Source organism: Streptomyces erythrochromogenes (assembly GCF_036170895.1).
Classification (GTDB): Bacteria; Actinomycetota; Actinomycetes; order Streptomycetales; family Streptomycetaceae; genus Streptomyces; species Streptomyces erythrochromogenes.
This window is the reverse complement of record NZ_CP108036.1, coordinates 4467501-4918877: the sequence shown is the minus strand read 5'-3', so window position 1 is coordinate 4918877 and position 451377 is coordinate 4467501. Positions and strand designations below refer to the sequence as shown.

At 72.6% G+C, this 451377-nt stretch carries 425 protein-coding genes, 3 tRNA genes, 2 rRNA genes, 4 pseudogenes and 1 riboswitch (2 of these 435 running past the window's edge); of the genes and pseudogenes, 180 read left to right on the top strand and 254 right to left on the bottom strand.

Features of this window, described 5'->3' with window-relative positions; genetic code table 11:
* Positions 1-1340 carry the start of a phosphoenolpyruvate carboxylase gene (gene ppc, locus OHA91_RS22470; RefSeq protein ID WP_051893144.1) on the bottom strand. Its footprint begins 1429 nt before the window's first position, so the window shows 1340 of its 2769 coding nt (coding positions 1-1340); its start codon is at positions 1338-1340; its stop codon lies off the left edge, out of view.
* 371 nt (positions 1341-1711) lie between these two features.
* Between ppc and OHA91_RS22465 the strand changes: the two genes are divergently transcribed.
* Together OHA91_RS22465 and OHA91_RS22460 are read left to right on the top strand one after the other, a co-directional pair.
* Positions 1712-2692: an acyl-CoA desaturase gene (locus tag OHA91_RS22465; protein ID WP_031150773.1), complete on the top strand. Its 981-nt coding sequence runs from the start codon at positions 1712-1714 to the stop codon at positions 2690-2692.
* The gene (locus OHA91_RS22460; protein ID WP_107056956.1) at positions 2692-3360 is read left to right on the top strand and encodes a TetR/AcrR family transcriptional regulator; all 669 of its coding nucleotides are present in this window, start codon (positions 2692-2694) and stop codon (positions 3358-3360) included. Before OHA91_RS22465 ends, OHA91_RS22460 begins: the two co-directional genes overlap by 1 nt.
* 76 nt (positions 3361-3436) lie before the next feature.
* On the opposite strand, the gene OHA91_RS22455 is transcribed toward OHA91_RS22460, so the two are convergent.
* Both OHA91_RS22455 and OHA91_RS22450 read right to left on the bottom strand, forming a co-directional pair.
* Positions 3437-3823 carry a VOC family protein gene (locus OHA91_RS22455; protein ID WP_266500682.1) on the bottom strand — a complete coding sequence of 129 codons (387 nt, stop codon included), beginning with the start codon at positions 3821-3823 and terminating at the stop codon, positions 3437-3439.
* Positions 3824-3825: 2 nt separating this feature from the next.
* Entirely contained in the window at positions 3826-4683 is an 858-nt protein-coding gene (locus OHA91_RS22450) for a trans-aconitate 2-methyltransferase (RefSeq protein ID WP_031150768.1), read from the bottom strand.
* A 161-nt stretch (positions 4684-4844) separates the two neighbouring features.
* Between OHA91_RS22450 and OHA91_RS22445 the strand changes: the two genes are divergently transcribed.
* On the top strand, positions 4845-5342 hold the full coding sequence (locus OHA91_RS22445) for a MarR family winged helix-turn-helix transcriptional regulator (RefSeq protein ID WP_030659599.1): 498 nt from the start codon (positions 4845-4847) through the stop codon (positions 5340-5342).
* On the opposite strand, the gene OHA91_RS22440 is transcribed toward OHA91_RS22445, so the two are convergent.
* The 13 genes from OHA91_RS22440 to rsmI form a co-directional block, all read right to left on the bottom strand.
* Positions 5301-6068: a response regulator transcription factor gene (locus OHA91_RS22440; RefSeq protein WP_031150766.1), complete on the bottom strand. Its 768-nt coding sequence runs from the start codon at positions 6066-6068 to the stop codon at positions 5301-5303. The two genes, OHA91_RS22445 and OHA91_RS22440, sit on opposite strands and share 42 nt — an antisense overlap.
* A gap of 489 nt (positions 6069-6557) precedes the next feature.
* Positions 6558-7517: a UDP-glucose 4-epimerase GalE gene (gene galE / locus OHA91_RS22435; RefSeq protein ID WP_328739844.1), complete on the bottom strand. Its 960-nt coding sequence runs from the start codon at positions 7515-7517 to the stop codon at positions 6558-6560.
* 113 nt (positions 7518-7630) lie between these two features.
* Positions 7631-8323 carry a response regulator transcription factor gene (locus OHA91_RS22430; protein ID WP_031150762.1) on the bottom strand — a complete coding sequence of 231 codons (693 nt, stop codon included), beginning with the start codon at positions 8321-8323 and terminating at the stop codon, positions 7631-7633.
* Positions 8324-8451: 128 nt separating this feature from the next.
* Positions 8452-10161 (bottom strand): outer membrane protein assembly factor BamB family protein, encoded by a 1710-nt coding sequence (locus tag OHA91_RS22425; protein WP_328739843.1) that lies wholly within the window; start codon positions 10159-10161, stop codon positions 8452-8454.
* 43 nt (positions 10162-10204) lie between these two features.
* Positions 10205-11836 carry an outer membrane protein assembly factor BamB family protein gene (locus OHA91_RS22420; RefSeq protein WP_266500675.1) on the bottom strand — a complete coding sequence of 544 codons (1632 nt, stop codon included), beginning with the start codon at positions 11834-11836 and terminating at the stop codon, positions 10205-10207.
* 154 nt (positions 11837-11990) lie between these two features.
* Positions 11991-13793 (bottom strand): ABC-F family ATP-binding cassette domain-containing protein, encoded by a 1803-nt coding sequence (locus OHA91_RS22415; RefSeq protein WP_031150758.1) that lies wholly within the window; start codon positions 13791-13793, stop codon positions 11991-11993.
* A gap of 28 nt (positions 13794-13821) precedes the next feature.
* Positions 13822-15153, bottom strand: coding sequence for an acyltransferase family protein (locus OHA91_RS22410; RefSeq protein ID WP_266500673.1), 1332 nt, complete (start codon positions 15151-15153; stop codon positions 13822-13824).
* A gap of 99 nt (positions 15154-15252) precedes the next feature.
* Positions 15253-16179, bottom strand: coding sequence for a 4-(cytidine 5'-diphospho)-2-C-methyl-D-erythritol kinase (locus OHA91_RS22405; RefSeq protein ID WP_031150753.1), 927 nt, complete (start codon positions 16177-16179; stop codon positions 15253-15255).
* Entirely contained in the window at positions 16176-17087 is a 912-nt protein-coding gene (gene rsmA / locus OHA91_RS22400; protein WP_031150750.1) for a 16S rRNA (adenine(1518)-N(6)/adenine(1519)-N(6))-dimethyltransferase RsmA, read from the bottom strand. The genes OHA91_RS22405 and rsmA overlap by 4 nt, the downstream gene beginning before the upstream one ends.
* A gap of 55 nt (positions 17088-17142) precedes the next feature.
* Positions 17143-18828, bottom strand: coding sequence for a ubiquitin-like domain-containing protein (locus tag OHA91_RS22395; protein WP_328739842.1), 1686 nt, complete (start codon positions 18826-18828; stop codon positions 17143-17145).
* Between the two features lie 116 nt (positions 18829-18944).
* On the bottom strand, positions 18945-19826 hold the full coding sequence (locus OHA91_RS22390) for a TatD family hydrolase (RefSeq protein WP_031150746.1): 882 nt from the start codon (positions 19824-19826) through the stop codon (positions 18945-18947).
* A 9-nt stretch (positions 19827-19835) separates the two neighbouring features.
* Positions 19836-20330 (bottom strand): hypothetical protein, encoded by a 495-nt coding sequence (locus OHA91_RS22385; RefSeq protein WP_031150744.1) that lies wholly within the window; start codon positions 20328-20330, stop codon positions 19836-19838.
* 159 nt (positions 20331-20489) lie between these two features.
* Entirely contained in the window at positions 20490-21386 is an 897-nt protein-coding gene (rsmI, locus tag OHA91_RS22380; protein ID WP_328739841.1) for a 16S rRNA (cytidine(1402)-2'-O)-methyltransferase, read from the bottom strand.
* 77 nt (positions 21387-21463) lie between these two features.
* Here rsmI and OHA91_RS22375 point away from each other — a divergent pair, with 77 nt between their 5' ends.
* Positions 21464-23233 carry a dolichyl-phosphate-mannose--protein mannosyltransferase gene (locus OHA91_RS22375; RefSeq protein ID WP_031150740.1) on the top strand — a complete coding sequence of 590 codons (1770 nt, stop codon included), beginning with the start codon at positions 21464-21466 and terminating at the stop codon, positions 23231-23233.
* Positions 23234-23688: 455 nt separating this feature from the next.
* Here OHA91_RS22375 and OHA91_RS22370 read toward each other — a convergent pair whose 3' ends face one another.
* Positions 23689-23952, bottom strand: a complete 264-nt coding sequence (locus OHA91_RS22370; RefSeq protein WP_158714773.1) for a hypothetical protein — start codon at positions 23950-23952, stop codon at positions 23689-23691.
* Positions 23953-24135: 183 nt separating this feature from the next.
* Entirely contained in the window at positions 24136-24687 is a 552-nt protein-coding gene (locus OHA91_RS22365; protein ID WP_328739840.1) for a GNAT family N-acetyltransferase, read from the bottom strand.
* Positions 24688-24852: 165 nt separating this feature from the next.
* On the opposite strand from OHA91_RS22365, the gene OHA91_RS22360 reads away from it, so the two are divergent.
* Positions 24853-26505 (top strand): penicillin-binding transpeptidase domain-containing protein, encoded by a 1653-nt coding sequence (locus tag OHA91_RS22360; RefSeq protein WP_031150731.1) that lies wholly within the window; start codon positions 24853-24855, stop codon positions 26503-26505.
* Positions 26506-26644: 139 nt separating this feature from the next.
* Complete coding sequence (locus tag OHA91_RS22355; protein WP_031150729.1) at positions 26645-27148, top strand: YbaK/EbsC family protein; 504 nt, start codon at positions 26645-26647, stop codon at positions 27146-27148.
* Here OHA91_RS22355 and OHA91_RS22350 read toward each other — a convergent pair.
* From OHA91_RS22350 to OHA91_RS22335, 4 genes are all read right to left on the bottom strand, one after another.
* A complete protein-coding gene (locus OHA91_RS22350; protein WP_266500663.1) occupies positions 27137-28300 on the bottom strand; it encodes a serine hydrolase domain-containing protein in 1164 nt (387 codons plus the stop codon). The genes OHA91_RS22355 and OHA91_RS22350 overlap by 12 nt on opposite strands.
* Positions 28301-28485: 185 nt before the next feature.
* Positions 28486-29283 carry an energy-coupling factor ABC transporter ATP-binding protein gene (locus tag OHA91_RS22345; RefSeq protein ID WP_031150725.1) on the bottom strand — a complete coding sequence of 266 codons (798 nt, stop codon included), beginning with the start codon at positions 29281-29283 and terminating at the stop codon, positions 28486-28488.
* Entirely contained in the window at positions 29271-30032 is a 762-nt protein-coding gene (gene cbiQ / locus OHA91_RS22340) for a cobalt ECF transporter T component CbiQ (RefSeq protein WP_031150723.1), read from the bottom strand. Before cbiQ ends, OHA91_RS22345 begins: the two co-directional genes overlap by 13 nt.
* Before the next feature lies 1 nt (position 30033).
* A complete protein-coding gene (locus OHA91_RS22335; RefSeq protein WP_266500659.1) occupies positions 30034-31131 on the bottom strand; it encodes an energy-coupling factor ABC transporter permease in 1098 nt (365 codons plus the stop codon).
* A gap of 168 nt (positions 31132-31299) precedes the next feature.
* On the opposite strand from OHA91_RS22335, the gene OHA91_RS22330 reads away from it, so the two are divergent.
* Positions 31300-31698, top strand: coding sequence for an SsgA family sporulation/cell division regulator (locus tag OHA91_RS22330; protein WP_031150719.1), 399 nt, complete (start codon positions 31300-31302; stop codon positions 31696-31698).
* A gap of 69 nt (positions 31699-31767) precedes the next feature.
* Here OHA91_RS22330 and OHA91_RS22325 read toward each other — a convergent pair whose 3' ends face one another.
* Positions 31768-33966 carry an MMPL family transporter gene (locus OHA91_RS22325; protein WP_031150717.1) on the bottom strand — a complete coding sequence of 733 codons (2199 nt, stop codon included), beginning with the start codon at positions 33964-33966 and terminating at the stop codon, positions 31768-31770.
* 151 nt (positions 33967-34117) lie between these two features.
* Complete coding sequence (locus OHA91_RS22320) at positions 34118-34708, bottom strand: TetR/AcrR family transcriptional regulator (RefSeq protein WP_030827458.1); 591 nt, start codon at positions 34706-34708, stop codon at positions 34118-34120.
* A gap of 151 nt (positions 34709-34859) precedes the next feature.
* On the opposite strand from OHA91_RS22320, the gene OHA91_RS22315 reads away from it, so the two are divergent.
* The gene (locus tag OHA91_RS22315) at positions 34860-38129 is read left to right on the top strand and encodes a S41 family peptidase (RefSeq protein ID WP_031150714.1); all 3270 of its coding nucleotides are present in this window, start codon (positions 34860-34862) and stop codon (positions 38127-38129) included.
* 58 nt (positions 38130-38187) lie between these two features.
* On the opposite strand, the gene OHA91_RS22310 is transcribed toward OHA91_RS22315, so the two are convergent.
* Genes OHA91_RS22310 through OHA91_RS22300 form a run of 3 tightly spaced genes read right to left on the bottom strand, consistent with a single transcriptional unit; the run spans position 38188 to position 41707 of the window.
* Positions 38188-39072: an SDR family oxidoreductase gene (locus OHA91_RS22310; protein ID WP_328739838.1), complete on the bottom strand. Its 885-nt coding sequence runs from the start codon at positions 39070-39072 to the stop codon at positions 38188-38190.
* Complete coding sequence (locus OHA91_RS22305) at positions 39069-39995, bottom strand: alpha/beta fold hydrolase (protein WP_328739837.1); 927 nt, start codon at positions 39993-39995, stop codon at positions 39069-39071. The genes OHA91_RS22310 and OHA91_RS22305 overlap by 4 nt, the downstream gene beginning before the upstream one ends.
* Positions 39992-41707, bottom strand: coding sequence for a flavin-containing monooxygenase (locus OHA91_RS22300; RefSeq protein ID WP_266500646.1), 1716 nt, complete (start codon positions 41705-41707; stop codon positions 39992-39994). Before OHA91_RS22300 ends, OHA91_RS22305 begins: the two co-directional genes overlap by 4 nt.
* Before the next feature lie 166 nt (positions 41708-41873).
* Between OHA91_RS22300 and OHA91_RS22295 the strand changes: the two genes are divergently transcribed.
* Positions 41874-42557, top strand: a complete 684-nt coding sequence (locus OHA91_RS22295) for a MerR family transcriptional regulator (RefSeq protein WP_031150706.1) — start codon at positions 41874-41876, stop codon at positions 42555-42557.
* On the opposite strand, the gene OHA91_RS22290 is transcribed toward OHA91_RS22295, so the two are convergent.
* Positions 42539-43342, bottom strand: coding sequence for an exodeoxyribonuclease III (locus tag OHA91_RS22290; protein WP_328739836.1), 804 nt, complete (start codon positions 43340-43342; stop codon positions 42539-42541). The two genes, OHA91_RS22295 and OHA91_RS22290, sit on opposite strands and share 19 nt — an antisense overlap.
* Positions 43343-43380: 38 nt before the next feature.
* Here OHA91_RS22290 and OHA91_RS22285 point away from each other — a divergent pair, with 38 nt between their 5' ends.
* Entirely contained in the window at positions 43381-43899 is a 519-nt protein-coding gene (locus OHA91_RS22285; RefSeq protein WP_266500641.1) for a GNAT family N-acetyltransferase, read from the top strand.
* Positions 43900-43905: 6 nt separating this feature from the next.
* Here the strand turns inward: OHA91_RS22285 and OHA91_RS22280 are convergent, their stop codons facing one another.
* From OHA91_RS22280 to galU, 8 genes are all read right to left on the bottom strand, one after another.
* The gene (locus tag OHA91_RS22280; protein WP_328739835.1) at positions 43906-45264 is read right to left on the bottom strand and encodes a CoA transferase; all 1359 of its coding nucleotides are present in this window, start codon (positions 45262-45264) and stop codon (positions 43906-43908) included.
* 108 nt (positions 45265-45372) lie between these two features.
* Positions 45373-45446 (bottom strand) — tRNA-Ala (locus OHA91_RS22275).
* 78 nt (positions 45447-45524) lie between these two features.
* Positions 45525-46568: a divisome protein SepX/GlpR gene (sepX, locus tag OHA91_RS22270; RefSeq protein ID WP_328739834.1), complete on the bottom strand. Its 1044-nt coding sequence runs from the start codon at positions 46566-46568 to the stop codon at positions 45525-45527.
* A gap of 181 nt (positions 46569-46749) precedes the next feature.
* Complete coding sequence (locus OHA91_RS22265) at positions 46750-47358, bottom strand: GNAT family N-acetyltransferase (RefSeq protein WP_031150698.1); 609 nt, start codon at positions 47356-47358, stop codon at positions 46750-46752.
* Between the two features lie 17 nt (positions 47359-47375).
* Positions 47376-47960, bottom strand: a complete 585-nt coding sequence (locus OHA91_RS22260) for a MogA/MoaB family molybdenum cofactor biosynthesis protein (protein WP_266500633.1) — start codon at positions 47958-47960, stop codon at positions 47376-47378.
* Complete coding sequence (gene moaC / locus OHA91_RS22255) at positions 47957-48436, bottom strand: cyclic pyranopterin monophosphate synthase MoaC (RefSeq protein ID WP_031150694.1); 480 nt, start codon at positions 48434-48436, stop codon at positions 47957-47959. The genes OHA91_RS22260 and moaC overlap by 4 nt, the downstream gene beginning before the upstream one ends.
* A 123-nt stretch (positions 48437-48559) precedes the next feature.
* Positions 48560-49942: a molybdotransferase-like divisome protein Glp gene (gene glp, locus OHA91_RS22250; protein ID WP_051893143.1), complete on the bottom strand. Its 1383-nt coding sequence runs from the start codon at positions 49940-49942 to the stop codon at positions 48560-48562.
* Positions 49943-49946: 4 nt separating this feature from the next.
* Positions 49947-50849 (bottom strand): UTP--glucose-1-phosphate uridylyltransferase GalU, encoded by a 903-nt coding sequence (gene galU, locus OHA91_RS22245; RefSeq protein WP_031150690.1) that lies wholly within the window; start codon positions 50847-50849, stop codon positions 49947-49949.
* 91 nt (positions 50850-50940) lie between these two features.
* Here galU and OHA91_RS22240 point away from each other — a divergent pair, with 91 nt between their 5' ends.
* Positions 50941-51555, top strand: a complete 615-nt coding sequence (locus OHA91_RS22240; protein ID WP_031150688.1) for a 5-formyltetrahydrofolate cyclo-ligase — start codon at positions 50941-50943, stop codon at positions 51553-51555.
* A 6-nt stretch (positions 51556-51561) separates the two neighbouring features.
* Here OHA91_RS22240 and OHA91_RS22235 read toward each other — a convergent pair whose 3' ends face one another.
* Complete coding sequence (locus OHA91_RS22235; RefSeq protein WP_328739833.1) at positions 51562-54432, bottom strand: penicillin acylase family protein; 2871 nt, start codon at positions 54430-54432, stop codon at positions 51562-51564.
* Positions 54433-54673: 241 nt separating this feature from the next.
* Between OHA91_RS22235 and OHA91_RS22230 the strand changes: the two genes are divergently transcribed.
* The 7 genes from OHA91_RS22230 (at position 54674) to mscL (ending at position 61352) form a co-directional block, all read left to right on the top strand.
* Positions 54674-56245 (top strand): potassium/proton antiporter, encoded by a 1572-nt coding sequence (locus tag OHA91_RS22230; protein WP_381700361.1) that lies wholly within the window; start codon positions 54674-54676, stop codon positions 56243-56245.
* Positions 56246-56613: 368 nt separating this feature from the next.
* Complete coding sequence (locus OHA91_RS22225; protein ID WP_031150682.1) at positions 56614-57990, top strand: MFS transporter; 1377 nt, start codon at positions 56614-56616, stop codon at positions 57988-57990.
* Between the two features lie 67 nt (positions 57991-58057).
* Entirely contained in the window at positions 58058-58375 is a 318-nt protein-coding gene (locus OHA91_RS22220; RefSeq protein WP_031150680.1) for an FmdB family zinc ribbon protein, read from the top strand.
* 75 nt (positions 58376-58450) lie between these two features.
* Positions 58451-59284: an S-methyl-5'-thioadenosine phosphorylase gene (locus OHA91_RS22215; protein WP_031150678.1), complete on the top strand. Its 834-nt coding sequence runs from the start codon at positions 58451-58453 to the stop codon at positions 59282-59284.
* Between the two features lie 110 nt (positions 59285-59394).
* Positions 59395-59952: a carboxymuconolactone decarboxylase family protein gene (locus OHA91_RS22210; protein ID WP_031150676.1), complete on the top strand. Its 558-nt coding sequence runs from the start codon at positions 59395-59397 to the stop codon at positions 59950-59952.
* Between the two features lie 344 nt (positions 59953-60296).
* Entirely contained in the window at positions 60297-60728 is a 432-nt protein-coding gene (locus OHA91_RS22205; RefSeq protein WP_328739832.1) for a hypothetical protein, read from the top strand.
* Positions 60729-60851: 123 nt separating this feature from the next.
* On the top strand, positions 60852-61352 hold the full coding sequence (mscL, locus tag OHA91_RS22200) for a large conductance mechanosensitive channel protein MscL (RefSeq protein WP_266500613.1): 501 nt from the start codon (positions 60852-60854) through the stop codon (positions 61350-61352).
* A gap of 22 nt (positions 61353-61374) precedes the next feature.
* Here the strand turns inward: mscL and OHA91_RS22195 are convergent, their stop codons facing one another.
* From OHA91_RS22195 to OHA91_RS22165, 6 genes and pseudogenes are all read right to left on the bottom strand, one after another.
* On the bottom strand, positions 61375-61587 hold the full coding sequence (locus tag OHA91_RS22195; protein ID WP_031150671.1) for a hypothetical protein: 213 nt from the start codon (positions 61585-61587) through the stop codon (positions 61375-61377).
* Positions 61588-61624: 37 nt separating this feature from the next.
* The gene (locus tag OHA91_RS22190) at positions 61625-61867 is read right to left on the bottom strand and encodes a hypothetical protein (protein WP_266500610.1); all 243 of its coding nucleotides are present in this window, start codon (positions 61865-61867) and stop codon (positions 61625-61627) included.
* 18 nt (positions 61868-61885) lie between these two features.
* Positions 61886-62038 (bottom strand): hypothetical protein, encoded by a 153-nt coding sequence (locus OHA91_RS22185; protein WP_158714772.1) that lies wholly within the window; start codon positions 62036-62038, stop codon positions 61886-61888.
* A gap of 2 nt (positions 62039-62040) precedes the next feature.
* Positions 62041-62409, bottom strand: a complete 369-nt coding sequence (locus tag OHA91_RS22180; RefSeq protein ID WP_328739828.1) for a hypothetical protein — start codon at positions 62407-62409, stop codon at positions 62041-62043.
* A gap of 263 nt (positions 62410-62672) precedes the next feature.
* A pseudogene (locus OHA91_RS22170) lies at positions 62673-63931 on the bottom strand (pyruvate formate lyase family protein); the annotation flags it as partial.
* Between the two features lie 201 nt (positions 63932-64132).
* The gene (locus OHA91_RS22165) at positions 64133-64879 is read right to left on the bottom strand and encodes a helix-turn-helix domain-containing protein (protein WP_328739826.1); all 747 of its coding nucleotides are present in this window, start codon (positions 64877-64879) and stop codon (positions 64133-64135) included.
* 243 nt (positions 64880-65122) lie between these two features.
* Here OHA91_RS22165 and OHA91_RS22160 point away from each other — a divergent pair, with 243 nt between their 5' ends.
* The 3 genes from OHA91_RS22160 to OHA91_RS22150 are packed head-to-tail and all read left to right on the top strand — an operon-like array spanning position 65123 to position 67577.
* Complete coding sequence (locus OHA91_RS22160; protein WP_328739825.1) at positions 65123-65791, top strand: DUF4097 family beta strand repeat-containing protein; 669 nt, start codon at positions 65123-65125, stop codon at positions 65789-65791.
* Positions 65792-65832: 41 nt separating this feature from the next.
* Positions 65833-66789, top strand: a complete 957-nt coding sequence (locus tag OHA91_RS22155; RefSeq protein ID WP_031150660.1) for an ATP-binding cassette domain-containing protein — start codon at positions 65833-65835, stop codon at positions 66787-66789.
* Entirely contained in the window at positions 66786-67577 is a 792-nt protein-coding gene (locus OHA91_RS22150) for an ABC transporter permease (RefSeq protein WP_328739824.1), read from the top strand. The genes OHA91_RS22155 and OHA91_RS22150 overlap by 4 nt, the downstream gene beginning before the upstream one ends.
* Before the next feature lie 113 nt (positions 67578-67690).
* On the opposite strand, the gene OHA91_RS22145 is transcribed toward OHA91_RS22150, so the two are convergent.
* Positions 67691-68113, bottom strand: coding sequence for an MFS transporter (locus tag OHA91_RS22145; RefSeq protein WP_328739822.1), 423 nt, complete (start codon positions 68111-68113; stop codon positions 67691-67693).
* Between the two features lie 177 nt (positions 68114-68290).
* Here OHA91_RS22145 and OHA91_RS22140 point away from each other — a divergent pair, with 177 nt between their 5' ends.
* The gene (locus OHA91_RS22140; RefSeq protein WP_078959275.1) at positions 68291-69448 is read left to right on the top strand and encodes a low temperature requirement protein A; all 1158 of its coding nucleotides are present in this window, start codon (positions 68291-68293) and stop codon (positions 69446-69448) included.
* A gap of 112 nt (positions 69449-69560) precedes the next feature.
* Positions 69561-70808: a cytochrome P450 gene (locus tag OHA91_RS22135; protein ID WP_031150652.1), complete on the top strand. Its 1248-nt coding sequence runs from the start codon at positions 69561-69563 to the stop codon at positions 70806-70808.
* A 119-nt stretch (positions 70809-70927) separates the two neighbouring features.
* Here the strand turns inward: OHA91_RS22135 and OHA91_RS22130 are convergent, their stop codons facing one another.
* Positions 70928-71422, bottom strand: coding sequence for a DUF5949 family protein (locus tag OHA91_RS22130; protein WP_031150650.1), 495 nt, complete (start codon positions 71420-71422; stop codon positions 70928-70930).
* Between the two features lie 57 nt (positions 71423-71479).
* Positions 71480-72064: a DUF4352 domain-containing protein gene (locus tag OHA91_RS22125; protein WP_051893139.1), complete on the bottom strand. Its 585-nt coding sequence runs from the start codon at positions 72062-72064 to the stop codon at positions 71480-71482.
* Positions 72065-72219: 155 nt separating this feature from the next.
* On the opposite strand from OHA91_RS22125, the gene OHA91_RS22120 reads away from it, so the two are divergent.
* The gene (locus tag OHA91_RS22120) at positions 72220-72657 is read left to right on the top strand and encodes a DUF6299 family protein (RefSeq protein ID WP_158714771.1); all 438 of its coding nucleotides are present in this window, start codon (positions 72220-72222) and stop codon (positions 72655-72657) included.
* A 136-nt stretch (positions 72658-72793) separates the two neighbouring features.
* On the opposite strand, the gene OHA91_RS22115 is transcribed toward OHA91_RS22120, so the two are convergent.
* From OHA91_RS22115 to OHA91_RS22095, 5 genes are all read right to left on the bottom strand, one after another.
* Positions 72794-72967, bottom strand: a complete 174-nt coding sequence (locus OHA91_RS22115; protein ID WP_167344716.1) for a hypothetical protein — start codon at positions 72965-72967, stop codon at positions 72794-72796.
* A gap of 71 nt (positions 72968-73038) precedes the next feature.
* Positions 73039-75126: a SpoIIE family protein phosphatase gene (locus tag OHA91_RS22110; protein WP_031150644.1), complete on the bottom strand. Its 2088-nt coding sequence runs from the start codon at positions 75124-75126 to the stop codon at positions 73039-73041.
* Positions 75127-75138: 12 nt separating this feature from the next.
* Entirely contained in the window at positions 75139-75432 is a 294-nt protein-coding gene (locus OHA91_RS22105; protein WP_031150642.1) for a hypothetical protein, read from the bottom strand.
* Positions 75433-75457: 25 nt separating this feature from the next.
* The gene (locus OHA91_RS22100; protein ID WP_328741157.1) at positions 75458-76759 is read right to left on the bottom strand and encodes an NAD(P)-binding domain-containing protein; all 1302 of its coding nucleotides are present in this window, start codon (positions 76757-76759) and stop codon (positions 75458-75460) included.
* A gap of 67 nt (positions 76760-76826) precedes the next feature.
* On the bottom strand, positions 76827-78242 hold the full coding sequence (locus tag OHA91_RS22095) for a carboxylate--amine ligase (protein ID WP_031150638.1): 1416 nt from the start codon (positions 78240-78242) through the stop codon (positions 76827-76829).
* A 150-nt stretch (positions 78243-78392) separates the two neighbouring features.
* On the opposite strand from OHA91_RS22095, the gene OHA91_RS22090 reads away from it, so the two are divergent.
* The gene (locus OHA91_RS22090) at positions 78393-80024 is read left to right on the top strand and encodes a glycosyl hydrolase (RefSeq protein ID WP_328739817.1); all 1632 of its coding nucleotides are present in this window, start codon (positions 78393-78395) and stop codon (positions 80022-80024) included.
* A gap of 5 nt (positions 80025-80029) precedes the next feature.
* Here the strand turns inward: OHA91_RS22090 and OHA91_RS22085 are convergent, their stop codons facing one another.
* From OHA91_RS22085 to OHA91_RS22045, 9 genes are all read right to left on the bottom strand, one after another.
* Positions 80030-81172, bottom strand: coding sequence for a GNAT family N-acetyltransferase (locus OHA91_RS22085; RefSeq protein WP_031150634.1), 1143 nt, complete (start codon positions 81170-81172; stop codon positions 80030-80032).
* Positions 81169-81945, bottom strand: a complete 777-nt coding sequence (locus OHA91_RS22080; protein ID WP_031150632.1) for a YveK family protein — start codon at positions 81943-81945, stop codon at positions 81169-81171. Before OHA91_RS22080 ends, OHA91_RS22085 begins: the two co-directional genes overlap by 4 nt.
* A gap of 70 nt (positions 81946-82015) precedes the next feature.
* Positions 82016-83299: a glycosyltransferase gene (locus tag OHA91_RS22075; protein ID WP_245240096.1), complete on the bottom strand. Its 1284-nt coding sequence runs from the start codon at positions 83297-83299 to the stop codon at positions 82016-82018.
* Positions 83296-84072 carry a polysaccharide deacetylase family protein gene (locus tag OHA91_RS22070; RefSeq protein ID WP_031150628.1) on the bottom strand — a complete coding sequence of 259 codons (777 nt, stop codon included), beginning with the start codon at positions 84070-84072 and terminating at the stop codon, positions 83296-83298. The genes OHA91_RS22075 and OHA91_RS22070 overlap by 4 nt, the downstream gene beginning before the upstream one ends.
* Complete coding sequence (murJ, locus tag OHA91_RS22065; protein WP_328739813.1) at positions 84062-86095, bottom strand: murein biosynthesis integral membrane protein MurJ; 2034 nt, start codon at positions 86093-86095, stop codon at positions 84062-84064. The genes OHA91_RS22070 and murJ overlap by 11 nt, the downstream gene beginning before the upstream one ends.
* Positions 86092-87579, bottom strand: coding sequence for an O-antigen ligase family protein (locus OHA91_RS22060; RefSeq protein WP_078959272.1), 1488 nt, complete (start codon positions 87577-87579; stop codon positions 86092-86094). Before OHA91_RS22060 ends, murJ begins: the two co-directional genes overlap by 4 nt.
* Positions 87579-89114 carry a sugar transferase gene (locus OHA91_RS22055; RefSeq protein ID WP_381705639.1) on the bottom strand — a complete coding sequence of 512 codons (1536 nt, stop codon included), beginning with the start codon at positions 89112-89114 and terminating at the stop codon, positions 87579-87581. The genes OHA91_RS22060 and OHA91_RS22055 overlap by 1 nt, the downstream gene beginning before the upstream one ends.
* Positions 89111-90307 (bottom strand): glycosyltransferase, encoded by a 1197-nt coding sequence (locus OHA91_RS22050; protein ID WP_328739812.1) that lies wholly within the window; start codon positions 90305-90307, stop codon positions 89111-89113. Before OHA91_RS22050 ends, OHA91_RS22055 begins: the two co-directional genes overlap by 4 nt.
* A 19-nt stretch (positions 90308-90326) precedes the next feature.
* On the bottom strand, positions 90327-91418 hold the full coding sequence (locus OHA91_RS22045; RefSeq protein ID WP_408059177.1) for a DUF3344 domain-containing protein: 1092 nt from the start codon (positions 91416-91418) through the stop codon (positions 90327-90329).
* A 174-nt stretch (positions 91419-91592) separates the two neighbouring features.
* On the opposite strand from OHA91_RS22045, the gene OHA91_RS22040 reads away from it, so the two are divergent.
* From OHA91_RS22040 to OHA91_RS22020, 5 genes are all read left to right on the top strand, one after another.
* Positions 91593-91847, top strand: a complete 255-nt coding sequence (locus OHA91_RS22040; RefSeq protein ID WP_031150618.1) for a chaplin — start codon at positions 91593-91595, stop codon at positions 91845-91847.
* 118 nt (positions 91848-91965) lie between these two features.
* A complete protein-coding gene (locus OHA91_RS22035) occupies positions 91966-92376 on the top strand; it encodes a rodlin (protein ID WP_030963015.1) in 411 nt (136 codons plus the stop codon).
* Positions 92377-92617: 241 nt separating this feature from the next.
* Entirely contained in the window at positions 92618-92851 is a 234-nt protein-coding gene (locus tag OHA91_RS22030; protein WP_031150614.1) for a chaplin, read from the top strand.
* A 120-nt stretch (positions 92852-92971) separates the two neighbouring features.
* On the top strand, positions 92972-94141 hold the full coding sequence (locus tag OHA91_RS22025) for a chaplin (protein ID WP_328739810.1): 1170 nt from the start codon (positions 92972-92974) through the stop codon (positions 94139-94141).
* Positions 94142-94320: 179 nt separating this feature from the next.
* On the top strand, positions 94321-94668 hold the full coding sequence (locus tag OHA91_RS22020) for a hypothetical protein (RefSeq protein ID WP_031150609.1): 348 nt from the start codon (positions 94321-94323) through the stop codon (positions 94666-94668).
* Positions 94669-94779: 111 nt separating this feature from the next.
* On the opposite strand, the gene OHA91_RS22015 is transcribed toward OHA91_RS22020, so the two are convergent.
* Positions 94780-95019, bottom strand: a complete 240-nt coding sequence (locus OHA91_RS22015; protein ID WP_030845163.1) for a chaplin — start codon at positions 95017-95019, stop codon at positions 94780-94782.
* A 145-nt stretch (positions 95020-95164) separates the two neighbouring features.
* Entirely contained in the window at positions 95165-95626 is a 462-nt protein-coding gene (locus OHA91_RS22010; RefSeq protein WP_031150606.1) for a hypothetical protein, read from the bottom strand.
* Positions 95627-95901: 275 nt separating this feature from the next.
* Here OHA91_RS22010 and OHA91_RS22005 point away from each other — a divergent pair, with 275 nt between their 5' ends.
* The gene (locus tag OHA91_RS22005) at positions 95902-96312 is read left to right on the top strand and encodes a rodlin (protein ID WP_031150604.1); all 411 of its coding nucleotides are present in this window, start codon (positions 95902-95904) and stop codon (positions 96310-96312) included.
* A gap of 116 nt (positions 96313-96428) precedes the next feature.
* Here the strand turns inward: OHA91_RS22005 and OHA91_RS22000 are convergent, their stop codons facing one another.
* Complete coding sequence (locus tag OHA91_RS22000; RefSeq protein ID WP_031150602.1) at positions 96429-97070, bottom strand: vitamin K epoxide reductase family protein; 642 nt, start codon at positions 97068-97070, stop codon at positions 96429-96431.
* A gap of 192 nt (positions 97071-97262) precedes the next feature.
* Here OHA91_RS22000 and OHA91_RS21995 point away from each other — a divergent pair, with 192 nt between their 5' ends.
* Positions 97263-98033, top strand: a complete 771-nt coding sequence (locus OHA91_RS21995; RefSeq protein WP_031150601.1) for a DUF6227 family protein — start codon at positions 97263-97265, stop codon at positions 98031-98033.
* A 45-nt stretch (positions 98034-98078) separates the two neighbouring features.
* Here the strand turns inward: OHA91_RS21995 and OHA91_RS21990 are convergent, their stop codons facing one another.
* From OHA91_RS21990 to OHA91_RS21980, 3 genes are all read right to left on the bottom strand, one after another.
* Positions 98079-99032, bottom strand: coding sequence for a 1-phosphofructokinase family hexose kinase (locus OHA91_RS21990; RefSeq protein ID WP_266500573.1), 954 nt, complete (start codon positions 99030-99032; stop codon positions 98079-98081).
* Positions 99029-99790: a DeoR/GlpR family DNA-binding transcription regulator gene (locus OHA91_RS21985; protein WP_031150599.1), complete on the bottom strand. Its 762-nt coding sequence runs from the start codon at positions 99788-99790 to the stop codon at positions 99029-99031. The genes OHA91_RS21990 and OHA91_RS21985 overlap by 4 nt, the downstream gene beginning before the upstream one ends.
* Before the next feature lie 137 nt (positions 99791-99927).
* Positions 99928-101511 carry an MFS transporter gene (locus OHA91_RS21980; protein ID WP_037632300.1) on the bottom strand — a complete coding sequence of 528 codons (1584 nt, stop codon included), beginning with the start codon at positions 101509-101511 and terminating at the stop codon, positions 99928-99930.
* 62 nt (positions 101512-101573) lie between these two features.
* Here OHA91_RS21980 and OHA91_RS21975 point away from each other — a divergent pair, with 62 nt between their 5' ends.
* Positions 101574-102530 carry a helix-turn-helix transcriptional regulator gene (locus OHA91_RS21975; protein ID WP_031150597.1) on the top strand — a complete coding sequence of 319 codons (957 nt, stop codon included), beginning with the start codon at positions 101574-101576 and terminating at the stop codon, positions 102528-102530.
* An 84-nt stretch (positions 102531-102614) separates the two neighbouring features.
* On the opposite strand, the gene OHA91_RS21970 is transcribed toward OHA91_RS21975, so the two are convergent.
* The 4 genes from OHA91_RS21970 to OHA91_RS21955 all read right to left on the bottom strand — a co-directional run bounded on the left by OHA91_RS21970 (position 102615) and on the right by OHA91_RS21955 (position 107456).
* The gene (locus OHA91_RS21970) at positions 102615-103592 is read right to left on the bottom strand and encodes a sigma-70 family RNA polymerase sigma factor (protein WP_031150596.1); all 978 of its coding nucleotides are present in this window, start codon (positions 103590-103592) and stop codon (positions 102615-102617) included.
* A 588-nt stretch (positions 103593-104180) separates the two neighbouring features.
* On the bottom strand, positions 104181-105005 hold the full coding sequence (locus OHA91_RS21965; RefSeq protein WP_051893138.1) for a dioxygenase family protein: 825 nt from the start codon (positions 105003-105005) through the stop codon (positions 104181-104183).
* Positions 105006-105117: 112 nt separating this feature from the next.
* Positions 105118-106662: an MFS transporter gene (locus tag OHA91_RS21960; protein ID WP_031150588.1), complete on the bottom strand. Its 1545-nt coding sequence runs from the start codon at positions 106660-106662 to the stop codon at positions 105118-105120.
* A 62-nt stretch (positions 106663-106724) separates the two neighbouring features.
* The gene (locus tag OHA91_RS21955; RefSeq protein ID WP_031150585.1) at positions 106725-107456 is read right to left on the bottom strand and encodes a TetR/AcrR family transcriptional regulator; all 732 of its coding nucleotides are present in this window, start codon (positions 107454-107456) and stop codon (positions 106725-106727) included.
* Between the two features lie 276 nt (positions 107457-107732).
* On the opposite strand from OHA91_RS21955, the gene OHA91_RS21950 reads away from it, so the two are divergent.
* The gene (locus OHA91_RS21950) at positions 107733-109010 is read left to right on the top strand and encodes a M6 family metalloprotease domain-containing protein (RefSeq protein ID WP_031150584.1); all 1278 of its coding nucleotides are present in this window, start codon (positions 107733-107735) and stop codon (positions 109008-109010) included.
* A 42-nt stretch (positions 109011-109052) separates the two neighbouring features.
* On the opposite strand, the gene OHA91_RS21945 is transcribed toward OHA91_RS21950, so the two are convergent.
* Both OHA91_RS21945 and OHA91_RS21940 read right to left on the bottom strand, forming a co-directional pair.
* Entirely contained in the window at positions 109053-109826 is a 774-nt protein-coding gene (locus OHA91_RS21945) for a thioesterase II family protein (protein WP_031150583.1), read from the bottom strand.
* Complete coding sequence (locus OHA91_RS21940; protein WP_031150579.1) at positions 109823-110761, bottom strand: beta-ketoacyl-ACP synthase III; 939 nt, start codon at positions 110759-110761, stop codon at positions 109823-109825. The genes OHA91_RS21945 and OHA91_RS21940 overlap by 4 nt, the downstream gene beginning before the upstream one ends.
* A gap of 266 nt (positions 110762-111027) precedes the next feature.
* Here OHA91_RS21940 and OHA91_RS21935 point away from each other — a divergent pair, with 266 nt between their 5' ends.
* On the top strand, positions 111028-112668 hold the full coding sequence (locus tag OHA91_RS21935) for a PKD domain-containing protein (protein ID WP_328739808.1): 1641 nt from the start codon (positions 111028-111030) through the stop codon (positions 112666-112668).
* Positions 112669-112743: 75 nt separating this feature from the next.
* On the opposite strand, the gene OHA91_RS21930 is transcribed toward OHA91_RS21935, so the two are convergent.
* The 8 genes from OHA91_RS21930 to OHA91_RS21895 all read right to left on the bottom strand — a co-directional run bounded on the left by OHA91_RS21930 (position 112744) and on the right by OHA91_RS21895 (position 124378).
* Positions 112744-114033, bottom strand: coding sequence for a metallophosphoesterase (locus OHA91_RS21930; protein ID WP_266500556.1), 1290 nt, complete (start codon positions 114031-114033; stop codon positions 112744-112746).
* A gap of 27 nt (positions 114034-114060) precedes the next feature.
* Entirely contained in the window at positions 114061-116358 is a 2298-nt protein-coding gene (locus tag OHA91_RS21925) for an MMPL family transporter (RefSeq protein WP_328739807.1), read from the bottom strand.
* A 112-nt stretch (positions 116359-116470) separates the two neighbouring features.
* Entirely contained in the window at positions 116471-117667 is a 1197-nt protein-coding gene (locus OHA91_RS21920) for an alpha/beta hydrolase (protein WP_328739806.1), read from the bottom strand.
* Complete coding sequence (locus tag OHA91_RS21915) at positions 117664-118767, bottom strand: NAD-dependent epimerase/dehydratase family protein (RefSeq protein ID WP_328739805.1); 1104 nt, start codon at positions 118765-118767, stop codon at positions 117664-117666. The genes OHA91_RS21920 and OHA91_RS21915 overlap by 4 nt, the downstream gene beginning before the upstream one ends.
* On the bottom strand, positions 118742-121024 hold the full coding sequence (locus OHA91_RS21910) for an MMPL family transporter (RefSeq protein ID WP_031150571.1): 2283 nt from the start codon (positions 121022-121024) through the stop codon (positions 118742-118744). The genes OHA91_RS21915 and OHA91_RS21910 overlap by 26 nt, the downstream gene beginning before the upstream one ends.
* Entirely contained in the window at positions 121024-122724 is a 1701-nt protein-coding gene (locus OHA91_RS21905; protein WP_328739804.1) for an FAD-dependent monooxygenase, read from the bottom strand. Before OHA91_RS21905 ends, OHA91_RS21910 begins: the two co-directional genes overlap by 1 nt.
* On the bottom strand, positions 122721-123398 hold the full coding sequence (locus OHA91_RS21900; protein WP_328739803.1) for an HAD family hydrolase: 678 nt from the start codon (positions 123396-123398) through the stop codon (positions 122721-122723). The genes OHA91_RS21905 and OHA91_RS21900 overlap by 4 nt, the downstream gene beginning before the upstream one ends.
* Complete coding sequence (locus OHA91_RS21895; protein ID WP_031150563.1) at positions 123395-124378, bottom strand: ScbA/BarX family gamma-butyrolactone biosynthesis protein; 984 nt, start codon at positions 124376-124378, stop codon at positions 123395-123397. Before OHA91_RS21895 ends, OHA91_RS21900 begins: the two co-directional genes overlap by 4 nt.
* A gap of 306 nt (positions 124379-124684) precedes the next feature.
* On the opposite strand from OHA91_RS21895, the gene OHA91_RS21890 reads away from it, so the two are divergent.
* Complete coding sequence (locus OHA91_RS21890) at positions 124685-125539, top strand: AfsR/SARP family transcriptional regulator (RefSeq protein WP_266500539.1); 855 nt, start codon at positions 124685-124687, stop codon at positions 125537-125539.
* A 944-nt stretch (positions 125540-126483) separates the two neighbouring features.
* Here OHA91_RS21890 and OHA91_RS21885 read toward each other — a convergent pair.
* Positions 126484-127547: pseudogene (locus OHA91_RS21885) on the bottom strand (ATP-dependent DNA helicase); the annotation flags it as partial.
* A 164-nt stretch (positions 127548-127711) separates the two neighbouring features.
* Here OHA91_RS21885 and OHA91_RS21880 point away from each other — a divergent pair.
* From OHA91_RS21880 to OHA91_RS21870, 3 genes are all read left to right on the top strand, one after another.
* Positions 127712-128395, top strand: coding sequence for a hypothetical protein (locus OHA91_RS21880; protein WP_031150557.1), 684 nt, complete (start codon positions 127712-127714; stop codon positions 128393-128395).
* A gap of 396 nt (positions 128396-128791) precedes the next feature.
* Positions 128792-128864: transfer RNA gene (locus OHA91_RS21875), tRNA-Arg, on the top strand.
* A gap of 232 nt (positions 128865-129096) precedes the next feature.
* The gene (locus OHA91_RS21870; RefSeq protein ID WP_037632296.1) at positions 129097-129945 is read left to right on the top strand and encodes a nitroreductase/quinone reductase family protein; all 849 of its coding nucleotides are present in this window, start codon (positions 129097-129099) and stop codon (positions 129943-129945) included.
* Here the strand turns inward: OHA91_RS21870 and OHA91_RS21865 are convergent.
* From OHA91_RS21865 to OHA91_RS21850, 4 genes are all read right to left on the bottom strand, one after another.
* The gene (locus OHA91_RS21865) at positions 129848-131176 is read right to left on the bottom strand and encodes a sensor histidine kinase (RefSeq protein WP_078959288.1); all 1329 of its coding nucleotides are present in this window, start codon (positions 131174-131176) and stop codon (positions 129848-129850) included. The two genes, OHA91_RS21870 and OHA91_RS21865, sit on opposite strands and share 98 nt — an antisense overlap.
* A 165-nt stretch (positions 131177-131341) precedes the next feature.
* The gene (locus OHA91_RS21860; protein ID WP_245240094.1) at positions 131342-131545 is read right to left on the bottom strand and encodes a hypothetical protein; all 204 of its coding nucleotides are present in this window, start codon (positions 131543-131545) and stop codon (positions 131342-131344) included.
* Between the two features lie 94 nt (positions 131546-131639).
* The gene (locus OHA91_RS21855) at positions 131640-133541 is read right to left on the bottom strand and encodes an MFS transporter (protein ID WP_381623002.1); all 1902 of its coding nucleotides are present in this window, start codon (positions 133539-133541) and stop codon (positions 131640-131642) included.
* 212 nt (positions 133542-133753) lie between these two features.
* Complete coding sequence (locus OHA91_RS21850; protein ID WP_328739802.1) at positions 133754-135562, bottom strand: D-alanyl-D-alanine carboxypeptidase family protein; 1809 nt, start codon at positions 135560-135562, stop codon at positions 133754-133756.
* A 1079-nt stretch (positions 135563-136641) separates the two neighbouring features.
* On the opposite strand from OHA91_RS21850, the gene OHA91_RS21845 reads away from it, so the two are divergent.
* The 3 genes from OHA91_RS21845 (at position 136642) to OHA91_RS21835 (ending at position 138976) form a co-directional block, all read left to right on the top strand.
* Positions 136642-137376: a GOLPH3/VPS74 family protein gene (locus OHA91_RS21845; RefSeq protein ID WP_031150547.1), complete on the top strand. Its 735-nt coding sequence runs from the start codon at positions 136642-136644 to the stop codon at positions 137374-137376.
* A 307-nt stretch (positions 137377-137683) separates the two neighbouring features.
* A complete protein-coding gene (locus OHA91_RS21840) occupies positions 137684-138568 on the top strand; it encodes a helix-turn-helix domain-containing protein (RefSeq protein ID WP_031150545.1) in 885 nt (294 codons plus the stop codon).
* Positions 138569-138766: 198 nt separating this feature from the next.
* A complete protein-coding gene (locus tag OHA91_RS21835; protein WP_031150543.1) occupies positions 138767-138976 on the top strand; it encodes a DUF397 domain-containing protein in 210 nt (69 codons plus the stop codon).
* 94 nt (positions 138977-139070) lie between these two features.
* On the opposite strand, the gene OHA91_RS21830 is transcribed toward OHA91_RS21835, so the two are convergent.
* A complete protein-coding gene (locus OHA91_RS21830; RefSeq protein WP_031150541.1) occupies positions 139071-139928 on the bottom strand; it encodes a hypothetical protein in 858 nt (285 codons plus the stop codon).
* A gap of 151 nt (positions 139929-140079) precedes the next feature.
* On the opposite strand from OHA91_RS21830, the gene OHA91_RS21825 reads away from it, so the two are divergent.
* Complete coding sequence (locus OHA91_RS21825; protein ID WP_328739800.1) at positions 140080-141363, top strand: aminotransferase-like domain-containing protein; 1284 nt, start codon at positions 140080-140082, stop codon at positions 141361-141363.
* Here OHA91_RS21825 and OHA91_RS21820 read toward each other — a convergent pair.
* The 3 genes from OHA91_RS21820 to OHA91_RS21810 all read right to left on the bottom strand — a co-directional run bounded on the left by OHA91_RS21820 (position 141341) and on the right by OHA91_RS21810 (position 143646).
* Positions 141341-141940 carry a hypothetical protein gene (locus tag OHA91_RS21820; protein ID WP_308289023.1) on the bottom strand — a complete coding sequence of 200 codons (600 nt, stop codon included), beginning with the start codon at positions 141938-141940 and terminating at the stop codon, positions 141341-141343. The two genes, OHA91_RS21825 and OHA91_RS21820, sit on opposite strands and share 23 nt — an antisense overlap.
* Entirely contained in the window at positions 141940-142191 is a 252-nt protein-coding gene (locus OHA91_RS21815; RefSeq protein WP_078959267.1) for an amphi-Trp domain-containing protein, read from the bottom strand. The genes OHA91_RS21820 and OHA91_RS21815 overlap by 1 nt, the downstream gene beginning before the upstream one ends.
* A gap of 129 nt (positions 142192-142320) precedes the next feature.
* Positions 142321-143646, bottom strand: a complete 1326-nt coding sequence (locus tag OHA91_RS21810) for a diacylglycerol/lipid kinase family protein (RefSeq protein WP_328739799.1) — start codon at positions 143644-143646, stop codon at positions 142321-142323.
* 312 nt (positions 143647-143958) lie between these two features.
* On the opposite strand from OHA91_RS21810, the gene OHA91_RS21805 reads away from it, so the two are divergent.
* The 4 genes from OHA91_RS21805 (at position 143959) to OHA91_RS21790 (ending at position 149301) form a co-directional block, all read left to right on the top strand.
* Positions 143959-144429, top strand: coding sequence for a hypothetical protein (locus tag OHA91_RS21805; protein WP_328739798.1), 471 nt, complete (start codon positions 143959-143961; stop codon positions 144427-144429).
* A gap of 121 nt (positions 144430-144550) precedes the next feature.
* A complete protein-coding gene (locus OHA91_RS21800; protein WP_328739797.1) occupies positions 144551-145603 on the top strand; it encodes a putative T7SS-secreted protein in 1053 nt (350 codons plus the stop codon).
* A 298-nt stretch (positions 145604-145901) separates the two neighbouring features.
* Positions 145902-146684 (top strand): SDR family oxidoreductase, encoded by a 783-nt coding sequence (locus OHA91_RS21795; protein WP_031150525.1) that lies wholly within the window; start codon positions 145902-145904, stop codon positions 146682-146684.
* A 40-nt stretch (positions 146685-146724) separates the two neighbouring features.
* A complete protein-coding gene (locus OHA91_RS21790; protein ID WP_031150523.1) occupies positions 146725-149301 on the top strand; it encodes a bifunctional FO biosynthesis protein CofGH in 2577 nt (858 codons plus the stop codon).
* A gap of 55 nt (positions 149302-149356) precedes the next feature.
* Here the strand turns inward: OHA91_RS21790 and OHA91_RS21785 are convergent, their stop codons facing one another.
* Positions 149357-150406, bottom strand: coding sequence for a tyrosine-protein phosphatase (locus OHA91_RS21785; RefSeq protein ID WP_328739796.1), 1050 nt, complete (start codon positions 150404-150406; stop codon positions 149357-149359).
* 705 nt (positions 150407-151111) lie between these two features.
* Here OHA91_RS21785 and OHA91_RS21780 point away from each other — a divergent pair.
* The 3 genes from OHA91_RS21780 (at position 151112) to OHA91_RS21770 (ending at position 153508) form a co-directional block, all read left to right on the top strand.
* A complete protein-coding gene (locus tag OHA91_RS21780; protein WP_408059245.1) occupies positions 151112-152260 on the top strand; it encodes an ADP-ribosylglycohydrolase family protein in 1149 nt (382 codons plus the stop codon).
* A gap of 105 nt (positions 152261-152365) precedes the next feature.
* Positions 152366-153226, top strand: a complete 861-nt coding sequence (locus OHA91_RS21775; RefSeq protein WP_266500443.1) for a TIGR03619 family F420-dependent LLM class oxidoreductase — start codon at positions 152366-152368, stop codon at positions 153224-153226.
* Between the two features lie 69 nt (positions 153227-153295).
* Positions 153296-153508, top strand: a complete 213-nt coding sequence (locus tag OHA91_RS21770; RefSeq protein ID WP_051893128.1) for a type II toxin-antitoxin system Phd/YefM family antitoxin — start codon at positions 153296-153298, stop codon at positions 153506-153508.
* A gap of 24 nt (positions 153509-153532) precedes the next feature.
* Here OHA91_RS21770 and OHA91_RS21765 read toward each other — a convergent pair whose 3' ends face one another.
* Complete coding sequence (locus OHA91_RS21765) at positions 153533-154801, bottom strand: DUF4241 domain-containing protein (RefSeq protein WP_266500441.1); 1269 nt, start codon at positions 154799-154801, stop codon at positions 153533-153535.
* A 32-nt stretch (positions 154802-154833) separates the two neighbouring features.
* On the bottom strand, positions 154834-155295 hold the full coding sequence (locus tag OHA91_RS21760; protein ID WP_266500438.1) for an ATP-binding protein: 462 nt from the start codon (positions 155293-155295) through the stop codon (positions 154834-154836).
* Between the two features lie 130 nt (positions 155296-155425).
* On the opposite strand from OHA91_RS21760, the gene OHA91_RS21755 reads away from it, so the two are divergent.
* Both OHA91_RS21755 and OHA91_RS21750 read left to right on the top strand, forming a co-directional pair.
* Positions 155426-156262, top strand: a complete 837-nt coding sequence (locus OHA91_RS21755) for a helix-turn-helix domain-containing protein (RefSeq protein ID WP_328739795.1) — start codon at positions 155426-155428, stop codon at positions 156260-156262.
* A complete protein-coding gene (locus OHA91_RS21750; protein ID WP_031150507.1) occupies positions 156259-156507 on the top strand; it encodes a DUF397 domain-containing protein in 249 nt (82 codons plus the stop codon). Before OHA91_RS21755 ends, OHA91_RS21750 begins: the two co-directional genes overlap by 4 nt.
* Before the next feature lie 12 nt (positions 156508-156519).
* On the opposite strand, the gene OHA91_RS21745 is transcribed toward OHA91_RS21750, so the two are convergent.
* Positions 156520-157137, bottom strand: a complete 618-nt coding sequence (locus OHA91_RS21745) for a flavodoxin family protein (RefSeq protein WP_031150505.1) — start codon at positions 157135-157137, stop codon at positions 156520-156522.
* Between the two features lie 127 nt (positions 157138-157264).
* On the opposite strand from OHA91_RS21745, the gene OHA91_RS21740 reads away from it, so the two are divergent.
* Together OHA91_RS21740 and OHA91_RS21735 are read left to right on the top strand one after the other, a co-directional pair.
* Entirely contained in the window at positions 157265-157780 is a 516-nt protein-coding gene (locus tag OHA91_RS21740; RefSeq protein WP_328739793.1) for a hypothetical protein, read from the top strand.
* Positions 157781-157796: 16 nt separating this feature from the next.
* On the top strand, positions 157797-158054 hold the full coding sequence (locus OHA91_RS21735) for a hypothetical protein (RefSeq protein ID WP_328739792.1): 258 nt from the start codon (positions 157797-157799) through the stop codon (positions 158052-158054).
* Here the strand turns inward: OHA91_RS21735 and OHA91_RS21730 are convergent.
* Genes OHA91_RS21730 through OHA91_RS21720 form a run of 3 tightly spaced genes read right to left on the bottom strand, consistent with a single transcriptional unit; the run spans position 158027 to position 160680 of the window.
* The gene (locus tag OHA91_RS21730) at positions 158027-159256 is read right to left on the bottom strand and encodes a multidrug effflux MFS transporter (protein ID WP_328739791.1); all 1230 of its coding nucleotides are present in this window, start codon (positions 159254-159256) and stop codon (positions 158027-158029) included. The two genes, OHA91_RS21735 and OHA91_RS21730, sit on opposite strands and share 28 nt — an antisense overlap.
* 3 nt (positions 159257-159259) lie before the next feature.
* Positions 159260-159904 (bottom strand): NAD(P)-dependent oxidoreductase, encoded by a 645-nt coding sequence (locus OHA91_RS21725; protein ID WP_031150496.1) that lies wholly within the window; start codon positions 159902-159904, stop codon positions 159260-159262.
* A gap of 23 nt (positions 159905-159927) precedes the next feature.
* Entirely contained in the window at positions 159928-160680 is a 753-nt protein-coding gene (locus tag OHA91_RS21720; RefSeq protein ID WP_266500422.1) for an MBL fold metallo-hydrolase, read from the bottom strand.
* Positions 160681-160761: 81 nt separating this feature from the next.
* On the opposite strand from OHA91_RS21720, the gene OHA91_RS21715 reads away from it, so the two are divergent.
* The gene (locus OHA91_RS21715; protein WP_031150494.1) at positions 160762-161391 is read left to right on the top strand and encodes a winged helix-turn-helix transcriptional regulator; all 630 of its coding nucleotides are present in this window, start codon (positions 160762-160764) and stop codon (positions 161389-161391) included.
* Positions 161392-161447: 56 nt separating this feature from the next.
* Here OHA91_RS21715 and OHA91_RS21710 read toward each other — a convergent pair whose 3' ends face one another.
* From OHA91_RS21710 to OHA91_RS21700, 3 genes are all read right to left on the bottom strand, one after another.
* A complete protein-coding gene (locus tag OHA91_RS21710; protein ID WP_051893125.1) occupies positions 161448-162293 on the bottom strand; it encodes a bestrophin-like domain in 846 nt (281 codons plus the stop codon).
* A 67-nt stretch (positions 162294-162360) separates the two neighbouring features.
* Positions 162361-162648 (bottom strand): hypothetical protein, encoded by a 288-nt coding sequence (locus OHA91_RS21705; RefSeq protein ID WP_031150490.1) that lies wholly within the window; start codon positions 162646-162648, stop codon positions 162361-162363.
* A gap of 117 nt (positions 162649-162765) precedes the next feature.
* Positions 162766-164325, bottom strand: a complete 1560-nt coding sequence (locus OHA91_RS21700; protein ID WP_031150488.1) for an APC family permease — start codon at positions 164323-164325, stop codon at positions 162766-162768.
* 295 nt (positions 164326-164620) lie between these two features.
* Here OHA91_RS21700 and OHA91_RS21695 point away from each other — a divergent pair, with 295 nt between their 5' ends.
* Positions 164621-165709, top strand: coding sequence for a DNA alkylation repair protein (locus OHA91_RS21695; RefSeq protein WP_031150486.1), 1089 nt, complete (start codon positions 164621-164623; stop codon positions 165707-165709).
* A gap of 326 nt (positions 165710-166035) precedes the next feature.
* A complete protein-coding gene (locus OHA91_RS21690; RefSeq protein WP_031150482.1) occupies positions 166036-166251 on the top strand; it encodes a hypothetical protein in 216 nt (71 codons plus the stop codon).
* 48 nt (positions 166252-166299) lie between these two features.
* On the opposite strand, the gene OHA91_RS21685 is transcribed toward OHA91_RS21690, so the two are convergent.
* From OHA91_RS21685 to OHA91_RS21665, 5 genes are all read right to left on the bottom strand, one after another.
* Positions 166300-167763, bottom strand: a complete 1464-nt coding sequence (locus OHA91_RS21685; RefSeq protein WP_266500413.1) for an aldehyde dehydrogenase family protein — start codon at positions 167761-167763, stop codon at positions 166300-166302.
* Positions 167760-169499 carry an N-acyl-D-amino-acid deacylase family protein gene (locus OHA91_RS21680; RefSeq protein ID WP_031150478.1) on the bottom strand — a complete coding sequence of 580 codons (1740 nt, stop codon included), beginning with the start codon at positions 169497-169499 and terminating at the stop codon, positions 167760-167762. Before OHA91_RS21680 ends, OHA91_RS21685 begins: the two co-directional genes overlap by 4 nt.
* 275 nt (positions 169500-169774) lie before the next feature.
* The gene (locus OHA91_RS21675) at positions 169775-170896 is read right to left on the bottom strand and encodes an LLM class flavin-dependent oxidoreductase (RefSeq protein WP_031150476.1); all 1122 of its coding nucleotides are present in this window, start codon (positions 170894-170896) and stop codon (positions 169775-169777) included.
* Between the two features lie 95 nt (positions 170897-170991).
* Complete coding sequence (locus OHA91_RS21670; RefSeq protein WP_031150474.1) at positions 170992-171777, bottom strand: SDR family NAD(P)-dependent oxidoreductase; 786 nt, start codon at positions 171775-171777, stop codon at positions 170992-170994.
* A 10-nt stretch (positions 171778-171787) separates the two neighbouring features.
* Entirely contained in the window at positions 171788-172735 is a 948-nt protein-coding gene (locus OHA91_RS21665) for an LLM class F420-dependent oxidoreductase (RefSeq protein WP_328739790.1), read from the bottom strand.
* 142 nt (positions 172736-172877) lie between these two features.
* Between OHA91_RS21665 and OHA91_RS21660 the strand changes: the two genes are divergently transcribed.
* A complete protein-coding gene (locus tag OHA91_RS21660) occupies positions 172878-173519 on the top strand; it encodes a transmembrane-type terpene cyclase (RefSeq protein ID WP_438271801.1) in 642 nt (213 codons plus the stop codon).
* Here OHA91_RS21660 and OHA91_RS21655 read toward each other — a convergent pair.
* The 3 genes from OHA91_RS21655 to OHA91_RS21645 are packed head-to-tail and all read right to left on the bottom strand — an operon-like array spanning position 173491 to position 176281.
* Positions 173491-174297: a hypothetical protein gene (locus tag OHA91_RS21655; protein ID WP_328739789.1), complete on the bottom strand. Its 807-nt coding sequence runs from the start codon at positions 174295-174297 to the stop codon at positions 173491-173493. The genes OHA91_RS21660 and OHA91_RS21655 overlap by 29 nt on opposite strands.
* Before the next feature lie 26 nt (positions 174298-174323).
* The gene (locus OHA91_RS21650; protein ID WP_308289021.1) at positions 174324-175622 is read right to left on the bottom strand and encodes a sensor histidine kinase; all 1299 of its coding nucleotides are present in this window, start codon (positions 175620-175622) and stop codon (positions 174324-174326) included.
* On the bottom strand, positions 175619-176281 hold the full coding sequence (locus OHA91_RS21645) for a response regulator transcription factor (protein WP_266500401.1): 663 nt from the start codon (positions 176279-176281) through the stop codon (positions 175619-175621). Before OHA91_RS21645 ends, OHA91_RS21650 begins: the two co-directional genes overlap by 4 nt.
* 90 nt (positions 176282-176371) lie before the next feature.
* Between OHA91_RS21645 and OHA91_RS21640 the strand changes: the two genes are divergently transcribed.
* The 5 genes from OHA91_RS21640 to OHA91_RS21620 all read left to right on the top strand — a co-directional run bounded on the left by OHA91_RS21640 (position 176372) and on the right by OHA91_RS21620 (position 180489).
* Positions 176372-176875 (top strand): hypothetical protein, encoded by a 504-nt coding sequence (locus OHA91_RS21640; protein ID WP_266500398.1) that lies wholly within the window; start codon positions 176372-176374, stop codon positions 176873-176875.
* Positions 176872-177993 (top strand): peptidoglycan-binding protein, encoded by a 1122-nt coding sequence (locus OHA91_RS21635; RefSeq protein WP_328739788.1) that lies wholly within the window; start codon positions 176872-176874, stop codon positions 177991-177993. The genes OHA91_RS21640 and OHA91_RS21635 overlap by 4 nt, the downstream gene beginning before the upstream one ends.
* Complete coding sequence (locus tag OHA91_RS21630; RefSeq protein ID WP_328739786.1) at positions 177990-178736, top strand: ABC transporter ATP-binding protein; 747 nt, start codon at positions 177990-177992, stop codon at positions 178734-178736. The genes OHA91_RS21635 and OHA91_RS21630 overlap by 4 nt, the downstream gene beginning before the upstream one ends.
* Positions 178733-179959, top strand: coding sequence for an ABC transporter permease (locus OHA91_RS21625; protein ID WP_031150457.1), 1227 nt, complete (start codon positions 178733-178735; stop codon positions 179957-179959). Before OHA91_RS21630 ends, OHA91_RS21625 begins: the two co-directional genes overlap by 4 nt.
* 86 nt (positions 179960-180045) lie before the next feature.
* The gene (locus tag OHA91_RS21620) at positions 180046-180489 is read left to right on the top strand and encodes an NUDIX hydrolase (protein WP_031150455.1); all 444 of its coding nucleotides are present in this window, start codon (positions 180046-180048) and stop codon (positions 180487-180489) included.
* Between the two features lie 232 nt (positions 180490-180721).
* Here the strand turns inward: OHA91_RS21620 and OHA91_RS21615 are convergent, their stop codons facing one another.
* Positions 180722-181576 carry a trypsin-like serine peptidase gene (locus OHA91_RS21615; RefSeq protein WP_245240091.1) on the bottom strand — a complete coding sequence of 285 codons (855 nt, stop codon included), beginning with the start codon at positions 181574-181576 and terminating at the stop codon, positions 180722-180724.
* A gap of 240 nt (positions 181577-181816) precedes the next feature.
* On the opposite strand from OHA91_RS21615, the gene OHA91_RS21610 reads away from it, so the two are divergent.
* Together OHA91_RS21610 and OHA91_RS21605 are read left to right on the top strand one after the other, a co-directional pair.
* Complete coding sequence (locus tag OHA91_RS21610) at positions 181817-183208, top strand: ricin-type beta-trefoil lectin domain protein (protein ID WP_328739785.1); 1392 nt, start codon at positions 181817-181819, stop codon at positions 183206-183208.
* A 124-nt stretch (positions 183209-183332) separates the two neighbouring features.
* A complete protein-coding gene (locus OHA91_RS21605) occupies positions 183333-184553 on the top strand; it encodes an MFS transporter (RefSeq protein WP_328739784.1) in 1221 nt (406 codons plus the stop codon).
* Between the two features lie 9 nt (positions 184554-184562).
* Here the strand turns inward: OHA91_RS21605 and OHA91_RS21600 are convergent, their stop codons facing one another.
* Positions 184563-185795 carry an amidohydrolase family protein gene (locus OHA91_RS21600; protein WP_031150447.1) on the bottom strand — a complete coding sequence of 411 codons (1233 nt, stop codon included), beginning with the start codon at positions 185793-185795 and terminating at the stop codon, positions 184563-184565.
* Between the two features lie 132 nt (positions 185796-185927).
* Here OHA91_RS21600 and OHA91_RS21595 point away from each other — a divergent pair, with 132 nt between their 5' ends.
* The 4 genes from OHA91_RS21595 to OHA91_RS21580 all read left to right on the top strand — a co-directional run bounded on the left by OHA91_RS21595 (position 185928) and on the right by OHA91_RS21580 (position 191567).
* Complete coding sequence (locus OHA91_RS21595; RefSeq protein ID WP_328739783.1) at positions 185928-189452, top strand: BTAD domain-containing putative transcriptional regulator; 3525 nt, start codon at positions 185928-185930, stop codon at positions 189450-189452.
* Positions 189453-189626: 174 nt separating this feature from the next.
* Positions 189627-189818 (top strand): hypothetical protein, encoded by a 192-nt coding sequence (locus OHA91_RS21590; protein ID WP_266500373.1) that lies wholly within the window; start codon positions 189627-189629, stop codon positions 189816-189818.
* Positions 189819-189980: 162 nt separating this feature from the next.
* Positions 189981-190709 carry a class I SAM-dependent methyltransferase gene (locus tag OHA91_RS21585; RefSeq protein WP_328739782.1) on the top strand — a complete coding sequence of 243 codons (729 nt, stop codon included), beginning with the start codon at positions 189981-189983 and terminating at the stop codon, positions 190707-190709.
* Between the two features lie 99 nt (positions 190710-190808).
* A complete protein-coding gene (locus OHA91_RS21580; protein WP_328739781.1) occupies positions 190809-191567 on the top strand; it encodes an LppU/SCO3897 family protein in 759 nt (252 codons plus the stop codon).
* Here the strand turns inward: OHA91_RS21580 and OHA91_RS21575 are convergent.
* The gene (locus tag OHA91_RS21575) at positions 191555-193255 is read right to left on the bottom strand and encodes a FadD3 family acyl-CoA ligase (RefSeq protein WP_078959265.1); all 1701 of its coding nucleotides are present in this window, start codon (positions 193253-193255) and stop codon (positions 191555-191557) included. The two genes, OHA91_RS21580 and OHA91_RS21575, sit on opposite strands and share 13 nt — an antisense overlap.
* A 96-nt stretch (positions 193256-193351) precedes the next feature.
* Between OHA91_RS21575 and OHA91_RS21570 the strand changes: the two genes are divergently transcribed.
* Genes OHA91_RS21570 through OHA91_RS21560 form a run of 3 tightly spaced genes read left to right on the top strand, consistent with a single transcriptional unit; the run spans position 193352 to position 195748 of the window.
* Positions 193352-194503 carry a lipid-transfer protein gene (locus tag OHA91_RS21570; RefSeq protein ID WP_328739780.1) on the top strand — a complete coding sequence of 384 codons (1152 nt, stop codon included), beginning with the start codon at positions 193352-193354 and terminating at the stop codon, positions 194501-194503.
* 7 nt (positions 194504-194510) lie between these two features.
* Positions 194511-194975, top strand: a complete 465-nt coding sequence (locus tag OHA91_RS21565; RefSeq protein ID WP_051893123.1) for a Zn-ribbon domain-containing OB-fold protein — start codon at positions 194511-194513, stop codon at positions 194973-194975.
* Entirely contained in the window at positions 194972-195748 is a 777-nt protein-coding gene (locus OHA91_RS21560) for an enoyl-CoA hydratase/isomerase family protein (RefSeq protein WP_031150434.1), read from the top strand. Before OHA91_RS21565 ends, OHA91_RS21560 begins: the two co-directional genes overlap by 4 nt.
* Before the next feature lie 102 nt (positions 195749-195850).
* On the opposite strand, the gene OHA91_RS21555 is transcribed toward OHA91_RS21560, so the two are convergent.
* From OHA91_RS21555 to OHA91_RS21545, 3 genes are all read right to left on the bottom strand, one after another.
* Positions 195851-196345: a peptidylprolyl isomerase gene (locus OHA91_RS21555; RefSeq protein ID WP_031150432.1), complete on the bottom strand. Its 495-nt coding sequence runs from the start codon at positions 196343-196345 to the stop codon at positions 195851-195853.
* Between the two features lie 66 nt (positions 196346-196411).
* Positions 196412-198823, bottom strand: coding sequence for an outer membrane protein assembly factor BamB family protein (locus OHA91_RS21550; RefSeq protein WP_209441495.1), 2412 nt, complete (start codon positions 198821-198823; stop codon positions 196412-196414).
* Between the two features lie 193 nt (positions 198824-199016).
* Positions 199017-199811, bottom strand: a complete 795-nt coding sequence (locus OHA91_RS21545) for a VOC family protein (RefSeq protein ID WP_031150428.1) — start codon at positions 199809-199811, stop codon at positions 199017-199019.
* A gap of 285 nt (positions 199812-200096) precedes the next feature.
* On the opposite strand from OHA91_RS21545, the gene OHA91_RS21540 reads away from it, so the two are divergent.
* Positions 200097-200744, top strand: a complete 648-nt coding sequence (locus tag OHA91_RS21540) for a TetR family transcriptional regulator (protein ID WP_031150426.1) — start codon at positions 200097-200099, stop codon at positions 200742-200744.
* 70 nt (positions 200745-200814) lie between these two features.
* Here the strand turns inward: OHA91_RS21540 and OHA91_RS21535 are convergent, their stop codons facing one another.
* A complete protein-coding gene (locus OHA91_RS21535; RefSeq protein WP_031150424.1) occupies positions 200815-201297 on the bottom strand; it encodes a nitroreductase family deazaflavin-dependent oxidoreductase in 483 nt (160 codons plus the stop codon).
* Positions 201297-202580 carry an acyl-CoA dehydrogenase family protein gene (locus tag OHA91_RS21530; RefSeq protein WP_328739779.1) on the bottom strand — a complete coding sequence of 428 codons (1284 nt, stop codon included), beginning with the start codon at positions 202578-202580 and terminating at the stop codon, positions 201297-201299. The genes OHA91_RS21535 and OHA91_RS21530 overlap by 1 nt, the downstream gene beginning before the upstream one ends.
* Before the next feature lie 202 nt (positions 202581-202782).
* Here OHA91_RS21530 and OHA91_RS21525 point away from each other — a divergent pair, with 202 nt between their 5' ends.
* Together OHA91_RS21525 and OHA91_RS21520 are read left to right on the top strand one after the other, a co-directional pair.
* On the top strand, positions 202783-203976 hold the full coding sequence (locus tag OHA91_RS21525; protein WP_328739778.1) for a thiolase C-terminal domain-containing protein: 1194 nt from the start codon (positions 202783-202785) through the stop codon (positions 203974-203976).
* Positions 203977-204441: 465 nt separating this feature from the next.
* Positions 204442-204900, top strand: coding sequence for a GNAT family N-acetyltransferase (locus tag OHA91_RS21520; RefSeq protein WP_328739776.1), 459 nt, complete (start codon positions 204442-204444; stop codon positions 204898-204900).
* 727 nt (positions 204901-205627) lie between these two features.
* On the opposite strand, the gene OHA91_RS21515 is transcribed toward OHA91_RS21520, so the two are convergent.
* Positions 205628-205834 carry a DUF4287 domain-containing protein gene (locus OHA91_RS21515; protein WP_266500343.1) on the bottom strand — a complete coding sequence of 69 codons (207 nt, stop codon included), beginning with the start codon at positions 205832-205834 and terminating at the stop codon, positions 205628-205630.
* A gap of 183 nt (positions 205835-206017) precedes the next feature.
* On the opposite strand from OHA91_RS21515, the gene OHA91_RS21510 reads away from it, so the two are divergent.
* Positions 206018-206761, top strand: coding sequence for a pyridoxine/pyridoxamine 5'-phosphate oxidase (locus tag OHA91_RS21510; protein ID WP_328739775.1), 744 nt, complete (start codon positions 206018-206020; stop codon positions 206759-206761).
* On the opposite strand, the gene OHA91_RS21505 is transcribed toward OHA91_RS21510, so the two are convergent.
* Both OHA91_RS21505 and OHA91_RS21500 read right to left on the bottom strand, forming a co-directional pair.
* Positions 206710-207162: a Zn-ribbon domain-containing OB-fold protein gene (locus OHA91_RS21505; RefSeq protein WP_328741154.1), complete on the bottom strand. Its 453-nt coding sequence runs from the start codon at positions 207160-207162 to the stop codon at positions 206710-206712. The genes OHA91_RS21510 and OHA91_RS21505 overlap by 52 nt on opposite strands.
* A 62-nt stretch (positions 207163-207224) precedes the next feature.
* Positions 207225-207677 (bottom strand): hypothetical protein, encoded by a 453-nt coding sequence (locus OHA91_RS21500; RefSeq protein WP_031155269.1) that lies wholly within the window; start codon positions 207675-207677, stop codon positions 207225-207227.
* A gap of 216 nt (positions 207678-207893) precedes the next feature.
* On the opposite strand from OHA91_RS21500, the gene OHA91_RS21495 reads away from it, so the two are divergent.
* A complete protein-coding gene (locus tag OHA91_RS21495; protein WP_328739774.1) occupies positions 207894-209075 on the top strand; it encodes a flavin-containing monooxygenase in 1182 nt (393 codons plus the stop codon).
* Between the two features lie 61 nt (positions 209076-209136).
* Here OHA91_RS21495 and OHA91_RS21490 read toward each other — a convergent pair whose 3' ends face one another.
* Complete coding sequence (locus OHA91_RS21490) at positions 209137-209646, bottom strand: hypothetical protein (protein ID WP_031155273.1); 510 nt, start codon at positions 209644-209646, stop codon at positions 209137-209139.
* A gap of 279 nt (positions 209647-209925) precedes the next feature.
* Here OHA91_RS21490 and OHA91_RS21485 point away from each other — a divergent pair, with 279 nt between their 5' ends.
* Both OHA91_RS21485 and OHA91_RS21480 read left to right on the top strand, forming a co-directional pair.
* On the top strand, positions 209926-212160 hold the full coding sequence (locus OHA91_RS21485) for an acetate--CoA ligase family protein (protein ID WP_328739773.1): 2235 nt from the start codon (positions 209926-209928) through the stop codon (positions 212158-212160).
* A 117-nt stretch (positions 212161-212277) separates the two neighbouring features.
* On the top strand, positions 212278-213081 hold the full coding sequence (locus tag OHA91_RS21480; protein ID WP_328739772.1) for an enoyl-CoA hydratase/isomerase family protein: 804 nt from the start codon (positions 212278-212280) through the stop codon (positions 213079-213081).
* Positions 213082-213113: 32 nt separating this feature from the next.
* Here the strand turns inward: OHA91_RS21480 and OHA91_RS21475 are convergent, their stop codons facing one another.
* Together OHA91_RS21475 and OHA91_RS21470 are read right to left on the bottom strand one after the other, a co-directional pair.
* Positions 213114-213905 carry a VOC family protein gene (locus tag OHA91_RS21475; protein WP_031155279.1) on the bottom strand — a complete coding sequence of 264 codons (792 nt, stop codon included), beginning with the start codon at positions 213903-213905 and terminating at the stop codon, positions 213114-213116.
* 94 nt (positions 213906-213999) lie between these two features.
* Positions 214000-214902, bottom strand: coding sequence for a hypothetical protein (locus tag OHA91_RS21470; protein ID WP_328739771.1), 903 nt, complete (start codon positions 214900-214902; stop codon positions 214000-214002).
* 183 nt (positions 214903-215085) lie between these two features.
* Between OHA91_RS21470 and OHA91_RS21465 the strand changes: the two genes are divergently transcribed.
* Positions 215086-215721, top strand: coding sequence for a flavin reductase family protein (locus OHA91_RS21465; RefSeq protein WP_031155283.1), 636 nt, complete (start codon positions 215086-215088; stop codon positions 215719-215721).
* A gap of 75 nt (positions 215722-215796) precedes the next feature.
* Here OHA91_RS21465 and OHA91_RS21460 read toward each other — a convergent pair whose 3' ends face one another.
* The 3 genes from OHA91_RS21460 to OHA91_RS21450 are packed head-to-tail and all read right to left on the bottom strand — an operon-like array spanning position 215797 to position 218994.
* Positions 215797-216864 carry a Zn-dependent alcohol dehydrogenase gene (locus tag OHA91_RS21460; RefSeq protein WP_328739770.1) on the bottom strand — a complete coding sequence of 356 codons (1068 nt, stop codon included), beginning with the start codon at positions 216862-216864 and terminating at the stop codon, positions 215797-215799.
* Positions 216861-218060 carry an acyl-CoA dehydrogenase family protein gene (locus tag OHA91_RS21455; RefSeq protein ID WP_328739769.1) on the bottom strand — a complete coding sequence of 400 codons (1200 nt, stop codon included), beginning with the start codon at positions 218058-218060 and terminating at the stop codon, positions 216861-216863. The genes OHA91_RS21460 and OHA91_RS21455 overlap by 4 nt, the downstream gene beginning before the upstream one ends.
* A 13-nt stretch (positions 218061-218073) precedes the next feature.
* Positions 218074-218994 carry an SDR family oxidoreductase gene (locus tag OHA91_RS21450; protein WP_031155289.1) on the bottom strand — a complete coding sequence of 307 codons (921 nt, stop codon included), beginning with the start codon at positions 218992-218994 and terminating at the stop codon, positions 218074-218076.
* Positions 218995-219102: 108 nt separating this feature from the next.
* On the opposite strand from OHA91_RS21450, the gene OHA91_RS21445 reads away from it, so the two are divergent.
* Both OHA91_RS21445 and OHA91_RS21440 read left to right on the top strand, forming a co-directional pair.
* Entirely contained in the window at positions 219103-220029 is a 927-nt protein-coding gene (locus OHA91_RS21445) for a cyclase family protein (protein ID WP_031155290.1), read from the top strand.
* Positions 220030-220171: 142 nt separating this feature from the next.
* Complete coding sequence (locus OHA91_RS21440) at positions 220172-220897, top strand: hypothetical protein (RefSeq protein ID WP_051893499.1); 726 nt, start codon at positions 220172-220174, stop codon at positions 220895-220897.
* Between the two features lie 233 nt (positions 220898-221130).
* On the opposite strand, the gene OHA91_RS21435 is transcribed toward OHA91_RS21440, so the two are convergent.
* The 4 genes from OHA91_RS21435 to OHA91_RS21420 form a co-directional block, all read right to left on the bottom strand.
* Positions 221131-221622, bottom strand: a complete 492-nt coding sequence (locus OHA91_RS21435; protein WP_031155292.1) for an ATP-binding protein — start codon at positions 221620-221622, stop codon at positions 221131-221133.
* A gap of 339 nt (positions 221623-221961) precedes the next feature.
* Positions 221962-222888 carry an acyl-CoA dehydrogenase family protein gene (locus OHA91_RS21430; protein ID WP_266500315.1) on the bottom strand — a complete coding sequence of 309 codons (927 nt, stop codon included), beginning with the start codon at positions 222886-222888 and terminating at the stop codon, positions 221962-221964.
* A 5-nt stretch (positions 222889-222893) separates the two neighbouring features.
* Positions 222894-224048 (bottom strand): acyl-CoA dehydrogenase, encoded by a 1155-nt coding sequence (locus OHA91_RS21425; RefSeq protein ID WP_031155294.1) that lies wholly within the window; start codon positions 224046-224048, stop codon positions 222894-222896.
* Complete coding sequence (locus tag OHA91_RS21420) at positions 224048-225262, bottom strand: amidohydrolase family protein (protein ID WP_328739768.1); 1215 nt, start codon at positions 225260-225262, stop codon at positions 224048-224050. The genes OHA91_RS21425 and OHA91_RS21420 overlap by 1 nt, the downstream gene beginning before the upstream one ends.
* Before the next feature lie 157 nt (positions 225263-225419).
* Between OHA91_RS21420 and OHA91_RS21415 the strand changes: the two genes are divergently transcribed.
* The gene (locus tag OHA91_RS21415) at positions 225420-226973 is read left to right on the top strand and encodes an AMP-binding protein (protein WP_328739766.1); all 1554 of its coding nucleotides are present in this window, start codon (positions 225420-225422) and stop codon (positions 226971-226973) included.
* Positions 226974-228434: 1461 nt separating this feature from the next.
* Here the strand turns inward: OHA91_RS21415 and OHA91_RS21410 are convergent.
* Together OHA91_RS21410 and OHA91_RS21405 are read right to left on the bottom strand one after the other, a co-directional pair.
* Positions 228435-229691: a maleylpyruvate isomerase N-terminal domain-containing protein gene (locus tag OHA91_RS21410; protein ID WP_328739765.1), complete on the bottom strand. Its 1257-nt coding sequence runs from the start codon at positions 229689-229691 to the stop codon at positions 228435-228437.
* Positions 229688-230266 (bottom strand): sigma-70 family RNA polymerase sigma factor, encoded by a 579-nt coding sequence (locus tag OHA91_RS21405; protein ID WP_031155256.1) that lies wholly within the window; start codon positions 230264-230266, stop codon positions 229688-229690. Before OHA91_RS21405 ends, OHA91_RS21410 begins: the two co-directional genes overlap by 4 nt.
* A gap of 301 nt (positions 230267-230567) precedes the next feature.
* Between OHA91_RS21405 and OHA91_RS21400 the strand changes: the two genes are divergently transcribed.
* A complete protein-coding gene (locus OHA91_RS21400) occupies positions 230568-231086 on the top strand; it encodes an EF-hand domain-containing protein (RefSeq protein WP_031155254.1) in 519 nt (172 codons plus the stop codon).
* Between the two features lie 427 nt (positions 231087-231513).
* On the opposite strand, the gene purU is transcribed toward OHA91_RS21400, so the two are convergent.
* On the bottom strand, positions 231514-232398 hold the full coding sequence (purU, locus tag OHA91_RS21395) for a formyltetrahydrofolate deformylase (protein WP_031155252.1): 885 nt from the start codon (positions 232396-232398) through the stop codon (positions 231514-231516).
* A gap of 14 nt (positions 232399-232412) precedes the next feature.
* Positions 232413-232859: an SCO4402 family protein gene (locus tag OHA91_RS21390; protein ID WP_266502583.1), complete on the bottom strand. Its 447-nt coding sequence runs from the start codon at positions 232857-232859 to the stop codon at positions 232413-232415.
* A gap of 196 nt (positions 232860-233055) precedes the next feature.
* On the opposite strand from OHA91_RS21390, the gene OHA91_RS21385 reads away from it, so the two are divergent.
* A complete protein-coding gene (locus OHA91_RS21385; RefSeq protein ID WP_031155248.1) occupies positions 233056-234345 on the top strand; it encodes an ABC transporter substrate-binding protein in 1290 nt (429 codons plus the stop codon).
* A 66-nt stretch (positions 234346-234411) separates the two neighbouring features.
* Here the strand turns inward: OHA91_RS21385 and OHA91_RS21380 are convergent, their stop codons facing one another.
* Both OHA91_RS21380 and OHA91_RS21375 read right to left on the bottom strand, forming a co-directional pair.
* Positions 234412-235719 (bottom strand): ferritin family protein, encoded by a 1308-nt coding sequence (locus tag OHA91_RS21380; RefSeq protein WP_266500304.1) that lies wholly within the window; start codon positions 235717-235719, stop codon positions 234412-234414.
* A gap of 257 nt (positions 235720-235976) precedes the next feature.
* A complete protein-coding gene (locus OHA91_RS21375) occupies positions 235977-237347 on the bottom strand; it encodes a hypothetical protein (protein ID WP_031155244.1) in 1371 nt (456 codons plus the stop codon).
* Positions 237348-237581: 234 nt separating this feature from the next.
* On the opposite strand from OHA91_RS21375, the gene OHA91_RS21370 reads away from it, so the two are divergent.
* The 3 genes from OHA91_RS21370 (at position 237582) to OHA91_RS21360 (ending at position 240901) form a co-directional block, all read left to right on the top strand.
* On the top strand, positions 237582-238250 hold the full coding sequence (locus tag OHA91_RS21370; RefSeq protein ID WP_240803680.1) for a bifunctional DNA primase/polymerase: 669 nt from the start codon (positions 237582-237584) through the stop codon (positions 238248-238250).
* Positions 238251-238376: 126 nt separating this feature from the next.
* The gene (locus OHA91_RS21365) at positions 238377-239228 is read left to right on the top strand and encodes an ABC transporter ATP-binding protein (protein ID WP_328739763.1); all 852 of its coding nucleotides are present in this window, start codon (positions 238377-238379) and stop codon (positions 239226-239228) included.
* The gene (locus OHA91_RS21360) at positions 239225-240901 is read left to right on the top strand and encodes a transporter (RefSeq protein ID WP_328739762.1); all 1677 of its coding nucleotides are present in this window, start codon (positions 239225-239227) and stop codon (positions 240899-240901) included. The genes OHA91_RS21365 and OHA91_RS21360 overlap by 4 nt, the downstream gene beginning before the upstream one ends.
* Before the next feature lie 100 nt (positions 240902-241001).
* On the opposite strand, the gene OHA91_RS21355 is transcribed toward OHA91_RS21360, so the two are convergent.
* On the bottom strand, positions 241002-241520 hold the full coding sequence (locus OHA91_RS21355; RefSeq protein ID WP_266500293.1) for a hypothetical protein: 519 nt from the start codon (positions 241518-241520) through the stop codon (positions 241002-241004).
* A 122-nt stretch (positions 241521-241642) separates the two neighbouring features.
* On the opposite strand from OHA91_RS21355, the gene OHA91_RS21350 reads away from it, so the two are divergent.
* Positions 241643-242215 carry a hypothetical protein gene (locus OHA91_RS21350; RefSeq protein WP_266500290.1) on the top strand — a complete coding sequence of 191 codons (573 nt, stop codon included), beginning with the start codon at positions 241643-241645 and terminating at the stop codon, positions 242213-242215.
* Between the two features lie 74 nt (positions 242216-242289).
* Here the strand turns inward: OHA91_RS21350 and OHA91_RS21345 are convergent, their stop codons facing one another.
* Positions 242290-243165, bottom strand: a complete 876-nt coding sequence (locus OHA91_RS21345) for an alpha/beta fold hydrolase (protein ID WP_031155229.1) — start codon at positions 243163-243165, stop codon at positions 242290-242292.
* A 287-nt stretch (positions 243166-243452) separates the two neighbouring features.
* A complete protein-coding gene (locus OHA91_RS21340) occupies positions 243453-244145 on the bottom strand; it encodes a metal-dependent transcriptional regulator (protein ID WP_031155227.1) in 693 nt (230 codons plus the stop codon).
* A 211-nt stretch (positions 244146-244356) separates the two neighbouring features.
* Here OHA91_RS21340 and OHA91_RS21335 point away from each other — a divergent pair, with 211 nt between their 5' ends.
* Positions 244357-245112 carry an SIS domain-containing protein gene (locus OHA91_RS21335; RefSeq protein ID WP_031155225.1) on the top strand — a complete coding sequence of 252 codons (756 nt, stop codon included), beginning with the start codon at positions 244357-244359 and terminating at the stop codon, positions 245110-245112.
* Between the two features lie 44 nt (positions 245113-245156).
* On the opposite strand, the gene OHA91_RS21330 is transcribed toward OHA91_RS21335, so the two are convergent.
* Positions 245157-246470: a PAS domain-containing protein gene (locus OHA91_RS21330; RefSeq protein WP_031155222.1), complete on the bottom strand. Its 1314-nt coding sequence runs from the start codon at positions 246468-246470 to the stop codon at positions 245157-245159.
* Between the two features lie 441 nt (positions 246471-246911).
* Positions 246912-247574 carry a pyridoxamine 5'-phosphate oxidase gene (gene pdxH, locus OHA91_RS21325; RefSeq protein ID WP_328739761.1) on the bottom strand — a complete coding sequence of 221 codons (663 nt, stop codon included), beginning with the start codon at positions 247572-247574 and terminating at the stop codon, positions 246912-246914.
* A 200-nt stretch (positions 247575-247774) separates the two neighbouring features.
* Here pdxH and OHA91_RS21320 point away from each other — a divergent pair, with 200 nt between their 5' ends.
* On the top strand, positions 247775-248881 hold the full coding sequence (locus OHA91_RS21320; RefSeq protein WP_031155218.1) for a citrate synthase 2: 1107 nt from the start codon (positions 247775-247777) through the stop codon (positions 248879-248881).
* Between the two features lie 104 nt (positions 248882-248985).
* Here OHA91_RS21320 and OHA91_RS21315 read toward each other — a convergent pair whose 3' ends face one another.
* From OHA91_RS21315 to OHA91_RS21285, 7 genes are all read right to left on the bottom strand, one after another.
* Positions 248986-249624, bottom strand: a complete 639-nt coding sequence (locus OHA91_RS21315; protein ID WP_031155215.1) for a TetR/AcrR family transcriptional regulator — start codon at positions 249622-249624, stop codon at positions 248986-248988.
* Entirely contained in the window at positions 249612-250349 is a 738-nt protein-coding gene (locus tag OHA91_RS21310; protein WP_328739760.1) for an enoyl-CoA hydratase family protein, read from the bottom strand. The genes OHA91_RS21315 and OHA91_RS21310 overlap by 13 nt, the downstream gene beginning before the upstream one ends.
* Before the next feature lie 837 nt (positions 250350-251186).
* Positions 251187-252347 (bottom strand): acyl-CoA dehydrogenase family protein, encoded by a 1161-nt coding sequence (locus OHA91_RS21305; protein WP_031155404.1) that lies wholly within the window; start codon positions 252345-252347, stop codon positions 251187-251189.
* Complete coding sequence (locus OHA91_RS21300) at positions 252344-254254, bottom strand: ATP-binding protein (RefSeq protein ID WP_328739759.1); 1911 nt, start codon at positions 254252-254254, stop codon at positions 252344-252346. The genes OHA91_RS21305 and OHA91_RS21300 overlap by 4 nt, the downstream gene beginning before the upstream one ends.
* 8 nt (positions 254255-254262) lie before the next feature.
* The gene (locus tag OHA91_RS21295) at positions 254263-255861 is read right to left on the bottom strand and encodes an acyl-CoA carboxylase subunit beta (RefSeq protein ID WP_031155408.1); all 1599 of its coding nucleotides are present in this window, start codon (positions 255859-255861) and stop codon (positions 254263-254265) included.
* Positions 255858-257639 carry an acyclic terpene utilization AtuA family protein gene (locus OHA91_RS21290; RefSeq protein ID WP_328739758.1) on the bottom strand — a complete coding sequence of 594 codons (1782 nt, stop codon included), beginning with the start codon at positions 257637-257639 and terminating at the stop codon, positions 255858-255860. Before OHA91_RS21290 ends, OHA91_RS21295 begins: the two co-directional genes overlap by 4 nt.
* A complete protein-coding gene (locus tag OHA91_RS21285; protein ID WP_328739757.1) occupies positions 257636-258556 on the bottom strand; it encodes a TIGR03084 family metal-binding protein in 921 nt (306 codons plus the stop codon). Before OHA91_RS21285 ends, OHA91_RS21290 begins: the two co-directional genes overlap by 4 nt.
* A 330-nt stretch (positions 258557-258886) precedes the next feature.
* Here OHA91_RS21285 and OHA91_RS21280 point away from each other — a divergent pair, with 330 nt between their 5' ends.
* Complete coding sequence (locus tag OHA91_RS21280; protein WP_266500264.1) at positions 258887-260509, top strand: CocE/NonD family hydrolase; 1623 nt, start codon at positions 258887-258889, stop codon at positions 260507-260509.
* A 1364-nt stretch (positions 260510-261873) separates the two neighbouring features.
* Here OHA91_RS21280 and OHA91_RS21275 read toward each other — a convergent pair.
* Genes OHA91_RS21275 through OHA91_RS21265 form a run of 3 tightly spaced genes read right to left on the bottom strand, consistent with a single transcriptional unit; the run spans position 261874 to position 266087 of the window.
* Positions 261874-262230 (bottom strand): DUF1801 domain-containing protein, encoded by a 357-nt coding sequence (locus tag OHA91_RS21275; RefSeq protein WP_266500261.1) that lies wholly within the window; start codon positions 262228-262230, stop codon positions 261874-261876.
* A complete protein-coding gene (locus OHA91_RS21270) occupies positions 262230-263165 on the bottom strand; it encodes an EamA family transporter (RefSeq protein ID WP_031158299.1) in 936 nt (311 codons plus the stop codon). Before OHA91_RS21270 ends, OHA91_RS21275 begins: the two co-directional genes overlap by 1 nt.
* A gap of 57 nt (positions 263166-263222) precedes the next feature.
* Positions 263223-266087 carry an FAD-binding and (Fe-S)-binding domain-containing protein gene (locus OHA91_RS21265; protein WP_328739756.1) on the bottom strand — a complete coding sequence of 955 codons (2865 nt, stop codon included), beginning with the start codon at positions 266085-266087 and terminating at the stop codon, positions 263223-263225.
* A gap of 85 nt (positions 266088-266172) precedes the next feature.
* Between OHA91_RS21265 and serC the strand changes: the two genes are divergently transcribed.
* The 3 genes from serC (at position 266173) to OHA91_RS21250 (ending at position 271004) form a co-directional block, all read left to right on the top strand.
* Positions 266173-267291: a phosphoserine transaminase gene (gene serC, locus OHA91_RS21260; protein WP_031158295.1), complete on the top strand. Its 1119-nt coding sequence runs from the start codon at positions 266173-266175 to the stop codon at positions 267289-267291.
* Between the two features lie 231 nt (positions 267292-267522).
* Positions 267523-267822, top strand: a complete 300-nt coding sequence (locus tag OHA91_RS21255; RefSeq protein WP_266500253.1) for a class F sortase — start codon at positions 267523-267525, stop codon at positions 267820-267822.
* Positions 267823-267875: 53 nt separating this feature from the next.
* Positions 267876-271004, top strand: a complete 3129-nt coding sequence (locus OHA91_RS21250; protein ID WP_328739755.1) for a sacsin N-terminal ATP-binding-like domain-containing protein — start codon at positions 267876-267878, stop codon at positions 271002-271004.
* Here OHA91_RS21250 and OHA91_RS21245 read toward each other — a convergent pair.
* The 3 genes from OHA91_RS21245 to OHA91_RS21235 all read right to left on the bottom strand — a co-directional run bounded on the left by OHA91_RS21245 (position 271001) and on the right by OHA91_RS21235 (position 272886).
* Positions 271001-271387: a hypothetical protein gene (locus OHA91_RS21245; RefSeq protein WP_328739754.1), complete on the bottom strand. Its 387-nt coding sequence runs from the start codon at positions 271385-271387 to the stop codon at positions 271001-271003. The two genes, OHA91_RS21250 and OHA91_RS21245, sit on opposite strands and share 4 nt — an antisense overlap.
* A gap of 151 nt (positions 271388-271538) precedes the next feature.
* Positions 271539-272324 (bottom strand): SGNH/GDSL hydrolase family protein, encoded by a 786-nt coding sequence (locus OHA91_RS21240; RefSeq protein WP_031158288.1) that lies wholly within the window; start codon positions 272322-272324, stop codon positions 271539-271541.
* Positions 272308-272886, bottom strand: coding sequence for a PadR family transcriptional regulator (locus OHA91_RS21235; RefSeq protein ID WP_266500246.1), 579 nt, complete (start codon positions 272884-272886; stop codon positions 272308-272310). Before OHA91_RS21235 ends, OHA91_RS21240 begins: the two co-directional genes overlap by 17 nt.
* 116 nt (positions 272887-273002) lie before the next feature.
* Between OHA91_RS21235 and OHA91_RS21230 the strand changes: the two genes are divergently transcribed.
* Entirely contained in the window at positions 273003-273416 is a 414-nt protein-coding gene (locus OHA91_RS21230; protein WP_328741153.1) for a nuclear transport factor 2 family protein, read from the top strand.
* Between the two features lie 15 nt (positions 273417-273431).
* Here OHA91_RS21230 and OHA91_RS21225 read toward each other — a convergent pair whose 3' ends face one another.
* Together OHA91_RS21225 and OHA91_RS21220 are read right to left on the bottom strand one after the other, a co-directional pair.
* The gene (locus tag OHA91_RS21225) at positions 273432-275891 is read right to left on the bottom strand and encodes a cation-translocating P-type ATPase (protein WP_031158281.1); all 2460 of its coding nucleotides are present in this window, start codon (positions 275889-275891) and stop codon (positions 273432-273434) included.
* Positions 275892-276047: 156 nt separating this feature from the next.
* Entirely contained in the window at positions 276048-276347 is a 300-nt protein-coding gene (locus tag OHA91_RS21220; protein WP_031158278.1) for a DUF2530 domain-containing protein, read from the bottom strand.
* A 153-nt stretch (positions 276348-276500) separates the two neighbouring features.
* Between OHA91_RS21220 and OHA91_RS21215 the strand changes: the two genes are divergently transcribed.
* The gene (locus tag OHA91_RS21215) at positions 276501-277961 is read left to right on the top strand and encodes an NCS2 family permease (RefSeq protein ID WP_031158276.1); all 1461 of its coding nucleotides are present in this window, start codon (positions 276501-276503) and stop codon (positions 277959-277961) included.
* Positions 277962-277977: 16 nt separating this feature from the next.
* Here the strand turns inward: OHA91_RS21215 and OHA91_RS21210 are convergent, their stop codons facing one another.
* Complete coding sequence (locus OHA91_RS21210) at positions 277978-278160, bottom strand: hypothetical protein (protein WP_030010567.1); 183 nt, start codon at positions 278158-278160, stop codon at positions 277978-277980.
* Between the two features lie 141 nt (positions 278161-278301).
* On the opposite strand from OHA91_RS21210, the gene OHA91_RS21205 reads away from it, so the two are divergent.
* From OHA91_RS21205 to thpR, 3 genes are all read left to right on the top strand, one after another.
* Positions 278302-278739, top strand: a complete 438-nt coding sequence (locus OHA91_RS21205; RefSeq protein WP_030662370.1) for a MarR family winged helix-turn-helix transcriptional regulator — start codon at positions 278302-278304, stop codon at positions 278737-278739.
* A gap of 25 nt (positions 278740-278764) precedes the next feature.
* Positions 278765-280126, top strand: a complete 1362-nt coding sequence (locus tag OHA91_RS21200) for an MFS transporter (protein ID WP_328739752.1) — start codon at positions 278765-278767, stop codon at positions 280124-280126.
* Positions 280127-280224: 98 nt separating this feature from the next.
* Entirely contained in the window at positions 280225-280803 is a 579-nt protein-coding gene (thpR, locus tag OHA91_RS21195; RefSeq protein ID WP_031158270.1) for an RNA 2',3'-cyclic phosphodiesterase, read from the top strand.
* A gap of 81 nt (positions 280804-280884) precedes the next feature.
* On the opposite strand, the gene OHA91_RS21190 is transcribed toward thpR, so the two are convergent.
* The 4 genes from OHA91_RS21190 to OHA91_RS21175 all read right to left on the bottom strand — a co-directional run bounded on the left by OHA91_RS21190 (position 280885) and on the right by OHA91_RS21175 (position 285615).
* Complete coding sequence (locus OHA91_RS21190; RefSeq protein WP_328739750.1) at positions 280885-282438, bottom strand: VCBS repeat domain-containing M23 family metallopeptidase; 1554 nt, start codon at positions 282436-282438, stop codon at positions 280885-280887.
* Between the two features lie 92 nt (positions 282439-282530).
* Positions 282531-283961 (bottom strand): FG-GAP repeat domain-containing protein, encoded by a 1431-nt coding sequence (locus OHA91_RS21185; protein WP_158714919.1) that lies wholly within the window; start codon positions 283959-283961, stop codon positions 282531-282533.
* A 178-nt stretch (positions 283962-284139) separates the two neighbouring features.
* The gene (locus tag OHA91_RS21180; RefSeq protein ID WP_328739749.1) at positions 284140-284313 is read right to left on the bottom strand and encodes a hypothetical protein; all 174 of its coding nucleotides are present in this window, start codon (positions 284311-284313) and stop codon (positions 284140-284142) included.
* Between the two features lie 309 nt (positions 284314-284622).
* Entirely contained in the window at positions 284623-285615 is a 993-nt protein-coding gene (locus OHA91_RS21175; protein ID WP_031158261.1) for a helix-turn-helix transcriptional regulator, read from the bottom strand.
* A 177-nt stretch (positions 285616-285792) separates the two neighbouring features.
* Here OHA91_RS21175 and OHA91_RS21170 point away from each other — a divergent pair, with 177 nt between their 5' ends.
* Together OHA91_RS21170 and OHA91_RS21165 are read left to right on the top strand one after the other, a co-directional pair.
* A complete protein-coding gene (locus OHA91_RS21170; RefSeq protein WP_245240313.1) occupies positions 285793-286059 on the top strand; it encodes a hypothetical protein in 267 nt (88 codons plus the stop codon).
* A gap of 212 nt (positions 286060-286271) precedes the next feature.
* Positions 286272-286415, top strand: coding sequence for a hypothetical protein (locus OHA91_RS21165; RefSeq protein ID WP_158714917.1), 144 nt, complete (start codon positions 286272-286274; stop codon positions 286413-286415).
* Between the two features lie 204 nt (positions 286416-286619).
* Here OHA91_RS21165 and OHA91_RS21160 read toward each other — a convergent pair whose 3' ends face one another.
* Positions 286620-287609, bottom strand: a complete 990-nt coding sequence (locus OHA91_RS21160) for an aldo/keto reductase (protein WP_328739748.1) — start codon at positions 287607-287609, stop codon at positions 286620-286622.
* A gap of 59 nt (positions 287610-287668) precedes the next feature.
* Positions 287669-288361: a GDSL-type esterase/lipase family protein gene (locus OHA91_RS21155; protein ID WP_031158254.1), complete on the bottom strand. Its 693-nt coding sequence runs from the start codon at positions 288359-288361 to the stop codon at positions 287669-287671.
* A 76-nt stretch (positions 288362-288437) separates the two neighbouring features.
* On the opposite strand from OHA91_RS21155, the gene OHA91_RS21150 reads away from it, so the two are divergent.
* A complete protein-coding gene (locus OHA91_RS21150) occupies positions 288438-289463 on the top strand; it encodes a WD40 repeat domain-containing protein (protein ID WP_266500226.1) in 1026 nt (341 codons plus the stop codon).
* Positions 289464-289516: 53 nt separating this feature from the next.
* On the opposite strand, the gene OHA91_RS21145 is transcribed toward OHA91_RS21150, so the two are convergent.
* Entirely contained in the window at positions 289517-290440 is a 924-nt protein-coding gene (locus OHA91_RS21145) for a DUF3027 domain-containing protein (protein WP_266500223.1), read from the bottom strand.
* A 328-nt stretch (positions 290441-290768) separates the two neighbouring features.
* Between OHA91_RS21145 and OHA91_RS21140 the strand changes: the two genes are divergently transcribed.
* The 4 genes from OHA91_RS21140 (at position 290769) to OHA91_RS21125 (ending at position 294455) form a co-directional block, all read left to right on the top strand.
* Entirely contained in the window at positions 290769-292145 is a 1377-nt protein-coding gene (locus OHA91_RS21140; RefSeq protein WP_031158247.1) for an MFS transporter, read from the top strand.
* A 232-nt stretch (positions 292146-292377) separates the two neighbouring features.
* Entirely contained in the window at positions 292378-292866 is a 489-nt protein-coding gene (locus OHA91_RS21135) for a hypothetical protein (RefSeq protein WP_031158245.1), read from the top strand.
* Between the two features lie 13 nt (positions 292867-292879).
* Positions 292880-293617 carry a futalosine hydrolase gene (locus OHA91_RS21130; protein WP_037634237.1) on the top strand — a complete coding sequence of 246 codons (738 nt, stop codon included), beginning with the start codon at positions 292880-292882 and terminating at the stop codon, positions 293615-293617.
* The gene (locus OHA91_RS21125; protein WP_031158239.1) at positions 293592-294455 is read left to right on the top strand and encodes a 1,4-dihydroxy-6-naphthoate synthase; all 864 of its coding nucleotides are present in this window, start codon (positions 293592-293594) and stop codon (positions 294453-294455) included. Before OHA91_RS21130 ends, OHA91_RS21125 begins: the two co-directional genes overlap by 26 nt.
* A gap of 72 nt (positions 294456-294527) precedes the next feature.
* On the opposite strand, the gene OHA91_RS21120 is transcribed toward OHA91_RS21125, so the two are convergent.
* On the bottom strand, positions 294528-294911 hold the full coding sequence (locus OHA91_RS21120; RefSeq protein WP_030012939.1) for a cold-shock protein: 384 nt from the start codon (positions 294909-294911) through the stop codon (positions 294528-294530).
* Positions 294912-295088: 177 nt separating this feature from the next.
* Between OHA91_RS21120 and OHA91_RS21115 the strand changes: the two genes are divergently transcribed.
* Positions 295089-295340 (top strand): hypothetical protein, encoded by a 252-nt coding sequence (locus OHA91_RS21115; RefSeq protein WP_031158234.1) that lies wholly within the window; start codon positions 295089-295091, stop codon positions 295338-295340.
* Positions 295341-295347: 7 nt separating this feature from the next.
* On the opposite strand, the gene OHA91_RS21110 is transcribed toward OHA91_RS21115, so the two are convergent.
* A complete protein-coding gene (locus OHA91_RS21110; protein ID WP_266500213.1) occupies positions 295348-295974 on the bottom strand; it encodes an HAD family hydrolase in 627 nt (208 codons plus the stop codon).
* Between the two features lie 123 nt (positions 295975-296097).
* On the opposite strand from OHA91_RS21110, the gene OHA91_RS21105 reads away from it, so the two are divergent.
* Complete coding sequence (locus tag OHA91_RS21105; protein ID WP_266500211.1) at positions 296098-296736, top strand: SigE family RNA polymerase sigma factor; 639 nt, start codon at positions 296098-296100, stop codon at positions 296734-296736.
* A gap of 9 nt (positions 296737-296745) precedes the next feature.
* Positions 296746-297558, top strand: a complete 813-nt coding sequence (locus OHA91_RS21100) for a hypothetical protein (RefSeq protein WP_051893949.1) — start codon at positions 296746-296748, stop codon at positions 297556-297558.
* Between the two features lie 38 nt (positions 297559-297596).
* On the opposite strand, the gene OHA91_RS21095 is transcribed toward OHA91_RS21100, so the two are convergent.
* Positions 297597-298604, bottom strand: a complete 1008-nt coding sequence (locus OHA91_RS21095; RefSeq protein WP_328739747.1) for a hypothetical protein — start codon at positions 298602-298604, stop codon at positions 297597-297599.
* 132 nt (positions 298605-298736) lie between these two features.
* Between OHA91_RS21095 and OHA91_RS21090 the strand changes: the two genes are divergently transcribed.
* Both OHA91_RS21090 and OHA91_RS21085 read left to right on the top strand, forming a co-directional pair.
* Entirely contained in the window at positions 298737-301172 is a 2436-nt protein-coding gene (locus OHA91_RS21090; protein WP_037634232.1) for a helicase C-terminal domain-containing protein, read from the top strand.
* A 200-nt stretch (positions 301173-301372) separates the two neighbouring features.
* Positions 301373-301972 (top strand): DUF4291 domain-containing protein, encoded by a 600-nt coding sequence (locus tag OHA91_RS21085; RefSeq protein WP_031158220.1) that lies wholly within the window; start codon positions 301373-301375, stop codon positions 301970-301972.
* A gap of 62 nt (positions 301973-302034) precedes the next feature.
* On the opposite strand, the gene OHA91_RS21080 is transcribed toward OHA91_RS21085, so the two are convergent.
* Entirely contained in the window at positions 302035-302577 is a 543-nt protein-coding gene (locus tag OHA91_RS21080) for a DoxX family protein (RefSeq protein ID WP_328739746.1), read from the bottom strand.
* A 249-nt stretch (positions 302578-302826) separates the two neighbouring features.
* Here OHA91_RS21080 and OHA91_RS21075 point away from each other — a divergent pair, with 249 nt between their 5' ends.
* Positions 302827-304470: a DNA repair helicase XPB gene (locus OHA91_RS21075; RefSeq protein ID WP_031158216.1), complete on the top strand. Its 1644-nt coding sequence runs from the start codon at positions 302827-302829 to the stop codon at positions 304468-304470.
* Here the strand turns inward: OHA91_RS21075 and OHA91_RS21070 are convergent.
* Complete coding sequence (locus tag OHA91_RS21070; RefSeq protein ID WP_266500205.1) at positions 304436-305209, bottom strand: glycosyltransferase 87 family protein; 774 nt, start codon at positions 305207-305209, stop codon at positions 304436-304438. The genes OHA91_RS21075 and OHA91_RS21070 overlap by 35 nt on opposite strands.
* A gap of 220 nt (positions 305210-305429) precedes the next feature.
* Here OHA91_RS21070 and OHA91_RS21065 point away from each other — a divergent pair, with 220 nt between their 5' ends.
* Entirely contained in the window at positions 305430-306659 is a 1230-nt protein-coding gene (locus tag OHA91_RS21065; protein ID WP_328739745.1) for a serine hydrolase domain-containing protein, read from the top strand.
* A gap of 85 nt (positions 306660-306744) precedes the next feature.
* Here the strand turns inward: OHA91_RS21065 and OHA91_RS21060 are convergent, their stop codons facing one another.
* On the bottom strand, positions 306745-306930 hold the full coding sequence (locus OHA91_RS21060; protein ID WP_031158209.1) for a hypothetical protein: 186 nt from the start codon (positions 306928-306930) through the stop codon (positions 306745-306747).
* Between the two features lie 418 nt (positions 306931-307348).
* Between OHA91_RS21060 and OHA91_RS21055 the strand changes: the two genes are divergently transcribed.
* The gene (locus OHA91_RS21055) at positions 307349-309322 is read left to right on the top strand and encodes a HelD family protein (RefSeq protein WP_381623146.1); all 1974 of its coding nucleotides are present in this window, start codon (positions 307349-307351) and stop codon (positions 309320-309322) included.
* Between the two features lie 227 nt (positions 309323-309549).
* On the opposite strand, the gene OHA91_RS21050 is transcribed toward OHA91_RS21055, so the two are convergent.
* Positions 309550-310236 (bottom strand): copper homeostasis protein CutC, encoded by a 687-nt coding sequence (locus OHA91_RS21050; protein WP_266500199.1) that lies wholly within the window; start codon positions 310234-310236, stop codon positions 309550-309552.
* A gap of 110 nt (positions 310237-310346) precedes the next feature.
* Between OHA91_RS21050 and OHA91_RS21045 the strand changes: the two genes are divergently transcribed.
* On the top strand, positions 310347-311021 hold the full coding sequence (locus OHA91_RS21045) for an HD domain-containing protein (RefSeq protein ID WP_328739744.1): 675 nt from the start codon (positions 310347-310349) through the stop codon (positions 311019-311021).
* A gap of 85 nt (positions 311022-311106) precedes the next feature.
* Entirely contained in the window at positions 311107-312315 is a 1209-nt protein-coding gene (locus tag OHA91_RS21040; RefSeq protein ID WP_063835677.1) for a Cmx/CmrA family chloramphenicol efflux MFS transporter, read from the top strand.
* 226 nt (positions 312316-312541) lie between these two features.
* Here OHA91_RS21040 and OHA91_RS21035 read toward each other — a convergent pair whose 3' ends face one another.
* Positions 312542-313435, bottom strand: a complete 894-nt coding sequence (locus tag OHA91_RS21035) for a helix-turn-helix domain-containing protein (protein WP_328739743.1) — start codon at positions 313433-313435, stop codon at positions 312542-312544.
* Positions 313436-313819: 384 nt separating this feature from the next.
* Here OHA91_RS21035 and OHA91_RS21030 point away from each other — a divergent pair, with 384 nt between their 5' ends.
* Positions 313820-315088 carry a serine hydrolase domain-containing protein gene (locus tag OHA91_RS21030; RefSeq protein ID WP_328739742.1) on the top strand — a complete coding sequence of 423 codons (1269 nt, stop codon included), beginning with the start codon at positions 313820-313822 and terminating at the stop codon, positions 315086-315088.
* A 131-nt stretch (positions 315089-315219) separates the two neighbouring features.
* Here OHA91_RS21030 and OHA91_RS21025 read toward each other — a convergent pair whose 3' ends face one another.
* Entirely contained in the window at positions 315220-315489 is a 270-nt protein-coding gene (locus OHA91_RS21025; RefSeq protein ID WP_030387344.1) for a DUF4031 domain-containing protein, read from the bottom strand.
* Positions 315490-315496: 7 nt separating this feature from the next.
* Positions 315497-315871 carry a hypothetical protein gene (locus tag OHA91_RS21020; protein ID WP_031158194.1) on the bottom strand — a complete coding sequence of 125 codons (375 nt, stop codon included), beginning with the start codon at positions 315869-315871 and terminating at the stop codon, positions 315497-315499.
* A 370-nt stretch (positions 315872-316241) separates the two neighbouring features.
* Here OHA91_RS21020 and murQ point away from each other — a divergent pair, with 370 nt between their 5' ends.
* Genes murQ through OHA91_RS21000 form a run of 4 tightly spaced genes read left to right on the top strand, consistent with a single transcriptional unit; the run spans position 316242 to position 319727 of the window.
* Entirely contained in the window at positions 316242-317171 is a 930-nt protein-coding gene (murQ, locus tag OHA91_RS21015) for an N-acetylmuramic acid 6-phosphate etherase (protein ID WP_031158192.1), read from the top strand.
* Between the two features lie 30 nt (positions 317172-317201).
* Positions 317202-318713 carry a PTS transporter subunit EIIC gene (locus OHA91_RS21010; RefSeq protein WP_266500188.1) on the top strand — a complete coding sequence of 504 codons (1512 nt, stop codon included), beginning with the start codon at positions 317202-317204 and terminating at the stop codon, positions 318711-318713.
* Between the two features lie 40 nt (positions 318714-318753).
* Entirely contained in the window at positions 318754-319152 is a 399-nt protein-coding gene (locus tag OHA91_RS21005) for a hypothetical protein (RefSeq protein ID WP_266500186.1), read from the top strand.
* Positions 319149-319727, top strand: coding sequence for a GNAT family N-acetyltransferase (locus tag OHA91_RS21000; protein WP_266500184.1), 579 nt, complete (start codon positions 319149-319151; stop codon positions 319725-319727). The genes OHA91_RS21005 and OHA91_RS21000 overlap by 4 nt, the downstream gene beginning before the upstream one ends.
* 319 nt (positions 319728-320046) lie before the next feature.
* Here OHA91_RS21000 and OHA91_RS20995 read toward each other — a convergent pair whose 3' ends face one another.
* Positions 320047-320721 (bottom strand): hypothetical protein, encoded by a 675-nt coding sequence (locus OHA91_RS20995; RefSeq protein ID WP_266500181.1) that lies wholly within the window; start codon positions 320719-320721, stop codon positions 320047-320049.
* Between the two features lie 32 nt (positions 320722-320753).
* Positions 320754-320972 carry a hypothetical protein gene (locus OHA91_RS20990; RefSeq protein ID WP_031158180.1) on the bottom strand — a complete coding sequence of 73 codons (219 nt, stop codon included), beginning with the start codon at positions 320970-320972 and terminating at the stop codon, positions 320754-320756.
* A gap of 115 nt (positions 320973-321087) precedes the next feature.
* Here OHA91_RS20990 and OHA91_RS20985 point away from each other — a divergent pair, with 115 nt between their 5' ends.
* Positions 321088-321924 carry a helix-turn-helix domain-containing protein gene (locus tag OHA91_RS20985; RefSeq protein WP_266500178.1) on the top strand — a complete coding sequence of 279 codons (837 nt, stop codon included), beginning with the start codon at positions 321088-321090 and terminating at the stop codon, positions 321922-321924.
* A complete protein-coding gene (locus OHA91_RS20980) occupies positions 321908-322132 on the top strand; it encodes a DUF397 domain-containing protein (RefSeq protein WP_266500177.1) in 225 nt (74 codons plus the stop codon). The genes OHA91_RS20985 and OHA91_RS20980 overlap by 17 nt, the downstream gene beginning before the upstream one ends.
* Here the strand turns inward: OHA91_RS20980 and OHA91_RS20975 are convergent.
* Positions 322119-323522 (bottom strand): outer membrane protein assembly factor BamB family protein, encoded by a 1404-nt coding sequence (locus OHA91_RS20975; RefSeq protein WP_328739739.1) that lies wholly within the window; start codon positions 323520-323522, stop codon positions 322119-322121. The two genes, OHA91_RS20980 and OHA91_RS20975, sit on opposite strands and share 14 nt — an antisense overlap.
* Before the next feature lie 48 nt (positions 323523-323570).
* Positions 323571-323693, bottom strand: coding sequence for a hypothetical protein (locus tag OHA91_RS20970; RefSeq protein ID WP_266502737.1), 123 nt, complete (start codon positions 323691-323693; stop codon positions 323571-323573).
* A 174-nt stretch (positions 323694-323867) separates the two neighbouring features.
* Between OHA91_RS20970 and OHA91_RS20965 the strand changes: the two genes are divergently transcribed.
* Together OHA91_RS20965 and OHA91_RS20960 are read left to right on the top strand one after the other, a co-directional pair.
* Positions 323868-324221 carry a protease inhibitor I9 family protein gene (locus tag OHA91_RS20965; protein ID WP_031158174.1) on the top strand — a complete coding sequence of 118 codons (354 nt, stop codon included), beginning with the start codon at positions 323868-323870 and terminating at the stop codon, positions 324219-324221.
* A gap of 129 nt (positions 324222-324350) precedes the next feature.
* Complete coding sequence (locus OHA91_RS20960) at positions 324351-326051, top strand: serine/threonine-protein kinase (RefSeq protein WP_328739738.1); 1701 nt, start codon at positions 324351-324353, stop codon at positions 326049-326051.
* Between the two features lie 9 nt (positions 326052-326060).
* Here the strand turns inward: OHA91_RS20960 and OHA91_RS20955 are convergent, their stop codons facing one another.
* From OHA91_RS20955 to thrC, 8 genes are all read right to left on the bottom strand, one after another.
* On the bottom strand, positions 326061-326243 hold the full coding sequence (locus OHA91_RS20955) for a hypothetical protein (RefSeq protein ID WP_051893959.1): 183 nt from the start codon (positions 326241-326243) through the stop codon (positions 326061-326063).
* A gap of 213 nt (positions 326244-326456) precedes the next feature.
* A complete protein-coding gene (locus OHA91_RS20950) occupies positions 326457-327056 on the bottom strand; it encodes a phosphoribosylanthranilate isomerase (protein ID WP_031158168.1) in 600 nt (199 codons plus the stop codon).
* 105 nt (positions 327057-327161) lie between these two features.
* Positions 327162-327701, bottom strand: coding sequence for a hypothetical protein (locus OHA91_RS20945; protein WP_031158166.1), 540 nt, complete (start codon positions 327699-327701; stop codon positions 327162-327164).
* Between the two features lie 31 nt (positions 327702-327732).
* On the bottom strand, positions 327733-328326 hold the full coding sequence (locus tag OHA91_RS20940; protein WP_031158164.1) for a hypothetical protein: 594 nt from the start codon (positions 328324-328326) through the stop codon (positions 327733-327735).
* A 186-nt stretch (positions 328327-328512) separates the two neighbouring features.
* On the bottom strand, positions 328513-330132 hold the full coding sequence (groL, locus tag OHA91_RS20935) for a chaperonin GroEL (RefSeq protein WP_030823434.1): 1620 nt from the start codon (positions 330130-330132) through the stop codon (positions 328513-328515).
* 317 nt (positions 330133-330449) lie between these two features.
* Entirely contained in the window at positions 330450-330656 is a 207-nt protein-coding gene (locus OHA91_RS20930; protein WP_030009783.1) for a cold-shock protein, read from the bottom strand.
* A gap of 385 nt (positions 330657-331041) precedes the next feature.
* Complete coding sequence (locus OHA91_RS20925) at positions 331042-331320, bottom strand: MoaD/ThiS family protein (RefSeq protein ID WP_030854668.1); 279 nt, start codon at positions 331318-331320, stop codon at positions 331042-331044.
* Between the two features lie 35 nt (positions 331321-331355).
* Entirely contained in the window at positions 331356-332630 is a 1275-nt protein-coding gene (thrC, locus tag OHA91_RS20920; RefSeq protein WP_328739737.1) for a threonine synthase, read from the bottom strand.
* 17 nt (positions 332631-332647) lie between these two features.
* A riboswitch (SAM riboswitch) is annotated at positions 332648-332805 on the bottom strand.
* Positions 332806-332990: 185 nt separating this feature from the next.
* Between thrC and OHA91_RS20915 the strand changes: the two genes are divergently transcribed.
* Together OHA91_RS20915 and OHA91_RS20910 are read left to right on the top strand one after the other, a co-directional pair.
* The gene (locus tag OHA91_RS20915; RefSeq protein ID WP_031158159.1) at positions 332991-333941 is read left to right on the top strand and encodes a glucosyl-3-phosphoglycerate synthase; all 951 of its coding nucleotides are present in this window, start codon (positions 332991-332993) and stop codon (positions 333939-333941) included.
* Positions 333942-333988: 47 nt separating this feature from the next.
* Positions 333989-335347 (top strand): alpha,alpha-trehalose-phosphate synthase (UDP-forming), encoded by a 1359-nt coding sequence (locus OHA91_RS20910; RefSeq protein ID WP_266500169.1) that lies wholly within the window; start codon positions 333989-333991, stop codon positions 335345-335347.
* Positions 335348-335494: 147 nt separating this feature from the next.
* On the opposite strand, the gene otsB is transcribed toward OHA91_RS20910, so the two are convergent.
* The 3 genes from otsB to OHA91_RS20895 are packed head-to-tail and all read right to left on the bottom strand — an operon-like array spanning position 335495 to position 337959.
* On the bottom strand, positions 335495-336343 hold the full coding sequence (gene otsB, locus OHA91_RS20905) for a trehalose-phosphatase (RefSeq protein WP_031158154.1): 849 nt from the start codon (positions 336341-336343) through the stop codon (positions 335495-335497).
* A 39-nt stretch (positions 336344-336382) separates the two neighbouring features.
* Positions 336383-336619, bottom strand: a complete 237-nt coding sequence (locus tag OHA91_RS20900) for a DUF3263 domain-containing protein (protein ID WP_030031449.1) — start codon at positions 336617-336619, stop codon at positions 336383-336385.
* A 41-nt stretch (positions 336620-336660) separates the two neighbouring features.
* Positions 336661-337959 carry an ABC transporter substrate-binding protein gene (locus OHA91_RS20895; protein WP_031158151.1) on the bottom strand — a complete coding sequence of 433 codons (1299 nt, stop codon included), beginning with the start codon at positions 337957-337959 and terminating at the stop codon, positions 336661-336663.
* A gap of 176 nt (positions 337960-338135) precedes the next feature.
* Between OHA91_RS20895 and OHA91_RS20890 the strand changes: the two genes are divergently transcribed.
* The 3 genes from OHA91_RS20890 (at position 338136) to OHA91_RS20880 (ending at position 341303) form a co-directional block, all read left to right on the top strand.
* Positions 338136-339095, top strand: a complete 960-nt coding sequence (locus tag OHA91_RS20890; protein WP_031158149.1) for an ROK family protein — start codon at positions 338136-338138, stop codon at positions 339093-339095.
* On the top strand, positions 339095-340246 hold the full coding sequence (nagA, locus tag OHA91_RS20885) for an N-acetylglucosamine-6-phosphate deacetylase (RefSeq protein ID WP_031158146.1): 1152 nt from the start codon (positions 339095-339097) through the stop codon (positions 340244-340246). Before OHA91_RS20890 ends, nagA begins: the two co-directional genes overlap by 1 nt.
* Positions 340247-340382: 136 nt before the next feature.
* Positions 340383-341303, top strand: a complete 921-nt coding sequence (locus OHA91_RS20880) for a 1-phosphofructokinase family hexose kinase (protein WP_328739736.1) — start codon at positions 340383-340385, stop codon at positions 341301-341303.
* A gap of 64 nt (positions 341304-341367) precedes the next feature.
* Here the strand turns inward: OHA91_RS20880 and OHA91_RS20875 are convergent, their stop codons facing one another.
* Both OHA91_RS20875 and cdgB read right to left on the bottom strand, forming a co-directional pair.
* Complete coding sequence (locus tag OHA91_RS20875) at positions 341368-342402, bottom strand: CBM35 domain-containing protein (protein ID WP_031158143.1); 1035 nt, start codon at positions 342400-342402, stop codon at positions 341368-341370.
* Between the two features lie 68 nt (positions 342403-342470).
* Positions 342471-344201: a diguanylate cyclase CdgB gene (gene cdgB, locus OHA91_RS20870; RefSeq protein WP_266500165.1), complete on the bottom strand. Its 1731-nt coding sequence runs from the start codon at positions 344199-344201 to the stop codon at positions 342471-342473.
* A 301-nt stretch (positions 344202-344502) separates the two neighbouring features.
* Here cdgB and OHA91_RS20865 point away from each other — a divergent pair, with 301 nt between their 5' ends.
* A complete protein-coding gene (locus OHA91_RS20865) occupies positions 344503-345069 on the top strand; it encodes a flavin reductase family protein (RefSeq protein ID WP_078959655.1) in 567 nt (188 codons plus the stop codon).
* A 25-nt stretch (positions 345070-345094) separates the two neighbouring features.
* Here OHA91_RS20865 and arfB read toward each other — a convergent pair whose 3' ends face one another.
* The gene (gene arfB, locus OHA91_RS20860) at positions 345095-345520 is read right to left on the bottom strand and encodes an alternative ribosome rescue aminoacyl-tRNA hydrolase ArfB (protein WP_031158137.1); all 426 of its coding nucleotides are present in this window, start codon (positions 345518-345520) and stop codon (positions 345095-345097) included.
* Between the two features lie 157 nt (positions 345521-345677).
* On the opposite strand from arfB, the gene OHA91_RS20855 reads away from it, so the two are divergent.
* Positions 345678-346253, top strand: coding sequence for a TerD family protein (locus tag OHA91_RS20855; protein WP_031158135.1), 576 nt, complete (start codon positions 345678-345680; stop codon positions 346251-346253).
* A gap of 88 nt (positions 346254-346341) precedes the next feature.
* Positions 346342-346866 (top strand): GNAT family N-acetyltransferase, encoded by a 525-nt coding sequence (locus tag OHA91_RS20850; protein ID WP_266500162.1) that lies wholly within the window; start codon positions 346342-346344, stop codon positions 346864-346866.
* A 14-nt stretch (positions 346867-346880) separates the two neighbouring features.
* Here OHA91_RS20850 and OHA91_RS20845 read toward each other — a convergent pair whose 3' ends face one another.
* The gene (locus OHA91_RS20845; protein ID WP_266500159.1) at positions 346881-348293 is read right to left on the bottom strand and encodes a M1 family metallopeptidase; all 1413 of its coding nucleotides are present in this window, start codon (positions 348291-348293) and stop codon (positions 346881-346883) included.
* A gap of 32 nt (positions 348294-348325) precedes the next feature.
* The gene (locus tag OHA91_RS20840; RefSeq protein WP_328739734.1) at positions 348326-348886 is read right to left on the bottom strand and encodes a GlcG/HbpS family heme-binding protein; all 561 of its coding nucleotides are present in this window, start codon (positions 348884-348886) and stop codon (positions 348326-348328) included.
* Between the two features lie 373 nt (positions 348887-349259).
* Between OHA91_RS20840 and OHA91_RS20835 the strand changes: the two genes are divergently transcribed.
* From OHA91_RS20835 to OHA91_RS20825, 3 genes are read left to right on the top strand one after another with little or no spacing between them, the layout of a single operon-like run.
* Positions 349260-350447 (top strand): sensor histidine kinase, encoded by a 1188-nt coding sequence (locus OHA91_RS20835; RefSeq protein ID WP_266500157.1) that lies wholly within the window; start codon positions 349260-349262, stop codon positions 350445-350447.
* Positions 350444-351067, top strand: a complete 624-nt coding sequence (locus OHA91_RS20830) for a response regulator (RefSeq protein ID WP_030031022.1) — start codon at positions 350444-350446, stop codon at positions 351065-351067. The genes OHA91_RS20835 and OHA91_RS20830 overlap by 4 nt, the downstream gene beginning before the upstream one ends.
* A 45-nt stretch (positions 351068-351112) precedes the next feature.
* Positions 351113-351616: a hypothetical protein gene (locus OHA91_RS20825; RefSeq protein ID WP_031158124.1), complete on the top strand. Its 504-nt coding sequence runs from the start codon at positions 351113-351115 to the stop codon at positions 351614-351616.
* Positions 351617-351682: 66 nt separating this feature from the next.
* Here the strand turns inward: OHA91_RS20825 and OHA91_RS20820 are convergent.
* Both OHA91_RS20820 and OHA91_RS20815 read right to left on the bottom strand, forming a co-directional pair.
* Positions 351683-352678: pseudogene (locus OHA91_RS20820) on the bottom strand (glycosyl hydrolase); the annotation flags it as partial.
* 162 nt (positions 352679-352840) lie between these two features.
* Complete coding sequence (locus OHA91_RS20815) at positions 352841-353515, bottom strand: pentapeptide repeat-containing protein (protein ID WP_078959653.1); 675 nt, start codon at positions 353513-353515, stop codon at positions 352841-352843.
* 102 nt (positions 353516-353617) lie between these two features.
* On the opposite strand from OHA91_RS20815, the gene OHA91_RS20810 reads away from it, so the two are divergent.
* Complete coding sequence (locus tag OHA91_RS20810; protein WP_266502579.1) at positions 353618-354610, top strand: zinc-binding dehydrogenase; 993 nt, start codon at positions 353618-353620, stop codon at positions 354608-354610.
* Positions 354611-354624: 14 nt separating this feature from the next.
* On the opposite strand, the gene OHA91_RS20805 is transcribed toward OHA91_RS20810, so the two are convergent.
* Both OHA91_RS20805 and OHA91_RS20800 read right to left on the bottom strand, forming a co-directional pair.
* A complete protein-coding gene (locus OHA91_RS20805; protein ID WP_031158115.1) occupies positions 354625-355098 on the bottom strand; it encodes a GNAT family N-acetyltransferase in 474 nt (157 codons plus the stop codon).
* A gap of 19 nt (positions 355099-355117) precedes the next feature.
* Complete coding sequence (locus OHA91_RS20800) at positions 355118-356017, bottom strand: aminoglycoside phosphotransferase family protein (protein WP_328739733.1); 900 nt, start codon at positions 356015-356017, stop codon at positions 355118-355120.
* Between the two features lie 847 nt (positions 356018-356864).
* On the opposite strand from OHA91_RS20800, the gene OHA91_RS20795 reads away from it, so the two are divergent.
* Complete coding sequence (locus OHA91_RS20795) at positions 356865-358250, top strand: NAD(P)/FAD-dependent oxidoreductase (RefSeq protein ID WP_328739732.1); 1386 nt, start codon at positions 356865-356867, stop codon at positions 358248-358250.
* A 57-nt stretch (positions 358251-358307) separates the two neighbouring features.
* Here the strand turns inward: OHA91_RS20795 and OHA91_RS20790 are convergent.
* A tRNA-Thr gene (locus OHA91_RS20790) sits at positions 358308-358382 on the bottom strand.
* A gap of 69 nt (positions 358383-358451) precedes the next feature.
* Entirely contained in the window at positions 358452-359138 is a 687-nt protein-coding gene (locus OHA91_RS20785) for a hypothetical protein (RefSeq protein WP_328739731.1), read from the bottom strand.
* A 156-nt stretch (positions 359139-359294) separates the two neighbouring features.
* On the opposite strand from OHA91_RS20785, the gene OHA91_RS20780 reads away from it, so the two are divergent.
* The 3 genes from OHA91_RS20780 (at position 359295) to OHA91_RS20770 (ending at position 361789) form a co-directional block, all read left to right on the top strand.
* Positions 359295-360383 carry an ABC transporter ATP-binding protein gene (locus tag OHA91_RS20780; protein WP_266500103.1) on the top strand — a complete coding sequence of 363 codons (1089 nt, stop codon included), beginning with the start codon at positions 359295-359297 and terminating at the stop codon, positions 360381-360383.
* A gap of 205 nt (positions 360384-360588) precedes the next feature.
* The gene (locus tag OHA91_RS20775; protein ID WP_030771129.1) at positions 360589-361002 is read left to right on the top strand and encodes a hypothetical protein; all 414 of its coding nucleotides are present in this window, start codon (positions 360589-360591) and stop codon (positions 361000-361002) included.
* 28 nt (positions 361003-361030) lie between these two features.
* Complete coding sequence (locus OHA91_RS20770) at positions 361031-361789, top strand: nucleotidyltransferase family protein (protein WP_051893379.1); 759 nt, start codon at positions 361031-361033, stop codon at positions 361787-361789.
* 165 nt (positions 361790-361954) lie between these two features.
* Here the strand turns inward: OHA91_RS20770 and OHA91_RS20765 are convergent, their stop codons facing one another.
* The 6 genes from OHA91_RS20765 to OHA91_RS20740 all read right to left on the bottom strand — a co-directional run bounded on the left by OHA91_RS20765 (position 361955) and on the right by OHA91_RS20740 (position 368195).
* Positions 361955-363469: a DoxX family protein gene (locus tag OHA91_RS20765; RefSeq protein WP_328739730.1), complete on the bottom strand. Its 1515-nt coding sequence runs from the start codon at positions 363467-363469 to the stop codon at positions 361955-361957.
* Between the two features lie 142 nt (positions 363470-363611).
* Complete coding sequence (rlmB, locus tag OHA91_RS20760) at positions 363612-364583, bottom strand: 23S rRNA (guanosine(2251)-2'-O)-methyltransferase RlmB (RefSeq protein WP_031154329.1); 972 nt, start codon at positions 364581-364583, stop codon at positions 363612-363614.
* 101 nt (positions 364584-364684) lie between these two features.
* Positions 364685-366085, bottom strand: coding sequence for a cysteine--tRNA ligase (gene cysS / locus OHA91_RS20755; protein ID WP_031154327.1), 1401 nt, complete (start codon positions 366083-366085; stop codon positions 364685-364687).
* 93 nt (positions 366086-366178) lie between these two features.
* Positions 366179-366682: a 2-C-methyl-D-erythritol 2,4-cyclodiphosphate synthase gene (gene ispF / locus OHA91_RS20750; protein WP_031154324.1), complete on the bottom strand. Its 504-nt coding sequence runs from the start codon at positions 366680-366682 to the stop codon at positions 366179-366181.
* Positions 366672-367418: a 2-C-methyl-D-erythritol 4-phosphate cytidylyltransferase gene (gene ispD, locus OHA91_RS20745; protein ID WP_031154322.1), complete on the bottom strand. Its 747-nt coding sequence runs from the start codon at positions 367416-367418 to the stop codon at positions 366672-366674. Before ispD ends, ispF begins: the two co-directional genes overlap by 11 nt.
* A 294-nt stretch (positions 367419-367712) precedes the next feature.
* On the bottom strand, positions 367713-368195 hold the full coding sequence (locus tag OHA91_RS20740; protein WP_003953493.1) for a CarD family transcriptional regulator: 483 nt from the start codon (positions 368193-368195) through the stop codon (positions 367713-367715).
* Between the two features lie 627 nt (positions 368196-368822).
* On the opposite strand from OHA91_RS20740, the gene OHA91_RS20735 reads away from it, so the two are divergent.
* Positions 368823-369500, top strand: coding sequence for a hypothetical protein (locus OHA91_RS20735; protein ID WP_031154320.1), 678 nt, complete (start codon positions 368823-368825; stop codon positions 369498-369500).
* A gap of 205 nt (positions 369501-369705) precedes the next feature.
* Here the strand turns inward: OHA91_RS20735 and OHA91_RS20730 are convergent, their stop codons facing one another.
* Together OHA91_RS20730 and OHA91_RS20725 are read right to left on the bottom strand one after the other, a co-directional pair.
* The gene (locus OHA91_RS20730; protein WP_030387286.1) at positions 369706-370386 is read right to left on the bottom strand and encodes a response regulator transcription factor; all 681 of its coding nucleotides are present in this window, start codon (positions 370384-370386) and stop codon (positions 369706-369708) included.
* Between the two features lie 41 nt (positions 370387-370427).
* Positions 370428-371627, bottom strand: coding sequence for a sensor histidine kinase (locus OHA91_RS20725; RefSeq protein ID WP_051893378.1), 1200 nt, complete (start codon positions 371625-371627; stop codon positions 370428-370430).
* Positions 371628-371843: 216 nt separating this feature from the next.
* Here OHA91_RS20725 and phoU point away from each other — a divergent pair, with 216 nt between their 5' ends.
* Positions 371844-372521 (top strand): phosphate signaling complex protein PhoU, encoded by a 678-nt coding sequence (phoU, locus tag OHA91_RS20720; RefSeq protein WP_030658995.1) that lies wholly within the window; start codon positions 371844-371846, stop codon positions 372519-372521.
* A 149-nt stretch (positions 372522-372670) separates the two neighbouring features.
* A complete protein-coding gene (locus OHA91_RS20715; protein WP_167344738.1) occupies positions 372671-372820 on the top strand; it encodes a hypothetical protein in 150 nt (49 codons plus the stop codon).
* Between the two features lie 253 nt (positions 372821-373073).
* On the opposite strand, the gene OHA91_RS20710 is transcribed toward OHA91_RS20715, so the two are convergent.
* Complete coding sequence (locus OHA91_RS20710; protein WP_031154313.1) at positions 373074-373634, bottom strand: TetR/AcrR family transcriptional regulator; 561 nt, start codon at positions 373632-373634, stop codon at positions 373074-373076.
* A 95-nt stretch (positions 373635-373729) separates the two neighbouring features.
* On the opposite strand from OHA91_RS20710, the gene OHA91_RS20705 reads away from it, so the two are divergent.
* Positions 373730-374344, top strand: coding sequence for a DUF2867 domain-containing protein (locus OHA91_RS20705; RefSeq protein ID WP_328739727.1), 615 nt, complete (start codon positions 373730-373732; stop codon positions 374342-374344).
* Positions 374345-374408: 64 nt separating this feature from the next.
* On the opposite strand, the gene OHA91_RS20700 is transcribed toward OHA91_RS20705, so the two are convergent.
* Entirely contained in the window at positions 374409-374918 is a 510-nt protein-coding gene (locus OHA91_RS20700) for an allene oxide cyclase barrel-like domain-containing protein (RefSeq protein WP_328739725.1), read from the bottom strand.
* Positions 374919-375128: 210 nt separating this feature from the next.
* Positions 375129-375887 (bottom strand): phosphoglyceromutase, encoded by a 759-nt coding sequence (locus OHA91_RS20695; protein WP_031154305.1) that lies wholly within the window; start codon positions 375885-375887, stop codon positions 375129-375131.
* 153 nt (positions 375888-376040) lie between these two features.
* On the opposite strand from OHA91_RS20695, the gene OHA91_RS20690 reads away from it, so the two are divergent.
* Complete coding sequence (locus OHA91_RS20690; RefSeq protein WP_266500091.1) at positions 376041-377405, top strand: MDR family MFS transporter; 1365 nt, start codon at positions 376041-376043, stop codon at positions 377403-377405.
* A gap of 230 nt (positions 377406-377635) precedes the next feature.
* Here OHA91_RS20690 and OHA91_RS20685 read toward each other — a convergent pair whose 3' ends face one another.
* Positions 377636-378157, bottom strand: a complete 522-nt coding sequence (locus OHA91_RS20685; RefSeq protein ID WP_031154300.1) for a type III secretion system chaperone family protein — start codon at positions 378155-378157, stop codon at positions 377636-377638.
* The gene (gene mshA / locus OHA91_RS20680) at positions 378150-379535 is read right to left on the bottom strand and encodes a D-inositol-3-phosphate glycosyltransferase (RefSeq protein ID WP_031154298.1); all 1386 of its coding nucleotides are present in this window, start codon (positions 379533-379535) and stop codon (positions 378150-378152) included. The genes OHA91_RS20685 and mshA overlap by 8 nt, the downstream gene beginning before the upstream one ends.
* Before the next feature lie 273 nt (positions 379536-379808).
* On the opposite strand from mshA, the gene OHA91_RS20675 reads away from it, so the two are divergent.
* The 3 genes from OHA91_RS20675 to OHA91_RS20665 all read left to right on the top strand — a co-directional run bounded on the left by OHA91_RS20675 (position 379809) and on the right by OHA91_RS20665 (position 384262).
* Positions 379809-380636 (top strand): class I SAM-dependent methyltransferase, encoded by an 828-nt coding sequence (locus tag OHA91_RS20675; protein WP_209441529.1) that lies wholly within the window; start codon positions 379809-379811, stop codon positions 380634-380636.
* Between the two features lie 209 nt (positions 380637-380845).
* Positions 380846-381967, top strand: a complete 1122-nt coding sequence (locus OHA91_RS20670) for a C40 family peptidase (RefSeq protein ID WP_031154293.1) — start codon at positions 380846-380848, stop codon at positions 381965-381967.
* Positions 381968-382915: 948 nt separating this feature from the next.
* Positions 382916-384262, top strand: coding sequence for a PP2C family protein-serine/threonine phosphatase (locus tag OHA91_RS20665; protein ID WP_031154290.1), 1347 nt, complete (start codon positions 382916-382918; stop codon positions 384260-384262).
* Between the two features lie 3 nt (positions 384263-384265).
* Here the strand turns inward: OHA91_RS20665 and OHA91_RS20660 are convergent, their stop codons facing one another.
* The 4 genes from OHA91_RS20660 to OHA91_RS20645 all read right to left on the bottom strand — a co-directional run bounded on the left by OHA91_RS20660 (position 384266) and on the right by OHA91_RS20645 (position 386585).
* Positions 384266-384604, bottom strand: a complete 339-nt coding sequence (locus OHA91_RS20660; RefSeq protein WP_031154287.1) for a DUF2516 family protein — start codon at positions 384602-384604, stop codon at positions 384266-384268.
* Positions 384605-384746: 142 nt separating this feature from the next.
* The gene (locus tag OHA91_RS20655; RefSeq protein WP_031154286.1) at positions 384747-385295 is read right to left on the bottom strand and encodes a hypothetical protein; all 549 of its coding nucleotides are present in this window, start codon (positions 385293-385295) and stop codon (positions 384747-384749) included.
* Between the two features lie 23 nt (positions 385296-385318).
* Positions 385319-385765, bottom strand: coding sequence for a helix-turn-helix domain-containing protein (locus tag OHA91_RS20650; RefSeq protein WP_266500082.1), 447 nt, complete (start codon positions 385763-385765; stop codon positions 385319-385321).
* A gap of 244 nt (positions 385766-386009) precedes the next feature.
* Positions 386010-386585: a TetR/AcrR family transcriptional regulator gene (locus tag OHA91_RS20645; protein ID WP_328739724.1), complete on the bottom strand. Its 576-nt coding sequence runs from the start codon at positions 386583-386585 to the stop codon at positions 386010-386012.
* A gap of 115 nt (positions 386586-386700) precedes the next feature.
* On the opposite strand from OHA91_RS20645, the gene OHA91_RS20640 reads away from it, so the two are divergent.
* The 3 genes from OHA91_RS20640 (at position 386701) to OHA91_RS20630 (ending at position 388967) form a co-directional block, all read left to right on the top strand.
* Positions 386701-387393: an SDR family oxidoreductase gene (locus OHA91_RS20640; protein WP_328739723.1), complete on the top strand. Its 693-nt coding sequence runs from the start codon at positions 386701-386703 to the stop codon at positions 387391-387393.
* A 59-nt stretch (positions 387394-387452) separates the two neighbouring features.
* Positions 387453-387791 carry an aldo/keto reductase gene (locus OHA91_RS39890; RefSeq protein WP_031154277.1) on the top strand — a complete coding sequence of 113 codons (339 nt, stop codon included), beginning with the start codon at positions 387453-387455 and terminating at the stop codon, positions 387789-387791.
* A gap of 171 nt (positions 387792-387962) precedes the next feature.
* Positions 387963-388967 carry an NADP-dependent oxidoreductase gene (locus OHA91_RS20630; protein ID WP_266500077.1) on the top strand — a complete coding sequence of 335 codons (1005 nt, stop codon included), beginning with the start codon at positions 387963-387965 and terminating at the stop codon, positions 388965-388967.
* Between the two features lie 339 nt (positions 388968-389306).
* On the opposite strand, the pseudogene OHA91_RS20625 reads toward OHA91_RS20630, so the two are convergent.
* The 3 genes and pseudogenes from OHA91_RS20625 to OHA91_RS20615 form a co-directional block, all read right to left on the bottom strand.
* Positions 389307-389893: pseudogene (locus OHA91_RS20625) on the bottom strand (hypothetical protein).
* Complete coding sequence (locus OHA91_RS20620) at positions 389890-390303, bottom strand: DUF6188 family protein (RefSeq protein WP_328739721.1); 414 nt, start codon at positions 390301-390303, stop codon at positions 389890-389892. The pseudogene OHA91_RS20625 and the gene OHA91_RS20620 overlap by 4 nt, the downstream one beginning before the upstream one ends.
* Positions 390304-390327: 24 nt before the next feature.
* Positions 390328-390531: a hypothetical protein gene (locus OHA91_RS20615; RefSeq protein ID WP_051893377.1), complete on the bottom strand. Its 204-nt coding sequence runs from the start codon at positions 390529-390531 to the stop codon at positions 390328-390330.
* A 168-nt stretch (positions 390532-390699) separates the two neighbouring features.
* Between OHA91_RS20615 and OHA91_RS20610 the strand changes: the two genes are divergently transcribed.
* A complete protein-coding gene (locus OHA91_RS20610; protein WP_031154272.1) occupies positions 390700-391014 on the top strand; it encodes a hypothetical protein in 315 nt (104 codons plus the stop codon).
* A 34-nt stretch (positions 391015-391048) separates the two neighbouring features.
* Here OHA91_RS20610 and OHA91_RS20605 read toward each other — a convergent pair whose 3' ends face one another.
* The 3 genes from OHA91_RS20605 to OHA91_RS20595 are packed head-to-tail and all read right to left on the bottom strand — an operon-like array spanning position 391049 to position 393742.
* A complete protein-coding gene (locus OHA91_RS20605) occupies positions 391049-391840 on the bottom strand; it encodes a putative protein N(5)-glutamine methyltransferase (RefSeq protein ID WP_031154270.1) in 792 nt (263 codons plus the stop codon).
* A gap of 29 nt (positions 391841-391869) precedes the next feature.
* Complete coding sequence (locus OHA91_RS20600) at positions 391870-393114, bottom strand: GNAT family N-acetyltransferase (RefSeq protein WP_031154269.1); 1245 nt, start codon at positions 393112-393114, stop codon at positions 391870-391872.
* Between the two features lie 46 nt (positions 393115-393160).
* Complete coding sequence (locus OHA91_RS20595; protein WP_031154268.1) at positions 393161-393742, bottom strand: RsiG family protein; 582 nt, start codon at positions 393740-393742, stop codon at positions 393161-393163.
* A 136-nt stretch (positions 393743-393878) separates the two neighbouring features.
* Here OHA91_RS20595 and dtd point away from each other — a divergent pair, with 136 nt between their 5' ends.
* On the top strand, positions 393879-394304 hold the full coding sequence (gene dtd / locus OHA91_RS20590) for a D-aminoacyl-tRNA deacylase (RefSeq protein WP_030771205.1): 426 nt from the start codon (positions 393879-393881) through the stop codon (positions 394302-394304).
* 9 nt (positions 394305-394313) lie between these two features.
* Here dtd and ygfZ read toward each other — a convergent pair whose 3' ends face one another.
* The 13 genes from ygfZ to OHA91_RS20530 all read right to left on the bottom strand — a co-directional run bounded on the left by ygfZ (position 394314) and on the right by OHA91_RS20530 (position 404420).
* Positions 394314-395282 (bottom strand): CAF17-like 4Fe-4S cluster assembly/insertion protein YgfZ, encoded by a 969-nt coding sequence (gene ygfZ / locus OHA91_RS20585; RefSeq protein WP_031154267.1) that lies wholly within the window; start codon positions 395280-395282, stop codon positions 394314-394316.
* Positions 395283-395303: 21 nt separating this feature from the next.
* The gene (locus tag OHA91_RS20580) at positions 395304-395786 is read right to left on the bottom strand and encodes a Fur family transcriptional regulator (RefSeq protein ID WP_328739720.1); all 483 of its coding nucleotides are present in this window, start codon (positions 395784-395786) and stop codon (positions 395304-395306) included.
* A gap of 79 nt (positions 395787-395865) precedes the next feature.
* Positions 395866-396438 (bottom strand): FABP family protein, encoded by a 573-nt coding sequence (locus OHA91_RS20575; protein ID WP_030659031.1) that lies wholly within the window; start codon positions 396436-396438, stop codon positions 395866-395868.
* Between the two features lie 270 nt (positions 396439-396708).
* Positions 396709-397791: a hypothetical protein gene (locus OHA91_RS20570; RefSeq protein WP_328739719.1), complete on the bottom strand. Its 1083-nt coding sequence runs from the start codon at positions 397789-397791 to the stop codon at positions 396709-396711.
* Positions 397788-398657, bottom strand: a complete 870-nt coding sequence (locus OHA91_RS20565; protein WP_078959451.1) for a hypothetical protein — start codon at positions 398655-398657, stop codon at positions 397788-397790. The genes OHA91_RS20570 and OHA91_RS20565 overlap by 4 nt, the downstream gene beginning before the upstream one ends.
* Positions 398654-399463 carry a hypothetical protein gene (locus tag OHA91_RS20560; RefSeq protein WP_328739718.1) on the bottom strand — a complete coding sequence of 270 codons (810 nt, stop codon included), beginning with the start codon at positions 399461-399463 and terminating at the stop codon, positions 398654-398656. The genes OHA91_RS20565 and OHA91_RS20560 overlap by 4 nt, the downstream gene beginning before the upstream one ends.
* Positions 399464-399577: 114 nt before the next feature.
* Complete coding sequence (locus OHA91_RS20555) at positions 399578-399841, bottom strand: DUF3099 domain-containing protein (RefSeq protein WP_031154258.1); 264 nt, start codon at positions 399839-399841, stop codon at positions 399578-399580.
* A gap of 128 nt (positions 399842-399969) precedes the next feature.
* Positions 399970-400260 (bottom strand): DUF1416 domain-containing protein, encoded by a 291-nt coding sequence (locus OHA91_RS20550; RefSeq protein ID WP_030030422.1) that lies wholly within the window; start codon positions 400258-400260, stop codon positions 399970-399972.
* 54 nt (positions 400261-400314) lie between these two features.
* On the bottom strand, positions 400315-401160 hold the full coding sequence (locus OHA91_RS20545; RefSeq protein ID WP_031154256.1) for a sulfurtransferase: 846 nt from the start codon (positions 401158-401160) through the stop codon (positions 400315-400317).
* Positions 401161-401337: 177 nt separating this feature from the next.
* Positions 401338-401421, bottom strand: coding sequence for a putative leader peptide (locus tag OHA91_RS39885; RefSeq protein ID WP_350206375.1), 84 nt, complete (start codon positions 401419-401421; stop codon positions 401338-401340).
* 162 nt (positions 401422-401583) lie between these two features.
* The gene (locus OHA91_RS20540) at positions 401584-402309 is read right to left on the bottom strand and encodes an LmeA family phospholipid-binding protein (RefSeq protein ID WP_031154254.1); all 726 of its coding nucleotides are present in this window, start codon (positions 402307-402309) and stop codon (positions 401584-401586) included.
* An 88-nt stretch (positions 402310-402397) separates the two neighbouring features.
* Positions 402398-403651: a hypothetical protein gene (locus tag OHA91_RS20535; protein ID WP_408059244.1), complete on the bottom strand. Its 1254-nt coding sequence runs from the start codon at positions 403649-403651 to the stop codon at positions 402398-402400.
* Between the two features lie 514 nt (positions 403652-404165).
* Positions 404166-404420 carry a MoaD/ThiS family protein gene (locus tag OHA91_RS20530; RefSeq protein ID WP_031154250.1) on the bottom strand — a complete coding sequence of 85 codons (255 nt, stop codon included), beginning with the start codon at positions 404418-404420 and terminating at the stop codon, positions 404166-404168.
* Between the two features lie 470 nt (positions 404421-404890).
* Here OHA91_RS20530 and OHA91_RS20525 point away from each other — a divergent pair, with 470 nt between their 5' ends.
* Both OHA91_RS20525 and OHA91_RS20520 read left to right on the top strand, forming a co-directional pair.
* Positions 404891-405673 (top strand): response regulator transcription factor, encoded by a 783-nt coding sequence (locus OHA91_RS20525; RefSeq protein WP_031154247.1) that lies wholly within the window; start codon positions 404891-404893, stop codon positions 405671-405673.
* A 70-nt stretch (positions 405674-405743) separates the two neighbouring features.
* Positions 405744-406766, top strand: a complete 1023-nt coding sequence (locus OHA91_RS20520; protein ID WP_030855197.1) for a LacI family DNA-binding transcriptional regulator — start codon at positions 405744-405746, stop codon at positions 406764-406766.
* A 19-nt stretch (positions 406767-406785) separates the two neighbouring features.
* Here OHA91_RS20520 and OHA91_RS20515 read toward each other — a convergent pair whose 3' ends face one another.
* Positions 406786-407136 carry a hypothetical protein gene (locus OHA91_RS20515; protein ID WP_328739716.1) on the bottom strand — a complete coding sequence of 117 codons (351 nt, stop codon included), beginning with the start codon at positions 407134-407136 and terminating at the stop codon, positions 406786-406788.
* A gap of 211 nt (positions 407137-407347) precedes the next feature.
* Between OHA91_RS20515 and OHA91_RS20510 the strand changes: the two genes are divergently transcribed.
* The 3 genes from OHA91_RS20510 to OHA91_RS20500 all read left to right on the top strand — a co-directional run bounded on the left by OHA91_RS20510 (position 407348) and on the right by OHA91_RS20500 (position 410958).
* The gene (locus OHA91_RS20510; protein WP_328739715.1) at positions 407348-408577 is read left to right on the top strand and encodes a S1C family serine protease; all 1230 of its coding nucleotides are present in this window, start codon (positions 407348-407350) and stop codon (positions 408575-408577) included.
* A gap of 210 nt (positions 408578-408787) precedes the next feature.
* On the top strand, positions 408788-409519 hold the full coding sequence (locus tag OHA91_RS20505) for a response regulator transcription factor (protein ID WP_031154239.1): 732 nt from the start codon (positions 408788-408790) through the stop codon (positions 409517-409519).
* Positions 409516-410958: a sensor histidine kinase gene (locus OHA91_RS20500; RefSeq protein ID WP_031154237.1), complete on the top strand. Its 1443-nt coding sequence runs from the start codon at positions 409516-409518 to the stop codon at positions 410956-410958. The genes OHA91_RS20505 and OHA91_RS20500 overlap by 4 nt, the downstream gene beginning before the upstream one ends.
* Here OHA91_RS20500 and OHA91_RS20495 read toward each other — a convergent pair.
* The gene (locus OHA91_RS20495) at positions 410938-411894 is read right to left on the bottom strand and encodes a phosphatidylinositol-specific phospholipase C (protein ID WP_245240194.1); all 957 of its coding nucleotides are present in this window, start codon (positions 411892-411894) and stop codon (positions 410938-410940) included. The genes OHA91_RS20500 and OHA91_RS20495 overlap by 21 nt on opposite strands.
* A gap of 75 nt (positions 411895-411969) precedes the next feature.
* Entirely contained in the window at positions 411970-412539 is a 570-nt protein-coding gene (locus OHA91_RS20490; protein ID WP_031154232.1) for a TetR/AcrR family transcriptional regulator, read from the bottom strand.
* A gap of 130 nt (positions 412540-412669) precedes the next feature.
* Here OHA91_RS20490 and OHA91_RS20485 point away from each other — a divergent pair, with 130 nt between their 5' ends.
* Positions 412670-413452: an alpha/beta fold hydrolase gene (locus tag OHA91_RS20485; RefSeq protein ID WP_031154229.1), complete on the top strand. Its 783-nt coding sequence runs from the start codon at positions 412670-412672 to the stop codon at positions 413450-413452.
* Between the two features lie 99 nt (positions 413453-413551).
* Here the strand turns inward: OHA91_RS20485 and OHA91_RS20480 are convergent, their stop codons facing one another.
* Positions 413552-415369 (bottom strand): bifunctional metallophosphatase/5'-nucleotidase, encoded by a 1818-nt coding sequence (locus tag OHA91_RS20480; RefSeq protein WP_328739714.1) that lies wholly within the window; start codon positions 415367-415369, stop codon positions 413552-413554.
* A gap of 170 nt (positions 415370-415539) precedes the next feature.
* Between OHA91_RS20480 and mshD the strand changes: the two genes are divergently transcribed.
* The 7 genes from mshD (at position 415540) to pstB (ending at position 424382) form a co-directional block, all read left to right on the top strand.
* Positions 415540-416466, top strand: coding sequence for a mycothiol synthase (mshD, locus tag OHA91_RS20475; RefSeq protein WP_031154225.1), 927 nt, complete (start codon positions 415540-415542; stop codon positions 416464-416466).
* A 245-nt stretch (positions 416467-416711) separates the two neighbouring features.
* Positions 416712-419015 carry an RNA degradosome polyphosphate kinase gene (locus tag OHA91_RS20470; protein WP_031154222.1) on the top strand — a complete coding sequence of 768 codons (2304 nt, stop codon included), beginning with the start codon at positions 416712-416714 and terminating at the stop codon, positions 419013-419015.
* Between the two features lie 79 nt (positions 419016-419094).
* Entirely contained in the window at positions 419095-419985 is an 891-nt protein-coding gene (locus OHA91_RS20465) for a CHAD domain-containing protein (RefSeq protein WP_408059176.1), read from the top strand.
* Positions 419986-420224: 239 nt separating this feature from the next.
* Complete coding sequence (pstS, locus tag OHA91_RS20460) at positions 420225-421361, top strand: phosphate ABC transporter substrate-binding protein PstS (RefSeq protein ID WP_031154218.1); 1137 nt, start codon at positions 420225-420227, stop codon at positions 421359-421361.
* Positions 421362-421503: 142 nt separating this feature from the next.
* Positions 421504-422493 carry a phosphate ABC transporter permease subunit PstC gene (gene pstC / locus OHA91_RS20455; RefSeq protein WP_031154216.1) on the top strand — a complete coding sequence of 330 codons (990 nt, stop codon included), beginning with the start codon at positions 421504-421506 and terminating at the stop codon, positions 422491-422493.
* A complete protein-coding gene (pstA, locus tag OHA91_RS20450) occupies positions 422493-423575 on the top strand; it encodes a phosphate ABC transporter permease PstA (RefSeq protein ID WP_266500032.1) in 1083 nt (360 codons plus the stop codon). Before pstC ends, pstA begins: the two co-directional genes overlap by 1 nt.
* A 30-nt stretch (positions 423576-423605) precedes the next feature.
* Entirely contained in the window at positions 423606-424382 is a 777-nt protein-coding gene (gene pstB / locus OHA91_RS20445; RefSeq protein ID WP_031154211.1) for a phosphate ABC transporter ATP-binding protein PstB, read from the top strand.
* A gap of 248 nt (positions 424383-424630) precedes the next feature.
* Here the strand turns inward: pstB and OHA91_RS20440 are convergent, their stop codons facing one another.
* Together OHA91_RS20440 and OHA91_RS20435 are read right to left on the bottom strand one after the other, a co-directional pair.
* Complete coding sequence (locus OHA91_RS20440) at positions 424631-425629, bottom strand: inorganic phosphate transporter (RefSeq protein WP_031154209.1); 999 nt, start codon at positions 425627-425629, stop codon at positions 424631-424633.
* A 5-nt stretch (positions 425630-425634) separates the two neighbouring features.
* The gene (locus tag OHA91_RS20435; protein WP_031154207.1) at positions 425635-426255 is read right to left on the bottom strand and encodes a DUF47 domain-containing protein; all 621 of its coding nucleotides are present in this window, start codon (positions 426253-426255) and stop codon (positions 425635-425637) included.
* Positions 426256-426451: 196 nt separating this feature from the next.
* Between OHA91_RS20435 and OHA91_RS20430 the strand changes: the two genes are divergently transcribed.
* Positions 426452-426856 (top strand): metal-sensitive transcriptional regulator, encoded by a 405-nt coding sequence (locus tag OHA91_RS20430; protein WP_328739712.1) that lies wholly within the window; start codon positions 426452-426454, stop codon positions 426854-426856.
* A 71-nt stretch (positions 426857-426927) separates the two neighbouring features.
* On the opposite strand, the gene OHA91_RS20425 is transcribed toward OHA91_RS20430, so the two are convergent.
* Complete coding sequence (locus OHA91_RS20425; protein ID WP_037633137.1) at positions 426928-427113, bottom strand: hypothetical protein; 186 nt, start codon at positions 427111-427113, stop codon at positions 426928-426930.
* 136 nt (positions 427114-427249) lie between these two features.
* On the bottom strand, positions 427250-428083 hold the full coding sequence (locus OHA91_RS20420) for a hypothetical protein (protein WP_266500024.1): 834 nt from the start codon (positions 428081-428083) through the stop codon (positions 427250-427252).
* Between the two features lie 130 nt (positions 428084-428213).
* Here OHA91_RS20420 and OHA91_RS20415 point away from each other — a divergent pair, with 130 nt between their 5' ends.
* Together OHA91_RS20415 and OHA91_RS20410 are read left to right on the top strand one after the other, a co-directional pair.
* Entirely contained in the window at positions 428214-428438 is a 225-nt protein-coding gene (locus tag OHA91_RS20415) for a hypothetical protein (protein ID WP_037633135.1), read from the top strand.
* A gap of 63 nt (positions 428439-428501) precedes the next feature.
* Positions 428502-428720, top strand: a complete 219-nt coding sequence (locus OHA91_RS20410) for a hypothetical protein (protein WP_031154199.1) — start codon at positions 428502-428504, stop codon at positions 428718-428720.
* A 144-nt stretch (positions 428721-428864) separates the two neighbouring features.
* On the opposite strand, the gene OHA91_RS20405 is transcribed toward OHA91_RS20410, so the two are convergent.
* The 5 genes from OHA91_RS20405 to OHA91_RS20385 all read right to left on the bottom strand — a co-directional run bounded on the left by OHA91_RS20405 (position 428865) and on the right by OHA91_RS20385 (position 434095).
* Positions 428865-429593 (bottom strand): phosphatase PAP2 family protein, encoded by a 729-nt coding sequence (locus OHA91_RS20405; RefSeq protein WP_328739711.1) that lies wholly within the window; start codon positions 429591-429593, stop codon positions 428865-428867.
* 204 nt (positions 429594-429797) lie between these two features.
* Positions 429798-430805, bottom strand: a complete 1008-nt coding sequence (locus tag OHA91_RS20400; RefSeq protein WP_031154194.1) for a C40 family peptidase — start codon at positions 430803-430805, stop codon at positions 429798-429800.
* A gap of 85 nt (positions 430806-430890) precedes the next feature.
* Complete coding sequence (locus OHA91_RS20395; RefSeq protein ID WP_328739710.1) at positions 430891-432582, bottom strand: serine/threonine-protein kinase; 1692 nt, start codon at positions 432580-432582, stop codon at positions 430891-430893.
* Positions 432583-432643: 61 nt separating this feature from the next.
* Positions 432644-433435, bottom strand: coding sequence for a thioesterase family protein (locus OHA91_RS20390; protein ID WP_031154188.1), 792 nt, complete (start codon positions 433433-433435; stop codon positions 432644-432646).
* A gap of 51 nt (positions 433436-433486) precedes the next feature.
* A complete protein-coding gene (locus OHA91_RS20385) occupies positions 433487-434095 on the bottom strand; it encodes a LysE family translocator (protein ID WP_266500014.1) in 609 nt (202 codons plus the stop codon).
* A 63-nt stretch (positions 434096-434158) separates the two neighbouring features.
* Between OHA91_RS20385 and OHA91_RS20380 the strand changes: the two genes are divergently transcribed.
* Together OHA91_RS20380 and OHA91_RS20375 are read left to right on the top strand one after the other, a co-directional pair.
* Positions 434159-434659 carry a GNAT family N-acetyltransferase gene (locus OHA91_RS20380; RefSeq protein ID WP_328739709.1) on the top strand — a complete coding sequence of 167 codons (501 nt, stop codon included), beginning with the start codon at positions 434159-434161 and terminating at the stop codon, positions 434657-434659.
* Between the two features lie 4 nt (positions 434660-434663).
* Complete coding sequence (locus tag OHA91_RS20375; RefSeq protein ID WP_266500011.1) at positions 434664-435479, top strand: pentapeptide repeat-containing protein; 816 nt, start codon at positions 434664-434666, stop codon at positions 435477-435479.
* Between the two features lie 160 nt (positions 435480-435639).
* Here the strand turns inward: OHA91_RS20375 and OHA91_RS20370 are convergent, their stop codons facing one another.
* The 4 genes from OHA91_RS20370 to OHA91_RS20355 form a co-directional block, all read right to left on the bottom strand.
* Positions 435640-436764 (bottom strand): CU044_5270 family protein, encoded by a 1125-nt coding sequence (locus OHA91_RS20370; protein WP_031154178.1) that lies wholly within the window; start codon positions 436762-436764, stop codon positions 435640-435642.
* Positions 436764-437390 carry an RNA polymerase sigma factor gene (locus tag OHA91_RS20365; RefSeq protein ID WP_031154175.1) on the bottom strand — a complete coding sequence of 209 codons (627 nt, stop codon included), beginning with the start codon at positions 437388-437390 and terminating at the stop codon, positions 436764-436766. The genes OHA91_RS20370 and OHA91_RS20365 overlap by 1 nt, the downstream gene beginning before the upstream one ends.
* A 388-nt stretch (positions 437391-437778) precedes the next feature.
* Positions 437779-438954: an alpha/beta fold hydrolase gene (locus OHA91_RS20360; RefSeq protein WP_078959449.1), complete on the bottom strand. Its 1176-nt coding sequence runs from the start codon at positions 438952-438954 to the stop codon at positions 437779-437781.
* Between the two features lie 46 nt (positions 438955-439000).
* Positions 439001-439300, bottom strand: coding sequence for a hypothetical protein (locus tag OHA91_RS20355; protein ID WP_328739708.1), 300 nt, complete (start codon positions 439298-439300; stop codon positions 439001-439003).
* Positions 439301-439996: 696 nt separating this feature from the next.
* On the opposite strand from OHA91_RS20355, the gene OHA91_RS20350 reads away from it, so the two are divergent.
* The 6 genes from OHA91_RS20350 (at position 439997) to OHA91_RS20325 (ending at position 447052) form a co-directional block, all read left to right on the top strand.
* Complete coding sequence (locus OHA91_RS20350) at positions 439997-440305, top strand: hypothetical protein (RefSeq protein WP_008742356.1); 309 nt, start codon at positions 439997-439999, stop codon at positions 440303-440305.
* 103 nt (positions 440306-440408) lie between these two features.
* Complete coding sequence (locus OHA91_RS20345; RefSeq protein ID WP_328739707.1) at positions 440409-441239, top strand: hypothetical protein; 831 nt, start codon at positions 440409-440411, stop codon at positions 441237-441239.
* Positions 441229-442542, top strand: a complete 1314-nt coding sequence (locus tag OHA91_RS20340; RefSeq protein WP_328739706.1) for a hypothetical protein — start codon at positions 441229-441231, stop codon at positions 442540-442542. The genes OHA91_RS20345 and OHA91_RS20340 overlap by 11 nt, the downstream gene beginning before the upstream one ends.
* Positions 442539-444101, top strand: coding sequence for an SCO6880 family protein (locus OHA91_RS20335; protein WP_266499998.1), 1563 nt, complete (start codon positions 442539-442541; stop codon positions 444099-444101). The genes OHA91_RS20340 and OHA91_RS20335 overlap by 4 nt, the downstream gene beginning before the upstream one ends.
* A gap of 18 nt (positions 444102-444119) precedes the next feature.
* Complete coding sequence (locus OHA91_RS20330) at positions 444120-445541, top strand: ATP-binding protein (protein ID WP_031154162.1); 1422 nt, start codon at positions 444120-444122, stop codon at positions 445539-445541.
* Positions 445542-445543: 2 nt separating this feature from the next.
* Positions 445544-447052 (top strand): P-loop NTPase family protein, encoded by a 1509-nt coding sequence (locus tag OHA91_RS20325; protein WP_328739705.1) that lies wholly within the window; start codon positions 445544-445546, stop codon positions 447050-447052.
* Here the strand turns inward: OHA91_RS20325 and OHA91_RS20320 are convergent.
* Positions 447049-447618 (bottom strand): GNAT family N-acetyltransferase, encoded by a 570-nt coding sequence (locus tag OHA91_RS20320; protein ID WP_031154158.1) that lies wholly within the window; start codon positions 447616-447618, stop codon positions 447049-447051. The two genes, OHA91_RS20325 and OHA91_RS20320, sit on opposite strands and share 4 nt — an antisense overlap.
* 39 nt (positions 447619-447657) lie before the next feature.
* Here OHA91_RS20320 and OHA91_RS20315 point away from each other — a divergent pair, with 39 nt between their 5' ends.
* Positions 447658-448485, top strand: a complete 828-nt coding sequence (locus tag OHA91_RS20315) for a DUF3626 domain-containing protein (RefSeq protein WP_031154156.1) — start codon at positions 447658-447660, stop codon at positions 448483-448485.
* A 50-nt stretch (positions 448486-448535) separates the two neighbouring features.
* On the opposite strand, the gene rrf is transcribed toward OHA91_RS20315, so the two are convergent.
* Positions 448536-448652, bottom strand: a 5S ribosomal RNA gene (gene rrf, locus OHA91_RS20310).
* A gap of 76 nt (positions 448653-448728) precedes the next feature.
* Positions 448729-451377, bottom strand: a 23S ribosomal RNA gene (locus OHA91_RS20305) (it continues 474 nt past the right edge of the window).

Below are 451377 nucleotides of genomic sequence, written 5' to 3'. Positions count from 1 at the left end.
CGGTAGTCGCGCGGCATGTCGGCGTAGCGCCAGGATTCCTCGCCGAGGCGGTCGAAGAGCTGGCCGAGGGCGTGGTGGTGGGCGTCGGCGTGTTCGCGCACGTCCATGGTGGCGAGTTGCAGGCCGAAGGCGGCGAGGGTGCGGATGGTGCGGTCCATGTGGCCTTCTGCGAAGAGGCCGCCGCGGTGCTCGCGCAGGGAGGTCTGGATGAGGGTGAGGTCGGTGAGGAACTCGGCGGTGCCGAGATAGTCGCGGCCTTCCTCGTGGGGGATGCCCTTGGCGAGGCGCTCGCGGGTGTTGAGGAGCTTCTGGCGGATGCAGGTGGCCTTGAGCCGGTAGGGCTCTTCGGCGTTGAGCCGCTTGTAGCGGGGGCTGATCTCGGGGAGGCGTTCGAGGTCGGCCTGGAGGGAGGCGAGCAGTTCCTCGGTGGCTCCGGTGTAGCGGATGGAGTTGGAGAGGAGGCTGCGCAGGAAGTCGACGAGTTCGAGTGCGTCGGTGATGCCGTGTTCGTGCTGGAGGATCAGCACGTCGCGGGTGACGTCGGGGGTGACGTTGGGGTTGCCGTCGCGGTCGCCGCCGATCCAGGTGCCGAAGGTGAGGGGGCGGGTGCCGGCGGGCAGTTCGATGCCGACGCGCCGCAGTTCGGCGGCGAGGTCCTCGAGTACGTCGCCGACGGCGCCGGCGTGGAGTTCGTCGAGGTAGTAGATGGCGTTGCGGGCCTCGTCGGCGGGTTCGGGGCGGACGACGCGCAGTTCGTCGGTCTGCCAGACGAGGTCGATGTTCTCGGCGAGGCGGAGGTCGTGGCGGCGGCGGTCGCCGGCGCCGGTGACGGGCTCCTCCAGGAGGGCCGCGATGCGGCGCAGCTTGTTGAGGACGCTGCGGCGGGCCGCCTCGGTGGGGTGTGCGGTGAAGACGGGGCGGACGTTGAGGTTCTTGACCGTCTCGCGCAGGTGCTCGGGGTCGGCGTCCTTGAGCATGTCGGCGGTGCGGGCGAGGAGCCCGCCCTCGGTGGCGCGGTGGGCGCGCAGTTCCTTGCCGCGGTGGACCTGCTCGGTGATGTTGGCGAGGTGGAAGTAGGTGGAGAAGGCCCGCACGAGCTTGCCGGCGGTCTCCAGGTCGGTGTCGCCGAGGAGGGCGGCGGCGGCTTCGCCGTCGGTACGGGTGAGGGCGCGGACGCGTTCGACGAGGTCGAGCAGGTCCTGGCCCTCCTGGCGTACGAGGGTCTCCCCGAGGAGGTCGCCGAGGCGGCGGATGTCCGCGCGCAGTTCCGCGTTGGCGGTGGCGGCCGGGGTGACGGGGGCCTGCTGGGTGGCCAGGGGGGCCTTGTCAGCACTGCTCACAGGTGCGGCTCCTTGCAGTGTTCGAGCGCTACTGGGCGGTGGGCTCCCGGCCGTGCGCGGCGTGGACCCCTTCGGACTCCGTCCGGGGGACCGCCGCTCCTGAGGTGTGGCTCGGGATGCCCGTGCGGACCGCGCTGTCCGACGGGGAACAGGATAGGTGTCCGATGCCCGTGCCTGGGCAAACGTCTCATAGGCCGAGTCGTCGGGGGTCCTGTGGCGAGCCGCGGGCGGGGTGCGCTGCGGTTGTCGTGGCCGTGCTCCTCTTGTCCCGGGCCCCGGCTTTGCCATACTTACGATGCCGTAGGTTACGGACCCGTAGGGTTTGGTGACCGGCGAGCCCTCCGACTTCCCTCACCCCCCAGGGGACACCCATGACCACCAGTCCGGATCTGATCGAGGGTGCCTCCGCGCCCTCCGGGAATCCTGTGCCGTCCGCGACGCTGGGCGGCGAGAGCAAGCGCTCGATCGAGCAGGTCGCCCTGCTGCTGTTCATCACCGTTCCCTTCGTGGCGCTGCTGGCGGCGGTGCCGCTGGCCTGGGGCTGGGGGGTGAGCTGGCTGGACCTGGGCCTGATGGTGTTCATGTACTTCCTGGCCTGCCACGGGATCACCATCGGTTTCCACCGCTACTTCACGCACGGTTCCTTCAAGGCGAAGCGGCCGCTCAGGATCGTGCTCGCCGTGATGGGTTCGATGGCGGTGGAGGGTCCGCTGGTGCGGTGGGTGGCGGACCACCGCAAGCACCACAAGTTCTCGGACCACGAGGGTGACCCGCATTCGCCGTGGCGGTTCGGCGAGACGGTGCCGGCACTGATGAAGGGCCTGTGGTGGGCACACATCGGCTGGCTGTTCGACGAGGAGCAGACCGATCAGCAGAAGTACGCCCCGGATCTGATCAAGGATCCGGCGATCCGGCGCATCTCGCGGGACTTCATCTGGTGGACGATCTTCTCGCTGGCGGTTCCGCCGCTGGTGGGCGGTCTGGTGACGATGTCGTGGTGGGGGGCGTTCACGGCGTTCTTCTGGGGCTCTCTGGTGCGGGTGGCGCTGTTGCACCATGTGACGTGGTCGATCAATTCGATCTGTCACGCGGTGGGCAAGCGGCCGTTCAAGTCCCGGGACCGGTCGGGCAACGTGTGGTGGCTGGCGGTGCTGTCGTGCGGTGAGTCGTGGCACAACCTGCACCACGCGGATCCGACGTCGGCGCGGCACGGCGTGCTGCGGGGGCAGGTGGATTCGAGTGCGCGGCTGATCCGCTGGTTCGAGCAGCTGGGGTGGGCCACGGACGTGCGGTGGCCCTCGGCGTCCCGGATCGATGCCCGGCGCAGGGAAAACGGGCCGAACGCGGCATGATGGGGGGCGTGGCGATCGACGGTAATTCCAGCAGCGACAAGCCCAGGCGTGGCCGCCGGGTCCGGATGACGGGCGCTGAGCGGCGCCAGCAGTTGCTGGACATCGGCCGGACCCTGTTCGCGGAGAAGGGCTTCGAGGGCACGTCGGTGGAGGAGATCGCGGCGAAGGCCGGGGTATCCAAGCCGGTGGTGTACGAGCACTTCGGCGGCAAGGAGGGGCTGTACGCGGTCGTCGTGGACCGGGAGATGCGCCAGTTGCTGGACGGGGTGACGGGCGCGCTGACGGCCGGGCATCCGCGGGAGCTGCTGGAGCAGGCGGCGTTCGCGCTGCTGGACTACATCGAGTCGTACACGGACGGTTTCCGGATCCTGGTGCGGGATTCCCCGGTCGCCCAGTCGACGGGTACGTTCGCGTCGCTGATCAGTGACATCGCCACGCAGGTGGAGGACATCCTGGGTCTGGAGTTCAAGGCCCGGGGATTCGATCCGAAGCTGGCTCCGCTGTACGCGCAGGCGCTGGTCGGGATGGTGGCGCTGACGGGTCAGTGGTGGCTGGACGTGCGCAAGCCCAAGAAGGCCGAGGTGGCGGCGCACCTGGTGAACCTGGCGTGGCACGGGCTGGACGGGCTGGAGTCGAAGCCTCAGCTGGTGGGCCGCCGCAAGAGCTAGGTCCCGTTCGCGGGCGGTACGACGGCGCCCCGCCACCGGTGTCCGGTGGCGGGGCGCCGTCGTTTCGTGCGGGGGCCTACCGCTCGGGTGCGGCTGCGTCCGCGTCGATGGGTTCCAGGAACTCGAGCCGGTTGCCCACGGGGTCCTCGGAGTAGAAGCGGCGGTGGCCCGGGAGGTTCTCGTCCCAGACGACCTTGGCGCCCCGCCCCTCAAGTCTCTGCGCGTACGCCGCGATGCCGGTGACCCGTAGTCCGGGGTGCGCCTTGCGGGCGGGCCGGAAGTCGTCCTCGACGCCGAGGTGCAGTTGTACGGGGCCGGCGGCGAACCAGCAGCCTCCGCGGGCGGCGAGGACGGGCGGTTTGGGGATCTCTGTCATGCCCAGGACGTCGGCGTAGTAGGCGCGGAGCCGGTCCTCGGAGTCCGGCGGCGCGGCGAGTTGGACGTGGTCGACTGCGGTGAGCACGGTCAGACCTCCTTGCGGGCTACGGCGAAGATCCTTCGGAACGGGAAGACGGTTCCGCGCGGCCCGCTCGGGTAGGCCGTGCGCAGCCGGTCGCGGTATTCGGTGAGGAAGGCGTCGACGGCTTCCCGGTCGTCGCCGAGGGCGGTGAGGACGGGCCGCAGGGCGGTGCCCTTGACCCAGTCGAGCACGGGGTCGGGTCCTTGCAGGAGCTGGTGGTAGGTGGTCTCCCAGACGTCGGCTTCGCAGCCGAGCGCGGTGAACCGGGCGAGGTATTCGGCAGGTTCGAGAAGGTGGATGTAGCGGGCGCCGTGGCCGGCGAGCCGGGACCGCCAGCGCGGGGTGTCGCAGAGTTCCGCGAGCAGGGCGTGGCTGGGGGCGGTGAAGTTGCCGGGGATCTGGAAGGCGAAGGTGCCGCCGGGGCGCAGGCCGTTGATCCAGGCCCCGAAGGAGCCGGGGTGGCCGGGGACCCACTGCAGGGCGGCGTTGGAGACGATCAGGTCGTAGGGCTCCTCGGGGAGCCAGCCGGCGATGTCCCCGTGGCGGAAGTCGAGGCTGCCGCCGCCGGCGGTGGGGCCGGCGTACTGCTCGGTGGCGCGCTGGAGCATCTCCGGCGAGAGGTCGAAGCCGGTGATGGCGGCCTCGGGCCAGCGGGTCGCGAGGAGCTCGGTGACGTTGCCGGGGCCGCAGCCGAGGTCGGCGATGCGGGCGGGGCTGGTGGGGAGCTCGGGTATGCGCGCGAGCAGATCGAGGAAGGGCCGGGCGCGGTGGCCCGCGTGCCGGAGGTACTGCTGGGGGTCCCAGGTGGGTGCGGAGGGCGCGGTGGACGTGGGGGTCCCTGCGTGCGCGGTATCGGAATACATGTTCGAGCCTCCCTGCTGGCGGGGCGGTCGGAAGCGGAATCTGTTCCGGCCCCCTCCATGCCCCATGCTCGCTTCATTTATATCTCGATGTCAAGATACTCGTGGTCGAGATACTCGGGATGAAGAGACTTCACATCGACAGACCCCTTACACTGATCGGCATGGAGGACGAGGTCGACCGACTGGTGGCGGCATGGCGGCGGGAGCGCCCTGACCTCGACGTGGAACCGCTCGAGGTACTGAGCCGCGTCAGCAGGCTCGCGCGCCATCTCGACCGCGCCCGCAGGCTGGCGTTCTCCGAGCACGGCCTGGAGCCTTGGGAGTTCGACGTCCTGACGTCGCTGCGCCGCGCCGGCGCCCCCTACCAGCTCTCCCCCGGCCAGCTGTTGACCCAGACCCTGGTCACCTCCGGCACCATGACCAACCGCATCGACCGGCTCGCCAAGAAGGGCCTCGTCGAACGGCTCCCCGACCCCAGCGACCGCCGGGGTGTCCTGGTGCGGCTCACCCCCGAGGGCCGGGACCGCGCCGACCAGGCCCTCGCCGGGCTGCTGGCCCAGGAACGGGCGATCCTGGCCCAGCTCTCGCAGAGTCAGCGCGGTGACCTCGCCGGGCTGCTACGCCAGTTGACCGCTCCGTTCGACAACATCCCCGGCTAGGTCGGCGGGTCGTACGCCGGCCCGCCGGGCCAGCGCCACCGCGGCCAGCGTGGAGTGCACTCCGAGCTTGCCCAGCACGTTCTGCATGTGGGTGCGGACCGTGTGCGGGGACAGGAACAGCCGCGCCGCCACGTCCTTGCGGCCCAGCCCCGCCACCATGCAGCGCAGCACCTCGTGTTCGCGCGGGGTGAGGGACTCCACGAGCCGTTCGCTGTCGGTGCGGTGCTTGCGCGCCGCGGTCAGCTCCCGGAGTACCCCGGTGAGCAGTGCGGGCGGGAGGTGGGTCTCCTCCCGCAGGACCCCTCGGACGACGGCCAGCAGCCGCGACAGCGAGCAGTCCTTGGCCACCCAGCCCGAGGCCCCCGCCTGCAGGGCGAGAGCGGCCCGGCGCGGGTCGTCGCGCTCGGCGAGGACGACCGTACGGACCCCGGGGTGGGCCACCCGTACCCCGGCCACCAGCGCGATCCCGTCGGGGCCGGACGGGGGCGGCCCCGCCCCCGGCTCCCGCTGGGCGGGCACGGCCCCGGCGACCGTGCCGAGATCGGCGTCGACCAGCAGGACGTCGAAGCGGCGGCCCTCGGCCACCGCGCGTTCGAGGCAGCGCAGCGCGGCGGGGCCGCTGCCGGCCGCGGACACGTCCACGTCCGGCTCGGCCGCGAGCGCGGCTGCGAGCGATTCGGCGAAGATGCGGTGATCGTCGACGACGAGAACCCGGATACGAACCACAAAACCCCCAAGGGTAGGGGAACGGACGACGGCGGGTACGGCGCCAGGACCGGGTGATCCGCAGCCCCCGGCCGCCGCCGAGACATATCTGCACTACCCCGGACCGGACGCCGTACCCGACTTGTCTCGACCCCTGAATCAACACCGGCCCCCACCGGTGTCACGCATCAGCGTAGGGCCGGGGGCGGCTCGCGGTTGGCCGAATAGCAGAAGTTTTCCCCGCGGATTTCAGGAGTGTGCGTTCCGAAGGGGCTCGGCCGTGGCTTGAAATCGCCTGAATCGGAGGGCTGTGGGACGTCTTACGCGCGGGCGCGTGCCATCGGCAGTTGCACGGGGGGCATTTCACCCGGCGTGTGCACGCCGGGCGCCCGCGCGCAGCGCCCGGCCGCGGCGCGCGGCCCCGACCAACACGCCCCCGCCGGGCGCACCCTGCTGCGGGGCGCCCGGGCCCGACGGCACCGCTGCGCTGGCGAAACCGGGCCTCGAAAATCAGGAGGTGTGGTTGCGGGCGAAGTTCCACGCGTCCTGGATGATGCCGGTCAGGTCCGGGCGGTTCGGGGTCCAGCCGAGGCGCTCGTGGGCCGTGCGGGCGGAGGCGACGAGCATGGCCGGGTCGCCGGCCCGGCGCGGGGCGACCACCTCGGGGATCTCGCGGCCGGTGACCTTGCGGACGGTCTCGATGACCTCGCGGACCGAGAACCCGCTGCCGTTGCCCAGGTTGCAGATCAGGTGCTCCCCGGCGGTGGCGGCGCGCAGGGCGGCCAGGTGGGCCTCCGCGAGGTCGGCCACGTGGATGTAGTCGCGTACGCAGGTGCCGTCCGGGGTCGGGTAGTCCTCGCCGAACACCGAGATCGACTCGCGCTCGCCGAGCGCGACCTGGAGGACCAGCGGGATCAGGTGCGTCTCGGGGCTGTGCCGCTCGCCGAACTCGCCGTAGGCACCGGCCACGTTGAAGTAGCGCAGGGACACCGCGGCCAGACCGTGCGCCACGCACTCGCCCGCGATCATGTGGTCGACGGCGAGCTTGGAGGCGCCGTACGGGTTGGTCGGCGCGGTCACCGAGGCCTCGGTGAGCAGGCCCTCGGTCGGCTCGCCGTAGGTGGCGGCGGTGGAGGAGAAGACGAGGCGGCGCACGCCGGCCTCGCGCATCGCGGCCAGCAGGGCGAGGGTGCCGCCGACGTTGTTCTCCCAGTACTTGCCCGGGTTCACGACGGACTCGCCGACCTGCGAGGAGGCCGCGAAGTGGAGCACCGCGTCGTAGGAGGGGTCGATGTGGCGGGCGGCGTCCTGGATCCGGCCCTCGACGAAGGTGGCGCCGGCGGGGACGCCCACGCGGAAGCCCGTGCTGAGGTCGTCGAGGACGGTGACCTCGTGGCCGGCCTCCAGGAGGTGGGCCGCGACCACGCTGCCGACATATCCGGCGCCACCGGTTACCAGGTACTTGCTCACTCGACTACTGCCTCTCGCGGGGGACCACGCGCGTGTGGGTGCGCGTGCTTGGGCACTGGCTTACCCGATGCGGCGCCCGCGGGGGAAATCGGCGGCCCCCGGCCGCCGGCCGGTCAGCCCTGCGTCGCGGTGGACGACGGCGCGGGCAGGGCCCGGTCGAGCAGGCCGGTACGGGCGGCCAGCGCGGCCGCCTCCAGCCGCGATCCGACGCCCAGCTTCATCAGGACCCGCTGTACGTGCGTACGGGCGGTGCTGGGGGCGATCGCCATGCCGGCGGCGATCAGCCGGGTGTCCTCGCCCTCGGCGACCCGCACCAGCACCTCCACCTCGCGCGGGGTGAGCAGCCGCAGCAGCCGGCCGGCTTCGTCGTCGGGCTGGACCGCGGGGTTCAGGAGCTCCGCGAAGGCCCCCTGGAGCAGTTGCGGGGCGATCGCCGCCTCTCCCGCCCTCGCCTTGGCCAGCGCCCGCTCCACGCCCTCGATGCGCTCGTCCTGGCGTACGTATCCGCAGGCGCCGGCGGCGAAGGCGGCGGCGATACCGCGCGGGCTGGGCACCGGGCCGAGGACGACCACGGCGATCTGGGGGCGCTCCCGCTTGATGCGGGCGACGGGCTCGAAGACCCCGGGCTCGGCGGGGGTGGCGGTGCCCAGGAGGCAGACCTCCGGGGCGCGGCTGATGACGAGCTCGGCGGCTCCGGCCGCCGGGGCCGCGGCCGCCAGTACCCGGTGGCCGCGCAGTTTCAGGGCAGAGGCCAGTGCCTCGGCCAGCAGCCGGTGGTCGTCGACCACCACGACGCGTACGCCCATTGAGGAACCCACCCCCCACCCTTCTGACCCGGCAAGCTACACGCTTGTTCGACGGTGCGAGGGGGATACCGCGCAGAAGCCCCCGATCGGTGCGTACCGTTCGGGGGCTTCGGGCGGTGCTGTACGGGTCAGCTCGCGGTGAACGAGACGAACAGGTATTCCGGGTCGGTCGAGTACGGCTTGCTGACGTTCTGCTTGGACATGAAGAGCTTGCCGCCCCGGTAGCGCAGCTCGGAGGAGAACTCGGGCGAGAAGGAGGTCTCGGCGCGCCGGATGTCCTTGTCGGCGGGGTTCTCCATGAGGAGGGTCTCCTTCATCGTCTTGCCGTCGATGCTGACGATCTGGCCGCCCTTGTCGTACGGGGGGACCTTGTAGGCGATGATGTTCGACCCGTCCATGCGCAGCGGGTACATGGTGTACCGCTCGCCCGCGTCGGCGCGGTCGGTGGTCTGCTTGCCGGTCTCCAGGTCGAAGGAGAGCAGCTCGTTGGTGCGGCCGGTCGGGGACTGGCCCTGGTGCTCGGCGGAGGGCACGTAGATCTTGCCGTTGCCGACGACCATGTTCGCGCACTTCTCGACGTCGGTGGAGGCGCACTTGGCGGCGAAGGTGCCGGCGGCGAGCGGGATGCGCGCCTTCAGCTCGCCCTTGGGGTCGACGACGAACAGGTCGCTGACGCCCTTGCCGCCCTTGGCGTTGTCGCCGACGTCGGCCGCCACCACGAAGGGCTTGGTGGAGACGATGTGCGCGTACTCGATGCCCTGGGAGAGCTTGTACGAGGCGATGGGCGCGCCCGTGGCGGGGTCGAGGATCTGCGCGTTCAGGGTGTAGTTGGGGTGCTGGCCGCACTTGCGGATGACGCCGAGGGCCTCGCCTCCGGCGTAGCCGGTGTCGCGGCAGCTCTCGCCGTCGACCTTGGGCTGCCAGAGGTTCTTGCCGTCGGCGAGGTTCCAGGCGGCGCCGCCGCCGGAGACGCCGGCCGCGGCGACGGTCATGCCGCTGAGGGTGACCTCGGAGAAGTGGACGGGCTTGTCCCCGCCGTTGGCGCTCTTGACGCTGCCGGACCAGGCGAGCTTGCCGGCCTCCAGGTCGATGACGCCGACCTCGGTGCACGGCGGGTACTTGTTCTCGGCCGTGGGCTGGGCGGGCCGGAAGAGGACTGCGGTCTTGTTCTCGCTGACGTGGTGCGTGGCGCCGCAGATCTCGCCCGTGAGCGGGACCTCCCACTTCTTGCCGCCGTCGACGAGGTTGTAGCCGACGACCTTCGACACGTCTGACTTGACGTAGGTGGTGTCGGTCAGCCAGGAGCCGTTGACGGACACGATGTCGGTGACGGCGGGGGCCGGCTGGTTGTAGAGGGTCTTCGACTTGGGGTTGCCGGGGACCTTCTCGGTGCCGGGCGCGGAGGCCTGGTTCTTGTCGCCGCCCGGGGAGGCGCTGGGGTCGCTCTGCGCGGTGGTCCCGCCGTCGCCGTCGCCGGAGGCGTACCAGAGGCCGCCGCCGACGATGAGGACGATGGCCAGGAGGGCCGCGCCGACGATCATCAGCTGGGTGCGCTTGTCCCCGCCGCCACCGCCGGCCGGGGGCTGGGCGGGGGGCAGGGGCGCGCCGTACTGGGCGGGCCCGGCGGGCTGCTGCGGGTAGCCGTAGCCGGGGTCGGGCTGCGGGTAGCCGTACGCGGGTTGCCCGGCCGGCGGCTGCGGGGCTGCGGCGGGCGGTCCGGGCGGCGGCGAGGGCGGTCCGGCGGGCGGCGTGGGCGCTCCGAACCCGCCCGGCGGGGGATCCTGCGGCGCTCCGAAGCCGCCGGACGGCGGCTGGCTGGGGGGCGGCGGGGTACTCATCGGTTGCTGTTGCCTCTCGGTGGACGGCTCGTTGGGCGGGTGTTCACTTGCCGAAGACCATCAGGAGCTTCTCGTCCTTGTCCTGGGCGAGCAGGCGGGTCGTGGAGATGAAGAAGCGCCCGTCGGAGTAGTCGACCTCCGGGGAGTAGAAGGAGCTCTCGATCGGCGCGGAGGGGCCCGACGGGTGGCGCAGGAGTGCGGTCGGGGTGCTGCCGTCGGCGGGGATCGAGACGACCTCGCCGCCCTGGTTGGGTTCGGCCTTGCGGTAGGCGATGAGCTGCCCGTTCGCGGCCTTGAGCGGCTCCAGGGTGCGGCCCTCGCCCGCCGGCACGCGCCACTTGGCCTTGCCGGTGTTCAGGTCGAAGGCGACGATCTCGTTGGCCTTGCCGAGGTCCACCTTGGTGGGCAGGTAGAGGGCGCCCGCGTCGACGACGGCGGTGGCGCAGCCCTGGAGGGAGTCGTCGTGGCTCTCGCTGCACTCGGCCGAGAAGTTGCCCTCGCCGGAGAGCGTGGTGCGCTGCTTGCCGTCGGGTCCGAGGACCACGATGGAGCTCTCCTTGGTGGAGGTGTTCGTGAGGTGGAGGACGATCGGGTCGAGGCCGTAGACCCGGGCGACCTTCCAGCCCTTGGGAAGCCGGTAGGTCCACGTCTTCTTGCCGGTGACCGGGTCGGCGTCCTGGACCTCGACGGTGCTGTCCTTGTCGAAGCAGGTGGCGACGCCGATCATCTTGCCGTTGCCTGCGGCGTAGGCGCCGGGCACACAGCCCTCGGCGGGGCTGGCGAAGAGCTTCTCGCCGTCGCTGATCCTGAAGGCGGTGGCGCGGGTGAGCCGGTTGACGGTGACGGTGTCCCCGATCAGGGCCAGGCTGGGGTCGAGGAACACGTCGAAGGCGCTCTCCTTGGCCACCTCCTTCGTCCAGCCCTCCTTGCCCGCCTTGAGGTCGATCAGCTTGATCTGGTTGCAGTTGGCGGTCTCCGAAGGGCCGTCCGCGTACATGACGACGGTCTTGCCGTCGTCGGTGGTCCGCTTGGTCATGCCGCAGATGTCGGCAGGCAAGGTGATCGTCCACTTCTCCTTGCCGTCGGCGACCGCGTAGCCCTTGATCGTCTTGCCGACGGTCTTGGCGACGGTGTCGCCCACGACCCACTGGCCACGGGTGGCCACTCCGGCGCCCGGGCCGTCGATCTTGGTGGTCTTGAGCCAGAGGACCTTGTCCTCGCCCTGCTTGCGGCCGGCGTTGAGGTCGGTCTGCTGGTTGCCGCCGGGGCCGCTGCCGTCGCCCTTGTCCACGGACGGGGAGCCGGAGGGCTTCGCGTCGCCGGACTCCTGGGCGACGGGCTCCTTCGGGTCCTCACCGCCGGAGCCGAAGGCCAGGTAGCCGGCGCCGCCGAGCACGAGGGCGGCGGCGACCGCGCCGGCGATGAGCAGGGCCGTCTTCTTCTTCGGCGGCATTCCGGGTGCGCCGGGCGCGGGCGGCTGCAGGCCGTGCGCCGGGTACGCCGGGACGGTGGGCGGCTGCGGCGCGTGGCCGGGCTGCTGGGGGTACGCGGGCGCCCCCGCGTACGGGTTCGCGCCCTGCTGCGGATACCCGTAGGACTGCTGCGGGGGCCCGGGGAGGTGTCCGTAACCGGAAGGTGTCGGCGGCTGGTTCGGCGGCTGGGGCGGCTCGGTCATCAGCGCACTTTCGACTTCGGGGGGGGCGGGGAGAATGACCTTTCTATCACTGACACCGCGCATACAACGGACCGGTCCGCCCCCTGTTCCCAAGGGAGGACCGGCCCGTGATGCCGCCGTTATCCGGCCAGTTGGCCCCGAGGACCGACGGAATCTAGGACTCCTCGGCCAGCTCCAGCCAGCGCATCTCCAATTCGTCGCGGTCGGCGAGAAGTTCGCGCAGTTCCGCGTCGAGCTTGGCCACCTTGTCGTAGTCGGTGGAGTGCTCGGCGATCTGCGCGTGCAGGTTCCCCTCGCGGTCGGCGAGCTTGTTCAGCTGCCGCTCGATCTTCTGGAGCTCCTTCTTCGCGGCGCGCGAGTCGCCCGACGAGGTGGACTTCGCCGCGGCGGCGGCCGGTGCGGGCGCCGGGGCGGCCGCCTCGATCATCCGCTGCCGGCGTTCCAGGTACTCGTCCAGACCGCGCGGCAGCATGCGCAGGCTCGCGTCGCCGAGCAGCGCCATCACGGTGTCGGTGGTGCGCTCGATGAAGAACCGGTCGTGGGAGATCACGATCATCGAGCCGGGCCAGCCGTCGAGGAGGTCCTCCAGCTGGGTCAGGGTCTCGATGTCGAGGTCGTTGGTGGGCTCGTCGAGGAAGAGGACGTTGGGCTCGTCCATCAGCAGGCGCAGGATCTGCAGTCGGCGCCGCTCGCCGCCGGAGAGGTCGCCGACCGGCGTCCACTGCTTCTCCTTGGTGAAGCCGAACTGCTCGCAGAGCTGGCCCGCCGTCATCTCGCGGCCCTTGCCGAGGTCGACGCGGTCGCGGACGCGCTGGACGGCCTCCAGGACCCGCAGGGACGGGTCGAGTTCGCCGACCTCCTGGGAGAGGTAGGCCAGCTTTACGGTCTTGCCGACGATGACCTGGCCCGCGGCGGGCTGGGTGTCGCCCTGGGTGCGGGCGGCCTCGGCGAGGGCGCGCAGCAGGGAGGTCTTGCCGGCGCCGTTGACGCCGACGAGGCCGACGCGGTCGCCGGGGCCCAGGTGCCAGGTGAGGTGCTTGAGGAGGGTCTTGGGGCCGGCCTGGACGGTGACGTCCTCGAGGTCGAAGACGGTCTTGCCGAGGCGGGCGTTGGCGAAGCGCATCAGCTCGGACTTGTCGCGCGGCGGCGGCACGTCGGCGATGAGCTCGTTGGCGGCCTCGATGCGGTAGCGCGGCTTGGAGGTGCGGGCGGGGGCGCCGCGGCGCAGCCAGGCGAGCTCCTTGCGCATCAGGTTCTGGCGCTTGGTCTCCTCGGTGGCGGCGATGCGTTCGCGCTCGGCGCGGGCGAAGACGTAGTCGCTGTAGCCGCCCTCGTACTCGAAGACGTCGCCGCGCTGGACGTCCCACATGCGGGTGCAGACCTGGTCGAGGAACCAGCGGTCGTGGGTGACGCAGACGAGTGCGGAGCGGCGCGTCTGGAGGTGGCCGGCCAGCCAGGAGATGCCCTCGACGTCGAGGTGGTTGGTGGGCTCGTCGAGGATCAGGAGGTCCTGGTCGGCGATGAGGAGCTTGGCGAGGGCGATGCGGCGGCGCTCGCCGCCGGAGAGCGGGCCGATGACGGTGTCGAGGCCCTGGTTGAAGCCGGGCAGGTCGAGGCCGCCGAAGAGTCCGGTGAGGACGTCGCGGATCTTGGAGTTGCCGGCCCACTCGTGGTCGGCCATGTCGCCGATGATCTCGTGGCGGACGGTCGCCGCGGGGTCGAGGGAGTCGTGCTGGGTGAGGACGCCCATGCGCAGGCCGCCGGACTGGGTGACGCGTCCGCTGTCGGGCTCCTCCAGCTTGGCGAGCATCCGGATGAGGGTGGTCTTGCCGTCGCCGTTGCGGCCGACGACGCCGATCCGGTCCCCCTCGGACACGCCGAGGGAGATACCGTCCAGCAGGGTACGTGTGCCGTACACCTTGCTGACTGCCTCGACATTGACCAGATTGACGGCCATCAGACGCGCTCCAGGGAAAGGGTGTGGATCAGCCCCTCAGCCTAACCCTCCGGGCCGGGGCTGACCGTTCCACCAGCCAGGCGCCTCCCAGTGCCATGGCGATCGCGGCGGGTGCGGTGACCGGGACGGCGATGAGCGTGGCGCTGTGGCCGTCGAGGAGGCCGCCGAGCCCGGTCATGGACAGGCCGAGGACGCCCAGGAGGCACAGGGTGATCCCGAGGGCGGCGACGGGGCCGGCGGTCGTTCCCGCGGGGTCGGCCGGGCGGGCGGGCGCGGGGGCCTCGAAGCGGCGCAGGAGGGCGACGAACACGCCGGTCAGCGCGGCCGCGGCGAGGATCCGTACGGGGACCTGCGCCCACCAGGCGGCGGTGGCGGGTGCCGGCAGGTCCATGCCGAGGGCGAGCTGGGCCCCGTACACGGCGAGCATGGCGGTGAGGTGCCAGAGGAAGGCGGTCATGGCGACCCCGTTGGCGGTGACGACCGCACGCCACACGCGGGGGCGCTCCAGCCACGCGCCGACGGGCCGGGCGGCGAGCTGCACGGCGCCGACGAGCCACAGGCCGTGGCAGAGCAGGGCCAGGGTGGGCGGGGCCATGTTGGAGACCTTCTCGCCGGGCATCCCGACCATGGACAGCGGGTACGGGCCGCAGGCGACCAGCAGCGCGGCCCCGGCGAGGCCGGTGGCGGCGAGGACGGCGGGCCGGCGGATGCGCCCGTCGGCGCGCAGGAAGCCGAGCTGGTGGACGGCGAGCCATACGAGGGCGAAGTTCAGGAACTCCACGTAGGGGACGCCGAGCGCGAAGCGCAGTACGTCGACCAGTGCGGCGGCGCCGGCGAGCGCGGCGAAGGCCGCCCAGCCGTGGCGTTCGTGGAGCTTCAGCAGCGGCGGGGTGAAGGCGACCATGGCCAGGTAGATCCCGATGAACCACAGAGGCTGGGTGACCAGCCGCAGGGCGGCGCCGGTCAGCGGGCCGTCACCGCGGCCGGCGAGCTGCACGGCGAACGCGACGGCTGCCCACACCAGGACGAAGGCGAGGGTGGGGCGCAGCAGTCGGCGCAACCGGGCCCGCAGGAAGGCGGCGTAGACGGAGCCTTCGGTGCGGCGGGCCAGGGAGCGGTAGGAGAGGGCGTGCGAGAAGCCTCCGACGAAGAAGAAGACGGGCATGATCTGCAGCCCCCAGGTGAGGACCTGGAGGGCGGGCACGAGGGCGAGCAGGTTCCCTATGCCGTCGCTGCTGACCGCGGCCATCAGCCAGTGCCCGGCGATGACGGTGCCGAGCGAGGCGACGCGCAGCAGGTCGACGTACCGGTCGCGGCCGGCGGGGGTGGCGGCGGCCATGTCGCGTGCGCTGACTGTCATGGCTCCACGATGTCCGCCGCCCCGGCCCCGCCGACAGGGTGCGGATACTCAGGTTCCGGCCTGAGTAGGCCAGCATGGGGGATCCGGGGCTCCGCGGGCTCAGGACGGCAGGACCGTGGCGCCCGGGGCGGGGGACGAGGCCGTGTGGGTGGCGCGGCAGGTGCCCGAGGCGTTGAGGGCGGCGGCGACCTTGGCGGCGGCTTCCTCGTCCGCGGCGAGGAAGGCCGTGGTGGGGCCCGAGCCGGAGACCAGGGCGGCGAGGGCGCCGGCGCCGAGGCCCGCGTCCAGCGTCGCCTGCAGGGACGGCCGCAGCGAGAGGGCGGCCGGCTGGAGGTCGTTGGCCAGGGTGGCGGCCAGGGCGTCCGGGTCGCCGGAGGCGAGGGCGGCGAGGAGGGCCGGGGAGGCCTGCGGCTCCGGGACCACCACGTCGGCGGTGAGGCGGTCGAACTCGCGGAAGACGGCCGGGGTGGACAGGCCGCCGTCGGCCACCGCGAACACCCAGTGGAAGGTGCCGGCGGTCACCGGGGTGAGGACCTCGCCGCGGCCGGTGCCGAGCGCGGCGCCGCCGACGAGGCTGAAGGGGACGTCGCTGCCGAGCTCCGCGCAGATGTCGAGGAGTTCCTCGCGCGGGGTGTCCAGGCCCCACAGGGTGTCGCAGGCGAGCAGGGCCGCGGCGCCGTCGGCGCTGCCGCCGGCCATGCCGCCCGCGACCGGGATGCGCTTGGCGATGTGCAGGTGGACCAGGGGGGCGAGGCCGCGCCGGGCGGCGAGGATCTCGGCCGCCCGCGCCGCGAGGTTGGTGCGGTCCAGCGGGACCTTGTCGGCGTCCGGGCCCTCGCAGGTCACCGTCAGCGCGTCGGCCGGGGTCGCCGTCACCTCGTCGAAGAGGGAGACGGCGAGGAAGACGTTGGCCAGGCCGTGGAAGCCGTCGGGGCGGGCCGCGCCCACCGCCAGCTGGACGTTGACCTTCGCGGGGACCCGTACGGTGACGGGCGTGGTGCGCGTGCTCTCGGGGCGCGTGCTCACAGTGCGGGCCTCTCCGGGGCGGGCTTGTGCTCGGCGATCGCGGCGAACTCCTCCACCGTCAGGGACTCTCCGCGGGCCTGCGGGGAGACGCCTGCGGCGACCAGCGCGGCCTCGGCGCGGGCCGCCGAGCCGGCCCAGCCGGCCAGTGCGGCGCGCAGGGTCTTGCGGCGCTGCGCGAACGCGGCGTCGACGACCGCGAAGACCTCTTCCTTCGAGGCGGTGGTCTTGATCGGCTCGGTGCGGCGCACGAGGGAGACGAGCCCGGAGTCGACGTTGGGGGCGGGCCAGAACACCTTGCGGCCGATGGCTCCGGCGCGCTTGACGTGCGCGTACCAGTTGGCCTTGACGGAGGGCACCCCGTAGACCTTGTTGCCGGGCTCGGCGGCGAGCCGGTCGGCGACCTCGGCCTGGACCATGACGAGGGTCCGCTCGATGCTCGGGAAGCGGTCGAGCATGGTCAGCAGGACGGGCACCGCCACGTTGTACGGCAGGTTCGCCACCAGCGCGGTCGGCGCCGGGCCGGGCAGCTCGGTGACCAGCATCGCGTCGGAGTGGACCAGCGCGAAGCGGTCCTTCTTCGCGGGCATGCGGGCCTCGATGGTGGCGGGCAGGGCGGCCGCCAGGATGTCGTCGATCTCGACGGCGACGACCCGGTCCGCGGCCTCCAGCAGCGCGAGCGTCAGCGAGCCCAGGCCGGGGCCGACCTCGACGACGACGTCGTCCGGGCGGACCTCGGCGGTGCGCACGATCCGGCGCACCGTGTTGGCGTCGATGACGAAGTTCTGCCCCTTCTGCTTCGTCGGGCGTACGCCGAGGGCGGCGGCCAGTTCCCTGACGTCGGCGGGGCCGAGGAGGGCGTCGGGGGTGCTGGGCGCGGGGTTATCGGGCTGCTGCTCTGCGGTGCTCACCGGTAAAGCGTCTCAGATCGGCCGAGTGGTCCCGACGACGACGTGGGCCCGCGGCCTAAGACGTGAGCCTGCGGCCGCAGTGGGGCCACGGGCTCGCCCCCCGCTGCACGTAGAGCTTCTTCGCCCGGTAGGTCTGTTCCGCGGCCGGGGCGTCCTGGGGGCGGCCTCTCCCGCCGAGGCCCTGCCAGGTGCGGACGTCGAACTGGTACAGGCCGCCGTACGTCCCCGAGGCGTCGGTGGCGGAGGGCCGGCCGCCGGACTCGCACTGGGCGAGGGCCGCCCAGTTGAGGCCGTCCGTACCGGAGACGGAGCTCGGCAGCGGCCTGGTGCCGACCCTGACGAGCTGCGCGACGGGCTCGCGCACGACCTCGTCGGCGATGGCGCGCGGCTTCTGCCGGACCCCGTTGACGGTGCGCAGGCTGTACGTGACCCTGCGCGCCCCGGGCCGGCCGGCGCGCTCGACGACCTCGGTTCCGGCGAAGAGCTCGGCGTCCTTGACCTGCTCGGTCTCGAAGGGGATGCGCTCCTCGCGGACCTCGCGGGTGCCGGTGATGCGGAGCACGGTGACGGTCTGGCCGTCACGCGGGAAGGCGGTGGGCGGCACGGAGGTGGTGTCCTGGCCCTGGAGGGTGATGCCGGCCTGGTCGAGGGCCTCCTGGACGGTGGCGGCGTTGGTGCGGATGGTGCGTTCGCGGCCGTCGGCCATGAAGGTGACGCTGCGCTCGGTACGGACGCTGAGGGTCAGGCCGGAGCGCGGTACGGGCGCGGTGCGCGGGGCGGAGAGGTAGGCGCCCTCGGCGCGGATGCCGAACTGGCGCAGGGCGCCGTCGACGGTGCGGGCGGTGGTCCACACCTGGCGCTGCTGTCCGTCGAGGGTCAGGCGCAGCGGGCGGCCGTAGCGGACGACGATCTCCTCGCCGTCGTCGAGGGGTTCGCCGGGGGCGGGGGCGACGAGGTCGTGGGGGCCGACGGCCAGTCCTTCCGCGGCAAGCAGTTCCTCGACGTCGCCGGCGAAGGTGTGCAGCTCTCTCGGGACTCCGTCCACGGTGAGGCGTACCGATTTGTCGGCGGCGACGAACGCGGTCGTGCCGCCGGCGAGGAAGGCGACGACCAGGGCCTGCGGCACGATCCGCCGCCAGTTGCCGCCGGGGGCGGCGGGGCCGAGGAGCACGGGGCCCGCGGCCCGGCGGCGGCCGTGCCCCGTCCCGGCGGGGGCGGCGGCGGGGACCGTGACGGGCGATTCGGCGGGGCCGCGGCGCCGGCCGGTGCCGGCCGGGGGTTCCTCGACGGCGGTACGGCCACGGGCGCGGCGGCCGGGCGCGAGTACGTCGGCGACGGTGGGGGTGGGGGGCGGCGCGGGAGCGCGGCGGCGGCCCGTCCCCGGGGCGGGGACCGGCTCGGGCCGTTCGCCGTTCCGGCCCGCGTCCCAGCCGTCCCAGCCGTCCCCGTGGGCGGCGGGGTGCGCGGAGCGCCGGCGGCGTCCGGCCCGCCGTTCCTCGGCGCGCGGGGCGGGGAGGGGGACGGCGGGCTCCGTGTCCCACGACGAAGGCCCCGTGTCGACCGGGCCGGGGCCGGTGGGCCCCGGGACCCCGGTGCCGGCGACCCCGTTGTCGGCCGGCCCGTCGTCGGCCGGCCCGTCGTCGGCGGGCCAGGCGTGCCAGGTCGGCCAGGCCGGGGCTCCGCCCCCGTACGCCTCGGGGACGGGAGCGCCTCGGCGGTGACTGCCCTGCGTATCGCTCACGACGCTCGCTCCACTGGTGGTCCGGCACCCGCTGGTTGGGGCACGGCACCCTAGCGGAGGAGTCGTCACGGAACAAAGTCGTACGACTACCCTGTGTGCCTCCGGAGCGCGGCCGGTCAGTAGTCGAAGGCGCGGGCGGTGTTGGCCGCCAGGGCGGTGGCCATCGCGTCCTCGTCGATCCCGCGGACCGCGGCCATCGCGCGCACCGTCAGCGGAATGAGGTACGGCGCGTTGGGCCGGCCGCGGTACGGCGCGGGGGTCAGGTAGGGCGCGTCCGTCTCGACGAGGACCAGCTCCAGCGGGGCCACGGCCAGCGCCTCGCGCAGCGGCGCGGCGTTCTTGAAGGTGACGGTCCCGGCGAAGGACATGTAGTAGCCGGCGGCGGCGCACTCGCGGGCCATGTCGGCGTCCCCGGAGTAGCAGTGGAAGACGGTCCGCTCGGGGGCGCCCTCCTCGCGCAGCACGCGCAGCACGTCGGCGTGGGCGTCGCGGTCGTGGATGACGAGGGCCTTGCCCTGCCGCTTGGCGATCTCGATGTGGGCGCGGAAGGAACGCTCCTGCGCGGCCATGCCCTCCGGCCCGGTGCGGAAGAAGTCGAGGCCGGTCTCACCGACCGCCTTCACGTGGCCGAGGGCGGCCAGCGCCTCGATCTCGGCGAGGGCCTCGTCGAGGGCGGCCTCGCCGCCGCCGGACCGGGCGCCCTGGCGGGACCATCCGTCCGGGTCGCCGTGGACGATGCGCGGGGCTTCGTTGGGGTGCAGGGCGACGGCCGCGTGGACGTTGTCGTACGCGGCCGCGGTCTCGGCGGCCCACCGGGAGCCCTTCACGTCGCAGCCGACCTGGACGACGGTGGTCACGCCGACCGAGGCGGCCTTGGCGAGGCCCTCCTCGACGGTCCCCGACTGCATGTCCAGGTGGGTGTGCGAGTCCGCCACCGCCACCCGGAGGGGTTCGGGCAGCGGCGGCGGTGCGTCCTTGGAGGCGGTGGAAGGGCTCATGAGCCGATCCTATGACCGGCGGAAGAAGCCCTTCAGCCGGAAGAGCAGGCCCCCGCGCTTCTCGGCCTCGCCGATGGCGACGGGTCCGGGGGCGTCGTGGACCCCGGCGGCCCTGCGGGGCTTCGGGGTGCGCGGGACGTTCGCCCCCGCCGGCACCGGTCCGGCGATCCCGGGGGCGATGCGGTGGTGGTAGAGGTGGTCGATCATCCCGAGCACCGAGGAGACCTGCCCCGCGCGCATGATCCGCACGACGTGCCCGCCGCAGTTCATGCAGGTCGGGTTGGACAGCGGTGAGGGCACCCGCTCGCCGTCGACCGTGTACATGATGAACGGCTCGCCGCGGCCGTCGACGTGGTGCTCGATGTGGTACCCCTGCTCCCAGCCGTAGCCGCAGCGCATGCACGCGAAGGAGTACGCCTCGTGCACGGTCTGCACGTCGGGGCTGGGGAAGCGTGCGGGTGCCGAGGCCTGGACCGGTACCGGGGTGTCTGCGATCTCACTCATGCCAGCTCCTCTTGTTCCACTGTGCCTCTGCCAGTGGACGCCTCTTCGGGCGGGAGCGCATCAGGTCCTGTCCAGTGTTGGACGACCTTTGGGCGACTCATGCCCAAAGCGCCCGGCGCACGGTCTGAGCTTTGCCTTTCAGGCTAGCCCTTTACCGGTCTATGGCGCCTTTTGTGCCGCATTCTTTGCCGCCACGACCGCGTCGAAGACGTCGCGCTTGGGTACGCCGGCCTCCGCCGCGACGGCCGCGATGGCCTCCTTGCGGCGCTCCCCCGCCTCTTCGCGCACCCGTACCCGGCGCACGAGCTCCTCGTCGTCCACGTCGCCGGGTCCGGCCGCCGGGGCGCCCTCCACCACGACGGTGATCTCCCCGCGCACCCCCTCGGCGGCCCAGGCCGCGAGCTCGCCGAGCCCGCCGCGCTTGACCTCCTCGTAGGTCTTCGTGAGCTCGCGGCAGACCGCGGCCCGCCGCTCGGCGCCGAAGACCTCGGCCATCGCCGCCAGGGTGTCGTCGAGCCGGTGCGGGGCCTCGAAGTAGACGAGCGTGCGCCGCTCGCCCTCGACCTCGCGCAGCCGGCCCAGGCGCTCGCCCGCCTTGCGCGGCAGGAAGCCCTCGAAGCAGAACCGGTCCACGGGCAGCCCGGACAGCGCGAGCGCGGTGAGCACGGCCGACGGCCCGGGGACCGCGGTGACCTTGATGTCCTTCTCCACGGCGGCGGCGACCAGCCGGTAGCCGGGGTCGGAGACGGACGGCATGCCGGCGTCGGTCACCAGCAGCACGCGCGCCCCGCCGACCAGGGCCTCGACCAGTTCCGGGGTGCGGGCCGACTCGTTGCCCTCGAAGTACGACACGACGCGCCCGGTGGTGTGCACGCCCAGCCCCTGGGTCAGCCGGCGCAGCCGCCGGGTGTCCTCGGCGGCGACGACGTCGGCCCGCTCCAGCTCCGCGGCCAGGCGCGGCGGGGCGTCGGCGAGATCGCCGATGGGGGTGCCGGCGAGGACGAGGACGCCCTCCGTGGAGGTGGGCTCGGTCACGCGGGGCTGGTCAGTTGTCACCCGCCCATCCTCTCAGTCCCGCGGCTCGTCACCCACGCCACTGGGGCACACACAGATCTCTTCCCTACGATGTGCCGGTGACCAGTACCGCGACGCCGCCGCCCAGCCCCGCGGGGGCCCTGCCCCCGGCAACGGCGGGCGGCGAAGAAGAGCCGCCCACCTGGCTGCGCCGCCTGCGCGGCTTCGGCTACGCGCCGGCAGCCGGCGCGTCGCCGCGCGTGGACGTCCGCACCCGCCTGGTGCCCCCGTACACGAAGCCGTCCCGGCAGCTGTGGATGACCTTCGGGCTGCCGCCGGAGGTGTGGGGCACCTGGCAGCGCATCACGGCGTGGGCGGGACCGCTGCTGGTGGCACTGGTCGCGGGCGTGCTGCGGTTCGTGCACCTGGGCAGCCCGAAGGCGGTGATATTCGACGAGACGTACTACGCCAAGGACGCCTGGGCCACGATCAAGCAGGGCTACGAGGCGAACTGGCCCAAGGACATCGACAAGTCGATCCTCGCCAACCCGGACGGGGTCGCCCTGCCGGTGGACCCGGGCTACGTCGTGCACCCGCCCGTCGGCAAGTGGGTGATCGGCCTCGGCGAGTGGATGTTCGGCCTCACCCCCTTCGGCTGGCGGTTCATGACCGCCGTGCTCGGCACCCTGTCGGTGCTGATGCTGTGCCGGATCGGGCGGCGCCTGTTCCGCTCGACCTTCCTCGGCTGCCTGGCGGGCGCGCTGCTGGCGGTGGACGGCCTGCACCTGGTGATGAGCCGCACGGCACTGCTCGACCTGGTGCTGATGTTCTTCGTGCTCGCCGCCTTCGGGGCGCTGCTCATCGACCGCGACCGGGCCAGGGCCCGGCTCGCGGACGCACTGCCGGTGGACGAGGAGGGCCGGACCCGGCCCGACGCGAGGATCGCCGAGACCCTGCGGCTGGGCTGGCGCCCGTACCGGATCCTGGCCGGGGTCTGCCTGGGCCTGGCCGCCGGCACGAAGTGGAACGGCTTCGTCGTCCTGGCCTTCTTCGGCATCCTCACCGTGCTGTGGGACGCGGCCGCCCGCCGCACCGCGGGCGCGGGCGCTCCGTACGCGGCGATGCTGCGCCGTGACGCGCTGCCCGCCTTCGTCTCCACGGTGCCGGTGGCGATCGTGACGTACGTGGCCTCCTGGTCGGGCTGGATCTTCAGCCCGGACAACGGCAAGGGCGGCTACCTGCGCGACTGGGCGGCCAAGAACGACCAGAACAGCTCGCTGTCGTTCCTGCCGGAGTGGGTGCGCAGCCTGTGGCACTACGAGACCGAGGTCTACGACTTCCACGTCGGCCTGACCTCCGGGCACACGTACGAGTCCAATCCCTGGAGCTGGCTGGTGCTGGGCCGGCCCGTCTCGTACTTCTACGAGTCCCCCGAGCCCGGCACCGACGGCTGCCCGGCGACGGCGGCCGGCAAGTGCGCCCGCGAGGTCCTGGCCCTGGGCACGCCGCTGCTGTGGTGGGCGGGCTGCTTCGCGCTGCTGTACGTGCTGTGGCGGTGGTTCTTCCGCCGCGACTGGCGGGCGGGCGCGATCGCGTGCGCACTGGCCGCGGGCCTGCTGCCCTGGTTCAACTACCAGGAGCGGACGATCTTCTACTTCTACGCGGTGGTCTTCGTCCCGTACCTGTGCCTGGCGGTGGCGATGATGATCGGCGCCCTCCTGGGCCCGGCCGGCTCCTCGGAACGCCGCAGAGCCCTGGGCGCGATCGGCGCGGGCGTACTGGTCCTGCTGATCGTGTGGAACTTCATCTACTTCTGGCCCATCTACACGGGCCAGACCTTGCCCATGGACTCCTGGCGGGGCCGCATGTGGCTGGACACCTGGGTCTAGCAGCGAAAACGACGGGCCCGGCACAGACAGGTGCCGGGCCCGTCGTGGTTGTCGCCGGCGGCCGCCAGCCACCCCTCCACGGCCCACGGACGGCGCAAGTGCCCAGACGGTCCCTTGTAGAACCGTCACCCCAACCGATCGAGCAGACCTCGGACGAGACCTGAGCAGATCCCTCCTGCCCGGAGGCGGCCCGAGCCGCTCCAGACGCAGGAAGGGACGGCCCGGCACCTGATGGTGCGGCAGCCGTCGCCGTTACCGCCGGCGGCTGCCGATCGTGAACCCGGGTTATCGGGGAGCCACGACGATCGCGTTGCCGACGGCGCGTTCCGTGGTCGTCGTGTCGTCCCATTGGTCGACCGGCCGGTAGCGGTGCTGGTGGGAGCCTGGGCTACCGACGTGCCGAAGCCATGGAGCCGGCCAGGGAGTAGGAGCCCGGGGCCGAGGACCCCAGAGGGTCAGCGGGACGCTTCGCAGGCCGAGTTCGCCGCGTCCTTGCTCGCGCCGACCGCGACGAGGCTCGAGACGCAGCTGGTCTGGTTGCCGATCTGGCCCTGGTAGCACGCCTCCGCGGCGCCGTCCGTGGCCTTCGGGGCGTGCTGGGCGACGTACTGTTCGCAGGCCTTCACGTCCGCCTGGGCGGACGGGGCCAGGGCGACGGCGCCGCCCACGGCGAGGGCCAGGCCGGCGAGGATGCTGGGGATACAAGCCGATGGACGCACGCGGATGCACCTGCTCTCTCGGTCGGTCACGCGATCCGCGGATGCGCCGGACCACGGGCGGGGGCGGCGGCGCGGAGCGGGGACTCCGGGGCGGGCGACCGGCTCGACGCAATCGGTCGCCCTCGCCCTTCCGACGCTAGAACACAGCCCCGGCGCATGCACTTCGACCGGTCCCGGCCCCGCTCAGGAGGGCTCGTCGTCCCAGACGGGGGTCGTGGTCGTACCGGCGAGCCAGTCCCTGCGCAGGATCGCGTAGCCGACGGCGTCGTGGACCGCGCTGCCGTCGGCGGCGGGCCATCCGTCGCGGTAGTGGGCCTCCTTCACGTAGCCGCACCGCCGGAAGGTGCGCCGCATCGCCGCGTTGTCCTGGCGCGTGGTGCCCTCGATCCGCCGGATCGCCGGGAACTCGGCGAACAGGTACGCCGTCAGCCAGACCAGGGCCTGGCCGCCGACGCCCCGCCCCCGGTAGCGGGTGCGAATCCGCAGGTCGAAGACGGGCGTGCTGTCGCCGAGGTCCATGAGGCGGACGAGCCCGAGGGTGTCGTTGCCGTCGGTGATCCAGAAGGTCCTGGTGTCGCCGCCGTCGAAGCGGCCGTCCGCGACCCACCGCCGGGCCTGGTCGGCTCCGACCACGGCCGCGCCGTGGAACGGCCAGGTGTCCGCGGTGAGGAAGGCGATGAGGGCGTCGGCCTCGGAGGCCTCGGAAGGGTCGAACCGCCGGTATGTGAGCTCCACGGGCGCACCCTAGGGCCGGGGCCCGCCGGCCCCAAGCGGTTTACGACGGGCTCCCGACGGGCGGCCCTCCAGATATTCCGGTCCGGTAACAACTGCACACCACCCGACTCCGCAGAGTAAGGTCGAAGCCAAGGGCTCTTTGAACGCGTTCAGAGAGTCGTGACCATGGGGGAGGACGAAAAAGTGAACGGGGCAGCTAAAGGCGCCGTCATCGGCGGTGTGTTCCTGGCGATGCTCGGCGGAGCCGGGTACGGGGTGTACACCCTGGTCGGGGACAGCGGCGAGGGGTCCGACTCGGACACCACCGTCCAGTCCGGCAAAGGCAGCGGGCCGGTCGGCGAGAAGGAGGCCGCCAAGACCGCCAAGGCCTTCCTGGCGGCCTGGGCGTCCGGGGACGAGCGGGGAGCGGCCGACCTGACCAACAACGCCGCCGCCGCACAGACCGCGGTCGGGGAGTTCAAGACCAAGGCGTACGTCTCCAAGGCCGTGATCACTCCCGGCGAGGCGAACGGCGCCACCGTGCCCTTCAAGGTCGAGGCGGAAATCACCTACGAGGGCACCACCAAGCCGCTCGCCTACGACTCCCAACTGACCGTCGTACGCGGGCTGACCAGCGGGAAGCCGCTGGTCGACTGGCAGCCCTCGGTGATCCACCCGCAGCTCCAGAAGGACGAGAAGCTGCGCGCGGGCGCCCCCGCGAACCCGCCCGTGAAGGCCGTGGACCGCAACGGCGAGGAGCTGACCGCGGAGAAGTTCCCCTCGCTGCGCCAGGTCCTCGACGAGCTGCGCCAGAGCTACGGGGACAAGGCGGGCGGCAAGCCCGGGGCAGAGGTGTGGATCGAGCCGGCCGCGAAGGAGGCGCCCAAGCGGACGCTGCTGACCCTCGTCGAGGGCGAGCCGAGCACCCTCAAGACCTACCTGGACGCGAAGGTGCAGGCGGCGGCCGAGCAGGCGGTCGTCGCGTTCCCCGAGGCCTCGGTGGTCGCCGTCAAGCCGAGCAACGGGCACATCCTGGCCGTCGCGAACCACCGCAAGGACGGCTTCAACGCGGCGATGCAGGGCAACCGGGCGCCCGGCTCCACGATGAAGATCGTGACGGGGGCGATGCTGCTGGACCGCGGCCTGGTCGCCGCCGACAAGCCGGCGGAGTGCCCGAAGGAGGTGTCCTGGGGCGGCCGCGCCTTCCACAACCTGAAGAACTTCGACCTGCCGGCCGGCACGAACTTCTCGACCTCCTTCGCCCGGTCCTGCAACACCGCCTTCATCAAGCAGATCAAGCCCGTCGACGACGACTCCGCGCTGCCCAAGGAGGCCGCGGAGGTCTTCGGCATCGGCCTGGACTGGAAGACGGGCATCAAGTCCACCGACGGCAAGGTCCCGCCGGCGACGGGCGCGTCGGCGGCCGCCGCGTACATCGGGCAGGGCCAGATCACGATGAACCCGCTGAACGTCGCGTCCATCACCGCGACCGCCCGCACCGGCGTGTTCCGCCAGCCGCTGCTGGTCTCGCCCGAACTGGACGGCCGGACGGTCGCCACGGCCCAGCGCCGGATGAAGTCCTCCGTGCAGCAGCAGCTCGTCTCCATGATGAAGCTGACGGCGACCAGCGGCACCGCGCGCGAGGCGATGGCCCCGGTCCGCGGCTCGGACAAGGGCGCGAAGACCGGCTCGGCCGAGGTCGGCGGCGCCGGGGACAGCCCGGACAGCTGGTTCACCGGTTTCAGCGGCGACGTGGCCGCGGCCGCGATGGTCGAGGGCGGCGGCCACGGCGGCGAGGCCGCCGGGCCGATCGTCGCCAAGGTCCTGAACGCGGGCTGACACCGGGGTCCGGCTCCTAGCCCGGCTGCGTCAAACGGGCTGACACCGGGGCCGGCTCCCCGCCCAGGTGCGTCAACCGGGCTGACACCGGGCCCCGATCGCCTCGCGCGGCGCACCCGGACCGCGCTAGCGTCCCCGCATGACGACCACCGCGCACCCCCGTTTCGCCGAGGCCCTGACCGCGCTCGGCATCGACGCCGAGGTACGGGCCTTCCCGGAGGCCACCCGGACCGCCGCCGAGGCCGCCGCCGCGATCGGCTGCGAGCTCGGCCAGATCGTCAAGTCGCTGATCTTCGCGGCGGACGGGGTGCCCGTCCTGGTCCTCATGGACGGGGCCTCCCGCGTGGACGTCGAGGCGGTCGGCCGCGAGCTGGGCGCGGCCCGGGTGACCCGGGCGGACGCGGCCGTGGTGCGGGAAGCCACCGGCTACGCCATCGGCGGGGTCCCCCCGTTCGGGCACCGTACGCGCACCAGGGTGCTGGCCGACCGGTCGCTGCTGGCCCACGACACGGTGTGGGCGGCGGCCGGGACCCCGCACACGGTGTTCCCGATGGCTCCCGGCGACCTCGTCCGGCACGCCGGGGCCACCGTGGCCGACGTACGCGAACGGCCGGAGCAGCCCTCGCAGCCGTCAGAGGGCTGACTTCAGGGCCCGTACCAGGGCCTGGGCCCGGGGGTCGGCGGTGACCGACTTGGCCAGGGCGTTGGTGACGTAGCCGAAGCCGATGCCGGCGTCCGGGTCCGCGAAGCCCAGGGAGCCGCCGCGGCCCGGGTGGCCGAAGGAGGCGGGCGAGAGCAGCGGCGAGGCGGGGCCGTGCAGCATGTAGCCGGCGCCGAAGCGGGTGTTCACGACGAGCACCCGGTCCGGGCCCGCGGAGTGCTCGCGCGCGGCGATCCCGGTGGTGGCCGGGGTGAAGATCCGGGCGCCGTCCTCGACCACGCCGATGGTGGCCCCGTAGAAGCGGGCCAGGGCGCGGGCCGTGCCGATGCCGTTCGAGGCGGGGAGCTCGGCGGCCCGGTACGCGGGGGCGTTCTCGTCGGGCAGCGGATCGATGGCGGCGAAGGCGCGGCGGGTGAGGGAGCCGGGGTCGGCGTAGGCCTCGGAAACGTTTCTGCGCGGGCGGGTCCTCAGCATGCCGGCGCTCTCCGGCGGCTCGACGGGGGCCACCCGGCCCACCCTTCCGGCGTCGGCCTCGGCGTCCGGCAGGCCGATCCAGAAGTCCAGGCCGAGCGGCTCGGCGATGTCCTCCGCCAGGACGGAGCCCAGCGTGCGGCCGGTCACCCGGAGCACCAGCTCGGACAGCAGCCAGCTGTAGGTCTGGGCGTGGTAGCCGTGCCCGGTGCCCGGCTCCCAGAAGGGGTGCTGCGCGGCGACCGCGCGCGGCCCGGACACCCCGTCCGCGGCCTCGGCGGCGGTCAGTCCGCGGTCCAGGGCCGGGACGCCCGCGCGGTGGGCGAGCAGGTCCCGTACGAGGATCCTCTCCTTGCCGCCGGCCTTGAACTCCGGCCAGTACCCGCCGACCGGGGCGTCCAGGTCGAGCAGCCCGTGCTGGTGCAGGAGCAGCGGGACCGCGGCGGCCACGCCCTTGGTGGCGGAGCGGACGATCTGCGCGGTGCCCCCGGTCCACGGCTCGGTGCCGTCGGCGTCCCGGGTGCCGCCCCACAGGTCCACGACCTTGCGGCCGTCCCGGTAGACGGCGACGGCCGCGCCCCGGTCCCCGAGCACCTCGAAGTTGCGTACGAACGCTTCCCTGACGGGCTCGAAGCCCTCCGCCACCGTCCCGTGGACATCCACGTCTGCTCCCACCACCTGCCGCGACGCCGAGGGCGCCTACGTCTACCCCTACGCCACAGATCAACGCTGACCGGACGGTCCTGCTTCCCCGGTACCCGGAGCGGCCACCCACCGGGCCCGGCCTCCGACCGGCGGACGGAGTCCGACGCAGCGGCCCGGAGCCCTGGGAGGCGCCCCGGCGCCGATCAGTGCGAGGGGTGCGTCAGAAGGGGCGTACGCGGGTCGAAGCCGAAGGGGAGCTCCAGCCGGTGGGCGCGCATCAGCTTCTCGTCGCACAGCAGGTCCTGCGTGCGGCCGTCGGCCGCGATGACCCCTTCGCTGAGGATCACCGAGCGCGGGCACAGCTCCAGCGCGTACGGCAGGTCGTGCGTCACCATCAGCACGGTGACGTCGAGCGAGCGCAGGATGTCGGCGAGCTCGCGGCGGGAGGCCGGGTCCAGGTTGGACGAGGGCTCGTCCAGGACCAGGATCTCCGGCCGCATGGCCAGTACGGTCGCCACGGCGACCCGGCGGCGCTGCCCGAAGGAGAGGTGGTGCGGCGGCCGGTCGGCGAAGTCGGCCATGCCGACCTGCTCCAGGGCGGCCCGGACCCGCTCCTCCAGCTCCGCGCCCCGCATGCCGGCGGCCGCCGGCCCGAAGGCCACGTCCTCCCGCACGGTCGGCATGAACAACTGGTCGTCGGGGTCCTGGAAGACGATCCCGACCCGGCGCCGGATCTCGGCCAGGTTCCGCTTCTCCACCGGGAGCCCGGCCACGGCCACCGAGCCGACGCCGCCGGTGAGGATGCCGTTGAGGTGCAGCACGAGGGTGGTCTTGCCGGCGCCGTTGGGGCCGAGCAGGGCGACGCGCTCGCCGCGCCCGACGGTCAGGTCGACGCCGAACAGGGCCTGGTGGCCGTCCGGATAGGCGTACGCGAGCCCGGCGACTGCCAGCGAAGGGGCGGGCGCAGGCGCGGGCGAGGGGGTACTGGTCACAGGGTCCATCCCATCAGACAGACGGCGAGGGCCGTCACCGGGAGGACGGCCGCGTACGCCCACTGGCCCCGCGTGGCCACGACCTCGTCGATGACCGGCATGGAACCGGCGTAGCCGCGGCTGACCATCGCCAGGTAGACCCGCTCGCCGCGTTCGTAGGAGCGGATGAACAGCGCGCCCGCCGTCTTGGCGAGCACCCCCCAGTGCCGGATCCCGCTCGCCTCGAAGCCGCGCGAGCGGCGGGCGATGGACATCCGGCGCAGCTCGTCGCCGATCACGTCGCCGTAGCGGATCATGAACGAGGCGATCTGCACGAGCAGCGGCGGCAGCTTGAGCCGCTGGAGGCCCAGCAGGAGGGCCCGCAGCTCGGTCGTCGAGGCGAGCAGGACGGACGCGGCCACCCCGAGGGTCCCCTTGGCCAGGACGTTCCAGGCGCCCCACAGGCCGGAGACGCTGAGCGACATGCCGAGGACCTCGACCCGCTCGCCCTCGGCCACGAAGGGCATGAGCACGGCGAAGGCGACGAAGGGGATCTCGATCAGCAGCCTGCGCAGCAGGAAGCCGGCCGGGATCCGGGCCACGGCCGCGACCCCGGCGAGGAGCAGTGCGTACAGGCCGAAGGCCCACACCGCCTCCCGCGGTGTGGACACCACGACCACGACGAAGCCGAAGGTCGCGGCGAGCTTGCAGTGCGGGGGCAGGGCGTGGACCGGCGAGCTGCCCGGGCGGTAGAGCCTGTGGGCGTGGCCGGCACCCATGTCAGGCGACCGGGGCGGAGGTGGAGACGGCCGTCAGCTCGTCCGACTTGCGGCGGCGCACGGCCCAGAAGATCCCGGTGCCGGCGACGACGGTGACGCCGACGCCGATGACTCCGGCGAGGCCGCCGGACAGGCGGGCGTCGTCGACGTCCTTGACGCTGTAGTCGGCGAGCGGCGAATCGGCGGCGGCGTGCTCCTCGACCTTCTCGTCGATGCCCTTGTCGGCGGCGACCTTCTCCAGGCCGTCGGGGTTGGCGGAGGCGTAGAAGGAGACGAACCCGGCGAGGACGAGCGCGGTGACCAGGCCGGTCGCCCAGACCTTCTTCGTCGAGCCGACGGCGGGCGCGGCGGCCGGCGCGGGGGCGGCGGCGGGCGCGGGGGCGGCGGCGGGCGCGGGGGCGGCGGCGGGCGCGTCGACGAGCGCCCCGTCGACGCGCAGCTTCAGCGGCGCGGCCAGTCCGCGGGCCCCGTGCACCAGGTCGGGACGTACGGCGATCACGGCACCGACGGTCGCGGCGGTGATGAGGGCCTCGCCGATGCCGATGAGGACGTGCACGCCGACCATGGCGGTGAGGACCTTGCCGAGGGGCACGTCGGTGGTGCCGCCGACGGCGTAGACGGCGGTGAAGGCGGCGGCCGCGGCGGGCACCGAGAACAGGGCGGCCACGAAGCCGGCCGCGGTCACGGAGCGGCGGGTGGTCGGCAGGACGCGCAGCAGCCCGCGGAAGAGCAGGTGCGCGGTGACGACGGTGACGACGCCCATGACGGTGATGTTCACGCCGAGGGCGGTCAGGCCGCCGTCGGCGAAGAGGATGCCCTGCATGAGCAGGACGACGGACACGCACAGCACGCCGGTGTAGGGGCCGACGAGTATCGCCGCGAGCGCGCCGCCCAGCAGGTGGCCGCTGGTGCCGGCGGCGACCGGGAAGTTCAGCATCTGCACGGCGAAGATGAAGGCGGCGACGAGGCCGGCGAGCGGGGCGGTCCGCTCGTCGAGTTCGCGGCGGGCGCCGCGGAGGCTGACGGCCACCGCTGCGGCTGCCGCCACTCCGGCGGCCACCGAGACGGGTGCGTTGATGAATCCGTCGGGCACATGCATGGAGTGGGCTCCGCTTCTTATACGGTCTTTAACCGTTCAAGAATAGTGCCCAGTTGCAAACCGTTGGCAAGAGCGAGTGCATCACAAATAGTCGCGCGCGGTTTCGTGGGAATGTGCGAGGCTGGAGGGCAAACGGACGGATATGTTCCGATTCGAGGAGTCTGGTCGATGTCAGCCCCCGCCGAGAATCTCCCAGCGACCGCGACCGCGGCCCCCGTCGAAGAGCGGGTCCGCGCCCGTGTGATCACGGACGACCCCCTCTACCGGGCGATCCCCGTCGCCCTGCGCTTCGCCCCGGCCGAGCCGCTGGCCGTGCGGATCGTCTTCCCCGCCGACCTGTCCCCCGAGGGGACCGACAACGAGTGGGTCTTCCCCCGGGCCCTGCTGGAGGCGGGCCTCCAGGCGCCTACGGGGACCGGAGACGTACGCATCTGGCCCTGCGGCCGCGTCCAGGCGGTCGTCGAGTTCCACTCCCCCGAGGGCGTCGCGGTGGTCCAGTTCGACATCGCCGCGCTGCGCCGCTTCCTCCGGCGCACCTACGCCGCCACCGCGACCGCCACCCGCTAGGCGCAACGGGCCCGGCCCCGTACCCCCGGTGATCGGGGGTACGGGGCCGGGCTGTGCTCAGCGCGTCGGTCAGGCGTTGACCAGCTCGCGGTCCTTGTCCGGACCCTCGCCTTCCGCGGACTCGGTGGCGAGGTGCTTGCGCAGGCTCTCGCCCTCCACGTCCACGTTCGGCAGCAGCCGGTCCAGCCACTTGGGCAGCCACCAGGCCTTGTGGCCGAGCAGTGCGAGCACCGCCGGGACGATGGCCATGCGGACCACGAAGGCGTCGAAGAAGACCGCGACGGCCAGGCCGAAGCCGATCATCTTGACCATCTGCTCGCTGGCCCCGATGAAGCCCGCGAACACCGCGATCATGATGACGGCGGCGGCCACGACGACCCGCGCGCTGTACTGGAAGCCGGTCACGACCGCCTGGCCCGGGCGCTCGCCGTGGACGTACGCCTCCCGCATGCGGGTGACGAGGAAGACCTCGTAGTCCATCGCCAGGCCGAAGACCACGCCGACCATGAAGATCGGCATCATCGACATGATCGGACCGGTCTGCTCCACCCCGAAGACCGAGCCGAGCCAGCCCCATTGGAAGACCGCGACGACCGCGCCGAGGGCCGCGACGACCGACAGCAGGAAGCCGAGGGCCGCCTTGAGCGGGACCAGGATCGAGCGGAAGACGAGCATCAGCAGCAGGAAGGCGAGGCCGACGACGAGTGCCAGGTAGGGCAGCAGCGCGTCGTTCATCTTCTGCGAGAAGTCGATGTTCATCGCGGTGGCGCCGGTGACGAGGACGTCGTCGCCGCTGCCGTCGCGGATCTCGTGGACCAGGTCCTCGGTCTGGGTGGAGGAGGGGCGGTCCTTCGGGATGACGGTGATCACCGCGGCGTCGCCGGCCTCGTTGGGGGTCGGCGGGGTGACCGCGGCGACGCCCTCCAGGCCCTTGATCCGGTCCACGGTGGAGTCCGCGAGGGCCTTGTCGCCGTCGACGACCACCATCAGCGGGCCGTTGAAGCCCGGGCCGAAGCCCTCGGACAGCAGGTCGTACGCCTGGCGCTGGGTGGTGGAGACCGGCTGGGCGCCGTCGTCCGGCAGGCCCATCTCCAGCTTGCTCGCCGGGATGGCGATGATGCCGAGGCCGATCACACCGGCCAGCAGCACCATGACGGGGCGGCGCAGGACGAAGCGGGCCCAGCGGGTGCCGCCGTTGGCCTTCTTCTCGGAGGCGGGCTTGCCCTTGCCGAACAGCTTGCTCTTCTCGCCCGCCGGCAGGACCTTCTTGCCCGCGAAGCCGAGGATGGCCGGGACCAGGGTGAGGGCGACGAGCACGGCGATGACCACGGTGCCCGCGGCCGCGACGCCCATCTTGGTCAGCATCGGGATGTTGACGACGGCCAGGCCCACGAGGGCGATGACCACGGTCAGACCGGCGAACACGACGGCGGAGCCGGCGGTTCCGGTGGCCCGGCCCGCGGCCTCGTCGCGGTCGCGGCCCTCGGCGAGCTCCGCGCGGTAGCGGGAGACGATGAAGAGGGCGTAGTCGATGCCGACCGCGAGGCCGATCATCGTGGCGAGGGTGGCGGTGGTGTTGCCGAGGTCCAGCACGTTGGCGAGCGCGGTGATGGAGGAGACGCCGATGCCCACGCCGATGATCGCCGTCAGCAGCGGCAGACCGGCCGCGACGAGCGAGCCGAAGGTGATCACGAGGACGATCGCGGCGACGAGGATGCCGATGATCTCGCCGGAGCCGGTCTCGGGGGCCACCATCAGCGCGTCACCGCCGATCTGGACGTTCAGGCCCGCGGCCTTGGCGTCGTCGCCGGACTCCTTGAGCGCGTCGCGGGTGGCGTCCTTCAACTCCATGCCGCTGACGGTGTACTTGGCGCTGATGTAGGTGGTGGAGCCGTCCTGGCTGACCGCCTGCACCTCGTAGGGGTTGGCCACGGAGGCGACCTGCTCCGCGCCCGGACCGGTCTTCAGCCCGTTGACGATCTTCTCGACCTCGGCCTTGGGGCCGGGGTCGGTGACCTTCGCACCCGCGGGGGCCTTGACGACGATGCGCGCGGTGGCGCCGTCGGCGGCCATGCCGGGGAACTTCTTGTCCAGCAGGTCGAAGGCCTTCTGGGCCTCCGTGCCGGGTATCGAGAACGATCCGGAGGTAGGGGCGGCCGCGGTGGCGGCGCCGAAGCCGGCGGCGAACAGCAGCGCCACCCAGAGGAGGGCGACGAGCCCGCGGCGCCTGAAGGCGCCCCGGCCGAGTCGGTAGAGGAAGGTGGCCACGTCGGTGGTTCTCCCGTTCAGGTCGTGGGATGGATCCGGAGGGATCAGGGCGTGGGGAGCCGGCCCGACGACGAGAGCGGCGTGTCAGGAGCAGCAGGGCGGCATCGTTGCCGCGGACTGGGGACGGGACCGGGGACTGAACCGGGGAGGTTCAGACGCCGAGGGCGGGGAAGACCACGGCGTCGATGAAGTCACCGAGGAACGCCCGGTCCACCGGCCGGTCCTCGATCAGCGGGAGCGCGATGAACGCCCCGATGAGCATGTGCGGTACGAAGTCCAGGGCCGGGCACCCCGGGGCGATCTCGCCCCGGTCCACCGCGCGCTGCAGCATCACCTGCAGCCCGGTGATCTCCGGGTCCACCAACAGGTCCCGCAGTGCCTTGTGGAGCTCCGGGCTCTCGTGGACGGCATGGGCCAGGCCCCGCATCAGCGCGGTGTCCTTGGCCATCTGCGCGTCGTCCGAATGCTCCACCATGAGCGCGAAGTCCCCGCGCAGGCTGCCCGTGTCGATCTCGCGCAGCGAAACGGGCTGCGTACACCGCAGGGCCTTGGCGACCAGCTCCGGCTTGCTCCCCCACTGGCGGTAGAGGGTGGCCTTGCTGGACTTCGTACGGGCGGCGACCGCGTCCATGGTCAACGCCTCGTAGCCGACGTCACGCAGGAGGTCGAGGACCGCCTCGTGCAGTTCGGCCTGCCGTTCGGGGGTGATCCGGCTGCGCCGGGCCGCCATCGCCTCGGTCATCTCCGCGCCTCCATCCGAACGAAACTGTTCCGTACGCTTCACACGATACCCCTCCCCCTAGCGAAACGAAACCGTTCCGTTTCGCTTGTAGGGGTGGCGTGGATCACCTGTACGAGTTGCCGCGCCCCCCTCACGCGGAAAGCATTGGGGGGTGAGTCACGACGTCGCGTACCTCCGGTTCCCGCACCTGCACGACGACCTTCTGTGTTTCGCCACCGAGGACGACCTCTGGGTCGCCCCGCTGGTCCCCGACGGCCAGACCCCCGGACGTGCCTGGCGGGTCACCGTCGACCGGACCCGGGTCGGCCACCCCCGCTTCTCCCCCGACGGCCGGCACATCGCCTTCACCACCTGGCGAAGCCTCGACCCCGAGATCCACCTGGCGCCCGTCGACGGCGGCCCCGCCCGGCAGCTGAGCCACTGGGGCGCCACCGACACCCGCGTCTGCGGCTGGGACCCCGACGGCAACATCCTCGCCGTCTCCTCCCACGAACAGCCGTTCTCGTACTTCTCCTGGGCCTACAAACTGCCCACCGACGGCAGCCCCGGCGGGCGCCTGCCCTGGGGGCCCGTCTCCGACATCCAGGTCGCCGACATCGACGGCGAGCACCGCAGCCTGCTGCTCACCGGCAAGCCGCCCCACGAGCCCGCCGCGTGGAAGCGCTACCGGGGCGGCGCCATGGGCCGGCTCTGGCTGCACGGACGCCAGCTCCTGGAGGACCTGGAAGGGCACCTGGACGCCGCGATGTTCGTGGGCGGCCGGATCGCCTTCCTCTCCGACCACGAGGGCATCGGCAACCTCTACTCCTGCCTCCCCGACGGCACCGACCTGCGCCGCCACACCGACCACGACGAGTTCTACGCCCGGCACGCCTCCAGCGACGGCTCCCGGGTCGTCTACCAGTGCGCCGGGGACATCTGGCTCGTCGACTCCCTGGCCCCCGAGGCCGCCCCGCGCAAGCTCCAGGTCCGCCTCGGCGGCCCGCGCGCCGGCCGGCGCATCTACCAGGTGCCGGCCGCCAGCCACGTCGACTCCCTCTCCGTGGACGCCACCGGGCGGGCCAGCGCGGTCGTGGTGCGCGGCAGCCTCTACTGGCTGACCCACCGCGACGGGCCGGCCCGGACCATCGCCGACACCCCCGGCGTGCGGGTACGGCTGCCGGAGATGCTCGGCAGCGGCGGACAGGTCGCCTACGTCACCGACGCCGAGGGCGAGGACGCGATCGAGATCGCCTACCTGCCCCGGGCCTCCGGGGAGCGGCAGCCGCGCCGGCTGGCCTCGGGCGAGCTGGGGCGCGTGACCGAACTGCTCTCGGACCCGGACGGCGAGCGCCTCGCCATCGCCTCGAACGACGGGCGGCTGCTGCTCGTCGACGCGTCGGAGGAGTCGGGCGGCGAGGTCACCGAGCTGATCCGGTCCATCAACGGCCCCGTCACCGACCTGGCCTTCTCCCCCGACGGGACCTGGCTGACCTGGTCGCATCCCGGCATCGGGCGCTCGCTGCGGCAGATCAAGATGGCCCGCATCTCCGGGCCCGGCGCGCGCACCGTCGTCGACGTCACCAACGGCCGCTTCGCCGACGAGAACCCGGTCTTCACCCGGGACGGGCGCTACCTGGCCTTCCTGTCCTGGCGCGGCTTCGACCCGGTCTACGACGTGCACACCGGCGACCTGTCCTTCCCGCTGGGCTGCCGCCCGTACCTGGTGCCGCTGTCCTCCGCGACCCCCTCGCCCTTCGCGCTCTCGGCGGAGGGACGGCCCGCGGCGGGCGGCCTGGACCCGGTCGAGGGCGATTCGGAGAACTCGGGCGACGGCGGCGCCGTGACCGTGGAGGTGGAGGGGCTGGAGAGCCGGGTCACCCCGTTCCCGGTGAGCGCGTCCAAGTACTCGGCCCTGTACCCGGTGCACGGCGGCGGACTGGTCTGGCTGCGCTGGCCGATCTCGGGCGCACTCGGCGAGACCTTCGCCAACCCCAACGACATCAGCGGCAAGCCCACCCTGGAGCACTTCGACCTGACCAAGGCCCGCAAGAGCGAACTGGCCTCGGGACTCGACTGGTTCGCGGTAAGCGGCGACGGCACCCGGCTCGTGATCAACGACGACGGCGACCTGCGCGCCGTCCCGGCCACCGAATCGGGCGACAGCGACTCGACGGTCTACCTGGACCTGCGGCGCATCCTGCACGAGGTGGACCCGGCGGCCGAGTGGCGCCAGGCCTTCGAGGAGGCCGGGCGGATCATCCGCGCCTACTTCTGGGAGCCGAACATGTGCGGCATCGACTGGGACGGCGTACTGCGCCAGTACCGCCCCCTGGTCGAACGGATCGCCTCCCCCGACGAGTTCGCCGACCTGCTGCGCGAGGTCCTCGGCGAACTCGGCACCTCGCACGCCTACGTCTCCCCCTCCCGCCGCAACGAAGGCCCCCCGCACTACCAGCGGGCCATCGGCCTGCTCGGCGCCAACCTGGTCCCCCGGGACGGCACATGGGTGGTCAGCAAGATCCTTCCCGGCGAGTCCTCCGACTCCAAGGCCCGCTCCCCGCTCGCCGGCACCGGCATCCGGGAGGGGGCGGTGCTCACCCACGTCGACGGCCGGCCCGTGGACCCGGTCACCGGCCCCTACCCGCTGCTCGCCGGGGCGGGCGGCACCACGGTCGAGCTGACCTTCCAGCCGGCGGAGGGCTCGGGCCGCTCCCGGCGGGTCGCCGTCGTCCCGCTGATCGACGAGCGGCCGCTGCGCTACCAGGACTGGGTGTCCAAGCGCCGGCAAGTGGTCCGGGAACTCAGCGGCGGCCGGTGCGGGTACCTCCACATCCCCGACATGGGCGGCTCGGGCTGGGCGCAGTTCAACCGCGACCTGCGCATGGAGATGTCCCGGCCCGCGCTGATCGTGGACGTGCGCGGCAACGCCGGCGGCCACATCAGCGAGCTGGTGGTGGAGAAGCTCACCCGCTCCATCCTCGGCTGGGACCTGACGCGTGACGCCCAGCCCGTCAGCTACGCCTCCAACGCGCCCCGCGGCCCGATCGTGGCCCTGGCCGACGAGGCGACCTCATCGGACGGGGACATGATCACGGCGGCCTTCAAACTGCTGGGCCTGGGACCGGTGGTGGGCCAGCGCACCTGGGGCGGGGTGGTCGGCATGACCGGCCGGCACGCCCTCGGCGACGGCACGGTGATCACGGTGCCGATGAACGCCGCCTGGTTCCCGGAGTACGGGTGGTCGGTGGAGAACCACGGCGTGGAGCCGGACTTCGAGATCCTGCGCACCCCGCTCGACTGGGCGGAGGGGCGGCACGCCCAGATGGACGACGCCGTCCACCTGGCACTGGAGCTCCTCGAACAGGACCCTGCCGCGATGCCGCCCGGCTACACGGACGTACCGGACCGGCGCCGCCCGAAGCTGCCGCCCAGGCAGTGAGGGCAGCCGGAAGGGGCGCGGCCGCCGGTGACGGCCGCGCCCCTCGCGGGCGTCCCGGTCAGCGGCTCCGCGTGCGCTCCTGCTCGTCCGCGGCGCCGCCCGCCCCGACGAGCCCCCTGGAGACGCCGGACAGCCGGGGCTCGAAGCGCTTCATCTCGCGCTGCCCGACCGTCGCGATGATGCCGGGGAGGTAGCCGCGCACGCCCTGCATCCCGCGCAGCCACCACTGCGCGTACACGTGCGGCGAGCGCCGCACGATGCCGGCGACGATCCGGTCGACGGCCGGACCCAGCGGGTAGGTGCGGTTCGACGGCCACGGCAGCCGCCCGCGCAGCTCCCGCATGACCTCGTCCTGGTCGGCGCCGCGCACCATGTCCGTGTCGGTCCACGAGAGGTAGCCGACCCCGACCCCCACGCCCTTGTGGCCGACCTCGGCGCGCAGGCAGTGGGCGAAGGCCTCGACGCCGGACTTGGAAGCGCAGTAGGCGGTCATCATCGGCGCCGGGGTGATGGCGGCGAGCGAGGCGATCTGGAGGAAGTAGCCGCGGCTCTCCGTCAGCACGGGCAGGAAGGCCCGGGCGGTGACGGCACCGCCGATCAGGTTGACCTCGATCACCCGGCGCCAGGCGTCGGGGTCGGAGTCGGCGAACGGCCCTCCCGCGGCGACGCCCGCGTTGGCGACGACGATGTCGACCTTCCCGAAGCGCTCCTTGACCTCCTGCGCGACGCGCGCCATCGCCTCGTGGTCGGTGACGTCGGCGTGCCAGTGCTCGCTGTCGGTGTGCAGGCGCTCGGAGACCTCCTTGAGGGCCTCCGGCTCCAGGCCGACGAGTGCGATCCGCGCGCCGCGGGCCGACAGCTTGCGGGCGAGCAGCTCGCCGACCCCGCGGGCGGCCCCGGTGACGACGGCGACCTGGCCTTCCAGACTCCTGCGAGCACTCACGGTGTCTTCTCCTTCTCGGTGGTGTCGAGATAGCGCGCGGTCAGCTCGCGAACGGCCCGGGTGACGGCCTCGGGAGCCTCGACCGGGGTCATGTGCCCCATGCCGGTGAGCTCGGTGAGGCCCACGCAGTTCGGCAGCGCCGCGGCGAGCGCGCGGGCGTGGACGACCGGGGTGAGCCGGTCGGCGGTGCCGCCGATCACGGCGGTGGGGACGGTCAGCCGTGCCACGTCGGCGTCCAGGTCCAGCCCGGCCAGCACCTGGGACCAGGCGTGCCGCACCCCGGTGGGGCAGGCGTGGACGATTGCGGCGCACGCCTCGACCCGGTCGGGCGCGGAGCCGGGGCCCATGGTGGCGTACTTGAGGACCTTGCGGGCGACGGGCGTGACCGGCCCGAGCGGGGCGCGCGATCCGAGGACCGCGCCGGTGACACGGGTCCGCACCCGCCCGGCGCGCCCCGGCAGCACCGTGGCCTGCTCGACCAGCCGGGAGCTGCCGGTGCTGCACAGCAGCGCGGCGGCGGCGTGCTCGGCGAACTCCGGCCGGGCCGCGGCCGCCATGATCGTCATGCCGCCCATGGAGTGCCCGGCGACGACCGCGCGCTCCCCCGGGGCGAGAGCGGCGCCGAGCACCGCCACGAGGTCGTCGGCGAGCGCGGTGGTGCTGTGCTCCCGGGCGGCGGGGCTGCGCCCGTGTCCGCGCTGGTCGTAGGCGACGACCCGGTGGGTGGCGGCCAGGGCCCGTATCTGCGCGGCCCAGAACGCCGTGGAGCAGGTCCAGCCGTGGGCCAGCACCACGGCCGGCGCGCCCTCGTCCCCGTGGACCTCGACGTGCAGCTGCGCCCCGTCGGCGGAGACGGCGACGAGTTCGCGACGGGCGGCGGGCGGGGCGTAGGGGCCGGAGGTGACGTGCGCCGGCCGGCTCACGCGGCGCCCTCGGCGACGCCGGCCCCGCCGGCTGCGAGGCCGGCCCCGCCGTCGTCCGCGGCGCGGGGCTCCGGGGGCACGGCCGCCGGCGGCGTAGCTGCGGTCCCCGCGGCGCTCCCCCGGGAGCGCCGCGGCTTCGGCCCGGCGGCCGTCGCGGCCGTCGCGGCCGTCGCCACGGCGACGGCCGGGACCCGCTCGCGATCCCGGGTGCGCACGACCTCGTACTCCGCCAGATCGACGCTGCGCGTCTCCCGGCGGAACTCCCCGGTCGTGCCGGGCCAGACCGTCGTGTTGCGGCCGTTCGCGTCCAGGTACCAGCTGGTGCAGCCGCCGGTGTTCCAGACCGTCCGCTCCATCCGGGCCTGCACCTGCCGGTTCCACTTGTTCACGGCGGAGGGGCGCGCGGCGAGCGCGACCTTCCCGCCCAGCATGCCCAACTGCCGCAGGTAGTCGGCCATGTAGTTCAACTGCGACTCGATCATGAGGATCATCGAGCTGTTCCCGAGCCCGGTGTTCGGGCCGATGATCGTCATCCAGTTGGGGAAGCCGGCCGCGGTCGCCCCGCGCAGCGACTGCATCCCGTCCTTCCACTGGTCGGCGAGGGTCCTGCCCTCCGCGCCCACCACCCGGTCGGCGATCGGCATGTCCGTGACGTGGAAGCCCGTACCGAAGACGATCGCGTCGACCTCGGTCTCGGTCCCGTCGGCGGCGACTAGGACCGAGCCCCGGATCTCCTTCAGCCCGGAGGCGACCAGGTCCACGTTGGGCCGGGCCAGCGCCGGGTAGTACTCGCTGGAGAGCAGGATCCGCTTGCAGCCGATCCGGTAGGAGGGCGTCAGCTTGGCGCGCAGCTCCGGGTCCTTGATCGACCGGGCCATGTTGGCCTTCGCGAGCGCCTCGACGAGTCCGAGCTGGTTCGGCCGCTTGGTGAAGGCGCTGACCTGGAGCTCCCGGATGCCCCACAGCAGCCCCCGGCGCGCGGCGCGGGTGAAGGGCAGCTGCCGGTGCAGCCAGCGCTCCACCGTCGAGATGGCCCGGTCGGTGCGCGGCATGACCCACGGCGGGGTCCGCTGGAAGAGCGTCAGGCGCTCCACGTCGGGGGCGATGGCCGGCACGATCTGGATCGCGGAGGCCCCCGTACCGATCATGGCGACGCGCTTGCCGGAGAGGTCGTAGTCGTGGTCCCAGCGCGCGGAGTGGAAGACCTTGCCGGGGAACCCGGCGAGTCCGGGCACCTCAGGCAGCTTCGGCTCGGACAGCGGCCCGGTGGCCGAGACCACCACGTCGGCGGTCAGCTCGCCCTGCGCGGTCTCGATCTCCCAGTGCAGCTCGTCCGCGTCCCAGCGCATCATCCGGACCTCGGAGTCGAGCCGGATGTGCCGGCGCAGCCCGAAGGTGTCCGCGACGTGCTCCAGGTACTCCCGGATGGCGGGCTGCCCGGAGAAGGTCCGCGGCCAGTCCGGATTCGGCGCGAAGGAGAAGGAGTACAGGTGTGACGGGACGTCGCAGGCGCATCCCGGATAGCTGTTGTCCCGCCAGGTTCCCCCGACCGAGTCGGCCCGTTCCAGTACGACGAAGTCCGTGATCCCCTCGCGCCGCAGCCGCACGGCGGCCCCGAGTCCGCCGAACCCGGACCCGATCACCGCCACTCGTACGTGCTCGCGCCCCTCGCGCCCGCCCTTGCCGCCCATGCCCGCCGCCTTCCGCCTCATCCGCAGTTCCAGCCACGCAACGCCGCAACGCACCACACCATCGAAACACTGCCAGCAATCACTGGCACAATCGGGAGGGTAGAGCAGCGCCGTACTCATGGGTAGGGGGCGGACCCGGAAAGTTACCGCCGGTACGCCATAGGCTGCGTCTGTGGCGAAGGATGAGATGCAAGCGAAGCCGGTGCGCGAGTACCGCACCGAGGAGCTGGCCGAAGCGGCCGGCATACCGGTGCGCACCCTGCGCTTCTACCGGGAGCGCAAACTGCTCCCGCCGCCGCGCCGCGAGGGCCGCATCGCCTGGTACGACGACCACCACCTGGCCCGCCTGCGCACCATCGCCGGCCTGCTGGAACGCGGCCACACCCTCGGCGGCATCGCCGAGCTGACCGCCGCCTTCGAGAACGGCCGCGACGTCGGCCAGCTGGGTGAGCTGCTCGGCATCGGCTGGTCGGAGGAGACCCCCGTCCGCCTCACCCCGGAGGAACTGGCCGACTACTTCGAGGGCGAGGTCACCCCGGAGAACCTGGCGGCCTCCCTCGACCTCGGCTACCTCGCCGTCGACGGCGACGCGATCGTCCACGTCAGCCGCCGCCTGCTGGACGTCTCCTCGGCGCTGGTCCGCGAGGGCGTTCCGCTGGCCGCGGTCCTGGAGACCGGGCGCCGCGTCCGCGAGCACGCGGACGCGATGGCGCTGCTGTTCACCGAGCTGATCTCGGACCACATCTCACCGGAGGCGCTCACACGGCTGCGCCCGCTCGCCAAGAGCGTGGTCGAGGCCGAGCTGACGATGGCGATGGACCGCCTGCTGGCGTCCACCGCCCCGCCCTCCGGTCAGGCGCCGAGCTCGTAGACGACGGTCACGGGCGCGTGGTCGGACCAGCGCTCGGGGTGCGTCTCGGCCCGCTCGACGAAAGCCTTCACGGCCTTCGCGGCCAGCCCCGGGGTCACCACCTGGAGGTCGATCCGCCAGCCGGCGTCGTTGTCGAAGGCGCGGCCGCGGTAGGACCACCAGGAGTACGGGCCCTCGGTGTCGGGGTGCAGCTCGCGCACCACGTCGACGTAGCCGGCCTCCGTGTAGACCTTCCCCAGCCACTCGCGCTCCTCGGGGAGGAAGCCGGCGTTCTTGCGGTTGGTCTTCCAGTTCTTGAGGTCGGCCTCCTGGTGACAGATGTTCCAGTCACCGCACACCACGACCTCGCGCCCGTCGGCGGCGGCCCGCACCTTCAGCTCGGCGAGGTAGGTCAGGAACTCCCCCATGAACCGGTACTTCTCGTCCTGCTTCTCCGTGCCCGCCTCGCCGGAGGGCAGGTAGAGGCTGGCCACGGTCACACCGGGCAGGTCGATCTCCAGGTACCGGCCCGCGGTGTCGAATTCCCCGCTGCCGAACCCGACCTGCACCCGCTCCGGCGCGCGCCGCGTGTACACCGCGACCCCGGCCCGCCCCTTCACGGCGGCCGCCGCGAAGACGGTGTGCCAGCCCTCGGGAGAGCGCACCTCCTCGGGGATCTGCCCCTCCTCGGCCCGTACCTCCTGCAGGCAGACCACGTCGGCGTCGGATCCCGCGAGCCACGCCCCGAAGCCCTTCTTGGCGGCGGCCCGAATCCCATTCACATTCACGGAGGTCACAGTGAGCATCCCAGCACCATAGCGGGAGGGTTCCGTACGATGTTCGGATGTCTCATGGGATCGACTTCCGCACCGTGCCGTACGACCACCCGGACGCGGTCAAACTCAACGACCAGGTGCAGCTCGAATACCAGGAGCGGTACCAGGGCGAGGGCGACGCGACCTTCCTGGATCCGGCGATGTTCGCCCCGCCGCGGGGCCTGTACATAGTGGCGTACGACACGACCGGCGCCCCGGTGGCGACCGGCGGCTGGCGCACCCAGGAGAAGAACGACGAGGGCTACTCGGACGGCGACGCCGAGCTCAAGCGGATGTACGTCGTCCCGGAGGCCCGCGGCCTGGGCCTGGCCCGCCGCATCCTCGCGACCCTGGAGGCGGACGCCCGCGCGGCGGGCCGCCTGCGGATGGTCCTCGAAACGGGCGACCGGCAGCCGGAGGCGATCGCCCTCTACCTCTCCGAGGGCTACGCCCCGTCGCCGAAGTTCGGCTTCTACCGCTTCCACGACTCCAGCCGCTGCATGGCCAAGCCCCTCCAGGCGCCCGCAGCGGGCACCTCCCGGCAGTAGCGGGGGCTACCGCGGGAGCCAGACGGCCGGATCCGTCCCCCACCGGGACGGGCCCCCGGCCCACTCCCCGAAGGGGCTGGCGGCGTGCCGCAGCACCCCGTACCCCGACCCGGTCTCCCTGAGCCACGGCTCCGCCGCGTACTGCGGAGCCCCGGCACCGTCCTCGGCCCGAGCGCCGGCCAGCCCGCGGACCAGCCACGAACCCGTCCCGGCCAGGGAGAACCGCAGCCCCCGCCCGCCGCCCTCGGCCAGGGCCCGCATCACACCGGCCGCCACCAGATAGCCCGTCCCGTGGTCCAGCGCCTGCGCCGGCAGCACGCCCGGCGTCCCGTCCGGCCCCGCGCACGCGGCAGCGATCCCGTAGCCCGCCTGCACCAGCGAGTCGAAGCCCCGCCGCCCGGCCCACGGCTGCGGCGCCCGCCACCCCCACGCGCACAGCTCGGCCACCACCAGCCCCGGCCACCGCTCCAGCAGCTCCCGCGCCCCGAACCCGTGGCGCTCCAGCGCCCCCGGCCGGTACCCGGTCACCACCACGTCGGCCTCGGCCAGCAGCCCCTCGAAGACCGCCCGGTCCGCGGCCCGCGCCAGGTCCAGCAGCGCCGACCGCTTCCCGAAGCCGGTGTCGGCGTACGCGTCGTCCGCCTCCGGCAGGCCCGGCGGGTCGATCCGCAGCACGTCCGCGCCCAGCAGGCCGAGCGTGCGCGTGGCGACGGGCCCGGCGATGACCCGCGTCAGGTCCAGCACCCGCACCCCCGTGGCGGGCCGACCGGGCGGGGCCCCGCCGAGCACCCGTCCCCGTTCCCCTGTGGTGCGCACGGTCTCCACCAGCGGCTGGGGATCGCCGTACCGCCGTGCCACGGCGACGGCGAGACCGCCCGCCCCGTACACGAGTTCCTGCACCTCGACGGCCGTCCGTCCGGCGACCGCGGCGCGCAGCGCCTCCGGCGCAGGGGAGGTCAGCCCCAGCGCCCGTACGAGCGCGGCCTCGTGGTGCGGGTAGTTGGCGTGCGTGCGGACCCAGCCGTCCGCGGCCCGCCAGAAGCCGGACAGCGGAGCGAACGTCACCGTGGGCCGTCCCGCGACCCTCAGGTGGCGTTCGCTGACGAAGGCCGCGGCCACCGCCGCCTCGTGGACCACGAGGGGAAGGGGGTCCCCCGTCGCGCCCCTGGCCCGCACCGCGGCGAGCTCCCCCGCCGCCAGTCCGCAGACCGCGACCGTGGCGCGCGCCAACTCCCGCACCGGGAGCGGCCCTTCCCCGAGGTTGCCGGCTCCCTCGAACCGGACCCGTTCCACGAGCTCGGGTGCACCACCGACGGCCTCCCAGGCCTGCCCCGTCCCGCCGTCCCGTTCCCCACCGATCGTCATGAGCGCATCTTCGCCCAACCGCCCCTGGAAACGCCGAAATCCCGCCCGGTCTTTCGACCGGGCGGGATTTCGTGACGTTCACGAGAGCTACTCGCGAACTGTCGTCTGTGGACCTGTGGGGATTTGAACCCCAGACCCCCTCGATGCGAACGAGGTGCGCTACCAGACTGCGCCACAGGCCCTTGCGACGTGTGAAACATTAGCACCCCTGCGCCGGTGCTCCAAAACGCGTTTCCGCGGGGGTCCGCGCAGGTCACCGATCACTCGTTCGCGGCGCGCGGGCGGTCCTCGCTCTCGTACTGGTCGAACAGCGGGGTGCGTCCGCGGCCCTGGCCGCGGGGGCGCTGGCCGGTCCGGTCCGGTGCGTCGTCCTCGGCGGGAGCCGGGGCGGGGACCGCCGGCTGGGCGCGCAGGCGGGGCTCCGTCGGCTCGGCCGTGCTGGAGCGGGTCGCGCTCCAGGCGTCCGGGGTCACGGGGCCCGTGGCGCGGGGGGCGACCGGGGCCGTCACGTACGTCGGCAGCGGGACCGGGACCGGCTCCCAGCTGTCACCCCGGGCGGGGACGCGTTCGCGCTCGCGCTGCTGGTCCACCCACTCGGCGTGGTCGGTCTGCTCGACCAGCGCGCGCCGTCCGGCCTCCTGGGGGGAGACCGGTGGTGCAGGGTCCGGTTCGCCGGCCGCGTCCGCGCCCTCCTCGGGGTGGCGGCGGCGCGGGCGGTCCTCGCGCAGCTGCCGTGCGGCAGCCTCGGCGCGCCGCCGGTCCATGGTGAACTCGTAGCGCCGCCGCTCCTGGACCCGCAGGTGGGCGATGTAGGCGCTCAGCAGGAGGGCGGGCGCGGCGGGGGCCCACAGGTAGCGCAGGCCGCCCACCGCCGCGACGACCGCGCCGGCGGTGAAGACCAGGAAGAGGAGTGCGGTGGTGCGCCGGCGGCGCGCGAGGACCTGGAGGCGTTGTTCGCGCCGGGCCCGCTCCGCGCGCTGCTCCCGCTCGGCGGCCGCCGTTCGCGGCTCCGCCCTGGTCGGGGACACGCCGATGGCCCGGGCGTCGGCGTCGACGGAATTGACCGTCTCCGTCGCGGCGTCCGGGTCCGCGTGGGGCTCCGCCTCCTCGTCACCGCGCTCACGCAGCCCCTTGGCGTAACGGCGCTCCATTCCCGCCCGGCCGGAAAGCAGCCGAATGGCGGTGGAGAAGCGTTCCGTCGGACGGGCTTCGTTCAGCTCGTCCTGCCTCCGGAGCCACATGGGCACCAAGTAGGCGGCCCAGGCCCCGACAATGACTGCGTAGATGAGGCCGCTGCTGCTCACACCTCACACCGTAGAGGGGCGCGGGCGAGGGGATCGGCCAATTGGGCCGGTGTGTCGCGCGATCTCGCTGATATCACGGACTTTTTTTGTGATTCTTCGGATCAGGTTATGGGCGAATCGGTTACCTCGGGCCATTAATTCGAACAGATATTCGTTTATCGCCGCGGGCGGACGGCCGTCCCTATTTCGGCGGGGACTGCGCGTGGCGCGCGCGGTGCCAGCGGCGCAGCAGCCCCTCCGGCACCTCCTCCGCCGTGATCGCGTACACGAGGTGGTCGCGCCAGGCCCCGTCGATGTGGAGGTAGCGCGGACGCAGTCCCTCCTCGCGCAGGCCCAGCTTCTCCACGACGCGCCGGCTCGGCCCGTTCTCGGGGCGGATGCACACCTCGATCCGGTGCAGGCCGACCTTGCGGAAGCAGTGGTCGACGGCCATCGCGACCGCCGTCGGCATCACGCCGCGGCCGGCCACGTCGCGGTCCACCCAGTAGCCGATGTGCCCCGCGCACATCGAGCCCCACGTGATCCCCGCGACCGTCAGCTGGCCCACCAGCCGCCCCTGGTACTCGATGACGAAGGGCAGCATCCGGCCCGCGTTCGCCTCCGCCCGCAGGTGACGGACCATCTGCCGGTACGTGGGCCGCTGGATCACCGGCCCCCACGGCGCGGGCGGCGGGATCGTCGCCTCCCACGGCCGGAGCCAGTCGCGGTTGCGCCGGTTGACCTCGCGCCAGTCCTTCTGGTCGCGCAGTTTTATCGGCCGGAGCGTGACATCGCCGTCGGTCAGGACCACCGGCCAGGTGGGGCCGTTCAGCTCGCGCTCCCGGTGGGTCCCGCCGGTCTGGGGTGGTCGCCGCCACGGATCTGGTCCACCGCGTGCGGCAGGATGCGGGACAGGACGGCGAGGCCGTCGCGCACCCCGCCCGTGGAACCGGGCAGGTTGACGATCAGGGTGCGCCCGGCGACGCCCGCCAGGCCCCGGGACAGGGCCGCGGTCGGCACCTTCGCCAGGCCCTCGGCGCGGATGGCCTGCGGGATGCCCGGGACCTCGTAGTCCAGGACCCGGGCGGTGGCGTCCGGGGTGCGGTCGGTCGGCGAGATCCCGGTGCCGCCCGTGGTCAGGATGACGTCGTAGGCGGCGGCCACGCCCTCGCGCAGAGCCTGCTCGACCGGATCCCCGTCCGGGACGACCCGCGGGCCGTCCACCGTGAAGCCGAGCTTCTCCAGCGCCTCGGCCAGCAGCGGGCCGCCCTTGTCGGCGTACACGCCTTGCGAGGCCCGGTTGGAGGCCGTGACGACGAGCGCCCTGCCGAGGGACCCGTCCGGGGCCGCGCCGGCCTCCGGCGCCGCCGCCGCGTGGTGGCTGTGCACCTCCCCGCCGCGCGGGGCGTTCACGAGCGGGTCCAGTCGCCGGACTTGCCGCCGGTCTTCTCCTCCACCCGGACGTCCGTGATGACGGCGCCCTTGTCGACCGCCTTCACCATGTCGACGACGGTGAGTCCGGCGACCGCGACGGCGGTCAGCGCCTCCATCTCGACGCCCGTGCGGTCGGTCGTCTTCACAGTGGCGAGGATCTCCACGGCGTCGTCGGCGACCGACAGGTCCACCTTCACGCCCGAGACGGCCAGCGGGTGGCACAGCGGGATCAGGTCCGGGGTCTTCTTCGCCCCCATGATCCCGGCGATGCGCGCGGTGGCGAGGGCGTCCCCCTTGGGCACTCCCTCGCCGCGCAGCAGCTCGATCACCCGGGGGGAGACGAGTACGCGTCCACTGGCGCGCGCCGTCCGGGTGGTGACGTCCTTGGCGGAGACGTCGACCATCCGGGCCGCACCGGCCTCGTCGATGTGGGTGAGCCTGCTCTCGGTACTCATTGCTGTGCCGCTCCGCTCTGGGCCCCCGGGGGCCTGTGTGGTGCGACACACGCTACCCGCACAGGCCGCCGGAGGGGCGCGCCGGGGGAACGGGTCCGGGCGCGCGGAAACGGACGCCGCGGATCAGCCGAGCAGGACCACTTCCAGCTCGGTGCCGGGCTCCACCGAGGTGACGTCTTCCGGTACGACCATCAGCGAGTCGGCGTGCGCCAGTGCGGCGATCAGGTGGGAGCCGGATCCGCCCACCGGACTGACCGTGCCGCTCTCGGCGTCGTACTTTCCGCGCAGGAACTGGCGGCGGCCGGCCGGGGAGCCCAGTGCCTTGTCGGCCTTCAGAACGGCCCGCACGCTCGGCCGCCGGACCTCGGACTCCGGCAGCCCCATGAGGGCGCGGATCGCGGGGCGCACGAACAGCTCGAAGGAGACGTACGAGGAGACCGGGTTGCCGGGCAGCGCCAGCAGCGGGGTGTGGTCGGGGCCGATCGTGCCGAAGCCCTGCGGCTTGCCGGGCTGCATGGCCAGCTTGCGGAAGTCGATCCGGGTCGCGTCCACGTCCACGTCGTCCTCGCCCGGGCCGGCGGAACCGGACGACGGGACCGAGCCGACCGAGGAGAGCGCCTCCTTGACCACGTCGTAGGCGCCGACGCTGACCCCGCCCGTGGTGACCAGCAGGTCGGCCCGGATCAGCTGGTCCTCGATGGTGGAGCGCAGGGTGTCGGCGTCGTCCGCGACGGCGCCGACCCGGTAGGCGATGGCTCCGGCGTCCCGCGCGGCCGCCGCCAGCGCGAAGCTGTTGGAGTCGTAGATCGTGCCGGCGGTGAGCGGCTCGCCGGGCTGGACCAGCTCGCTGCCGGTGGACAGGACCACCACGCGCGGGCGCGGGCGCACCCGGACGGTGCCGCGCCCGATGGCGGCCAGCAGGGCGATCTGCGGCGGGCCGAGGACGGTCCCGGCCGCGAGGGCGAGGTCGCCCGCCTGGACGTCGCTGCCGCGCGCGCGGACGTGCGCCCGCGCCTCGGCCGCGCGGTGCACCCGTACCTCGCCGCCCGCCTGCTCGGGGGCGGCGCTGGCCGGGGTCATCCCGGCGGCGGCGCCGCCTCCGGTGCCGCCGTCGGTCCACTCCACCGGTACGACGGCTTCCGCACCGGGCGGCAGCGGGGCGCCGGTCATGATCCGGGCGGCCTCGCCGGGGCCCACGGTGGGCAGCTCACCGCTGCCCGCCGCGACGTCCCCGACGACCGCCAGCACCGCGGGAAACTCCTCGCTCGCACCCTGGACGTCGGCCGTGCGGACGGCGTAGCCGTCCATGGAGCTGTTGTCGAAGGGCGGGAGGGCGACGGGCACGGTGACGTCCTCGACCAGGACACAGCCCTGGGCGTCCAGCAGCTGGAGCTCGATCGGCTCCAGCGGCCGGACGGCCCCGAGGACGTCCGCCAGGTGCTCGTCCACGGACCACAGACGGTGGCCGCCCGCCGGTCGTGGATGCTGCGGTGCGGAACTGCTCAAGGTGCTACATCTCCTCCGTGACGTAACGGTGAAGCCAGGTGCGGAACTCGGGGCCCAGGTCCTCGCGCTCGCACGCGAGGCGGACGATGGCCCGCAGGTAGTCGCCGCGGTCCCCGGTGTCGTAGCGACGGCCCCGGAAGACCACGCCGTGCACCGGGCCGCCCACGCTCTCGTCGGCGGCCAGCTTCTGCAGGGCGTCGGTGAGCTGGATCTCCCCACCGCGGCCCGGCTCGGTCTCCCGCAGTATGTCGAAGATCGCGGGGTTGAGGACGTAGCGGCCGATAACCGCGAAATTGCTGGGGGCGTCCTGGGGCTCCGGCTTCTCGACGAGGCCGGTGATGCGGACCACGTCCGCCTCGTCGGTGGCCTCGACGGCGGCGCAGCCGTAGAGGTGGACGCTGGCCGGGTCGACCTCCATGAGGGCGATGACGGTGCCGCCGGTGCGGGCGTAGATGTCGGCCATCTGACGCAGGAGCGGGTCGCGCGGGTCGATGAGGTCGTCACCGAGGAGGACGGCGAAGGGCTCGCGGCCGACGTGCGGCTCGGCGCACAGCACCGCGTGGCCGAGGCCGCGCGGGTCGCCCTGGCGGACGTAGTGCATGGTCGCGAGGTCGCTGGATTCCTGGACCTTCTTCAGGCGGTCGTCGTCGCCCTTGGCGATGAGGGCCGACTCCAGCTCGTAGTTGCGGTCGAAGTGGTCTTCCAGGGCACGCTTGTTACGCCCAGTGATCATGAGGACGTCGTCGAGCCCGGCCGCCACGGCCTCCTCGACCACGTACTGGATGGCCGGCTTGTCCACAACCGGGAGCATTTCCTTCGGGGTCGCCTTGGTCGCCGGAAGGAAGCGGGTACCGAGGCCAGCGGCCGGAATGACGGCCTTCTTGATCACGGGGTGCAACATAGTCATGGCCAGAACGATAGTGGGTCCTGCCGAACACCCGACGAGATCGCGGTTGGTAGGTCCATATATGCCCTTATTCGAAGGAAATTTGATTCTCGTGGCAGAGAACCCGCCCACCGCGTCCGCCAAGTCCGAGCTGCGCCGGGAACTCCTCGCGGCCCGTCGCGCCTTGTCCCCCGACGCCCGCCGCACGGCGGCCGCGGCGCTCGCCGTCACCGCCCTCGACCTGCCCGAACTGGCCGGTGCGCGCACGGTGGCGGCGTACGTCTCGGTCGGCGGCGAGCCCGGCACCCGCGAGCTCCTCGACGCCCTGCGCGCGGCCGGCAAGCGGGTGCTGCTCCCCCTCCTGCTGCCCGACAACGACCTCGACTGGGCGGCGTACGAGGGACCCGGCAGCCTCGCCGAGGCCGCCCACCCGGGCAGGATGCGGCTGCTGGAACCGGCCGGCCCCCCGCTCGGCCCGGACGCGGTGACGCAGGCCGACGCGGTGCTGCTGCCCGGGCTCGCGGTGGACGGGCGCGGCATGCGGCTCGGCCGCGGCGGGGGCAGTTACGACCGCGTGCTGCAGCGGCTGGAGCGGGCCGGAGCGCACCCGGCGCTGGTCGTGCTCCTCTACGACGACGAGGTGGTCGCGCGGGTCCCGGAGGAACCGCACGACCACCCCGTCCAGGCGGTGGCCACCCCGTCGGGGGTGCGCCGCTTCAGCTCGTGACCCGGCTCACGACCCGGCCGGCTTGAGGGTCAGGGTGTCGACCGTGGCCTTCTCGACGGCGTCCTTGCCGAAGGGCCACTCCAGCAGCTCGCCCTTGGCCCACATCTGCGTCTGGTCCGTGTAGTGCGAGTTGTACGCGTGGCCCGAGGCGCCCGTGAGGTTGATCCAGCGGGACTTGTCGAGGTCGTTGAGGTTGACGACCATCCGCATCGACGGCACCCAGGTGACCCCGTAGCCGCTGGAGGCGTTCCAGCCGGTGGCGTTGACGGTCGCCTCGCCGCCGCCCACGTTCCACGGGCCGCGGTTGAGGAGCCACTGCATGAAGCCGGGGCCCTCGGTGCCGATCGTCTGGTTCTTCAGGTTCAGCTGGTGCAGCCGGCCCCAGCTCCAGGTCGACTGGTCCTTGCCGAGCTTGGCGGTCAGCTCCCAGCGGGCGTCGGCCATGGCCCGCGCGAACAGCTCGTCGCGGGTGGTGGCGGCCGGCTTGTTCAGGCCCTTGGCGGGTGCGCTCCACCACTGCGACTTCTCGTCCTTGACCAGGCGGCGGACCACCTCGAACCAGCGGTCGCCGCCGTCGGGCTGCGCGGAGTCGGCGTCGCGGGTGCCGCATTCGCGGACGGTCTTGGCGAGGTCGTCGGCCGGGCCGGTGCCGTTGTTGAGGACGTTCATGCAGCTGTCCTCGATCCGCAGCTCCTTGGGCATCTTGTCGCCGAAGGCCAGCTTGAGGATGTTGCGCCAGACCGCGTTGAAGTAGGCGGCGGCCGCCGAGTCGGACTCCTGGGTGTAGTTCCAGCCGTCCAGCAGCTTCTGCGCGGCGCGCACGCCCGGGTCCGAGACCTGGATCTTCGACAGCATCGGGGTCAGCAGCGCGGCGATCTCGCTGCTGTTGTCCATCTGCATGGTCCGCATGTCGTCGGTCGAGATCTTCCCGCCGTCCTTGATCTTCGCCTCGATGAGGTCGTTGATCCGCTGGCTGCGGGCGCCGTAGCCCCAGTCCGTGGTCAGCAGGTGCGGGTACTTGCCCGCGCCGGTCCCGTTCTCCGCGACGGCCTGGTTGGCGGTGACGATGTAGCCGCGCGAGGGGTTCTGGTCCCAGGGCAGCTCGTTCTGCGGGATGTAGCCGGCGTTGCCTTCCCGGCTGCCCTTCCAGGCGTACTTGGAGTCCCAGCCCGGGGCGGGCATCCGGCCGTCGCCCTGGCCGCGGACCGGGATGCGGCCCGGGGCCTGGTAGCCGATGTTGCCGTTGGCGCCCTTGTTGTCGGCGTAGATCAGGTTCTGGGAGGGCACCTCGAAGTCGGCGGCCGCCTTGCGGAAGTCGTCGAAGCCCTTGGCCTGGTTGAGCTTGAAGACCGCGTCCATGCTCTTGCCCGGGTCCAGCGCGGTCCAGCGCAGGGCGATGGCGTAACCGTCGCCGCGGTCGGGCGCGGAGCTGTCGACGGGGGCGCGGGTGCCGACCGTACCGAGCTCCGCGCTGCGGTCGGAGACGAGCGGGCCGTTGTTGGTGGTGCGGACGGTGATCTTCTTGCTGGCGCCGCCCGCGATCTTGATGACCTCTTCGCGGGAGGTGAAGGGGAGCACCCGGTTGTCGTAGACGTAGCCCTCGGGCTTGATCTGCTCCAGGTAGAGGTCGGTGACGTCGGCGCCGAGGTTGGTCATGCCCCAGGCGATGTCGGTGTTGTGGCCGATGACCACGCCGGGCATGCCGGAGAAGGTGTAGCCGGCCACGTCGTACTTGCACTGGGCCGAGACGGCGCGGCAGTGCAGGCCCATCTGGTACCAGACCGAGGGCAGTTGCGGCGACAGGTGCGGGTCGTTGGCGAGCAGCGGCTTGCCGGTGGTCGTGTACTTGCCCGAGATGACCCAGGAGTTCGAGCCGATGCCGCTGCCGTTGGGGCCGAGGATGGCCGGGACCTTCTCCAGGGTGTCGGCGAGGGCGCTGAGCTGGGTGCGCAGGCCCACGGTCGCGCCCTGGGCGGTGGCGTTGCCGGCGAGGCCGGTGGCGTCACCGGCGGCCGGGGCGGTGGAGGCCTGGTTGGCGACGGTGCCGCCGGAGCCGGACCCGCTGCCGGAGCCCGAGCCGCTGCCCGAGCCGGAGCCGGAGTTCCCGGTCTGGCCCTGGGGGGTGTACTTGCCGCCGTCGACCTTGCCGCCCTCGACGACCGGCTTGTTCCGGTCGAACGGGTACGGCGGGTAGAGCTCGGCGATCTGCGCCTGCGAGAGCTTGCTCGCCATCAGCGCGCGGTCGATCTCGTCCTGCATGTTGCCGCGCAGGTCCCAGGCCATCGCCTTGAGCCAGGCCACCGAGTCCACCGGCGACCACTGCTCGGGCTGGTAGCCGTCGCTGAGCTTGAGGGCGGCGTGCTCGACCGAGAGGGTCTTGCCGGACTTCCCCTTCAGGTACGCGTTGACCCCGTCGGCGTAGGCCTGCAGATTCTTCTTCGTCTCGGCGGAGAGCCTGGTGTCGTACTCCTCCTGCGCGACCTGGCGCCAGCCCAGCGTGCGCAGGAAGGCGTCGGTCTCGACCTGGCCGGCGCCGAACATCTCGGAGAGCCGCCCCGAGGTCATGTGGCGGCGTACGTCCATCTCCCAGAAGCGGTCCTGCGCGTGCACGAAGCCCTGCGCGCGGAAGAGGTCGTCGTCGCTGTCCGCGTAGAGCTGGGGAATGCCGTTGGCATCGCGCTTCACCTCGACCGTCCCCTTCAGGCCGGGCACGTCGAGGGAGCCGGTCGTCTGGGGGAAGGAGGCGCGCACGCCGTCCACGCTCCAGTACGCCCCGTAGCCGAGGCCCGCGACGAGTCCCAGGACCAGTACGAGCACGATCAGACGGGCGCGTCGCCCCTTCTTCTTGGCGGGAGGAGCGGTTTCGTTGGCGGGCATCGCTGTCCTTAGAGGGGCAGGGTGGTCCTGGGAGTGCTGGGAGCAACCATAGGCGCAGGACCCACTCCGTTGATCCGCCAGGGGTGGAGGCCGTGTGGAGGGCCTGTATCCCGCGGCCGCCCGGGAGGCGGTCCGAAATGGATCTACAAGGAGTCCCGCGGTCCCGAGGACAGGGGCGAACAGCCGTTTCACAATGTGGTTATCGCGTAAAGGGCGCGTCAAAGATTAGGTAAGGTAACGAATTACTTGCCGAACTTGTCGCCGGGAGGATCGATCCGCCGGGCGCATTGAGGAGGGCCGCCCGCTGACTGTCCACACGCTCAATGAGCTCCTGCTGGTCTGCTCGCTCGTACTGCTCGTCGCCGTTGCCGCGGTGCGGGTCTCGTCACGCAGCGGCCTGCCCAGCCTGCTCATCTACCTCGGCATAGGCGTCGCCATAGGCCAGGACGGCATCGGGAACGTCGTTTTCGACAACGCCGAGCTGACCCAGGTCATCGGCTACGCCGCCCTCGTCGTGATCCTCGCCGAGGGCGGTCTGGGCACCAAGTGGAAAGAGATCAAGCCGGCCCTGCCGGCCGCGATCATGCTGTCCCTGGTGGGTGTGGCGATCAGTGTGGGCGTGACGGCGGCGGGGGCGCACTACCTCGTCGGACTCGAATGGCGCCAGGCGCTGCTGATCGGCGCGGTCGTCTCCTCGACCGACGCCGCGGCCGTCTTCTCCGTGCTGCGCAAGGTCCCGCTGCCGTCCCGGATCACGGGCGTCCTGGAGGCCGAGTCCGGCTTCAACGACGCACCCGTCGTGATCCTGGTGGTGGCCTTCTCCACGGTCGGCCCGGTGGACGACTGGTACGTCCTGCTCGGCAAGATCGCCCTGGAGCTCGCGATCGGCGCCGCGATCGGCCTGGCCGTCGGCTTCCTCGGCGCCTACGGCCTGCGGCACGTGGCCCTGCCCGCCTCCGGCCTCTACCCGATCGCCGTAATGGCCATCGCGATCGTGGCGTACGCGGCCGGCGCGATGGCGCACGGCTCCGGCTTCCTCGCGGTGTACCTGGCGGCGATGGTCCTGGGCAACGCCAAGCTCCCGCACTGGCCGGCCACGCGCGGCTTCGCCGACGGGCTCGGCTGGATCGCCCAGATCGGCATGTTCGTCCTGCTGGGCCTGCTGGTCACGCCGCACGAGCTGGTCCGCGACTTCTGGCCCGCGGTCGTCATCGGCCTGGTGCTGACGATGGTGGCGCGGCCCCTGGAGGTCTTCCTCAGCCTGCTGCCCTTCCGGATCCCCTGGCAGGAGCAGGTCCTGATGTCGTGGGCGGGCCTGCGCGGCGCCGTGCCCATCATCCTGGCGACCATTCCGATGGTGTCCGGGATCGAGGGCAGCGACCGCGTCTTCAACATCGTCTTCGTGCTGGTCGTCGTCTACACCCTGGTGCAGGGGCCGACCCTGCCCTGGCTGGCGCGCAAGCTGGACCTCGGGCGGGGCATGGAGACCGCGTCCGACCTCGGCATCGAGTCTGCGCCGCTGGAGAAGCTGCGCGGACACCTGCTGTCCTTCGCCATCCCGCCGGCCTCGCGGATGCACGGCGTCGAGGTGAGCGAGCTGCGGCTGCCGCCCGGGGCCTCGGTCACGCTGGTCGTCCGGGACGCCAAGAGCTTCGTACCGGCGCCGTCGACGGTGCTGCGGCGCGGGGACGAGCTGCTGGTGGTGGCCACGGACCCGGTCCGGGACGCGGCGGAGGCGCGGCTGCGGGCGGTGGCCAGGGGCGGCAAGCTGGCGGGCTGGCTGGGAACCGGAAACGGGCACAGGCCGCATTAGAGCGGCGTTCTAATTCGGTCGGGTTCGGTGAGATCTGACCGCCCTTATCCGGATATACAGGTGTCTTGACCTGCGAACCTCCCGTTAATCGCAGGTGAAGACACGGATTGTCGGCGCAATCACAGGGCGTGATATCGGCTTTCCCTGTACGATGAAGGCACAACAGATCGAACCAACTCTGCCTGACGCAGAGCTGGCGCGACCGCAAAGCGGCCGTGGCTCCCTCCCGCAGTGGGCGCCCAGGTATCACTCGGTTCTGCGCAAGAGGACAGCTCTCGGGGCTCCCAACACGTACGGGTGCGACCGCTCACAAAGCACGGCACCGTCCGCAGACGGGGAGTTCTACCAGGCAGCGGAAAGGCAAGGCCGTGACATCCGCGGTCACGACCGACACGTCCGCCCGCCCCGGCTACGGGCAGCTGCTGCGCACACCCGGCGCCCTCGGCTTCGTACTCCCCGGCTTCGCAGCCCGGCTCCCCTTCGGCATGCTGACCATCAGCATCCTGCTGCTGGTCCAGCACACCACCGGTTCCTACGGCAGCGCCGGCATCGTCGCCGCCGTCACCGGCATCTCGATGGCCCTCTCCGCCCCGCTGATGGGCATCTTCACCGACCGGTTCGGCCAGAGCGCCGTGCTGGTTCCCGTGGTCCTCGCGCACTCCGCCGCCGTGAGCGGCCTGGCCGCCCTCGCGCTGGCCGGCGCCCCCGTCTGGGCGCTGGCGCTGGCCGCCGTGCCCACCGGCGCCTCCGTGCCGCAGGTCGGACCGATGGTCCGGGCTCGCTGGGCCGCCAGGCTGGAGGGCTCGCCGCTGCTGCCGACGGCCGCCGCCTTCGAATCCGTCACCGACGAGTTCACCTTCGTCGTCGGCCCGGTCCTGGCGACCGCGCTGTGCACCGGCGTCCACCCGGCGGCCGGCCTGGTCACCGAGGCCACGCTGACGCTGATCGGCGGTCTGCTCTTCGCGGCCCGTCGCGCCTCCCAGCCCAGGACGCACGCCCCGTCGGCCACCGGCGAGAAGCGCGCCTTCGCGCTGTCCTACCCGGGCCTGCGGGTCCTGATCTTCGCCTTCCTCGGGATCGGCGCCGTCTTCGGCGGCATGCAGGTCTCGCTCGCCGCCTTCTCCAACGAGATCGGCAACCCCGGCGCCAACGGCCTGCTCTACGGCGTCTTCGCGGCCGGCAACATGATCGCGGGCATCGCCATGGGCGCCGTCGCGTGGAAGATCGGCCCGCGCCGCCGGCTGATCCTCGGCTACATCGGCCTCACCGCCGCCGCGTCCGTCCTGTGGGCCGCGCACTCGATGATCCTGCTGGGCGCGCTCGGCCTGGTCGTCGGCCTGTTCATCGCCCCGGCCCTGATCACCGGCTACACGATGGTCGAGCAGCTGGTCCCCGCGAACGCCCGGACCGAGGCCTTCACCTGGCTGACCGGCTCGATCGCCTTCGGGCAGGCCATCGCGGTCATCCTGGCCGGCCGCCTGACGGACGCGCACGGGTCCTCGTACGGCTTCCTGGTGCCGATGGCGGCCACCGCGCTGGCGCTGGCCACCCTGCTGGCGCTGCGCGCCAAGCTGGCGCCGAAGGCCCCGAGCCGGATCGTGAACGCGTCCGCGCCCGGAACCGAGGCCGCCGCTCGCGCCGAGGCCACGGCTTCGGCCACCCCCTCGCCGGCGCCCGCGCCGACGTCCCGTAACCGGGTGAACGAGCGTGGGATGGGTCACCGCGTGCCGGTGACGGTGGACTGATCCGCCGGAATACGTCACCATGGAGCGTCGTTAGCACTCATTGAGTCAGAGTGCCAGGAGGAAATTCGTGCCGACCTACCAGTACCAGTGCACCGAGTGCGGCGAGGGCCTTGAGGCCGTGCAGAAGTTCACCGATGACGCGCTGACCGTGTGCCCGAACTGCGACGGACGCCTGAAGAAGGTGTTCTCCGCGGTCGGCATCGTCTTCAAGGGCTCCGGTTTCTACCGGAACGACAGCCGTGGCGCCTCGTCGAGCAGCACCCCTGCATCGAAGCCCGCGTCGAGCTCGTCGTCGTCCTCGACGTCGACCGCCGCGACCGCTCCCGCCGCTTCGTCCTCCTCGACGTCGTCGAGCACGAGCAGCAGCTCCACGTCGGCCGCCTGATCGCTCCCTCCCGAGGCCCCGCACGCCCCCTACCGGGCAGCGGGGCCTCAGGCATGCCCGGTTAGGGTGAGTGACATGGCGAACGCAGAGATCGGTGTCATCGGCGGCTCGGGCTTCTACTCCTTCCTGGAGGACGTCTCCGAGATCCAGGTGGAGACCCCGTACGGGCCTCCCAGCGACTCCCTGTACATGGGCGAGCTGGCCGGCCGCCCGGTGGCCTTCCTGCCCCGGCACGGGCGCAGCCACACGGTCCCGCCACACAAGATCAACTACCGGGCGAACCTCTGGGCCCTGCGCTCGGTGGGTGTCCGCCAGGTGCTCGGCCCGTGCGCGGTCGGCGGCCTGCGGTCCGAGTACGGGCCGGGCACGCTGCTCGTTCCCGACCAGCTGGTCGACCGTACGCAGAGCCGCGTGCAGACCTTCTTCGACGGGGTTCCGCTCCCGGACGGGTCCGTTCCGAACGTCGTGCACACCACCTTCGCCGACCCGTACTGCCCGGTGGGCCGGTCCGTGGCGGTGGCCGCGGCCCGCGGGCGGGACTGGGAGCCGGTGGACGGCGGCACCATGGTCGTCGTCGAAGGGCCGCGCTTCTCGACGCGTGCCGAGTCCCGCTGGTACGCCTCGGCGGGCTGGTCGGTGATCGGCATGACGGGGCACCCGGAGGCGATCCTCGCCCGTGAGCTGGGGCTCTGCTACACCTCGATGGCCCTGGTCACGGACCTGGACGCGGGCGCCGAGACCGGTGAGGGCGTCTCCCACACCGAGGTGCTGAAGGTGTTCGGCGAGAACGTCGGCCGCCTGCGCGAGGTCCTCTTCGACGCGGTGGCGGCGCTGCCCGCGACGGCGACCCGCGACTGCCTGTGCACGCACGCGCTGGACGGCTGGGACCTGGGCATCGAACTCCCGTAGTCCGGGGCTGCCTCATCGCGGGCTGTCCGGGGCTGTCACATCCGGGGCGGCTGTCCTGTCTTCCCCTGTGAAGGCCCATTCGGGACAGACCGCTCCGGGAGATGACAGTCATGCCGCGTATCTCGCTCACGCCGCCCCGCACCCTGCTGACGCGCATCGGCGCCTGGTACTCGCGCCGCACCTACGGCAAGGTGCTCGACCCCGGCCAGGCCTACGGGCACAACGCGCGCGTGCTGTTCTCGTACGTCCGCCTGGAACAGCGGGCGGCGAAGTGGAACGCGCTGGACGCCGGCCTGAAGCACCTCGCCGTGATGGCGGCGGCGGCCCGCATCAACTGTTCGTGGTGCATGGACTTCGGCTACTGGGAAGGCCACGAGCAGGGGATGGCGGCGGAGAAGATCGAGCGGGTGCCGCAGTGGCGGGAGGCCCGCGAGGTGTTCACCGAGCTGGAGCTGCTGGTCATGGAGTATGCCGAGGCCATGACCGTGACCGAACCGGCGGTCACCGACGAGCTGGCCGCGGCGCTGATCGCGCGGCTCGGCGAGGCGGCGTTCGTCGAGCTCACGGCGGTGGTCGCGCTGGAGAACTGGCGCTCGCGCGTCAACAGCGCCTTCGGCCTGACCAGTCAGGGATTCTCGGAGTCCTGCCGGGTGCCGGCGAAGCGCTGACGGCGGTCACCAGCACGGCCGGGGGCGACCTCGCCGACATCGGCGTCGGGGCGGGTGCCCGTCGCCCTGGCGGGTGACGGGCTTTTCCACAGGCTGGGGACCGTCCACAGGCGTGAGCGGGATGCGCGGCGAGGCCGGATCGTGGGGTGTGCCCGGGCGGTGGGTCCGGGCACAGGAACTCACTCCGTTCGGTGGTGCTCGTCATGTCCCGTACTTCCGCGGCCTTTTCGCCCGCGTCTGCGACCTCCGCTCCGACTTGCTCTCCGGTTTCCGCTCCGGCCTCCGCTCGGGCCTCCTCCACGTGTCCCCCGTCGCGTCCCGTCCCGCCCTTCCCGCCACTGCGTGTGGGGCGGGGATCCGGGCGGCTGCGCCGGGCCGTGCGGCGCCGGCGGCGGGCAGCCTCGGCCGCCCTGGCCGTCGTCGCCGCGGCGCTGGCCGTGGGAGGCGCCGAGGCTCAGGCCTCCCGGAGCGCGCCGCCGCCCGTGGTGAAACCGCCGCCGCCGGCGGCGGTGCGGATGGTCTCGGCGCCCGTGCGCATCGCGGACGCCGCGACGGTGCGGCTGCTGCGGCCCGGGGACCGGGTCGACGTGGTGGCGGCGGAGCGCGCGCAGCAGCCCAGGGTGGTGGCGGCGGGGGCCAGGGTCGCCGAAGTCCCCGCTCCTGACAAGGGTGTTGGGGACGGCGGGGCGCTGGTCGTCCTGTCCGTGCCGAGGGACACCGCGCGGGCCCTGGTGGGGGCGGGTGCGACGGCGCGGCTGGCGGTGACGTTGTGCTGATCCGTACGCACGATCAGTCGGTTCACCTCAAAGTGACGGCCGATTGGACACACCTCTCCCGGACTGCCGTAGCTTTCGGAACCGTTGGCTCCGTGTTTGGCTTCCGTGAAGAAGGACTCAGTGATGGGCGAGACGAAGAAGGAAAGCGTGCTGGCGGGCTTCAAGGCCTTCCTGATGCGCGGCAACGTGGTCGACCTGGCGGTGGCCGTGGTGATCGGCGCCGCGTTCACGAACATCGTGAACTCCGTGGTCAAGGGGATCATCGGCCCGGTGGTGGGCGCGGTGGGCACCAAGAGCCTGGACGGCTACAAGTCCTGTCTGAAGGCCCCTTGCGCGATCGGCCCCGACGGTCAGCCGACCGGTGTCGAGATCCTTTGGGGGTCGGTGCTGAACGCCACGCTGACCTTCGTGATCACCGCGGCGGTCGTGTACTTCATGATGGTGCTGCCGATGGCGAAGTACCTGGCGCGCCAGGAGGACCGCCGCAAGGCCCGCGAGGGGGTCCAGGAGATCGTCGAGATCACCGAGCTGGAGGTCCTCAAGGAGATCCGGGACCACCTGGTCGCGCAGCGTGCGGGCGGCGGCGGTGTCGGGGGCCAGGCGGGTTCGCGCGACGGCTTCTGACCGCGCCGGACAACCCGGCCGGTCAGATGTGGTGCGGTGGCTTCTCGTCGAGGAAGCGGGCCAGGTCGGCCGCGCTTCCGCCGGTGGGCGGCCGCTCGCCCCAGCCCCGGTCGGTGTCGTCCGACGACTGCTGGTCCAGCGGGTCGTCGAAGACGATCCGCGGCTTCGGCCGGGGCTGCCGGGCCTCGGGTGCGGGGCTCGAGGGCTGCGGGTCGGAGGCGGGGGTGCTGCTCATGCCTCCAGAGTACGGCCGCCCCTGGTGGCGGCCCCGCTCAGCTGGGCGCCTCGGCTCCGTTGCGGGCGTAGAACCACCGGCACACGGCCCGGCAGGTGGCGTAGAAGCCGATGTTGACCATGGAGGAGGCGAGGTTCGCGCCGATGCCGCAGACGGCCGCGATCAGGGCCGGCTCCCAGTAGGACGTGCCGCACAGCTGCGACTGCGTGAAACCGAAGCCGACGTCGTTCAGTTTGACGACGGTGACCGACCAGACCTGCCAGACCACGAAGCCGAGCATCAGCGCGGGGATCGAGACCTACAGGTTGCGCTGGGCGACCCGGTGGCTGGTCGCCTCCCAGAAGCCGTCGTCCTCGGGCCGCCAGTCGCCGATGGTGGCACCCGGTTTGCAGGTCTCGCGCCGGTGCGAGCGCACCGTGTCGGGGGTGGGTGCGGGCGGGGGTATCGGCATGGTCACCGGTCCTTCGGGTCGAGGAGCCAGAGTCCGATCACGACGAGGAAGGACAGGACCAGGAATCCCGCACCCCACCAGGCCGTAGCGGTGTTGCCCTCCATCCACTCGTTGACGGTGACGGTCAGCGCCCACAGCTGTCCGACCACGACGGTGAGGGCCAGGAACAGACGGGCGTTGAGCTTCGAGGACCGCTCCGGCTCCTGCTCGGTGCCCGCGCCGGGGCCGGGGCCCGTGTGCCGCATCCGCGGATCTCTGTAGCCGCTGGTGGGGCGGATCTGCGGATAGCGTTCCCGCACCGGCCGGTTGAGCCGCGGCTGGGCGCTGACGGGTCGGTAGTCCGGGCGCGGGGGGATCCGGTCGCCGCTCATGTCCGTTTCCTCTCGGTCGCCGCGGCCCGGTGCACGCCGGGGCAGCCCAGCTGCCGGGCCATCTCGGGGCGGGAGTCGCCGAGCTGCCGGCAGAGGGCCTCCCGGGCCGTCTGATCGGACCGGGCGGTGGCGATGGCCCAGACGCTGCCGTCGGCCTGCTCGGTGAGGAAGATCCTGGGGAGCGGGCGGGGCGGCGGCCCCGCGGTCACCTCGCCGGTACGGGCGTCGAAGACGCCCTCGTGGCAGGGGCAGTACAGCTCCCCGTCGGCGCCCCGGTCCTCGCGCCACAGCACGGCGCAGGCGAACTGCATCTGCTTGCCGACGGGCATCGCCGAGACGCAGCACGCGATGGCGGTGTCGTCCCCGAACCGGGGGCGCATCAGCTCGTCGGACTCGTACTGGACCGAGGAGGTGTCGATCGATGCGCGGGCGCAGAACTCCTTGAAGCCCTGCGGCAGCCGGGGCGACCAGAAGACCGTCATGTTCGGCTCGGGGGCCGGGCCGAGGTTGTAGAGGGTCTGGAGGTAGCGGAAGGAGGTCCGGGTGACCAGCGGCCGGCCGTCCTCGCCCATCCCGGCGATCGATTCGGTGACCCAGGTCGGGTCGCCGGAGCCTGCTCTTCGGTCAGGACGCCGGCCTCGATGTCGCGCTGGAGGTAGGCGTCGACGAAGGTGGAGGTGCGGCCGAGCGACATGGCGGCGCCGTTCTGCTCCTTCACGGCGGCCAGGTAGGCGAAGTAGAGCCACTGGACGGCCTCGCGGCCCGTGGCCGCCGGCCGGGAGATGTCGTGCCCGTAGGAGGCGGCCATCTCCTTGAGCTCGGCGAGCGCGCGGATCTGCTCGGCGAGCTCCTCGCGCAGCCGGATGGTCTCCTCCAGCTAACGGTGGCGCGCGGGGAGGGAGTTCAGCTCCTCCTTCTCCTCCTTCTTGAAGGCGATGAGCCGGTCGACGCCGTAGAGGGCCACGCGGCGGTAGTCGCCGATGATGCGGCCGCGCCCGTAGGCATCGGGCAGGCCGGTCACGACGCCGGCCTTGCGGGCGGCGCGGATCTCGGGGGTGTAGGCGTCGAAGACAGCGGCGTTGTGGGTCTTGCGGTACTGCGTGAAGACCTTCTCCAGCTCCTCGGAGACCGGGTAGCCGTACGTCTCCAGGGCGCCGGCGACCATCCGCCAGCCGCCGAACGGCATGATCGCGCGCTTGAGCGGGGCGTCGGTCTACAGGCCGACGATCAGGTCCTTGTCGCGGTCGATCCAGCCGGGGGCGTGCGCGGTGATCGTCGACGGGATGTCGTGCGCGACGTCGAGCACGCCCTTGCGGCGCTCCTCCGGGAACTTGTCCGTGATCGCCTTCCACACGGCGGTGGTGCGCGCGGTGGGGCCGGCGAGGAAGGAGGCGTCGCCCTCGTAGGGGGTGTAGTTCTGCTGGATGAAGTCGCGTACGTCGACGGCGTCGCGCCACAGCCCGCCCTTGAAGCCTTCCCAGGCCCCGCCGTTCCTCGTGGTCTCCGCAGGGGTGGCAGTCATCGTCCGCACCTTCCCATCAGCTTCGTCGCGTGCCTCCATTCCACGCCTTCAGATCGATCATTTGCCGCCGCATTGGTCCCCTCCCGGGGACCAAAGGTCCTGTGGATTCGGGCGCGCCTGCGGTCAAAGCCGCCCTGACCTGGGATTTCACTGAGGCCGAAAGCCTTCCCCGGACTTGTGAATCCATTCACAAAAATTCGGTCACGCCTCGTCGTCCGTGCCGCCCGAGGGCGCTTCCGCCGCCACGTAGAGGATGTCGCGGGCCTGCTCCGCGGCGCGGGCGAGGCTTTCGGCGACGAAGTCGAGGAAGCGGGCGACGTTCTCCAGCCGGACGGCGGCCGGGGTGCCGGGGCCGAGGACACCGGCGCCCTGGCGCGCGATGTCGACCTGCTGGTTGAGGGAGCGGACGCTGGCGATCATCGACTGGTACCAGAGGTTCTCGTCGATGACGTAGCGCTCCCGGCGGCCCTCGTCGCGCTCCCGGCGGACGAGGGCCTGCCCCTCCAGGAAGGCGATCGACTTGGAGATGGACGCCGGGCTGACCTGGAGGCGCCGGACGAGCTCGGCGGCGGTCATGCTGCCGGAATCGGCGGTCAGGAGGCAGACCATCACGCGCGCGGTCATCTTGTTGGACAGGCCCGACTGCATCATCACGGCGGTGAACTGCTCTTCGTACTCGGCCACGGCCTCGGGGTCGCGGCCGTGCGGCAGGGCGGCCCGGTCCGCGCCCCGGGGCGCGGCGGCCCGGCGCCGGCGGGCCCGGCGCTCGGTGGCGCGGTGGGCCTGGTCGGCGCGGTAGCCGGAGGGGCCGCCGTTGCGCATGACCTCGCGGGTGACCGTGGAGGTCGGACGGTCCAGACGCCTGGCGATCTCGGCGTAGGCGAGGCCGTCGGCCACTCCCAGGGCGATCTGCTGGCGTTCCTGCTGGGTGAGCCTGCCTCCCGGCATCGCGGTCTCCTTCTGTGGCCTGTGAGGCCTCCACCATAGCGTTCACTCCCAGTCCATTGCAACGCAATCAATCTCGCCATTGCTTTAACTGCGAAGCCGTTGCAACGATTTTCGCACTCTGACCTGCAATGACAACACTTCTACGCAACGAATCAGTTGCCGTAGGTGCGAACGCAACGTAGCTTTTCCTTCATCGGAAACAGCGGGGCGCAAGGGCGCCGCTGATGGACAAGGAGAAGCACCATGCAGAAGTTCGCCACCACCGCCCCCATCGCCGCCGTCCTCGACGTCCCCGCCGGACGCATCCGCTTCATCGCCGCCGACCGCGCCGACACCACCGTCGAGATCCTCCCGGCCGACGCCGCCAAGGGCCGCGACGTGAAGGCCGCCGAGCAGATCACGGTCGAGTACGGCGACGGCGTCCTGCGGATCGGGGCCGCGGAGCCGAAGAACCGGATCCTCGGCGCCCCCGGAGCCGTCGAGGTGACCGTCCAGCTCCCCGCCGGCTCCCGCGTCGAGGCCAAGACCGCCAGCGCCGAGATCCGGGGCGTCGGACGGCTCGGCGACGTCACCCTCGACAGCGCGCACGGCGAGGTCAAGCTCGACGAGACCGCGGGCGCCCGCCTCACCCTCCAGGCCGGCGACATCACCGTCGGCCGCCTCGGCGGCCCCGCGGAGCTCCGTACCCAGAAGGGCGACCTGCACGTCACCGAGGCCGTCCACGGCACGGTCGTCCTGCAGACGCAGGCCGGCGACATCTCCGTCGGCGCCGCCCGCGGAGCCGACGCCACCCTCGATGCCGGCACCTCCTACGGCCGCGTCCGCAACGCCCTCAAGAACACCGGCGGCGGCACGACCCTCGCCATCCACGCCACCACCGCCTACGGCGACATCACCGCCCGCAGCCTCTGACCCGCAACCCCTGACCCGCAGCCCCCGAAGGAGCTCCCACCATGACCGACCCGGCCATCGCAGCCCGCGGGCTGCGCAAGTCCTACGGCGACAAGACGGTCCTCGACGGCATCGACCTGGCCGTACCGGCCGGCACGGTCTTCTCCCTGCTCGGCCCGAACGGCGCCGGCAAGACCACCGCCGTCAAGATCCTCTCCACCCTCGTCACCGCCGACGCCGGCGAACTGCACGTGGCCGGCCACGACCTGGCCGCCCACCCGCAGGCCGTGCGCGCCGCGATCGGAGTCACCGGCCAGTTCTCCGCGGTCGACGGACTGATCACCGGCGAGGAGAACATGCTCCTCATGGCGGACCTGCACCACCTGTCCAGGAGGGAAGGGCGCCGCGTCACCGGCGAACTCCTGGAGCGCTTCGACCTGGTGGAGGCCTCGAAGAAGCCCGCGGCCACCTACTCCGGCGGCATGAAGCGCCGCCTCGACATCGCCATGACCCTGGTCGGCGGGCCGCGCGTGATCTTCCTCGACGAACCGACCACCGGCCTCGACCCCCGCAGCCGCCACAACATGTGGCAGATCATCCGCGAGCTCGTCACCGGCGGCGTCACCGTCTTCCTCACCACCCAGTACCTGGAGGAGGCCGACCAGCTCGCCGACCGCATCGCCGTGCTCCACGACGGCCGGATCGCCGCGGAGGGCAGCGCCGGCGAGCTGAAGCGGCTCGTCCCGGGCGGGCACGTCAGGCTCCGCTTCACCGACCCGGCCGCCTACCGGTCCGCCGCCGGAGCCCTGCCCGGGACCACCCGCGACGACGAGGCCCTGTCCCTGCAGATCCCCAGCGACGGCAGCCAGCGCGACCTGCGCTCCGTGCTCGACCGGCTGGAATCCGCCGGCGTCGAGGCGGACGAGCTGACCGTGCACACCCCCGACCTCGACGACGTCTTCTTCGCCCTCACCGGCGGCACCGCCATCCCCGACCAGCCCAAGGAGAACGTCCGATGAGCTCCCTCTCGCTCGCCGTCCGCGACTGCTCGACGATGCTGCGCCGCAACCTCCTGCACGCCCGGCGCTACCCGTCCCTGACGCTGAACCTGCTGCTCACCCCGGTCATGCTGCTGCTGCTCTTCGTCTACATCTTCGGCGACGTGATGAGCGCGGGCATGGGGGGCGGCGGCGCCGACCGCTCCGAGTACATCGCCTACGTCGTCCCGGGCATCCTGCTGATGACCATCGGCTCCACCGTGATCGGGGCCGCGGTGTCCGTCGCCACCGACATGTCCGAGGGGATCGTCGCCCGCTTCCGCACGATGGCGATCCACCGGGGCTCCGTCCTCGTCGGGCACGTCGTCGGCAGCGTGCTGCAGTCGGTCGCCAGCGTGGTCCTCGTCGGCGCCGTCGCCGTCGCCATCGGCTTCCGCTCCGAGGACGCCACCGCCCTGGAATGGCTCGCGGCCTTCGGCCTCCTCGCCCTGTTCGCCCTCGCCCTGACCTGGATCGCGGTCGGCATGGGCATGGCCAGCCCGAACGCCGAGGCCGCCAGCAACAGCGCGATGCCGCTGATCCTCCTCCCGCTGATCTCCAGCGCGTTCACCCCGATCGAGGCGATGCCGGGCTGGTTCCAGCCGATCGCCCAGTACCAGCCCTTCACCCCCGCCATCGAGACCCTCCGCGGCCTCCTCCTCGGCACCGAGATCGGCAACAACGGCTGGATCGCGATCGCCTGGTGCCTGGGCCTCGCGGTCCTCGGCTACCGCTGGTCGGCCTCGAAGTTCGGCCAGGACCCGAAGTAGCCCGTGACCCGCCGCACCGAGGAGCGGCGTACACCGACACCGTCGGCGTACGCCGCCCCTTCCGCGGATCAGGACCGGCCCGGGCCGCGGTCACCGCACTGGGTCTGTCGGACCTAGCTCGGAGCCTCGGCACCGGGGCGGGCGTAGAACCACCAGGCCACCACGACGCAGGAGGCGTAGAAGCCCACGAAGCCCCACATCGCGCTCGTCACCGAGAAGTTGGCGAACATCGCCGGGATGAAGAAGAAGCCGTAGGCAGCGATGCCGGCCGTGAAACCGGTGACGGCGCCCGACTCGATCTCCGCCTGCCGCAGGGCCGCCGAGTGACTCGGGGTGCCCTCCGTCAGGCCCTTCAGGTGCTGCGCCCGGAAGATGACGGGGATCTGCCGGAAGGTCGAGCCGTTGCCGATGCCCGAGAAGAAGAAGGCAGCCAGGAAGCAGAGGAAGAAGCCGAAGGTGCCGACGTAGAGGTAGGTCATCAGCCAGTTGTGCTTGCGCTTGAAGATGATCTTCTGCTGGCTGACCGGTGCGGGCACCGTCCCGCGGCAGAGCAGAAGGCACCGCGGGCGACGGAACAAGGTCCCGCCGCCCGCAGTGCGTTGGTCCGGCCGTCTCCGGGCCGTGTGGGCCACCTCGTCCGCCCGGGGCACAGCGGCCGCCCGGGGCAGCGCGCCTGAGCTGCGGCGCGTCACCGCCCTGGTCTGCTGGCCGGTATGGCCTACACCCCCATGACCGCCCGCAGCCGGGACGAGGACCACCGCGCGTCGACCCCGCTGGAGCTGTTCTTCGACCTCTGTTTCGTCGTCGCGGTCGCGCAGGCCGGCGCCCGGCTCGTGCACGCGCTCGCGGAGGGCCATCCCGGTACCGGGGTGATCGGCTACTTCTTCGTCTTCTTCGGCGTGTGGTGGGCCTGGATGAACTTCACCTGGTTCGCCTCCGCCTACGACTGCGACGACGTGCCGTACCGGATCGCGACGCTCGTCCAGATCGCCGGCGTCCTCGTCTACGCGGCGGGGGTGAGCGAGGCCTTCGACGAGAACGACTGGACGATCGCCGTCGTCGGCTACATCATCATGCGCGTCGCGCTGACGGCGCAGTGGCTGCGGGCCGCCGCCGGGGAGAGCGGCTCCGCCCGCACCGCGGCCCTGAAGTACGCGGCCGGGCTGGTGATCTGCCAGGCCGGCTGGGTGGGTCTGCTCTTCGCGCCCAACGACGCCAAGCGCTGGCTGTTCCTGGTGCTGGTCGTGGCCGAGCTGCTGGTCCCGGTGATCGCCGAGCGCGGCCACCAGACGCCGTGGCACGCCCACCACATCGTCGAGCGGTACGGGCTGTTCACCATCATCGTGCTCGGCGAGACGATCGCGGCGAGCACGGTGGCCGTGAAGTCCGCGCTCGACGAGCACGAGGCCCTCGGCCTGCTGCTCCCCCTCGCCGCGGGCGGGCTGCTGATCGTCTTCGCCGCGTGGTGGATCTACTTCGCCGTACCGATGCACCAGCACCTGACCTCCAACCGGGAGGCCGTCCCGTGGGGTTACGGCCACCTGCTGATCTTCGCCTCGGGGGCGGCGATCGGCGCGGGCATCGAGGTGGCGGTCGAGCACGCGGTCGGCAAGGCGCACATCTCCCAGGTCTCCGCGAACGCCTCCGTCATGGTCCCGGCCGCGGCCTTCCTCTTCATGGTGTGGCTGCTGCACTCGCGCCACTTCAAGCGCGGCCTCGCCCAGCAGCTGGTGCTGCCGGTCGCCGCCCTCGTCACCCTCGCCTGCACCTGGACGGGCGCCTACGCCGTCCTCTACGCCGGACTCGTCGCGGTGGCCACGGTCACCGCCGGCGTGATCCTGGCCGAGCGGCGGGGCGGCGAGGCCCTGTAGCGGGCGGGCGGCCGCGGCGGCAGGGGCGGCCGAACCGTCACCCCCGCGCCCCCGCCGCCGTTCTCCAGCGCAGAACGAGCAGGACGAACCGCACCGACTGGAGGCCACGGCCATGACACTCCCGGCGCAACGCCACGGCACCGACCCCGGCAGGGAGTTGGCCGAGCCGGGCTTCTGGCAGCAGCCGCCCGCCCACCGGCTCGCCGCCTTCGCCCGCCTGCGCGCCGCCGAAGGCCCCGTGTTCGTGCCCGAGGGGGCCGGCCACTGGGCCCTCGTCCGGCACGCCCACGTGCAGGAGGCCAGCCGGCTGCCCAAGGTCTTCGCCAGTGCCCCCGGCGTGACCACCCCCGAGCCGGCCCGCTGGGTCCGTGCCCTGTTCGGCGACTCGATGGTCAACCTCGACGGCCCGGACCACGCCCAGCTCCGCAAGATCGTCCAGCGGGCCTTCACCCCGCGCCTGCTGGCCGCAGCCGAGGCCGACATCCACGCCGTGGCCGCCCGCATCGTGGACGACGTACTGGCCGACCGGCCCGACGAGTTCGTCTCGGCGGTGGCCTCCCGGCTGCCGCTGGAGGTCATCTGCAACATGATGGGCATCCCGGAGCGCTTCCGCGCCGAGATCGCCGACCGGGTCAACCACGCCTCCGAGAACATCGGCGTGGAACGCGGCCTGGCCTCCCGGCTGCGGATGCCCGGCCGCGGGCTGCGCGCGCTCGCCCGGATGCAGCGCATGGTGGCGGGCATCGGCCGGGAGCGGCGCAAGAACCCCACCGACGACCTGATCTCGGCGCTGGTCTGCGCGAACGTCGACGGCCAGGCGCTCGGGGCCCGCCAACTCGGCGCCTTCTTCTCCCTCTTGATGGTCGCCGGGGTGGAGACCACCCGCAACGCCATCACCCACGGGCTGACCCTGCTGACCGACCACCCCGACCAGCGGGACCTGCTGCTGTCGGACTTCGAGGCGTACGCGGACGGCGCGGTGGACGAGATGATCCGGCACTCGACGCCGATCATCCAGTTCCGCCGGACGGTGGTCGCCGAGCACACCATGGGCGGCCGCGTCTTCCGGCCCGGCGAGAAGGTGGTGCTGTACTACGCCTCCGCCAACCGCGACGAGGCGGTCTTCCCCGACCCCGACGCCTTCGTCATCACCCGCTCGCCCAATCCGCACCTGGGCTTCGGCGGCGGCGGACCCCACTTCTGCCTGGGCGCGCACCTGGCCCGGGTGGAGATGAAGGCGCTCTTCCGCGAGCTGCTGACCCGGCCGGTCGGGCTGCGCGCGGTGGGCCTGCCGGACCTGGCGGGCTCGAACTTCGACAACCGGGTCCGCTCGCTCAGATTCGCCTTCGAGCGGCCCTGAGGCAAGACTCCGGAGGCAGGCCCTGAGCGGAGCCCCCGGCGGGAAGGGGCCGGCCACCGGGCAGGCTGGGAGCCCGGCGGCCGGAGCAGGTGGGGCGGTGGCGGGCGCCCGGCCGGCGGCTACTTCTGCAGGCGCCGCACGGTGAGCACGCAGTGGGCGCTGGCCGTGAGGACCTCCTCGTCGCCCGCGAAGGCCTGGAGGGTCTTCGCGTCGACCGGCCGCCCCGGGACCGCCTCGGGCCAGGCGCGCGTGGCGAAGAGGAAGTACGCCTGCCCGCTCTCGTCCGCCGCGGCGACCCACTCGTCGGGGGCGGTGCACTGCGCGTTCATCCCGGGCAGGGTGAGCGCGATCTGGTTGCCCTCCAAAAGGATCTGCACCGGGAAGCCGGCCGGGTTGCGGGTGCCGTCCATGACGACGTCGCCGATGGGCAGGCCGATCTCCTCCAGCAGCCCGCGGGCCGCCGCCTCGCCCGCCTCCCGGCCGCCCGGGCCGTCGCCCAGGGTGTAGGCGAGGAGGTACGGGATGTCGTGCGCCTCGGAGGGGTCGCCGATCCAGGCGAGCACCGAAAGGGTGCCGAGCTGGGACCGGTCGATTTCGGCTTGAGTAGAAGTCATGCGCCGCACCCTAGTGGTCCCGCGCCCGGGCCTTTCACGGCCTTTCACCCGGGCGGGCTAGACGGCCCAGAAACCCTCTCCGGTATTCGCCCTGATGTTCGCGTCCTGGTATTCGAGCCGCACAATGCGCGCGTTTTCCGGGACTTCGAACACCACCCACCCCTCTGCCCGCTCACCGACCTCCAGGGAATCGAAGACGATCGGTTTGCCGGTCGTCAGCTCACCGGTGGGCACCACCGGGTGGCGCTGCCCCGCGCCGTCGTGCGCCCACATGCGTCCGAGAGCCCCGTACGAGGCACCGCCCACGTTGACGAAGGACATCGAGGCGGCCACCCAGCGCTTGCCGGCGGGCGGGGCGAAGTTCTTGTCGGCGCTGATCGCCGGGTCCACGTAGGCGCCGAGCACGACTTCCAGGTGGCGACCGACCTGCGTGCCGTGCACCCGTACGGCGTCACCTACATGGGCGTCCTTCGCGCCCGGCCGGACGGGACCGGCCTCGCCGCCCGGAGCGCCGTCGTCCACCGGGACGGCCGGCGCCGCGGCCGGGGCGAGGGCGGCTCCCTCGGGGACGCTCTGGCAGGCGGAGGCTCCGAACAGCAGCAGCGGGAGGAGGACGAGGGCGGGGAGGGCGGGCTGGCGCATGCAAGATCCCTTCGGGGACGTATTGCGGCCAGTTTCACGCGCCCGGGCAGGCAATTGCACACACCGACACGAGTGCGGGGAGCGAGTGCGTACGGCCACCTGCCAGCACAATGCGTTCCGGCGGAATACCGCCGCCCACACCCCCTGGAGGAAGAATGCGCGTCACCCCCCGCCGAATGGCCCTTGCGGCCTTCTCGGCACTGGCCGCCACCACGTTGTTCTCCGCCCCGGCCGGCGCCACCGTTTTCAATCAAGGTATTTCCGTACATCACGACGCGTACGTCGCGGGCGACGGCACCGTCACCCTTTCCGGGTCGTACCACTGCGAGCAGGCTTCACCCACGGGGGCGATGCAGATCAAGGCGACCGTCGAGCACGAGGGCGGCCGGGTGAGCATCGGCGCGGAGCAGCCCGTCTGCGACGGCACGGAGCGCCGGTGGGTGGCCACGGCCCCGGGCCGCTGGGTGAACGTGCGCCCGGGCCACGCGGTGGTCACCGCCGAGCTCCAGGAGATCCACCTCTCGGGCCTGATGCCGAAGTCGGTCGCCACGGTCGCCCAGGACAGGCGGGACGTCGAGGTCCGCAGCCACTGAACCCGTGCGCGGCCGTGGGCCGTGGGCCGTGGGCCGTGGGCCGTGGGCCGTGGGCCGTGGGCCGTGGGCCGTGGGCCGTGGGCCGTGGGCCGTGGGCCGTGGGCCGTGGGCCGTGGCGTCTTCCCGGTAGCCGCCGCTACCGGGACCGGCACTCGGGCGCGACGCCCGTCATCGACATGAAGGCAACCGCCTGGCACCCGGGGTCCGCGTGCGGCCGTCCCGTCGTCCAGTCCACGACCGTCGGCACTCCGGCGGCCAGCAGCAGCGCGGCGAGGATGCCGGTCACGGCACCCTTGCTCAGCCTGCGCACAGCGCGTTCCGTTCCATGGTCGGCATCATCGCCCCGGCTCCCGCCGCCCACAACTCGGCGTGTCCGGCCGGTCACCCCGCGCTCCGGGGGGTGCCGCCGACGTCGAACTCGCACCACACCGCCTTGCCGTCGCCCCGGGACTCCACGCCCCAGTGCGTGGCCAGGGCGTCCACCAGCAGCAGCCCGCGCCCCGTGGTGGCGGCCTCGCCCGGGCTGCGCCGGCGCGGCCACACGCTGGAGCGGTCCTTGACCCACAGCCGGATCCGCCGCACCGGCTCCGGCAGCACCTCCATGGTCAGCACCGCCCCGCCGTCGGTGTGCAGCAGGGCGTTGACCAGCAGCTCCCCCGCAGCCAGCTCCACGTCGTCGGCGAGCTCCGGCACACCCCAGTCGCGCAGGGCCTGGCGCAGGGCGTAGCGGGCGTCCGAGAGGCCTTCCGGGTCCGCCTGGTGGATGTACTGGTGGATGCGCGGCGCCCGGTGGGTGCCGGGGTCGGGGGCCCGGCGCAGCACCAGCAGGGCCACGTCGTCCCCGGAGCCCCAGCGCTCCCACAGCCGGTCCGAGAGGTGGTCGGCGAGCGCCCCGGCGCCCTGGGGGCCGCTGCGCACCGCGTGGGCGAGGGCGTCCATGCCCGCGGTGATGGTCGTACCGGGCTCCTCCACGAGGCCGTCGGTGCACAGCACGAGCGTCTCGCCGGGGACCAGGTCCAGCTGCGTCTCGGGGAACTCCTCCTGCTCGAAGGCGGAGGCCAGGCCCAGCGGGAGACCGCCGCGCACGTTGGGCCAGCCCGTTCGCCCGTCCGTGTGCCGGATCAGCGGGCCGAGGTGGCCCGCGCGGACCGCGCGCACGCCGCCCGTCTCCAGGTCCACCTGCGCGTACATGCAGGTGGCGAAGCGCTCGGTGTCCAGCTCGGCGAGGAAGCGCGAGGCCCGCGCCAGCACGGTGGACGGCGGGTGGCCCTCCCCCGCGTACGCCCGCAGCGCGATCCGCAGCTGGCCCATGATGGCCGCCGCGTGCGTGTCGTGGCCCTGTACGTCGCCCACCACGATGCCGACCCGGTTGCGGGGCAGCGCGATCACGTCGTACCAGTCACCGCCGACCTCCCGCCCGCTCCACGCGGCGTGGTAGCGGACCGCGATCTCCCCGCCGGAGATCTCCGGGATCCGGCGCGGCAGCATGGCCGCCTGCAGGCCCGTCGCGAACTCCCGCTCCTGGTCGAAGAGGAGCGCCCGCTGCAGCGACTGGGCCACGATGCCCGCCAGGCCCAGGCACAGGTTGCGCTCCTCCGGGCTGAACTCCTCGCGCTGCCGGTAGAAGAGCACCAGACCGCCGATGGCCTTGGCCTGGGCGATCAGCGGCAGGTAGGCGGCGGCGTCGAACCGGATGCGGTTCAGGTAGTCCGCGAGGAGCGGGAACTCGCCGCCGAGCTGGGTCAGCGAGGTGACGAAACGTGCCTGCCTGGTCAGCACGGCGTGCGAGAGCGGCAGCGACCCGTCCATCCGGGTGAACCGGCGCTCGCTGAGGATCTCCAGCGACTCCCCGCTCAGCGCGATGATCTTCATGGTGCCGCCCTCGACCAGTCCCAGGGCCAGCCCGTCCGCCCCGAGCCGCTCCAACGCGCCCGCCCCGGTCAGCGCGGCCGTGACGTCGTCGACCGTCACCGCCCGCGACAGGGCCTCGGTGGTCCGCTGCACGATCGTCGTCTGCTGGGCGCGCGCCGCCTCCAGCTTGCGCAGCAGCGTCGCGTGGGCCAGTTCCGCCGCCGCGTCCCGGACGATCCCGGCGATGTGCAGCGCCTGGCCCTCGGCGTCCCGCACCACCCGGCCCGTGGTGTGCGTCCACTGGTCGCGGCCGTCGCGCCGGTGCACCGTGAAGTACGCGCCGAACGTCTCCCCGCGCTCCTCCAGGACGCCGGCGATGGTCTCGCGCAGCCGGGCCGCGTCCTCGGGCCGCACGCGCAGCGCGGCGCCCTCCGCGGTGCCGTCGTACTCCTCCGGCTCCAGGTCGAACACGGCCATGGCGGCCGCGTCCAGCGCCACCGTCCCCGTGCCCAGGTCCCACTCGAAGCTGCCCATGCCGTTCAGCGCGAGCCGCTCCCCGGCGTCGGTCACGGGGGTCCGCCGGGCCGGCCCTGGTCCGTCGCGCTCTGCCGCTGCCACCGTCCGCACCCCCTAGCGGCCGGGCCAGCAGGGCTGGGAGATCAGCCGCTCCCACTCCTCGTCGGGATGCCCCGGAAGGGTGCGCCCGGCCTCCCGCCAGCGCTGGACGACGGAGAGGTAGATCGTGGCCTGGTCGGTGGCGGCGGCCGTCGCGTACGGGCCCGCGTACGGTCCCGGATACGGACCCGCATACGGTCCCTGGTACGCGGACCGGTCCTGCCCGGCGGTCATGCCCGTGGCGGACTGTTCGCCGCGGCTGGCGGGAATGCGTACCCAGCCGCGGCCCTGCGCTCGCTCCGTGCTCATCACGGACCCCTTCTCACTGCGGGTCTCACCGCAGGTACGTCTTCGGATGCCCTGGGGGTACCCCCGGAGCCGGCCCGGGGGAAGCAGCCCGGACGAGCCGGGCGACACCGGGGGAGCCCGGCCGCGGGCCCCGGGCACCGAGGCGCTTGCGGACTCCTCTCACCAGTCTCCCCGCCGTGAAGCCCGCGCCGTGCACGAATCGCATGGAAGGGCCGAATGAGGGAGCCGCCAGCAGCCCCGCGAAGAACAGTCCGGGCCACGAGGACTCGAAGCCGGGGTCCAGTTCCGGGGCCCTGCCGCCGCCCACGGTCATCAGCGCCGCGCGCAGCCCCGCGTCGAGCATTCCCAGCCGGGCCAGGTCCGGAACGAAGCCGGTGGCCGCGATGACGTGGGCGACGTCCAGGACCACCGATTCGCCCGCGGGTGAGGTCAGCCCGAGCCGTGTCCGCTCGCCCGCCGCCACCACCCGGTGCAGCCGGTGCCCCAGCAGCGCCGGCACGCGCCGCTCGAAGCGGTCCCGCAGCCACCAGGCGCCGGCCGGGCCCAGCGCGGTCGCCGCGATCCGCTCCCGGGTGTGCGCGGGCAGCCGGCGCACCGCCCAGGGCAGCTCCGACCACGCCCAGCTGCGCCAGCCCGTTCCGAGGCCGCTGTGCGGCTCGCGCAGGGCGCGCAGCGCGGGCCTGCTCAGCGGCTGCGGGACGGTGTTCCAGTTCAGCCGGGAGCGCCGGGCCACCAGGCACGGCCGCGCACCCTGCTCGGCCAGCAGGGCGGCGGTCTCCAGGGCCGCCTGCCCGGCCCCGAGCACGGCGACCTCGCGGCCGGCGAAGCCGGACAGGTCCCGGTGGCCGCTGCTGTGCGAGTAGTGGGCGGGCGGGAGGCCCGCCAGCGCCTCGGGGTAGCGGGTGAAGGGCATCACCCCGACCGCGACGGCGACCGTGCGGGCGAGCAGGGGCGGTCCCTCGGCGGTGCGGACGCGGAAGCCGTCGCCCTGCGGGGTCACCTCCGTGACGGTCACCTCCTCCACCTGCGGCCCGGCGTGCCGGGCGAACCACATCCCGTACGCGCTGAACGTGCCGATGGGCAGCGGAGTGCCGTGTTCCGCGATGGTGCCGAGGGAAGCGCAGTACTGGGCCAGGGTGTGCCGCCCGTCCGGCGCGGACAGGTTGGAGGACCACGGCTCCGACTTCAGGTACATGCCGTCGGGCATGTGGTCGCGCCACGAGGCCATGGGCCGCCCCAGCACCCGTACACCGAGACCCGCGCCGGCCGCGTGGGCGGCGATCGACAGCCCGTACGGGCCCGCGCCGATCACCACGAGATCGTCGATCCGCGTCACGACCGCTCCTCCAGCACCTCGGTCACCTGCCCGGCCCCGACCGCCGGTCCGGACCCGGTCAACGGGTCACCAGTTCGTCCGGCTCGGCCGAGGCCTCCGGCGGGACGGGACGGGAGACCGCCCCGGCGGAGGTCACGCCCGGCTGCTCCCGCCCGCGCTGCCGGGGCGCGCGGACGACCGCACGCGCGGTGCGGCGGCCCTGCGCCGGCACGCCCCGCAGGACCCGGACCCCCTTGGCCGCGCCGCGCCCCAGGAACGCCGCGAGCATGGCCAGGAACGGCCGGAGGTCGTCCGACGCGAACCAGGCCGCCTCGACCTGCGCCCGCTCGGCGACCTGCCCCCGCTCCGCGGCCGGTCCCGGCTTCGGGGGCGCGGGGTCCGCCGCCGGACGGCGCCGCGGCAGCGAACGGCCCCGGACCGCCGCCAGCAGCGCGTAGTTCTCCGCGACGAAGACGCGGCCCGCGCCGCCCGAGGGCTGCGGGACCCGTTGGCCCGTCAGATCCAGGTACATCGCCTGCACCACATCCAGTCCGGCCGTGTCCGTGAACAGCCTGAACTGCGCGCCCGGGCGGGGGTTGAAGTCCACCAGCCGGAAGACCCCGCGCTCGTCACGGCGGAAGTCCAGGTCCAGGATCCCCTGGTAGCCGAGGCGTTCGGCGAGCCGCAGCGCCGCCTCCTCCACCGCCGGGTCCGGCAGCCACCGCCCCACCGCCGTCAGCCCCGTGCGCACCGGCCAGGACAGCTCCTTGCGGCCCGAACCGGCGAGCAGCGGCTGCCCGCCGCGGGTGAAGGCGCCGTGGAAGAACCAGTCGGTGTCCGGCCCGGCCGGCAGGAACCGCTGGAGCAGCAGCCGGCTCCCCGCCTGCGCGGAGCGCTCGTACAGCCGGCGCGCCTCGGCCGTGGTGTGGACCAGCGTGGTGCTGCGCAGCCCGTCCGCCCCGGAGGGCAGCAGCCAGGGCCGGCTCCACTTGGCCACCACCGGCAGGCCCAACCGCCAGGCCGCCTCCGCCGCCTCGGCTCCGCTCGCCGGGACCACGGTCTCCGGGTGCGGTACGTCCCACCGTGCGCAGAGCCGCGACAGCTCGGCCTTGTCGGCCACCCGGGCGGGCAGGTTGTCGGGCTGATGGGGGATCCGGAAACGCTCGCGGAGCATCGGGGCGACCCGGGACACGGCGATGGCGCTCAGGTCGTCCATCGCGATGAGCACGGCCGGACGGCCGATCAGGTCCGACACCCCGTTCAGGCACTCCAGCAGGGCCTCGGGCGTCTCCGGGTCCAGCCCGCCGACGGGCCCCGGATGCACTGCGCGCAGGTACCGCGAACGCCCCATGGGTCCTCCCCCGGCCTCGACGACGGCATGGACCTCCACGCCCTTGCGGCCAAGGGATCTGACGGCGCCGAGGGTTCCGTGGTGGAACGGATTGCGGTCGAGTCTGAGGACAACGGCGGGCACATGGTTGGCGAACGCGTGCATGGCAAGGGTGTCTTTCACCTAGTCGGACCAAGCGGGGGTGATGTGCAGCTGCTAATGGCCTACGCGGCAGTCACCGAACAGGCCATTCGTCGGATGTGATGCCTAACGTCTTTCGCAAGCACACCGATTCAGGAAAGCTCGGGAGACGCCATGCCCACACCACGCCGCCGACTGGCGAGCACCTGCGTCGGTACGGTCACGGCCGGACTGCTCGCCACCGGGGCCGCCCTCGCGGCGCCGGACGAGAACCGGACCGTGGACTCCGGCCCCGCCGTGGGCGCCTATCTCCACTACGGGCCGGACGGGGTGGCCCGCATCCCGTACCTCTCGCGCTGGCTCGGCGGGAGGGAGATCCGGGTCGGCCACACCTATCTCCCCGGCGACCAGTGGGCGGGCATCGAGGGCCGGGTCTCCTTCCTGGAGGACTGGGCGCGGTGGCGCCGGGCGGACGACGACCGGATGTTCGTCCTCAACGTGCCCATGCAGGCGCGCAACGAGGCCCGGGTGCCCGACCAGCAGGTGGTCCGGCTGATCCGGGCGGGCGCGCAGGGCAAGTACGACGAGCACTTCCGCAGGCTCGCCGAGCGGCTGGTGTCGCTGGGCGTGCCGGACACCGTAATCGTGCTCGGCTGGGAGATGAACGGCGTCACCTACACCCACCGCTGCCGCCCCGATCCGGCGAACTGGAAGCTGTACTGGCGGCGCATCGTCACCGTGATGCGCGCCGTGCCGGGCCAGAAGTTCAAGTTCGACTTCGCCCCGAACAGGGGTACGGACGCGATCGGCTGGACGAAGTGCTACCCGGGTGACGACTACGTCGACATCATCGGGATGGATTCGTACGACCAGGGTCCCGGGCAGGACTTCGACGACCAGATCTCCCAGCCGTACGGGCTCCAGAAGCACGTCGACTTCGCGCGGGCACACCGCAAAGCGATCTCGTACCCGGAGTGGGGCCTGTTCCGGCGCGGCGACAACCCGGAGTACGTGCGGCGCATGCTGCAGTGGATCGCGCAGCACAAGCCGCTCTACCACACCATCACCGACTACTGCCCGCACGGCGTGTGGCAGTGCAAGCAGAACCCCGAGTCCACGAAGGTGTTCCGGGACGCGCTCACGCCCGAGGTGCCCGGCCCGGTGGTGCCGACGCCGGTCGTGCCCACGCCCGTGGTGCCGACCCCCGTGGTGCCGACCCCCGCGGTGCCGACTCCGGTCGTACCCACTCCGGCCGTGCCCACGCCGCAGGTCCCGACACCCCAGGTCCCGACCCCGGAAGTCCCGACCCCGCAGGTCCCGACCCCGGAAGTCCCGACGCCCCAGGTCCCCACGCCTCAGGTCCCGACGCCTCAGGTCCCGACGCCCGCGGTCCCCACGCCGCAGGTCACCGAGCCCGCGCCGGTGGAACCGAGTCCGGTCGTGCCCAGCCCGGTGGTGCCGAGCCCCGAGGTGCCGACTCCGGTGACCCCGAGCCCGCTCGTGCCGACCCCCGTCGACCCGAGCCCCGAGGTCCCCGAGCCCGGCACCCCCAGCCCCGAAGTGCCGAAGCCCTCGCCCGTGACGCCCTCGCCCGTGGCAACGGCGCCCGTCACGCCGGGCCCGGTCGTGCCGAAGCCCACGCCCACTCCGGCCGAGCCCCTGCCGCAGCCGCAGCAGCCGCCCCTCAACAGCAGGCAGTGGTGCGTACCGATCAACTTCGGCGGGTGGCTGTCCGAGCTCGTCGGCAAGCAGTCGGTCTGCATCAAGATCGACCTGGGCGACGACTTCGGCTTCTGGCCCTTCTAGAGGGGTCATCGCACCCGCAGTTCGTTGAGCCGCGCCCGCCAGTCCCTGGCGGCCGGCAGCGCCTCGCGCAGCGCGTCCACCGCCCGCTCGCGCCCCGTCACCTGCGACTCGTGCAGCCGCAGCAGGGGCGCGAGCGCGCTCGTGGCCATCAGGAAGCGCTGGTTGACGACCGCCTGGGGCCGCCAGTGGTTCTTGTAGGGCTCGTTGCCCCGCAGGAAGCTGACCACCGGCCGGCCCTCCGCCAGTGCCCGCCGCGCCTCGTGGCGCAGCAGCAGAGTCGCCACGTCCACCTTGCGCGCCCGCAGGTCCGGGTCCGCGCCGTAGAGGTAGCCGCCGCTGAGTCCCGCCGACAGCAGCGTGACGTTGGCCGCCACCACCTTCCCGTCCAGCCGGAACTCCGTCAGCCGGCCCTCCCCCGCCCGCACCATCCGGCGGGTGGCCCGGGTGAGGTGCTCGGCGAAGCGGGGGCGCAGGTGCTCCGGGGTCACGCCGCGGCCGCGCCACTGCTTCTCGTGCAGCCGCAGCAGGTTCCGTACCGCGCGCGGCACTTCCTGCTCGGTGGCCTCGTGCTCCTCGATCCCGGCCGCGTCGGTCTTGCGCAGCTTCGCCCGCACCCGCTGGGCGCCGGAGGCCGGCATCCGCTTGACCAGTTCGTCGAACGGCAGGGTCGGCAGCTCCATGCACGTGGAGTCGGCCAGCCTGCTGCCGATCCCGGGCCACTGCCGGTACAGCTCCTCGGCGGCGGCCCCGGGACGGACCTCCCGCAGGTCGACCACCGCACCGCGGGCCGCCCGGTGCAGCCCGTGGGCCAGCGCCGGGACGACCTGGGCGGCGTGCTCCGCGGCCACGAGCACGTCGAAGTAGTCGGTGATCGGGCCGCCGAGGGGCACCAGCAGCGGAATCGGCCGGTGCACGAGCATCAGGGCGGCCGCGCCGACCAGTTCGCCGCCGCGCCGGACGAGGACGATCCGGAGCCGGCCGTCCTTCCCGTACGACAGCCACCAGGAGTGCAGCCAGGCGTGGCTCTGGAAGGGGGTGGCGGTGGGACAGGCGCGGACGAGCCGGTTCCACGGCTCCTCCAGCGCGGCGAACTGCCGGGGGTCGCGGCACAGCGTCACCGACAGGGCCCCGGCGGAGCCCGAACTCATCGCACGGACTCCTTCTCCTTGGCCGAGGCCGGCTCACCCTGGGCGGGGAGGGTGGCGTACTCCTCGGCGACGTGCTCCGCGACCGGCTCGGCCACCGGACCGGCCGCGGGCGCGGCCGCGACCTCCTCGGGGCGTCGGGCCCGGCCGGGCCGGGCGAGCAGCCACAGACCGCCCAGCAGCCCGCCGGCGCACAGCCCCACGGCACCGCTGATGGCGGCGGACGGGGAGGCGGGGTCGGTGGGGGCCACGGCCTGGTTGAAGAGGAGGAGCTGGACGCCGGTGTTCTTGGCGGCCTGGTTGCTGCTCAGCGACAGGGCGTCGGCGACGGCGTTCGCGATGTCGGCGGCCTCGGCGGGGCTCTTGGAGGTGCCGGTGATGGCGATCATCGGGGACTCGGGCGAGGTCTCGGCCCGTACATGGGTCCGCAGCTCCCGCGCGGTGATGCCCGCGCGGGGCTGCGCGTAGGCGAGGGTGGAACTGCTGGTGGCGATACGGGCGTACGCCTGCGCGAAGCCGAGGGCGGTGGCGGGTTCGGTGGTGTCGTCGGGAACGGCGACGACATAGCTGGTCGCGGCGTACTCGGGGGCCTTGAGCACCCCGTACGCGCCGCCGGCGGCCAGCCCCAGCACGGCGCAGGCGGGCAGCGGCCACCACACGGGGGGCCGGCCGAGCCGCCGCCTGGGCCTCTTCCCGGAGCGGTGGTCGGCCTTCCGCTCCGGCTTCTTCTCGGGGTTCTTCGGCTTCTCTGACTTCTTCGCGGCGGTGTCGGCCATGGTCGTGCTCGCTTCCTGGAGGGAGGTGGGTTCCTTCGGGTCCCGGCCGGGACCCCTTCGGGGGTGGGGATCAGCCATGGGCGCCCGGCGTCCGCCGGGGGGAGCCGGGCCCGGGCACCGTCAGCCCCGCCTCCGGTCGCGCCGCGGGGTCCGGGGCCGCAGCGCCGGCCGGGTCCGGTGCGGGATCCGTGACGGGGCCCGGTACCCGCGGTTCCGGCGCGGCCGAGAGGGCGAGGTCGTACACGTCCAGCAGCCGGCGCGCGCTGCGGGCGATGTCGTAGCGGCGCACGACCGGCGGCGGGGGCAGCCGGCGCGCGCCCGCCTCCATGTGGCCGCGCAGCGCCGCGACGAGTTCCTCCGTGCCGGTGCCGATGCGGCGCGCCCCCGGGGCCTCGGCGGCGGGCAGGTCGTCGATGGCCGGGCAGGTCACGTGCAGGACCGGAAGTCCGGCGGCCAGGGCCTCGACGACCGCGAGCCCGAAGGCCTCCTCCCGCGACGGCGAGACGAAGACGTCCATGGCGGCCAGCAGGGCCGGGATGCCCGGGGTGCGGCCGTCCGCGCTGTCGCCCAGCGGGTCCCGCTCCCCCAGCAGGTGGATGCGGCTCTGCGCGCCGAGCTCGGCGGCCAGCCGGCGCAGCCCCGCCCGCTCCGGGCCGTCCCCTGCCAGCATCAGGTGCGCACCCGGCAGCGCGGCCACGGCCCGCACCAGCACGTCGAACCGCTTGCCCGGGACCAGCCGGCCGACCCCGCCGACCACGAAGGCCCGCTCGGGCAGCCCGGTGCGGGCCCGGGTCGCCCGGCGGACGCCCTCGTCGAAACGGAAGCGGACGGCCTCGATGCCGTTGGGTACGACGTGGACCCGCGCGGCCGGCACCCCCCACCCCTCCAGCCGGGCGGCGACGGTGTCCGACACGGCCACCGTCGCCGCGCCCAGCCGCTCGCTGGCCAGGTACAGCGCGCGCACCCCGCCCGAGAGCGGCCGGCCCTCGATCTCCCCCTCGCCGAGGGAGTGCTCGGTGGCGACGGTCGCCCCGGTGCCCGCGAGCCGGGCCGCGAGGCGCCCGTACACGCAGGCCCGGTACAGGTGCGTGTGGACGAGGTCGTACTGGCCGCGCCGGATGAACCGCACGAGCCGGGGCAGCGCCCCCAGGTCCCGGTTGCCGCGCATTCCCAGGTGCACGACCCGTACGCCGTCGGCGCGCAGCCCCTCGGCGACCGGCCCGGGATTGGTCAGCGTGAGCACGTCGCACCGCATCGGCATGTGCCGCAGCAGCAGCCGCAGTTGCTGCTCGGCGCCGCCGACGCCGAGGCCGGTGATGACGTGCAGGGCCTTGACGGCCTCGATCGGCTTCACCGGTACACCGCCCGCCGCAGCTCCCCGACCTGGTGGCGCACCTGCTTGACGCGCAGCCGGGTGCCGCCGTCGGCCTGGCTGACGTGCGTGCGCGGCAGGGCGTGCGGGCCGGCGAGCCGCCCGGGGTCGATGGCGCAGGCGTAGCCGTAGCCGGCCGCCCGCGTCGCGTCGACGACCCGGGCGTCGAGGTGCCCGTACGGGTAGCAGAAGCCCTCGGGCAGGGTGCCGGTCAGCTCGCGCAACAGGTCGCGGCTGCCGCGCAGTTCCTGCTGGAGCACGTCGTCGGGGGTGGCGGTGAGGTCCTGGTGGAGCAGGCCGTGCGAGCCGATCTCCTGCCCGGCGGCGGCGACTTCGCGGATCCCCTCGGCGGTGAGCAGGGACTTGCGCGGTCCCAGCGGGTCCCACACGTTGTCCACGCCGAGCCGTCCGGGCAGCACGAAGAGGGTGGCGGTGCAGTCGTGGCGCTGGAGCAGCGGCAGCGCGTGGGTCAGGAAGTCGGTGTAGCCGTCGTCGAAGGTCAGTCCGACGAGCCCGGCTCCGCGCCCGGCCGCCCGGGCCCGCAGCAGTTCACCGACCGACACCCCGCGCAGGCCCCGGGAGCGCAGCCACAGCAGCTGTGCCTCCAGGGCGAGGGGGGTGACGGTGATGCCGTACGGGTCCTCGGCGGGGTCGGTGAACTCGGCGACCGAGTGGTACATCAGGACCCACGGCGATGCGGTCCGGCGGGCGGGGACCACCACGGCGGCGGGGGCCGTGTCGGTGTCAGCGGGCATTGCGGAACCTCTGCGTGAACTGGGAGATCTGACCGGGCAGGGCGGTGACTTCGAGGGCGCGTATGGCCATGCCGGTGGCGCCGAACATGGCCGGGACGAGCAGGCAGCCGAGTCCGGCGCTGAGCAGCGGATCGGGGATCATCGGCCCGGCGATCCAGCCGGTGGCGCAGGCGGTGACGGCGGCCACCGCGAGCCGTCCGATGCTGACGGAGACCCGGCGGACGTGGATGGCGATGATCCGCGGGCCGAGGCCGGTGAGCAGCAGGGCGGCGGCGGTGGAGATGCCGGCGGCGTTGGCGGCGGCGATCCCGTAGGTGCCCCACCAGCGGACGGCGAAGGCTCCGGCCACGATGTTGACGAGCAGTCCGGCACCCATCGCGAACGCCGGGAACCAGGTGGGCCGGGCGGTCGAGAAGAAGGGCCGGGACAGTGCCCCGACGAGGCAGTGGCCGAGCAGTCCGAGTCCGTAGACCCGCATGACGGAGGCGGTGGCGAGGGTGTCCTCGTGGGTGAAGGCGCCCCGTTCGAAGAGGACCTGGATGATCTGGGGGGCGTAGCCGATGACGAGCGCGGTGCCCATCAGGACGGCGAGCGAGGCCAGTGCCAGGTCCCGCTCCACGCGCCGGCGGGCCTTCTCCCGCTCGCCGCCGGCCATGGCCTGGGCGACGACGGGGAAGGTGACGGTGCAGATCATCAGCGACAGCACCATCGGCATCTGCGCGACCTTCTGCGCGTAGTTGAGGTGGGAGATCGCCCCGGACGGGAGCGAGGCGGCCAGGAACCGCTCGACGAGCACCTGTGACTGGCGGAAGACGGCGAAGAGGATGACGGGGGCGATGACCCCGAAGGCGATGAGGGTGGGGCGGTCGCGGTCGCGCTGGCTGCGCGGGGCGGCGGCCCGTTTGGCCCGGGGCGGGCCGAAGCCCACGTTCCGGATGAAGGCGGGGAGTTGGACGAGCGCCATCAGCAGTCCGCCGACGGCGACGCCCGCGGCGGCGGCCCGCACGCCCCACAGGGTGTGGAGGGTGACCATCGTGGCGATGATGCCGATGTTGTACGAGACGTAGATCGCGGCGGGTGGCAGGAAGGAGCGGTGCGCGCGCAGCGCGGCGCTGAAGTAGCCGGCGATGCCGAAGGAGAGCACGGTCAGCGCGGTCAGGCGGGTGCACTCGACGGCCAGTGCGGGATCGGGCAGGCCGGGCGCGAGCACGGCGACGACGGCCGGCGCGGCGACGACGAGCACGGAGGCCACGGCGGCCAGGAACACGACGAGCCGCGGCAGGGTCGCCCCGACCAGCAGCCGTACGGGATCCTGCGCGCGGGCCTCCCTGCGGGTGAGCCCGGCCCGGGCGGCGGCCCGCCGGGCCAGTGCGTGGCTGAAGGCGGGGACCATCAGCAGCGCCATGGCGTCCTCGATCAGCAGCGTCGAGGCCATCTCCGGGACGGTCCAGGCGATGAGGAAGGCGTCGCTGTCGTGCCCGGCGCCGAAGAGGTGCGCGATGGTCTGGTCGCGCACCAGCCCGAACAGGGCCCCGGCAGCAGTGAGCCCGGCGGTCACGGCGGCGGCCTTGGCCAGGAACCGCCCGAGCGGAGCGCCTGCGGCGGGCTCGGCGGACACCTCGGCCTCGCGCCGGCGCCGGCCGCGTCCGAACCGGTTCACGCCGCAGGCCGCGGGAACGGCGGCCCCGGCCGGATCACTTTCGCGGCGGACACCGGGGGTGGAGCGTACGGAGGCCGCGCCACGGCCGGGCCGGGCAGAGGGCTGCCCCCCGCCCGGCCCGGTGGACCCGTCCTCGCGGCGGACGTCGCCGTGCCCGGCGGCCGAGGCCCGGGCTGCGGGGGCGTCGGCGGATGCGCTCGTGGTGCGCGCCGCCACCCGCGCACCGAGCCCCGCCGGGGCCCCGCCGGGATACCCGGCGGGGCCGAAGGGGCCCGGTTCGACGGGCGGGGTCGGCGGGACGCGGGTGTGGCCCACCCCGGCCGGAGGGCCGGAGGCGGGCCGCCAGGGCGTGGTGTCCGTCACCGGCCGCTCGAACTCTCGGGAACCGGGCCCCGTGCCCCGGTGCCCGCGCCGATGGGGCCGCCGGTGCTTCCGGGCGCCCGCCCCCGGGCGTCCGCCGGCCCGGGGATGGCCCCGGGAGCGGCGACCGCACCGCGCAGCGGACCGGCGGCGCGCAGCGGATCCGCACCGCCGGGGGAGGGAAGCGCCCACCAGGCCGCCAGGCCGATGATCACGCCGGTCAGGACGGTGGACGGGCCGCCGATGTCCGCGTAGAGGAAGTCGGTCAGCTGCCACACGAACAGCCCGGTCGCGATCAGCCCGCAGTCCCGCACCCGCGCCCCCGCGCCGGAGGTGAGCCGCCGCAGTCCCACGACCAGCAGGGCCGCCCAGCCGCCCGCCAGCGCGACCAGTCCGATCAGTCCCTGCTCGCTCAGGATCAGCAGGTACATGTTGTGCGGGGAGAGCAGCGGCTGGCGGATGTACGCCTGGCCCGCGCCGGCGGTGTCGCTGCCGGAGGAGAGCCCGAGCGAGGCGTGTCCGTCGCGGTGGGCGGGGAAGCCCTTGAGGCCCACGCCCGCCGCCGGCCGCTCGCGCCACATCGACTCGGCGGCGGCCCACATCGTGTAGCGGTCGGTCACCGACTGGTCGGGGGCGCTGGAGACCTGGGTGATGGAGGTGAGCCGCTCGGCGACCATCTCGGAGCCGACGCCGAGCCCGCCCACCAGGACCACCCCGGCCGCGGCCAGCGCGGCGAGCACCGTGAGCGCCCGCCGGATCCCGGCCAGCGCCATCACCAGCAGGGCCGCGCCGAGGGTGGCGATCCAGGCGCCGCGGCTGAAGGAGAGGACGAGCGGCAGGACCAGCACCAGGGCGCAGCCCGCGGCGATCCGGCGCAGGCGCGGCGGCAGTCCGGGGGCGAGCGCGGCCGCGGTCGCGACGATCAGCCCGTAGGCGACGACCGTGGCCATGCCCATCACGTCGCCGGGGCCGAAGGTGCCCACCGCCCGGATGTCCTCGCCCTGGTAGGAGGCGCCGGTGTGGGTCGCGTACTGCACGACCCCCACCGCGCCCTGCACCAGCGCCAGGACCACGAAGCAGCCGGCCGCGAGCCGGAACTCCCGCGCGTCGCGCACCAACAGCACCACGGCCGCCGGGACCAGCACGAAGACCTGGAGGTAGCGGACGAAGCCCGGCAGGGCGGCGTACGGGTCCCCCGCGGTCACCGTCGCGACCGCGAGGCCGACGGCGGGCGCGCCGAGGAGAAGGACGCCGAGCGGGGTCAGCGCCCGCACCCGGCCGCGCAGCGCCTGCACGGCGCAGACGAGGACCAGCAGCAGCGAGGCGGCGTCGGCCGGGCCGACCTTGCCGGAGGCGGTAGCGTCCCCGGCCGGGAGCGGGGCGAGCAGGAACAGCACGGTCGCGGCGAGCGGCAGCAGCGGCCAGTGCCGGCGCAGCATGCCCGGCACGTCCGGCCGGACCCAGTGCCCGGGGGCGGCGAGGCTCATCAGCTGCCCCCCAGCCGGAAGCGGAAGAAGGAGGCCGCGGTGCGGGCGAGGATCCACAGGTCCTGCCACAGCGACCAGGTGTCGATGTAGTGGTTGTCGAAGCGGGCCCGGTCCTCGATGGAGGTGTCCCCGCGCAGGCCGTTGATCTGGGCGAGGCCGGTGATGCCGACGGGCATCCGGTGGCGGGCCTCGTAGCCGGGGTGCACGGTGGAGAACTTCGCCACGAAGAAGGGCCGTTCGGGGCGGGGGCCGACCAGGCTCATGTCGCCCCGTACGACGTTCCACAGCTGGGGCAGTTCGTCGAGGGAGGACTTGCGCAGGAAGGAGCCGACCGGGCTCATGCCGCGGTCGCCCGCGACCGTCCAGCGGGTGGCGGCCTCGTGCGCGTCGGCGCGCAGAGTGCGGAACTTCAGCAGGGTGAAGGGGCGCCCGTAGAGGCCGACCCGCTCCTGACGGAAGATCACCCCGGGTCCGTCCCAGAGGCGTACGGCCGCCGCGCAGAGCAGCATCACGGGCGCGGCGCCCACCAGGGCGACCAGGGCGAGCGCGGAGTCGATGACCCGCTTGGCCCAGCGCTCCAGCGGCCGGGCCGGGCGCGGCAGCAGCGGCTGCACGGCGTATCCCCACAGCTGGTCGGCGGGGTGGGCCAGCCGCATGCCGGTGACCTTGGCGGTGCCGGCCGGGTCCGCGAGCCACAGCCGGCAGCCGTGGTCGTGGAAGAGCCGGACCAGGGATGCGGTGCGCTCGTCGGCCTCGGGCGGGCGGGTGAACACCGCGTGCCGGACGGTGTTCTGGATGACCGCGCGCCGGATGTCCTCGTGGGTGGACAGGAGCGGGAGGGGCCCGGTGTCCCCCTCGGCGGGGGCCGCGGTGTCGGCGAGCCCGACCGGGCGCAGGCCGAACTCGGGGCGGCCGTGCAGGGCGGCGGCCACCGCGCTCGCCCCGGCGCCGGGTCCGACCACGAGGGCGGAGGCGGGCCGGCGTACGGCGGCGCGGCGGTGCAGCTGGTTGACGACGCCGCGGCCCGCGCAGACCAGTACGGCCTGCAGGCACACGGCGGTGAGCAGCGCGCTCCAGCCCATGGCGCGCGCGGGGTCGAAGGCGGCCGCGACGGCGGCGGCCGCGCACCACAGGACGGCGGAGCGCCCCACCAGTGCGGGCAGTTCGAGGAGGGCGGAGGGGGCGAGGCGCGGCCGGTACAGGCCCGCCTGCGCGTGCAGGGCGACGAGCAGGGCGGGCAGCGCGGCGACGGCCGGCGCGGCCGCCAGGACGGGCAGCGCCGGTCCGGGCAGGGTGGCCGCGGTGAGTACGGCGGCCAGCGCGTCGGCGGTGAGCAGGGGGAGCACCCGGCTGCGGCGGCGGACGCGGTGCGGGCGTACGGCGGACCGGGCCTGGTCGACCCGGGGCCCGCGCGGCGGATGGATGGCGGTTGCGGAACGGCGGGCTGCTGCGTGGGGCGCGGGCGCGAAGGCGCTGCCGCCGGGCCCTGTGCCGCCCTGCCCGGTGTGCCGGGCGGGTGCGCTGTCCATCGTCATCGGCTGATGCGCTCCTGGTTCAAGGGTCGGGGCCTGCCCAGCAGTTCGTGGTACAGGCCGCTGACCGCGTCCGTGGTCCGCCGCACGTCGAAGTCGGTCCGGGCGTGCTGCCGGGCCTGCTCCCCGAGTTCGGCGAGGAGCCGCGGCTCGGCGAGCAGCCGCCCCAGGGCTTTGGCCAGTGCTGTCGGGTCCTCCGGCGGCACCAGGCACAGGCCTCCCTGGCCGGGCGGCAGGCTCTCCCGGGCACCGCTGACGTCGGAGACCAGGACCGGCCGGCCACAGGCCATGGCTTCGAGCGGGGCGAGCGCCATGCCTTCCCACCGCGACGGCAGTACAACGAGGTCGGCGGCCCGAAGCCACGGTCGGATGTCGGCGGCGGCGCCCGCGAAGTGCACGCCGGTGCCGGACAGCGCCGCGGTGCGCCGCAGCCGTTCGGTGTCGGGTCCGTCGCCGACGAGGGCGAGGCGGGCCGTGGGGACGGTCGCGAGCACCTCGGGCCAGGCCTCCAGCAGGATGTCCTGGCCCTTCTGGGCGCAGATCCGGCCGACGCAGACGGCGAGCGGCCCGTCGGCCGGGAAGGAGGGCGGCAGCGGAAGTGCGGCGCGGGACTCGGCCCGGTCCTGGCCGGGGTCCGGTGCGCCGGGCCGGAAGTGGTCGAGGTCCACGCCGTTGCGGATCACCGTCCAGTGGGCGCTGATGCCCTCGCTCTCGCCCGCGCGGCGTTCGGCCTCGCTGACGCAGAGCACCCGGTCGGCCCAGCGGGCGCCGTACCTCTCCCAGCGCAGGGCGAGCGCGGCGGTGGCTCCGCCGACGGCGTCGAAGGACCAGGCGTGGGGTTGGAAGACGGTGGGCAGCGTCCCGCGTGCGGCGAGCCGTCCGGCCAGTCCGGCCTTGGCGCTGTGGGCGTGCAGCAGGTCGGGCCGGACGCGGCGCAGCAGCCCGCGGGCGCCGGCCAGTTCGGCCGGCAGCGCCGGGCCGGGGACCCGGCCGGCCCGCCAGGTGAACACCTCGGCCCCGGCGGACCGGGCCGCGTCGCCGAGCGTGCCGCCGGGCGGGCAGCCGACGACGGCGCGGATGCCCTCCGCGGTCTGGGCGCGGACGAGGTCGGTGACGACCCTGGCCACACCGCCGTCGACGGGTTGTACGAGGTGGAGGACGGTCGTGGGCTGTGCCGCCCGGGAGTGCGTGGGCACGTGGAGTGGTCTCCTACGTTCAGCGGCGCGCGTCTGTCTGAACGAAGAGCACACCGAGGAAATGACCCTGACTTTCGCCCGTGAACCTGAACCTCAGGCTGCGGGCACCACCGGACAGAGCGGGACTCAGGTCGAACACGTCCGCGTCATATCCGAGATTATTCATATGATCTGGCTGTCGCACGAAAGATTGGCCGCCGAATTCCGTGATAGTGGAATTCATGACGTCGTTGAAAGGGTTTTCGCCGTCGCTGAGGCTCACCCGGCGACCACTGGCGGCCGTCACGGTGAGTGAGTCCCCGAGGGTGCCCCGGTCCCCGTCGTACGCGACCACGCCGGCCCGCCCCGCCGATCCCGCCGGCGCGTCCACGCCCTCGATCTCGACCGTTCCGTCGCCTGCCCGGGCGGCGAGCGACTCGAAGCCGTCCCACAGCGAGATCCGGCGCAGCGGCTCCTGCGGGTGCTCGTAGGCGACGACGAGCGTCCAGCCGCCCCAGGCCCCGACCTCGGAGTGGCCCATGGCGATGTTCAGCTGGGAGACCGTCCACATCCCGGCGCCGCCCTTGCGCACCAGCGGGGTCACGTCCGCGGAGGCCTGGTAGGCGTCGCTGCCCGCGTCCGTGCGGTGGCCCATCACCGTGTCGGCGAGGACCTCCTTGTACGCCCCGCCCGGCTCGGCGACCAGCACCCGGCCGTTGTCCTGCGGGGGCTTCTGCTCGCCCACCCGCAGGTTGCCGCCCCAGTAGAGCCGGGCGTACGAGACCTTCGCGCCCTGGGGGACCTTGAGCTCGGCCCGAGTGGAGTTGTAGGTGTCCGGGTCCTTGTCCACCTCGCTGTAGAACATCTCGAACTCGCTGTTCACCCCCGCCGCGCCCCGCTTGACCTCGGCGCACGGCTCCGCCTGCGGGGACTCCTCCTTGCGGCAGCTGATGCCCGAGTTGGAGGCGCGGACCAGCCCGCCGTGCTGCACGGCTTGGTAACGCTGGGTGAACGGGACTCGGGGCAGCTCCTTGGGCGCGGGCGCCGCTGCGGCCGCCGCGGGAACGTTCACGGAAAGCGCGAGGCAGGACAGCAGGCCGAGTGCGCCGAGGATTCTGCCGGAGGAACCCATGACCCTGTCTCCATTTTCGATCAAGGGGACAAAACAGGAGTGAACTTTGTCAGAAATCGGGCTGGAAATCACGTCGGACTCGCTCGTACGGCCTTTTGGGCGATAGCACGCACCCTCGCAACGGGCGGGTCGTTATGAGGTGCACCATTGTTCGAACCGAAAGGAAATACGCAGATGAAGAAGAGGCTGCTGCGCGGCACCACCATCGCCGCCGCGGGTGTCGCCGTGCTGATGGGCGGCGCGGGCCTCGCCTCCGCACACGGCGGGGGCGGTGCGACGGCCGAGGGCATCGCCGCCGGCTCCCCCGGTGTGGCGAGCGGCAACCTGGGCCAGATCCCGGTCCACGTACCCGTGAACGTCTGCGGCCTGACCGCGAACCTGGTCGGCGCGCTGAACCCCGCGTTCGGCAACACCTGCGTGAACGCCTGAACGTCAATCGCGCCGCCCGAAACGGCTGCATCCGGGTGAAGCCGCGCAACCCGCGCCGGGTCGCGCCCGTTGATCCAGGTGCTCCACTACCGGGCAATCCTGCAAAAAAGGGACGACAATGATCAAGAAGATGATGGCCTCGGCCGCGGTTGCCGCCTCGGTCGTGGGCATGGGTGCCGCGATGGCCCCGCAGGCGATGGCGGTCGGCAACGACAACGGCATCAACACCGTCAACGGCAACAACTCCGCGCAGATCTACGGCAACCAGGCCACCTACGGCAACATGAGCCCGCAGATGGCGCTCATCCAGGGCTCCTTCAACAAGCCCTGCATCGCGCTCCCCGCGAAGGCCAACGTCCAGTCCGTGCTGGCCCTGATCAACGTCGGCGTCCAGGACATCCCGGTCCTGTCCAGCCCGCAGAACCAGCAGTGCACCGAGAACTCCACCCAGGCCAAGGGCGACGAAGCCCTCTCGCACATCCTCAGCAACATCCCGGTCCTCTCCGGCAACGCCTCGGCCGGCAGCTGACCGCACCCCGCGCCCGCGAGGCCGTCGCACCTTCGGGTCGCGGCGGCCTCGCCGCATTGTCGGGCGGATCCGCACCCCGGAATTTGCGGTGCAAATCACCGCCCGACCGGCCGCCCGAATTATCCCGGGGCATCGGGGTGAATTTCCGGACGGTCGCCGAAAAGGCGCGGTTTCTTTTCCCCCGACTGCTCGTTGTTAATTCTGCAGTGGATACGCCTCTGCGGGAAGGATCGAAAAGAAAATGACGTACAAGAAGGCAGTGGTGCTGGCCGCCGGCGCTCTGATGGCCGCCGGTGCCGCCTCCCCCGCCATGGCCGACGCGGCGGCCGACGGCAAGGCCGCGGGCTCCCCGGGCGTCGCCTCCGGCAATGTCGCCCAGATCCCGGTCAACATCCCGGTCAACATCTGCGGCAACAGCGTCAACATCGTCGGGCTGCTGAACCCCGCCTTCGGCAACACCTGCGTCAACGCCTGACGCAGTGCGTGCGCCCGCAAGGGCAGACCTCCTCGCAGGTGGCCTCGGAGTGCACGGCGGTGCACTCCGGGGCCACCTGCGATTCACCACCGGCGCCTGCCGGTAGACAGGGAAGGACCCATGCGACAGGTACTGAGCCGACAGGTACTGGGCAAGGGCATGCTCACGGCGGCAGCCGCGTCGAGCCTGTTGTCGATCGCGACCGGGGCGGCCTACGCGCACACCGGTGCCACGGCCGAGGCCTCGCATTCGCCGGGGGTGCTGGCCGGAAACAGCGTCTCGGTACCCATCACGTTCTCCCCGAACGTGTGCGGCAACAGCGTGGACGGCGGCGCGGCCCTCAACCCCGCGATGGGGAACACCTGCGTCACCGGCGGCGGATCGCACACCGGCGCGGGCCACGACTACGAGCGCTACCTGAGCCCCCAGCAGGCCGAGGCCTTCGAGCACTACCTCGACGAGCGCGCCGGCCGCCACGCGGTCCCGGAGCAGCGCCAGGAGTCACGGCCGTACGAGGTACCGCGGCAGCAGGTGGCACGGCCGGAGCAGGCGCGGCCGGAGACCCCCCGGAAGGAGGGACCCCGCCACGCCAAGCCGCGCCACGAGGAGCCGCGCCACGAGGGCGGCTACGGCGGTCCGGGCGAGCAGCAGGACCGGGAGGAGGAGTGCGACGACCACCCCGCACCCGCCCCGCCGGCGCACCACGCCCCGCCCGCACCCGAGCACCCGCACCCGAAGCCGGAGCCGGTGGAGGACCACCCGGCCCCGCTGCCGGTCCCGGAGCCGGTCCAGGAGGCTCCGGCCCCGCCCGCGGAGCAGCCCGTACCGCTCCCGGCCCCGGCGCCCGCCCCGCAGCCCCCGGCCGAGGAGGCTCCGAAGCCGCTGCCCGCCCCGCAGCCGCCGGTCGAGGAGGCCCCGCACACGCTGCCCGCCCCGGCGCCGGTGGCCGAGGAGGAGGCGCCGCCCGCGCCGCCGCACGGCAGCCACCCGGTGGAACGCCCGGCTCCGGCACCCGTCCCCGAGGCCGCGCCGCCGGCGGACCAGCCGCCGGCCGCCCCCTCGGGCGACACGCCGGTCCACGTACCGCCGGCACCCGCACCGGTTCCGGCACCCGCCCCCGCGGACGCGCCCGCACCGGCCCCCGCACCGGCTCCGGCTCCGGCCCCCGCCCAGGCGGATGCGCCCCGGCTGGCCGAGACCGGCGCGGGTCAGCCCGCGGCCGCGGCGGCCCTCGCCTCGGCGCTGATCCTGGGCGGCGCCATTCTGTACCGGCGCTCGCGCATCGCCTGACCGGCAATACCGGTAATCGGAAGAAATGTCGGCCGGAGAATCCCTCGTCGGATTCTCCGGCCGCTGTCATGTACCGGTGCGTTCGCGTTTCCAGGGCGCCCGGGAATCGTTACGCATGGCGAAAGCGGCGCGCCGGTCGCCGCCCGTGCCTCTGTCCACGAAAGAAGAGGATTTCGATAATGAAGCTCACGAAGGTCGCCGCTGTCGTCGTCGGCTCCGTCGCCGCCCTCGGCGCCTCCGGTACCGCGTTCGCCGCCGAGCCGGCGGCCGCGATGCCCCCCATGAGCCTGACCGGCGGGGTGACCCAGACGCTGGACGCCGTCGCCCCCGTCACCGAGAACCTTCCGCAGACGGTGGGCAACGGCCTGGCCGAGCAGGGGGACACCGTCAACAAGGTCGTGGGCACGGCCCAGAAGGTCAACAAGGCCCGCAACGACGTTCCCGGCACCGTCCTCGGCCTCGCGAACGGCGCCACCCAGGCCTCGCCGATGCTGGGCGGCGTGCAGCTCAACGGCGGCAAGGGCTGAACCACCCCGGGCAGCTAGGGCCCGGCGAGGCCGCCGTCCCGCGACCCGCCGACAAGACTGTGGGCGCCACCGGCAAGGCCGGGGCGCCCACAGTCAGTCGTACGACCGACGTCAGTCGTTGACGCAGACGTTGCCGAACGCCGGGTTCAGCAGGGCGATCACGTTCACGGTGTTGCCGCAGACGTTGACCGGGACGTGGACCGGGACCTGGAGCAGGTTGCCGGAGAGGACGCCGGGGGAACCCACGGCCGCGCCCTCGGCCGACGAGTCGGCGACGGCGGAGCCGGCGGCACCGGCCGCGGCGAGACCAGCGGTGGCCAGGACCAGGGCGGCCTTCTTGGCAGAGTTCATGGGAAGTGCACCTTCTGTTCGACGTTCCGCCCCGCTCCGGGGCTCACACCGAGCGAAACGTTCCACGCTCCCAGACGACACGGGTTCGCGCACGATCAGACCTGTTCGGCTCAATCGGCGTCACCGTGTTGCCGCTCCGGGCCCGTTACGGGAGGGCGGGGAGCTGGACCTCCGGGAGTTGTACGTCGGGGACCTCCACGTCCGGGACCTCCGGCACGAGTTCGACCGGGGCCGCCGGATCGGGCAGCGCCGGCGGGGTGAGCGGCACCTGCGGGAGCTCGACCCCGGGGATCTCGGGGAGCTGCACCCCCGGGATGCTCGGCAGGTTGATCTCCGGCAGCTTGATGTCCGGCAGCGTGATCTCGGGAAGCTTGATCTCCGGGATCTTGATGTCCGGCAGGGTGACGCCCGCCGGCAGCAGGGCCTTGATCTGCTCGAGGAGCCCGTTGACGAGGTCGTCGATCGGGCCGGCCGGAGCGGCCTTGGTGGATGCCGCACCGGACCCGGAGTCGAGAGCGCTCGCGGGTGCCGCCGCGCCGGTCAATATGACGACGGCGAGCGCCGAGGGGACGAGGAGACGGGCGCGGGCCGGCTTCGTGCGGTGCATGGGGGTTCCTTCGCGTGGGGACACGGGACATGGGAGCGGCCGGGATCGGACCGCTCCTTACTCACCGTGGGAACACCTCTTACGGAGCGCAACAGGACCCCGGCCGACTGGGGCCGCGTACGGGCTTCGCGCACGTGTCCGCAGGCGGCTCACCCGGGCTGGGGAAAACATCGGGACGCGCGGGCCGTTTGAGTGAAGCAGCGGAACCAACCCCCTGACCGGGCAGTTGACCAGGGCGCTCCATCAGCGGGCACTCGTGCGACAAAAGGATCAAGATGTTCAAGAAGTTCATGACCGCCGCCGCGGTTTCCGCCGTTGCCGTCGGCGCGGGCGCTGCTGCCGCGGCCCCGGCCATGGCCATCGGCAACGACAACGGGGTCAACACCGTCAACGGCAATGGTTCCCAGCAGATCTACGGCAACCAGAAGACCCACGGCGACCAGAGCCCGCAGCTCAGCCTGGTCCAGGGCTCCCTGAACAAGCCGTGCATCGGCCTGCCGGCGAAGATCAACGCCCAGTCGCTGATCGCCGCGCTCAACATCGGCGTCCAGGACATCAACGTCCTGTCCAACCCGCAGAACCAGCAGTGCACCGAGAACTCCACCCAGGCCAAGGGCGACGAGCCGCTCTCCCACATCCTGGACAACATCCCGATCCTCTCCGGCAACGCCTCCGTCGGCAGCTGATTTCCGCTCCCCCCGCCCCGCGCGGGGGTCCGGGCCGACGAGCCCGCGGCAGTGCGTGACAGGGCCCCGGCAGCCTCCAGCTGCCGGGGCCCTCGCACGTGCCGCGCACGCGGCGGTCAGCCGGTCCAGAAGTCCCACCACCGGGTGAGGACCAGCATCCCGATCACCCCGATGTGCAGGGCGGGCGGGGCCCAGCCGAACTCGGTGAAGAAGACCCGCAGCGGGCCGGGGGCGGGGAGCACCCGTGTACGGACGTTGTGCGCGGTGACCGCCCAGAACATCAGCAGCGTCGCCACCCAGGCCAGGCAGCACCACAGGCAGAGCGCGTTGATCTCGTAGAGCGACTGGACCATGAGCCAGCTGCAGAAGCCGACGCCGAAGAGCGTGCCGGCGTTCAGTCCGAGCCAGAACCAGCCACCGTATCGGGCGCCCGCCAGGAGGCCGGCGCCGACGCAGACCACGGCGGCGTAGCCGACCAGTCCCAGCATGGGGTTGGGGAAGCCGAAGGCCTGGGCCTGCTCGCTCTGCATCACGCTGCCGCAGGAGACCACCGGGTTGAGGCTGCAGGCGGGCTTGAAGTTCGGGTCCTCCAGCAGGAGGAACTTGTCGAGGGTGATCACCCAGGAGGCCAGCAGCCCGGCCGCGCCGGTGACGGCCAGCAGCCAGGCCAAGCCCCTTGGTGCGGCGTCCCGTTCGTCTGCGTCTGCACTGCCGGGCCGTCCCTGCTGGCGCGGGAGGCCCACTGTATTCGTTGCCATGCGGCCCATATTCCCCCGTCCCCACCCAGAGCGGGCCCAACCATGCCCATTCGTACGCAAGTTGACCTGAAGGTGTGGCGGGAACCTCCGATGCTTCCCGGACGTTTTACCGAACCCCGGACGTGATGTCAGAGCCAGGGGTTACGTTGAGCTTCCGCGAAGTGACAAGCTGCGACGGCCTGGAGACCCACCTTGAGCGATCCGTACGAGACAACCGAGGCGCACCTCGACCGACTCCTCGGCCGCGCCCTCAACTCCTTCGACCTGCCGGACAGGCTGGTCGAGCGCCTCGGTACGGCGCTCGCCCACAGCTCTTCGCTCTACACCACCCACCACAATCCGGCAGCGGGCGTCTGGCGGGAGACGCACCGGCACACCTACCTGCTGGCCGACGGCGGTTCCGTCTCGCTGTGGGAGCTGTCGTACCGACCGGAGGGCGACCGCGCCGTGCGGCACGAGGTCTTCCCGAGCAAGGCGGAGACCTGTCTGGCGGTGGCCCGGCTCTTCGGGGAGTCCGCCGCGGGGGCGGTCCCGGATCCGGTGCCGCTCGCGGGCGAGGAGGATCCGTACGACGACGCGTCGGCGCTCGGTGCGCTGTTCGCCTCCGCGGCGCCGGTGCCCCGGCACCGGGAGTACGTGGTGGAGGATTCCGCCGACCACGCCCGCCGGGTGCTGCGCCGCGCGGAGAATCCGGACCGGCCCGGCGAGCGGGTGGCGGCGCTGCTGCGCGCGGCGTACGGCCACCAGATCACCCAGGCGTTCGGGACGCGGCAGGCCCTGCCGAACGGGCGGGACGCGGGCTTCAACCTGTACGAGCACGCCTTCGTGCTGCTGGACGGGACCGAGCTGAGCCTGTGGGAGGTCGAGCACACGGCGACGCCCGACGGGCGGCACATGTGCGAGGTGTACGAGAGCGAGGCCGTCGCGCGCGGGGCGATGGAGCTCCGCGCCCGGGTCGGCTGATCCCCACCCCCCTCTCCCGTCCCGTTGCTTCACGTCCCGGCCGCGTCAGGGTGTCCCGGGGTCGGTGAGCGGGAGGTCCAGGAGCAGGTCTCGCGTAAGGCGGACCTGGTCCGGCCGCAGGTCCGAGGGGGCCGGCATGACGGAGCCCGGGAGCCGGCCGGCGGCCGCGCCGTGGGCCAGGGCCGAGCGGAGCGCGCCGGGGCCGTCGCCGCCGGCGATGAGGAAGCCGGCCAGGGCGGCGTCGCCCGCGCCCGCGGTGCCGCGGGCCGCCCCGGCGGGCTCGGTGGTGCCGTGGCAGACGCCTTGGTCGCCCACCAGGAGCAGGCCGTCGCGGCCGAGGGAGGCCAGGACCGCTCCGGCGCCCAGGGCGTGGAGTTCCTGCGCCGCCCTGACCGCCTCACCCAGGGTGGACACCGGGCGTCCCACGGACGCCGCGAGCCCGGACGCGTCCGGCTTGATCACGTCGGGGCCGGCCGGCAGCGCCGCGCGCAGGGCGGGGCCCGAGGCGTCCAGGGCGACACGGACGCCGGCCGTGCGGGCCGCGGCCACCAGGTCGGCGTACCAGTCGGGTGCGAGGCCGCCCGGGAGGCTGCCGCAGCCGGCTATCCAGGAGGCGTCGGCGCGGGAGGTGCGGACGGTGTCCAGGAGGAGGTCGGATTCCTGCGGCGACAGCTTCGGTCCGGTGGCGTTGATCTTGGTGAGGGTGCCGTCCGGTTCGGCGAGCGAGATGTTCGAACGCGTCCGGCCGACAATGGAGACGGCCGTGACGTTCACGCCCTGCCCGCCGAGGAGTTCGGCGAGGAGCACACCGGGGGCTCCGCCGAGCGGGAGGACCGCCGTCGTGGGGACGCCCGCGGCGGCGGCCGCGCGGGAGACGTTGACGCCCTTGCCCCCGGGGTCGATCCGGTCCCCCGCGGCGCGCAGCACCCGGCCCCGGTCCAGGGAGGGAAGCTCGTAGGTCCGGTCGAGGGAGGGATTGGGGGTGACGGTGAGGATCATACGAGCACGACTTCCGTACCGGCGGCCTCGATGGCCGCCTTGTGAGCGGGGGCGAGCCCCGTGTCCGTGAGGAGGAGGTCCACGTCCGCGAAGGAGCCGAAGCGCGCGAAGTGCTCCTGGCCGGCCTTCGTGGAGTCGGCGAGGAGGACGACGCGGCGGGCGGCGGCGATCGCGGCGCGCTTGACGGCGGCCTCGGCGAGGTCGGGGGTGGTCAGGCCGCCCTGGGCCGAGAAGCCGTTCGTGGCGAGGAAGGCGACGTCTGCGCGGATCTCGGCGTACGCGCGCAGCGCCCAGGCGTCGACGGCGGCGCGGGTGCGGTGGCGGACGCGGCCGCCGACGAGGTGCAGGTCGATGCCGGTGTGGTCGGCGAGCCGGGCGGCGACGGGCAGCGCGTGGGTGACGACGGTGAGGGCGAGGTCGACGGGGATCGCGGTCGCCAGGCGGGCCACCGTACTGCCGGCGTCCAGGACGACGCTGCCGCCGTCGGGGAGCCGCGCCAGTGCGGCGGCGGCGATGCGGTCCTTCTCCGCGGCGGCGGTCGCCTCGCGCTCGGTGAGGTCCGGTTCGAAGTCGAGGCGGCCGACGGGGATGCCCCCGCCGTGCACCCGGCGGACCAGGCCGGCCCGGTCCAGGGCGGTGAGGTCGCGGCGCACGGTCTCGGCGGTGACCTGGAAGCGGTCGGCGAGGGAGAGCACGTCCACGCTGCCCGCCTCGCGGGCGAGGCGGAGGATCTCCTGGCGGCGCTCCTGTGCGTACATGTGGTTCTGCGTCCGTTCGATGCCCGGGACTGTGACTTTCCCCCACCGTACGCATATTTACGGACAGAAACAAAGGAAAACGGACACACCCACCCAGGACGGGCGGGCGTGTCCGTAGCGAAGACCGAGGTCGGGGCCTAGAGAGCGGGCACCTTCTCGGGGGCGTCCGCCGCGTGCTCGGGGGTGTTCGCCGCGTGCTCGGCGGCGCCTTCGCGCTCCTCCATCGGGATCGCCTTGCGCGGCAGCATGAACATCACCGCGGAGATCACGACCAGCACGCCCACGACCCACCAGAGCGCGCCGCGGAAGGCCTCGACGTAGGGCGGGCCGAAGGCCATGTCGTCCTCGATCAGCCCGAAGAAGACCACGGAGGTCAGGGCGAGGCCCAGCGCGTTGCCCATCTGGCCGGTGGTGTTGATCAGCCCGGAGGCCGAGCCCGCGTCCCGGCGCGGCACCTCGGACAGCGTGGTGTCGTTGAGCGGGGCGACGATCAGGCCCATGCCGATGCCCATGAGGACCAGCGGGGCGGCCATCTGCCAGGAGGCGATCTCCATGCCGTAGTGCTCGGACTCCCAGATGTAGAGGACCAGGCCCGCGGCCATGACCAGGGCGCCCGCCTGGAGCACCTTGCGCCCGAAGCGCGGCACGAGCTTCTCGACGGAGAGGCCGGCGGCCACGGAGACGGCGATGGAGAAGGGGATGCCGGTGGTGCCGGCCCGCAGGGCGCTCCAGCCGAGGCCCATCTGCATGTAGAGCGTCCAGACCAGGAAGAAGATGCCGGTCGCGATGCCGAAGGTCAGCTGGACCGCGATGCCGCCGGCGAAGCTCTTGACCTTGAAGAGGGAGAGCTCGACGAGCGGGGAGCCGTCCTTCTTGATCTTGTACTTCTCGTACGCGATGAACGCGGCGAAGACGAACGGCGACGCGATCATGCAGACGAAGCCCCACAGCGGCCAGCCGTTCTCGCGGCCCTGGGTGAGCGGGAAGATCAGCATGACGAGGGCGAGGGTCGCGAGGACGACGCCGACCAGGTCCAGCCGCAGGGCCTGCGGGGCCTTGGACTCACTGATGAACTTGCGGCCCAGGATCACGCCCGCGATGCCGACGGGCAGGTTGATCAGGAAGATCGGGCGCCATTCGAGGCCGAAGAGGTTCCACTCGGTGAGCAGCGCGCCGAGCATGGGGCCGGAGACCGCGCCGAGGCCCACGATCGCGCCGAACATCCCGAAGACCTTGCCGCGCTCCTGCGGCGGGAAGGTGACGTGGATGATGGCCAGCACCTGCGGCACCATCATGGCGGCCATGCCGCCCTGGAGGATGCGGGAGGCGACGAGCATGCCCGGGTCGGCCGCGATGCCGCACAGCAGCGAGGCGACGGTGAAGCCGGCTATGCCGACGAGGAAGAGGCGCTTGCGTCCGTAGATGTCACCGAGACGGCCGCCGGTGATGAGCCCTGCGGCGAACGCGAGCGCGTAACCTGCGGTGATCCACTGGATCGCGCTGGTGGACGCGCCGAAGTTCTGGCGCATGGTGGGTATCGCGATGTTGACGATCGTGACGTCGACCAGGTCCATGAAGGCCGCGGTCATCACGATGGCGAGCGCCAGCCAGCGGCGGCGGTCGGGGGGTGAGCTGGGTGCGTCGTGGGCTACGTCGTTCCGCTCTTCTCGTACGGGCCCGTTCTCTCTTTCGGGCGATGTCTTGGACGTCTCGGTGGTCATGAGGAGAAACTTAGACGGGATGTAGGTCAGTTAGTGTCCTATTTCGCTGGCAACCTGGATCCATGACCGACACACCGGCACGGCTGCTCTCCCTGCTGTCCCTCCTCCAGACCCCGCGCGAATGGCCCGGGAGCGAGCTGGCGGAACGGCTGCGGGTGAGCGCGCGGACCATCCGGCGCGACATCGAGCGGCTGCGGGAACTCGGCTACCCGGTGGAGGCCACGCTCGGGGCCGAGGGCGGCTACCGGCTGGTCGCGGGCGCGGCGATGCCGCCGCTGCTGCTCGACGACGAGGAGGCCGTGGCGATCGCGGTGGGGCTGCGGGCGGGGGCCGGGCACGCGATCGAGGGGGTCGAGGAGGCCTCCGTACGCGCCCTGGCGAAGCTGGAGCAGGTCCTGCCGTCGCGGCTGCGGCACCGGGTGGGCACGCTGCAGTCGGCCACGATCGCGCTGACGCGGGGCGACGGCGCCAGGGTGGACCCGCGGACGCTGACGACGATGGCGTCGGCGGTGGCCGGGCCGGAGCGGCTCCGGTTCGCCTACCGGGCGCGGGACGGAGCCGAGTCACGGCGGCTGGTGGAGCCCTACCGGCTGGTCAGCACGGGCAGCCGGTGGTACCTGGTGGCCTACGACATGGAGCGGGAGGACTGGCGGACCTTCCGGGTGGACCGGGTGGCCGAGGCCTTCGCCACGGGGGCCCGGTTCGCGCCGCGGGAGCTGCCGATGGACGCGGAGGAGTTCGTGCGGCGGGGGCTCGGCGCGCACGGCTCGCAGACGTACGCGGTGGAGATCGCCTTCGAGGCGGGAGCGGCCGAGCTGCCGGAATGGCTGCGGGCGGCCGTCGTGCCGGGCGGGGCGACGCCGGCCCTGGTCCGCTTCGAGAGCCGGGACGCGCCGGAGTGGCTGGCGGCCCGGCTGGCGCTGACGGGGCTGGCGTTCACGGTGCGAGAACCTGCGGCGCTGCGGGCGGCGGCCGGCACGCTGGCCGCGCGGCTCACGTCGGCGGTGGCGCCCGGATAGGTGGCGGCGCCCGGACACGGGGGAGCCCCGGCGCCTGGGGGGGATAGGCACCGGGGCTCGTTCAGGGGGCTCGGCGGCGGGCGGCTAGGCCACGGCGTCGAAGCCGGTGTCGCGCGCCATCCGCTTCAGCTCCAGCAGGGCGTGCTTCTCGATCTGGCGGATCCGCTCGCGGGTCAGGCCGTGCTGCTTGCCGACCTCCGTCAGGGTCCGCTCGCGGCCGTCCTCGATCCCGTACCGCATCTTGATGATCGACGCGGTGCGCTGGTCGAGCTTGCCGAGCAGGTCCTCCAGCTCCTCGCTGCGCAGCAGCGAGAGCACGGACTGCTCGGGGGAGATCGCCGAGGTGTCCTCCAGGAGGTCACCGAACTGCGTGTCGCCCTCGTCGTCCACCGACATGTTCAGGCTGACCGGGTCGCGCGCCCAGTCCAGTACGTCGCCGACGCGCTTCTCCGTCGAGTCCAGCTCGGCGGCGATCTCGGCGTGCTCCGGGTCGCGGCCGTTCTCACGGTTGAACTCGCGCTGGATCCGGCGGATCCGGCCGAGCTCCTCGACCAGGTGGACGGGGAGGCGGATGGTGCGGGACTGGTCGGCGATGGAGCGGGTGATGGCCTGGCGGATCCACCACGTGGCGTACGTGGAGAACTTGAAGCCCTTGGTGTAGTCGAACTTCTCCACGGCGCGGACCAGACCGGCGTTGCCCTCCTGGATCAGGTCGAGGAGGGGCAGGCCGCTGCGCGGATAGCGCCGGGCGACGGCGACGACGAGGCGGAGGTTGGAGCGGATGAAGACTTCCTTGGCCCGCTCCCCTTCGGCGGCCAGCGCCTCCAGCTCCTCGCGGGTGGGCTTGTCCCCGTCACGCTCTGTCGCGCCGTCGAGGATCTGCTGGGCGTAGACACCGGCCTCGATGATCTGGGAGAGCTCCACTTCCTTGGCGGCGTCGAGGAGCGGGGTGCGCGCGATCTCGTCCAGGTACATGCCGACCAGGTCGCGGTCTGCGATCTCCCCGCCCACAGCGCGTGCACTGCTCGTGGACTGACGGCGGGCGACGGCGCGGGTTGCCATGCGTGCTCCCTTGCGATGAGTTCGGTCGCGGTGCGGCTGCCGGACGGCCACCGTGGTGCGGTGGTGCGCCCTCGGACACTCTCCCGAGTGCCCGCATCCGAAGGAAACAACGACTGGAATCGGGACAGAATTCCCACGCTGGTCCCTCTTTTTCGAGATCTTGCAGTATCCTGCCCCGCCACGAGAGGGGGACGAATGTCGCACGATCGCGAAGAGGTGCAGGTCAGGCCCCGAATGGTGCCCGGCCCGACGTCGCCCGTGGACTCGTGTCCGTGAGACGGCCGTCACGCTCGGCGCCAGCTCGTTCACTCGGAGCGGCGCCGCCCCGGCTGCACTCCCACCCCTGCAGACGGCCCCCACGGGCTTCTGGTTGCCTGGACACCCGTTCGGGTGAGGCCTGGGCGCATTTCGTCGGCATGGGACGCGGCCTCCGTAGCGTCGAGGGCGTCGCTTGTGGCGCCCGGTCGGCGACGCCCACACCGATGAGGAGACCACGGTGCCGTACGGCACCGCAGTGGCCGTGCCCGAGGGACCCGCCAAGGGGTTCACCATCGACGAGTCGATCACCGGGGCCTTGAGGGGAACCTCTCAGCCGAACTGGAGGGAGCGCTTCGAGAGGCCCATCCAGAAGCCGGACACCGGGTCGCGGCGGGCCGTGAGGTCGCCGGTGGCGTCGGCCGCGCCGAGGGTGACGAAGAGCGGGGCGAAGTGTTCCGTACGGGGGTGGGCCAGGCGGCCGGACGGGGACCTGGCCTCGAAGTCGAGCAGGGAGTCGACGTCGCCGGCGGCCAGCGCCTCGCGGCCCCACGCGTCGAACTCCGCGGACCAGCCGGGGACGCCCGGGCCGGTGTGGCGCAGCGCGGCCAGGTTGTGGGTGAAGAAGCCGCTGCCGACGATGAGGACGCCCTCGTCGCGCAGGGGTGCGAGCTTGCGGCCGATGTCCATCAGGCGGCGCGGGTCCAGCGTCGGCAGGGACATCTGGAGGACCGGTATGTCGGCCTCCGGGAACATCTCCACCAGCGGGACGTACGCACCGTGGTCCAGGCCGCGGTCCGGGATGTCCTGGACCGGGGTGCCCGGGGCGCGGAGCAGCGCCCGGACCGATGCGGCGAGCGCGGGGGCGCCGGGGGCGTCGTAGCGGACCCGGTAGTAGTGCTCGGGGAAGCCCCAGAAGTCGTAGACGAGCGGGGCCCGCTCGGTGGCGCCGAGGGCCAGGGGGGCCTCCTCCCAGTGGGCGGAGACCATGAGTATCGCCGTGGGGCGGGGCAGGTCCGCCGACCAGGCGGCCAGTTCGCCCGGCCAGACCGGGTCGTCGGCGAGCGGCGGCGCCCCGTGGCTGAGGTAAAGCGCCGGCATGCGCGCCGCCTGCGGGGTCGCGCCCGTCGGGGCCTGGGGTGCGGGGGCCGGGGTCATGGGGGGCGCTCCTCCGTCGTCGTACAGGGCTGCCTCGAAAAGACTAACCCCGCTTGGTTCAAATTTGAACCAAGCGGGGTGTCCAGTCATTCCCGCGGGCCCGCGGCCCGGGTCAGTGGGCGATCACCGGGACCTTGATCCCGGCGTCCTCGGCGGAGCCGGAGCCGGAGCCCGAGGCCACCGGGTCGCCCGCACCCGGACGGCCGGTGTTGATCAGCGTCAGGGCGATGGCCGCGCTGGCGGCCAGGATGCCCACCGCCCACCAGATGGCGGAGGCGTAGCCCTCGACCATGGCCTGCGCCTGCACCAGCTGGGCCGCGGCCCCGCCGGCGGCGGCCTCGGCCGCGTGGTCGGTCAGGTACGCGGTGGTCGCCGAGGCGGCGATGGTGTTCAGCAGCGCCGTGCCGATGGCACCGCCGACCTGCTGCGAGGTGTTGACCATGGCGGAGGCGACACCGGCGTCGGCCGGGTCCACCCCGTGCGTGGACAGGGACATGGCCGGCATGAACGCCGTACCCATGCCGAGGCCGAGCAGCAGCTGCGCCGGCAGGATCAGCGCGGGGTACGAGGATCCGACCTCCAGCTGGGTCAGCAGCAGCATGCCGGCGGCGGCGACCAGGAAGCCCGGGCCCATCAGCAGGCGCGGTGCGACGCGGGTCATCAGGCGGGCGCCGATCTGGGTGGAGCCCAGGATCATGCCCGCGATCATCGGCAGGAAGGCGAAGCCGGTCTTGACGGGCGAGAAGCCCTTCACGACCTGGAGGTAGTAGGTGAGGAAGAGGAACAGGCCGAACATCGCGATGACGGCCAGGCCGAGCGAGAGGTAGACACCGCCGCGGTTGCGCTCCAGCAGGACGCGCAGCGGCAGCAGCGGGGACTTCACCTTGGACTCGACGAAGACGAACGCCGCCAGCAGGGCCGCCGAGGCGATGAACATGGCCACGGTGACCGCGTCCGACCAGCCGGCCGACTCGGCGCGGGTGAAGCCGTACACCAGGGCCACGAGACCGGTGGTGGACAGGACCACGCCGGGGATGTCCAGCGGGGCGCGGTTGCGGGAGCCGGCGGGCTCGCGGATGACCATCCAGGCACCCACGGCCGCGACGATCGCGAAGGGGATGTTGACGAAGAAGGTCCAGCGCCAGTTGAGGTACTCGGTGAGGAAGCCGCCCAGGATCAGGCCGACGGCGCCGCCGCCGCCCGCGATCGCGCCGTAGATGCCGAAGGCCTTGGCGCGCTCCTTGGCGTCGGTGAACATCACCGCGAGCAGGGAGAGGGCCGCCGGTGCGAGCAGTGCGCCGAAGGCACCCTGGAGGGCGCGGGCGCCGAGCATCATGGCCTCGCCGTTCGCGGCGCCGCCGAGCGCGGAGGCCAGGGCGAAGCCGATGAGACCGACGACGAAGGCGTTCTTGCGGCCCCACTTGTCGGCGATGCGGCCGCCGAAGAGGAGCAGTCCACCGAAGGCCAGCGCGTACGCGGTGATGACCCACTGGCGGTTGCCGTCGGAGATGCCGAGGTCGGTCTGGGCGGAGGGGAGGGCGATGTTCACGATGGTCGCGTCGAGGACGACCATCAGCTGGGCCAGGGCTATGAAGACGAGCGCCTTCCAGCGACTGGGATCGGCAGCCGACGGGAGTGTCGCGGCTGTTTTCGGCATGGGGGTACCCACTTCACTGTGCGGAATGACTGAAAAAGGCTAGTTCGTAAGCTTTGGCGGTGTCACACGGTTTTCAGCGTCAGGTCTTCCAAAGTGGCCGCCGAACCGGGCAGTTCGGAGCCGGCCGGAGCCCTCAGCCCGTCGAGGAAGAGCTGGAGATGACGGTGGGCGAAGCGGTCGGTGTCGAAGCAGGCCGTACCCGGGAGGGGGCGGCTGAGCTGGGAGAGGGCGACCATAAGGTCGCCGACGCCGATGTCCGCGCGGACCAGTCCGGCCTCCTGGCCGGCGGCCAGCAGGGTCTCGACGGCCTCCGCCAAGGCGGTGCGCGCCGCGAGGAGTTCGGGGTGGTCACGGTCGAAGCCGTCGGCGAGCATCGGGCACAGGGCGCCGATCCGCTCGTCGGCGGCGGCGTGCGTGAACCGGCACAGCGCGGCGAAGGCGTCGGGCTCCTCGGCCAGCGAGGCCTCGGCCGAGGCCGTGACCCGCTCCGTGGTGAAGAGCACGACGTGGTGGACGAGGGTGTCGCGGTCGGGGAAGTGCCGGTAGAGGGTGGCGTTGCCGATGCCCGCCCGGCGGGCCACCTCATCGAAGGGGGCCGCCGAGCCGAATTCGACGAAGGCCTCGCGGGCCGCCGCCAGGATCCGCTCGCGGTTGCGGACGGCGTCGGCGCGCGGGCGCGGTACGGGGCCGGCCCCGCCGGAAACGCCGGCCCGGCCGGCCTTCGGGGCCGCCAGGTCCACGGCTCCCGCCGGGGCGGACGGGGCCGCCGCGGCGGTCGTGGTGGGGCGCTTCATTCCGGTGCCTCCCTGGGGCGGTGACGAGCGGTTCGGGACGTAGGGGCCGGCTCGCCGAAACGGGGAACCGCTCCCCGCTTGGCGGGACTCACGTACAAACGGGGAACCGCTCCCCGGTTATTTCACTCCTGCGTGTGAACCGGGTCACGCTGTCGAGGGTGGCCCGTCACCGTTTGGCCTCTCCCGACGCGCGGGCGCGGCGCGCCCGGCGGAGGGTGAATCGCACAGGGCGCAGACCGGACAGGGCCGGCTGCCGCGGACCCGAAGGCGATCTCCATGACGCAGACCCGCCGCCGGATACGCAGACCACGCCTCACCGGCGCGTACATCGGACTGGCCGCGCTGGCGATCGGCGTCACGGCGACGGCGAGCACGGGAATATCCGGCCGCGGCCAGTCCGCTGCCGGGCCGGTGGCCACGACCGTCGAATCGGCGCTCGCGCCGTGCCGGATCGCCGGGACGATGGGCGTGCAGATGTCCGAGGGCATGCCGACCCCGCCCGGGTACTCGCGCTCGACGGGAGACGTCCGGGCGCTGAACCTGATGATCGACTTCCCCGACGCCAAGGGCGAGGGCACGGCCCTGGACCGGATGGCGGAGTTCTTCCCCCAGACCTCCGACTGGTTCCGTACGAGTTCCTACGGCCGGCTGGCCTACCGGGCCGAAGCCCCGATACGGACCTGGCTGCGGATGCCGATGCCCTTCGCGGCGTACGGGATCGAGCGCGGGTCCTCGTACGAGCCGGGCTACCGGCAGCTCGTCGAGCACATCGCCAAGGCCGCCGACTCCGAGGTGGACTTCAGCCGGTACGACCTGATCAACATCCTGGTCACGCCGAACGCCGGGCCGTCCGCTCTGGACACCGTCCTGTCGGTGACCTTCTCGGGCAACGGCGAGGCACCGATGGCCGACGGGGTGCCGCTGTCCAACACGTCCTTCGTCTACAGCCGGCAGGACGACGGCTCCGGAACCTACCGGGAGACCGGCTACCGGGTGCTCCCGCACGAGAACGGGCACGTCTTCGGACTGCCCGACCTCTACACCTCCGACGGCGGGAACACGGTCGGGCACTGGGACATCATGAGCGAGGACTGGGGTGCCAACAACGACCTGATGGGCTGGCACAAGTGGAAGCTGGGCTGGCTGGACAGCACGCAGATCTCCTGCGCGTCGAAGTCCGGCACCAGCGACCACGTACTGACCCCGCTGGCGTCGGAGGGCGGTATGAAGCTGGCCTTCGTCCCGCTGTCGGAGAGCGTCGGCTACGCCGTGGAGGTGCGGACGCGGGCCGGCAACGACGAGGCCGTCTGCAGGCCGGGCGTCCTCGTCTACAAGGTGGACTCCGACGTGGACACCGGGCACGGCCCCGTGACCGTGTCGGACAGCTCGAACGCGAGCGGCGGCTGCACCCGCCGGCCCAACGTGCACGCCGAACTGTCGGACGCGCCGTTCCGGCCGGGTGAGACCTTCACCGACGAGAAGGCCGGCATCAGCATCTCGGTGGTGGGCGAACTGCGCGACGGCAGCTACCAGGTCCGCATCATCCGCCCATAGCCCGTCGCTCCGTAGCCGGGGCAGGCACAGCACGGGCGCAGGTCAGTGCGCGAGGGCCTCGCGCAGGACGTCCACGACCGCGCCGCGGTGTGCGTCGGCGAGGAGGAAGAAGTGGTCGCCGTCGAAGCGGCGGACCCGGCAGGGCCCCGTCGTGTGGTCGGCCCAGCCGTCCAGCGGCTCGTGCGGGACCAGCGGATCGGCCGTACCCCCGATGACATGGAGGGGCACGTCGAGCCGTACGTCCTCGAAGCCGACGGCGGCCTCCCGGCTGAGGTCGATGTCGGCGCGCAGCACGCGCGTGACGTGGGCGAGCATCTCCGGATCCTGCATGACCCATTCCGGGGTGCCGCCGCCGTCCCGCAGCAGCCGGACGGCGTCCTCCTCACTGCTGGTGGCGTGGGCGCGGCGCCGGGTCCGGCCGGGTACCTGGCCGCTGACGACGGCGGCCCGGCAGTGCGGGCCGAGCAGGTGCGCGGTGCGGGCGGCGAGGAGCGCCCCGAGGCTGTGGCCGAAGACCACGGTGGGCAGCGGGTCCCGGCCGAGCACCTCGTCGGTGACGGAGTGCAGGACCTCGTCGAGGCGGCAGCCGGGGGCCTCGCCGAAGCGGCGCTCCCTGCCGGGCAGCGAGAGCCCGAGCACCTCGACGTCGTCGGGCAGTGGTTCGACGAGGGGGAAGAGGGTGTTGGGTCCGGCGCCGGAGTGCGGGAACACCAGCAGGCGCAGCCTGGGCGCGGCGGCCGGCTGGAGCCGCAGCTCCGGCCACCAGGGGGCGGGGGAAGAGGACTTCATCTCGGTCACGGCGTCCGTCCCGGTCACGGGCAGTGGATGATCTGGCCGGCGTAGGACAGGCCGCCGCCGAAGGCGAAGAGCAGCACGGGCGCCCCCTTCTCGATCTCGCCGCGCTCGATGAGCTTGGAGAGCGCGAGCGGGATGCTGGCGGCCGAGGTGTTGCCGGAGTCCACGACGTCCTTGGCGACGACGGCGTTGACCGCGCCGATCTTGCGGGCCAGCGGCTCGATGATCCGCAGGTTGGCCTGGTGCAGGACGACGCCGCCCAGGTCCTCGGGCTTGACCCCGGCCCGCTCGCACACCTCGAGCGCGACCTTCGGCAGGGCGGTGGTGGCCCAGCGGTACACCGACTGCCCCTCCTGGGAGAAGGTGTGGGACGGCGCCTCGATGCGTACGGCGTGCCCCATCTCGGGTACGGATCCCCACACCACCGGGCTGATCCGGGATTCCTCGGAGGCGGCCACGACGGCCGCTCCGGCCCCGTCACCGATGAGCACGCAGGTGGTGCGGTCGGTCCAGTCGGCGAAGTCCGTCAGCTTCTCCACGCCGATGACCAGGGCCTTCGTGGCGGAGCCGGTCCGGATGCTCTGGTCCGCCAGGGCCATCGCGTGCGGGAATCCGGAACAGGCCGTGTTCACGTCGATCGCGGCCGGAGCCTTGGCGCCGACGGCCGCCGCGACGCGAGCCGCCATGTTGGGAGAGCGGTCCTGCGCCGTGCAGGTGGCCACGATGACGAAATCTATGTCCTCGCCGGTCAGCCCCGCGTTGGCGAGGGCGTTCGCGGCGGCCTTCGCCGCCATGTCCGAAACCGACTCGTCCTCGGCGGCCACCCGGCGGGTCTTGATCCCGACCCGGCTCTGGATCCACTCGTCGCTGGTGTCGACCATCTGCTCCAGATCGGCGTTGGTCAGAACCTTCGCCGGCTGATAGTGCCCGAAGGCAAGGACGCGGGACCCGACCATCAGTGACTCTCCTCGCTCCATGGACCCTGCCCCGGATCCGGGTTGACCGGTGGTCAGCCTATGCACGGGCCGACCGAGCTCATATGACTTTCGAGGATCGCCGTCCGCGGAACTCGATCACATCCGGTGCAACCGCCACGCACGCCCCGTCGTCCCCATCGACAGTACGTTCACGCGTTTAGGAAATATGTTCCTTTTGACCGACTGATATGTGTAACCTGAACGCGCATCACTTTCTGAACTGGTTCAATAAAAAGGGGGGACCGGTGCAGCGTCACCGCGTCATGATTTCGGCTGCCGTCGTAGCGGCGGCCATCGGCTTCGTACCGACCGCGGCCCAGGCCGCAGACCAGCCCGCGGAGCGCACGGGGAGCGTCTCCGCCAAGATCGACTCGGCTACGGCCGCGGCGGCGAAGTCCGCTGTCTTCCGCAGCCCGGCCGAGCGCACGGTCCGCAAGTCCGCGGGCGCCTCGGCCGCCGCCGCGAAGGACAACCAGAGCCTCTCGGTCGGCCTGGAGGCGTCGGGCACCAGCGCGCACGGCATAAGCCTGGAGTCGCAGATCAACACCGGCGCCGGGTCCTCGGTCCGGGTCGACATCGACTGGGGCGACGGCAAGACCGACACCGAGCAGGTCACCAAGGCCAAGCTCCTGACCTCGAAGCACACCTTCGCCCAGGTCGGGAAGCACAAGGTCACGGTCACCCTGACCGACCAGAACAACAACGTGACCGCCACCAACAGCGTGGAGGTCCAGGCCCTGGGCTCCAAGTTCACCCCCCACGCCCCGACCCGGCTGCTCGACACCCGCAGCGGCATCGGCGGCAGCAACCGCCCGGTCACCCCGTACGGCGTGGCCCGCGTGAAGGTCGGCGGCAACAGCGGCATCCCGGACGGCGCGACCGCCGTGGCGCTCAACGTCACCGTCGTCAGCCCCCGTTCCGGCGGCCACATCACGGCCTACCCGTCGGGCACGGAGCAGCCGACCACCTCCAACGTCAACTTCACCGCGGGCCAGACCGTGCCGAACATGACGATCGTGCCGGTGGGCGCGGACGGCTACGTCGAGCTCGTCAACCGCAGCTACGGCGACGTGGACCTGCTCGCGGACGTCACCGGCTACTTCAGCGCCTCCGCCTCCGCCGGCGGCTACACCGCGCTGGAACCGACCCGCATCGTCGACAGCCGCTCGGGCCTCGGCACCTGGGGTCAGGTCGCCGGTCAGAGCCAGTTCCCCGTCCAGGTCGCCGGCCGCGGGGCGATCCCGTCCTCCAACGTCACGGCCGTCGCCCTCAACGTCACCGTCACCGGCCCTCGCGGCGCCGGCCACCTGACGGTCTTCCCGAGCGGGCAGCAGGCGCCCGGCACGTCGAACGTGAACTTCAGCGCCACCCAGACGATCGCGAACTCGGTGATCGTCCCGGTCGGCCCGGACGGCCAGATCAACGTCCGCAACGGCGCCTGGGACCCGGCCGACGTGGTCGTGGACGTCGTCGGCTACTACACGCCCAACGGCGGGGCCGCCTACCTGCCCGTGCTGCCGACGCGGCTGCACGACTCCCGCGAGTGGGACTGGCCGGTGGAGGGCCAGGACTACCGCTGGCTGCCGCTGGCGGACGGCAAGCCGAACAACACGGCGTACGTCCTGAACACGACGGTCACCAACACCCGCGGCAGCGGTCACCTCTCGGTCGCCCCGGACCCGAACACCTGGGCGCAGTACGAGAACGACACGTGGAAGCCGCCGACCCCGCCGAACTCCTCGAACCTGAACTGGACGAGGGGCGCGACCGTCCCGAACCTGGTCCAGGCGAGCACCGGCAAGACCGGCGTCATCGACTTCTGGAACCGGGGCTGGGAGCCCGCGGACCTCGTGGTCGACATGTTCGGCGTCTACCAGCAGAACTGATCCAACCGGGCGGACCGAGCCCTCACGACCGTGCCCCGGGAGCAGCCGCACAGGCTGTTCCCGGGGCACGGCCCGTTACGCGGGCAGCGGCGAGCGCAGCTCCAGCAGGGTGATCTCCGCCGGGGCGCCGACGCGGACCGGCGGGCCGAAGAAGCCGGCGCCGTTCGTCACGTACAGCTGCGTGTCCTCCACCCTGCCGAGCCCCGAGTTGACGGGGTTGACCAGCGAAGTGACCGCGGTCAGCGGGAACATCTGTCCGCCGTGGGTGTGTCCGGACAGCTGGAGGTCCACCCCGTGCCGGGCCGCCTCGTCGGCGAAGACCGGCTGGTGGGCGAGGAGGACGACCGGACGCGAGAGGTCGCGCCCGCCCAGGGCCTTGCCCAGGTCGGGTCCGCGGCCGAACTCCTCCCCCGCCAGGTCCTCGACGCCGGCCAGGTCGAGCCAGGCCCCGTTGTGCCGGATCTCCACGCGCTCGTTCACCAGCGGGCGGACCCCCACGTTGCGCATCTCGTCCAGCCAGTCCTCGACCCCGTCGTAGAGGTACTCGTGGTTCCCGGTGACGAAGAAGTTCCCGTACCGGGACTCCAGCGCCCTCAACGGGCGGGCCGCCGGTCCCAGCTGGGAGGCGGTGCCGTCGGCGAGGTCGCCGACGATCGTCACCAGGTCGGCCTGGAGCCCGTTGACCATACGGACGATCCGCTCGGTGTGGGCGCGCCCCAGCAGGGGGCCCAGGTGGATGTCGCTGACGACGGCGATCCGCAGGCCGGCCAGGCGCGGGTTCACCTTGGCGAGGGTGACCGGCACGCGCTTGACCAGCGGGTCGCCGAGCGCGGAGGACATGCCGTAGCCGACCGTGCCGAGGGCGGTGGCCCCGGCCACGGTGCCCACGGCCCGGCCGAGGAACAGGCGGCGGCCGAGCAGCCGTTGGTCTTCCTCCCCCGGCGCAGCGGGAGCCGCTTCGGCCGCAGCCGGCACGGCCGCGGCATCGGGAGCGGCGGCCGCCACGGGGACCCGTACCGGAGCCGGTTCGTCCTGCTGCCCGGCGTTCCGCCGCCACCTGCGCAGGAGCAGCGCCCGCGGCAGCTCCAGTACCGCGAGCACCATCAGCAGGTAGAGCAGTACGCCGATCAGGGTGTAGCCGGGCCATGCCAGGAACCGGCCGCCTCCCCCGTCCGAGGGGTCGAACAGCGGGGTGAGCATCCGCGTCCCGGGAGCGAGCAGCGCCGAGAGCACCACCCCCCAGGTCGCCAGCCGCCGGCCCGTCGTCCGGGGCTTCGTCGTGTCACGGACGAGCCGGATCCACAGGTAGTAGTGGACGGCGCCGGAGCCCGCCAGCATGAGCGCCCACAATCCGATTCCCAGCATGTGTCCCTCTCCCTCGGACCTGGTGGATCAGGAGCGGCCGGCGCGGACGCCGGCCCCTGCCGTGTCGGGGGCGGCGGCCGCGGGCTGCGCGGCCGGGGACGACTCGGAGATGCCGAAGCGGTCGTGGAAGGCGCGCAGCGGCGCCGGCGCCCACCAGTTGGCCTTGCCCGCGAGCCGCATCGAAACCGGTACGAGGACCGCGCGGATCAGGGTCGCGTCGAGGAGGATCACGACGACCATGCCGATGCCCAGCATCTTCAGGAAGACGATCTCGGAGGAGGCGTACGTGGCGAACGACGCGGCGAGGATCACCGCCGCCGAGGTGATCAGCGGCCCGCTGCGCTCCAGGCCGGCGGCCACGGCGCCCGCGTTGTCACCGGTGAGGTCGTACTCCTCCTTGATCCGGGACAGCATGAAGACCTCGTAGTCCATGGAGAGGCCGAAGGCCACGCAGAACATCAGGATCGGGATGCTGGGCTCGATGGAGCCGCTCGGCGTGAAGCCGAACAGGTCGGCCAGGTTGCCCTCCTGGAAGATCCACACGAGGACGCCGAACATCACGCCCATGCTCAGGGTGTTCAGGAACATGGCCTTGGCCGGGAGCAGCACGCTGCCGGTCATCAGGAACAGCACCAGGAAGGTGGTCACCAGGATCAGCCCGAAGACCAGCGGCAGCCGGTCGACCAGCTCGGCACGGAACTCGCTCAGCTCGGCCGGGTAGCCGCCGATCTTCACGGCGCCGGGCTCGGCACCCTTGGCGGCGACGGAGCGGATCTCGGAGTGGGCCCGGTCGATGTCCTGGGCGACGGTGCGGTGGGTGGCGACGACCGAGTACCAGGTGTCGCGCTCGCTCGCGAACCGGCGGGAGGCCTCGCCCGGTTCGGCGATCCTCTGCCCCTCGGCGTACGAGCCGGTGAGGGCGTCGACCTGGTGGATCCCGGCGATCCGGGACAGCTCGGCGGCGGTGGCGTCGATCGAGGAGCGGTTGGCGTCGGTCCCGGCCTGGCCGGTGCGCAGGACCTTGATCGCGCTCATCTCCTCGGCGGCGAAGTTGTCGAGGATCTGCTGCTGGACGACGCGGCTGGACACGTCCCGGGGCAGCACCTGCGCACCCGGCACGCCGAAGGTCAGGCCGAGCGTGGGCGAGGCCAGCCCGAGCAGCACCACCAGCGCGGGGATCCCGTAGAGCAGCGGGCGGCCCATCATGCGCAGCGCGGTGCGGTGCCACCAGCCCTGCTCGGGGCGGGTGCCGTCGTTCTTGCGCAGGACCTTCCGGCCGAGCCGGGCCAGGGCCGCGGGCAGGATCACGAGCGCGGCGAAGACCGAGGTCAGGACGGTGGCGACGCCGGCGTAGGCGAAGGAGCGCAGGAAGGGGAACGGGAAGAGCAGCAGGGCGGCCAGCGACAGGACCACGGTGAGACCGCTGAAGGCGACGGTGCGGCCGGCGTGGGCGACGGACTGCTCGACGGCGTCGGGGACGGTCCGCCCGGCCCGCAGCTCCTCGCGGAAGCGGTTGATGACGAAGAGGCTGTAGTCGACGCCGAGGCCGATGCCCATCACCAGGGCCAGGTTGGCGGCGAAGGTGGAGACGTCGGTGAGGTAGGTGACGCCGCGCATCAGCGCCAGCGTGGTGATCACCGAGAAGAGGCCCATGCCGAGGGTGAGGAAGGCGGCGGAGAAGCGGCGGTAGATCGCGAAGAGCAGGAGCAGGACGAGCGGGAAGACGATCATCTCCGCCCGCAGGAAGTCCTTGCGGGACTGCTCGGCGGCCTGCCGGAAGATCTCGTCACCGCCGCCGACCTGGACCTTGACCTGGGCGCCGTCGCGGGTGAAGGCCGGGGAGATGTCGGCGAGCCGGGTCCGTGCCTCGGTCACCGTGCCGGCCATGCGGGCGATGATCAGGGCCTGCTTGCCGTCGTTGCCGCGCATGACGGGCGAGTTGCCGCGCGACCAGTACGAGAAGACCTCGGCCACGCCGTCCTGGCCGGCCAGTTCCCGCTCCAGGGCGCGGCCCTCGCCGGCGACCGCGTCGCCGTCCACGGTGCCCTGCTTGGCGGTGACCATCAGCAGCACGCTGGGCGTGCCGGCCTCGAACTCCTTCTCCAGGAACGCCCGGGTGGTCACGGATTCGGAGCCGGGGGTCTCGAAGCGGCTCAGGACCAGGCGGTTCATGGTGCCGGCGGCCAGGACCAGGCCGAGGACGGCGAGGACCACGCCGGCCCAGACGACGAGCCGGGACCGGGCGGCGGTCACCCGTCCCCAGCGCTGGAGGGCCGGCGGACGGTCGTGGGGGTCGGGGCGGTCGGACGTGTGTGTACGGGGCATGGTCTGCTCTCTGGACGAAGGGGAGGTGTGTGTGGGGGCGGGGGACGGGGGTCGCCGGCGGCTCACGGGCCGTCGTCGGCGGTTCGCGGGCCGCGGTTCACGGGCGCGCGGTTCACAGGCCGCGGGCGTCGAGCCAGGCGTCGATCCGGTCGAATGTGGAGGCCGCGGAACGGGCCATCGTGGCGTAGTGGCCGGCGCCCGGAACGGTGACGAGCTCGGTCGGGGCACCGGTGAACAGCCGCTGGTGGGCCGCGCCTCCGGTGACGCGGGCGTCCTCGTCCCCGTAGACCAGCAGGACCGGGACCCTGATCGAGCCCAGGTGCTCCAGGTCGGTGAAGACGGAGTCGAGCTGTGAGCTCATGTCGCCGCACGGGTGCCGGTTCTGGTGCGGGGCGGCGGCGTCCATGACGCGCTGCTCGGTGTCGTGGAAGTTGCCCCGGCGGAACTGGTCCGGGCCGAGGTCGTAGTAGACGTAGCCGCTCGGGTCCGAGGGATCGCGGCTCGGCCGGCCGCCCGCCATGCAGCCCTGGAGGGCGGTGAAGAAGCGGGTGTTGGCCTCGGGGGTCAGGCCCCGGTCGGTCCAGTCCATGATCATCAGGCCGTCGACGGCGCCGAAGGAGTACGCCGCGATCTGGGCGACCTGGCCGCCGTTGGACTGTCCGGCCAGGGTGACCGTGTCGAAACCCTGGGCCGTGGCCGGGCCCTCGGCGGGCGTGCCGTCGAGGCTGTACGTCCCGGCCCGCAGCTGCTGCACGATCTGGTGCGCGATGTCGGCCTCGGCCCCGATGCAGGTGTCGAAGCCGTCGGGGCGGTCGCTGGCTCCGTAGCCGAGCCGGTCGATCGTGACGGAGGCGTGGCCGCGGACGGCGAGCTCCTCGGCGTAGTGGTAGCCGGGCACGTCGAGGCGCCAGTACCACTCTCCGGAGGCGATCCCGTGCTGGTAGAGGGTGACGGCCCGCTTCCCGCCCGCCCACACGGAGGCGGGTGCGGTCAGGTGGCCGCTGATCCGCTGGGTCGCACCGCTGGTGCGGCAACCTGCCTTGCTCCCATTGGTGTTGCGCACGGTGAAGCTGACCGGCACGTCCACGATGTGCCGGGCGGCGAGCCGCGCGGCGGTCTCCTTCGCGGCCGCCGCGGCCTCGGCCGGGGACGGCGGCACGGACACCGCCGCCGTGCCCGCCGCCGCGCCGCCGGACGCCGCTGCTCCGGCCGCCGGGGTGTCGGCCGCGGCGGTCATGGCCGCCGCCACCGGACTCGCCAGCAGCGCCACGGCCGCGCCCAGTACGGCGACCCGCTTGATGATGCTCATGCACTCCTCACCTTTCGTGTCAGCGCCGCCGAGGCGGGGGCCGGAAGCTGTCCCTGCGCCCGGTGCCAGGCGGCCTGGTCCGCGACGGTCTGTTCCAACGGGCGGAAACTCACGCCGAGTTCGCGCACGGCCCGGGCGGAGGAAACCCTCCGGTGGTGTCCTTCGAGGAGCGTGCGCATCCCGGTCCGGGTGGCGACCGGCGCCGCCCCGCAGGCCCTCGCCCGCCATTGCAGGACCGACGCGATCGTCATGGCCGCCGGCACGGGCAGCCTGCGCGGCACCGTCCCGGACCCGGTGGCGCGTACGACGGCCGCGCAGATCTCGTGCAGCGGGTACCAGCTGCCGCCCGCGATCCAGCGCCCGGCGCCGGCTTCCGGCGCGGCCGCCGCGACACAGACGGCGGCCACGTCGCGGGCGTCCACCAGGTGGTTGCCCGCCGTCGGCAGCGCCTTGATCCCGCCGCGCGCCACGGCCAGGAAGAGCCGGCCCGCGGAGGTGGGCCCGGCGTCGCCGGGCCCCCACATCCAGGCGGGCAGGACGAGCGGCACCCGCAGCCCGTAGCGCTCGCCGAAGCGGCGGGTCACCCGCTCCGCGCGGATCTTGCTGGCCCGGTAGTGGTTGCCCCGGGAGGGGTCCCCGTTGGGCGTGTCCTCGTCGGCGGGCGAGCGCCGGTCCCCGCCGCCGAGCACGGCGATGGAACTCGTCTGCACCACGGTGGGCACCTCGGCGTCCACCGCGGCCTTGAGCAGTTCCTCCACCGCGTCCACGTTGGTGCGGTACAGCAGCTCCAGGTCGGGTCCGGGCTGGTAGTACTCGCGGAAGTAGGCGGCCGTGTGGATCACCGCGTCCATCCCGCGCAGGGCGCCGGCGTAGCTGTCGATGTCGTTCACCTCCCCGGCGACCAGCCGCAGTTGCGGGCAGTTCGGCAGCAGCGTGCGGGCGCGCTCGACGTCGCGGACCACGGCCGTCACCTCGGACCCGGCGGCGAGCAGCCGGGCGACGACGGCGTGCCCGAGGAGCCCGGTGGCTCCGGTGACCATGACGGCGCCGGGCCCCGGTGGGCGCGGAGCCGGCTCAGAGGGCGGCGGGTTCTCGGTCATGCGAGGTCCTTTCGGGGCCGGCCGGGGAGTCCGGGGCGGAGGGCTGCGGCTCGGGATCGGTCCCCTCGCGCAGCCCGAGGCGGCGGTGCACGCGGCGCAGCGGGGCGGGGGCCCACCAGGTACGGGGGCCCAGCAGCGCCAACACCGCGGGGACCAGCAGCGTGCGGACGACGAGGGCGTCGACCAGGACGGCCAGGGCGACGCCGAGGCCGAGCATCTTGGTGTTCGTGATCCGGGACAGGCCGATGGAGACGAACACGACGCTGAGGACCACCGCGGCGGCGGTGATCAGCCCGCCGGTGCTGCGCATCCCGGCCAGGACGGCCGCGCGGTGGTCGCCGCCGCGGTCGTGGTGCTCCTTGATCCGGGCGACGAGGAACACGCCGTAGTCCATGGACAGGCCGAACGCCACGCAGAACATGAGGACGGGAAGGGTCGCCTCGATGTCGCCGGTCGCGGTGAAGCCGAGCGGCCCGGACAGCGCGCCCTCCTGGAATACCCAGACCACGGCGCCGAACATGGCGGTCAGGCTGAGCCCGTTGAGGAGGACCGTCAGCAGCGGCAGCACCGCGCTTCCGGTGAGCAGGAAGACCAGGACCAGCGTGCCGAGGAGGATCAGGGCGAGGGCGGGGATCAGGCCCCGTCCGATGGCGGCCTTGCTGTCGACCACCTCCGCCGCGGGACCGCCCACGGAGGCTCCGTCGGGCCCCGCCGCCGTGCGCAGGGCCCGTACGAGGTCCTGGTGGGCGGCCGAGGTCGCGGCCGTGTCGTCCTCGGCCACCACCGTGAGCAGGTCGTACCCGGCCGTCCGGCGTCCGGAGTCGGCGGGCGAGGGGACCTCGGTGAGCCGGCCGTCCCGGTAGGTGCCGGCCGAGGACTCGACGCGGGTCACCCCCGCGAGCGCGGACAGCTTCCCGGCGATCCGGCCGGTCCGCTCCTGCGCCTCGGCCGGGGCGGCCCCGCCGTCGCGCAGCAGGACCGGGACCGAGCCCTCGGGCAGGTCGTCGAAGTCGGTCCGCAGGGACTCCTGGGCGGCCCGCGACTGGCTCGACGCGGGCAGCTGACGGTGGTCGGCCGTGCCGAACCGCGCGTCCAGGAAGGGCAGGCCCAGCACCAGCAGCACCCCGGTCACCGCGGCGGTGACCAGTGGCGCGCGGCGCATCACCAGCCGCGTCACCCGTGCTCCGGGCACGGCTCCCTCCGCGGGCCCGCGCCGTAGCCGCCGCCGTCGCCGTACGGTCAGCGCGTCCACCCGGCGCCCCAGCAGGGCGAGCGCGGCGGGCAGTACCGTCAGCGCGGCGAGCGCCGAGACGAGCACCACGGTGATCCCCGCGTAGGCGAGGGAGCGCAGGAAGTACAGCGGGAAGACCAGCATGGCGGCCAGGGCCACCGCGACGGTCAGCGCCGAGAAGAGGACGGTCCGCCCGGCGGTGCGCACGGTGCGGGCCACCGCGTCCCCGGGTGCCGCGCCGGCGTCCAGTTCCTCGCGGAAACGGCGCACGATCAGCAGCGCGTAGTCGATGGCGAGGCCGAGCCCCAGCGCCGTGGTGAGGTTCTGCGCGAAGACCGACACCTCGGTGAATCCGGTGATGATCCGCAGGACGGCCCCCGTCGCGAGGACGGTGACGAGCCCGACCAGGACCGGCAGCGCCGCGGCCAGCACCCCGCCGAAGACCCAGACCAGGACGATCAGAGTGAGCGGCAGCGCGATCAGCTCGGAGCGGGCCAGGTCCTCGGCCACCGTGGACTGGATCTCGTCCCGCACGGCGAGCGGTCCGGTGATCCGGACCGTCAGTTCGCCCTGCCCGCCCCGGTACCGGGGCGCCAGCTCCTCCAGCGCGGCCCGGGCCCGGTCCTCGTCACCCACGATGCGGGCGGCGATCACGGCCTGCCGGCCGTCGTGCGAGCGCAGCTCGGCGAGGCCGGTCTGCCAGTAGGAGACCACGCCGACGACCGGCTTCTCGAAGGCGAGGCGTTCCGCGAGGCCGGCGCCCTGCGCGGCGAGCGCGCGGTCGTCGACCTGCCCGCCCTGCGGTACGGAGACCAGCAGGACCAGGTTGGGCTGCTGCTCGGGGTAGTGCGCCTCCAGCACGCGCTGCACGCGCGCCGATTCGGAGGCCGGGTCCGTCGTACCGCCGTTGCCGAGCCGGTCGGGCAGGTCCGCCCCGAGCAGGAGCGCGTCCAGGACCAGGACCAGGGCCGCGACCAGGAACAGCCACGGCCGGCGCACCACGTGCGCGCCGAGGAGCCTCAGCATCACGCCACGCTTTCCACGGCCGCGCCGAGCACGGACACCCCGGCCGCGAGCCGCATCAGGTCCCGGTGGGAGGACCAGGCGCCGACCGCCCCGTCGGGGCGCACGTAGACGACCAGCGGGCCCGCCTCGGCGATCGCGGTCAGCTTCCGGCCGATGTCGACGGCCCGGGCGTACGGCGCCGAGGCGTCGCTCCCGCCCCGGGGCCGGTGGTCGGTGAGCAGCAGGACGTCGGTCTGGGACCGTACGGTCGAGTGGGCCGCGAGCTCGGCGGCCTCCGCGGCGGTGCGCTCGCCCGCGCCGGCGCCGGCGCCGCCCGCATCGGCACCGCCCGCGCCCTGGAGCACCAGCAGGGTGTGCCGGCCGGTCGCGAGGAACTCGTGCAGCGAGGCGGCCGCGGTGCCGTGCAGCGGCTGCCAGGGGGTGTCGGGCAGCCGGACCCCGGGGCGGAGCAGCCCCGGCCCCTTGGTGGTGCGGCCGCCGCGGGAGCCGGTCCTCGGGAGCTCGCCGGGCACCGCGGGGCTCGACTCCAGACCGGGATCGAGCTGGGCCAGCTCCGGGACGATCCGGCGGTCCAGCGCGCCGGTGGCGGTGGCCACCTTCAGCAGGGTGTCGCGCAGGACCCGCTTGGGCCCCTGGCGCAGCATCCACAGCCGGGTCTGGCGGTCGGAGTTGCGCAGGGCGCGCAGGGCGGCGGGCCGCCGCTCGGCCTCGTAGCTGTCGAGCAGTGCCGGGTCCGCGCCGTTGATCACCGCGGCCAGCTTCCAGCCGAGGTTGAAGCCGTCCTGCACACCGGTGTTGAGGCCCTGTCCGCCCGCGGGGCTGTGGCAGTGGGCGGCGTCGCCGGCGAGGAGGACCGAGCCCTCGCGGAACTTCCCGGCGACCTTGGTGTGCACCCGGAAGGTGCTGCGCCACCAGGTGGATTGGAGCGTCCAGCCCTTCGGGCCGCGGGCCGTCAGCAGTTCCTGGAGTTCCTCGTCGGACAGCGGCCGCACCTCGCCGGTGGCGTCGCGGTCGAAGAAGACGCGGTGCCCGCCGCCGGGCAGCGGTACGACGACCAGCACGCCCTCCGGGGTGAGGTGGTACTGCGCCTCGTCCTCGGGCAGGCCGCCGGTGAACACGCCGTCGCCCAGCAGGAAGTCGCGTGCGTAGGTGCTGCCCTCGAAGGCGATGCCGGCGGCCGCGCGCACCGTGCTGTGGGTGCCGTCGGCGCCGACCAGCCAGCGCGGCGAGAAGGGCGCCGGGGAGCCCGTACCGGGGACGGAGAGGGTGACCGAGACGTTGGAGGGGGTGGAGCCGGTGACGCGGGCCGCGGCGAGCTCGGTGTTCCATTCGACGTTCCCGCCGAGCTTGAGCAGCCGGTCGTAGAGCACGCCCTCGGTCACCGACTGCGGTACGCACAGCGGGCGCGGGAAGGCCGTGTCGGCGAGCGCGCCGAAGCGGACGCCGCCGGTGCGCCTGCCGCCGGACCAGTAGGAGGCGCCGGACAGCGGCAGCGAGCGTTTCTCCAGGGAGTCCGCGACGTCGATGCGGCGCAGCACTTCGAGGGCGCCGCTCCACAGGATCAGCGCCTTGGGTTCGCTGGCCGGCCCGTTCCTGCGGTCGATCACGCGGGCGTCCACCCCGTGCTGGAGCAGGGTGCAGGCCGTGGTGAGGCCGGTGGGGCCGGCGCCCACGATCAGCACGGTGTCGGTCTGCGTCATACGAGGCTCCTGCCGTAGGCGCCGCCCCGGGACCGGAGCAGGGCCACGATCTGGTCGACCGCCTCGTCGGTGGTGGTGAAGTGGACGGCGAGCATGCCGAGGTCCGAGGCGGCCTGGCAGTTCTCGTCCAGGTCGTCGAGGAAGAGGCACTCGTGCGCCGTCGCGGGCAGCCGCTCCAGCAGCCGCCGGTAGATCAGCGGATCGGGCTTGCGCACCCCCTCCTCCGAGGAGTCGACGACGGCGTCGAACAGTTCGTCCACGGGAAGTTGGGCGCGCCAGCGCGGCCCCCACTCCTTGACGTTGTTGGTCAGCAGGGCGGTCCGGTAGCCGCTCTGGCGCAGTTCGCGCAGGAAGCGGACCAGCCGCTCGTTGACGGTCCGGGCGCGGAACCACACCTCGCCGAACGGCTCGTCGCCGAGCAGGTCGGCGTACGTCCGGCCGCCGGGCAGTTCGGCGAGCACCCGCTCGACCATCTCGGTCTCGGTGCAGCGGGCGGTCTCCAGGTCGGCCATGGGGCTGCTGCCGTGGCGCCGCGCCGCGCGGGCGAAGGCCTCCTGGAGCTCGGGCAGCGCAACGTCCACAGCGCGGGCGAAGGCCGCGAAGGTCTCGATCAGCGGGTTGGTCAGGACACCGCCGTAGTCGACGACCACGGTGGTGATGGGGCGGAACGTCACTGGGCCACCTCGAGGCGGAACGCGGCGACGACCCGGCCCTGCTGGAGGACGTCCACGACGACCGGGACGACCAGGGTGCGCAGCGAGTCCTTGAGGCGGAACTGCTCGACGCGGGCCACGGCGCGGGTCTGCAGGTCGAGTTCGGCGAACTCGTGGAACTGCGCGTCCATCGCGGTCACCTGCAGTCCGGTCGCCGAGATGGCGTGCAGCGAGGACACGGAGGCGGCGGCCAGCTGGCGGGCGGCCTCCAGCAGGAGGTTGCCGGGCACGTGGTCGAGCTGGTGGTCGAAGAGGTGGGGGTGGGTGGTGTCGGAGAGCACGGTGGCGGCGAACGCGCTCTCCCCGGCGGCGAGGGGCTGGGTGATCACCACGTTGTACGGGTCGCGGCGGCCGACCGAGGCGGGGGCGGCGGCCACGTGGGTGGGGAGGGCGCCGAGGGTGTCCGCGAGCGTGCTGCGGCGGCGGTCGCGCAGCGCGTGGTAGACGCCGCGGGTGAAGAAGGCCAGGCCGCCGCTGCAGCGGAGGGCTTCCTTGCCGTCGATGGCGAGCGTGCCGGAGAAGTCGATGGCCTGCACCCGGCCGTTGCGCTTGCGCTGCGGCAGGACCGTGAGCGTGGCGACGGCGCGGGCCGGCCGGTCGCCGGTGCGCAGGGCGGAGCGGTCCCGCACCTCGGTCTGCAGGTGGCGGAAGATGAAGGACTCGTCCAGCGCGACGTCCTCGTAGGCGTGCGCGAGGAACACGCCCGCCTGACGCAGCATCTCGATGAGCAGGAGGAAGTCGTGGGTGCCCGACTGCTCGCCCATGATGTGGGCGCGCGGCAGCTGGGCCGCGACCTCGTAGGTGTCGGCCCGATCCGGTACGCGGCGGGAATCGGTCAGGAAGACCTCGGCGATCGCGGCGCGGTGGACCATGGCCCGCGGGACGGTGCTGTCGAATCTGAGAGCGGAACGGAGCTCGTCCTGCTGCGCTGGACCTGTCATCGTTTTCTCCAAAGAGCGAGAGCGGGGACGCTCTCACCTTGGAGTACGTGGTTTGACGAGCCGCTGGAACGATCGCTGACCGGCCGCGGCGGCATTCTCGTCCCAGGTGCATGGCTGGCGCACGGATCTCAACCAGCGGACAACGTCAAGATGTCAGGGGGTGTGATCCCCCTCTCATTTGATCTCCAAATGGCGCGAACCAGTCGGTAATACCTAGCCTTACCGTGGCCTTACTCGGGGGGAAGAATGAGTGGTGTGCTGCTGCGTGAGCGCGGCTTCTACGGGGACGACAGGGGTACTTCACACTTGCGTTTCCGACTGCTGGGACCGCTCCAGGTCAACAGGGGAGCGAAGACACTGGAGTTGGGGCCGCCGAAACAACGGGCCCTGCTGGCCGTGCTGTTGCTGAGACCTGGCCTGGAGACGGGCGTCGACCAGCTGATCGAGTCACTCTGGGGGGAGGACTATCCGGCCTACGCGAAGAACCTGATCCAGAAGTCCGTCTCGGGCCTGCGCGGCCTGCTGACCGCGTTGGACGGCGACGGCCCCGGCGTCACGCTGGAATGGTCGGGCGGCGGCTACCGGATGGACGTCGGCGCCTCGGAGGTGGACCTCTACACGTACGAACAGCTGGCTGCGGCCGGCATCGCGGCGGCCCGCAAGGGCGAGATCATGCAGGCGGTCAAGCTGCTGGAGGAGGCCCGGACGATGTCCACGGGCCCTCTCGTGGAGGGCCTGGAGGGGCCCATGCTGGACCGCGAGCGGCTCTACCGCCAGGAGCGCTTCCTGGCGGACATGGAGGTGCGCGCGGAACTGGAACTGGAACTGGGCCGGCACCGCAACGCCGTCCCGTACCTGCACTACGCCGTGCACAAATACCCGCTGCGCGAGCGCTTCCTGTGGCTGCTGATGCTCGCGCTCTACCGCTCGGACCGCGGCAACGAGGCGCTGACGACGTACGCCGTGCAGCGCGCCCGGGTCGTCGGGGAACTCGGCGTGGAACCCGGCCCGGCCCTGCGCGCGCTGCACGCGCGGCTGCTGCTCCAGGACCCGCAGCTGATGGTCATGTCGGCGCTGCGCCAGGACAGCGGCGCCGCGGAGGACGAGATCGCCACGCCGATGGCGATCCCCCCGCTGGCCCGCCGCGGCCCCTTCGGCTGACACCGGAGAACAACTCCGCCCCGGCCCCCTCTACGGGGACCGGGGCGGGGCCACGCCGAACCACAGGGGAATCGGGGCGACCTCGGCCAACCTGATCCGCAAGGCTGCCAGCGGTCACCAGGCGGTCTCCGCCGGGGCCCCGCCCGCCTTCGTAGGGCTTGACGGAAATCCCAAAGTGCCAGGTCAGAGGATCACTGCGGAAGCCGTCGAAAACGCTCTGCTCCCCTCCTCGGATGGCTCAGCACATCACTGCAGCTCAGAGGCCTATCGAGCAGGACCTCATGCGCTGGTACGCCGACACCCTGAGCGGAGTGGTGAGCCATGCGGCCGAGGTCGACGCCGCTGCCGTACGCGCTTTGCGCGTCAGCCACGGCGCGGATCCGCACAACGCCGGCCATTCGACGTACACCTCCCTCGACCAGGAGATGCTCCCGCGAGCACTGAAACTGCCCGGGCTCGGCGAGGAGGCCAACACCAAACAGCGGAAGGAACTGCAGCGGCTCTGGCAGTCACTCGGGCCAGAGGCCCGGGCCCAGCTGTGGACCAAGCACCGGGACGACCTCCTGGCGGCCGGCCTGCTCCGGCCTCAGGTCAAGCAGGTCGCCGCGGACGACGGCGCTGGACGGTACGACGTCGAATCGCCAGGGATATCGGACTACTGGAAGGAGATCCAGGCCAACGGGATCTCGAACTCGGGCGACTCCATGGGCAAGACCGACGCGGCCCGGCACATGGATCACTACCTCAAAGGCACCGGCAGGACGCTCGACCTGGACGTCGACCGCATGCTGGCCGACGACCCGGCCCTGCGGGACCAGGTGGCGCGGATCCGCGCCACGGAGCAGGACGAGTGGCGGCGCCAGGCACTGGAGGCCTTCGAGAAGTCAGGCGGCAAGCCTGTGGCCATCCCCGTGGAATCCGGCAGCAGCGGATACGAACACGAACGTGCCGGCCTGTCCGCGGCGCGGTGCGACATCGGCGAGCTCTTGGAGAAGCCGGTCGACGAACAGGCCGCGGAAGCGGTCCCGCCGCTCCCGGAAGGGCCCGTCGCCGGCGTGAGCCTGGTCGAGGAGGGCGAGGACCTCGGACTTCGGCACGCGGAGGGTCGTACTGCCGGCGGTGACGACGACCCCGGGCTCGTCGCCCTCGTAGGAGGGGGCGACGGTGAGGGCGTCGAGGGCCTCGGGGCGGTAGTCGCTCTCGACCCGGCGCCGCAGTACGGCCGCCATGCCTTCGCCAGACGAGCCTTCGGCGAGTCCACACCGAGGATCTCGCCCTCCCACAGCCGGTCCAGCTGGACGGCGTTGACATCCCGGGTGCCGAGGGTGGGGAGGACCTGGCCGACGTAGTCGAGGAACCGCTGGTGGGGGCCGATGACGAGGATGTCCTGGGCTTTGAAGTGCTCGTTGTTGACGAGCCAGGTCACCCGGTGGAGACCGACCGCCGACTTGCCGGTACCAGGCCCGCCCTGCACGACGAGGATGTCCGAGGGCGAGCCGGTGACCAGATCCATCTGGTCACGGCGGATGGTCTCGACGATGTCCCTCATCCGACCGCCGCGCGATCGCTGGAGCTCCTGGAGCAGGAAGTCGTCCGGCTGGAGGGCCTTACGCCGCTGCCGTCGTACGACATCGCCGGGCGTGGGGGCCGACGTACGTTCCGGGGCGGGGGACGCGTCCGCATCCTCCGCCGTGCTGTCGTCGGCGGCCCGGCGGGGCACCGGTACGTCGGCGGACTCGGGTACGGGTACGGCCTCGGGAGCGGGTGCCGGCGGGGAGATCTCGTCGAAGTAGCCCTCGACGATCCGCTGTACGCAGCGGAGCTGCCGGCGCAGGACCACCTCGCCCGGGCTCTCGGGCCGGGTCTCGATCCAGGTCTTCGCCTGGGGGCTGGTCCACAGCAGGACAACCGGATCGTTGTCGCTGTCCTTCACCCCACGGCGCCCGATGTACCACGGTCGGGGCTCTCCGCCCGGGTCCTCCGGGGCGTCGACGCGGGAGAAGACCAGCGCCTCGTCGCCCAGTCCCCCGTAGGCCTCGGCCCGCGCCTCCGCTTCGGTTCTTCGCCTCCGGACGCGACACCGGCTACTGGACCCGTGTCATCCTCAGCTTCGCCCACGTCGCCGGCGGCGAGTACGAAGACGAAGCGGCCATCGCCGTACGCCAGTTCCGCATGCTGAAGGACGCACTGCCCCACTGCATGGGCGTCGTCTACGACGGAGCCTTCCGCGGTGTCCACCGCGACGCCCTCGCCCGGACCGGCCTATTGGCCATCAACAAGCAGCACGGATCCGTCGCCCCCGTCTTCTACGAACGCATCAGCCCCTGCCGAAGCGGCCACGAGCTCTGGTGCGACCAAGGCCGCATCGCCGAGAGCATCCGCATCGACGACGGCACCCGCATCCTCGAACCCCTCCCCATCACCAAACTCGAGCACCGTGCCGGAGCCGCCAAGAGCCGCTGGTACCACGTCCTCAAGATCCCCTGCCGCCACGGCGACCACGACTACCGCGTCCCCGTCGGCATCACCACCACCCCCGCCGACCGGTCACTGCGCTCCGCAGACACCGGCAAGCGCATCAAGAGCGACAGTGAACGCGGCTTCCACCGAGCCGAATACCTCCAGCAGATCCCCGAGGCCAGCCTCACCCACCAACTCCTCTACCCCTACCGCGCCGACTCCGATTCCGTACACAGCCAATTCGACCAGAGCCTCTGGAACCGCCGCATGATCGCCTACGGCGTGGATCGCCAGAAGATCTTCGTCCTCGGCTTCGCCCTCTCCCAGAACGCCACCAGCCACCAGATCCACCTTCAAGCCCGCAGCAACGCCCAACAGGTCCTCCGCATCGCCTGACACCCCTCGACCCCACGACGGCCGCGCCCACCCCAGGGCGCGGCCGTCGCTCCGTTAAGGCCCCGTCCATGGCAAGCGGAACAGAACGGACGCTCCAGCAGCCTGCCCACACCCGTGCAGCACCCCCGGCCTCCCCACCCACCACCCCAGACGCTCAGAAACCCCAGGTCACGACGACGCCTTCACCTCAGGCCCACTCCCACGGCAATCCATGCGACCACTCCCAGCACGATCCGCTAGGCTGTCAGCGGTCAGACGACTCCCAGGCGTGTGCTCGGGAAAGTGTCCGCGAGGGCATCTCCGCTCGAGTGTGTGCACGTCATCTGACCAGCTTGTTTGTCGAGGCAGCTCGTGCGATCCCTCTGGGGTTTCCGGCAACGTTTCCGACAAGCCCCCGCCTTCGTAGCTCAGGGGATAGAGCACGGCTCTCCTAAAGCCGGTGTCGCAGGTTCGAATCCTGCCGAGGGCACAGTCGAGGACCCCCCGCCGCAAAACGGCTGGGGGTCCTCTTCGCGTTGTGGTTGTATTGCGCCCGTGTCGCGTGACGCCGCCTACTGAGATGTGGGCCGGGCGGTGGTTGGGCAGGCACCCGCTTGTGAAGGACCGGGCCCATGGGCACATACGCCACCGGCTACGGGTGATCTCCCCCGGTTGTAACGCTGCCGTCGCACGCATACACACCGTGAGGAGATCCACACTCCGTGTCATCTTTCAACCAGAACGTCATCGAGGAATTCCGGGCCAACGCCGGCAAGGTCGGCGGCCCCTTCGAAGGGGCTCAGCTGCTCCTTCTCACCACCACCGGCGCCCGGTCGGGGAAGCCGCACACCGTCCCCCTCGGGTTCCTGCGCGACGGCGGCACGCCGCTCGTCGTCGCCTCCGCCGCCGGGGCCGACCGGCACCCGGCCTGGTACCACAACCTCCTCGCACGCCCCCTCGTACAGGTCGAGACCGGGACCGAGGAGTACGAGGCCGTCGCCGTGCCCGCCGCGGGCGCGCGGCGCGACGAGCTGTTCGCGCAGGTCGTCCGCGCGGAGCCCGGCTACGGGGAGTACCAGGGGCGCACCGCGCGGGTGATCCCCGTCGTGGCCCTCCAGCGCACGCACGAGGTCCCAGACGAGGAGGGCGGGATCGCCGGGAAGCTGCTCTCCGTGCACGGCTGGCTGCGGGCGCAGCTGGTCCTCGTACGGGAGCTCGCGGGAGATCGCGTACGGGAGGGCGGGGCGGCCTCGCTCGGGCTGCAACTGCGCCAGCACTGCCTGGCGTTCTGCCACACCCTGGAGTTCCACCACCGCAGCGAGGACGCGGGGCTCTTCCCGTACCTGGAGCAACAGCACCCGCACATGCGGGAGTTCTTCCGGCGCATCGGCGCCGAGCACGCCGTCATCGCGCGGCTGCAGGAGGAGCTGGTACGGGCCCTGGACGCGCCCGGTGACGGCGCCGGCGAAGGGTTCAGCGACCGCGTCGAGCGCATGAGCCGGGAGCTGGAGTCCCATCTCGACGGGGAAGAAGCGCAGTTGCTGCCGGTGCTGCGGGCTCTGGAAGGGTGACGCGGGCCTCGGCGCCGCCCTCCGCCCGGTTGCGGAAGGCGAGCGTGGCGCCGAGGACCCGCGCCTGGCCGACGGCGATGGTCAGGCCCAGCCCGTGGCCCTTGCTCGTGCCCTCCGTACGGAACCGCTGCGGGCCGGTCGTGATCAGGTACTCCGGATAGCCCGGCCCCGCATCGGTCACCGTCACGGTCGGACCGTCCACCGTGACCGTGACCGGGGCGGCGCCGTGGCTGTGCGCGTTGGCCACGAGGTTGCCCAGGATCCGCTCCAGGCGGCGCCGGTCCGTCTCCACCCGCGGGGAGGCGACCACCGCCAGGGCCGTGTCGGTGCCGGACGCGCGGATCGTGCGGGCCGCCAGGTCGGCGAGGTCGTGCGAGTCCAGCTCCACGCGCTCGCTGCGGGTGTCCAGGCGGGAGATCTCCAGCAGGTCCTCGGTGAGCGAGCGCATCGCCTGCACCCGGTCCCGTACGAGCTCGGCCGGGCGGCCCGGCGGCAGGAGCTCGGCAGCCGCGTTCAGGCCGGTCAGCGGGGTGCGGAGCTCGTGGGCGACGTCCGCCGTGAACCGCTGCTCCGCCTCCAGCTTGCGCTGGAGCGACGAGGCCATGGTGTCCAGGGCCCGGGAGACCGCCGCCACCTCGTCCTTGGTGCGCGCCTTGTCGCCGACCCGGGCGTCCAGGTCGCCGGCGCTGATCCGGCGGGCCACCTGCGCGGTCACGTGCAGGCGCCGGGTGATCCGCGTGACGCCGAGCGCGCCGATGAGGAGGGTGACGCCGATGGCCAGACCCGAGGAGCCGAGGATGGCACGGTCGAGGTTGGCGATGGTCCGCTCGGCCACGCGGAAGTCCACGGACACGGCGATCGCGGTGCCGTCCTCGGCGGGCGCGGCCGCCCACATCACCGGGCGCCCGCGGTACCGGCCGACCGCCGTGCCGCGCTTGCCGTCGAGCGCCAGGGCGTGCAGCTCCGGGGGCAGGTCCGCGGGGTCGATGCCCTCGCCCCGGGGCAGGCGCGCGCCGGTCTCGTACCCCTGGACGGTCCGCTCCAGCTTGACGAGCGCCTTCTCGCGCGCCGTGCCGACGGTCTGGCGGGTCATCGCGCCGTGCACGAGGCAGCCGAGCAGCGCGGCGAGCCCGCAGCACATCAGGGTGATGAAGACCGTGGCCTTCCAGGTCAGGGTCGAGGTCCAGGCGGGCAGCCGCAGGCTCGGCCGCAGCCGCGCTCTGCGCTGCATCTCGTTCATGGTCTGGTCACGGTAATGCGCCCGCCGGGGCGGGCGAGCGGCGGGATCCGGCCGGATCCCGCGAGATCCGGCCATATCGCACCCCCGGGCGCTCGAAGCCCTCCCGGCCGGAGCCGGAAGGGCTGCGCCATCACGGATGCGCCGTCCCCTCAGGGGTCAGCTCAGGCCACTGCTGCGTTCGCCGATGCGGTCGCCCTGCGGAGTGCCGGCCCGCTTGAGGGCGGCCTTCGTGTGCAGTCCGCCCTTGACCTTCGTCCGCACAGGACCGTCGAAGCCGTGGCCCGGGGGGCGCGGCGGCTGCGAAGCCTCCTGCGCCTTTGCGATGGCCGCCCGGACGTCCCGCTTCTGCTCTTTGTTCATCCCGTCGTCAACTCCCTCAGGAAGCACCCAATCGGACTACTGGGATCGTATGCATATATACGGAGCAACGCACCCGGACCGGAACGTAAAGAAATCAGGGAGTCGAGCCGGTCGCCGGAGCCGGACGCTCCGGAGTCCCCAGCGTCGCCTGGACGACCTCCTCCGGGCAGGGCGTGCCCCGCGGCAGCTGGTACTTCGCCGCCACCCGGTACTCCCCCGGCGCCGGGACCAGCAGCTCCGTCCACACGTCGCCCTCGCCGTCCGGGAGCGCCTTGAACAGGCACCCGGCCGTGTTCGCGAACTCCTTCGGCACGGCCCCCCGCGCCTTCGACTCCGCCGTCTCCTGCGGCGGCGGCACCGGCTTGCCCGCCGCGTCCACCAGCCCCAGCCACGGCGAGTGCGGGATCCGCACCAGCACCCGGCCTGCCTGCTTCGCGTCGATGACCAGCTGGTCGGCGCCCGCCCGCACCACGCTCGCGGGCCCCCTCACCAGGTTCGTCGGCGCGTCGACCTTGAAGAGCTGCCAGTTCGCGTCGCCCCACACCTGCTGGAGGTACGGGAGCCCCGCGCGCACCAGCTTCGCCTCGTCCTCGCCGCCCGAATCGGGTTTGTCGGCCGGCAGCACCACGTAGTGCACCGCCCAGCGCTCCAGCCAGGCCCGGTAGCTGTCGGCGGTGAGGGTGTCGTCGTAGAAGAGCGGGTTGCGCTCCAGGTCGGCCTGCCGGTTCCAGCCGCGCGCGAGGTTCACGTACGAGGGGAAGGCGGAGGACTCCCGGTGGCTGCTGACGGGGACGACCTCGACCCGGCCGCGGTCGGCGCCCGCCTTCTGGAGCTGGTCCACGAGCGGGGCCAGCTCCCGGTTCCATGCGGCGACCGGGGTGGTGCGGACGATGTCCGTGACGCTGTTGGTGGTGATCCAGGCGTTCAGCCCGACGAACGCGAGCAGCACCCCGTACCAGCGCCGCGAGCGCGGGACCTCGTACGGGAGGGCCGCGAGCAGCACGGCGCCGCCGAACAGCATCACCATCCTGGTGACGTTCGAGCCGACCTGGGAGTCGATCACCCAGGTCAGGAAGACCCCGAGGGCGTAGACGGCGGAGGCGATCCGGACCGTCTTCCAGCGCCGCGGCACCAGGAAGAAGATCAGCAGCCCGAACAGGAACGGCAGCCCGGCCGAACCGATCTTCATCGGCTGCGTCCCGGAGAACGGGAAGAGCCAGGCCGACAGCCCGACCACGGCCACCGGGGCCAGCCCGAGCGCGTACGCACCCGGGCGCCGCCCGCTCAGGAACAGCGCGGCCGCGATCACCCCGAGGAAGAGGCCCGCGACGGGGCTGGCGGCGGTCGCGATCCCGGCCAGCGGGGCCGCCACCGCGGCCTTGGCCCAGCGCCGCCGCGCCCACTTGCGCGGCCAGCAGAAGACCGCGGCGACCGCGCCGAGGGCGAACATCGCGCCCAGCCCGAAGGTGACCCGGCCCGAGAGCGCGTTGCAGAACAGCCCGTACGCCCCGGCCAGGGCGGGCCACAGCGGCTCGCGCACGGCCCCGCGGCAGCGGGTCAGGATCAGGGCGAGCAGCCCGGCCGAGACGGTGCCCGCGACCATCATCGTGGTGCGTACGCCGAGCATGTGCATGAGGTACGGCGAGACCACGCTGTACGAGACGGGGTGCATGCCGCCGTACCAGGCGAGGTTGTACGCCGAGTCGGGATGCCGGCCCACGAACTCGGCCCAGGCGTCCTGCGCGGCGAGGTCGCCGCCGCTGTTGGCGAAGCTGAAGAACCAGACGACGTGCAGCACGGCGGCGAGCAGGGTGGCGACGGCCACGGGGTGCCGGCGCAGCGGATCGAGTGCGCGGGTGCGCCGCCGGGGCTGCTCGTGCGGCCCCTGCTGCGGCGGCACGGCGCCACGGCCCGGGCCGCCGCCGTCTGCCGACGGGATGGCTGCCCTGGGCCGGCCCTGCTGCTCAGCGGTGGTCACTGCCGCACTCCCCAACATGGATCCCCACCGGCACACATCTGGCGTCCCGGGTCCCTAGGTCGCGTCCGGTCGGCGGGACCGAGCGGACACTCGCTAGACGCGCACCGGCGCCCCGGGGTTGCCCGGGGCGCCGGATCAGCGCTCGTGCCGCGCCCGTCCGCGAACGGCCTCAGACGGCCTCAGAGGACCTCAGAGGGCTGCGGACGGCAGCGGACGGCAGCGGACGGCGGTCAGCCGATGCGCGTCAGCTTGCTGCCGATGCCCGGCGAGGCCAGGTCGCTCTTCAGCGCCACCGGCACCTTGACCTGGCTGGCGCCCTCGCCGACGGTCAGCACGCCGACCTCGGTGCCGGCCGTCGCGGTCTGCGGCATCGCGCCGCCGCCGTCCGCGAGCTTCACGGTCACGGTCAGGGACGCCCACCCGATCGCCTGCACGTCGGCGGTGGCGACGACCGGAGTCCGGCCGCCCAGTCCGTCGTCGACGTAGCCCACGACATCGCCCTTCTTCACGACGGTCGCGCCGTCGAGGGCCTTCTGGGTGCCGACCATCAGCTGCTTGCTCGCGGCGAGCACGGTGTCGATGATGGACGGCTTGTGCTGGCCGAGGACGGCTCCGACGATCAGCTGGTTGGTGTTGCCGATCTTCTTCTGCGCGGCGAAGAGGAGGTTTCCGCCCGCCTTCGTCGTCGTACCGGTCTTGATGCCGAGCGCGCCGCTGGGTCCGGTCAGGCCGTTCCAGTTGCGCCAGCTCTTGCCCGACGGGTCGACCCAGTTCGGCTTCTTGGTGATGTCGAGCAGGGTCTCGATCTCGACCAGCTTCAGGCCCAGCTTGACCTGGTCCTCGGCGGTGCTGACCGTGGTCGCGTCCAGACCCGAGGGGTCGGTGTACGTGGTGTTGGTCATGCCGAGTTCCTTGGCGGTGTCGTTCATCTTCTTGACGAACGCCTCCTGGGAACCGGCGTCCCAGCGCGCGAGCAGCCGCGCGATGTTGTTGGCCGACGGGATCATGAGGGCGGCGATCGCGTCGTACTCGGAGATCTTGTCGCCCTCCTTCACCGTGTCGAGGGTGGACTCGTTGTTGACGGAGTCGTTCTTCTTGCCCTCGGTCTCGGCCGTCTTGTCGACGTCGATCATCGCGCCCTGCTCACCCTTCTTTATGGGGTGGTCGCGCAGGATGATGTAGGCCGTCATCGACTTGGTGACGCTCGCGATCGGCACCGGCTTCTGCTCGCCGGACTGGCCGAGCGTGCCGAGGCCGGCGGCCGCCATGTAGGCCTGCCCCTCGCTGGGCCAGGGCAGCTGCGGCATCGCGCCCTCGAAGGTGTACGAGGACTTCGCGGTCATCACGAGCTTCGGCTCGGGCAGCGGGCGGACCAGCTGCACGACGGCCAGGATGATCCCCAGGAGCACGACGAGCGGCGCGTAGATCTTGAACCGGCGGACGGCGGTGCGCAGCGGGCTCGGCGGCGGGGGCGGGTTGTTCGTGAGGTCCGCCAGCATGTCGAGCGGCGGCTTGGGCGGCAGCGGCTGCTGGGTGGTCCGCTCGCTCCGGTCGCTGCGGTCCAGGCGCTCGGTGGCGGTCGAAGCGGCGGCCGAGACCGAGGGGGTCGGCGGGACCGGGGGCTTCGGCTTCGCCTCCGTCGTGCCGTCGCCGTCGGTGCGCAGCGGCACGAAGGTGCTGGCCTTGGGGGCCTTGGGGGCCTCGGGGGCCTCGGGGGCAGGCGCCTCCGGCTTCGGGGCGCGGAAGACGGCGGTGCGCTCGCCGTCCTCGGCCGGGGCCGGCGCCTGGGCGGAAGCGGAAGGCGAAGCGGAGCCCGGCTTCACGGCGCCGGGCTTCGACTTCTGCCCGGCGTCGGGCTTCAGCGCGTCCACCTTCGGCACCCGGAACACGGCGGTGCGCTCACTGTCCCCGGCCCCGCCGGCCGGAGCCGACGGCTTCGCCGCCTCGGGCTTCGCAGCACCGGGCTTCACGGCACGGAACACGGCCGTGCGCTCGCTGTCCGCGGGCTCGTCGACCGGAGCCGACGGCTTCGCAGCCACCGGCTTCGCCGCAGACGGCTTGCCCCCACCGGCGGCCCCGGCAGAGCCCGGCTTCACAGCACGGAACACAGCCGTACGCTCACTGTCCCCCGACTCGTCCACCGGAGCCGACGGCTTCGACGGCTTCGCCACGGCAGGCTTCTGCTCGCCGGAAGCGGAACCGGACGCGGCCGGACCCCCCTCGGCATCCACGGACGCCTTGTCCCCACCGGCAGCCCCGGCAGAGCCCGGCTTCGCCGCACCGGAACCGGACGCAGCCCCGCCGGCAGAGCCCGGCTTCACGGCACGGAACACGGCCGTACGGCCACTGTCCCCCGACTCGTCCACCGGAGCCGACGGCTTCGACGGCTTCGCCACGGCAGGCTTCTGCTCGCCGGAAGCGGAACCGGACGCGGCCGGACCCCCCTCGGCATCCACGGAAGCCTTGTCCCCACCGGCAGCCCCGGCGGAGCCCGGCTTCACGGCACGGAACACAGCCGTGCGGCCGCTGTCCGCCGGCTCGGGCTTCGGGTCGGCGGCAACGGCAGCGGCAGGCTTCGCCTCCTCGGCCGGAGCCGAACCGGAGGCCGAAGCGGAAGCGGAATCGGAATCGGCCTCGGGGGCCGAGTCCTCGTCGGCTTCGCGCGCCGCGGCATCGGCAGCACCCGACTCCTCCGCCGTCGTGGCGACCCAGGCCGCCACGGCCTCGCGCAGCGCATCCCGCCCGCCGGACCCGGCACCCGCATCGGCACCCGCCTCGGCCTCGGCACCGCTTTCGCCCGCACGGGCGACGCCGGCACCGTCCTCGGATTCCCTCGGCCGGAACACCGACAGCCTCGGGTCGCGCTCCGCGGACGACTCCGCCGCCCCCGGCGTTTCTTCATCTACCGACTTGTCGGGGGACTCGCCCGCCACCGCTCCTCCTCATCGCCGCCACGTTCGGCTGTCCGAATGTCTAACAGTGTCCCGTCTCGGGAGCATCGCCCCCGTGCCAGACGAGAACGACATAGCTGCGGGTTCCCCCACAAAGCGGCCACGCGCTCTCGACAGATGAATGTGAGAGGCGTCACCCTGTCACTCATCCACGCGGGGAGGCATGGATGGGCAGGAGCCGCAGAACAATTCCGGAGGAGCTTCTGCTGCTCGCCTTGGACCCGGCCACGGGTACCACGGCGCAGCCGCAGTCGCTCGACCTCGGCCTGGCCGGGGCACAGCTAGTGGAGCTGGCTCTGGCAGGACGGATAGCCCCTGATGGGGATCGTATCGCCGTGGTGATGCCACGGCCGACAGGAGATCCGACTCTGGACTCCGCACTGGAACTGCTGCGCAGGCGCGGCAGCCCGGTACGGGCCGTCCACTGGATCGGCGGACCCCGGCTGGGGCTTCGTCAGATTTACCTCGCGCACCTGGAGCGCTGCGGCATGGTTCACGCCGTCGCGGGACAGATGTGCGGAGTGTTGCCGACGACTCGCTACCAGGCGACGGACACGGAGATCAGCCGGGAGATCCGAGCCCGGCTCGACAGTGCGATCCGCACCGGCGTACCGCCGGACCCGCGGACCGCGGCGCTCGCCGCGCTGGCCCACGCGGTCGGACTCGGCAAGCACCTGTACCCCGGCAACGAGGGGCGCTCGTCCAGGTCCCGACTGCGGGACCTGATCAGGCACGACCCGATGGGCGGACTCGTGGCGCACGCCGTGATGGACGTCCAGAACGGTGTGGCCGCACAGCCACGCCGGGACCGCGCGCCGGCACCGCAGGCCCGGCCCACGGCGGGCGGCGTCCCGATGCAGCCGCGCCGCACGGGTGCGATGGCACGCGTGCCCGCGCACTGATCCACCCCCGGTGAGGCCCGGACAGTTCCCGGGTCCCCAGTTCGACAGCTCCACCACCGCATCGCTGCACAGCTCCACCACCGCACCGCAGAGCGACGCCACCACCGGGACCGGCATCCGCGAGGATCCGGCCCGGAAGCCGCCAGCGCGCGGGGTGGCGGGGCCGGTCCGCCGGCTCCGCCACCCCGCGCGTCTGTGTTTTCCCTGCCGTTCCCCAGCGGCGCCGCCCGCTTCGGTGGCAGTCTGCTGAACATCAGACACGCAGAGAGACAGCTGCACGACAGAAGAAGGCGGAGGTGCCGTTCACGTGGCGTCCAATGTCAATCCCACCGTCCGACGCCGCCGACTTGGAATGGAGCTGCGCAAGCTCCGCGAGGACAAGGGCATGACGGCCGAACAGGTCGCCGAACGCCTCCTCGTCTCCCAGTCGAAGATCAGCCGGCTGGAGAACGGCCGCCGTTCCATCAGCCAGCGCGACGTCCGCGACCTGTGCGACGTGTACGAGGTCGAGGACCGCCGGCTCATCGACTCCCTCATGCAGATGGCGAAGGACTCCCGCCAGCAGGGCTGGTGGCACGCCTTCGGCGACATCCCGTACAGCGTGTACATCGGGCTGGAGACCGACGCCGCCAGCCTGCGCACGTACGAACCCCTGGTGATCCCGGGCCTGCTCCAGACCACCGAGTACGCGCAGGCCCTCGTCCGCGGCGCGTGGCCGGAGACCGCCCCTGCCGACGTGGACAAGCGCGTCCAGGTCCGCATGCACCGCCAGAAGCGGCTCTCCGAGACGGAGAACAACAACCCTGACCTCGGCCCGCTGCGCCTGTGGGCGGTCATCGACGAGGCGGCGCTGCGCCGGCACGTGGGCGACAACCGACTGATGATCCGGCAGCTCGAGTACTTGATAGAGCAGTCGGAACAGCCGCACGTCACCGTGCAGGTGATGCCCTTCGAGCTGGGCGCGCACCCCGGCGTGAACGGCCAGTACGCGATCCTGGAGTTCCCGGACGCGTCCGACTCGACGGTCGTCTACATCGAGGGCGTCACCAGCGACCTGTACCTGGAGAAGGCCAACGACGTCCAGAAGTACAGCGTGATGTACGAGCACCTGCGCGCCCAGGCCCTCGGGGTCGACAAGACACGGGAGTTCATCTCGCAGATCATCAACGAATATGCCGACAAGGGTGAATAGTCCTGTGACTCAGGGGGTTGGCGGGCGAGGGGGCGGCACCGTACACCGTCACTCCCCGGCCACAGAAGGCTTGAATGGAATATGCCACTCGGTCGGGTGAATGCTTCCTTCACCCGTCAGGAGCTGCCGGTAGCGTCGATCAGGTCAGCCGGAAATGGCCGACAAGACACCCGAACTACTCGCTCACCGGAGAGAAACATGGCTATTCGCCAGGGCGCCACCGACAACTGGGTCAAGTCCTCCTACTCCGCCAACGGCGCCTGCGTCGAGGTCAAGTCCCCCGTCATGGAGGCGATCGCCGTACGCGACTCGAAGGTGCAGGACGGCCCGTCCCTCACCTTCGCGCCCGGCTCGTGGACCTCCTTCGTCACCGACGTCACCGAAGGCCGGCTGGGACGCCTCGTCTGAAGATCACGACGCGTCCCGACCATCCCGTCACCAGCGCCTGGAGCCCTCTCGACCGGTCCGCCGTCTTGGCCGAGGGGGCTCGGCCATGCCCGCGTCAGCGCAACTGATCGACGTACCGGTCCGTCCCCGGCACCGTCGGGATGAACGGGGCCACGAGCTCCACCCGCCCCAGGCCCGCCTCCGAGACCTCCGCGTCCAGCCCCTGGAAGCGGTCCCAGCAGGTCCGGGGGTCCTCCTCCAGGAACCACAGCAGCGTGAGGCGCGTGTCGACCCCCTCCACCTGCTTGACGTACGTCATCCGGTCACCGGGCAGCGGCGTCGGCCGGAAGACGGTCACCATCGCCGCCGGGGAGCCGTGCAGCCGCCTCGGCAGGGCGCGCGAGCGCAGCCACTCCAGCAACTCGGCCCGCTGCTCCGGGCCGTCGGCGTCGACCACCTGCACCACCAGCCCCGCGTACGGGTGGTCGAGCGCGTGGTAGTCCCGCGGGCCGGCGGCGCCGTCACGGTAGACGGTGGCCGCGTGGTCCTGGAAGGCCGTGAAGACGTGGGTCCGGTCCTGGTAGACGCGACCGTCGCGGTTCAGCCGCTTGTTGATGCCGACCGTCCACTTCATGTGCTCGTCGTAGCGGCCCGCGGTGACCCAGTACGTCGATATGTAGCAGCCGGCGGTGACCGGCTGGGCGACGGCCGACTTCTCGGGGTAGCGCAGCTCCTGGAGCTCGCGGGTCGCCACCCAGCGGCGGCCCGCGTACATCCACGGCATGGCCATGGCGCCCGCGTAGTAGTGGTCGTCCTCGTACCAGCGGTTGTACGCGTACTCGTGGCCCGGGTGCGGCTCCACCATGGTGATCAGCGCATGGCCGGGGCGGACGCCGTAGGGGCCGACCGCCGCCAGCGCGGCGTAGTCGTCGACGCGGGTGTCCTGCTGCGGGTCCTGCTCTCCTGTCGTCATGGGAACGGTCTAGCTGATGTGGCGTCAGATCGGGAGGGGGCGGGCGGGGTCGAGGGCGGCCGAGCGTCCGGCGTCCACCTCCTGATACATACATGCCGTCTACAAGTTTCTGTCGCTACGATGCGCGCACCCGTCTCCCCGAGGAGCTCCCGTGCCCGCTGTCGCTGCCGCCACCGCCACCGCCGCCGCCACCACCACTGCCGTAGCCGCCGCCGTCGCACCGCCCGCGTTCGCCGCCCGTGCCACCTCGGTCGAAGGCTCTCCCGTACGCGAGATCCTCGCGCTCACCCAGCGGCCCGGGATCGTCTCCTTCGCCGGCGGCCTCCCCGCGCCCGAACTCTTCGACACCGAGGGCCTGCGCGCCGCGTACGACGCCGCCTTCGCGCTCTCGGCGCGCCGCGCGCTCCAGTACTCGACCACCGAGGGCGCGCCGGAGCTCCGCGCGGCCGTAGCGGCGCGGGCGACGGCGCGCGGGCTTGCGACCGGCGCGGACGACGTGGTCGTCACCTCCGGCTCCCAGCAGGCCCTCACCCTCGTCACCGCCGCCCTGATCGAGCCGGGCGACGTGGTGCTGGCCGAGAACCCCACCTACCTCGCCGCACTCCAGTGCTTCGGGCTGGCGGGGGCGCGGGTGGTGCCCGTGCCCTGCGACGAGGAGGGCATCCTGCCGGACGCGCTCGCGGAACTCGTCGCGCGGGAGCGGCCGAAGCTGCTCTACACGATCCCGACCTTCCAGAACCCGACGGGCCGCACCCTGCCGGCATCCCGCCGGGCCGCGGTCGCGGAGATCGCGGCCCGGCTCGGCCTGTGGCTGGTGGAGGACGACCCGTACGGGGACCTGCGCTACGAGGGCCGGGACGTCCCGTGGCTCGCCGCCCACCCGGGCGCGGAGGACCGTACGGCCCTGCTCGGCAGCTTCTCGAAGACCATGGCTCCCGGGCTGCGCCTGGGCTGGCTCCGCGCACCGGCGGCGCTCCTGCGGGCCGCGGCGGTCGCGAAGCAGGCGGCGGACCTGCACACCTCCACGGTGGACCAGCTGGCCGCGGCGCACTACCTGGCGACGGTGGACCTGGACGCGCACATAGGCACCGTGCGCGCCGCGTACCGCGAGCGGCGCGACGCCCTGCTGGGCGCCCTGGGCCGGACCCTTCCGCCGGGCTGCGCCTGGAACCGGCCCGAGGGCGGGATGTTCGTGTGGGCCCGGCTCCCGGAGGACCACGACGCGACGGCCCTGCTGAGGACGGCCGTGGCGCACGGCGTCGCCTTCGTCCCGGGAGCCCCCTTCCACACGGGCGCCCCGGACCCGCGCACGCTGCGCCTGTCCTTCACGACGCACACCCCGCGGGAGATCGCCGAGGGGGTCGGCCGCCTCGGGGCGGCCCTGGCGGAGTACGGCGCGACGCCGCGGGGCCTCAGTGCTGGAGCCCGACCTTGAGCAGCACGATGAGCAGCCCGAGGAGGAGGTTGATGGCGCCGGCGACCACCATCAGGCGGCGGGAGGCGCCGGCGCGTTTGGCGGCCACGGTCGCCCAGCCGACCTGCCCGGCCAGGGCGACCAGGAGCGCCAGCCACGCGATGCCCTGCGGCCCCAGGTCGAAGAGCGGGGTGATGGCCGCCGCGGCGGCGGGCGGGACGGCCGCCTCGATGATGGGGCGCTCCTGGCGGGAGACGCGGCGGATCACACTCCAGCTCAGCCGGCCCACGAGGAGGCGGGCCCCGAAGAGGCGGGCGAAGACGTGCGCGGCCCAGAAGACGACGCCGGTGCCCAGCAGCAGCACGATGAGCTGCAGCCGCGGGAACGAGCCGAGGGTTCCGGCGCCGACGATGACGGAGGCGGCGAGCAGCGAGCCGTAGACGGCGCCGGTGTAGTCGCCGCGGGCCTCATGCGAGTCCGGCTCGGCGGCTGCTTCCGCGGCTGCTGCGGCGGCCGCCGCAGCAGCGGCCTCCGGGTCGAGCTCGGGCTCGCGCTCCGCGGCCGTCTCCGGGATCTTCCCGGGGCCGTCCGGGGCCACTATGACTGGGCTCCGGACCGCGTGGACGTGGTGGGCCACTTGAGCTCGATCTCCATCTCGATCTGCCCGTCGCCGACCTCGACCTCGATCTCGGTGCTGAGTTCGTCGGGGACCCGCAGGCTCATCGTCCCGGGGCCGAGTTCCAGTTCGGCGTTGCCGCCGTGCCGCAGCGCCTCCGCGAGCGCAGCGAGCTGATCGGCGGCCTCAAGGCGTGAGAGGGAACTCTTCTGCTCGAACTTGAGGTCCTTCACGGCTGTCTCCTATCCGCGCACGACCAGCGGGAACAGCGGGGGGCACCGGGCCCGCCCGGTACACCGGGTAAGACTCATTGTGACGCCGCACCGGAGGCCGGGCATCCCGGGGGAATCGCGCCCCCGCCGTCACCGCAGCCGGTTGAAGGCCAGCGCGAGGACGTCGCGCCACTCCATGGGCGGACCGGCCACCGGGGCGCCGGGGCGTTCCCTCGGCACCAGTACGCGCAGGGCGCCGGGGCGGATGGAGCAGGTGACGGGCGTGGGCAGCGTCAGGGCCTCCCCGTCCACGGCGACCGGGATGTCCTCCGCCTCCGATGCGATGACGACCTGCCGGGAGGTCAGGACGTGCAGGCCGGTCGCCCGCGCGCCCCGCAGGGCGACGTCGGCGGCCTGGGCGGCATTGTTCACCCGGATCCCGACGACGCCCAGCACGCCGAGGTCGAGGCGGGCCCGGCGGGCGCCCACGGCCATCGGTTCGGGGGACGAGTAGGGGTTGTTGCTGATCAACAGTGCCTGCTGGGCCTCCAGACGCGTCCCGTCGGCCGCCGCTTCGAGGGTGTGGCCGGCGTAGCCGAGCAGCAGGTCGGGCAGTGCGTCCAGCGCCGAGTCCGCCTTGGCGTCCCGGTACTCCGGGCGCTGCACGACCTCCGCGTAGACGCCGAAGGAGGCCGTGTTCACGAAGGCGCGGCCGCCCACGAAGCCCAGGTCGATCCTGAGCTCCTCGCCGTCCGCCAGGGCGTCCAGGCACCGGGCCGGGTCCTCGCGGTCCAGGCCGAGGTCCATGGCGAAGTGGTTCCTGGTACCCGCGGAGATCACCAGGAACGGCAGGCCGTGCTCGGCCGCCACCTCGGCCACCCGGGCCTGGGTGCCGTCGCCGCCGGCCACCCCGAGCAGGTCCGCCCCCTCGGCGACCGCCCTGCGGGCGATGGCGGCGACGTCCGTGACGACCTCCGTGTCCAGCAGCACCACCCGGGCTCCGAGCGCCTCCCCCTTCTCGACGAGGCCGAAGCGGCCGACCTTCCCGCCACCGGACTTCGGGTTCATGATCAGCACGGGGTGCCGGGGGCGGTCGGCGGCGACCGCCCGCATGCCGGCGGACGGCCGCGCCGCGCGCAGCGCCGTCCGCGCGCACACCACGGCGGCCGCCCACAGCACGATGGCGGCCAGCGCCGTGGGCCACAAGTCGGCGCGGGCGTAGATGACGAGGATGGCCACCGGCGCGGCCACGGCCAGCACGGCCCCGGCCAGCCGGACCGGCCCGCGGTGGGCGACGACCCACCACGTGCCCACGGCGGTGAGCGCCGCGCCGGCCATCCCGACCACGACGACGATCAGCCCGCCGCCCTCGCCGGACGCCACCAGCACCACCACCGCGCCCAGCGCGCAGAGCAGCGCCAGCAGTGCGAACAGCCGGGCGCGCGGCGGCGCGCCGGCGGGGTGCGAGAGCGACATGGTCCTCACGTCCTCCGACCGGGTCCCGACGCGGCGGCTCGTCCCCGCCGGGATGCGTTCCCATCCGATCATCCCCCGAACACCCCCGACCGTCGACGCGGACACCCCGACCCACACACATTGCTTCTGCAACCACGACCTGAGGCCGCCATCAGCACATGAAATCGCTACGCCTGGCGCGATATGTGCGCTACTGAACAGTAAAGTTGGCCGCCCCCAGCCCCGCGTGCAAAGGTACGTTCGATTGGGCCGCATGGTGGGACATCAGCTCGGCAGAGGCCGGGTGACGGTGCGGCGGGGGGAGTTCTCGGGGTGGGATTCGACGAGGAGTGGGGTCGGCTGCGCGCCGATGCCGTCCAGCGGCGCGGGCTTCCGGTGCCGTCGGACGAGACGGCCGGCGAACCAGCCACCGAAGCCGACGCTTCGACGGAAGCGCGGGAAGCCGTCGTGGAGCGGCTAACCGAATTCCGCAGCCGACTCGTTCTCGTACCGCTGGACGACCGGGAAGGCCTCTGGACGGCCGAACTCGGCGGCCTGGACTGGATCTGCGCCTTCTCCGACGAGGCGGCACTCGCGCGGTTCGGCGTCGCACGTGGCGAGGGCCACCGGGAATGGACGTACCGCCGGGTCGTCGGTGCACGCCTGCTCGACGACGTGGTACCGGCCCTCGACTTCCCGTGCGGGGTCGCATGGAACGCGGCGGGGCCGGACGGAATGCTGTTCCCGCCGATGCGCGGGATCGTGCCGGATGCAGCGGCGCTCGACGGGGAGGCGGAAGCATGAGCGGGGACGGGGCGGACCTCGATGTCTCGAAGCAGGCACTGGGGCTGATCGCGAAGGGCATCACGGACAGCCTGGCGGAACTGAAGGAGCTCGGGTCGGTGGCTGGGGAGTGCGTTCGCTGGTGCAGCAGAGGAACGCCTTCGCCGCGAACGTGGGCCTGTCCGCGGGTGTGATCCACGAACAGGACCAGTACATCCAAGGGAGTTTCAAGGTCGTGGCGAACGCGGCGCTGGGCAATCCGCACGCCACCGAGAAGAAGGTCATCGGCCACGGCGTGAACACGGCCTCCGACGACCTCGGCGGCGCGCTCGAACGTGTCGGCGCGCCCGGCTGGGCGGACACCGTCGAGGACTTCGGGGACAACCTCGCGTCCGGTCTCGGCGCCACGGTACGGGAACACGAGCTCGGCGAGAGCGAGCAGGCCGACGAGCTGGTCCACGGCAGGCCGGCAGCCATCCGGGCATCGGCCAAGCACCTCACGGACTTCCAGGCCGCCTTCGAGCGGGTCGGCCAGGGCATGAAGTCCCTCGACTCCGACCGGTGGAAGGGGCAGGCCGCCGAGGCGTTCCGTGAGAAGTTCGCGATGCACCCGGGTCTATACCGACGGACGCTACGCATACGACCCCACGCTCTCTTTGGACCCAGTTCCTCTCGGCGACTACGAAAGAGCCCTCCGATCCCAGAATCCGGGTACAAGAGTGATCCGACTAGACGGAACCTACGACCTCAGCAAACCCCACTTCATGAGGACGTGGCGCCAGTGACCCAACAGGAGGCGGAAGAGAAGATGCCACGCGGCCCTCGCGCCAGGGCCGCCCTCAGTCGCTTTGCACCCCTCGCCTGGTTCCGCTCCCCTCTCGAACGACATCCTCAGTTCGGGTACGTACAGATCGCACATCTCGGATGGCGCTTCGCCGAGCCGCACGACGAACTCCAATCCGTCTTCGAAGCCGTCGTGCACGAAACCGCTCTGCGCATCGATTGGGAGTTCAAGGTCGCAAGGAACTGGCTCATCCTGCCTTCCCTCCTTGCCCATGAGACCAGGAATAACGGAGGAGACTTCAGCAAGGCCGAAGGCACGCTGACGAGGGAACAGGATCTGTGCACGATGGCTTCGGAGGACATGAACCTGATCCTCGAAGCAATCGAGGCGGCAGCACCCCGAGCGGCATGACTCAATGACGATTCCGTCCGCACTGCGGGTAGCGCACACGAGGCCCCGACGCCCGCCGCTGCAAGCCGTCGGGGCGCGGCCGCCATGACCCTGAAGGGCTGGGTGCGGGCAGGCTCGGGCCGACCGGACGCTGCCTTGCCCGGCCGGACCGGAACCGGAGGGTCCGCCACGCCGTGGCCCGACGCCGCCCGCGGGAGGACCGAGAGGCCGGGGCTCGTGCGCGGCCCTTCCCATGGGGGCGGCGGACCCCTAGCCTGACGCACCGTCAGATGTGGTTGCTTCCGCCTGGAGGTACGTCGTGCTGTTGCGAGGGAAGACCGTCATCGTCTCCGGCGTCGGGGCCGGGCTCGGGCATCAGGTGGCCGCCGCCGTCGTGCGGGACGGCGGGAACGCCGTGCTCGGGGCGCGGACCGAGGCGAATCTCGCCAAGTCCGCCGCCGAGATCGACCCCGACGGCACCCACACCGCCCACCGGCCGACCGACATCGGCGACGAGGCGCAGTGCGAGGCCCTCGCCGCCCTGGCCGTGGAGCGGTTCGGCGGCGTCGACGCCGTCGTGCACGTCGCCGCCTGGGACTCCTACTTCGGCGGGCTGGAGGACGCCGACTTCGGGACCTGGCAGCAGATCATCGACGTCAATCTGCTGGGCACCCTGCGCATGACCCGTGCCTGCCTGCCCGCCCTCAAGGAGCGGGGCGGATCCGTGGTCATCATCGGGACGCAGTCCGCCGTCGCCGCGCCCAACGAGGTGCAGCAGGCCGCCTACGCCGCCTCCAAGGGGGCGCTGACCTCCGCCATGTACTCCATGGCCCGCGAGCTCGGCCCGCACCGGATACGCGTCAACACCGTGCTGCCCGGCTGGATGTGGGGCCCGCCCGTTCAGGCCTTCGTCACCTTCACGGCCCACACCGAGAACGTCCCCGAGGCAGAGGTGCACGCCCGCCTCACCCGGCGCATGGCACTGCCCGACCTCGCCACCGACGGGGACGTCGCCGACGCCGCCGTGTTCCTCGCCTCCGACCGCGCCCGGGCGATTACCGGCCAATCACTGCTGGTCAACGCCGGTGAGCTGATGAGATGACCCGCTCCACCGCCGGGACGTCGGATCGTATGCTCGCCCCATGACCACTCCGAGTGAGGCTCCGACCGAAAACGCGATGCGCCGCGCGCTGCGGCGGGCCCGAGACGGCGTCGCGCTCGACGCGGCCGAGGCGGCCGTGCTCCTCCAGGCGCGCGGCGAGGCCCTCCGGGACCTCGCCGCCTCCGCCGCTCGCGTCAGGGACGCCGGGCTCGCCGCCGCCGGGCGGCCCGGTGTCATCACGTACTCGCGCAAGGTCTTCATCCCCCTCACCCGCCTCTGCCGTGACAAGTGCCACTACTGCACCTTCGTCACCGTCCCCGGCAAGCTCCGCAGGAGCGGCCACGGGATGTACCTCTCCCCCGACGAGGTCCTCGACATCGCCCGCCAGGGTGCGGCGATGGGCTGCAAGGAGGCCCTCTTCACCCTCGGCGACCGCCCCGAGGACCGCTGGCCCGAGGCCCGCGAGTGGCTCGACGCGCACGGCTACGACGACACCCTCGCCTACGTCCGCGCCATGGCGATCCGGGTCCTGGAGGAGACGGGGCTGCTGCCTCACCTCAACCCGGGCGTCATGTCGTGGTCCGAACTGCAGCGCCTCAAGCCCGTCGCCCCGTCCATGGGCATGATGCTGGAGACCACCGCGACCCGTCTGTGGTCCGAGCCCGGCGGCCCCCACCACGGCTCCCCCGACAAGGAACCGGCCGTACGGCTGCGCGTGCTGGAGGACGCGGGGCGCTCCAACGTGCCCTTCACCACCGGCGTCCTGATCGGCATCGGCGAGTCCTACGAGGAGAGGGCCGACGCCTTCTTCGAGCTGCGCCGCATCCAGCGCAGCTACCACGGCATCCAGGAGGTCATCGTCCAGAACTTCCGCGCCAAGCCGGACACCGCCATGCGCGGCATGCCGGACGCGGAGCTGGAGGAGCTGGCCGCCGCGATCGCCGTCGCCCGCCACATCCTGGGCCCGAGCGCGCGGATCCAGGCCCCGCCGAACCTGGTGGACGCCGAGTACGCCCTGCTCATCGGCGCGGGCATCGACGACTGGGGCGGCGTGTCCCCGCTGACCCCCGACCACGTCAACCCCGAGCGCCCCTGGCCGCACATCGAGGAGCTGGCCGCCCGGACCGCGGCCGCCGGCTTCGAGCTGCGCGAACGCCTCACCATCTACCCGGAGTTCCTGCAGCGCGGCGAACCCTGGCTGGACCCGAGGCTGCTGCCGCACGTACGGGCGCTGGCCGACGCGGAGACCGGCCTGGCCGACGAGCGGGCCGTCGTCGAGGGCCGGCCGTGGCAGGAGCCCGACGAGGGCTTCACCGCGTACGGACGCACCGACCTCCACACCGCCATCGACACCGAGGGCCGCACCGCCGACCGGCGCGAGGACTTCGACCACGTATACGGCGACTGGGACGCGCTGCGCGAGGCGGCCGCACCCGGCATGGTCCCCGAGCGCATCGACACCGACGTGCGCGCCGCCCTGGCGCAGGCCGCCGACGACCCGACGAAACTGACCGACGCGCAGGCGCTCGCGCTGCTGCACGCGGACGGGCCGGCCCTCGACGCCCTGTGCCGGATCGCCGACGACCTGCGCCGGTCGGTGGTGGGCGACGACGTCACCTACATCGTCACGCGGAACATCAACTTCACCAACGTCTGCTACACCGGCTGCCGTTTCTGCGCCTTCGCGCAGCGCCGCACCGACGCCGACGCCTACACCCTCTCCCTCGACCAGGTCGCCGACCGGGCCGCCCAGGCGTGGGACGTCGGCGCGGTCGAGGTGTGCATGCAGGGCGGCATCCACCCCGACCTGCCGGGGACGGCGTACTTCGACATCGCGCGGGCCGTCAAGCAGCGGGTGCCGGGCATGCACGTGCACGCCTTCTCGCCGATGGAGGTCGTCAACGGCGCGACCCGCACGGGCATGTCCGTACGGGACTGGCTGACGGCGGCCAAGGAGGCCGGCCTGGACTCGATCCCGGGGACGGCGGCGGAGATCCTGGACGACGAGGTCCGCTGGGTCCTGACGAAGGGCAAGCTGCCGACCGCGGACTGGATCGACGTCGTCACCACGGCGCACGAGCTGGGGATCCGCTCCTCGTCCACGATGATGTACGGGCACGTGGACCAGCCCCGGCACTGGCTCGGCCACTTCCGCACGCTGGCCCGCATCCAACAGCAGACCGGTGGTTTCACGGAGTTCGTGACGCTCCCGTTCATCCACACCAACGCCCCCGTGTACCTGGCGGGCATCTCCCGGCCCGGCCCCACGGTCCGCGACAACCGCGCGGTGACGGCGATGGCCCGGATCCTGCTGCACCCGCACATCCCCAACATCCAGACGAGTTGGGTGAAGCTGGGGACCGAGGGCGCGGCCGAGATGCTCCGCTCCGGGGCGAACGATCTCGGCGGGACGCTGATGGAGGAGACCATCTCCCGTATGGCCGGGTCGAGTTACGGCTCGTACAAGTCGGTCCAGGACCTGGTGGCGGTCGCGGAGGCGGCGGGACGGCCCGCGAAGCCCCGTACGACGCTGTACGGGGAGGTGCCCGAGGAGCGGCAGCGGGCGGCCCTCGCCTCGGACGGCCACCTGCCGGAGCTGCTGCCCGTACTGGACTGAGCGGAGCGGAGGGGGTCCGCGGCCCGGGCCCCCTCCCCCGCCGCCGGTCAGCCGGTCAGCCGACCAGGAGGTCCTTCTTGAGCTGCTTCAGCTCGCGGGCGTCGATGCCGAGCCCGTCCTTGAGGTAGCGGTCGAAGGAGCCGTACGTGGCCCTGACCTCGTCGTAGCCGGCGTTCAGGTACTCGGGGCGCACGTCGAGCAGCGGCTTGTAGACGGCGGCCTGCTGGGCGGGCAGGTGCGAGAGGATCGCGTCGTTGGCGGCCCTGCGGTAGTCGTTGCTGGCCAGGTAGTCGGCCTCGACGGTCTGGCGGGGCACGCCGAGGGCGGTCAGCAGGGCGGCGCCCGCCCAGCCGGTGCGGTCCTTGCCGGCGGTGCAGTGGAAGAGGACGGAGCGGGCGCGGTCGCGCTCGATGCCTTCAAGGACCTGCGTGTACGCCTTCTTGCCGCCGGCGCCGGAGACCATCGCCCTTTCGGCGTCGACCATGGCCTTGACGGCCTCGTCGGGGGTGCGGGGCATGGTCCGGAAGGAGCCGGAGCCCGCGAAGACGTCGGCGACGACGTAGGCGGCGCCGGCGGGGACCTTGTCGGCGTCCTTGGTGCGCTCGTCCTCCATGCGCAGGTCGAAGACGGTTCTGACGTGCAGGCGCTGGAGCTTGGCGAGGTCGTTCGGGGTGAGCTTGTCGAGGGCGTCGGAGCGGTATACCTCGCCCATCCTGACCCACTGGCCGGTGCTGGTGCGGTAGCCGCCGGCGTCGCGGAAGTTGGCGGTGCCGTCCAGCTTGACCAGGCGGTCGGCCAGGCGCAGGCCCTGGCCGTGCTGCGGCTTGAAGTCGAACCACTGGCGGTCGGCGGCGGGCAGGCCCGTGACCACGGCCCGGCCCTGGGCCCCGCCCTTGGCGACCACCCTGCCGTTCGCCTTGACCTCGACCCGCCTGGTGCCCGGGGCCTTCCACTCCAGGGTGAAGGAGCCGTCGGCTCCGGCGGTGACGGCGGCTTCGGTGAAGGGGATGGCGGAGCGGCCGCCGGCGTTGGCGGCGGGGGCCGTGATCAGGGCGGCGGTGAGCGCGGAGGCGACGACGGTCGCGGCGAGGAGGGCCTTCTTCATGCGGTCGAGGCTGGGCGGCCGCGGAGAACGTCGAATGAACGCGGTGTGGCCGAAAACGGCCGCCTCGAAGGCAAGTGGCAAAACGTGCCATTGGCCAGGCCGCGGCCTGAACTGTTCGGATTCCGGCCGATCTCTGGTCACTTACGGACCTCTTGGCGTACCGCTTCCGGTTTCGATCGAACGTGTCCACTACAGTGCGGATTTCGCATGCGCGGCGGTTACAGGTCAGCGGGGGGCGCGGTGCCGGGGGTGGACGACGTGATCGGTACGGACGACGACAACGGCACGACCGGCGGCGCCCGCACGCGCGCGGGCGCGAGCCCGGTCCTTCCGAACCCCCTCCCCCCGGGGTTCACCCCCGCCACCCCCGCCCCGGCGGGCGGTACGACCGTTCCCGGCCCGGCCGCCGGGGCAGCGGGCCCGGGCCCGGGCCCGGCGGACGACACCCGCGCGGCGGCCACGCACAGCACCGCCAACCCGGCCGGAGGCCAGGGGCAGGTCGGCGGCCCGGCCACCCCGGCAGGCGGCACGAACGCTCCCGGCCCGGCCGCAGGCCAGGCCCCAACCACCGCCGACCCGGCCGGAGGCCAAGGCCAGGTCGGCGGCCCGGCCACCCCGGCAGGCGGCACGAACGCTCCCGGCCCGGCCGCAGGCCAAGCCCCCACCACCGCCGACCCCGCCGGAGGCAGGACGTTGGGGCGGGGGATCGTCACCGGGCTCTGGGGGCGGATCGAGCAGCAGGACTTCCGCAGCCGGATCCGCGGCACCCTCCTCGGCGCGGCCCTCGGCGACGCCCTCGGCGCGCCCCTCGCCGGCCTCACCCTCGACGCCATCCGCGCCGCCCACGGCCCCGACGGCCTGACCGCCCCGGCCCCCGCCGTCACCGACGGCCGCCGCGGCCGGGTCACCGCAGCCACCCAGCTCACCCTCTTCACCGTGGACGGGCTGATACGGGCCCACGTACGCCGGGACACCGGCGCCTGGCACCCGCCCACCGACGTGCACCGCGCGTACCGCCGCTGGGCAGCGACCCAGCACGACTGGGGCCCCGACGAGCGCCGCAAGGACAACGGCTGGCTCGCGCAGGAGGAATGGCTCTACGCCCGCCGCGACCCCGACCGCGCCTGCCTGACCGGCTTCGGCGACGACGTCCTCGCCACTCTCGACCAGCCCAAGAACCCGGCCGCCCGCGGCGCGGCCGCCGCCGCCCGTTCGGCGCCCTTCGGGCTGCTGGTCGGCTGGGAGCCCGCCCTCGTCCTCCAGCTCACCGTCGAGTGCGCCGCCCAGAGCCACGGCCATCCCACCGCCCACCTCTCGGCCGGGGCCCTCGCCGTCATCGTCCACGGCCTGATCCGCGGCGACTCCCTCGACGCCGCCGTCCAGCGCACCCTGGGGCTGCTGGGCGCCCGCCCCGGCCGCCACCAGCCCGTCACCGACGCCCTCCAGCGCGCCGTGTCGGCCGTCACCCGGGGCGCGCCCGGCCACGAAGCCGTCGATGCCCTCTCCCCCGGCAAGACCGCGCCCGACGCGACTCCCGACGCCACGCCCGACGCCTCGGACGCCCTCGCCGTCGCCGTCTACTGCGCCCTGGTCGCCGAGGACGTCGCCCACGGCCTGCGCCTCGCCGTCAACCACGGCGGCGACTCCGTGGCCGCCGGCGCCCTGTGCGGGGCCCTCCTCGGCGCCCTCCACGGCGAGACGGCCCTGCCGCCCGCATGGCTCGCGGAGCTCGAAGGCCGCGCCACGCTCCTGGAACTGTGCGACGACTTCGCCCTGGAGATGACCCAGGGCCCGACCCTCCACAGCCCCTCGGCCGCCTCCCCCGGCTGGCTGGCCCGCTACCCCCGCGGCTGACCGGCCACCCACCGCGCCCGATCGGCCTGACGCCCCCTCAACAATCGCGGGCGCAGCCCGTACCGTGGCGTTCCCACGTCCCGGCTGCCGGAGGTGCCAGCACACATGCGGATCGCCACGACCATCTTCCTCACCGACCGCACCGTCTCCCCCGTCCGTCTCGCCCGCAGCCTGGAGGAACGCGGCTTCTCGGGCCTCTACCTCCCCGAGCACACCCACATCCCGGTCGCCCGTGAGACCCCCGCCCCCATGGGCGGCGAACTCCCCGAGATGTACGGGCGCACCCTCGACCCCTTCGTCGCCCTCGGCCAGGCCGCCGCGGTCACCGAACGGCTGCACCTGGGCACCGGCATCACCCTGGTCGCCCAGCACGACCCGATCGGCCTCGCGAAGCAGGTCGCGACCCTCGACCACCTCTCCGGCGGCCGTTTCACCCTGGGCATCGGCTACGGCTGGAACGTCGAGGAGGCCGCCGACCACGGCGTCGAGTGGCGCACGCGCCGCGACCTGGTCCGCGACCGGATGGCCCTGATGCGCGCCCTGTGGGCGCCCGAGCCGACGGCGTACGTGGGCCAGTACTGCTCCGTCCAGGCGAGCAGCGCCCACCCGAAGCCGGCCCAGGCCCCGCGCGAACTCGGCCCCGGCTCCCCCCTGCACGGCCCCCGCACCCTGATCGGCGGCGCGGCCGGCCCGAAGCTCTTCGCCGCGATCGCCGACCACGCCGACGGCTGGCTTCCGATCGGCGGCGGCGGCCTGACCGAGTCCCTCCCGGTGCTGCGCCAGGTCTGGGAGACCGCCGGCCGCGACCCGAAGTCCCTCCAGGTGGTCCCGTACGCCGTGACCCCCAACCCGGGCAAGCTCGCCCACTACGCCGACCTCGGCATCGAGGAGGTCGTCCTCCAACTCCCCTCGGCCTCCGAGCCGGAGATCCTGCGCACCCTGGACGGCTTCGCCCAGTACCTCTGACCACCCGAGCGGCGCGCTTTGTGTACATCTGGCACATTTGGTGGCACGAGTGAGCCGGTCGTCCAATCCATGGCAGAAGTGCGCAGCCACCTGGCCGACGCCATAGACCGCGCCCGCCGCGAGGGAGTGCCCACGATCATCACGCGCCGCGGCAAGCAAGAGGCCGTCGTGATCGACATCGACGAATACCAGCGTCTCCGTCGCCTCGCGGACGAGACCGAGGACGCCTGGCTGAACGCCTTGGCCGACGAGGCCGAGGGCGAGGTGTCCCGGGGCCACTGAGGCCGGGGGCGCGAAGGGCGGAACTCAGGAAGCGTCCGCGAGATCGGGCATCTCGTCCACGACCACCACCACACCGACCACGTCCCCGTCGGCCGACCGCCCCACCCAGACGGGGTGGCACCCGTCCGAGCACACGGCGAAGGCCACCAGCTCCGCTCCGGATCCCGGCTCGCGGGTTCGCAGCAGGAACATGGAGCCGGTGAAGTCCTCGTCGTCCTGCTCGTTGTGGTCCACCACCTGATGGACGCGTTCCTGGAGGGGCACCCATGCCCCGGCGTCGGCGAAGGCACCCGTCGCACCGTCCGTGCCGAAGCCGTACACGTGCCCGTCCTCCAGCAGCCGGACGTCGTCCTCGGGCGCCAACGCCATCTCCCAGGACACGGCGGGCTCCTCACTCACGCGTAGCCGTACCGCCGTCGGCTCCGTCGTGTCCACCCAGCGGTCGTCGTACATGCAGTGGTACCCGAAGGCGATCTGTCCCTCTTCCAGCACGTGCTCCCCCGGCGGCACGGCGACGGTGAGACGCGGCCCTCTCGCGTCCAGGGGGCAGTCGATGGCCAGCAGCCCGCTCGGCACGTTCAGGGTTCCCATCCGCCGGGGCCTTACGACCGTCATGTCGGGGTGTTGCGGCGTGGTCATCCGTGTCCCGGGCCGGAACAGCGCGTCCATCGGCCCGGCCGTGCCGGGCCGCGGCGCCCGCCACAGGCCGGCGGGCGCGTCTTCGGCGTCCCGATCGGCGACGGTGGCGGCCGCCCGGAGGGTGACGGGCTCCGCCAGCCCCTGCACCTGCGCGGAGATCACGGGCCAGTCCTCGAAGGCGGGCCGGTCCCGCCACTTCTCCTCGTCGGGCACGTCGGCCAGGGTGTCCCGCCTCGATCCCTTCGAGCCGCGCGGTTCGTGCGACACGATGCCCCTGGTGTCGGGGTGCAGGGTGTAGGTGACCCGGGGGGCCTCCGCGTCGAACTCGGCCACCTCGGGCCCGCCGTACCGCCAGATGCGCGTGATCCGGGTCAACAGCCGGTCCCCGTCCAGGAGCCTGTAGTCCGCCTGATGGGTGCGGCGGCCCTGCTCGTCGTAGACCCAGAGGCCTACGTGGTGGTCCGGCCAGGAGACGAGCCGGACCTCCACAGGAGCCTCCCGGCCCGGTATCCGGTACTCCGCGACGTACGGGAGCCCGGCCGCGTCCCGCTCCCGCGCCTCCTCGGCGGAGATCGGCCGCCAGGGTGCGCGGGCCGTCAGGTCCCAGCCCTGCGCGTACCCCACCTCGACGACCGTCCCCGGTTCCCGCCCCATGTGCCACCGCCCGCTCGTGCCCGCCCGATCCTTCAGAGGGGAAGGTAGCCGGTGCCGCTGACAGGGCCCGCCCGGCGGGTCAGCTCGGCCCAGACCGTCTTGCCGACGATGCGTTCCGTGACGCCCCAGTCGGCGGCGACGGCGTCCACGATGCGCAGGCCGTAGCCGGACTCCGCCTGGTAGGCGTGCGGCTGGACGGCCGGGCGGCGGTCGCGGCGGGCGTCGGAGACCTCGATGCGCAGGAGTTCCTCCAGGAGCGTCAGCTTCAGCTCGAAGTCCCGCCCGGGGACGCGGCCGTGCCGGACGGCGTTGGCGGCGAGTTCGGCCACGAGGAGCCCGGCATCGGCGGAGAAGGCGGTGGATTCGGGGAAGCCCCAGTCGTGCAGTTCGACGAGGGCCAGCTGTCGGGCCAGCCGGGCTCCGCGGCAGGTGCTGGTGAAACGCTGAGTGAACACGCGTACGAGGGTCCGGGCGCGGCCGGAAGGGTCGGTCATGGGCGCCAACATCCCGTCCGACCAGGCTCGTTCAACACCACCCGGACTCGTACAAACCAACTGTACGAGTCCACTCCCTGGACAGGCGCGGTCACGGTGCGTGAATCTGCCTGTCGGGGAGGTGACCGCCATGGTGAGTACCGACGGCAGCGGTGACGGCCAGGTCGAGCCGGACGACAACCTGCGCAGCTTCGGCGAGACCGTCAAGGCCTCCCGCAAACGCGCCGGCCTGACCCAGGAGCAACTGGCGCCGCTGATCGGGTACTCGGTCCAGTACGTCGGCTCGGTCGAGCAGGGCCGCCGCCACCCGTCGCAGAAGTTCGTGACCAAGACCGAGGCGGTCCTGGACACCTTCGGCGTGATCGACATCGCGGCCCGGCAGCTGACGCGGCGGCGCGGCCTGGCCACGTGGTTCCGGCGGTGGGCGGAGCTGGAGGAGGTGGCCGTCACCCTCAATACGTACGAGTGCCGGTCCGTGCCGGGCCTGCTCCAGCCGGAGTCGTACGCCCGCGCCCTCATCGACAACGTCCCGCCGCTGGCCACCCCGGAGGAGGCCGAGGCCCGTGTCGCCGTGCGGCTGGAACGGCAGAACCTGCTCCACCGCGCCCCCTACGCCCTCTTCAGCTTCGTCATCGAGCAGGCGCTGATCGAACGGCGGACGGGCGGGCCGCAGGTCACGCGGGAGCTGGTCGACCGGCTCCTGGAGTGCGGGGACCTGCCCAACGTGGACGTCCAGATCATGCCGCTGGTCCAGCCGGTGCACGCGGGCACCGACGGCCCCTTCCGCCTCCTGGAAACCGATGAACACGAGTGGCTGGGCTACACCGAGGGCCAGCAGACGGGCCAGGTCATCTCCGACCCGAAAGACATCAGCCTCCTCCACCAGCGGTATGCCAAACTTCGCATCCAGGCCCTCAATCCGGCGGACAGCGCTGGCCTGTTGATGCGAATGCGAGGCTCCCTGTGAACAGCTCCGAGTTGCGGTGGTTCAAGAGCAGCTTCAGCGGAAGCCAGGGCGACGACTGCGTCGAGGTCGCCCTCTCCTGGCACAAGTCCACGTACAGCAGCGGTGACGGCGACGACTGCGTCGAGGTCGCCGCCTGCCCCGATGCCGTGCACGTCCGGGACTCGAAGGTGACGGCCGGCCCCGAGCTGGCCGTCACCCCCGGTGTCTGGACCGCGTTCCTGGGCGGCGTCACCGCCACCCGCTGAGCGGCGGCGCGGCTACCGCTCCCCGGTCTCCTCCTCCGCGGGGAACCGGGCGAGCGGGGCCTCGCGCTCGAAGAAGGTCTTCGCGCGGGTGATCGCGCGCTCGTCGCCCCGCACCTGGCCGGGGCGGGAGCCGTTGCCGAGCAGGACCCCGCCGAAGCGCATACCCAAGTAGGCCGCCGAGTGGTTGAGGGCGGTGATCAGCCCGTCGGCGCGGACCTCGTCCTCCTCGGACATCGCCGTGACGCCCCACAGGGTGCGGCCGGCCATCCGCTTCTTGAAGTCCAGGCCGGGCACGCCCAGCCAGCCGGACCAGTAGTCGAGGTAGCGCTTGGTGTTCGCGGAGACCGTGTACCAGTACAGGGGCGAGACGATGACGATGTCGGTGGCCTCCAGGGTGAGCCGGCGCAGTTCCTCCTCCTGCTCGCTCACCGGCCAGGTCCCGTCCTCGTGCCGGCCGTCCTGGAAGTCGGGCAGTGGGTCCTTCGCCAGGTCCACCCAGCGCTGTGGGATGTCGGCGGGAAGCTGTTCGGCGGCGGCGCGGGCGAGGGTCTCGCTGTTGCCCTCCGGCCGGGAGCTGCCGAGGACGAAGAGGAACGAGCGGTCGGCGTCGGTGAGTATGTCGGTCGTCATGCGGCGTGCAACTCCCGCCCCACGCGGAGCTATTCCGTCCGGCTGGGGGACGGGCGAAATCCCCTCGACGGCGGGGCCGGCCGCCATGGACCATGACAGTCGGACGGATCGAGGGGACGGACCGGGCATGCCCGCAACACAGTCGCAGGACGAGGACCACTGGGAGTCGCTCCCGGCGGGGATCCGCACCCAGGTCGACGGGTACGTCCTCCAGGACTCCCTCTTCCCGGCCGTGAAGCTCGTGTGGAACGCGGGGCGCGCCCGCGGGATCGGCCTGCACGAGGCCCAGTTGGTGGTCCACGAGCGGTACGTCCTCCTCGGCGACCGGATCGCCCGTACGCCCGAGTGCCCGCTGGACCTGGAGTCCCTGTCCGCCCTCGTGAGCGGCCTGCCGGGGCGGGTGGCGGCGATCGAGGCCGTCTGGGACGGGGACACCGTCCACGACTGGTTCGTGAAGCTCCTGGCGATCACCGATGATCCCGCCGAGGAGCGGCACCTGGCCACCGTGTACAGCCGCCACGACCGCGACCCGGCCGAGGCGGCCGCCGGGGCGGGCCGCACGCTGGCGGACCACCTCGGGGTGCCGTTCCACTTCGCCAACCCCGACGACCCGGGCTTCGACGCACCGCGCTGGCGGCCCTGAAAGGAGGCCGGTCCAGGTGCCCGGGCAACGCAGACGCAGGCAGAGGCAGCAGCGGCACGACGAACGCCACCGGCCGGAGTGCGTCCCCGGCCGCTGGGAGCCGCTGTTCGAGACGCAGGGGCACACGGAACTGCAGCAGTTCCTGCGCCGCTTCCAGGAGGAGGGCAGGGTCACCGACCCGGCGCACATCCGGATCGACACCCTCTGCGGCCGACTCACCCACCCGACGACCTACCGGGTGAGCGCCTATGTCCCGGACATGTCCGGAACGTAGGGGCCCCGGTGTGGCCGACGACGTCGCCCGGGCATCGACCGGGTGAGGACGCCGAGTGCGAGCAGAGCGAGCGCCGGCAGCACGGCGACGATGATTCCCATCGGCAGGGCGTCGGTGGCGCCACCCGCGCCGGCCAGCGGAGCAAGTGCCCCGCCGAACACGAACTGGCTGAAGCCGAGCAGAGCGGCTGCCGACCCGGCGTGTCCGCCGTGGTCGGCCATGGCCTGGGCCGCGGCGTTCGGCATGACCAGGCCCACGCTGGAGACCAGGACGAACAGGCCGATCAGGAGCACGGGCAGGGGTGCCCCTGTCAGCACCGCGGCCAGGACCGTGGTGCCACCGGCTGTCGCGCCCAGCAGACCGGCGAGCAGCAGCACGCGGGCGCCGGCCCGGGCCACCAGCCGGCCGTTGATCTGGGCGGCCGCAACGAGTCCGGCGGCGTTGACGGCGAACACGGCGCTGTACTGCTGCGGTGACAGGCCGTGGATTTCCTGCAGGACGAACGGCGAGCCGGAGATGTAGGCGAACATCGCCGCGAAGACCAGGCCGTTGGCCAGGACGTACCCGGTGAAGACCCGGTCGCCGAGCAGCTGCCCGACGACAGCCGGCAGCGGCTGGCGTGACGCGGAGGACCGGGTCTCCGGCAGTCCTGCGGCGGAGGCCGCCAGCATCACGGCGCCGAGTACGGCCAGGCTCACGAAGATCCCCGGCCAGGCCGTGACGCGCAGGAGCTGGCCGCCGAGGACCGGCGCGAACACCGGCGCCAGGCCGGTGATCAAGGTCAGTGCGGAGAAGAGACGTGCGGTGCGGGTTCCGGAGGTGCGGTCGCGGACCATGGCGTTGGCGATGACGATGCCGAACGCCCCGCCGATGCCCTGGACCAGGCGGAGGCCGACGAGGGTCCGGACGTCGGGCGCCACCGCGCAGAGCGCGCTGGCGATCGTGTAGAGGGCGAGGCCCGCCAGCAACGGACGCCGCCGGCCGTAGGTGTCGCTCAGCGGCCCGGCGATCAGCTGCCCGATGGCCAGCCCGGCCAGGCAGGCGGTGATGGTGAGCTGGGCGGCCGCGGCGCTGGCGCGCAGGTCGCCGGCGAGGTCCGGCAGTCCTGGCAGGTAGCCGTCGATGGACAGTGGTCCCAGGGCCACGAGCGCTGCGAGCAGGACGATGAATCGGGTGTGCCGGCCGGCGGCGTCGTTGCTCACGGCTCAGTACGCGACGGTGATGCGGCGGCGGATGGCGGTGCCGCTCTCGATCGTGTCGGCCAGGGCGATCGCGTAGTCGGCGTACGAGATGCGGCTGTTGCCGTCGTCGTCGGTGAGCAGGGTGTCCCCGGCGCTGCGGTAGGCCCCGGTCCGCTCGCCCGCTCCGATGACCGCGGCGGGCGACACGTACGTCCAGTCGAGGTCGTGCACGCCGCGGTAGAGGTCGAGCGCTTCGGACTGGGCCTCGGCGTTGGCCTTCCACAGCGCGGGGAAGGCCGGGTCGTCCATGACCCGGGCGCCGGTCGGCGTGCGCAGGCTACCGGCACCGCCGATGGTGACCAGGCGGGTGACGCCGGCTCGGCGGAGTCCGTCGATCAGCGCACGGGCGGCACCGACGATCGTGGCGCGGTCGTCCTCCTGGCCGATCCGGGGACCGACGGCCGACAGTACGGCGTCGTGGGAGGCGGCGAGGCCGGCGACCGCGGCGGCGTCCGTGACGTCACCGGTGGTCACGGTCAGGGCCTTGTGCCCCAGTCCGTCGACGTGGCCGGCTCGGGTGACCGCGGTGACGGTGTGGCCGCGACGCAGGAGTTCCTCGGTGGTGGGCCGGCCGATGTTGCCGCTGGCACCGAACAGGACGATCTTCATGTGTTGCTCCTTGTTTCTGGTGGTCAGAGGACGGGCTGGCCGTCGGCGACGAGGGCCGCGGTGATGCCGCGCTCGTCGGCGGCGTGCTGGAAGCGCTGCTCGATGTCGGGTTGTTCGGTGTAGAACGGCGGGTTGTGGAACAGGCCGTAGTGCATGGCGCAGACGGTGCCGGCGCCGAGTGCGACGGCGGCCTCGACGCCCTGCTCGGGGGTCATGGTCGCCGGGACGTTGGCCGCGTAGCCCTCGAAGTGGGCGATGACTCCGTTGACCGGGACGAACGCGACGTCGAACGGGCCGTGGTCGCGGGCGATCTGCCACCAGCTGCCGTGCCACTGGGTGTCGCCGCAGTGGATGATCCGTCGGCCGGCGCCTTCGACGACCCAGGCGACCTGGTCACAGTCGTTGCCGCGCCAGTCCAGCGAGGTCACCGGGGTGACGGTCAGCCCTCCGATGCGGCGTGACCGGCCCAGGTCCTGGGCAACGGGGGTGATGCCCACCTCGCGCAGCGCCGCCGCGCTCGGGGTGTGGCAGCCGATCGTGCCGGTGGCCGCGATCCGGGCCATCAGGTCGTGGTCGTAGTGGTCGGGGTGCAGGTGGGTGATGAGGGCGTGGGTGCCGGGCGGGGCATCGACCGGGTCGACCGGCCGGTGCGGCGGCCCCATCACCGGCGCCAGCGGAGCGACGTTTTCGAGCGGGTCGATCAGCAGGCGGGTGTCGCCGAGACGGATCTCGACGCCGGCCCAGGCCAGCCGACGCACGGAGAGGGTGGGGATCATGGGCAGCGACGCTAGACCGACCTTGTTGAGAAAGTCAACAAGAGAGTTTTGAATCTCAACACCACGAGGTAGGGTGGTGGCATGCGCACCTACGGGCAGTACTGCGGCATCGCGAAAACGCTGGACGCCGTCGGCGACCGATGGACCCTGCTGATCGTCCGTGAACTGCTCGCCCTGGGTCCGTGCCGGCACACCGACCTGCGCAACGGGCTGCCCGGGATCGCCAGCAACCTGCTGGTCGACCGGCTCCGCGACCTTGAGGAAGCCGGCCTGATCCACCGCGAGGCCGCCCCGCCGCCGGTGGCCACCACCCTGTTCTCCCTCACCGAGCGTGGCCGCGAGCTGGAGCCGGTGCTGCGGGAGCTGAGCCGATGGGGAATTCCCCTGTTGCGCGAGCCGGGCGGCAGCGACACCTTCCGCACCCACTGGCTGGACATGCCCGCCCGGGCACTGACCGACCACCGCCCCGACCAGCCGGCGATCGCCCTGCAACTGCACGCCGACGGCAACGAAGACCTGGTCATCGAAGTCAAGGACGGCTCGGTGCACACACACGCCGGCCGGGTCGACCACCCCACCGCGTCCCTGACCGGACCGCCGCACCTGCTGGCCGCGACCCTGCTCGGCGACCTCGATCTGAGCGCCGCAGTACAGCAAGGCCTGCGGCTCGGCGGCGACCGCGAGGCAGTGCTGCGCATCCTGCCCCGCTGATCCGGGTGTGACGTGGTCGCCGTACAGAAGGTGGCGACCGTCGCCGACCCCGACGGCTACCGGCTGGTGCCCTGCTCCCGCACCTGGGGCCGGACCGCCGGGACGTCGCCGTCGGCCGCCCAGAACTGCGCCAGGACCGCCTCCTTGTACGGCTCCGGGCTCACGCTCAGGTCTCCGGCGAAGGGCCGGTCCAGGGCCACCACCAGCAGCAGGCTGAAGCCGATCAGCCCGGCCACCGCCGACACGAAGAGCAGTTGCATCTTCAGGCTGCGCAGTCCGAAGAGGAAGGTGAGCGGGACGATCACGAACGCGCCGCCGTACACGAGCACCTGGAGCAGGACCGGCAGTGAGTTCTCGGCCATCGTGATCCGTGCGCGGCGCTGCGAGTTGAGGTCGCTCAGGCGGGTGACCGCTTCCGCGTAGAAGGTCTCGGCGCGCGGGCCCTGCGGCTCGTAGGCCAGGAGGGCCCGGTACAGGCCGTGCATCTGCGCGCCGGTCGCCTCGTAGCTGGGCCGGCCCTCGCGCATCAGCGGCCACTGCACCTCGACGACGGCGTGCGAGTAGGCGCCGACGGCCGCGTGCACGCGCGCGCGGTCGGCCGCGGGGAAGGCGTCGGCGCTGCGTACGACGGCGGCCAGGTCGCTGGCCTCGGCGGCGACGATGTTCTGGGTGTTCTCCCGCTGCGTCCACAGGGTGACGACGACGAAGGCGAGGATGATGCCGTAGATCGCGCCGAACATGCCGAGCGCGACCCCGACCATCTCGTTGTGCTCGCCCTGGGCGAGGTGCGGGAAGCGGCGGCGGGCGGCCGCGCTCCCGGCCGCGGCGAGGCCGGTGAGGCCGCCCACGAGCAGAACGGCGATGACGAAGGTGCTGACGTGGTTGAGCAGCCAGAGGATCATGCGCTGCTCAACGAACGCCTCCGGCCGCCGTACCGCTGCCCGTTACCGCTGCCCGTACGGGCCGGGCTCATTCGACCTTCGGGGTCTTCGGCAGACCGGCCTCCAGGGCCGTACCGGCACCGCCGAGGGAGCTGTCGGTCGCCTTCGTGGCGGAGCCGACCGCGCCCTGGGTCACCGCGACCGCCGTCTTCGCGTCCTGGACGGTCTGAGCGGGGTGGTCGGCGATGTCGACGACGCGGCCGACGAGCGGCGCCGCCCCGGACGGCTCGTCGGCGGCGTGCGCGGCGGGAACGAGTGCGAGGGCGGCCCCGCCGGACAGGACCAGGGCGGCAAGGGTGCGCTTCATGGCAGTCATGCCCGGCCCAACGACCTCCCGTACCCGAGGTCACCACCGGGAACGCCGGCGGCCCCGGATCGGGGGGATCGATCCGGGGCCGCGGGGATGACTCGGCAGGGCGTTGCGGGCGGGGTGTCAGTCCTCGACGACCAGGGACGGGGTGGACTTCGTCAGGACCTCGCCGCGGAAGAAGGCGGGGCTGCGGCGCTCGGTGACGAACATGATCACCAGGCCGAGGGCCAGCAGGCCCACGCCGATGATGAAGACGCTGCCGACGCCGAGGACGGTGGAACCGGATCCGTAGGCCGGGTCCCACATGTCGAAGAGGGTCTTGCAGAAGACCGCGGCCAGCAGCAGTCCGCCCAGGACCGGGAAGACGCCCTTGAAGAAGAGGTCGCGGGAGGAGCGGCGCAGTTCGGCGCGGAAGTACCAGGCGCAGGCGAAGGCGGTCAGCGAGTAGTAGAAGCAGATCATCAGGCCGAGCGCGAAGATCGTGTCGGTCAGGACGTTCTCGCTGACCAGGGTCATCACCGTGTAGAAGAGGCCGGTGGCGACGCCCGCCATGACGGTGGCGCGGCCCGGGGTCTTGAACGTGGGGTGGACCTTGGCGTAGGAGGGCGGCAGCGCCTCGTACGTCGACATGGCGAGGACCGTGCGGGCCACCGGGATGAAGGTGGTCTGCAGGGAGGCCGCGGCGGAGGCCAGGACGGCGATGAAGAGCAGGATGCCGAGCACCGGGCCCATCACCGGGCCGGCGAGGGCCGCGAAGACGTTGTCGGAGGTCTCCTCGTTGGCGAGGCCCAGGCCTTCGCCGCCGGAGCCGACGGCCATCTGGGCGGCGATGCCGGTGGCGAGGTAGGAGCCGACCAGGACGACCATCGCGATGAGCGAGGCGCGGCCGGGGGTCTTCGTGGAGCCGGTGGTCTCCTCGTTGGTGGCCAGGCACGCGTCCCAGCCCCAGTACATGAAGATCGAGAGGGAGAGTCCGGCGGTGAAGGCCGCCATGGACTCGACCGCGAAGGGGTTCATCCACGACCAGGAGAAGTCCAGGCCGGTGTCGAAGGTGCCGGCGGAGGCCTTCTGGAAGGCCATCGCGACGAAGACGCCGAGCACGACGAGCTGGAGGCCGACGAGGGCGTACTGGACGCCCTTGGTGGCGGTCATGCCGCGGTAGCTGATGGCGGTCGCCAGGGCGATCAGGGTCAGGCAGGTGGCGATGTGGACGAGCTTGTTGTCGTCCAGGGCGGCGATCGACGGATTGTTCGTGATCTCGCCGGCCAGCAGCCAGAAGTAGGAGGTGGCGACGCCCGCCAGGTTGGAGAGCACGATGATCGTGGCGATCACCAGGCCCCAGCCGCACATCCAGCCGATCCGCGGGCCGAAGGCCTTGACGGTCCAGGTGAAGGAGGTGCCGCAGTCCGGCATGGCCTTGTTGAGCTCGCGGTAGGCGAAGGCGACCAGGAGCATCGGGAGGAAGCCGGCGAGGAAGATCGCGGGCATCTGCATGCCGACCTCGCCGGCGGTGGAGCCGAGGGTCGAGGTCAGGCAGTAGACGGGGGCGACGGTGGAAATGCCGATGACGGCGCTGCCCAGGAGCCCTACGGACCCCTTGCCGAGGCCCTTGCCGCGGACATCGCCGTCGGCGACGCCGCTTACCGTGTCTCCGGCCTGAGGCCGAACGTCCAGCTGAGTCATGGGTCAGGACGTTAGATGGTGCGCATTCCACATCTGGAGGATTGAAGTCCGGAAGGGAACAGCCCTCGACGCCTTGGAATCTTGAGGCCGAGACAGTTCACAAGCACTTAATACAAGGTTCACTCAGGCATCCAACCGCGGTTCAGCAGGCTCGACCTGGAGGCTTTCATCATGCGGAAACCGCAGGCATGTCCGTTATGGGCGTTTTCAAAGTTTCCCTCGTGACTTTGCGGTGACCAGTGGTAACGGGGTATGCGAACGGCGGACCGGTCGCGTGATCGGCGAGACTGTCCCCATGCCCACGGCCGATGAGCTCCTCAGCGCGGACACCGTCACCACCCTGGCCGGCCTGCTGGCCCGGGCCGGCGGCCGCCGGTCCGCGCCCGCCCTGACCGCCCGCGCCGCCGCGCTCGACGGGCTGTCGTACAGCGGCCGGGTCGGCGCGATCCGCGACGCCGTGCTCGCCGACCTCCCCGCGGACTGGCCCGGCTTCGAGGCCGTCGTGCGCACGGCTCTCGCCGAGCCCGCCTTCGAGGGGTGGATGACCTTCCCCGTCAACGAGGCCGTCGCCGTCCGCGGGCTGGAGGTGTTCGAGCCCGGCCTGGAGCTGCTGCACGACCTCACCTCCCGGCTGACCGCCGAATCCGCGGTGCGCCCCTTCCTGCGCGCCGACCCGGACCGCGCCCTGGCCGTCGTACGCGAGTGGACCGGGGACCCGGACCCGCACGTACGGCGCCTCGCCAGCGAGGGCACCCGGCCCCGGCTGCCGTGGGCCCCGCAGCTGCCCGCGTTCGTCGCCGACCCGCGGCCGGCGCTGCCGGTGCTGGACGCCCTCTACCGCGACGAGTCCGAGTACGTGCGCCGCTCCGTTTCCAACCACCTCAACGACATCGGCCGGGACCACCCCGCCCTGGCCGTCGAGACGGCCGCCCGCTGGCTGGCCGAACCCGCCGGTACGACGGACCGCGTCGTACGGCACGGACTGCGCACCCTGATCAAGGCCGGCCGGCCCGAGGCGCTGACCCTCCTCGGCCACGCCCCGGACGTACCGGTCACCGTGCGCGGGCCGGTGGTGACCACGCCGCGCGTCGCCGTCGGGGAGTACCTCGTCTTCGACTACGCGGTCACCAACACCGGCGGGCTCCCGGCCGAGCTGGTGGTCGACTACGTCGTGCACCACACCAAGGCGAACGGCACGCGCACCCCGAAGGTGTTCAAGCTCGTCACGCGCCCGCTGGCCCCCGGCGAAACCCTCGGCGGCACCAAGCGGCACTCCTTCAAGCCGATCACCACCCGCCGCTACCACTCCGGAGAGCACCTGGTGCAGCTCCAGGTCAACGGCCGCGTCCGCGGCGAGGCCGTTTTCTCGCTGGACGCCGGATGATCACTGCAGCATCCTGCGGAGCATGACCTACGGAATCGAGTCCCACCCCGCCAGGTGAGCGCCCGCGAAGAGCGCCAGGCGCTCACCTCCCGGACGACCTCCCTCTACGACTACGCCTCTTCCGCCACGGCATCGAGCCGGACGGCCGCGTTCCGTGCAAGGGCTTTCCCCTGCCCGACGGGTCGCCTCCACCGGAGCCCGGCCGCAACGACCTGACCCGGCAACAGGCGCAGGCCGAAGTCACCGACGCCCTCACGCCCCTCCTCGCCGACCCCGACCCGGTACGAGCCGCCGAGGCCGTCCACCGGCGGGTCGCCGAACCGGCCGTGAACCGGCGCTCCCTGCGCGCCCACACCGCACGGCTGGCACTCGGCGACGAGGACGCCGCCCGGCGGACCGCCCGGCAGCTGATCCGCACCGGTACGGACGCCGCGGCCGTCGGCGTCGGCATGGCCCTGCTGGTCCGCCTCGGCGGGCCCGAGGACGTGCCCTGTCTCAAGGCCCTCGGCCACCGCACGACCCCACCCGCGCCGCGGGCATGACCCGGCTCCGGCCGGGGGCCGTCCGCCCCCGGCCGGAGCCACCCGGCCTCAGCCCGGCCAGACGATCGACTGGATCTCGCTGTAGGCGTGCAGGGCGTACGAGCCGACGTCGCGCCCCACACCGCTGCGCTTGAAGCCGCCGAACGGGGCCTCCATGTTGCGGCCGATGGTGTTCACGCCGACCCCGCCCGCGCGCAGCCGCCGCGCGATGCGGAAGGCGCGCGCCGAGTCCCCGGACCACACGTAGCTCAGCAGGCCGAAGTCGCTGTCGTTGGCCAGTCGGACCGCTTCGTCCTCGTCGCCGTCGAAGGGGACGACCACGACGACCGGGCCGAAGATCTCCTCGCGGACCACCCGCATGTCGTTCGTGCAGTCCACGAGCAGGGTCGGGGCGACGTAGAAGCCCCGCCCGTCCCCGACCACGGGGCGCTCGCCGCCGTACGCGATCCGGGCGCCCTCCTTCTTCCCCAGCTCGATGTACGACTCCACGCGGTCGCGGTGCGCCGCCGAGATGACCGGGCCGACGACCGTGCCGGCCGCCGCCGGGTCGCCGACCTTCATGAAGGCCAGGTAGCCGGTGAGCTTCTCGATCAGCTGCTCGTAGACCGACCGGTGGACGATGACCCGGGTCGGGGCGGTGCAGATCTGGCCGGAGTAGAAGGAGAAGGTGGTGCCGATGCCCATCACCGCCGCGTCCAGGTCGGCGTCGTCCATGACGACGGCCGCGCCCTTGCCGCCGAGTTCCATCAGCTGCCGCTTCATCGTGCGGCCGCAGACCTCCGCGATGCGCTGTCCGACGCCCGTGGAGCCGGTGAAGGACACCATGTCCACGTACGGGGAGTCCACGGCGGCCTCGCCGACCTCCACCGACTGCCCGCCGACCACGTTGACGACGCCCGCCGGGACCCCGGCCTCGTGCAGCGCCTGCGCCATCCTGAAGACGGACAGCGGGTCCTGCGGGGCCGGCTTGACGACGACTGTGTTGCCCATGGCCAGGGCGGGGGCCACCTTGCCGGCCGGGTTCGCCCACGGGTTGTTGTAGGAGGTGATGCAGGTGACCACGCCGACCGGCTGGCGGACCTCCAGCGCGCCCAGGATGCTCGCCCTGCCCATCGGGCCGGCCTCCGTGACCTGGGGCGGCAGCCCCTTCTCGACCGGCTCCAGCGCGCCCTGGGCGTACCTGCGGAAGCGGGCCACGCCGACGCCGACCTGCATGCCCCGCGCGATCCCGGTCGGGGCGCCCGTCTCCGCCTGGGCCAGGGCCGTCCACGGCTCGAACTCGCGCTGCATGATGTCCGCGGCCCGGTCGAGGATCGCCGCCCGGGTCTGCGGCGGCGTGCGCGACCAGCTCTCGAAGGCCTCGGCCGCGGCGCGGGCGGCGTCCGCGACCTGTTCGCGCGAGGCCTCGGGGGCGAGCCCGACCACCGACTCGTCGGCCGGGTTGACCACGTCGTAGTGGCCGCCGGCCGGCTCCACCCACTCGCCGCCGATGTAGAGGGGCTGTGCGTTCAACGGGTGCTCACCGTCCTCGTGTCCCGGCCCGATCGCAGCACGATGCCGGGGACGGCGCCGGTCACCTCGTCGTCGCGGATGGTCTCCACGCCGTTGACCCGTACCGAGACGATGCCGATGGCCCGGGCGTCCAGGCGGGGGCTGTCTCCGGGCAGGTCGTGGACGAGGGTGGCCGGGCCCGCCTCGATCCGTTCGGGGTCGAAGAGGACCAGGTCCGCGTGGTAGCCCTCGGCGAGGCGGCCGCGCTCGCGCAGCCCGAACAGCCGGGCCGGGTCGTCCGTGAGCATCCGTACCGCCTCTTCCAGCGGCACCAGCTTGCGGCCGCGCAGGCAGTCGCCGAGGAAGCGGGTCGTGTACGGGGCGCCGCACATCCGGTCCAGGTGGGCGCCGGCGTCGGAGCCGCCGAGCATGACGTCCTCGTGCTGCCAGGTCTCGGCGCGCAGCGCCCAGCTCGCCGGGTCGTTGTCGGTGGGCATCGGCCAGAGCACGGTGCGCAGGTCGTCTTCGGCGCAGATCTCCACCAGGCACTGGAAGGGGTCCTGGCCGCGTTCGGCCGCGATGTCGCCCACGACCCGCCCGGAGAGGCCTTCGTTCTCCTTGCTGTAGGTGTCGCCGATGACGTAGCGGCCGAAGTTGGCGAGGCGGCGGAAGACGCCGGCCTCCTTGCTGTCGGCGCGGCGCAGCATCTCGGCGCGCACGCCGGGGTCGCGGAGCCTGGCGATCCGCTCGGGGACGGGCAGGCCGAGGACCTCGCCCCAGCCGGGGATGAGGTTCAGCGCGCAGAAGGTGCCGAGCGACATGTTCATGGGGGTGAGGATGGGCATCGTGAGCGCGACGATGCGGCCGCCGGCCTTGCGGGCGCGCTCGCTGGGGATCAGCTGGCGCGGGACCCGTTCGGGGACGGCGGCGTCGATGGTGAGGACGTTCCAGTTCAGGGGCCGTCCGGCGGCGGCGCTCATGGCGACGAAGAGGTCGATCTCCTCGTCGGAGAACTGGTCGAGGCAGCCGGCGACGATCGCTTCGAGCTGGGTGCCCTCGTGTTCGGCGACGGCGCGGGAGAGCGCGAGCAGTTCGGCGGGCCTGGCGTGCCGGGATGCGACGGGGGCGCCCGCGCCGTCGGAGTGGGTGGAGGACTGGGTGGTGGACAGGCCCCAGGCGCCGGCGTTCATGGCGTCGTGGAAGAGGTCGAGCATCTGCTGCATCTGCTCGGGGGTGGGCTGTCCGCCGACGGCGTCCTCGCCCATGACGTGGCGGCGCAGGGCGCAGTGCCCGACCATGAAGCCGGCGTTGACGGCGATCCGGCCCTCCAGGGCGTCGAGGTATTCGCCGAAGGTGGACCAGGTCCAGTCGACGCCCTCCTCCAGGGCTTTGAGGGCCATGCCCTCGACCTTGCTCATCATGCGGCGCGTGTAGTCGGCGTCCTCGGGGCGGGCCGGGTTGAGCGGGGCCAGGGTGAAGCCGCAGTTGCCGCCGGCGACGGTGGTGACGCCGTGGTTCATGGAGGGCGTGGCGTAGGGGTCCCAGAAGAGCTGGGCGTCGTAGTGCGTGTGCGGGTCGACGAAGCCGGGGGTGAGGACGAGGCCGGTGGCGTCCTCGCTGGTGCGGGCCTCTTCGGTGACGGTGCCGGGTGCGGCTATCGCCGCGATCCGGCCGTCGCGTATCCCCACGTCTGCGACGCGGGCGGGGGCGCCGGTTCCGTCCACGACGGTCGCGCCCTTGATCAGGTGGTCGAGCATGACGTCCCTTCGCACTTTCAGCCTCGCCAGGGGGCACCTCCCAGCGGTAGCTGGGGGAGTTTGAGGCGCGGGGTCCGGGGCGGCGCCCCGGGGAAACCCGGCTCCGCCGGGCACCGGGCTCCGCCCGGACCCGCGACTCAAACGCCGGCGAGGCTGGATCTGTGCCCCGGCCGGAGGCCGCCGGGCGACCGCGGCCTCGGCATGGCCTCCGGCCGGGGCCGGTGCGGGACGGCGGTCCGGGAAGACGCCGTCCCCGTTGGTGCGCCCCGCAGGGGTCAGGCGGACTGCCGGAAGCGCGTCGTGCGGTGGACCGGGTCCGTGTCGATCTGCGGGATCACGTGCTCGCCGATCAGCTTGATCGTGGTCATCGTGTCCTCGTAGCCGACGCCGGTCGGCAGACCGAAGGACAGCTGGTCCGCGCCCGCCTGCTCCCAGCGCTTGCACTGGGCCCTGACCTCCGACGGGTCGCCGCAGATGAGGAGTTCCTCGGCGATCAGAAGCTCGATGATCTCCGCGTTGTACTCCGGCAGGGTCTCGGGCCACTGCGGGATCGCCTCGGGCCGCGGGAAGGTGTCGTGGTAGCGGAAGACCAGCGACTGGAAGCGGTTCATGTTGGCGTTGACGGCGATCTCGACGGCCTTGTCGTGGGTCTCGGCGCAGATCGCGGTGGAGGTGACCATCACGTTGTCGTTGACGAAGGCGCCGATGGCCTTCGCCTCCCTGATGGCCGTCTTGTACTGGTCGAGGACCCACTCCATGTCGGAGACCTTCTGCACGCTGAAGCCCAGCACGCCGAGGCCCTTCTTGGCCGCCATCGCGTAGGAGGAGGGCGAGCCGGCGGCGTACCACATGGCCGGGTGGGCCTTGCCGTACGGCTTGGGGAAGACCTTCCGCGGCGGCAGCGACCAGTGCTTGCCCTGGAACCCCTCGTACTCCTCCTGGAGGAACATCTTGGGGAATTCCGCGATGGTCTCCTCCCAGATCTCCTTGGTGCCGTTCATGTCCTCGATGCCGGGCAGGAAGCCGAGGATCTCGTGGCTGCCCGCGCCGCGGCCGGTGCCGAACTCGAAGCGGCCCTTGGAGAGGTGGTCGAGCATGGCGACCTTCTCGGCCACCTTGACCGGGTGGTTCACCGGGGCGAGCGGGTTGAAGATGCCGGAGCCGAGGTGGATGCGTTCGGTGGCGTGCGCGAGGTAGCCGAGGAACACCTCGTTCGCCGACAGGTGCGAGTACTCCTCCAGGAAGTGGTGCTCGGAGGCCCAGGCGTACTTGAAGCCGGACTTGTCGGCCTGGATGACGTACTCGGTCTCCTCGACCAGCGCCTTGTGCTCTGCCTCGGGGTCGACCTTGGACCGCGCCTCAGGCACGTATCCCTGCACGAAGAGCCCGAATTCCAAGGGGGTTCACCGTCCTTTTGTTTCTGACGTTCCGTCAGATTCGATGTCTCGACTGTTCCACCGCGAGGGTGCGAGCGTCAATACCTGACGCTTCATCAGAGAATGCTGACGCCCGCCATCCAGCCGCCGTCGATGACGAACGGCTGGCCGGTGATGTACGAGGAGTCCTCGCCGGTCAGGAAGAGCGCCAGCCTGGCGATCTCCTCCGGTCGGCCCACCCGCCCCATCGGGACCACCCGCCGGTAGAGCTCCGCCATGGCGTCACGGGCCTCGTCGGTCATGTTCGCGGGGTCCAGCAGGCCGGGGTTGGCCATCGGGGTGTCCACCGCGCCCGGGCACATCGCGTTGACCCGGATCCCCTTGGCCGCGAGCTCCAGCGCGGCCACCCGGGTCAGACCCAGGATGGCCGCCTTGGTCGCGGCGTAGGCGCCGACGTACGCCATGCCCGTCAGGCCGGTGTAGGAGGAGGTGTTGACGATGGTGCCGCCGCCGGCCGCCTCGATCTCGGGCGCCACCGCCTTGATGCCGAGAAAGGCGCCCACCTGGTTGACCTCGACCACCTGCCGGAACTCCTCCAGCGGGGTCGAGGCCAGCTCGTTGAAGCGCAGGATGCCGGCGTTGTTGACCAGGCCGTCGACCCGCCCGAAGGCCTCCTTGGCGGCGGCGACCGCGGCCGCCCAGTCCTCCTCCCGGCTCACGTCCATCCGCACGTACCGGGCCCGGTCCTCGCCGATCTCCTTGGCCACCGCCGCGCCCTGTTCGTCCAGCACGTCCCCGAGGAGCACCTTGGCACCCTCGGCGGCGAAGAGCCGCGCCTCCTGCTCGCCCTGGCCGCGCGCCGCACCGGTGACGATGACGACGCGCCCGTCCAGCTTGCCCATGCCCGTGCTCCTAGTCGTTGAGGTGCGGGGCGACTTCGGCCCCGAAGGCGGTGATCTGGTCGACGAGCTCGGCGCGGTCGCGGCTGCGGAAGCGGACCTGGATCTGGTCCACGCCGAGCGCCCCGTACTCGCGCAGGGATTCGGCGAGCGCCTCCGCCTTGCCGGTGAGGGTGCGGCGGCCGGTGTCCCAGCCGGGCTCGCCGACGTACAGCGCCTCGGTGATCGCGCCGACCTCGAAGGGGCCGGTGACGCCGGCCTCGGCGCGCAGCTGCGCGATGCGGGCGATCTGTGCCGGGAGCCGGTCGCGCGGGTCGCCCTGCGGGAGCCAGCCGTCCCCGCGGACGGCGGCCCGGCGGACGGCCGCGGGCGAGGAGCCGCCCACCCAGACGGGGATCCGCTCCTGGGCGGGCCGGGGCAGCTGTCCGAGGTCCTTGAAGGAGAACCGCCCGCCCTCGAACTCCGGGTACTCCTCGGGCCCCAGCGCCGCCCGCAGCGCGTCCAGGGTCTCGTCGAGGACGGCGCCGCGGCGCGCGAAGTCCACGCCGAGGGCCTCGAACTCCTCCTGGACGTGGCCGGCGCCGACGCCGAGGATCAGCCGGCCTCCGGAGAGGTGGTCGAGGGTGGCGTACTGCTTGGCGCTGATCAGCGGGTGGCGCAGGCCGAGGATCGCCACGTGGCTCAGCAGCCGCACGTGCTCGGTGACCCCGGCGAGGAAGGACAGCGTGGCCACCGGGTCGTACCAGACGGTGCTCATGGCTCCCGCGAGCCGCCGCGGGATCGCCACGTGGTCGCAGGTGGCCAGGTATGCGAAGCCGGACCGGTCGGCGGCCCGCGCGATCTCGGCGAGATCGGCGGCGTCGGCCGACGCCTCCCAGGGTTCGGCGTAGATGGTGCTCTGCGACTGGACCGGGAGCTGCATCCCGTAGACCAGCCGACCTTCCGGAAACACGCGCGCCATGGCGGGCCCGCCTCGCCTTCGTCTGCCGATTCGTCATATCGGTGCCGGGCCATCGTGATACCTGACGGCCCGTCAGACAAGGGGGCGGTCAGCACGGGCGCTCAGGACGCGCGCCTTCCCCGCCCGGGGCGCACCCCCTAGGGTGCGGCGGATGGATCTGATGCTCACGCTCGTCAGCGGGATCGCCTGGACGGTCGTGTACGTGGAGGCGATCCGCGTCGGGCTGCGGGACCGGACGTACGCGATGCCGGTCGCCGCGCTCGCGCTGAACTTCGCCTGGGAGGCGACCTACGCGGTCCTGGAGTTCCGGGAGGAGCTCTCGCCCCAGGGCGTGGTCAACGTCGTGTGGGCCACGGCCGACGTCGTGATCATCTGGACGTACCTGCGCTTCGGGCGCGCCGGACTGCCGGAGTTCGTGACCCGGCCCCTCTTCGCCGGCTGGTCGGCGCTGCTCTTCGCCACCGGCTTCGCCGTGCAGTGGCTGTTCCTCGCGCATTTCGGGATGCACGACGCGACCCGCTACTCGGCCTTCCTGCAGAACCTGCTGATGTCCGGCCTGTTCATCGCGATGTACGCCGCCCGGCAGGGCCCGCAGGGCCAATCCCTGACCATCGCCGTCGCCAAATGGCTCGGGACGCTGGCCCCGACCCTGCTCTTCGGGGTGATCGAAGACGCTCCGTTCATCCTCGGTCTCGGGATCCTGTGCAGCGTCTTCGACCTGGCCTACATCGGTCTGCTGCTGCGCGGACGCCGCGTCAGAAGCCTTCCGGCCCCATCACGATGACCGGCTTCGCCGCCGGGTCCAGGGTCTCCAGGACCTTGCGCATGGCCTCCTTCGGGATGCCGACGCAGCCCTGGGAGGGGCCGTCGTGGTCCACGTGCAGCCAGATGTTGCCGCCCCTGTCCTCACCGTCCGGCTTGACCGGGTCCAGCGGGGAATGGCCCGGGCGGCGGTTGAAGTCGATGGCCACGACGTAGTCGAAAGAGCCCACCAGGGACTCCCCGTTCACCCCGCGGCCGGTGGCGACGAAGCCCCGGTCCTCGTCGTACGGGAGCCGCGTGCCCGGCGGCGGGGACAGCAGGCCGCCCGCGTCGGTCAGCGCGAAGACGCCCTGGGGCGAGGTCAGGTCGCCGTACGTGCGCTCCGTGGACCAGCCCCTGGCCCCGTTGCGCGCCGGCCAGCTCTCGGCCTTGACCCAGTCGGCCCCGGCCTGGGGACGGGTGTACAGGGTGGCGGTGGACTCCGAGGAGTCCACGGCCCTGCCGGTGACCAGGATGAGCTGACGGGACTCGGCCGGGATCCTCGCCCGCGTCTGTTCGCTGATCCCGGTCAGGCCCTGCGTGGGCGACCGCGGGGTGTCGCGCGCCACCCGGTCCACGGGCTGCGGGCGGGAGTCCGTACTGGCCTGCGCCGCGCCCGCGGCCTGTTCCGGATCCTGGGCGACGTACACCCACCCGGCCGTGAAGGTCACCAGGCCGAGGGTGGCGGCGAGCGCGGCGCGGCGCGCCGCACGACGGTTCGTACGGGCGGGGCGGGAGCGTGCTCGGGCGTGCTTGCTCATTCACCCGACCGTACATCAGCGCACCTTCAGACCCGGTTTGTCCGCGATGTGCGCGCCACGCCGGGCACCGGGAAGCGGACACGGACCGTCAGGCCGCCCTCCGGTCCCGGGTTGGCGCCGGCCGTCAGCTCCGCCTCGTGCGCCCGGGCGATCGACGCGGCGATCGAAAGGCCCAACCCGGCGCCCTCACCTGCGGTGTGCTGCCGTTCGGCGCGCCTGCGGAAGGGCTCCAGGAGGCCCGGCACGTCCGCCGGATCGATCACCGGGCCGGTGTTGCACACCGTCAGTTCCCCGTCCGCAGAGGTGGACACGGCGATCCGGCCCTCCGCGCGGTTGTGACGCACCGCATTCATCAGCAGGTTCCGCAGCAGGTGGCCCAGCAGCACCCGGTCGCCCGTCACGACCAGCGGCGCGAAGGTCCGTACGACCGTCAGGCCCGCCTGCGGGCAGGCCGCCAGCTCGGCGGCCGCGAGCTCCGCCAGGTCCACCGGCCCCGTCGACTCCAGCCCCTGCTCCGAGACCGCGAGGAGCAGCAGCGACTCGATGAGGTGCTCGCTGGAGTCGGCGACACCGATCAGCTTGGCGCGGATCCGGGCGACCTTCTCCGGCGGCGGGTCCCCGGCCAGCCCGATCTCGGCCGCCGCCCGCTGCACGGCCAGCGGGGTGCGCAGCTCGTGTGCCGCGTTCGCCGCGAACCGCCGCTGCGCGGAGACCAGCTGCTCCATCCGGCCCAGCATCGCGTCGAAGGTGTCGGCCAGCTCCTTGAGCTCGCCGGGCGGCGCGTCGAGGGAGATCCGCTCGTGCAGGTTCTCCCCGGACAGGCGGCGCGCGGTCCCGGTGATCACGCCGACCGGGCGCAGCACCCGGCCGGCCATCCACCAGGCGAGCCAGATGGACAGCACGGCGAAGACGGCCAGGGCGAGCAGCGAGTACACCAGCAGCCGGTGGCGGGTCGCCTCGGTGACGGCGTCCGAGAGGTTCTGGGTGTAGGCGTAGCCCTTCAGCTCCTCGGCGGTGGGCGCCTCGCCCGGCGGTCGCCGCTGCGCCGGCTCGTACGGGGGGCGCGGCTTCAGCAACTGGCCGGGCGAGGCGCCGGGCGAGGGCAGGACGTAAGCCGGGCTGACGGTGCGGACGGCCCCGCTGACGCTCGCGTACAGCCCCTGGCCGACCATGACGTAGACCAGCGCGACCAGACCGCCGCCGGCCAGGAGCAACAGCGAGCCGTACAGGGCGGTCAGGCGGCCGCGCTCGGTGCGCAGGACGCGCGGGAGCCGCAGGGCCCGCGGGAGCCGCAGGGCTCGCAGGGCCTTGGGGAGGCCCTTCACCGGGCCGCGATCCGGTAGCCCGCGCCCGGCACGGTCTCGATCAGCGGCGGCTCGCCCAGCTTGGCGCGGAGCTTGCTGAGGGTGACGCGGACGGCGTTGGTGGAGTAGCTGGTGCCCTCCTCCCACACCTGCTCGATCAGGTCGTCGTTGCCGACCACGGCGCCCTCGGCGCGCAGCAGCGCCTCCAGCACCGCGAACTCCTTGCGCGACAGCGCGAGCCGGTGCCCGTCCCGGGTCGCGCTCCGCCGGGCGGTGTCGACGGCGACGCCCGCGCGCTCCAGCACGGGCGGCAGGGCGGGGCGGGCGCGCCGGCCCAGCGCCAGGACCCGGGCGAGGAGCTCGTCGTAGGCGAACGGCTTGGTGAGGTAGTCGTCCGCGCCCAGGCCGAGGCCCTCGACGCGGTCGCGCACGGTCCCCGAGGCGGTGAGCATCAGGACGCGGGTCAGCAGCCGCATCCGCACGACCTGGCGGCAGACCTCGTCGCCGTGCAGGCCCGGCAGGTCCCGGTCCAGCACCATGACGTCGTACTCGCCCAGGCGCAGGCGCCGCAGCGCCTCCAGGCCGTCGCTCGCCTCGTCGACGGCGAGCGCGTCGCGGCGAAGCCCCTCGGCGATCATCTCCCGGAGGAATTCCTCGTCCTCCACCACCAGTACGCGCATGCCGTCCTCTTTACCGGAGGTCGGTGTTTCGCCGTTGTAAGCAGGGTGCGAGAGGGAAGCGAAAGGCCCTTTCACCGCAGGCTCGGGCCCATGAACCGATCCCTCATCATGTCCACGGCCGCGGTCGTCACCGGGCTGACCCTGTTCGCGACGGCCTGCGCGAACGACTCCTCGAACGGCGAGGACGGCTCCGCGAGCGGCAGCAGCAGCGGCGGCAGCAACAGCACCAGCGGGGCCGGCGCGGACGCCGACCGCGCCGTGAAGATGCGCCAGTGCCTGCGCGAGCACGGCATAGACGTGCCCGACCCCGAGCCCGGCCAGGACCCGCGCGGGATGACCCTGGGCGGCGGCGCCGACCCGCAGAAGATGCAGGAGGCGATGAAGGCGTGCGGGATGCAGGGCCCCGGCTCCGGCAAGGAACCCACGCAGGAGGAGAAGGACAGGGAACTCACGTGGATCCGGTGCATGCGCGAGAACGGCGTCGCCCTGAAGGACCCCGAGTACCAGGGCGGCGCCCGGAGCGCCGTGGAGATCCCCAAGGGTCAGGAGAAGGCCTTCGAGGAGGCCCAGAAGAAGTGCGAAGCGGCCCGATGAGGACGCGCGCCAAGTGGCTGCTGGGCTCGCTGGCCGCCGTACTGGCCGTCTCGGGCGGCGGCTACGCCGTCACGGCCCAGCCGCAGCGCGGAGACGGCGGGCAGGAGCGGCGCACGGGCGGACTGCCGCCGGCCACCGCGCCGGTGCAGCGCGGCGACCTCAGCTCGGGCCTCCAGGTCGAGGGCACCCTCGGCTACGCGCAGGAGCGCAAGCTGAACGCCGGCGGCCCGGGCGTCCTGACGTGGGTCGCGGGCGAGGGCTCGGCCGTCGAACGGGACGGGAAGCTGTACGAGGTCAACGGCCGGCCGGTGCGGCTCCTGTACGGGGTGACGCCGATGTACCGGCAGCTGAAGGCCGGCGACAAGGGCGAGGACGTCAAACAGCTCAAGCGGAACCTCCTCGCCCTCGGGTACGGCACCGGGCTCGACCCGGAGGACCCGCTCTTCACCGCGGGCACGACGACGGCCGTCAAGCGGTGGCAGAAGGCGCACAAGGCGGCGGAGACGGGCGAGGTCGGCAAGGAGGACGTCGCCTTCGCCTCGGGGCCGCAGCGGGTGCGCGGGAAGGACGCGGCGGTCGGCGACGAGGCGGTGCCCGGCAAGCCGGTGCTGACGGTCACGGGCACCGAGCGCATCGTCCGCTTCCAGATGGATGCGGCGAAGGCGGCGGCGGCGAAGGCGGGCGAGCCGGTCACCGTACGGCTCCCGGGCGGCGGCAGCGCCATCGGGAAGATCGACTCGGTGGGCGGGGCCCGGCCCGACGACAAGAACGGCGGCCCGGGTGCGAGCGGCGGCGGGGGCGGGGCCGGGGCCGGGGGCGGGGGCGACAAGAAGGCCAAGGTCGAGGTGGTCGTCACCTTCGACGAGCCGGCCGAGATCACCGCCCCGGACCAGTCCCCGGTGACCGTCGCCCTGACCGGCGAGACCCGCAAGGGCGTGCTCTCCGTGCCCGTGAACGCCCTGCTGGCCCTCGCGGGCGGCGGCTTCGGCGTCCAGGTCGTGGAGGACGGCCGGGCCCGCGAGGTCCGCGTCGAGCTGGGCATGTTCGGCAACGGCCGGGTCGAGGTGACCGGCGACGCCCTCGAGGAGGGCATGCAGGTGGGGATCCCCAAGCTGTGACGGCCACGACGACTCATCCGGACCCGCACCCGCAGCCGGTCGTGGAGCTGACCGGGGTCACCAAGGAGTACGCGGGCGGGGTCACGGCCCTGCGCGGGGTCGACCTCAGCATCGGCGGCGGCGAACTCCTCGCCATCGTCGGCCCGTCGGGCTCCGGCAAGTCCACCCTGCTGCACATCGTCGGCACCCTGGACCGCCCGACGGCGGGCGGGGTACGGATCGCCGGCCACGACATCGCGGCCCTCTCGGACCGCTCGCTGTCGGCCCTGCGGTCCCGCCACGTCGGCTTCGTCTTCCAGTCCTTCCACCTGGTGCCGGGCATCAGCGCCCGCGCCAACGTCGCCGAGGGGCTGCTGTACTCCGGCCTCTCGCGGGCCGAGCGCGGCCGCCGGGCGTCGCACGCCCTGGAACGGGTCGGCCTCGGCGACCGGATGGACCACCGGCCGCACGAACTGTCCGGCGGCCAGAAGCAGCGCGTGGCGATCGCCCGTGCGGTGGCGGGCGCACCGGACCTGCTGCTGGCCGACGAACCGACGGGCGCCCTGGACACGGCGTCCGGCGAGTCGGTCATGGAGCTGCTGCACGAACTGAACCGGGACGGGGCCACCATCGCCGTGATCACCCACGACAACGAGATCGCGGCGAGCCTGCCGCGGCAGGTGCACATCCGGGACGGGGAGATCGTCGCGGACGTCCGCACCGGCCCGGCCGCCCCGATCGGGGCAGCGGGGGCGGCGCGATGAGCCGTACGAGAGCACGCGCCCGGAAGCCGGCAGCGCGGCTGCGCCCGCCGAGGCTGTCCCCGCGGGACGTCCTGCACGTCGGCTCGGCGGGCCTGCGCGCCCGCCCGGTGCGGGTCTTCCTGTCCGCGCTCGGCATCGCCATCGGCATCGCGACGATGATCGCCGTGGTCGGCATCTCCTCCTCCAGCCAGGCCAAGCTGCTGCGCGAGCTCGACCGGCTCGGCACCAACATGCTGGTCGCGACGCCCGGCCGGGGCATGTTCAGCGGCCAGGACACCACGCTCCCCAAGGAGGCCCCCGGCATGATCTCCCGCATCGCGGGGGTCGAGTCGGTCGGCACCACGGGCGATGTCGCCGAGTCCGTACGCCGCTCCGAGAACATCCCCGAGGAGGAGACGGGCGGGGTCGCGGTCAAGGCGGCCAAGGACGACCTGCTGGGCACTCTGCGCGCCTCGATGGCGAGCGGCACCTGGCTCAACGACGCCACCGGCCGCTACCCCTCGGTGGTGCTCGGCGACGTCTCCGCCCGCCGGCTCGGCATCACCGGACCCGGACAGCAGGTCTTCATCGGCGGCCGGTACTTCACGGTGATCGGCATCCTCGGGCCGGTCCCGCTGGCCCCGGAGATCGAGCGCTCCGCCCTGATCGGCTGGGACGCGGCCGAGCGGCTGCTGGGCTTCGACGGCCACCCGACGGCCGTGTACGAGCGCTCCGCGGACGACCGGGTGACGGCGGTCCGCGAGCTCATCGCGCAGACGGCCAACCCGCAGACCCCGAGCGCCGTCTCGGTCACCGACCCCTCGGCGGCCCTCCAGGCGAAGGCGGCCACCGAGGGCGCCTTCAGCACGCTGCTGCTGGGCCTGGGCGGGATCGCACTGCTGGTGGGCGGAGTCGGCGTGGCCAACACCATGATCATCTCGGTGCTGGAGCGGCGCCACGAGATCGGCCTGCGCCGCTCGCTGGGCGGTACGAAGGGCCAGATCCGGATCCAGTTCGTGACGGAGTCCCTGCTGCTGTCCGGACTCGGCGGGCTGGCCGGGATCGTCCTGGGCGGGGCGGCCACGGCCGTCTACGCCCGCACGGGCGACATGCCCTGGGTGGTCCCCCTGTGGGCGGTGGGCGGCGGCTTCGCCGCCACCCTGGTGATCGGCACGCTGGCCGGCCTCTACCCGGCAGTGCGCGCGGCCCGACTGTCGCCCACGCTGGCGCTGGCTACGGCGTAGGCCGTGTCCGCGTGGTGATCGGCTCCGGGGCAGACGGCGGGCGCAAGCCCGTCCCCCGGAGCCGATCACCGACGTACCCTGAATCGATGAGGCGAACTCCACGTCACGCGGCACGCGTTGTCATCCTGTCCCCCGCCGGGTCGGTGTTCCTCTTCCGCGAGAACAACGTGGAGGTGGGCATCCACTGGCTGCCGCCCGGTGGCGGGATCGACCCCGGCGAAAGCCCCGAGGACTGTGTGCGGCGCGAGCTGCGCGAGGAGACCGGGTGGACCGACCTGGAGCCGGAGCGCCTGCTGTGCACCTGGGAGCACGACTTCACCCACCAGGGCGTACCGGTGCGCCAGCACGAGCACATCTACGTCACCACGGGCCCGCACCGGGAGCCGGTCCTGGAGGAGCCCGGCATCCACTGGCAGTGGCTCTCCGCGCAGCGCCTGGCCACCCTGGGCGAACCGGTCTGGCCTCCCCGCCTCTCGGACCTCCTCACGAACACCCCGCCCGAACCGGTCCACCTGGGCCTACTGGCCTGACCCCCGGACCGATCGGCGACGCGCGGTCGTCATCGAGCGAGTCTTCCGGCAGTATCCCAGGCCGTCCGCGCGGCGTGCGGGTGGACCTCCGAGCCCGTGGTGCGCCGGCCGGCTCCCGGAGGGGCCGCGAGCGGGACGCCGCCCGCCCCCGCGCGCTCGCTCGTCACGGGGCCGTCCCGCAAGCCCCGGGCCGCCGGGCCGCCGGGTCCGAGGCGTCTCCCCGCCACAGGACCTAGCGGGACGCGGGGGCCTTCGACGTGGCCTTCGTGTAGAGCGAGGCGGCGTACTCCCCCAGCACCGTGCTGGTCGAGACGTCGTCGGTGTCCCCGCCCGTGAGGATGCCGACGACCTTCCCGTCGCGCGCGATCCACGCGCTGCCGCTGGTGCCGCCCGGGAAGTCCGCGCAGTCGAAGCGCTGCTGGGTCGCGCTCTCGCGGACCGCGGTCGCCGTGCAGGTACGGGGGATCTTGCGGTCGGCGGGGTAGCCGGTGACCGTGACCTCCTCGCCGGACCGGCCGGTGGTGTCCAGCACGGCCGCGCCGGTCACGTCCTCGATGGAACGGCCCTGGGCGTCGGGGGCGAGCGTGGCGAAGGCGAGGTCGTAGTCGTCGTCCGTGCCCTCGGCCCAGCGTTCGTCCTCGAAGACCTCTTCGATCTTCCATGTGCCGTACGGGGCCATGTCGTTGGCGTAGGCGGGCGCGAAGACGGCGGTCCCGTCGCCCTGCTGTCCGGCGAGCAGGCAGTGCCCGGCGGTGACGATGAGGTTGCGGCCGGGGCTGTGCACCACGGTGGCGGTGCAGAAGTGGTCGCTGTCCAGGCCGTTGGTGAACAGGGCGCCGGTGAAGGCGGCGGGCCCGCCCGGCGGGGGCGTCACGGCCGGCGGCAGGGTGGTCCCCGGCTGGGCCGACAACTGGGGCTTCGGCGCGTGCGAGCGCGAGGGACCCGTGGGCGAGATCGAGGGCTGCGAGGCCTTCGCCCGCACGGGCGCGGCCGCCTCGGGCGGCGGCGCGAGCTTCGCCACAGCCGCGGAGGCCCCCAGGGCCGCCACCGCACACAGCACTGCCGTCACGACGCTCCGCTTGTCCACCGGCATGATGATCCTTCCGCTTTGCCCTGGCGAAGCATGCCTTGACCGCGGTGCCGGGTGCAAGGCACGCGACGACCCCTGCGTAGTCGGCCCGTCACCGCCGGCAGCCCGCCCCGTGCCGTCAACTCTGGCTCAGGAAAGGGCCTTTGACCGATTGGCCTATCATCTCTTCGATTCTCGCCGCCCCCGCCGTCGCGCGGGCCCGCGGAAAGAGATTCTTGACGAGAGGGCAACGAACACTTGCGATTCACAGGCAAGCACCGGATATCCATCGTTGCCGCGGCGGCCGCGGCCGCGATCGTGGGAACCCTTCAGCTCCCCTCCACCGCGTTCGGCACCGAGGACACCACGGGTACCGCAGGTACCGCGAGCACCGCGGGCATCGAGAGCCCCGCCGACGGCACGGACGGCGCGGACAGCGCCCCGCCGACCGGGGACGGGCCCGACGCCCATGCGGAGGACTCCACCACCCACGGCAGCGACGGCACCGTCTTCAGGAACGGCATCATGTCGCTCGGCACGCAGGCGGCGCCGAAGGCCGCCACCAGGTCGGCGGCGGCCGCCGCGCCCACCACACCCGCCGCGGCCGCCCCGCCGCAGGGCGAGGGCTGGAAGCTGAGCGGCGCGACCAAGTGGCTGACGACCGGCTACACGATCAAGTTCTACGACCAGAAATCCGCGGACTGGCTGGGTCCGTACGTCCAGGCCTCCGCCGCGGACCTGCGCCGCATCACGAACCTCCCGGTAGCCGTCGACACGAAGCCGGTCGGCTGGGACTACGTCCGGCCCAAGGGCGAGGTGATCGTGGGCGTGCTGCACCGTCCGTGCGTCCCGCCGGCCGGCGAAGGCAGCATGGGCAGCACGGGCTGGAAGATCGTCCGTGACGGCACCGGCACCGCCAACCTCAGCTGCGGCTTCACCAGCTCCTCCGTGGCCGAGACCGTGACCAGCGGACACGCCTACATCGACGACTCGTTCTTCACCGCGGCCGGCAAGCCGACCGCCGCGATGGGCGAGACGTACATGCGCAACCACGTCAGCCACGAGCTCGGACACACGCTGGGCCTGGCGCACGCCAACCGCAGCCTGACCAAGAGCGACTGCGTCAAGGGAACGGACTCGGGCCAGTTCCCGGTCATGTGCTCCCCCACCTACGCCTACCAGGACAAGCGGGCGGGCACCTACGTCCAGCAGTACGACGTCCAGGGCCTGCGCCGCCTCGCGGCCGGCGCCGGGGCGACGCTGTCCCCGCAGGGCAAGGTGACCGGGATCGGCTCCAAGTGCCTCGATGTCAAGGGCGGCAAGGCCGCCAACGGCACGCAGATCCAGCTCTACACCTGCAACGGCTCCGCGGCGCAGTCCTGGATCCTGGGCAAGGACGGCACCTTCCGCGCGTTCGGGAAGTGCCTGGACAACGCGCGCAACGCGAGCACCAACGGCAACAAGATCAGCCTCCACGACTGCAACGGCTCGGCGGCCCAGCGCTGGTCGGTCAACGCCAAGGGGCAGATCGTCCACGTGGCATCGGGCAAGGTCCTCGACGTGGCCGGCGGCGCGACCGCCAACGGCACGGTGGTCCAGCTCTACACGGCGAACACGAACAAGCGCCAGGTCTGGGTCACCCCGAAGTAGCCCGGTCCCGAACGGCGACGGGCCGCCCGCACGCAGCGGGCGGCCCGTCCGCGTGGGGAACGCGGGCAACGCGTAGGGAAGTTGACCGATCCGCACCGACCCGCCTTAGCAGCACGCTGGCACCATGGGCGACTGGGGAAGCGGACGGGTCCTGCGGGACCGCAATGCGGGGCTCTACCTGCTCGGGGTGGTGGTGTCCGGGTTCGGCACGACGGCCATGTGGCTGGTGGCCGGGATCTGGGTGAAGTCGCTCACCGGCTCGGACAGCCTCGCGGCGCTGACGGTGTTCGCCATGTGGGCGCCGGTGCTCGCCGGTCCGGCGCTGGGAGTGCTCGCCGACCGGCTGCCGCGCCGGCCCCTGCTGGTGGCCGCCTGCCTGGTGATGGCCGTACTGCTGCCGGCCCTGTGCCTGGTCGACTCGGCCGGCCGGGTGTGGCTGCTCTTCGCCGTCCTCCTCGTCTACGGGATCTGCGGCACGCTCCACGAGGCCGCGGAGGCCGCCCTGGTGGCGAAGGCGGTCGACGTCCGCCTCCTCGGCGACTTCAACGGGCTGCGGATGACGGCCGGCGAGAGCATGAAGCTGCTCGCGCCGCTGGCGGGCGCCGCCCTGTTCACCCGGTTCGGCGGGGCGTCGGTGGCCCTGCTCGACGCGGTGACGTTCGCCCTGGCGGCGGGCCTGTTCGTACTGCTGCGGGTGGACCGGGACGCAACCGAGCGGGTGGGCCCGCGGGCGGGCGGCCTCGCCCAGGCGCTGGAGGGCGGCCGGCAGCTGTGGGGCTCACCGGTGCTGCGCCCGCTGGTGGCGGCGGCCGCCGCCGTGATGTTCCTGGCCGGGATCAACGGCGCGGTGGTCTACGCGGTCGCCGACGACGTCCTCGGCCGCACGCCCGCCTACGTGGGGGTGCTGTACGCGGTGCAGGGCGCGGGTTCCGTCCTGAGCGGGCTCGTCGCGGGCCCGCTCCTGCGGCGCATGCCGGTACGGGTGTTCACGGCGGCCGGCACCGCCCTGTTCGCGCTGGGGTGCGGCGGGCGGGCGCTGCCGTCCGAGGCGGCGGCCCTGGTCGGCAGCGCGCTGATCGGCGCGGGCCTGCCGTGCGTGCTGATCGCCGCGCTGACCACCGTGCAGCGCGAGGTCCCCGACTCCGTCGTGGGCCGCACCGCCGCCACCGCCAACACCCTGGTCTTCGTACCGAACGCGCTGGCCCTGGCGCTGGGCGCCGGGCTCGTCGCCCTCGTGGACGTGACGCTGCTGCTGCCGGTGCTCACGGCGGTGGGCCTGGCCGTCTCGCTCCTGCTCGTGACCGCGCCGGTCGGCACGGTCACGAGCCGTCGGGCACCGGCCTGACCGGGCCGCTCAGGCGGCCGAGCCCGGTCCCGGCCACAGGCCGTCCGGGGTGAGCCCGAGGAGGTCGATCGCGTTGCCGCGCACGATGCGGTCGACCGCGTCCGGCGCCAGGTGGCCCATCTGCGCCTCGCCGACCTCGCGGGACTTCGGCCAGGTGGAGTCCGAGTGGGGGTAGTCCGTCTCGTAGAGGACGTTGCCGACGCCGATCGAGTCGAGGTTCTTCAGGCCGAAGGCGTCGTCGAAGAAGCAGCCGAAGACATGGCCGGCGAAGAGCTCGGACGGCGGGCGGAGCACCTTGTCCGCGACCCCGCCCCAGCCGCGGTTCTCCTCCCAGACCACGTCCGCGCGCTCGAGGATGTACGGGATCCAGCCGATCTGGCCCTCCGCGTACATGATCTTCAGGTTGGGGAAGCGCTCGAACTTGCCACTCATCAGCCAGTCGACCATGGAGAAGCAGCAGTTGGCGAAGGTGATGGTGGAGCCGACCGCCGGCGGGGCGTCCGCGGAGGTGGACGGCATGCGGGACGAGGAGCCGATGTGCATGGCGATGACCGTGCCGGTCTCGTCGCACGCCTGCAGGAAGGGGTCCCACTCGTCGGTGTGGACGGACGGCAGGCCCAGGTGCGGGGGTATCTCCGAGAAGGCGACCGCGCGCACGCCGCGCGCCGCGTTGCGGCGGACCTCGGCGGCGGCCAGCCGGGCGTCCCAGAGCGGGATCAGGGTGAGCGGGATGAGGCGGCCGCGGGCGTCGGGGCCGCACCACTCCTCCACCATCCAGTCGTTGTAGGCCCGTACGCCGAGGAGCCCCAGCTCACGGTCCTCGGCCTCGGTGAAGGTCTGGCCGCAGAAGCGGGGGAAGGTCGGGAAGCAGAGGGCCGACTGGACGTGGTTGACGTCCATGTCGGCGAGCCGGTCGGGAACCGAGAAGGATCCGGGGCGCATCTGCTCGTAGGTGATGACTTCCAGTTTGATCTCGTCGCGGTCGTACCCGACGGCGGTGTCGAGTCGGGTGAGCGGCCGGTGCAGGTCCTCGTACACCCACCAGTCGCCGATCGGGCCGTCGTCGCCCGGGGCTCCCATGACGGGTGCGAACTTGCCTCCGAGGAAGGTCATTTCCTTCAGCGGGGCGCGGACGATGCGGGGACCGATGTCGCGGTACCTGGACGGGAGCCGGTCCCGCCAGACGTTGGGGGGCTCAACCGTGTGGTCGTCCACCGAGATGATCTTCGGGAAGGTCTCCATGGCTCATACGGTAGCGCTGATCTGACGAACCGTCAGCTAGTTGGTCTGTGATCGGTCATGGACGGGCTGACGTGTACGCGCGAGACAGGGCAGACTGACCCTTACACCGACGGAAGGCAGGGGGGACGACAGATGGACGGCGTACCGGCCATCCCGCACCCGCGGAAACACCCCGAGGCCCGTGCGGCTGCCGCCGCGTCCGAAGCCGGCCCCACGGCCCGCCCCGCCGGTCCCGTACCGCCGACGACCACTCCCGGGGCGCGCCCGCAACCCGGCACGGCCGAGCCCGCCGCGGCGGGTACCGCTGTCCCGCCCCGGCCCGCGACCCGCGCCACCGGGCCCGCCTCCGCCGGAACCACGTCCGGCCGGGGCGCCGCCGCAGCCGCGACCGGCCCGGCGCGCACCGGCACCCCCGCGGGCAACCCGCACACCGCACGCCCCGCCGACGCCGGTGCCACATCCGGCCAGGGCCACGCCGCCGACGCGGCAGGCGCTGCGGCCCCGGCACGCGCTGCCGCGGGCCCCACCACCGACGGCTCGGACCCGACCCGCGCCTCGGAGCCGGCCCGCGCCACCGCCGCCGGCGGCGAGACCCCCGAGCCCGCCGAGCCCGCCGAGCCCGCCGCGGACGGCACGGCCCCGGCCCGCGCCGGTGCTTCCGCCGGAGGCGACAGCGCCGGGCCCACCACGGACCGGGCCGCCGAGACCGCCGCAGCGGGCACCACCCCGGGTGCGGCAGAGCCCGCCGCAGGCGAGTCGCGGTTCGCCGTCCTCGGGCCCGTGCGCGCCTGGCGGGGCGGCGAGGCCCTGCCCTCCGGCACCCCCCAGCAGCGCGCCCTGCTCGCCGTACTCCTGCTGCGCGACGGCCGCACCGCCACCGCACCCGAACTCATCGACGCCATCTGGGGCGAGGACCCCCCGCAGCAGGCCCTCGCCACCATCCGCACCTACGCCTCCCGCCTGCGCAAGGTCGTCGCCCCCGGCCTGCTCGTCACCGAGTCCGGCGGCTACGCCATCCGGCTGCGCTCCGCCGCCACCCTCGACCTCGGCGTCGCCCGCAGCCTCGCCGCCGACGCCGACAGCGCCCGCGCCGCCGGGGACCGCTCCCTCGCCCGCACGCTCCTGGCCCGCGCCCTCGACCTGTGGGAGGGCGAACCCCTCGCCGGGGTCCCCGGCCCGCACGCCGAGACCGAGCGCACCCGGCTCGCCGAATGGCGCCTCCAGCTGCTGGAGACCCGCCTCGACCTCGACCTGGAGGTCGGACACCACGCCGAGGCCGTCTCCGAGCTGACCGCCCTCACCGCCGCCCACCCGCTGCGCGAACGGCTGCGCGAGCTGCTCATGCTCGCCCTCTACCGCAGCGGCCGGCAGGCCGAGGCCCTCGCCGTCTACGCCGACACCCGCCGGCTCCTCGCCGACGAACTCGGCGTCGACCCGCGCCCCGAACTGGCCGCGCTCCAGCAGCGCATCCTGAACGCCGACGCCGACCTGGCCCGCGCGGAAGACCCCGCCCCGGCAGCCGCCGCAGCTCCTGTGAGGCCCGCCCAATTGCCCGCGACCGTACCCGACTTCACCGGCCGCTCCAGCTTCGTCCACGAGCTCGGCACGATCCTCTCCGGCGGCGCCCAGGACCAGGTCATGGCCGTCTCCGCGCTCGCCGGCATCGGCGGCGTCGGCAAGACCACCCTCGCCGTGCACGTCGCCCACGCCGCCCGCCCGCACTTCCCCGACGGCCAGCTCTACGTCGACCTCCAGGGCACCGACGCCCGCCCCGCCGAACCGGAGGCCGTCCTCGGCTCCTTCCTGCGCGCGCTCGGCACCCCCGACACCGCGATCCCCGACTCCCCGGCCGAACGGGCCGCGCTCTACCGCTCCACCCTCGACGGCCGCCGCGTCCTGGTCCTCCTCGACAACGCCCGCGACGCCGCCCAGGTCCGCCCGCTGCTGCCCGGCACCGCCGGCTGCGCCGCCCTCGTCACCAGCCGCGTCCGCATGGCCGGCCTGGCCGGAGCCCATCTCGTCGACCTCGACGTGATGAGCCCCGACGAGGCCCTCCAGCTCTTCACCCGCATCGTCGGCGAGGAACGCGTACGCGCCGAACGCCAGGCCGCCCTCGACGTCGTCGGCGCCTGCGGGTTCCTGCCGCTGGCCATCCGCATCGCCGCCTCCCGGCTCGCGGCCCGCCGCACCTGGACCGTCTCCGTCCTCGCCGCCAAGCTCGGCGACGAACGCCGCCGCCTCGACGAGCTCCAGGCGGGCGACCTCGCCGTCAAGGCCACCTTCGAGCTCGGCTACGGCCAGCTGGAGCCGGCCCAGCAGCGCGCCTTCCGCCTCCTCGGCCTCGCCGACGGCCCCGACATCTCGCTGTCCGCGGCCGCCGCCGTCCTCGACCTGCCCGAGTACGACACCGAGGACCTCCTGGAGGCTTTAGTCGACTGCTCCCTGCTCGAATCCGCCGCCCCCGGCCGCTACCGCTTCCACGACCTCGTACGCCTCTACGCGCGTGCCTGTGCCGAACGCGACGAGCAGCCGGCGAGCGAGCGCGAGGCGGCCCTGGACCGCCTCCTGGACTTCTACCTGGCCACCGCCTCCGGGGTGTACGCGCTGGAGCGCCCCGGCGACCGGCTGCCCGCACATCTGTCCGACACCCACTACCCCGGGCTGGTCTTCGCCGAGCCGCGCGCCGCCCTGGACTGGCTGTACACCGAGGCCGGGCCGCTGCTCGCGTGCGTGCGGCAGGCCTCCGTACGGGGCGGCGACTCACCGGTGCTGCGCCGGGCCGTCGACCTGCTGTGGGCGGCCAAGGACCTGGCCGAGTCCGGGGCCAACTCCAAGCAGTACGAGTCGGCGGCGACCGCCCTGCGCGACGCCGCCCAGGCCGCCAAGGACCCGTACGCCGAGGGCCGCGCCCGCACCACCCTCACCAACGTGCACCTCGTCGCCGGCCGCTTCGCCGAGGCCGACGACGAGGCCCGCCAGGCCACGGCCCTGGCCCGCGAGGCCGGCGACCCGCTGCCCAGCTGCTGGGCGCCCAACGACCGCGGGATCATCGCCCTCTACGAGGGACGGCACGCGGACGGCGAGCGCTACCTGCTGCAGGCCATCCAGAACTTCCGCGCCGACGGCAACAACGTCGGCGAGGCGAGCGCCCTGTGCAACCTGTCCCGCATCCACGTGGAACTGGGCCGCCTCACGAGCGCCATAGACCTCGCGCAGCAGGGCATCGCCATCTACGACCGGATGGGCCTGTCCCTGCGGCTGGCCAACGGCCGCTACGCGCTCGGCATCGCGCTCACCCAGGCGGGCCGCCTCGGCGAGGCCCTCGCGCAACTCACCGAGGCGCTCGCGCTGTTCCACGACAACCGGCAGCCGCTGTGGGAGGGCGTGACCCACTTCCGGCTCGCCGTCGCCCACCTCGCCGCGCGCCGGCCCACGCTGGCCGCCGCTCACGCCGAGCAGGCCATCGCGCTGCGCGGCATCGGCGGGGAGTGGCGGCGCGCGACCGTGCTGACCGTGCTGGGCAAGGCGCTGCGGCGGCTGGGCCAGACGGACCGGGCGCGGGCGTGCTGGCGGGACGCGGAGACGGTGTTCAAGCAGCTCGGCTCGGCCGAACTGGGCGAGGTACAGAACCTGCTGGCCACGGAGATCGCAGCCTGACCTGCGAGGACGCCCGTTGAACGGGGCGTTCATCGTTCGTTTATCGCCGAACGGCACGATAGGTGCATCGACCCGGTGCGTCGGGGGACATCCGGGCCGATTGGAAGGATCACCCGTTCGGCGGTCATCGGGGGAATCGCCGAACGGGTCCCACCCATCCACCAGGAGAAACCGATGACGACGAACGAGAACACCCTGCCGAACGACGGCACCGTCAAGCCGCTCGACAACCACGCCTCGGGCGTCGAGATCGAAACCCTGGACAACCACGCGTCGGGCATCGAGATCAAGCCGCCGACCGAGGACCAAGCCGCGGGCGAGGAGATCCAGACGCTGGACAACCACGCGTCCGGTCCGCGCCCGTAGCAACCGCACGACGTACGGGGGAGCCCACGGGGGAAACGGGGGGCTCGGGGGAGCAACGGGGGGACGGCGGTCGCGGTGGCCCGGAGGGGGAGCCACCGCGACCGCCGCGCACGTATGCCCGGGAGCCCGGCCGGGCTCCGCGGCGCGGCATAGGCTGGGGGCGTGTTCTCCTCCCACGGGCCGAGCGTCCGCGAACTGGCAGTGCAGGGCCTCTCCTCCGTCGAGCGGGGCTACGACCTGCTGGCGCCGAAGTTCGACCACACCCCCTTCCGCACCCCGGACCGGATGCTCGACGCGGTCGAGGAGACCCTCGCCCAGCAGGAGGGCACCTTCGGCGCCGGCCTGGACGTGTGCTGCGGCACGGGCGCCGGCATCGGCATGCTGCGGCGGCTGTGCCGGGACCGGGTCACCGGGGTGGACCTCAGCGCGGGCATGCTCGCCGAGGCCGGGCGCACGCACACCGGCGACGACCGCGTGGACTTCGTACGGGCCGACGCGCGGGCCCTGCCGTCCGACCTGGCCGGCTCCTACGACCTGGCGGTCAGCTTCGGGGCCTTCGGCCACTTCCTGCCCTCCGAGCGGCCCGCGCTCTTCTCCGGGGTCCGCTCCGCGCTGCGCGAGGGCGGGGTCTTCGCCTTCCCGATCGGCGCCCCGATCCCGCCGAGCTCACCGGTGTGGTGGGCGGTGACGGGCTTCGACGCCGCGATGCGGGTGCGCAACGCGGTGTGGCGGCCGCCGTTCGTCATGTACTACCGGACCTTCCCGCTGAGCGGGGTGCGCACCGACCTGCGGGCGGCCGGCTTCACGGTGGAGACGGTCCCGCTGGAGCACTTCGGGCGGCAGCCCGGCGGCGCTCCGCGCTGGCGGCTGGTCCTGGCCCGCCGCCTCTGAGAGTCGGCGGAACGGCTGCGTCACCTTCAGGACACCGGGCACAATTCGTGAGGAACCGTCAGGCAGCCTGCGCACCACCCTCACTCCTTGGAGCAGCCGGTGTCGTCACAGGAAATGCTCATAACGATCACTCCGCAGCAGGCCGCCCACGGTGTGATCCTCCCCGTGGAGCTGCCGTCGGGCCCGGTCCGCCTGCGCATACCGCCCTGCCGGCACGGCGACCTCGTCAAGGTCCGCGTCGGCGCCGAGGAGGTACTGCTGCGCATCCACGTGTCCGGTGCGGGCGCGGCCTGGATCGCGGGGGCCGGCGGCATCACTCCGCCGCCCACGACGGACACGGCCCGGCAGCAGCCCGCCCCGGCCCCGCAGACGGGCGGCGGGCGCGGCTGCCTGGTGGGGCTCGCCGCCGCCGCGCTGCTGGTCATCGGCTTCTTCGTGCTCAGCGGCGGCGACGGCGACGACGCCAAGCCCACCGCCGATGCGACCCCCACCTGGCCGTCCTCGTGGACGCCCTCCCCCACCCCCTCGCCCTGGACATCGGCTCCCGAGGCCGCCGCCACCCCGTACAGCCCCGAGCCGAGCCCCGAGCCGAGCCCCTTCGACCGCGGCACCTGCCTGAACGGCCGGCTCCCGGACTCGACGACGCCCCGCAGCGTCAGCGGCGTCGAGGAGGTGCCCTGCTCGGCGTCCGACGCGCACTACCGGGTGATCGAGAGCATCCCCGGCACCTCGGACCTCAACAGCTGCAACGACAACCCGAAGACCCAGTACGCCTTCTCCTACCGCTACATGCGCGGCTCGATCGTCCTCAACCAGTACGTGTACTGCCTGGTCGGCATGGGCTCCTACGCCCGCTGACCCGGGCCGCTCCGGCCCCGGCCGCCCTGGCGGGCGCGGAGTTCGCGTTTGAGGACCTTGCCGCTCGCGTTGCGCGGCAGTTCGGTGACGAACTCCACCGCGCGCGGGACCTTGTAGTTGGCCATCTCCCGCCGGGACCATGCGATCAGGTCGTCGGCGGTGAGGGTGGAGCCGGGGCGGCGGACCGCGTAGGCCTTGCCGACCTCGCCCAGGCGCGGGTCGGGGACGCCGACGACCGCGACGTCCGCGATGTCCGGATGCAGGCCGAGGAGTTGCTCTATCTCGGCCGGGTAGGCGTTGAAACCGCCGACGATGAACATGTCCTTGATCCGGTCGGTGATGCGCAGGTTCCCGTGTCCGTCCAGGACGCCGACGTCGCCGGTGTGCAGCCAGCCGTCCGGGGTGATCGCCGCGGCCGTCTCGTCGGGGTCCTCGAAGTACCCCTGCATGACGTTGTAGCCGCGGACCGCGATCTCGCCGGCCCGCCCGGCCGGCAGCGGCCGCCCGCTGCCGTCCAGGACCGCGACCTCCGTGTCAGGGATGGCCCGGCCCGAGGTTGCTGAGACGACCGCGGCGGGGTCGCCGCGGCGGCACATGGTGACGATGCCGCCGGCCTCGGAGAGCCCGTAGGCGGTCAGGACGGTGGCGATGTGCAGTTCCTCGCGCAGGCGCTCGACGAGCCGTAGCGGGACCACGGCGGCGCCGGTGACGACCAGGCGCAGGGCGGAGAGGTCGTGGTGGCCGCGCTGCGGGTGGTCCAGGAGGGACTGGTGCAGGGTGGGCGGGCCGGGCAGGACGGAGATCCGTTCCGCGGCGACGTTGGCGAGGACGGTGTCCACGTTGAAGACGGACTGCGGGACCATCGTCGCCCCCCGCATCAGGCAGGCGATGATCCCGGCCTTGTAGCCGAAGGTGTGGAAGAAGGGGTTCACGATCAGGTAGCGGTCGCCCTCGCGCAGTCCGGCGAGCCCGCTCCACACGTCGTAGCAGCGCAGGGACTGGGCGTGGGTGATGACCGCGCCCTTGGGGCTGCCGGTGGTGCCGGAGGTGAAGATGATGTCGGAAGGGGCGTCGGGGCTGATGGCTTCGGCGCGCTCGCGGACCGCCTCCGCCGTGACCCGGTCCCCGCCCGCGAGGAAGTCCTTCCAGGTGCGGAAGGTGTCGGGGGCGTCCTCGGCGAGGACGACGACCTGTTCCAGGTGCGGCAGCCCGGGCAGGGGGCCGCGGCCGGGCCCCTCGGCGGCGGCCCGGCGCAGGGAGGCGACGTAGGAGGTGCCGAGGAAGGTGCCGGTGACGAAGAGCAGCCGGGCCCGGCTGCGCTGCAGGACGTACGCCGCTTCCGCGCCCTTGAAACGGGTGTTGAGGGGCACGAGGACCGCGCCCGCCGAGACGGCGCCGAGCGCGGAGACGATCCAGTCCAGGGTGTTGGGCGCCCAGACGGCGACCCGGTCGCCGGGCTCCACGCCGGCGGCGACGCAGGCCGCGGCGGCGCGTTCGACGCGCTCCCCGAGCTGCGCGTAACTGATCCGGACGCGCCCGTCGACGACGGCCTCGAGGTCGCCGTACCGTGCCGATGCCGACCGGACGAGCCCCGCTATGGTGCCCCAGCGCAGGTCTCCGCGCGCGTCCTCGCGTACGCCTGCGAGCGCGTCCCCCGTCACGTCCTCGCGCAGCCCGTCGTCGCCCATGCGTGTCACCCTCCCGCGAACCCAGTAGCTGACTATCCGTCAGATTAGCTGTAGCCTTCGCGGCTGTCAGTACTGGCGCACTCCCCGGAGGTGGCGATGGCGGCAACGCTCAAGGACGCTACGGCGATAGTCGGCATCGGCCAGACCGCCTTTGCCAGACATCTGCCGCAGTCCGAGAAGGAACTGGCCTGCCGGGCGATCCTGGCCGCCCTCGCCGACGCCGGCATCGACCCCGGCGAGGTCGACGCCTTCTCCTCCTACACCATGGAGGAGACCGACGAGGTCGAGGTCGCCAAGGCCATCGGCGCCGGCGACGTCACCTTCTTCTCCAAGATCGGCTACGGCGGCGGCGGTTCCTGCGCCACCGTCGGCCACCTCGCCGCCGCCGTCGCCACCGGCCAGGCCACCGTCGGCGTCGCCTGGCGCTCCCGCAAACGCGGCTCCGGCCCGCGCCCCTGGAAGAACACCGCCGTCCAACTGCCCACCCCCGGCCAGTGGACCCGGCCCTTCGGCCTGCTGCGCCCCGCCGACGAGATCGGCATGCTGGCCCGCCGCTACATGCACGAGTACGGCGCCACCCGCGACCACCTCTTCAACGTGGCCATGGCCTGCCGCAACCGGGCCAACGAGAACCCCGCCGCGATGATGTACGAACGCCCGCTGACCCGCGAGATGTACATGACCTCCCGCATGATCAGCGACCCGCTCTGCCTCTTCGACAACTGCCTGGAGACCGACGGCGCACTGGCCTGCGTGATCGTCTCCGCCGAACGGGCCCGTGACTGCCGCAACAAGCCCGTCTACGTGCACTCCGCCGCCCAGGGCCTGCCCTCACAGCACCACGGCATGGTCAACTACTGGAACGACGACCCCTTGTCCGGGCCCGCCTGGACCGCCGCCCGCCACCTGTGGAAGCAGGCCGACTTCGGCCCCCAGGACGTACACGTCGCCCAGATCTACGACGCCTTCACCCCGCTCATCCCGCTCTCCCTGGAGGGCTACGGCTTCTGCGGCCGCGGCGAGGGCGCCGCCTTCACCGAGGGCGGCGCCCTGGAACTGGGCGGCCGGCTTCCCATCAACACCGGCGGCGGCGGCCTGTCCGAGGCGTACGTACACGGCTTCAACCTGATCAACGAGGGCGTCAAACAACTGCGCGGCGTCTCCACCGCCCAGGTGCCGGACGCCACCACCTGCCTGGTGACGGCGGGCGAAGGCGTCCCGACGTCCGCGATCCTGCTGAGGAGCTGACCGACCGATGACCACCGCACCCGAAGCCGCCGCGTCCGCGGACGCCCTGCTCCTGCCCGTCCCCGACGACGACGGCGCCCCCTTCTGGGAGTACGCCGCCCGCGGCGAACTGCGCGTCCAGGCCTGCACCGCGTGCGGCAGACTGCGCTTCCCGCCCCGCCCCTGCTGCCCGCACTGCCGGTCCTTCGACAGCGAGTGGCGCCGCATGAGCGGCCGCGGCCGCATCTGGTCCTACGTCCGGCCGCACCCGCCGCTGCTGCCCGCCTACGCCGCGCAGGCCCCGTACAACGTGATCCTCGTCGAGCTCGCCGACGCCCCGCACATCCGGCTCGCCGGGAACCTGGTGACCTCCGCCGACGCCCCCCTCGACTCCATGGACCCGGCCCGGCTGCGCATCGGCGCACGGGTCCACGTGGTCTTCACCGAGACGGGCTCGATGGCCGTGCCGCGCTGGCTCCTGGAGAAGTCGTGACCCTGCGGGTGGAGCGGGACAAGGCGACCGGGGTCGCGGTGGTCACCCTGGACCGGGAGCGCCGGCACAACGCCGTCGACCTGGCCACCGCCGCCGAACTGGGCGAGGCGTGGCGCGAGCTCCGGTTCGCCGAGGAGGTACGGGCGGTCGTGCTGACCGGCGCCGGAACGGCCGCCTTCTGCACCGGCATCGACCGCGGCGTGGACGTGCCGCAGCCCGCCTCCCCCTACTCCGCCGACGACCCGCTGATCGCGATCGGCCCGAAGTCCTGCGACCTGTGGAAGCCGGTGATCGCCGCCGTCAACGGCATGGCCTGCGGCGGGGCCTTCTACCTGCTGGGCGAGTCGGAGTTCCTGATCGCCTCCGAGACGGCCACCTTCTTCGACCCGCACACCACGTACGGGATGGTCAGCGCCTACGAGGCCGTGTACATGGCGCAGCGCATGCCCTTCGGCGAGGCCGCCCGGATGTCCCTGATGGGCACGGCCGAACGGCTCTCCGCGCGCCGGGCCCACGAGATCGGCCTGGTCTCGGAACTGGCCGAGCCGGACGGGCTGCTCCCGGCGGCCCTGCGGGCGGCGCAGACCCTGGCCGGCTTCCCGACGGAGGCCGTGCAGGGCACCGTACGGGCCCTGTGGTCGGCGAAGCAGGCCGCACTCCAGCAGGCCCTCGCGCAGGCCCCGGCCCTGATCGCCCTGGGAAACCTGGCGCCGGAGCGGCAGGCGGAACTCTTCTCGAACCGCCGCACGGCCCCGAAGCCCCGCCTGCGCTGACCCCTCGGCCCGGGGAACGGCCCCGCCGCCGGCCCCGGACATGGCGGCGGCCCCGGCCCCCGGGTGGGGGCGGGGCCGACCGGCCGTGCAGGCGGGTGGGGATCAGGCTTCGACGACGCCGGAGGCCGCGATCTCGACCTTGCCCTTGGGGGCGCCGGACTGGGAGCCGAGGGCCTCGATCTGGTCGACGAGCTCCTGGCCCGAGACGACCTCGCCGAAGACGACGTGCTTGCCGTCGAGCCACGGGGTGAGGACCGTGGTGATGAAGAACTGCGAGCCGTTGGTGTTGCGGCCGGCGTTCGCCATCGACAGCAGGTACGGGCGGTCGTGCTTCAGCTGGAAGTTCTCGTCCTCGAACTTCTCGCCGTAGATGGACTTGCCGCCGGTGCCGTTGTGGTTGGTGAAGTCACCGCCCTGCAGCATGAACTGCGGGATGACGCGGTGGAAGCCCGAGCCGGCGTAGCCGTAGCCGTTCTGGCCGGTGGCCAGCTCACGGAAGTTGCGCGCCGTCTTCGGGACGACGTCGTCGAAGAGGTTGAAGACGATGCGGCCGGCGGGGGCGCCGTTGATGGTGATGTCGAAGTAGACGTTGCTCATGGGGTCCATCCTGTCACTCCCGGTGCGGTGCGCTACCCGGCGGGGCCGGACCCGGCCCCTGTCGGGTCACCCGCTCGTACGGGTGCCCGTGCCCTTCGCCGCGTCCAGGGCGTACACGCAGCGGTCCTTGCTGCACGCGTACACCACGCCCGCCTCCGCGACCGGGGCGCCCGTGATCTCGCCGCCCGTGGCCAGCTTCCAGCGGAGCTGACCGCCCGCAGCGTCCAGCGTGTACAGGCAGTGGTCGGCCGACCCGAAGTGCACCCGGCCGTCAGCGACCGCCGGCAGGCCCGTGATCTCGCCGCCCGCCGCGAACCGCCACTTCGGGGTGCCGGTGACCGCGTCGAGCGTGTAGAGCGCACTGCCCGCCCCCAGGTGGACGTTGCCGCCCACCACCAGCACCGGGTCGGAGGACTGCCGCGACTCCGTCGCGATCCGCCAGCGGTCCTGGCCGGTGGCCGCGTCCAGGGCGTAGACGGTGCCCAGGTAGTCGGCGAGGTAGACGCCGCCGCCCGTGACGGCCGCGCCCGGCGCGAAGGCCGGCGGGGCCAGGAAGACCGCGGGGGCCTCGAAGTGCCAGCGGACCCGGCCCGAAGCCCGGTCCACCGACAGCACCCGGGTGCCGGCCGCGACGTACACGTTGCCGTCGGGGGCGGGCGTGACCCGGACGGGCACGTTCCCGCAGGATCCGGCGTCGCCGATCGGGTACGACCAGGACTCGCGGCCGCTGCGGGCGTCCAGGGCGCGCAGCCGCGCGTCCTGCCACACGTACACCGTGCCCTCGTGGAGGACGGGGGCCGCCTCCGGGGTCTCGAAGTCGCTCTGCGCGCCCGTCAGCTCCCACAGCTTCTGGCCGCTGGACGCCTCCCAGGCCTGTACGCCGCCGCCGCGCGTGGCGGTGACGACCGTGCCGCGCTCGGCGCGCAGCCCGTACACCCAGGCGTCGGTGGACAGCCGCCACCTCTCGGAGCCGTCGGAGGCGTCGAGCGCGTAGAGGGAGGGCCCGTCGGAGGCGTGGATCCGGCCGTCGGCGACCGCCATGGACCAGGCGACGTCGCGGGTCTTGAACTGGCGGCGGCCGCTGGCCACGTCCAGGGCGTGGACCTCGAAGGAGGTCACGTACAGCAGGTTGCCCGCGACGGCCGGGGTCCCCCAGACCTCGTTCGACATGCGGAAGCGCCACGGACGCCAGCGGCCGCTGTCCGGGGCCGCGCCGGGGCCCGGAACGGACGGGGAGAGCGGCCCGGTGGCATGCGCCGGTGCGGACCCGTCGGGCGGGCGCACCCAGCCGGTCGCCGAGTCCACGGCGGGGGTGTGCGCCGCCGACGCCGAGGCCGTCGCGAACGGGCCGGGCCCGATCGGCACCGGCGAGCCGCCCAGGCGCACAGGCTCGCCCGAGGGCACCGGGGACCGCGGCGGGTGGTGCGGGCGCTGCGGCACGGCCTGGCCGGTGCGCGGGTCCACCCAGCCCTCGGCTCCCCGCGGGCGGCGGTGCGTGGCCTGCTCGGAGACCGGACCGCGGGCCCCGGCGCCGCCGCCACGGGCGTCGCGGCCGGGCGCGGGCACGGCCGCGGCGGGCGTACGGTTCCCCGCGCGCCGGGCCTCGATCATCGCGACGGCCCGCGCCGGCAGCCACGCCGAGGCGGTGCCGCTGTCGTCGCCGCCGTCGAAGAGGTGCGGGGCCAGCTGCGCCTGCAGGTCGGCCGGGGTGGGCCGCAGCGAGGCGTCCATCTGCATACAGGACTCGATCAGCGGCCGCAGCTCCTCCGGGAGCCCCTCCAGGTTCGGCCCCTCGCGCAGCAGCATGAAGACCGTCTCGACCGGGTTCGCCCCGTGGTACGGCGGGTGCCCGGTCGCGGCGAAGACCAGCGTGGAGCCGAGCGAGAAGACATCGCTGGCGCCCTTGACGCTGCGCGAGTCCTTCGCCTGCTCGGGCGACATGTAGGCGGGGGTGCCGACGGCGACGTTCGTCATGGTCAGGCGGGTGTTCGAGACACCGCTCGCGATACCGAAGTCGATCACGCGCGGGCCGTCCTCGACCACGAGCACGTTCGACGGCTTCAGGTCGCGGTGCACCAGCCCGGCGCCGTGGATGGACTGCAGCGCCTCGGCGATGCCGGCGGCGAGCCACCGTACGGCCTGGGCGGGCATGGGCCCGCACTCGTTGACGATCTCCTCCAGGGAGGGCGCCGGCACGTACGCGGTGGCCAGCCACGGCACGGCGGCCCGCGGGTCGGCATCGACCACGGCCGCGGTGTAGAAGCCGGACACGGCACGCGCCGCCTCCACCTCGCGGGTGAAGCGGACGCGGAAGAGCTGGTCCTCGGCGAGCTCGGTGCGCACCGTCTTGATCGCGACCCGCCGTCCGGAAGCGGACCGCGCGAGATAGACCAGCCCCATGCCGCCGGCGCCGAGCCGTCCCAGCACCTCGAAGGGGCCGATCCGTCTCGGGTCGTGCTGCGTCAGCTGCTCCACCACTCGCCTCCACACCTCCCCGTACGGGCCACCCACCGGGCCCGCTCCCACCGGCACGGGGCCATGCCCCGTGCAGCGTCTCATTCCGGGGCGCAGCCCGGGTCGCGCAACCCCGATTCTGTCAGGCCCGGGCCGGGTCCGGCCCCGGCACGGCGAGCAGCGCGGTGTGATCTGCCCGGCGATCCGTCCACGGCGCCTACGCGTCCGCCCCGGCGCGGGGTTCCGAGAGGAGCCCGAAGACCGCCCCCTGATTGTCCGCGACGACCGCGATCCGCCCGTAGGGGGTGTCGAAGGGGTCCGCGGTGACCCGCCCGCCGAGCCGCTTCGCCGTCGCCACCGACCGGTCGCAGTCCGGGACGGCGAAGTAGACGAGGAAGTGCGCCGGCATGATCTCCGGGAAGGCGTCGGTGATCAGGCTGCGCCCCAGGACGGCGGTGTCCGTGCCGGGCGCCTTGCCGGGCGGGGACCAGATGCGGTACTCGACGCCGGCGTCGTCCTGGTCCTGCGGGACGTAGCCGAAGACCTTCGCGTAGAAGACGTCCACGGCGTCGCGGGCCCGTGTGTAGACCTCGCTCCAGCAGTACGTGAAGGGCTCCTGCTGGGCCTCGAAGCCGTGGTGGGTGCCGGGCTGCCACAGCCCGAAGACGGCCCCGCCGGGGTCGGCGGCCATCGCGGCCGTGCCGTACGGGCCGACCGGCATCGGGTCCATCACCATCTGGCCGCCTGCGGCGCGGATGCGCTGGGCGCAGGCGTAGGCGTCGTTGGTGTAGAGGTAGACGCCCCAGACCGTGGGCATCCGGCCGTCGGGCTTGGGGGCGAGGGCGGCGACGTTGCGACCCCGGCTGTAGGCCTGCGTGTAGTGGCCGTACTCGGCGCCCGCGCTGTCCGCGAAGGTCCACCCGAAGAGCTCGCCGTAGAACCGCTTGCCCGCCTCGACGTCCGGAAGCGAGGCGTCCACCCAGCAGGGTGCGCCTTCCACGAATGCGGCCATGGGCCCGGTTCCTTCCGTTCTGCGGGGGTGTGTACCCTCCCACCTCTCCCAGCCATGATCCGCCCGAAAACTTGTCCACAGCCTGTTGATAAGACTATTCGGGGGAAAGCTCGCGGAACGGGGCGACACGCCCGGACCCTGACGACGGGGCGGCGACGGGGCGCATCCGGCCGGAAATCCCCTCCGCGGCCGCCCGGGACGGCCTCCCGCCCAGGCCAGGGACCCCGTAACCCCATTTGCAGGCGGCCGAATAGCGCGCCGATCACCCCTCGGTAAGCTGACGGCATGACAGGACAAGTACGCACCGTCGACGGGCGTGTCGCCGGCCGGCGCGGCCAGGCGACGCGGCAGAAGCTGCTCGACTGCCTCAGCGAGATGCTCAGCTCCTCGCCGTACCGCGACGTCAAGGTGATCGACGTCGCGCGCAAGGCCGGTACCTCCCCCGCGACCTTCTACCAGTACTTCCCGGACGTCGAGGGCGCCGTCCTGGAGATCGCCGAGCAAATGGCCACCGAGGGCGCGCAGTTGACGTCGCTCGTCGAAGGCCGGACCTGGGTCGGCAAGTCCGGGTGGTCAGCCGCCGAGGAACTCGTCGACGGCTTCCTGGAGTTCTGGCGTCGCAACGACGCCATCCTGCGCGTGGTCGATCTCGGCGCGGCCGAGGGCGACAAGCGGTTCTACAAGATCCGCATGAAGATCCTGAACTCGGTCACCAACTCCCTCACGGAATCGGTGAAGGAGCTCCAGGCCAAGGGCAAGGTCGACAAGGACGTCAGCCCCGCCGCGATGGCCGGCTCCCTGGTCGCGATGCTGGCCGCGGTCGCCTCGCACCAGAAGGGCTTCCAGACCTGGGGCGTCAAGCAGGCCGAGCTCAAGCCGAACCTGGCCCTGCTCGTCCACCTCGGCATCACGGGCAAGAAGCCGACCAAGTAACGGCGGACCCGCTCCGGGTCCGCCGCCCCGGCCGGCTCCGCGCCGGCGCCACGCCACGGTCCGCCCGGGATCAGCGACGCTCCAGGCGGAACAGCCGGATCTCACGCTCGATGCGCGCCTGGTACGTCGCGTACGGCGGCCAGAACCCCAACACCGCCTGCCACGCCGCCGCGCGCTCCTCACCCGCCAGCAGCCGGGCCCGTACGGCTATGTCCTTGCCTTGCCAACTCACGTCCGCGTCCGGGTGCTTGAGGAGGTTCCCGGTCCATGCCGGGTGCCCGGGGCGGCCGAAGTTGGACCCGATCAGGATCCAGCTCGTCCCGCCGTCCTCCGGCATGCACGCCAGCGGCGTGGTGCGCGGTTCGCCGGTCCGGGCGCCCTTGGCGGTGAGGATCACGCCCGGCAGCATCTGCGCGCTCAGGATGACCTTGCCGCGGGTGAGCTTGTGCACCGCCTTGTCCATGGCGGGGATGAAGTGCGGTGCGATCTTGGCGAACAGCATGGTCGAGGAGACCTTCTGCATCAGCTTGACGCCGGGAGCCACGCGAGCCATCAGACGGCCACCTTCTCTTGTGCGGGCGAGGACGCGGCGACCGCCGCGACGGTGGATACGGGTCCGTGTGCGGGTGCGGGTGCATGCGTGGCGGCGGCCGGTGCCGGCCCGAACAGGCCCGCGCGGTCCGCGGCGTGCGCCCGCAGCCGGTGCACCGGCCCGAACAGCAGCTCGTCGGAGGCCGCCCGCTTGAAGTACAGGTGCGCGTCGTGCTCCCAGGTGAAGCCGATGCCGCCGTGCAGCTGGATCGCCTCCCCCGCCGTCATCCGCAGCGCCTCCAGGGCCTGGGCGAGCGCGAGGCCGCCCTGGTCCGGGTCCCAGGCGGCGTAGTAGGCCGCCGAGCGGGCCGCCTGCACCTGCACGTACAGGTCGGCGAGCCGGTGCTTGACCGCCTGGAAGGAGCCGATCGCCCGACCGAACTGCTCACGCCGGCACACGTACTCCGCGGTGCGCGCGAGCGCCCGGCCGGCCGCCCCGACCGCCTCGGCGGCGAGCACGGCGGAGGCGGTGCGCCCGGTGGCGGCGAGGGCCCCGAGCACGTCGGCCTCCCGACCCTCCCCGTCCGGAGCGCCGAGCAACTCGGCAGGCACGTCGCGCAGTTGGATCCGGGCCTGCGGGCGGGTCTCGTCGAGCACGGTCTGCCGGGACCGTACGAGGCCGGGCGCGCCCTCCCGTACGAGGAACAGCAGCGTACGGCTGCGCGCGAAGCCGCCGGCGTGCGCGGCGACCAGCAGCAGCGGGGCGCTGTGGCCGTCGAGCACCTGGGCGGCCTCCCCGTACAGCCGCCAGCCCTCGCCGGCGGCATCGGCGCGGGCCTGGATCCCGCCGGCCCGGCCGCCGCCGGACCACTGGCCTGCGGGGTCTTCGCCGGTCAGCGCCAGGGCGGTGGCCAGCGCCGGACCGGGGACGGCGAGGGCGGCGGTCGACCCGCCCGAGGCCAGCGACGGGAGCAGCGCGGAGCGCTGGGCGTCGGTGCCGAGGGCGGTGATCAGGGGCACGCACAGCGCGGCGGTGGCCAGCAGGGGCGAGGGCAGCAGCGCCCGCCCGGTCTCCTCGCAGGCCAGCGCCAGGTCGGCCGGGCCGCAGCCGACCCCGCCGTACTCCTCGGCGACGGCGATCCCCGGCAGCCCGAGCTGCCGGGAGAGCTGCTGCCACAGCTCGCGGTCGTACCCGTCGGCGGTGCGGACCGCCGCCTTGACCTCGTCGGGGCCGCAGCGCTTGCCCAGGATCTCGCGCAGGGTGCGCCGTATCTCGTCCTGCTCCGCGGTGAAGGCGGCATCCATCGTCGGGCTCCTCCCGGGGGCACCTCCCAGCGGCAGCCGGGGGCGTTTCTGACGGGGCGTCATGTTAGGGCGACGGGCGACAGATGCACAGGGGCCGACGGGGGCGGGTTGGGGGCGGGGCGGGGTGCGCGGGGTCCGGGCCGGCACGGGGTCCGGACCGGGGGTCTGGCATCTGACGATACGTCAGATGTACCGTCCTCGCATGCCTGGACTCACACCTGGAACCACCCCCCGCCCCCGCCGGCGGGTCGCGGTGGTCGGCGTCGCCCTCTCCGACTGCGGCCGGGTGGACGGCCCCACCCCGTACGCCCTGCACGCGCAGGCCGCCCGCCGAGCCCTGGCCGACTCCGGCCTCGACCGCTCCGTCATCGACGGCTTCGCCTCGGCCGGCCTCGGCACTCTCGCCCCGGCCGAGGTGGCCGAGTACCTCGGCCTGCGCCCCACCTGGGTCGACTCCACCTCCGTGGGCGGCTCGACCTGGGAGGTGATGGCCGCGCACGCGGCGGACGCGATCGCCGCCGGACACGCCAACGCCGTCCTGCTGGTCTACGGCTCCACGGCCCGCGCCGACATCAAGGCCCGGCGCCGCACGTCGAACCTCTCCTTCGGGGCGCGGGGACCGCTGCAGTTCGAGGTCCCGTACGGCCACACGCTGATCTCCAAGTACGCCATGGCCGCCCGCCGCCACATGCACCAGTACGGAACGACCCTGGAGCAGCTCGCCTCCGTCGCCGTACAGGCCCGGGCGAACGCGGCGACCAACCCCGACGCGATGTTCCGCGACCCGATCACCGTCGAGGACGTCCTTTCCGGCGAGATGATCGCCGACCCCTTCACGAAGCTGCACTGCTGCATCCGCTCGGACGGCGGCTGCGCGGTGCTCCTGGCCGCGGAGGACTACGTACCCGACACCGCGAAGGCCCCGGTGTGGATCCTGGGGGCGGGCACCTCCGTCTCCCACACGACCATGTCGGAGTGGGAGGACTTCACCGTGTCCCCCGCCGCCGTCTCGGGCCGCATCGCCTTCGAGCAGGCGGGTCTCACCCCCGCGGACGTGGACCTCGCGGAGATCTACGACGCCTTCACCTACATGACGCTGGTGACCCTGGAGGACCTCGGCTTCTGCGCGAAGGGCGAGGGCGGGGCCTTCGTGGAGAAGGGCCGCCTGCTGCGCGACGGGGAGCTACCGGTCAACACGGACGGAGGCGGCCTGTCGGCCTGCCACCCCGGCATGCGCGGGCTGTTCCTCCTGGTCGAGGCAGTCCGCCAACTCCGCGGCGAGGCAGGGGGAGGCCAGGTCACCAAACCCGGCGGCCACCTCCCCGAGGTAGCCCTCACCTCTGGCACAGGCGGCTGGTTCTGCTCCTCGGGCACGGTCCTCCTGGGGCGGGGATAGGGGAGGGAGGAGGGAAGGGCGGGGGGAGGGTGGGGGTGGCTCCGGGGAGCAGGGTTTCGGCGGGGCGGCATCAGAGCTGTCTTGGGGGTTTCCCGTCAGTCCCATCGTCTCTCCGGTTCGTGCCGGTCCCTCAAGGGCGCTCCTTCGTCGCGTCGCTTCGCGATGGCCTACGGCCACCCTTGACCGCCCGTCCCGCCCCGGAAATACGAGGACAGCCGGGAACCCCCCAAAGGAACGGGTCGGGCCTTTCTTTTCAGGGACGGCCACATCAGCGATGCGCGGGGCGGTCGGGGAAGCGCGTCTAATCGCTACGCGCTCCTCACGGCTCGGCGTCTGCCAGCCTCTGTGGCTGGACATAGGCCGCCATCGATCGCTACGCGCTTCTCGATCACGCGTCCGCAGACGGTCTGGGGCTGGCCATCAGCGTTCTGACCTGGGACGTCTTGGTCCGTCTAAGCTTGGCGCATGAAGATCACCGTGCGGTCGGCTGTCGGGGCGGATCTACCATCCCTGCTGACTCTCTACGGCGAGCTGAATCCTGACGACGCACCACTGCCTCGGGAAAAGGCCGATGCCGTATGGGCGACCATCTCCAGTCAGCTGGGGCGGACCGTGCTGGTGGCGGATGCCGAAGGCGTCGTGGTCGGCACCGCAGACTGCCTGGTTCTGTCGAACCTCACCCGTGGCGGTCGGGCCATCCTCTTCGTGGAGAACGTCGTGGTCGCCGAGGCATTCCAGCGGCGAGGCGTCGGGCGCGAGCTGATGAAGGCCGTCGTTCAGCTGGGTGCGTCGGCCGGTTGCTACAAGGTGCAGCTCCTGGCAGCCGACGACGAATACGTCCACAGCTTCTACGAGTCGTGCGGCTTCCAGACCCGAGCGGAAGGGTTTCGCCGCTACATCGACCGACATGACCAGATGATCTGACCCCTGCCTGGGGCGGCAATGCGTCAGAGGACGGCTGAGGCGATGCCAATCCATGCCTGGGTGAGCGCGCGCCCCAAAGAGCCGACAGATTACCCCAATTACCCCTTTTTGTGCGCGCGGCTGCGACCTCACCTCGCCCTTGATGGGGGTTGGCATCGGCTCAGCCGATGGATGGACCTCCCGCCCCCAAAACCGCCCCTCCCAGCCCCCAACAAGGGCCGGACGCGGTCTCGGAGAAGCGCGTAGCGATCGATGGCGGCGTATGTCCAGCCCAAGAGGCTCGCAGACGCTTCACGACAGGAGCGCGTAGCGATTTGAGGCGGCTTATGTCCAGCCCCTGGCGGCTCGCAGACGCTTAAACGACAGGAGCGCGTAGCGATTTGGGGCGCACCGGGCTCCGCCCGGGCAGGGCACCGCCCCGAGTGTGTCTTCTCTCCCCCCGGCCCGTCCCTTTGGGGGCTTCCCGGCAGTCTTTCGGATTTCCGGGGCGGGACGGGCGGTCAAGGGTGGCCGAAGGCCATCGCGCAGCGACGCGACCGAAGGGAGCGCCCTTGACGGGCCGGCACGAACCGGAGAGACGATGGGACTGACGGGAAACCCCCAGCACATCCCTGATCCCGCCCCGCCGAAACACCGCCCCACACCACCCCGCGCCTCCCACCCCGCCCGACGTCAGCCGCCGCCCCTATTTCCCCTCCCCTCTTCCCCCTCCCCTCTTTCCCCTCCCCTATTTCCCCTCCGCCAGCGTGTCCGCCACCAGGGCGTTGGCGTGGCCGTGACCCAGGCCGTGTTCCGTCTTGAGCCAGGCGACGAGCTCCATGTGCTTGGTCAGCGGCGAGGACCTGATGAGGTCCTTCCATTCGGCGATCGGTCGGCCGTACTTCTTCTCGATCGACGGGAAGTAGCTGGCGGGGCCCTTCACGGCGTCTGCCACGGGAGTCTCCTTCGTTGCGGTGTCGTCGTAGGTATGACCGTCGGCGGAACGGAAACTGAGCGGCCGGTCCCGCGTGATCTGCGCCACACCAACCACGTGTTGGCCGGCAACCCCTACCGCGCACTCCGGCCGGACCCTCCGACCCCGCCGCTCCGAGGCCCGGCCGCGCTTAGCCTGGGCGCCATGAGCAGCGAGATCAGCAGCGGGATCAGCGACGAGGCCGGTGACGGAACCGGCGCAGCCGGCGGCAAGACCGGTGGCGGGGTCGGCGGTGAGGAGTTCCGTGCGGTCCTGCACGCCCTGCGCGTGTGGGACTCCCCTCTCCCAGGGTTCGACACCGGGGCGGCGCCCGGCGAGCCGGTGGCGCTGTTCCGGGAGTGGTTCGTGCACGCCGCCCGGGCCGGGCAGCCGGAGCCGCACACGATGAGCCTGGCCACGGTGGACGGCGAGGGGCGGCCCGACGTACGGACGCTGATGCTGCACGACGTCGACGCGCGGGGCTGGCACTTCGCCTCGCACGCCACGAGCGCCAAGGGCGCGCAGCTGGCGGCGCGGCCGGAGGCCGCGCTCGGGTTCTACTGGCCGTCGGTCGGCCGGCAGGTCCGGATCCGGGGCGAGGTCACCGCGTGCGGCCCGGAGGAGAGCCGGGCGGACCTGGCGGTCCGTTCGCGCGGTGCGCTCGCGGCCGCGCTCACGGGCCGGCAGAGCGAGGTGCTGGGCTCTGCGGAGGAACTGGCGCGGGCTTCGGAGGCCGCCTGGGAGCGGGCCGGGGCGGAGCCGAACGCGCCGGCCCCGACCTGGACGCGGTACGTACTGGCCCCCGCCGAGGTGGAGTTCTTCCAGGGGGACGCCTCCCGCAGGCACACCCGTCTGCGCTACCGGCGCTCCGCCGGCGGCTCCTGGGTGCGCGAGCTGCTCTGGCCCTGAGCGGGCCGGAAGACCGCCACCCACACCCCGTCCGCCGCCTCGCGGAAGGTGACCGTCAGGGGCATGCCGATGCGCAGGCCGGCGGCCTCGCAGTCGACCACCTCGGTCATCATCCGCGGGCCTTCGGCCAGGTCGACGACGGCCGCCGCGTAGGGGACGCGCGTGCCGAACGGCGGGAGGTCGTTGCGGTGGATCACCGACCACGTGTAGAGGGTGGCGCGGCCGCTCGCGGTCTCCCAGGCCACCCGGTCCTCGCCGGCCCAGCAGTGGGGGCAGAACTCGCGCGGGTAGTGGTGTGCCCGCCCGCAGTCGCCGCACCGCCGCAGCAGGAGCCGGCCCTGCGCCGCCGCGTCCCAGTAGGGGCGGGTGAAGTCGTCCGCCTCGGGGAGGTCGTGGCGCACGGTGACACCGCCGGTACCGCCGCCGGTACCGCCGCCGGTACCGCCGGTGCCGCCCGTGCCGCTCACAGGAACAGTCCGATCGCCGCGTCGAGGGACCAGGTCTGCCAGGACATGGCGAGGAGCGCGACGAACGAGATGAGCGCCATCATCGCGTTCTGCCCCTGCTCGGCCCAGTCGTGGATCATCAGCACGAGGTAGAGGAGGTTCAGCAGGAGTCCGCCGATCAGGGCGACCGGGGTCAGGAAGCCGAACACCAGGCCCAGCCCGAGGGCGAGTTCCGCGTAGACGACGATGTACGCCATCACCTTCGGCCGGGGTGCGACGACCAGCTGGAAGCCGCCCTTGACGAAGGTCCAGCGGTGCTTGTTCGCGACGTCGGCGGCCCACGCGATGCCGGTGCCGCGTTCGAACCAGCCCTTCTTGTCCTTGTGCCGCCAGCTCTCCAGCCACCACAGGCCGAGGCCTATCCGGAGCACGGCGAGCCATTCGGCCCCACTGAGCCAGATGGTCTGCATCGGCAGCCCCCATCCCTCTCACCATTGATCTGACGGTACGTCAGTTCAGCGGATGCGGGCCGATCTCGCAAGGCCCCGGCCGGGACGGACCGGCCGCGGGGACCGGGCGTGACGGAAATCCGCTCGGAGCCCGGCACTCCGCCCGTGACCGATCCGCAATCGATTCCCTCCTTGTCCGAGACCCATCAACCCAGCGTGGCGATACGATCACACCTCATGCCCGCAGTCCCCGCACCAGCAGTCGACATGACCACCCAGCCCCGCCCCGTGTACGTCATCGGGGCCGGCCCCGGCGGCCTCGCCGCGGCCGCCGCGCTGCGCGCACGCGGGATCCGCGCCGTGGTCGTCGAGAAGTCCGACACCATCGGCGCGTCCTGGCGGCGCCACTACGACCGGCTGCACCTGCACACCACGCGCCGGCTGTCCGCCCTCCCGGGCCTGGCGATGCCGCGCCGGTTCGGACGCTGGGTCTCCCGCGACAACGTCGTGCGCTACCTGGAGAAGTACGCCGAGTTCCACGAGCTGGAGCTCGTCACCGGCGTCGAGGTGACCCGGATCGAGCCCGACCCCGGCGAGGAGGGCGGCTGGACCCTGCACGCCAGCGGCGGGCGGGTGCTGACCGCAGCGGCCGTCGTCGTCGCCACCGGCTTCAACCACACGCCCAGGCTGCCCGACTGGCCGGGCCGGGAGTCGTACGGCGGCGGGCTGCTGCACGCCGCCGACTACCGCAACCCCCAGCCGTACGCGGGCCAGGACGTCCTCGTCGTCGGTGTCGGCAACACCGGCGCCGAGATAGCCGTCGACCTCGCCGAGGGCGGCGCGGCCCGGGTGCGGCTCGCCGTGCGCACCGCCCCGCACGTCATGCGCCGCTCGACGGCCGGCTGGCCGGCCCAGCGCAGCGGGATCCTCGTCCGGCGGCTGCCGGTGCGGCTCGTGGACCGGCTGGGCGCGCTCGTGGCCCGGGCCTCCGTCCCGGACCTGTCGGCGTACGGGCTCCCGCGCCCCGCCACCGGCCTGTACAGCCGGGTCAAGGAGGGGGCGATCCCGGTCCAGGACGTGGGCCTGATCGACGCGGTGCGCTCCGGCAAGGTGGAGCCGGTGGCCGCCGTGGAGTCCTTCGACGGGCCTGACGTGGTCCTCGCGGACGGCTCGCGGATCACCCCGGACGCGGTGGTCGCGGCCACCGGCTACCACCGCCGGCTGGAGGGGCTGGTCGGCCACCTCGGCGTACTGGACGAGCGCGGCCGGCCCCGTACGCACGGCGCCCGCACCGCCGCGGGGGCCGACGGCCTGTACTTCACCGGCTTCTCCAACCCCATCAGCGGGATGTTCCGGGAGATGGCCCGGGACGCGGAGAAGATCGCCAAGGCGGTGGCCCGGCGGACGTCCGGCAGCTGAGCCGCCGCCCGCACCGCCTGCGGAGGGGTACTGCCGACGCCTGTCGGCGCCCGCCGGCGCGTCACAGCAGGTGGTCCAGGTCGTAGAGGCGCCGGCGCCACCAGGCTCCCCTGCGGTGCGGCTGCCGGTGGGCGAACGGGTCGGGCACGGTCCGGCGCCACAGCTCCTCGTCCAGTCCGGCCAACAGGGCCTCCAGTTCCCGGCGCGGCCAGGGCGGCAGCCTGTGGACGACCAGTTCGAGGAGATCCCGGGCCACGGCGATGTCGTTGCGGAGGTCGCACTGCTCGCAGCCGCAGTAGTCGCGCCGCAGGTACAGCCAGCGGCCCGGAAGGGTGAGGAAGGAGCGACAGGTCGCGAGGGCCGTCGCGGTCGCCCCGGGCCAGAGCCCTTCGTCGTACGGGCGCCGGCACTCCTCGCGGTGGATCGCGGCGACCGTCCGGGAGGAGAGCCGGTCGATCCGGGTGGGCCACGGCCTGGGCGGCTGGAAGCCCCCACAGTGGCCGGCACCCGTGTACATCGCTTGGGGCAGGGCCAGTTCGGCGCGCAGTGCGCCCGGTCGCCTACGCGGCATGGGCCTTTCGGACAGCAGTCATGCAGTAGATGATCACACCGCCGCGGGAGAACATCCAGGGCCGCGGGCGGCGGGCGCGCCGACCCGGACCGCGGGCGGGTGATCTCGGCCGGAAGTGCACTCTGGACCCGCTCCGCGGGAATCTGTCACCGTTCACCACACCACCTCCACCAGCTTTCCTGCGCAGCCCTGTTCCTGACGGCACGTCAGTTCAGTAATCTGACTACACGTCAGTTATCGAGTTCCATCGAGGTTCATCGAGCAGGAGCGGGCGGAACGATGCTTGGATCTACTCACGGCACCCTCACCACCGACTTCCGCGCACGGGTCGAGGCCTGCGGGGAGACCCCCAGGACGGCCGTCCATTCGTCGGCGGCGCCCTCCTCCGACGACGCGATCCCCGTGGACGTCAGCGGACGGCCGCTGCACGCCGACGTACCCGACCTGGACCGGTTCTTCCGGCCCGAGTCCGTGGCCGTCATCGGCGCCTCCGACGCCGAGGGCAGACCCAACACCGGCATCACCCGCCAGCTGATCGCCTGGGCGGACCGCGTCGGCGCCCGGATCCATCCCGTGCACCCCACCCGCCCCACCGTCTTCGGGCTGGCCTGCCACGCCTCCGTCGCCGACCTGCCCGAACAGGTGGACCTCGCCGTCCTGCTGGTCTCCGACCCGCTGCCCGTCATCGAGGAACTCGCCGACACCAAAGTGAAGTTCGCCGTCGCCTTCGCCTCCGGCTTCGCGGAGACCGGCGGCGCCGGAGCCGCCGCCCAGGAACGCCTCGCCGCCGCGGTCCGGCGCTCCGGGCTGCGCCTGCTGGGCCCCAACACCAACCTCAACGCCTTCGAGGAGTTCCGCGACGACCTCGACGGCCCGGCGATCGCCCTGATCACGCAGTCCGGCCACCAGGGCCGGCCCGTCTACACCCTCCAGGAACTGGGCATCCGCCTCTCCCACTGGGCACCCACCGGCAACGAGGCCGATCTGGAGACCTCCGACTTCATCTCCTACTTCGCCGAGCAGCCCGAGGTGGGCGCCATCGCCTGCTACGTCGAGGGCCTCAAGGACGGCCGGTCCTTCCTCCTGGCCGCCGACCGGGCCGCCCGCAACGGCGTCCCCGTCGTCGCCGTCAAGGTCGGCCGCACCGAGGCCGGCGCCCGCATGGCCGCCTCCCACACCGGGAAGCTGACCGGCGCCGACACCGTCGTGGACGCCGCCATGCGCCAGTTCGGCGTGATCCGCGTCGACGGCCTGGACGAGCTCCAGGACACGGCCGCCCTCCTCGCCCGGGCCCGCAGGCCCGAGGCCGACGGCGTCGTCGTGTACTCCATCTCCGGCGGCACCGGGGCCCACTTCTCCGACCTGGCCACCGAGGCGGGCCTGACCCTGCCCACCCTCTCGCAGGCCAAGCAGGACGAACTCCACCAGTGGATCCCGCCGTACCTGAACGTCGCCAACCCCGTCGACAACGGCGGCCACCCCGTCGGCGACTGGCGCGGCCGGAAGATCATCGACGCGATCCTCGCCGACCCCTCGGTGGGCGTCCTGATCTGTCCGATCACCGGCCCCTTCCCCCCGATGAGCGACAAGCTCGCGCAGGACCTGGTGGATGCCGCCGAGCAGACCGACAAGCTGATCTGCGTGATCTGGGGCTCCCCGGTCGGCACCGAGGACGCCTACCGCACCACCCTCCTCGGCTCCTCCCGCGTGGCCACCTTCCGCACCTTCGGCAACTGCATCACCGCCGTCCGCGCCTACCTCGGCCACCACCGCTTCACCGCCCGCTACCGCTCCCCCTTCGAGGACGCACCGCGCACGCCGTCGCCCTCGTACCGCAAGGCGCAGGCCCTCATGCGGCCGGGACAGCAGCTCAGCGAGCACGCCGCGAAGCAGCTCCTGCGCGCCTACGGGATACGCGTGCCCCGCGAGCAGCTGGTGACGAGCGCGGCGGCGGCCGTGCGCGCCGCCGGCCTGGTCGGCTACCCGGTGGTGATGAAGGCCTCCGGCCCGCAGCTCGGCCACAAGACCGAACTCGGCCTGGTGAAGATCGGCCTGACCTCCGCGAGCCAGATCCGCGACGCGTACCGGGAGCTGACCGACATCGCCCGCTACGAGAACGTCCCGCTCGACGGGATCCTGGTCTGCCAGATGGTCGAACGGGGCGTGGAGATGGTCGTCGGGGTCACCCAGGACGACCTCTTCGGCCCGACCGTCACCGTCGGGCTGGGCGGCGTCCTCGTCGAGGTCCTGCACGACGCGGCGGTCCGCGTCCCGCCGTTCGGCGAGGACCAGGCACGGGCGATGCTCACGGAGCTGCGCGGCCACGCCCTCCTGGAAGGCGTACGGGGAGCGCCCCCGGCCGACGTGGACGCGCTGGTGGAGGTCGTCCTGCGGATCCAGCGGATGGCCCTGGAGCTCGGCGACCAACTCTCCGAGCTGGACATCAACCCCCTCATGGTCCTCCCCCGCGGCCAGGGCGCGGTCGCCCTGGACGCCCTCGCCATCTGCCGCTGACGTTGCGCTCGCCGCCCGGCCACCGCTGCCGGGCTCAGGAGCGGGGGCCCGGGGGCAGCGCCCCCGCAAGGGCGCCGCACCCACCGCACCAGACCGCTTCGAACGGGAGTTTCGCGCATGAACAGCGCCCCCGAGGACGACGTCCTCCACCGCACCGAGAGCAACGTCTCGTGGATCACGCTCAACCGCCCCGAGGCGATGAACGCCGTCACCTGGGCCCAGCGCGAGCGCGTCATCGCGCTGCTCGCCGAGGCCTCCGCCGATCCCGCCGTCCGGGCGGTCGTCCTCACCGCCACCGGCAAGGGTTTCTGCGCGGGCGCCGATCTGCGCGGCGCCCCCGCCACCGGCGGCGACCGCGTCGCCGGGGACGTGGCCCGCATGATCCGGCTCGGCGCGCAGCGCCTGATCACGGCGGTGCTCGACTGCGAGAAGCCGGTCATCGCCGCCGTCAACGGCACGGCCGCCGGCATCGGTTCGCACCTCGCCCTCGCCTGCGACCTCGTCATCGCCGCCGAAGGGGCCCGCTTCATCGAGGTGTTCGTGCGCCGCGGGCTGGTCCCGGACGGCGGCGGCGCGTACCTGCTGCCCCGCCTGGTCGGACCGCAGAAGGCGAAGGAGCTGATGTTCTTCGGAGACGCCGTCCCGGCGGCCGAGGCCGAGCGGCTCGGCCTGGTCAACAGGGTGGTTCCGGCCGAGGAGCTCCAGGCGGCCGCCCGGGAGTGGGCCGAGCGGCTCGCCCAGGGCCCGACCCGGGCCCTCGCCATGACCAAGCAGCTGGTCAACGCCTCCCTGGACGGCGACCGGGCGGCCGCGCTGGCCGCCGAGGCCACCGCTCAGGAGATCAACATGGCCACGGCCGACGCGAACGAGGGCGTGGCGAGCTTCGTGGAGCGCCGCACGCCCAAGTACCTGGGCCGCTGATCCGCGCCGGGGCCCTGCACGGGCGCCGGGCCCTACATCTGCGGGTCGGGCTTCAGCAGCGCGAACACCGCCCCGAAGGGGTCCGCCAGCCAGCCGAGCCGCCCGACGTCCGGTACGTCGGCGGCCGGCATGAGGACGGTCCCGCCGTTCTCCTTGGCCCTGGCGATGGTGGCGTCGACGTCGCTCACGTGGAAGTAGGGCACCCAGCGCGCGTCCTGGTCCCCGCCGCCGGCCCCCTCGCCCAGCGGTGCGACCCCGCCGAAGGAGGCGTCCTCCTGGTCGCCGTCGGCGGTGCTCAGGACCCGGTACGTCATCCCGGGCGCCTGCATCTCGGCGTGCCGCCACCCGAACAGCCCGGCGTAGAAGGCGATGTCGGCGACCGGGTCGGGTACGTGGAGTTCCGCCCACACCAGCGTGTTCTCGGCGGAGGCGATCCCGAACCCGGCGGTGTTCCCGGGCTGCCAGCAGGCGAACTCGGCGCCCTGCGGGTCGGTGAACTGCGCCAGCCACCCCTCGCCCATGACGTCCATGGGCTCCATCCGCACCGTCCCGCCGCCGGCCCGGACGGCTTCGGCGGTGGCCTGGATGTCGGGGGTCATGAAGTGGTGCATCCAGGCCGAGCGGGCGCCTTCCTCGGTGAGCGGTCCGAGGGCGGCGACGGTCTTGTCGTCCTGCCGGAAGAAGCCGTACCCGCCGGCCTCGGGTCCGGCGGACACGAACTCCCAGCCGAAGACGGCCCCGTAGAAGGCGGCGGCCCCGCCGGTGTCGGGGCTGCCGAGGTCGAGCCAGTTGGGTGATCCGGTGCGGAAGTCGGTGCCGAGCATGTGCCCTCCGGGGTGCGGCGGCGGTACGGGTCTCAGCCACGATGCCGAGCCTCCTGTCCCGGCCGGGCCCGCGGAGCCGCCCGCCCGGCCCGTTTCACCCGTGCGGGTGCGTCGCGGCCGCCGCGCCGGTGCGGCGCAGGAGCCACATGTCGCCGTTGTCAGGGTCGCCGAAGAACTGGAACAGTTCGGGGTGTTCCTCCGTCCCGGCCACCTCCCAGACGCGGTCCCAGTCCTCGCAGCCGGGGACGGTCATGTCCACCCCTGCCCGCCGGTTCCACCGGGGGTCGGCGTCCCGCCACGTCCAGGTGCCGGTTCCCGCGCAGACCGCCTTGGGGCCGAAGCCCCGGGCCACCGGTACGCCCCGGACCGTCACCTCGCCGCCCTCCCCGAGCCGGACCACCCCGCCGTCCTCGCCGTGCCACTCGCCGACGTACTGCGCACGCTCCAGGCGGGGCGGGCGGTGCGCGGCCAGGACGCCCTCGCCGAACACGACGAAGCCGCCCACCAGGGTGACCAGCCCGAGCACGCCCGAGACGACGCCCGTGACCGTCACGACCGCCTTGACCGGCCTGTTCCTGCGGATCGCGTGGTGTGCGACGAGCAGCGGGGGGACCGCGACCCCCGCGATCACGGCCCAGTTGACGAGGTACGGGGTCCTCGGCGACCAGAAGAGCAGCGCGCAGGCCGCGGACGAGGCGAGGATCCAGGCCGCTGCGGCCGACGGCCGGCCGGTCCTGCGGGCCAGCGCGAGGGCGGGCCGGGTGAAGACCGCGGCGTGGAGGAAGCCCACGGCCAGCAGCAGGAGGGGAGTGAGCACGAAGACGACGGGGAGGAAGAGGACGGCCCCGATGCCCCAGCCCATGCCGTAGTCCTCGCCCGGTGTCCCCGTCACGATCCACAGCGAGAGCTGGATCAGCAGCATTCCGGCGGCCGCCACTTCCGCCCCCGGCGCCGACCCCCACCAGCCGCGGTCCGGCGCCACCTGCCCAGGCGTCATCTGCGTCATTGCACCCACCCGCCCCTTGTTTGAACGCGTTCAGCACTCTCGGAACCGGACCCTACACCCTCTTTGAACGTGTTCAATCAGAGGGGCCCACCCCGCCCCGCATCGCCCTGCCTCCGCCCCTTCACATCTGACGAACCGTCAGCTTCAATCGGAGGTGTGATGGGACATGCAGGGATGGCGGCCACCGTCGTCCGATACCTCAGGTCAGTCGGCTCCCCCACCTCCGCCCCGGCGGAGCGGGAACCCGAGTCCGTCGACGCCCTGCCGCGTCCCGATCTGCGGGCCGTCGGCGACGACGAGCGCGCGCCGGTCAGTCCCGCCGAGTTCCGGGCCGTGCTGGGGAACTTCGCCAGCGGGGTCACCGTCATCACCGCCCCGCCCGGCGCGGACGAGGACGGGGCCGGCGGCGGGGGCGGCCCGGCCGGGTTCGCGTGCCAGTCCTTCGCCTCGCTGTCCCTGGACCCGCCCCTGGTCACCTTCATGGTGGCCCGCACCTCGACCACCTGGCCGCGGATCGCCCGCGCCGGGGTGTTCTGCGTCAACATCCTGGGAGCCGAACAGGGCGAGCTGTGCCGGTCCTTCGCCGTCAGCGGCGCGGACAAGTTCGCCGGGGTGGCCCACACCCCGGCCCCCGTCACCGGGTCCCCGCAGCTCGACGCCGTGCCCGCGTGGATCGACTGCCGGATCCACGCCGTCCACACGGGCGGGGACCACCTCATCGTCGTGGGCCGGGTCGTCGCCATGGGCGCGGCCGGAGAGGGCGATCCGCTCCTCTTCCACAAGGGCCGCTTCGGCCGCCTCGCCGACTGACGAACGCCCGCCGCCGAAAGCCGACTGCCGGCCCGTCCCCCTGGGGGCGGGCCGGCAGTCGTGCCCCCGCGCCCGTCAGAAGGTGAGCACCCCGCGCGCCACCCGCCCGTGGTGGGCGTCGTCGACGGCCTTGGCGAAGTCCTCGACCGGGTAGACCTCCGTCACCAGCTCGTCCAGCAGCAGCCGGCCCTGCCGGTACAGCTCCGCGTAGAGGGCGATGTCGCGCTGCGGGCGCGAGGACCCGTACCGGCAGCCCATGATCGTCTTGTCCAGGTACATGGACGAGACGAGGAAGGACGCCTCCTCCCTGAAGCCCGGCACGCCGAGCAGCACCGCCTGGCCGTGCCGGTCGAGGAGGTCGACGGCCTGGCGGATCAGTTCGACGTTGCCCACGCACTCGAAGGCGTGGTCGGCGCCGGTCGGCAGGATCTCGCGGACCGCCGCCGACGAGTCGGCCACCGCGGACGCGTCGATGAAGTGCGTGGCCCCGAACTGCCGGGCCACCGCCTCCTTCGCCGGGTTCGCGTCCACCGCCACGATCGTCGCGGCCCCGGCGATCCGGGCGCCCTGGAGCACGTTGAGCCCGATGCCGCCGGTGCCGATGACGACCACCGTCTCGCCGTGGTCGACGCGGGCCCGGTTGAGCACGGCACCCACCCCGGTCAGGACCCCGCAGCCGATGAGCGCCGCCGACGTCAGCGGGATGTCGGCCGGGATCTTCACCGCCTGCACGGCCTTGACGAGCGTCCTCTCCGCGAAGGCGGAGTTGGAGGCGAACTGGAAGAGCGGCTTGCCGCCCCGCGAGAACGGCTGCCCGGGCATCCCGATCGCCCTGCGGCACATCGTCGGCCGGCCCCGGTCGCAGTCCGCGCACGCCCCGCAGTTGGCCAGCGTGGACAGCGACACGTGGTCGCCGGGCGCCACGTGCGTGACGCCCTCGCCGACCGCCTCCACGACCCCCGCGCCCTCGTGCCCCAGCACCACGGGCGGCGGGAACGGGATCGTCCCGTCCATCACCGACAGGTCGCTGTGACACAGCCCGGCCGCGCCGATCGCGACGAGCACCTCCCCCGGCCCCGGGTCCCGGATCTCCAGGTCGTCGACCACCTGGGCCTGCTTGCCGTCGAACACGACGCCTCTCACCTGGACTCCTTAGGCAGGCCGAGCACGCGCTCGGCGATGATGTTGCGCTGGATCTCGTCCGAACCGCCGTAGATCGTGTCGGCGCGGGTGAACAGGAACAGGCGCTGCTCCTCGTCGAGTCCGAGCTCGTAGGGGAGTTCCGGCGCCCAGGTGCCCGGCCCGGCCGCGGCCGCCGCCCCCCGGACCTCCACCGCCAGCTCCCCGAGCCGCCGGTGCCAGCCGCCCCACAGCAGCTTGGCCACGCTCGGCGCGCCCGGATCGCCCTGCGTGCCCAGGGTCCGCAGCGCGTTCCACCGCATGGTGCGCAGCTCGGCCCACTGCCGTACGAGGCGGTCGCGGACCACCGGGTCGGCCGTCCCCGAGGCCGCGTACAGGCCGAGGACACGTTCCAGCTCGGCCGCGAAGCCGATCTGCTGGACCAGGGTGGAGACGCCCCGCTCCAGGGCGAGCAGGCCCATGGCCACGGTCCAGCCGTCGCCCTCCGCGCCGACGGCCTCCGCGGCCACCGCCCCGTCGAAGAACACTTCGTTGAACTCCGCGGTCCCCGACATCTGGCGGATCGGCCGGACCTCCACGCGGCCGGGCTGGTCCATCCGTACGAGGAGGAAGGACAGGCCGCGGTGGCGCTTCGAGCCGGGCTCGGTACGGGCCAGGACGAAGCACCAGTCGGCCTCCCGGGCCAGGGAGGTCCAGATCTTCTGCCCGGTGACGCGGAAGAGCCCGTCGGCGCCGTCGCGCACGGCCGCGGTACGGATGCCCGCGAGGTCGGAGCCGGCGCCCGGCTCGCTGTAGCCCTGGCACCACAGCTCCTCGCCGCGCGCGATGCCGGGCAGGAAGCGCCGCTGCTGCTCCGGACTGCCGTAGGCGATCAGGGTGGGCGCGAGGAGGTTCTCCCCGATGTGGCCGACCCGGCCGGGAGCGCGCAGCGCCGCGTACTCCTCGGCCCACACCACCTGCCCGGTCAGCGAGAGCCGCCGCTGCCCGTACGCCCCTTCCGGCGCCTCCCAGCCCTGCCCGATCCAGCCGCCGCGCCCCAGCTCCCGCTCCCAGTCGCGCCGGGGCCCGGCGCCCTCGTGCTCGCTGCCCGGCCCGCCGAGGCCGAGGAGTTGCGCGTACGGGCCCACGAGGTGCTCCGCCAGCCAGGCCCGGGCCTGGCCGCGCAGCTCCTCGTCCTCGGCCCCGAAGCCGAAATCCATGCCGTGCCCCCCGTCAGGCGTTGGGGCGGTCCTTGGCGGCCGCCGCCTTGGCCATGGCCTCCAGCTGCGCCAGCATCGGCATCGGGTCGGTGCCGACCGTCCCGGGCAGGAAGTCGGCGATCTTCTCCGGGGTCCAGGAGCCCTCGGCGTATCCGGCGCGCAGCTCGCGCGGCTGGGCCCAGACGGCGATCTTCGGGCCGGCGATCGTGTAGACCTGCCCGGTGATGCGTTCGCCGCCGACGGCGACGGCCTTGTCGGAGAGCAGGTAGGTGACCAGCGCCGCGACGTCCTCGGGCTCGCCGATCTCCTTGAGCTCCATGGGGACGTTCGCGGACATGCGGGTGCGGGCGACGGGTGCGACGGCGTTGGCGGTGACCCCGTACTTGGCGAGGCCGAGCGCGGCGGAGCGGACGAGGGAGATGATCCCGCCCTTGGCGGCGCTGTAGTTGGCCTGGGCGACCGAGCCCTGGTGGTTGCCGCTGGTGAAGCCGATCAGGGTGCCCGATCCCTGGCGGCGCATGACGGCGGAGGCGGCGCGGAAGACGGTGAAGGTGCCCTTGAGGTGGGTGGCGACCACCGGGTCCCACTCCTCCTCGCTCATGTTGAAGAGCATCCGTTCGCGCAGGATGCCGGCCACGCAGACGACCCCGTCGATGCGTCCGTACTGTGCGAGGGCGGTGTCGACGATGCGCTGGCCGCCCGCCATGGTGGAGATGTCGTCGGCGACGGCGACGGCCTCCCCGCCGGCGGCCTGGATCTCCTTCACGACGCCGTCGGCGATCTCGCTGGTGGGCTCTGCGCCCTCGATGCCGACGCCGTAGTCGTTGACGACGACCTTGGCGCCCTCGGCGGCCGCGGCGAGTGCCACGGCCCGGCCGATGCCCCGGCCGGCGCCGGTGACGGCGACGACCCTGCCTGCCAAGAAGTTCCCCACGTCCGGCCCCTTCCCGCGATTTCTGACGGACCGTTAGATTCTATGGGTAGTCAGATACACGCGCACAAGCCCTCGTTGCCGCATTCACGCAAGGAGCTGTCGACGCCCATGACCCTGCCCGCCGAGTTCCACGACATCGCCAAGCGCGTCAACAACTGGGGGCGCTGGGGCACCGACGACGAGATCGGCACGCTGAACCTGATCACCGAGGAGGTGGTACGGGGTGCGGCCGCGGAGATCCGCAGCGGCCGCCGCGTCCCCCTGGCGCTGCCCCTGAAGGAGGACGGGGTCCAGGTCGGGATGATCCCCGGCCGGATCAACCCGCTGCACACGATGGTGCAGATCAACCAGGAGCTCTTCGGTCCGGGCACGGTGGCGTGCAGCGACGACGCCGTCAGCATGGGCCTCCAGGCGGGCACCCACTGGGACGCGCTCACCCACGTCTCGCACTCGGGCCGGATCTACAACGGGCGCCCCGCCGGCACCATCACGGCGCACGGCCGGGCCGAGTTCAGCGGCATCGACAAGGCCACCCCCATCGTCTCGCGCGGAGTGCTCCTCGACGTGGCCCGGGCCAAGGGCCTCGACCGGCTGCCGGGCGACCACGCGGTGACCCCGGCGGACCTGGCGGAGGCCGAGGAGTTCGGCCGGGTCGCGGTCCGCCCCGGCGACATCGTCCTGGTCCGCACCGGCCAGATCCAGGTCTACCTGGCGGGCGACAAGCACGGCTACGGCTTCCCCTCCCCCGGGCTGTCCGTCCGTACGCCGGAGTGGTTCCACGCGCGGGACGTGGCGGCCGTCGCGAACGACACCCTGACCTTCGAGATCTTCCCGCCGGAGATCGAGAACCTGTGGCTGCCGGTCCACGCCCTCGACCTGGTGGAGATGGGCATGCACCAGGGCCAGAACTGGGACCTCGAAAAACTGTCCACAGCCTGTGCAGAAGAAAACCGGTACGCCTTCCTCCTGTCGGCCATGCCCGAGCCCTTCGTGGGCGGCACCGGTACCCCGGTGGCCCCTGTGGCCATCCTCTGAGACGCGTCCGCGCAGGTGGCGAGAGGCGCGGCCACCCCGGCGAACCGGGCCCCGCACCGGGTGGAACCATGTTGTGTCCATGACGCGTCACCGTTCTCGCGTCACCCCCCGCTCCTCACCACCCTCAGCACTGGAGAAGCGCATGTCCAACCCGTACCAGGCGTCCCCGCCCCCGCCACCGCCGCCCTTCACCCCGGGAGCCCCGCAGCGGCGCGGGAACAACAAGTTCGTCACCTTCCTGGTCGTCGCCCTGGTCGTCGTCGGCGCCTACGGCGCCTCCAAGGTGCTGGGCGAGGACAAGGGCAAGACGTCCGGGTCCGGGTCCACCTCCGCCTCCGCGTCGCCGTCCGCCAAGCCCACGGCCAAGGACCCCGGCTCCCCCGAGTCCTCCTCCGACACCTCCAGTGCGTGGAAGGTCGGCGACTGCGGCGGACCCGACGCCTCCAAGGGCGCCGACGCGTACAAGCGGACGGGCTGCTCCGACTCCGGGGCCACCTTCAAGGCCATCGACATCAAGGAGGCCAGCATCCTGCCGGGCTCCATCCAGTGCCCGGCGGGCACCGACGTGATGATCGAGGTGAGCATCTCCTACAACGGCGGCAAGTCGAGCGGGATCCCCACCAACACCGTCTGCGGCCGCAACCTCTCCAACGAGCACCCCGGCGACGCGGGCGCCGGCGGCGGCCAGCTCGTCAAGGGCGACTGCGTGACCTCCCAGGCCAAGGAGGTCCCCTGCGGCGGCTCGGGCGCGCTCAAGGTCCTCGGCCTCGTCAAGACGAAGGAAGAGTGCCCCTCCGGCACCACGGACCCCATCCGTCTGACCATCTCGGTGGGCCGCCCCTACGACGTGATCTGCACCGACGGCTGACCCCTGCCCGGCCTCCGGCCCCAGCGCCCGCCGCGCTCCGCCGCCCGGACCTCCGGGCCGCGGAGCGCGCCGCGGTGTGCTGCGGGTGGCGGCGGCGCGCATGCACGCCCCGAGCACGGCACGGCAGCCGCCACCCCGCGACCCGCACTCGTCAAGGCGTGTCCTTGGCGTCCCCTCGCGTCGAATCGCTCCACACCAGGGTGATCAACAGGTGACGAACCGTCAACACCTCGTTAGAGGTACACGCGCGGTTCCCGCAGCGGAGTGTGAACTTCGGACGGACGGCACGAGGCCGCCTCGGCCGAGGCTCCACCCGTAGCGGCGTCCGCCTCCGCCTGCCGCGCCCGGTCGATCTCGCACCAGATCCGCTTGCCCGCGCCTTCGCGCTGCCAGCCCCACCGGTCCGCCAGCCCGTCCACCAGCTCCAGGCCGCGCCCGCCCGTGTCCTCGCCGCAGGCCTGCCGGCGGGCCGGCGCCCGGTCGCTGGCGTCGGCCACCTCGACCCGCACTCCCGGCCCCCCGAACAACATGCGCAGCACGGCCGGACAGCCCGTGTGCACGACCGCGTTCGTGACCAGTTCGGAGATCAGCAGGACCAGCGTCTCGGCGAGCGGCTCGTCGTCCCCTATGCCGGACCCCGCCAGCCGGGACCGCGCCCACCGGCGCGCCCGGCCGACCTCGGCCGGGTCCGCGCCTACCTCCAGCTGAACCTGAAGCACCTGCACCGCTCACACCATCCGAACCGGCGGACACTTCGCCTCGCGACAGGACGGGATCACCGGCCGTGACCCCCTTGCGTAGCAGCATGGTTGACCTACAGTCACCACAACAAGCGCTTCGGGCATATTCACGCGCGAAGGAGTGGGCGTGGTGCATACTGTGCGACGCTCACGCCGCTCAACCGCTCGCATTCGTCGGAGCGTACCGGAGCAGGCCCCCGACTCCGGGCTGTAATGGGGCGGGCGAAGGACACAAACCGATATCAACTCTCTGTAATCAGACATGCGTCCCGCGTCGTTGCTCCCGTACCCCTCGCCCCTCTCCCGACCCACCCGTCACACGTGCTATCCCGCCGAGTGCAGCAGCTCCGCCGCCAGCAGTTCCTCAGCCTCCGCCGCCGTCCGCCACTGCTCGGCCCGCACCCAGGCCCGCTTCAGGTGCAGGTGCACGTCCGCCTCCCACGTGAAGCCCATCCCACCGTGCACCTGCAGACAGTCCCGCGCATTGCGCACGGCGGCCTCGTCCGCCAGCAGCTTCGCCCCCGCCGCCTCCCCCGGATCGCCGGTCACCGCCGCCGCGTACACCGCCGTACGGGCCACCTCCGCCCGCACCAGCATCTGCGCGCACAGGTGCTTGACCGCCTGGAACGCCCCGATCGGCTGCCCGAACTGCTCGCGCTCCCCCGCGTACCGCACCGCCAGCTCCACCGTCCGCAGCGCGCTCCCGACCTGGAGCGCGGCCGTCAGCAGCGCCCCCTCCGACACGTACGCGGACACGCACGCGCAGGCGTCGGCGCCGCCCGGCCGCGCGACCCGGTGCAAAGGCGTCAGCGGGTCCGCCGCGCGCACCTGCTCGCCGACCGGGAGCACGGCCGCCCCCAGCACCGCGTCCGCCTCCCCCAGGTACGCCACCAGGTCCCCGGCCAGGTCGAAGGCGGTCACCACCGCCGTGCCCGCCGCCGCCCCCGGCACCACCCCGGCCGCCAGGTGCGTCGCCACCAGCGGCCCCGGCACCAGGGCCCGCCCGGCCTCCTCGAAGACGATCACCGCCTCCGGCAGCCCCAGCCCCACACCGCCCTCGGACTCCGGCAACCGCAGCGCGAAGAAGCCCGCCCCGCCCAGCTCCCGCCACAGCCCGCGGTCCACGGCCGTGCCCGCGTCCACCGCGGCGTCCACCGCTGAGCGCAGCGCCTCCCGCCCGTACCGGCCCTCCAGCAGGCCCCGTACGCCCGCCCGCAGGTCCCGCTGGTCCTCCGTCGGCTGGAAGTCCATGCCCCTCACCGGCCCTTCGGGAGGCCGAGGATCCGCTCGGCGACGATGTTCCGCTGGATCTGCGAGGTGCCCGCCGCGATCGTGTACGAGAGGGAGGAGAGCCGGCTTTGGACCCACTCCTCGTCCAGGGACAGCGACGACGCCCCCAGGACCTCGGCCGCCACGTCGTACAGCTCCTGGCGGGCGTGCGAGTAGGCGAGCTTGAAGACCGAGCCGCCGATGCCGGGCACCCCGCCGGAGCGCTCCGACTCGCTGACGTTCCACTGGGTCAGCCGCCACAGCGCGCCGAACTCCCCGTACAGCCGGCCCAGCCGGCGCCGCAGCGCCGGATCGTCCCAGCGGCCGTTCGCCCTCGCCGTACGGGCCAGCTCGCCCAGGGTCCTGCGGCACGCGACGACCTCGCCGACGAAGGCGGTGCCCCGCTCGAAGGACAGGGTGACCATGGTGACCCGCCAGCCGTCGTTCTCCGCGCCCACCCGGTTGCCGACCGGGACCCGCACCTCGTCGAGGAACACCTCGGCGAACTCCGTCGACCCGGCGAGCGTGCGCAGCGGCCGTACCGTCACCCCCGGCGCGTCCATCGCCATGGCCAGCCAGGAGATCCCGCGGTGCTTGGGCGCCTCTGGATCCGTGCGCACGAGCAGCTCGCACCAGTCGGCGACCTCCGCGTGCGAGGTCCAGATCTTCGAACCCGTGATCACGTAGTCGTCGCCGTCACGGACCGCGCGCGTGCGCAGGGAGGCCAGGTCCGAGCCCGCGTCGGGCTCGCTGAAGCCCTGGCACCACACCTCGTCGCCGCGCAGTACGGGCGGCAGCCAGCGCGCCCGCTGCCCGGCCGTGCCCTCGGCGGCGATCGTCGGGCCGGCGTGCAGCAGCCCGACGAAGTTCGCGCCCACGTACGGGGCCCCGGCGCGCTCCGTCTCCTCCAGGAAGATCAGGTGCTGGGTCGGGGTGGCGCCGCGGCCGCCCGCGTCCACCGGCCAGTGCAGGCCGGCGTACCCGGCCTCGTACAGCCTGCGCTGCCAGCCCAGGTCGTAGGCGCGGCGGCCCGGCCAGTCGTCCGGGGACGGCCGGGCGGGCAGCTCGGGCAGCGCCTTGAGGAGCCACTCGCGCAGCCGCGCCCGGAAGTCCTGCTCCTCCTCGGTGTAGGCCAGGTCCATCAGCGGCCCTTGCCCTTGTCTTTGCCCTTGTCCAGGTCGAGGCCGAGCATGCGGATGGCGTTGCCGCGCATCAGCTTGTAGACGGTCTCGTCGTCCAGCCCCTGCACGTGGTCGAGGGCGACCTCCTTGGTGTGCGGGAAGGTGGAGTCGACGTGCGGGTAGTCCGTCTCGAAGGTCGCGTTGTCGCGGCCGACGACATCGAGCGAGGCGATCCCGTGCTTGTCGCGAAAGAAGCAGCAGAACATCTGCCGGTAGTAGTACGTCGAGGGCGGCTCGGGGATCAGGTCGCGCACACCGCCCCACGCCCGGTGCTCCTGCCACACGTCGTCCGCGCGCTCCAGGGCGTACGGGATCCAGCCCATCTGCCCCTCGCTGTAGGCCAGTTTGAGCGTCGGGAACTTCACCAGCACGCCGCTGAAGAGGAAGTCCATCATCGAGGCCATCGCGTTGTTGAAGCTGAGCGACGCCTGGACGGCGGGCGGCGCGTCCGGGGACGCCGCGGGCATCTGCGAGCTGGACCCGATGTGCATGTTGACCACCGTGCCGGTCTCCTGGCAGACGGCGAAGAAGGGGTCCCAGTAGCCGGAGTGGATCGACGGCAGCCCCAGGTAGGTCGGGATCTCGGAGAAGGTCACGGCGCGCACCCCGCGGGCCGCGTTGCGCCGGATCTCGGCCACCGCCAGGTCGATGTCCCACAGCGGGATGATGCACAGCGGGATCAGCCGGCCGCCGCTGTCGCCGCACCACTCCTCGACCATCCAGTCGTTGTAGGCGCGCACGCAGGCGAGGGCCACCTCCTTGTCGTGCGCCTCGGCGAAGGTCTGCCCGCAGAAGCGCGGGAAGGTCGGGAAGCACAGGGAGGCCTCGACGTGGTTGAGGTCCATGTCGGCGAGGCGCGCCTTGGGGTCCCAGCACCCCTGGCGCATCTCCTCGCGGGTGATCCCCTCCAGCGTCATGTCGTCGCGGTCGAAGCCGACTGCGGCGATGTTGCGCTTGTACGGGAACTTCAGGTCCTCGTAGATCCACCAGTCGGTCGGCGGGCCGTCCGGGTCCATGGAGATCACGTACTTGCCGCCCGTGTACTGCAGCTCGCCGATGCCGGCCGTGAGCGCCTTGGGCCCGCGGTCGCGGTACTTGGCGGGCAGCCAGACGTCGAACAGGTGCGCGGGCTCGATCACGTGGTCGTCGACGCTGATGATCCGAGGCAGTTCCATGGGCTCCCCAATCCGGTGCCAATCCCCGTACCGATCTGATGGATCGTCAGAAACAAGCTAGCCCCGCCACCCCTGGACCGACAAGCGCATGCGCTCTACGCTCTGCGCTTGATCTGACTAACCGTCAGCTATGGCTGGGACTATGGGGAGGTCCGGGATGACGGACACCGCGACCGCGACAGAACTGAGCCGCTCCCGCACCCTGTGGGAGCTCGTCTCCCGCCGGGCCGCGCTCACCCCGGACACCACCGTCCTCATCGAAGCGGCCGAAGACCCCGCCGCCGACCGCAGCCTCACCTTCGGAGAACTGCGCGACCGCTCCGAACGCGTCGCCGCGGGCCTCCACGACATGGGCGTACGCCCCGGCACCGTCGTCGCCTGGCAGCTCCCCACCCGCATCGAGACCGTACTGCTCACCGTCGCCCTCGCCCGGATCGGCGCCGTCCAGACCCCCGTCATCCCCTTCTACCGCGACCGCGAGGTCGGTTTCGCGCTCCGCGAGGCCAAGGCGGACTTCTTCGCGATACCCGGAACCTGGCGGGGCCACGACTACCCGGCCATGGCCCGCCGGCTCGGCGCCCGCGGCGTCTTCGAGGCCTACGACTCCCTCCCCGACGGCGACCCGACCGTACTGCCCCCACCGCCCGCCACCGGCACCGACGTCCGCTGGATCTACTGGACCTCAGGCACCACCTCCGACCCCAAGGGCGTCCTGCACACCGACCGCTCCCTCATCGCCGGCGGCTCCTGCCTCGCGCACGCCCTGCACCTGACCCCGTCCGACGTCGGCTCGATGGCGTTCCCCTTCGCGCACATAGCCGGACCGGACTACACAGTGATGCTGCTGCTCTACGGCTTCCCCGCGGTCCTCTTCGAGAAGTTCGCCATGCCGGACGCCCTCGACGGCTACCGCCGCCACGGCGTCACCGTCGCCGGCGGATCCACCGCCTTCTACTCGATGTTCCTCACGGAACAGCGCAAGGCCCCGGACGTCCCCCTCATCCCCACCCTCCGCCTCCTCGCCGGCGGCGGCGCCCCCAAACCGCCGGAGATCTACCACGCCGTGGTCCGCGAACTCGGCTGCCAGCTCACCCACGGCTACGGCATGACCGAAGTCCCCATGATCACCATGGGCGCCCCCGACGACACCCCGGAGAACCTCGCCACCACCGAGGGCCGCCCCCCGGAGGGCATGTCCATCCGCATCACCACCCCCGACGGCACCCCGCTGCCCCCGGACACCGACGGCGAGGTGCGCCTGCGCGGCGAGGCGGTCTGCCAGGGCTACCTGGGCCGAGACCAGTCCGCCGAGGCCTTCGACCCCGACGGCTACCTGATCACCGGCGACCTCGGCCACCTCACCCCGGACGGCTACCTGGTCCTCACCGGCCGCAGCAAGGACGTCATCATCCGCAAGGGCGAGAACATCTCCGCCAAGGAGATCGAAGACCTCCTCCACCGCCTCCCGGGCGTCGCGGACGTCGCGGTCATCGGCCTCCCGGACCAGACCCGCGGCGAACGCGTCTGCGCGGTGGTCGAACAACCCCCGGGAGCCGCCCCCCTGACCCTCCCCCAGCTCACGGCCTACCTCCGCGCCCAGGGCCTGGCCACCCACAAACTCCCGGAACAACTCGAACTCCCGGAAGCCCTCCCCCGCAACGAAGCCCTGCGCAAGGTCCTCAAGTACAAACTCCGCGAGCGGTACGCGTAGGGGGCGGGCCGGTACGGACACCCACACGACGGGGTCGGGGCACGGCGGAAGCCGATGGGGCGGGGTGGAAGATGCGGCGGGATGCCGGTGCCGGTGGCCGTGCGGGCGGCATCAGGGATGTGCTGGGGGTTTCCCGTCAGTCCCATCGTCTCTCCGGTTCGTGCCGGCCCGTCAAGGGCGCTCCCTCCGGTCGCGTCGCTACGCGATGGCCTACGGCCACCCTTGACCGCCCGTCCCGCCCCGGACATACGAGGACAGCCGGGAAGCCCCCAAAGGAACGGGCCGGGCGATCGATAGAGAGACGGCGCGTCGGAGGGCGCGGGCGGGAGCCCGGAGCGCCTCAAATCGCTACGCGCTCCTGCCGGAAGGCGTCTGCCAGCCTCTTGGGCTGGGCATAGGCCGCCTCGGATCGCTACGCGCTTCGCCAGGACGGCGTCTGCGAGCTGTCAGGGGCTGGACATAGGCCGCCATCGATCGCTACGCGCTTCTGCCTCGCGCGACTGCAGTCCGTCTGGGGCTGGTAATAGGCCGCAGAGGCCCGATTCGCTCCTCATGGAAGGCGTCCGAGGGCGGTGGGGGGAGGAAAAGCGTCAGATGACGGCTGAGGCGATGCCAATCCAGGTGTGGGTGGGTGGAGGCCTCGGAGAGCCGTCCGATTGCACCAATTGCCCATGTTTGGGCGGGCGGCTGGGACCTCACCTCGGCCTTGATGGGGTTGGCATCGGCTCAGCCGATGGATCGCCCTCCCGCCCCCGAAACCGCCTCGCCCAGCCCCGAACAAGGGGCGGACGCGGTCTCGGAGAAGCGCGTAGCGATCGAGGGCGGCCTATGTCCAGCCCAAGAGGCCTGCGGACGCCATCCGACAGGAGCGCGTAGCGATTTGAGGCGGCCTATGTCCAGCCCAAGGGGCCTGCGGACGCCGTCCGGCAGGAGCGCGTAGCGATCTGGGGCGCACCGGGCTCCGCCCGGGCAGCGCTGATCGCCCCGATGGTCTTCTCTCCCCCGGCCCGTCCCTTTGGGGGCTTCCCGGCAGTCTTTCGGATTTCCGGGGCGGGACGGTCGGTCAAGGGTGGCCGAAGGCCATCGCGCAGCGACGCGACCGCAGGGAGCGCCCTTGAGGGACCGGCACGAACCGGAGAGACGATGGGACTGACGGGAAACCCCCAAGACAGCGCTGATGCCGCCCGCCGAAACCCCGCCGCCCCACACCACCCCGTGCCTCCCCGTCCCACCCCGCCGGCTTCCGCCGTGCTCCCACCCCGCGCCTCCCCGTCCCACCCCGCCGGCTTCCGCCGTGCTCCCACCCCGCGCCTCCCCGTCCCGCCCCGCCGGCTTCCGCCGTGCTCCCACCCCGCCGCGCCTGGAGGCGGGTGGGCAAGCACCGCCCCGGGGCGCGGGAGCCGCGGGGGTGGAGGCGCGGGGCGCGCGGGTACCCGTACAGGCTCCGGCACCGCGCAGCCCCTACAGGCGGCTCAGGGAGGCTGCCGCGAACAGGACGTCGCGGATCGCTTCGCGGTCGCCGTGCTGGCCCGCCGCCACGTCTTCCGGGGAGATGTGGCCCGCGGCCAGCTGGCAGAACTCGATGCCGTCCAGGGCGATCTCCGCCACCGTGCGTTCCGGCGACGGTTTCGCTGCCGGCGAGTCCAGCGCGATGTCCCAGCCACCGCCACCCGCGCCCTCGATCTCCAGGTGCAGGGTCCGCCCGGGTGCTCCCGCCGCGACCAGGCCCCGCGCCGGGGCCGCCAGGCCCGCGCGGCGGCGCTGTGCCAGCGCGCCCGGCAGGAGCCGCGCCGCCAGGTCGATCATCCCGTGCAGGTGCGGCCCGGAGGGCGGCTCGTACGGGTAGTCCACCGCGTCCGCGATGTCCCACGCGTGCACCCAGCACTCGAAGGCCCGCTCCAGGAAGGCGTCGCCGAGCGGCAGCGCGAAACCGCCGTAGTCCACGGCGAGTTCTGCGACGCCGCGGCCCGCGAAGGACACCGTACGGACCAGGGTGTGGCCCTGTTCCCGCCACGGCTCGCGCACCTGCCGCGTCGTCGGGTACGCGGACGCGCCCCAGAAGTACTCCGTCCGTACGGTCGGACCGCCCGGCGGCGCGTCCGAGCCGAGCGGGTCGTCCAGCCCGAGCGCGGTGGCGATCAGCCCGTCGACGGTCATCAGGTGTCCGATCACGCCCGCGACCGTGGTCCGCTGCGACCGGCTCCGTTCCTCCTCGAACCACTTCAGGCGCACCGGGGTGTGCCACTCGGAGTCGCCGAAGTCCTGGAGCAGGGCGTCGAGCCGAGCGGTCTCGGTGTCGTACGGGCTCGCCCACACCGGCACCGGGATGCGGGCCGGCCGCTTGCCGAGGCAGTCCTCCAGGACGCGCGAGCGCAGCAGCGGTTTGAGGTCGAGGGTCTCCTCCGGGTGCAGCAGTCCGACCGCGTCGCGCAGCCGCAGCGCCTCCTCCGCGCAGGGCGCGCACTCGGTGAGGTGGTCCTCGACCGCCCGGGTCTCCTCGGCCGAACACGCGGCCAGCGCCCACGCGCCGAGCAGGGATTTCAGCACGGCGTGCGAGGGCGGCGGTGACGGCGGCGGCGTCGGTTCCGCGGGCAGCGGCAGCGGGCGCGGTGCGTGCCCCGGGTCGAGGTCGTCGGCGGCCCCGCGCGGGCCCGGTATCCGCGCCTGGCCGCCGGGACGCTCGTATCCGTCGTCGGGCGACTGGGCGGGGCCGTTCATCGGGGTGTTCCGTATTCGCGCGAGCCGTAACCGGGCTGGGCGGTGTCCTCCTGCGGGAGGGCGTTGGCGGTCGACAGCAGCTGGAGCCCGAGCCGCAGCCTGCGGCGCGCTTCGTCCTCGCTGATCTGGAGGTCGGCGGCGGCCTGCCGGTAGTCGCGCCGCTTGAAGTACGCGAGTTCCAGCGCGGCCCGCAGCGGCGCGGGCATGGAGGTGACGATGTAGTCCGCGCGGGCGGCGGCGTTGGCGCTGCGCACCTTCTGCTCCAGCTCCTCGCGGGAGCCCCGGCCCAGTTCGGCCTGGCGCAGCCGGGCCACCGCCTGGCCCTGGGTGATCCGGGCGACCCAGGAGCGCATGGAGCCCTGCTTGGGGTCGTAGGCGTCCGGGTTCTCCCAGATGTAGCCGAAGACCTCGCGGGTGATCCGGTCCGCCGCCTTCTCGTCGCCCAGCACGCGGTGCGCCAGGCTGTGCACGAGCGAGGCGAAGCGGTCGTAGAGCTCACCGAGCGCGGCGGCCTCGCCGCGGGCGAGGCGCTGCTGCATGCGGCGGTCCCACCGCGGTGGTACGTCCTTCGGCATAAGTGCCCCCAGCCGTGTGTCGACGCAACGAATGTAGTGGGCACATGGCGGATCGCGCCTGTTTTGGACGAAGCTCCCCTCGGAAGTAGGCCCTGCGTGATAGGGGCGTTGCAGGGCGTGAACGGTGGTGCGGCCGAGGGCACATGGGTACACGCGTACGCGCCCCGCCGCGCTCCCCGTGCGCGGGTTCGATGCGGCCGCCTGCTTGACCGCTTCGCTTAACGTGCAGGCCACCAAGGCCTTACGCTCCTGCCTTGTCTTGATCTGAACCCCACGCACACGTGAAGGTGGAACGCCGCATATGGACAGCGCAGAATACGAGCGCAAGATCGCCGCCCGATTCGCCACCTTCGACCAGGACGGGTCCGGCTTCATCGACCGGGAGGACTTCAGCGCGGCCGCGAAGGCCGTCCTGGCCGAATTCGGTACCGCCGCACGGTCGGAGAAGGGACAGGCCGTCTTCGGCGGCGCCGAGGCGTTCTGGCAGGGTATGGCCGGGATCGCGGACGTCGACGGGGACCAGCGGGTGTCCCGCGAGGAGTTCATCACGGGCGCGGCCAAGCGGCTGCGCGACAGCCCGCAGCGGTTCGCGGAGATCGCCCGGCCGTTCCTGCGGGCCGTGATCGCGGTGGCGGACGAGGACGGCCACGGCGCGACGCCGACGGCCGCGGCCCGGGTGCTGCGCGTCCTCGGCACCGCGCCCGAACTCGCCGAGCAGGTGGCGCGCGGCCTCGACACCGACGGCGACGGCCGCATCTCGGAGGACGAGATCCTGGCCGCCTTCGCGGGGTACTGCGGCGTGGAGGCCCCGGACGCGTAACGCCTGCGGCGAGCTCGCACGAACCGGGTGGACCGCCCGACGCCACGCCGCCCGCACAGCGGTGACGGACAGGCGGCCCGACCGGGTGCCCGTGCGTCCTTCCGCGGACCGGGACCCGGGGGCACGACCCCCGTCCCGCGCCGCCCGGGCGCCGACCGGGGACACGGCGGCGAGCCGGTCACGGGCCGTCGGTCCCGGCCGATGCCCGCGGGGCCGTGCCCACGCCGGCGACACGCCACGGGCCCGGCGGCCGGCGCGGGCCGCGGGACACACGGGCCGGACGGCCGACGCGGGCCGCGAGCCGATCACCGTCGGCGCGAACCGGTCGCCGTCGGCGCGAGCCGCGAGCCGCTGGCTGCGGTCGGCAGCCGCCGGTCACGGCCGGCCCGGGCCGGGGCGCGGCCCGTTCGACGCGAGGCGCCAGCCGTCAGGCGAAGACCACCGTGCGGGAGCCGTTCAGCAGTACGCGGTGCTCGCTGTGCCACTTCACCGCGCGCGCGAGCGCCTGGCACTCCACGTCGCGGCCGACGGCCACCAGCTGGTCCGGGGTGACCTCGTGGCCCACCCGCTCGACCTCCTGCTCGATGATCGGCCCCTCGTCGAGGTCGGCCGTCACGTAGTGCGCGGTCGCGCCGATCAGCTTCACACCGCGCGCGTGCGCCTGGTGGTACGGCTTCGCACCCTTGAAGCTCGGCAGGAACGAGTGGTGGATGTTGATGATCCGCCCGCTCAGCTCCTTGCAGAGGGTGTCCGACAGCACCTGCATGTACCGCGCGAGCACCACCAGCTCGACGTTCTCGGCGCGTACGAGTTCCAGCAGCTGCGCCTCGGCCTGCGCCTTGGTGTCCTTCGTCACCGGGATGTGCACGAACGGCACCTCGTACGAGGCGACCAGCTCGGCGAAGTCGGTGTGGTTGGAGACCACGGCCGCGATCTCGACCGGCAGGGCCCCGATCCGCGAGCGGAACAGCAGGTCGTTGAGGCAGTGCCCGAACTTGGACACCATCAGGATGATCCGCATGCGCTCCTCGGAGCGGTGGATCTGCCAGTCCATCTTGAAGGACTCGCCGATGGCGGCGAAGCTCGCCCGCAGCTTCTCCACCGTCACCGCAGGCTCGGCCTCGAAGTGCACCCGCATGAAGAAGAGCCCGGTCTCCCGGTCTCCGAACTGCTGGCTGTCCACGATGTTGCAGCCGGTCATGAACAAGTAGCTCGACACGGCGTGCACGATGCCCTGCTTGTCGGGGCAGGACACGGTCAGGACGTACTGGGGCTGCTGCTGGGCCTGGGCCTCGTTGTGCGGGTCGCTCATGACCGCACAGCCTTTCACACCGCGCGGGTGAGGATCCTCAACACTTCCAGCGAGGTGGGCCGTGCGTCCGGGTCGTCCCCGTCGGCCTGCGCGAGCCGTACGTGCGCCTCGCGCGCGGCACGGACCGCCTCGGGCCACGCGTGGTGTTCCAGGTAGACGGAGACGGGGGCGTCGGGGCCGACCTGGTGCAGGATCCGGAGCACGCGCAGCACGGCGAGGTCGACGAGGGCCGCCTCCTGCGAGTCGCGGAAGATCGTGCCGACGTACTTCTCAGCCGACCAGCTGTCGAGCCACGTGTCCTCGACGAGCCGGTACACGGCGTCGGTGACGTCGCCGTACCCTTCGTCGCCGGCCAGCCAGGTGTCCTCGTGGAAGGCCGGATCGGAAAGCATGTGCAGCGCTGAGCGCACGTTGCAGCGCCAGCGCCACCACGGCATGTCGTTCAGGGGCATGCCGCCCATGGTGGAGGAGCGGCCGCCGCGTTTGGAAGAGTTCTTCGAACCTTGGGCGAATGTCACGCTTTCGATCGTACGTTCCTGTTCAGTGCGATCTTGAGGCGCCTGCAAGCGACCGCGCCCCCGTAATTCACCTCGACGTCACCCGATGTTGTGTCCATCTCACTCGACAGTTACCGGTGGGGCGGAATGGTGCATGGACATGACCATCTCGCGACGCGCAGCATCCCTCTCCCGCACCGTCGTGGCCACGGCGATGGGTGCGTGCCTCGTGGCCGGGTGCGGGACGCTCCCCGGCAGCTCGGGGGGCTCCGGGGGAACCATCACCGTCATGACCTTCGCTCCGGAGGGGACCGGCGCCACGAACATGCCCGGCATGACCGGAATGGCCAAGGCCTACGAGCGCTGGGCGAACGCCAAGGGCGGTATCAACGGCCACAAACTGCGCGTATTGACCTGCAACGAGAAGAACACGCCCAGCGGCGCCGCCGACTGCGCCCGCAAGGCGGTCGCGGAGAAGGCCGTCGCCGTCGTCGGCTCCTACAGCCAGCACGGACGCGCCTTCATGGCCCCGCTGGAGGCGGAGGGCATCCCCTTCATCGGCGGCTACGGCGTCTCCTCCGAGGAGTTCCAGTCCCCGCTGTCCTACCCGGTCAACGGCGGCCAGTCCGTCCTGATCGCCGGCGCCGGCCACCAGCTGGGGCGCGTCTGCGACCAGGTCGCGCTCGTCCGCCCCGACACCATCGCCGGCGACACCCTGCCGGTCCTGCTCAACGCCGGACTGCGGGCCAACAAGATGGCCGACGCCGCCGACATCCGGGCCGCCGAGGACTCCGCCGACTTCAAGCCGCAGGCCAATGAGGCCCTCGCGCACACCACCGGCACGGGCAAGGAGAAGGAGAAGGAGAAGGGCTGCGTGACCGCGGTCCTCGGCGAGCGCACCGAGACGTTCTTCGACGCCTTCCGCCGCACCGAGCCGCAGCGCAAGAAGCCGCAGATCTCCTCCGTGCTGGGCAGCGTCAGCCAGTCCCTGGTGGACCGCACGGGCGGCCGGGAGAGCCCCTTCGAGGGCGCGTACATCACGAGCTGGTACCCGGTGGCCTCCGATCCCGTCTGGGAGCCGATGCGCAAGGTCGTCACCGACTTCGCCTTCGGCGACGACACCGTCGACCCCGACGACAGCGGGGCGCAGACCACCTGGATCGCGTACACGGTGCTGAGCGAGATCGTGAAGCGCTTCGAGGAGGGCGAGGACGTCGACGCCCGCAAGGTCAAGCGGTCGCTGAACGAGTCCCAGCCGGTGAAGACCGGCGGCCTCACCCCGGACCTGAGCTGGCGCTACCAGGACATGCGCGCCGTCGCCGGCTTCCCCCGCATCGTCAACGGCCAGGTCACCTTCCAGATCGTGCAGGCCGGGCGCCTCGTGGCGCAGCCCGGCGAGAAGAGCCTGGACATGACCCCGACGCTGGTGCAGGCCCCGCGCACGGCCTGAGCGCGGGCGGGGCCGGTCACCGGCGACCGGTCTCCGGTCACCGGTCACCGGTCACCGGTGACCGGCTCAGAGCTGGGACTTGTCGCGCTTGGTGAGTCCGTACTTGGCCGCGATCGTGTTCCACAGGGTCGCGGCCGACTCCTTGGCCTTGGTCGCCTCGCCGCTCGACCTGTTGCCTTCGGAGGCGTTCTTGGTGGCCTTGGCCTTGCCGTCCTTGCACTTGTCGTCGTCCACGTCGTCCGCCCACGCGGCGTAGCTGTTGTCGGCGTCCGCCGAGGCCTGCCAGGCCTTGTTCAGGGCGGCGGACAGCTTGGCGTGGTCGGGCAGCTTGTCGACCTTCAACTCCTGCAGCCGGGTGATGAGTTCCTCACGCTGGCGGGCCGCGTCGCGCAGGTCCGAGGCCGCCTGGTCGAGGTTGGTGCAGCTCTTGATGTCCTCCACGGCCTTGATCACCGCGGCCCGGCTGTCGTTGCTGTCCGCGAGGAGCTTGTCCAGCTGGACGGCCTGCGGTCGGGCCGGGTCGACCGGGGCCTCGCCGGGCGCGGCCGAACCGCTGCTCGCGGTCGGCGCGGCGGGCACGGCGCCCGGGTCGTTGTTCTGGGGCTTGCCGTCGGGCAGCAGCGTGCCGACGCCGAGGCCGACGACGGCGAGGCCGATGACGACGGCGCCGATGATCGCGGGCGAGACCTTGCGGGAGGGCTCCGCCGGCGGGGGCGGGGGCGGGGCGTACTGCTGGTGCGGGTGGGGCTGATGCGGGTGCGCCTGCGGTACGGGGGCCTGCGCGCGCGGCGGGTAGGGCCGCTGCGGCGGCCGGCCCCGCAGCACGGGCTCCTGCACGGGCGGCAGGTGCTGGGTGTGCCCGGCGGAGTCGTCACCGCGGAACAGGCCGTCGAACCCCTCGACGCCGGAGGCGGCGGGAGCGCCGGGGCCCGCGGGGACCGGCGGGATGTACTGCGTCGCCGCCTCCTCGTGCGCGGGGGCCATGGGGGCGGCCGGCACGGGCGGTATGAACTGGGTCGCGGCCTCGTCGTGCCCGGGGGGCCCGGGGTACGCGGGGACGGGCGCGATGTACTGCGTCGCCGCCTCCTCGTGCGCGGGGGCCGCGGGATCGGCCGGGACGGGCGGGATGTACTGGGTGACGGCCTCGGGCAGCGGCGGATAGCCGTAGCCGTGCGGTGCGCCGGGCCCCTCGTAGCCGGGCCCGACCACGTGCCCGGGCGCGGCCTCCGCCGCGGGGTAGGCCTGCGGATACCCGTAGGCGGCCCCGGGCTGCGCCTGCTGCGGCTGCTCCGGGTACGCCGGATACCCGGACGCCGGGTCCGGATCCCACGGAGCACCCGGCTGTGGGGCGCCCCCTTGTCCGCTCTGCGTCACCGGGACTCCTTCTCCGACTCACCCGACCGTACGGAACCCCGGCCACGCTACCCGGTCACGCACCGCCACCGTGAGACCACCCGTGACCCGAGAATCAGCCCCGCCCCACCATCCGGGTCCGGGGCACCGCCCCGATCCTGCAGCCCCGCCGGCGATTGAGGCGCGGGGACTCGGGGGCAGCGCCCCCGCAGCGGCGCCGCACGCGGAAACGCACGCGGCAACGCACCGGCAGCGGAACGAGTCGGCCGAGCCCGCCGCTAGGCGACGCGCGCGGCGAACTCCCGTACCGCCGCCTCCTCCCGGTACGGCTCCAGCCGCGCCCTGAAGTCCTCCAGGTACTCCGCCCCCCGGTTCGAGCGCAGCCCCTCCAGCAGGTCCGCCGCCTGCACGGCCGTCTGGCAGGCCTGTTCCACCTCCCGCTGCTGCACCCGCGCCGCCGCCAGCAGCAGCAGCCCGATGGCCCGGCGGCGCGCCTTGCCCGCCGGGAGGCCGCGCAGGGCCTCCTCGGCCTGCCGGGCCGCCGCGTCCGCCTGCCCCAGGTCGCGGTGGCAGTGGGCCAGCTCGTCCGCCAGGTACGCCTCGTCGAAGTGGCGGATCCACACCGGGTCGTCGCCCGACTCCGGCTCCGCCCGCTCCAGCGCGCTCAGCGCCCGCGCGGACAGCACCCCCGTCGCCCGGCTGTCGCCCAGCAGCGCGTGCCCGCGCGCCTCGGCGGCGTAGTACATGGCCTCGACCCGCGGGGTGACCTGCCCGCGCGTCCCCTCCTGCGCGGCCCGCGCCAACTGCGCGATCTCCCGCGGGTTCCCGAGCTCCGCCGCGAGGTGGCTCATGGACGCCGCCAGTACGTAGCCCCCGTACGCGCGGTCCCCGGCCGCCTGGGCCAGCCGCAGCGCCTGGATGTAGTAGCGCTGCGCCAGGCCCGGCTGGCCCGTGTCCACCGCCATGTAGCCCGCCAGCTCCGTCAGCCGGGCCACCGCCGCGAACAGGGCCCGCCCGACGGGTTCCCGGTAGGAGCCGCCGATCAGCCCCGACACCACCGAGTTGAGGTAGTGCACGACCACCGGCCGTACGTGCCCGCTGCCGAAGCGGTGGTCGAGTTCCTTCAGGGCCTCGGTGGTCGCCCGTACCGCCTCCACGTCCGACATGCCGACCCGCGAACCGCCGCTGCGCGCCACCTGGGTGTCCGCGCCGGTGATCAGCCAGTCGCGGCTCGGCTCGACGAGCGCCGAGGCGGCCACACTGGAGCCCGCGAGGAAGTCGCGGCGTCCGACGTCGCTGCGCCACAGCTCGCAGACCTGCTCGATCGCGCCGATGACGGTGGGGGAGAACTGCAGGCCGACACCGGAGGCGAGGTTCTTCCCGTTGGCCATGCCGATCTCGTCGATGGTGACGGTCCGGCCGAGTTTGCGCCCCAGCGCCTCGGCGATGATGCCGGGCGCCCGGCCGCGCGGCTGCTGGCCGCGCAGCCAGCGGGCCACGGAGGTCTTGTCGTAGCGCAGATCGAGGCCGTGTTCGGCCCCGCACATGTTCACGCGCCGGGCGAGCCCAGCGTTGGAGCACCCGGCTTCCTGGATGAGCGCCTGCAGCCGTTCGTTCGGCTGGCGGGCGACGAGAGGCCTGGCTGCCATGAAAACCCCCTGCTGACCGCGGGTGATCCGTTGGAATGATCACTTCCCGCCTGATGTGCGGAGAATCTTCCGCTCTGCGTCGTGTCGCTACCCAGCAACAGCGCCCCGGCCTCCTACGCGCCCCCACGCGTGCATCAGTGCGCCCCATTTGCAGGATCGATGCTCCGGCCGCGGGCGGGTTTACGCCCGTAACCCCGGGTGACCCGGGCAGTTGTGATGGGCGTGGAAGAGACCATGGGAGTCACGGAGACCGCACCCATCCCCAAGCAGCGCGGCGAGCAGCTGCTGGACCATGCCGTGCGGTACGCGGAAGAACGGCACTGGGATGTCTTCGCCGGCACCTGGTTGGAGCCCGGGGACGGCCGGGAGCTGTGCTCCTGCGGGGCCGCGGACTGCCCGGCGCCCGGCGCGCACGCGGCGGTGAAGGACTGGGCGGCGCACGCCACCGGCAGCGCGGTACAGGTGCGCCGGGTCTGGGGGAAGAACCCGCAGGCGTCGATCCTGCTGCCGACGGGCCGGAGCTTCGACGCGCTGGACGTGCCGGACTCGGCCGGCTTCCTGGCGCTGGCCCGGCTGGAGCGCATGCAGCGCACCCTCGGGCCGGTCACGCTGACGCCCGACCACCGGATGCTGTTCTTCGTGCTGCCCGGCGCCGGCGTCAAGGTCGCCGACCTCGTGCGCAAGCTGGGCTGGACGCCGTCCGCGATCGACCTGACCGCCCGCGGCGAGGGCGAGTACGTCGCCGCCCCGCCCACCCGCTTCGGCGGCCGGGGCGCGGTCCAGTGGGCGCGCCGCCCCACGCCCGCGAACCGCTGGCTGCCGGACACGGAGGAGCTGATCGACGCACTGGCGTACGCGTGCGGCAGCGAGGCGGCGGCGGAACGCAAGCGGCGCCAGGGGTGACGGCGCACCGGGCCGTGTGAGACCGGGCCCGGAAACTCATGACATAAGTAACTGATGAGGCCTCTCCCCCTCCTCCTATCGTGAGGAGAGAACGACCAACGGGGACGTGTGACGAGAGGCAGGCGCATGCCGGACCAGGGCGATGCGACGGGTGGAACGCACGGGACGGAGGGCGCGCGAACCGCGCCGTCCGCCGTGCGCGTGGAAGGTCTGTGGAAGCGGTTCGGCGAGCAGGTGGCCGTCGCCGGCATCGATCTGGAGCTGCCCGCCGGGAAGTTCATCGGCCTGGTGGGGCCGAACGGCGCGGGCAAGACGACCACGCTGTCCATGGTGACGGGGCTGCTGCGCCCCGACATGGGGCGGGTCCTCGTCGCGGGGCACGACGTGTGGGCCGACCCGACCGAGGTGAAGGCGCGGATCGGCGTCCTGCCCGAGGGACTGCGGCTCTTCGAGCGGCTGTCGGGACGTGAACTGCTCGGCTACATGGGCCGTCTGCGCGGACTCCCCGGCGAGGAGACCGACAAGCGGGCCACGCAGCTGCTGGACATCCTCGACCTCGCCGGTTCGCAGCACAAGCTGGTCGTCGACTACTCGACCGGCATGCGCAAGAAGATCGGCCTGGCGGCGGCCCTGCTGCACAACCCCGAAGTGCTCTTCCTGGACGAGCCGTTCGAGGGCGTCGACCCGGTGTCGGCGCAGACCATCCGCGGAGTGCTGGAACGATACACCGCGTCCGGTGCCACGGTCGTCTTCTCCTCCCACGTGATGGAGCTCGTCGAGTCGCTGTGCGACTGGGTGGCCGTGATGGCCGCCGGCCGCATCCGCGCCGCGGGCCCGCTGGCCGACGTACGGGGCTCCGCGCCCTCCCTCCAGGCCGCCTTCCTCGAACTGGTCGGCGCGCACGGGCGGGACACGGCCGGGGACTCGCTGGACTGGCTCGGCGGCAACTCCGGGGCTTCCGGGACGGTCGTGCGATGAGCGCGCCCGCCGCCCCCGCCGGGGCCACCGGCGCCTCCGGCACCGCAGGGACCGTCGCGGGAACGGCGCCCTCCGCCGCACCGCTCGCGCTGACCCCGATCTTCCTCCGCATCAAGCTGTCCCTGCTGCGCAACGGGCTGAAGGGCTCCTCGAAGCGCAAGGCCGCCTACTTCTCGACGCTGGCCTTCGCGCTGGTGGTCGGCTTCTTCATGACGCTCGGCCTGGGCCTGCTGCACGGCAACGCGCACGCGGGCACCGTCGTGGTCCTGCTGGCCGCGATCCTGGCGCTCGGCTGGGCCTTCATGCCGCTGTTCTTCCCCACCGGGGACGAGACGCTGGACCCGAGCCGGCTGGTGATGCTGCCGCTGCGCCCGCGTCCCCTCGTACGGGCCCTGCTCGTCAGCTCGCTCGTCGGCATCGGGCCGCTGTTCACGTTGTGCCTGGCGATCGGCTCGGTGATAGCCGTCGCGCGCGGCGCCGCCGGCGCGGTGGCGGCCGTGGTGGCCGTACCGCTCCTGCTGCTCGGCTGCGTCACCCTCGCCCGGGCCGTGGCGACGGCCAACGTACGCCTGCTGACCAGCCGCAAGGGGCGCGACCTGGCGCTCCTCAGCGGCCTGGTGATCGCGGTGGGCGCGCAGCTGGCCAACTTCGCCAGCCAGAGCCTCTTCCAGGCGGGCGGCCTGTCGAAGCTGGAGCCCGTCGAGGCGGTGCTGCAGTGGCTGCCGCCGGCGACCGCCGTCGGGATGGTCGACTCGGTGAGCGAGGGCGCGTACGGGCGGGCGGCGGCCCAGCTGGTGCTGACCGTGGCCGCCGTGGCCGCCCTGCTGTGGTCCTGGGAGCGCAGCCTCACCAAGCTGATGGTCACCCCGGACGGTTCGACGATCGCGGCCTCCGGACCGGTCAAGGGCCGCGACGGCGCCGGCGGCGGCTTCTGGTCGCTGATGCCGGGCGGCCGGACGGGCGCCTCCATGCAGCGCAGCCTGCGCTACCTCGTGCGTGACCCGAAGACGAAGTCGGCCACGGTGACCGCGCTGGCGATCGGCGCGATCGTGCCCGTCTTCAACGCGCTGCAGGGCACCGGGTCGGTGTACCTCGGCTGCTTCGGCGCGGGCATGCTCGGCGTGCAGATGTACAACCAGTTCGGGCAGGACACCTCGGCGTTCTGGATGGTCGCGCAGACCATCTCGAACACCCGTGACGCGTACGTGGAGCTGCGCGCCCGCGCTGCCGCGCTGGCCCTGGTCACCGTCCCGTACACGGTCCTCGTCACGGCGGTCACCGCGGTCCTGTTGGACGACTGGCAGGGCTTCGCCGCGGGGGTGGGCGTGGCCCTGGCCCTGCTGGGCGCGATGCTCTGCACGGGGGCGCTGGCCTCGGCCCGCTTCCCGTACTCCATCCCGACGGACGGCGCCTTCAAGAACGTCGCGCCGGGGCAGGGCGGGCTCGCCTGGGGCGGCATCGCGGCCGGAATGCTGGTGTCGGCGCTGGTGTGCGCGCCGGTGATCGCCCTGGCGATCTGGCTGAACATGGCCGAACACCGGGACACGTCCTGGGTGGTACTCCCGATCGGTGTGGCCTGGGGCTGGCTGGCCGCCTGGGCCGGCCTGCGGCTCGCGGCCCCGACGGTGTCGCGGAAGCTCCCGGAGATCCTGCTGGCCGTCAGCAAGGGCTGACGCGGCCCGCCGCCGTCCCGCTCCCGGCAGACAGCCGGCGCCCCGAACGTCGCCGTGCGGCGGCTCGGGGCGCGAAAGGCGGTGGCGGGACCGGCCGGGTTCAGCGGGCGGCGAGCAGGATCAGCGCGGCGGCGGAGCCGGCGAACACGATGCCGTGGCGGAGGTTCTGCAGGTACGGCATGACCCAGCGGGGGAATCCCTGCTCGGCGGCGCGGAGCATGGACCTGACGTCGATGCGCCGCAGTTCGGCGTCGTCGGACTTGGCGAAGGCGGCGGTCACGGACGGCACGGCTGTCAGGTTGGAGTAGAGGATCACGCAGTTCACGAGGATGACCAGCGGCTGGACGATCCAGGTGAGCGTGTCCGCCCAGGAGTTGCCGGCCAGCGCGAGGACGGCGGGCACGGCCAGGGCAGTGGCGACCCCGACGGGCGCCCAGGTCTCGTGGCCCCCGGCGTCGAGGCGCATGCCGTTCTCGGCCATGACGGTGGTCCGCACTCCCTGACGCCCCAACTCGGCCTCGACGGCGGCCTGGGCGCGGCTGCCGTAGCGGCTGCGGACGAGCGGGATGCTCAGGAAGGCGAGGGCGATCAGGAGCTGCAGGGCGGCGACGGCGTACATGGGGTTTCCTCGTTTCTCAGGTGTTCTCCCGGCGACGTGGAAACCATGACCCGCCCCCCTGAGACCCCCCGAACACCCGACTGACATCCCGCTGACACGCCCTGCCGCGGAACAATGGCGGGATGACGGACGATCTCACCGCACAGGCTTGGGCAGACGGACTGGCGCTGTACGAGAGCCGTTGGGCCTTCGCAGCCGTGGCGCGACGCGATCAAGCGCAATGGTGGTTCGACGTCGCAGCGATCATGCGTGGGGAGACCTCTGACCCGCGTGGCTGGGCGTCGCTCGATCCGTACGAGGACGAGAGCGACCGCGAGGTCGATGCGTTCGCCTGGGTCGAGCCGCCCACGCATCCGGCCGACGTGGAGCGCTTTCAGCGCTCCGTCCGCGAACTCCCGCGTTCTTCGGTCGAGTCGCTCATGGTCCTGCTCGGCGTTGTCGGCATGAACGTCTCGAAGACCTGGGGCTTCGAGGAGCGTCGGCCGGAGATGGAACGACGCGCTCTGGTGCTGCTCTCGCGCTTCCCCGACGGCACCCGCTTCTACTCCAACGTCGGCTGGCAGGGCGAGCGGCCGAACTTCTACGAGCAGCCGGTCAACGGAGTCAGCACGTTCAGCCGCAGCCGCTTCGATGCCGGTCTGATCGCGGTCAACGACACCGAAGTCGCCCTGATCTGGACCTTCGAGTCCTTCTGACCTTCCCGAACCGGCCTGGAGAGGGGCGGCCCGGTCGGGGCCGCCCTGTACGGGCGGGTCGGGGCGGGCCGGGGTCAGGGGGTGGGGGCCGGGATGTCGTCCAGGAAGGGCTCCAGGACGGCGCGCCAGGCCGTCGGCTGGTCGTAGTGGAGGTAGTGGCCGGCGTCGGGGATCTCCGCGTACCGGCCGGCCGGGAGGACGCGGACCATCTCCTGGGCCTCGGCGCGGCCCAGTTCGCCGTCCAGGCCGCGGACCACGAGGGTCGGGCAGCGGACCTGGGCCAGCTCCTCCCAGTGCGCGTCGTGGACCCACGTCTCGCGGGCCGTCAGCATCTGGCGGCGGGAGAAGAGCGGCCGCCAGCCGTCCGAGGCCTCGTGCATGACCTCGGCGAAGAAGGCGCCGCGGCCGGGATCGGGGCGCTCCACGCGGGGATCGTCCTCGCCGAACCAGCGGCGGGCCGCGTCCTGGGTGGGGAAGGGCAGGGGCCAGAGGTGGAACCAGTCCTCCCATTCGCGCTGGGAGGCCGCGCCGAGGGCCGAGGCCCGCATGTCGCAGATGACGAGGGCCGCGACCAGGTCGGGGCGGCGGGCGGCGAGCTGCCAGGCCGTGAGCGCTCCCATGGAGTGGCCGATCAGGGTGACGGGGGCGAGGCCGAGCTGTTCCACGGCGGCCTCGGCGTCGGCCACGAAGGCCTCGCGGCCCAGTGCCGTGTGCGGGGCGGCCGCGTCGGCCGGGCGGTCGCTGTGGCCGTGGCCGCGCTGGTCCAGGGCGACGACGCGGCGGCGTTCGCCGAGCCAGTGGGCGGTGCCGGCCCAGTGGGAGGCACGACCCATCAGGCCGTGCAGTAACAGCACGCCGGGGCGGGGGTCTGCCTCGGGGACCGGTTCTCGGAACTGCCAGGCGGCCAGACGGACGCCTTCGGCCCCTGTCACATCGATGCGCTGTACCACCGCAGATGCACCCCCTTCGCTCCCCGCCAGACTATCGAACCCCCATTCGAAAACGGGGTTCTCGCCCACAACACCGCTCTTTCGAGTGACCTTGCTCAAGGATTGGCCGCCCCTGCCGATGGAGATCCTTTCAACAGGGAGGCGGGCCGCTCGGGGAAGACGGTCCGAGGGGACGACCTTGAGAGCTCGGGGCTCCAGGTCACACAGGGGAGGACCGGTCCCGGCGCCGCAAGGCGCCGGGACCGACCACTACCGAGGACCGATCCGTACGGCTGGGACCTACGAGGTCAGCGCTTCGCCACGAACACGTGCGAGGCGATCTCCGCCTCGAGCTCGGCGGCCTCACCACCACTGCCCACCAGCACACCGCCCGGCGACTCGGTCACGCTCACCACCGAACCGGGCTGCACACCCGCACGACGCAGCGTGTACATCAGCTGGGCGTCCGTCTGGATCGGCTCCCCGATCCGCCGCACGACCACCGTCTTGCCCTCGGTACCCGGGTCCAGTTCGGCCAGGCTGATCATCCCGTCCTCCAGGAACGGCTCCGCCTCGGCCTTCTCCCCCAGCTCCTCCAGCCCCGGGATAGGGTTCCCGTACGGCGACTCGGTCGGGTGGCGCAGCAGCTCCAGCACCCGCCGCTCCACCGCCTCGCTCATCACGTGCTCCCACCGGCAGGCCTCGGCGTGGACCTGCTCCCACTCCAGCCCGATGACGTCGACGAGCAGGCACTCGGCGAGCCGGTGCTTGCGCATCACGCGCGTCGCCAGCCGCCGGCCCTCGTCCGTCAGCTCCAGGTGCCGGTCGGTGGCGACGGCCACCAGGCCGTCCCGCTCCATGCGCGCCACCGTCTGGCTCACCGTCGGCCCGCTCTGGTCCAGCCTCTCGGCGATCCGGGCGCGCATGGGTACCACGCCTTCCTCTTCCAGCTCGAGGATGGTGCGGAGATACATCTCCGTGGTATCGATCAGTCCGGACATTCGTGCCCCTCGGATTGCGTGCGCTGGCCCTGTCCCCAATTCTGACGCATCAGGCCGACAACCGTCCCGTGCCCAGCGGTCAAGACCCGTCCCGTACATCCCCAGGCCCTTCTCACACGGGATTGACGCCCGTATTGACACGCCCTTGGTCCAGACCGCACGGTGAGCGGCGGACACGGACGCACCCCACCTCTGGAAGGGCCTTCGGCGCATGAGCGAGAGCAAGCTGGCCGGTCAGTTCTTCGATGCCGCCATCGGCCTGCTGGAGCGGGTACGGGACGAGGAGGCCCCGCACATCGCCGAGGCCGGCACCCTCATCGCCGACGCCGTCGCCGCCGGCAACCGCCTCTTCGCCTTCGGCGCCGGACACTCCTCGCTGCCCGCCCAGGACGTCGTCTACCGGGCCGGCGGCCTGGCCCTGATGAACTTCCTCGCCGTCCCCGGCACCGCCGGCGTCGACGTCATGCCCGCCACCCTGGGCAGCGCCCTGGAACGGGTCGACGGCCTCGCCGGCGCCGTCCTCGACAGCAGCCCCGCCTCCGACGGCGACGTCCTCGTGATCATCTCCCTCTCCGGGCGCAACGCCCTGCCGGTCGAGATGGCCATGAACGCCCGCGCCATCGGCCTCAAGGTCATCGGCGTCACCTCCGTCGCGTACGCCACCGACACCCGCTCACGGCACGTCTCCGGCACCTTCCTCAAGGACCACTGCGACGTCGTCCTCGACAGCAAGATCGCCGTCGGCGACGCCGAACTGAGCATCGACGGCATCGACGCCCCCTTCGCCCCCGCCTCCACCGTCGTCACCAGCGCGATCATGCAGGCGGTCATGGCGACGGCGGCCGGAGAACTCGCCGCCCGCGGCTTGGAACCCCCGCTGCTGCGCTCGGGCAACGTCGACGGCGGCCACGAGTGGAACGGCCGCGTCATGCAGGAGTACGGCGACCGGATCTTCTTCCGTCACTGACCGGCCGACGGCACCGACCGGCTCGGGCCGGTGGCCGGCTCCGGTCACTGACCCGGCGGGCGCGCCGCCAGGTCCAGGTCCGCCGCGACCCTGGCCGCGACCTCCTCCGCGTACGCGGCGTCCGCGCGCTCGAACGCCACCCGCGAGGGCCCGCGCAGGAACGTCAGCGCACCCAGGGTCCGCCCCCGGCTGCGCAGCACCGTGCACAGCACGTGCGCCGCCCCCTCGGGCCACTGCCGGGCCCGCGCCCACTCCGCGTCCGCCTCGCCGCGCGGGGCACTGGTGCGCACCGAGCCGATCCGGTCCAGCGCCTGCAACGCCGGGTGCCCGGCCGCGTACCGCACGGGGATCGAACCCGGCGCCGGCAGCGCGGGCGGCGACGCTGCGCACCGTACGAGCCTTCGCCGCTCGGAGTCGGCCGCAGGAGCCAGTACGTCGAGCAGCGCGTGCTCGGCGAAGCCGGCGAGCGCGAAGTCCAGGCGCACGGCGGCCGCCTCCGCCGGATCCTCGCACTCGGCGGCGGCCCGCCCCGCCCGGTGGAGCTGGTGGGACCGGAACCGCGCCTGCGCGGCGTCGAGCTGTTCCTGCCGGGCCTCGGTGACGTCCTGGATCAGCCAGCCGACGCCCAGCGGCACCGGTTCCTCCGCGAGCGGCGAGGCCAGCCGCAGGAACCCGCACCGCCAGCACCGGCGCCGCACCCCCTCCGCCGTGCGCACCGCCACCCACATCTCGACGGGCGCGGGCGGCGCCCCCTCCGCGAGGACGTGCTGGAGCGCGCCCTCCAGCTCCTCCACCCCCTGGGTCAGCAGCTCCCCGAGGGGCCGGCCGAGCAGAGCGGTGCGGCCGGTCCCGAAGGCCCGGGCGGCGTGCGTGTTGACCACGGCGGGCCGCAGGTCGACGTCGACGAGGACGACGCCCCAGGAGGCGTCCTCCATCAGGGCCTCGCTGAGCGCGATGGACCGCTCCAGGTCGATCTGCGCGTGCACCTCGCTGAAGGCGCAGTACACCCCCGCGGGCGAGCCGTCCGCACCCGGCACCCCGGCGGACTGCGTCCGTACGAGGACCCGCCCGCCGTCCTTGGTGAGCAGCGCGAACTCGTGGACCTGGCGCCCGGGCACCTGCTGGGCGGACATCAGTCTGTCCTGCACGTCCTGCGCGTCGGCGGCCCGTACCGCCCACCCCTCGAACCCCTTGCGCCCCACGGCCTCCCCGGCCGACCAGCCCAGGATCCGCTCGGCCTCCCGGTTCCAGTGGGTGATCACCCCGTCGGAATCGAAGGCGCACAGCGCGGCGTCCATCCCGTCCAACAGCGCGGCGAGCAGATCGTCGGCGGTCTCGTCACGTCCGGAAGCACTCACCTGGAACCCCCAGCAGGTGTTCGCGTATGCGGCACGTCAGATCATTGAACTCGAACGTGACCCACACCACACCGCTTTCGCCGGATTGGGGACACGAAATCCGGTCAGGCCGGGGCGGCCGGCACATCGCTGCCCCCTCGGAAGCGCCCGCGGGAGGGCCGGCTCCGGCTCCAATAAACAGTTGTGACCGCCGGCGTGCGTGCCTAGGCTCTGACTTACACGAGAAGGGAGGTGGTTCCCGCAATGTACGGAAACCGGACGCGTGAGGTGGCTGCGGGCTAGGGCCCGCCGTCAGTAGCGCACCCAGTGCGGTGCCCGGCGGATCGCCCGGCGCCAATCCCAAGCAGTCACCCGACCCGCGGGCTCGCCGGTAACGTCCGGCCGGCTCCTCTCACTGCAGGAGAGGAACCCGAGCCCGCGGGTCGTCTGTTTTTCCCTCGGCTACGGGCAGAGCCGTTCCAGGCGCCACTTCCCGACCTCCAGCACGTAGTGGAGGCGGTCGTGCAGCCGGTTCTCGTGGCCCTGCCAGAACTCGATCTCCTGCGGCACCACCCGCAGCCCGCCCCACTCCGGCGGGACCGGGACCTGCTCGCCCTCCGGGTAGCGCTCCGCGAGCTCGGCGTAGCGGCTGTCCAGCTCCTCGCGCGAGCCGATCACGCTCGACTGCTCGCTCGCCCAGGCACCCAGCTGCGAGCCGTGCGGCCGGGACCGGAAGTACGCCGCCGTCTCGTCGCGGCCGATACGGGCCGCCGTACCGGTGACGATCACCTGGCGGGCGATGGGGTGCCAGGGGAAGAGCAGCGCGACCTGCGGGTTCTCCGCGAGCTCCCGGCCCTTGCGGGACGCGTAGTTGGTGAAGAACACGAAGCCCCGGCTGTCGAACTGCTTCAGCAGCACCGTGCGCGAGCTGGGCCGTCCGTCGGGGGTGGCCGTCGAGACGACCATGGCGTTCGGTTCGAAGAGGTGCGAGTCGGCCGCCTGCTGGAACCACCTGGCGAACTGCTCCATGGGGTCCTCGGCGAGGCTCTCCTCGTGGACGATCTCCGAGCGGTACTGCTTGCGCATCATTGCGGGGTCAATGTCCTGATCGGTCACGCCAGCCATCCTGCCGCAGGTGGACCGGCGGCGGTGTGCCGTATGTCACGCTTCCGCAGTCGGGACGTAGCGGCCAAAATCTTGGGGCCGGTCCGAAGGTTCCCGCACGGGTGACCATCGGCCGTGCCGGGCATCAACGGGGATGACCGCGCCGGACCGCGAGTCACGCCGGGAGCCGCGCGTGTTCGCACTATCTGAGGAGCCGCCTGATGTCCGACTTCGTACCCGGGCTCGAAGGGGTCGTCGCGTTCGAGACGGAGATCGCCGAACCCGACAAGGAAGGCGGATCGCTCCGCTACCGGGGCGTCGACATCGAAGACCTCGTCGGCCACGTCTCCTTCGGGAACGTCTGGGGCCTGCTGGTCGACGGTGCCTTCAACCCCGGCCTGCCGGCCGCCGAGCCCTTCCCCATCCCGGTCCACTCCGGTGACATCCGCGTCGACGTGCAGTCCGCGCTCGCGATGCTCGCGCCCGTGTGGGGTCTGAAACCGCTGCTGGACATCGACGTGCAGACCGCCCGCGACGACCTGGCGCGCGCGGCCGTGATGGCACTGTCGTACGTCGCCCAGTCCGCCCGCGGCCAGGGCCTGCCCATGGTCCCGCAGCGCGAGATCGACAAGGCCGAGTCCGTGGTCGAGCGGTTCATGATCCGCTGGCGGGGCGAGCCGGACCCGAAGCACGTCAAGGCCGTCGACGCGTACTGGACCTCGGCCGCCGAGCACGGCATGAACGCCTCCACGTTCACCGCGCGCGTCATCGCCTCCACCGGCGCGGACGTGGCCGCCGCCCTCTCCGGCGCCGTCGGCGCCATGTCGGGCCCGCTGCACGGCGGCGCGCCGTCCCGCGTCCTCGGCATGATCGAGGAGATCGAGCGCACCGGCGACGCCGTCGCCTACGTGAAGAAGGCCCTCGACAAGGGCGAGCGCCTGATGGGCTTCGGGCACCGCGTCTACCGCGCCGAGGACCCGCGCGCCCGCGTGCTGCGGCGCACCGCCAAGGAGCTGGACGCGCCGCGCTACGAGGTGGCCGCCGCGCTGGAGAAGGCCGCCCTGGAGGAGCTGCACGCGCGCCGCCCCGACCGGGTGCTCGCCACCAACGTGGAGTTCTGGGCCGCGATCATGCTGGACTTCGCGGAGGTCCCGGCGCACATGTTCACCTCCATGTTCAGCTGCGCCCGTACCGCCGGCTGGTCGGCGCACATCCTGGAGCAGAAGCGCACGGGCCGCCTGGTGCGCCCGTCGGCCCGCTACACGGGCCCGGGCCGGCGCAACCCGCAGGAGATCGAGGGCTACGCGGACATCGCCGAGACCGCCTGACCGGCCCGGCCGACCGCCACCGCGGGGCGCCGCGTCCCGGACTCCCCCGGGGCGCGGCGCGCTGCTGTTCGCCGCGTCCGCGTCCGCGTCTCGGCTGAGCGGGCTCAGCCGAGAGCCGCGTCGAGGATGCGCGACCACTGGGCCACGACACGGGCCCGGCGGGCCGCGTCGTCGGTCAGGACGTTCGCCAGCCCCAGGCCGCGGGCCATGTCGAGGAGGCCCTGCACGGTCTCCCGTACGCCCGGTACGGACTCGTCGGCGCCCAGCAGCTCGACGGCGATGCGGTGGGTCTCGCGGCCGACCCGGGCCTCCAGCTCGGTGACCCGCGGGCGCAGCTGCTCCTCGTTGGAGGCGGCGACCCACAACTGGAGCGCGGCCCGGAAGAGGGCGCCCGTGTACAGGTCCACCAGCGCCTCCACGACGGCCGGGCGGGCGGCCGGGCCAGCGTGGAAGAGGTCGCGCAGGGCGGTGGAGCGCTCCTCGGCGACGTACTCGACGGCGGCGGTGAACAGGTCCTCGCGGGTCGGGAAGTGGTGCTGGGCGGCTCCGCGGGAGACGCCGGCGCGTTCGGCGACGACGGAGACGGTCGAGCCGGCCCAGCCGTGCTCGGCCAGGCAGGACACGGCCGCCTCCAGGAGGTGGCGGCGGGTGACGCGGCTGCGCGCCTGCTTGGGGCCGGTGGCGGTGGCTGCCGTGGCTGTGGCGCCCGTCGGGCCCGTGGCGCCGCCGGTCACAGTGCCCATGACGGGTCCCGGCGCTCGAAGCGGGCGGTGATGCCCTCGCGGGCCTCGGCGGAGCCGAAGTGGTGCGCGGACAGTTCGGTGAGGGCGGCGCCGTCCTGCGCGAGGGCCGCGCGCACGGGTGCGGTGACCAGTCGCTTGGTCGCGGCGAGCGCCTGCGGGCCGGCCTTGCGCAGGCCCGCGAGGACGGGGGCGAGGGTCTCGTCGACGTCCTCCCCGTGGAGGGTGAGCAGGCCGATCCGTGCGGCCTCGGCGGCGTCGAACGCCTCGGCGGTCAGGAAGTAGCGGGCTGCGGCGCGCGGGTCGAGGCGGGGCAGGAGCGGCGCGGAGATGACGGCGGGGACCACGCCCAGGTGCGTCTCCGTGAAGGCGTACGAGGACTGCGGGCCGGCGGCGGCGATGTCGCAGACGCCGAGCAGGCCGAGGCCGCCGGCCCGGACGTGGCCCGTGACGCGGGCGACGACGGGCTGGGGCAGCTCGGCGATCTCGCGGAGCAGGGCCACGAAGTCGGCCGGGGCGGACGGGGACTTGAGGTCGGCGCCGGAGCAGAAGGTGGAGCCGGTGTGCGTGAGCACGACGGCGCGCACGGCCGGGTCCCCGGCGGCCGCGGCGAGGGCGGCGCGGAGCTCGGCGACGAGCTCCGCGGAGAGCGCGTTGCGGTTGGCCGGGGAGTCGAGGGTGAGGGTGGTGACTCCGGCCGCCGTTGTGGCGTGGACGGGTGTGGCCATGGCTCCTCCGGAGCGGTGGGCGGGGTGGGGCGGGGTCCTCCGGGGCGAGGTTATGCGGTGTCCCCTGCGGGGAGCTTGGCGGTATCCGGGGTGGGGCTGCGCCCCGACCCCGGCGGTACCCCTGCGGTACCCCTGCGGGGGCTCGGCGATGTGCGGTGCCCCTGCGGGGGGCTTGGCGGTGTACGGGGTGGGGTGCCCCTGCGGGGGGCTTGGCGGTGTGTGGGGGTGGGGTGGTGCCCCGCACGAGGGTCTCCTCGGCTCGGCGCGTGCGGGTGTGTCGCGGCCGGGCGGCCTGGGTTGCGCGCTCGTCCTGCGGGGACCCTCCTGCGTGTCCCCACCCCACGGCAGCGCTCCGGAAGTGCCAGGGATCCCCTTTGCGTGTCCGGGGCCGAGGGGAGTGGGGACGTGGCGGGGTGTCCCCGCAGGACGAGCGCGCGACCACCGGGTACGGCCGAGACACCCCGCACGCGCCGAGCCGAGGAGACACCCCGGCGGCGGCCCCACTCCCCGAACGGACCGACCCCGCCCCGCCGAACACCCCGCAGGGGCCCGGCCGAGCCGAGGAGACACCCCGGCGGCGGCCCCACTCCCCGAACGGACCGACCCCGCCCCGCCGAGCACCCCGCAGGGGCCCGGCCGAGCCGAGGAGACACCCCGGCGGCGGCCCCACTCCCCGACCGGACCGACCCCGCCCCGCCGAGCACCCCGCAGGGGCCCGGCCGAGCCGAGGAGACACCCCGGCGGCGGACCCGCTCCGATCCCGCCGAGCCGCCCGCAGGGCACCCCGCAGGGGCCCGGTGGCGGCCCCGATCCGATCCCGCCGAGCCGCCCACAGGGTCAGTAGGACTTGGGGAGGCCGAGCGTTTGGTGGGAGATGAAGTTGAGGATCATCTCGCGGCTGACCGGGGCGATGCGGGCTACGCGGGAGGCGGTGATGAGGGAGCCCAGGCCGTATTCGCGGGTGAGGCCGTTGCCGCCGAGGGTGTGGACGGACTGGTCCACCGCGCGGACGCAGGCCTCGCCCGCGGCGTACTTCGCCATGTTCGCGGCTTCGCCCGCGCCCATGTCGTCGCCCGCGTCGTACAGCGCGGCCGCCTTCTGGGTCATGAGGCGGGCCAGTTCCAGTTCGATGTGGGCCTGGGCCAGCGGGTGGGCCACGGCCTGATGGGCTCCGATCGGCTCCTTCCACACCTGGCGGGTCTTCGCGTACCCGATGGCGCGGGCGAGGGCGTAGCGGCCCATGCCGATGGCGAAGGCGGCGGTCATGATGCGTTCGGGGTTGAGGCCCGCGAAGAGCTGGAGGAGGCCGGCGTCCTCGTCGCCGACCAGGGCGGAGGAGGGCAGGCGGACCTCGTCCAGGGTCAGTTCGAACTGCTTCTCCGCCGCCTGCAGTTCCATGTCTATGACCGAGCGGCCGAAGCCCGGGGTGTCGCGCGGGACGATGAACAGGCAGGGCTTGAGGCGGCCGCTGCGGGCGTCTTCGGTGCGGCCGACGATGAGGGTGGCGTCGGCGATGTCGACGCCGGAGATGAAGACCTTGCGGCCGGTGAGGATCCAGTCGTCGCCGTCGCGGCGGGCCGTGGTGGTGATCCGGTGGGAGTTGGATCCGGCGTCCGGTTCGGTGATGCCGAAGGCCATGGTGCGGCTGCCGTCGGCGAGGCCGGGGAGCCAGGTCCGCTTCTGGTCGTCGGTGCCGAAGCGGGCGATGACCGTGCCGCAGATGGCGGGCGAGACGACCATCATGAGCAGGGGACAGCCGGCCGCGCCCAGTTCTTCGAGGACGATGGCCAGTTCGGCGATGCCGCCGCCTCCGCCGCCGTATTCCTCGGGGAGGTTGACGCCGAGGTAGCCGAGCTTCGCGGCGTCGGCCCACAGTTCGTCGGGGTGGCCGCCCTCGCGGGCGACGCGGGTGAGGTACTCGCGGCCGTAGCGCTGTCCGAGGGCGGTGACGGCGGTGCGCAGGGCCTTGTGTTCGGCGGACTCGATGGTGGAGCTCATGACTGCGGTTCCTCCTGGACTACGGCGAGCAGGGCGCCGTACTCGACCTGTTGGCCGGTGACGGCGTGGAGCGCGGTGAGCGTGCCGGAGGCCGGAGCGAGGATGCGGTGCTCCATCTTCATGGCCTCCAGCCAGAGCAGGGGCTGCCCGGCGGTGACGGGGCTGCCGGGGGCGAGGCCCTCGGCGACGCGGACGACGGTGCCGGGCATGGGGGCGAGCAGGGAGCCCGGTTCGGTGCGGTCCTGGGGGTCCGGGAACCGGGGTACGGGGGTGAGGGTGTGGGCTCCGAGCGGGGAGTCGACGTAGACCTCGGTGCTGTTCGAATTTCGTTTCACGTGGAACATCCGCCGGATGCCGTCGACTTCGAGGGTGACGAGGTGCCGTTCGGCCGACAGGACTCGCACGCCGGGGTGGTCGACGGGGTGGTACTGGACCTCGTACTCGGTGCCGGCGGCGGTGTAGCGGCGGGTCTGCGGCTGGGAGCGGAGGTTGCGCCAGCCGCCGAGGCGGGCGGCGAGGGGCGCGTCCGGGGCGGGGGCGGCCTCGGCGAGGGCGGCGGCGAGGGCGGCGGTGCCGGCGTCCGGGGTCGTCTCGGTGAGGGCGGCGAGGTGGCGCTCGTAGAAGCCGGTGTCGAGCTGTGCGGCGGTGAACTCCGGGTGGCGCAGGGAGCCGACGAGGAGTGCGCGGTTGGTGGTGAGCCCGTGGATGCGGGCTCCGGCGAGGGCGTGGGCGAGGGCGCGTACGGCTTCGGCGCGGGTGGGGGCGTGTGCGACGACCTTGGTGAGCATGGGGTCGTAGTGGATGCCGACGGTGTCTCCGCCGGTGAAGCCGGTGTCGACGCGGACCCGGCCGGGGATGTCGAGGGTGTGCAGGACGCCGGTCTGGGGGCGCCAGTCCTGGGCGGGGTCCTCGGCGTAGAGGCGGGCCTCGACGGCGTGGCCGCTGGGCTCGGGGGGCGCCGGGGGCAGGGCTTCGCCCTCGGCGACGCGCAGTTGGAGGGCGACGAGGTCGAGGCCGAAGACGGCTTCGGTGACGGGGTGTTCGACCTGGAGGCGGGTGTTCATCTCCAGGAAGTAGGGCCGTCCGTCGGCGGTGACGAGGAACTCGACGGTGCCCGCTCCCCGGTAGGAGACGGCGCGGGCCGCGGCGACGGCGGCGGCGTGGAGGCTCTCGCGCAGCGGTTCCGGCAGGCCGGGCGCGGGGGCCTCCTCGATCACCTTCTGGTGGCGGCGCTGGAGGGAGCAGTCGCGGGTGCCGAGGGCCCAGACGGTGCCGTGGGCGTCGGCGAGGATCTGCACCTCGACGTGGCGGCCGCGCTCCACGTAGGGCTCGGCGAAGACCTCGCCGTCGCCGAACGCGGAGGCCGCCTCGGCGGACGCGGCGTGGAGGGCCTCCTTGAGGGCGTCCAGGTCGCGGACCACGCGCATGCCGCGGCCGCCTCCGCCCGCGGCCGCCTTGAGCAGGAGGGGCAGGTCGGCGGGGGTGGCGGTGGCCGGGTCGACGGGGTCGAGGAGCGGGACGCCGGCGGCGCGCATGAGTTCCTTGGCCCGGGTCTTTGAGGCCATGGCCTCGATGGCCTCGGGGGGCGGGCCGATCCAGGTCAGGCCGGAGTCCTGGACCTGGCGGGCGAAGTCGGCGTTCTCGGAGAGGAAGCCGTAGCCGGGGTGGACGGCGTCGGCTCCGGCGGCGAGCGCGGCCTTGATGACCAGGTCGCCGCGCAGGTAGGTGTCGGCGGGGGCCGCGCCCGGCAGCCGTACGGCTGCGTCGGCGGCACGGACGTGCAGGGCGTCGGCGTCCGGGTCGGAGTGGACGGCGACGGTGGCCAGGCCCAGGTCTCGGGCCGTGCGGAAGATCCGTACGGCGATCTCGCCCCGGTTGGCGACGAGGAGGGAGGTCAGGTTCGTCATGTGCGGGCTCACATCCGGAAGACGCCGAAGCCGCCACGGGCGCCCTCGACGGGGGCGTTGTGGACGGCCGACAGGCACAGGCCGAGGACGGTACGGGTGTCGCGCGGGTCGATGACCCCGTCGTCGTACAGCCGCCCGGACAGGAACATGGGGAGGGACTCGGACTCGATCTGCGCCTCGACGAAGGCGCGCATCCCGGCGTCCTGTTCCTCGTCGTACGGGAGTCCCTTGGCGGCGGCGGACTGCCGGGACACGATGGAGAGGACTCCGGCGAGCTGCTGGGGGCCCATGACGGCGGACTTGGCGCTGGGCCAGGCGAAGAGGAACCGGGGCTCGTAGGCGCGGCCGCACATGCCGTAGTGGCCGGCGCCGTAGCTGGCGCCGATGAGCACGGACAGGTGCGGGACCTTCGAGTTGGAGACGGCGTTGATCATCATCGAGCCGTGTTTGACGATGCCGCCCTGCTCGTACTCCTTGCCGACCATGTAGCCGGTGGTGTTGTGGAGGAAGAGGAGCGGGATGTCGCGCTGGTTGGCGAGCTGGATGAACTGCGCGGCCTTCTGGGACTCGGCGCTGAAGAGCACGCCCTGGGCGTTGGCGAGGATGCCGACCGGGTAGCCGTGGAGGGTGGCCCATCCGGTGACGAGGCTGCTGCCGTAGAGCGGCTTGAACTCGTCGAAGTCGGAGGCGTCGACGATGCGGGCGATGACCTCGCGGGGGTCGAAGGGGGTCTTCAGGTCGGGCGGGACGATCCCGAGGAGTTCCTCCGGGTCGTAGAGGGGCTCCTCGGCCTTCGGCGGGTCCTGGTGGGGTTTGCGGTGGTTCAGGCGGGCCACGATGCGGCGGGCCTGGCGGATGGCGTCGTACTCGTCGAGGGCGTAGTGGTCGGCGAGTCCGGAGGTGCGGGCGTGCATGTCGGCCCCGCCGAGGGACTCGTCGTCGCTCTCTTCCCCGGTGGCCATCTTGACCAGGGGCGGGCCGCCGAGGAACACCTTGGAGCGGTCCTTGATCATGACGGTGTGGTCGGACATGCCGGGGACGTACGCGCCTCCGGCGGTGGAGTTGCCGAAGACGACCGCGACGGTCGGGATGCCCTCGGCGGAGAGCCGGGTGAGGTCGCGGAAGATCGCGCCGCCCGGGATGAAGATCTCCTTCTGGGAGGGCAGGTCGGCGCCGCCCGACTCGACGAGGCTGATGACGGGGAGGCGGTTCTGCCGGGCGATCTCGTTGGCCCGCAGCGCCTTCTTCAGCGTCCAGGGGTTGCTGGCGCCGCCGCGGACGGTGGGGTCGTTGGCGGTGACCAGGCACTCGACGCCCTCGACCGTGCCGATGCCGGTGACCATGGAGGCGCCGACGGGGTAGTCGCTGCCCCAGGCGGCGAGCGGCGACAGCTCCAGGAACGGGGTGTCGGGGTCGAGGAGCAGCTCGACGCGCTCGCGCGCCAGGAGCTTGCCGCGCTTCTTGTGCCGGGCCGTGTACTTGTCCCCGCCGCCCTCCAGGGCCTTGGCGTGCTCGGCGTCGAGGGCGTCGAGGCGCTCCAGTGCGGCCGTACGGGCCCTGGTGTGCTCGGGGGCTTGGGGGTCGACGGTGGTGCGCAGGCGGGTCATGGGCCGGTCCCCTCCGGGGGCGGGAGCAGGTGGGCGGGGATGTCGAGGTGGCGGGCGCGCAGCCATTCGCCGAGGGCCTTGGCCTGGGGGTCGAAGCGGTGGCCGGAGGCGACGCCGTCGCCGAGGATCCCGGTGACGGTGAAGTTCAGGGCGCGGAGGTCGGGGAGTTCGTGCCGCTGCACGGCGAGGCCGCGGGTCTCGGGGAGCAGGGCCTGGAACCGGTCGACGGTCAGGGTGTCGCGCAGCCAGGCCCAGGCGGGGCCGGAGCAGACCCAGACTCCGACGTTGGCGTCGCCGCCCTTGTCTCCGCTGCGGGCCCCGGCCAGCGCCCCGAGGGGGGCGCGGACGGTCTCCCGGGGCTCCGCCCCGGACCCGGCGGGGGCTGCGCCCCCGACCCCTTCGGGGGCTCCGCCCCCGGACCCCCGCGCCTCAAACGCCGGCGGGCCTGGCGGTGCGGGGGCCGGGGGTGCGGGGGGCTGCGCCGGCGGGGCCGGGGTGGGGGCGGGCATTGGTACTCGGGCGCCGTCCGGGAGGACTGCGGTGTGCGGGACCTCGTCCGCGGGGACGAAGGCCGAGGCGAAGACCCCGTAGGGCTGGGCCGGGCCGGGTGGGGCGCAGACGTGGAAGCCCGGGTAGCTGCCGAGGGCCAGCTCGACGGCCTTCGAGGTCAGGGCGCGGCCGACCCGGTCCGGGGACGGGTCGCGGACCACCAGGCGCAGCAGGGCGCTCGCCGTCTCCTCCGTGTCGGCGTCCGCGTGGTCGGTACGGGCCAGGGTCCAGGCGGCGTCGGCGACGCCCTCCAGGGTCTCGGCGAGCTGGGACCGGACCAGCTCGGCCTTCGCCTCGATGTCCAGGCCGGTCAGGACGAAGACCACCTCGTTGCGCCAGCCGCCGATCCGGGTCACGCCCACCTTGAGGGAGGCCGGCGGGCGCTCCCCCCGCACTCCCGAGATGCGCACGCGGTCGGCGCCGTCGTCGGTCAGCCGGACCGTGTCCAGGCGGGCGGTCACGTCCGGGCCCAGGTAGCGGACGCCCTGGGTCTCGTAGAGGAGTTGGGCGGTGACGGTGCCGGTGGTGACGGCTCCGCCGGTTCCGGGGTGTTTGGTGATGACCGCCGAGCCGTCCGCGGAGATCTCCGCGAGCGGGAAGCCGGGGCGCCGGACGTCGTGGGCGGTGAAGAAGGAGTAGTTGCCGCCGGTGGCCTGCGTGCCGCATTCCAGGACGTGGCCCGCGACCACCGCCCCCGCCAGCCGGTCGTGGTCCTCGGGCGTCCAGTCGAACCACCAGGCCGCCGGGCCGCTGACCAGCGCCGCGTCCGTGACCCGGCCGGTGACGACCACGTCCGCGCCGGCCCGCAGGCAGGCGGTGATCCCGGCGCCGCCGAGGTAGGCGTTGGCCGTCAGGGCGCCGTCCTCGCGCGAGGTGAGGTCGTCGCCCTCGACGTGGGCCACGGATACGGGCACGCCCACCTTGGCGGCCAGCGCCCGTACCGCGTCGGCGAGTCCGGCCGGATGCAGGCCGCCCGCGTTCGTGACGATCCGTACGCCCCGCTCGTGCGCGAGCCCGAGGCCCTCCTCCAGCTGGCGCAGGAAGGTCTTGGCGTAACCGAGGTCCGGGTTCTTCAGACGGTCCCGGCCCAGGATCAGCATGGTCAGCTCGGCCAGGTAGTCCCCGGTCAGCACGTCGAGCGGGCCGCCGGTGAGCATCTCGCTCAGGGCGCTGAAGCGGTCGCCGTAGAAGCCGGACGCGTTGCCGATGCGCAGCGGCCGCCGGCTCATCGTCCCGTCCCCTGGACCGGACCGGCCTCCTGGTCCGGTCCGGCCTCCGGCTCCCGGGCCGCGCCCGGCTCCCGTCCGGCGCCCGGCTCCCGTCCGGCGCCCGGCTCCCGTCCGGCGCCCGGTTCGCGTCCGGCGCCCGCCGGGCCGGCGAAGGCCTGGGCGATGTCCAGCCACCGGTCCGCGTCGGGGCCGGTCGCGGTCAGCTCCAGGTCGGCGCGGTGGGCGCGCTGGGTGACCAGCAGGCAGAAGTCCAGGGCCGGGCCGGTGATCCGCTGCGGGGCCTGCGGCGGCCCGTACGCCCAGACCTGCACGCCGTCGGGAGCGGTCAGCTCCACCCGGAACTCGCCGTCGGGTGCGGGCAGTCCGCGTACGGCGTAGGCGTAGTCGCGGGCCCGTACGCCGATGCGCGCCACGTGCCGCAGCCGCGCGGTCGGGGTGCGGCGCACTCCGAGCGCGTCGGCGACGTCCTGGCCGTGCGCCCAGGTCTCCATCAGGCGGGCGCTGGCCATCGAGGCGGCCTTCATCGGCGGCCCGTACCAGGGGAATCGGGTGTCGGGTGAGGCCGCGGCCAGGGCCTGCGCGAGCGCGTCGCGGGTGCCCCGCCAGCGGGCGAGCAGTTCGGCGGGCGGCAGCGCCGCGCCCTCGCGCGCCCCGTCGTCGACGAAGGAGTCCGGTGCTTTCAGCGCTTCCTCGACCATGACGCCGAAGCCCGTGGCGTCGGTGAGGGAGAGCAGCGAGGCCCGGTCGGTCCAGTGCAGGTGGGCGATCTGGTGGGCGACGGTCCAGCCGGGTGCGGGAGTGGGCCGCGCCCAGTCGGGTGCGGGCAACCCCTCGACGAGGGCGTCGAGTTCACGCCCCTCTTCGCGCAGATCGGTGAAGACGGCGACGGCGTCGTCGACGGCGGACGGATCGGGCACGGTGCGCTCCCCTTCTCGGCGTGAGGGGAAGACTGGCAGCACCCAAGAAAACAATCAAGCACGCTTGCATGATTTTCTCGACCGTCGCCGAGCGGGGTGACACCTTCCCGCCACCCGCACCAAACCGCCCGAATCCAAAGGCAGTTGATCCACATCCGCACCGGCCGCAGGTCTCGCGGTCCGACCGCACCAGGGGCCACGGAGGGCGATTCAGGCCGTAAGCCGGAAACTCGCGATACGTCACCGGATGTCCCGTCGATACTGAACGCTCCGCTCCGGGCCCGGGCGGGCGCCCACGTTCGTGTCACTCGACGAAGAGGATGAACTGACGTGAACCCAGCCGCCCAACCTCCCTTCTCCCTCTATCCCGAACTCGACGCGACCGCCCTCGGCGCCTTCGTCTCCGCCCTGGAGAGCGGCGACGTCACCGGCCTGCCGCCCGCCCGCGCCGCCGAGGTCGCCGAGGCGCGCGCCCTCGCCGTCTTCACCCGCGGCAAGGTCACCGGAGCCGACGGCGACCTCCTCGACGCGGCGCTCTGGCGGCACACCGGGGCCCGGCCGCGCCCGATGATCGTCATGCCCTCGCCCTGGACCAGCCTGGGCTGGCTCGCGTACGCCGTCCAGGCCACTCTGTTCGCGGCCCGCGGCTACAACGTCATCGCCTACTCCGCCCGCGGCTTCGCCGGCTCCGAGGGCCAGGTCGACGTCGCCGGCCCGCTCGACGTCGCCGACGGCAGCCGCGCCCTGGACCACCTGATCGAGCGCAGCACCGGCCCCGTGACGAAGATCGGCTTCCTCGGGGACTCGTACGGCTCCGGCATCAGCCAACTGGTCGCCGCCCACGACACCCGCGTCGACGCCGTGGTCGCGCTCAGCACCTGGGGCGACCTCGGGGAGGCCTTCTACGAGAACTCCACCCGCCACGTCGCGGCGGTGAAAGCCCTGCTCAAAGCCGCCGCGAAGGCCCGGCTGAGCCCGCAGACGCAGAGCGTCTTCGACAACGTCCTGACCGGCAGCGACGTCCGGGGCACCCTGCGCTGGGCCGAGGTCCGCTCACCCTTCACCCACATCAAGGAACTCAACCGCCGCCAGGTGCCGGTCTTCTTCTCGCACGCCTGGCACGAGACGCTCTTCCCCGCCAACCAGACGCTGCGGATGTTCAACGAACTGACCGGACCCAAACGCCTCGCCCTGTCCATCGGCGACCACTCGGGCCCCGAGATGTCAGGCGTCCTCGGCCTGCCGAACCGGATCTGGACGGACGCCCACCGCTGGTTCGACCACCACCTCAAGGACATCGACAACGGCATCGGGGACGAGGGGCAGTTCATCGGCGAGGTCATGTGGAGCAAAACCCTCGAACCCCGACCCACCTGGCCCTCCGTCACCGAACAGCTCCAACGCCTCTACCTCGCCGACGGCGGCGAGCTCGGCCCGGAGGCGGAGGCCGGCTGGACGTCGACCGTGCTGTGCGGGATGGACACCCCGGCGACCGTCGCCGACAGGGTCGTCGAGTCCGGGTACGCGGAGATGGCCGGCCGCCCGAAGATCTACCTGACCGAGGACATCGACCGCACCGTCGCCGCCGTCTGGACGGCCGAACCGGCCGCGGAGACCGTCCGGCTGCGCGGCACGCCCCGGCTCCGCGTGACCTACCGCGCGGCGAACCCGGGCTCCACCTTCGTCGCGTACCTCCTCGACACGGCCCCGGACGGCTCGGCCCACCTGGTCACGCACGCCCCGTACAGCGATCTCGAGTCGCCGCCCGACAGCCTGATCAGCGCGGACATCGAGCTCCAGGCCACGGCGTACGACGTGCAGCGCGGCCACCGCCTGATGCTGGTGATCGACGCCCGCGACCCGTTCTACGCCGACGCCAACCTGCCCCGCGCGACGCTGGCCTTCACCTCCCCGGAGGCCACCCCGTCGTACCTGGACCTCCCCCTCGGCTGATGCCGTACGCCCGCCCAGCCGGTCCCCCGCGGCCGTCCGGGCGGGCGCACGCTCCAGGGATGACGCACGGGACGCGGCTCCGGTTGCGGTGTTTCTGCGGGGCGGAAGTGAAGGGTGTGGGGGGTGGTTGGGGGCGGAGTTCCAGCGGGGCGGGGGTGGGAGGCGTGGCGGGGTGGTGTGGGGCGGCGGTGTTTCGGCCGGGCGGCATCAGGGACGTCTTGGGGGTTTCCCGTCAGTCCCATCGTCTCTCCGGTTCGTGCCGGTCCCTCAAGGGCGCTCCTTCGTCGCGTCGCTACGCGATGTCGCTGCGCTCCACCCTTGACCGCCCGTCCCGCCCCGGAAATCCGAAAGACTGCCGGGAAGCCCCCAAAGGGACAGGCCGGGCCTTCCTTTTCAGGGACGGGCACATCAGTGATGGGCGGGGCGGTTGGGGGAGCGCACCAAATCGCTACGCGCTCCTGTCGGATGGCGTCCGCAGGCCTCTTGGGCTGGACATAGGCCGCCTCAGATCGCTACGCGCTCCTGTCGGAAGGCGTCTGCGAGCCGTCAAGGGCCGGACATAGGCCGCCCTCGATCGCTACGCGCTTCTCCGAGACCGCGTCCGCCCCTTGTTCGGGGCTGGGCGAGGCGGTTTCGGGGGCGGGCGGGCGATCCATCGGCTGAGCCGATGCCAACCCCCATCAAGGCCGAGGTGAGGTCCCAGCCGCGCGCCCAAACAGGGGCAATTGGGGCAAGATGATGGCTCTCCGAGGCCTCCACCCACCTACACCTGGATTGGCATCGCCTCAGCCGTCATCTGACGCTTTTCCTCCCCCCACCGCCCTCGGACGCCCTCCATGAGGAGCGAATCGGGCCTCTGCGGCCTATTACCAGCCCCAGACGGACTGCAGTCGCGCGAGGCAGAAGCGCGTAGCGATCGATGGCGGCCTATGTCCAGCCCCTGACGGCTCGCAGACGCCTTCCGACAGGAGCGCGTAGCGATCCGAGGCGGCCTATGCCCAGCCCAAGAGGCTGGCAGACGCCTTCCGGCAGGAGCGCGTAGCGATTTGAGGCGCTCCGGGCTCTCGCCCGCGCCCTCCGACGCGCCGTCTCTCTATCGATCGCCCGGCCCGTTCCTTTGGGGGCTTCCCGGCAGTCCTCGTATTTCCGGGGCGGGACGGGCGGTCAAGGGTGGCCGAAGGCCATCGCGAAGCGACGCGACGAAGGAGCGCCCTTGAGGGACCGGCACGAACCGGAGAGACGATGGGACTGACGGGAAACCCCCAAGACGTCTCTGATGCCGCCCCGCCGAAACACCGCCGCCCCACACCACCCCGCCACGCCTCCCGCCCCCGCCCCGCCGGAGCCCCGGCCCCGAGGCTCCCTCAGCACACCTGGCCCGGGCTCGCCTGGGACGTGGCGCGGAGGAGGTCGCGGAGGAGGTCGAAGTCGACCTTGGCGGGGTTGCGGAAGCGGAGGCAGGCTTTGCCCATGTCGTGGGCCGCCAGGCGGTCCGCGAAGGCGTCCCGTACGTCCGTGCGCATCAGGTAGAAGGAGATGTACTGCTTCTGGTTCGCCCAGGCGATCTCCCCGTCGGTCTCGCCCGGCCGTACGTACACCGGCATCCCGTACGCGATGCGTTCCTCGAAGCCCTTGAGCTCCGTCACGCACAGCTCGCGCAGGCGGGCGAGGGCCGGGCGGCGGGCTTCGGGGGCGGCGTCCAGGTAGGCGGCGACATCCATCAGGCGGGGTGCTTTCTGATCTGGGAGCGGACCGCGCCCATGCTGGCCGCGATGACGAGGGCGATGGCCAGGGCGTCGAGCGCCGACATGGCCTGGTTGAGGACGAGGAAGCCCGCGGTGGCGGCGATGGCCGGCTCCAGGCTCATCAGGATCGCGAAGGTCGGGGCCGGCATCCGCCGCAGCGCGAGCAGCTCCAGCGTGTAGGGCAGGACGGACGACAGTACGGCCACGCCCACGCCCAGCGCGAGGGTGCTCGGGACCAGCAGGTCCGAGCCCGCTTCGTAGACGCCCAGCGGCAGCGAGAGGACGGCGGCGGCCGCCATCGCGAGGGCCAGGCCGTCCGCCTGCGGGAAGCGGCGGCCGGTGCGCGCGCTGAACACGATGTACGCCGCCCACATGGCGCCCGCCCCGAGCGCGAAGGCCGCGCCCAGCGGGTCGAGGGAGCCGAAGCCGAGGCCGCCCCCGCCGTGCCCGGACAGCAGGGCCACGCCGACGAGGGCGAGGCCGGCCCACAGGAAGTTCACCAGGCGGCGGGAGACGACGACGGACAGGGCGAGCGGCCCGAGGACCTCCAGGGTGACCGCGGGGCCGAGCGGGATCCGGTCGATGGCCTGGTAGAAGAGGCCGTTCATGCCGGCCATCGCCACGCCGAACGCGGCGACGGTGCCCCAGTCGGAGCGCGTGTACCCGCGTACCTTCGGCCGGCACAGGAGCAGCAGCACGATCGCGGCGGCCGCGAGGCGCAGGGTGACCACGCCCGCCGCACCGGCCCTCGGCATGATCATGACTGCGAGGGCGGCCCCGAACTGGACCGAGATGCCTGCCGAGATCACCAGTGCGACCGGGCCGAAGCGGGACCGGGCCCCATCGGCGGAGGGGTCGGCCGGGAGTGCGGCGGCGGGGGTGGTCGTCGGGGACGCGGAAGGTGCGGGCATCTATCCAGATTAAGCCTTCGTAAGGAGTGTCGCCGCGTCTCTTGCCTTACATGTTCACTACGACCGTGTGTCGGGAGCGGCCCGGGAGGCCTCCTGGTCCGCCAGCCCCTCGGCGAGGAGTTCCACGAGGTGACGGGCCCGGACCCCGCCCAGCTGGGCGATCTGCGTCCGGCAGGAGAACCCGTCCGCCTGGACCAGCGCGCCCGGCGGGGCCGTGCGCAGTGACGGCAGGAGCTGTTCCTCCGCGCAGGCCACCGACACCTCGTGGTGGCCGGGCTCGAAGCCGAAGTTCCCGGCGAGGCCGCAGCAGCCTCCGGCGGGCTCGCCCACGAGTCCGGCGCGCTCGCGCAGCCGTCGGTCCGCGGCGTCGCCGAGGACGGCGTGCTGGTGGCAGTGGGTCTGGCCGACGAGCGGACGGTCGAGGCGGGGCGGCCGCCAGGCCGGCGCGTACTCCTCCAGGGTCTCCGCGACGGTCCGTACGGCCGCTGCCAGGCGGGCCGCGCGGGGGTCGTCGGGGAGCAGGGCGGGCAGGTCGGTGCGCAGGGCGGCGGCGCAGCTCGGTTCGAGGACGGTGACGGGGCCGGGGACCTCGCCGAGGGTGTCCAGGGTGCGGCGCAGGACCTTGCGGGCGCGGTCGAGGCGGCCGGTGGAGAGGTAGGTCAGGCCGCAGCAGATCCGGCCGCCGGCGCGGGGGACGGTGACGTCCAGGCCGGCCGCCCGGAGGACGAGGAGCGCGGCGTGGCCGACCTCGGGGGCGAGGTACTCCGTGAAGGTGTCGGGCCACAGGGTGACGGCGGACCCGGCCCCGGACCCGGCCCCGGACCCGGCCCTGGCCCCGGGCCCGGGCCCGGACCCGGCCCTGGCCCTGGCCCCCACCCCGGGCCCGGACACCGGCCCGGGCACCCCCGCGCCGCGCGTGAACGGCCGCTTCGCGAGTTCCGGCAGGGCCCGTTCCCGGGCCAGGCCGGGCAGCGGGACGGGCAGGTGGCGGGCGGCCGCGTTGACGGCGCCCGCTGCCCGCAGGCGGGCGATCAGGCGCAGCCACCCGGGCAGTCCGCCCAGCGTGTAGTGGGCGAGCGGCCGGATCCGGCCGGCCCAGTGGTGGTGCAGGAACTCCGACTTGTACGAGGCCATGTCGACGCCGACCGGGCAGTCGCTGCGGCAGCCCTTGCACCCCAGGCACAGGTCGAGGGCCTCGGCGACCTCCGGCGAACGCCAGCCGCCGGTGACGATCTCCCCCGCGAGCATCTCGTGCAGCAGCCGGGCGCGGCCGCGCGTGGAGTGCTGTTCCTCGCCGGTGGCCCGGTAGGAGGGGCACATCACGCCGGGGCCGCCCGGCTCGGTGGTGCGGCACTTGGCGACGCCGACGCACCGTGCGACCTCGCGGGCGAAGGGGGTGGCCGGGAGCACCTCGAAGCGGAGGTTCTCGTCCAGCCGGGCGGGCCGGACCAGCGTCCCGGGGTTCATCCCGCCCGCCGGGTCCCACACGTCCTTGTACGCGCCGAAGAGCCGGATCACGTCCGGGCCGTACATCTTCGGCAGGAGTTCGGCCCGCGCCTGCCCGTCGCCGTGTTCGCCCGAGAGGGATCCGCCGTGGGCGACGACGAGGTCGGCCAGTTCCTCGGAGAAGCTGCGGAAGCGGGCCACGCCGGCGGCGGAGGCGAGGTCGAAGTCGATGCGTACGTGGACGCAGCCCTCGCCGAAGTGCCCGTACGGGGTGCCGCGCAGGCCGTGGGCGGCCAGCAGGGCCCGGAACTCCCTCAGGTACGCGCCCAGCCGGGCCGGCGGGACCGCGCAGTCCTCCCAGCCCGGCCAGGCCATCCGCCCGTCGGCGGTCCTGGTCGCGGTGCCGGCGGCGTCCTCGCGGATCCGCCACAGGGCCCGCTGCCGGGCCGGGTCGGTGACGACCAGGGCGTCGAGTGCGTCGGCGCCTCGTGCGACGGCCCGCGCCCCGCCCTCGTCCGGCATTTCCACGAACAGCCAGGCCCGCCCGCGGGGCAGCCCCACGGCCCTGCCCGCCCCGCCCGCCCCGCCCGCGGCCCCGCCCACGAGGTCCTCGGCCATGCCCTCGACGGTCAGCGGCCGGTGGGGGAGCAGCCCGGCGGCCGCGTCCGCCGCCGCGCTCTCGTCGGCGTACCCGAGGACGGCCAGGGCGGGCTCGGGCGGCAGTTCCACCAGGCGGACGACGGCCTCGGTCACCACGCCGAGGGTGCCTTCGCTGCCGCAGAAGGCCTGCGCGAGCCGCACCCCGCGTTCGGGGAGCAGTGCGTCGAGGCCGCCGTAGCCGGAGATCCTCCGTGAGAAGGCGGGCGGCATGCCGGTGCGCAGCAGCCCGAGGTGTGCGCCGACGAGTTCGCGCAGGCCTTCGGGGGCGCCGTCCCAGCCGGTGCCGATGCGGTGGGCGGCGCCCGCGTAGGTGGTGACGGCGAGTTCGTTGACGTTGTCGGCGGTGGTGCCCCAGGCCACGGAGTGGGCGCCGCAGGCGTTGTTGCCGATCATGCCGCCGAGGGTGCAGCGGGAGCGGGTGGAGGGATCGGGGCCGAAGGTCAGCCCGTACGGGCGCACCGCGTCCCGGAGCCGGTCGAGGACCAGGCCGGGCTGGACGACGGCGGTGCGGGCGGCCGGGTCGACGGCCAGGAGGCCGTTCATGTGCCGGGTGAGGTCGAGGACGACGCCGACGCCCGTGGCCTGTCCGGCGATGGAGGTGCCGCCGCCCCGCGGGACGACGGGGACACCGGCCTCGGCGCACACGCGCAGGGCGGCCGCGACGTCGTCGGCGTCGCGCGGGGTGACGACGCCGAGGGGGACGCGGCGGTAGTTGGAGGCGTCCATGGTCACGAGGGCGCGTGCCGCGGCGCCGAAATCGACCTCCCCGCGCAGCTCCGCCCGCAATGTCCGCTCGACTTCACCAGGTGTCGTCACGGCGCCCAGCCTGCCACCGTCGCGCCGCGTCTCATCCGGTGGACGCGCTTCCGGAGCGTGGACCCGGACCCGATACGCTCCGCTCGTGGCTGAGATCCAGATTCCCGCTGACATCAAGCCCGCCGACGGACGCTTCGGCGCGGGCCCCTCCAAGGTGCGGACCGAGGCGCTGGACGCCCTCGCCGCCACCGGTACCTCCCTGCTCGGAACCTCACACCGCCAGGCTCCGGTCAAGAACCTGGTCGGATCGGTGCGCCAGGGCATCCGGGACCTCTTCTCCCTCCCCGAGGGCTACGAGGTGATCCTGGGCAACGGCGGCTCCACCGCCTTCTGGGACGTCGCGACCGCCGGTCTCATCGAGCGGAAGTCCCAGCACCTGACCTTCGGCGAGTTCTCCTCGAAGTTCGCCAAGGCCGCGAAGCTCGCGCCGTGGCTGGACGAGCCGTCCGTGATCTCCTCCGAGCCGGGCACGCACCCCGAGCCGGTGGCCGAGGCGGGCGTGGACGTGTACGCGTACACGCACAACGAGACCTCGACGGGTGTCGCGGCACCGGTCAAGCGGGTCGCGGGCGCCGACGCCGGGTCCCTCGTTCTGGTGGATGCGACCTCGGGCGCCGGCGGTCTGCCGGTGGACATCACCGAGACGGACGTCTACTACTTCGCGCCGCAGAAGTCCTTCGCCTCCGACGGAGGGCTGTGGCTGGCGGCGTTCTCCCCGGCGGCGCTGGAGCGCGCGGCCCGCGTGCACGCGTCGGGCCGGCACATCCCGGAGTTCTTCTCGCTGCCGACGGCGATCGACAACTCGCTGAAGAACCAGACGTACAACACCCCGGCGCTGGCCACGCTCTTCCTGCTGGACCAGCAGCTTGAGTGGATGAACAGCCAGGGCGGCCTGGAGTTCACCACGGGCCGTACGGCGGCCAGTGCGCGCAACCTGTACGGCTGGGCGGAGGCGTCCAAGTACGCGACTCCGTTCGTCGTCGACGCCGACAAGCGCTCCGCGGTCATCGGCACGATCGACTTCTCGGACGACATCGACGCGGCGGCCGTCGCCAAGGTGCTGCGCGCCAACGGGATCGTGGACACCGAGCCGTACCGCAAGCTCGGCCGCAACCAGCTGCGCATCGCGATGTTCCCGGCGATCGACCCGGCGGACGTGCAGGCGCTGACGGCCTGCATCGACTACGTGATCGAGAAGCTCTGACCTTCGTACGTCCGGCTCTGCCGAAGCCCCCGGTGACTGCTCGTCACCGGGGCTTCGGCCTTTCCGGCGCTGGTGCGGCGCGGGGACCTTGGTCCTAAAAATCGGGGCAAAGAGCCAGTAAACGGAACACCTGAATCCCCTCGCGGCCTGCGGGTTCACGGCGAAGGACCTTCGACCGCCCCCTCCCCCGCCCCACCGGCGGCCCGCAACCGCGCGCCCTGGGTGTCCCTCATGTCCGGTGTGCCGGGAACCCCGAACTCCGGCTCCCGGCCCGTTCAGGAGGAAATCCATGCGCAAGGAGCTCACGAAGGACGCAAGGATCGAGGTCCACCGCGAGGACGGCACCACCGCCGTCTCGCCGTCGACGCGATCGACACCTTCAAGAAGGACGCCTTCCCCACCGACAAGGTCTACGGGGACACCCGCGGCAGGCCGGAACTGTGGCTCATCACCTGCGGCGGCAACCTCGCGCAGGACCGCCACTGGGGCTCCGACGTCGTCGTGTTCGCCCACCTCACGGGCGAGGCGTAGCCCCGCACGCGATACCTTCAGGAGTTCGTTGGGCGATTCTTGGAGGCAGCGGCGTGAGCGTGCGAGTGACGGCGGCCCAGAGCGGCGTGGACCCCTTCGGCACGGCCCGGCTGCGGCGCGGCGTGCTCGACGCATGGGGGGCCGGCCCCGCCCGGTTCCGCGAGGACGCCAACGCCGAGGAGGACCTCGCGCTCGGCGGCTACCGGGACCGGCTCGTCGTCGAGCTGGCCCAGAACGCCGCCGACGCCGCAGCCCGGGCCAAGGTGCCCGGCCGGCTGCGGATCACCCTCCACGAGGGCGAGGCGGGCCACGCGCTGCTGGCCGTCGCCAACACCGGTGCCCCGCTGGACGCGACGGGCGTGGAGTCCCTGAGCACCCTGCGGGCCTCCGCCAAGCGGGAACCCGCCGCGGAGAGCGTCGGCCGCTTCGGCGTCGGCTTCGCCGCCGTCCTCGCCGTCTGCGACGAACCGGCGGTGCTCGGCCGCCACGGCGGTGTCCGCTGGTCCCTCGCCGAGGCCCGCGAACTGGCCCGCGAGGCCTCCGTGGGCAGCCCCGGCCTCGGCGACGAACTGCGCCGCCGCGACGGACACGTGCCCCTGCTGCGCCTCCCGCTGCCCGCCGAGGGCACCGCCCCCGAGGGCTACGACACCGTCGTGGTCCTGCCGCTGCGCGACGCCGCCGCCGAGGACCTCGTCGAGCGGCTCCTCGCGGGCATCGACGACGCCCTGCTGCTGACCCTGCCCGGACTGTGCGAGATCGTCGTGGAGACCCCGGCCGGCTCGCGCACCCTGGGCCGCCGTGACGAGGGCGCGTACACCGTCGTCGAGGACACCACCGACTCCGGTACGCGCACCAACCGCTGGCGCACCGTCCGCCACGGCGGCGCCATCGAGCGGGCGCTGCTCGCCGACCGGCCCGTCGAGGAACGGCTGCGGCCCGCCTGGGCGGTGTCGTGGGCGGTGCCCGTCGACGCCGACGGCGCCCCGCTGCGCCCGACCACCGCGCCCGTGGTGCACGCCCCGACGCCCACCGACGAGCCGCTGGGCATCCCGGCGCTGCTCATCGCGACCCTGCCGCTGGACACCAGCCGCCGCCACCCCGCGCCGGGGCCGCTGACCGACTTCCTCGTGGAGCGCGCGGCCGACGCGTACGCCGAACTCCTCGGCGCCTGGGACCCGGTGAGCACCGGGCTCGTCGACCTGGTCCCCGGCCCGCTCGGCAAGGGCGAGCTGGACGGGGCCCTGCGCGCCGCCGTGCTGGAACGGCTCCCCCGTACGGCGTTCCTCGCACCGGCCGCGCCGCCCGAGCACGCGGAGGAGCGGGGCGCCCTGCGCCCGTTCGAGGCCGAGGTGGTGGAGGGCGCGGGCGCCGACACCGTACGCGTCCTGGCGGAGGTCCTGCCGACCCTGCTGCCGGCGGGCCTGGAGCGCCGCGCCGAGCTGCGCACCCTGGGCGTGGGCCGGCTCCCGCTGGGCGATGCCATCGAGCGGATCGCGGGCATCGAGCGGACCCCCGAGTGGTGGTACCGGCTCTACGACAGCCTCGCCGGGGTGGACCCCGACCGGCTGTCGGGGCTGCCCGTGCCGCTCGCCGACGGCCGCACGACGATCGGGCCGCGCCACGTCCTGCTGCCGTACGCGCAGACGCCCGCGGACCTGGCCCGGCTGGGGCTGAAGGTGGCCCACCCGGAGGCGGCGCACCCGCTGCTGGAGAAGCTCGGCTCCCTCCCGGCGACTCCGCGCGCCGTCCTGACGACCCCGCAGGTGCGGGCCGCTGTGGCCGCCTCCCTGGACGCCGGGGAGATCTGGGACGAGGACGCCGACACCCTGGACGCCGACGAGCTGGCCGATGTGGTCCTCGGGCTGGTCCGCGACGCGGAGCTGGCGCCGGGCGACGAGCCGTGGCTGGGCGCGCTGGCCCTGCCGGACGAGGACGGGGAGCTGACCCCGGCGGGCGAACTGCTGCTGCCGGGCTCGCCGCTGGCGGCGGTCATCCGGGAGGACGAGGTCCCGTACGTCGACGCCGAGTTGGCCGAGCGGTGGGGCGAGGCCCCGCTGACCGCCTGCGGGGTGCTGGCGTCCTTCCAGCTGGTGCGCGCCACCGACGTGGTCCTGGACCCGGACGAACTGGAGCCGCGGGAGGGTGACTTCGCCGAGCCGGACGACGCGGGGCTGCTGGACGCGGTGGACGTGTGGTGCGAGGACGTGCTGGACCAGCTACCGGACCTGCCCGTCCCGCCGGTGGCGACCGAGCTGGTCGCCGTCCGCGACCTGGACCTCGTCGACGACGACTGCTGGCCGCAGGTGCTGGCGATGCTGGCGCAGCCGCCGCTGCGGGACGCGCTGACCCAGCCGGTGCGGATCCTGCTGCCGGACGGGACGACGCAGTCGGTGCGCCCGTACACGGCGTGGTGGCTGCGCGACCACCCCGTGCTGGACGGCCGCCGCCCGGCGGGCCTGCGTGCGGCGGGCGGCGACCCGCTGCTGGAGGGCCTCTACACCTCGGCGGACGCCACCGGTTTCGAGGACGAGCAGGTGCTGCGGGCGCTGGGCGTACGGACGTCCGTGGCGGCCCTGCTGGACGAGCCCGGCGGTGCGGCCGAGCTGCTGGGCCGGCTCGCCGACCCGGAGCGCGAGGTGACGGACCGGCAGCTGCACGGCCTGTACGGCGCGCTGGCCGATCTCGACCCCGAGCAGGTGACGCTGCCGGACGAGCTGCGGGCGGTGGTGGACGGCGAGGTGCTGGTGGTGGACGCGGCGGACGCGGTGATCGCGGACGCCCCGGACCTGCTGCCGCTGGTGGCGGGGCTGCCGCTGCTGCCGGTGTCGCCGGTGCGGGCGGCGGACCTCGCGGAGCTGCTGCAGGTGCGCCGGCTGTCGGAGACGGTGCCGGCGGAGGTGACGACGCCGGGCGAGGAGCACGAGGTGCCGGAGTCGGTGCGGGTGCTGCTGGGTCCGGCGACGCCGGCGACGTACATCGAGCACGAGGAACTGGTCGCGGGCGGCACGGAGCTGGACTGGCGGCGCACGCCCGACGGCACCCTCCACGCGTCCACCCTGGAGGGCGTGGCGGCGGGCCTGGCCTGGTCGGCGGGCCAGTGGCCGCGCCGCTTCGAGGTGGCGGCGCTGCTGGAGGACCCGTCCCGCACGGCGGAACTGGCCCGGGACCGCTGGTTCGACTAGGGGGTGTCGAGGGCTCGGGCCGGGGCGATGGCGGTCAGTGCCTGTCGTGCGGCGCGGTGGAGTTCCTCGTCCACCCTGATGTCGCCGTAGCGGCGGGGCGAGGTGGTGACCTCGTGCAGGGCGGGCAGGGCCGCTGCCGCCGGGCCGCCGATCGCGCCGAGGATCCGTACGGTCCGCAGGACCAGGGGGGTCGTCGGGTGTCCGGCCAGCGGCGCCAGTTCCGCCAGCAGGGCGGCCACTGCGGGCGCCGCGTCGCCGGTGATCCGCCACCAGGCCTCGGCGGCGCCGACCCGGCTCCATTCGCCGGGGCACGTCAGCAGCGGGCGTACCGCGTCGGCGTACGGGGCGGCCTGCGGGCCCAGGTCGGCCGGGTAGCGCAGCACCGGCTGCCCGAGGCCGGCGCGGGCTGCCGCGCCGCAGACCCGGAGGGACGGTTCCGGGTCGCCGGTGAGGCGCCACTAGGCCCAGGCGGCGGTCTGTGCGCCGCCGTGCCAGGGGTGCCGGCCCGGCCCCCGTTCGTCCATGGCCCGGAGCCTAGGTCCCGGAGGAGGCCAGCGGCAGCAGGTCGGGGCGTTTGGCGGTGCGGCCGTCGCCGGAGGAGCGGCCGCGCAGGCGGCGGCCCAGCCACGGGCCGAGGAAGGCGGCCGCCCAGCGCAGTTCGGCGGCGACGGCCGAGCGGCGCAGTGCGTCCGGCGGGGGCAGCGGGTGCGTCCAGGTGTCGTCGCTGCCGGGGATGCCGACGGCGTGGGCGAGTGCGGCGGCGATGCGTTCGTGGCCGAGGGAGCTGGCGTGGAGACGGTCCTCCGTCCACATCCGCGGGTCCGCCACGGCCGCCGGCAGGGCCGTCTCGGCGACGAACACCCCGTGCCGGGCGGCCGCGGCGCGGACGAGCTCGTTGAGTTCGAGCAGGCGGGGGGCGAGGGGCCGAGCCAGGGGCGCGATCCTGCCGATGTCGGGGAAGGTCACGGTCGCCACGTGCGTCCCCGCGGCCGTGAGCGCGGCGAACATCTCCTCCAGGTGCCCTGCGACGTCGGCCGCCGCGAAGCGGGGCCGCAGCACGTCGTTGACCCCCGCGACGACGGTGGCGATGTCGGGGCGCAGGGCCAGGGCGGGTCCCAGCTGCTCGGCGCGGACCTGGCCGGCGAGCCGCCCCCGGACGGCGAGGTTGGCGTAGAGCAGGCCCGGGCGGGCGGCCTCCAGGTGTCCGGCGAACCGGTCGGCGAAGCCGCGCAGGCCGGCGGTGTCGTCGCCGTCTCCGAGGCCTTCGGTCTGGCTGTCGCCCAGGGCGACGTAACGCCGGTACTCAGTGTGCGTCGGCACGGGTGGCCAGCCTCTCTCGCTCTCGCAGGACGGCCGCGCTGCGGCGGCACCAGTCGCGGTGGCCCTGCTCGAAGGCGATGCCGCGCAGGCAGGTCAGGTACCCGCCGATGCGTTCACCGCGGAGCAGGTACTCCTCCTCGTCCAGGTCGCCGCGCATCTTGCGCAGGACCTTGCCGAGGAGTTCGAGCTTGGCGTCGGCCGCGGACGCCCGCTCTTCGAGTTGTTCGATCACCGGCGCGGTGCCGATCCGGTCGGCGTTCTGGACCTTGACGAGGAGGTCGTCGCGGATGACGGAGGGCTTGGACGCGGCGGCCGCGAACTCCTCCAGCTCGGTCCGGCCGGCGTCGGTTACCTGGAAGAGGCGTTTGTTGGGCCGGGTCTCCTGGACCACCTGCCGACCCTCGACCAGGCCTTCCTTCTCCAGCTTGGCCAGCTCGGTGTAGAGCTGCTGGGGGGAGGCGTGCCAGAAGTTCGCGACGCCGATGTCGAACGACTTCGCCAGCTCGTAGCCGCTGAACTCGCCGTCCAGAAGCGCCGCCAGTACGGCATGTCGCAAGGCCATCGCGGCTGCCCCTTCCCTTTCCTCGCCCTCCCCCGCATGATACTCACGAAACTGACTAGTCAATTCCTTGAGTAGCAGTATCGGTATCAGTATCAGGAGGAGCCGTGGAGTCCGTGATGGAGACCGCCGAACGCTTCCGCGCCGCCGTGGAGAAGCGTGATCTCTCCGCGCTGGAGGACCTGTTCACCGAGGACATCAGGCTGTACAGCCCGGTGAAGTTCCGGCCCTTCGAGGGCAGGCCGATGGTGCTGGGGCTCTTCGGGGTCCTGCTGCGCGTCTTCGAGGACCTGCGCTACGTCGGCCACTTCGAGGGCGCGACCGAGACGAGCGCGGACGGCACGCAGGCCCCGGCGGCGGTCCTGCCGTTCCGGGCCACGGTCGACGGCAAGCAGATCCACGGCATCGACATGCTGCACTTCGACGGGGCGGGCCGGATCAGGGAGTTCACGGTGATGGTCCGCCCCCAGTCCGCGGTCCACACCCTCGGCCAGGCCGTCCTGACCGGTCTGCAGGCGGACGGCCTCGCCTGAAAGACGTCCTGCCGGTCAGGCCGGGAACTTGCGGTCGACCCAGCGGAAGGTGAACTCGATGAGGGTCGCGGCGGCCGCCGCGACCGCCACCGCGGTCCACGGCATCGTGGTGCCGACCAGCTTGAGCTGGAAGAACTCCTGGAGCCACGGCACGATCAGGACGATCAGGAAGGCTCCGCCCATCGCGCCCACCAGGGCCACGCGCCACCAGGTGTACGGGCGGGCGATGATCGCCAGGACCCACATCGAGGTCAGGAACAGCGTCAGCGTCGCCGCGCTGGTCTCCGCGGACAGGGCTTCCGCGCCCGTGTAGTGGTGGCGGGCGATCAGGTAGGTGACGAAGGTGGCGGTCGCCGCGATCACACCGCCGGGGATGGCGTACCGCATCACCCGTTTCACGAAGTGCGGCTGCGCACGTTCCTTGTTCGGGGCCAGCGCCAGGAAGAAGGCCGGGATGCCGATGGTGAGGGTGGACAGCAGGGTCAGGTGGCGCGGCAGGAAGGGGTACTCGACCTGCGAGCAGACCACCAGGATGGCCAGCAGCACCGAGTAGACCGTCTTCGTGAGGAAGAGGGTGGCCACGCGCGTGATGTTGCCGATGACCCGGCGGCCCTCGGCGACCACCGACGGGAGGGTGGAGAAGCTGTTGTTGAGGAGGACGATCTGCGCGACCGCGCGGGTGGCCTCCGAGCCGGAGCCCATGGAGACGCCGATGTCGGCGTCCTTGAGGGCGAGCACGTCGTTGACGCCGTCGCCGGTCATGGCGACGGTGTGGCCCTTGGACTGCAGGGCGCCGACCATGTCCCGCTTCTGTTGCGGGGTGACGCGTCCGAAGACGGAGTTCTCGGCGAGGACCTCGGCCATCTCGGCCCGCTCCGGGGGGAGCTTGCGGGCGTCGACCGTCTTCTCCGCGCCGGGCAGGCCCAGCTTGCCGGCCACCGCGCCGACGGAGATCGCGTTGTCGCCGGAGATGACCTTCGCCTTGACGTTCTGGTCCTCGAAGTAGCGCAGCGTGTCGGCGGCGTCGGGGCGCAGCCGCTGCTCCAGGACGACCAGGGCGGTCGGCCTGACCCCGGTGGCGACGGCTTCGTCGTCGAGCTCGCGGGCGGAGCGGGCGAGCAGCAGGACCCGCAGGCCCTGTTCGTTGAGGTCGTTGATCTCGTCGAGGGCGGGGTCCCCGGCGGGCAGCAGTACGTCGGGCGCGCCGAGCAGCCAGGTGTTGTTCTCGCCGTCGCCCTCGCTGAAGCTGGCGCCGCTGTACTTGCGGGCGGAGGAGAAGGGCAGGGACTCGGTGCACCGCCACTCGGCGCTGACGGGGTAGGCGTCGATGATCGCCTGGAGGCTGGCGTTGGGGCGGGGGTCGGACTCGCCGAGGGCGCCGAGCACCTTCTTGACGTACGCCGGGTCCGCGCCGCCGAGCGGGCGGAGCTCGGTGACGTCCATGCCGCCCTCGGTGAGGGTGCCGGTCTTGTCGAGGCAGACCACGTCGACGCGGGCGAGGCCCTCGATGGCGGGCAGCTCCTGTACGAGGCACTGCTTGCGGCCGAGGCGGATGACGCCGATCGCGAAGGCCACGGAGGTGAGGAGTACGAGCCCCTCGGGGATCATCGGGACGATCCCGCCGACGGTCCGGGCGATGGCGTCGTTGAGGTTGTTCTCCTTGACGACGAGCTGGCTGATGATCAGGCCGATGGAGGTCGGGATCATCATCCACGTGACGTACTTGAGGATGGTGGAGATGCCGGAGCGCAGCTCGGAGTGGACGAGCGTGAAGCGGGAGGCCTCTTCGGCCAACTGGGCGGCGTAGGCCTCGCGGCCGACCTTGGTGGCGGTGAACGCGCCGCCGCCGGCGACCACGAAGGAGCCGGACATGACGTGGTCGCCGGGCTTCTTCAGGACGGGGTCGGCCTCGCCGGTGAGCAGGGACTCGTCGATCTCCAGGCCTTCGGCCTCGCCGACCGAGCCGTCGACGACGACCTTGTCGCCGGGGCCGAGTTCGATGACGTCGCCGAGGACGATCTCGGAGGTGGAGATCTCCGCGGTCCGGCCGTCGCGGCGCACGCTGGGTTTGGCCTCGCCGATGACGGCGAGGCCGTCGAGGGTCTTCTTGGCACGCAGTTCCTGGATGATGCCGATGCCGGTGTTCGCGATGATCACGAAACCGAAGAGGCTGTCCTGGATCGGTGCGACGCAGAGCATGACCACCCAGAGGACGCCGATGATCGCGTTGAACCGGGTGAAGACGTTGCCGCGGACGATGTCGGTGGTGGAGCGCGAGGAGCGGACGGGGACGTCGTTGACGTCTCCGCGGGCCACGCGCTCGGCGACCTCGGCGGTGGTCAGCCCGCCCGGCTTGAAGCGGGGTGCCGGTGGCCGCACGGGGTGTACGGGGTCGAGCTCGGCCCCTGCGTCGATGGCCGTGCCGGGGCCGCTCGGCTCCGGCCCGTCGTGCTCGATGCTCGCCCCATGCGTCATGGTTCCGACGGTAAGCGGGGTTCGAACGCTTCACCCGCCGAAAAGTCCGAAGATCCGACTTGGGGATGACCCGAATCGTCCGCTGGTCGCGGCCCGGCGGCCCCCGCATCAGGGTCGAGCCCGCGGGCCTGACCGGCAAGATCCGGAAGGGGCGGCCTAGGCCTCCGTGGCTTCGCCCGGCCGGCCGTCCTGCTGGGCCTGCGCGGCCTGCGCGGCGGAATGCCGCTTGAGGGCCGCCTCGCGGCCGCGGACGTACCAGATGCCGATCAGGCCGAGGAAGCCGCCGGCCGCGCAGGTCCAGACCCACCACAGCTGGCCGCGGTCGGCGAACCACCCGTAGAACGGCAGCTGGACCACGAAGAGGGCGAACCACAGGATCGTTCCTCCCGTGACCGTCGCGACGACGGGGCCCTCGAGGGGCTCGGGCGCCTCATGCTTCGCAGTCCATTTCGCCATGCCGCAAGTTTAAGCGGGAGCGGTCCGGCCGGGGCCTCCGCCCGCCCCGCGAGGGTCTACGCGCGGAGATGGACGGCCTTTCCCTTATGTGTTCATACTGAAACGGTTTGGGCGCGGCCCATTTTCTTCGTATGAACCACCAATGAGGACCGTATGAGCACCCCTGCTCCCGCCCCCGCATCCGCCACCCCGGAGCCTTCCCCCCGGGAGCCGTCCGGCGGGCTGGACCGCTACTTCAAGGTCTCCGAGCGCGGTTCGACCGTCGCCCGCGAGGTCCGCGGCGGCTTCGCGACCTTCTTCGCGATGGCGTACATCATCGTGCTGAACCCGATCATCCTGGGCAGCGCGAAGGACATGTACGGCCACCAGCTCGACAGCGGCCAGCTCGTGACGGCCACCGTCCTGACGGCCGCCTTCACCACCCTCCTCATGGGTGTGATCGGCAACGTCCCCATCGCGCTCGCCGCGGGCCTCGGCGTGAACACCGTCGTGGCCCTCCAGCTCGCCCCGCGCATGAGCTGGCCCGACGCGATGGGCATGGTGGTCCTGGCCGGCTTCGTGGTGATGCTGCTGGTCGCCACCGGGCTGCGCGAGCGCGTCATGAACGCCGTCCCCCTGAGCCTGCGCAAGGGCATCGCCATCGGTATCGGCCTGTTCATCATGCTGATCGGCCTGGTCGACTCCGGCTTCGTCTCCCGCATCCCGGACGCCGCGCACACCACGGTCCCGCTCCAGCTCGGCAGCGACGGTCACCTGCACGGCTGGCCCGTCCTGATCTTCGCGATCGGCACGCTGCTCACCCTCGCCCTGCTGATCCGCAAGGTCCCGGGCGCGATCCTGATCTCCATCGTGGCCATGACCCTCGTCGCGGTCGTCGTCCAGCTCGTCGCCGACCTGCCCGACTCCGGCTGGGGCCTGACCGTCCCGGCCTGGCCCGGCAACCCGGTCGCCTCGCCGGACTTCGGGCTCGTCGGCCAGGTCAGCCTCTTCGGCGGCTTCGGCAAAGTCGGGCTGCTGACCGGCATCCTGTTCGTCTTCACCGTGCTGCTGTCCTGCTTCTTCGACGCCATGGGCACGATCCTGGGCGTCGGCGACGAGGCCAAGCTGATCGACAAGAAGACCGGCGAGTTCCCCGGCATCAACCGGGTCCTGTTCGTCGACGGCCTCGCCGTCGCCTCGGGCGGCGCGACCTCCTCCTCGGCGACCACCTGCTTCGTGGAGTCCACGGCCGGTGTCGGCGAGGGTGCCCGTACGGGTCTGGCGAACGTCGTGACGGGCGGCCTCTTCGCCGTGGCGCTGTTCTTCACCCCGCTGGCCACCATGGTCCCGTCGCAGGCCGCCACGCCCGCACTGGTCGCGGTGGGCTTCCTGATCCTGGCGGGATCGGTCAGGGACATCGACTGGAGCGACTTCACCGTCGCCGTCCCGGCCTTCCTGGCCATGGTGATGATGCCCTTCACCTACTCGATCACCAACGGCATCGGCATCGGCTTCATCGCCTTCAGCGTGCTGCGCCTGGCGACCGGCCGGGGCCGCGAGGTCCCGACCGCCATGTACGTGGTGTCGGCGGTGTTCGTCTTCTACTACGCGATGCCCGCGCTCGGCCTCGGCTAGCCGGCTCCGGGCGAGCTCACGTCAGCCCGTAGAACTTCTCCGTCTCGTCGACGGCCGCCTTGAAGCGCTCGTCGAAGTCGTCGCGAATGAGCGTCCGGACCACATAGTCCTGGACGCTCATTCCGCGTTTGGCGGCATGGATCCGGAGCCTGTCGAGGAGCTCCCCGTCTATGCGCATGCTCAGCACATGTGTCCCCATGCCGAAAGAGTCGGGGCAGAGGGGGCGCACGCGGGTCACTTTCGGCCGCCGACTCACCCGTACGAGTGACCTGGCACATACCGGGTGCATGACCGGGAAACCCGGTGTTCTTTAGCGAGAGTAATGAGTTATTCTAAGTACATGCCTGACCTCTCCCATGGCGACGATGCTGCCGCCGTGAACGACCTCCGCTCCGCCGTCATGCGGCTGGGGCGGCGCCTGAAGCACCAGCGCGTCGACGAGTCGCTGAGCCCGACCGAGATGTCGGTCCTCGGCACCCTCGCCCGCTGCGGCCAGGCCACACCCGGTGAACTGGCGCGGCGGGAGCACGTCCAGCCGCCGTCCATGACGCGCATCGTCGCGTTGCTGGAAGCCAAGGGACTGGTCACGCTGGAACCGCACCCCGACGACCGCCGCCAGAAGGTGGTCCGCCAGACGGAGGAGGCCGAAGCGATGCTCGAAGAGAGCCGCCGCAAGCGCAACGCCTTCCTGGCCGGGCTCGCGGCAGAGCTGACCGAGGACGAATGGGCCAAGCTGCGCGCGGCCGCCCCCGTCCTGGAGAAGCTCGCGCACCTGTAGGAACGACGCCAGGAGGCGAACGCTTTTGAGTACGGGAAACGGAGCAGACTCCGCACCCGGCCACATATCCACCACCACTACCGCCGCGCGGCCCGCGGCACCCCCGAGCAGGAACGGGGGGATGTTCAGCTCGCTGAGGATCCGCAACTACCGGCTCTTCGCGACCGGCCAGGTCGTCTCGAACACCGGCACCTGGATGCAGCGCATCGCCCAGGACTGGCTGGTCCTCTCACTGACCGGCTCCGCCTCCGCCGTCGGCATCACCATCGCCCTGCAGTTCCTTCCGATGCTGGTGTTCGGCCTCTACGGAGGCGTACTCGCGGACCGGCTGCCCAAGCGGCCCCTGCTCCTCGCCACCCAGAGCGCGATGGGCCTGACCGGCATCGCACTCGCCGCCCTCACCCTCGCGGGACACGTCCAGGTCTGGCACGTCTACCTCGCGGCCCTCCTCCTCGGCCTGGTCACCGTCGTGGACAACCCGGCCCGGCAGACCTTCGTCCCCGAGATGGTCGGCAAGGACCAGGTCGCCAACGCCGTCAGCCTCAACTCGGCCAACTTCCAGTCCGCGCGGCTGATCGGCCCGGCGATCGCCGGTGTGCTGATCACCGCCGTCGGCTCCGGCTGGGCCTTCCTGCTCAACGGCCTGTCCTTCGCCGCACCCATCGCCGGCCTGCTGATGATGCGGACGAAGGAACTGCACCCCGTCGAGCCCCGTCCCCGCGCCAAGGGACAGCTGCGCGAAGGCCTGCGCTACGTCGCCGGCCGGCCCGAACTGGTCTGGCCGATCGTCCTCGTCGGCTTCATCGGCACCTTCGGGTTCAACTTCCCGATCTGGCTGTCGGCATTCGTGAGCGACGTCTTCCACGGCGACGCGGGCACCTACGGGCTCTTCAACACCCTGATCGCGGCCGGCTCCCTCGCGGGCGCCCTGCTCGCCGCCCGCCGCGGGCACTCCCGCCTGCGACTGCTGGTGGCCGCGGCCGCGCTGTTCTCCGTACTGCTGCTCGTGACGGCCTTCGCACCCGGCTTCTGGCTGTTCGCCGCGCTGCTCGTGCCCATCGGCGTCTTCGGCCTGACGGTCAACGTCACCGCCAACTCCAGCGTGCAGATGGCCACCGACCCCGAGATGCGCGGCCGGGTCATGGCCCTCTTCATGATGGTCTTCACCGGCGGCACCCCGCTGGGCGCCCCGCTGCTGGGCTGGATCACCGACACCTACGGCGCGCGCATCGGCATGGCCTCGGGTGCGCTGATCTCCCTGGCCGCGTCCGTGACCATCGCCGTGGTCCTGGCCCGCGTCGGCAACCTCCGGCTCCGGGTCGACCGCCACGGGGTGGCGTTCGTCCCGGCCGTCTCGCGCCGCCGCGAACTGGTGACGGTGGCCTGACCCCGGCGCCTCCGGCGGGGCCCGCGCCTCCAGGGCCCCGCCCCGGCCCCCGCCGGACCCCGCCCGGCAGCGGCGCCGCACCCGGATACGCTCGCCGCATGAGACTGTTCGCCGCCGTACTGCCGCCGGACGCGGCCGTCACCGAACTGCGCGAAGCCGTACGGCCGCTCCGCGACGACCGGCTGACCTGGACCGCGGAAGCGGGCTGGCACTTCACGCTCGCCTTCATGGGCGAGGTGGACGACGACGTGCTCCCCGAGCTGCACGCCCGCCTGGAACGAGCCGCCCACCGTACGGCGCCCTTCGCTCTGCGCCTGCACGGCTGCGGGCACTTCGGCGACCGCGCCCTGTGGGCCGGCGCCGCCGGGGAGCTCGACGCCCTGCGTCTGCTCGCCGACCGGGCCGACGCCGCCGCGCGGCGGGCCGGGGTACCCATGGAGCAGCACCGCCGGTACACGCCGCACCTCACCCTCGCCCGCAACCACAGCCACCGGCACGGCCACGGGCATGGGCACGGCACGCCCCTGCGCCCGTACCTGGACGCCCTCGCGGACTTCGAGGGCACGGCATGGCGGGTGGACACGCTCAGCCTGGTCCGCAGCAACCTGCCCGTGAGCGGGGTGCCGGGTGAACAGCCGCGGTACGAGACCGTCCGCGCCTGGCCGCTGGCCGGCTGATCCGCGTACGCGGCTCGCGAACGCCGTGAGGCGGCCCGTCCTGCAGGGACGGGCCGCCTCACGTGTCCTCACTTCAGGTGCTTACCAGCCGCCGGTGCCGATCTCCTTGCGGGCGCCCAGGGTGCCGGCGCCGGTGCCCGGGTAGAGGAAGAGCTTGCCCGTGGAGTTCTGGACGGCGATCAGGTCGTCCGACAGCTGCGAGTTCAGCAGGTCGCCGCCGATCAGGTCGGACATGCCGTTCCAGCCGCCCGAACCGATCTGGATGCGCGGGCTCAGGTAGCCCTTGTCACCGGGGTACATGAACAGCTTGCCCGTGGACTTCTCCACCGCGACCAGGTCCTGGCGGCCGCTGTTGTTCAGGTCCATGCCGGTCAGGTTGGACATGCCGTTCCAGCCGCCCGAGCCGATCTCCTTGCGTGCGGCGAGCTGGCCGCTGGACGTGCCCGGGTAGAGGTACAGCTTGCCGGTGGACTTCTCGACGCCCGCCAGGTCCGCGATCTTGTCGCCGTTGAGGTTGAGGGCGGTCAGGTTGGACATGCCGTTCCAGCCGCCGGTGCCGATCAGGACGCGGCTGCCGCCGGAGGCGATCGTCGAGTTGTCGGCGCCCGGGTAGAGCCACAGCTTGCCGGTGGACTCCTCCACCGCGACGATGTCGTCCTTGCCGTCGCCGGTGAAGTCGCCGCCGGTCAGGTTGGACATGCCGTTCCAGCCGCCGGAGCCGATCAGGACGCGGCTGCCGCCGGAGGCGATGGTGCCGTTGGACGCGCCCTTGTAGAGCCACAGCTTGCCGGTGGACGCCTCCACCGCGGCGACGTCGACCACGTTGTCGCCGTTGAGGTCGGCCGAGGCCAGGTCGACCATGCCGGTGGAGCCGGTGCCGCCGTCACCGGGGCCCTCGGGCTTCGGGTCCGGGGTCTTGGTCTCGCAGTTCTTGCTGGTCAGCGACTTGGACCAGCGGTCGGAGCCGCCGAAGGGGGTGCCGTTGAAGGTCGTGCGCTGGTCGACGGTGTCGTGGCGCTGCTCGAAGTGGAGGTGCGCGCCGGTGGACCCGCCGGTGCTGCCGACGATGCCGATCTGCTGTCCGGCCTTGACCGTGGCGCCGCTGGAGACGTTGAAGCCGTTGAGGTGGGCGTAGACGGTGGACCAGCCGCCGCCGTGGTTGATGACCACGTACTTGCCGTAGCTGGAGCCGCCGAGGTCCCTCACCTTGGACACGACGCCGTCGGCGCTCGCCACGACGGGGGAGTTGAGCGTCGAGCCGCCCTGCGTCCAGTCGATCGCGTTGGGAGACGGGCTGTGGTTGGGGCGGGAGGCGCCCTGCCAGGTCTCACCGCACTTGAACGGCATCTGGAAGTCGGGGCGTTCGTCGCCGGCGGTGGCCGCCATGGCCGTCATCATCTGCGGGGCCTCGGGCAGGCCGAGGTCGGCTGCCGTCAGTTCGGTCATGTCGCCGTGCGGGTCCTCCGGACCGCCGTCGGCGTTGGCGCCGCCGGCAGAGAGGGCCACGGCGGCGACGGTGGCGCAGACGAGGCCGGTGGCTATGCGGACCCGGCGGGACATGAGGCGGGAGAAGGCGGAGGTGGAGGAGGAGGTGGTGGAGGCGGTGGTGGCGGAGGTGGTGGTCTCAACAGACATGGGAGTGCTTCCAAACCGGCACGGAGGTGCCAAAAAGGGTGTCAGGGAAGGGAGTTGCGAAAGGAGAGCGGGGAGATGCGTCGGGCGTGCGGCTACCAGCCGCCGGTGCCGATCTCCTTGCGCGCCCCCAGACCCGTGCCGGTGCCCGGGTAGAGGTAGAGCTTTCCGGTGGCCTTCTCGACGCCGACGAGGTCGTCGTTCGCGTTCGAGGTGAAGTCGCCGCCGGTGAGGTCGTTCATGCCGTTCCAGCCGCCCGAGCCGATCTCGGTGCGGGCGTTCAGGCCGGTGCCGTTGCTCTTGTAGAGGAAGAGCTTGCCCGTCGAGGTCTCGGCCCCGACGATGTCGGCCTTGCCGTCGTTGTTGATGTCCATGCCGACCAGGTCGTGCATGCCGTTCCAGCCGCCGGACCCGATCAGGACGCGGGTGCCGCCGCCGCCGATGGAGCCGGCGCCGTTGCCCTTGTAGAGCCACAGCTGGCCCGTCGACTTCTCGACGCCCACGATGTCGGCCTTGCCGTCGCCGGTGAAGTCGCCGCCGACCAGGTCCTTCATGCCGTTCCAGCCGCCGGATCCGATCTCCTTGCGGGCGCCGACACCGCTGCCCGTGCCCGGGTAGAGGTAGAGCTTCCCGCTGGACTCCTCGGTCGCGACGAGGTCGTCCTTGCCGTCGCCGGTGAAGTCGCCGCCGGCGAGGTTGGACATGCCGTTCCAGCCGCCGCTGCCTATCTCCACGCGGGTGCTGCCGGTCGCGATGGTCCCGGCGGAAGTGCCCTTGTAGAGCCACAGCTTGCCGGTCGAGGCCTCCACGCCGACCACGTCGTCGACGGCGTCGCCGTTGATGTTGACCGCGACGAGGTCGGTCATGCCGGGTGCGGGCGCCGGCGGCGTGGTCACGTCGTCCACGACGTTCTTGTTGCGCACCGGGACGAAGGGGCCGTAGCCGTCGTAGTACGGGTAGTCGTAGACGCGGTGGTGGACTCCGCTGGGGGTGAAGTCGAAGCCCCAGTACTTGGTGCGGCTGGAGTCGACCCACTTCTCGAAGAGGACGATGTGGCCGTTGGGACCGGAGCCGTCGTCGAGGAGGGCGTCGCCCGCCTTCAGCTCCCCCTTGGAGATCTGCTCGGTCACGCCGCGGGGGCCGAAGGTGTCGGTGAGCAGCGAGGAGTCCAGGTCCCAGGCCATCGAGACGAACCCGGAGCAGTCGGTGCGGTAGCCGCCGTGGCGGCCGCCCCCGCCGTAGCGCAGGCCGATGCCGACCCAGCTCTTGGCACGGGCGATCACCGAGCTGCGGGTGATCTTCGTGCTGGCCGCGGAGTAGAGCGACGCCCGGACCTCTCCGTCGACCGGCTCCTCCGCGCCCTGGCCGGTGCTGCCGTAGTCGTCTGCGACGGGGGTTTCGGCGGTGGCGGCCGCCGGGGCGGCGAACGCCGCGGTGTCGACGGCGACCACGGTGCCGGCGGCGACGGCCCCGGCGATGAGGGCGGCTACGGCGGCATGGCGGGTGTTCAACCCGTATCGGGACATGGCTGTGCTCCGGTTCTGGTCAGGTGAGGTCTGGGGGCCGGGAGCGGGGGCTCGACCGGCGGTGATGCGACGTGTGGCGTGCGACGTGCGACGTGCGAGGTGTGGCGGACGGACAGCTGTCCTGCAGGTACAGCGGTCCTGGGGGCCCTGCGGGTGGGTGCGGGCGCGGCCGGACGGGCTAGCGGGGGCTGGTCACCGCGGTGAGCGGGGGGAGCGGGGTGCCCGCCGGGCCGGCCGTTCCGGTCGCCGGGGCCGGGTGGGCCGGGGCGTGGGCGGAGGCCATCGGTGCGACGGAGGTGATGCCGAGGGTGAGGGCGACGACCGCGGTGGCCCGGAGGATTCCAGTACGCATGGGAGTGGTTCGTCCTTCCTGAACGAATGGGCTGGTGGCGTGAACCCGTCGCCCTCGGACGTCCCGCGGTGGCGTCCGTTCAGGGCTTTCAGGGCCTTCGGTGCTCGTCTCCGGGGGGCTGCCCCGGTGACAAGCAATAGATTCGCCGCTGTCCGGGCCGGGCGGAAGAGAGATCGACTGGCCCGAAAGGGCCATGGCCGGACCTGTCCACACTGGCCTGATCCGCTCCCCCGCACACACGAAAGCCGCCGGGCGGGACCACTCTCGCGGTCCCGCCCGGCGGCTTTCGTGTTCCGTGTGTCGTGACTCCTAGGCGCGCGTGGGCAGCCAGCCCTCCTGGACGGCACGGACCCCGGCCTCGAAGCGGCTGCGGGCGCCGAGGCGTTCCATCAGCTCGTTCGCGATGCGCCGGGCCGTGCGCGAGGAGACCCCCAGCCGCTTGGCTATCGCGTCGTCCGTGTGCCCTTCCGCCAACAGCCTTACGGCGGCCGCCTGTTGCGCGGTGAGGCCGTCCGGCCCCAGGACCGCCACCTCCGCCAGCGGCTGCGCCTGCGCCCACGTCGACTCGAAGAGCGCGCAGAGGGCGACCAGCATGCCGTGGCCGGTCAGGACGACCGCGCCCGCCGCGGAGTCGTCGCTCACCGGGATCAGCGCCGTCCTGCGGTCGACGATGAGCATCCGCGTCGGCAGCGACGCCACCGTACGGACCTGCCCGCCCAGCTCCGTGAGCCAGTTGGCGTGCTCGACGGAGGGCCGGCTGTTGCGCACGCTGTCGAGATACAGGGTGCGCATGCGGACGCCCCGTTCGAGCAGCGTCCTGTTCAGAGGGCGCGAGGCGGCCAGGGCGGACTCGCTCAGTGTGGCGTCCGGCGAGAACGCCAGCAGCTCCTCCTTCGTCTCCCGGGTCAGCGCGACCAGCCGGTCGCGGACGGCGTCGAGGCCGATCAGCTGCTCCACTCCGGGATGGCTGGCGGTCGGCCGCAGCTCCGAGTACTCGGAGATCAGCCGGGCCGCGGCGGCCCGGGACGCCTCCAGCCGCTGCTGCTGCGCGGCGAGTTCGGCCTGCCCCCGGGCCATCAGGATCTCCATCCCGATGTCCGGGGAGACGGCGCGCAGCCGCCCGCTCTCGTCGGCGGACGGCTGGACCAGGGCCAGCTCGCTCAGCAGGTCCAGGGCCTCGCGCACGTCGCCCTCGCCGATCCCCACGGCATCGGCGAGCGCGGTGACGCCCGACCCGGGTTCCATGAGCATGGCGCGGTAGACGGCCTCGGCTCTCGCGTCGAGGCCCAGTTCGGTCAACATGTGGTTCCCCCCACCCCGTTGGTACTCCGATGGGAAAGATCATCTCAAAGAAGCGCCGGTTGGACAGATGTGTCCACGGCCACAAACGGCCAGCCGGATGGGTGTCCTGCACGGGTCCGTCGGGGCGACGGTGGAGTCATGTACCTCGTCCATGCCCGTCTGCGGACGGTGCCTCCGGTGGAAGTACCCGATGATCTGCGCGCGGCGGCCCGTGCGGGGCTGTGCCCGAGGGACCGGGTGGAGCACCTGGCCGTGCACCCGCAGTCCGCGGAGCACTTCACCCTCGGCTTCTACCTGCTCTCGGACTCCCTGGAGGAGGCGGAACGGCACGCGGAGGCCGTCTGCCGCCGCCTGCTCGGCGCGCGGGCGCTGCCTGCCGCACACCTGCTGGACGTGGGCGTCCCCCTGATGCCGCTGTCCGTGCTGGAGCGACGGAGCCCCTGACGGCGTCGTGTCGTGTCGTGTCGCGGGCGGGGGCGGTCCGTGTCCTCATCCGTCCACGGACGGTTTGGGCCAGCCGATATCCCTTCTCCCCCCGCTGAGCTGCGGCTTAGCTATGTCTCACCGGAAAGGGACAGCGCCACCGCGGGGTGCGGGACCGACCGGGAAGCCACCGTCGACACGCCTCACGGCACCCCGAAAGGACACCGGACACCATGAACTCCACCCGCATCTTCAAGGCCGCCGCGGTCGTCGCCCTCGCCCTCGTCCTCGGCACCCCGGCGGTCGCCTCCGCCGCCCCGCTCACCGCCGCGAAGCCCCCGGTCGCCGCGCAGAACGGCGACATGAGCTGGCAGTGACCGCCCGGCCACGGCCGGCATCGCACCCACCACGGCACAGCCCCTGCGTCCACGATGCGGGGGCTGCCGCGTTAGGCTCGACGGGTGGATCCCAAGACCAGAAACCGTGTGATGGCCGGCGTGCTCGTGCTGATGTTCCTCGTCGTCGCCGTGGCGGCCGCCACCGGCCAGTAGTACCGACCGGCGGCGGCCTCCGGGCGACGGCTACCAGGCGAAGGCCTCCGGGGACGGCCCCGGCCCGGGGAAGACCTCGTCCAGCCCGGCCAGCACCTCCTCGCCCAGCTCCAGCTCCACGGCGCGCAGCGCCGAGGCGAGCTGCTCCGGCGTGCGCGGCCCCACGATCGGCCCGGTGACCCCGGGACGTGTCAGCAGCCAGGCCAGCCCGACCTCGCCCGGCTCCAGGCCGTGCTTGTCGAGCAGGTCCTCGTACGCCTGCACCTGCGCGCGCACCGCGCTGTTCGCGAGGGCGTCCGCCGACCGTCCGGAGGCCCGCCGGCCGTCGACGACCTCCTTCTTGATCACACCGCCGAGCAGCCCGCCGTGCAGCGGCGACCACGGGATGACCCCGAGCCCGTACTCCTCGGCGGCCGGGATGACCTCCATCTCCGCGCGCCGCTCGGCGAGGTTGTAGATGCACTGTTCGCTGACCAGGCCGAGCCGCCCGGTGCGCGCCGCGACCTCGTTTGCCTGGGCGATCTTGTAGCCGGGGAAGTTCGAGGAGCCGACGTAGAGGATCTTGCCCTGCTGGACGAGGACCTCGACGGCCTGCCAGATCTCCTCGAAGGGGGTCCGCCGGTCCACGTGGTGGAACTGGTAGAGGTCGATGTAGTCGGTCTGCAGCCGCTTGAGGCTGGCGTCGACGGCCCGCCGGATGTTCAGCGCCGACAGGCGGTCCTCGTTGGGCCAGGTGTCCCCCTCGCGGGACATCGAGCCGTAGACCTTGGTGGCGAGCACGGTCTTCTCGCGGCGCCGGCCGCCCTGGGCGAACCAGGTCCCGATGATCTCCTCGGTGCGGCCCTTGTTCTCGCCCCACCCGTACACGTTCGCCGTGTCGAAGAAGTTGATCCCCGCGTCGAGGGCGGAATCCATGATCGCGTGGCTTTCGGGCTCCCCGGTCTGGGGTCCGAAGTTCATGGTGCCGAGTACAAGTCGGCTGACCTTGAGGCCGGCACGTCCGAGCTGTGTGTACTTCATGGGGCACTAGCCAACTGCTTCGAGTGCACTCGAAGCAAGACCCGTTCGTGAATGGTGTGTTACGCGCCGCGCTCGGGGCGGTAGGGGCCGCCGATGCCCCAGGCCTGGTGCAGGACCGCGGCGAACTCCCCCGCCAGCCGGTGCTCGCCGGAGGCGTTGGGGTGGGTGCCGTCGTAGGTGTCCCGGTGGATGTCGTACGAGGCCGGGCGCGCTGCCAGCAGGATCGGCGAGGCGTCCGAGGTGAGGTCGGCCACGGCCTTGGCGAGGAGCTCGTTGAAGCGGGCCACCTCGGCCGCGAACGGGGCGTCCTCCTCGGCGCGGCTGTTCGGGATGACCGGCAGCAGCACCATGCGGACGCCGGGGTGGGCGGAGCGGGCTCCGGCTGTGAAGCGGCGGACGTTGTCGGCGGTCTGCTCGGCGTCGGTGTAGAAGCCGAGGTCGATCAGCCCCAGGGAGACCAGCAGGACGTCCGGGCGGTGTGCGGCGACGGTCTCGCCCATGACGGGCGCCATGTGCTGCCAGCCCTCGCCCCAGCCGGCCAGGTGGCGGCGGGCGTGCTCCGGGAATCCCGGGTCGGCGTACTCGTGGCTGACGGGCGCGTCGGCGGCGGTGTCGTAGACCTCGCAGCGCGGGCCGACGATGCGGTAGGGGCCGCCGAAGGTCGAGTTGAGGTGCTGCCACATCCGGTAGCGCCAGGTGTAGTCGCCGGCGCGTCCGATGGTCATGGAGTCGCCGACGAACATGAAACGCATCCGGTCATCATCGCGGATCGCGCGACAGAAACCCCTGTGACGCCGGACACGCGGCACGTACTGGCAGGCTGGGAGGATGCGCCTGCCCCTGCCGTCCGCCGCCGCCCTCGCGACCACCGCCACCGCGACCGCCCTCGCCGCCGCCGTCGTCGCCGCCGTGCTGCCGGGCACGGCATCCGCCGCGCAGTCCCCCGGGTCGTCCTCGTTCACCATCTCCGATCCGAGGATCAAGGAGTCGAGCGGGCTGGCGGCCAGCCGCGTCCATCCGGGCGTCTACTGGACGCACAACGACAGCGAGGACGGCCCGTACGTCTACGGGGTGGACTCGGCCACCGGCAACACGGTGGCCCGGGTGACGCTGACGGGGATCGGCCGGCCGCGCGACGTGGAGGCGATCTCGCTGGGTCCGGACGGGCAGCTGTACGTCGGGGACATCGGCGACAACCGGGGCGGCACCTGGGACCACGTGTGGATCTACCGCTTCCAGGAGCCGCGGCAACTGGGTGATGTCACGCTCAAGGCAACGCAGTTCACGGTGCGGTACGAGGACGGGCCGCGCGACGCCGAGTCCCTGATGGTCCATCCGGTGACGGGCCGCGTGTACATCGCGAGCAAGAACGAGAGCAAGGGCGGCCTGTACGAGGGTCCCGCGGAGCTGTCGACGGGCGGGGCCAACGTCTTCCGGCGGGTCGCCGACGTCCCGTGGGTGACGGACGGCGCGTTCTCCCCGGACGGGAACCGGCTGACGCTGCGCGGCTACTTCACCGCCCGGGCGTACCCGTGGAAGGACGGCCGGCCGGAGGGCGAGGGCGAGCGGGTGGACGCGCCGTGGCAGGGGCAGGCGGAGTCGGTGACGTACACGTCGGACGGCTCCACGCTCATGTTCGGCTCGGAGGGCGCGAGCAGCCGGGTGATCGCGGTCCCGGTGGCCGCGGCCTCCTCGCCCGGCGGTTCGGCCTCGCCGCAGCCCGGGTCGCCGCCGGACGCGGCGACCTCGCCGGAGCCGACGGGCAGCTTCGGCAAGGGCGCCCTGGTCCTGGCGGGCGGTCTGGTCCTGGTCTTCGCTGCCAAGCGCCTCTTCCGCCGCCGCGCGCGGGACTGACGGCGCGGAGGGGCCCGTACTCCCTCCGGCGGGCCCGCAGGCCCCCGTACGGGTTACGAGTGGCCGAGGTCCAGATCCGCGGCCTGGGCGTCCGGGACCGGGACCGAGCCCGTGTCGGCGGCCGGCCGCAGGACGAACTCGTCGGAGGCCATCGAGTCGAGGACCGGCGGGGCCGGCCTCGGCGGCGCCGGCATGACCGCGGCCTCGGAGTGGCCGCCGCAGCCGTAGGACAGCGACACCAGGCGGCCGTCGGCCGGGCTGAACTCGTTCGCGCAGACGCCGAAGGCCTGGCCGAGCGAGCCGCCGACGGCGACGAGGAAGCCGCAGGAGACACAGGACGCGGGGGCGGCCTGCGCCATCGGGGTCTTCGCGCCGAAGGACTCGTCCCAACGGTCGGCCGCGCTGTGCAGCCCGTAGCGGGAGAGCACGCGCGCCCGGCGCATGCCGAGCTCCTCGGCGACCGCCGTGATGGAGCCGCGGACCGGGACGGTCACGCGGTCGGTGACGTCGGCGTCCTCGGCCTCGACGAGCTCGGCCATCTCGGTGGAGACCACGGAGTTCGGCGGCGGGGCGTCCTCGCCCGACCAGCCCGGCTCCAGCCGCAGGTCGTCGGCCTCGGTGGGCAGCAGGTCGCCGGGGCCCATGTCGCCGGGGCGCAGCCGCTCGCTCCACGGCACCCACTCGGGGGCCAGCAGGGCGTCGTCGCCGGGGAGCAGCACCGTTTCGTCGAGGGTGACGTTCTTGGCGCGGGAGGCGCGGGCCACGGTGACGGCCCAGCGCCAGCCGCGGTATCCCGGTTCCTTGGACTCGAAGAAATGGGTGACGACGCGGTCGCCCTCCGCCACGGCGGAGACGTGGGCGCCCACCACACCGGGGAAGGCTGCCTCCTCGGCGGCCGCGCGGGCCAGTTCCACCGCCTCGACGCAGAGGCGGTCGGGGGTACGCGGGGTACGGCTTCGCGTCGTCGCAGCACTCACTGGTCTCGTTCTCTCCTACGCCGTCTCACGTGTGCGCCGTCCGTACTGTCGTCCACAACGACCCGGTGGTGCTGTCCGTACGAGGCGCGGGCGGAGCGGACCAGAGGGCCGCGTCGACGTCCGCACCCGATCGGACTCCGGGCGCACCTCACTGCGATCCATTCTGCGGGATCACGAAGAGGCGCGCGGCCAGGAGCAACCGCCGGTGGCGCGCTACGCACGCTACCTCCTCTTAAGCCCTGGGCACACATGCAAGGTCCGATTCGCGGACAAGCCGCCGGTTCCACGACGCGCCGGGAGGCTCCCCGTGGGGGCCGGGTGGGGCACTATGTCGAGTGTGGCACCCGTACGGTCGTCCGACGACGGCTCGGGACCGGCCAGGCGGGCCGGCCGGGCTGTCGGGCGTGCCCTGCACCGTCCGATCACCGGTCCGGCCAAGGGGATCCGGCGGGCCACGCACGCGCACGGGGCGGGCGAGTCGGGCCTGGGCAAGCTGATCGAGCTGCACGCGATCAACGGCGCGGGCGACATGATGATCACGGTGGCGCTGGCGTCGACGGTGTTCTTCTCGGTGCCCACGGACGAGGCGCGGGGCCGGGTGGCCCTGTACCTGGCGATCACGATGGCGCCCTTCACCGTGCTGGCCCCGGTGATCGGTCCGCTGCTGGACCGGCTGCCGCACGGCCGCAGGGCCTCGATGGCGGCGGCGATGCTGGCGCGGGCGCTCCTCGCGGTGATGATGTCGGGCGCGGTGGCCACTGGGGGGCTGCAGCTGTATCCGGCGGCGCTGGGCGTGCTGGTGGCGTCCAAGTCGTACGGGGTGGTGCGCAGCGCAGTGGTGCCCCGGCTCCTCCCGCCGAATTTCTCACTCGTCAAGGCGAACTCCCGGGTCACGCTGGCCGGTCTGCTGGCCACGGGCGCGGCGGCGCCGGTCGCCGCCGGACTGAACTCGATCGGGCCGCAGTGGCCGCTGTACGGGGCCTGCGTCGTCTTCTTGTGCGGCACCTTCGCGGCGTTCACGCTGCCGCACAAGGTGGACGAGGCGAAGGGCGAGCGGCGCGCCCGGCTGTCGACGCACGAGGCGCACTCGAAGCGGCCCGGGCTGCGGACGGTGAGCCGGAGCGTGCTGTGCGGGCTGCTGGCGAACGCGGCGATGCGCGGGCTGTCCGGGTTCCTGATCTTCTTCCTGGCGTTCCTGCTGCGGGAGCATCCGCTGGCGGGGCAGAGCGCGGCGGTGTCGCTGGGCATCGTGGGCGTGTCGGCGGGTGTCGGCAACGCCTGCGGCACGGCGGTGGGCGCGTGGCTGCGGGCGCGGGCGCCGGAGGCGATCATCGCGTCGGTGCTGTGCGTGACGCTCGGCGTGGCGGTGCTGGCGGCCGTCTTCTTCAGCGGGCTGTTCGTGGCGGTGCTGGCCGCGACGGCGGGCTTCTGCCAGGCGCTGGCCAAGCTGTCGCTGGACGCGATGATCCAGCGGGACGTGCCGGAGGCGGTGCGGACCTCCGCGTTCGCCCGTTCGGAGACGCTGCTCCAGGTGGCGTGGGTGCTGGGCGGGGCGATCGGCATCGTGCTGCCGCTGAACGGCGTACTGGGCATGTGGGTGGCGGCGGCGATCGTCGCGATGGGCGCGACGATGGCCGTCCGCGGCGTCATCTCGGCCCCCCGCCACCACCCCCAGCAGCGCACCTCCCGCCCCCGGGTCGCTTGACCCCTCGCCCCCGACGCACAGGCCCGGCCCCGCCGGCGTCCGAGGCGCGGGGGCCCGGGGGCCCGGGGGCAGCGCCCCCGCAACGGCGGCGCGCCCGGTCCGAAAGGTTCACCCGGGCGGGAGCCGAACGGCGGCGCGCCCGGGCCGAACGGTCACCCCGGCGGGAGCCACGCCGCAGGCCCGCGGGACCCCGTGCAGCGGCGCAGCCCAGGGGCCCGATAGCCTTCGGCTCATGACCGCACCGCTTTTCTCGGGTAGGGCCCGCCGCAGCGTCGCGGCCCTCGGAGCCGTGTCCGCCGGCCTCCTCCTCCTCTCCGCCTGCGACAAGCCGACCCCGCTCGCGACCGTGACGGTCGGCAGCGAGTCGGTGTCCGCCGAGGCCTCTTGCCACAACGACGGCAAGGAGCTCTCCGTGGACGAGGTCCAGGAGTGCCTCACGAACCTGAAGAACCCCAAGACCATCGAGTACGGCCGTGGCGACACGCTGCGGCTCGGTGTCGAGCCGGAGATCGTCGAGGACGGCAAGCGCTGGTCGGCGGTGCTCGACGGCCAGCCGATCACCGAGCCCTCGTCGAACACGTACCGCAGCTTCCCGGGCGCCGACGTCTTCGCGACGGGCGGCCAGGGCGAGGCCCCGACCTCGAAGAAGCTGGCGTTCCTGCAGATCGACGCGGCCGGCAAGCCGCTCGCCGTCTGGTCCTACAACCTCAAGCTCAAGTAACCGGACGACACCGGTGCGCGCGCTCGTCGTGACGGCGGTGGGGGCGGAGTCGGACTCCGTCCTCACCGGTCTGACCCCTCATCCGGACAGTCCCGGCCCTGAGCCGCGCACACTTCCCGGCAGTTACCCCATCACCCGCCGGGACCTGCCGGGCATCGCCTTCGACGTGCTCGTCGGCGGCGTCGGTCCGGCGGCGGCCGCCGCGGGCACCGCCACGGCGCTGGCCCTCGCCGAATACGGGCTCGTCGTCAGCGCCGGCATCGGCGGCGGGTTCGCGCCCGCCGCACCGGTCGGTTCCCTCGTGGTCGCCGATGCGATCGTCGCGGCAGACCTGGGGGCGCAGACCCCCGACGGGTTCGTCGACGTGGCGTCGCTGGGCTTCGGGCGCAGTGTGCACCTGCCGCCCGCCGAGCTGGCCGCCCGGGCCGCCGAGGCGACCGGGGCGCTGCTGGCGCCCGTGCTGACCGTCTCCACCGTGACCGGGACCGCCGACGGGGCGGCCGCTCTCGCGGCCCGGCATCCGATGGCCGGGGCCGAGGCCATGGAGGGCTTCGGGGTCGCGGAGGCCGCCGCCGCGCACGGGCTGCCCGTACTGGAGATCCGCGCCGTGTCCAACGCCGTGGGGCCGCGCGACCGTGCCGCCTGGCGGATCGGGGACGCGCTGGCGGCGCTCGCCGAGGGCTTCCGCGTACTGGGGCCCGTACTCGCGAACTGGGGAGAACGCCATGAGCAACACCGTGGTCGAAGCTGAACCGCTGAAGATCGCCTATTCGCCCTGCCCGAACGACACGTTCGTCTTCGACGCGTGGGCGCACGGCCGGGTGCCGGGCGCGCCGGCCCTGGACGTCACCTTCGCGGACATCGACATCACCAACGGCATGGCCGAGCGCGGTGAGCTGGACGTGCTGAAGGTGTCGTACGCGGTGCTGCCGTGGGTGCTGGAGGAGTACGCGCTGCTGCCGTGCGGCGGTGCCCTCGGGCGCGGCTGCGGCCCGCTGGTGCTGACCCGCGAGCCGGGTCTGGACCTGGCGGGCAGGACGGTCGCGGTGCCGAGCGAGCGCTCCACCGCCTACCTGCTGTTCCGGCTGTGGGCGGCCGACGTGCTGCCGGAGGGCGTCGGCAAGGTGGTCGTCCTGCCGTTCCACGAGATCATGCCGGCGGTCCGCGACGGCCGGGTGGACGCCGGACTGGTCATCCACGAGGCCCGGTTCACCTATCAGGAGTACGGGCTGCACTGCCTGGCCGACATGGGCGAGCACTGGGAGTCCACGACCGGCCTGCCGATCCCGCTCGGCGCGATCATCGCCAAGCGGTCGCTGGGCGCGGAGCGGCTGCGCGCGCTGGCCGCGTCGGCGCGCGCCTCGGTCCGGATGGCCTGGGACGACCCGCAGGCCTCCCGCCCGTACGTCCGCGCGCACGCGCAGGAGCTGGACCCGGCCGTGGCCGACCAGCACATCGGGCTGTACGTCAACGAGTTCACGGCGGACCTGGGCGACTCCGGCTACGCGGCGGTGCGCGGGCTGCTGACGCGGGCGGCGGCCGAGGGACTGGTACCGGCCATCGCGCCGGGCGCGCTCACCTTCCCGTAGGGGTCTTCGCGCCGCGCGCGGCTGCGCCCCGCCCCTCGTGCGAGGGACGGGGCGCAGGCGTGCGTACGCGGGTCAGACGTCGAGCTGGTCGGCCACCGCGCGCAGCAGTCCGGCGATCTTCGTGCCGTGCACCTTGTCGGGGTAGCGGCCGCGCTCGAGCATCGGGGTGATGTTCTCCAGCAGGGTCGTGAGGTCCTGCACGATCGAGGCGAGCTCGTCGGGCTTGCGGCGCTGGGCAGCCGCGACGGAGGGCGCCGGGTCCAGGACGGTCACCGAAAGTGCCTGGTCACCGCGTTGTCCGGCGACGACGCCGAACTCGACTCGCTGACCGGGCTTGAGGGCATCGACCCCGGCAGGGAGCACCGACGAGTGGACGAAGACGTCACCGCCGTCGTCGCGGGAGAGAAAGCCGAAGCCCTTCTCACTGTTGAACCACTTGACCTTGCCGGTAGGCACGTCCGTCCTCTGTCCTTGTGCTCGTCGGGGTCCGGAGGGCCGCGAACGGCTCCGGACAACAGCGCAGCGGGCCATGTGTGACCCGCCACCTCAAGGCTAATGGTCGGGGGCCGGGTGACAAGACGTTCCCCGGTCCTTCACGGTCGGCTGCTTCGGCCAGGGAACTACCCTGGTGGGGTGACTGTTACTCCTCATTCAGACGAAGCGCGGCCCGGCGACGGACTGGTCAAGGCCGGCGGCATCGTGTTCATCGCCGGGGCCGTGGCCACTCTGGCCACGATGGCCCCGCTGTTCCTCGACGTGGACCCGTTCCCGTCGTACGCGTGGGCCGTCTGCATGCTGATGGGCGTCGGCTTCGCGATCTCCGCCGCGGGCGTGCTGCGCTCGGCGGCCGCCCAGCGCAAGGCGGCGCGGGCCTCCCAGTCCTAGGCCGTGGCTAGACGGGCTGTGCGGCGACGTACTGCGTGAGCCATTCGGGCAGGGCGGTGAGGTCCGGCAGGATCACGTCCGCGCCCGCCGCGCGCAGTTCCGGCTCCGGGCACGGGCCGGTCGGCACGGCCACGGACAGCGCGCCGGCCGTGCGGGCGCCGCGTACGTCGCCGACGTGGTCGCCGACGTAGACCTGCGCGCCGTGCTCGCGCAGCGCGCCCGCCTTGGCCTCCGCCCACAGCCAGCCGATGACCGCGTCCGGCTCGATGCCGAGGTGCTTCAGGTGCAGGCGGGCGTTGGGCTCGTGCTTGGCGGTGACGACGATCGCGCGGCCGCCCATGGCCTGGACGGCGGCGACCGCCTCGCGGGCGCCGGGCATCGCGGGGGTCGGCTCGATGGCGTGGCCGGGGTAGATCTCCCGGTAGCGGTCCGCCATGGCCGGGATCTCGGCCTGCGGGAACCAGTGCGCGAGCTCCTCGTCCAGCGGGGGGCCCAGGCGGGTGACCGCCGCGTCGGCGTCGATGTACGTGCCCGTCTCGGCCGACAGCGCCCGGTAGGCGGCCCGGATGCCCGGGCGGGAGTCGATGAGGGTCATGTCGAGGTCGAAGCCGACGGTGAGGTTCATACCGCCCATTGTGCCGAGGCGGGCGGACGGCCGTGAACGGTGCGGCGAACCTTCCCGGAACTCGTGTTCAACCTTTTCGGCGCGGCGGCGCTCAGGACGGGGGTGACGGACACGATGTGAGAGGGAGGGCGGATGCCACCAGGCGCCGAACACAACGCAGCGCGGGACTTCGGGCCCGAGTACGGGCAGGGGCACGGGCCCGGACACGGGCAGGGGTACGGCCGGGGGCAGCACGGCCCCGGCCCGGCGGCCGAGCGCGACGCGGCGACCGGCGGCCTCGACTTCGAGACCTTCGCCCGGACCGCCCAGCGGGGGCTGTACCGGACCGCGTACCTGCTGTGCGGGAACGCCGACGGCGCCCGTGATCTGACCCAGACGACGCTCGCCAAGCTGTTCCAGCACTGGCGGCGGGTGGCCGCCGCCGACCACCCGCAGGCGTACGCCAGGACCGTGCTGACCCGCACCTTCCTCGCCGAGCGGCGCCGCCGGCTGCGGGACCTGCTGGCCCACCGGCGGGCCGACCCGCCGCCGGCCCCGCACCACGCCGACCTGCGGGTCACGCTGCTCGCCGCGCTGGCCGAGCTGCCGCCGCGGGCCCGCGCGATGGTCGTCCTGCGCTACTGGGAGGACCTGAGCGTCGAGACGGTCGCGGAACTGCTGCGGTGCAGCGAGGGAACGGTCAAGAGCCAGTGCTCGCGCGCGCTGGCGAAGCTGCGCGTGCGGCTGGGCGACGCCCACGTCTACGCCACCGACTACGCCACCGAGAGCTGAGGAGACGTCATGGGTACCAATGAGGACACTGCCGACGCCCGTACCGCTCTGCTGGTGCGCGAGGCGATGGACCGGGCGACCGCGGAACTGCCCGCGCTGATGGACCTGGCGGGCCCGGCCCGCGCGGAGGGCCGCCGCCGCAAGGCGCGCGTACGGGTGGCGATCGGCGCCGGGGTGCTGGCCGTCGCGACGCTCGGCGCGGTCACGGCCTCGCTGCTGCCGGGCGGTGGCGGGCAGCGCCCGGTCGAGGTCGTGGTGGCCGCGCCGCCGTCGCCGACGGCTCCGCCGCAACCGCTCCACATCGAGCCGACGCCGGGCGAATCGTCGATGGCCGACCTGCCGCCCGCCGAACGGGCCCGGCAGGAGAACTTCCAGAACCAGGCCGTCGGCGTGCTCCAGAGCCTGCTGCCCCCGACGGTGGGCACCGTGCAGCGCACGGACCTGAGGGTGAACTTCTTCCAGGCCACCAAGGACGGCACGGCGTTCCCGGTGGTCTTCTCGGTGCGGCCGTCGGGCGAGAAGCCCCAGCCCTGCCAGGAGGTCCGGGGCCGCGTCTGCGCGAAGGCCGTACTGCCCGGCGGCATCGAGGCCCACGCCTCGACGATCCCGACCGGCACGGCCACCGAGACGGAGGTCTCCTTCCGCTACGGGAAGTGCAACGTCAGGCTGTCGGTGTTCCCGCACGAGGCGTCGAACACGTCGGCGCCCGTCACCCCCGCCCAGCTGCTGGAAGTGGCCAAGTCGCCCGCATTCCTCGACCTGGTCAGGGCCGCCGAGGCACAGCCGATGGAGAAGGAGCAGCGGAGCATCCCCGGCGGCTGACCGGTGGCGCGCTGCCGGGACGCTCCTCGGTGACGGGCTCAGCGCCGGCGGGCGCGCCACACCAGGTACAGCACGGACGCCAGCGCGGCGCCCCGCAGCAGCCACGGCCACATCCCCTGGACCGCACCGCCGACCTGGTCGTCGGCCAGGGTCTCGCCCCACTTGCCGTTGGTGCGGCCCCACAGCCACACCGCGGCGCCCGCGAGGACCACGCCGGGCGGCCCGAAGACGGCCCACTTGCGTTCGGCGGGCCGCAGCACCCGGGAGGCGTACGGCAGGAGCCAGCCGATGACGAGCAGCAGCCAGTGGCCGCTGACGACACCGACGACGAGGACCGCCGCGGCCAGCAGCAGGAAGGCGTTGGGGCGCGGGCGGGCCGGGGCGGCTGCGGCCTCCGGCTGCGCCCCGGCCTCCTCGGCGGCCTCCGCCTTCGCGCGCCGCCGCTCGCGCAGGAACCGTACGAGGGTCCGCGTGCGCGAGTCCGGCGGACCGGGCGGGGCCCCGTCCTCCTCCTCCGCGTCCTCCTCCGGCCCTTCCTTGAACAGGTCCGGGATCTCGATGCCGCCCGCGAAGCCGTCGACCTGCGGGCCGCGTCCGTAGGTGCCGGGCGTCATCCGCCACCAGTCGGGCTCGGCGCCTCCGGACGGGCCGAGTTCGTCCAACCCGGCGAGGTGCGGCGGTACGTTCTCCGCTTCGGGCTCCCGTGCCAGCGTCGGCCGCGGCGGGGGCACCCCGGGCAGGCGCAGGCGGCCGGGGGCCCGTTGGGAGGGCACCGATGGGGCCGGTTCGGCGGGGGCGGCGGCGGGGGCCGCGCCCTGCCGGGAGCCGAGGGTGTCCAGGACCTCCTCGGGCGTGCCGATCCGGTCCAGGATGCGGCGGACGGCCGCCGGGGTCTCCGGGTCGTACTTGGCGCGCCGACGGTCGATCTCGTCCCGCAGGCCCGCCACGAGCCTCATCCGGTCGCCGGAGGAGAGGTGGCGGCGTTGCGCCAAGTCCCCGACGGCGCTCAGATATTCGTAGACCAGGTGGTCGCTTTCGATCCCCACGCCCAGGCTCCTCCCGTACCGCCTCTCCCGAAGGTAGCGCGTGCGCCCGTGGAGCCGCCCCGGGCGCAGCGGATACCGTTGGCCGGATGGGGACCGGCCGATACGACCGGCCGACGCGACCGGGAGGCGACTGTGCCCGAGCCAAGCACTGCTGCGGGAGCTCCGGAGAGCGGGACCGGGGCGAGCTCCCCGCGTTCCCTCGCCGAGGCGCTGCGCGCCCGCGACGACGCCGCGCTCTCCGCCCTGCTGCACTCCCGCCCCGACCTGCTGAACCCGGTGCCGGGCGACGTGACCCAGCTCGCCACGCGCGCCGGGACCCGGGCCTCGGTGGTGCGGGCGCTGGAGCGCCTGGACCGGTTCACGCTGCAGACGGCCGAGGCCCTCGCCGTGGCCCCGGACCCGTGCCCGTACCCGGTGCTGGAGGGGCTGCTGACCGGCGGCGAGGACGAGCGGGCCCGTGCCGCGCTCCCCGGCGCCCTGGGCACGCTGCGCGACCAGGCGTTGGTGTGGGGCGACGAGGACCGGCTGCGTCTGGTGCGCACCGCCCGCGAGCTCCTCGCGCCGTCCGCGCAGCGGCCGTCGCCGACCGGGCTCGGGCCGACCGTCGCCGAGGCCACGGCCGGGATGTCGCCGACGCGGGTGCAGGAGATCGTGGCGGCGGCCGGGCTGCCCGCCACGCACGATCCGGTCTCCGCGGTCACGGCGCTGACCGCGCTGTTCACCGACCCGGAGCGGATGTCGGCGCTGCTGGACGAGGCCCCGGCCGAGGCGCACCAGGTGCTGGGGCGGCTGGTGTGGGGGCCGCCGTACGGGGAGGTGACCCCGAACCCGGCGCCGCCGGTGCGCTGGCTGCGCGACCGGGGGCTGCTGCTGCCCGCGACGGCGCGGACCGTGGTCCTGCCGCGGGAGGTGGCGCTGCACCTGCGCGGCGGCCTCGCCCACAGGGACACCTCGCCGGTGGCTCCGCCGGTGACCGTGCACCGCGAGCACCGTCCACAGCTTGTGGACGCGAACGCCGCCGGTCAGGCGCTGGCCGCGCTGGCCACCGTCGAGGAGCTGGTGAAGTCCTGGGAGCACACCGGTCCGCCGGTGCTGCGGGCGGGCGGGCTGTCCGTACGGGACCTGAAGCGGGCCGCGGCCGTCCTGGACGCCACCGAGGCGTCGACGGCGTTCTGGATCGAACTCGCCTACGCGGCGGGGCTGCTGGCCAGCGACGGGGAGGCCGACGAGCGGTACGCGCCCACCCCGGCCTTCGACGACTGGCGCGAACTGCCGCCCGCCGAACGGTGGTCGGCGCTGGTCGCCGCCTGGCTGCCGGCGACCCGTACGGCCGGCCTGGTCGGCGAGCAGGACGCGAAGGGGCGCACGCTGTCGGTGCTCGGCCCCGAACTGGACCGCTCCGCCGCGCCCGAGGTGCGCCGGCGGGTCCTGGAACTCCTCGCGGACCTGCCGGAAGGCGGCTCGCCCGACACGGAGGCGGTGCTGGCGCGGCTCGCGTGGGAGCGGCCCGTGCGCACGACGAGCGACCTGCGGGCCCGGCTCGCGGGCTGGGCGCTGACCGAGGCGGAGGTCCTCGGCGTGACCGGCCGGGGCGCCCTGTCGGGGCCCGGCCGGGCCCTGCTGGAGCACCGGGACCCGGCGCCGCTGCTGGCGCCGCTGCTGCCGGAGCCGGTGGACCACGTGCTGCTCCAGGCCGACCTGACGGCGGTGGCGCCGGGACCGCTGCGCCGGCCGCTCGGGGACACCCTCGCCGTGCTCGCGGACGTGGAGTCCAAGGGCGGGGCGACGGTGTACCGCTTCACACCGGGGTCGGTGCGGCGGGCGCTGGACGCCGGGCATGCCGCCGCCGATCTGCACGCCTTCCTCAAGGAGCACAGCCGTACGCCGGTGCCGCAGCCGCTGGCGTACCTGATCGACGACGTGGCCCGCCGGCACGGGCACCTGCGGGTCGGCGCGGCCTCCTCGTACCTGCGGTGCGACGACGACGCGATGCTGGGCGAGATCCTGGCGGACAAGCGCTCGGCGGCGCTGGGCCTGCGCCGGCTGGCGCCGACGGTGCTGGCCGCGCGGGCCGAACCGACCGCGCTGCTGGAGGGGTTGCGGGCGATGGGGTACGCGCCGGCCGCGGAGTCGGGCACCGGCGACGTGCTGGTGGCACGGGCCGACGCCCACCGCACCCCGGCCCGCTCGGCCCCCGTACCGGTGCCGGACGGTCCGCCGGTGCCGGACGCGACGCTGCTGGGGGCGGCCGTACGGGCGATCCGCGCGGGCGACATGGCGGCGACGGCGGTCCGCAAGGAGCCGGGGCCGGCGTCCGCGGTACCGGGCGAACTCCCGCGCACGAGCGCGGCGGAAACCCTGGCGACGGTCCAGGCGGCGGCACTGACCGGGTCGGCGGTGTGGATCGGCTACGTGAACGCGGACGGCGCGGCGAGCCAGCGGGTCATCGCCCCGGTGCGCGTCGAGGGCGGCTTCGTCACCGGCTACGACCACACGGCGGACGAGGTCCGCACCTACGCCCTCCACCGCGTCACGGGCGTGGCAGAACTGGCGGACGACCACCTCTGACCCACCCGCCGCACAGCCGGCCCCGCCCCCTCCGGCCCCGCCGGCGATCGGGGCGCGGGGGCCCGGGGGCAGCGCCCCCGCTCTTCCAGCCCCGCCGGCGTTTGAGGCGCGGGGGTCCGGGGGCAGCGCCCCCGCAACGGCGCGGCACCCGCAGGGAAAACGGCTGGCGGCGTGGCCCCGGCGCCGGACACCCTGAGGCCATGCACGCCGTACCGCACCGCCAGATCCGCGCCGCCCACACCGACACCACCGTCACCGTCTACCAGGCCTACGCGCCCCACCTCGGGGTCCCGGCGGCCCGCGACAACCGCTTCCCGCCCGCCTGGAAGCGCGAGCGGATGACGTGGATCAAGCCGTCGTTCCTGTGGATGATGTACCGCTGCGGCTGGGCCACCAAGGCCGACCAGGAGACGGTGCTCGCGGTCGAGATCACCCGCGAGGGCTTCGACCGGGCACTGCGCGAGGCCTGCCTGTCGCACTACGAGGCGGGCGTGCACGCCGACCGGGCGGCCTGGCAGGAGTCGCTGCGCCGGGCGCCCGCCCGCGTGCAGTGGGACCCGGAGCGCAGCCTGCGCCTGGGCCCGCTGCCCTACCGCTCGCTCCAGCTGGGCCTGTCCGGTCCGGCGTCGCGGGCGTACGCCGACGAGTGGACGGTCTCCATCCGCGATGTGACCCCGCTGGTCCGCGAGGTCCACGGCCTGCTCCGGTCGGGCGCGGAGGGCGCCGAGGACGCGGCCCGCGCGCTGCTGCCGGTGGAGACGCCCTACCCGTCGGGGCCGCTGGAGCACCTGGGCGCCTGAGCGCGCCCGCCCTGCCGTGCGCTGCCGTGCCGTGCCCTGCCGTGCCGTGCCCTGCCGTGCCGTCAGTCCCGGATGAGCAGGACGATGAAGCCCACGACGGCACCGACCAGCAGTGCGAGCAGGCAGTAGCGGGGCCGTGATTCGCGCAACACCGGGAGGTAGTGGTCGGCGGCGTAGCGGCCGGGCCCGGTGAGCGTGAGGGCGATGACCGCGGCGAAGAGCACCACTTCGAGTTCCACGCCCTTGGGCGGGAAGTAGGCGTCGAGGCCGCGGACGTCGAGGATGTTGATGAAGACGCCGGTGAGGGCCGCGCCGGCGAGCGGGGTGAGCAGGCCGAGGGCGAGACCGAGGCCGCCGAGGGTCTCGGAGAGGCCGGCGATGACGGCCATGGCGTCCCCGGCGGGATAGCCGGCCATGGAGAAGCCCTTGCCGGTCGCGGTGAGGCCGGGGCCGCCGAACCAGCCGAAGAGCTTCATCGTGCCGTGGCCGGCCATCGTGAGGCCGACGACGAGCCGGAGCACGAGCAGGCCGACGTCGTGGACGACGGTGGAGGCGGGGGGCGAGGAGTCGAAGAGGAGCGAGCGGTCGAACCGTGTCTGCGTCATGAGCGTCCGTTCGTCAGGAGCGTCCGGTCCCCCCTGGTCGCCTGAGCGACGGCCACCCTATGACGGTGCTTTCACGATCATCCGTCCGCAACGTCGTGGGGTGCCGTCCTCGACCCGTTCGGCCCCGGCGCGGCTCGCCCCGGGGCGATGCGGCGGGTCCGGGCGGCCGGCCCGCCGGGCGCCGTGTTCCCAGCCCCGGCCCCGTACGGCACACTGGAGGTTTGACCTGAGTGAAACGGGGCGCCGCGCGTGAATGGTCCACTAATCGTCCAGAGCGACAAGACCCTCCTGCTCGAGGTCGACCACGAGCTCGCCGGAGCCGCGCGCCGCGCCATCGCTCCGTTCGCCGAGCTGGAGCGGGCACCCGAGCACATCCACACCTACCGGATCACCCCGCTCGGGCTGTGGAACGCCCGGGCCGCCGGACACGACGCCGAGCAGGTCGTCGACGCGCTCGTGGAGTACTCCCGCTACCCCGTGCCGCACGCGCTGCTCGTCGACGTCGCCGAGACCATGGCCCGCTACGGCCGCCTCACCCTCTCCAAGCACCCCGTGCACGGCCTGGTGCTGACCAGCACCGACCGGCCGGTGCTGGAGGAGATCCTGCGGTCGAAGAAGATCACCCCGCTGGTCGGGGCCCGGCTCGACCCCGACACCGTGGCCGTGCACCCCTCCGAGCGCGGGCAGATCAAGCAGACGCTGCTCAAGCTGGGCTGGCCGGCCGAGGACCTGGCCGGCTACGTCGACGGCGAGGCGCACGCGATCGACCTGGCCGAGGACGGCTGGGCGCTGCGCCCGTACCAGCAGCAGGCCGTCGAGGGCTTCTGGCACGGCGGCTCCGGCGTGGTCGTACTGCCCTGCGGCGCCGGCAAGACGCTGGTCGGCGCGGGCGCGATGGCGAAGGCGAAGGCGACCACGCTGATCCTGGTCACGAACACCGTCTCGGCCCGCCAGTGGAAGCACGAGCTGGTGAAGCGGACGTCGTTGACGGAGGAGGAGATCGGCGAGTACTCCGGCACCCGCAAGGAGATCCGGCCGGTCACGATCGCCACCTACCAGGTGCTGACGACGAAGCGGAAGGGTGTCTACCCGCACCTGGAGCTCTTCGACTCCCGGGACTGGGGCCTGATCGTCTACGACGAGGTGCACCTGCTGCCCGCGCCGGTCTTCAAGTTCACCGCCGACCTCCAGGCGCGGCGCCGGCTCGGCCTGACGGCGACGCTGGTGCGCGAGGACGGGCGCGAGTCGGACGTCTTCTCGCTGATCGGGCCGAAGCGGTTCGACGCCCCGTGGAAGGAGATCGAGGCGCAGGGCTACATCGCGCCCGCCGACTGCGTGGAGGTCCGGGTCAACCTGACCGAGTCCGAGCGGCTGGCGTACGCGACTGCCGAGACGGAGGAGAAGTACCGCTTCTGCGCGACGACGGCGACGAAGCGGAAGGTCACCGAGGCGCTGGTGCGCAAGCACCGGGGCGAGCAGACCCTCGTCATCGGGCAGTACATCGACCAGCTCGACGAGCTCGGCGAGCACCTGGACGCGCCCGTCATCAAGGGCGAGACGTCCAACGCGCAGCGCGAGAAGCTCTTCGACGCCTTCCGCCAGGGCGAGATCAGCGTGCTGGTCGTCTCGAAGGTCGCGAACTTCTCCATCGACCTGCCGGAGGCCACGGTCGCCATCCAGGTGTCGGGCACCTTCGGTTCGCGCCAGGAGGAGGCGCAGCGCCTGGGCCGCGTCCTGCGCCCGAAGGCGGACGGCCACGAGGCGCGGTTCTACTCGGTCGTCGCGCGGGACACGATCGACCAGGACTTCGCCGCGCACCGCCAGCGGTTCCTCGCCGAGCAGGGGTACGCCTACCGGATCATGGACGCCGACGAGCTGCTGGCGAACGACTGACCGACCGGCCGTGGGCGGTGCGGACCCGCGCGACGAGCACCGCGAGCAGCGGGACGCACCAGACCCACAGGCCCGGCCCGTCCAGCACGAGGGCGCGGCCGGTGGTGGCCAGGTGCCGGGACCAGAACGCGGCGGACTCCTCGGGCAGGACCAGCCGCCCGAGCAGGGCGGTGGCGGCGAGGGCGGCCAGCGCCGTCAGCCCGGCCCGCACCCGGCGGGTGGCCAGCAGGTACGGGACGAGGACCGCCGGGGTCAGGGTGATCCCGGCGGCGATGCCCAGCGCGAAGCCCTTGCCGAGCGCGGCGCCGGGGCGGGCGAGGTCCCACACGACCAGGCAGGCCAGGGCGAGGTTGATCTGGCCGGGGAGCGGGGCCTGGAAGATCGGCTCCAGCCACAGTCCGGCGATGGTGGCGGCCAGGACGGGGCCGGTCCTGGCCGGCAGCCCCGCGAGGCGGCAGGACAGGGCGATCAGCAGGGCGAGCAGTCCGGCGTTGCCGAGGACGAGCACGGCCTTCAACAACCCGGTCGGCAGCCAGGCGGCGGGCGTGAACAGGATCGCCGCGAACGGCGGATAGCCGGCGGGCGGGCGCCACTCGGCGGCCGAGAAGTCCTCGACGAGGTCATCGGCCACCGGGACGCGCAGGGCGATGCAGAGCACGCCCAGCACGAGCAGCGAGCCCGTCACCAGCACACCGGCGAGGGACGCCGGCGAGCGGCTGGGGGCGGGGCTCAAGGTCACGCGCGTGACCCTAGTGGATCTAGGCGTTCACTCACAGCTCATTGCAACGCGCATCCAGACCGCCCATTGCATTCAGCGTCATATTCATTGCAACGAGAGCCAGTATTTGCTCAGAATTACAGGGAATAGGCCCCTCAATGTTCGTTGACTGATCAGTGAACGCAATGTAGCTTCGGAGTCGTTCAGCAGTTCTCGAACACAGACCACGGGGAGATTCATCATGGGCAAGAGCAACGGCGGCTTCTCCGGAGCAGGGCTGCGCAAGGTGCGCGACGTGCTGACGCGGCACGTCGACTCGGGGAAGATCCCCGGAGTGGTCGCCCTGATCGGCTGCGGCGAGGAGACGTACGTCGAGGCGGTCGGGACGATGCGCCACGACGGCGGCGCGCCGATGGGCCGGGACACGATCTTCCGGATGGCGTCCACCTCGAAGCCGGTCACCATGGCGGCGTCGATGGCCCTGCTCGACGACTGCGCGCTGCGGCTGGACGACCCGGTGGACCAGTGGCTGCCCGAACTCGCCGGCCGTCAGGTGCTCAAGCGGATCGACGGCCCCGTGGACGACACCGAGCCCGCGCGGCGCCCGATCACCGTACGGGACCTGCTGACCTCCACCTTCGGCCTCGGCATCGACCTGACGGCACTGGGCTCCCCGATCATGAACGCGATCTTCGAGGGAGGCGTCTTCAGCCAGGGCGCCGTGCCGCTGCCCGAGCAGGACGAGTGGATGCGCCGCCTCGGCACGCTGCCGCTGATGCGCCAGCCCGGCGAGCACTGGCAGTACCACCTCAGCCACGACGTCCTCGGCGTGCTCGTCTCACGCGTCACGGGCAAGCCCTTCGAGACGTTCCTGCGCGAGCGCGTCCTCGACCCGCTCGGGATGAAGGACACCGCCTTCCACGTGCCCGCCGACAAGATCGACCGGCTGCCTCCCAGCTACGCCCCCGACCCGCAGACCGGGGAGTTCACCGTGTGGGACGAGGCGAAGGGCGGGCAGTACAGCGCGCCTCCCGCCTTCCAGGCGGGCGGCGGCGGGCTGGTCTCCACCGTGGACGACTACCACGCCTACTTCCGGATGCTGCTGAACCACGGCACCCACGCAGCCGAGCGGATCCTGTCCCGGCCCGCCGTCGAGCTGATGACCACCAACCGGCTCACCCCCGAGCAGGAGGCCACCCGGTCGGCCCTGGCCCGCGGCGCCGTCCACGTGTCCTTCGGGCAGGGGCAGCAGGGCGGCTGGGGCTTCGGGATGGCGGTGCGCACCTACCGCGGCGACTACGCGCCCGTCGGCCAGTTCGGCTGGGACGGCGGAACCGGCACCTCGGCGTACGCCGACCCGGAGAACGGGCTCACGGGCGTCCTGCTCACGCAGGTCGGACTGACCACTGCGGCTCCGGCTCAGCTCATCCACGACTTCTGGACCACGGTCTACCAGGCGGTCGACGCCTGACACCGCGCCGAGGCCGCGGGCCCGGGCACGGCCGGGGGGCGGGGCCACAGGGCGGGAGCGCAGGGCGGGAGCGCAGGGCGGCGCCTCAGCGGCGTATGACGCCCGCGTCCTCGGCGTACTCACCCAGCACGACGACGCTCACGGCGGCCGCCGCGAACACCTTCGCGGCGTGCAGCATGCTGCCGAGGCGGTGGCGGGGCGTGGAGTCGGAGACGGCGGTGGCGCCGCTCGGGCGGCCGCCCTGAATCGGGGTGAAGGTTGCGGTGCTCATGAATCCATGGTGCTCCGCCGCCGCCGGATCCACATCGCTCCGGAGGCCTAATCCCACGGCCCCCGGCCTCCTCCTCCCGTCGCATGCCGCCCCCAGGCGACCCTCCCCAAGGTCTGACACTCCCGGGTACGACACCCGTACGGAGGTCCCGGGCCCGGCGGATTTCCGGCCCGGTGAATTCGTTCGCGCGGGCGCGCCGCGCTGGCTAGAATCTCCGCTCTTGCCGCCTCCCACCGCCTCATCGGGGAGAGCCGCCCGCCGGCCGGAAACCGGGGGCTTCTGTTCCGTACCAGCAGCTGGAGGCATTCCCGTGCCCGCGCACGCCCCCGAGACCACCCCCGACGACGCGACCGCGCCCGCCGACCCGCTGGGCCGCGAACGGGCCCACCTCGCCGCCTCGCGCTCCGCCCTGCGCGCCATGCGCGAGGACGTCGAGGCCCTCGACATCCGAGACGTCACCGCGAACTGGGTCAACGCGATCGTGCTCCAGGCCCAGATCGACGAGCGCATCAAGGCCCTCGCCGACCTCGCCCACACACCGCTCTTCTTCGGGCGCCTCGACTACCTCCACGCCCCCGGCGCCGACCTCGCCGAAGGCGCGGAGGGCGAACAGTTCTACATCGGCCGCCGCCACGTCCACGACGCCGACGGCGACCCGATGGTCATCGACTGGCGCGCGCCCGTCTCCCAGCCGTTCTACCGGGCGTCCAAGAAGGACCCGCAGGACATCGCACTGCGCCGCCGCTTCGGCTACACCGGCGGCGAGCTCACCGCGTACGAGGACGAGCACCTGTCCGACCCGGCCGAGGCGGCCGCCGTCAGCAAGCTGCTCCAGCAGGAGATCGAGCGCCCGCGCGTCGGCCCCATGCGGGACATCGTGGCCACGATCCAGCCGGAGCAGGACGAAATCGTCCGCTCCGGCCTGTCCGGCTCCGTCTGCGTGCAGGGAGGCCCCGGCACCGGGAAGACGGCCGTCGGCCTGCACCGGGTGGCGTACCTGCTGTACGCGCACCGCGAGCGCCTCGCCCGCACCGGCACCCTCGTCATCGGGCCGAACCGCTCCTTCCTCCACTACATCGAGCAGGTCCTCCCCGCCCTGGGCGAGCTGGAGGTCAAGCAGGCCACCGTCGACGACCTGGTCGCCCGCGAGGGCCTGGAGGTGCGCGGCACCGACCCCGCCGAGACCGCCGTCGTCAAGGGCGACGCCCGCATGGCGGAGGTGCTGCGCCGCGCAGTCCGCTCGCACGTCGGCCGCCCCACGGAGCCCCTGATGGTGGTCCGCGGCTCACGCCGCTGGCGCGTGCCGGCGTACGAGCTGGAGGAGATGGTCGAGGAACTGCAGAACCGCGACATCCGCTACGGAGCCGCCCGCGAGGCCCTCCCCCAGCGCATCGCGCACGCCGTCCTGGTCCGCATGGAGCAGGCGGGCGAGGCCCCGGACGACCGCGTCCAGGACGCGGTGGCCCGCAACGCGGCCGTGAAGGCCGCGGTCAAGGAGGTCTGGCCGCTCGTCGAACCGGCGAAGCTGGTCCTGCGGCTGCTCTCCGACCCGGACTTCCTCGCCGAGCACGCGCAGGACGTCCTGACGGCGGACGAGCAGAAGCTCCTGCTGTGGCCCAAGCCGTTCCGGAGCGTGAAGTCGGCGAAGTGGTCGGCGGCGGACCTGGTCCTCATCGACGAGGCGTCCGACCTGGTGGAACGCACCCACTCGCTCGGCCACGTCGTCCTCGACGAGGCGCAGGACCTCTCCCCCATGCAGTACCGGGCCGTGGGACGCCGCTGCACGACCGGCTCGGCGACGGTCCTGGGCGACCTCGCGCAGGGCACCACGCCGTGGGCCACGCGCAGCTGGGACGAGGCCCTGGCGCACCTGGGCAAGCCGCAGGCGGTGCTGGAGGAGCTGACGGCGGGCTTCCGCGTACCGCGCGAGGTGATCGCCTACGCCTCCCGCCTGCTGCCGTCGATCTCCCCCGGCCTGGCCCCGGTCTCCTCGGTCCGCGAGACGCCGGGTTCCCTGCGGATCGCCGAGGTCACGGATCTCGACGCAGCGGTGCTGGAGGCCTGCCGCGAGTCCCTCACCCACGAGGGCTCGATCGGCCTGATCGCGGCGGACGCCCGGATCCCCGCCCTGGCCGAGGCCCTGCTGGCGGCGGGCCTGCCGTACCTGTCCCCCGGCGAGGAGACGACGGCGGAGTCCCGCCTGACCCTCGTCCCGGCCTCGCTGGCGAAGGGCCTGGAGTACGACTACGTGGTCCTCGACGAGCCCGCGGCGATCGTCGACGGCGAACCGGACGAGCGGACCGGCCTGCGCCGCCTGTACGTCTGCCTCACCCGAGCCGTCTCGGGCCTGACGGCGCTCCACGCGGCCCCCCTCCCGCCGGCCCTGGCCTGACCGCCCGGCCCTTGCCTGACCGCCCGGCCCTTGCCTGACCGCCCGGCCCTTGCCGCCGTTCCCCGGGGCTCCGCCCCGGACCCCGCGCCTCGAACTTCCCCGGCCACCGCGGGGAGGCGCCCCCGGGCGGGGCTGGTTCTCCCGGCCGCGGAGCGCGATTTCAGCCTCGCGGCGATCGAGGCGCGGGGTGCCGGGGGCAGCGCCCCCGGCACCGTGGCGGCCGCCGGTCAGTCGAGTACGGCCCGCCACTCGGCGACGGCCGCCGCCGAGACGGGGTGGTGCCAGCCCGCAGGGCGCGCCGCACCGCCGATGTGGAAGGCGTCGATCCCGCCCGCCCGCAACACCGGCACGTGCGCGAGGGTGAGCCCGCCACCGACGAGGATCCGCGGCCCGTACCCCGGCTCGCCGCCCCGCACCGCCTCCGCCAGCAGCACCGCCAGCCCCTCGTCGACCCCGGCCGCCGAGCCCGCCGTCAGGTAGGTGTCCAGGCCGGGCAGGTCGGCCAGCGCCTTGCGCAGCTGGTCCCGGTCCGCCGCGCGGTCGATCGCCCGGTGGAAGGTCCACGCGCAGCCGTCCAGCTCCGCGACGACCGCCTCGACTGCCGCCAGGTCGGGGCTGCCGTCCGCGTTCAGGAAGCCGAGGACGAACTCCCGTGCCCCCTCAGCCCGCAGCTCCCGCGCCGTCGCCGCCAGGACGGAGACGTCGCCCGCGGCGAAGCCGTCCGCCTTGCGGATCATGACGCGCAGCGGGATGTCCACCGCCGCCCGGATCGCCGCGAACACCTCGCGCGCCGGGGTGAGGCCGTCGGCGGCCATGTCGGTGACCAGCTCGAGGCGGTCCGCCCCACCTGCCTGGGCCGCGACCGCGTCCTCCACGTCGAGGGCGATCACCTCCAGGAGCGCACGGTTGCTCATTCGATCCCATCCTTCGGAAGAACGCTCACAATAGGTCTAGTCCAATATCCAGGGTACGGGCCTCCGGCCGCGCTCCACCAGCACCATCACGCCACCCCCACAATGTGCGCATGGACATAGGCATCCCGAGCACCGACACCACGGACCTCCGCGCCCGCTGGCAGGCCACCGTCGCCGAGGCCGGCGCCCCCGCCGACCGCGATCCCGCGCCCTACGCCGACCGCCTCCTCGCCGCCTGGGCGGAGCCGCAGCGCCGCTACCACACCACCGCGCACCTGGCCGACGTACTCGCACGGATCGACGTACTGGCGCCGTACGCCGCCGACCCCGCCGCCGTCCGGCTCGCCGCCTGGTTCCACGACGCCGTCTACCGCCCCGACCGCTCCGAGAACGAGGAGCGCAGCGCCGCCCTGGCCGAGCGCGCCCTCCCCGAGCTGGGCATCGACGCCGCGCGCACCGCCGAGGTGGCCCGCCTGGTCCGGCTCACCGTCACCCACGACCCCGCCCCCGGCGACACCGACGGCGAGGTGCTCTGCGACGCCGACCTTGCCGTCCTGGCCGGCACCCCGCAGGCGTACGCCGCCTACGCCGCCGCCGTCCGCGACGAGTACGGCTTCGTCCCCGAGGACGCCTTCCGCACCGGCCGCGCCGCCGTGCTGCGCCAGCTCCTCGGCCTGCCCCGGCTCTTCCGCACGCCCCACGGCACGGCGCACTGGGAGGCCCCGGCCCGCGCGAACCTCGCCTCCGAGCTGGCCGCGCTGACGTCCGGGGATTCACACCACTGACACAGACGACCCACGCACCGGGGGAATTTGATCGCGTTCACACGGGTTGGTGACAGTCATGCCCGCAGATGCCGTACGCCCCCGCATGCCCGTCGCCGTCTACGTCCTCGGACTGTCCGTCTTCGCACTCGGCACCAGCGAATTCATGCTCTCCGGGCTGCTGCCGCCGATCGCCGACGACATGGGCGTCAGCATCCCGCAGGCGGGCCTGCTCATATCCGCCTTCGCGATCGGCATGGTCGTCGGCGCACCCCTGCTGGCCGTGGCCACCCTGCGCCTGCCCCGCCGCACCACCCTCATCGCCCTGATCAGCCTCTTCGGCCTCGGGCAGGTCGCGGGCGCGCTGGCCCCCTCCTACGAGCTCCTCTTCGCCTCCCGCGTGGTCGCGGCCCTCGCCTGCGCCGGTTTCTGGGCCGTCGGCGCGGCCGTCGCCATCGCCATGGTCGACAAGGACCAGCGGGCCCGCGCGATGGCCGTGATGATCGGCGGCCTGTCCATCGCGAACGTCCTCGGCGTCCCGGCCGGCGCGTTCCTCGGCGAGCACCTGGGCTGGCGCTCCGCGTTCTGGTCGGTCGGCGCGGCCTCCGCGGTCGCCCTCGTCGGCATCCTGGCGCTGATCCCCAGGATCCCGCTGCCCGCCGAGCGGCCGACGCTCCGCCGCGAGCTGCGCATCTACGGCGACCGCCAGGTGTGGCTCGCCATCGGCATCACCGCGCTGGCCGCGGGCGGCGTCTTCTGCGCCTTCAGCTACCTGTCGCCGCTGCTCACGGACGTGGCCGGGCTGGAGTCGAAGTGGGTGCCGTGGATCCTCGGCCTCTTCGGGATCGGCGCGCTGGTCGGTACCACCATCGGCGGCCGGGTCGCCGACGCGCACCTGTTCGGCGTGATGATCTGGGGCATCGCCGCCTCCACCGTCTTCCTGGCCGTGCTCGCCCTGCTGGCCTCGGCCGCGGTCGCCGCGATCGCGCTGTCCTTCCTGCTCGGCGTCTCGGCCTTCTTCACCGCCCCGGCGCTCAACGCCCGCATGTTCAACGTGGCCGGCGCCGCCCCGACCCTGGCCGGGGCCACCACCACGGCCGCCTTCAACCTCGGCAACACCGGCGGCCCCTGGCTGGGCGGCACCGTCATCGACGCCGGCCTGGGCTTCTCCGCGACCGCCTGGGCGGGCGCCGCCATGACGGTCACCGCGATCGCCCTCACCGTCCTCGCCCTGCGCCTGGACCGCCGCACGCCGCCGCGCACGACCCGCATCGTCACCGGCAGCACCGCCGCCCCGGTGCCCACCCGCGCCTGACGACGCCGCTACCCGTCCCCGAAGACCTCGTCGGCGGAGGGCGCGGTGACGGCACGCCGGAGCCGGCGCCCCAGGGCCTCGGCGTCACCGCAGCCGGTGATCCGCTCACGAACCGCCTCGGGCTTCCTCCAGGGTGCTGCGGCCCCGCCACCAGCGGGCACGGGGTGAGCAGGGGCCACTGCGGAGGCCCGAAGCGGACCGGACGAGCATCCCATTCGGCGGTGGTTCAGCCGGAGGGGCGGGTCCCGGGCGGTTCGGTCAGGCAGCCGCGGCAGCTGCCGGGGGCGGCCCCACGGAAGGCGCGGTCGCAGACCTCGCAGTTCCGGAGCGGGTGTCTGACGGCGTCCGCCGCTGCCGGGGCGCTGAACGGCGGCACCGGTGGGAGCTGGGCGGCGAGGCGGTGGGCCAGGAGCGCGGCCGGGCGGTGCAACGGCTCCGACGGCAGGCCGGTCGTCAGGGCGTGGTGCACGGCGCTCGGCGGCAGGTCGCGCTCCAGCCAGGCCGCGACTCCGGGGGCGAGGTGCTCGACCTCCGTGGCGGAGAGCAGCAGGCGGGGATCCCCGCGGCGGAGGCCGGCGAGGACCTCGACGGCGGACCCCAGCAGGTCGGGGGCCGGGTACGCGGGCTGCGGCACGGCGGGCAGGGCGCGGCGCGGCGGCTCGCCCTCCCGGCGGGCGGGGCGCCGGGCCCGCGGCTTCGCCTCCGCCCCGCCCGTGGCGCCGGACCGGCCCGGCTGGTTGCACGAGACCGTGCGGGTGACGACGCGGCCGCTTCTGGTGCGCTCGCAGGTGCGGCGCAGATAGCCGTGGGTCTCCAGTTCGCGCAGGGCCGCGGCGATCCGCGTCTTCCCCTCGGGGAACCGGCTCGCAAGGGTCCTGATGTCGATGAGCGCACCGCCGGGCAGGGACTGGATGTGCACCGCCAGGCCGATGGCCAGCAGCGACAGCTCGGCGTGCTGGGCGAGGTGGTTGCCGATCACCGTGAAGCGGCTGGTGTGGCGGGAGTTGTCGTGGATGACGCCGCCGGATCGGGTGTTCGCGCGGGTGCCCCGGGAAGGGTGGTTTTCCCCGCCGTTACGGGACCGGGCGTGCGGGCGCGCGCTAGTGTTCTGGGTATCCATCGGGAAGGCCGACTTCCTCGGTGGTCAGGCCCCCGCACCGGGATTCGCACTCCCGGCGGGGGCCGACGCATGTCAGGGGTGATCTGCTCTGTCGCGCCGAGCGTAGATCAGGCAACCCGCCCCGAAGCCAGCCAAGTTGGTCTTTTTCACTCAAGCGAGTGAGCGTGCGCCACGGGCGGGACGGGTGGGGCCCGGTGGGGCTTGGTGGGGCTTGGTGGGGGTCCTTTCCACTCGTGTCTTGAGTGCCGGGACCGTCCCCGCCACCGGCGTCCCACCGCACGGACTCCGGTCCCGGTCGCCGCCGCGGACCCCGGTTCCTACGATGGGAAGGTCGGCTCGGGGACCGCACACCGCTCGGGGACGTGCCTTCAGAGGGGATCCTCCATGGGCCGGTACCGCACGCCCACCGTCCTGGCCGCCGCCTCCCTGCTGCTGACCGCACTGTGCGCGGGCCAGGCTCCCGCCGCCGCCCCGCCCGGCCGGGTCGGCATCGACCCGGTGATCGCCGAGAAGCTCGACGACGCGATCACCGCGGCCATGCGCGAGGCCGACATCCCCGGGGTGGGAGTCGGCCTGTGGATCGACGGCGACGACGCCTACGTGCGCGCCTTCGGCACCTCCGACAAGGCCACCGGCGTCCCCATCAAGACCGACATGCACACCCGCATCGGCAGCGTCACCAAGACCTTCGCGATCACCGGCGTCCTCCAGCTCGTCGACGACGGCGAGGTACGGCTCGACGCGCCGATCTCGACCTACCTCGACGGGGTGCCCGGCGGCGGGCAGATCACCGTCCGCCAGCTCGCCGAGATGCGCAGCGGCCTCTACAACTACACCGAGGACCCGCGCTGGATGGCCGCCCTCAAGGCCGACCCGTACCGCTCCTGGACCCCGCAGCAGCTGCTGGACATCGCCTTCCGGCACCCCGCCGACTTCCCGCCGGGCGCGCGCTGGGAGTACTCGAACACCAACACCGTCCTGCTCGGCCTGCTCGTCGAGAAGGTCACCGGTCAGCCCCTGCACACCTATCTGGAGCAGGAGGTCTTCGAACCGGCCGACCTGGACTCGACCTCTCTGCCGACCGGCGCGGAGATCACCAGCCCGTACGTGCACGGCTACACGAACTTCACCCCGGACGGCACGACCGTCGACGCGTCCCAGTGGAACCCGTCCTGGGGCTGGGCGGCCGGCGCGATGATCTCCACCATCGACGACCTGCACTCCTGGGTCCCGACCCTGGTCAGCGGACGGCTGCCCGACGGCGACCGCATGCTGGAGCCCGGCACCCAGGCGCAGCGGCTGCGCATGCTGCCCACCGGGCACCCCGGGGTGCGCTACGGGCTCGGCATCGCCGACATCGCCGGCTGGATCGGCCACAACGGCGAGCTGCCCGGCTACGAGACCATCGCCGTCCGGCTCCCGCAGGACCGGGCCACCATGGTGATCGTCGTGAACTCCGACGTCGACGGGAAGTTCGGCAGCCTGAGCAGCCTCATCGCCAACGCGGTCACCGAGATCGTGACCCCGGAGCACGTATGGGAGCTTCCGGCGGCGGCCCAGCCCAACCCGGTCCCGCAGCCGTCCACGCCGTCCACGCCGTCCACGCCGTCCACACCGTCGACCCCGGCCCCCAAGCCCGCCCCGAGCAGCTAGGAGCCTCCCGCCAGTCGGGCCGTTCGGTCCGGCCTTCGGCCCTGTCGCCGCTGACCTGCGGATTCCTGGACTCACCGCATGAGCGACAACAGGCTCCGCCCGTCGCGCACCGCACACCGCGCTGCCGCTGCCTAGGCCGCCGGGCGGCCCTTCGGGCGGCGCAGGCCGGCCGCGGTGAGGCGGCGGACCAGTTCCTTGCTGCCGATCTCGACCGCGCCCGCGCCGACCGCGTCGGCATAGCGGTACGAGGGCACGTCGTAGTGGTCCCGCTCGAAGGCCCGCGGCGGACAGCCGATGCCCGCCGCGAAGGCGTGCAGTTCCTCGTACGAGACGTCGCTGACCAGGTGGGACCACATGCGGCCGTGGCCCGGCCAGGTCGGCGGGTCGATGTAGACGGTCATCGGCGGCTCACCTGAGACCGAGGACGGGACCCAGGCCGCCGACCGCGGCCACTCTCACGCCCGCCTCCGAGCACACCCAGTGCGGGTCGGGTCCCAGCTCCGGCTCCACGTCCAGCGCGTGCGGATCGCCGTGGGTGCATACCGGGCACAGCGGCCAGCGCCCGTACTTCTCCAGCAGCGAGTCCTGTACGTCCTGGGCAACGAGCCCCGGCAGGTAGTCGGCCCCCTCCGGCCACTGCTCCACCCACCACCGGCGGTGCGTGACCGAGTCCTCGACGAGGGAGACGACATCGGCATCGGCGACCTCACCTGCGGCGAGATCGGCGAGCACGAGTGCGCGGGCGACGTGCAGCGCCTGTTCCAGGGGGGTCGTATGGTCCATGGGGCCATTGTGGACCTGCCGGGTGCCGGTGAAGAAGGCCCGCCCGTCGTGGGCCCAATGGCGGATTGACCGCCACCCCGCCTGAAAATAGCTTTCGAGCGTGACGAGGGAGCCGAGAGAGACCTCCGCCCGGTCGGCCGGTGACCCGGCCGAACGCATCGCAGTCCGCCCCGCTCGCCTCCCCGGCCGCCGCGCCCTGCGCCCGTGCCGTCCCTTCCGGCCCGTGCGGCGCGCGACGACCGGCCCGGGCACGTGGAGCCCCGCCCACCCGCCACCCGCCGCCCGGGGCGACCGGCACGGCGCCCCGACCGCACAAAGCCCTCCCCACCGCCCGAACCACCCAATCGCCGAACCGCCGGAGGCTCCCGTCATGACCGCGTACGCCGAACTCCGCGCCCAGCTGGAGACGCTGACCACCGAGGCCTTCCGTCCCGAACTCGCCGAGATCGACCGGCTGTCCACCCTCGACATCGCCCGCACCATGAACGCCGAGGACGCCACCGTCCCGGCCGCCGTCGCCGCCCGGCTGCCGCAGATCGCCGCCGCCATCGACGCGATCGCCGACCGCATGGCCCGCGGCGGCCGCCTCGTCTACGCCGGCGCCGGAACGGCCGGCCGGATGGGCGTCCTGGACGCCAGCGAGTGCCCGCCCACCTTCAACACCGACCCGGCCGACGTCGTCGGCCTGATCGCCGGCGGCCCCTCCGCCATGGTCAAGGCCGTCGAGGGCGCCGAGGACTCCAAGGAGCTGGCCGCCGAGGACCTGGCCGCGCTGCGCATCGGCCCGGACGACACCGTCATCGGCATCTCCGCCTCCGGCCGCACCCCGTACGCGATCGGCGCCGTCGAGTCCGCCCGCGCCCGCGGCGCGCTCACCGTCGGCCTGTCCTGCAACGCCGGCTCCGCGCTCGCCGCCGCGGCCGACCACGGCATCGAGGTCGTCGTCGGCCCCGAACTGCTCACCGGCTCCACCCGCCTCAAGGCCGGCACCGCGCAGAAGCTCGTCCTCAACCTCATCTCGACGATCACGATGATCCGCCTGGGCAAGACCTACGGGAACCTCATGGTCGACATGCGCTCCTCCAACGAGAAGCTGCGCGCCCGCGCCCGCCGCATCGTGGCCCTGGCCACCGGCGCTCCCGACGAGGAGATCGAGGCCGCGCTCACCGCCACCGGCGGCGAGGTCAAGAACGCCATCCTCGTCGTCCTCGGCGAGGTCGACGGCCCGGCCGCCGCCGAACTCCTCGCCGCCTCCCGCGGCCACCTCCGCGCGGCCCTCGCCCACGCCCGGACCCGCTGACCCCACCCCCTACGGCAAGGCGACCACCACATGCCCACTGAGCCCACCGAGCCCACCGACAAGAACCGCGCCACAGCCGCCGCTATCCTCCCGCTCGTCGGCGGCCCGGACAACGTCACCTCGATCGCGCACTGCATGACCCGCCTGCGCATCGCGCTGCGCGACCGCTCGCTCGTCCAGGACGAGGCCCTCAAGGCCCTCCCGGCGGTACTCGGCGTGGTGGAGGACGACACCTACCAGATCGTGCTGGGCCCGGGCGCGGTCGCCCGCGTCACCCCGGAGTTCGAGGCACTGGTCGAGGAAGGCCGCTCGGCGGCGCCCCCGGCCGCGGCAGCCCCCCACGCGGTCACCGCCGACGGACTGGCCGCCCAGGGCGCGGCCCTGAAGGAGGCCCAGAAGGCGCGCAACGCGACCCCCTTCAAGCTGATGCTGCGCCGGATCGCGAACATCTTCGTGCCGCTGATCCCGGCCCTCATCGGCTGCGGGATCATCGCGGGCCTGAACGGCCTGCTCATGAACCTGGGTTGGCTGCCCGGCGTCGTCCCCGCGCTCGCCGCCATCGCCTCCGGCTTCATGTCGCTGATCGCGGTGTTCGTGGGCTACAACACCGCGAAGGAGTTCGGCGGCACCCCGATCCTGGGCGGCGCGGTCGCCGCGATCATCGTCTTCCCCGGCGTCGCGAAGATCACCGCCTTCGGCACGGAGCTCAGGCCCGGCCAGGGCGGCGTCCTGGGCGCGCTCGCCGCCGCCCTCCTCGCCGTGTACGTCGAGAAGCGCTGCCGGCGCCTGGTCCCGGAGGCCCTCGACGTCCTGGTCACCCCCACCCTCACGGTCCTGATCTCCGGCCTGGTCACCCTCTTCGGCCTGATGTTCCTCGCCGGTGAGGCCTCCGCCGCCATCGGCGCCTTCGCCGACGGGCTGCTCTCCACCGGCGGCGCCTTCGCGGGCCTGGTCCTCGGCGGGCTCTTCCTCCCGCTGGTGATGCTCGGCCTGCACCAGGCCCTGATCCCCATCCACACCACGCTCATCGAGCAGTCCGGGCACACCGCCTTGCTGCCGATCCTCGCCATGGCGGGCGCGGGCCAGGTCGGCGCGGCCATCGCCGTCCACTGCCGGCTCCCGCGCAACGGCTCCCTGCGCGCCACCATCAAGTCGGCCCTCCCAGCGGGCTTCCTCGGCATCGGCGAACCGCTGATCTACGGCGTCTCCCTGCCGCTCGGCCGCCCCTTCGTCACCGCCTGCGTCGGCGGCGCGGCCGGCGGCGCCTTCGTCGGCCTCTTCAACCAGTTGGGCATCGCCTTCGGCTCCACCGCCATCGGCCCCTCCGGCTGGGCCCTCTTCCCCCTGCTGGACGGCACCTCGAACCCGGGCGTCACCGTCGCGATCTACGCGGGCGGCCTGCTGACCGGCTACCTCGTGGGCTTCGCCGCCACCTACTTCTTCGGCTTCACCAGCCAGATGCTGACCGATCTCAACTCCGACCCCGACCCGGACACCCCGGACGCGGTGTCCGGCCCCCCGAAGGAACCGGCCCTGACATAGCCGCTGGCGGGCGGGGCGCGCGATGGGCGAGGCTGTCCGCGTGAAGCTCCCCGCCACCGCCGTCGGCGCCACCACCCGCCTCGACGTGGTCCGTATCTCCGCCGGTCCCGAACGCTGGGGCGAACCGATGACCGGCGAGGTGACGGCCCGCTGGGAGGGTGCGGAGGCGTCCCGCGCTCTGGCCCTGATCGGGAAATTTCCCACCGCTCAGCCGAACCTCTGCGGCTTCGCCCCCGGCTGGGGCGTCCGCGCGTACGGCGCCGACCCGGCCGCACCGCCCCTCTTCGAAGCCGCGTTCTGCTACGGCTGCGACGAGGCCTGGCTCTGGGGACCGACCGTTCCGCATGGCCTGGGCCGCCAGTTGTTCGACTCGGACTCCCCCAACGCCCAGTACGTCCTGCTGCGCTTCCGCGAGGCGGCAGGGATGATCGGACCATGATCGATCCGATACCTCCCGTGGTCCCGGCCGGCCGGATGCGCGCACTCGCCCAGCCGGAACTCGCCCTCCCCGGCGGGATGCTGGTGCGCCCCTGGACCCCGTACGACGCCCCCGCGCTCGTCGCGGCCCACGGGGACCCGGACATCCGGCACTGGAACCGCCCGAGCCGGCTGGACCTGGCCGGGGCCGAGGCCCGCATCGCCCTCTGGCACGACCGCTGGCAGGCGGAGAAGGCCGGGACCTGGGCGATCGCCCCCGAAGGCGGCCGGGCCGTCGGTCTGATCGGCCTGGCCGACATCGACCTGGCGGGCGGCAGCGGCGAGATCCTCTACTGGCTGCTCCCCGCCGGGCGCGGCAGCGGCGTCACGGTGGAGGCCACCGACCGCCTGGCCCGCTGGGCCTTCGACGACCTCGGCCTGCACCGCGTACGCATCACCCACTCCGTGGCCAACCCGGCCTCCTGCGCCGTCGCGACGAAGGCCGGCTTCCCCCTGGAAGGCACCATGCGCGGCGCCCTCCTCCACGCGGACGGCTGGCACGACGAACACCTCCACGCGCGCCTGCGCACCGACTGACCTGGCTCAACGGCCCGGCACCCCTGCACCTTCAACGCGCCCACACAACGACGACCGAAAGGTCGAGTTCACCCTCTTCGCCTTCGATTCCCCCAAGGCCGCCAGCGCCGCGGCCAAGAACATGGCGGCGAAGAAGCGCAAGGGCGACCCCGCACCCACCCCGACGAAGATCAATGCCGGGGCGGACGAAACCCAGGCGTTCACCTCCGGCAAGTCCACGGACGTGGTCCTGCGCGTCGGCAACACCGATCAGCCGCCGGACGGCCACTCGCCGATCACGTCGGTGAGCGGCCGGGTCGCGACGGCGGCCACTCCGGGCTCAGGTACCTCCGGCTCCGGCGGCCGTCCGAAGGAAGCGGGTCATGTCCGCCACGGAGTAGCCGAGCTTCGGCCCCCGCTCCGCCGCCATCAGCAGCAACTGGCCGACGATCTCCGCGCCCCACCCGTCCGTACCGTCCGCCGACCACTCCCCCACCTTCTCGACCCCGAGGTCGGCCATCAGCAGACCGTGTTCGCGGCGGATCTCGGCGCACGTCTCGGCGACCGCGTCGAGCAGCCGGCCGCCGGGCCGCTCGCACCGGAGCCCGAAACGCCCTCCGACATCGTCCGGCACGCACCCCCGCGGCGGCTGCGCCCTGACCGCCTCGTAACGCGGATCCCCGCTGCCGGAACCGCCATCCACAGGGCTGTGGATCAGGGTGAACCGGTGCCAGCCCGGCGGTGGAGGGGGCTGCGGCCGCCACCCCTCCACCCCGAACGCCTCCTGCACCAGAGCGGTCGCCTCATCCGCCGTCTCCGCCGTCTCCCGCAACCGGGCCCTGCCGTCGTCACCGACCGCGTCCCACAGCCCGCTGCGCTCGTCGCGGCGCACCCGCACCGCCAGACCCGTACCCGGACGCCGCCAACCGGGCCCGACCACCTCCCGCTCCAGCAGGCAGAGACTCAGCGCCAGCTCGAACTCCCAGCTCTGCGCCACCTCGAAGAAGCTTTCCAACGCCGCCTCCACCCGGGGCCGCTCGCACTCGCTCACGGGTGGGCCCGCTCGTGGAGTACGGCGGCCAGCCGGAGCGCGGTGTCCAGGTTGCAGCGGCCCAGGTCGACCAACGGCAGCCCGTACGTACCGGCCGCCGAGACCCCTTCCACGCCCAGGGAGGGAAAGACGACGCCCACCCCGTCGAGGGCTTCCCTCAGTTCCCGTACGGCCTCCTCGGCCGCCCGGATCCGTTCAGTGGGCGTGAGCACCATGACATGTCACCTTTCTACTCTGAGTGGTCGGGTTCTGCACACAGAGTGGTGATCGCCTGGCTAGCCTTTCAAGGAAGCACCGAGAACAACCCCACCTGTTGGCCTTGGAGTTGCCGTGGCAGGTAAGAACCTCGACCCTTCCTCCTCACCCCGAGCCCTGCTCGGCGCCGAACTGCGCGTGGCGCGCGAGCGGGCGGGCATGAGCCAGGCCGAGTTGGGCGAACCGCTTTTCGTGAGCGGTTCGTTCATCGGCCAACTCGAAGCGGGCACGCGCCGGATGCACATCGAATTCGCCCGCCAGATCGACGACATCCTCGACGCGAACGGCTTCTTCGCCCGCAACTGCGGCGCGGCGGCCAAGTCCAAGTACCCCGACCACTTCGCCGCCGCGGCAGAAGCGGAGGCTCTGGCGAGAGCCATCCGCGAGTACGCGCCCCTGATCATCCCGGGGCTGCTGCAGACCGAACCGTACGCCCGCGCCGTCTTCCGCGCTTACCAGCCGACGGCCACGGAGGAGACCATCGACGAGCTGGTCACGAACCGAATGGCTCGCGCCGCCCTACTGGAGGATCCAACAACCCCACTGTTGTGGACCGTCCTTGACGAGGCAGTTCTTCGGCGGGAGGTTGGCAGCCGACAGGTGATGGCGGACGCGCTGCGTCATCTCGCGGCCCTGGCACGGTCGCACCGGATAATCCTCCAGGTGATCCCCTTCACCGCCGGGGCACATCCCGTCCTGGGCGGCCCGCTCAGGCTGATGTCATTCGATGACGCTCCGCCTCTGGTCTACGTTGAAGGCCTGGAGACGGGACTGTTGCTGGACGATCCGGCCACCGTCAACCAGCGGACGCTGACCTACGATCTGCTGACGGCCAGCTCGCTACCACCTCGGGAATCACTGGCCCTGATCGAGTCCGTGGCGGAGGATTACGACCATGATGAGCACGCCTGAGTACGACCTCGCAGCGGCCACCTGGCACAAATCGAGCTACAGCGCCGGGGACGGTGGCAACTGCCTGGAGATGGCCACCTGGCGGAAGTCCACCCACAGCGGGGCCAGCGCCAGCGTCACGGTTCCCGTCCGGGACTCGAAGGTGCCGGACGGGCCACACCTGACCTTCCGCGGGCCCGCCTGGAAGGCGTTCGTCACCAGCCTATGACTCGCTTCAGGGCTACATACGACGGCAGTTCGCCCGCCGGGTCCAGGTTCACGAAGGTGTAGCCCTCGACGCCCGTCGGGTAGATCTCGAACCGGCGGCCCAGCGGGACGTCCCGCAGGATCGTGGGCTCGGCCTTCGGCCTGCCCGTGGTGCCGTCCAGGTGCCACAGGTGCGTCCGCGCGGCGGTCGACGTCACCACGTCGACCCCGCCCGGGGCGCGGCCCTGCGCCAGGCCGAGGACCGTGGCCCCGTCGAGCCCGGCGTGCCATGCGCGGCGGCCGTCCAGCAGGGAGTACGCGGAGATCCCCGGGACCTTGCCCTTCACCGGAAGGACCAGCAGGTCACCGCTGACCAGCGGGCCCGGTTCCGCGAGGAGGTCCTCTTTCGGGCCCGCCACCGGTATCGCGCCGCGCTCGCGCCCCGCGTCGTCGAAGAGCCGCACCGCGTCCCCCGCGCGCAGCGCGATCGGGCGCGCCGACAGCATCCGCAGCTCACCGCGAGGGACCCGCAGCGGGGTCTGCCAGGCCGGGATGCCGGTCCGCGCGTCCAGTGACGTCAGCCGCGCGGTGCCGGTACCGGTGCCCGGGCAGTCCTCCACGTACAGGACCCGGTCGGCCGCGCCGTCGAGCGCGCGGACCCGGCAGTCGGCCGGGGCCGGCGCCCGCCAGCGTTCCTCGCCGCTCCGCAGGTCCAGGCCGAGGAGGGCGCCGTCCGACACGACCACGGCGGTGTCGTCGACGACCGCGACGGCCGGTGTGTCCCCGTCGGCGGGCGGGGCAGCCGGGAGGTCCTTGGCCCACAGTTCCTCGTCCTGCTTCAGGTCCACGGCCGATACCCGCGTGCCGCACCCGCCAGGGGTCCGCGCCGCCGCGACCAGTCCGACGTCGTGCGCGACGGTCCGGCTCAGGGCGCAGAAGGCAGTGCCCTCGGGGGCGGCCCGCCCTCCGGCCGAGCGGCCCTCACCGTTGTACAGGTGCAGCCCGTCGGTGCGGGCCCGTACGAGTCCCGCCCCCGGAAGCTGCCAGGCGCCGATCGGCCGGGCCGATTCCGGGTTCTCCCGCTGCCACCAGGTCCATGCGTACGCCTGCGGGCCGCGCATCCACGCGTACCCCTGCCACGCCGGCCACAGCGCGGCCAGCGCGACGACCGCCGCCACGCAGCGGACCGCCGCGCCCCGGGAACCGCCGCGCCCGCGCGCCAGCAGTACGTACGCGAGGACCCCGAGGGCCGGGGTGAGCAGGAGCAGCCAGCCCCGGCCGCGGGTCCAGTCGACGGAGACCAACTGGCTCAGCAGGAACAGGTACAGGGCGGTCACGGCGGCGACGGCCGTGCCGGAGATGAACAGGGCGCGCGGCAGCCACCGCGCGCCCTGGAGCGTGCTGTTGTTCATGATCCCCCTCGGGCACAGCCTAGTCGGCGCCCCCGAAAGGGGGCCCCGTCAGAGGCCGTTGGTGAACAGCAGCTTGTCGGGGCCGTTGTCGCTGAGGTTCTGGATGACGTCCTCCGCCGAGGCGGGCGGAGAGGATGTCCTGGCCGGGGGCGTAGAGGTCGAGGAGTTCACCCCAGTGGGAGAAGTCGGTCTCCTGGTCGAAGCGGGGGCCGTTGTCGGCCCCGGAAGGATCACCCGTACGGTCCGCCGCCACCCCAGGGGGCGCACGGCCGGTGCGCCGCCCGTGCGCCCGCCACACCCCCGGACGTCGTTGACCCGCACCGCGGCGCGTGATGGCCTCCCCCCATGCGCATCCTCCTGAGCCGAGCGGGCCGAGCCCTGCCCGTGGTCGCGGCCGCCGCCGCGCTGGCCGCCGTCACCGCCCTGCCCATGGCCACGGCCACCGCCGCCGTGGCCTCGCCCGTGGCCCGTGCGGCCGTCGGCGACGAAGCCCCCTACATCGTCACCGTGCACAAGGACGTCGATCCGGCGACGGTGGCCCGGATGGTCGGGGCCTCCCCGGACTACGTCTACCGCACCGCCCTGCACGGTTTCTCCGCCCGGCTGAGCCCCGGCCAGGTCGTGGCCCTGCGCGTCATCCCCGGCGTGGAGTCCGTACAGGAGGACGGCGGCGTGTCCTCCTTCGGCACGGCCGACTGACCGGAGCGCCTCCCCGGCACGGCCCGCCCCGGCCGCGCCGGCTCCCCGGCACCTCTCCGTCCTCACCCGGCGCTTAGGGTTACGTGGATCAACTCACCGGTTGGTCACGGGGGGATCGGGGGGAGACCGATGAACAGCGCGACCGATGTGTTCCAACCGCTGCGGGCTGACGATCCGCAGACCGTGGGCGGCTACCGCCTCGCCGCGCGGCTGGGCTCGGGAGGCATGGGCCGGGTGTACCTGTCGCACACCCAGGGCGGCCGCCCCGTCGCGATCAAGGTGGTGCATCCCGAGCTGGCCGAGGACCCGACCTTCCGGCGGCGCTTCCGCCGGGAGGTGGAGGCCGCGCGGCGGGTCCGGGGCGCGTACACGGCCGAGCTGATCGACGCCGACGCGCAGGCGACGCCGCCGTGGCTGGCCACCGTCTACGTGCCCGGCCCCTCGCTGTCGGAGGCCGTCGCCCGGCGCGGGCCGCTGCCCGACGCCGCGGTGGTGTGGCTGATCGCGGGCGTGGCCGAGGCCCTCGTGGCCGTCCACGACGCGGGCATCGTGCACCGGGACCTGAAGCCGTCGAACGTGCTGCTGGCCGCCGACGGGCCCCGGGTCATCGACTTCGGCATCTCGCAGGCCTCCGGCCTGACGGCCACCGCCACGGGCAACACCATCGGCACGCCCCAGTACATGGCCCCCGAGCAGGGGCTGGCGGGCGAGACCACGCCGGCCACCGACGTCTTCGCGCTCGGGCAGACCGCGGCGTTCGCGGCGCTGGGCAAGCCGCTGTACGGGGACGGGCCGTCCATGACCGTGCTGTTCCGGATCGTGCACTCCCAGCCCGACCTGACCCGGCTGCCGGAGCCGCTGCGTCCGCTGTTCGCGCTGTGCCTGGCCACCGAACCGGCAGAGCGGGCCACCCCGGCGGAGATCCTGGCGTGGTGCCGCGCCTACCTGGGCGAGGAGGCCACCGCCGGCGGCGGACCGGCCGTCTGGCGGGAGGTGGCCGGCCTGGAGGAGGAGGTACCGGAGCCGGTCGCACGGCCCGCCGCGGCAGGCGCGACGTCGGGGAGCGACACCTCGGGCGGCGCGGCCTCGGGGGACGCGGCCCCGAGCGGTGCGGCCCCGGGCGGTGCGGCCCCGGGCGGTGCGGCCCCGGGCGGCGCGGGACACGTGACGGCCGCCCCGGCGGGAGCCGCGGCGTCGCCGGCGACATCGGCCGCGGCGGCGGCGGCCGCCGGGCTCAAGCGGCGGCGGACCGCGCGGGTCGCCACCGTGGCGGCGGTGACGGGTGCGCTGACGCTCGGGGGCCTGGGCTGGAAGCTCATGGACGTGACGGACCGGGCGGCCGAACGTGAGGCGGCGGCCGCGGCCAAGCCGTCCGGCCCGGCGCCGGCGACCGGAGCCACCCCCTCGCCCACTCCGACGCCGAGCGCGTCCCAGCCGCCCAAGCCCGTCCCCTACCCGGGGCTGGAGCTGAACGAGAAGAACTCGATCAGCATCAAGGAGCCCGTCCAGCACGACGACGGCGACCGCACGGGGGACATCCGCATGAAGTGCGGGCTGGCCAGCGGCTGCACGATGCAGAGCGACGCGAGCGTGTTCTCCATGCCGCAGAAGGCGGGCACCGGCAACCTCGAAACGTGCCGCGAGGAGCTGAGGTTCGCCAGGGAGAACGACCTGACGCTGCATGTCCTGGCGGCCGGCAGCGAGGTCTGCGTCAGACACCCCTCGGGGGACATCGCGCTGTTCGTCATCGGGATCAAGTCGGCCCCGGGCCTGTCGAAGGACCCCAGCTGGATCAGGGCCGACATGACGGTCTGGCGCGCGGCCTCCTGACGCAGGGCGTCACGCCGCCCGCTGCGGCGCGTCCGCGTCGAGGGCCACGACGAGGAAGGCGTCCCGGTCGAGGTCCATCACGACGGTCGCCCGCTGGCCCCGCTCCCGGCACCTGGCCGCGTACTCCTCGGCGGGCCAACTGCCGTAAGGGTCACCGGCGGGAAAGGAGTTCAGCACCTTCGTACGGCGCACGGCTTCCACCTCCTGCTCCTGGACGACGAACCGCCCTCACCGCCCGGATGCCCCGTCCCCCGCATCCCATGCGCCGCCGCGTCACGGGGCGTGGACGGCCGTGCCAACACCGATCGTGTTGCCGCGGCCCACGGACTGCGGCCCACGGCAGTCGTGCCGGGGCCGTCGGCATCGGCGTCGGCACCGGCGCGGCGTCGGCGTGGGCCCCGCGATTCAGCCGCGGGCCGCCTCGACGAAGGCGCGGATCAGCTCCGGAGACTTCACGCCGCGCTCCCGCTCGACGCCGCTGGACACGTCCACGCCCCACGCCCCGGTGGCGGCGAGCGCCTCGCGCACGTTGCCCGGGTTCAACCCGCCGGCCAGCAGCCACCGGCCGTCGGGCGCGGTGAAGTCCGCCGAGCCCCAGTTCCACGGCTTGCCGGAGCCCGGGTCGGGGGCGTCGAGCAGCAGCAGGTCCTCGCCGTACTCACCGCAGCGCTCCACCCGCCGGGCCGTGGCCCGCAGCAGGGTGCGGCCCTCGGCGCGAAGCGCCGCGAAGTCCTCGGGGCCCTCCTCGCCGTGCAGCTGTACGCCCCGCACTCCGCTCTCCTCGGCGAAGCGGCGCACCTCCTCGACGGACTGCCCGCGGAACACCCCGACGGTCAGCACCGTGTCCGGCACCCGGGCCGCCAGCTCGCGCGCGGTGGCGGCGTCGACCGTACGGGGGCTGCCGGGCGCGAACACGAACCCGACGGCATCGGCCCCGGCCGCCACCGCGGCGTCGACGTCCGGCGCGGTCCTGAGCCCGCAGATCTTGACGAAGAGGTCAGCCATGCGTCCAGCCTATGCGGACCCGGACGGCCGGGCCGGAGCCGGGCCGGAGCCGCCGGCATGCCCGACCGCCCGCGCGCATGCCGGCGTACTCCGGCCGGGCGTCGCTCACCGCCCCACCTGCACAGGACCGAGCACGGTCCCGCCGACGAAGGCCGCGAGATGGGCGGCGCCCGCGTCGTCGGCGGTCGCGAAGTGCACGTAGACGGTGTGCCGCCCGTCGGGATGGTCCTCGTTGAGGTCCAACTCCACACGCTGGTTCGTCGGGTCGGCCGACGAGGACGGTATGCCGGGCACGTCCGGCCAGGCTCCCCGCCACAGCATCGTGGCCGCCCCGCCGCGCAGCGCCCGCAGGAACGCCTGCTCCACCGGCCCGGGAGCCGCGTACGCGTCGACGGTCAGCGGCAGCGCCGCCGCCAGTTCGCGGTCGTCGCGCGGCAGTTCGGCACCCAGGTACCAGGTGTCCGCCGCCGCCCAGTAGTCCGACGGATCGAACATCCCCGCCGGGAGCAGCGCCGCCATTCCCCGGGCCTCGGCGACGCTCTCGGTCCGCGCGCACAGCCACATCTCCGGTTCGAGCGGCCGCATCCGCCCGCACAACATCCGCGCCCGCCGGTACGCCTCACCGACGTCATCGGTCCGGTACACGGGATACGCCCGCGAACTCCCCATCCCGCCCTCAGCCCTGCTCCGGCTCGCCCAGCACGGCCCCGCCGATCGCGGCGGCGAGCCGCTCGGCCCGGCCGGGGTCGCCGTGCTTGGTCACGTGGACGTAGAGCGAGTGGACCCCGGTGGTCCGCCGGCACCATTGGCTTTCGTCGCTGTTGAGGACGAGCTGCACACCGTCGTAACCGGGTGAGGGGTACGAGCCGAACTCGGGCTCGTCGGGCCAGCACCCCTCCCACCGCACCGAAGCCGGCCCGGCGCCCACGGCCCGGACGAAGTCCTCGTCGCGGACCCCGCCCGGCAGCTCCTCCACGGCGCAATAGAGCGGAAGCTCTGCGGTCAGCTCGGTGTCGGCGGCCGTCGCCACGTCCAGAGCGAAGTAGAGGGTCTCGCCCGTCACCGGATCGCTGCGCCCCTCCACGTAGTCGTGGATCGCATCCGGCAGCAGCCCCGCCAGCCGACGCAGGTCCGCGACCGTCAGCGCCACGGCGCCCACGTACACCTGCGCGTACCTCTCGGCCAGCAGCCCGCACAGATGTCGCGCCTTTGCATAGGCCTCGGCCGGATCGGCGGTGCGCAGCACGGGATGAGCGACGGAGTTCCCCATGGCCGTACGTTCACACGCCCCCGCCCACCCCGGCCAGCGGTTTTCACCGCCCGATCGGGCCCATCCGGAGGAATACGGGGACGATCATGATCGAGCGGGCCACACCGGCCGGGAACGCCCGAGGGCGGCACCCCCCGCGGGGGGTGCCGCCCTCGTTCGAGAACAGCCGATCAACCAACAGGTCGATCAGAAGTCCATGTCACCGCCCGGCATGCCGCCCGGAGCGGCCGCAGCCTTCTCCGGCTTGTCGGCGATGACGGCCTCGGTGGTCAGGAACAGCGCGGCGATCGACGCGGCGTTCTGCAGCGCGGAGCGCGTGACCTTCGCCGGGTCGATGATGCCCTCGGCGATCATGTCGACGTACTCGCCGGTCGCGGCGTTCAGGCCGTGGCCGATCGGAAGGTTGCGCACCTTCTCGACGACGACGCCACCCTCGAGACCACCGTTGACGGCGATCTGCTTGAGCGGGGCCTCCAGGGCGAGCTTCACGGCGTTGGCGCCGGTCGCCTCGTCACCCTCGAGCTCCAGCTTCTCGAAGACCGCGGAGGCCTGCAGCAGGGCCACGCCGCCACCGGCGACGATGCCCTCCTCGACGGCCGCCTTCGCGTTGCGGACGGCGTCCTCGATGCGGTGCTTGCGCTCCTTGAGCTCGACCTCGGTCGCGGCACCGGCCTTGATGACGGCCACGCCGCCGGCCAGCTTCGCGAGGCGCTCCTGGAGCTTCTCGCGGTCGTAGTCCGAGTCGGAGTTCTCGATCTCGGCGCGGATCTGGTTCACGCGACCGGCGACCTGGTCGCTGTCACCGGCACCGTCGACGATGGTGGTCTCGTCCTTGGTGATGACGACCTTGCGGGCGCGGCCGAGCAGGTCGAGACCGGCGTTCTCCAGCTTGAGGCCGACCTCCTCGGAGATGACCGTGCCGCCCGTGAGGATGGCGATGTCACCGAGCATGGCCTTGCGGCGGTCGCCGAAGCCCGGGGCCTTGACGGCGACGGACTTGAAGGTGCCGCGGATCTTGTTGACGACCAGGGTCGACAGGGCCTCGCCCTCGACGTCCTCGGCGATGATCAGCAGCGGCTTGCCGGACTGCATGACCTTCTCCAGGAGCGGCAGCAGGTCCTTGACCGAGCCGATCTTGGAGTTGACGATCAGGATGTACGGGTCGTCGAGGGACGACTCCATGCGCTCCATGTCGGTGGCGAAGTACGCCGAGATGTAGCCCTTGTCGAAGCGCATACCCTCGGTGAGCTCCAGCTCCAGACCGAAGGTCTGGGACTCCTCGACGGTGATGACGCCTTCCTTGCCGACCTTGTCCATGGCCTCGGCGATGAGCTCGCCGATCTGGGTGTCGGCGGCGGAGATGGAGGCCGTCGAAGCGATCTGCTCCTTGGTCTCGACGTCCTTGGCCTGGGCGAGCAGGGCGGCGGAGACGGCCTCGACGGCCTTCTCGATACCACGCTTGAGGGCCATCGGGTTGGCACCGGCGGCCACGTTGCGCAGGCCCTCGCGGACGAGCGCCTGGGCCAGGACGGTGGCCGTGGTCGTACCGTCGCCGGCGACGTCGTCCGTCTTCTTGGCGACTTCCTTGACCAGCTCGGCGCCGATCTTCTCGTACGGGTCCTCGAGCTCGATCTCCTTGGCGATGGAGACACCATCGTTGGTGATCGTGGGGGCGCCCCACTTCTTCTCAAGGACGACGTTGCGACCCTTGGGGCCAAGGGTGACCTTGACGGCGTCGGCGAGCTGGTTCATCCCACGCTCGAGGCCGCGGCGGGCCTCCTCGTCGAACGCAATGATCTTGGCCATCTGAAGTGGTCCTCCCGGACAGCGGTGGATTGCTCCCAGGACCGCGCCCGCGCCCGCGACGGACGGCCTGCGTGCCCGGCGGTTCCTTCCCACCGGACCCTGCGGGCCTCACCGACCCGGTCCTCGTTTCAGTAGCACTCTCACTCGGAGAGTGCTAACGCCAATGATTAGCACTCGACCCCCTGGAGTGCAAGCGGCTTCGACGAAGGCCCAGGTGACACGCGAGGGGCCCACATCCCGTGTCCGGGATGTGGGCCCCTCGTAGGTCTTCCGGGTCTTCGACGGAAGACCGAGCGTCTGTGGTCGATGCTCCAGGACTAGCCGAGCGCGAGCTTGACCATGTCCGCCTGCGGACCCTTCTGGCCCTGCGAGATCTCGAACTCGACCCGCTGACCCTCTTCAAGGGTGCGGTACCCGTCCATCTGGATGGCGCTGTAGTGGACGAACACATCCGCACCACCGTCGACCGCGATGAAGCCGTAGCCCTTCTCCGCGTTGAACCACTTGACGGTGCCCTGAGCCATGCCTAACTCCCCTATTACTGGCCCTTGCGCGGGAACGCACTTCGCGTTCCCGGGTCAGAACTTGCGTCGGAACGCGTCGACCGAGGCTGAATGTATCTGCGCGAGTGCTGTCTGCAACAGGTCAATCCGACGAGAATTCTGGACACCGAGAAACATTGAAATAGAGTGAAAATTTGGCATATTCCAGGGCAACTCGGGCCTGGCAAATTTCGCCAAAGCCCCATACCGCACCTGCACATTGACCCGATGTCGACCCTCACGCGACCCGTTCATATGCAGCGGGCAAGTCCAGCGGAGGGGACTTCCCCAACTCTACCGTGCCCAATCAAGCAGAATTACCCCCTCCGCTTTTAGCGGAGGGGGTAATTTCGGTTTACCGGGAGGGTCAGCAGCCGCCCGCGACGGCCGGGATGATCGAGACGCCGGCGCCGTCCGGCGTCACCGCCGCCAGCCCGCCCTCGAAGCGCACGTCGTCGTCGTTGACGTAGACGTTCACGAACCGGCGGAGCTTGCCCTGGTCGTCCAGGACGCGCGCGGCGATGCCCGGGTGGTTCTTCTCCAGGGACTCGATGACCTCGGCGAGGGTCGCGCCCTCGGCCGGGACTTCGGCCTGACCGCCGGTGTAGGTGCGCAGGATGGTGGGGATGCGGACGTTGACGCTCATGGCGCTACTGCCTTTCCGGGAGTGAGGAGATGTGGTCAGGCCAGGCCGGCGGCGCGGAACGCGTCCAGGCTGGGGCGGATGGTGGCGGTCTGCCCGCTGTCCGCGGCCACCGCCTCCAGGGTCTTGAGGCCGTCACCGGTGTTGAGGACGACGGTGGTCAGCGCCGGGTCGAGCTGCCCGTTCTCGATGAGCTTCTTCGTCACGCCGACGGTCACGCCGCCCGCGGTCTCGGCGAAGATGCCCTCGGTCTGCGCGAGGATCTTGATGGCCTCGACGACCTGCTCGTCGGTCACGTCCTCGACGAAGCCGCCGGTGCGGCGCGCGATGTCCAGGACGTACGGGCCGTCCGCCGGGTTGCCGATCGCGAGGGACTTGGCGATGGTGTTCGGCTTCTGCGGACGGACCACGTCGTGACCGGCCTTGAAGGCGGTCGACACCGGGGAGCAGCCCTCGGCCTGGGCGCCGAAGATCTTGTACGGCTTGTCCTCGACGAGGCCGAGCTTGATGAGCTCCTGCAGACCCTTGTCGATCTTCGTCAGCTGCGAGCCGGACGCGATCGGGATGACGATCTGGTCGGGCAGCTGCCAGCCGAGCTGCTCGCAGATCTCGTACGCCAGGGTCTTGGAGCCCTCGCCGTAGTACGGGCGGAGGTTGACGTTGACGAAGCCCCAGCCCTCGCCCAGCGGGTCGCCGATGAGCTCGGAGCAGAAGCGGTTGACGTCGTCGTAGTTGCCCTCGATGCCGACCAGCTCGCCGCCGTACACACCGGCCATGACGACCTTGCCCTGCTCCAGGTCGTGCGGGATGAACACGCAGGAGCGGAAGCCGGCCCGGGCGGCCGCGGCGCCGACGGCGCCGGCCAGGTTGCCGGTGGAGGAGCAGGACAGGGTGGTGAAGCCGAAGGCGCGGGCGGCCTCGACGGCGATGGCCACGACGCGGTCCTTGAAGGAGTGCGTCGGGTTGCCGGAGTCGTCCTTGACGTACAGCTTGCCGGTGACGCCCAGCTCCTTGGCCAGGTTGGCCGCGTCGACGAGCTTGGTGAAGCCGGGGTTCAGGCTCGGCTTGGAGGCCACGTCCGCGGGGACGGGCAGCAGCGGCGCGTAACGCCAGATGTTGTTCGGGCCGGCCTCGATCGCGGCGCGCAGGGCCTCGGGGTCACCGGTGGGGAGCTCGTAGGCGACTTCCAGGGGTCCGAAGCACTCGGCGCACGCGAAGATGGGACCGAGTTCGAAGCGGGTACCGCACTCGCGACAGGAAAGGCCCGTGGCAGGTCCGAGATCGACAGAGGTGGCGACAGTCTGTGCAGCCATGATGGCGAGGCCCTTTCTCCTCATCTTCCCCATGGCGCATTTCGCCATGAGACGGAATTGGCACCTTCCCTAGCCGGGGACCTCGCTGACGAGCGCTGCTGCGCGATCGCGAGAACCGACTGGAGGGTTGCCGGGGCTTCAACGGGCCGTGTCCCTCTGCCCCTCTGGATGAGCGGTATGGCACCGGCACACGCGCTCTGTGGCGCGCCGGTGCGTTTGTACGCGGGGGACCCCGGCATGCGGTGGTCCTTCGCGTTGTTCAAGACTGTAACCGAAGGGGCGGGCGGTTGAGACAGCCGTCCGAACCGCGAGATGGATCACATAACGGCCGATAACGCCGACGAGCAGGGAGTGCTGAGGGTGCTGGAAGAGGTGGAGCGATGGCTGGCCGACCGCTCCTGGTCCGCCGCCGACCGACCGCTCGACCAGCTGCTCGACCTCAAACGGGCGGCCGGGACCACGGTCAGCGTGGTGCTGCCCGCGCTGGACGAGGAGGCGACGGTCGGCGCGATCGTCGAGGTCGTCCGGCGTGAGCTGATCGAGGGACTGCCGGTCCCGCTCGTGGACGAGCTGGTCGTGATCGACTCGGGTTCGGCCGACCGGACCGCCGAGGTGGCGGCGAAGGCCGGCGCCCGCGTGGTGCACCGCGACGAGATCCTGCCGAGGGTCCCGGCGCTGCCCGGCAAGGGCGAGGTGCTGTGGCGCTCGCTGCTGGCCACCACCGGCGACATCGTCTGCTTCGTCGACGCCGACCTGCGGGACTTCTCGGCCTCCTTCGTCTCCGGGATCGTGGGCCCGCTGCTGACCGACCCCGGCGTGCAGTTCGTCAAGGCCATGTACGACCGGCCGCTGGGAGACGCCCCCGGCCAGGGCGGACGGGTCACCGAGCTGGTCGCCCGCCCGCTGCTGAACCTCCACTGGCCGCAGCTGGCCGGCTTCGTCCAGCCGCTGGGCGGCGAGTACGCCGTACGGCGCTCCCTGCTGGAGCGGCTGCCGTTCCCCGTCGGCTACGGCGTCGAGCTGGGCCTGCTGGTCGACGCACTGCACACGGTCGGCCTGGACGCGCTCGCCCAGGTGGACGTGGGCGTACGCCTCCACCGCCATCAGGACGGTCAGGCGCTGGGCCGGATGGCCGCGGCGATCTACCGCACGGCCCAGGTACGGCTCTCGCGCGGGCACCTCGTACGGCCGGAGCTGACGCAGTTCGAGCGGGGCCCGGAGGGCTTCGTGCCGCGCACGTACGCCGTGGACACCGAGGAGCGGCCGCCGATGCTAGGCGTGAAGGAGTACGGCCGGCGCCACGTGGCATGACCGTGTCCATACGTTTGAGCGAGCGCGGGCCGGGCTAGGTTCGGCGCATGGCTTCTCAGGTACTCGTCGCGGCGAACCGCGGCCCGCTCTCCTACGCCCTCTCCGACGACGGCACGCTCAGTGCCCGGCGCGGCGGGGGCGGTCTCGTCTCCGGACTCTCGGCGGCCCTCGCGGAGCAGCCGGGGGCACTGTGGATCTGCGCGGCGCTGTCGGACGCGGACCGGGAGGCGGTCCGGCAGGACGTCTCCGAGCCGGGCGTCCGGATGCTGGACATCGATCCCACGATGTACGACGACGCGTACAACGGCATCGCGAACTCGGTGCTGTGGTTCACCCACCACCACCTCTACGACGTGCCGCGCGAACCGGTCTTCGACGCGGCGTTCCGGCGCCGCTGGGCCTCGTACGTCGCGTACAACGAGGCCTTCACGCGCGCCCTCGCCGAGGAGGCGGCGCAGGGGGCCCGCGTGCTGGTGCAGGACTACCACCTGGCACTGGTCCCGGGGCAGTTGCGGGAGCTGCGGCCGGACCTGCGGATCGCGCACTTCACGCACACGCCGTGGGCCTCGCGGGAGTTCCTGGACATGCTCCCGCAGGACATCCGCGGCGAGCTGCTGTGGGGCATGCTCGGCGCCGACGTGGTGGGCTTCCACACCCGGGCCTGGGCCGACGCCTTCGCGGGCGCCGCGCAGCCGGACGACGCGCGGCGCGTGGCCGTGTTCCCGCTGGGCGTGGACGCCGACGAGCTGCGGGCGCTCGCGCACCGGCCCGAGGTGGACGAGAAGCTGGCGCAGCTGCGGGCGGAGGTCGCGGGCCGCAGGACGATCGCCCGGGTGGACCGGACCGAGCTGTCGAAGAACATCCTGCGGGGCCTGCTGGCCTACCGGGAGCTGCTGGAGGTCCACCCCGAGTGGCGGGGCCGGGTGGTGCACCTGGCCTCGGCGTACCCGTCGCGGCAGGACCTGAAGGTCTACCGGGACTACACGGAGGCCGTCTCGGAGCTGGCCGCGGAGATCAACGCGGAGTTCGGCACGGAGGACTGGCAGCCGGTGCTGGTGTCGGTGAAGGACGACTTCGCGCGGTCGCTGGCGGTCTACCGGATGGCGGACGTGGCGCTGGTGAACCCGGTGCGGGACGGGATGAACCTGGTGGCCAAGGAGATCCCGGTGGTGTCGGAGGCGGGGTGCGCGGTGGTGCTGTCCACGGGGGCGGGGGCGTACGAGGAGCTCCGCGAGGACGCGCTGACGGTGAACCCGTTCGACGTGTCGCAGACGGCGGAGGCGCTGCACGCGGCGCTGTCCATGCCGGATGAGGAGCGTGCGGAGCGCACCAAGCGCCTGGCGGCGGCCGCGACGGCCCTCCCCCCGTCGGCCTGGTTCACGGCCCAGCTCGCCGCCTTGGCCTGACCCACTGCCGGGGCTCCGCCCCGGACCCCGCGCCTCAATCGCCGGCGGGGCTGGATTTTCCAGCCGTCCGGCGTCTGAGGACCGGGTCCGGGCAGCGCCCGGGTGTCAGCGTCGCCCGGGGGCGGCGTCGCGCCCGGCAGCGGACGGTCAGCCCCGCAGGGCCACGGCCAGCGCGGCGAGGAAGGAGGCCACGGAGCCCGGTCCGGGGAGGACCAGGTCGGCGCGGGCGGCGAGTTCGGGGACTTCGGCCGAGCCGCTGCACACCAGCAGCCCCGGCAGGCCGTCGGCCCTGCGCTTCTCGACGGCCGAGTACGCGGCGAGGTCGCCCAGGTCGTCCCCGGCGTACAGCACCGTCTCCGCGTCCCGCTCCGCCAGGAACTCCGTCAGGGCCACGCCCTTGTCCATGCCCGGGGGACGCAGCTCCAGCACGGCCCGCCCCGGCTCGACCATCAGCCCGTGCCGGGCGGCCAGCTCCGTGAGGGGCTCGCGCAGCGCCGCGAAGGCCGCCGCCGGGTCCTGCGCCCGCCGGGTGTGGACGGCCAGCGCCCGGCCCTTCTCCTCTATCCAGGTGCCGCGCCAGGCCCCGATGGAGTCCAGGAACCCGGGCAGCTCGGCCCGTACGGCCGCCACCCCGGGGTGCTCGGCGGGGGCGTGGACTATGCCGGACACGGCGTCCCAGCGTTCGGCGCCGTAGTGGCCGAGGACGACGAGGTGTTCCAGTCCGGGCACCCCGGCGAAGCCGCCGTAGCGGACGGCGACGCCCGCGGGCCGCCCGGTGACCACGGCCACCGAGTCCACCTCGGGGGCGAGCGCCGAGAGCGCGGGAACGGCTTCGGGATGTGCCCGGGCCTGGTCCGGGTCCGGGACGATGTCGGCGAGTGTGCCGTCGAAGTCCAGGGCGACCACGGACCGGCGGGGTGCGCGGAGCAGGGCTTCGAGTCCCTCGCGTCCGGCTGCGGTGACGGGCATCGGCAGATCGTGCGGATGGCTCCCCATACGCACGACCCTAACGGCCCGGCGGGTCGACGGCTACGGCTATCGCCGGGCTCGCTGGGCCTCGCGGATCCTCCGCAGGCGGTTGACGGTGCCCGGGGCGTGGGCCAGGGCACGCGGGTCGTCCATGAGGGCGTTGAGCAGCTGGTAGTAGCGGACGGGGGTCATCCCCAGTCCTTCCCGTATGGCCCGTTCCTTGGCTCCGGGCCCCGGCCAGGTGCGTCCCTCGTACGCGAGCACCGCGGCCTCCGTGGCCGTCAGCTGCCCCTCGTCCGTCATACCGCCAGATTAACGCCGCCGTCTGACAGGCGGCGGCGTGGTCAGCCCTTGTCCGCCGCGCGCGCCGAGGTGGCGATCTCCTCCAGCAGCTTGGCGGGCTGTCCGCCGGGCTGGACGGCCGTGCCGATCTTCTGCTTGATGTCCTCGCTGACGCCCGCCCAGGACTTCTTGCCGACCGGGTAGAGCCGCGAGCTGGGCAGCGCCGCCAGGAAGGGCTTCAGCTGGGCCGCCGAACCGTTCGTGGCGGCCTGCTTGGCCTGGTAGCCGCTGGTGGTGGCGGGCAGCAGGTCGTACTTCTCGGTGAAGGCCGTCACGTTCTTGGGCTGGTACAGGTAGTCCAGGAACTTGCCGGACTGCTCGCGGTGGCCGTTCTTGAAGGCCATCACCCAGTCCGCGACGCCCATCGCCGGCTGCGGGGAGCCGTCGGACGTCGGCAGCGGCACCATGCCGTACTTCACGCCCTTGGCCTCGGCCTGCTTCATCAGCGTCGGGTGGCCGTTGAGCATGCCGACCTCGCCCTTGGCGAAGGCCTCGAAGGCGGCCTGGCGGTCCAGCTTGCCGGGCTCGACGGGCCCGACGAGCTGCTGCCCGACCATCTTGTCCCGCAGGAACTCCAGCGACTTGATGTTGTCGGCGGAGTCGATGGAGTAGCCCTCTTCGTTGTCGGTGTAGCCGCCACCGCCCGCGAGCATCCACATCATCGTCTCGGCCTGCGCCTCCTCGCGGCCCAGCGGCAGCGCGAAGGGGACGGGCACGCCCGCGCCCTTGAGCTTCTTCGCCGCGGCCTCCAGGTCGGCCCAGCTCTTCGGCTGCCAGCCCTTGCCGTCCTTGCCGGTCACGCCCGCGTCGGCCAGCAGCTTCTCGTTGTAGAAGAGCAGCCGGGTGCTGGAGACGAAGGGCATGCCGTACTGGGTCTGCTTGACCTTCCCGGCGTCCGCGAGCGGGGCGAGGAAGTCGGCCTCGGTCTTCACCGAGAGCAGCTCGGCCGTGGAGTACAGCTTGCCGGCGGCGGCGTAGTCGGCGTAGGCGCCGATCTGCGCGATGTCGGGGGCCTTGCCGGCCTTGACCATCTCGGCGACCTTGGCGTCGACCTCGGACCACGAGTAGACGCTGACCTCGACCTTGACGTCGGGGTGGTCCTTCTGGAAGCCCTCGGCGAGGCCCTTCCAGTAGGCCGCCGAGGAGTTCTGCGGATTGTCCCCGTAGTCGGCCGCCACGACCCGCAGGGTCACCTCGTTGTCTCCGGTGAGTCCGCCGATGGCTCCGCAGCCCGTCAGCGTCACGGCGGTCAGGCACAGCGCGGCGCCGGACGCGGCCAGGCTCTGGTAACGGCCCTTCACAGGTATCGATCCACCCCTTGTTGTACGTACGATCCACGTAAGGTCTACACCACTTTGGCGGCTCGTCCACATCAGGCCCCCCACCAGGGCGCCCGATTTGTATGGTCACTCAACAATCCCCCTCAATGGACTAGACCTTTCCCCGCCGAGCACGCGAGACTGTCTCTGTGAAACCCGTGAAACACGTCATCGCCCTCGATGTGGGCGGCACCGGGATAAAAGCCGCCCTCATCGCCGAAGGGGGGCACCACCCAGCGGTAGCTGGGGGAGGCACCCTGCTGCACGAAGCGCGCCGCGCCACCGGCCGCGAGCGGGGCCCCGACGCCGTCGTCGAGACGATCCAGGACTTCGCCGCCGAGCTCCTCGCCACCGGGCGGGAACGCTTCGGACGGGCCGCCTCGGCCGCCGGCGTCGCCGTCCCGGGCATCGTCGACGCCGACAACGGAATCGCCGTCTACGCGGCGAACCTCGGCTGGCGCGACGTACCGCTGCGCGCGCTGCTCACCGGGCGCCTCGGCGGGATCCCCGTGGCCCTCGGCCACGACGTGCGCACGGGCGGGCTCGCCGAAGGCCGCATCGGCGCCGGCCGGGGCGCCGACCGCTTCCTCTTCGTCCCGCTCGGCACCGGCATCGCCGGCGCCATCGGCATCGCCGGCCGCATCGAGGCCGGCGCCCACGGGTACGCGGGCGAGATCGGGCACATCGTGGTCCGCCCCGGCGGCCCCGACTGCGGCTGCGGCCAGCGCGGCTGCCTGGAGACACTCGCCTCCGCCGCGGCCGTCAGCCGAGCCTGGGCGGCCGCCTCCGGCGACCCCGGGGCCGACGCCGCCGACTGCGCCAAGGCCGTCGAATCGGGTGACGCGCGCGCCCGCGAGGTCTGGCTGGCCGCCGTAGGAGCCCTCGCCGACGGGCTGGTCACCGCGATCACCCTGCTGGACCCGCGCACGCTGATCATCGGTGGGGGGCTCGCCGAGGCGGGGGAAACCTTGTTCACACCACTACGGAAGGCCGTGGAGGAGCGCGTGACGTTCCAGCGGCTCCCCCACATCGTGCCGGCGGCCCTCGGGGACACCGCCGGCTGCCTGGGCGCAGGGCTGCTCGCCTGGGACCTACTCGCCACGGAGGTACCGGCCTGATGTCCGGAAGCGCACACAGCACTGTTCTCTCCGGCGCCAGGGTGGTGCTGCCCACCGGGACCGTGGCGGGCGGCCGGGTCATCGTCGACGGCGGCCGCATCGCCGGCAGCGCCCGCGAGGGCGCCGAGATCGTCGACCTGACCGGGCACTGGATCGTCCCCGGCTTCGTCGACATGCACAACCACGGTGGCGGCGGCGCCTCGTTCACCTCCGGCACCGCCGAGGACGTCCTCCGGGGCGTGCGCACCCACCGCGCGCACGGCACCACCACCCTGGTCGCCTCCACCGTCACCGGGGACCTCGACGAACTCGCCCGGCGGGCCGGGCTGCTGGCCGAGCTGACCCAACAGGGCGAGATCGCCGGCATCCACTTCGAGGGGCCGTTCATCAACGCCTGCCGCAAGGGCGCCCACAAGGAGGACCTGCTCCGCGACCCCGACCCGGCCGAGGTCCGCAAGCTCATCGACGCGGCCCACGGCGCCGCCCGCATGTTCACCCTGGCCACCGAACTGCCGGGCGGCCTGGACTCCGTACGGCTGCTGGCCGAGCACGGCGTCATCGCCGCGATCGGGCACACCGACGCCTCGTACGAGCAGACGCGCGCCGCCATCGATGCGGGCGCGACCGTGGCCACCCACCTCTTCAACGCGATGCCCGCGCTCGCGCACCGCGAACCCGGCCCGATCGCCGCCCTCCTGGAGGACGAGCGGATCACCGTCGAGCTCATCAACGACGGCACCCACCTGCACCCCGCCGCCCTCGAACTGGCCTTCCACCACGCGGGCGCACACCGCGTGGCACTGATCACCGACGCCATGGACGCGGCCGGCTTCGGCGACGGGACCTACCACCTCGGTCCGCTGGAGGTCGAGGTCAAGGGCGGTGTGGCCCGCCTCGTCGAGGGCGGTTCCATCGCCGGCTCGACGCTCACCCTCGACACCGCCTTCAAGCGCTCGGTGACCCTCGACAAGCTGCCGGTGGAGTCCGTGGTCCAGGCGATCTCCGCCAACCCGGCCAAGCTGATCGGCCTGTACGACGAGATCGGCTCGCTGGAGCCCGGCAAGTACGCGGACCTCGTCGTCCTGGACGCCGCCTTCGACGTCAAGGGCGTCATGCGGCGCGGCGAATGGATCGTCAGCCCGGCCCTCTGAGGGTCCTCCTGACGGCCGAGCGGCTGGACGGGACGAGGCGGCCGGCCCGTGGGACCGGGCCGACCGCCTCGCCCCCGGCTACCGCTGGGAGGTACCCCCTGGCATGATCCCGGCAGCAACAGACCCGGGGGTGCCCATGATCCTGACCGTGACGCTCAACACCGCACTCGACGTCACGTACCGCGTGCCGCGGCTGCTTCCGCACGCCTCGCACCGGGTCACCGCCGTGACCGAACGGCCCGGCGGCAAGGGGCTCAACGTCGCCCGCGTCCTCGCCGCGCTCGGCCACAAGGTCACGGCGACGGGCTTCGCCGGCGGCCCGGTCGGCTCCGTCGTACGGAGCGCGCTGGCCGCCTCCCCCGGGGTGGTGGACGCCCTGGTCCCCTGCGGGGGCGCCTCGCGCCGCACCCTGGCCGTGGTCGACGAAGCCTCCGGCGACACCACGCAGTTCAACGAGCCGGGCCCGCTGATCACGCCCGCGGAGTGGTCGCGGTTCCTCGCGCACTACGAGGAGCTCGTGTCCGGGGTACGGGCGGTGGCCCTGTGCGGCAGCCTCCCGCCGGGCGTGCCCGTGGGCGCGTACGCGGTGCTCGTACGGACGGCCCGCGCGGCCGGAGTCCCCGTCCTGCTGGACACCAGCGGCGAGGCCCTGCGCCGCGGGGTCGCCGCCCGCCCCGAGATCATCAAGCCGAACGCCGCCGAGCTGGCCGAGCTCACCGGCTCCCGCGACCCGCTCCCCGCCAGCCGCGACGCCCGCCGCCGCGGCGCGCACGCGGTGGTCACCTCGCTGGGACCGGCCGGCCTGCTGGCCGCCACCGCCCAGGGCACCTGGCAGGCGGCCCCGCCGCGCCCGCTGTCCGGCAACCCCACCGGAGCAGGCGACTCCGTCGTCGCCGGCCTGCTGTCCGCCCTGGCGGAGGGCCTGGACTGGCCGGACCGTCTCACCCGCGCGGTCGCCCTCTCGGCAGCCACGGTCCTGGCCCCGGTGGCGGGAGAGTTCGACCCCGGCGTCTACGAGGAACTGCGGCAGACCGTCCGCGTGAGGAACGGCAACTGACGCGGCAAACGCTTCTGGCCCTGCCGCTCGAGCGGCAGGGCCAGAAGCGTTCAGCGGGTCTCGGTCAGCGCTTGGTGTGGCCCGAGGCCAGCTCCAGCTGGTCGAAGATCACGTCGCACTGGTTGCCGGGCTCGCACGAGATCTTCATCGCGTTCGAGCCCTTCTTGAGGGTGATCCACGCGTAGGTGCGCGTCCAGCCCTTGTCCCAGGCGCCGTCGGCCGCCTTGGCGAAGTTGGCCAGGTTCAGCCCCTGGGTCGGGGTCTGCCCGTTGACCGTGAGGGTCGCCTTGCCGTCCTTGCCGGGGACGCCGTAGTTGACGAACAGCGTGTAGTCGCCCGCCTCCGGCACGTCCACCGTCCAGGTGAGGGCCGCACCGGGCTGGTTGAAGCCCGCGACGTACTGACCGCCCGAGCTCTTCGAACCCGGCACCGTGCTGTCCAGCTTCGCACCGCCGGTCAGCACCATGCCCGCACCGGCCGCCTCGCCCTTCGGCAGCGGGGCCTGCGAGGGCTTCGTGCTCGGGGTCGGGCTCGCCGGGTCCTTCGGGGCCGCCGACTGCTGGCCGCCGTTCGCGGTGTCGTTGCCCTTGTCCTCGGCCTTGCCCTTGTCGCCGAACGCGAGGGCCGCACCGATGCCGATCACGACCGCGCCGACCACCGCGACGGCCGCGATCAGCAGGCCGCGCCGACTGGAGCCACCGCCACCGTGGCCGCCGTGACCGCCGGCCTGCCCGATCGTCTGGGTCTGGTGCTGCGGGGACTGGGGCTGCTGCGGAACGCCGTAGCCGCCCGCCTGGAGCGCCTCGGGGGCCTGGTACTGGGCCTGGTAACCGGGGCTCTGCTGCTGCGGGACGGGGCCGCGCTGGCCGCCGTTCCTGCGGTCGCCGACCGTACGCACCTGGTGGTGCGAGGTACGGGGGACACCGGGCTGTGCACCGGGGTGACCGCCGACCGCCCCGCCGGGGTAGCCGTACCCGCCGCCCGACGCGGGCGGGGTGGCTCCGGCCGCCTGGCCATCCTCGTAGAGGTAGCCGAACGGATCGTCGTCCTCGGGCTTGTTCGCCCCACCGTGCGGACCGTTGTTCGCGGGCGTCGTCATCGCAGGTCACTCCTTTCGACCCCCGGGAGCCTACCCCGAACAGGTGCACACACGGGTGACGGACCGCCTCAGCCCGCCCGGCGGTGTGCCTTGGAGCGGGACCTCTTCTCGATGTACATCCGCTGGTCGGCGGAGCGCAGCACCTCGTCCGCGGACATGCCGCAGCTGGCCCAGCCGATGCCGAAACTCGCGCCTACACGCACCGCACGGCCGTCCACGCGGATCGGCGGGATGATCGCGTTGCGCAGCCGGACGGCGAGGTCCGCGGCGTCGGCGGCACCGAGGCCGTCGGCCAGCACGACGAATTCGTCACCACCCAGCCGGGCGACGGTGTCACCGTCCCTGACGCCCGTCGTCAGCCGCCGGGCGACCTCGATCAGGACCGCGTCGCCCGTGTGGTGCCCGAACCGGTCGTTGATCGACTTGAAGCCGTCGAGGTCGCAGAAGAGCACCGCCAGCCCCTTCGTCCCGTCGTCGACGTCGGCCGCGGGGGCCACCGTGTGCACGTGGTGGTCGTACGGTCCGTCCGTCGGGGCGGTCGGCGCCCCGGGGAAGTCGAAGGGGTCCGATGCGGCGTACCGGTCGGGGCCGTCGGGCTGAAACCCGTGCTCGCCCGCACCACCCGCCTCCACCCGCACCTCGTGCCCGTCGTGCCCGCCGTGCACCTCGCGCCCCTCGTAGGCCGCGTCCAGGGCCTCGATGGCGCTGGCCCGCGCGGACTGCGGCCTGCGGCACAGCCGCGCGCCGAGCCGGGCCCGCAGCTCGGCGCTGTTGGGCAGCCCGGTCAGCGAGTCGTGGCTGGCCCGGTGGGCGAGCTGGAGCTCGTGGCGCTTGCGCTCCTCGATGTCCTCGACGTGCGTGAGCAGGAAGCGCGGCCCGTCGGCGGCGTCCGCCACGACGGAGTTGCGCAGCGAGACCCATACGTACGTGCCGTCCCGGCGGCCCAGGCGCAGCTCGGCGCGGCCCCCCTCGGCGGAGGTGCGCAGCAGGGTGCCGATGTCCTCGGGGTGGACCAGGTCGGAGAAGGAGTAGCGGCGCAGCACGGAGGCGGGGCGGCCGAGCAGCCGGCACAGCGCGTCGTTGGTACGCAGCAGCCGGCCGTGCTGGTCACCGCCCATCTCGGCGATGGCCATGCCGCTGGGCGCGTACTCGAAGGCCTGGCGGAACGACTCTTCACTGGCGCGGAGCGCCTGCTGCTCGCGTTCCAGCCGGACGAGGGCGCGCTGCATGTTCGCGCGGAGCCTGGCATTGCTGATCGCAATCGCCGCCTGGAAGGCGTACATCTGGAGCGCTTCGCGGCCCCAGGCACCGGGCCGGCGGCCGTTGCGCGGTCTGTCCACCGAAATGACACCCAGAAGTTCCCCGCCGGACGCATACATGGGTGCATAGAGCCGGTCCTCGGGGTGCCACTCGTCCTCGAAGCGCGGATCGGGGCCGTCGGTGTGCCACTGGGGGACGTCGTCCTCCAGCAGGACCCAGCCCTCCGTGTGCGGGATGAAGCGGAGCCCGTCCCAGCACTCACCCATCGTCAGACGGCGCTCCCAGGAGGCGCGGGAGCCCACGCGACCGGTGATGAGGGCTTCCGCGGCGGGGTCGCCCGCGAAGGCGGCGACGACGAGATCCCCGTCGGGGCGAACGAGGTTGACACAGGCGAGCTCATAGCCGAGGCCCACGACGATGCCGTCCACGACGGTCTGCAGAGTGTCCGCCAGGCTCCGGGCCGTGTTGAGATCGGCCACCACCCGGTGCAGCTGCCGCAGGGTCGCAAGACGGACGTACGGCTCCGACTCGGTCTCCATTGCTCGCTCTCCCCGAGACCTCGACAGCAACTCCAGGTTTGTCATCGGCGTTTCGTTGCGGTGTCCCGTCCACTGAATCACAGTGAGCTGTGCGGCAGGTACACAGGGTCAACAAATCTTGCCCTCTGTGACTCAAGTCACATGAGATGAATAACGGTACGCGCTGGAACGGTTCGGACTGGGAGCGCTCCCCCGCCTTCTCGTGAGCAAACGATACGCCCGGGCCTAGGCCGAGGGGCGGGGGCACGACTCGGACCAGGGCCCGATGTGCCGCACGGGAGGGCGGGATTAGCGTTCAAGGGTGCTGAAGACGACCCCCGTACCCGCCCCGCCCGACACGAGCCCCCATGCTGAGGGGGTGAGCAATGACGAGTTCCGCGCCGCGATGTCCCGGCTGACCGCGGGCGTGTGCCTGATCACCGCACACGAGGCCCCGCTGACGGCCGGCGGGCCGCGCGGCGAGGACGTCGGCATGACGGCGACCGCCTTCATGTCCGTGTCCCTCGACCCGCCCCTGGTCCTGGTGAGCCTGCGCGAGGGCTCCCGCATGGACGACCTGCTGGCGGAGCAGCCGCTGTGGGCGGTCTCCGTCCTCGCCGACCACCAGCTCCAGATCGCGGGCCGCTTCGCGATGAAGGGCCGCATCAGCGACCGGCTGCTCTTCGCCGACCTCCCGTACGTACGCGGCGAGGCCTCCGGCGCGCCCCTGCTGAGCGGCGCCCTCGCCACCCTGGAGTGCCGTACGGAGAACCGCGTCGAGGCGGGCGACCACACCCTGGTGATCGGCCGCGTCCTGACGGCCGCCCTGCCCTCCCCGGACTCCCCGCCGCTGACGCACTTCCGCGGGCGCTATCGGCACCTGGGCTGATCCGCAGGCCGTGCTCCCGCCGCGGCTACCAGTCCCGGCCGGTCCGGCCCCGCTTGGTCTCGGCCCGCGCCTTCTTCTCCCGCAGCCGCCGCTCGTTGATCCCGCGCGGGATCTTCGTCGCGCGGCGCTGCTTGGGCGGCGGCGCCGTCGCCTCGGCCAGCAGCGAGGCCAGCCGGACCAGCGCCATCTCCCGGTTGCGCAGCTGCGACCGGTGCTCGGAGGCCCGTACGGTCACCACCCCGCCCACCAGCCGGCCGGCGAGGCGCTCCAGCGCCCGCTCCTTCCAGACCTCGGGCAGCGCCTTGGTCGCCGCCAGGTCGAACAGCAGCTCCACGCGCGAGTCCGAGGTGTTCACGTGCTGCCCGCCGGGCCCGGAGGACCGCGAGAAACGCCAGGAGAGCTCCCCCTCGGGGAGCGCGACCGAACCGCGGATGACATAGGGACCAGGCATACCCCCTATGATCCGTGCCCGCCCGGCCCGCGTCACCCGCATTTGTCGTCATCCGGAATTCAGGACGGGAACCCGACCGGCCTCTCGTCGCGTTATAGAGGTCAGCGGTACCTTGACCGCCTGTACGTGCATGTTGGATGAGGAAAGGGACATTCCCATGGCTGTCAGCCTGTCCAAGGGCGGCAACGTCTCGCTCACGAAGGAGGCCCCGGGCCTCGCTGCCGTCACGGTCGGTCTCGGCTGGGACGTCCGTACGACCACCGGTGTCGACTTCGACCTCGACGCCTCGGCCATCGCCGTCAACCCGATGGGCAAGGTCGTCTCCGACGGCCACTTCGTCTTCTTCAACAACAAGTCCACCCCGGACCAGACCATCGTCCACACCGGTGACAACCGCACCGGCGAGGGCGCGGGCGACGACGAGGCCATCAACGTGAACCTCGCCGGCCTGCCCGCCGACGTGGACAAGATCGTCTTCCCGGTCTCCATCTACGACGCCGAGAGCCGCAGCCAGAACTTCGGCCAGGTCCGCAACGCCTACATCCGCGTCGTGAACCAGGCCGGCGGCGCCGAGATCGCCCGCTACGACCTCTCCGAGGACGCGGCGACCGAGACCGCCATGGTCTTCGGCGAGCTCTACCGCAACGGCGCCGAGTGGAAGTTCCGCGCGGTCGGCCAGGGCTACGCCTCCGGCCTCACCGGCATCGCCCAGGACTTCGGCGTCAACGTCTGAGTCCGCACGGTCCGGCGCTGACGGACACCAGCGCGGGCGAAGCCCCCTCCCGGCCGTCCGGGGAGGGGGCTTCGCTACCGTTCCACAGGTGATCCTCCAACCCCTGGTCCCCGTGGACGGCGCCCTCCCGGGCCCGGTCCTGACCGAGATCGCCGCCCTCTACTCGACCAACCACGCGTTCTTCGAACTCGGCGGCGACTTCCCCGACCCGAACCGCATCACGGTCGAACAGGTCGCGGCCTCCCTCGCCGACGAACTCGCCCACGACAGCGCGGAGATCCTCCTCGCCCGCAGCGCGGGCCGCCTCGTCGGCCTCGCCGCCACCCTGGACCGCAACCCGGCCGCCGCCCCCGGCGACGACGACCCGTGGATCGGGCTGCTGCTCATCGACGCCACCGCGCACCGCGAGGGGTACGGCCGCGCCGTGGCCACCCTGGTCGAGGACCGCTTCCGCGCCGCCGGACGCACCGGCGTACAGATCGCCGTACTGGACAACAACCCCAAGGGCCTGGCCTTCTGGCAGTCCCAGGGGTACTCCCCCGTGCGCCGCGCCAAGGACCGCGAACTGGGCCGCGACTGCACGGTGCTGCGCAAGCCACTCGACGCGGCGTAACCGGGACGGCAGTCCTACTTCGGGCGGTCCTTCCCGTACAGCCAGACGTCCCAGACCTGCTTCAGGTCGTGGCCCGTCCTCTCCTGCGCGTAGGCGGTGAAGTCGGCCGTACTCGCGTTGCCGTACCGGTGGTCGGCCGCCCAGCCGCGCACCAGGGCGAAGAACTTCTCGTCGCCGACCTCCTGCCGGATCCGGTGCAGGACCATCGCGCCGCGCTGGTACACCGGGCTCGCGGAGATGTCCTCCGGCCCGGGCGGGTCGGCCGGCGGGAAGGCCTCCCAGCCGGAGTCGGCCGCCGCGTCGACCTCCGTGTCACCGGCCAGGAGGGCGTCGAAGTGCTGCTGCGCCGTGGGCCCGCCGTGGTCCTCGTCCCACAGCCACTCGGCGTAGGTCGCGAAGCCCTCGTTGAGCCACATGTCCTTCCAGGTCTTCGGCGACACCGAGTTGCCGAACCACTGGTGGGCCAGCTCGTGCAGCACCAGCGCCTCGTCCTCGGGCGCACCCGGGTACACCGGCTTGGTCTGCGTCTCCAGCGCGTAGGCGAGGGTCCCGGCCGGCAGCACGACCGCACCCGCCGTACCGAAGGGGTAGGGGCCGAACCGGCCGCTGCCCCACTCGACCATCTCCGGCAGCCGCGCGAGCGACCGCTCGCTCGCCGCCGCCTCCTCGGGCGACACCGCGTTGTAGACGGACACCCCCGAAGGCGTCTTCCCGGTGGTCACCTTGTACGGGCCGACGACGGCGGTCGCCAGATAGCTGGCCATCGGCTCCGGACTGTGCCACGCGAAGCGCGTGCGCCCGCCGGTGACTTCGGTGCGGGAACGCAACTCCCCGTTCGACACGGCCTCGTAGCCGCGCGGGACGGTGATCGTGATGTCGTACGCGGCCTTGTCGCTCGGGTGGTGGTTGCCGGGGAACCAGGTCATCGAGCCGACGGGCTCGCCGACGCCTACGGCGCCGTCCTCACCGGTGATCCAGCCCTCCCTGGAGCCGTCCGCGTCCGTGAGGGCCTTCGGCCTGCCGCTGTAGGCGACCTCCGTGCGGAAGACCTGGCCCTTCTTCAGGTCGTCCGCCGGGCGCACGGTCAACTCGTTGCCGGTCCGGTTGAACCGGGCCCCCTCACCGTCGACGTCCACGCCCTCGACGCGCAGGCCGCTCAGATCGAGGTTGAAGGAACTGAGCCCCTGCCGGGCACGCGCGGTGATGACGGCCCTGCCGTGCAACACCCCGTCCGCGGGGTCGTAGTCCAGGTCCAGCCCGTAGTGCTCGACCTCGTAGCCGCCATTGCCGGCCTTGGGGAAGTACGGATCGCGCAGCCCCGACGCACCCGGCCGCCCCTGCACCGGGCCCCCCGTGCACGCCGTGGTGACGGCGAGCAGGGCGGCGACGGCAGGAGCGGCGAGGCGGGGAAGTACGCGGTGGTCCACACACTCGATCCTAAGCGGGCAAAGCGCGCGATTTACTTGCCCAGCGCGTCCACGCCGGCCTTGGCGAACTTCTCGTCCAGGTCGCCGCTCGGGGCGCCGGCCACGCCGATGCCGGCGACGGGGGCGCCGTTCGCCTGGACCGGGGTGCCGCCACCGAGGAAGAGGGTGCCGGGGATGTCCTTCAGGTTCGGGGTCTGGGCCAGACGGCCCACGAGCACGGAGGTCGGGGCGTTCCAGGACACGGCGGTGAAGGCCTTGCGCTGCGCCGACTCGTAGGACTGCGGGCCTGCGCCGTCGCCGCGCAGGGTGACGATGGTGTTGCCGTTGCGGTCCACCACCGCGACGGTCACCTTCTGGTTCTCCGCCGCGGCGGCCCGGAGGGCGGCCTGGGCGGCGCGGGTGGCGGCGTCGACGGTCAGGTGGGTCGTCGTGGTGAAGTCCTTGTCGCTCGGGCCGTCCTTCTTCCCCGGGACGGCGGCGGCCTGGGCGGTGGTGGCGGCGGGGCTCGCGCTGGCGCTCACGGCACCGAAGGCTCCGGCGCCCAGGGCGACGGCGAGGACGGTACCGGTGAGAACGCGGGTGCGGGTCTTCATCTCTGCTGCTCCTGAGAACGGTGGCACGGTGACGGCATCGGGTCGGTCCGGGCCGGTCGGGCCGGCTCCTTCACTGCTCCAAGCCTGTGGCCCGGGCCCCCGCCACCCCGTCCCCGTACCGGCTCGCCCCGCCCACCGCACCGGCTGACCCGGGGGTCAACCGATCGGCCGATGCGCTTCGCCTCCGGCGCGGTATTTCCTGGTCGGACCCGAGGCGATCCAGCCGCGCCGACCCCGGGGCCCGGCGCGGAGCCCCGCCCTTTCAGCATCGCCGGCGCGGGGCCCGGGGGCGGAGCCCCGGGAGCGGCGCCGCACCTGCCGCCCCCACCGCCACGCGCCGCGGGCAACCGGCGCCGCAGCCGACAATGGACGCATGCCCCCGACCGAGGAGCACCCCGTGACACCCGCCCCGCCGCGCGACGACACCCGCACGCTGGCGACGGTCGCCCACACCGCGTTCTTCCTGCTCCTCGGCGCCTCCGTGGCCCGCTTCCTGCTGCGCCACCCCGGCGAACCCCGCACCCCGTGGGTCATCGCCCTCAGCGTCACCCTGGCCCTGCTCTACGTACTCGGCCCCGCACTCGGCGCCGCCCCCACCCGCCGCCGCCTCCTCTGGCTCGGCCTGGTCGTCACCACCTGGGTGGTCCTCGTCGTCCTCGCGCCCAGCTTCGCCTGGTGCGCCGTACCGCTCTTCTTCACCGCCCTGCGCACCCTCCCGCCACGCGCCGCCATCGTCCTGGTGGCCCTCCTCACCGCCTTCGTCGTGACGGCCCAGCTCCAGCTGTCCAAGTCCTTCGACCCCAACCTGCTGCTGGCCCCGCCCGCCGTCGCCGCCCTCGCCACCGCCGTCTTCGTCCACATGGAACGCCAGGCCCAGGCCCAGCGGGCCCTGATCGACGACCTGATCCGGACCCGCCGGGAGCTGGCCGCCACGGAACGCCGCGAAGGCACCCTCGCCGAACGCCAGCGGCTGTCCATGGAGATCCACGACACCCTCGCCCAGAACCTGTCCAGCCAGCAGATGCTGCTCCAGGCCGCGGACCGCACCTGGGACACCGACCCCGCCACCGCCCGCGGGCACGTCCGTACCGCCACCGGCATCGCCGCACACGGCCTCGCCGAGGCCCGCCGACTGGTCCACGACCTGGCCCCCTCCGAGCTCGCCGACGGCGCCGGCCTCGCCGAAGCCCTGCGCTCCCTCGACGCCGGACCCGACATCGAGGTCCGCTTCCACCTCGAAGGCGTCCCCGCCCCGCTCCCGGACCGCGTCCAGTCGGCCCTGCTGCGCATAGCCCAGGGCGCCCTCGCGAACGTCCGGGAGCACTCGGGCGCCCGTACGGCCGCACTCACCCTGAGCTTCCTCGGGGACCAGGTGGTGCTCGACATCGCCGACGACGGCCACGGCTTCTCCGAGCCCCGCACCGACGCCGACGGGCGCGGGCACGGCCTCCCGGCGATGCGGGCCCGCGTCCGCCAGCTGGGCGGCACCCTGACCATCGAATCCACGCCGGGCGAGGGCACCGTCCTCTCCGCGGCCATTCCCCTGGAGCCCGCTCCATGACGACGATCCTGCTCTGCGACGACCACGTGGTGGTCCGCGCCGGCCTGTTGGCCCTCCTCGGCAGCGAGCCCGACATCGAGGTCCTCGGCGAGGCCGGCAGCGGCGAGGAGGCGGTCGCCCTGGCCGCCAAGCTCCACCCCGACGTGGTCCTCATGGACCTCCAGCTCGGCGAGGGCATCGACGGCGTCGAGGCCACCCGCCGCATCACCGCGCTCCCGCAACCCCCGCACGTCCTGGTCCTCACCACCTACGACACGGACGCGGACATCACCCGGGCCATCGGCGCGGGCGCCACCGGCTACCTCCTGAAGGCCGAACGCCCCGAGGAGCTCTTCGCCGCCATCCACTCCGCCGCCCAGGGCCGCACCACCCTCTCCGCACCGGTCGCCAGCCGCGTCATGGCCCACATGCGCGGCAGCCGCCCCACCCTGACCGACCGCGAACTGGACATCCTCGGGCAGCTGGCCCGCGGCCTCGGCAACCGCGACATCGCCCGCGCCCTGTTCATCAGCGAGGCCACGGTCAAGACCCACCTGGGGCGGATCTACGACAAGCTCGGCGTCGACACCCGCGCGGGCGCCGTATCGGTCGCGAAGGAACAGCGCCTCCTCCCCTCCTGACGACCGGGGTGGGGACCCGCACGTACCCGTGACACCATCGGGTACGTGCTCGACATCGGCTACTCCCTCTCCCGGCGCTTCCCCGACCCCCCGCAGACCGACTACCGCTCGGCGGACGTCCACACGCTGCGCCACGACCTGTTCTGCGGGGACGTGTACCTCGCCGACACCAACTCGGACCGGGAAGTATCCACAGCCTGGGGATGGGTGCCCGTGCTGGACTTCGCCTGGGCGCTGTGCGACATCGTCGAGCAGCTCGACCGGGACCCGCGCGGCAGCCGCTCCGCCAACCGCCAGTACGCCGAGCTCGACTTCACCGAGTCCACGGACCGCATGCTCTTCGAGCGCCGCTTCGGCTGGGTCGACGTCGAGGCCGACTGGATGCCGGCCGAGGAGGCCCCGCTGACCTTCAGCCACCGGCTGCTGCGCCGCGAGGCCCGCGACTTCCTGCACGACCTGCTCGCGGACCTGATCGACATGCACGACGGCCTCGGCGACAACCCGGCCATCTGGACCCTCCAGGCCCGTTTCCCGCGCGTCCCGGCGTAGTCAGAGCCGTCCTCCGGTCAGATCCGCCAGTCGGTCAGGGCCGTCAGCCGGTCAGAGCCGTCAGCCGCCGGACAGGAACTCCCGGAACACCTGCGCGGAGCGCGGGTTCTGCCCGCACTGCCACACGCCGTGCGGGCAGTAGTCGGTGATGCTGTGGTAGAGCGGCTCGTGCTCGGCGAACCACGCCAGCATGCCCCGCACGTACTCGGGATTGTCGCCGCGGCGGAACAGGCCCCATTCGGGGTAGGAGATCCGCTTGCCGTGCGCCTTGGCGAAATCGACCTGCTGCTGGAGCCCGTAGGGCTGGGTGACCTGCTCGTCGAAGGTACGGCCGGGCTCCTGGTCGTAGGAGTCCATGCCGACGACGTCGACCACGTCGTCACCGGGATAGCAGCGCGTCCAGGCGATCGCGTCACCCCCGCGGTTGGGGGCGTAGTCGAACCGGAACCGCTGCCCCTGCACCGACCGCATGGCGGCCACGATGCGCCGCCAGTACGTCTTCCAGTTCTCGGGGTCGGGACGGCAGCGGTGGGCGTAGTCGAAACCGTTCATCTCCCAGCCGAGAACGATCACCGTGTCCGGCACCCCGAGGTCGACCAGCCGCCCGGCCAGCCGCCGGAAGTGGTGGTCGTTCGCACCCCGGGCGCCGGCGCGGATCAGCTCCGCGACCCGTGCGTCGGGGACGCCGGCCTCGTTGCGCTCCTGCATGGGCACGTTCAGGACGAAGAGCCGGTCGGCCCTCTCCTTGCGCCACCGCGCCCAGGTGCGCAGGGAATCCGGGGCCCCCTCGATGTTCGCCCAGGTGTCGCCGGGGAGGTACGTGTGCCCGGCGCGCAGCTCGGTACCGCCGAGCCAGCGCGAGAGCTCCGCCATCCGCTCGACGCCGGGCGAGCCGTAGTGCAGGTAGGCGCCCACGGCCGTCCCGGCGGCCCCCTCGCCGCCCCCGGCGCCTTGCCGCGCCGGCCGCGGCCCGGGGCCGCCGACCGCGAGGAGCAGGGCGACGGCGACCGTACTGGCGCCGGCGCCGACCAGCCATCGGATCCGGCGGCTCCGGTGGGACATGACACCTCCACAGGCCTCGTGCACCGGTGTGTCTGCCAGCACGTTAGGCACCCGCCCCGGCATCCCGCCCGTCGGGACACCGACGGCTCGGCCATTCGCCACAGCCACCCGCGCCCGCCCCGCCCCCGCAACGGCACCGCGCCCGAACCACGGACACCCCGCCTACGGCACCACGCGCACCCCCAGCTGGGAAGCGAGCGCCGGAGCCAGGTCGAACAGCTGCGCCGGGCTGATCACCGCCCCGGCCAGCGCGTCCACCCCCCGCGCGATCTCCAGTACGGCGGCCTCCCGCAGATCCACGTCCGCCATCCGGACCCCGCTGAAGTCCACCCCGCGCAGCGCGCAGTCCCGGAACTCCACCCGTTCCAGCACCGCGCCCCCGAAGTCCGGCTCCACCAGCACGCACCCCTCGAAGACCACGTCACGCAGCCGCGCCTTCCGCAGGTTCAGGTAATCGATCTTGCCGCCCCGGACCACCACCCGCTCCAGCCCGGCCCCGTGCAACTGCACCCCGCCCAGGCGCGCGTCCACCAGCTCCACGTCCCGCAGCGAGGCCCCCGACAGGTCGGTCCCCACCCCGCGGACCCCTTCCAGCACCGAATCCAGGATCCGCGCCTTCGCCAGCCCCGCTTCGTCCAGCGCGCAGCGCCGCACCGCGCAGTCCATGAACCGGGCCCCCACCCCTTCCTGCCCCGCCAGGTCCAGGTCCGCGAACTCCAGCCCGTCGTAGTCCCCGTCCGGCTCCAGCTCCCGCCCGTCCCAGGGCGCCAGCTCCGGGAGCCGCAGCTCCGGTCTCCGCGCCGCCTTCACCGACTGCTGCCGCCCGCTTCGCACCATGCCCCCATCGTGACCGACCGCACTGACAACGGCCCGCGCCCTTGACCTCAACCGAACTCCAGGTCGCAGCCTGGGTCCATGCCCACCGACACGCACGCCACCATGAACGCGGTCCGCCTCCACGCCTTCGGCCCCGCCGAGAACCTCACCCACGAACGCACCGCCGTCCCCGTCCCCGCCCCCGGCCAGGTCCGCATCGCCGTCGCCGCCGCCGGCGTCCACCTCCTCGACACCAGCCTCCGCCAAGGCATCCAGGGACCGCCCGCCCCGCTCCCCGAGCTCCCGACCGTCCCCGGCCGCGAGGTCGCCGGCACCGTCGACGCCCTCGGCCCCGGCACCGACCCCGCCTGGCTCGGCCGCGACGTCGTCGTCCACCTCGGCTTCGCCCCCGGCGGCTACGCCGAGTACGCCGTCGCCGACGCGGCCCGGCTGCACCCCGTACCCGACGGCCTCGACGCCGCCCGGGCAGTCGCCATGATCGGGACCGGCCGCACCGCCCTCGGGATCCTCCAGTTCGCCGACCTCGGACCCGGCTCCGTCGCCCTCGTCCCCGCCGCCGCCGGCGGCATCGGCACCCTGCTCGTCCAGTACGCGAAGAACGCCGGCGCCACCGTCGTCGCCCTCGCCGGCGGAGCCGCCAAGACCGCCGTCGCCGCCGCGAACGGCGCCGACCTCGCCCTCGACTACACCGACCCCGCCTGGCCCGAAGCCGTCCGCGCCCGCCACCCCGACGGCGCCACCGTCCTCTTCGACTCCGTCGGCGGAGCGACCGCCCGCGCCGCGCTCGGCCTGCTCGCACCCGGCGGCCGGCACCTCGTCTTCGGCTGGTCCGGCGGCCCCCTCGACCTCACCGACGCCGAACGCGCCGACCTCACCGCCCGCGGCATCACCACCCGGGGCGTACTGGGCCCCGCCATGCTCCAGCGGGCCGGCGGCGAAGACCCCCTGCGCCTCCTGGAGACCCGCGCCCTCGCCGAGGCCGCCGCCGGCCGCCTCCGCCCCGCCCTGACCCGCTACCCCCTAGCCCGAGCCGCCGAAGCCCACCACGACCTGGAGACCCGTGCCACCACGGGCAAGGTCGTCCTCGAACCCTGACCGCTGGCCCCGGCCTACGCCCGGCCGAGCGCGGCCAGCGCACCGTCTGTCAGCCGGTACACCGACCACTCCTCCTGCGGCCGCGCGCCCAGGGCCTCGTAGAAGGCGATGGTCGGCGCGTTCCACTTCAGCACCGACCACTCCAGCCGCTCGTAGCCGCGCTCGACGCACGTACGCGCCAGCTCCGCCAGCAGTGCCTTGCCGTGGCCGCCACCGCGCACGCCCGGCCGTACGTACAGGTCCTCCAGGTAGATGCCGTGCACACCGCGCCACGTGGAGAAGGACAGGAACCACACCGAGAAGCCGACCGCCTCCCCCTCGTCCGTCTCCGCGACGTGCGCGAACACCGCAGGGCGCTCGCCGAACAGCGCCTCCCGCAACTGCTCTTCGGTTGCCCGCGCCTCGTGCGGCACCTTCTCGTACTCCGCGAGCTCACGGATCATCGCGTGGATGACGGGGACATCGGCGGCTTCGGCGTTACGGATCATGCCCGCAGCCTAGGGCGGATCACCGCCCCAGCAGCAGCTGTGCCACCGCCAACTGCTCGTCGTCCAGCCGCTCTTCGCCGTCCTCCACGTCCCACAGGCAGTTCTGCAGCACCCGGCCCAGCGTCCAGGCCCGCGCCCGCTCCCGGTCCAGCCCGGCCGCCTCCGTCAGCAGGTCGAACCGCCACCGCACGTCCTCCGCACGGAAGTTGTTGATGATCGCCGGCATCAGGTCGAAGCCGGGATCGCCGGCCAGCGGCTTCGGGTCGATCGCCAGCCAGGGCTCCCGGCCGCCCGCGAGCACGTTCTCGTAGTGCAGGTCCCAGTGCAGCAGCCGGTCCCCGGGCTCGCCCGCCACCTCCGCGACCGCGGCCGCGCAGTCCCGCAGCAGCCGCCGGTCCCGCTCGTCCACCAGCCGCTCCAGCGCCTGCGGCACCTCCTCCAGCATCGCCGCGGCCATGTCCCCGAGCCCGCGCAGCCCCGCCGGAGCGGGCACCGCCGTCAGCCGCGCCAGCAACTCCCCGATCACCCGCACCGCCTGCCGCGCATCGCGCCGCGCGAGGTCCGCCAGGTCGTGCCCCGCGTCCAGCCGCTCCAGCAGCAGCGTGCCGGTGTCCGCGTCGTGGTCCAGCAGCCGTACGCAGCCGTCCCCGTCCCAGGCGCGCAGCGCGACCGGCTCCCCCACGCACTCCTCGTCGAGCGCCACCAGCTTCAGCACGGCCCCGCTGCCGTCGGCCCGCTCCACCGGCAGCACCAGGGCCGTCACCCCGTGCATCACCGGCCCGGTGCGGCGCAACCCCCACCGCTCCAGGAACTCCGCCGCCCGCGCGGGCAACGCGGCGATGAACTCCCGTCCGGCATCGCCGTTGAACCCGACCTGCGCCTCGACCAGCCCGTCCGGAATCTCCGCGATCTCGACCATGGGTCGACGCTATCGCCCTGCGGTGTCGGCCTGGCCGACCGTTTCCGGGCGCTGCCCGGACCCGCGCCTCAAACGCCGGCGAGGCTGAAATGGTGCGGCCCTGTCGGACCGGTCGGCGCGGTGAGCCCGCCACCGGGCCCCTGCGGGGTGCCCTGCGGGCGGCTCGGCGGGATCGGAGCGGGGCCGCCACCGGGCCCCTGCGGGGTGCTCGGCCGGGCCCCTGCGGGGTGTTGGGCGGGGCGGGGTCGGTCCGTTCGGGGAGCGGGGCCGCCGCCGGGGTGTCTCCTCGGCTCGGCCGGGCCCCTGCGGGGTGTTGGGCGGGGCGGGGTCGGTCCGTTCGGGGAGTGGGGCCGCCGCCGGGCCCCTGCGGGGTGCTCGGCGGGGCGGGGTCGGTCCGTTCGGGGAGCGGGGCCGCCGCCGGGGTGTCTCCTCGGCTCGGCGCGTGCGGGGTGTCTCGGCCGTACCCGGTGGTCGCGCGCTCGTCCTGCGGGGACACCCCGCCACGTCCCCACTCCCCTCGGCCCCGGACACGCAAAGGGGATCCCTGGCACTTCCGGAGCGCTGCCGTGGGGTGGGGACACGCAGGAGGGTCCCCGCAGGACGAGCGCGCAACCCAGGCCGCCCGGCCGCGACACACCCGCACGCGCCGAGCCGAGGAGACCCTCGTGCGGGGCACCACCCCACCCCCACACACCGCCAAGCCCCCGCAGGGGCACCCCACCCCGAACACCGCCAAGCCCCCCGCAGGGGCACCGCAGGGCAACCGTCATCCGGCAAACCGTCGGGCCCCGCCGCGCGACATCCCGTCCCTGGCACGCCGTGAGGGAAAGGGTGTAGCAACTCCCCCATGACGATCAACGGCGGCATTTCCTTCTGGTACGCGACCGACCACGGCACCACCCCGGCCACCCCACCCCGCACGCCCCTCACCGCCCACACCACGGCCGACGTCGTCATCGTCGGCGGCGGCTACACCGGCCTGTGGACCGCCTACTACATGAAGCAGGCCGCCCCCGACCTGCGCGTCACCGTCCTGGAGCAGAAGTTCTGCGGCTACGGCGCCTCCGGCCGCAACGGCGGCTGGCTCTACAACGGCATCGCCGGCCGCGACCGCTACGCCGCCCTCCACGGCCGGCAGGCCGCCCGGCGCCTCCAGCAGGCCATGAACGCCACCGTCACCGAGGTCATCGACGTCGCCGCCAAGGAGGGCATCGACGCCGGCATCCACCGCGGCGGCGTCCTCGAAGTCGCCCGTACCCCGGCCCAGCTCGGCCGCCTCAAGGCCTTCCACGCCGCGGAGCTCGCCTTCGGCGAGACCGACCGCGAGCTCCACGACGCCGCCGCCACCCGCACGCGCATCGACATCGCCGACGCCGTCGGCTCCAGCTGGAGCCCGCACGGCGCCCGCATCCACCCCCTCAAGCTGCTCAGGGGCCTGGCCGAGGCCTGCGAACGCCTCGGCGTGGTGATCCACGAATCCACCCCGGTAACGGAGATCTCCGCGGGGAAGGCGGTCACCCCCTACGGCACGGTCCGCGCCCCGCACGTCCTTCGCTGCACGGAGGGCTTCACCGCCGCCCTCAAGGGCCAGAAGCGGTCGTGGCTCCCGATGAACTCCTCGATGATCGCGACCGCCCCGCTGCCCGCCGAGACCTGGGCGCAGCTCGGCTGGTCGGGCCGGGAGGTCCTGGGCGACATGGCCCACGCGTACATGTACGCGCAGCGGACCGCCGACGACCGGATCGCGATCGGCGGGCGCGGGGTCCCGTACCGCTTCGGCTCGCGCACCGACAACGACGGCCGCACCCAGCCGGCCACCGTCGACTCCCTCCGCGACCTCCTCTTCTCCTTCTTCCCGGTCCTCGCCGGTACGGAGATCACCCACGCCTGGTCGGGCGTCCTCGGCGTGCCGCGCGACTGGTGCGCCACCGTCACCCTGGACCGCACCACGGGCGTGGGCTGGGCGGGCGGGTACGTCGGCTCGGGCGTCGCCACCGCCAACCTGGCCGGCCGCACCCTGCGCGACCTGGTCCTCGGCGAGTCCACCGAGCTGACCACCCTGCCGTGGGTGAACCACCGCGTCCGCCGCTGGGAGCCGGAGCCCTTGCGCTGGCTCGGCGTGCAGGCCCTCTACGCCGCCTACCGCGAGGCGGACCGCCGGGAGGCGGCCACCCACACCCCGACGACGGCCCCCCTGGCCCGCCTGGCCGACCGCATCTCGGGCCGCCACTGACGGAGCCCGAAAACGCCGGAAGGCCCCGGACGATCGCCCGGGGCCTTCCACTGCCGGAGCCCCCTGTCGGATTCGAACCGACGACCTACGCATTACAAGTGCGTTGCTCTGGCCGGACTGAGCTAAGGAGGCACGGAACACCCGCCGAGTACTGCGAGCGAAGCCGCCATCACTCTACACAGCGCGCGAATCCCCCTGCCATCACATTCGCCGGCCCTCCACTGGGTACCCCGTGGCCGCCACCGCTCCCGCCACGACCCCGGGGTCCGCCTCCGGGTTCAGGGCCCCGACCACGTCACCCGTGAGGGGGCGCAGGGCGAACACGTGACGGATCGCGTCCAGGTCCACGGACCGCTCGTGGTAGTCCTCGGCGAAGTCGCGGTAGGCCTCCGGGGTGCCCGCCGCGAGCACCTCGAAGAGGTCCCGGGCACCGTCGCCGTAGCCGCCGGGCCCCTCGGGGATCTCCACCGGTCCCGTGCGCCAGGCCCCGTCCGCCGCCTCCCGCCAGAACACCACCGTGACCCGCGGGACGGGTCCGTCGCCGTCGTCGTCGCAGAACGCCGGCTCCGTCACGTACGGGCGGAACACCTCGGGCACGTCGTCGACCAGCCCCGGCCAGACCTCGACGTCCTCGCCGCCCCACGGGCTCATCCGGGATTCGTGGGCGAAGCCGCGCGCGTACGCGCCCGCCGCCGAGAAGACGACGGCGTAGTCGTCGCCGGAGCCGTTGTCCATCAGGGCGACCTCCTCCGTCTCGGACCAGTCGGCGGCGTACGCGAAGAACGGGTCCCGGGGGTCCATCACCGCCTCCAGCACGGCCAGGGCCCGGCAGCGGTCCCGCAGGGCCGGGACGTCGGGGAGGACCGGGAGGATCTCGTACACGCTCATGGGCGCATCGAAGCAGGCCGCGCCGACAATCCCACACGGCCGCGGTGCTGACAGACGCCGTCGTGGGAGGTAGCGTCGGGCGGAGTCCGGTTTCTGGACTAGACCTTCCACTCGGATCGTCCGGCACGTTCCTGCCGGTAGAAGGGATTCATCACCATGGCTTCTGTCACCTTCGACAAGGCGACTCGTCTGTACCCGGGCGGCGACAAGCCCGCCGTCGACCAGCTGGAGCTGGAGATCGAGGACGGCGAGTTCCTCGTCCTCGTCGGCCCCTCCGGCTGCGGCAAGTCCACCTCGCTGCGCATGCTCGCCGGCCTGGAGGACGTCAACGGCGGCGCCATCCGCATCGGTGACCGCGACGTCACCCACCTGCCGCCCAAGGACCGGGACATCGCGATGGTGTTCCAGAACTACGCGCTCTACCCGCACATGACCGTCGCCGACAACATGGGCTTCGCGCTCAAGATCGCCGGCGAGGACAAGGCCACCATCCGCAGGAAGGTGGAGGACGCGGCGAAGATGCTCGACCTCACCCAGTACCTGGACCGCAAGCCGAAGGCGCTCTCCGGCGGCCAGCGCCAGCGCGTCGCCATGGGCCGCGCGATCGTGCGCAAGCCGCAGGTGTTCCTGATGGACGAGCCGCTGTCGAACCTCGACGCCAAGCTCCGCGTGTCGACGCGTACGCAGATCGCCGCCCTCCAGCGCGACCTCGGCATCACCACCGTCTACGTCACCCACGACCAGGTCGAGGCCATGACCATGGGCGACCGGGTGGCGGTGCTCAAGGACGGTCTGCTGCAGCAGGTCGACACCCCGCGCAACATGTACGACCGCCCCGCGAACCTCTTCGTCGCCGGCTTCATCGGCTCCCCGGCCATGAACCTGGTCGAGGTCCCGATCACCGACGGCGGCGTGAAGTTCGGCGACAGCGTCGTCCCGGTGTCGCGCGCCGCGCTGTCCACCGCGGCCGACGCGGGCGACCGCACCGTCACGGTCGGCGTCCGCCCGGAGCACTTCGACGTCGCCGAGACCGGCGGTCTGACCATCACGGTGAACGTCGTCGAGGAGCTCGGCGCCGACGGCTACGTCTACGGCTCCACCTCGGCCGCCGAGGGCTCGCAGGACCTCGTCGTCCGCGTGGGCGGCCGCCAGGTCCCGGAGAAGGGCTCCAGCCTGCACATCGTGCCGCGGGCCGACGAGATCCACGTCTTCTCGACCTCTTCCGGGCAGCGACTGTCCGACTAGTCGTACCGGCACGGAGGTTGGAGGGGCGTCCCGCCAAGGGGCGCCCCTCCGCCGTTCGTTGCCGGAGGACATCCCGCAGGAACCCCGGCAGACCGGGCCATTCGGGCGGGGTCGTCAACCCGGAATTCGAAAAGCCACGTCGAACCATCCCCCGACAGGGTGACTAAATGTCGCCAAATCTTCACCGAGCGCTACTCTCGCCCTCGTGACCCACACTGCCCGCCGTATCGGCCGTTCCCTCGCCCTGGTCCTGCCCGTCGTCCTGGTCCTGTCCGGGACCCTCGCGGTCACGATGGTCCCCTGGGCGGACACTTCCTCCTCCCAGCTCGTGACCGCTTCCGCCGAAGGCGTCTCCACGCCCGCGAAGCCACGCGCCGCCCACGAGGTCCTGCGCACGCAGCTCGTCGGCGAACTGCAGCAGGGCCAGGAGCCGGACGACGTCCTGACCCACCTCCAGCAGGAGGTGAACCGCCGGCCGTCGCTCGCCGAGCACTGCGTGGGGATCGCCCGGGCGCTCGGACGCGCCGCCGTCGAGGCGTACGGCCCGACGAAGGCCCAATCGTTCGCCCGCCCCGTCTGCGACACCTCGTACGCATCCGGCGTCGCCTCCATGGGCTGACACGCACCCCGTCCCTACGCTGGCCGCCATGACCGACGACCCCCGATCCGCCTCCTCCGCAGCCGCGTTCCCCGCCGCACCCACCCAGGCAGTCGTCCTGGCGGGCGGCCAGGGTTCGCGGCTGCGTCCGTACACCGACGACCGCCCCAAGCCGATGGTCGAGATCCCGGGGACCGGGCTGCCGATCATCGGGCACCAGCTGGCCTGGCTGGCGGCCGAGGGGGTCACCGACGCCGTCGTCTCGTGCGGGCACCTCGCCGGGGTGCTCCAGGAGTGGCTGGCCGAGGCGCCGTTGCCGCTGCGCGTGACCACGGTGGTCGAGGAGGAGCCGCTGGGGCGCGGCGGCGGACTGAAGTACGCCGCACGGCACCTCCCGGACCCCGAAGGGGCCTGGTACGCGACGAACGGCGACGTCTGGACCCGTTTCTCGCTCCGCGAGATGGCCGCCTTCCACGACGAGCGCGGGGCGGTCGCGACGCTCGCGCTGGCCCGGCCGCGGATCCCGTGGGGGGTGGTGGAGACCAACGAGTTCGGGCACGTACTGGACTTCATCGAGGCCCCGCTGTCGCCCTACCCGGTGAACGCCGGCGTGTACGTCTTCGGGCCCGAATTCGCCGCTCTGCTCCCGGATTTGGGGGACCACGAGCGCACCACCTTCCCGCGGCTGGCGCGGGAGCGGCGGCTGGCGGGCTTCCCGCTGCCCCAGGGCGCCTACTGGCGGGCGATCGACACGGCCAAGGACCTCACCGAGGCCGCACGGGAGTTGGCGGCGCAGAAGGGCCCCTGAGGCCCGCACGGACCTCGCGGCATCCTGCCTTCCGTACCCGGCGCTCCGCCTTCCGTACCCGGCGCCCTGCCATCCGCACCCCCTTGCGCACCTCCCCGACACACCGCAGGGGCCCGGCACGCTCGCGCGTACCGGGCCCCTGCGTGCCGGCCCCTGGCGGAGGGCTCAGCCGATGAGCCCGCCGATCAGGCCGGGCTGCTTGGTCGGAGCGGTGCCGCCCCCGCGGGTGCTGCTGCCCGACGAGGAGGACGGCGACTTCGGCGCCGTCGACTGGCGGGGGGTGCTGCGCGGGGTCTGCTGCTTGCCGGTCGTGCTGCCCCGGGTCGCGGTGGGCGACTCGGAACCCGCACCCGCCGTCTCCCGGGAGGGCGCGCCCGAAGCGGTCTTCCCGGCCTTGGCGGAAGGCTCGGACGGGGAGGGCGTCGGCGACGACTGCCGGGTCGGCTGCTGCTGCGCGGGCTGCTGCCTGGCCGGCGCCTGCGGCAGCGGGCGGCCCGGCAGGTAGTTGCTGGGGGCCTCGCCGGGACCGGGGACGGTGACCACGGTGGTGGAACGGACGGCGCCGCCCAGGAGCGAGCCGATGAGCAGGGTGAGCCCGCACACCACGGTCGCCATGACGGCGCCGCGCCGCAGCACGCGCCGGCGCAGGCGCCAGACCTCGGAGCGCGGCCCGAGGGTGCGCCAGGCTTCGCCGGCGAGCCGCCCGTCGAGGGAGTAGACCGGCGCGCCCGCGATGATCAGCGGGCTCCAGGCGGCGAGGTAGATGATGTCGGGCGCGTCGTAGGCCGGGACGGTCTTCCAGCTCACCGTCATCAGCAGTGCGGCGGACAGCAGCGCCCCGAAGCAGGCGGCGAACCGCTGCCACAGGCCGAAGACCGTCAGCACGCCGACGATGACCTGGAGGAAGGCCACGCTGAGACCCGCACCGACCGGGTGCGCCAGCGCGAAGTCGCGCAGCGGCTCGGCCAGCGCCCACGGGGTCAGGGTGTGCAGCCAGGTGACCATGGAGCCGCGCTCGCCGCCGTCGAAGTAGACGGGGTCGCACAGCTTGCCCATGCCGGCGTAGATGGAGATGAAGCCGAGGAAGACGCGCAGCGGGAGCAGCACGACGCCGAGGTTCATCCGGCGGCCGGGGTAGTAGGAGGCCTGGCCGCGGTTGTCGGCGGCCGGGCGCCGGGCGTCCGGCACGGGACCGGCCCCGGGGCCGTGCGGATGCTCGTACGGGAGGTCCCGTACGGCGGCCAGGGGGCGGGTCTCGGCGGGGTCCCCGTAGCTGCGCTGGCCGATGACGGTCGGCGTGGCCAGGGTGTCCTCGGCGAGGTCGTGGTCCAGGTCGATGCGCGGGATGACCTGGGTGGCGCCGCCGTCGTACTCGTCGTGGCCGCGCACGGCCTGGAGCAGTCCGCCCATGGCCGCGGCGGCGTCGCCGGTGTCGGACTTGCCGCTCCAGACCACGGGGGCCCGGCGGCGGGTGGCCCCGGCGGCGGCCACCACGGCGCCGCCCAGGACGGGCGCGCGGCCGGGGGCCTTCGCGGGCTTGGAACGCGCGCTCGGGCTCGGTGCGAGCCGCACGCGGAAGCTGGCGTGGTTGACGATGACCTGTGCGGGGTCGCACGGCACCTTGACCATGCTCAGCGCGGGCTGGTCGTCGAACCCTGACGTTCTGGTGTCCACACTCATCTAACCGAGTGATCAGTGTTTAGGACACTGCCTTGACATCAGGGATCTGTCCGAGACCCGTCAAGATCAAGCCACCCCGCCCTAAACGGGCGGGGTGACACGCTCACGGGTCATATGCGGTGAGCCAAGTGGATCAAGGCGATCAGGTGCGGGGCTGTGCGGTACGGCGGCGGGCCGCCTCGTACAGCACGACGCCCGCGGCCACACCGGCGTTGAGGGACTCGGCGCCGCCCGGCATCGGGATGCGCACGAGGTAGTCGCAGTTCTCGCCGACGAGGCGGCCGAGGCCCTTGCCCTCGGAGCCGACGACGATGACGACCGGGCCGCCGAGCGCCTCCAGGTCCTGCACCTCGTGCGTGCCCTCGGCCGCGAGGCCGACGATGGCGATGCCGGCCTTCTTGTACTCCTGCAGGGCGCGGGTGAGGTTGGTGACGCGGGAGACCGGCGTACGGGCGGCGGTGCCGGCCGAGGTCTTCCAGGCACCGGCGGTCATGCCGGCGGCGCGGCGCTCGGGGATGACCACGCCGTGGCCGCCGAAGGCGGAGACGGAGCGGACGATCGCGCCGAGGTTGCGCGGGTCGGTGACACCGTCGAGGGCGACGATGAGCGGGTCCTCGCCGTTGTCGTAGGCGGCGTCGGTGAGGTCCTCGGGGTGCGCGTACTCGTACGGCGGGACCTGGAGGACGAGGCCCTGGTGGTTGAGCCCGTTGGTCATGCGGTCGAGCTCGGGGCGCGGGGCTTCCATCAGGTTGATGTTGCCGCGCTCGCTGGCGAGCTGGAGCGCCTCGCGGACGCGCTCGTCGTTGTCGATGAACTGCTGCACGTAGAGGGTGGTGGCGGGGACGCCGTCGCGCAGCGCCTCGAAGACCGGGTTGCGGCCGACGACCATCTCGCTGGTGCCCTTGGGGCCGCCGCGGCGGGGGGCCGGGCGGCGCTTGGCGGCCTGACGGGCCATGGCGTTGGCGATGCGGTTCGCCTTGTGCTTCTTGCGGTCCTCGGCCTTGGGCGTGGGGCCCTTGCCTTCCAGGCCCTTGCGCCGCTGGCCACCGCTGCCGACCGTGGCGCCCTTCTTGTTGGACGTGCGGCGGTTCCTGCGCTGGCTGTTCCCGGCCATGACCTCTACCTGTTTTCGTTGGTGCTGCGATATGTACGTATGAAGAGTGTGCCGCCCGGGAGGCCGGGCGGCACAGTCGGACTGCTCCGGGTGCCGGGGGCTCAGCGGGGGCCGAGCGTCCAGCGCGGACCCGTCGGGCTGTCCTCGATGACCAGACCGGACTGCTGGAGCTGGTCGCGGATGGCGTCGGCGGTCGCCCAGTCCTTGCGGGCGCGGGCGGACTCGCGCTGCTCCAAGACGAGGCGTACGAGGGTGTCGACGGCTCCGTGGAGGTCCTCGCCGCGGTCGGCCTCGCCGGCCCAGTGCGGGTCGAGCGGGTCCAGACCGAGGACGCCCAGCATGGCCCGCACCTCGGACAGGCGCGCGATGGCCCCGTCCTTGTCGTCGGCGGCGAGCGCGCTGTTGCCCTGGCGGACGGTGGTGTGGACGATGGCGAGCGCCTGCGGCACGCCGAGGTCGTCGTCCATGGCCTCGGCGAAGGCGGGCGGGACCTCCTTCGCGGCCTCGACGGGGCCGCCGGCCTTCTCCACCACGCGCTGGATGAAGCCCTCGATGCGGGCGAAGGCCGACTCGGCCTCGCGCAGCGCCTCCTCGCTGTACTCGATCATCGACCGGTAGTGCGGGGTGCCGAGGTAGTAGCGCAGGACGACCGGGCGCCACTGCTTGACCATCTCGGAGACGAGGACCGAGTTCCCGAGGGACTTGGACATCTTCTCGCCGGACATGGTCACCCAGGCGTTGTGGACCCAGTAGTTCGCGAACGCGTCGCCGAAGGCCTTGGCCTGGGCGATCTCGTTCTCGTGGTGCGGGAAGATCAGGTCGAGCCCGCCGCCGTGGATGTCGAAGGCCTCGCCGAGGTACTTGTGGGCCATGGCGGAGCATTCGAGGTGCCAGCCCGGACGGCCGCGGCCCCACGGGGTCTCCCAGGACGGCTCGCCCGGCTTGGCGGACTTCCACATGGCGAAGTCGCGGGGGTCGCGCTTGCCCGTCTCGCCCTCGCCGGAGGGCTGGAGCAGGTTGTCGAGCTCCTGGTTGGACAGGCTCAGGTAGCCGGGGAACGAGCGCACGTCGAAGTAGACGTTGCCGTCGGCCTCGTAGGCGTGGCCGCGCTCGATCAGGCCGCGCATCATCTCGATCATCTCGGGGACGTGGCCCGTGGCGCGCGGCTCGTAGGTGGGCCGCAGGCAGCCGAGGGCGTCGTACCCGTTGTTGAAGGCCTGCTCGTTGTCGTAGCCGATGGACCACCAGGGGCGGCCCTGCTCGGCCGACTTCGTGATGATCTTGTCGTCGATGTCGGTGACGTTGCGGATGAAGGTGACGTCGTAGCCGCGGTACGCGAACCAGCGGCGCATGACGTCGAAGTTCAGGTAGGACCTGATGTGCCCGATGTGCGGGGCCGCCTGCACGGTGGCGCCACAGAGGTAGATCGAGACGCAGCCCGGAACGAGCGGGATGAAGTCGCGGATCTGCCGGGCGCTGGTGTCGTACAGGCGAATAGTCACGGCATCCAGGGTAGTGCGCCTGTAGCAGTGCCCCGCGACCTTTGGGGGCGCGGGGCCGCTTTGTTGCCGAAGATGTGCCGTCTCCGCGGGCGTTCAGGCCCGGTTCGTCCGGTACACGAGGGCGGTGGCGATGGCGGCGAGGCCCTCGGCCCGGCCGGTGAGGCCCAGTCCGTCGGTGGTGGTGCCCGATACGGAGACGGGGGCGCCCGCGGCGGCCGCGAGCGCCTTCTGTGCCTCTTCGCGCCGCTTGCCGATCTTCGGGCGTACGCCGATCACCTGGATGGCGATGTTGCCGATCTCGAAGCCCTCCACGCGCACGATCCGGGCGGCCTCCGCCAGCAGGGTGACACCGGCGGCGCCGGACCACTCGGGGCGGGAGGTGCCGAAGTGCGCGCCGAGGTCGCCGACTCCGGCGGCCGAGAAGAGGGCGTCGCAGGCGGCGTGCGCGGCGACGTCGCCGTCGGAGTGCCCGGCGAGACCGTCCTCCCCCTCCCAGAGCAGGCCGGCGCACCACAGTTCGCGGCCGGTCTCGAAGGCGTGCACGTCGGTGCCGATCCCGACGAGCGGGATCAGCGCGGCGTCGAAGCTAGAACCCATCGTTGGCCCTCCTGCGGGCGAGTACGGCCTCTGCGAGGACCAGGTCGAGCGGTCGGGTGACCTTGAAGGCCTCTTCGTGTCCCGGGATCACCACGACGGGGACGCCGAGGCGCTCCACCATGCCGGCGTCGTCGGTGGCGCCCTCGCCGGCGACGGCGATCGCGGCGTGCGCCTCCAGGAGCGTGGCGAGGTCGAAGCCCTGCGGGGTCTGCACGGCGCGCAGGCGGGCCCGATCGGGCGTGGCGACGACCGGCTCGGGCTCGCCCGGCTTGCCGGGCTCGACCTCCTTGACGGTGTCGGCCAGCGGGAGCGCGGGCACCACGGCGCGGGCGCCGTCGCGCACCGCCTCGACGACGGCGTCCACGGTGTCCACCGGGACGAGCGGGCGGGCCGCGTCGTGGATGAGTACGGAAGTGACGTCCTGCGGCAGCGCGTCCAGGCCGGCCCGTACGGACTCCTGGCGGGTCTCCCCGCCCGGGACGACGAGGACCTCGGTCCGCTCGGGCAGCGCGTGCTCGCCCAGCAGGAGGCGCACCTCTGCCGCTTCGGCGGCCGGGGCGACGACCACCACGACGGACACCGCACGGGAGCGGGCCATCGCGCGGACGGCGTGCACGAGCATCGGGGTGCCGCCGAGGGCCCGCAGCGCCTTGGGGGCACCGGGGCCGAGGCGTACTCCGCGGCCCGCGGCCGGGATCACCGCGGCGGTGCGGCGGGGGCGCGTTACATCAGACATCAGTAGCTCCGAGCCAGGTTTCCGAGCCAGGTTTGTGACTTCGGCCGACATGGGTATGGCCTGAAGGGTGCCGGGTGCGACGCCCTCGCCCCTTCCGTGACGACCGGTCGAGCAGGCTGCCCGGACCCGGCACGCCAGTGAGAAGTACGAGTACGGTTCACGATGACGGGTACGAGTACGCAAGAGGTACGGATACAGACATGCCGCAGCGCCCGGCAACAGGCCTCTCGTGGAGGAGAGACCTTGTCATCGGGCACCGCGGCAAGCTGTGCACACCGTGCACGGGGCCTCGCGTCAGGACGCGAGAACCTCGTCGAGGAGGGCCTCGGCCTTGTCCTCGTTCGTGTTCTCAGCGAGCGCGAGCTCGCTGACCAGGATCTGGCGCGCCTTCGCGAGCATGCGCTTCTCGCCCGCGGAGAGCCCGCGCTCGCGCTCACGACGCCACAGGTCACGCACCACTTCGGCGACCTTGATGACATCGCCAGAAGCGAGCTTCTCCAGATTTGCCTTGTAGCGCCGGGACCAGTTCGTCGGCTCTTCTGCATACGGTGCACGAAGCACCTCGAAGACCCGGTCCAGCCCGTCCTGGCCGACTACGTCGCGAACGCCGACGAACTCCGCATTGTCCGCAGGCACACGAACCGTCAGGTCGCCCTGGGCGACCTTGAGCACCAAGTAGGTCTTGTCCACGCCTTTGATCTGGCGAGTCTCAATGGCCTCGATCAGCGCGGCCCCGTGATGGGGATAGACCACGGTGTCGCCAACCTTGAACGTCATGTGACAGGTACCCCTTCCGTGGCTATCCAGGGTAACACGAGAACTGACTGTTATGAATGGCGTTTTCGCAGGTCAGGGCACATCTCGGGGCTTGACAACAGCAACAGGAACGTGCTGCGGAAGGCTTCCGGAAGGGGGTATTCGCAGGTCGGGGGCGCTGCGCGGACCGGGCGAAAGGGCCACGCTACACCCGCTCCACACCCCCACCAGTGTGACGTACGTCCCGTTTTGCCGGGTTGAGAGTCGCGAAACCCAACTGCTCCGTTCGGCTGGCGAGCACCCGTACGGGAGCCGGTTCCGGCCCAATCCGGAATTGATCACCGAGTGGCGTTCGGGGGAATCCCGGAATTGATCAACGGACGGCGGTCGCACGATATGCGAGCGCCACATGATCGGCGAGGGGAACGGCAAGGCGAACGCCGGGCGGAATGCAAGATCGGGGACCACCCCCAGGGCGGCGGCCGCCCTGCGGAGGGTCGGGTGCGGGGGCGGGGCGGCGGCTCGGTAACCTAAGCGCGCTGACACACCCTTAGAGCGGCTTTACCTCGGCCTCTCCGGGGGTACCTCCCAGCGGTTGCCGGGAGAGCCCACCCTTCCGTTCCGTTCGTCCAAGGAGTTGCCGCCGCCGTGAGCCGCAGCCTTCGACGCGGCGCCCTCGCCGCCACTGCCGTCGTGTTCTCGATCGCCTCGCTGGCCGCATGCGGTGCGGGCAACGACGCGCAGACTCTCCAGATCAAGCCGGACAATGCCGCCGCCACCAAGGGCGACATCGAGATCCAGAACGCTCTGGTGATCACCCAGGGCGAGAAGGACAAGAAGGGCCCGGCCGTCGTCTCGGCGACCGTCTTCAACAACGGCACCAAGGCACAGACGCTTGACGGCATCACTCTTGCGGATGGCAAGGGCAAGGTCGTGCTGAAGCCGGCCGGAGGCGCCGGCAAGATCACCGTGCCGGCCGGCGGCTCCGTGGTGCTCGGCGGCAAGGACAACGCCTCCGCCGTGATCGAGAACGGCTCCGAGGCCGCCAAGAACGGCGACGTGCAGAAGGTCGTCTTCCAGCTGAGCAGCACGGGCGGCGTCGAGCTCCAGGCCTTCGTGGTCCCGGCGGCCGGCATGTACGCGGGCTTCGGCCCGTCCGCGGCCCCGGCCCCGGTCGGCAGCCCGTCCGGCAGCCCCTCGGGCACGCCGTCGGGCTCCCCGTCCGGCTCCCCGGCCGGTGCGGCCTCGGGCAGCCCGTCCGGTTCCCCCTCGGGCGCCGCGGGCGCGGCGCCGTCGGGCTCCGCCTCGCACGCCGCGGGCCACTGACGCACGCCGTACACGTACGCATACGGGAAGGGCCCCCGTCCGCACCAGCGGACGGGGGCCCTTCCCGTGCGGGTCCCGGTTTACGGCTCGAACTTGTATCCCAGGCCGCGGACCGTGACCAGGTAGCGCGGCGCGCCCGGGTCGGGCTCGAACCCCTCCCGCGTGCGCCCCTCGCACGACGGCCGAGGGGCACGCCGGTCCCGGTTTACGGCTCGAACTTGTAGCCCAGGCCGCGGACCGTGACCAGGTAGCGCGGCGCGCCCGGGTCGGGCTCGATCTTGGCACGCAGGCGCTTGACGTGGACGTCGAGGGTCTTGGTGTCGCCGACGTAGTCGGCGCCCCAGACCCGGTCGATCAGCTGCATGCGGGTCAGCACGCGGCCCGCGTTGCGCAGCAGCATCTCCAGCAGGTCGAACTCCTTCAGCGGGAGGTCCACCTTGCCGCCGGCGACGGTGACCACGTGGCGGTCGACGTCCATCCGTACGGGGCCCGCCTCCAGGGCCGCCGGGGTGACCTCCTCCGGCTCGCCGCGGCGGCGCAGGACCGCGCGGATGCGGGCGACCAGCTCCCGCGAGGAGAAGGGCTTGGTGACGTAGTCGTCCGCTCCTATCTCCAGCCCGACGACCTTGTCGATCTCGCTGTCCTTGGCGGTCACCATGATCACGGGCACGTTCGAGCGGCCGCGCAGCTGCCGGCAGACCTCGGTGCCGGGCAGGCCGGGGAGCATCAGGTCGAGGAGGACGAGGTCGGCGCCGTTGCGCTCGAACTCGTCGAGCCCGTCGGGGCCGGTCGCCGCGATGGCGACCTCGAAGCCCTCCTTGCGGAGCATGTAGGACAGGGCGTCGCTGAAGGATTCCTCATCCTCGACGACGAGCACTCGGGTCACGGAAGGACCTCCGGGGCAGGGATGGCTGGAGCGGTTCTGGTTCAGGCTGGGGTCGGGTGGGTGCGGGGGGCGGCCGCCGGGGACGACGCGGCCGCTTCGGGGAGCCGCAGGGTGAAAGTGGAGCCCTGGCCCTCCGAACTCCACACCGACACCTCCCCGCCGTGCGAGGCCGCCACGTGCTTCACGATCGCAAGGCCGAGGCCGGTGCCTCCCGTGGCGCGGGAGCGGGCCGGGTCCACGCGGTAGAAGCGCTCGAAGATGCGCTCGCGGTCCTTCTCCGGGATGCCGATGCCCTGGTCGGTCACGGCGATCTCGATCAGGTCTCCCCCGGGCGCCGCGACCCGGCGCCCGGCTATGCCGACGCGGGTACGGGCGGGACTGTAGTTGACGGCGTTCTCGACCAGATTTCCGAGGGCTGCGGCGAGCTGCCCGCGGTTGCCCCAGACGCGCAGGTCGGCGGTGCCGCCCGCGGCCATGGTGATCTGCTTGGAGGACGCCGTGTGCCGGCAGCGGTCGATGGCCTCGGCGACCAGCGTGTCCACGCGGACGGGCTCGGCGTCCTCCAGCGGGTCGTCGTTCTGTACCCGGGAGAGGTCGATGAGCTCCTGCACGAGGTTGATCAGCCGGGTCGACTCGATCTGCATGCGGCCGGCGAAGCGGCTGACCGCCTCGGGGTCGTCCGCGGCGTCCATGACGGCCTCGGACAGCAGGGAGATCGCCCCGACCGGGGTCTTCAGCTCGTGGGACACGTTGGCCACGAAGTCACGGCGCACGGCCTCGATGCGGCGGGCCTCGGTGAGGTCCTCGACCAGGAGGAGCACCAGGCGGGAGCCGAGCGGGGCGACGCGCGCCGAGACCGCGAGGGCCTCGCCCCGGCCCGTACCGCGGCGGGGCAGGTCCAGCTCGACCTGGCGTATCTCCCCGTCCCGGCGGGTGTCGCGGGCCATGTGGAGCATGGGCTCCACGGCCAGCTTGCCGCCGCGTACGAGCCCGAGGGCGTAGGCGGCGGACGAGGCCTTGACGACGGCGTCGCCCTCGTCGAGGACCACGGCGGAGGAGCGGAGCACGGACAGGACGGTGTCCACGCCGGGCGGCAGCACCGCGTTGATGTCGGGGCGCATGGAGCTCCGGGTGGGGCGGGCCTGGTCGCGCTCGCTCCAGCGGAACGCCAGCATCGCGATGACGCCGGTGCAAAGACCGGCGATCGCTGCAGCTGCGGCGACCGCCGCGTTCACGTCCATGGATCCAGGTTAAGCAGGCGCGACGACACTTCCACAGCCGTTCGGGTGGCACCTCGAACAGTCGTCGCCCAGAGTTCACCCTGGCGACGGGGTTGATTCACTTGTGGTGCCGGAGTCGGACGCGTTTGCGGCCCACCGTGTCAACGTGGGGCAGAAGGCCGCCCCGGCCCGCCCCGGGCATCACCGCAGTAGTAGGTCGAGAGAGGGACACGAGACATGCGCGACGCGTACCACGAGGAACTGGACTCGATCGGAGAAGGCCTGGTCGAGATGGCCCGGCTCGTCGGTTCCGCGATCGGGCGGGCCACGACGTCCATGCTCGATGCCGACCTCAAGCTCGCCGAGAGCGTCATCGCCGCCGACCAGAAGGTCGACGACCTGCAGCACGACCTGGAGGCCCGCGCCATCGCGCTGCTGGCCCGCCAGCAGCCCGTCGCCACCGACCTGCGGATCGTCGTGACCTCGCTGCGGATGAGCGCCGACCTGGAGCGCAGCGGCGACCTGGCCCAGCACGTCGCCAAGCTCGCCCGGCTGCGCTTCCCGGACCGCGCCGTCCCGCGGGACCTGCACGCCACGATCCTGGAGATGGGGCAGCTCGCGCAGCGCCTGATGGCCAAGGCGGCCGAGGTCATCATCACGAAGGACGTCGACCTGGCGCTCCAGCTGGAGCAGGACGACGACGAGATGGACCAGTTGCACCGGACGCTGTTCCAGCACCTGATGGACGACCGCTGGAAGCACGGCATCGAGACGGCGGTGGACGTGACGCTGCTCGGCCGCTACTACGAGCGCTTCGCGGACCACGCGGTGTCGGTGGCCAAGCGCGTGGTCTACCTGGTGACGGGTGAGCACGCGGACGACCTCCAGCAGCCGACCCAGATCGAGGGCGTCTGACGCTGCGCGCGGCGTGCGACGGCGCAGAGCCGCTTCGGGCTCCCGTGCGCCGTTGACGCGCCGGTGCGGCTGGGCATGAATGAGGGCGAGGGCGGTCAGTCGTACGAAGTCCCGTATGCCGCGGGGCACCGCCCCGCCGAGGAGGAACCATGCCCGATTCCCCCGTCCCCATCACCCCGGAGCAGGAGCAGCCGCCGAGGCCCGAGCCGCTGCGGCTCCCGCTGCTCGCGGCCTGTGGCTGCGGCTCCGGCTGCGGCTGCGGCTGCCAGTCCGGTGCCCCCTGCCAGTGCGGCGGCTGACCGGGCCCACCCGGTTCGCCACCCCGCCGCACGTCACCGCACCCGGTGCGACGAGAGGCCCCCTGCCCGCGGACATCCGCAGGCGGGGGGCCTTTCTGCGTACGAGGCCTGCTGAGGCCGGGCTCGTGCGGCTGCGATGCCGTCGGGCGGCTCCGCCCTCGCCGCCGGCGGCACCGCTCGCGCCGACCTCGCCAGGTTCACCGCGTCGTGGCCGGCGGACCGGGCGCGGTCGGACCGGGCGCGGCCCGGCGCCTCACCTCAGGAGCCACTTCCGGGTCAGCTCCATGACCTCCGCGCGGCTGCGGCCGCCGTGGTCGGCGGCGATGAAGTGGGAGCCGATCCGCAGGGAGAAGGTGATCAGGGAGCGGACCTCGACGTCGTCCTCGTCGGCGCAGAAGGCGCGGAAGAGCGAGCGCAGGTACTCCATGCGCCGGCTGTCCGCGCGGCGCAGCCGCTCGGCGACGGCCTCGTCGCGCCGGGCCCAGTCGCGGATCGCCAGGTCGGCGTCGACACCGACCACCGGCCCCTCCTCGTAGGAGGCGACGATCGTGAACAGCCGCTCCAGCCTGGCCCTGGCGTCTCCCCCGCCGCTCTCGACCAGCTCGATCACCGCCTCGGAGACCTCGCGCTCCCAGGTGTCGAGCATCTCGGTGAGCAGTGCGCCCCGGCTGCCGAAGTATCCGTAGAAGCCCCCCTTGCTGACGCCGAGCGCCTGCGCGAGCACCTCGACGCGTACGGCCTCCGGGCCGCCGGCGGCCAGCGCCCGCAGCCCCTCCTCGATCCACTTGCCGCGCGGTGTGCGGGTCGCGCCCATGGTGTGTCCCTCCTCACGCACCCCCGTCTATACGGTGCCGTATAGACGGGTGCTAGCCTCGATCTATACGGCATCGTATAGACAGGGGCTTACTCATGAGACTCCCCAGAACCGCGCACACCTCCCGTCCCTGGCGGATCCACGAGATCGCCGGAGACTTCCGGGTCGAGGACGTGTGGGCGCTCCCGACCCCGGGCGGGCCGGACGACCTCGCTCGGCTGGTGGGCCAGTTCGCGAGGGACACGGGGGACCCGGTCCCCTCCCGCGTGGGGCGCGCGCTCTTCGCGATCCGGTGGAAGCTGGGCGCGCTGCTCGGCTGGGACGCGCCGGCCGACGGCCTCCGCTCCCGGGTCCCGACGCTCCGCGACCGGCTGCCGGCGGACCTCCGTGCGGGCGACCGCGGACCCGACCTCCCCTCGCTCCCGTTCACGTCCGTCTACCAGACGCACGACGAGTGGGCGGCGGAGACGGCGAACAAGACGATGCACGGGGTGCTGCACATCGGCTGGGTCCAGGACGGGAACGGCGGCCACCACGGCCAGATGACGGTGCTGGTGAAGCCCAACGGCCTCCTGGGCTCGGCCTACATGCTGGCCATCAAGCCGTTCCGCTACCTGGGCGTCTACCCGGCCCTCATCCGCTCGATCGGCGCGGAGTGGCGGAAGACCACGCCGACGCCCTCGACACCCGCGAAACCCACCCCGAACTGACCCCGGAGACGACGACAGCCCCGGCCCGCCGACGAGCAGCGGGCAGGGGCGGGGGACGGACCGGTCAGCGCTTGAGGTCGATCGTGAAGCGCCTGGTGCCCGGAGCGATCGTGTCGGCGTGGACCGAGCCACGGGCCCGGTCGAATGCACCGGTGCCGCCGGTGATCCCGTTGTCGAACGAAGGGGGAGGTCCCGGGACGAGGTGGCCGAAGACCATCCCCTGCACGGAGAGCTGGCCGCCCGGGAGGGTGTAGGTCACGACGCACTGCTCCGCCCCGCCGTTGTCGACCCGGGTGGTGGTACAGGTGCCGCCGGTCTCGCCGACCTGTTTGTCGTCCTTGTCGAAGAGGATCGAGCGGAAGACGGTCCGATCGCCCTGGGCGGGCGCCCCGCCGGGGTTGACGGGGAAGCGCGTCTGCTCCGCGAGCCGGCCGGTGAGTGTGATGACCCGGCTCTTGCCCTTGTCGTGGTCGGAGTCGGAGTCCGTCGCGGCGGCGGCCGCGGCGGGGGCGCAGGCGATGAGGGTGACCAGCGCGGTGGCCGTGCCGAGACGGGCGGCTCTGATGGGGCGCATCGTGCGGCTCCTGAGGTTGATGCTCTCGGATGGTCGGACGACGAGACCGTCATCCGATTTCCTTCATAACCTCGGCTCCGGCACCGCCCGGAGGTTCCCGGCGCGACCCACCGGCGGATCCGACCGATCGGACCACACCGGACCCCGGACAGACGAAAGCTCCCGACCCGCACCGCACGTGCAGGTCAGGAGCCTCCTCTTACGTCAGGGTTACTTCTTGCCCTGGTTCTTGACGGCCTCGATGGCGGCCGCGGCCGCGGCCGGGTCGAGGTAGGTGCCGCCCGGGTTGAGGGGCTTGAAGTTCGCGTCCAGCTCGTAGACGAGCGGGATGCCGGTCGGGATGTTCAGGCCCGTGATGTCGGCGTCCGAGATGCCGTCGAGGTGCTTGACCAGACCGCGCAGGGAGTTGCCGTGCGCGGCCACCAGGACCGTGCGGCCCGCCAGCAGGTCCGGGACGATGCCGTCGTACCAGTACGGCAGCATGCGCTCGACGACGTCCTTGAGGCATTCGGTGCGCGGACGCAGCTCGTTCGGGATCGACGCGTAGCGCGGGTCCTCGGACTGCGAGAACTCCGTACCGTCCTCGAGCACCGGCGGCGGGGTGTCGTAGGAGCGGCGCCACAGCATGAACTGCTCCTCGCCGAACTCGGCGAGGGTCTGCGCCTTGTCCTTGCCCTGCAGCGCGCCGTAGTGGCGCTCGTTCAGGCGCCAGGAGCGGTGCACCGGGATCCAGTGGCGGTCCGCGGACTCGAGCGCGAGCTGCGCGGTGCGGATGGCGCGCTTCTGGAGGGAGGTGTGCAGAACGTCGGGCAGCAGGCCGGCGTCCTTGAGCAGCTCACCGCCGCGGACCGCCTCCTTCTCGCCCTTCTCGGTGAGGTTGACGTCCACCCAGCCGGTGAACAGGTTCTTCGCGTTCCATTCGCTCTCGCCGTGGCGGAGGAGGATCAGCTTGTACGGTGCGTCGGCCATGCGTACGAGCCTAGTGGACGCGCGGGCGCGCTCGCGCGCGGTGTGCGGCGGGCGCCGATTGACGGTCCCGGTCAATTGACTGGCGTCCCGAGCCCGCCCCCTCGTAATGTGCACCTCGCCAGAGCGACGCTTACACCCTCGGGGGGATTCCGTATGTCCGCTGCCAGTCTGAGACGGGCCGTCCGGGAGAGCGTCTCGGGTCTGCCCCGGGCGTTCTGGTGGCTCTGGACGAGCACCCTGGTGAACCGCCTCGGGGCTTTCGTCGCGACCTTCATGACCTTGTACCTGACCCTGGACCGGGGCTACTCGGCCTCCTTCGCGGGACTCGTGGTCGCCCTCCACGGCCTGGGCGGCGTGATCTCCTCGCTCGTCGCGGGCGTGATGACCGACCGGCTGGGGCGGCGCCCCACGCTGTTGGCGGCCCAGGCCTCGACCGCCTTCTCGGTGGCGCTGCTCGGCTTCATGGAACACCCGGCGGCGATCGCGGCGGTGGCCCTGCTGGTCGGCATGACCTCGAACGCCTCCCGCCCGGCGGTCGCGGCGATGATGGCGGACATCGTCCGCCCCGAGGACCGCGTACGGGCCTTCGCGCTCAACTACTGGGCCATCAACCTCGGCTTCGCCGTCAGCGCGACCGCGGCCGGCCTGATCGCCGAGTACAGCTACCTGGCCGGCTTCCTGGGCGAGGCCGCCCTCACGCTGGCCTGCGCGGTGCTGGTGTACGTCAAGCTGCCCGAGTCCCGGCCGGAGCGCGGCGGGTCCGGCGGGTCCGGCGCGGCCTCGGACAAGAGCGGCGCGGAGCCGGAGATCGGGCTCGGGAGCGTGCTGCGGGACGGGCGGTTCATGGGCGTGGTCGGCCTGTCGTTCCTGATCTCGCTGATCTTCACGCAGGGGTCGGTCGGCCTGCCGGTCGCGATGGGCTCCGCCGGGTTCTCGCCCGGGGACTACGGGCTCGTGATCGCCGTGAACGGCTTCCTGATCGTCGCCCTGCAGATCCCCGTCACCCGCCTCATCGAGCACCGCGACCCGCAGAAGCTGCTGGTGGTCTCGGCGCTGCTGGCCGGCTACGGCTTCGCGCTGACGGCCTTCGCCGGACCGGTGTGGGCGTACGCGCTGACGGTGTGCGTGTGGACGCTCGCCGAGATCGTCAACTCGCCGACCCAGATGGGCCTGGTCGTACGGCTCTCGCCGGTGCACGGGCGCGGGCGCTACCAGGGCGTCTACACGATGTCCTGGGCGGTGGCCGCGCTGGTGGCGCCTCTGATGGCCGGCTTCATGATCGACCGGTGGGGGGCCGACTGGCTGTGGGCGACCACCGGCGTGCTCGGCACGGTGGCGGCGGTCGGCTACTGGCTGCTCATGCGGAACCTGCCCGCGGGGGACAGGAGTACGCAACCGGCCGCGGCCGGCGGCACGACCGCTGCCGGCGACGCCGAGCCGAAGACGGCCCCACCGCTTCCCGCCGAACCGGCTCCGGCCGGGCCGCTGCCCACCTCGGGCCCCGTCGGGGCGAGCTGACCGGCCGAGGCCGGGGGCCGGGGCCGGGTGGCCGGGGCCCGGTGGCCGGGGCCGGGGCCGGGGCCCGGGGGCCGAGGCCGGGGCCGGGGCCCGGGGGCCGAGGCCGGGGCCCGGGGGCCGAGGCCGGGGCCCGTGGCCGGGGCCGGGTGGCCGGGGACTGCGGGCGCCCGGTCCCGGCCGGGCGGGGCCGGGGCTGGGGCCGGGCGCGCCGTTCGGTGCGGTGCGGTGCGTCAGCCGATCGGAGTGCCGGGCCCGGCGGCCGGTTCGCCCTGCGGCCGCGTCAGGTGCTTGAAGGCGTCGAGGTTGAAGGTCGGCTCGCCGCGCGAGACCCGCCAGTCGTACTCGCGCCGGATCGCGCTCGCGAAGCCCAGCTCCAGCAGCGTGTTGAACGAGCCGTCCGCGGCCTCCAGCACCGTGCCGAGCAGTCGGTCCAGCTCCTCCGGGGTGACGACCGACAGCGGCAGCCGGGCCGTCAGGTAGATGTCGCCGAGCCGGTCGACCGCGTAGGCCATCCCGTACAGCTTGAGGTTGCGCTCCAGCAGCCAGCGGTGGACGCCCGCCTCGTTCTCGTCGGGGTGGCGGATCACGAAGGCGTTGACCGACAGCGAGTGCCGGCCGATCTTGAGCGAGCAGGTGGTGCTCAGCTTGCGGGTGCCGGGGAGCTGGACGACGTACGTCCCCGGCTGCGGGCTCTCCCAGCCCAGCTCCGCGGCGGTGAGCGCGCTCTCGATGATCTCGGCGGTGTCAGCCATGGTGGGAGCGTACGCGACGGCGATGATCGTGCATCGCCGCCGTGTAGACGTCGGCCGTGCCGCTCGCCGCGGTGTCCCAGCCGAAGAACTGCGCGTGCCGCGCCGCCTCGGCCCCCATCCGGTCGGCGAGCCCCGGTTCGTCGACGAAGCGGCGCAGCTGGCGCGCGTAGTCCGCCGGGTCGTGCCCGGGTACGAGGATCCCCGTGACGCCGTCGTTGACGGCGACGGGCAGCCCCCCGACCTCGGCGGCCAGCACCGGGGTGCCGGCGGCCTGGGCCTCTATCGCGACGAGCCCGAAGGACTCGCTGTAGGAGGGCATGACCAGCACGGACGCCGCCCGGAACCAGTCCGCGAGGCCGTCCTGGGCGACCGGCGGGTGGAAGTGCACGAGGTCGGCGATGCCCAGCTTGGCGGCGAGCTTCTGCAGGCCCTCGGGCTTGGCGAGGCCGCTGCCGCTGGGGCCGCCGACGACGGGGACGAAGAGGCGGCGGCGCAGCGAGGGGTCCCGGTCGACCAGGACGGCGACGGCGCGCAGCAGGATGTCGGGGGCCTTCAGCGGCTGGATCCGCCCGGCGAAGAGGGGGATGACGGCGTCCTGCGGGAGCCCGAGGCGGGCGCGGGCGGCGGCCCGGCCGTCGCCGACGGTGAAGCGTTCGAGGTTCACGCCGGGGTGGACCACGGCCACCTTGGACGGGTCGGCCTCGTAGTACCGCACGAGCTCGTCGGCCTCTTCGGCGGTGTTGGCGATGAGCCGGTCGGCGGCGGAGACGATCTGCGTCTCGCCTATGACGCGGGCGGCGGGCTCGGGGGTGTCGCCCTCGGCCAGCGCCGCGTTCTTGACCTTGGCCATGGTGTGCATGGCGTGCACGAGGGGCACGCCCCAGCGCTGGGCGGCGAGCCAGCCCACGTGCCCGGAGAGCCAGTAGTGGGAGTGGACGAGGTCGTAGTAGCCGGGGCGGTGGCCGGCCCAGGCCTGCATCACGCCGTGGGTGAAGGCGCACAGCTGGGCCGGGAGCTCCTCCTTGGCGAGGCCCTCGTAGGGGCCGGCGTCCACGTGCCGTACGAGGACGCCGGGAGCCAGCTCGACCACGGGCGGCAGCCCGCCCGTGGTGGCCCGGGTGAAGACCTCGACCTCGATGTTGATCGCGGCGAGCCGCCTGGCCAGCTCCACGATGTAGACGTTCATCCCGCCGGCGTCGCCGGTCCCGGGCTGGTGCAGCGGTGAGGTGTGCACGCTGAGCATGGCCACGCGGCGCGGTTTGCGGTGGTGGCCGACGGCCGGCAGGCGCAGCCGGGGCGGCTCGTGGCGGGTGGCGGCGCGGGCGGCCGCGAGGCGCCCGGTGAGACTGCCGCCGAGGCGGGACACGTACTGGCTCAAGGAAGCGCTTCCTCTCGGCTCGGACGGTGCGCGCGCGACGCTCGGACGGCATGACTGCGGGGGCGCGTAGGGCGCCCTGCAAGGAGTGCAACCCGGATGGCCGTCCCCCGCATTCCGGGGGATCCGCATTTCCTGCGGGTTCCTCGTTTTTCTTGGGGGTTCCTTCGGGCTTCCTTGGCGCGCCCTCGGGGCTTCCCTCGGGCTCGCTGGGGGCTTCCTGGGGGGCGCCGGGAGATTTTCATGGTGTGCGGGCCCTCCGCTTACCCTCGGCTCATGGCCTCCCGCAGTACCCCTTCGCCGTCACCCAGCCGCGCCTCCGGCCGTCCTGTGGGCTCGGTGACGCGCGGGACGACGAACCCGAACCGGTTGCGCCGGATGGACCGCTGGATCGCGGCCACCCACGGGGCCGCGTTGCGGCGTGCGGGGGATCCGGTGGCGGTGGACCTCGGCTACGGGGCCGCGCCCTGGACCGCGGTCGAGCTGCTGGCGCGGCTGCGGGACGCGGCGCCGCGGGTGCGTGTGGTCGGCATCGAGATCGAGCCGGCGCGGGTGGCGGGGGCGAAACCGTACGAGCGCGAGGGGCTCAGCTTCCGGCACGGCGGCTTCGAGGTGCCGCTGGAGGGCGGGGAGCGGGCGATGCTGATCCGCGCCGCGAACGTGCTGCGCCAGTACGACGAGGAGCAGGTCGCGGAGGTCTGGGCGCGGCTGTGCGCGCGGCTGGCCCCGGGCGGGCTGCTGGTGGAGGGGACCTGCGACGAGATCGGGCGGCGGCACGTGTGGGTGGCGCTGGGGCCGGAGGGCCCGCGCACGGTGACGTTCGCGACGCGGCTGGGCTCGCTGGAGCGTCCCTCCGACCTGGCGGAGCGGCTGCCGAAGGCGCTGATCCACCGGAACGTGCCGGGGCAGCCGGTGCACGCGTTCCTGCGCGACTTCGACCGGGCCTGGGCGGCGGCTGCTCCGTACGCCTCGTACGGGGCGCGGCAGCGCTGGATCCGGACTGCGCGGGCGCTGTCCGCCGACTGGCCCCTGGCGGACGGGCCGGTGCGGTGGCGGCAGGGGGAACTGACGCTGCGCTGGGAGGCGTTGCGCCCGGTGGGGTGAATGCGGTGCGGCGGGGAACCGGGGGCGGGTGTGCCCCGTTCGATCCGTGAGGGGCAGGGCTCGGGGTCCGTTGGGGCAGACAAGATCGAAATGACGTCCACAAGGGTGTCGGAATTCATCGACTCGTGGCACCATCCCGATGGCAGTGCGAAGTTACTGATGAATAGTCAGATCTGATGTCAGGTCTGGCTCGGGTGCCTGGGGGGACCATGGGGTCGGTAAGGCGACGACGAGGCGCAAGCTCTCTCGTGCTGCTGTGCGCGATGGCAGTGCTGACGGCGCCGGGACTCGCGACGGGCACGGCGTACGCGGCTCCGGCGGTGCCGGGCGCGCCCGCCGCTCCCGCCACGCCGGGAGCTCCGGCCACTCCGGCCGCTCCCCTGCCCGGGCCTGGCGGCAAGTCCCTGGAGCAGGTCCGCAAGGACATCGAGGAGCTCTACCGGCAGGCGGGCACCGCGACGGACGCCTTCAACCTCGCCGAGGTCGAGACCAAGGCCCAGTCGGACAAGATCGTCGAGATCGCCAACCTGATCGTCGCCGGCAAGGAGCGCATCGCCACGCTGAAGAGCCGCGCGGGCGCCGCGGCCCGCGCGCAGTACCGCGCGGGCGGCCTGCCGCCGGGCGCACGCCTGGCGTTGAGCGACGACCCGAACCAGTTCCTCGACGGGGCCGACCGGTTGCGCCAGGGCGAGAAGGCCGCCTCGGACCTCCTGACCGAACTGGACCGCACCCAGACGGACTTGCAGCGCTACGCGGAGGAGGCGAGCGAGCGCTGGCAGAAGCTGGAGGCCAACCGGGTCAAGCAGGAGGAGTCCAAGAAGCAGATCGAGGAGAAGATCAAGGCCGCGGAGGAACTGGAGAGCAAGCTGGAGGCCGAGGAGAAGGCCCGGCTGATCCAGCTGGAGCAGGAAGCCCAGTACCGCGCACAGACGGCGTGGCTGTCCACGGGCGCGATGAAGGACGTCAACGGCAAGGCGACGGACGCCGGCAAGCAGGCCGTCCAGTTCGCCACGGCCCAGATGGGGAAGCCGTACAAGTGGGGGGCCGTGGGCCCCGACTCCTTCGACTGCTCCGGACTGACCTCCCAGGCCTGGCGCGCGGCGGGCCGGGGCATCCCGCGCACCTCGCAGGAGCAGCTGCGCCTGCTGCCGAAGATCGCGCTCAAGGACATGCGTCCGGGCGATCTGATCATCTACTTCGACGACGCGAGCCACGTCGGCATGTACGTGGGCGACGGCGCGATGGTCCACGCCCCGCGCCCCGGCCGCAACGTGACGATGGCGGGCGTGGGCTCCATGCCGATCAAGGCGGTAGTCCGCCCGGACGCCTGACCCTCCCGGGCGGACCAGCCGCCCCCCGGGCCCACAGCCCGCCCCAAGCCCCGGCCCGCCCGGCGCCCGCCGCAGCGGGCCGGAGGCCGTCCGCCGGGCAGAAGCCGCGGACCGTACGCCGCTGCCGGTGCCCGGGGCCTGAGGCCGTTCACCGAGCCGCGGTCCGCCGGGCGGGCCCCGGCGCCGCAGGACGCGCCCGGGACTCGGGCCGCTGCCCAGCAGCGCAGGCCGGAGACGATTCACCGGTCCGCGGCCGCACCCCCCGCCGCGCCGCGGGCCGCGCGCCCCCGCCGGGCCCAGGCGGCGTCCAGCCCCTCGGGCCGGCCCTGACCCCAGCCGGCGGCTCTCGCCACTTGCCCGCTCCGCCGCAGGCGGGCCCTGGGCGGGGGTTCGGCCCCTTCGTACCCCTTGCAGGGGCCATCGACCCCCGAGCCCCGCACGGCCCGGCGCCGCAGACCGTGGCCCGGAGCTGCCGCAGAAGTCGGCGTCGCCGCAGGCCGGGCCGTGGCCGAGCAGCGCGGCCGCCGGCGACGGCCCGGCTGCCGCCGGCGTAGGGCCGCACGGGCCTTCGCGCCGAGGCGGAGCGGTGGGTGGGGCCGGGCGACACGGTGGCCGGGGCCGCGGGGCGCGCTACGTCCCCGGGGCCTCGGGCGGCTGCCCGGGCTGCGGAAACGGGGCGAGGGCGGGCAGCAGGTCCGAGGCCGTCGATCCGGGGCCCGGGGAATCGGGTGGTGGGGGCGAGGCAACCCGGTGGAGGTGGGGGACGTCTCGGTAGACGGGACGGAACGCGGCCCCGCCGTGACCTTTGTCATCCAGTGAGGCCGATTTTCCCCCGTGATGACGGCATATGACGGAGGCCCCCGCCAAGAACGGCATTCCGTTCGCGGGGCCGGGACCGCTAGGGTCTGCCGGAGCGCACCCTCGGGGGGAGGGAAGGAACCGGAAACGATGCCCGTACCCGTACCGCGGCAGAGGGACACCCCCGCCACGGAGAGCGGTCAGGCCGTTCTGCACACCGCCGCACCGCCCGCCTCCATCGGTGCCGGTGTCGCGCAGGCGACCCCTCAGACCACCGCCCTGACCCTCCTGGTCATCGAGGACGACCCCGCCGGCGGGCTCACCGTCCCCGAGATCCTCGACGCCGACGGCCACCGCATCCGGCTCCGCACCGCCCGCAACCTCACCGAGGCCGAGCGGCTGCTCACCCCCGACGTGCACTGCATCCTGCTCGACCTGTCCCTCCCCGGAAGCGGAAACGGAAGCGGAAACGGAACCGGCCCCCGCGTCGCCGGCGGAGCCACGACCACCGCCACCCTGGACCAGCAGCTCGCCGTCCTCCACCAGGTGCTGCGCCTCGCGCCCCGCCACGCCGTCCTCGTCCTCACCGACGAGGACGACGCCGAGCGCGCCGCCGAGGCCGTCCGCGTCGGCGCCCAGGACTTCCTCTTCCGGGACGAGCTGGACGGCCGCCTGCTGAGCCGCGCCATCCGCTACGCCGTGGAGAGAAAACGGGCCGACATCGCCCAGTACAAGCTTGCAGAATCGAAACTGCGCGCCCAGGAGAACGCCCGCCTGGAGCGCGGCCTGCTCCCCACCCCCCTCCTGGAGGGCTCCGATCTGCGCTTCGCCGCCCGCTACCGCCCCGGCCGCAGCCGGGCCCTCCTCGGCGGCGACTTCTACGACACCGTCCGCACGCCCGACGGCACCGTCCACGCCATGATCGGCGACGTCTGCGGCCACGGCCCGGACGAAGCCGCCCTCGGCGTCGAGCTCCGCATCGCCTGGCGCGCCCTGACCCTGGCCGGGCTGTGCGGCGACGACCTGCTGGCCACCCTCCAGGAGGTGCTGGAGGTGGAGCGCCCCTGCGAGGAGATATTCGCGACGCTGTGCACCGTCGACATCGCCCCGGACGGCCGCCGCGCGGGCCTGTGCCTGGCCGGCCATCCGGCCCCGCTGATCTCCCGTCCGGGCCGCCGCGCGCAGCTCCTCCCGTACGAGAACAGCGGCCCGGCCCTCGGGCTGCTGCCCCGGGCCCGCTGGCCGCGCCGGCAGGTCGAGCTCGGCGGCACCTGGAGCCTGATGCTCTACACCGACGGCCTCATCGAGGGGCGGATCGGTGAGGGCAAGGAACGCCTGGGCCAGGACGGCATGGTCGAGATGATCAACCGCCACCTGGACCGCGGTCTGAGCGGCGAAGGGCTGCTGGAGGCCTCCGTCACCGAGGCCCGCCGCCTCAACGGCGGCGAACTCACCGACGACGTGGCCGTGGTCCTGCTCTCCCGTGCCGAAGGCTGAGGGTTACCGGCCGCCGTTGTAGGGGCCGTACGGCCCGTCGCTGCTGCTGCCACCGCTGCGGCGGCCGCCGCCCGAGACCTGCTTGAGGGCGGGTCGTACGTCCACGAAGAACACGATGGTCGCCACCAGGCCCGCGATCTGGAGGAAGAGCATCCCCAGGAAGGCGTCCACGAGCACGGTGATGCCGAGGATGACCAGCCAGAAGGTCTTGCTCTGCTTGTCGGCCGCCCGGTACGCGTCGTCACGGGCCAGCAGCGCGAACCCGAAGGCCACCACCGCGAGCACCAGCATGGCGAGCCCGAGCAGCGGGACCACCCCTCGATCGAACCCGTCCATCAACATCGCTTCGACCGCCTTCTCATGCTTGCGCTTCGCACTTCCGATGCCGCCTCACTCCACGCTACCGGCACACGCCCCTCCATCAACCACAACGGGCCGGGCCCTGTAAGGGTGCCCGGCCCGTGGTCGCCCATGCGGGCGCGGTTCAGCTCGCGTCGTCCGCGGTGACGACGGCCTTCTTGGCCGTGCTCTTGCGCGCGGCGGGCTTCTTGGCCGCGGGGCGCTCCTCGGCAGCGGCCTCGGCCACCGGCTCGGCCTGCGCCTCGGGGGTCGGCTCGGGCCGCGGCTCGACGACGACGGCGATGTCGACGATCTCGTCGGAGACCTCGCCGCGCCAGGCCCGTACCGCCTGCTCACCGTGCTCGGCGACCTTGTCGTAGGTCTCCTTGGCGCGCACCGCGTACTCGGCGGCCACGCCGACCCCGCGCAGCGCCAGGTCCTGGGCGGTCTCCCCGATCTTCTTCGGGTCGATCGCGCCGAACACCTCGGCGACCTTGGCGGTGACCGCTTCCTGCACGGCCTTCGGGTCCGTGTTCTTCACGGCCTCGATGCGCGCGGGGGCCTCGGCGCGCAGCTGCTCGATGAGCTCCGGCACCTTCTTCGCCTGCTGGACGGCGAGGTCGGCGGTGCCGGCGGCGAAGTAGAGGGGAGTGGGGTCGGTGAGGGTCTTCTTCAGGTCATCGGCGATGGCCATGTGCTGGTCCTCCCGGATCAACTTCAGTCGGTCTTAGGCGGCATCTCGTCGGCGGGCTTGTCGGGCGTGTCCGTCATGCCGGGTGTGCCGGGCGTGTCCGGCCCGGCGGGAACGGCGGGCGCGTCGAGCGCGTTCTCCTTGCGGAACGACTCGTAGATCTGGAGCAGCACCTGCTTCTGCCGCTCGTTGATCGACGGGTCGGCGAGTATGACGGCTCGCGTCTCCACCTCGTCGCGGTCCCGCTCGTCCAGGATCCCGGCCTGCACGTACAGCGTCTCCGCGGAGATCCGCAGCGCCTTGGCCAGCTGCTGGAGGATGTCCGCGCTCGGCTTGCGCAGCCCGCGCTCGATCTGGCTCAGGTACGGATTCGACACTCCCGCGGCCTCGGCCAGCTGCCGCAGCGAAAGCTGCGCCTGCCGCCGTTGCTCACGGAGGTATTCGCCGAGGTTTCCGACGTTGAGCGATGCCATGCTGCAGATCCTGCCCGACTCCGCTAACTTTTGCAAGCAGATGCTTGCAGCATCTCCCACTTCCTCAGGCGTCGAAGCTGAGCCTGAGCACGATAGGTGTCGCATTTGCACGACAACTGCCGTAGGGAGCACGGAACTACGCCAGACCGATCAGGCCGCGAGCACGGAAGCCTCGGATCCCGCGTCACCTCGCGGGTGCGGCCGGTGTACACACGCCGCGCGGCGCCCGATGCCGGGCCCCCGGTCAGCCGGCTTCCGTCAGGGCCGCGTGCGCGGCGGCGAGGATCTCCTCGGAGAGCGGGGAGCCCTGGGCGGCCCGGGACAGGACCAGAGCACCAACCAGGGTGCACAGCCGAGCGAGGCCGCCCTCGCCGCCCCCGACGGCCTCGGCGGGGGCGAGGAACGCGGCGAAGTCGGCCACGCCCTCCGCGTAGGTACGGCGCGCCTCGCGGCCTTCGGGTCCGCGCGCGATATCGGTGGCGAGAGCCGCGACCGGGCAGCCGTCCGCCGCGTTGTCACGGTGTTCGACGGAGAGGTAGGCGTCGATCAGGGCCCGCTGAGCGACATCCCGCTGCCCGTCGTGCCGATCGAGCCCGGCCACGTTGCGCCGTGCGATCTCATCGAAGACGTGGGCGGTGACCTCATCGACGAGCGCCTCCTTGGAGGCGAACTGCTTGTAGAAGGCGCCGTGGGTGAGGCCGGCCGCCTTCATGAGATCGGCGACGCTGACGTGGGTGCCCTGCTCCCGGAACAGCCGCGACGCGGTGTCCACCACCCGCCGGCGATTTTCCTCCGCCTGCGCCTGCGATACGCGGCCCATGGCCACCTCCCGTTTGGATGTTGACTGGCATCTATCATAGCCCTGTGTTTAGATTGTGCTTGCAATCTAAATGACGCGGGTGCTCCGACGGCACCTGCGAAGGACAGGAGCGAGCATGGAACTCAAGAACGCGGTCGCGGTGGTCACCGGCGCCAACCGGGGCCTCGGGCGGCACCTGGCCGCCCAGCTCGTGGAGCATGGCGCCAAGGTGTACGCGGCGGCCCGCCGTCCCGAGACGGTCGACCTGCCGGGCGTCCGCCCACTGCGCCTCGACGTGACGGATCAGGAGTCGATACGGGAGGCCGCCCGCATCGCGTCGGACGCGACGCTTCTGATCAACAACGCGGGCGTCTCCACCGGCGCGACGCTGGTCGGCGGCGACCTGGACGAGGTACGTCGCGAGATGGAGACCAACTTCTTCGGCCCGCTCGCCGCCACACGGGCCTTCGCCCCTGTCATCGAGGGCAACGGCGGCGGCGCCGTACTCAACGTCCTGTCCGCCCTGTCCTGGTTCCACCCGGCAGACCTCGGCTCCTACGCGGCTTCCAAGGCCGCCGCCTGGGCGCTGAGCGACGCGAGTCGCGAGGAACTGGCGCCCCGCGGGATCACCGTCTCGGCGCTGCACGTCGGCTACATGGACACCGACATGGCCGCCGGCGTGCCCGCCGATCAGAAGGTCGCCGCCGCCGACGTCGCGGCCCAGGCCCTTCACGGCATCGAGACCGGCCTGCCCGAGATCCTCGCCGACGAGACCAGCAGGTACGTCAAGCAGAGCCTGTCCGCGGCGCCCCAGCCGAACGCGGGCTGACGCTCACCCCTCCACCACGGCACGACGGCCTTCCAGGCCCCCTTGCGCAAGGACTTCTCATGCGTTACACGGCCTTCGGCCACAGGGCCGGACTGCGCGTCTCCGAGTGCGCGCTCGGCACCGCGAACTTCGGCACGGGCTGGGGCACCGGCGCCGAGCCCGACGAGGCCCGCCGGATCTTCGACCGGTTCGCCGAGGCCGGCGGCACCTTCCTCGACAGCGCCGACAGCTACCTCGCAGCCCTCGACGTCCAGCTCACCGACGAGCAGTACGCGCGCCTCGGCAAGGTCGGCGCCATGCCGCTCGGCGTACCGCACGAGGGCGTCGCGGGCTCGCTGGGACTCCTCCAGGGCGGCGACGGGAGCAGCGTCATCGCCCCGGTCGTGCCGGTTGCCTGAGCCCGGAAACACGGCCGCCGCAGGGCTCTCCGCGCAGGGACTGGCCACTGCCGTGCCGACGCGGAGCGCGCGGACCAGAAGACACCACAGACTGCCTCGTAAAGAGACAAACCCCTCACAGACAGAACACCCCTCCCGCTTGAACGGGAGACCACACGAACGGAGATGACGATGAAGGCCTTCAGGGTCGAGAAGTACGGTGACGCGTCCAACATGCGTGCCACCGAGATAGCCGACCCCCAGGTGGGCGCCGACGACGTCCTGGTCAGGATCGACGCGGCGAGTGTCAACCCACTGGACATGAAGATCCGCGACGGTGACCTCAAGTCGATCCTGCCCTACCGTCTCCCGCTCGTCCTGGGCAACGACCTCGCCGGGACCGTCGTCCGCGTCGGATCGTCCGTCACCCGCTTCGCGGTGGGAGACGAGGTCTGGGCGCGGCCCGACAAGGACCGCATCGGCACCTTCGCCGAACTCCTCGCCGTCCACCAGGACGACCTGGCTGCCAAGCCCGCTACGCTCACCATGACCGAGGCCGCCTCCCTCCCCCTGGTCGCGCTGACCGCCTGGCAGGCCCTGGTCGAGCGGGCGAACGTCCAGCCGGGCCAGAAGGTCCTCATCCACGCGGGCGCCGGCGGCCTGGGATCCATCACCATCCAACTGGCCAAGGCACTGGGCGCGCACGTCGCCGCCACCGCGAGCACCGCCAAGATCGACCTCGTCAAGGACCTCGGCGCGGACGAGGTCATCGACTACCGCACCCAGGACTTCTCCGAACTCCTCACCGGCTACGACCTCGTCCTGGACTCCCTCGGCGGCGAGAACCTCGCCAAGTCCCTGCGCATCCTCAAGCCCGGCGGCCTGGCCATCTCCGTCGCGGGCCCGCCCGACACGGCCACCGCCCGCGAACTCGGCTCGAACCTGGTGCTCCGCCTGGGCATCGCCGCGCTCAGCGCCAAGATCCGGCGCCAGGCCAAGCGTCTCGGTGTCACGTACTCCTTCCTGTTCATGAAGGCCAGTGGCGACCAGCTGCGCGAACTCACCCCCCTCATCGACGCCGGGAAGATCCGCCCCGTCGTCGACCAGGTCTTCCCCTTCGACGAGACCCTTCAGGCCATGGAGTACGTCGAGAAAGGCCGCGCGAAGGCCGGCAAGGTCGTCGTCTCCATGACGTGAACCCAGGGCAACGGCCCTGCCGGACGCCGAGAACGCCGCCCGCCACAACGAGAAGAACCCGCCCCACGCTCCTTTCTCCCACACCAGGACCCGATCACGAACGCACCGTCCAGCTCCCCCACGCCCACCCCGTCGTCGTACGAGAACGCGCCGACCCCGCGCCGTGTCCGCGCACGGCGTGGGCGTCGCCTACCGGCAGCACGGTCCGGACGACAACTTGCCTGCGAAGAGTGCGGATCACGTCAGGAAGGATGCGAATTCGGCGACAGATGTCGCGCTCAGAGCTTCGCAAAAGGGCAGGTCGGGACGGAAGGATGACAACACCTATCGTGCTAAGTCTCAGAAGCGGAGCCCGGGCCGGGTCCAGAGGGTGAGGTCGCTGCTGGTGGCGACCGCCAGGGTCAGGCCGGAGGGAGAGAACCCGGCCGCACGGAGTTCCGAGTGCTCGGAGTGGAAGACGTGCCACCACGTCCCTCCCGCCGGGCCCTTGCGGGCCCCGCCGTCGGCGGAGAGGAGGACGCGGTCGTGGGCCACTCGGGGCTGACGACGTCCAGGGTCCAACCGTCCGGTGTGGTGCTGTGCAGGCCGCCGCCGAAGAGCCCTGCGATGCGCACCGGCGTGCCCTCGATCGGACCGAGCCCGGGACAGGTGAGCTCCGGCGACGCGTCCGGAGTGCTGGTGTCGGGGTCCGGGTCCCGGTCGCGGGCGACCTTCTCGCCGGTGACCGCGTCGAAGAGGCCATGGCCGTCGCGGGACACGACCATGACGAGGTCGTGCCCGCTGTCGGGATCGACGGCGAAGCCGATGCCGAGCAGCCCCCCGACGGGAGTCCGGCGGTCCAATACCGGCCGCCACGGCTCCGGCGCCGGCATGACGGTGGCGGCGAGGTAGCGCTCGCGCAGCCGCTGCTGGTATTCCGTGATCAACGCGTCCCCCACGTGGCGAGCCCACCGCCCGGCAGCGAGACGAAGCGCCGGCCCTGCGGCCCTGTGACCTGCCAGGCCTCGAACGACGCGACGGCCGGGCAGACCAGGTGCAGGCCGCTGTCGAACACCATCCGCAGGCTGCCGGACTTGAACGCGACCGCGGACGCCACCTCGGCCCCGAACAGCGGCAGGGCCGCAGCCACGTCCTGGATCTCCGGTATCACCGCTCGGCGGGAACCGAGCGCCCCGACCGAGAGCCGGGCCGGCGCCTCCAGGACGACCTCCCAGCCGCCGTCGAGGACCAGCGTCAGCCGGAAGTCGATGCCGATCCGGGTGACGGCCAGGCCCCGCAGGTTCAGGATCCACCGATCCGCGCCCTCCACCGGCGGGGTCGTCGTCGCCATGTTCATCGCCTCACCGTCGTCTTGATGTGATCAGCCGCCGAAGCCGAGGGCCAGGGCGACCACCGCCGGCGCCGCATAGACCACCGGGAACGGCACGTGCGCGTACGCCCGGGCCCGGACCACGGTGACCACCGCCCCCGCGAAGTACGCCGCGACCCCGACGGCCGCGAACACACCCGCCGCCTTCGCGACTCCCAGCCACACCCACCAGGCCCGCGGGACCCCGTACTGCACCGACCAGAGCGAAGACAACAGCCGTCGTGGACATCCGGCACTCCCCCCAGGCGGACGCCCGCGCGGACCGCGCCGGTCAGGACTCCCGCCTGTCTGGCGGATCCGAACTCCTGCCCCGCACCCCGAATCCGGTGGCGGGAAGGCGTTCCGCCGACGGAGACTGGCCGCATGCCGCGCCGCTCCGCCTACGTCTGCCTCGACTGCCGGGTGTCCTTCAAGCACTCCGCGTACCGCGAGTACCGCTGCCCCCGGTGCCGCCGGGCCCTCCTCCTCGCCGGCGACGCCTTCGAGGCGCCGCCGCGGCGGGACCGGGACGCCTGGCGGGTCCTGTCCGTGCTCCTGCACGCCGGGCTCGACTTCCGGCAGGAGTGCTGCGGCTGCGGACCCGGCTACCGGCCGCGGAGCCTGCGCGAGGTGCGCGAGCGGCTCGCGTACGCCCGGCGCACCGGGGTACCGGCCTCCCGAGCGCTCGCCACCCGGTAGGCACACTGCCCCCGGCCCCGGCCGCGGGCCCCGCTCAGGACGTGCCGATCACCACCGTCGCGTACAGCTCCTGCGAACTGACCGCCCGGACCGACAGACCGGCCGAGGTCAGCGCCGACGCCGTCGACGGGGCCTGCCGGGCGCTCGTCTCGATCAGCAGGCGCCCTCCCGGGGCCAGCCAGGCCGGGGCCCCCGCCGCGACCCGGCGGTGGATGTCCAGCCCGTCGGCCCCGCCGTCCAGCGAGACCAGCGGCTCGTGGTCGCGCGCCTCCGACGGCATCAGCCCGATCTCCTCCGTGGGCACGTACGGGGCGTTGACCACCAGAACGTCCACCCGCCCGCGCAGCTCCGGCGGGAGCGCGGCGTACAGGTCGCCCTCCCACACCCGGCCGCCGTACGGGGCCACGTTGCGCCGCGCGTACGCCAGCGCCGCCGGGTCGATGTCGGCGACGTGCAGCTCCACCCCGCCCGGTGACTGCGCCGCCACCGCCGCACCCAGCGCGCCGACCCCGCAGCACAGGTCCAGCACCACGGCACCCGGCCGGGTCAGCGCCACCGCCTCCTCCACCAGGAACTCGGTGCGTCGGCGCGGTACGAAGGCCCCCGCGCCCACCTGCACGCGCAGCCCGCAGAACTCCGCCCAGCCCACTACGTGTTCGAGCGGCTCACCGCCCACCCGGCGGGCCAGCAGCTGCGCCAGGTGCGCGTCGTCCCGGGCGGCGCCGCTCAGCAACTCCGCCTCCTCCTCCGCGAAGACGCAGCCGGCCGCGCGCAGGGACTCCACAAGTGACGTCACAACCTCAGCCCTTCGATCCGTATCCGTCATCCGCCGTCCGCCGTCCGCCGTCCGCGATTTCAGAAGACGTCCGGACACCACGGACGGCGCGCGGTACGGAACACCGCGTCCGCCAGCGCGACCGCGCCCGGCCGCTCCTCGGCCACCTGCCCGAGCGCGGCCAGCCGCACCGCGGACGCCTCACCGAGGTACAAGGATCCCAGCGCGGACACGTCCAGCCGCAGGTCGGCCGCCTCCTGCGTGCGCTCGCACACGCCCGCCCCCGCATCCAGCCGGTAGCGGCCGGCCGCCGGGCCGGCCTCGTCCGTGACCTCCAGTACGAGGACCCCGGGCACCTCGTACGTCCGCGCGCCCAGCGCCCGTACGACATCCAGGACCCGCACCCACAGGAAGTCGGCGGAGGTGACGACGCGGGCCGAACGCGGGTCGGGCAGCAGGTGCGGGAGGAGGTCGTCGGGGGCCCGGTAGCCGGTGCGGACCTTCAGCACCCAGTCGATGGAGCACAGGAAGTGCCACAGCGCCCGCTCCGCCTGCGGGGTGAGCGCCAGCAGGTCCTGCACCTGCACGGTGTTCTGCGGGACCTTCGCGTCCGTCCAGTGGTCGTCGGCGGTGTAGACGGCCACGCCGGCCACCTCGCCCTCCGCCGTCCGGTACACGGCGTGGAACTTCTCCTTGTAGGGCCGGTGCGACATCTCCTCCACCCCGGTCGCCAGGTTCCACCAGCGCTCGTCCCGGTTCACGGCCCCCGGCACGGCCGCCCGCACCTTGTCGTGCAGCCCGGGGCCGAACCGCCGGAACTCGGCGGCGTCCACCAGGTCGATCCGCCCCCCGTCCGCGGGCGCCGACCACCTCCGGTCCAGCCCGGTGCGCGGTACGTCGATCTCCCATTCCGTGAGGGCGGTGGCGGGCCCGAACCCGTACCGCCCGTAGATCGGGTACTCGGCGGCGATCAGCGTCGCCAGGGCGTCGCCGCGCTCCGCGGCCGCGGCGAACTCGGCGGCCATCATCCGGGTCAGCAGGCCTTGGCGGCGGTGGGTGGGCAGCACGCCCACGTTGGAGACCGCGGAGACGGGGACGGCGGCCCCGCCGGGCACCGTCAACTCCTGCGCGAAGGACCGGAAGGCCCCCACGCAGCGGCCGGTGCCGGGGTCGAACGCGCCCTGGACGCGGGCGAGATCGTTGTACTTGGCGCGCTGGGCGAGATCGGAGTCGGTGACCCGGGTCGCGGTCAGGAAACCGGTGTGGACGGCGCGCACCCAGTCGTGGAGTTCGGATTCGGCGATCGGCCGGACGTCAGCACTCATAGCGGCCCACGCTAATCGCCCGACCGGCGCGGGTCGCCCGAATTTCCTACGCGAGCAGGTCGTCCACCTGCGCTTCTCCCTCCCGGTACCGGCGGGTGATCTCCGCACTGCACTCGTCCACCGTGCGCTGGAGCTGCTGTCGGCGCCACGAGACCTGCTGCTCGTAGCGCACCAGCTGCCCCATCCCGTCGTGCAGTTCGCCGTCGGTGCGGGCCTCCAGGTCCGACAGCTCCACGTCGGCGAGCATCTCCGCCGCCAGCACCCGGTACTCCTCGCTGTGCGGGGTGCCGAGCGTGACGTGCCGGGCTGAGGCGCTGCGGCTGGAGGGAGCGTCGGCCAGGATCACCGAGAGCCGGTCCACCACCGGCGCCTCGGGATCGGTCCGCCGGGCGAGCTCGGCGCGCAGGATGTCGATACGGCCCTGGAGCAGTCTGCGCACGTAGCTCAGATCGGCCTCGTCGCGCTGCGCGTCCCGGCGCAGCGCGCGCAGTTCGGGCAGCCCGAGCGCGGTGGCCGGGGCCGCGGGCCCCTGCTCCTGCGTCTCGGCCGTGCGCTGCGCGGGCGGTCGTACCGCGGCAGCTGCGACGGAAGCGGGTGATGCAGGTACGGAGGTACCAGAAGTATTCATACGAACGGGTCCGTCCCCTCGACCGGTGCGGCGCACCCGCACCGCCTGCGTGCATCGTGCCACTCTCCGTGGCCCCGGTGCAGTCCCACTCCACCCGATCGGCCCCGGACGGGTGCACGGCTGGTACACAGGTGGTATGCGAGCTGTGGTGCAGAGGGTGGACGGCGCGAGCGTCGTCGTGGGCGGCGAGACCGTGGGCGAGATCGTCGGCGAGGGGCTGTGCGTGCTGGTGGGGGTGACCCACGACGACACGCCGGAGAAGGCGGCGCTGCTGGCGCGCAAGCTGTGGTCCGTGCGGATCCTGGAGGGCGAGAAGTCCTGCAGCGACAACGGGGCGCCGCTGCTGGTGATCTCCCAGTTCACGCTCTACGGCGACGCCCGCAAGGGGCGGCGACCCACGTGGAACGCGGCGGCGCCCGGGCCGGTCGCCGAGCCGCTGGTCGACGAGGTCGTGGCGCAGCTGCGCGCGCTCGGCGCGACGGTGGCGACGGGCCGGTTCGGGGCCGACATGCGGGTGTCGCTGACCAACCACGGCCCGTTCACCATCGTCGTCGACGTATAGGCCCGGGCGTCAGGGGGCTACGACGACCTCCTGGGCGGCGGCCGTGCCGCCCACCAGCAGCGGGGCGTCGACCGGGACGTTCCGCTTGACCAGGGCGAGGGCGATCGGGCCCAGCTCGTGGTGGCGGACGGCGGTGGTCACGAAGCCCAGCTGGCGGCCCTCCTCGCCGTCGGCGGCGAGCCGGACCGGGGCGCCGTGGGCCGGGAGGACCACCTCGGAGCCGTCCAGGTGCAGGAAGACCAGGCGGCGCGGGGGCTTGCCCAGGTTGTGGACGCGGGCGACCGTCTCCTGGCCGCGGTAGCAGCCCTTCTGCAGGTGCACGGCGGTGCCGATCCAGCCCAGCTCGTGCGGGATGGTGCGGTGGTCGGTCTCCAGGCCGACCCGCGGCCGGTGTCCCTCGACGCGCAGGGCCTCGTAGGCGAGGAGGCCGGCGGCCGGTCCGTGCGCGGCGGCGAAGGACTCCAGCTCGGCGCGGGGCAGGAAGACGTCCCGGCCGTACGCGGTCTCGCGTACGGCGAGGTCCTTGGCGACCTCGGCGATGGAGCCGGCCGGCAGGTGCACGACCGCGAACTCCTCGGTGCGGTCGGCGACTTCGACGCGGTAGAAGAACTTCATCGACTCCAGGTAGGCGATCAGCTCGCCCTGGGTGCCGGGCTCCACGTGCGCCCACGTCGTCTCGCCGTCGTCGACGAGGTAGAGCGCGTGCTCGATGTGGCCGTTGGCGGAGAGGATCAGTGCCTCGGTGGCCTGCCCGGCCGGGAGCTCGGTGACGTGCTGGGTGATCAGCAGGTGCAGCCAGCTCAGCCGCTCCGGTCCGGTGACGGCGACGACCCCGCGGTGTGAGAGGTCGACGAAGCCGCGGCCTCCGGCGAGGGCGCGCTGTTCGCCGTAGAGCTCGCCGTAGTGGGCGGCGACGCCCTCGTCGCGGCCTTCGGCCTGGACGGCGCCGGGAAGATGGAGCAAGGGGCTGCTGGTCATGCGACCAAGCCTACGACCCTGCTACGCGTGGGCGGCACGCTGCTTGGCGGCGCACTTCTTGCACAGTCCGAAGATCGCGAAGTGCTTCATGTCCGTCTCGAACCCGAAGGTCGTACGGAGCTTCGCGGTGAACTCTGCGGCGATGTCGAGGTCCGCCTCGATCACGTCGGCGCAGTCCCGGCAGACCAGGTGGATGTGGTGGTGGCGGTCGGCCAGGTGGTAGGTGGGGGCCCCGTGCCCGAGGTGGGCGTGCGAGACCAGGCCGAGCTCCTCCAGGAGCTCCAGCGTCCGGTAGACGGTGGAGATGTTGACCCCGGAGGCCGTCTTGCGCACTTCCGCCAGGATCTCGTCCGGGGTGGCGTGCTCCAGCGCGTCCACGGCTTCCAGGACGAGCTGGCGCTGCGGGGTCAGCCGGTAGCCGCGCCGCCGCAGGTCGGTCTTCCAGTCCGCGCCCGGGGTTCCCTCGGTGCCGACGGCGTTCTCGGTGCTCTCGGTGCTCACCACCCCGTCAGTGTATGTGTGCGAAGGGGACCGCGGTCGAGCCCGCGGTCCCCTTTCGTGCACAGCCTGGGGAGGTTTCCGCTCAGCGGAAGAAGGCGATGCCGTCGTCCGGCATGTCCGGGAGGTTGCGCGCCATCTCGGCGACCTCCTCGGGCGTGACGACCTTCTTGAGCTGGGCCGACATGTACGGGCGCAGTTCGACGTCCGGGGTGGCCTTCTCGCCGACCCACATGAGGTCGCTCTTCACGTAGCCGTAGAGCCGCTTGCCGCCGCTGTACGGGCCGGAGGCCGCGGTACGGGCGACCGCGTCCGTGACCAGGTCGATCTGGGGCTTCTGGTCGGCGAGCTCGCCGTACCAGACCTCGACGACGCCCTGGTCGCGGACCATGACGATCTCGACCTTGCGGTCCTTGTCGATGCGCCAGTAACCCGACTCGGACTCCAGGGGCCGCACCTTGTTGCCCTCGGCGTCGAGGACCCAGGTGTGGGAGGTGTACTCCAGGAAGTCCCGGCCGTCGTGGCTGAAGACGACTTCCTGGCCGAAGTTGCACTTCTCCTCGCCGGGGAAGTCGAAGACTCCCGCACCCTCCCAGTTGCCGAGGAGGAAGGCGAGGGGGACGAGGCCCGGGTTCAGGTCGGACGGGATCTGGATCATGTGTGGCTGCTCAGGCGATCTGTGGGAGGGGTTCCGGGGCGGTCAGCTGAGCCGGTGCTCAGCGCTGACCCTGGTACAGCTTCTTGACGGCCAGGCCGGTGAAGGCCATGACGCCGACGCAGACCAGGACCAGCAGGGAGGTGAAGACTGCCTCAAGCACGGGGTGCTCCTCGGAATCGTTTCGGGGCTGTACGGGGCCGGTCCCCAAGCCTACTGGCCCGGGGACCGGCGCACGGTGTGAGGTGGGCCGTACCGGTCGGCCCCCGGCGGTCAGCCCAGCAGCTGGCTCTGCAGGATCACCGTCTGGTGGAAGGGGACGGGGGCCACGTCTCCCTTGCGGGACTGGATGACCATGCCCAGGACGTCACCCGTCCGGAGGCAGCCGACCTTGGTCTGCTCCTCGCCGGTGACGGGCTTCATCTCCTGGTACACGCTGAGGTCGGTGCCGTCGAAGTTGGCGGCCCCGGGGAAGTCCAGCGTGGTGCTGTTCATCTGGGTGTTCTTGGCCTTGCTCCAGACGTCGTCCAGGTCCAGGGCCGAGACGCCGTTCAGCTGCGCGTTGGTGTCGCAGCCCTTGAAGGCGTCCACGAAGCCCGACGAGTGGAAGCGCAGCAGGTAGACGTGCGTGCGCGTGCCGTCCGGCGCCGTCCAGCCCCGGCCGACGATCTGCCGGAGCCCGTCCCATTCGAGGGACGTCTTGAGCTTCTCGCGGGCTTCGGGCGCGTACTCCTCCAGGAAGGAGTCGACCGGCACCGTGCCGTCCTTGTCGGCCTTGACCGCGTCGTCGGCCTTGGCGCCCTGGGGAGCGGGCAGGAGCAGGCCGGTGAGCTGGGCGTAGTGCGTCCCGTCCTTGTTGTCCGGGCCCTGGGGCAGGGGGGCGCCGGCGGGCAGCGCGGGCTGGGAGAGCTGCGGGAACGTCCAGCGGCCGTCGCCCTCGGTGGACAGGCCGGGGATGTCGGTGCGCTCCGGCACGGTGATCCCGTACGCGACCCCGGCGCCGACCGCGGCGAAGACGGCGACGGCGGCGGTCCAGCGCAGGGCGGCGCGCAGCGCCCGCCGGTCCTTCGGCGGTGCGGGCGGGGCCGCCCAGGGGGAGGCCTCGGACGAGGGCGCGGCGGCGGGCACCGGCACGGTCTCGGGCACGGGCACGGGCTCCGGAGCGACATCGGGCGAGGGCGCGGGCTCGGGCGAGGGCGCGGGCTCGGGCGAGGGCGCTGGCTCGGTCACGGCCTCAGCGGCGGGCGCGGGCTCGGCGGCCGGCGCCGGCTCGGCCACGGCCTCGGCGGCCGGCGTGGGCTCGGACGAGGGCGTGGGCTCCGCCTCGGGGCCGGTGGTGGTCTGCTCGCTGCTCACGCGGACTCTCCGGGGGACTTGAGGTGGTCGAGTTGCTGCTTGAAGAGGCCCGCGGCGTCCTTCACCGCGAATCCCTTGCTCCCGTACATGCGGAAGGTCACGAGGACGTCCCCCTCGACGGCCACGCAGTCGAGGGCGTCGATCTTCTCCTTGCCGTCCTTCCCGCCCTTGAGCGAGTCGTCCAGCCCGCACTTGGCCTGCGGGTAGCCCTCCACCTGGGGCGCCCCGCCGGCGGCGGTGAGCTCGATGAGCTTCTTGGTGAACTCGGCGAACTTGGCCAGCTGCTGCGGATCGGCCTGGATGAGCCGGATCTCGGCGACCGCGCCTCCGTAGCCCTCGCCGCGGCCGTAGCTGCGCCCGGCCATGCCCTTGAGCTTCAGATCGGCCAGCAACTTGTCCCGTTCGGCCCGCTCACTGCTGGAGAGGCCCGTACGGGCGTCCTTGAAGCTCTGCAGCGCCTTGTCGCTCGGGAGGTAGTAGTAGTTGCCCTCGGGGTCGAGGTCGGGACCGGGCCAGTAGTTGGCGGGCAGCGGCATCAGCTTGCCCGTCAGCTCGTTGGGCGGCACGGACGGGACCGGGGCCGCCGTGCCGCCGGTCGTGTGGTCCTCGGCCACCCAGTACCGCGTCGGCGAGGTCCGGTCGGCGTCCGCGAGCGCGGCCGCGGCGGCGACACCGCCGCCCGCGAGGACGACGACGCCCACGGCCGCCGAGACCAGCGCGAGCGTCCTGCGGTTCTTCTTGCGCACGGGCGCGGCGGCGGGCTCGGCCGCGGGCTCGGCCGCCACTGCGGGTACGGGCTCGGCCTCGGCCGCCGCTACGGGTGCGGGCGCCGACTCGGGCCCGGTTGCGTTCTGCTGCTCGCTCACAGCCGCTCCATCTGTCGCTTGGCCAGCTCGACCAGGGCCTTCTCGTCGACGTCGCCGCGGTTGTTCGTGTACTCGATGCTCATCACGATGTCGCCGCGCCGGACCACGGCGCGGCCCTGCCGGATCGGGTGGTAACCGGGCTCCTGGTGCGCCTTGGAGTCGATCCACATGTGGCCGAAGTCCGCCGGAGCGCCCGGGAGGTCCTTGCCCGTGTTGCCCGCGTGGTCCTTGTCGGGCATGTACTGGACGATCTCCGTGTAGAAGTCGTCGGCGCCCGCGCGGTCGCGGAACTGGAGCAGGTTGATCTCGATGAAGTTCCGGTCGTTCTCGGCCCACCGGGCTGTGGCGAGCCGCTTGGCATCCCTGATGAGCGAGCCGACCGCCTGGGACGGCTCGAGGAAGTAGTCCGCCGAGAACGCGTCCGTGGAGACGGGTCCCGAGAAGCTGTCCTGCACACCGCCGGGGACGTCCAGCAGCTTCTTGGCCAGGTCCTCGTCCGCCTTGTGCCAGCGGGTGGCGTTGATCGAGCGCCGGCTCGTCGCGTCGTTCATGGCGGCCGGCTTCGGCCCGTCAATCTTCTGCTGGGCCAGCGGCGGCAGCGGGGTGGGCTCGCGGTGGTACTGGACCGCGTAGCCGGTGACGGTGCCGGCGAGGACACCGAGCACGGCGGCGCCCGCGATCAGGAGCGTGGTGCGCCCCGCGCGGCGTCGGCGCGGGGCCGAAGCGGCCGAAGTGGCCGAAGTGTCCGGCTCCGGTGCGCTCTCCCCCTCTTTCCGCTGCTCAGGGATGGTCTGTTCGTGTTCCAACGGGGTCCCCCACAAAACCGGAAGCGCGGGCTGGTTACCCGCGCGTACCCCATGACCCACAGTGCGGCAGAGCAGTTGTACGAAGCCTGATCACGTTCTTGTCTCGTGTGCGCTTCAGTCCTCGCGGCGCCGTTTTCCGTCCAGTTCGTCCCACCATTCGTCGGACTTCGGATCGCCCGAGGGGTCGTCCCACCAGCGGTCGTCCGGCCCGCGCCGGTTCGCGATCATCGCGGCGACGGGCGGGATCACCATGGCGACGACGCACATGGCCACGGCGGCCTCGACCGACCACAGGCGCACGAAGGACCAGGCGGAGACGAAGAGGACCAGGCATCCGCCCATCAGCAGGAAGTAGGCGCGTCGGCGCCGGGCGTACATGCCTCCAAGGGTAGGACGGCCCGTCCGGGCAGGGAACGGCGCGAAGGGCCGCACCCCGTTCCAGTGGCGTCCAACCCCCGGGGGTGCGGCCCTTCGGCCGATCAATCAGGCGATCACATGTGCGGCGCTCAGACCGCGATCGCCACGTCCGTCACGCCGCCGGCTTCGGCGACCACGACGGCACGGTCCGCCTGGGCACCCGGGACGAGCGCGCGCAGCGTCCAGGAGCCGGTGGCGGCGTAGAAGCGGAACTGGCCGGTGGCCGAGGTCGGGACCTCGGCGGTGAACTCGCCGGTCGAGTCCAGCAGCCGCACGTAGCCGCTGACGGGCTCGCCGTCCTTGGTCACCTGGCCCTGGATCGCGGTCTCACCGGGCTTGAGGGTCGCGAGGTCGGGCCCGCCGATCTGTGCTCCACACATGTTCTCTGTCCTGTCCTGGAGGGGTTGTACTACGAGGGCGTCGCGTGCCCGGGATTACTTGTTGGGGCCGAGCTCGATCGGCACGCCGACCAGCGAGCCGTACTCGGTCCACGAGCCGTCGTAGTTCTTGACGTTCTCCTGGCCCAGGAGCTCGTGCAGCACGAACCACGTGAGCGCGGAGCGCTCACCGATGCGGCAGTAGGCGATGGTGTCCTTCGCCAGATCGACCTGCTCGGCCTGGTAGAGGGCGGTCAGCTCGTCGTCCGACTTGAAGGTGCCGTCGTCGTTGGCGTTCTTCGACCACGGGATGTTGCGGGCGCTCGGCACGTGGCCGGGGCGCTGCGACTGCTCCTGCGGGAGGTGCGCCGGGGCGAGCAGCTTGCCCGAGAACTCGTCGGGGGAGCGGACGTCGACCAGGTTCAGGGAGCCGATCGCGGCCACGACGTCGTCGCGGAAGGCGCGGATCGAGGTGTCCTGGGGCTTGGCCTTGTACTGGGTGGCCGGGCGGTTCGGGACGTCCTTGCCGTCGACCAGGTCGCGGGAGTCGAGCTCCCACTTCTTGCGGCCGCCGTCGAGGAGCTTGACGTCCTGGTGGCCGTAGAGCTTGAAGTACCAGTAGGCGTAGGAGGCGAACCAGTTGTTGTTGCCGCCGTAGAGGACGACGGTGTCGTCGTTGGAGATGCCCTTGGCGGAGAGGAGCTTCTCGAAGCCCTCCTGGTCCACGAAGTCGCGGCGGACCGGGTCCTGGAGGTCGCTCTTCCAGTCGATCCGGACGGCGTTGGTGATGTGGTTCTTGTCGTAGGCGGACGTGTCCTCGTCCACCTCGACGATGACGACGTCGGCGTCGTTCAGGTGGGCCTCGACCCAGTCGGCGTCTACGAGGACGTCGCTGCGGCTCATGGTGATCTCCTCCGGGGCAGTGTGCGGCGGGGCGGTGCGGGTGCGCTGTGCTGCGTGCCTGCGGGTGCGCTCGATTTCCTGCGCGGGGAGGCGTCAGGGGTCAGGAGGCAGGTGCGGTCACGCGGGGATGGGCCTGTCGGGCCGTCGTCCGGCTGATGGAGCGGATGCGCTCACACGTCACATGGATCGACAGAGCATGGCGGCGACGCGACACAGGTCTACTGCCCGTCGCTTCGTGAGGTCCGCCTGCTGATGCTTCATAGCCATGGATCGTAGGGACGAATCAGCCGCCCTGTCACCGGTGTGTCATATTCCGAGACAGGATCGTCCGAATGGTGGGATGAGAACACCTTTTCCGGGGCGCCCCGGCGCCCCCGGGGCCCGCCGCGCGGCCCGCCCTTCTGCGGATCGGACCGCCCTGTCTCACGATCCGGCCATCGCCACGTTCGAGCCGCCCAGGGTGAGGTGCACGCCGGCTTCGTCCGAGGTCAGTGCCGAGAGCTGGAGGCCCGCCGGGAGGCCGCCCTCGATGTTGCGGTCGAAGTCGGTCTGCCGCCGTACGAGCCGCTCCAGGCCGGGGATGCCCTCGCCCGGCACCTCTTCGGCGTGCACCCGGACGATCTTGCCGCCCTTGCCGCCCTTGGCGTCCGGCGCGTCGACGAGCGTGATCGTCGAGATCACGCTGCGCGACAGCTTCCGGCCGGCGATGTCCACCGACGCGGTGACCTTCACCTTGCCGGGAGCCCCGCCGTAGGACAGGGTCGCGCCGGTCTGGGAGGCCGCGGTCAGGTCGGCGTACGTGATGAGCGCGGTGCCCTCGGCGCGCTCGGCCGTGCCGCCGCTGTAGTCACCGTTGAGCCGCACGCCGCGGAAGCTCGCGTCGAGCTCCGAGAGCCGCGTCTTGCGGCCCTCGGCGGCGACCTCGACGCCCTTGAGCTTCAGGTCGACCCGGTCCAGGTCGTGGCTGAGGGCCTGGGTCAGGAAGGGGAACCCGTGGATCTCCACCTCCGTGCTGCCGGCCAGGCCCTGCCGGGCCTGTATTCGGTCGGCCAGCTGGTTCTCGGCGTAGCCGACCGCCCAGCGGTCCGCGCCCACGAACAAGGCTCCGAGCACCACTCCGATGATCACAACGACGCGCAGGATACGCACGTGCCCTCCCCCTACTTATCGGTACGTGCGGTCTAGTTGACCATGTCCGGCCGTCAGGAGACCGTCAGCGGTGGTGTGACGGCGCAGGTCAGCCCACCACCCGTCCGATCAGGTACACGGCGGGGGCGGCGGCCGCGAGCGGCAGCGCGACACCGGCCGTCATGTGCACGAACTTCGACGGGTAGTCGTACGCCGCCACGCGCAGCCCGACCAGCGCGCACACCCCGGCGACCAGGCCGAGCAGCGCCCCGCCGACACCGACGGAGGTGATCCCGCCGACCGCGACGCCCGCGCCGGCGGCCGAGGCCAGCGAGACGCCGACGGACGTGGCGGTGGGCAGCGGCAGCGCGCGGACGAAGACGGCGACGGCCACGGCGGCCGCGCCGACCGTGACGGCGGCGGTGTCGGCGGCCAGGTAGCCGGCGCAGATGACGGCGAGGGCGGCCGAGGCCACCGAGGCCATCAGCCCGTACATCCGCTCGTCGGGATCGGCCTGGCTGCGCAGCTGGAGCACGAGGGTGAGCAGCACCCAGGCGCCGAGGGTGCCGACGATCGCGCCGGCGCCGTGCGCCTCCTCCACCGCGAGCACGGCCGCGTCGGCGGCCAGGGCGCCGGCGAAGGCGAGGGCGATGCCCTGCCGGGCCGGCCACATGCCGTTCAGCCGGAACCAGCCGGCCGCGGTGAGGCCCTGGAGGGCGATCAGCGGCACGAGCAGGGCGTACTGCCCGAGGGCGGCGGCCGCGGCGAGCAGCAGCCCGAGGGCGGCGGTCAGTATGGCCGGCTGCGGGCCGGGGTCGATGATCGGCGACCGGCCTTCGGCGCGGGCCTGGGCCGGGTCGACGGCGCGCACGGTGTTCCCGGCGAGGGTGGGCGGGGACCAGTCGGTGGCCTCCGGCGCCTCGGCGGCGCTCCCGGCCGGGGCCGCTACCGCGGCCGGTGCCGGGTGGGCGGCCGCCTGGGGCGGCAGTCCCCCGGCTGCCGCTGGGCGGTACCCCGGGCCCGTCTGCTCGGCGCCGGACACGTGGGGCTCCTGCTGCTGCTCGGGGCCGGGGAAAGGCGGAAGGTAGGCGGTCTGCTCCGCGGCGGCGCCCTGCTGCTGCTCGGGCCCGGGGTAGGGCGGCAGATAGGCGGTCTGCTCCGCGGCGGCGCCCTGTTCCTGCCCGGGACCCGGGTACGGCGGCAGATACGCGGTCTGCTCCGCGGCAGCGGACGCGGGAGCACCCGGCGCGCCCAGGCCGCCGCCCTGCGACCAGTCCTGCGCCGGAGCGGCCGGAGCCTCGTCCCGGAACCAGCCCTCCGGAGCCACGGCCTGCTGCTGCTCGGGCCCGGGGTAGGGCGGCAGGTAGGCGGTCTGCTCCGCGGCGGCGCCCTGCTCCTGCCCGGGACCCGGATAGGGCGGCAGATACGCCGTCTCGGCAGCGGCAGCGGGCGCACCCGCGCCCAGGCCGCCACCCTGCGACCAGTCCTGCACCGGGGCCGCCGGAGCCTCGTCCCGGAACCAGCCCTCCGGAGCCACGGCCTGTGGCTCCTGGCCGGTGCCCGGCGCGCCCCAGGCCGCCTGCCCCTCGGCCGGAGCCTGGACATGGCCCTGGCCCTGGCCCTGGCCCTGGTACGACGGGTAGGCGGAGGCCTGGCCGGGCACGGCCCCCGCACCCGGCGCGGCGGCCTCGTCGCGGAACCAGCCCTCGGGCGCGACCGGCTGCCCGGGCACCGCGCCCAGCGGCGGATGCACCGGCTGGTATCCGGTGTCCCAGGTGTCGGCCTGCCAGGTCTGGGTCCCGTACGGGTCGTGCGGCTGCTGCTGCTGCGACTGCTGTTGCTGCTGCTGTTCCTCAGGCGTGCTCATCGGCTCCCGCTCACCCGCCCGCGAACGGCGGGAGCACCTCGACGGTGCCCCCCTCGGTCAGCGGTACGGAATCGTGCGGGCGCTTGCCCACAGGTTCTTCGTTCACGAGGAAGGAGCAGCGCAGCAGGACCCGGGTCAGCTCCCCTGGGTGGCGTTCCCGCACGCCCTCGAGCGCCTCGGCCAGGGTCCTGGCCGAGTACGGCTCCTCCGCAGTCCCGGCCGCGGCCTTGGCCGCCGCCCAGTAGCGGATGGTTCCGGTTGCCACTGCAGCTCCTATCGTCGGCTCTCTACCGTCGGCCTCCATGATGGCCCCTCCGGCCGCCGCCCCCGGCGTGCCCCGACGCGCCGTGTGTGCGCCGGGCCGGCCCGGCCCCGCCGCCCCGCATGCCTCCGTTCCGGTGAAAAACGGTGCATACGCAGGGCGGAACGTGGCAGGAGCGTGGCATGAACCACAGAAGAGGAAGGAGGAGAGCCTCGGACGGGAAACGGCGGGTGGGCTATTCTGCTGGCGAGAGGATCCGGGCAATGTGGCCCCCGGGTCCTTTTGTGCTTTCAGCACGTTGAACGAACCGAGAACAGTGGTGACCGGGCGGATCCCCAGGGCGCGGGGCCGTGAGGGCACCAGGCGACACGTACGAAGCAGTACCGCGCACGTCCTCGACGGGACCGAGGAGGAACCGACGTGATGGACCAGCGAACCGTGCACCACCGTCCGGCCCGGGCAGGTGGTCGGTCATGAGCTCGCTCCTGCTGCTCACCAACGCGCTGCAGCCGTCCACCGAAGTGCTGCCCGCACTCGGCCTGCTGCTGCACAACGTCCGGGTGGCGCCGGCCGAGGGCCCGGCCCTCGTGGACACCCCGGGCGCCGACGTCATCCTCGTCGACGGCCGCCGCGACCTGCCGCAGGTCCGGTCGCTGTGCCAGCTGCTGCGCTCCACCGGCCCCGGCTGTCCGCTGATCCTCGTCGTCACCGAGGGCGGCCTGGCGGCCGTCACCGCCGACTGGGGCATCGACGACGTACTCCTGGACACCGCCGGCCCCGCCGAGGTCGAGGCACGCCTGCGGCTGGCCACGGGCCGCCAGCAGCTCGGCTCGGACGACTCCCCCATGGAGATCCGCAACGGCGACCTGTCGGTGGACGAGGCCACGTACTCCGCCAAGCTCAAGGGGCGGGTGCTGGACCTCACCTTCAAGGAGTTCGAGCTCCTCAAGTACCTCGCGCAGCATCCGGGCCGGGTCTTCACCCGCGCGCAGCTGCTGCAGGAGGTCTGGGGCTACGACTACTTCGGAGGCACCCGGACGGTCGACGTGCACGTACGGCGGCTGCGGGCGAAACTCGGCCCCGAGCACGAGTCGCTGATCGGCACGGTCCGCAACGTCGGCTACCGCTTCGTCACGCCGGAGAAGGTCGAGCGGGCGGCGGCGGAGGCCGCGGCCCAGGCGGCGGCCCAGGTCGCCGCGGAGGCGGCCGCGGAGGGGCCTGCCCGGGCGTCCGGGGCGACCACCCGGTCGGCCTAAGGGCCGGATGATCGTCCGGTCTTCAGGACGCCCTGCCCAGAGGTAGGTCACCCCGCGTAGACTGCCGCGCGTGGCCAAGGTGACGCGGGATGACGTAGCGCGACTTGCGGGTACTTCTACCGCCGTCGTGAGCTACGTCATCAACAACGGACCCCGGCCGGTTGCCCCGGCCACGCGCGAGCGTGTCCTCGCCGCGATCAAGGATCTGGGCTACCGCCCGGACCGGGTCGCCCAGGCGATGGCGTCGCGGCGCACCGACCTCATAGGCATGATCGTCCCCGATGCCCGCCAGCCGTTCTTCGCGGAGATGGCGCACGCGGTCGAGCAGGCCGCCGCCGAGCGCGGAAAGATGGTCCTGGTCGGCAACTCCGACTACCGCACCGAGCGCGAGGTCCACTACCTGCGGGCCTTCCTCGGGATGCGGGTCTCCGGCCTGATCCTGGTCAGCCAGGGCATGAGCGAGCAGGCGGCCAGCGAGATCGAGGCCTGGGACGCCCGCGTGGTGCTGCTGCACGAGCGCCCGGAGGCGATCGACGACGTCGCGGTCGTCACGGACGACATCGGCGGCGCCCAGCTCGCCACCCGGCACCTGCTGGAGCACGGGCACGAGTACGTGGCCTGCATCGGCGGCATCGAGAACACCCCGTCGGTCGGCGACCCGGTCGCCGACCACGTCGAGGGCTGGCGGCGGGCCATGCTGGAGGCCGGCCGCTCCATCGAGGGCCGGCTCATCGAGGCGCCGTACAACCGCTACGACGCGTACACGGTCGCCCTGGAGGTCCTGGCGCGGCCGGACCGGCCGACGGCCATCTTCTGCGCCACGGACGACCAGGCGATCGGCGTGCTGCGCGCCGCGCGCGAGCTGCGCATCGACGTGCCCGGGGAACTGGCCGTGGCCGGCTTCGACGACGTGAAGGAGGCGGCCCTCACGGACCCGCCGCTGACCACGATCGCCTCGGACCGCCCGGCGATGGCCCGCGCGGCGGTGGACCTGGTCCTGGACGACGGCCTGCGCGTGGCCGGCTCGCGCCGTGAGCGCCTCAAGCAGTTCCCGTCGGCGCTGGTGGTCCGCCGCTCCTGCGGCTGCCGGTAGCCGCAGGGGTCGCTCCGGTTCAGGAGAACCAGCAGAAGCACACCGGCAGGATCACCAGCAGCAGCGCCCCGGCGAGCGCCACCGAACAGCCGCCCGGTGGGGCGTCGGGATCGGCGACGGACGCGGCCAGCAGCGCGAGCGACGCAGCGACGACCGGCCCGAGCCCGACTGCGGCCCCGAGCAGCGACACCCACAGCAGGACCATCCCGGTGAGCAGGCAGACGCAGGTGAAGGCCGTCGGCGCGTCGCGCGCCAGGAGCGGCAGACCGGCGACGAACAGGATCAGCAGGAAGCCGCGGGCCGGCACACCCTCCGTCGCCACGGTCGCCGACCACACCGTCGTACCGGCCGTCACCGCCGCCGCGGTCACGGCCAGCCTCCACGGCAAGCGGGACACCCTCCGCCGCACGACCTCGTCCACGATCCCCCCGATCGGTATTTGAACTCGTTCACTTGAACGCGTTCAAGATAGCGGAAGGGGGAGGCGCCGGGAAGTGTCTTTACATCGGGCATACGCGGTTCTGTCGGGCTTCTCAGGCCGGACTCAGGAAGCTCTCATCAACGGCGGGGAGAGTCGTGTCATGACCGAGAGCTTCCGCCGCGAAGGCGAGTACCCGCAGGAACACCGCCCCCAGCACGCGCCGTTCGGCGAGGACTGGCAGCGCGGACGCGACCGGCTGGCGCACGAGGCCGGAGTCGGGACCGGAGCCGGGGCGTATCCGCCGCCGCCCGCCTACCCGCCGGCCGCGCCCGGCTGGCACGAGGCGCACCAGCCGCCGGTCATCCGGGGCGAGACGGTCCCGGCCCCGGCGGACGGCGGCGAAGCCGGCGCCGGCCTCCCGCAGGGTCCCGCCCACGCCGCGCCCGCCCGGCGCGCGAAGAAGCCCGTCGCCCTGCTGGCCGCCGTCGCGCTCGCCGCGGCCCTGGTCGGCGGCGGCACCGCAGCCGCCGTCCAGCAGCTGATGGACCGGCAGGCCGGCACCACCGGCGGGGTCAGCGGCACGAACGTCTCGCAGTCCAGCACCGGCACCGTCGCCGGGATCGCCGAGCAGGTCAGCCCCTCGGTCGTCCGCATCGACACCCGCACCGGCTCCGGCCAGGGCACCGGCTCCGGCTTCGTGCTCACCGCCGACGGCGAGATCGCCACCAACAACCACGTCGTGGACGGCGCCACCCAGATCCAGGTGACGACGAGCGACGGCAAGAAGCACACCGCCAAGATCGTCGGCACCGACCCCGACAAGGACCTGGCCCTGATCAAGCTCGACGGCGCGAGCGGCCTCAAGCCCGCCGAGCTCGGCGACTCCGGCAGCGTCAAGGTCGGCGACCAGGTCGTCGCCATCGGCTCCCCCGACGGCCTCACCGGCACCGTGACCAGCGGCATCGTCTCGGCCCTGAACCGCGAGGTGAAGGTGCCCAAGTCGGAGCAGAGCTCCCCGCGGGGCCGCCAGCAGGGCGAGGACAGCTGGCCCTTCTCCTTCGGCGGCCGCCAGTTCAACGGGGACACCGGCTCGAACACCACCTCGTACAAGGCCCTCCAGACGGACGCCTCCCTCAACCCGGGCAACTCCGGCGGCGCCCTGGTCAACATGAAGGGCGAGATCGTGGGCATGCCCTCCGCGATCTACTCGCCCTCGACCGGCAACTCCGCCGCCGGCAGCGTCGGCCTCGGCTTCGCCATCCCCGTCGACACGATCAAGGCCGACCTGGACTCCCTCCGCAAGGGCGGCCCCGGAGGCAAGGAATCCGCCGGCACCTCCGGCACCTCCGGCGGCGACTCCTTCGCCAACGGCTTCGGCACGTCCTTCTAGGGCTGCGGCCGGGCAGGTCTGCCGGGTTGCGTCGTCCGGTGCCATGGGGTCTGCCCAGGCTTGCGTGGTCCGACAACGCGGCGAGGTGCCGTACCGGGTGCCGTGACCCGGTGGACCTTTCCGGTCACAGCACCAGCCTGCCGTGCGAGGCTGGAGGCGCCGTCACCCGTCGGACCCCACTGCCGGCCACCACACCTGGGAGACCCATCCATGAACCCCGCCGAAGGCGAAGCGCGGATCCTCGTCGTCGACGACGAACCGGCCGTACGCGAGGCCCTGCGCCGCAGCCTCGCCTTCGAGGGCTACGCCGTGCAGACCGCCGTCGACGGGCTCGACGCCCTCGACAAGGCGGCCTCGTACGCCCCCGGCCTGATCGTGCTGGACATCCAGATGCCGCGGATGGACGGGCTCACGGCCGCCCGCCGGCTGCGCGCCTCCGGCAGCGTCACCCCGATCCTGATGCTGACCGCCCGCGACACCGTCGGCGACCGCGTCACCGGCCTCGACGCGGGCGCCGACGACTACCTAGTCAAGCCGTTCGAGCTCGACGAGCTCTTCGCCCGCGTGCGCGCCCTGCTGCGCCGCAGCTCCTACGCCGCCGCACAGGCCGGCGCCGGCCCCCACGAGGACGCCCTGACCTTCGGCGACCTGCGCATGGACCTCGCGACCCGCGAGGTCACCCGGGCCGGGCGCCCGGTGGAGCTGACCCGTACCGAGTTCACGCTGCTGGAGATGTTCCTCGCGCACCCGCGCCAGGTCCTGACCCGCGAGCAGATCCTCAAGACCGTCTGGGGCTTCGACTTCGAGCCCAGCTCCAACTCCCTGGACGTGTACGTGATGTACCTGCGCCGCAAGACCGAGGCGGGCGGGGAGCCGCGCCTGGTCCACACGGTGCGCGGGGTGGGCTACGTACTGCGCGCGGGCGATGGCGGGCCCGAGTGAGCCCGGCCGCCCGCTTCCGCGCGCTGCCGCTGCGCTCCCGGCTGGCCCTGCTGGTCACCACCGCCGTGGCCGTGGCCGTGGCCACCGTCGCCGGGGTGTCCTGGGTGGTGGTGCGGGCCCAGCTCGACAACCAGCTGAACCAGTCCCTGATGGCCACCAACCCGACCAGCCAGGTGCTGGACCGGCTGCGCAGCGGCTGCCCGGCCCGCCCGCCGGCCCAGCCCCAGCAGGACATCGCCGAGAAACTGAACGCGACCGTCCAGATCGTCACGGCGGACGGCAACCACTGCTGGGTGAGCGGCCAGACCGACCTGCCGGTCATCGCCCTGGACAGGGAGGTCGCGACGGGCCGCAAGAACAAGGCCCTGCACGACGCGACCACGGACAACGGCGTGCGGATGCGCGTCTACACCTTCGCCGCACAGACCACGCCCGGCGCGCCGATCTTCGCGGTCTCGGTGGCACGGCCGCTCTCCGACATCGACAAGCCGCTGTCCACCCTGGCCTGGGTGCTGCTGCTCGTCTCCGCCCTGGGGATCGCCGGCGCCGGCGCGGCCGGCCTGTGGGTGGCCCGTACGGGGCTGCGGCCCGTCGACGAGCTGACCGACGCCGTCGAGCACATCGCCCGCACCGAGGACCTGACGGTGCGGATCCCCGACGAGGGCGACGACGAGATCGCCCGCCTGTCGCGGTCCTTCAACTCGATGACCGCGGCCCTGGCCTCCTCCCAGGACCGGCAGTCCCAGCTGATCGCGGACGCCGGGCACGAGCTGCGCACCCCGCTGACCTCGCTGCGCACCAACATCGAGCTCCTCGCGCGCAGTGAGGAGACCGGCCGGGCCATCCCGCCCGACGACCGGCGGGAGCTGCTGGCCTCGGTCAAGGCGCAGATGACGGAACTGGCCTCGCTGATCGGGGACCTGCAGGAGCTGTCCCGGCCGGATGCGGCCTCGCCCGGCCCGCTCGGGGTGGTCGCCCTGCACGAGATCGCCGCGGCGGCGCTGTCCCGGGCCCGGCTGCGCGGTCCGGAGCTGGCCTTCGCGTCGGACCTGGAGCCCTGGTACGTCCGGGGCGAGGCGGCGGCGCTGGAGCGGGCGGTGGTCAACGTCCTGGACAACGCCGTGAAGTTCAGCCCGCCGGGCGGCTCGGTCGAGGTGACGCTGAGGGCGGGCGAGCTGACCGTACGGGACCACGGGCCCGGCATCCCGGCGGCGGACCTCCCGCACGTCTTCGAGCGGTTCTGGCGGTCCGAGTCGGCCCGCGCCCTGCCCGGCAGCGGGCTGGGCCTGTCGATCGTGGCCCGTACGGCGGCCCGCGCGGGCGGCAGCGCCGAGCTGCGGGCGGCGGCGGACGGCGGTGCGGGCACGGAGGCGGTGCTCCGCATCCCCGGGGCGCCGACCCCGCCGCCCTCCGAGCCGTCAGTTGTGCCGGATCAGTGAGGCGACCAGGCCGGAGCGGGTGTTCGGGAAGTCCATCGGGACGATCCCGAGCCCGGTCCGGCCGGCCATCTCCCCGCCGTCGACGAAGCCGTGGACCTGCGGGTTGAGGCGGTCGGAGTTCCAGCGCGGCGGCATGTACGCCGCGGTGCTGACGTAGTTGACGAAGAGCTTGCCGGGCTGCTGCACGGCCTTGCGGAAGTGGTTCTCGATCCGGCCTCGCTTGGCGAAGGGCTCGGTGTTGTAGTCGTCCTGGATGTCGTAGACGTTGCCGTCGCCGTAGCGCAGGCCCGGCAGGCCGCCGTTGTCGGCGAGCAGGACCACCTTGCCGCGGGCCTGTCCGAGCGTGGGCAGGGTGTCGGCGATCCGGAACAGGGAACGCCAGCCGCGGTTGTCCAGGTAGTCGTCGAAGACGGCGCGGAAGGTGGCGTCGCTCTCCCCGGAGTACTCCTGCTTCACGCGCATCAGGACGGTCTCGGAGGGGTGGGCGGCGAGGAAGTTCGCGCAGGCGACGAGGACGTCCCCGAACATCAGGTCCTGGAAGAACGCCGCGTGGTGGATGGCGAAGGAGCCGCCGGTGACCCGGCAGCGGACGTCGAGGAAGCGGATGCCGGAGTCGAGCTGCTGGGCGATCGAGGTGTTCTGGCAGGCGACGTAGAGCCCGCCCTTGGTGGCGCCGGAGTCGTGGGTGCCGGGGATGGTCATCCGCTGGAGGGCGGTGGAGTCGCCGAGGCCGGCCATCCAGTCCTGGGTGCCGAGTGCGGCCGCCGAGGCGGGTGCGGCTCCCAGGCCGACGGCCGCTCCCAGGGCCAGTGCTCCGGCCAGGAACGTCCGCCGGCCCCATGCCGGTGCGGTGACCCCGCCCGTTCCGGTGACCGCACCCGCGACCGCGCCCGTGCGCGTTCCGGTGCCCGTGCCCGTGCCCATGCCGATGCCCATGCCCGCCCCTTTGCCGACCCGGTGATGGCCGGATTATGGCGTGCACACGTCATACTTGCTACCCGTCGGTAGCGGTCAGCTTCCGAGCAACTCGACCATGGAGCGCAGCCCCTGGAGGAGTTCACGGCCGTCCGGCGCCTGCTCCGGGTCGGTCAGGGTCTGCACCATCACGCCGCTGAGCAGCGCGATGTGCATCGAGCCGAGGGCCCGCACGTCCTCATCGGAGACCTCTTCCGGCGGCACCCCGCGCAGGGCCGCGGCCACCGTCCGCCGGTTGCGGCGCTGCCCCTCGGCGAGGATCGCGAGCAGCTCGGGCGAGGACTGCGCGTGGACGAACGCCTCGACGGAGGCCAGCCAGAGCCAGCGCATCTCGCCGAAGTCGCGGATCTTGCGGTCCCAGGTGTCGGCGTAGCGCTCCCCCGCGGTCCCGCCCTCGCCCGCGAGGCGGCCGGATCCCGCGGCCCACTCCTCCATGGCGGCGAACAGGGCCTGGTTGAGGAGGGCCTCCCGGGACCCGAAGTGGTAGCCGATCGCCGCCATGCTCACCCCCGAGGCCGTGGCGATGTCGCGCACGGTCGTGCGCAGGTAGCCCTTCTCCTCCAGGCAGCGCCGGGCTCCGGCCAGCAGGTCCTCGCGATTTCCCATGCCCGGATCGTATCCACGACTCCGCGACAGGATTTGGGCAAGCGCGCAAGACATGCGTATTGCGCGCTTGCCCAAACGCTGGCAGGGTGAAGCCATCGACAAGATCCACAGGCCCACGGGAGGCAGGAACATGCGCCACGAGCTGAAGATCGACGACCGGACCCTCTCCTACCTGGACTTCGGCGGCACCGGCCGGCCGCTCCTCGCCCTGCACGGCGGCATGTCCGAAGCCCTCGCCTTCACCGGGCTCGCCGCCGCCCTCGGCGACACCTGGCGGGTCATCGCCCCCGACCAGCGCGGCCACGGCGCATCCGACCGGGCGCCCCACTACCGCCGCGAGGGCTACGTCGCCGACGCCGTCGCCCTCCTCGACCACCTGGGCCAGGGCACCCCCGTGCCGCTCCTCGGCTACTCCCTCGGCGGGCTCAACGCCTACCACCTGGCCGCCGCCCACCCGGACCGGATCTCCGCGCTCATCGGCGTCGACGCCACCGTCGAGATCCGCATCCCCGACGGGCCGAACTGGTTCGACTTCCTCGGCGGCCTCCCCCACACCGCCGCCACCCGCGAGGAACTCCTCGCCGCCGCCGGACCGGCCGCGCCCTTCGTCGCCGACGGGCTGCGCCCCCTCCCGGACGGCACCGGCTGGCGCCTGGCGTACCACCCGCAGGACATGCTCGACTCCATCCACGCCTGCGCCGGCGACCACTGGGACACCTGGCTCACGAGCACCTGCCCGGCCCTGCTGATCCACGGCACCGGCAGCCAGGCGCTCACACAGTCCGTCGCCGACGCGATGGTCGCCCGGCGCCCGAGGACCTCGTACGCGCCCCTCGACGGCGACCACTTCGTGCCGTTCACGGACCCCGACGGCTTCCACCGGGCCGTCGGGGCGTTCCTCGCGGCCCTCTGATCCCCGCCGGTCCCCGCGCCACGGGGGTGCGCGGGGAAACGCCGAAGGGGCGGCGGGCCTGTCGGCCCGCCGCCCCTTCGGGCACGCTGTGCGCGGGTGTTACTTGACGACGGTGATCCGGTTCGCCGCCGGCGGGGCGATCGGCGCGGACGCCGAGGAGTTGTTCGTCAGGTAGGCGTTGAAGCAGTCCAGGTCGGACGCGCCCACGAGCTTGTTCTTGTGCTCCTTCAGGACGGTGAAGCCGTCACCGCCGCCCGCGAGGAACTCGTTCATCGCGACCCGGTAGGTCTTGGCGGGGTCGATCGCGGCACCGTTCAGCTTGACCGAGTCCACGACGATGCGGTCGGCACCGGCCTTCGTCATGTCGAGGGTGTAGGTGAAGCCCTTCGACACCTGCAAGATCTTCGGGCTGGCCCCGTTGACCGGGCCGCTTACCTGCTGCTGGAGCGCGGTGATCAGCTGCACGCCGCTCAGGTCCACGACGTTCATCATGTTGTTGAACGGCTGGACCGTGAAGGACTCGCCGTAGGTCACGACGCCGTCGCCCTCGGCCCCCGAGGCCTTGTACGCGAGGTCCGAGCGGATGCCGCCCGGGTTCATCAGGGCCAGCTGAGCGCCGCCCTTGTCCGCCGGGGCGAGCGCCTCGAGCTGGGCGTCGGCGATCAGGTCGCCGAGCGGCTTCTCGGGCTCCGCCGAGCCGCGGCCCGGGATGTCCGCCGAGATGAAGCCCTGCGGACGGTTGGCGATCGGGGCCGCCAGGGCGTTCCAGCGACCGATCAGCTCGGTCATGTCCGCAGCCTTGGGCTGGTCGCGGTGGACGACCTTGTTGACCGGCTTGGGCGAGCTGATCGGCGTACGGACGATGTCCTTGGTCTGCCGGTCGTAGGTGAGCGTGGTGTCCGTGAACAGACGGCCGATGGAGGCCGCCGAGGTCACCGCGCGCGGGTTGCCCGCCGGGTCGGGGATGTTGCAGGCGTACGCCTGGTGCGTGTGGCCGGTGACCAGCGCGTCGACCTTGGCGTCGACGTTCTTGGCGATGTCCACGATCGCGCCCGAGATGCCGGCGCCGGCGCCCGGGGCGTCGCAGTCGTAGTTGTACGCGCCGTTCGCGGGCAGACCGCCCTCGTGGATCAGCGCGACGATCGACTTCACGCCCTGCTTGTTCAGCTCGGCGGCGTACTTGTTGATCGTCTCGATCTCGTCGCCGAACTTGAGGCCCTTGACGCCCTCGGCGGTCACGACGTCCGGAGTGCCCTCCAGGGTGACGCCGATGAAGCCGATCTTCACGTCGCCCTTCTTCCACACGTAGGTGGGCGACATCAGGGGGCGCTTGGTCTTCTCGTCCGTGACGTTCGCGGCGAGGTACTGGAAGGTGGAGCCCGTGAACTCCTTGCCGAACTCGTAGCAGCCCTCGACCGGGTGGCAGCCGCCGTACGCCATGCGGCGCAGCTCGGTCTTGCCCTCGTCGAACTCGTGGTTGCCGACGCTGGAGACGTTCAGCCCCAGCTTGTTCAGCGCCTCGATGCTCGGCTCGTCGTGGAAGAGCCCGGACAGCATCGGGCTGCCGCCGATCATGTCGCCGGCCGCTGCGGTGACGGAGTACTCGTGGCCCTTGCGGGCCTCGCGCAGGGCGGTCGCGAGGTACTCGACCCCGCCCGCGGGTATGGCCTTGGTGGTGCCGTCGGCCTGACGTTCGGTCACGGTGCCGGAGGAGCCCTGCGGGGGCTCCAGGGTGCCGTGGAAGTCGTTGAACGACAGCATCTGCACATCGACGGTCCGGCTCTTGGCCGTACCGCCACCACTCGCGGCTCCGGCCGGCAGTGCGGCGGCGACCATCGCCCCGGCCCCGGCCGTGACGGCGAGGGCGGTGAAGGTCAACCGGCGGGTTCGGCGGTGCCGTTGTGGCGTCGCTGACATTTAGTCCCCTTTGTGGACAGCGATACTGCTCGGGAGGTCCGCCGAAGCCTATGGTCAACGCGCGTAGCTCTACCAGGGGGTAACGGGTATCGCGTTGGTTACACGCAGAAGAAGGCCCGACCCCGTGCCCGTACTCCGCTCGGCGGCCCGGACGGTCGTAGGCTCGTTCCATGACTGACGCAGCAGCGGCCCTGGAGCCGGGACGGCAGATTCAGACCCTCGACGAGCTGACGGGGGAACAGGCCGACGCCGTCCTCGACCTGATCGAGGACGCGGCGCGTACGGACGGCACCACCGCCGTGTCCGAACAGGGAAGGCTCCAGCTGCGCGGAGGGCCGCGCGCGGGGATCCGGCACTTCCTGCTCACCGACGGCGGCCGGCTCGCCGCGTACGGGCAACTGGAGGACACCGACCCGGTGGAGGCCCCGGCCGCCGAACTCGTGGTCCACCCGGCGCTGCGCGGCCGCGGCCACGGCCGGGCGATGGGCATGGCCCTGCTGGCCGCCTCCGGCAAACGGCTGCGGGTGTGGGCCCACGGCGGCAAGTCCGCCGCCCGGCACCTCGCCCAGGTGCTCGGCCTGACCCTCTTCCGCGAGCTGCGCCAGCTGCGCCGGCCCCTGGCCGAAGGGGCCCCGCTGCCGGATCCGGTGCTCCCGCCCGGCGTGACCGTACGGACCTTCCTGCCCGGCACCGACGACGCGGCCTGGCTCGCGGCGAACGCGGCCGCCTTCGCCCACCACCCCGAGCAGGGCTCGCTCACCCAGCGCGACCTCGACGACCGGATCGCGCAGCCCTGGTTCGACGCCAAGGGCTTCTTCCTCGCCGAGCGCGACGGCGAGCTCGTCGGCTTCCACTGGACGAAGGTCCACGCGGCGCAGCAGCTGGGCGAGGTCTACGTGGTCGGCGTCCTCCCCGGCGCCCAGGGCGGCGGCCTCGGCAAGGCCCTGACCGCGATCGGCCTCCAGCACCTGGCGGCCCAGGGCCTGCCGACGGCCATGCTCTACGTCGACGCCGACAACCCGGCGGCCCTCGCCGTCTACGAGGGCCTCGGCTTCACCACCCACGAGGTCGACCTGATGTACCGCACGGAGAGCTGACCCGTCGGCGGGCCCTGCGCCGGCCGGCGCAAGGGGCGCGGGGGGTCCGGGGACGGCGCCCCCGGCAACCGCGCCCCACCCGCGCCCCGGGAAGGACTCGTGCACCAGCCGGAGCCGGGAAGCCATGCGCCATTAACCGGGCATTCAGAAGCGCTTGCGACTCTCCCCCAATGCAGCCCCGACTCCGACTGACGGCAGACCCGTCCGACGCGCCTGTCCTGCCGCTTGCGCGGAAGAATGGAGTCATGAGTCACAAGCCCAGCGCCGGTCCCACCGAGGTCCCCGCCCAGCACCCGTCTCACACGTCCGCCTCCGCCGCCGACAAGGCGACCGGCAAGGCGACAGGCAAGGCCGCCACCCCGGCCACCGGCGCCGCGGCCCACGCCCGCATAGGCTCCATCGCCGCGCACCGCCCGCACATCGGCCTCGACCCCGATCTCGACGCCGACCTGGACGCCTACGACGACAAGGACGGCGGGGAGCTCCCCCCGGACCGCTTCCTCGACCGGGAGCGCAGCTGGCTCGCCTTCAACGAGCGGGTGCTGGAGCTCGCCGAGGACCCGACGACCCCGCTCCTGGAGCGCGCGAACTTCCTGGCGATCTTCGCGAGCAACCTCGACGAGTTCTTCATGGTCCGCGTGGCCGGCCTCAAACGGCGTATCGCGACGGGCGTCGCCACCCGATCGGCCTCCGGCCTGCAGCCCCGCGAGGTGCTGGACCTCATCTGGACGCGCTCGCGCGAGCTCATGGCCCGCCACGCCGCCTGCTTCCAGCAGGACATCTCCCCGGCGCTGGCCGAGGAGGGCGTCCACCTCATCCGCTGGCCCGACCTCACCGAGAAGGAGCAGGCCCGCCTCTTCACGCTGTTCCGGAACCAGATCTTCCCGGTGCTCATCCCGCTGGCCGTGGACCCCGCGCACCCCTTCCCGTACATCTCCGGCCTCTCCCTGAACCTGGCCGTGGTCGTGCGCAACCCCGTCAGCGGCCACCGCCACTTCGCCCGGGTCAAGGTCCCGCCGATCCTCTCCCGCTTCCTGGAGGCCTCCCCGCAGCGCTACGTCCCGCTGGAGGACGTCATCGCCGCGCACCTGGAGGAGCTGTTCCCGGGCATGGAGGTGCTCGCGCACCACATGTTCCGCGTGACCCGCAACGAGGACCTGGAGGTGGAGGAGGACGACGCCGAGAACCTGCTCCAGGCACTGGAGAAGGAGCTCATGCGGCGCCGCTTCGGCCCGCCCGTGCGCCTGGAGGTCGAGGAGTCCATCGACCCCGGCGTCCTGGACCTCCTCGTGCAGGAGCTGAACGTCAACGCCTCCGAGGTGTACCCGCTGCCCGGGCCCCTCGACCTGACCGCCCTCTTCGGGATCGCCTCCCTGGACCGGCCCGAGCTCAAGTACCCGAAGTTCGTCGCCGGCACCCACCGGGACCTCGCCGAGGTCGAGTCCGCGCACGCGCCCGACATCTTCGCCGCCCTGCGCGAGCGGGACGTCCTGCTGCACCACCCGTACGACTCGTTCTCCACCTCGGTGCAGGCCTTCCTGGAGCAGGCCGCCGCCGACCCGGACGTCCTCGCGATCAAGCAGACGCTCTACCGCACCTCCGGCGACTCCCCGATCGTGGACGCCCTGATCGACGCCGCCGAATCCGGCAAGCAGGTCCTCGTCCTCGTCGAGATCAAGGCCCGCTTCGACGAGCAGGCCAACATCAAGTGGGCGCGCAAGCTGGAGGAGTCCGGCTGCCACGTCGTCTACGGGCTCGTCGGCCTCAAGACCCACTGCAAGCTGTCGCTCGTCGTCCGGCAGGAGGGCGACCAGCTGCGCCGCTACGCCCACGTCGGCACCGGCAACTACCACCCCAAGACCGCCCGGCTCTACGAGGACCTCGGCCTGCTCACCGCCGACCCGCAGGTCGGCGCGGACCTCTCCGACCTGTTCAACCGGCTGTCCGGCTACTCGCGCCGCGAGACCTACCGCCGGCTGATGGTCGCGCCCCGCTCGCTGCGCGACGGACTGATCGCACGGATCGACAAGGAGGCCGCCCACCACAGGGCCGGCCGCCCCGCGTACGTGCGCCTCAAGATGAACTCGATCGTCGACGAGGCCCTCATCGACTCGCTCTACCGGGCCTCCCAGGCAGGAGTGCCCGTCGACATCTGGGTGCGCGGCATCTGCGCCGTGCGCCCCGGCGTCCCCGGACTCTCGGACAACATCCGGGTCCGCTCGATCCTCGGCCGCTTCCTCGAACACTCCCGGGTCTTCGCCTTCGGCAACGGCGGCGAGCCCGAGGTGTGGATCGGCAGCGCCGACATGATGCACCGCAACCTCGACCGCCGTATCGAGGCACTGGTCAGGGTCGCCGACCCGGCCCACCGCGCGGCACTGGACCGGATGCTGGAAACCGGCATGTCCGACACCACCTCCTCCTGGCACCTGGGCCCGGACGGCGAGTGGACACGGCACAGCACGGACGCGGACGGCCAGCCGCTGCGGCACGTACAGGAGACGCTCATAGACGCCCGGAGGCGCCGGCGTGGCTCAGCAAAACCGTAACCCGTCGACTTGGGGGCCATGCGCAGGTGACGTGCTCGGCACGTACCTGCGCTCCCAGGCCACGGCTTTCCTCAGGGGGATGCGCCAGTACAGTCCGAGCGCTGCGAGCGGGGCCGACGCCGCGGAGAGCAGCGACGCGGCGCGCAGCCTGCGGGGGGCCGCGCGCCGCATCAGCGGATCACTGGCCACGTTCCGGGTGGTGACCGAGTCGTCCTGGGCCGACGGACTGCGCGCCGAGCTGGTGTGGCTGTCCTCGACCCTGGCCGACGAGCACGCGTACGCCGCCCGGCTGGCCCGGCTCATGGACGCACTGCACCGGCTGTCGGGGTCCCCGGAGCTCCCCGCCCCGCGCGGCTCGGCGGGCGCGCTGACGGTGGGCTCGGCGCGCGCGGGCGCACTGCTGGAACGCCAGCTGACCCTGGCCCGGACGCGCGCCCACTCTGCCACCCTCCAGGCGCTCGGCTCGTCACGCTTCCACGCCGTGGCGGACGCGGTGGCCGTGCTGGCCTCCGAGGTCCCGCTCGACGCCGTCGCGGCCCGCGGACCGGTCGCAGAGGTCCTGGTACCGCTCGCGGCCGTGGCCGAAACCCGCCTGTCGGCCGCGGTCTCGGCACTGCCGCCGATCAGCGGCTGCGAGGCGGCGCCGAGCCCGTACAACGCGGACCACGACGGCCTCTGGCACGAGGTGCGCCGCCTCCTGCGGGTCCACCGCTACGCGCGGGAGGTCCTCGGCGAGGACGTGACCCGGCCGGCGGCCGCGGGCGAGGCCCTGAACCGCCACCGTGACGCCGCCGAGGCCGCCGCCGCCTCCGCCACGGCGGCCCGCACCCCGCGCATCGCCCCGGCGACGGCCTACGCCCTGGGCGTCCTGCACGCCGACCAGCGCCACGAGGTCGAGGCGGCCCGGGCCGACTTCCAGCACCTCTGGCTGAGGGAGCCCGCGGGTCACACCGCGGTAACGGCGGGATAACGGATGATGGCGACTGTGCGCGGACGCCCCGGAACGCACCGGGTCGTCCGCCACGGTTCACCGTCCGTTCACTCGGGCCGGTCGGCTGCTTCACCTGTTCTGCCTAATTTCGGTCGTGCACGGAGACGGTGGCCCGCAGACGGAGCGGCCGACCCGGGCACCCGACGTAGTAGTCCTCTTCGCACGCCGCCCGGCACGAACGGAAAGCGGCCGGCGGCTTCTGGAAGGAACACCCGAAAGTGAAGCTTCAGCGCAAGAACATGCTTCGTGCCTCCGCCCTCGGTGCGCTTGTCGTGTCAGGCGCCCTGGTCCTCACGGCGTGCGGCTCGGACGACAACACCAAGACCGGCGACGGCGCGTCCAAGGCCGCCGCTCCGGCCGCGGGCGACATCAAGTGCGAGGGCGCCAAGGGCAAGCTGCTCGCCTCCGGCTCCTCCGCGCAGAAGAACGCGGTCGACCTGTGGGTGAAGAACTACATGGCCGCCTGCTCCGGCGTCGAGGTGAACTACAAGTCCTCCTCCTCCGGTGAGGGCATCGTCGCCTTCAACCAGGGCACCGTCGGTTTCGCCGGCTCCGACTCGGCGCTGAAGCCGGAGCAGGTCGAGGAGTCGAAGAAGATCTGCACCGGCGGCCAGGGCATCGACCTGCCGATGGTCGGCGGCCCGATCGCCCTCGGTTTCAACGTCGCGGGCGTGGACAAGCTGAACCTTGACGCCGCCACGATCGCCAACATCTTCAACGACAAGATCAAGAAGTGGGACGACGAGGCGATCAAGAAGCTGAACCCCGGCGTCACGCTTCCCTCCACCGCCATCCAGCACTTCCACCGCTCCGAGGACTCGGGCACCACCGAGAACCTCGGCAAGTACCTCAAGGCCACCGCCGGTGACGCATGGCCGTACGAGGCCGCGAAGAAGTGGCCGGCCCCGGGCGGCCTCGGCGCCTCCGGCTCCTCCGGTGTCGCGACCCAGGTCAAGCAGGTCGACGGTGCCATCGGCTACTTCGAGCTCTCCTACGCCAGCGCCCAGGGCATCAAGACGGTCGACCTGAACACGGGCGCCGCCGCCCCGGTCAAGGCCACCGGCGAGAACGCCTCCAAGGCCATCGCCGCCGCCAAGATCGCCGGCACCGGCTCGGACCTGGCGCTCAAGCTCGACTACACCACCAAGGCCGAGGGCGCGTACCCGATCGTCCTGGTCACCTACGAGGTCGTCTGCGACAAGGGCAACAAGCCGGAGACCCTGCCGACCGTCAAGTCCTTCCTGAACTACACCGCGTCCGACGCGGGCCAGAAGATCCTCCTCGAGAACGGCTACGCGCCGATCCCGGCCGAGATCAACGCCAAGGTCCGCGAGGTCATCAACTCGCTCAGCTAGTCCTCAGCTCCGAGGCCCGGTCCGTCCCCTCCCCCCGTCCGGGGACCGGGCGGACCGGCCCCGGAGCCCCTTCCCCTCCACCCGGGGGAAATCCGGTGCACCGCCGCCAGGGGGCCTGCCCCCCACACAGACCGGAAAGACCATGGCTTCCACCACACCCACCCAGATAGACACGGCTCCGCCTGTCTCCACGAGCAAGAGGCCCACCGGCCGCGCCGGTGACAAGATCTTCGCCGGGCTCTCCAAGGGCTCCGGCATCCTGCTCCTGGTGATCATGGCGTCGATCGCCGTCTTCCTCACCTACCGCGCCTCGATCGCACTGTCGAAGAACGAGGGGAACTTCCTCACCACCTTCGACTGGAACGCGTCGGCCAACCCGCCCGTCTTCGGCATCGCCGTCCTGCTCTTCGGCACCGTCGTCAGCTCGATCATCGCGATGGTCATCGCGGTTCCGATCGCCGTCGGCATCGCCCTCTTCATCTCGCACTACGCGCCGCGCAGGCTCGCCGCGCCGATCGCCTACGTGGTCGACCTGCTGGCCGCCGTGCCGTCGATCATCTACGGCATCTGGGGCGCCCTCTTCCTCGTCCCGCAGCTGGCAGGCCTGAACCTCTGGCTCGACGAGTACCTGGGCTGGACCTACGTCTTCGACAAGACCCAGGTCGGCGTCGCGCGCTCGCTCTTCACCGTCGGCATCCTGCTCGCGATCATGATCCTGCCGATCGTGACCAGCGTCAGCCGCGAGGTCTTCCTCCAGGTCCCGCGCATGAACGAGGAGGCCGCCCTGGCCCTCGGCGCGACCCGCTGGGAGGTCATCCGGATGTCGGTGCTGCCCTTCGGCCGCTCCGGCGTCATCTCCGCCTCGATGCTCGGCCTCGGCCGCGCGCTCGGCGAGACCATGGCCGTCGCCACCGTCCTCTCGCCGAGCTTCCTGATCTCCGGCCACATCCTCGACCCGGGCGGCGGCACGTTCGCGCAGAACATCGCCGCGAAGTTCGACGAGGCCAACGAGTTCGGCCGGGACGCGCTGATCGCCTCCGGTCTGGTCCTCTTCCTGCTCACCCTGCTGGTCAACGGTGCAGCTCGCCTGATCATCGCTCGCCGCAAGGACTTCTCGGGGGCGAACGCCTGATGAGCCACGCACTCCAGGACCAGCGGCCCTCCAGGGCCCCCCGGTCCGCCGCACCCGCCGGCCTCACCCGAGGCGGCCTGCCCCGCTGGGCCCCGGCCGGCATCGCGGTCCTCTCGATCGCCCTCGGCTGCGGCACCGGCGTCCTCTTCGGCCTCGACAGCAAGATCCAGTGGGGTCTGATCGCGGCCATCCTGTTCCTCGCGATCACGTACACCGCCAGCGCGGTGATCGAGAACCGCCGCCAGGCCAAGGACCGCATCGCGACCTCCGTCGTGTGGGTCTCCTTCGTCCTCGCCGTCATCCCGCTGCTCTCGCTGATCTGGACCACGATCAGCCGCGGCATCGAGGTCTTCAGCGCCGACTTCCTGACGCACTCGATGAACGGCGTGACCAGCTTCGAGGAGGGCGGCGGCGTCTACCACGCGCTGCTCGGCACCATCGAGCAGATCGCCCTCGCCACCCTGATCGCGGCGCCGATCGGCCTGCTGACCGCCGTCTACCTCGTCGAGTACGGCAAGGGCACGCTCGCCAAGGCCGTGACCTTCTTCGTCGACGTCATGACCGGCATCCCCTCCATCGTCGCGGGCCTGTTCATCCTGACGACCTGGAACCTGGCACTCGGCTTCGGGCCCTCCGGCTTCGCCGGCGCGATGGCCCTGTCGATCCTGATGATGCCCGTCGTGGTCCGCTCCACCGAAGAGATGCTCAAGCTCGTCCCGAACGAGCTGCGCGAGGCCGCCCTGGCCCTCGGTGTGCCGAAGTGGCGCGTGATCCTCAAGGTCGTCCTCCCCACGGCCATCGGCGGCATCGCCACCGGTCTGATGCTGGCCGTCGCCCGCATCGCCGGTGAGACCGCCCCGATCATGCTGCTGGTCTTCGGCACCCAGCTGATCAACGGCAACCCCTTCGAAGGCGCCCAGTCCTCGCTCCCGCTCTACATTTGGGAGCAGTACAAGGTCGGCAGTGACGCCTCCTACGACCGGGCATGGGCCGCAGCGCTCGTCCTGATCGCCTTCGTCATGATCCTCAATCTGGTGGCCCGCGGCATCGCCCGCTGGAAGGCCCCGAAGACCGGTCGCTGACGCGACTGTATGAAAGCGAAGTGACCCCTCATGGCGAAGCGAATCGACGTCAGCGGACTGTCCGCCTTCTACGGCACCCACAAGGCCATCGACGACATCTCGATGACCGTTGAACCCCGCTCGGTGACGGCCTTCATCGGCCCCTCCGGCTGCGGCAAGTCCACCTTCCTGCGCACCCTCAACCGCATGCACGAGGTCACCCCCGGCGGCCGCGTCGAGGGCAAGGTGATGCTGGACGACGAGAACCTGTACGGCGCCGGCGTGGACCCCGTAGCGGTCCGCCGCACGGTCGGCATGGTCTTCCAGCGCCCGAACCCCTTCCCCACCATGTCGATCTTCGACAACGTGGCGGCGGGCCTGCGGCTGAACGGCAGCTTCAAGAAGTCCGAGCTGAACGACATCGTGGAGCGCTCCCTCAAGGGCGCCAACCTCTGGAACGAGGTCAAGGACCGCCTGAACAAGCCCGGCTCGGGCCTCTCCGGCGGCCAGCAGCAGCGTCTGTGCATCGCCCGCGCCATCGCGGTCGAGCCCGAGGTCCTGCTGATGGACGAGCCCTGCTCGGCCCTCGACCCGATCTCCACCCTGGCGATCGAGGACCTGATCGGCGAGCTCAAGGAGCGCTTCACGATCGTCATCGTGACGCACAACATGCAGCAGGCCGCCCGCGTCTCCGACCGCACCGCCTTCTTCAACCTCGCGGCGGTCGGCCAGCCCGGCAAGCTCATCGAGATCGACGACACGGACCGGATCTTCTCGAACCCGTCCGTGCAGGCGACCGAGGACTACATCTCGGGCCGCTTCGGCTAGAGCGAGATGTGAGAGCGTCCTGCGGTGCTGCATGGCGGTGCCACCGCAAGGGCGGAAGAAAGAAAGAGGGCCGGCTCCCCCTGGGTGGGGGGAGCCGGCCCGCTTTCGTGTCCGTACGACCGGAACTAGCTGAAGGCCAGGTTCACGATCCAGAAGCTGATCGCCGCGACCAGGGCCGCGGCCGGCATCGTGATACTGCATCCCCCGGGGGATCACCCCCGGACCCCCAGCAGGGGGCGGCAGCGCCGCTAGCCGAAGGCCAGGTTCACGATCCAGAAGCTGATCGCCGCGACCAGGGCCGCGGCCGGCATCGTGATGAACCAGCCCAGGATGATGTTCTTGGCGACGCCCCAGCGCACCGCGTTGACGCGCTTCGTCGCACCCACACCCATGATCGCCGAGGTGATCACGTGGGTGGTGGAGATCGGCGCGTGGAAGAGGTAGGCCGAGCCGAACATGATCGAGGCGCCGGTGGTCTCCGCCGCGAAGCCCTGCGGCGGGTCCAGCTCGATGATCTTGCGGCCGAGCGTACGCATGATGCGCCAGCCACCCGCGTACGTACCCAGCGACAGCATCACGGCACACGCGACCTTGACCCACACCGGGATCGGCGCGTCGGAGGTCTGCACGTCGGCGATGACCAGGGCCATCACGACGATGCCCATCGTCTTCTGCGCGTCCTGCAGACCGTGGCCGAGCGCCATCGCGGCCGCCGACACCGTCTGTGCGATACGGAAGCCGTGCTTGGCCTTGTGCGGGTTGGACCGGCGGAACATCCACAGGATGACCACCATCACCAGGTAGCCGACGACCAGGCCGACGACCGGCGAGACGAACATCGGGATGACGACCTTGTCGACCACGCCCGACCAGATCACCTCCGTGCCGCCGGCCAGGGCCGCACCCACCATGCCGCCGAAGAGGGCGTGCGAGGAGGACGAGGGCAGGCCGAAGTACCAGGTGATCAGGTTCCAGACGATCGCGCCGACCAGCGCCGCGAAGAGGATCCACATGCCCGTGGAGCCGTGCGGCGTCTCGATCAGACCCTGGCTGACCGTCTTGGCCACGCCGCTGCCCAGGAAGGCGCCGGCGAGGTTCATCACCGCGGCCATCGCGAGGGCGGCGCGCGGGGTCAGGGCACGCGTCGAGACCGAGGTCGCGATCGCGTTCGCCGAGTCGTGGAAACCGTTCGTATATGTGAAACCGAGCGCGACACCGATGGTCACGACCAGAGCGAAGGTGTCCACGAGGTTCAGGACTCCTTGACCGCGATGGTCTCCACCGTGTTCGCGACGTGCTCGAACGCGTCGGCCGCCTCTTCGAGCACGTCGACGATCTGCTTGAGCTTCAGCACCTCGATGGCGTCGTACTTGCCGTTGAAGAGGTGCGCGAGCAGCTTGCGGTGGATCTGGTCGGCCTGGTTCTCCAGCCGGTTGACCTCGATCCAGTACTCGGTGAGGTTGTCCATCGTCCGCAGGTGCGGCATGGCCTCGGCGGTCAGCTCGGCCGCCCGCGCCAGGACCTCGATCTGCTGCTCTACGCCCTTGGGAAGCTCTTCGACGTTGTAGAGGACGACGAGGTCGACGGCCTCCTCCATGAAGTCCATGATGTCGTCGAGCGACGACGCCAGGGAGTAGATGTCCTCGCGGTCGAACGGCGTGATGAAGGAGGAGTTCAGCTGGTGGAAGATCGCGTGGGTCGCGTCGTCCCCCGCGTGCTCCGCCGCCCGCATCCGTTCCGCGATCTCGGCCCGGGCGGAGGTGTCCGCTCCGAGCAGTTCCATCAGGAGCTTGGAGCCCGTGACGATGTTGTCCGCGGATGCGGCGAACATGTCGTAGAAGCTCGTCTCCCTGGGGGTCAGACGAAATCGCACGTGAGGTCCTCGGGGTGCATCGGATTCGGTCAGGCTGATGCTAGGCGCATCCCCCGGCCACGGCTAACCGGCCGTTCCCCAGTGTCCTCCATCAGGCAGAGTGAGGACCACGGGCCCCTGCCCGGCGGGCGCGAGCCCGGTATCCTATACCCATGAGGGGTATCCATCCCCCTCGTTCCGGACCACGGGAGGACCTATGACGACCATCGAGGCGGAGGGCCCCGGAGACGCGTCCGGTACGGCGGCCACCCCGGGCACCTCCCACGACGCCGGGGCCGGGGCCGGGGCCGGGGCCGGGGCCGGGGCCGGGGCCGGGGCCGTCCACGGCTACCACCACCAGAAGGACGAGCACCTCAAGCGACTGCGCCGGATCGAGGGGCAGATCCGCGGCCTCCAGCGGCTCGTCGACGAGGACGTCTACTGCATCGACATACTCACCCAGGTCTCGGCCAGCACGAAGGCGCTCCAGTCCTTCGCGCTCCAGCTGCTGGAGGAACACCTGCGCCACTGCGTCGCCGACGCCGCGGTCAAGGGCGGCGCCGAGATCGACGCCAAGGTCGAGGAGGCCACCAAGGCCATCGCGCGGCTCCTGCGCACCTGAGCCGTGCCCCGGCCCCGCCGCCGGAGGTCGCGGTGCGGGGCCTGAGCGGCACCCCGTGTGCGGCCACAGCACTAGCGGCCCAGCAGGACCTCGTCGATGCGGTCCAGGCTCAGCCGGTCCTCGGCGGCCGCGGACGCGGCGATGATCAGCTCACCGCACAGTTCGATCTCGGCGAGCGCCACGTGGTCCTGCACCGTCGAACCGCCTGCGGGAGTCACGCGTGTCACCTCAATCTGCCACCGGCCACCGGCCGTCATCGGTCATGCCGCACCACGTGCCGGCGCCCGGCTTCTCAGCGTAGGGAGGACGCCCATCCCCCCGCATGACACGGATGGACCATTTCCGGATACCCGGCCATGGCCCGATCGCGCCGCTCCCGGACCGCCCGCCCCACTAGTCGGCGATCTTTCCGGCATAAATGTCCCTGCTCGCGGGCAATACGACGGTCACCGGCGTTCCGAATCCGTACAGCAGCGTGGTCGATGACACATCGATCACGCCATTGTTGACATAGGTGAAGCGGTGCCGGACCTTCCGCAGCCGCCCCTCCTCGTCCAGGTACGCGTCGAAGGGCACCGTGTCCTTGCTGAACCCTTTCGCCGCTGCCGCCAGCGCCCCGCGCATCTCCGCCGACGCGCTCACCGCGGCCCGCCCGATGTCGGTGGTCCCCCGGTAGTGCCGCACCTTGGTCCCCGCCACCTCGGTCTCCCCCACGTACGTCACCTCCTGCGCGGCCCGCAGCAGCTCGGCCGCGATCAGCGGGTCGGTGGCCCCACCGGTGACCAGGTTCCCGTCGGCGAGGGTCGTCGTGTCCACGCGCACCCACTTGTCGGCGGGGACGCCCGCGCCGCGGTTCTTCATGTAGAGCGCACCCGGCACGAGGAGCTCGGTGATGGGCCGGTGCTCGTCCTCGCCCTTCACATCGGCCGGGAGCAGCACAAGGAGCTGCCCCATCCGCCTCTTGAAGTCGACGCCGCCCTCACCGCGGATGGTGACCCGGGTCCCGCCCGTGGCCATCTCCATGGCCGTACGGGCCCGGGCGCTGCCCGTACGCGCCAGGGCGTCGGCGGCCCCGCGGACCACCGAGGCCGCTTCCGCCGGGGACCGGTCGTCGCTTGTGCCGCCTCCGGCGCACCCGCTCGTCGCCGTGACCGCCAGGGTGACTCCGGCGGCGAGCACCACCTCGGCCGCGCGCCCGCGCAGCCTCTTGTGCCGGTGAACCACCATCGCCTGCCAACCCCCAACGCATGACCGCTGCTTGCCCGAGGTCCCCACCCGCTCCGCTTAACGAGGCCCCGGGTCTCCCGTCACGGGGGCGCCCTCCCCCGCCCCCGCCCGCCCCGGGTACCGTGGAGAAGTGGAACCGCACATCGACGCGACACCGGTCCCTGCGCTCGACTCCGTACCGCCCCCGTGGCCGCAGTCGCAGCCCCGGACTCCGACCGTCCACACCACCTCCACCGCCGACCGCGGATCGTTCTGCCTGGCCGTCTGCTCCTGCGGCTGGAAGGGGCCGGCCCGCCGCTCCCGCGACCTGGCCCGCAAGGACGCCGCCGCCCACGAGGCCACGGACACCGCCTGACGGCTCTCGCCCGTTCGGACGGCCCGGCTGGCCGGGGCGCGCCGCAGCGGATGCCCTTGACTCATGCCAGGTTCCGCAGCCCGCCTCGCGGCCCTTCTCTGGGCCCTGCTCCTCGCGTTCGCCCCGGCCGCCGCGGCGTGGGCCAGACCCGTGGGCTCGGCGGACAGCCCGGCCGACGTGGCCCTGGCCGTCGGGCTCACCTCCGCCGCCGCCCTGGCCACCGGGCTCTGGCTGCGCTCCCGCTACCGCCGCGAGGGCGACACCGACGCGGGTGACCAGTGACGCCCCGGCCCCGGCCGCGGGCGGTCCGGGTGTGCTTCGGGGTGGCCGCGCTGTGCCTGCTGACGGCCGCGCTGCTCGCCGTATGGGATTCGTACGGGACGGGCTGACGGGCCGAGCCTCCGGCCGCGTCCGGCCGGGCCTTCGTCAGGCGGCGAGGTCCTTGTCCTGCGGGCACCGGCCCGCGGGCGGGGTCCGGGGCTGCGCGAGGTCGACCGGCAGGGGCCGCGCCCGGTCACCGGCCCGTACGAGCCGTCCGAAGCGCCGGGAGCCGGCCACCGCCCGGACCACCGGGTTCAGCAGGGCCAGCGCGAGCGGAGCGAGCACGAGGACCACGGCCGTGCCGAGCGCGAGCCCGCCGATCACGTCGGTCGGGTAGTTCACACCCATGTAGACGCGGCAGAGGCCCTCGACGAGGGCCAGCCCGATCCCCAGGGTCCCGAGCTTGCGGTTGGCCACGAACAGGCCCACGCCCAGGGCCATCGCGACGGTGGTGTGGCCGCTGACGAACGAGAACTCGGTGTTCCCCAGTCCCGCGCCCCAGCCGGGGTCGAGGACCTGCAGCCCCTCGTGCTGGCGGAACGGTCGCTGCCGGCCGACGAGTTCACGCAGCGGAACGTTCACGAGCAGGGCCAGGCCGGCGGCGAGGGGGGCCCACACCAGCGCGGTGAAGGATTCGGCGGCGGCGGACTCGTCCTGTCGGCGGGCGCCGCGCCAGCACCACAGGACCAGCAGCACCAGGGCCAGCAGGATCCCGTACTCACCGGCCAGGCTCACGGCGCTGTCCAGCCACGCGGGGGCCCGCCGGGCCGCTCCGTTGACCTCGTACAGCAGGCTGACATCCACGTTCGGCCCACCTGTTGTGAGTCCAGCCATGGTGACGCGGCCCCTTGCTCTTGCCGTGGTTCCCCTGCGGGCGCACCCGGGTGCGCGCCCCTTCGACACCCACTTGATCAACCCCCGCGTTCATGGAACGCCCGTTCTGACGACCGGGTTCCACTCTCCACCGAATGATCACGGCAACGTTATCGAAGAGTGACTGGTCGTCGCAGCTCACGGCCTTTGCATTACGGAGAGTTGCTAGGACGGCCGGCCGGTGCCGGACCGGACCGGAAGGGATTCCGCCCCGTCCTTCGTCACGCGGGTCGCTCCGAAGTAGTCGGGAGTGTCGATCTTGTCGAAGCGGATGACCGCTCCGGTGAACGGGGCGTTGATCATGTATCCGCCGCCCACGTAGAGCCCGACGTGCCGGATCTCCCGGGAGTTCGTCAGATCATCGGAGAAGAACACCAGGTCCCCGGGGAGGAGTTCGTCGCGCGAGGGGTGCGGGCCGGCGTTGTACTGGTCGTTGGCCACACGCGGCAGCTCGATCCCGACCGTCTCGTACGCGGCCTTGGTCAGCCCCGAGCAGTCGAACCGCCCGCCCTGGTCGGGCGTACCGTTGCCGCCCCACAGGTACGGCGTGCCCAGCTGCTTCTGCGCGAAGTAGATCGCCCCGGCGGCCTGTTGCGAGGGCGCCACCCGGCCCACGGGCCGCGCGAAGCTCTTGGCCAGGGTGGTGATGGCCTTCACGTACCCCTGGGTCTCCTTGTACGGCGGCACTCCCCCGTACTTGATGACCGCGTAGGCGCCGGCGTTGTAGGCGGCCAGCATGTTCGACGTCGCGTCACCCGGCACGCTCCGCACGTCCTGGGCCAGCTCGCAGTCGTACGAAGCGGCCGAGGGGATCGCGTCGTTCGGGTCCCAGATGTCCCGGTCCCCGTCCCCGTCCCCGTCGATGCCGTGGCCCGCCCAGGTGCCCGGGATGAACTGCGCGATGCCCCGCGCGTCCGCCGGGCTGACGGCGCTCGGGTTCCAGCCGCTCTCGGAGTACAGCTGCGCGGCGAGCAGCGGCGGACTGATGGCCGGGCAGAGGTTGCCCCACTTCTCCACCAGGGCCTGGTACTTCGCGGGCACGGCCCCCTTCGTCAGGCCCACGGCACGGCCGCCGGCACCCGATCCCACGAGCCCCGCCGCCGCCGAGTAGGTCCCCACCACGAGGAGCGCCACGAAGGTCAGACACAGCCCGATCCCGATCCCGCCGGCCATCCAGAATCTGCGCACCCGTCAACCCTCCCCCATGCCCGTCGCTTTCACGTGCGAATCGCCCGTGTCGCCGGATCCGCTACTCCACTTACTTCACTCGGAAACCCGTGCAGTGGATGCTCGCGTACTTCGTAGGGTCATCCTCGACGTGGTAGAAGACCAGCGTCCAGTCCCCCGGGTCATTGGCCAGGGGCACGCCGGGGTACGTCTTGCCGTTCACGTGCTCCGCGAAGTCGTCCGGATACGTGAGCGTCAGGTACTCGCCCGTCTTCCACTTGCCGTAGACGTCGACGGGCTTGCTGGTGAAGCCCACGGCCCGGTTGTCCATCGGGAACGGCTGTCCGGTCTGCGGGTCGAGGTCGTGCGGGGCCCTGACCGCCACCGACACGTAGTACGGATCGGGTTTGGTCGGGCTGCTCTCGGCGTACTTGACCCGCATGCTGATCTTCACGGACTTGCCCGAGACCTCGGCGCCCGCCTGGAAGTCCGCACCCGGCGGCTTCTGCTCCGGCCCCAGGTTGCACGCGCCGGTGCCGTGCGCCGCGCGCTCCGGGTCGGTGGAAGGCAGCCAGAAGTAGCGCGAGATCCGGTTGCCCTCGATGTACTCGGCCGGCGGCTTGACGGCGGCGCCCCCGGACGCGGAAGGCGCGGCGCCGACGCCCCCCGCGCCCGGGATCCTGGCGGGGGTGCCCGCGGCACCCGCCGAGGTGTCCTCGCCCCGGCCCGCCTCACCGTCCTCCCCGCCCAACGGGACCAGCTTCCAGGCGGCCAGCGACAGGGCCGCGGCCACCGCCACGGCCGCCACCCACACGCCCGCCCGCCCACGCCCCGCCGGGGCCGCGGCCGCGGCCGGGGCCGCGTGGTCGGTCGGCGTGTAGCCGTACGGGAGACCCGGCCCCTGCGTCCGCATCTCGTGCACCGGTACGGCCTCGCCCAGCTCGCCGAAGCCGAGGTACACCGGATCGTCCACCAGCGCGTCCCGCACCCCGCACCGGGCGATGACCTCCGGCAGGCCGGGCCGCGCCGCCGGGTCCTTCGCCACGCAGGCCCCGATCAGTGCCGCCAGGCCCGGCTCCACCCCGGCCACGTCCACCGGCTCGTGCACGGCCCGGTAGCTCACCGTCGCCGCGTCGCCCGTCCCGTACGGCGGGCGCCCGGTCGCCGCGTAGGCCATCGTCGCGCCCAGGGCGAAGACGTCCGCCCCGCCGTCCCCGGTCCCACCGCCGACGAGCACCTCCGGCGCCGTGAACCCGGGCGTGCCCGGGGCCTGCCCGTCCTGGGTGAGCGCGGTGGCCCCGACCCCCTTGGCGATGCCGAAGTCGATCAGCTGCGGGCCCTGCACGCCCAGGATGACGTTCTGCGGCTTCAGGTCCCGGTGCGTCACCCCGTACGCGTGGACGCTCGCCAGCCCCTCCGCAAGGGCCGCGAACAGCCGCAGGCAGGTGCCCACCGGCAGGGCCCCGCGGGCCGCGACCGCCCGGGCCAGCGTGGGCCCGGCCACGTACTCCGTGGCCAGCCAGTACGGCGCGGACGCGAGCGAGGCGTCGATCAGGTTCGCCGTGTAGGCCGACCTGACCGCCCGCACCGTCTCGGCCTCCCGCCGGAACCGTGCCAGCGCCTCCGGGTGCCCGGTGATCTCGTCCCGGATCACCTTGACCGCGACCAGCCGCCCGCCGGGCGAACGCCCGAGGTACACCTGCCCCATGCCCCCGGCCCCGAGCCTGGCCAGCAGCGTGTGCTCCCCGATACGGGCCGGGTCGGTCCCCCTCAGTGCGTCCATCCACACGAGGCTGCCACACCGACTCCGCCGCACCGCAACGGGGTTGGCCCCGGGCACCGTTTCAGCGCGGCGCGACGTACAGGCTCTGCGCGCTCCGCCCGATCGGGCCCTTCTCGTCGTGGAGCTGCGCGTCCGCCAGGCCGATGCCGGCCGCGTCCACGCTCGTACGGGCCTCCACGCACGCCCACTCGCCCACCGGATGGCGGTGCAGGTGGACGGTCAGGTCGCTGTTGATGAAGACATAGGCCCCGAAGTCCATCACCGCGCTGATCCCGTTGCCCGAGTCGGCGGCGATCAGCACCCGGTCCAGCGGCCTGGTCTCCTCCCCGGCGATCAGCGGCACCTTCATCCGCATCCAGCAGGTTCCGGGTCCCGGTTCGACGAAGGCGCCCTCGGTGAACCGGGTCTCCATGGCCGAGTGGTAGCCGGTCTCCCACGGCACCGGGAAGAACGGCGTCACCTCCACCTCCCCCGGCGTCGGCAGCTGCGGCCCGCTCACCACGGCCGGTACGCACTCCTCGGCGACCCGGATCCGCAGGGCCCGGGCCAGCATCACGGGCGCGGCACCCACCGGGGCGACGGCGGCCTCGACGACCTCGGTGCTGCGACCGGAGCGCAGCACGCTGGTGGTGACCTCCAGCTCGCCGATCGGCACCGGGCGCAGGATCTCGTACGTGATCCGGGCGATCCGCATGTCCGCGCGCGCACCCGGCCGCTCCTCGACGGCCCGCCCCAGCAGGGCGGCCGGCGGACCGGCGTGCTGCGAGCCCGCGTCCCACGGCCCGCGCGTGTACTCGGTGGCGGTGAACCGCCCGGCGTCACGTCGTTCGAAGAACCCCTCGCCAGTGCCCATGCCCTGCACGCTACCGACAGGTAACCAGCGGCACCAGCCCCGATCCGCCCCTCAACGGGCGAACCCCAAACCCACCCCCAGCCCCACCAGCACCGACCCGATGGCCCGGTTCAGCGTCTTCTGCGCCTTCAGCATCCGCTCGCGCAGGCTGGAGACGGAGAAGAACACCGCCACCGCCCCGAACCACCCCAGGTGCGCCGCCGACATGAACAGCCCGTAGCCGGCCTGCTGCCACAGCGGCGTACCCGGATCGACCACCTGCGTGAAGGTCGACACCACGAACAGCGTCGTCTTCGGATTCAGCACATTGGTCAGGAACCCCGACCGCATCGCCCCCAGCCGGGTCAGCTGCGGCTTCGACTCCAGGTCCACGGTCACCTCCGCCCGCGCCCGGAAGGTCCGTATCCCGATCCACACCAGGTAGGCCGCACCCGCCAGCTTGATCACGGTGAACAGCGCGGTGGAGGAGGCGATCAGCAGACCGACCCCGAGCATCGTGTACGAGACGTGGACCAGCACGCCGGCCGCGACCCCGGCGGCGGCGAACAGCCCGGTGGGCCGCCCGTAGAGGTAGCTGTTGCGGACCACCATGGCGAAATCGGCGCCGGGACTGATCACGGCGAGCAGGGTGATGACGGCGACTGCGATCACTTCTGTCATACGGCGATGCTCGCCGCCCCTCTCCTCTCGATCAACCCTTGTTCCACAGAGCACACTTGGCGTATGAACCCTTCGCAGCCGCTCGTCCTGCGCCCCTTCCGCCCGGCCGACGACGCCCCCGCCCTGCGCAGCTGGGTACCCGGCCCCGTCGAGCTCATGACCTGGGCCGGCCCCCACTTCACCTGGCCCCTGGACGACGCCCAGCTCGCCGCGTACGCCGCCGAGCCCGGCCGCCGCACGTGGACCGCCGTCTCCCCGGACGCCGCCCCGGTCGGGCACATCTCCCTCGTCGACGGCCGCCTGGGCCGCGTCCTGATCGCGCCCGAGGCCCGCGGCCGGGGCCTGGGCGAGAGGCTCGTCTCACTCGCCGTCTCCCTCGGCTTCGACGAGCTGGCCCTCCCGGAGATCGCCCTGGGCGTCTGGACCCACAACACGGCGGCGCTGCGCGTATACGAGAAGCTCGGCTTCCGCACGACGGAGACCCTCGAAGCGGTCGAGACGGTCGACGGCATGCCCTGGAGCGTCCACCGGATGCGCCTGACCGCCTCCGACCGGCGACAATGAGGACGTGCCCCAGAGCCTTCCCCTCCCCCTCCTGCAAGCCGACTGCGCGAACTGCTTCGCGCTCTGCTGCGTCGCCCTGCCGTTCGCCAAGTCCAACGACTTCGCCGTGAACAAGGCCGCCGGAACCCCCTGCAAGAACCTCCGGGAGGACTTCCGCTGCGGCATCCACACCCGGCTGCGCGACCAGGGCTTCCAGGGCTGCACCGTCTTCGACTGCTTCGGCGCGGGCCAGCAGATCTCCCAGGTCACCTTCGGCGGCCGCGACTGGCGCACCCACCCCGAGACCCGGGCGGAGATGTTCGACGCCTTCCCGGTGATGCGGCAGCTGCACGAACTGCTCTTCTACGTGGACCAGGCCCTGGGCCTGCCCGACGCGGCCCCGGTCCACCCCGGCCTGCGCCGCGTGCTCGCCGAGACGGAGCAGTGGACGCGCGCCGACGCCGCGGCCCTCGCCGCCCTGGACGTCGCGGCCCTGCGCGGCCGGGTCAACACCCTGCTGCTCGAAACCAGCGAGCTCGTACGGGCCAAGGTGCCGGGCCGCAAGAAGAACCACCGCGGCGCCGACCTGATGGGCGCCCGCCTCTCCGGGGCCAACCTGCGCGGGGCGAACCTCCGCGGCGCCTACCTGATCGCCGCCGACCTCTCCCGCGCCGACCTCCGCACCGCCGACCTGATCGGCGCAGACCTCCGCGACGCCGACCTGCGCGGCGCGGACCTCCGCGACGCCGTCTTCCTCACCCAGCCCCAACTGAACGCGGCCCACGGCGACCCGAAGACCCACATCCCCGCCACCCTCACCCGCCCCACCCACTGGACCTGACCCGGCCTGCACTCGGCACGCGGAGCCCCGGTCCTTCAGCCCCGCCTGCGATCGAGGCGCGGGGGCCCGGGGGCCCGGGGGCAGCGCCCCCGCCACGGCGCCGCACCCGGCAACGCAACGGAAGGCCCCCGGATCCGCCAAGCCCGCGGCAGGCGAAGGGTCAGCCGGCCGAAGCCGGAATCTCCTTCATCCGGTCGACGACGGTCCGGGTCATCACTGCGGTGGTGAACACGACCGTGCCCGGCTTGATCAGTCCCCCCTCGCCGGCCTCACCCCGCACCTGGACGGTCCGCTCACCGAGGTAGGTGAGCGTCTGCCGATCGAAGATCCACTCCTCCCGCTGCCCGCTCTGCTCGTCGAGCCGGGCGACCGCGAGCCCGTGGCGCCCCGCGGCGTCGACCGCGTCGTCCACGACCACCACACCGGGGATCTTCGCCGCGGCCTTGTAGAGCGCGACGGTGAGCTCGGCCGGCGGAAGGCTGGAGCGCAGCAGGTCGCCGATGGTGGTGAAGGCTTCCTGGTCGGGCCCGCGGCCCATCCCCCGGGTCTCCTCGTAGATCTTCTTCAGCAGCACGTCGGGATCGGTGGGCAGCCCGGCGAGGTAGTTGTAGGACGGCGCGTTGAGGTACGGAGTCGGGGTCTCGCCCTTCTCGTTCTTCCCCCCCAGCGTCACGCCCTTCGGACCGGTGTTGCCGGGCTCGATCAGCCAGCCGTCGAGGCCGTCCGGGGAGTTCCACTGGTGGCGCATGTGCAGCTCTTCGCTGACCAGGGTGTTCTTGTTCCCGGAACTCTTCACGTAGGTGGTGGCCGTCTTGCTCCCGATGTAGATGAACTGGTCCGCGCGCACCTTCGACCCACCGCCGACCGAGGCGGCCGCCAGGGAGATGCGGTCCAGGAGCTGCGGCGTTCCCTTGCCGTCGTCGGCGGCGCCGATGCGGGTGGTCATCGCCGGACCCGTGGCGATCGTGGAGCCGGTTCCGTCCGCCCCGCCCTGGTCCACGTAGGTGAGGAAACCGGCGGCGAGCGCTCCGGCCAGGGCGAAGGCCGCGGCGGGCACGAGGAACGCACGGTTCAGGAAGGGCCTGCGCCTCGCCTTGCGAACGGGCCTGACCGTGCCGGTGGTGCCGCCGGCGTCGGCGGCTCGGAGGTCTTCGTGGATCTGGGCCATCAGTCGCTCCTTGTGGAACTGGTGGCGGCCCGCAGGCAGTTCCCGTTCGGCGAACGGCAGGGGGAGGGAGTCCTCCTCCCGGCCGGCCGGGTGGCGCCGGGAAAGGTCGGCGTTCATCAGATTCCCTCCTGTGCGGACCGGACCGTCTTCGCGCGGTCGTCATATGTCTGTCGGGCCCGAGCCGCGAGTTCCCGTCTGTTCTTCTTCAGTTCCGCGTCGGCGAGTTTGCGCAGCTTCGTACGGGCCCGGGACAGCCGGGAGCGCACGGTTCCGACGGGGATGCCGAGGACCCGCGCGGCCTCGGCGTACTCCAGGCCCTCGCACAGGCACAGCAGGAGGACCTCGCGCTCGGGTCCGCGCAGCGCACTCAACTGCGCCAGCGTGGCCGCGATGTGCTGCCGGTCGTCCATCCGGCCGGCCACCTCTTCTGCGTGGTCGGGCACGGACGCGGCACCCGCCGCCGCTGCGGCCGCGGCGGCGGCGGCCCGGAAGCGGCGGTTGCTGCGGCAGTGGTTGCGGGCGATGTTGGTGGTGATCCCCAGCAGCCAGGGCCGGAGGGAGCCGCCCTCGGGATCGACCGTGCCGCGCAGCCGCCACGCCTCCATGAAGGCCGCCGACATGACGTCCTCCGCGACGGCCCAGTCCCCGGTCATCCGGAAGGCATGGTTGTAGAGGGTGCGGGAGTAGCTGTCGAACAGCTCCGCATAGGCGTCCGGATCCCCGGACCGCACCCGAGTTCGCATCTCTGTGGTCACTCCTGTCGGCTGTCCGGCACCCGCCACGGAGTTCCCATGACCTGCGTCACACCGGCGTGCAGCGCAGGAGCACCCTACGGACCGCTCACCGCCCGCCCGACGACGGGCCGCCCCGGCAGGAGACACACGGCGCCGCCCGAACCGACGGCACCGCGAACCTGGAACGCCCCGACACCCGACGACCCGGCCCGTCCCGCGCCGCCTCGGCAGATCCGACGATCAGGCAGCGGCCCGGACCACCCGGCGCCACGCCGGCCCGGCGGCTCTCCGACCCGACCGACCCGGCGCACGGCCGCCGCGGCGGCACAACCAACCTGGCAGCCCTGCCACCCCGGCCATCCGGCCACCCCGGCTGGCCGGCCGACCGGCCCGGCGATCACGCAGCCGCGGCGTCCCCCCGGCCGACACGCGCCAGGAAGCCCCGCACCGCGGCGAAGTACCCCTCCGGGTCCCCCTCCCGCACCGTGTGCCCCGCCGGCAGCTCAACCAGCCGCACCCCCGCCCTCCGTACCGTCATCTCCCGCGCGTGCTCCGCCGACAGCACCCCGCTCCGGTCCCCCCGCACCAGCAGCGTCGGCCTCGGCACCCGCAGCCAGTCCTCCCAGTGGTCCCCGTTCAGCTCCTGCTGGGACGCCACCATGTCCTCCACCTCGAACGCGGTCCCCCACCCGTCCGGATGCTCCCGTACCGACCCGCCCAGATACGGCGCCGAGCTGCCCACCCCCGCCAGGAACCCGGCCCGGGTCTCGGCCCGCCGCGGCCAGGCCCGCGCGAACGACAGGTCGCCGTCGACCACCGCCCCGATGTCCTCGACCACCACCGCCCGCACGAGATCCGGCCGCCGCGCGGCCAGCTGGTACGCGTTGACCCCGCCCAGCGAATGCCCCAGTACCACCGCCGGACCCAGCCCCACGTGCTCCAGCAGGGCGGCCGCGTCCGCGACGTACCCCTCCCGCGTGTACTCCCCCGCCCGGTCGGAATCCCCGTGCCCCCGCTGGTCCAGGGCGATCACCCGCCACGCCGGACCCACCTCCCGGGCCAGCCGCTCGAAGGCGGCCCCCGACCCGAAGTGCCCGTGCAGCGCCAGCAGCGGCGCCCCCGGACCGCCGAAGTCCGTGTAGGCCAGGCGCCGCCCGTCCTGCGCCACCATCACCCCCGGCAGCGGCCCCAGCTTGTCGATGACGCGCTGGCGCAGCAGCTGGTACTCCTCCCAGCGCCGGTTCAGCCGCCCGCCCGGACGCTTCACCACACGCCCGGGCGTGACCGTCTCACCCCGACGGAACTGCTCCCGCGTCAGATCGATGCGGATGCCACCGGGCAGCACGTTCCACCAGTGGTAGCCCTCCTGCCGGCCGTCGTGGAACACCTCACCCAGCACCAGGTCCCCACCCACGAGGTCCTGCACGACCAGGGCAGTGATGTCACATTGCCCCCAGGCCGGATTCTCCGGAGTCCAGGGCACCCGGCTGATGTCCGCCGGCTCGGTGGTCTCGGCGGACCAACCCGCCCGAATGGCCGCCTCGAGATCCGCAAGAGTCCAGGTAGTCGTCATCCCTCCAGCCTGCCGCACCCCACTGACAACGCGGCGGCCACGAGGATCAGGGATCGATGACCGCGGCCCAGCCCAGGGTGCAGGTCAGCGTCAGCGTGCACGAGGTCTCGAAGACGGCCCCGGCGGTGGTGAGGACCTTCACGTAGACCCGGTCGGCATCCTTGACGAACACCCCGCAGGCGTTGCGCGGATACCCCGGCGTCTGCCGGTAGTTGGTCAGGTCCTTCCACGCGTAGGCACCGGTCGGCGCGCTCCGGTAGCCGACGTACGTCCTGCCCCGGATCAGCGCCGCGCTGTACTCGGCACCCGACATCGACCCCGGCACCCCGACCGTGTCGATGTCCACGCACGGCCCCGGAGGCCCCTGCGGCCCCGCCGGACCCCGCTCGGCCTTGGGTTTCGTCCCCCCGCGCCGCGCAGGACAGGCCGTACCGCGGGCGCCGGCCGCCCCTTCGGCTTCCCCTTCGCGGCGGCGGACACGGTCTTCTTCCCGCACGCCCCGGCCACCGCTGACTCCTGCACGACGGCGGCGTCCGCGGCCGCCACGGGCGCCGAAACACCCCCGAGCACCAGCACCAGCGGCACGGCCAGTCGCCCGGCCGACCACGAGCGCCGGCCCGCCCTGAGGACGGAACCCATCCTTCACTCCCTGCGTCGCCCTACCTGACGACGTGGAGCTTCACCCACGATCCCGCGTACGGATGGATTACTGACGGAATGTCGGACATATGTCAGTGAGTCGGCCCAACGACACGCGACCCCGCTGCTCCGAACGGCGGCCCCTCGCCCCACCCCCCGTACGCCGAGAGGACAATCATTGCCCGGCGTCACCCTCCGTGATACACAGAGTGACCGCACGTTCTTGCGCACGGACGACAGCCCGGCCCAGGTCAGAGCGCGGAAGCCGGTCGCGGGCCGCGAGATCGGGTAAAGAGAGCCGACAAGTCGACGACGGCGGCGGTTTCATCAGCGAAGATAGTGCGTGACCCCTGCCGTCGGGCAGCGGGCATCCGGAACTACCCATACAGGGGCGGTGAGTTACATGATCCTGGCAGCCGAAAAGGGCGACATCACCACCATCATCGGCGGAATCGCCCCGAACTGGGGGCCGTTCGGCAGTCTCGGCAACGAAGCGAAGGTCATGATCGAGGTGGTCATGGCCGTGGCGATCCTCCTCTGCCTCGGCATCGCCATCTGGGGCGCGGCCAAACAGCGCATCGGCGCGACCGCCCTGCGCGACACGTTCAGCGCGGAACAGGGCAAGGGCCTGATCGTGGCCGGCCTCACGGGCGTCTTCATCATCGGCTCCCTCGGCACGCTCTTCACGATCGTCTACGGAATGGCCGTCTAGCCCGACCGACCACCGGTGGCCCCGACCTGATGAGGACTCACCACACCGCATCCACGCGGGAACCAGCGCTACCGTCGTACGACGCGGAGGGGGCGGAAACGGAATGAGCAACGACGACCAGTACGGCGGCGCCGGCTACGGCGAGGTCGGCGGCACGGGCCAGACCCGTACCCGCCTCCCGGAAGCCCCCGCCGACCCGTACGGCCCCGCCCGCCGCACCTCCCGCGCCCCCCGCAGCCTGGTCACCGTGGTCGGCGTGGTGGTCCTCCTGATCGCCGCCATCGCCTTCGCCAACCAGGCCCCGGACACCCCCGACGACCGCCCCGCGGACGACGCCCCGGCCGCCACCTCCACAACCGCCACGGGCACGGACCCGGTCACCGGCAAGCAGGGTGGCCTGCCCTCCGGCTTCGCCCAGGACCAGCAGGGAGCCCAGTCGGCAGCCGCCAACTTCGCGGTGGCCCTGGGCTCCGACGCCATGTTCAACCCGGCGCGGCGCCACTCGATCGTGGACGCCATGGCGGAGGAGAGCAGCCGCACGAGACTCCAGGCCGCTTTCGATGCCGACTATTCGGCGGGCCTGCTCGCCCAGATCGGTCTCACCAAGGACGGCTTGGCCCCGACTGGTTCTACCTTCGTCAACCGCACCATCCCGGCTGGCGCCAAGGTCAAAAACTTCTCCGCCGGATCCGCATCGGTCGATGTGTGGTGCATCGGCATGTTCGGCCTGACCGGCGACAAATCCACGCGCCCCGTCACCAGCAGCTGGTTCACGATCTCGATGACTCTCAAGTGGAACGGCTCGGACTGGAAGGTGGTCGAAACCTCACAGAAGGACGGCCCCACGCCGGTCACCGGCGACGTCCCCGTCTCCACCTCCGACGAGATCGGCAGCGCGGTCACCGAATTCGGAGGGTTCACCTATGCCCGGTAGCAACCGGCCCTCGCTCCGAAGGATCGGCGCGATCACCGCGGCCATCCAGACTGCGGTCGTTCTCCTCGCGGCGCGGGCGATGGCCGCGCCGGACCCGACACCCACGCCCTCGCCGAGCGCGAGCAAGGACCCGTGCTCGCTGATCGCCGGTCCGGCCAGGGAGTACTGCGAACGCGGCGAAAGCGGAGCCCCCCGCACCGGCCTGGCCCCCAGCGACCCGGCCGACGCCCTCAACCCCCTCGCCTCCCTCGCCAAGGGCTGCGCCGACGCCGCCGCCTGGATCGTCACCAAGCTCAGCGAAGCGGTCAACGGCAGCGCCAACGTCGACTTCACCAACGCCACCTTCCTCAAGCAGTACGCCGTCGTCTTCGCCGCCTCCACCATCCTCACGCTCGTCCTGTGGCTCTTCGCCGTCGCCAAGCGAGCCGTCCGCGGCGTCCCCCTCACCACCGCCATCTCCGAAGCCATCGGCTTCCTCTGGCTCACCGTCCTGGCCTCCGCCTTCACCCCCCTGATCCTCTACACCGTCGTCTCCGCGACCGACGGCGTCACCGAGGTCATCGCCTCCGCCACCGGCGGCCAGACCGACGTCTTCTTCGGCTCCTTCTCCGAGGCCCTCAAGAAGGGCGACGACATCGGCGGCGGCCCCATCATGCTGATCGTCGTCGCCCTCGTCACCGTCCTCGCCGCCGGCATCCTCTTCCTCGAGCTCTTCATCCGCGCCGCCCTCCTCTACGTCGGCGCCCTCCTCGGCGTCGTCGTCTACTCCGGGCTCGTCGACCGCAACCTCTGGGGCCACGTCCGCCGCTGGGCCGGCATCATGATCGCCGTCATCCTCGTGAAGCCGGTCATCGTGATAGTCCTCGGCCTCGCCGGCGCCCTCACCGGCGAACAAGGCCCGGGCGCCTTCTCCGCCGTAGTCACCGGCCTCTCCATCATCCTCCTGGCGATCTTCGCCTCGGCGATGATCTACCGCTTCGTCCCCGGCTTCGGCGACGAGATCGCCTCCGCCCGCGCGGGCCGCAGCAAGGCCACCGACGGAGCCCAGGCAGCCGCCGTCATCAGCTCCCCGGCCTCCCTCGTCTCCCAGGGCATCAAGACCCACAGCAGCCGCGGCGCCCACCGCGGTGGCGACGGCGGCGGCAGCGCGCCCCGCCCCGCCAACCCCCTCTCCGGAGGCGTGGCCGCCCACAGCAGCCGCCCCACCTCCGGCGGCGGGGCCGGCGGCGGATCTGTCCCCTCCGCCGCACCCCCGCCCCGCACGAGCTCGAGCACGAGGAACACAGGAGGTGACGGGCGTTGACGACCCAGTCCCACCAGCTGCACCCGGTCGCGCCCCGCCGTACGTATCTCATCGGCCGCGCCCGGCCGAACGCGATCGTCGGCAAGAACCGCGAGACCGGCGAGATCGCCCTCATCATCACCGGGGCGTTCTTCGGCATGATGAGCGGACTGCTCGTCCCCGACCTCACCCTGCGCATCGTCAGCCTCGTCGGCTTCCCCATGCTCGCGCTCGCCGCCGTGTACGTCCCGTACAAGGGCCGCACCTTCTACCGCTGGTTCGAGATCAGCCGCAGCTACAAGCGCACCCTGCGCCGCGGCACCACCTACCGCTCCGGCGCCATGGAAGCCGGCATCCGCGCCGCCGACGGCCGCGAGGTCGAGGTCGGCCCACCCCCCGGCATCGGCCGCATCAACTGGCTCGCCGCCCCCTTCGGCCCCGACGAGATCGCCGTACTCCTCCACGCGGACCGCCGCACCGTCACCGCCGCCATCGAGATCGAGGGCCCCGGCGTCGGCCTGCGCGACAGCGAGGACCAGGAAGCCCTCGTCGACCGCTTCGGCACCCTCCTCAAGCACGTGGCCAACGGCGACGGCTTCGTCACCCGCCTCCAGATGCTCGCCCGCACCCTGCCCGCCGACCCCGACGCCCACGCCAAGGACGTCGCCCAGCGCGGCGACACCCGGGCCCCCGTCTGGCTGCGCGACTCCTACGACCAGCTCCAGTCGATGGTGTCCACCTCCTCCGAGCAGCACCGCGCCTACCTCGTCGCCTGCATGCACTACACCCGCGACCTGGCCGCCGAAGCCGTCACCATCGCCCGCGCCTCCACCCCCCACAAGGGCCGCAAGCTCGACCGCGACTCCGGCCTCGCCATCGTCATGGCCCGCGAGCTCACCGACATCTGCGCCCGCCTCGCCGAAGCCGACATCCGCGTCCGCCAGCCCCTCGGCCAAGGCCGCCTCGCCTCCCTCGTGCACTCCATGTACGACCCGGACCACCCCATCGACCACATCCAGGCCATGACCAAGCGCAACGCCTGGCCCGCCGAACTCGACGCGGTGGAACCCACCTTCCTCCAGGCCAAGACCCGCGAGTCCTCCACCCGCGCCCCCTGGTGCCACGCCACCGCCTGGGTCAAGGAATGGCCCATGACCCCCGTCGGCGTGAACTTCCTCGCCCCCCTCCTCGTCCACACCCCCGACGTCATCCGCACCGTCGCCGTCACCATGGACCTGGAGCCCACCGAGGTGGCCATCGAGCGCATGCTCACCGAGAAGACCAACGACGAGGCCGACGCCTCCCGCGCCGCCAAGATGAACCGCACCGTCGACCCCCGCGACATCGCCGCCCACGGCCGGCTCGACCAGAGGGGTGAAGATCTCGCCAGCGGCGCTGCCGGAGTCAACCTGGTCGGGTACATCACGGTGTCCTCGCGTTCACCGGAGGCCCTCGCCCGCGACAAGCGAACCATCCGCGCCTCGGCCGGCAAGTCCTACCTGAAGCTGGAGTGGTGCGACCGCGAGCACCACCGCGCCTTCGTCAACACCCTGCCGTTCGCCACCGGCATCCGACGCTAGCTGGAGGGAAAGCCGCCCATGCGAGATCCCATGACAGCGCTGACGGACGCCTTCACCAGCTTCCTCTTCGGCAAAGTCGAAACCACGCGCCTGCCCGTACGCACCTCCACCGGGCAGGCGCAAGCCGTCTACCTGCCCACCGCGGCCCCCGGCCTCGGCGACTCCGGCGTCATCATCGGCCGCGAGGTCTACAGCGGCAAGGGCTACATCTACGACCCCTTCCAGCTGTACGGCCAGCAGCTCCCGGCCCCCCACTGGCTGGTCCTCGGCGAATCCGGCAACGGCAAGTCCGCCCTGGAGAAGACCTACGTCCTGCGCCAGCTCCGCTTCAAGGACCGCCAGGTCGTCGTCCTCGACGCCCAGGGCGAGGACGGCGTCGGCGAATGGAACCTGATCGCCCAGCAGCTGGGAATAACCCCCATCCGCCTGGACCCGATCGCCGCCAACGACTCCGGGATCCGCCTCAACCCCCTCGACCCGGCCATCACCACGACCGGCCAGCTCGCGCTGCTCCGGACCATCATCGAAGTGGCCATGGGCCACGGCCTCGACGAGCGCGCCGGCTTCGCCCTCAAGGTCGCCCACGCCTACGTCGTCGACACCATCCGGGACCGCCAGCCCGTCCTCACCGACATCGTGGAACAACTGCGCCACCCCGAAGCCGAGTCCGCGCTCGCCATGAACGTCGACATAGACGATGTCCGGGCCTGGGGCCTCGACGTGGCGCTCGTCCTCGACCGCCTCGTCGACGGCGACCTGCGCGGCATGTTCGACGGCCCCACGACCGTCGGCATCGACCTCGACGCCCCCCTGATCGTCTTCGACCTCTCCCACATCGACCGCAACTCCATCGCCATGCCCATCCTCATGGCGATCGTCGGCGTGTGGCTGGAGCACACCTGGATCCGGCCCGACCGCAAGAAGCGCATCTTCCTCGTCGAAGAGGCCTGGCACATCATCAACAGCCCCTTCGTCGCCCAGCTGTTCCAGCGCCTCCTGAAGTTCGGCCGCCGACTCGGCCTGTCCTTCGTCGCCGTCGTCCACCACCTTTCCGACGTCGTCGACGGCGCCGCGGCCCGCGAAGCCGCGGCCATCCTCAAGATGGCCTCCACCCGCACCATCTACGCCCAGAAAGCCGACGAGGCCCGCGCCACGGGCCGGGTACTGGGCCTGCCCCGCTGGGCCGTCGAGATCATCCCGACCCTCACCCCCGGCATCGCCGTCTGGGACGTCAACGGCAACGTCCAGGTCGTCAAACACCTGATCACCGAAGCCGAACGCCCCCTGGTCTTCACCGACCGCGCCATGACCGAGTCCTCCACCCCGGCCCGCCTCCCCGCGGACCTCCTCGCCGCCGAACTGGAAGCGGAGGAACGCGCCCTGTCCATCGAACGCAGCCGCGGCAGCGGCAGCCCCGGATCCGCGACCACGGTGGCCTGACCATGCACGACGCACGACGTACGGAGCCCCCCGCGCGCGGCGGCGGAATCCCGGACGGCCTGCTGGTCGCCCTGCTGGCCTTCCTCCTCGGCCTGGCCGTCCTCGTCTGGACGGCCACCGGCCTGGCCGCCCTCTCCGCCAAGGGCTCCTGGCCCGACACCGTCACCTTCACCCGGACCCCGACGGCCGTCCGCGCCCTGATAGCGCAACCGCGCGACATCCCGGCCGCCTGGCCCGACACCGACCCCGCAGCCCTCTCCGGCTGGGGCCTCTTCTGGGGCCTGTTCGTCAGCCAGCTGCTGATCCTCTTCGTCCTGACGGTCTTCGTCATCGGCGTCGTGGCCCGCACCAAGGCCCGCCGCGCCCTGGCCAAAAACCCCGCCGCAGACCCCGTACCGCACGAGCCCGCCTCCGTCCCGACGCCCGTCCCCGCCCCGGCCCCTGTCGCTCCGGCCCCGCCCGATGCAGCCTCGCCGGCGTTTGCGGCGCGGGGGCCCGGGGGCAGCGCCCCCGCCACCCACACCAGCCCGAACGACGAGGCCTACCGCTACGGTTTCGGCTACGCGCCCCGCCCCGCGGCAGCAGCGACCACCACCCCCGCCCCGCAAGGGATCACGTACGGCGGCCCGAACGACCGCCTGCGCGCCGCGGCAACCCGCATCGGCGAGACGGAGGGAGCCGCCCTGGTCGTGACCTCCTCCCCCACCCTGTGGGCCGAAACCAAGGACGCCCGCGCCAAACTCGGCCCGGTCCTCCTCTACGACCCCTCCCACCTGTGCGACACCCCGGCCCGCATGCACTGGAACCCCGCCGAGGGCTGCGCCGACCGCGACACCGCCGCCGCCCGCGCCGTCGCCCTGCTGGCCCCCGTACGCCCGCAGGCCCGGATGGACGAAGCGGTGGCCGACACCGCCGAAACGCTCCTGCGCAGCTGGCTCCAGGCCGCCGCCCTCGACGACCGCCCGTTCAAGCAGCTCCACCGCTGGTCCCAGGGCAACAGCGCCCAGGACCCGGTACGCATCCTGCGCACCCACCCCCAGGCCGCCGCGGGCGCGGCCGGCGAACTGGAGAGCGCCCTCACCGCGCACCCCGAACGCCGCGAGCTCGCCCAGAACCTGACGGCCCGTGCCCTGTCCTGCCTGACCTCGATCCACATCCGCGAGGCCTGCAACACGAACCGAACGGATTCGCTCACCCTGGCTTCGTTCCTGGCCGAAGGGGGCACCCTGTATGTGGTGGGTGAAGCTCTGGAGGACCCTCGCACCCACCCGGGTGCGATGCCGTTGCTGACCGCACTCGCCTCTCACGTGGTCGAGCACGGCCGCCGCATGGCCGCACGGTCATCCCACGGTCGGCTCGACCCACCACTCTCCCTCGTGCTGGACGACGTGGCGGCCGTGGCCCCGATCCCCCAGCTCCCGGAGCTGCTGACCGGGGACACGCTTCCCCTCCTCGCCCTGTGCCGCAGCCGCGAACAGGCTCGCTCCCGCTGGCCCGGAGCCGGCCTCTAGGAGGTGGCGGGCCGCTGGAGCGCGTACTCCAGCTCCTTGGCGGACGGGTTCCCGGGCACCGGCACGACGGTGCCGGTCGCCTCGAACCCGTACTTCCGGTAGAAGGCGCCGGCCCGCGCGTTGTCCTCGTGCACGAAGAGCCGTACGCGTTCCAGGACCGGCTCCTCCAGCCCCCAGGCCCACTCCAACGCGGCCGAGAACAGGGCCTCGGTCAGCCCGGTCCCGCGGTGAGCGGCCCGTACGAACACCCCGACCAGGTGTCCCTGCGTCCGCTCGACGGCCTGGTCGAAGAAGTCGACGGTCCCGCCCTCCTCGACGAGCACGGACACCGTACCGACCCAGCACCCGTCGGGGGCCTCCGCGACGAACTGCCGGGCGGCCCGGCCGTGCGACGCGCCCTCGGCCCGCCCCTGCCAGAACTCGTCGGGGTGTCCCTCTGCCTGCTCCACCGTCTCCAGGAAGGCGACCGGAGCCGCCGGGTCCTTGAGCCCGGCGATCCGCAGCTCCTTGACCTTCTCCCACTCGTCGGCGCGCACCGGACGTATCACGTACTGGGCTTCGTTCATGAGCGGAGATCCTAACCACCCATCCGCCAGACTTCACTCATGATTCCGCACGTCAGAGCCATCGAGCACGTCACCGCCCGGTCCTTCGGCAGCCCCCTGGACCCGGCCGTCGCGGTGACCCTGAACTTCCACCCCGACCGCTGGTCCGGCGACCGCCCGATCCTCGCCTCCCTGGCCGAGGCGGGCGTGTACCGCTCCCAGTTCGTCACCGGCACCGGAAACGGCGGCCTCACCGCCCATCCGGGCGGCGCCCGCTGGCTGTGGGAGAGCCGCATATTCGGCGGGGCGTACGACGACGCCCCACCCGAAGCCCGCCCGGTGTACGGCGCCTTGAACTTCCGCAACAACCCGGTCGGCGCCGCCCCCCGCTTCGGCTCGGCCCATTTCCGCCTCACGCCGGCGACTCTGCCGCGGACCACCTTCTGCTACCCGGACAGCTACCTCGAACCGGAATCCTTCGGCGTCGCGGACCGCATGTCCCTGATCGCCCTGGCCGAGGCCGACGACCAGGACGCCCTCGACGACTACATCGAGGCCCAGGTGCACACACCGGTCCTGCTGGAACGCGATGTCGCCGCTCTCGTACTGGACCCCAGCTACCGCGGCACACCGGTCGAGGCCGCGGCCGCCCGGCTCCCCTGCCCGACCGAATGGCACCCGGGCTTCCGGCTCACGGTCGACGAGCTCCGCCGCCATCCCGAATACCGGGGCCAGGAGTACGTCGAACTCGGCACTGAAATCGCCGTCGCAGGCCGGCTGACCCCCCACATCCTCGGCGAGGCAGCCCGTACGGGCCGGTACGACGAACAGGCTCTGAAGCGGGTCTGGCACTACCTGGCCCGCTTCGGCATGCAACAACACCCGTAAACGCAGAAAAGCCCCGCACCCAGAGGGTGCGGGGCTTTCCCACAATGATTGTTCGGCGGCGTCCTACTCTCCCACAGGGTCCCCCCTGCAGTACCATCGGCGCTGAAAGGCTTAGCTTCCGGGTTCGGAATGTAACCGGGCGTTTCCCTAACGCTATGACCACCGAAACACTATGAAATTTGAACGCTGGCATAATCACAGCTGTTCGTTATTTCAGAACTAACACAGTGGACGCGAGCAACTGAGGACAAGCCCTCGGCCTATTAGTACCAGTCAGCTTCACCCGTTACCGGGCTTCCACATCTGGCCTATCAACCCAGTCGTCTACTGGGAGCCTTACCCTCTCAAGGAGGTGGGAATACTCATCTTGAAGCAGGCTTCCCGCTTAGATGCTTTCAGCGGTTATCCCTCCCGAACGTAGCCAACCAGCCATGCCCTTGGCAGGACAACTGGCACACCAGAGGTTCGTCCGTCCCGGTCCTCTCGTACTAGGGACAGCCCTTCTCAATATTCCTACGCGCACAGCGGATAGGGACCGAACTGTCTCACGACGTTCTAAACCCAGCTCGCGTACCGCTTTAATGGGCGAACAGCCCAACCCTTGGGACCGACTCCAGCCCCAGGATGCGACGAGCCGACATCGAGGTGCCAAACCATCCCGTCGATATGGACTCTTGGGGAAGATCAGCCTGTTATCCCCGGGGTACCTTTTATCCGTTGAGCGACGGCGCTTCCACAAGCCACCGCCGGATCACTAGTCCCGACTTTCGTCCCTGCTCGACCCGTCGGTCTCACAGTCAAGCTCCCTTGTGCACTTACACTCAACACCTGATTGCCAACCAGGCTGAGGGAACCTTTGGGCGCCTCCGTTACCCTTTGGGAGGCAACCGCCCCAGTTAAACTACCCATCAGACACTGTCCCTGATCCGGATCACGGACCGAGGTTAGACATCCAGCACGACCAGAGTGGTATTTCAACGGCGACTCCACACCAACTGGCGTTGATGCTTCAAAGTCTCCCACCTATCCTACACAAGCCGAACCGAACACCAATATCAAACTGTAGTAAAGGTCCCGGGGTCTTTCCGTCCTGCTGCGCGAAACGAGCATCTTTACTCGTAGTGCAATTTCACCGGGCCTATGGTTGAGACAGTCGAGAAGTCGTTACGCCATTCGTGCAGGTCGGAACTTACCCGACAAGGAATTTCGCTACCTTAGGATGGTTATAGTTACCACCGCCGTTTACTGGCGCTTAAGTTCTCAGCTTCGCACACCCGAAAGTGCACTAACCGGTCCCCTTAACGTTCCAGCACCGGGCAGGCGTCAGTCCGTATACATCGCCTTACGGCTTCGCACGGACCTGTGTTTTTAGTAAACAGTCGCTTCTCGCTGGTCTCTGCGGCCACCCCCAGCTCACGGAGTAAATCCGATCACCAGTGATGGCCCCCCTTCTCCCGAAGTTACGGGGGCATTTTGCCGAGTTCCTTAACCATAGTTCACCCGAACGCCTCGGTATTCTCTACCTGACCACCTGAGTCGGTTTAGGGTACGGGCCGCCATGAAACTCGCTAGAGGCTTTTCTCGACAGCATAGGATCATCCACTTCACCACAATCGGCTCGGCATCAGGTCTCAGCCTTAACGAGGGACGGATTTGCCTACCCCTCGGCCTACACCCTTACCCCGGGACAACCACCGCCCGGGCTGGACTACCTTCCTGCGTCACCCCATCGCTTACCTACTACAAGTCTGGTTCGTCGGCTCCACCACTTTCCTTTCCCCGAAGGGTCCGGAACGGCTTCACGGACTTAGCATCGCCTGATTCGATATTGGGCGTTTCAAAGCGGGTACCGGAATATCAACCGGTTGTCCATCGACTACGCCTGTCGGCCTCGCCTTAGGTCCCGACTTACCCTGGGCAGATCAGCTTGACCCAGGAACCCTTAGTCAATCGGCGCACACGTTTCTCACGTGTGTATCGCTACTCATGCCTGCATTCTCACTCGTGAACCGTCCACAACTAGCTTCCGCTGCTGCTTCACCCGGCACACGACGCTCCCCTACCCATCACAGCGGGCGTTGGCCCTATTGCTGCAATGACACGACTTCGGCGGTACGCTTGAGCCCCGCTACATTGTCGGCGCGGAATCACTTGACCAGTGAGCTATTACGCACTCTTTCAAGGGTGGCTGCTTCTAAGCCAACCTCCTGGTTGTCTCTGCGACTCCACATCCTTTCCCACTTAGCGTACGCTTAGGGGCCTTAGTCGATGCTCTGGGCTGTTTCCCTCTCGACCATGGAGCTTATCCCCCACAGTCTCACTGCCGTGCTCTCACTTACCGGCATTCGGAGTTTGGCTAAGGTCAGTAACCCGGTAGGGCCCATCGCCTATCCAGTGCTCTACCTCCGGCAAGAAACACACGACGCTGCACCTAAATGCATTTCGGGGAGAACCAGCTATCACGGAGTTTGATTGGCCTTTCACCCCTAACCACAGGTCATCCCCCAGGTTTTCAACCCTGGTGGGTTCGGTCCTCCACGAAGTCTTACCTCCGCTTCAACCTGCCCATGGCTAGATCACTCCGCTTCGGGTCTAGAGCGTGCAACTCAATCGCCCTATTCGGACTCGCTTTCGCTACGGCTTCCCCACACGGGTTAACCTCGCTACACACCGCTAACTCGCAGGCTCATTCTTCAAAAGGCACGCAGTCACGACCCATTGGGTAAACCCAATGAGCGACGCTCCCACGGCTTGTAGGCACACGGTTTCAGGTACTATTTCACTCCGCTCCCGCGGTACTTTTCACCATTCCCTCACGGTACTATCCGCTATCGGTCACCAGGGAATATTTAGGCTTAGCGGGTGGTCCCGCCAGATTCACACGGGATTTCT

Coding starts and splice junctions, on each gene's coding strand:
- OHA91_RS20930 (WP_030009783.1), bottom strand. CDS start 330,656: ATGGCTCAGGGCACCGTCAAGTGGTTCAACGCGGAGAAGGGCTACGGC.
- OHA91_RS22030 (WP_031150614.1), top strand. CDS start 92,618: ATGACGTACAAGAAGGCAGTGGTGCTGGCCGCCGGCGCTCTGATGGCC.
- OHA91_RS20650 (WP_266500082.1), bottom strand. CDS start 385,765: ATGGCATCGCTCAACGTCGGAAACCTCGGCGAATACCTCCGTGAGCAA.
- dtd (WP_030771205.1), top strand. CDS start 393,879: ATGCGAGCTGTGGTGCAGAGGGTGGACGGCGCGAGCGTCGTCGTGGGC.
- OHA91_RS21980 (WP_037632300.1), bottom strand. CDS start 101,511: ATGACCACCGAGACGTCCAAGACATCGCCCGAAAGAGAGAACGGGCCC.
- OHA91_RS20900 (WP_030031449.1), bottom strand. CDS start 336,619: ATGACGGACGAGGGGCAGCTGACGGCCACGGAGGCCGCGGTGCTCGCG.
- OHA91_RS21680 (WP_031150478.1), bottom strand. CDS start 169,499: ATGCTCGACCACCTGATCAAGGGCGCGACCGTCGTGGACGGAACCGGC.
- OHA91_RS21270 (WP_031158299.1), bottom strand. CDS start 263,165: ATGCCCGCACCTTCCGCGTCCCCGACGACCACCCCCGCCGCCGCACTC.
- OHA91_RS21755 (WP_328739795.1), top strand. CDS start 155,426: ATGGTGAGTACCGACGGCAGCGGTGACGGCCAGGTCGAGCCGGACGAC.
- OHA91_RS21960 (WP_031150588.1), bottom strand. CDS start 106,662: ATGCCGAAAACAGCCGCGACACTCCCGTCGGCTGCCGATCCCAGTCGC.
- OHA91_RS20620 (WP_328739721.1), bottom strand. CDS start 390,303: ATGAACATGGCGACGACGACCCCGCCGGTGGAGGGCGCGGATCGGTGG.
- OHA91_RS20725 (WP_051893378.1), bottom strand. CDS start 371,627: ATGGACGTGAACGCGGCGGTCGCCGCAGCTGCAGCGATCGCCGGTCTT.
- OHA91_RS21080 (WP_328739746.1), bottom strand. CDS start 302,577: ATGACGCAGACACGGTTCGACCGCTCGCTCCTCTTCGACTCCTCGCCC.
- OHA91_RS20490 (WP_031154232.1), bottom strand. CDS start 412,539: ATGGGAAATCGCGAGGACCTGCTGGCCGGAGCCCGGCGCTGCCTGGAG.
- OHA91_RS22360 (WP_031150731.1), top strand. CDS start 24,853: ATGGGGGAGGACGAAAAAGTGAACGGGGCAGCTAAAGGCGCCGTCATC.
- OHA91_RS21180 (WP_328739749.1), bottom strand. CDS start 284,313: ATGCGTACTGGAATCCTCCGGGCCACCGCGGTCGTCGCCCTCACCCTC.
- ygfZ (WP_031154267.1), bottom strand. CDS start 395,282: ATGACCAGCAGCCCCTTGCTCCATCTTCCCGGCGCCGTCCAGGCCGAA.
- OHA91_RS21135 (WP_031158245.1), top strand. CDS start 292,378: ATGACCGCACCGCTTTTCTCGGGTAGGGCCCGCCGCAGCGTCGCGGCC.
- ispF (WP_031154324.1), bottom strand. CDS start 366,682: ATGGGTTCTAGCTTCGACGCCGCGCTGATCCCGCTCGTCGGGATCGGC.
- OHA91_RS22445 (WP_030659599.1), top strand. CDS start 4,845: ATGGAGGACGAGGTCGACCGACTGGTGGCGGCATGGCGGCGGGAGCGC.
- thrC (WP_328739737.1), bottom strand. CDS start 332,630: ATGGCTGCACAGACTGTCGCCACCTCTGTCGATCTCGGACCTGCCACG.
- rlmB (WP_031154329.1), bottom strand. CDS start 364,583: ATGGCCGGGAACAGCCAGCGCAGGAACCGCCGCACGTCCAACAAGAAG.
- OHA91_RS21010 (WP_266500188.1), top strand. CDS start 317,202: ATGCCCACTGAGCCCACCGAGCCCACCGACAAGAACCGCGCCACAGCC.
- OHA91_RS21175 (WP_031158261.1), bottom strand. CDS start 285,615: ATGTTGACCGAACTGGGCCTCGACGCGAGAGCCGAGGCCGTCTACCGC.
- OHA91_RS21370 (WP_240803680.1), top strand. CDS start 237,582: ATGGGAGTCACGGAGACCGCACCCATCCCCAAGCAGCGCGGCGAGCAG.
- OHA91_RS21500 (WP_031155269.1), bottom strand. CDS start 207,677: ATGCAGACCATCTGGCTCAGTGGGGCCGAATGGCTCGCCGTGCTCCGG.
- OHA91_RS21970 (WP_031150596.1), bottom strand. CDS start 103,592: ATGGCAACCCGCGCCGTCGCCCGCCGTCAGTCCACGAGCAGTGCACGC.
- OHA91_RS21740 (WP_328739793.1), top strand. CDS start 157,265: ATGCCCGCAACACAGTCGCAGGACGAGGACCACTGGGAGTCGCTCCCG.
- OHA91_RS22320 (WP_030827458.1), bottom strand. CDS start 34,708: ATGACCGAGGCGATGGCGGCCCGGCGCAGCCGGATCACCCCCGAACGG.
- OHA91_RS21480 (WP_328739772.1), top strand. CDS start 212,278: ATGAACAGCGCCCCCGAGGACGACGTCCTCCACCGCACCGAGAGCAAC.
- OHA91_RS20525 (WP_031154247.1), top strand. CDS start 404,891: ATGAGCTCGCTCCTGCTGCTCACCAACGCGCTGCAGCCGTCCACCGAA.
- OHA91_RS20795 (WP_328739732.1), top strand. CDS start 356,865: ATGACGATCAACGGCGGCATTTCCTTCTGGTACGCGACCGACCACGGC.
- OHA91_RS21125 (WP_031158239.1), top strand. CDS start 293,592: ATGAGCAACACCGTGGTCGAAGCTGAACCGCTGAAGATCGCCTATTCG.
- OHA91_RS22385 (WP_031150744.1), bottom strand. CDS start 20,330: ATGAGTGAGATCGCAGACACCCCGGTACCGGTCCAGGCCTCGGCACCC.
- OHA91_RS20975 (WP_328739739.1), bottom strand. CDS start 323,522: ATGAACAACAGCACGCTCCAGGGCGCGCGGTGGCTGCCGCGCGCCCTG.
- OHA91_RS21295 (WP_031155408.1), bottom strand. CDS start 255,861: ATGACCCGCCTGCGCACCACCGTCGACCCCCAAGCCCCCGAGCACACC.
- OHA91_RS20875 (WP_031158143.1), bottom strand. CDS start 342,402: ATGACGACGCCCGCGAACAACGGTCCGCACGGTGGGGCGAACAAGCCC.
- OHA91_RS21670 (WP_031150474.1), bottom strand. CDS start 171,777: ATGGGCAAGCTGGACGGGCGCGTCGTCATCGTCACCGGTGCGGCGCGC.
- OHA91_RS22215 (WP_031150678.1), top strand. CDS start 58,451: ATGGCGAACGCAGAGATCGGTGTCATCGGCGGCTCGGGCTTCTACTCC.
- OHA91_RS22280 (WP_328739835.1), bottom strand. CDS start 45,264: ATGACGATCGGTGGGGAACGGGACGGCGGGACGGGGCAGGCCTGGGAG.
- OHA91_RS21050 (WP_266500199.1), bottom strand. CDS start 310,236: ATGAGCAACCGTGCGCTCCTGGAGGTGATCGCCCTCGACGTGGAGGAC.
- OHA91_RS21150 (WP_266500226.1), top strand. CDS start 288,438: ATGCGCCTGCCCCTGCCGTCCGCCGCCGCCCTCGCGACCACCGCCACC.
- OHA91_RS21830 (WP_031150541.1), bottom strand. CDS start 139,928: ATGACGACAGGAGAGCAGGACCCGCAGCAGGACACCCGCGTCGACGAC.
- OHA91_RS21880 (WP_031150557.1), top strand. CDS start 127,712: ATGCTGAAGGACGCACTGCCCCACTGCATGGGCGTCGTCTACGACGGA.
- OHA91_RS20485 (WP_031154229.1), top strand. CDS start 412,670: ATGCGCCACGAGCTGAAGATCGACGACCGGACCCTCTCCTACCTGGAC.
- OHA91_RS21535 (WP_031150424.1), bottom strand. CDS start 201,297: ATGGCTCGCGTGGCTCCCGGCGTCAAGCTGATGCAGAAGGTCTCCTCG.
- OHA91_RS20315 (WP_031154156.1), top strand. CDS start 447,658: ATGATTCCGCACGTCAGAGCCATCGAGCACGTCACCGCCCGGTCCTTC.
- OHA91_RS21490 (WP_031155273.1), bottom strand. CDS start 209,646: ATGCCGCGTAGGCGACCGGGCGCACTGCGCGCCGAACTGGCCCTGCCC.
- OHA91_RS21060 (WP_031158209.1), bottom strand. CDS start 306,930: ATGAGCACCGCAACCTTCACCCCGATTCAGGGCGGCCGCCCGAGCGGC.
- OHA91_RS22300 (WP_266500646.1), bottom strand. CDS start 41,707: ATGAGGCGGAAGGCGGCGGGCATGGGCGGCAAGGGCGGGCGCGAGGGG.
- OHA91_RS20365 (WP_031154175.1), bottom strand. CDS start 437,390: ATGCGAACTCGGGTGCGGTCCGGGGATCCGGACGCCTATGCGGAGCTG.
- OHA91_RS21350 (WP_266500290.1), top strand. CDS start 241,643: ATGACGGACGATCTCACCGCACAGGCTTGGGCAGACGGACTGGCGCTG.
- OHA91_RS21575 (WP_078959265.1), bottom strand. CDS start 193,255: ATGGGCGACGACGGGCTGCGCGAGGACGTGACGGGGGACGCGCTCGCA.
- OHA91_RS20785 (WP_328739731.1), bottom strand. CDS start 359,138: ATGAGCGTGTACGAGATCCTCCCGGTCCTCCCCGACGTCCCGGCCCTG.
- OHA91_RS21965 (WP_051893138.1), bottom strand. CDS start 105,005: ATGACCCCGGCCCCCGCACCCCAGGCCCCGACGGGCGCGACCCCGCAG.
- OHA91_RS20715 (WP_167344738.1), top strand. CDS start 372,671: ATGCCCGATTCCCCCGTCCCCATCACCCCGGAGCAGGAGCAGCCGCCG.
- OHA91_RS21920 (WP_328739806.1), bottom strand. CDS start 117,667: ATGAGCATCATCAAGCGGGTCGCCGTACTGGGCGCGGCCGTGGCGCTG.
- OHA91_RS20410 (WP_031154199.1), top strand. CDS start 428,502: ATGCCAGGTTCCGCAGCCCGCCTCGCGGCCCTTCTCTGGGCCCTGCTC.
- OHA91_RS21485 (WP_328739773.1), top strand. CDS start 209,926: ATGCTTGGATCTACTCACGGCACCCTCACCACCGACTTCCGCGCACGG.
- OHA91_RS20965 (WP_031158174.1), top strand. CDS start 323,868: ATGCGCATCCTCCTGAGCCGAGCGGGCCGAGCCCTGCCCGTGGTCGCG.
- OHA91_RS21065 (WP_328739745.1), top strand. CDS start 305,430: ATGGGCAAGAGCAACGGCGGCTTCTCCGGAGCAGGGCTGCGCAAGGTG.
- OHA91_RS22090 (WP_328739817.1), top strand. CDS start 78,393: ATGCCCACACCACGCCGCCGACTGGCGAGCACCTGCGTCGGTACGGTC.
- OHA91_RS21230 (WP_328741153.1), top strand. CDS start 273,003: ATGGAGACCGCCGAACGCTTCCGCGCCGCCGTGGAGAAGCGTGATCTC.
- OHA91_RS22180 (WP_328739828.1), bottom strand. CDS start 62,409: ATGAGCGGCGACCGGATCCCCCCGCGCCCGGACTACCGACCCGTCAGC.
- OHA91_RS21770 (WP_051893128.1), top strand. CDS start 153,296: ATGGCAGAAGTGCGCAGCCACCTGGCCGACGCCATAGACCGCGCCCGC.
- OHA91_RS20645 (WP_328739724.1), bottom strand. CDS start 386,585: ATGGGCCGCGTATCGCAGGCGCAGGCGGAGGAAAATCGCCGGCGGGTG.
- OHA91_RS21335 (WP_031155225.1), top strand. CDS start 244,357: ATGAGCGAGAGCAAGCTGGCCGGTCAGTTCTTCGATGCCGCCATCGGC.
- OHA91_RS21700 (WP_031150488.1), bottom strand. CDS start 164,325: ATGACTCAGCTGGACGTTCGGCCTCAGGCCGGAGACACGGTAAGCGGC.
- OHA91_RS20370 (WP_031154178.1), bottom strand. CDS start 436,764: ATGAACGCCGACCTTTCCCGGCGCCACCCGGCCGGCCGGGAGGAGGAC.
- OHA91_RS22185 (WP_158714772.1), bottom strand. CDS start 62,038: ATGCCGATACCCCCGCCCGCACCCACCCCCGACACGGTGCGCTCGCAC.
- OHA91_RS22330 (WP_031150719.1), top strand. CDS start 31,300: ATGTCAGCCCCCGCCGAGAATCTCCCAGCGACCGCGACCGCGGCCCCC.
- OHA91_RS39890 (WP_031154277.1), top strand. CDS start 387,453: ATGCGTTACACGGCCTTCGGCCACAGGGCCGGACTGCGCGTCTCCGAG.
- OHA91_RS20815 (WP_078959653.1), bottom strand. CDS start 353,515: ATGGTGCGAAGCGGGCGGCAGCAGTCGGTGAAGGCGGCGCGGAGACCG.
- OHA91_RS20320 (WP_031154158.1), bottom strand. CDS start 447,618: ATGAACGAAGCCCAGTACGTGATACGTCCGGTGCGCGCCGACGAGTGG.
- OHA91_RS21165 (WP_158714917.1), top strand. CDS start 286,272: ATGAACTCCACCCGCATCTTCAAGGCCGCCGCGGTCGTCGCCCTCGCC.
- thpR (WP_031158270.1), top strand. CDS start 280,225: ATGAGACTGTTCGCCGCCGTACTGCCGCCGGACGCGGCCGTCACCGAA.
- OHA91_RS20550 (WP_030030422.1), bottom strand. CDS start 400,260: ATGTGTGGAGCACAGATCGGCGGGCCCGACCTCGCGACCCTCAAGCCC.
- OHA91_RS21020 (WP_031158194.1), bottom strand. CDS start 315,871: ATGGACCATACGACCCCCCTGGAACAGGCGCTGCACGTCGCCCGCGCA.
- OHA91_RS20835 (WP_266500157.1), top strand. CDS start 349,260: ATGCCCCCGACCGAGGAGCACCCCGTGACACCCGCCCCGCCGCGCGAC.
- otsB (WP_031158154.1), bottom strand. CDS start 336,343: ATGGGGAGCCATCCGCACGATCTGCCGATGCCCGTCACCGCAGCCGGA.
- OHA91_RS22125 (WP_051893139.1), bottom strand. CDS start 72,064: ATGCGCCAGCCCGCCCTCCCCGCCCTCGTCCTCCTCCCGCTGCTGCTG.
- cdgB (WP_266500165.1), bottom strand. CDS start 344,201: ATGGAGACCGAGTCGGAGCCGTACGTCCGTCTTGCGACCCTGCGGCAG.
- OHA91_RS21315 (WP_031155215.1), bottom strand. CDS start 249,624: ATGGGCACTGTGACCGGCGGCGCCACGGGCCCGACGGGCGCCACAGCC.
- OHA91_RS21745 (WP_031150505.1), bottom strand. CDS start 157,137: ATGACGACCGACATACTCACCGACGCCGACCGCTCGTTCCTCTTCGTC.
- OHA91_RS22420 (WP_266500675.1), bottom strand. CDS start 11,836: ATGACCGAGCCGCCCCAGCCGCCGAACCAGCCGCCGACACCTTCCGGT.
- OHA91_RS20610 (WP_031154272.1), top strand. CDS start 390,700: ATGCCGCGCCGCTCCGCCTACGTCTGCCTCGACTGCCGGGTGTCCTTC.
- OHA91_RS20655 (WP_031154286.1), bottom strand. CDS start 385,295: ATGGCCATCGCCGATGACCTGAAGAAGACCCTCACCGACCCCACTCCC.
- OHA91_RS22235 (WP_328739833.1), bottom strand. CDS start 54,432: ATGCCCGCCAACGAAACCGCTCCTCCCGCCAAGAAGAAGGGGCGACGC.
- OHA91_RS21775 (WP_266500443.1), top strand. CDS start 152,366: ATGCGGATCGCCACGACCATCTTCCTCACCGACCGCACCGTCTCCCCC.
- OHA91_RS21540 (WP_031150426.1), top strand. CDS start 200,097: ATGACAGGACAAGTACGCACCGTCGACGGGCGTGTCGCCGGCCGGCGC.
- OHA91_RS20400 (WP_031154194.1), bottom strand. CDS start 430,805: ATGGCCGGCGGGATCGGGATCGGGCTGTGTCTGACCTTCGTGGCGCTC.
- pstC (WP_031154216.1), top strand. CDS start 421,504: ATGGCTTCCACCACACCCACCCAGATAGACACGGCTCCGCCTGTCTCC.
- pstB (WP_031154211.1), top strand. CDS start 423,606: ATGGCGAAGCGAATCGACGTCAGCGGACTGTCCGCCTTCTACGGCACC.
- OHA91_RS22120 (WP_158714771.1), top strand. CDS start 72,220: ATGCGCGTCACCCCCCGCCGAATGGCCCTTGCGGCCTTCTCGGCACTG.
- OHA91_RS21040 (WP_063835677.1), top strand. CDS start 311,107: ATGCCCGTCGCCGTCTACGTCCTCGGACTGTCCGTCTTCGCACTCGGC.
- OHA91_RS22210 (WP_031150676.1), top strand. CDS start 59,395: ATGCCGCGTATCTCGCTCACGCCGCCCCGCACCCTGCTGACGCGCATC.
- OHA91_RS22020 (WP_031150609.1), top strand. CDS start 94,321: ATGAAGCTCACGAAGGTCGCCGCTGTCGTCGTCGGCTCCGTCGCCGCC.
- OHA91_RS22025 (WP_328739810.1), top strand. CDS start 92,972: ATGCGACAGGTACTGAGCCGACAGGTACTGGGCAAGGGCATGCTCACG.
- OHA91_RS22195 (WP_031150671.1), bottom strand. CDS start 61,587: ATGAGCAGCACCCCCGCCTCCGACCCGCAGCCCTCGAGCCCCGCACCC.
- OHA91_RS21545 (WP_031150428.1), bottom strand. CDS start 199,811: ATGGCCGCATTCGTGGAAGGCGCACCCTGCTGGGTGGACGCCTCGCTT.
- OHA91_RS20710 (WP_031154313.1), bottom strand. CDS start 373,634: ATGGGCGCGACCCGCACACCGCGCGGCAAGTGGATCGAGGAGGGGCTG.
- OHA91_RS22005 (WP_031150604.1), top strand. CDS start 95,902: ATGTTCAAGAAGTTCATGACCGCCGCCGCGGTTTCCGCCGTTGCCGTC.
- OHA91_RS21645 (WP_266500401.1), bottom strand. CDS start 176,281: ATGCGCGTACTGGTGGTGGAGGACGAGGAATTCCTCCGGGAGATGATC.
- OHA91_RS21445 (WP_031155290.1), top strand. CDS start 219,103: ATGACCCTGCCCGCCGAGTTCCACGACATCGCCAAGCGCGTCAACAAC.
- OHA91_RS21565 (WP_051893123.1), top strand. CDS start 194,511: ATGACCACCGCACCCGAAGCCGCCGCGTCCGCGGACGCCCTGCTCCTG.
- OHA91_RS21055 (WP_381623146.1), top strand. CDS start 307,349: ATGCGCGAGGACGTCGAGGCCCTCGACATCCGAGACGTCACCGCGAAC.
- OHA91_RS21105 (WP_266500211.1), top strand. CDS start 296,098: ATGCCACCAGGCGCCGAACACAACGCAGCGCGGGACTTCGGGCCCGAG.
- OHA91_RS21605 (WP_328739784.1), top strand. CDS start 183,333: ATGGGCGACTGGGGAAGCGGACGGGTCCTGCGGGACCGCAATGCGGGG.
- pdxH (WP_328739761.1), bottom strand. CDS start 247,574: ATGGCTGGCGTGACCGATCAGGACATTGACCCCGCAATGATGCGCAAG.
- OHA91_RS21555 (WP_031150432.1), bottom strand. CDS start 196,345: ATGAGCAACGTCTACTTCGACATCACCATCAACGGCGCCCCCGCCGGC.
- OHA91_RS22085 (WP_031150634.1), bottom strand. CDS start 81,172: ATGAGTTCGGGCTCCGCCGGGGCCCTGTCGGTGACGCTGTGCCGCGAC.
- OHA91_RS21625 (WP_031150457.1), top strand. CDS start 178,733: ATGAGCCGTACGAGAGCACGCGCCCGGAAGCCGGCAGCGCGGCTGCGC.
- OHA91_RS21110 (WP_266500213.1), bottom strand. CDS start 295,974: ATGGGCGGTATGAACCTCACCGTCGGCTTCGACCTCGACATGACCCTC.
- OHA91_RS22060 (WP_078959272.1), bottom strand. CDS start 87,579: ATGAGCCTCGCCGCCCCCGGGCACTGGGTCCGGCCGGACGTGCCGGGC.
- OHA91_RS21640 (WP_266500398.1), top strand. CDS start 176,372: ATGAACCGATCCCTCATCATGTCCACGGCCGCGGTCGTCACCGGGCTG.
- OHA91_RS21190 (WP_328739750.1), bottom strand. CDS start 282,438: ATGTCTGTTGAGACCACCACCTCCGCCACCACCGCCTCCACCACCTCC.
- OHA91_RS20510 (WP_328739715.1), top strand. CDS start 407,348: ATGACCGAGAGCTTCCGCCGCGAAGGCGAGTACCCGCAGGAACACCGC.
- OHA91_RS21950 (WP_031150584.1), top strand. CDS start 107,733: ATGACGCAGACCCGCCGCCGGATACGCAGACCACGCCTCACCGGCGCG.
- OHA91_RS20950 (WP_031158168.1), bottom strand. CDS start 327,056: ATGGCTGACCTCTTCGTCAAGATCTGCGGGCTCAGGACCGCGCCGGAC.
- OHA91_RS20465 (WP_408059176.1), top strand. CDS start 419,095: ATGCGCCAGTACAGTCCGAGCGCTGCGAGCGGGGCCGACGCCGCGGAG.
- OHA91_RS22390 (WP_031150746.1), bottom strand. CDS start 19,826: ATGAGCCCTTCCACCGCCTCCAAGGACGCACCGCCGCCGCTGCCCGAA.
- OHA91_RS22105 (WP_031150642.1), bottom strand. CDS start 75,432: ATGAGCACGGAGCGAGCGCAGGGCCGCGGCTGGGTACGCATTCCCGCC.
- OHA91_RS20665 (WP_031154290.1), top strand. CDS start 382,916: ATGCCCGTACCCGTACCGCGGCAGAGGGACACCCCCGCCACGGAGAGC.
- OHA91_RS20960 (WP_328739738.1), top strand. CDS start 324,351: ATGAACAGCGCGACCGATGTGTTCCAACCGCTGCGGGCTGACGATCCG.
- OHA91_RS21455 (WP_328739769.1), bottom strand. CDS start 218,060: ATGGATTTCGGCTTCGGGGCCGAGGACGAGGAGCTGCGCGGCCAGGCC.
- OHA91_RS22285 (WP_266500641.1), top strand. CDS start 43,381: ATGTCTCATGGGATCGACTTCCGCACCGTGCCGTACGACCACCCGGAC.
- OHA91_RS22465 (WP_031150773.1), top strand. CDS start 1,712: ATGACCACCAGTCCGGATCTGATCGAGGGTGCCTCCGCGCCCTCCGGG.
- OHA91_RS21530 (WP_328739779.1), bottom strand. CDS start 202,580: ATGGATGCCGCCTTCACCGCGGAGCAGGACGAGATACGGCGCACCCTG.
- OHA91_RS20880 (WP_328739736.1), top strand. CDS start 340,383: ATGATCCTGACCGTGACGCTCAACACCGCACTCGACGTCACGTACCGC.
- OHA91_RS22430 (WP_031150762.1), bottom strand. CDS start 8,323: ATGGGCGTACGCGTCGTGGTGGTCGACGACCACCGGCTGCTGGCCGAG.
- OHA91_RS21990 (WP_266500573.1), bottom strand. CDS start 99,032: ATGATCCTCACCGTCACCCCCAATCCCTCCCTCGACCGGACCTACGAG.
- OHA91_RS20430 (WP_328739712.1), top strand. CDS start 426,452: ATGACGACCATCGAGGCGGAGGGCCCCGGAGACGCGTCCGGTACGGCG.
- OHA91_RS20395 (WP_328739710.1), bottom strand. CDS start 432,582: ATGGACGCACTGAGGGGGACCGACCCGGCCCGTATCGGGGAGCACACG.
- OHA91_RS21930 (WP_266500556.1), bottom strand. CDS start 114,033: ATGCTGGGAATCGGATTGTGGGCGCTCATGCTGGCGGGCTCCGGCGCC.
- galU (WP_031150690.1), bottom strand. CDS start 50,849: ATGACTATGTTGCACCCCGTGATCAAGAAGGCCGTCATTCCGGCCGCT.
- OHA91_RS22160 (WP_328739825.1), top strand. CDS start 65,123: ATGCAGAAGTTCGCCACCACCGCCCCCATCGCCGCCGTCCTCGACGTC.
- OHA91_RS20380 (WP_328739709.1), top strand. CDS start 434,159: ATGAACCCTTCGCAGCCGCTCGTCCTGCGCCCCTTCCGCCCGGCCGAC.
- OHA91_RS21025 (WP_030387344.1), bottom strand. CDS start 315,489: ATGACCGTCTACATCGACCCGCCGACCTGGCCGGGCCACGGCCGCATG.
- OHA91_RS20705 (WP_328739727.1), top strand. CDS start 373,730: ATGAGACTCCCCAGAACCGCGCACACCTCCCGTCCCTGGCGGATCCAC.
- OHA91_RS39885 (WP_350206375.1), bottom strand. CDS start 401,421: ATGAAGCATCAGCAGGCGGACCTCACGAAGCGACGGGCAGTAGACCTG.
- OHA91_RS21205 (WP_030662370.1), top strand. CDS start 278,302: ATGCCTGACCTCTCCCATGGCGACGATGCTGCCGCCGTGAACGACCTC.
- OHA91_RS21305 (WP_031155404.1), bottom strand. CDS start 252,347: ATGAGCTCCACCATCGAGTCCGCCGAACACAAGGCCCTGCGCACCGCC.
- OHA91_RS21440 (WP_051893499.1), top strand. CDS start 220,172: ATGTCCAACCCGTACCAGGCGTCCCCGCCCCCGCCACCGCCGCCCTTC.
- OHA91_RS21975 (WP_031150597.1), top strand. CDS start 101,574: ATGACCGACACACCGGCACGGCTGCTCTCCCTGCTGTCCCTCCTCCAG.
- murQ (WP_031158192.1), top strand. CDS start 316,242: ATGACCGCGTACGCCGAACTCCGCGCCCAGCTGGAGACGCTGACCACC.
- OHA91_RS21810 (WP_328739799.1), bottom strand. CDS start 143,646: ATGTCGCTCTCGCACCCCGCCGGCGCGCCGCCGCGCGCCCGGCTGTTC.
- OHA91_RS21140 (WP_031158247.1), top strand. CDS start 290,769: ATGTCGAGTGTGGCACCCGTACGGTCGTCCGACGACGGCTCGGGACCG.
- nagA (WP_031158146.1), top strand. CDS start 339,095: ATGTCCGGAAGCGCACACAGCACTGTTCTCTCCGGCGCCAGGGTGGTG.
- OHA91_RS21635 (WP_328739788.1), top strand. CDS start 176,872: ATGAGGACGCGCGCCAAGTGGCTGCTGGGCTCGCTGGCCGCCGTACTG.
- OHA91_RS21355 (WP_266500293.1), bottom strand. CDS start 241,520: ATGTACGCCGTCGCCGCCCTGCAGCTCCTGATCGCCCTCGCCTTCCTG.
- OHA91_RS21235 (WP_266500246.1), bottom strand. CDS start 272,886: ATGGCCTTGCGACATGCCGTACTGGCGGCGCTTCTGGACGGCGAGTTC.
- OHA91_RS21365 (WP_328739763.1), top strand. CDS start 238,377: ATGCCGGACCAGGGCGATGCGACGGGTGGAACGCACGGGACGGAGGGC.
- OHA91_RS21835 (WP_031150543.1), top strand. CDS start 138,767: ATGGCTATTCGCCAGGGCGCCACCGACAACTGGGTCAAGTCCTCCTAC.
- OHA91_RS21415 (WP_328739766.1), top strand. CDS start 225,420: ATGACGGACACCGCGACCGCGACAGAACTGAGCCGCTCCCGCACCCTG.
- OHA91_RS22450 (WP_031150768.1), bottom strand. CDS start 4,683: ATGTATTCCGATACCGCGCACGCAGGGACCCCCACGTCCACCGCGCCC.
- OHA91_RS21430 (WP_266500315.1), bottom strand. CDS start 222,888: ATGGACTTCCAGCCGACGGAGGACCAGCGGGACCTGCGGGCGGGCGTA.
- OHA91_RS20855 (WP_031158135.1), top strand. CDS start 345,678: ATGGCTGTCAGCCTGTCCAAGGGCGGCAACGTCTCGCTCACGAAGGAG.
- OHA91_RS21785 (WP_328739796.1), bottom strand. CDS start 150,406: ATGAAGAAGGCCCTCCTCGCCGCGACCGTCGTCGCCTCCGCGCTCACC.
- OHA91_RS21340 (WP_031155227.1), bottom strand. CDS start 244,145: ATGTCCGGACTGATCGATACCACGGAGATGTATCTCCGCACCATCCTC.
- OHA91_RS20480 (WP_328739714.1), bottom strand. CDS start 415,369: ATGTCAGCGACGCCACAACGGCACCGCCGAACCCGCCGGTTGACCTTC.
- OHA91_RS21155 (WP_031158254.1), bottom strand. CDS start 288,361: ATGCGTTTCATGTTCGTCGGCGACTCCATGACCATCGGACGCGCCGGC.
- OHA91_RS21665 (WP_328739790.1), bottom strand. CDS start 172,735: ATGGCGCGCGTGTTTCCGGAAGGTCGGCTGGTCTACGGGATGCAGCTC.
- OHA91_RS21705 (WP_031150490.1), bottom strand. CDS start 162,648: ATGACTGCCATGAAGCGCACCCTTGCCGCCCTGGTCCTGTCCGGCGGG.
- OHA91_RS21405 (WP_031155256.1), bottom strand. CDS start 230,266: ATGCCGAAGGACGTACCACCGCGGTGGGACCGCCGCATGCAGCAGCGC.
- OHA91_RS20695 (WP_031154305.1), bottom strand. CDS start 375,887: ATGGCCGACGCACCGTACAAGCTGATCCTCCTCCGCCACGGCGAGAGC.
- OHA91_RS21620 (WP_031150455.1), top strand. CDS start 180,046: ATGAGGCGAACTCCACGTCACGCGGCACGCGTTGTCATCCTGTCCCCC.
- OHA91_RS21390 (WP_266502583.1), bottom strand. CDS start 232,859: ATGGGCGGCATGCCCCTGAACGACATGCCGTGGTGGCGCTGGCGCTGC.
- OHA91_RS22155 (WP_031150660.1), top strand. CDS start 65,833: ATGACCGACCCGGCCATCGCAGCCCGCGGGCTGCGCAAGTCCTACGGC.
- pstA (WP_266500032.1), top strand. CDS start 422,493: ATGAGCCACGCACTCCAGGACCAGCGGCCCTCCAGGGCCCCCCGGTCC.
- OHA91_RS20420 (WP_266500024.1), bottom strand. CDS start 428,083: ATGGTGGTTCACCGGCACAAGAGGCTGCGCGGGCGCGCGGCCGAGGTG.
- OHA91_RS22165 (WP_328739826.1), bottom strand. CDS start 64,879: ATGCCGGGAGGCAGGCTCACCCAGCAGGAACGCCAGCAGATCGCCCTG.
- OHA91_RS20360 (WP_078959449.1), bottom strand. CDS start 438,954: ATGACGACTACCTGGACTCTTGCGGATCTCGAGGCGGCCATTCGGGCG.
- OHA91_RS20700 (WP_328739725.1), bottom strand. CDS start 374,918: ATGCGCCCCATCAGAGCCGCCCGTCTCGGCACGGCCACCGCGCTGGTC.
- OHA91_RS22095 (WP_031150638.1), bottom strand. CDS start 78,242: ATGCACGCGTTCGCCAACCATGTGCCCGCCGTTGTCCTCAGACTCGAC.
- OHA91_RS21570 (WP_328739780.1), top strand. CDS start 193,352: ATGGCGGCAACGCTCAAGGACGCTACGGCGATAGTCGGCATCGGCCAG.
- OHA91_RS21915 (WP_328739805.1), bottom strand. CDS start 118,767: ATGACCGAGAACCCGCCGCCCTCTGAGCCGGCTCCGCGCCCACCGGGG.
- OHA91_RS22040 (WP_031150618.1), top strand. CDS start 91,593: ATGAAGAAGAGGCTGCTGCGCGGCACCACCATCGCCGCCGCGGGTGTC.
- OHA91_RS22070 (WP_031150628.1), bottom strand. CDS start 84,072: ATGCCCGCTGACACCGACACGGCCCCCGCCGCCGTGGTGGTCCCCGCC.
- OHA91_RS21910 (WP_031150571.1), bottom strand. CDS start 121,024: ATGCTGAGGCTCCTCGGCGCGCACGTGGTGCGCCGGCCGTGGCTGTTC.
- OHA91_RS20925 (WP_030854668.1), bottom strand. CDS start 331,320: ATGAGCGTCAACGTCCGCATCCCCACCATCCTGCGCACCTACACCGGC.
- OHA91_RS20330 (WP_031154162.1), top strand. CDS start 444,120: ATGCGAGATCCCATGACAGCGCTGACGGACGCCTTCACCAGCTTCCTC.
- OHA91_RS21310 (WP_328739760.1), bottom strand. CDS start 250,349: ATGGCCACACCCGTCCACGCCACAACGGCGGCCGGAGTCACCACCCTC.
- OHA91_RS20670 (WP_031154293.1), top strand. CDS start 380,846: ATGGGGTCGGTAAGGCGACGACGAGGCGCAAGCTCTCTCGTGCTGCTG.
- OHA91_RS21710 (WP_051893125.1), bottom strand. CDS start 162,293: ATGATCCTCTGGCTGCTCAACCACGTCAGCACCTTCGTCATCGCCGTT.
- OHA91_RS21045 (WP_328739744.1), top strand. CDS start 310,347: ATGGACATAGGCATCCCGAGCACCGACACCACGGACCTCCGCGCCCGC.
- OHA91_RS20575 (WP_030659031.1), bottom strand. CDS start 396,438: ATGATCCAGATCCCGTCCGACCTGAACCCGGGCCTCGTCCCCCTCGCC.
- OHA91_RS20910 (WP_266500169.1), top strand. CDS start 333,989: ATGGCTTCTCAGGTACTCGTCGCGGCGAACCGCGGCCCGCTCTCCTAC.
- OHA91_RS22460 (WP_107056956.1), top strand. CDS start 2,692: ATGGGGGGCGTGGCGATCGACGGTAATTCCAGCAGCGACAAGCCCAGG.
- OHA91_RS20690 (WP_266500091.1), top strand. CDS start 376,041: ATGTCCGCTGCCAGTCTGAGACGGGCCGTCCGGGAGAGCGTCTCGGGT.
- OHA91_RS21495 (WP_328739774.1), top strand. CDS start 207,894: ATGCCCGCAGTCCCCGCACCAGCAGTCGACATGACCACCCAGCCCCGC.
- OHA91_RS21725 (WP_031150496.1), bottom strand. CDS start 159,904: ATGAAGATCGTCCTGTTCGGTGCCAGCGGCAACATCGGCCGGCCCACC.
- OHA91_RS20425 (WP_037633137.1), bottom strand. CDS start 427,113: ATGACGGCCGGTGGCCGGTGGCAGATTGAGGTGACACGCGTGACTCCC.
- OHA91_RS21320 (WP_031155218.1), top strand. CDS start 247,775: ATGTCCGACTTCGTACCCGGGCTCGAAGGGGTCGTCGCGTTCGAGACG.
- OHA91_RS21905 (WP_328739804.1), bottom strand. CDS start 122,724: ATGACGCAGACCGACACCGTGCTGATCGTGGGCGCCGGCCCCACCGGC.
- phoU (WP_030658995.1), top strand. CDS start 371,844: ATGCGCGACGCGTACCACGAGGAACTGGACTCGATCGGAGAAGGCCTG.
- OHA91_RS21465 (WP_031155283.1), top strand. CDS start 215,086: ATGGCGGCCACCGTCGTCCGATACCTCAGGTCAGTCGGCTCCCCCACC.
- ispD (WP_031154322.1), bottom strand. CDS start 367,418: ATGTCTGATGTAACGCGCCCCCGCCGCACCGCCGCGGTGATCCCGGCC.
- OHA91_RS20740 (WP_003953493.1), bottom strand. CDS start 368,195: ATGACGTTCAAGGTTGGCGACACCGTGGTCTATCCCCATCACGGGGCC.
- OHA91_RS22080 (WP_031150632.1), bottom strand. CDS start 81,945: ATGGCCGACACCGCCGCGAAGAAGTCAGAGAAGCCGAAGAACCCCGAG.
- OHA91_RS21085 (WP_031158220.1), top strand. CDS start 301,373: ATGCACGCCGTACCGCACCGCCAGATCCGCGCCGCCCACACCGACACC.
- OHA91_RS22335 (WP_266500659.1), bottom strand. CDS start 31,131: ATGCATGTGCCCGACGGATTCATCAACGCACCCGTCTCGGTGGCCGCC.
- cbiQ (WP_031150723.1), bottom strand. CDS start 30,032: ATGGGTGCCGGCCACGCCCACAGGCTCTACCGCCCGGGCAGCTCGCCG.
- OHA91_RS20390 (WP_031154188.1), bottom strand. CDS start 433,435: ATGGGCACTGGCGAGGGGTTCTTCGAACGACGTGACGCCGGGCGGTTC.
- OHA91_RS21210 (WP_030010567.1), bottom strand. CDS start 278,160: ATGGGGACACATGTGCTGAGCATGCGCATAGACGGGGAGCTCCTCGAC.
- OHA91_RS21925 (WP_328739807.1), bottom strand. CDS start 116,358: ATGCCCCGTACACACACGTCCGACCGCCCCGACCCCCACGACCGTCCG.
- OHA91_RS21385 (WP_031155248.1), top strand. CDS start 233,056: ATGACCATCTCGCGACGCGCAGCATCCCTCTCCCGCACCGTCGTGGCC.
- OHA91_RS20980 (WP_266500177.1), top strand. CDS start 321,908: ATGATGAGCACGCCTGAGTACGACCTCGCAGCGGCCACCTGGCACAAA.
- OHA91_RS21255 (WP_266500253.1), top strand. CDS start 267,523: ATGTCCGGTGTGCCGGGAACCCCGAACTCCGGCTCCCGGCCCGTTCAG.
- OHA91_RS21475 (WP_031155279.1), bottom strand. CDS start 213,905: ATGCTCGGCACCGACTTCCGCACCGGATCACCCAACTGGCTCGACCTC.
- OHA91_RS21760 (WP_266500438.1), bottom strand. CDS start 155,295: ATGACCGACCCTTCCGGCCGCGCCCGGACCCTCGTACGCGTGTTCACT.
- arfB (WP_031158137.1), bottom strand. CDS start 345,520: ATGCCTGGTCCCTATGTCATCCGCGGTTCGGTCGCGCTCCCCGAGGGG.
- OHA91_RS20600 (WP_031154269.1), bottom strand. CDS start 393,114: ATGAGTGCTGACGTCCGGCCGATCGCCGAATCCGAACTCCACGACTGG.
- OHA91_RS20345 (WP_328739707.1), top strand. CDS start 440,409: ATGAGCAACGACGACCAGTACGGCGGCGCCGGCTACGGCGAGGTCGGC.
- OHA91_RS22410 (WP_266500673.1), bottom strand. CDS start 15,153: ATGACAGTCAGCGCACGCGACATGGCCGCCGCCACCCCCGCCGGCCGC.
- OHA91_RS22190 (WP_266500610.1), bottom strand. CDS start 61,867: ATGCTCGGCTTCGTGGTCTGGCAGGTCTGGTCGGTCACCGTCGTCAAA.
- OHA91_RS21510 (WP_328739775.1), top strand. CDS start 206,018: ATGAGCAGCGAGATCAGCAGCGGGATCAGCGACGAGGCCGGTGACGGA.
- OHA91_RS20350 (WP_008742356.1), top strand. CDS start 439,997: ATGATCCTGGCAGCCGAAAAGGGCGACATCACCACCATCATCGGCGGA.
- OHA91_RS20470 (WP_031154222.1), top strand. CDS start 416,712: ATGAGTCACAAGCCCAGCGCCGGTCCCACCGAGGTCCCCGCCCAGCAC.
- OHA91_RS21290 (WP_328739758.1), bottom strand. CDS start 257,639: ATGAGCCGGCGGCCGCTGCGCATCGGCAACGCGTCCGGCTTCTACGGC.
- OHA91_RS21000 (WP_266500184.1), top strand. CDS start 319,149: ATGATCGATCCGATACCTCCCGTGGTCCCGGCCGGCCGGATGCGCGCA.
- OHA91_RS20495 (WP_245240194.1), bottom strand. CDS start 411,894: ATGGGCATCGGCATGGGCACGGGCACGGGCACCGGAACGCGCACGGGC.
- OHA91_RS21720 (WP_266500422.1), bottom strand. CDS start 160,680: ATGATCCCCACCCTCTCCGTGCGTCGGCTGGCCTGGGCCGGCGTCGAG.
- OHA91_RS22055 (WP_381705639.1), bottom strand. CDS start 89,114: ATGACGATGGACAGCGCACCCGCCCGGCACACCGGGCAGGGCGGCACA.
- OHA91_RS21300 (WP_328739759.1), bottom strand. CDS start 254,254: ATGACGAACCTGACCTCCCTCCTCGTCGCCAACCGGGGCGAGATCGCC.
- OHA91_RS20325 (WP_328739705.1), top strand. CDS start 445,544: ATGCACGACGCACGACGTACGGAGCCCCCCGCGCGCGGCGGCGGAATC.
- OHA91_RS22135 (WP_031150652.1), top strand. CDS start 69,561: ATGACACTCCCGGCGCAACGCCACGGCACCGACCCCGGCAGGGAGTTG.
- OHA91_RS20940 (WP_031158164.1), bottom strand. CDS start 328,326: ATGGGGAACTCCGTCGCTCATCCCGTGCTGCGCACCGCCGATCCGGCC.
- OHA91_RS20660 (WP_031154287.1), bottom strand. CDS start 384,604: ATGTTGATGGACGGGTTCGATCGAGGGGTGGTCCCGCTGCTCGGGCTC.
- OHA91_RS21655 (WP_328739789.1), bottom strand. CDS start 174,297: ATGAGCAAGCACGCCCGAGCACGCTCCCGCCCCGCCCGTACGAACCGT.
- OHA91_RS21860 (WP_245240094.1), bottom strand. CDS start 131,545: ATGAACAAAGAGCAGAAGCGGGACGTCCGGGCGGCCATCGCAAAGGCG.
- OHA91_RS20385 (WP_266500014.1), bottom strand. CDS start 434,095: ATGACAGAAGTGATCGCAGTCGCCGTCATCACCCTGCTCGCCGTGATC.
- OHA91_RS21790 (WP_031150523.1), top strand. CDS start 146,725: ATGACCACTCCGAGTGAGGCTCCGACCGAAAACGCGATGCGCCGCGCG.
- OHA91_RS20675 (WP_209441529.1), top strand. CDS start 379,809: ATGGCCTCCCGCAGTACCCCTTCGCCGTCACCCAGCCGCGCCTCCGGC.
- OHA91_RS22130 (WP_031150650.1), bottom strand. CDS start 71,422: ATGACTTCTACTCAAGCCGAAATCGACCGGTCCCAGCTCGGCACCCTT.
- OHA91_RS20340 (WP_328739706.1), top strand. CDS start 441,229: ATGCCCGGTAGCAACCGGCCCTCGCTCCGAAGGATCGGCGCGATCACC.
- OHA91_RS21590 (WP_266500373.1), top strand. CDS start 189,627: ATGACGACGAACGAGAACACCCTGCCGAACGACGGCACCGTCAAGCCG.
- OHA91_RS21855 (WP_381623002.1), bottom strand. CDS start 133,541: ATGTTGGGGAGTGCGGCAGTGACCACCGCTGAGCAGCAGGGCCGGCCC.
- OHA91_RS21425 (WP_031155294.1), bottom strand. CDS start 224,048: ATGGACCTGGCCTACACCGAGGAGGAGCAGGACTTCCGGGCGCGGCTG.
- OHA91_RS20405 (WP_328739711.1), bottom strand. CDS start 429,593: ATGGCTGGACTCACAACAGGTGGGCCGAACGTGGATGTCAGCCTGCTG.
- OHA91_RS22425 (WP_328739843.1), bottom strand. CDS start 10,161: ATGAGTACCCCGCCGCCCCCCAGCCAGCCGCCGTCCGGCGGCTTCGGA.
- mscL (WP_266500613.1), top strand. CDS start 60,852: ATGGGCGAGACGAAGAAGGAAAGCGTGCTGGCGGGCTTCAAGGCCTTC.
- OHA91_RS20780 (WP_266500103.1), top strand. CDS start 359,295: ATGGCTTCTGTCACCTTCGACAAGGCGACTCGTCTGTACCCGGGCGGC.
- OHA91_RS21375 (WP_031155244.1), bottom strand. CDS start 237,347: ATGGCAGCCAGGCCTCTCGTCGCCCGCCAGCCGAACGAACGGCTGCAG.
- OHA91_RS21275 (WP_266500261.1), bottom strand. CDS start 262,230: ATGGATGTCGCCGCCTACCTGGACGCCGCCCCCGAAGCCCGCCGCCCG.
- OHA91_RS22345 (WP_031150725.1), bottom strand. CDS start 29,283: ATGGACCCTGTGACCAGTACCCCCTCGCCCGCGCCTGCGCCCGCCCCT.
- OHA91_RS21595 (WP_328739783.1), top strand. CDS start 185,928: ATGGACGGCGTACCGGCCATCCCGCACCCGCGGAAACACCCCGAGGCC.
- OHA91_RS20630 (WP_266500077.1), top strand. CDS start 387,963: ATGAAGGCCTTCAGGGTCGAGAAGTACGGTGACGCGTCCAACATGCGT.
- OHA91_RS21160 (WP_328739748.1), bottom strand. CDS start 287,609: ATGAAGTACACACAGCTCGGACGTGCCGGCCTCAAGGTCAGCCGACTT.
- OHA91_RS21695 (WP_031150486.1), top strand. CDS start 164,621: ATGCCCACGGCCGATGAGCTCCTCAGCGCGGACACCGTCACCACCCTG.
- OHA91_RS22150 (WP_328739824.1), top strand. CDS start 66,786: ATGAGCTCCCTCTCGCTCGCCGTCCGCGACTGCTCGACGATGCTGCGC.
- OHA91_RS22010 (WP_031150606.1), bottom strand. CDS start 95,626: ATGCACCGCACGAAGCCGGCCCGCGCCCGTCTCCTCGTCCCCTCGGCG.
- OHA91_RS20605 (WP_031154270.1), bottom strand. CDS start 391,840: ATGACGGATACGGATCGAAGGGCTGAGGTTGTGACGTCACTTGTGGAG.
- OHA91_RS22000 (WP_031150602.1), bottom strand. CDS start 97,070: ATGGCAACGAATACAGTGGGCCTCCCGCGCCAGCAGGGACGGCCCGGC.
- OHA91_RS20505 (WP_031154239.1), top strand. CDS start 408,788: ATGAACCCCGCCGAAGGCGAAGCGCGGATCCTCGTCGTCGACGACGAA.
- OHA91_RS22295 (WP_031150706.1), top strand. CDS start 41,874: ATGCAAGCGAAGCCGGTGCGCGAGTACCGCACCGAGGAGCTGGCCGAA.
- OHA91_RS20830 (WP_030031022.1), top strand. CDS start 350,444: ATGACGACGATCCTGCTCTGCGACGACCACGTGGTGGTCCGCGCCGGC.
- OHA91_RS21420 (WP_328739768.1), bottom strand. CDS start 225,262: ATGGAACTGCCTCGGATCATCAGCGTCGACGACCACGTGATCGAGCCC.
- OHA91_RS20770 (WP_051893379.1), top strand. CDS start 361,031: ATGACCGACGACCCCCGATCCGCCTCCTCCGCAGCCGCGTTCCCCGCC.
- OHA91_RS21225 (WP_031158281.1), bottom strand. CDS start 275,891: ATGACGCATGGGGCGAGCATCGAGCACGACGGGCCGGAGCCGAGCGGC.
- OHA91_RS21360 (WP_328739762.1), top strand. CDS start 239,225: ATGAGCGCGCCCGCCGCCCCCGCCGGGGCCACCGGCGCCTCCGGCACC.
- OHA91_RS21220 (WP_031158278.1), bottom strand. CDS start 276,347: ATGGCGAAATGGACTGCGAAGCATGAGGCGCCCGAGCCCCTCGAGGGC.
- OHA91_RS21600 (WP_031150447.1), bottom strand. CDS start 185,795: ATGGAGACCTTCCCGAAGATCATCTCGGTGGACGACCACACGGTTGAG.
- OHA91_RS21865 (WP_078959288.1), bottom strand. CDS start 131,176: ATGCAGCGCAGAGCGCGGCTGCGGCCGAGCCTGCGGCTGCCCGCCTGG.
- OHA91_RS22290 (WP_328739836.1), bottom strand. CDS start 43,342: ATGCTCACTGTGACCTCCGTGAATGTGAATGGGATTCGGGCCGCCGCC.
- OHA91_RS20595 (WP_031154268.1), bottom strand. CDS start 393,742: ATGAATACTTCTGGTACCTCCGTACCTGCATCACCCGCTTCCGTCGCA.
- OHA91_RS20810 (WP_266502579.1), top strand. CDS start 353,618: ATGAACGCGGTCCGCCTCCACGCCTTCGGCCCCGCCGAGAACCTCACC.
- OHA91_RS21955 (WP_031150585.1), bottom strand. CDS start 107,456: ATGAAGCGCCCCACCACGACCGCCGCGGCGGCCCCGTCCGCCCCGGCG.
- purU (WP_031155252.1), bottom strand. CDS start 232,398: ATGAGCGACCCGCACAACGAGGCCCAGGCCCAGCAGCAGCCCCAGTAC.
- OHA91_RS20840 (WP_328739734.1), bottom strand. CDS start 348,886: ATGAAGACCCGCACCCGCGTTCTCACCGGTACCGTCCTCGCCGTCGCC.
- OHA91_RS21035 (WP_328739743.1), bottom strand. CDS start 313,435: ATGGATACCCAGAACACTAGCGCGCGCCCGCACGCCCGGTCCCGTAAC.
- OHA91_RS20545 (WP_031154256.1), bottom strand. CDS start 401,160: ATGAGCCGCAGCGACGTCCTCGTAGACGCCGACTGGGTCGAGGCCCAC.
- mshD (WP_031154225.1), top strand. CDS start 415,540: ATGACTGACGCAGCAGCGGCCCTGGAGCCGGGACGGCAGATTCAGACC.
- OHA91_RS22140 (WP_078959275.1), top strand. CDS start 68,291: ATGGCCTACACCCCCATGACCGCCCGCAGCCGGGACGAGGACCACCGC.
- OHA91_RS20990 (WP_031158180.1), bottom strand. CDS start 320,972: ATGGTGCTCACGCCCACTGAACGGATCCGGGCGGCCGAGGAGGCCGTA.
- OHA91_RS22015 (WP_030845163.1), bottom strand. CDS start 95,019: ATGAACTCTGCCAAGAAGGCCGCCCTGGTCCTGGCCACCGCTGGTCTC.
- OHA91_RS21470 (WP_328739771.1), bottom strand. CDS start 214,902: ATGACGCCTGGGCAGGTGGCGCCGGACCGCGGCTGGTGGGGGTCGGCG.
- OHA91_RS21520 (WP_328739776.1), top strand. CDS start 204,442: ATGAAGATCACCGTGCGGTCGGCTGTCGGGGCGGATCTACCATCCCTG.
- OHA91_RS20765 (WP_328739730.1), bottom strand. CDS start 363,469: ATGAGTGTGGACACCAGAACGTCAGGGTTCGACGACCAGCCCGCGCTG.
- OHA91_RS21845 (WP_031150547.1), top strand. CDS start 136,642: ATGGGCAGGAGCCGCAGAACAATTCCGGAGGAGCTTCTGCTGCTCGCC.
- OHA91_RS21185 (WP_158714919.1), bottom strand. CDS start 283,961: ATGTCCCGATACGGGTTGAACACCCGCCATGCCGCCGTAGCCGCCCTC.
- OHA91_RS21895 (WP_031150563.1), bottom strand. CDS start 124,378: ATGACAGGTCCAGCGCAGCAGGACGAGCTCCGTTCCGCTCTCAGATTC.
- groL (WP_030823434.1), bottom strand. CDS start 330,132: ATGGCCAAGATCATTGCGTTCGACGAGGAGGCCCGCCGCGGCCTCGAG.
- OHA91_RS21765 (WP_266500441.1), bottom strand. CDS start 154,801: ATGGGGCGGGAACCGGGGACGGTCGTCGAGGTGGGGTACGCGCAGGGC.
- OHA91_RS21940 (WP_031150579.1), bottom strand. CDS start 110,761: ATGGTCGGGTCCCGCGTCCTTGCCTTCGGGCACTATCAGCCGGCGAAG.
- OHA91_RS22415 (WP_031150758.1), bottom strand. CDS start 13,793: ATGGCCGTCAATCTGGTCAATGTCGAGGCAGTCAGCAAGGTGTACGGC.
- OHA91_RS22355 (WP_031150729.1), top strand. CDS start 26,645: ATGACGACCACCGCGCACCCCCGTTTCGCCGAGGCCCTGACCGCGCTC.
- OHA91_RS21525 (WP_328739778.1), top strand. CDS start 202,783: ATGCCTGGACTCACACCTGGAACCACCCCCCGCCCCCGCCGGCGGGTC.
- OHA91_RS20640 (WP_328739723.1), top strand. CDS start 386,701: ATGGAACTCAAGAACGCGGTCGCGGTGGTCACCGGCGCCAACCGGGGC.
- OHA91_RS21030 (WP_328739742.1), top strand. CDS start 313,820: ATGGGCCGGTACCGCACGCCCACCGTCCTGGCCGCCGCCTCCCTGCTG.
- OHA91_RS20555 (WP_031154258.1), bottom strand. CDS start 399,841: ATGTACGCCCGGCGCCGACGCGCCTACTTCCTGCTGATGGGCGGATGC.
- moaC (WP_031150694.1), bottom strand. CDS start 48,436: ATGAGTACCGAGAGCAGGCTCACCCACATCGACGAGGCCGGTGCGGCC.
- OHA91_RS21715 (WP_031150494.1), top strand. CDS start 160,762: ATGCGCACCTACGGGCAGTACTGCGGCATCGCGAAAACGCTGGACGCC.
- OHA91_RS21410 (WP_328739765.1), bottom strand. CDS start 229,691: ATGAACGGCCCCGCCCAGTCGCCCGACGACGGATACGAGCGTCCCGGC.
- OHA91_RS22045 (WP_408059177.1), bottom strand. CDS start 91,418: ATGGGTTCCTCCGGCAGAATCCTCGGCGCACTCGGCCTGCTGTCCTGC.
- OHA91_RS21985 (WP_031150599.1), bottom strand. CDS start 99,790: ATGTACGCACAGGAGCGCCGCCAGGAGATCCTCCGCCTCGCCCGCGAG.
- OHA91_RS21100 (WP_051893949.1), top strand. CDS start 296,746: ATGGGTACCAATGAGGACACTGCCGACGCCCGTACCGCTCTGCTGGTG.
- OHA91_RS20685 (WP_031154300.1), bottom strand. CDS start 378,157: ATGGCTGACACCGCCGAGATCATCGAGAGCGCGCTCACCGCCGCGGAG.
- OHA91_RS22035 (WP_030963015.1), top strand. CDS start 91,966: ATGATCAAGAAGATGATGGCCTCGGCCGCGGTTGCCGCCTCGGTCGTG.
- OHA91_RS20805 (WP_031158115.1), bottom strand. CDS start 355,098: ATGATCCGTAACGCCGAAGCCGCCGATGTCCCCGTCATCCACGCGATG.
- OHA91_RS21400 (WP_031155254.1), top strand. CDS start 230,568: ATGGACAGCGCAGAATACGAGCGCAAGATCGCCGCCCGATTCGCCACC.
- OHA91_RS21215 (WP_031158276.1), top strand. CDS start 276,501: ATGAGCACCCCTGCTCCCGCCCCCGCATCCGCCACCCCGGAGCCTTCC.
- OHA91_RS20800 (WP_328739733.1), bottom strand. CDS start 356,017: ATGGTCGAGATCGCGGAGATTCCGGACGGGCTGGTCGAGGCGCAGGTC.